Source organism: Citrobacter sp. wls708 (assembly GCF_005281255.1).
Taxonomy (GTDB): domain Bacteria; phylum Pseudomonadota; class Gammaproteobacteria; order Enterobacterales; family Enterobacteriaceae; genus Citrobacter; species Citrobacter werkmanii.
Map to the genome: position 1 here is coordinate 1 of NZ_SZXE01000018.1, position 457,392 is coordinate 457,392.

A 457,392-nucleotide genomic window follows, 5' to 3' on the forward strand; every position below is an offset into this window, starting at 1 on the left:
GCACCGCCGTAGGTTTTAGCCAGTACGGTGGTGATTGCAGCGGTCAGGGTAGTTTTACCGTGGTCAACGTGGCCGATGGTGCCGACGTTAACGTGCGGTTTTGTACGTTCAAATTTTTCTTTAGACACGGCTATATTCCTTACTATAGTGCTCTCCCCTATGGAGAGAGCACGGGACTTAGGTTTTAATCCTGTGGCTTATTTACCACGGGCTTCAATAACGGCCTGAGCAACGTTGTTCGGCGCATCGTCGTACTTCAGGAACTCCATGGAGTAAGAAGCACGGCCTTTGGTCAGAGAACGCAGCTGGGTTGCATATCCGAACATTTCAGACAGCGGAACTTCAGCATGGATAACAACGCCAGTGACGTTGGATTCCTGACCACGAAGCATACCACGACGGCGGCTCAAGTCACCGATAACGTCACCGGTGTTCTCTTCCGGAGTCTCTACTTCAACCTTCATGATAGGCTCAAGCAGAACTGGTTTCGCTTTCTTAAAGCCATCTTTGAAGGCGATAGAAGCGGCCAGTTTAAACGCCAGCTCAGAGGAGTCAACGTCATGGTAAGAACCGAAGTGCAGACGCACGCCCAGATCAACAACCGGGTAACCAGCCAGCGGGCCAGATTTCAGCTGTTCCTGGATGCCTTTATCAACGGCCGGGATGTATTCGCCAGGAATTACACCACCTTTGATGTCGTTGATGAACTCGTAGCCTTTCGGGTTTGAACCCGGCTCCAGCGGGTACATGTCGATAACAACATGACCGTACTGACCGCGACCACCAGACTGCTTAGCGTGTTTACCTTCGATATCGGTAACTTTCGCGCGAATCGCTTCGCGGTAAGCAACCTGAGGTTTACCGACGTTCGCTTCAACGTTGAATTCACGCTTCATACGGTCAACGATGATGTCGAGGTGCAGCTCACCCATACCAGCGATAATAGTCTGGTTAGATTCTTCGTCAGTCCATACGCGGAAAGACGGGTCTTCTTTAGCCAGACGGCCCAGAGCCAGACCCATTTTTTCCTGGTCAGCTTTGGTTTTCGGTTCTACCGCGATGGAGATTACCGGCTCAGGGAATTCCATACGTTCCAGAATGATCGGGTGATCCGGGTCACACAGAGTGTCACCAGTGGTCACGTCTTTCAGACCGATTGCAGCAGCGATATCGCCCGCGCGAACTTCTTTGATCTCTTCACGTTTGTTGGCGTGCATCTGAACGATACGGCCAAAACGCTCACGTGCAGTTTTCACGGAGTTCAGGATGGTGTCACCGGAGTTAACCACACCAGAGTACACACGGAAGAAGGTCAGGTTACCCACGAACGGGTCGGTAGCGATTTTGAATGCCAGAGCAGCAAACGGCTCATCATCGCTAGCGTGACGCTCAGCCGGAGTATCTTTACCGTCGTCCAGAATACCGTTGATCGCAGGTACGTCGACTGGGGATGGCAGGTAATCAATTACCGCATCCAGCATCGCCTGAACACCTTTGTTCTTAAACGCAGAACCACAGGTTACCAGGATGATTTCGTTGTTCAGAACGCGCTGACGCAGAGCTTTTTTGATCTCTTCTTCAGTCAGTTCTTCACCACCCAGGTATTTCTCCATCAGCTCTTCTGAAGCTTCCGCTGCGGACTCGATCAGGTTCTGGTGCCATTCGTCAGCCAGTTCCTGCATGTCAGCCGGGATATCTTCATAAGTGAAGGTTACGCCTGCATCTTCTTCGTTCCAGTTGATGGCTTTCATTTTCACCAGGTCAACAACACCGGTGAACGCTTCTTCAGCGCCAATCGCCAGCTGCAGCGGAACAGGGTTCGCGCCCAGACGGGTTTTGATCTGACCAACAACTTTCAGGAAGTTCGCACCCATACGGTCCATTTTGTTAACGAACGCAATGCGCGGAACTTTATATTTGTTTGCCTGACGCCATACGGTTTCAGACTGAGGCTGAACACCACCAACTGCGCAGTAAACCATTACTGCACCATCAAGCACACGCATGGAACGTTCTACTTCGATAGTGAAGTCAACGTGCCCCGGGGTGTCGATGATGTTTACGCGATGCGGTTCATACTGCTTAGCCATACCAGACCAGAATGCAGTAGTCGCTGCGGAGGTGATAGTAATACCACGCTCCTGCTCCTGTTCCATCCAGTCCATGGTGGCTGCGCCGTCATGAACTTCACCGATTTTATGGTTTACACCGGTGTAGAACAAAATACGTTCGGTAGTAGTGGTTTTACCGGCGTCGATGTGCGCACTGATACCGATGTTACGGTAGCGCGCGATGGGTGTTGTACGAGCCATTTGATTCCTCGTTTATCTTTTAGGCGTTCAATTTAAGTAGCCCAAAGCGGGCTGCTTACTGGAAGCGCCCGCCTGGTGACTAAAACTCCGAAGGGATTACCAACGGTAGTGTGCGAACGCCTTGTTGGCTTCTGCCATACGGTGAACGTCTTCACGTTTCTTAACTGCAGTACCTTTGTTTTCTGCAGCATCAGAAAGTTCGTTCGCCAGGCGCAGAGCCATGGATTTATCACCGCGTTTACGAGCAGCTTCAACGATCCAACGCATTGCCAGGGCATTACGACGGACCGGACGGACTTCAACTGGTACCTGATAAGTAGAACCACCAACGCGGCGAGACTTAACTTCGACAGTCGGGCGCACGTTTTCGAGAGCTACTTCGAAAGCTTCCAGTTCGTTTTTACCAGAACGCTGAGCCAGGGTCTCCAGCGCGCTGTATACGATAGTTTCGGCAGTAGATTTTTTACCATCTACCATCAGGATATTTACAAATTTAGCCAGCAGTTCTGATCCGAACTTCGGATCCGGCAGAATTTTACGCTGACCAATGACGCGACGACGTGGCATGGAAATACTCCGTTGTTAATTCAGGATTGTCCAAAACTCTAAGAGTTTAGTTTGACATTAATATAAAACGTTTGGCCTTACTTAACGGAGAACCATTAAGCCTTAGGACGTTTCACGCCATACTTGGAGCGTGATTGCTTACGGTCTTTAACGCCGGAGCAGTCAAGCGCACCACGAACGGTGTGGTAACGAACACCCGGGAGGTCTTTTACACGACCGCCACGGATCAGGATCACGGAGTGCTCCTGCAGGTTGTGACCTTCACCACCGATGTAGGAAGTCACTTCAAAACCGTTAGTCAGACGAACACGGCAAACTTTACGCAGTGCGGAGTTCGGTTTTTTAGGGGTGGTAGTATATACACGAGTACATACGCCACGTTTCTGCGGGCATGCTTCCAGCGCAGGCACGTTGCTTTTTGCAACTTTGCGTGCACGTGGTTTGCGTACCAGCTGGTTAACTGTTGCCATTAAATAGCTCCTGGTTTTAGCTTTTGCTTCGTAAACACGTAATAAAACGACCTCATACAATATGAGGACGCAGAATTTTAGGTCGGTGTCGAAAAGGTGTCAAGAAATATACAACGATCCCGCAATTACCAGGACATCTGGTTGGGATGCTTCACCGTAAGTCTGACGAAGTCAGTATAGCTAACCCTGACGACACTGTCTGAAATTTGACCATCTAACCCGCGAGCTTTAATGTCTTCTTCCAGTACAGAGACCTTAATGGAGGCATTTTGCAGACTTTCAAGGAAACGGCTTCCTTCTATTGCGGCAGTCACGCCATCCTGGAGCAGTAAAAGCTCATCGTCTTTTTCAATCAGGCGAAGAAGAGAGGAGAAATCAGTAAGCCACGCGGAACGGTGTAGTGTGTGCAGCATGAGAGTCTCAAAACCTTAAAATGACGTCATAATTGCCTAGCTCACGGCGCAAATCTTCAGGTTCCAACGGCGTGGCATCAACCACAAAATTAACACCCTGCTGAAGACCCCGCTCACGTAATGAGGCGGCACAAAGCCAACATTGATCGATATCGTACAACTCCAACAGCTTAAACGTTGCGATATAGTTGCGAGCCAGAACGACATCCGGTTGTTGACCCTGGAGGATCTGGAACACGCCATCGCCGATAAAAAACACGCCGAGACCTTCCGTTAGCGCAGATGTCGCCAGTAAGGCATCTAACCCTTCACGGCCGGATGCGCTGCCGTGCGGCACGGTAGAAAAGACAAAAGCAACCCGTTTCATTAAAACTGCACCACGCGATCGCAGGTCAGGGACGCCTCAGCCAGCGAACCCAGCCCGCTGAGATTAAAACCTGATTGTAGATTAGCACCTGCCAGCCCAAGCCGCTTTGCTTCAGCTTCATCAACAACGCCGCGGCGCAACGCCGCTGCAACGCAGATATTTAGCGTCACGCCATGTTGTTGGTTCAGCTGTTGCCAGGCTCGTACCAGATCATACTCATCGCTGGCGGGCGAAGTCAGGAAGTTGGCGTTATACACCCCTTCACGATAGAAAAATACGCTGCTTAACTCATGCCCTTCCTTGAGTAGCGCGTGGGCAAATTGCAACGCGCTACTCGCCTGCTGTGTACCATAAGCAGGTCCCGTCACCATGATGGTAAAGCGCATTACTTGTCTTGCCCCTGGAAATCGCCGCTTTTGAACTGGCGAATATAGAGGTAGACCGTGTGCTTGGAGATATTCAGCCGATCGGCGACCTGGTTAATCGCATCTTTAATATCGAAGATACCTTTCTCATACAGATTCAGGACAATCTGGCGGTTTTTCGCATTGTTGGATACATTGCGATCGGCATTCACTTCTTCGATCGTGAATTCCAGCGTCTGGGTGACCAGATCTTCGACTGAAGAAGCAAAGTTCACGGCAGAGCCCACTTCCGGGGTTTCCGGTGGGATAAAGGTATTCATTATCTGCGAGAATGGCACATCGAGGTTCATGTTGATGCACAGCAGACCAATCACGCGATGCTCTCGGTTACGAATGGCAATCGTCACCGACTTCATCAAGACACCGCTTTTCGCACGTGTGAAGTAACACTTCGACACGCTGCTATCCGCACCCGTCATATCATGCAGCATACGCAAAGCAAGATCGGTTATCGGTGAGCCAATTTTACGGCCCGTGTGTTCACCGTTCGCAATGCGGATAGCTGAGCATTTCAAATCCTGCAAAGAGTGCAATACGATTTCACAATGGGAACCAATGAGCATCGCCAACCCGTCCACTACCGCTTCATAGGATTTAAGGATATCGAAGTCAGTTTGATCGAAAGGACGTTGATCCAGTAAATCTAGCTCACTGGTTTCGTTGGTTAAAAGCGACCTGGACATGAAAAAAAGCACTCCTTTTCAGGAGCCTGTCGTTATGTTGTCAGGGCAGGCTCATCACTATTATAGGGGCATCTAAAGTAATACAGCGCACAAGGCGCTTTCCAGTATTAATTATATCCTGTCGATAATAAAAAACCGCCGCCCTGTGGGCGGCGGTTACTGTTCGCTTACTTTTTGCTGCTATCTGCAGCTTTATCGGCCGGTGCAGCATCTGGCTGCGCCTCGGCTTTCGGTGCCGGTTTGATGTCTAACAGTTCAACATCAAAGACCAGCGTAGAGTTGGCCGGAATACCCGGAACCCCGGTTTTGCCGTAAGCCAGATCCGGTGGGATAACCAACTGAATTTTACCGCCTTTCTTGATGTTTTTCAGACCTTCGGTCCAGCCAGGGATAACACCATCAAGACGGAAAGAGAGCGGCTCGCCACGGGTGTAGGAGTTGTCAAACTCTTTACCATCAATCAGCGTACCTTTGTAGTTTACAACCACGGTATCGCTGTCTTTCGGCGCAGCGCCGGTACCTTCTTTCTCTACTTTGTAGATCAAGCCGGTGGAAGAGGTTTTAACGCCTTTCTCTTTAGCAAATTTCTCGCGGTAAACTTTACCTTTGGCTTCATTGTCAGCCGCGTCTTTTTCCATTTTCGCCTGAGCGGAGCTCTTCACGCGCGCTTCAAACGCCTGCAGAGTTTGTTCGATTTCCTGGTCAGAGAGCTTGCTCTTGTCAGCAAACGCATCCTGAACGCCAGCGATCAGCTGATCTTTATCCAGTTTGATGCCCAGCTTTTCCTGCTCTTTCAGGGAGTTTTCCATATAACGACCCAGTGACGCGCCCAGCGCGTAAGCGGATTTTTGGTCGTCATTCTTGAATGCTGCTTTGCTGTCAGCAGTAGCGGCTGGTTTCGCAGCATCAGCAGCGAAGGTGATCGGGGCATGCAGAGCAACAGCCATTGTGGTCGCCAGCAGCGTTACTTTAAACAGTGATTTCATCCATATCTCCAGGGCCGGGGCATCTCACCCCAGGGTTATCTAACATAAAAATGTACTATAAAGCGTTGCAGAACAAATCAACATACAGGCACGCCCTATTATCACCACTTTTCAGACTCTTTTTGTTTAAATTAGTTTCGTTGCCGAAGATTGAGTGCTGTGCAAACAGGCAAAGTTAAGTAGAATTCGCCGCAGTCCGCGATCTGCCGGAGAAAAAAGAAAGAGGTGAATCATGCAGGATACAACATTGGAAACTCGCCTGGCCGAGCTGGAAAGCCGCCTGGCATTTCAGGAAATCACCATTGAAGAGCTCAACGTGACGGTAACTGCGCATGAACTGGAAATGGCTAAACTACGCGATCATCTGCGTCTGCTGACTGAGAAGCTGAAAGCCACGCAGCCGTCCCACATCGCGTCGCAGTCCGAAGAGACCCCACCGCCGCATTATTAAGACGTAAAAAAAGCGGGGATATCCCGCTTTTTTGTGCCCGATGGCGCGAACGCTTAGCAGGCCTACTCACATATACCCAAAGGATTTCAAATCACAGCAAGGCGGCAAGCTTGAGGAAGTCCCGGGAGCATAGATAACTATGTGACCGGGATTTGAAAGCGCAGCCAACACCGCTGTGGGTTGAAAGACGAAGGGTATTAGTGGCAACCGCAGCCGCCGTTACCTTTACCGCCACCGCCGCAGCAGCCTTCGCCACCGTGCTCGTGACCATGGTCGTGGCCGTGACCACCGCAGCAACCATCGTGACCGTGGTCATGATCGTGGTCGTGACCGTGCGCGCCGTGAACGTGGCCATGAGCCAGTTCTTCTTCGGTCGCTTCACGAATCGCTACAACTTCTACGTTGAATTTCAGGTTCTGGCCAGCCAGCATGTGGTTACCGTCAACCACAACGTGGTCGTCTTCCACTTCAGTAATTTCTACCGGTACTGGACCCTGGTCAGTTTCAGCCAGGAAACGCATGCCAACCTGCAGTTCGTCAACGCCCATGAAGACGTCTTTAGGAACGCGCTGCACCAGGTTTTCGTCGTACTGACCGTAAGCGTCGTTTGCGCCAACAGCAACGTCGAATTTGTCGCCAACTTCATGACCGTCCAGCGCTGTTTCCAGGCCAGAAATCAGGGAACCGTGACCATGCAGGTAGTCCAGCGGTGCACTCACCGGAGACTCATCAACCAATACACCGTCTTCTGTACGTACCTGATAGGCCAGGCTGACCACCAGGTCCTTTGCTACTTTCATGATATCTCCTGAGCATGGAAAGAATAGTGGCGCAGATTGTAGCGGAATTCTGCACCCGTGTACCCTCTAGCTTAAAAAAAGCTGCGCCATATCGCTAGTCCGGATGAAAAATCCCGATCACTTGCTCTTCTTTGCGAACATGTTCGCGCGCCTCTTTATCGGCTTCCCGCATCTGATGCCCGCACTTAACACACTCAACAATATCGATATTATTTTCGCGCCACATCGCCAGCGTATCCTGCGCCTGGCAGGACGGACATTTTGCGCCTGCAATAAAACGTTTACGAATTGCCATGATTACCTCTACTCAAATTCATCCCAGCCATCCAGCTGACGCCGCTCTTGCTGCATCTCACGTTGGAAAATTTCCTCCAGTTCACGCCGGGCTTCCCTGGCTCGCGAGATTTGTACCGTGTCTGTATGCATGGGAATCAGTTCCCGCAACATGCGCATATCGAGCCGCCGAAAATGCAGTTGAGCGCGCTGAGCCTGGTGCGGATGCATCCCCAACGTGACCAGCGTTTTACGCCCCAACTCCAGCGCACTGGAGAACGTTTCGCGGGAAAACTGCGTCACCCCGGCCTGTAATAACTCATGCGCCTCTACACGTCCGCGCGCTCGCGCAAGAATATGCAAATGCGGAAAGTATTGTTGGCAAAGCTCCACCAGTTTCATGGTGTCTTCGGGTTCATTACAGGTAATGACGATGGATTGCGCCGCCTCTGCCCCCGCGGAACGCAGCAGATCCACCTGCGTTGCATCTCCGTAATAGACCTTATAGCCATATTTACGCATCAGATTCACAGCGCTGATATCTCGCTCCAGGACGGTAATACGCATTTTATTGGCCATCAGTAAGCGACCAATAACCTGACCAAAGCGTCCAAACCCCACGACAATGACCTGCGGTTTATCATCCTCCACCCAGGGTTTTTCATCTTCTTCATCCGGGCCGTTAAACTGGCGGGAGAGCCATTTATCAATCAGCTTCATCACCAGCGGCGTGGTCATCATCGACAACGTGACGGTCACCAGCAGTAGCGCCATTTGATCGCCCTGAAACAATCGTTGCGAGGATGCCGTTGAAAACAGCACGAAAGCGAATTCACCGCCCTGGCTTAACACGCCGGCAAACTGCATTCGTTCAGAGCTTCTCATGCCGTTCAGTCGTGCCAGCACATACAGCACCAGCATCTTCACAAGCACCAGCACGATTACGCTCGCCGCTACCCACAGAATATGGGTATAGAGCACGCCGAGATTGAGCGACATGCCGACGGAGATAAAAAACAGTCCGAGCAACAGGCCCTTAAAGGGATCGATTGCCGTTTCCAACTCATGGCGGTATTCGCTTTCCGCCAGCAGCACGCCCGCGATAAACGTTCCCAGCGCCATCGACAATCCCAGCGCATCCATAAATAGCGCGGAACCCAGTACCAGCAGCAGCGTAGCGGCGGTGAACACTTCCCGCACGCCAGAACCCGCAATGAAGCGGAAAACAGGGCGCAGCAAATAGCGTCCGCCAATCAACATGCCGGCGAAAGCCAACACCTTCATGCCCACTTTGATCCAGTCAAAATGTTCATCAGCAGACCCCGCCAGCAGTGGAACCAGCGCCAGTGCGGGGATTACTGCCAAATCCTGGAACAGCAGCACCGAAAAACCCAGTTGCCCGGATTCGCTGCGGTTCATGCCTTTTTCGCGCATCAACTGTAGCGCCATGGCGGTCGATGACATCGCCAGACCAATGCCGCCGACCACTGCCGCTTGCCAGGAGAATGCGGTAAGCATCAGCAAACCAGCCAGTACCACTGCGCTCAACATCACCTGCGCGGCACCGACGCCAAAAATTGAACGCCGCAATTGCCATAACTTGGCCGGGTTAAGTTCCAGCCCAATGATGAACATCAAAAAGACGACGCCCAGTTCGGAAAAGTGCAGGATTTCATCTACATCGCTAATGAATCCTAATCCCCACGGACCGATAGCGATCCCCGCCAGCAAGTATCCTAATACCGGGCCAATACCCAGCCGCGATGCCAGCGGCACCGCAGCGACCGCCGCGAAGAGGAACAACACTCCCGCGGTCAATAAATCAGAACCTTCCATCAGCGGCCTCCCACAGGAATCGGATTCGCCAGCCAGTCACCGTACGCTTTAGCATGGCTGTCCAGCTCCTGCTTCGTTTGCCGCCTTGCCCAGTAAACGATGATTGGGCTCATCCAGTGCATGCGGCACATACCGGCCGTTAGCTCAAAAGGGCGCAGTACATCGCTCATCGGATAACGGTTCAGCGCGTCATAACGGTACGCGCTTTCCGGTTCACCGGTGGTGATGACGCTTCGCCAGTACTTTCCCGCCAGTTGATTCCCTCCGGGACCGCTGGCAAATCCGCGGCTCAGTACACGGTCAAGCCACTCCTTTAACAGCGCCGGGCAGCTATAGGTGTAGAGAGGATGCTGAAAAACAATCACATCATGCTCGCGCAACAGCGCCTGCTCATGCGGAATGTCGATGAAAAAATCAGGATAGTGCGCGTAAAGATCGTGCACGGTCACATTACTGAGTTGCATGGCCGGTTTAAGCAGAACCCGGTTCGCGACCGAGTCCTGAGATTCCGGATGGGCATACAGCAGCAACACTTTCGCTGGCTGGAACATCATCCCCCTCCCGGTTTTGTCTTTTGTCTATTTTCGACGTTTTGGGCTACCATGGCGCCTCAGTGCGGCAAACAGCCCACACATTACATTATCATAATGATAAATTAACATAGTCTGAACATACGGCGCCTTATGATTGTTTTCTCATCGTTACAAATTCGTCGCGGCGTGCGCGTCTTGCTGGACAATGCCACGGCCACCATTAATCCAGGGCAGAAAGTTGGTCTGGTGGGCAAAAATGGCTGCGGTAAATCTACTCTGCTGGCATTGCTGAAAAATGAACTCAGCGCTGACGCCGGAGGATTTACCTATCCGGGAAACTGGCAGCTCGCCTGGGTGAATCAGGAAACGCCAGCGTTGCCACAGCCCGCGCTGGAGTACGTGATTGACGGCGACCGCGAGTATCGTCAACTGGAAGCGCAGTTGAACGATGCCAACGAACGTAACGATGGACACGCCATTGCCACCGTCCATGGCAAGCTGGATGCCATTGACGCCTGGACCGTACGCTCACGTGCGGCAAGCCTGCTGCATGGCCTCGGCTTCTCCAATGAACAGCTTGAACGTCCGGTCAGCGATTTTTCCGGCGGCTGGCGTATGCGTCTTAACCTGGCGCAGGCGTTGATTTGCCGTTCAGACCTGCTGCTGCTTGATGAACCGACCAACCACCTCGATCTTGACGCGGTGATCTGGCTGGAAAGATGGCTGAAAAGCTATCAGGGCACGCTGATTCTGATTTCCCATGACCGCGACTTCCTCGACCCGGTGGTGGACAAAATTATTCATATCGAACAGCAAACCATGTTCGAGTACACCGGCAACTACAGCGCGTTTGAAATCCAGCGTGCGACCCGCCTCGCGCAGCAACAGGCGATGTACGAAAGTCAGCAGGAGCGTGTGGCGCACCTGCAAAGCTATATCGATCGTTTCCGCGCTAAAGCAACCAAAGCAAAGCAAGCGCAGAGCCGTATCAAAATGCTGGAACGTATGGAGCTCATTGCCCCGGCGCACGTGGACAACCCGTTCCACTTCAGCTTCCGTCAACCGGAAAGCCTGCCAAACCCGCTATTGAAGATGGAAAAGGTCAGCGCCGGCTATGGCGATCGCGTCATTCTCGATTCGATCAAACTGAATCTGGTGCCGGGTTCACGCATTGGCCTGCTCGGTCGTAACGGTGCGGGTAAATCAACCCTGATTAAGCTGCTGGCGGGTGAACTGGCCCCCATCAGCGGTGAAATTGGTCTCGCCAAAGGCATTAAACTGGGTTACTTCGCGCAGCATCAGCTGGAGTTTTTACGTGCCGATGAATCGCCCATCCAGCACCTGGCGCGCATGGCGCCGCAGGAACTTGAGCAGAAACTGCGCGACTACCTCGGTGGATTCGGCTTTCAGGGCGATAAAGTCAGCGAACAGACCGCCCGCTTCTCCGGTGGTGAAAAGGCGCGTCTGGTGCTGGCATTGATCGTCTGGCAGCGCCCGAACCTGCTGCTGCTTGATGAACCGACTAACCACCTGGATTTGGATATGCGTCAGGCGCTGACCGAAGCGCTGATCGATTTCGAAGGCGCGCTGGTCGTGGTCTCGCACGACCGTCATCTGATTCGCTCCACTACCGACGACCTCTATCTGGTGCACGACAAGAAAGTCGAGCCGTTTGACGGCGATCTGGAAGATTATCAACAGTGGCTGAGCGATGTGCAGAAACAGGAAAACCAGAGCGACGAACCGGCGAAGGAGAGCGTGAACAGCGCCCAGGCGCGTAAGGATCAGAAGCGTCGCGAAGCTGAACTCCGCACCCTGACGCAGCCGCTGCGCAAAGAGATCACCCGTCTGGAAAAAGAGATGGAGAAACTACAGGCGCAGTTGGCGCAGGCGGAAGAGAAACTCGGTGATAGCGAACTCTACGATCAAAGTCGCAAAGCCGAACTCACTGCCTGTTTGCAGCAGCAAGCGAATGCAAAATCCGGGCTGGAAGAGTGTGAAATGGCCTGGCTGGATGCGCAGGAACAACTCGAACAGATGCTGGCCGACTAACGATGGGAAGACGATGATGAATCAGCTGACGACCAACGATATTACCTTCCGCAAGCTGAGCATCTTCATGACCTTTATGGAGAAGGGTAACATCGCCCGCACCGCCGAGGCGCTGAACATCAGCGGCGTTAGCGTTCACCGGGCGTTACACACGCTGGAAGAGAACGTTCGTTGCCCGCTGTTCGTTCACAAAGGGCGTAATCTTATCGCCCAGCCTGCAGCGTGGACGTTGCTGGAGTACTGCCAGGAAATCACCCAATTGATGGAACGCGGGCTGGAAGAGGCGCGCAAAACGGCAGGCGTGGGTCAGGGCCGTTTACGCGTTGGCACGCTCTACTCACTGACGCTGGAGACGGTACCGCACCTGATTATGGGCATGAAGCTGCGCCGCCCGGATCTGGAGCTGGATCTCACCATGGGCTCCAACGAAGCGCTGCTGAAGATGCTGGAAGACGGCGTGCTGGACGCCATCCTCATCTCCATTTCCGAAAGCGAAATCGACCGCAACAGCCTCGAAGTGCTGCCCCTGTTCCACGACGATATCTACCTCGCCGCACCGATGTCAGCTACGCTGGACGCCACCATGAAGGCGGACCTGCGCCACTATCGCAATGAGAAATTTGTCTCGCTGGCGGAAGGATTTGCCACCTACGCCGGTTTTCAGGAAGCATTTCATATCGCCGGGTTTGAGCCTGAAATCGTTACCCGCGTAAACGACATCTTCTCCATGCTCAGTCTGGTACAGGCAGGGGTGGGTTTCTGTTTAATGCCGGGGCGAATGAAGAAAATGTATGAGAATACCGTGAAGCTGCAAAAACTGGCTGAACCCTATCAGATGCAGCAGCTTATCGCGATTGTCTTTGCCCGCAACCGCGAGCGCGACCCAAGCCTGTTAGCGCTGGCCGCCGAAGGGCGCATGTACGCCAGGACGCTGAACCAGAACGCCTGAATCGCCGGATGGCGACGCTACGCGTCTTATCCGACCTACACCAGGTGCGAGCCGTAGGCCCGATAAGCGCAGCGCCATCGGGCAATCACATCACGCACGAAGGCGTTTCGCCAGATGCACGGCAACATCGACGCCGCTGCGCTCCAGAGAAATAGACTCCCCTTCCCACGCGGCCTGACGCGTCAGGCAGGTCAGTACGCCACCGGGCGGCATTTCAATCGCCAGCCGCGCTTCACGTTCGTTAGCGGAAATCACCGCCTCCTGCCAACGTACCGTATGTGCCATATTCATCGCCAGGTCGTCAGCAATACGCTCCGGCTGCCACAGCACGCGTCCGGTACTGCCGCTCAGGTAGGCATAGCGCGGACGGGAAAGCGTCACGCGGCTGAACGCTTCAACCAGCTTTTGCGCGGGCTCGGCCAGCAGTTCACAGTGCGACGGCACGCTCACCGCCAGACGAGAAGCCTTACTGGCCCCTTTGGCCATCGCGCGTTTTGCCACTTCCGCCATCGCTTCATCGGTACCCGCAATCACAATCTGCGTTTCGGCATTCAGGTTGGCAATATAGGTTTCGCTGTCTGCCACCAGGCTTTCCACCTGACTTAACGTTAGCCCCATAATCGCCGTCAGGCCGTAACCGTGTGGGTATGCTTGCTCCATTAAGTCACCGCGCAGCGCCACCAGCGTCAGCGCATCGGCAAAATCGAGCGCACCGGCAACCACCGCCGCCGGGTACGCGCCAATGGAGAGTCCACTGAGGATATCAGGCACGACACCACGACGTTCAAGCTCACGCGCCCAGGCAACGCCGGCAATCAGCAGAGACAGTTGAACGGCTCGGGTATGTTTCAACGCTTCAGGGCTATCCAGCGTATCCACCTCTGCGCCCAGCACTTCACGCGCCTGAGCGAGCTCCGCCCCCGGAAGGTTTTGCAGCATACCTTCGTGCTGTGTCCCTTGCCCCGGGAAGGTAAACAGAATTTTCATGACTCCTCCCTGCCCCACGGGTCGAGAACCAGTTGCGGCCCCTGCGAGGTTTTCAGTAATGCTTTTCCATCACGCAGCCATTCATTAAGGGCAAAGCCGCCGCGCGGAGTATCCACTTGGATATCCGCCCGGCACAGCCCGCCCGTCAGCTGCTGCTGCCACTTCTCCAGCGCTTGTCGGGAGAGCGGCTGAGGCGCGCGGATCAGCAGATCCAGATCGCTTGCCGCATGGATCACCGGGATCCCGGTCGCCAGCGCATAGCCGGTACTCCCGGTAATGCCCCACGTCCACGGCCACGACTGCTGGGCCAATAATAAAGCCACCTGAAGCGGCGGCTGAGAGATAAAGGGCGAACGCAGCAGCGTCTGCGGGTCCACCAGCGATTCCGGCGAGCAGACGCGAACGACCGCCTCCGCTTTCACCCAACCGGCGGCGCGCTGGTCGCGCTTCATCCCGCGGACGCCCACGGGAATACGCCCCTGCGCATCAACATCACGCCGCACGACCACCGGCAGACCGCTATGCCAGACGGTATCCACCCAGGATTCCGTGACATCCTCGAGCGCGTCGCGTGCGTTCAGCCAGATAAGATCGTGTGGACGTAATGTTGTGCTCATGATTTAGATTCCTGAAGTCAGCGAGATAAACAGCGGCAGCGACAGGATACACAGTACAGAGCTCAACAGCAGCACGGCTTCTGCATCCGGCGACTGCACGCCAAAGCGGTTACCGAACACCACGCCGAAGAAGCCCGCGGACAGTGCAATCATCAGGATGGCAGTGATAGCCACGGAACCATGCAGGCCGAAAATCAGCACGATACCCCAGGCAATGGCCGGTTGAATCAGCAACTTAGCGATGGTGGAAGTAATCACCACGGTATTGATTTGCAGTTTACGCGCAGAGAGGATCACACCGGTCAGGAACAGCGCCGCCGCAGTAGCAGACAGACCCAGCGGTTTGATCGCCGCCAGCACCAGCTCCGGCATTTTAATACCAATGGCGGAAAGGATAACCCCCAACAGCGGGCCCATTACGATTGGCTTTTTAATCGAACGCCACATCAGTACTGGCAGCACAGAGAGCGTAGAGCCGGTGTTACCGCCTTCAGCACGCGCTTTTTCACGTTCGAGGATCAGCAGGCAGAACGGTGTCATCAGTACGGAACCGCAGGCGATGGAAACGGCAACGGAAAGCGAGGTGGAAGAGGTTTCACCCAGCACGCTACCCAGAATCGGCAGACCCAGCGCGGCATAGTTTGGCAGCGCAACGGTCAGGGTCAGCACGGCGGCATCCTGTGGAGATTTCTTGAAGACTTTGGTCGCCATAAAGTAGATAGCGGCATAGGTAATCCACATCGCCAGCGTCAACACCACAATCAGCGGTGACTGAGCCACGATACCGGCCCACGGCGTTTGTACCGTGGCGCTAAACAGCGCTGCGGGTAACGCAAAGTCCATCACAAAGATGTTGAGCAGGGAGACATTTTTGTTGTCGACCATTTTGGCCTTCCCGGCCCAGAATCCCAGCAACATGATGACGAAAATCGGAGCAAGAGCATGAACAATTACGTAAGTCATATTTCACCTGTAATCTTAAAAGAAGTAGCACTGACGCGATGATTGTTATTTTTCAGATGCAGCGACCCACGCGGGTGCAGTCACTGCACCCCGGCAGGTCTCTTTTTTTACTTACCAGCTTGCTCGCATGCGTTCGCGTACGAGGGCAGAGCTGCGGCGATTGTCGGCACCCAGACGGCTTTTAAGCGTAGGGTCCTGACGCGCGTCGTTGATGGCCTGTTGCAGGGTGTTTTTCACCAGCGCCAGATCTTGTGCGGATGGGGCATCCGGGTTGCTGATATCCAGCAGATTTTCCAGCAGGCCCAGGGTGGCGTAGTTGCTGATGTCATAGGCCATCGGCGGAATAGTTGCCGCCAGTTTTTCCAGCGCCTCAACGGTACGCAGGGTAATGCGCGCCGCGGACTCTTTGCCCATCGCGTGAATCAGTACGCCTTTATCGTTGAAGGCGATCAGACGGTTTGCCTGGTAGCCGTGCGCCAGAAATGCCCCGGACATCGCCTTACCGACGATAAGGCCAATCACCGGGTGGCCTGCCAGACGCGCATTGGCATACGCCGCAGCCGCGCCAGCCAGCGCCTGATGAATGCCAAAGCCTTCTTCACGACGACCATAGGCCTGGCTGGCGACGTCAATCACCGCCACAATCGGGCGCTTGACGGCTTTATCGGCATCGGCGGCGATGGTTTCACTGACGACTTTCGCAAGCCACCAGCCTTCCAGCAGACCGACTTCACCTTTAGTGGCGCGCGGATAGTGGTTATGGGCATCCGGAACGACGGCGATAAAGCGCACGTTTTCACCGTTCAGCTCGCCATCAGCGGCCTGTACGGACGGGCACAGCCCTGCAATACGTTTGGCGCCTGGCGCCAGCGTTTCCAGCCATAATTCGCCACGGCTAATTACGTTACTCATCATTTCACCTCCCGGGCGAAGAGCGCTCTAATCTGTTCTGAATCGGCCTGTTTACGGGTATCAAAATGGCTCAGGCGGTCGAGATACCAGTCGTAATTATCGGTGCGATGTTTTGCCGGAACGCCTTTCGCCAGCGCCTCGTTCATGGCGGCTTTCACCGCGTTCACACCGTCGTTGACCAGTGCTTCTACCAGCCCGCTTTCGTAGCGAACTTCACCACCAGTCATGCTCCAGATGAACGGACGGTCGCGGGAGTCATACTCTTCAATCCCGGCTTCCTGTTCGATTACCTGCGGGCCGTTCAGGCCGAGACGCGCTTCGCGGGTCACAATCAGATAGCTACACAGCGCCGCCGCGATGGACATCCCGCCGAAGCAGCCCACAGTACCGGCCACAATGCCAACCACCGGGGTGTAACGACGCAGATCCACAATCGCCGCATGAATATCGGCAATCGCCGCCAGACCGAGGTTCGCTTCTTGTAAACGAACCCCGCCGGTTTCCAGGCTCAGCACCGCCTGAGTAGGAATGCCGTTACGGTTATCTTCCGCCGCCAGCTCCAGCGCCGCTGCCATTTTGGCACCGGACACTTCGCCCATGCTGCCGCCCTGGAACGCGCCTTCAATCGCTACAACAACGGCCGGTTTACCATTGATGGTGCCTTTTGCCACCACCATGCCGTCATCGGCCTGTGGAACAATGCCCTGTGCGCCGAGCCACGGCGACATCACGCCTTCAAATGGGTCGAGCAGTTCACGGTAGCTGCCTTCATCCAGCAGCGCATGCGCACGCTGGCGTGCTTTTAATTCGATAAAACTGCGGTCATCACGCATAGCTCACCTCTTCAAAAACCTGTTCGATACGGATGCGCGCCACGCCCGGCGTCGCGCCGAAGTCATGGATGGTCAGTTTGCCTGCAGGCAGGCTGCTGACCGTCTGCAGACGGTTGAACAGCGCTTCCCAGCGGCGGGTGCTGTTATTGACAGAAGTGGTGATATCAATGGTTAACGTCTGGCCCTGGTCGGCGGTGAATAACACCTCCATATCCCCGGAGCCCACAACGCCTGCCAGCGCTTTGCCGCTTAAGGTGCGGCTGGCCGGTACGGTTAACGTAATGTGTTCCATAACATCCTCTTAATGCTTTAAATACGGCGATTCGACGTGATTTCGACGCGATCGAGAAATAGCGTGGCGGCGAGCAGGTCAGCCGCGCCGCCCGGCGAGGCGTTTAGCGCCAGCATCTGGCTATCCAGTTCCGCTAATGCCGCCTGACCCGCCGGGTGCGCGCTGCCGCCTGCATTCAACACGGCGCGCGCGCCGTCCTGCATGGCATCAAGCCCTTCCAGCCCGGCACGAGAAAGTACGCAGGTATCGGTCAGCGAGGTCATGATCGCCATCAGCGCATCCAGCCTCGCGTGCGTCTCGCTACTACCGCGCAGGCGGCTTAAACGCAGCTGCGGCAGCGCGCGCTGCATCACGTGCGGAAACGCCTGCTGAGCTTCTTCACGAGCGCCCGGTACACGATAACGATGCGTTGCGCGAAGCCCTTTGCTGAACACCTTCGGCGCTGCGTCATCCGGCAGCTTCGCCAGTTCCGCTGCGGTAGCGGCTATCTGCTGCGCGCCACCGGCACCACCGTGCATCGCAACGGCGCTCACCAACAACCCCAGCGCCCAAATCGCGCCGCGGTGGGTATTCACGCCGTGGGTCGCGGCCATCATCTGCTGCTCGCCCTCACGGCCGAGTCGCCCTATGGTTTGTCTGAGCGCAATATCCGCTGGACGCTGCCAGCTTTGCTGCGCCAGCGCCTGAAACGTAGGGGTCAGGCTATGTGCGGAGCACTCCATTAGCGCAAGCGATAAATCGTGGTGCGCGCCGTTCCCCCGACTGTCCACCAGACCGGGTTTCGGGCTTAATCGTGCTTCGTCAATCAGACACTGCGTGGCGGTTCGCGCCAGCCACTCGGCACCGCCTTCAACCTGAATCTGGGGCAGAAGTTTCATTACCAGCTCCGGAATTTCGCAGGTGGGTTGTAAAGACCGCCAGACCATTCCACCAGGTCAGCGACGCTACCGGCTGCCAGCAGCGAACGGGTGGCATCGGTACGACGAATGCCCATATCTTCCGGATAGACCACCTTGCCGCTCTGACGCAGTTCGGCAACGCGCTTAGCATCAACGCCCAGGCCGATATCGGTGATCCCTGCTACCGCAGCCACCATCGCACGGCGCTCTTCAAGATCTTTGGCGCGGTAGAGGTAGGCGATACCTTCTTCGGTCAGCACGTGGGTTACGTCATCGCCGTAGATCATTACCGGTGCCAGCGGCATGCCGGAGGCTTTCGCCACGTCAACCGCGTCCAGTTTTTCGACGAAGGTTGGCTTCACGCCCGCCTGGAAAGTTTCGACCATCTGCACCACCAGTTTTTTACCGCGCTGCATCGGATCCGGTTCGGTGATCATATTCAGCCAGGCTGGCGTTGCATGACGACGACCGTGCGGGTCGTGACCCATGTTTGGCGCGCCGCCGAAGCCAGAAAGACGGCCGCGGGTCACGGTGGAGGAGTTGGCGTAGCCATCAACCTGCAGGGTGGAGCCGATAAACATATCTACCGCGTACTGGCCAGCCAACTGGCAGAAGGCGCGGTTAGAACGCATCGAGCCGTCGGAACCGGTAAAGAAGATGTCTGGGCGGGCGCGGATATACTCTTCCATCCCCAACTCGCCGCCGAAGCAGTGCACGCTTTCTACCCAGCCGCTCTCAATTGCCGGAATCAGCGTTGGATGCGGGTTCAGGGTCCAGTGCTTACAGATTTTGCCTTTCAGACCGAGCTGTTCACCGTAGGTTGGCAGCAACAGTTCAATCGCCGCGGTGTTGAAGCCGATACCGTGGTTCAGCGACTGTACCTGATGTTCCGCGTAGATGCCTTTAATCGCCATCATCGCCATCAGGATGTGTTCCTGTTTGATCAGGCGCGGGTCGCGGGTAAACAGCGGTTCGATAAAGAACGGTTTGTCGGCGACAACCACGTAGTCAATCCAGGAACCCGGAATATCCACGCGCGGCAGGTCGCATTCGTCGTCCACCAGCTCGTTCACCTGTGCGATGACGATACCGTCGTGGAATGCAGCAGCTTCCACCAGCGCCGGGGTATCTTCGGTACTCGGTCCGGTGTAGAGGTTACCTTTACGGTCAGCTTTATAACCGGCAATCAGCGCCACGTTCGGAGCCAGGTCAACATAAAGACGGGAATAGAGTTCGATGTAGGTGTGGATGGCGCCGATTTCCAGTTGGCCATCTTCCAGTAGTTGCGAAATACGCAAGCTTTGGGTACCGGAGAAGGAGAAGTCCAGCTTGCGGGCGATGCCTTTTTCAAAGATATCCAGATGCTCGCTACGCCCGACGCTTGGCATAATCATATGCAGGTCGTGCACAATCTGCGGATTGACTTCAGCCAGCATGCGGGACAGGAAATCTGCCTGCTTCTGGTTATTCCCTTCTAATACCACGCGGTCACCCGGCGCGATCAGTTTTTCCAGCATCGCGGTCAGGTCTGCGGTCGGCAGCACCTTACCCTGCACCGGAACGGAAGCCAGACGGCGCTGTTTTTCCGTGCGGCGGGTGTTCCAGACTCGTGCTGGCGTTTGCCCAGATAACATTATTAACCTCCTGATTCAGCTAATCATTTTGATTGCTTAACACTGGAAAGAGTGTGCACCCTGGTGAGAAAGTCATCAATTAAGCGTAGGAAAGAATCATTAGCTTGAGAGTAATAATTGAAGTAACCATTTGTGACGATGATCAATTCACGCCGGGAGGGAGGAGGAAGCGGGTAACGCAACCCGCTTGCGGAAAACTAGCTTTGTGCCGCCAGGCGCTGGCGGATCTGTTCGAAGTGCTCACGGTTAAACAACTTCCCGTTGAGAAAACGGGTTTTCAGCTCTCCTTCCTGCTCTTGGACCCAGGTTTGTTCATCATGCAGACGCAATTCTCCTTGCTCATCACGTACTACGCGAAGCAAACCTCGGGCCGAGCGCTTTAAGCCGTTATCGGTTTTTGGCTCTTTAAAAATCGTCCGCCCCTTGCCGTCGACTTCGCCCCACGTTGCCTTCATCGCAAAACCGAAGGTGTCACGCGTGTTGTACTGATAGGTAAAAGAACCCACGCCAAACACCACATTTGAACTGGCAAATCCTTTCGCTTCCAGGCGGCGCAGGATCTCATTCGCCCGCTCAAGGGTGATGGAATCGCCATAAATCAGCCCCACATGTGGGTCGAGCACCTTGTAGCCTTTGGCGTTAACCGTGCCGCCAAATATCTCCCACAGCACCTCCACAGAGCCTTTCTCCTGTGCCGTACGATCGGCTCGTGTATCCTCATCCGCGCCAGTACCGCACAGGATCTCAACCGGATTACCGCTGTCCGGGCGGAAAACCACCCGTCCCTCGCGCGCCAGAATGATGTTCTTCAGCTCACGGGTGTACTCCGTCAGTACCTGCCAGTAATCCCACGTATCAGAGACAATCGACACAAATCCCTGCGGGTAGAGATCGGCAATCAGGCGGCGGAAGGTTTCAATCTCATGTTCACGTTCCCCCATACACATCACGCTGTGCTCGGTCGCCGGAATGCTGGCGCCGATAAAATAGGGCTCGCCGTCGGTATAATAATCCCGGGCGTAGAGAAGCGACGGAATGCTGTCAGTGCCTTTAAAACTCAACAAGTGACCGCTGCCCGCCTGCATGGTGTCCTGCAATCCGGCCATACCACGAAATGAAAAGTCATGGCACTGGAAGTCGAGGTGCGTCAGGTCGCTACAGGTTTTCTGTGCCCAGCGCGCGCAAATTTTACGATAGTGATGAGCGATTGTGGCGTTTGTTGACGCCTTCCACAGTTCTGCCGACAGCACGGTCTCCAGGTAATTCACCAGCCAGAAAAACTCAGGTTGGGTGTTGATGATAGTTAAAACTGGCACCGTCATCGGCACCTTGCTGCCTTCATCCAGCGCTTTGATGTGCAACGGCAGATAGCCCAACTGATGCAGGGCGCGGATATGATCAACCGCTACCGCATCTTTGCCGAGGTAGCTGTCCATGACCTGTTTGTATTCGCTGACCACCTCGTCTTCCGGACGGGCAAAGAATGCCTCGTTAAACAAATCAACCAGAAACCACTGCAGAAAACCTTGCAGGCCAAAAAACACCAGTTTGCCATCCGCCAACGGCGAGGAGAAAAAGCGATCGCTGCGCGGAGTAAAGTTGGAATACACGCGGCTGGTTCCTTGCGGATACTGTACGCGGTGAGAAACTTTGTAGCCGTCGATAGCCAGAATCGGGTTCATTTTCATAATCAGTATCTCCCTCAGGCGCGGTAAATCGCGTCAATGTCGATAAGCTCAAGCTGCGGATGTTCCAGCGTCGGGGCTGCGAAAGAGGTGGTGGTGTAGATAGCATCAATACCGTTCGCAAACAGGTGTTCAACGCCCTTAGAGAAAATACCGTGGGTGATATACAGGCAGACGCTACGGGCACCTGCATCACGGAGTACCTGCGCAGAACCAATGAACGTACCGCCAGCGTCACACAGGTCGTCAACAATCAGCATATCCCGGCCCCTGACGTCTCCGGCGACTAAAGCAAATCCCGTCAGCTTGCCGCTTGCCACATCGCGTTTTTTGCTCAGGACGGCGTACTCCGCTACACCGACCGCTCTGGCAACGGCATCAATTTTCTTCAGCGATCCGGCATCGGGGGCGACCAGCATTAGCGCTTTTTGCCGGAACTGCCGCTGCAAGGTCGCGCTGTGCAGCAGGCAAGTCTCTTGTGAAATCGCCACAAAATTATTGATAGCTGCCGCCGCCGCGTCACTGTGTGGATCGAGCACCTTCACCCTATCGAATTGCAGCGTATTAAGCTGGCTGGCAAAGACTTTCAGCGCAAAGCTATCACCCACCACCATATGGCGATCCTGACGAGCCCACGGTAACCAGGGAAGTTCGAGATGACTGACCAGCACATCCGTTTGATGGCGAACCGCCTCCACCAGTTGCGCCAACAGCATAAAGTCGTTCATATCGCGCATCGCCGTCGCACGAATGCGCATCAGGCGAGCAAAGGGTGGTAATGCTTCAGTAACCTTCAACCAGACGGCGCCATCAGGAAAAACACCGTGTGTCATTCCGTAGCTCTGGTCGTCCAACGTTAGTGTCAGTTTTATGTTCATCACGCTCACCCCTTAATTGTGTCCCTTCGACACAATTAATAATGTCCCTAAGACACATATAAAGCAAGCACAAAGTGCATTATTTTTAGGACATCGCATAATCCACTGATAAATAATAAGAAAAAACGAACCTTGCCCCCCGGTATTGGGCTGGTACACTTGTGGGCGTTGCAAATCATCGTGAGTACCTTATGACCACCGAAACCGACTACCTGAATCAATACGATGCCCGCCGCTTTCCCACACCACTGGTGACGGTCGATAGCGTGCTGTTTACCCTGCATCAACAGGCGCTGTGCGTATTACTGGTTGAACGAGCAAACCAGCCGCAAAAAGGGCGTTGGGGATTACCAGGTGGCTTCATTGATATCGAGCGCGATGACTCCACTCGCGCCACAGCGCTGCGCAAGCTCACTGAAAAAACAGGGGTTTTGCCTTCGTGGCTGGAACAACTGGATACTTTTTCCGGCCCGGATCGCGACCCGCGCGGCTGGAGTCTGACAGTCGCCTGGTTTGCGCTTATCGCCTGGGTAGACTGTGCGCCGCACATCGCCAGCGTCAGCAATGCCCGTTGGGTGCCGGTTGATGAGCTGAAAAATTATTCACTCGCGTTCGACCACGGAGACATCATTACGGCGGCCCTGCATCGCTTGCGGCAAAAAACGATGTACTCACTACTGCCCGTATACTGCTTGCCGGAGACATTTACCCATGGGCAACTGCTCGAAGCCACCGAGGTGATCCTCGGTCAGTCGATCCAGCGTAAAAGTCTGATTCGCCGCTTTGAAGCGTCAGGAATGTTTGAAGATACCGGAGAAAGCGTAGCGACAGGGACGCGTAAAGCTCGCCTGTGGCGACGAAAGCCCGACGTCGATTTTCATTTTTTCTCGCGTAACCTGCTGACTGACTAGCGACAAAATCACATATTGGCTAACCCGCAAGCGCTGCGCGCGGTATAGTTATTCTTTCCGATTATTAATTGCTCTGGTGTTATGGTTGAAATCACGTCCACAGAAATGATCCCACCTACTGATGATTCGCGAGAATTCCGCCCTATGCGCGGTATCAGTAACCGCCATTTGCAGACAATGCTGCCGCGTTTAATTCGCCGCAAGGTGAAGTTCGACGCCCATTGGCAGCGTCTGGAATTACCCGACGGTGACTTTGTCGATCTGGCATGGAGTGAAGATCCGCAACAGGCGAAGCACAAACCGCGCCTGGTGGTTTTTCACGGTCTGGAAGGCAGTCTGAACAGCCCGTACGCACATGGCCTGATTGAGGCAGCGCAAAAGCGCGGCTGGCTGGGCGTGGTGATGCATTTTCGCGGCTGCAGCGGCGAACCAAATCGTCTCAACCGTATTTATCATTCTGGTGAAACAGAAGATGGCACCTGGTTTTTACATTGGCTGGAACGCGAGCTTGGTCGTGTGCCGACCGCGGCGGTCGGCTATTCACTCGGCGGGAACATGCTTGCCTGCCTGCTGGCCAAAGAAGGCAACGATATTCCCATTGATGCAGCGGTTATTGTCTCTGCGCCTTTCGTGCTGGAAGCCTGTAGTTACCATATGGAGAAGGGGTTCTCACGCGTCTACCAGCGCTATCTGCTCAATCTGTTGAAAGCTAACGCCTCGCGTAAGCTACAGGCCTATCCGGGTTCGTTGCCGGTGAGTCTGACCCAGTTGAAATCCCTGCGTCGCATTCGTGATTTTGACGATCTCATCACTGCCAAAATCCACGGTTTTGCCGATGCTATAGACTATTACCGCCAGTGTAGCGCCATGCCATTGCTTAATCAGATCGCCAAACCGACGCTGATTATCCATGCCAAGGACGATCCGTTTATGGATCATCACGTGATCCCTGAACCGGAAAACCTGCCCTCACAGGTGGAGTATCAGTTGACTGAACACGGCGGACACGTCGGATTTATTGGCGGCACAGTGCGCCGCCCTGAGATGTGGCTGGAATCCAGAATTCCCGACTGGCTGACAACGTATCTGGAGGCGTCATCATGATTATCCCCTGGCAAGACATCTCCCCGGACGCGCTGGACAATCTGATTGAAAGCTTTGTCTTGCGCGAAGGTACCGATTATGGTGAACATGAACGTTCGCTCGAACAAAAAGTCGCCGACGTCAAACGCCAACTACAATCAGGTGAAGCCGTCCTGGTGTGGTCCGAACTGCATGAAACGGTCAACATCATGCCGAGGAAGCAGATTCACCAGTAATTCGTAGCCGACGGCCGACTATAATAAAAAATCAACCTATTCATGGAGTTGTTATGTCTGCCAAACATCCGGTGATTGCGGTAACAGGATCCAGCGGCGCGGGGACCACCACCACCAGCCTCGCGTTTCGTAAAATTTTCGCGCAGCTAAATCTGCGCGCCGCCGAGGTGGAAGGTGACAGTTTTCATCGCTATACACGTCCGGAAATGGATATGGCGATTCGCAAAGCGCGCGATGCCGGGCGACATATCAGTTATTTCGGGCCCGAAGCCAATGACTTTGGTCTGCTGGAACAAACCTTCATTGAATACGGCCAGACGGGAAAAGGTCAGTCGCGTAAATATCTGCACACCTACGATGAAGCCGTACCGTGGAACCAGGTCCCGGGAACGTTTACCCCCTGGCAGCCATTGCCTGAACCGACGGATGTCCTGTTCTATGAAGGGCTACACGGCGGCGTCGTCACCCCACAGCAAAATGTGGCCCGGCATGTCGACCTTCTGGTCGGCGTAGTGCCGATCGTTAACCTGGAATGGATCCAGAAACTGACCCGCGATACCAGCGAGCGTGGACACTCGCGTGAAGCGGTGATGGACTCGGTTGTGCGCTCAATGGACGATTACATCAATTACATCACGCCGCAGTTTTCCCGTACGCACATTAACTTTCAGCGCGTACCCACCGTCGATACCTCAAACCCCTTTGCCGCCAAGAGCATTCCGTCGCTGGATGAAAGCTTTGTGGTCATTCATTTTCGTAATCTGGAAGGGATCGACTTTCCGTGGCTTCTGGCCATGCTGCAAGGCTCATTCATTTCCCACATCAATACATTAGTCGTACCTGGCGGCAAAATGGGTCTGGCGATGGAATTGATTATGCTGCCGCTGGTCCAGCGATTGATGGAAGGTAAAAAGATAGAGTGAGGTACGGAATGTGCCCGATGGCGCTACGCTTATCGGGCCTACGAATCGGTATCGTCCTGTAGGCCGGATAAGGCCAAGCCACCATCCGGCTTCACGTATTACGCAGCAACCACTTCATAGGAGTGGGTAATATTCACCGCCTTTTCCAGCATCAATGCCACGGAACAATATTTTTCCGCCGAGAGATCGACGGCGCGGGAGACCGACGCCTCTTTCAGATCGTTGCCGGTGACGATGAAATGCAGATTAATGTGGGTAAACAAACGCGGCGCTTCTTCACGGCGCTCAGAGGTGAGCTTCACTTCGCAGTTGGTCACATCCTGACGACCCTTTTGCAGGATCGACACCACATCGATGGCGCTACAACCGCCTGCAGCCATTAATACCATTTCCATCGGGCTCGGCGCTTTATCACCGGAGTTACCGTCCATCAAAATTTGGTGGCCAGAGGCGGACTCACCGAGGAAGGTTAACCCCTCAACCCACTTTACACGCGCTTGCATATTTCGTAACTCCAATGTTTCAATTTTCCTGACAGATTACGCGTACATAACAATTCTCGCAACGGAAGGCGACCTGCGTCATGCTGAAGCGAGACACCAGGAGACACACGGCGAAAGCTATGCTAAAACAGTCGGGATGCTACAGTAATACATTGACGTACTGCATGTATGCAGAGGACATCACATTACAGGCTGCAGTATATTTTTAGTAGCCCCCTTCCCAGGTAGCGGGAAGCACATTTTTGCAAACCCAGAGGCAGCGTCGTTTTCTGGCTCTGGAGACAGCTTATAACAGAGGATAACCGCGCATGGTGCTTGGCAAACCGCAAACAGACCCGACTCTCGAATGGTTCTTGTCTCATTGCCATATTCATAAGTACCCATCGAAGAGCACGCTGATTCACCAGGGTGAAAAAGCGGAAACGTTGTATTACATCGTTAAAGGCTCAGTGGCAGTGCTGATCAAAGATGAAGAAGGGAAAGAAATGATCCTTTCTTATCTGAATCAGGGCGATTTTATTGGTGAATTAGGCCTCTTCGAAGAAGGCCAGGAACGTAGCGCTTGGGTACGGGCCAAAACCGCATGTGAAGTCGCTGAAATTTCCTACAAAAAATTTCGCCAATTAATCCAGGTCAACCCGGATATTCTGATGCGCCTGTCTTCTCAGATGGCTCGTCGCCTGCAGGTCACGTCTGAAAAAGTAGGCAACCTTGCCTTCCTCGACGTCACCGGCCGTATTGCCCAGACTCTGCTGAATCTGGCAAAACAGCCTGACGCGATGACTCACCCGGACGGTATGCAGATTAAAATCACCCGCCAGGAAATCGGCCAGATCGTTGGCTGCTCCCGTGAGACCGTTGGTCGTATTCTGAAGATGCTGGAAGATCAGAACCTGATCTCCGCTCACGGTAAGACCATTGTCGTTTACGGCACACGTTAATCCCATCGAAATGGCGCGTTACCCGGTAGCGCGCCATTTTTGTTTGTTCCGATGTGGCGAAGACTGATTTATCACCCCGAGATCAACTACGCACTACGGCAGACGCTGGTGCTGTGTTTACCTGTGGCCGTCGGTCTTATCATTGGTCAGCTTCATCTGGGGCTTCTGTTTTCCCTCGTCCCTGCCTGTTGCAACATTGCCGGTCTTGATACCCCGCATAAACGCTTTTTTAAACGTTTAGTTATTGGCGCATCGCTGTTTGCCGGTTGCAGCCTGATCATGCAGTTACTGCTGGCGCAAGATATACCACTGCCGCTCATCCTCACCGGCCTGACGCTAATTCTTGGCGTAACCGCCGAGCTAAGCCCGTTGCATGCGCGACTGCTGCCAGCCTCACTCATCGCGGCAATTTTCACGCTAAGCCTTGCCGGGAACATGCCCGTCTGGGAGCCATTGCTGATCTATGCACTGGGTACGTTGTGGTACGGTCTGTTCAACTGGTTCTGGTTCTGGATGTGGCGTGAGCAGCCACTGCGTGAATCGCTTAGCCTGCTGTACCGCGAATTAGCCGATTACTGTGAGGCCAAGTACAGTCTGCTGACCCAGCATGCCGATCCAGAAAAAGCGCTGCCTCCGCTACTGGTTCGTCAACAAAAAGCGGTGGATTTGATTACCCAGTGCTACCAGCAAATGCACATGCTGTCGGCGCATCACAATAATGAATACAAGCGACTGTTGCGTGCCTTTCAGGAAGCGCTCGATTTGCAGGAACATATTTCAGTTAGCCTGCATCAGCCGGAAGAGGTGCAAAAGTTGGTCGAGCGAAGCCACGCGGAACAGGTGATTCGCTGGAACGCGCGCACCGTCGCCGCCCGCCTGCGCGTCCTGGCCGATGATATCTTGTATCACCGATTACCGACCCGTTTCTCAATGGAAAAGCAGATTGGCTCGCTGGAGAAAATCGCCAACCAGCATCCGGATAATCCGGTAGGACAGTTTTGCTACTGGCACTTCAGCCGTATCGCCCGCGTGCTACGGACCCAGCGCCCGCTGTATGCCCGAGATTTGATGGCGGACAAACAGCGGCGGTTGCCGTTGATCCCGGCGCTGAAAAACTATCTGTCGTTGAAATCCCCGGCGCTGCGTAACGCCGGGCGCATCAGCGTCATGCTGAGTATCGCCAGCCTGATGGGCAGCGCCTTACATCTGCCTAAACCTTACTGGATTTTGATGACGATCCTGTTCGTCACGCAAAATGGCTATGGGGCGACCCGGGTGCGTATTTTGCATCGTTCGGTGGGTACGCTCGTCGGACTGGTGATTGCGGGCGTTACATTGCACTTTCATATTCAGGAAGGTTTCACGCTGGCAGGCATGTTGCTGATCACGTTAGGCAGCTATCTGATCATTCGCAAAAACTACGGCTGGGCCACCGTCGGCTTTACGGTTACGGCGGTATACACCCTGCAACTGCTGACGCTGAACGGGGAACAATTTATCGTGCCGCGGTTTGTCGACACGGTGATTGGCTGCTTAATCGCCTTTGGCGGCACGCTCTGGCTGTGGCCACAGTGGCAGAGTGGTCTGTTGCGTAAGAACGCCCACGATGCGTTAGAAGCCGACCAGGAGGCTATTCGCCTGATCCTCAGCAACGATCCGCAGGCCACGCCGCTGGCGTATCAACGCATGCGGGTCAACCAGGCGCATAACACGCTGTTTAACTCACTGAATCAGGCAATGCAGGAGCCGGGATTCAACTCGCACTATCTGGCGGATATGAAACTGTGGGTCACGCACAGCCAGTTTATTGTCGAACACATCAACGCGATGACCACACTGGCAAGGGAACATACGATGCTGACGCCGGATTTGGCGCAGCGGTATCTGGAGTCCTGCGAAATTGCGCTCCAGCGCTGTCAGCAGCGGCTGGAGTATGACGGACCGGGAAGCTCGGGCGATGTGAATATTCTCGAAGCGCCTGAAATGCTGTCCCACGGTCCATTAAGCACCCTGGAGCAGCATCTGCAGCGAATATTGGGGCATCTGAACACCATGCACACCATTTCGTCGGTAGCATGGCGTCAACGACCCCACCACGGGATCTGGCTTAGCCGTCGGTTGCGGGACATGAAAGGTTAAGATCGGCTGCCGGATGCGCTACGCTTATCCGGCCTACGAATCACACCTTACCCTGTAGGCCGGATAAGGCGCTCGCGCCGCCATCCGCAATCAGGCAATCAACCAATCAGCCCACCACCTTCGCTACCGCCTGCGCGAAACGCTGCATCCCTTCCTCGATATCCGCATCTTCCACCACCAGCGACGGCGCGAAACGCATCACGTCCGGCCCGGCATTCAGCACCATCACCCCATCGTGCGCGGCGGCGTAGAGGAAATCGCGCGCCCGGCCTTTAAACTGCGGCTTCAGCTCGGCGCCAATCAGCAGCCCCATGCCGCGAATATCGCTGAAAATATCGAACTGCTGATTAAGTTTCTGCAAATGATGCACAAACGTCTGACGTTTGCCCTGAATACCTTCCAGCACTTCCGGGGTGTTGATGATATCAAACGCGGCATCTGCAACCGCACAGGCCAGCGGATTACCGCCGTAAGTGGAACCGTGCGAACCCACGTGGAACGCGGAGGCAATTTCCTGAGTGGTCAGCATGGCGCTCACCGGGAAACCGCCGCCGAGCGCCTTGGCGCTGGTGAGGATATCCGGCGTCACGCCGTAGTGCATATAGGCAAATAAATCGCCGGTACGCCCCATCCCACACTGCACCTCATCAAAGACCAGCAGCGCCTGGTGCTGGTCGCAAAGTTCACGCAGACCTTGCAGGAATGCCGGGGTTGCCGCAGTGACGCCGCCTTCTCCCTGAATGGGCTCCACCACCACCGCGCAGGTGTGATCGTCCATCACCGCTTTGACCGCATGCAGATCGTTAAACGGTACATGGATGATATCCGCCGGTTTTGGTCCAAAGCCGTCGGAATATTTCGGTTGCCCACCGACAGATACGGTAAACAGCGAACGACCGTGAAACGCATTATGGAAGGCGATGATTTTGGTTTTGAACGGGCTGTGGCGCACGCAGGCATAATGACGCGCCAGCTTAAAGGCGGTTTCGTTAGCTTCGGTGCCGGAGTTCATAAACAGCACGCGTTCAGCAAAGGTCGCATTGATGATTTTACGACCTAAGCGCAACGCTGGTTCGTTGGTGAAAACGTTACTGGTGTGCCACAGGGTTTCGCCCTGGGTTTTTAACGCCTCAACCAGCACCGGATGGCAATGCCCTAACGCGGTAACTGCAATGCCGCCCGCGAAATCAACATACTCTTTGCCTTGTTGATCCCAGACCCGACTCCCTTTTCCTTTTACCGGGATAAACTCAGCCGGTGCATAAATCGGCAGAATTACTTCATCGAATGTCGCGCGCGTAATCGCAGTTTGTTCAGTTGCCATGTCATTACCACCCTGTTAAGCAGAAATGCTAGTGAAATTATAATCACAAAATATGAATAAAAAATCACTGAATAGCAACCATAAATCACCGTTGGAGGAAATTATCCAGCAGCTGATGCCCCTGTTCGCTGAGAATACTCTCCGGGTGAAACTGCACGCCTTCCAGATCCCACTCGCGGTGGCGAATGCCCATTATCTCTTGTGTTTCACTCCAGGCCGTCACTTCAAAGCAGTCAGGAAGCGTTTCGGGGGCAACCACCAGAGAATGGTAGCGTGTCACGGTTAATGGGTTGGCGAGTCCCTGAAAAACCCCCTGCCCGTTATGCGTAATCGGCGAGGTTTTACCATGCATCACTTTTGCTGCCCGAACCACGGTCGCGCCAAACGCCTGCGCCATCGCCTGGTGACCAAGACATACACCCAGCAGGGGAATTTTGCCCGCAAAATGGCGAATAACATCCAGCGAGATACCGGCATCATCCGGCGTGCATGGGCCGGGGGAAATCACGATTTTTTGCGGATTCAGCGCGTCGATTTGCGACAGCGTCAGCTCGTCGTTACGCCTGACGAGGACATCAGCACCCAGTTCGCAGAAGTATTGGTACAGGTTCCAGGTAAAAGAATCATAGTTATCGATAAGCAGGATCATGGCGGCTCCGGTACATAAGAACCGCGCTATTCTACTCAGTTTCCGGGGCTTCGCTTACCACTTTACGAAATATCGCCCGCAGAGCGGTCAGGTCGCCCATCGCCCCGCTCTGGTTCGCCTGGTTCCACTCCTCAACCTGAATGTCATCCCAGCTCAGCATATACCCGGCATGGATCGCTAGCTGTTCGAAGAAAATACGCTGCGCGAGACCGCTACCAATACGAAACGGATGCAGCACATTGATTTCGCAATAATAGTGCGCAAGGCGGTCGACGAATTTTTCTTCCGGCAATCCCACCAGCCAGGACTCCTCTTCCAGGTCCTGCATCAGCGCATTGCCCTCTTTCTCGATATAGGCGAAATGGCAAAAGCGAGTATCGCCCTGGTAGATATCAACTTCCCGCAGTTGTCCCGCCCAGTCGAAAATATCCTGGTATAACTGGCGATGAATGGCGCACAGGTGTGGCAGGCCACGCTTTAGAGGCCCCAACTCAACCGTCGCGGCGCGCAGTGCTGTTAATTCGTATGCCGCTTGTGCCAGACGCTGGGCCTGATGGATCCCCAGGCGGTTACGCATCACATTCAGACCGGGGTACAGATAAGGGTCGCGTCCATCACCGAATTTATCGCTCATAGTGCCTCCTCAACTCATCCAGACGCGCCAGGGCGTCTTCCGCACTCAGAGTAACCCGTGGAATATCCACGCCTTCCAGTTGTCGACTTCCCTGGAAATTGACATTACGCCGTTGCTCCCAGAGCCTGGACTTTTGTTTATCGGTGAGTTTTTTCACGTGACCTCCCTGAATGTAAGCGGCACTTGCCACAAGTATAAGCAGCAATTTCGGGTTACGCAGAGAAGGGAGAGAACGCGGGCAGGAACTGCCCGCGCAAAATACGATTACGGCAGGACTTTAGCAGAAAGGATAACAATCGGTTTTGACGGGACATTCTGGTAAGGACCAACATCATGGGTCTGTACCTGAGAGATCTTATCTGCAACATCCATACCTTTCACAACTTTACCGAACACAGCATAGCCAAAGTCGCGTTGGCCATGATCGAGAAAAGCGTTGTCTGCAATGTTGATAAAGAACTGGCTGGTCGCGCTGTCTTTATCCGCTGTACGCGCCATCGCAATCGTACCGCGGGTATTACGCAGACCGTTATCGGCTTCATTCTTGATTGGCGGGTTAGGTTTCTTCTGCTGCATCTGCTCGGTGAAGCCGCCGCCCTGTACCATAAAGCCTGGGATCACACGGTGGAACGTGGTGTTGTTATAAAAACCACTGTTCACATAATCGACAAAGTTTTGCACTGAAACCGGGGCTTTCTGGCTGTTCAGCTCCAGCTCGATGTTACCAGCAGAGGTGGTCAGCAGGACATGTGGGTCACCTTTTGCTGCCAGTGCTGCAGGAGAGAGCGCGGAAAGAGCGAGAACAGCTGCAACAGCCGCCAGAGTCGATTTGAGCATGAGAAGTCCTTAACAAGAGCAGAAATGAAGCAAGTGAAGTGATTCTAAAGAGCCTTCAAGGACAAGGCCATCCCTTTACTTAATTTTACGTATCTGAAACAAATGTAACTGCATAACCGGAATATTCATTGTGATCCAGCTCACATACAAAATGTAACGGAGCAAGTTATTGCCATTAAATATTTAAATACGTCACTAAAACGCCTAAAATCTGCCCGCTCACGGCGCAATCAATGCGTCTTACACTTCTATACAGGCCAGTCATGACTAACAGCAATCGCATTAAGCTCACATGGATTAGCTTTCTCTCCTACGCCCTGACAGGCGCGTTGGTAATTGTCACCGGGATGGTGATGGGAAATATCGCAGATTACTTCCATTTGCCCGTTTCCAGTATGAGTAACACCTTCACCTTCCTGAATGCCGGCATCCTGATTTCTATCTTTTTGAATGCCTGGCTGATGGAAATTGTGCCCCTGAAAACCCAGTTGCGCTTTGGCTTTATCCTGATGGTTCTGGCGGTCGCCGGACTGATGCTCAGCCATAGCCTGGCCTTGTTCTCAGCAGCAATGTTTGTACTGGGGCTGGTGAGCGGTATCACCATGTCGATTGGTACGTTCCTGGTCACACAGATGTATGAAGGTCGCCAGCGCGGTTCCCGCCTGCTGTTTACGGACTCCTTCTTCAGCATGGCTGGCATGATCTTCCCGATGGTGGCGGCATTTCTGTTAGCGCGCAGCATCGAATGGTACTGGGTTTATGCCTGCATCGGCCTGGTATATGTTGCCATTTTCCTGCTGACCTTCGGTTGCGAATTCCCGGCGCTGGGCAAACACGCGCAGCAGTCAGACGCACCGGTAGTAAAAGAAAAATGGGGCATTGGCGTACTGTTCCTGTCCATTGCGGCTCTGTGCTACATCCTCGGCCAGCTTGGTTTTATCTCGTGGGTGCCGGAATATGCCAAAAGCCTGGGCATGAGCCTGGGTGATGCGGGTAAACTGGTCAGCGACTTCTGGATGTCTTACATGGTTGGTATGTGGGCGTTTAGCTTTATTCTGCGTTTCTTCGATTTGCAGCGCATCCTGACGGTACTGGCGGGTTTGGCCACCGTCCTGATGTATCTGTTTATCACCGGTACGCCGGAGCATATGCCGTGGTTCATTCTGACGCTGGGCTTCTTCTCCAGCGCGATTTATACCACCATTATTACCCTCGGTTCCCAGCAGACGAAGGTCGCCTCACCTAAACTGGTTAACTTCATTCTGACCTGCGGCACCATCGGTACCATGCTTACTTTCGTCGTCACTGGCCCGATCGTCGCTCATAGCGGTCCAATGGCGGCACTGCAAACAGCTAACGGCTTGTATGCCGTTGTGTTTGTGATGTGCTTTATCCTTGGGTTTGTTACGCGCCATCGCCAGCATAACGCGCCGGCCACGCATTAATCACTCTGCCGGATGGTGTCCTCACCATCCGGCACATCCCTGGCATCCCTTCCTCCATTGGTGATGTAGGCCAATTCATACAAAAACCCCTTAATTTGTGCGCTTTTTATACAAACACGAAAAGCCAGTCAATTCCGTAACTTATAAAAATGTAGGTAAATCAGTTATATACCTCTTAAGGAGTATATGAGGGCGAATTTGATTTGTATCAATAAGCGGGGTAGCTGAATCGTTAAGGTAGGCGGTAATAGAAAAGAAATCGAGGCAAAAATGAGCAAAGTCAGACTCGCTATTATCGGTAATGGTATGGTCGGCCATCGCTTTATTGAGGATCTTCTTGATAAATCCGACGCTGCCAATTTTGATATTACCGTCTTCTGTGAAGAACCCCGCAAAGCGTACGACCGCGTACACCTGTCTTCCTACTTCTCCCACCACACCGCCGAAGAGCTTTCTCTGGTGCGCGAAGGATTCTATGAGAAGCACGGCGTTAAGGTATTAGTCGGCGAGCGCGCAATTACCATCAACCGCCAGGAGAAGGTGATCCACTCCAGCGCGGGTCGTACGGTTTATTACGATAAGCTGATCATGGCGACCGGCTCTTATCCGTGGATCCCGCCGATTAAAGGTTCGGAAACTCAGGACTGCTTCGTTTACCGCACCATTGAAGACCTCAACGCCATTGAGTCTTGCGCGCGCCGTAGCAAACGCGGTGCTGTCGTCGGCGGTGGCCTGCTGGGCCTGGAAGCCGCCGGTGCGCTGAAAAACCTCGGCGTTGAAACCCACGTGATTGAATTCGCTCCGATGCTGATGGCTGAACAGCTGGATCATATGGGTGGCGAGCAGTTACGTCGCAAAATTGAAAGCATGGGCGTGCGTGTGCACACCAGCAAAAACACGAAAGAGATTGTCCAGGAAGGCGTCGAAGCGCGCAAAACCATGCGTTTTGCCGATGGTAGCGAACTGGAAGTCGACTTTATCGTTTTCTCTACCGGTATTCGTCCACGCGACAAACTGGCTACCCAGTGCGGTCTGGACGTCGCTCCGCGCGGTGGGATCGTGATTAACGACACCTGCCAGACTTCTGACCCGGACATCTATGCCATCGGCGAATGCGCCAGTTGGAACAACCGTGTATATGGTCTGGTGGCTCCCGGCTACAAAATGGCGCAGGTCGCCGTTGACCATATCCTCGAAACCGAAAACGCCTTCGAAGGCGCAGATTTAAGCGCCAAGCTGAAGCTACTCGGCGTTGACGTTGGCGGGATTGGCGACGCGCATGGCCGCACACCGGGTGCGCGCAGCTACGTTTACCTCGACGAGAGCAAAGAAGTCTACAAACGCCTCATTGTCAGCAAAGATAACAAAACGCTGCTCGGCGCGGTTCTGGTGGGCGACACCAGCGATTACGGCAATCTGCTGCAACTGGTGCTGAACGCTATCGAACTGCCGGAAAACCCGGACTCGTTGATCCTGCCAGCACACGCGGGCAGCGGTAAACCCTCTATCGGTGTCGATAAACTGCCGGACAGCGCGCAGATTTGTTCCTGCTTCGACGTCACCAAAGGCATGCTGGTTGCTGCTATCAATAAAGGTTGCCACACCGTTGCGGCGCTGAAAGCTGAAACCAAAGCCGGTACCGGCTGCGGCGGGTGTATCCCGCTGGTAACGCAGGTCCTGAACGCTGAACTGGCGAAACAGGGTATTGAAGTTAACAACAACCTGTGTGAACACTTCCCGTACTCGCGTCAGGAACTGTTCCATCTCATTCGCGTAGAAGGCATTAAAACCTTCGAAGAGTTGCTGGCAAAACACGGGAAAGGCTACGGCTGTGAAGTGTGTAAACCTACCGTCGGTTCCCTGCTGGCCTCGTGCTGGAATGAGTACATTCTCAAACCTCAGCACACGCCGCTGCAAGACACCAACGACAACTTCCTGGCGAATATCCAGAAAGACGGCACCTACTCCGTGATCCCGCGCTCCGCTGGCGGTGAAATCACACCGGAAGGTCTGGTGGCCGTGGGACGTATCGCACGTGAATTTAACCTGTATACCAAAATCACCGGTTCTCAGCGTATTGGCCTGTTCGGCGCGCAGAAAGATGACCTGCCGGAAATCTGGCGTCAGTTGATTGAAGCTGGTTTCGAAACCGGTCATGCCTATGCTAAAGCGTTGCGTATGGCGAAAACCTGCGTGGGCAGCACCTGGTGCCGCTACGGCGTGGGCGATAGCGTCGGTTTCGGCGTCGAGCTGGAAAACCGCTACAAAGGCATCCGTACGCCGCACAAGATGAAGTTCGGTGTCTCTGGCTGTACCCGTGAATGCGCGGAAGCCCAGGGCAAAGACGTGGGTATCATCGCCACTGAAAAAGGCTGGAACCTGTACGTTTGCGGTAACGGCGGGATGAAACCTCGTCACGCCGATCTGCTGGCGGCAGATATCGATCGTGAAACGCTGCTGAAGTATCTCGATCGCTTCATGATGTTCTACATCCGCACTGCCGACAAACTGACCCGTACCGCACCGTGGTTAGACAACCTGGAAGGCGGCATTGAGTATCTGAAATCGGTCATCATCGACGACAAGCTGGGCCTGAACGAGCATCTGGAAGAAGAGATGGCCCGTCTGCGTGAAGCGGTGGTATGCGAGTGGACAGAAACCGTTAACACCCCATCCGCGCAGGTTCGCTTCAAGCACTTCATCAACAGCGACAAACGCGATCCGAACGTCCAGGTGGTGCCTGAACGTGAACAACATCGTCCGGCAACGCCTTATGAGCGTATCCCGGTGACTCTGGTGGAGGAGAACGCATGAGCCAGTGGCAAAACATCTGCAAAATCGATGACATTCTGCCTGCAACAGGCGTCTGCGCCCTGTTTGGTACTGAACAGGTCGCAATTTTCCGCCCGTATCACAGTGACCAGGTGTTTGCGATCAGCAACATCGATCCGTTCTTTGAGTCCAGCGTGCTTTCTCGTGGCTTGATCGCTGAGCATCAGGGCGAACTGTGGGTTGCCAGCCCGCTGAAAAAACAGCGCTTTCGTTTAAGCGACGGACTGTGCATGGAAGACGAACAGTTCTCCGTGAAACATTACGAAGCGCGCGTGAAAGACGGCATGGTGCAGTTGCGCGGTTAATAAACTTTTGGGAGGCGCAACGCCTCCCCTTTTTTGTATTTTTTTCATTTTAATTGTTATCACAAAATCATTTGTACTGCATCGCGGCGGCAACCGAGCAAATCCCCAGGAGCATAGTTCACTATGTGACTGGGGTGAGCGAGGGCAGCCAACAAAGAGGCAGTGCAAAGGATGAAGTGAGAAAAGGATAATCAAATGTTTACTGACACTATTAATAAGTGTGCAGCTAATGCTGCGCGCATCGCACGCCTGTCGGCTAATAACCCGCTCGGATTCTGGGTCAGTTCGGCAATGGCAGGGGCCTATGTCGGTCTCGGCATCATTCTTATTTTCACCCTCGGCAATCTGCTCGACCCGTCCGTACGTCCTCTGGTAATGGGTGCAACCTTTGGTATCGCCTTAACGCTGGTCATTATCGCGGGTTCTGAACTGTTTACCGGTCACACCATGTTCCTGACGCTCGGCGTCAAAGCGGGCACCATCAGTCACGGTCAAATGTGGGCAATTTTACCGCAAACCTGGCTGGGTAATCTGGTCGGTTCCGTGTTTGTCGCTCTGCTTTACAGTTGGGGTGGCGGCAGCTTGTTGCCGGTAGATACCAGCATCGTCCATTCGGTTGCACTGGCGAAAACCACCGCGCCTGCGACGGTACTGTTCTTCAAGGGCGCACTGTGTAACTGGTTGGTTTGTCTGGCAATCTGGATGGCAATCCGTACCGAAGGCGCAGCAAAATTCCTCGCTATCTGGTGGTGTCTGCTGGCGTTTATTGCTTCCGGCTACGAACACTCGGTTGCCAACATGACGCTGTTTGCCCTCTCCTGGTTCGGCCACCACAGCGAAGCTTATACCCTGGCCGGAATTGGTCATAACCTGCTGTGGGTGACACTCGGTAATACTTTGTCCGGTGTCGTATTCATGGGATTGGGTTATTGGTATGCTACGCCAAAATCGGAGCGTCCGGCTCCGGCAAAAATCAATCAGCCAGAGGCTGCTGCCAATAATTAAGGGGTAATGTCGTGGATCATTTGCCTATATTTTGTCAACTACGTGACCGTGACTGCTTGATCGTCGGCGGTGGTGATGTCGCAGAACGCAAAGCGCGGTTATTGCTGGAAGCGGGCGCCCGTTTAACGGTTAATGCGCTGGCGTTTATTCCGCAGTTCACCGTATGGGCAAATGAAGGCATGTTGACGCTTGTTGAGGGACCGTTCGATGAATCCCTGCTCGATCCTTGCTGGCTGGTTATCGCCGCCACCGATGACGATGTCGTCAACCAAAGCGTCAGCACCGCCGCAGAATCACGCCGTATTTTCTGCAACGTGGTCGATGCGCCAAAAGCAGCCAGTTTTATCATGCCCTCCATTATCGACCGCTCGCCGCTGATGGTGGCGGTCTCCTCTGGCGGCACTTCGCCGGTGCTGGCCCGTCTGCTACGTGAAAGACTCGAATCCATACTGCCTCAGCATCTTGGCCAGGTCGCACAGTATGCGGGCAAGCTGCGTTCCCGGGTTAAAAACCAGTTTGCCAGTATGGGTGAACGTCGCCGCTTCTGGGAAAAATTGTTCATTAATGACCGCCTGGCGCAGTCGCTGGCAAACAACGATCGGAAAGCTGTCGAGGAAACCACCGAGCAGTTGCTCAGCGAACCACTGGATCACCGTGGTGAAGTGGTGCTGGTTGGCGCCGGTCCTGGCGATGCCGGGCTACTAACGCTGAAAGGGCTGCAGCAGATCCAGCAAGCCGACGTAGTGGTTTATGACCGTCTGGTTTCCGACGATATTATGAACCTCGTGCGCCGCGATGCGGACCGGGTATTCGTCGGTAAACGCGCGGGTTACCACTGCGTACCGCAGGAAGAAATCAACCAGATCCTGCTGCGTGAAGCGCAACAAGGCAAGCGCGTGGTACGACTAAAAGGTGGCGACCCGTTCATCTTTGGCCGCGGTGGTGAAGAGCTGGAAACGCTTTGCCACGCCGGTATTCCATTCTCCGTCGTACCGGGTATTACCGCAGCTTCCGGTTGCTCCGCTTATTCTGGTATTCCACTGACCCATCGCGATTACGCGCAAAGTGTTCGTCTGGTTACCGGACACCTGAAAACCGGCGGCGAGCTGGACTGGGAAAATCTGGCGGCAGAGAAACAGACGCTGGTGTTCTATATGGGACTGAATCAGGCGGCCACAATTCAGGAAAAACTGATCGAATTTGGCATGCAGGCCAATATGCCGGTTGCGCTGGTAGAAAACGGTACCTCCGTGAAGCAACGCGTCGTCAACGGTGTGCTGACGCAACTCGGGGAATTAGCGCAACAGGTTGAAAGCCCAGCGCTGATTATCGTCGGTCGCGTGGTTGGACTACGCGATAAGCTGAACTGGTTCTCGAATCATTAATTGAATGTAAATACATGCCCTGATATTCAGGGCATGTATTTATCATCCTGCAGAAATAAATAATAAACGAAATACGCTACATGCTCACTTCAGCAAACCAATTATTAATTAAAATATAACCGCCTAGTAATCCAATTCATTAATTATATAATTTACATAAAGCTTGTTATGTCCTTATCCGGACTACTTAAATTTTATTTAAGTTGATATCTTAACCGTCGAGAAATGGATTTCATCCATTTTAAAAATAGATATCTTACAAGGATTTTAACATGCTGAAATTTGCAAAAATCACCATTGTCGCTGGGGTTCTGGCTACACTGACCGCATGTACGGGTCATATTGAAAACAAAAAAAATAACTGCAGCTACGATTATTTCCTGCATCCAGCAATTTCAATTTCTAAAATTATTGGTGGCTGTGGTCCGGCTGCAGACCAGTAATAGATGCTATTGCGCAGATACAAAAAAACCGGGGATTCCCCGGTTTTTTGCAACGCAGAAAATATTACGGTCTGGCGACAAAACCAATCGCTTCGTAAACGGCTTTCAGCGTAACAGACGCGCGTGCGCTGGCTTTTTCCGCACCGTCTTTCATTACTTTCTGCAGGAAAGCTTCATCGTTACGGAAACGGTGATAACGTTCCTGAAGCTCGGTCAGCATGCCGGAAACGGCCTCCGCGACTTCACCTTTCAGATGACCATACATTTTGCCTTCGAAGTGCTGTTCCAGCTCAGGAATACTCTGGCCGGTGACGGCAGAAAGGATATCCAGCAGGTTCGAAACGCCCGCTTTTTCTTTCACGTCGTAACGAACAACAGGCGGCTCTTCCGAGTCAGTCATCGCTCGTTTGATTTTTTTGACCACAGATTTTGGATCTTCCAGCAGACCGATCACGTTGTTGCGGTTATCATCCGACTTGGACATTTTTTTCGTCGGCTCCAGCAGCGACATCACGCGCGCGCCGGATTTAGGGATGAACGGTTCCGGTACTTTGAAGATGTCGCCATACAGCGCATTGAAGCGCTGAGCGATATCGCGGCTCAGTTCAAGATGCTGTTTCTGATCTTCGCCAACCGGTACCTGATTGGTCTGATACAGCAGAATGTCTGCCGCCATCAGTACCGGATAATCAAACAGACCGGCGTTGATGTTCTCTGCGTAACGTGCAGATTTATCTTTGAACTGGGTCATACGGCTCAGCTCGCCGAAATAGGTGTAGCAGTTCAGCGCCCAGCCTAACTGTGCGTGTTCCGGTACGTGCGACTGAACGAAAATGGTGCTTTTTTCAGGATCGATCCCGCATGCCAGATACAGCGCCAGCGTATCCAGCGTTGCTTTACGCAGTTGCTGAGCATCCTGACGAACGGTAATGGCATGTTGGTCAACGATGCAGTAGATGCAATGGTAGTCATCCTGCATGTTCACCCACTGACGCAGCGCACCCATATAGTTGCCAATGGTCAATTCACCTGAGGGCTGTGCGCCACTAAAAACGATGGGCTTAGTCATTTTTCGATTCCTGATTTTCGCTATGCGGAAGCCCGAGAGCGGGCAATAGTTCATTAATGCGGTTGTACATGACATCGGGCTCGCTCAATGCGATAGACTCACCGTAGTTGTAGCCATACGTCAGACCAACGGACGGACAACCAGCAGCCTTAGCCGCCTGAATATCATTACGAGAATCCCCTACGAAGAGCATTTGCTCAGGCTTGATGCCAAGCTTGCTTGCCACCAGCAGCAGCGGATCCGGGTGTGGTTTTTTATTCTGCACGTCGTCACCACCGATGACCACGCTGAAGTATTTGGCGATATCTAACGCCTCGAGCAATGGCGCGACAAACGGGGTTGGTTTGTTGGTCACCAGACCCAGCGGCAAACCTTTAGCATGCAACGCGCCCAGCGTGTCGGCAACATCAGGGAACAGGAATGTCCCCTCTTCTGCGACATCGCCGTAGTACCTGTCGAACAGCTTACGCAAAATACGTACCTGTTCCTCAGCAGGAATATCATCATCAATGGGGGGTTTACCCATCGTTTTACGTAATGTCGCGCGCTCCTGACGAGACCACGCCAGCGCGCGCTCCATCAGTACATCTGCACCATTACCAATCCAGGTGATTACACGTTCTTCACCAGCAACCGGCAGTTCCAGCGCATACAGCGCCATATCCACCGCTGCGGCTAATCCCGGCGCGCTGTCGACCAGCGTGCCGTCGAGGTCAAAAGCGGCGCCCCGAATATCCTGAAACTTATCCATGACTTACCTTCGCCAGTTCATTGCGCATTTCATCAATGACTTTTTTGTAGTCTGGTTGGTCGAAAATAGCGGAGCCTGCAACAAACATATCTGCACCCGCCGCCGCGATTTCACCGATGTTGTTCACCTTGACGCCACCATCAACTTCCAGGCGGATGTCATAGCCAGATTCATCAATACGACGACGCACTTCACGCAGCTTATCCAGCGTTTGCGGGATGAAAGACTGTCCGCCAAAGCCTGGGTTAACGGACATCAGCAGGATCACATCCAGCTTATCCATGACGTAGTCCAGGTAGCTCAAAGGCGTTGCCGGGTTAAACACCAGGCCCGCTTTACAGCCATGCTCTTTGATCAGTTGCAAGGTACGATCAACGTGCTCGGAGGCTTCCGGATGGAAAGTAATGATGCTGGCGCCAGCGGCGGCGAAGTCAGGGACAATACGATCGACCGGTTTCACCATCAGGTGAACATCAATCGGGGCGGTGATGCCATATTTACGCAGCGATTTCAGAACCATCGGTCCGATGGTCAGGTTCGGTACGTAGTGATTGTCCATGACGTCGAAGTGTACTACATCGGCACCGGCAGTCAGCGCTCTCGCGGTGTCTTCGCCCAGGCGGGCAAAATCAGCCGACAGAATTGAGGGGGCGATCAAATACTGTTTCATCCGCTTCTCCTTGAGAATTATTTTTTCGCAGGCGTTGCGACTCCTGGTTTATACAGCGCCAGCAGTTCGTTCACCTTTTTACGCGTGCCGCCATTGCTGCTGATGCTGCGCCGCACTTTGACCTGAAAATGTTTCGCTGCCCGGTACCACTCACGAGTATCGGGCGTGTCATGGTTCGAAATTAACACCGGAATCTGCTTACTGACCAGCTTTTCTGCCATCTCGGCCAAATGCGCCTGCTCTTTCGGGCTAAAGCTGTTGGTATGATACGCGGTGAAATTTGCCGTCGCCGAAAGCGGTGCATAAGGCGGGTCACAATAGACTACGGAGTTGATATCCGCACGGTCCATGCACTCTTCATAGGAAAGGCAATGGAACTCCGCATTCTGCGCTTTTTCAGCAAAATGGTATAACTCGGCTTCCGGGAAATAAGGTTTTTTATAACGACCAAACGGTACGTTAAACTCACCGCGCAGGTTATAACGGCACAACCCGTTGTAACCAAAGCGGTTCAGATACAGGAATAGCACTGCGCGGCGGAACGGGTCCTGGCAGGTATTAAATTCTTCCCGGAACTGGTAGTACACCTCAGCCTGATTAGTTTCAGGCATAAACAGCTCGCGCGAAGCCTGCACGTACTCATCGGTACGGGTCTTCACGATGTTATAGAGACTGATGAGGTCGCTGTTGATATCGGCAAGGATATAACGAGAAAAGTCGGTGTTGAGAAACACCGACCCGGCCCCTACGAAGGGTTCAATCAGACACTCACCCTGGGGTAAATGCCGTTTGATATCATCAAGCAGGGGGTATTTTCCCCCTGCCCATTTCAAAAAAGCGCGATTTTTTTTCATGCTGACTAACTAATTACACCTTCTCCGGCTGTGGAGAAAGCTCCGACAGCATCCTGCGCTTTAGTCTTTGTCCCGCAATTGGGCGAAACAGCAAACCATTGCAGAACATATCCTATCTTACTTCAAATCGGCCTGAACCTGGTGCAGCGGTTTTGCCCACGGATTTTTCGCCTGAATATCGGCGGGTAACGTAGACACTGCACGTTTCGCATCTTCTTTAGATGCATACACGCCCGTCACCAGAACATACCACGGTTGACCGTTACGCGTCGTCTGATACACCACGTAGTTCTTCAGGTTTTCTTTCTTCGCCCAACCGTTCAGGTTGTCGTAGTTAGAAGAACTGCTGAGCTGCAGCGTGTAATGGCCGGACGGCGCAAATTTTAACGCGCCAACATTTCCTGTACTTTTCGCTCCGCCAGCCACAGGCGTTGCCGTCGCGGTTGGCGCAGGTGTTGTAGTTTGTGCAGGCGTCGTCGTCGCGGTTGCTTTCGGTTCTGCTGTCGCTTTTGGCGCAGCGGTTACCGCAGGCGCTTTGGTTGTGGTCGTCGGCGCAGTCGCGGTTGGTTTTGCCTGAGCAACAGGTTTCGGCTCTGTCGTCGTCGCTTTCACCGTGGTCTGCGGTTTGCTCTTCGGTTCAATGACGGCCTGTTTACGTTCCTGGTGCGTAGCAGCAGGACGTTCAACCGTTTCCGTTTTGGCAGTCTGGCGCGCAGCAGTACCATTACGAACTGGTGCGACAGTCGCAGGTTCGGTCGGCAGCGTAGAGTTCACCACGACGTTGTTAACCTGCTCCTGACCTTGCGGTTGCGTCAGCGCATTGTTCAGATCGCCCTGCACTTCAACACGCTGCTGACCTTCAGTTGCCGCAGGCGTCTGACCTTGAGTTGGGGTAGAGGAAATCGGCGGCAGGGAAACATCCTGCTGGGTATTGCCCGCCGTCTGCTCAGCGCCCGTTGCAGGCGTATTCGTGTTCGCCTGATCTGTCGCATTGCTGCCAGAAAGATCGATGCTCTTCTCGCCAGACGCCGTCTGTTCACTGGAAGAAGATGAGGGGGCTTTCAGCGCAGAACCAATACCGATGATCAACAGCAGCAGCACCAGCACGCCCACACCCATCATCATATACTGACGAGAGGCAGGTTTACTGACCGCTTTCTTACGCTTGCGCGGACGACGTTCTACACGCTCTTCATCCACCGCATCGTCATCAGATTCATAGTCTTCTTCGATGTCCCGCTCTTCTTCACGCTCTTTACGTGCGCGCGCAGGACGGCGATCGTCAGCATCCAGATCAACATCATCAAAATTGATTTGCGGCTCATTATCGCGTTCAGACGATTGACGAGAACGACCAGTACGACGATCGCTGGGATCGGGTTTCAGCTCGTCTTCTGGTTTGAATTCATCCATTTAACACCCCACTCAAAGGTTAATGCTTACAACTTTGCACGTAACCTGAAGCTAAAAGACCTACGTTTCGCAACGTACGTCGGACCTTTCTTGTTGTTACGCCTGCTGGCAATCAGCAATAGCGTTAAGAACCACCTCGTGCGACACTCCGCCGCGCACTTCACTCTTCCCTATTGCCTGCGGAAGCACTAAACGAATCTCTCCCGCTAACACTTTTTTATCTCGCAGCATATGCGGCAAATAGGCCTCGGTGGACATTTCACGTGGCCCATTAACCGGTAAGCCTGCTCGCTGTAGCAGCGTAATGATGCGCTGCGTATCCGCAGAGCTAAACTGACCCAGACGTTCTGACGTACGAGCAGCCATTACCATACCTGCTGCGACGGCTTCACCATGTAACCAATTGCCATAACCCATTTCAGCTTCGATCGCATGGCCGAACGTGTGTCCCAGATTCAGTAAAGCACGTAAGCCCATTTCGCGCTCGTCTGCTGCGACAACTTCTGCTTTCAGCTCACAACAACGGCGAATACAGTACGCCATTGCCGGACCGTCCAGACGCAATAACGCGTCCAGATTGTCTTCCAGCCAGTTGAAAAACTCACCGTCAAGAATGATGCCGTATTTGATGACTTCCGCCAGCCCCGATGCCAGCTCACGCGCAGGAAGCGTTTTCAGACAATCGAGATCCACCACCACGGAGGCTGGTTGGTAAAACGCGCCAATCATGTTTTTACCGAGGGGATGGTTTACGGCGGTTTTGCCGCCGACGGAGGAGTCGACCTGCGACAACAGAGTTGTCGGAACTTGAATGAAACGAACACCGCGCTGGTAGCTGGCTGCCGCGAAACCGGTCAGGTCGCCAATCACGCCGCCGCCAAGTGCGACCAACGTGGTATCTCGACCGTGCGGTTTTTGCAGTAATGCGGTGAAAACCGTATCCAGAACCGTCAGGCTTTTATACTGTTCGCCATCGGGAAGGATAACGCTATCAACGTTAACACCCGCCTGTTCAAGTACGCCGCGAACCTTATCGAGATACAGGGGAGCCAGGGTTTCGTTGGTCACCAACATAACCTGATCGCCCGATTTCAGCGGTAAGAATGAAGCTGGCTCATTGAACAAACCAGCCGCGATAGTGATAGGGTAACTACGTTCCCCGAGAGTGACTGTGATCCTCTCCATTACGCGACATCCACCTTAGTTACTTGTACCCGCAGACGAGTGTGTATTCGGCCAGAATTAGTTGCTTTCCAACATATGAATAATCTGGTTTGCTACGACTTTTGCGCTCTGATCGTCGGTGCGAATGGTCACGTCGGCAATCTCTTCGTACAGAGGATTGCGTTCGTCAGCCAACGCTTCCAGAACTTCACGAGGCGGTGATTCTACCTGCAGCAGCGGGCGTTTCTTGTCACGTTGAGTACGCGCAAGTTGTTTTTCAATTGTCGTTTCAAGATAGACCACGACGCCACGCGCGGAGAGACGGTTACGTGTTTCACGTGATTTTACAGAGCCACCGCCAGTTGCCAGCACAATACCCTGTTTTTCCGTCAACTCGTTGATGACTTTTTCTTCGCGATCACGGAAGCCGTCTTCACCTTCTACATCGAAGACCCAGCCCACATCAGCTCCGGTTCGTTTCTCAATCTCTTGATCAGAATCGTAAAATTCCATATTGAGTTGTTGAGCTAACTGCCGCCCAATAGTGCTTTTTCCGGCACCCATAGGCCCAACCAGAAAGATATTGCGTTTCTCTGCCATTTTTTCGGTACTACTAAGACTATTCGTTAATGGTAAACCCGCTTCGCAGACACCCAGCGCAGCAGGACATGAACTGAAACCTCATAAGATATTGCGAGAGTCAGACTGAAAATTATCTCAATACTCAAGCGGGTTTGGCAACTGAATAAATCACCAAACCCTACGCATTTCTGGTCGTGGCAGGCATGCAGCCCTGCAAACATCAGACATGGCAACGTATCGCGTAGTCCAATGACGGAAAAATAAGCCTATGACACACCACCAGAAAGGCAAAGCGTATTCATTGCCGCATAAGTAAAGAAAAGTACCGACGCTCAAATCGGTACTCCTTGTATGCTAAATACACCCCCACGTCAAATCCCTGAAACGTGTTCAGTGCAAAAACAACGGTTTTTCATGCATAAGTTATTCCGTTGACACCAGTCTGGGCGTAATAAAGACCACTAACTCACGACGCTCATCTTCTTTTCCATCGTGACGAAAAAGAGAGCCAAGCCAGGGGATGTCGCCTAACAACGGCACGCTGTCAGCCGCAGATTTATTTTTATGTGAAAAAATGCCGCCCAACGCAATCGTCTCTCCGCTTTTTACTTCAACCTGCGTTTCAATTTCCTGCTTATCGATAGCCAGAACTTCACCATCAGCTTGTTGTAGCACCTGCCCGGGGACATTCTGGCTGATATGCAGTTTCAGCCTGATTCGCCCTTTCTGCAAAACAGTGGGCGTAACCTCCATCCCCAGTACCGCTTCTTTAAACTCGACGGATGTCGCCCCGCTTTCTCCGCTGGAGACCTGATACGGGATCTCGCTGCCCTGCTTAATACTGGCAGGTTGCAGGTGAGAAGCCAGTAATCGCGGACTGGCGATGATATCAAGCTGCTGTTTTTGCTCCAGTGCCGACAGCTCCAGTTCCAGTAACCGACCGTTAATACGACCAATATTAAATCCCACACGGGATGTTGCTGCGGGCACCGAAAGATCGCTGGCAAGCGTAGTGACATTCCCCACCGCCCCCGGTTGTTGCGCGTCGGCCAGCGACCATTTAACCCCCAGCTCGCGCAAACTTTTTTCATTAATCGTGACGATATGCGCCGCCAGTTCGACCTGTTCAACGGGTAAATCCATTTGCGCCACCCACTTTTCCAGCGCGTTAAGCACAACGCTATTATCACGCAGCAGTAAGCGGTTGGTTCGTTTATCAACCGTCATGCTGCCTTTAGCGCTCAGCAACTTCTCTCCGGCTTTTGCCAGCTCGGCGGCGTCAGCGTATTGCAAAATGATGCTGCGATGTTCCAGAGGCAGGCTGGCCTGCATTCGTGCCTGCTCATTTTCCTGGCGGGCCGCATTTTCACTCTGCCATTGCATGGAATGCACATGCAGAATGTTGCCCTCCTGGCGTAGCACTAATCCGGCGCTTTTCACGACCGTTTGCAACGCCTGCTTCCAGGGCACATCTGTCAGATGCAGTGACAGCACCCCGCCGACATCCGGTGAAACCACCAGTTTTTTCTTTTCTTGTTCCGCCAGAGCCTGCAAAACCTGCACAACAGGCACATCATCCACCACCAGCGTTACGTTTTGCGGTTTTCCCGCCTGCCCGCTGGACGCCGCGACCAGCAGCATCATGGCTATCCATCTCATCCATCGCTTCATTTACCGCTCCCTGTCGTTGCCACTGCCATTGAGCAGGCTCGCAGCTTTTCTCTGTATTGAGGGTTAAGCTTTCGGCCGTTATCTGCGAAATCGTCCAACCGTTTTTCAGGACGTCATTTCGCTCAACTCGCCGCCATTTGTGCTGCCCATCCTGCACGATGCCGATCGGTCGCTCACCCACGCTCACCATCCCCTGATAACGCCACGTCGACCACTCAGCTATCTGGCAAGGGTCTTCCGGCGGTAAGAAGGGATTACGCATACCGGTCAGGATCAGCACGCTGATGCATGCCAACAGCCATCGTTCAACCGTCATTCAGATGTTCCAGTTGTAGCGTTAACAGCAGTTCAGCGCCTTCTACACTGAGAGAAAACCGGCTGACGCTCATCCCTTGTTCCGCCAGTTGGACAAACACCGGCGGGATAGCCTCCCACGCAGGTCTCAGCGTCATCTCCCCGCCCTGAATGGCGGGTTGCCAGTGGACAAGACGTACATGGGGCGTCTGAAACAGCAACGGAGAGAATGGAATAAACGTCTCTTCAGCCTCTCCTGGCGATGACGCCAGCAGATACAGGTTTCGCCATTGCGTCTGAATGGCAGCACGTTGCTGGTTTAGCGCCTCTTGTTGCATACCCCGCAGCCTGGCGGCGGGGTAAAGACATAGCGCTACCATCATAAGCAGCCCTAAAATCCAGCCGCATGCGCACATAACACGAAAGCGCAGCGACTGCGCGAGCCAGGCATCACAGAGCGTTATCATGCGTGTCACTCCGCGTCAGACGATAGTAGAATTGCCAACGCCCTTGGGCATCCTGCTGCGTTTCGCCAGGGCGATTTAGCGTAAACAACGGCTGCTGGCGTAATTGCGTTTCCAGCGCCTTAAGGGCGGCAAAGTTCAGCGCATTTCCCGTCAGTTCCAGCGTCCCTTGCTGCCAGGTCATTTTGGTTAACCACGCCTGCTCCGGGAGTAATTCCGCCAGCTGTTGCAGAATCTGTTGCCAGCTTTGGGTCTGGTCACGCTGTTTGTTTCGCGCTTGTACCTGTTGCCATTGTTGCAGGCGCTGCTGCAAACGAGGCTTTAGCGCCGTCAGCGCCGCTATGCGCTTATTTTCAGCCTCTACCAGCAGGAGTGCGACCCGGTTTTCCACGCTAAAAACGCTGTTATAGATTAACGTCACGCCAATGCTCAGCAGTAGAGCAGCGCTAAAGAAGACGGCCCAGAAACGCAAACAGGTATACCGCCGAGTCTGACGCCAGGGCAGAAGATTGATGGTCGCTATCATCAATACGATCCTCCCATGGCCAGTCCTAATGCAATGGTAAAGCGGTGGCTGTGTGGTGGAATTGGCGGCTGGCGAACGGACACGACGTTTAAAGGATCGAATCCGCTGGGGTCGCATAGCGCAATAGCTGTCGGGGAAAGAGATAACGTTGCGGCAAGTTCGTCGAGACGGCCAATATCGCCCGTCAATTTTCGCCCCCATGACGAGCGGGTCGCCCATAGCCACTGGGTCTCATCACGCCATACCAGACACTGTTGATGTTCGGGTAAATAAGGAATAAATCGTTGCAAGGCGCTAGCGTCCGGCGTAATCGCTTTAACCTGTACTTTCAGCTCTTGTATTAACGTCAGCAGCGTTGAAATCTCTTTGCTTTGCGCGGCAGTGACGTTAAACGCCGGGCTCAACGTGTCTTCGCTATAATCAAAATGCAGCGCATCCTGCGACATATCCAGTTCACGAGCCATCAAACCGGACAACCATGCGGTTTGCTCTGGCTCTCGCAAGGTCATTGCCGGACGAGGAAACTTTTTTTGTAACGTCCTGTTGGCGGGAAAGGAGAGATAAATATGTTGTCGGCGAGGAAGCTCACGGCTCCACGGCAGTAGCGTTGCGACAAGCTGTTCTGGCTCGCGAATGTGACCATCAACGATAACCTGAGGTGCCAACGGCATACGCCACCAGCGCTGTAGAAACCAACCGGACGCGTCGCAAACGACAGCGACAGCCAGCGCTTCATGTTGCTGAATATGCAGACCAATTTTCCAGATATTAAAAGCCATTGCTGATGATCTCCGTATCACCCGTTGCTTTAACGGGTATATCAATGCGTCTGGCTTGCCTTTATACTACCGCGCGTTTGTTTATAAACTGCCCAAATGCCACTAAATGGGAAATCTCCAGTGAAGTTCGTAAAGTATTTATTAATCCTTGCAGTATGTTGCATCCTGCTGGGAGCAGGCTCGATTTATGGCCTCTATCGCTATATTGAGCCGCAATTACCTGACGTCGCGACGCTCAAAGATGTGCGTTTACAGATCCCGATGCAGGTTTACAGCGCTGACGGCGAGCTGATCGCGCAATATGGCGAGAAACGTCGAATCCCGGTCACGCTGGATCAGATGCCGCCAGTGATGGTCAAAGCTTTTATCGCCACAGAAGACAGCCGCTTTTATGAGCACCACGGGGTCGACCCGGTGGGGATCTTCCGTGCAGCCAGCGTCGCATTGTTCTCCGGTCACGCCTCACAAGGGGCGAGTACCATTACCCAACAGTTGGCGAGAAACTTCTTCCTGAGCCCGGAACGTACGCTGATGCGTAAGATCAAAGAGGTTTTCCTGGCGATCCGCATTGAACAACTGCTGAGTAAAGATGAAATCCTCGAGCTGTATCTGAACAAGATTTACCTGGGATATCGCGCCTATGGCGTGGGGGCGGCCGCGCAGGTCTATTTCGGCAAGACGGTCGATCAGCTCAGCTTAAGTGAGATTGCGGTGATTGCCGGTCTGCCAAAAGCGCCGTCAACCTTCAACCCCCTCTATTCGATGGACCGGGCCACCGCGCGACGTAACGTCGTGCTGTCGCGTATGCTGAGTGAAAATTACATTACGCAGACCCAGTACGATCAGGCGCGCGGCGAGGCCATTGACGCCAACTATCACGCGCCGGAAATCGCCTTCTCTGCGCCGTATCTGTCTGAGATGGTGCGCCAGGAGATGTATAACCGCTATGGCGAGAAAGCCTATGAAGACGGGTATCGCATCACCACCACCATTACGCGCAAAGTGCAGCAGGCGGCCCAGCAGGCAGTACGTAACAACGTGATGGATTACGACATGCGCCACGGCTACCGCGGCCCGTCAAACGTGCTGTGGAAAGTGGGCGAAAGCAGTTGGGACAGCAAGAAAATCACCGATACGCTGAAAGCGCTGCCAACATATGGACCACTGCTGCCGGCGGTTGTCACCAGCGCCAATCAGCAGGAAGCCATTGCCGCGCTGGCGGATGGCACATCAGTTTCATTACGGATGGATGGCATGCGCTGGGCGCGTCCTTACCGCTCGGATACTCAGCAAGGTCCGACGCCGCGTAAAGTGACAGATGTGGTACAGACCGGGCAGCAAATCTGGGTACGCCAGGTTGGCGATGCCTGGTGGCTGGCGCAAGTGCCGGATGTTAACTCCGCACTGGTTTCTATTAATCCGCAAAACGGCGCGGTGTTGGCGCTGGTAGGGGGTTTTGACTTCAACCAGAGCAAGTTTAACCGTGCGACCCAGGCGCTACGCCAGGTAGGTTCCAACATCAAACCATTCCTCTATACCGCCGCAATGGATAAAGGTCTGACGCTGGCGAGCATGCTCAACGATGTGCCGATCTCCCGCTGGGATGCCGGTGCCGGTTCCGACTGGCAGCCGAAGAACTCACCGCCGCAGTATGCTGGTCCTATCCGTTTACGTCAGGGGCTGGGCCAGTCGAAAAACGTGGTGATGGTACGCGCCATGCGTGCTATGGGCGTGGATTACGCAGCAGAGTATCTGCAACGTTTCGGCTTCCCGGCACAGAACATTGTGCACACCGAATCACTGGCGCTGGGTTCCGCCTCATTCACGCCAATGCAGGTGGCGCGCGGTTACGCGGTGATGGCGAACGGCGGCTTCCTCGTCGATCCGTATTTCATCAGTAAGATCGAAAGCGATATGGGCGGCGTTATCTTCGAAGCGAAGCCAAAAATTGCCTGCCCGGATTGTGATATCCCGGTGATTTATGGCGATACCCAGAAATCTAACGTGCTGGAAAACAGCAATGTAGAAGATGTCGCCGTCTCGCAGGAGCAGCAGAATGCCGCCGTGCCTATGCCACAGCTTGAGCAGGCCAACCAGGCGTTGGTCGCGCAGAGTGGAACGCAGGAGTACGCTCCGCACGTGATCAACACGCCGCTGGCGTTCCTGATTAAAAGCGCGCTGAACACCAATATCTTTGGGGAACCAGGCTGGATGGGAACCGGCTGGCGTGCGGGCCGCGACCTGAAACGTCACGATATCGGTGGAAAAACCGGGACTACCAACAGTTCTAAAGATGCGTGGTTCTCCGGTTACGGACCAGGCGTAGTGACATCAGTATGGATCGGCTTTGACGATCATCGCCGCAATCTGGGTCACACGACTGCTTCCGGGGCGATCAAAGATCAAATCTCCGGCTATGAAGGCGGCGCGAAGAGCGCGCAGCCTGCGTGGGATGCTTACATGAAATCAGTGCTGGAAGGTGTGCCCGAGCAGCCGCTGACGCCGCCGCCGGGTATCGTGACGGTCAATATCGATCGCAGTACCGGTCAACTGGCGAGCGGCGGTAACAGCCGCGAAGAGTATTTCATTGAAGGTACTCAGCCAACGCAACAGGCGGTACACGAGGTGGGGACAACCATTATCGATAATGGTGAGACACACGAACTGTTCTGATCAAAAAAGGCGCTTCGGCGCCTTTTTTAGTGTTTGTATATTAGTGGGATAGATATTAAAGCCGTCCCTGCCCTTTCAGCCATTCACGTACGAGGAACAACGCGCTCACATTACGCGCTTCGTGGAAATCAGGGTCTTCCAGCAAATCCATCATATGCGCGAGCGGCCAGCGTACCTGCGGTAATGGCTCAGGTTCATCCCCTTCCAGCGATTCAGGATAAAGATCCTCTGCCACCACAATGTTCATTTTGCTGGAGAAATAAGACGGCGCCATGCTGAGTTTCTTCAAAAACGTCAGATCTTTCGCGCCAAATCCCACCTCTTCTTTCAGTTCCCGATTCGCCGCCTCAAATACGCTTTCACCGGGATCGATTAATCCTTTGGAAAAACCCAGTTCGTAGGACTCGGTCCCGACCGCGTATTCGCGGATAAGGATCAGGTGGTCATCCACAATCGGCACAATCATTACCGCTTCACGCGTGGAGGGCCGCATACGTTCATAAACGCGGCGTACGCCGTTGCTGAACTCAAGGTCCACGCTTTCGACCTTAAACAGCCGGGATTGGGCGACGGTTTCCACTTTCAAAATCGTGGGTTTTTGTAATGATTTGCTCATTGTGAGGGTCTTTGCTGTGAAATCTGGGGTCATTGTGCGATATACCGCACGGTTTCGGCAACGTGAATTGCCGTTTATTTACATTTATGTAACGTACTAAAAGTTAATCCCTATTTCAAATTAAAAGTCAATAGGTTGAAATAACTCCAGGAATTTGCTGATATTCCATTTTTAGTGATTTTGCTATGATTCGCATTTACTGGGCTGCGCTTTAAGATGCTCAAGTTCAACTCCACACTTGCCGATAGCCAACTAAAGAATCACGAATATTGAACAGGGTGCGACTGACCACGCCTGACAGACTAAGTAAGATGGGGAAAGCATGAGCACCATTCTGATTTTTTTAGCTGCTTTGCTGGCCTGCTCATTGCTTGCAGGGTGGCGACTCAGAACGAAATCCAGACGGAAAAATTTACCTTTGAGCAACGTCTTTTCAGACGCCTCTAAGCGTAAGCTTACGCCTGAAGAACGCAGCGCTGTCGAAAACTATCTCGAAAACCTGAGTCAAATTCAGCAAGTACCTGGTCCAACTGGCGCCAGTTCTGCGCCAGTATCGTTAACACTGAATGCCCAAAGTAACAGCGTTATTGTGCTTACGCACGCGATTACACGTTACGGTATTACCACCGACGATCCTAACAAATGGCGCTATTATCTTGATTCCGTTGAGGTGCATTTGCCGCCTTTTTGGGAACAATACATCAATGACGAAAACAGCGTTGAGCTGATTCACACCAATACGTTACCGCTGGTTATTTCGCTAAACGGCCACACCCTGCAGGAATATATGCAGGAAGCGCGTGGCTATGCGTTACAGCATACCGCCTCTACCCAGGCGTCCATTCGCGGTGAAGAAAGCGAACAAATCGAACTGCTGAATATTCGTCAGGAAACCCATGAAGAGTATGCGCTCAGCCGCCCTTCTGGATTACGCGAAGCGTTACTGATCGCCGCATCATTCCTGCTGTTCTTTTTATGTTTAATCATCCCGGATACGTTTGTTCCGTGGGCAGTCGGTGGCGCGGTGCTGTTGCTCGGTGCAGGTCTATGGGGGCTGTTCGCTCCGCCATCTAAAACCGCCCTGCGAGAAATCCATTGTCTGCGCGGGACGCCGCGTCGCTGGGGTTTGTTTGGCGAGAACGACCAGGAGCAAATTAACAATATTTCTCTGGGTATTATTGATCTGATCTATCCCCCTCACTGGCAGCCTTACATTGCGCAGGATCTTGGTCAGCAAACGGATATCGATATTTATCTCGATCGCCACGTTGTACGCCAGGGGCGTTTTTTATCCCTGCACGACGAGGTTAAAAATTTCCCGTTGCAACACTGGCTACGCAATGCCGTTATCGCAGGCGGTTCGCTGTTAGTGCTGCTGATGCTGCTGTTCTGGATCCCGTTGGATATGCCGATAAAATTCACCCTTTCCTGGATGAAAGGCGCACAGACTATCGAAGCCACCAGCGTGAAACAGCTTGAGAACGCGGGCGTCCGCGTGGGGGACACACTACACCTGAGCGGCACAGGCATGTGTAACATTCATACCCAGGGGAGCTGGAATACACAGCCCGCCACGCCGTTCATGCCTTTTGATTGCACGCAAATTATCTGGAATGACGCGCGCGCGCTACCGCTTCCTGAATCCGATCTGGTGAACAAAGCCACCGCGCTCACGCAGGCCGTAAGCCGCCAGTTGCACCCCAAACCAGATGATGATTCCCGCGTCAGCGCGTCGTTACGTTCGGCAATCCAAAAGTCCGGCATGGTGTTACTGGATGATTTTGGTGAAATTGTCCTGAAAACAGCCGATCTGTGCGCAGCCAAAGATGAATGCGTGCGCTTAAAAAATGCGCTGGTTAACCTCGGTAACAGTAAAGACTGGGCCGCCCTGGTGAAACGCGCTAACGCCGGAAAACTGGATGGCGTAAATGTGCTGCTGCGTCCGGTAAGCGCCGAGTCGCTGGATAATCTGGTCAATACCTCTACGGCGCCGTTTATTTCACGCGAGACGGCGCGAGCGGCCCAGGCGCTAAATAGCCCTGCCCCCGGCGGTTTTCTGATTATCAGCGACGAGGGCAGCGATCTGGTCGATCAGCCCTGGCCGTCGACCTCTCTGTATGACTACCCGCCGCAAGAACAGTGGAACGCCTTCCAGCGTCTGGCCCAGATGCTAATGCAAACACCATTTCGCGCGGAGGGGATCGTCACCAATATCTCTACCGACGCCAACGGTACCCAGCACATTGGCCTGCACCGAATCCCGGATCGTTCAGGATTATGGCGCTACCTTGGCACGACGCTGCTGATGCTCTCCATGCTCGGATGCGCTATCTATAACAGCGTTCAGGCATTCAGACGCTACCAGCGCCATCGCTCGCGCATCGCAGAAATTCAAAGCTATTACGAAAGTTGCCTCAACCCAACGCTGATTGACGACCCGGAAAGCCTGATTCGATAACACGCTCGCGCGCCAGGATATGCTACCCTGTCGCGCATCATGTTTTCTTCTGGGGGGTTCATGCATATCAATATTGCCTGGCAGGATGTCGACACCGTGTTGTTAGATATGGACGGCACGCTGCTCGATCTGGCATTCGATAACTATTTCTGGCAAAAACTGGTGCCGGAAACCTATGGCGCAAAGCAGGGTATCTCTCCCCAGGAAGCCCAGGACTATATTCGCCAGCAGTATCATGCCGTGCAGCATACGCTAAACTGGTACTGCCTGGATTACTGGAGTGAGCGCCTGGATCTGGATATTTGCGCCATGACAACGGCACAGGGACCACGCGCTGTTTTGCGTGAAGATACCGTACCGTTTCTTGATGCCTTAAAAGCCAGCGGCAAGCGCCGTATTTTGCTCACCAACGCGCATCCGCATAACCTCGCGGTGAAGCTGGAGCATACCGGTCTGGCCTCGCACCTTGATTTATTACTTTCCACCCACACATTTGGTTATCCCAAAGAGGATCAGCGGTTATGGCACGCTGTGGCTGAAGAAACGGGAATGAGTGCAGAGAAGACGCTGTTTATTGACGATAGCGAACCCATTCTCGACGCCGCTGCTCTGTTCGGCATTCGTTACTGCCTCGGCGTAACCAATCCCGACTCAGGTATTGCGGAAAAACAGTACGCACGCCATCCGTCATTGAATGACTACCGCCGACTGATCCCCTCACTGATGTGAAGGAGACGCCATGAAAGAAAAGCCCTCTGCTGAAGTCAGGTTGGATAAATGGCTATGGGCTGCGCGCTTTTATAAAACGCGTGCGCTGGCCCGTGAAATGGTTGAAGGCGGTAAAGTGCATTACAACGGCCAACGTAGTAAGCCGAGCAAGATTGTCGAGCTGAACGCCACCCTCACCCTGCGCCAGGGAAATGACGAGCGGACGATCATTATCAAGGCCATTACCGAGCAGCGTCGCCCGGCCACGGAAGCCGTTACGCTGTATGAAGAAACCGCGGAAAGCGTAGAAAAACGCGAAAAAATGGCGCTGGCGCGTAAACTGAACGCGTTAACCATGCCGCACCCGGACAGACGACCGGACAAGAAAGAACGCCGCGACCTGTTACGATTTAAACACGGCGACAGCGAGTGACTGTCACCTGCAAGAGAGATGATTATGCCGCAACATGACCAATTACATCGTTATCTGTTTGAAAACTTTGCCGTGCGCGGCGAGCTGGTGACCGTTTCGGAAACCCTGCAACAGATCCTCGAAAACCATACTTACCCGCAGCCGGTTAAAAACGTGCTGGCTGAACTGCTGGTCGCCACCAGCCTGCTTACCGCTACGCTGAAGTTTGCTGGTGATATCACCGTACAGTTGCAGGGCGATGGTCCGCTGAGCCTGGCCGTCATCAACGGCAACAACAATCAGCAGATGCGCGGCGTGGCCCGCATGCAGGGTGATATTCCTGAAGGCGCGGATCTGAAAACGCTGGTAGGCAATGGCTACCTGGTGATTACCATTACGCCGGAAGAAGGCGAGCGTTATCAGGGTGTGGTCGGTCTGGAAGGCGACACGCTGGCCGCCTGTCTGGAAGATTACTTCATGCGTTCTGAACAACTGCCGACACGGCTGTTTATCCGAACTGGCGACGTCGATGGCAAACCCGCCGCTGGTGGGATGCTGCTGCAGGTGATGCCGGCGCAAAACGCGCAGGCAGATGATTTTGATCACCTGACCGCCCTGACCGAAACCATCAAAACCGAAGAGCTGTTGACGCTGCCAGCTAACGAAGTACTGTGGCGTTTGTACCACGAAGAAGAAGTTACCCTCTACGATCCGCAGGACGTTGAGTTCAAATGCACCTGTTCACGCGAACGCTGCGCAGGCGCACTGAAAACGCTGCCGGACGAAGAAGTGGACAGCATTCTGGCGGAAGAAGGCGAGATCGATATGCACTGCGATTACTGCGGCAGCCACTATCTGTTTAACGCAATGGATATTGCCGAGATCCGCAGCAACGCTTCCCCGGCAGACCCACAGGTCCATTAAGTTTATCAGCCCGGTAGTGTCCTCTGCCGGGCTAACTCCCGCTTACTCAGCGTAATAATGCCTCTTTAGCCGTTCGCCAAGAATCACGATAACACACCACATTCTGGGCGCTGAATCCAGTGACTGATTCGCTACCGCCTGCCGCAGGCCAATAGATTCCATGCCCCAGCGAGTAGTTTGTGAACGTTCAACACTAACCATGTCGTCATTCAGCATCAACAGAAAGCCTCATATCGCATCAACTTCACAATTTTGAATATTGACTGACCTTTTTCGGACCATGACGACGGGAAGTGAATCGATATTGTTTATGTATGAGTTACGTATTTTTCTTACATGAATGCGATTACACTCACAAGATTTCCGCCAAAAACACTCTCCATTAACGTTTTAAGAACATTTTCCACAACAAAAAAGGGTTTCCTGCCATAATATCTGCCTCTTTGTGACAGGAGTCGCAGCGCATTCGGTCACCTGTGATTTTGCCCGATGCGTAAATCTATGAGCCTTGTCGCGGTTAGCAATCCCAAAAAAACCTTACTATTCCAGGTAATACATATTGGCTAAGGAGCAGTGAAATGCGTGTGAACAACAGTTTAACCCCGCAAGATCTCAAGGCTTATGGTATCAATGACGTTCAGGATATCGTTTACAATCCAGACTACGACACGCTTTTCCAGGAAGAACTTGATCCTTCCCTTCAAGGTTATGAGCGTGGCGTATTGACGAATCTGGGCGCCGTTGCAGTTGATACCGGTATCTTTACCGGACGTTCGCCAAAGGATAAGTACATTGTCCGTGACGACACGACGCGTGATACGCTGTGGTGGTCCGACAAAGGTAAGGGTAAGAACGACAACAAACCGCTTTCCCCGGAAACCTGGCAACATCTGAAAGGGTTAGTCACCCAGCAACTTTCCGGCAAGCGCCTGTTTATTATTGATGCTTTCTGTGGCGCAAACGCCGATACCCGTCTTTCCGTGCGCTTCATAACCGAAGTTGCCTGGCAGGCGCATTTTGTCAAAAACATGTTCATCCGCCCAAGCGACGAAGAACTGGTTGATTTTAAACCTGATTTTATTGTGATGAACGGCGCTAAATGCACCAACCCGCAATGGAAAGAGCAGGGTCTGAACTCAGAAAACTTTGTGGCATTCAACCTGACTGAACGTATTCAGTTGATTGGTGGTACCTGGTACGGCGGCGAGATGAAAAAAGGTATGTTCTCCGTCATGAACTACATGCTGCCGCTGAAGGGCATCGCCTCCATGCACTGCTCGGCAAACGTCGGGGAAAAAGGTGATGTGGCGGTCTTCTTTGGCTTGTCCGGCACCGGTAAAACCACGCTGTCCACCGACCCTAAACGCCGCCTGATCGGTGATGATGAACACGGTTGGGATGATGATGGCGTGTTTAACTTCGAAGGCGGTTGCTACGCTAAGACCATCAAGCTGTCTAAAGATGCCGAGCCGGAGATCTACAACGCGATCCGTCGTGACGCGCTGCTGGAAAACGTCACCGTGCGCGAAGATGGTTCTATCGACTTCGACGACGGTTCCAAAACCGAAAACACCCGAGTTTCCTACCCGATTTATCACATCGAGAATATCGTTAAGCCGGTGTCAAAAGCGGGTCATGCCACCAAAGTGATCTTCCTGACCGCTGACGCGTTTGGCGTGCTGCCACCGGTGTCTCGCCTGACGGCAGATCAAACGCAGTACCACTTCCTGTCTGGCTTCACTGCCAAACTGGCCGGTACCGAACGTGGCGTTACTGAACCTACCCCAACCTTCTCTGCCTGCTTTGGCGCAGCATTCCTGACGCTGCACCCAACGCAGTACGCTGAGGTGCTGGTGAAACGTATGCAGGCGGCAGGTGCGCAGGCGTATCTGGTTAACACCGGCTGGAACGGTACCGGTAAGCGTATCTCCATCAAAGATACCCGCGCGATTATCGACGCCATTCTGAACGGTTCACTGGACGACGCAGAAACATTCCGTCTGCCGATGTTTGACCTGGCTATCCCAACCGAACTGCCGGGCGTGGATACTCGCATTCTCGATCCGCGTAACACCTACGCGTCACCGGAGCAATGGCAGGAAAAAGCCAACGCACTGGCGAAACTGTTTATCGAGAACTTCGAGAAGTACACCGACACCCCAGCAGGTGAAGCGCTGGTTAGCGCCGGGCCGAAGCTGTAATTGACGTTGCCGGAGGGCGGTTTCGCCTTATCCGGCCTGCAACAACAAAAAGGGAGGCATTTCGCCTCCCTTTCTTATGCGTCTTTCGTGGTGCCCTGCGCACGAGTGAAGGGAACCGGAAGCCAGGCGCGAATCGACAACCCACCCCGCTCGCTGGTGCCAATTTCCAGCATACCGTTATGGTTATCGATAATACGCTGCACAATCGCCAGCCCCAGGCCCGTACCGCTGGTACTACGCGCGCTGTCGCCGCGGACAAACGGCTGGAACAGATGTTTACGCTGTTCCGGCTTGATGCCCGGACCATCATCTTCCACCTGGAACCAGGCGCGATGCGGCTCCATACCGCTACTGACCTTAATCCAACCGTTACCATAGCGGGCGGCATTAACCACCATATTGGCAACCGCACGCTTGATCGACAGCGGATGCATCTTCACCTGAATGTTACCCGGCAGCAGCGCAGTCTCAATTTCCCGCTCATAGCCGCTTTCCGCCGCGACCACTTCGCCTAACACCGAGTTCAGATCCGCCATCTCCATCGGCATCTCCTGACCGGTACGCAGGTAATCGATAAACTGCTCGATAATAGCGTTACACTCTTCGATGTCCTTATTGATGGACTCTGCGAGATAACCGTCTTCCTCGCCCATCATTTCCGTCGCCAGACGGATACGCGTCAGTGGAGTACGTAGATCGTGACTCACCCCCGCCATCAGCAGCGTACGGTCATCGGCCAGTTGCTTCACGCCTGCCGCCATATGGTTAAAGGCACGGGTAACGGAACGCACCTCAGAAGCGCCATACTCACGCAACGGCGGCGGAATAATACCTTTCCCCACCTGCAACGCCGCATGTTCAAGATCCACCAGCGGTCGGTTCTGAATACGAATAAACAGCCATGCGCCGCCGATGGCCAGCAGCATGATCGCCAACGTATAGCGGAACAGCGGCGAAAAATCCCCCTGATGGATTTCAGTCAGCGGCACACGTACCCAGATATTGGGCGACAGCCAGGTTTTCAGCCACACGACCGGCGAGCTTTTGTTGACCTCAACACGGACTTCGGTCGGGCCACCCAACTGCTGCGCCATCTGATGGCTTAAGAATTCATAGTGTTGCGCCCAACGCAGTCCGGCCTCTTCAGCGGCCTCGTTGGAATAGAGGGAAATACCCAACTCACGATAAATTTCCCGGCGGAACGCGGGCGGCACCACCAGTTGCGTACCGTCCTCCAGCTGCAGTTTATCGGTCATCAGCATACGAACTTCGTAAGCCAGGACCTTATTAAACTGCTGGAGGCTCGGCAAAATCGCGAAGTTCAGCACGACCAGGTAAGTCGTCACCAGGCTGGCAAACAGCAAGGTGACGATGAGCAATAATGTGCGGGCAAACGAACTTCGTGGTGAGAAGCGCATTCGCCTCATGCTTTAGAACCGTCCGGAACAAAAACGTAGCCCAGGCCCCATACGGTCTGGATATAACGCGGATGCGCCGGATCTTCTTCCACCATACGGCGCAGACGAGAAATCTGTACGTCGATGGAACGTTCCATCGCCGAGTATTCACGACCACGAGCCAGGTTCATCAGCTTGTCGCGAGACAGCGGCTCACGCGGGTGGCTTACCAGCGCTTTCAGTACCGCAAACTCCCCGCTGGTGAGCGGCATCGGTTCATCTTCGCGGAACATTTCACGCGTACCGAGGTTCAGTTTGAACTTACCAAAGGCAATAACCGCTTCTTCCTGAGAAGGTGCGCCCGGCAGTTCGTTCGCCTGACGACGCAGTACGGCACGAATACGCGCCAGCAGTTCACGCGGGTTAAACGGTTTCGGAATGTAATCGTCAGCGCCGATTTCCAGCCCTACGATACGATCAACTTCTTCACCCTTCGCGGTCACCATAATGATCGGCATCGGGTTGCTTTGGCTGCGCAGGCGACGGCAAATAGACAGGCCGTCTTCACCCGGCAGCATTAAATCCAGCACCATCAGGTGGAAGGACTCACGGGTCAGCAGACGATCCATCTGCTCAGCGTTTGCGACGCTTCGAACCTGGAAGCCCTGCTCGGTCAGATAACGTTCCAGAAGCGCACGTAAGCGCATGTCGTCATCGACCACCAGAATCTTATAGTTCTCTTGCATTGTTATTACTCCCAAAGGTTCGCAACAATTAAGTGTATATTCTTAAGAAAGCTCACGTGAGTCACCAGCGAATTCTGGTATGAATTCCAGGCTAAATTGTTACAAAGCATATTAAACAGCAGCTTAAGTATACAATGTTTCTCGCAATACATTATTTATTCTGTTGATATGCTCACGTAATACTAATTGTGCGCATCATCACAGAGTCGAAGGTAAAACAATAAGATGAAAACGCCCCTGATAACCCGTGAAGGGTATGAAAAACTCAAACAAGAGCTGAATTATCTCTGGCGTGAAGAGCGCCCGGAAGTCACCAAAAAGGTCACCTGGGCCGCAAGTCTGGGTGACCGCAGCGAAAATGCCGACTACCAGTATAATAAAAAGCGCCTGCGCGAGATCGACCGCCGCGTTCGTTATTTGACCAAGTGCATGGAAAATCTGAAAATCGTCGATTACTCCCCGCAACAGGAAGGCAAAGTCTTCTTTGGCGCATGGGTCGAGATTGAAAATGACGATGGCGACATCCGCAAATTCCGCATTGTCGGTTACGATGAGATCTTCGGTCGTAAAGATTACATCTCTATCGATTCGCCAATGGCGCGGGCGCTGCTGAAAAAAGAGGTCGGCGATCTCGCGGTAGTAAACACCCCAGGCGGCGAAGCCAGTTGGTACGTAAACGAGATCGAATACGTTAAGTGAGACCGGAACAATCCGAAGCCCCCGTAGATGACTGGCATTTTTGCCAGTCAATCCGTATAACTATCCCCTGATTTTTTATCCTATAGACGAAGCTATCCATGATGAATGATTCTTTCTGCCGCATTATCGCAGGTGAAATTCAGGCTCGTGCTGAACAGGTAGAAGCTGCCGTTCGCCTGCTTGATGAAGGGAACACCGTGCCGTTTATCGCACGTTATCGTAAGGAAATCACCGGCGGTCTGGACGATACGCAATTGCGTAATCTGGAGACCCGTCTGGGATATCTGCGTGAACTGGAAGACCGCCGTCAGGCGATCCTGAAATCTATCGGCGAGCAAGGCAAACTGACCGACGATCTGGCGAATGTGATCAACGGTACGTTAAGTAAGACCGAACTCGAAGATCTCTATCTGCCGTACAAACCCAAGCGCCGCACCCGTGGGCAAATTGCCATTGAAGCCGGGCTGGAGCCGCTGGCTGACCTGCTGTGGAACGAACCCTCCCACGACCCGGAAACGGAAGCCGCCAAATACCTCAACGCCGAAAACGGCGTGGCGGACACCAAAGCCGCTCTCGACGGCGCGCGCTACATTCTGATGGAGCGTTTCGCAGAAGACGCCGCGCTGCTGGCAAAAGTTCGTGATTACCTGTGGAAAAACGCGCATTTGGTTTCTACCGTGGTCAGCGGTAAAGAAGAGGAAGGGGCGAAGTTCCGTGACTACTTCGACCACCACGAACCGATTTCTACCGTGCCATCCCACCGCGCGCTGGCCATGTTCCGTGGTCGTAACGAAGGCATGTTACAGCTTTCATTGAATGCCGATCCGCAATTCGATGAGCCGCCAAAAGAGAGCCACGGCGAGCAAATTATCCAGGAACATCTGGGACTGCGCCTGAATAACGCACCTGCCGACAGCTGGCGTAAAGGCGTGGTGAGCTGGACGTGGCGCATCAAAGTGCTGATGCACCTTGAAACCGAGCTGATGGGTACCGTGCGCGAACGTGCGGAAGATGAAGCGATTAACGTCTTTGCCCGCAACCTGCATGACCTGCTGATGGCCGCCCCAGCTGGACTGCGCGCCACAATGGGCCTCGATCCGGGTCTGCGTACCGGGGTAAAAGTGGCTGTGGTTGACGGTACCGGCAAACTGGTCGCTACCGATACCATTTACCCGCATACCGGTCAGGCCGCCAAAGCCGCCGTCGCCGTTGCGGCGTTGTGTGAAAAATACAACGTTGAGCTGGTGGCGATTGGTAATGGTACGGCGTCGCGCGAAACCGAGCGTTTCTTCCTCGACGTACAGAAACAGTTCCCGCAAGTCACCGCGCAGAAAGTAATCGTCAGCGAAGCCGGCGCGTCAGTGTACTCCGCTTCTGAGCTGGCGGCGCTGGAGTTCCCGGACCTTGATGTTTCGCTGCGTGGGGCGGTGTCGATCGCCCGTCGTCTGCAGGATCCGCTGGCTGAGCTGGTGAAAATCGATCCGAAATCTATCGGCGTGGGCCAGTATCAGCACGACGTAAGCCAGACGCAGCTGGCGCGTAAGCTGGATGCGGTAGTGGAAGACTGCGTAAACGCCGTCGGCGTGGATCTGAACACCGCCTCCGTACCGCTGCTGACCCGCGTGGCGGGCCTGACGCGCATGATAGCGCAGAACATCGTGGCCTGGCGTGACGAGAACGGCCAGTTCCAGAACCGTCAGCAACTGCTCAAAGTCAGCCGTCTGGGCCCTAAAGCCTTTGAACAGTGCGCGGGCTTCTTGCGTATCAATCACGGCGATAATCCGCTGGATGCCTCCACCGTTCACCCGGAAGCCTATCCGATTGTGGAACGCATTCTGGCCGCCACCGAGCAATCGCTGCGCGATCTGATGGGCAACAGCAGCGAACTGCGCAATCTGAAAGCCGCCGATTTTACTGACGAGCGCTTCGGGGTACCGACCGTCACCGACATCATCAAAGAGCTGGAAAAACCGGGTCGCGACCCGCGTCCTGAATTCAAAACCGCACAGTTTGCTGATGGCGTAGAAACCATGAACGATCTGCAACCGGGGATGATTCTGGAAGGGGCCGTCACCAACGTCACCAACTTCGGCGCGTTTGTCGATATCGGCGTACACCAGGACGGTCTGGTGCATATCTCTTCACTGTCGAATAAGTTCGTCGAAGATCCCCACACCGTGGTGAAAGCGGGCGATATTGTGAAGGTGAAAGTGCTGGAAGTAGACCTGCAGCGTAAGCGTATCGCGCTGACTATGCGTCTGGATGAGCAGCCAGGTGAAACCAACGCGCGTCGCAGTGGTGGAAATAACGATCGTACTCAGGGCAATCGCCCGGCTCCAAAAGCCGCGAAACCTCGTGGGCGTGACGCTCAGCCTGCGGGCAACAGCGCCATGATGGATGCGCTGGCAGCGGCAATGGGTAAAAAGCGCTAGGTTTGGATCATGTGCCGGATAGCGGTGTAAATACCGTATCCGGCATATTTACTATATTAACTTCTCTCTTCCTCATTATATTTATCACTTCATTAACAGATGAAACCTTAATTAAACATTAAGGATTTCAATAATTGCTAGCGCGAATCATTCGTCCCCAACCAGAATAAATATTGAGGAATATCAAAATTGGCTCAAATTATTATCTAATTGTACATTCCGTCACACTTATTCTATTGATGATAGAAACCATTCTCATTATCATTGGTTTGTTGATTATTTACTCTTTCCTTACGTTGGCTAATCATCTGGTCTCATGCCGCCCTGTCGCCCCATGAGGTAATCACCCAGTTAGCGAGATATAAGTAGGTCCCTATGCAATTCACTCCTGACAGTGCGTGGAAAATTACCGGTTTTGCCCGTGAAATCAGCCCGGCTTATCGTCAGAAACTGTTGTCACTTGGCATGCTACCCGGCTCATCCTTCAACGTGGTTCGCGTCGCCCCGCTCGGCGATCCTATCCATATTGAAACGCGTCGCGTAAGTCTGGTATTGCGTAAAAAGGATTTGGCGTTATTAGAAGTGGAAGCGGTGTCCTGTTAATACAGTGAGTCTATAAAAATGAAAAAACTAACCATTGGTTTAATTGGTAATCCTAATTCCGGCAAGACAACTTTATTCAACCAGCTCACCGGCGCGCGTCAGCGTGTAGGCAACTGGGCTGGCGTTACCGTTGAGCGTAAAGAAGGTCATTTCGCCACGACGGACCATCAGGTCACGCTGGTCGACTTACCCGGCACCTATTCACTGACGACAATCTCGTCGCAGACCTCTCTTGATGAGCAAATCGCCTGCCACTACATTTTAAGCGGCGACGCGGATCTGTTGATCAACGTGGTCGATGCCTCAAACCTTGAGCGCAACCTCTACCTGACGTTGCAACTGCTTGAGCTGGGCATTCCCTGTATCGTCGCGCTGAACATGCTGGATATTGCTGAGAAACAGCAAATCCGTATCGATATCGACGCCCTCTCCGCCCGTCTTGGCTGCCCGGTGGTTCCGCTGGTCTCCACCCGCGCCCGCGGCATTGAAGCGTTGAAGCTGGCGATAGATCGCTACAAGGAAAACGACACCGTCGAACTGGTGCATTATGCCCAGCCGTTGTTGCAGGAAGCGGATTCCCTCGCCGATGCGATGGCCAAAGATATGCCGCTAAAACAACGCCGCTGGCTGGGCCTGCAAATGCTGGAAGGCGATATCTACAGTCGTGCCTACGCCGGTGAGGCCGCGCAAAACCTCGATGCCGCCATTGCGCGTCTGAGTGAAACAATGGATGATCCCGCGCTGCATATCGCCGATGCGCGTTACCAATGCATCGCCGCAATCTGCGATACCGTCAGTAATACCCTGACGGCAGAGCCGAGCCGTTTCACCACCGCGGTGGATAAAATCGTCCTTAACCGCTTCCTCGGGTTGCCGATTTTCCTGTTCGTGATGTACCTGATGTTCCTGCTCGCCATTAATATTGGCGGCGCACTGCAGCCGTTATTCGATGTGGGTTCCGTGGCGCTGTTTATTCATGGTATTCAATGGATTGGCTATACGCTGCACTTCCCGGACTGGCTCACTATCTTCCTGGCGCAAGGTCTTGGCGGCGGGATTAACACCGTGCTGCCGTTGGTGCCGCAAATCGGCATGATGTACTTGTTCCTCTCTTTCCTTGAAGACTCCGGTTACATGGCGCGCGCTGCGTTTGTGATGGACCGTCTGATGCAGGCACTGGGACTGCCGGGCAAATCGTTTGTCCCGCTGATAGTCGGCTTTGGCTGCAACGTACCGTCGGTGATGGGCGCCCGTACGCTGGATGCGCCACGTGAACGTCTGATGACCATCATGATGGCGCCGTTTATGTCCTGCGGCGCACGTCTGGCGATTTTCGCCGTCTTTGCCGCGGCTTTCTTTGGTCAGAACGGCGCGCTGGCGGTCTTCTCGTTGTACGTACTGGGTATCATCATGGCGGTGCTGACCGGCCTGATGCTCAAACACACCATCATGCGTGGCGAAGCAACACCGTTCGTCATGGAGCTGCCGGTGTACCATGTGCCGCACATCAAGAGCCTGATTATTCAGACCTGGCAACGTCTGAAAGGCTTCGTGCTGCGTGCCGGTAAAGTGATTATCATCGTCAGTATTTTCCTCAGCGCCTTTAACAGCTTCTCGCTAAGCGGGAAAATCGTCGATAACATCAACGACTCTGCTCTGGCTTCCGTCAGCCGCGTCATCACCCCAGTCTTCAAGCCGATTGGCGTCCACGAAGATAACTGGCAGGCAACCGTCGGTCTGTTCACCGGTGCGATGGCAAAAGAGGTGGTTGTCGGAACGCTGAACACGCTTTACACCGCAGAAAACATTCAGGAAGAAGAATTCAATCCGGCAGATTTCCACCTCGGTGACGAGCTGTTCAGTGCGGTGGATGAAACCTGGCAAAGCCTGAAAGACACCTTCAGCCTGAGCGTTCTGGCCAACCCTATTGAAGCCAGCAAAGGCGACGGCGAGATGGCTACAGGCGCAATGGGCGTGATGGGCGAGAAATTTGGCAGCGCCGCCGCCGCGTACAGTTACCTGATTTTCGTGCTGCTGTATGTCCCGTGCATTTCAGTGATGGGTGCTATCGCACGTGAATCCAGCCGTGGCTGGATGGGCTTCTCCATCCTGTGGGGCCTGAACATCGCCTATTCACTGTCAACGCTGTTTTATCAGACCGTCAGCTACAAAGCGCATCCGACTTACAGTCTGGTCTGCATCTTAGCCGTCATTCTGTTTAACATCGTGTTGCTGGGTCTGCTGCGCCGTGCCCGCAGCCGGGTGGATCTCTCACTGCTGTCAACCAACAGAACGGCTAGCTCCTGCTGTTCCAGTACCACTGGCGATTGCCATTAAGGCTGAAAACGATGGCATCGCTTATTCAGGTTCGTGATTTACTGGCGCTGCGGGGGCGCATGGAGGCAAAGCAAATTAGCCACACGCTGCATACCCCGCAGCCAATGATTGACGCCATGCTGAATCAGTTAGAAAAGATGGGCAAAGCGGTGCGGATTCAGGAAGATGCCGATGGGTGTCTGTCCGGAAGCTGCAAGAGTTGCCCCGAAGGTAAAGCCTGCCTGCGCGAGTGGTGGGCTTTGCGCTAGTTTGCCGCTCCTGCCGGATGGCGCTACGCTTATCCGGCCTACAAATGGCAGCAAACATCCAGGCCAGATTTTGGCTGCGGGCCATAAGAAACTACCGTTGGTGATCCCCATACTTTTTTATCATGGCACCGTCAGCCCATATCCATATTCACTCTGCTGGCTGGACGAATTTGACGACCCGGAGGCAGCCAGACCACTTTATGCCACAGCATTTCCATTGGTCGATATCACCGTTGTGCCCGATGACGAGATCATGCAGCACCGCCGGATGGCGCTGTTAGAGCTCATCCAAAAGCATATTCGTAAACGCGATTTGATGGGGTTAGTTGAAAAACTCGCCATCCTGCTTGTTAAAGGGCATGCTAATGACAACCAGTTGAAAGCCCTGTTTAATTACCTGATGCAGGCCGGTGACACCGCGCGTTTTAGCGAATTTATTCACCAGGTCGCCGAACGTTTACCTCAACATAAGGAAAAGTTGATGACTATTGCCGAAAGATTACGTCAGGAAGGGCACCTTAATGGTCTTCAGGAAGGTCACAGGAAAGGGTTACGAGAGGGTTTGCAACAAGGCAAACGAGAGGAAGCTCTGCGCATTGCAACAACCATGCAGGCTGATGGCACAGACCCGCTGACCATCTGCAGAATCACCGGCCTGACCGCTGAGGATCTGGCTACGTGCAGCCATTAATCACCAGCCCGGCAGTATGATTCCACCGGGCAAAACAGCGAATTTATAGCCGCTGTTTTAACGCCACCAGCACCGAGCAGAACTCCGTCGGATGTGAGATAAACGGCGCATGCGCCGCTTTGGCAAACACCAACGACTCGCTCTGTGGCCACAGGGTATCCAGCATCGGGACGACTTTGCGCGGAACCAAACCATCAAGATAACCGTACATCCGCAGGAAAGGTATATCCACAGAGCATAACGGCTCACGCAGATCGACCGTTTTCAGAATCTCCAGCCCGCCGTTGAGCACATCGACGTCCGGCATGGGTAAAGCCAGCACCGTTTTCTTCAACGCTCGCGCATCCTGACGCGCGGTTTCCGTACCCATCGTTTGTAACGCCAGAAAACGTTCCACCGTCCGCTGGAAATCTTCGCTCAACTGTTGCTGGAAACCGGCCAGTACTTCCGGCTTAATGCCCGGCCATTCGTCGCGCGCGCTAAAACAAGGTGAGGATGCCACGGTAACCAGCGCCTGAACACGCTCAGGATGCGTTAACGCCACCTGACTGGCGACCAGCCCCCCGAGACTCCAGCCGAGCCAGATGGCTTTCTCCGGCGCCTGTTTTAATACCCGCCCGGCCATCTCTTCCAGCGACATTGCGCCGAACCCCTGGCTGCGACCAAATCCCGGCAAGTCGACAAGATGCAGCGTGAAATGCGAGCTCAGTTCCTCACTTATGCAATGCCATACTTCCGCGTTCAGTCCCCATCCGTGCAGCAGCACAAGATGGCAATTTCCCGAACCCTGGGTCTGCCACCAGATGTCATTCATCAGTTATTGTTCTCTTTTAGCCTGAAAGGATGCATCTATGCTAACAGTACCAGGATTGTGCTGGCTATGCCGAATGCCGTTGACGTTGGGGCACTGGGGGATCTGTTCGGTTTGCACGCGGGCAACGCGTCAGCCTCTCTGCCGGTGTCCTCAATGCGGACTACCTGCCGCACATCCTTCGCTTCCCTGCGGTCGTTGCCTGCAAAAACCCCCGCCGTGGCAGCGTCTGATCGCCGTCAGCGACTATATTCCTCCGCTGAGCGGACTTATCCACCAGTTTAAGTTTTCACGCCGCAGCGAAATGGCCAGTGCTCTTTCACGTTTACTGTTGCTGGAGGTATTACAGGCCCGGCGCGTCAGCGCTCTTCCTCTGCCGGACATGATCGTTAGCGTCCCGCTCTGGCAACGCCGACACTGGCGCAGAGGATTTAATCAGAGTGATTTACTGTGTCGCCCTTTGGCGCGCTGGCTTGGATGCGACTGGGACAGGCAGGCCATCACACGGGTTCGGGCCACCGCCACACAACACTATCTCAGCGCCAGATTACGCAAACGTAACCTGAAAAATGCCTTTCGCCTTGAATTGCCGGTGCAGGGACTCCATATGGTTATTGTGGATGATGTCGTCACTACCGGAAGTACCGTCGCGGAAATCGCGCAGCTGCTTTTACGCAACGGCGCGGCGACTGTCCAGGTATGGTGCCTGTGTCGAACCTTGTAGAGCCTCGATGATGGGCGTATTATAACCAAGTAAAATAGTCAACTATTAGGCCATTACTATGATCCATATTTCCGATGCTGCACAAGCGCACTTTGCCAAACTGCTGGCAAATCAGGAAGAAGGGACACAAATTCGCGTATTTGTGATTAATCCCGGCACGCCTAACGCTGAATGCGGCGTTTCTTATTGCCCGCCCGACGCCGTGGAAGCAACCGACACCGCCATTAAATTTGACCTGCTGACCGCATATGTTGATGAACTGAGCGCACCGTATCTGGAAGATGCAGAAATCGATTTCGTTACCGACCAGTTAGGCTCCCAGCTGACGCTGAAAGCGCCAAACGCCAAAATGCGTAAAGTTGCCGATGATGCGCCGCTGATGGAACGCGTAGAGTACATGCTGCAATCGCAGATTAACCCACAGTTGGCAGGCCATGGTGGCCGCGTCTCTCTGATGGAGATCACCGATGAAGGCTACGCCATTCTACAATTTGGCGGCGGCTGTAACGGCTGTTCAATGGTAGATGTAACGCTGAAAGAAGGTATCGAGAAACAGCTGCTGGCTGAATTCCCTGAACTGAAAGGCGTTCGCGATTTAACCGAACACCAGCGCGGTGAGCACTCTTACTACTAACGACCAGACCTGCAAGGCCCGATCAGGCGCATCCGCGTCGCCATCGGGCATTGATGCCGGATGGCAGCGTAAACGCTTTATCCGGCCTGCACCCTTACATTTCTCTGCATGCCCCTTGCAACAACGCCGCTATAATTTGACCCGCCTCTCATAATTTAAATTTTGCCTGCTCAGGTGATTTTCAAGCGCTGCATGTTACCCGTATCATTCATATCAGCACCTAACACACCCATAATAGCCAGCTAAACTAATTAGTTTTGACGGTAATCAGCATTGGTGCTGTGAATACTCGGTTCCCGGTCGGGACAATCGGAATTTGTCATCTAAACACTGACGTTACCCATAACAAAGTAAAGGCCAGGTAAATCATGCCATTAGTCATCGTTGCTATCGGTGTAATCTTGTTACTTCTCCTGATGATCCGTTTCAAAATGAACGGCTTCATCGCTCTCGTCCTGGTGGCGCTTGCTGTCGGATTGATGCAAGGGATGCCGCTGGATAAAGTCATCGGTTCTATTAAAGCCGGCGTCGGCGGAACCCTTGGCAGCCTCGCCCTGATTATGGGTTTTGGCGCCATGTTGGGCAAAATGCTGGCGGACTGCGGCGGCGCACAGCGCATCGCCACCACGCTGATTGCTAAATTCGGCAAAAAACACATTCAGTGGGCGGTAGTATTAACCGGTTTCACCGTCGGTTTTGCCCTGTTCTACGAAGTCGGCTTCGTACTGATGCTGCCGCTGGTGTTCACGATTGCCGCGGCGGCAAACATCCCGCTGCTGTACGTTGGTGTCCCGATGGCTGCTGCGCTGTCCGTCACGCACGGCTTCCTGCCGCCGCACCCGGGCCCAACCGCTATTGCCACCATTTTCCACGCAGATATGGGTAAAACCCTGCTGTTTGGTACGATTCTGGCCATCCCGACCGTGATTCTCGCCGGTCCGGTGTACGCGCGCTTCCTGAAAGGCATCGATAAGCCAATCCCGGAAGGTTTGTACAGCGCAAAAACCTTCACCGAAGAAGAGATGCCAGGCTTTGGCGTCAGCGTCTGGACCTCTTTGGTTCCGGTTATCCTGATGGCAATGCGCGCCATCGCGGAGATGATTCTGCCTAAAGGTCATGCTTTCCTGACAGTTGCAGAATTCCTTGGCGACCCGGTCATGGCTACGCTTATCGCGGTGCTGATTGCGATGTTCACGTTTGGTCTGAACCGTGGACGTTCGATGGATCAGATTAACGACACGCTGGTGTCCTCAATCAAAATCATCGCGATGATGCTGTTGATCATCGGTGGTGGCGGTGCCTTCAAACAGGTTCTGGTTGATAGCGGCGTGGACAAATACATCGCCTCCATGATGCACGGCTCGAACGTTTCTCCGCTGCTGATGGCATGGTCTATCGCTGCGGTACTGCGTATCGCGCTGGGTTCCGCAACTGTTGCAGCTATCACCGCAGGTGGGATAGTGGCGCCGCTGATTGCGACAACCGGCGTAAGCCCTGAGCTGATGGTTATTGCAGTCGGTTCCGGCTCCGTCATTTTCTCCCACGTGAACGATCCTGGCTTCTGGCTGTTCAAGGAGTACTTCAACCTGACTATCGGTGAGACCATCAAGTCATGGTCAATGCTGGAGACCATTATCTCCGTCTGCGGTCTGGTGGGTTGTCTGCTGCTGGGCATGGTGGTCTGATAAAACGGTGCCGGGTGGCGCTTCGCTTACCCGGCCTACCGCAGTCATTGTAGGCCGGATAAGACGCATTCTGCGTCGCCATCCGGCAAACTAACACTATTTCTTCTTCGCAGCGGCTTTTCGGCGCTTATCCAAATCCTTAATCAGCTTGTTCACCCCGTCATCGGCAAACATCTGCTCCAACGTAGCGGTGAGCTTACGCCGCCAGTTTTTGTACTGGTCGCTGGTCCCCGGGATGTTGACCGGATCCGCCATTCCTAACCAGTCCTCCGGTTGCAGGCCCAGCAGCGCACTGTTGCTGTCAGCGATGTAGCGTTGCATGCCACGATTAAGCATCGGCGTCATCGACATCAGCGAGGCCTTGTGACCCGCGCGTTTTGGCAGACAGCCATATTTGTGCAGCGCGTCCAGCAGCCCTTGTTTCGCCAACTCCCGGTCCTGATATAACCCTCGTAGCACAACCTCATCCGGGTACAGACCCAGCGCTCTACCCAGCGTCAGATCGCCGCTATCCCAATAACCTTTAAGCGTAGGAAGGTCATGCGTCGCCGCGACTGCCATTGATTGTTCCGGGTACGCTTTCGGCGCACGGAAGTTTTTCTCATGGTCATTCTCAAAATAAAGCACTTTGTAGGAGTACACGCCGCTATCGCGCAGCTTGCTGACGATCTCCACCGGCACAGTACCCAGATCTTCACCAATCACCATGCAGTGATGACGTTTACTTTCCAGCGCCAGAATTGAAAGAAGATCGTCGACCGGATAATGCACGTAGGCGCCGTGATCGGCCGTTTCACCGTAGGGGATCCACCACAGACGCAGCATCGACATAACATGATCGATACGCAATGCGCCGCAGTTCTGCATATTGGCGCGCAGCAGCTCGATAAACGGTTCGTAAGCGCGGGCTGTGATGATGTGCGGATCCATCGGCGGCAGCCCCCAGTTCTGACCCAGCGGACCCAGAATATCCGGCGGCGCGCCAACCGAGGCTTTCAGGCAGTACAGCTCACGGTCGCACCAGGTTTCTGCTCCCCCTTCTGCCACGCCGACCGCCAGGTCGCGATACAGCCCGACAGGCATCGCAAAACTCTGACTCGTTTCCCAGCAGTCAGCGAACTGGGTATACGCCAGCCACTGAAGCCACAGGTAGAAGTCCACGTCATCACGATGCGCTTCGCAGAACTGTTTGACCTCTGGCGAGTCCACCGACTGGAAAGCCTCTGGCCACACCGGCCAGCCCCAGCGCAATGCGTCTTCTTTCACCTGATGCGCATGCAGGGCGTCAAAGGCCGCCTGCCAGTACAGGCTATCGCCTTCCTGAGCCACAAACTGGCGAAATGCCGCCATCTGCTCATCATCACGCGCAGAGAAGCTTTTCCACGCCATACGTAGAGCCGTCATCTTCAGTGCGGTAACGGTAGAGTAATCCACCCATACGGCATCTCGCGCCTTTTGCAGGGCTTGCTGAGTCGTGGGTTTCTGCCACCAGGCCTGTGCCTCTTTACTGTGGTGGAAATCGTCTACTGCGTTGACATCAATATAAATAATATTCAGCCAGCGACGTGACGACGGGCTGTATGGACTTGCACTTTCCGGGTTCGCCGGATACAGCGCATGAATAGGATTCAGGCCGATAAACGCGCCGCCGCGTTGTGCCACATCCACCAACATGGCGCGGAGATCGCCAAAGTCGCCAATCCCCCAGTTTTTTTCTGAACGTAGGGTGTAAAGCTGAACGCATGCCCCCCACAGCTTCTGCCCGGCCAACAACGCCTGCGGTTCGTAACAGCGCTTCGGCGCCACGATGATACGGCAATGCGTACGCAACTCCCCCTGGGTCAGGGTAAGCGTGTGATATCCCTCCGGCAGTTTCGCCGGCAGGTTGAAAGATTTACCGCCAACGGCATGCCCTTTGTGCTGCACACCCTCTTCGGTGGTTAGCAGCCAGGTAAACTCTCCACTTCCCTCAACCGCCAACGGCATTTTTTTGCCCGCGGTATAAACCATGACGTTCGGCACCGGGGTCACCGCCACCTTCGTGGCGGCGGTGGTGCGATGCATGGCGTCAAGCAAACGCCGCTTGGTTTCGGCGCCAATAGACTGCGGTTTACCGTGGGCATTAATGTAATGTGGGCTGATCCCCGCCGCCAGCGCGGCATTATCCAGACGTTTGCTTTCCATCGCGCTTCCTTAACGTTTCGCCTGCCAGATACGAGCCTGATAATCGCGAATGGAGCGATCCGAACTGAACATGCCGCAACGCGCGGTATTCAGAATCGCCGCCCGGGTCCAGGCGTCCTGGTCACGGTACAACACGTCAACCTGCTTCTGGGCTGCAACGTAGGCCGCGAAGTCTGCCATGACCAGATACGGATCACCGCCCTGCTTACCAATACTGTGCAGCATCTGGTCAAAGGCATGTTTATCGCCGTCGCTGAATTTTCCGCTTTCCAACTCCTTCAGAACAGCATCCAGCACCTTATCTTTCTTACGCCATTTCACCGGGTCATAGCCTTTCGCTTTCAGGGCTTTCACCTCTTCCACGGTATGACCAAAGATAAAGATATTTTCGTCGCCCACCTTCTCGGCGATTTCGACGTTGGCGCCATCCAGCGTACCGACGGTTAACGCGCCGTTCAGCGCCAGTTTCATGTTACCGGTGCCGGAAGCCTCTTTGCCCGCGGTTGAGATCTGCTCAGAGATATCCGCCGCCGGAATCAGCATTTCCGCTGCCGAGACACAATAATCCGGCAGGAAGACGACTTTCAGCTTGTCGCCGATTTTCGGGTCGTTATTGATGGTTTCCGCCACCTTGTTGATAGCGAAGATAATATTTTTCGCCAGGTAGTAACCCGGAGCGGCTTTCGCGCCAAACAGGAAGACGCGCGGCACGCGATCCGCCTGCGGGTTTTCACGAATTTCTTTGTACAGCGCCAGAATATGCAGCAAGTTCAGATGCTGACGCTTGTACTCATGCAGACGTTTGATCTGAATATCAAAGATTGCCTGCGGATTGATTTCAATACCTGTCCGTACCTTCACAAACTCTGCCAGGCGTTTTTTATTCGCCAGCTTAATGTCACGATAAGTCTGACGGAACTTCGCGTCGTCGGCGTATTTTTCCAGGTTAATCAACTGGTCGAGGTCGTTGGCCCACTCTTTTTTCAGCGATTTATCCAGCAGCGCGGCAAGCGCCGGGTTGCACTGTTTGATCCAGCGACGCGGGGTAATCCCGTTGGTGACGTTATGGAATTTGTTAGGCCAGAGCTGGTGATATTCCGGGAACAGATCTTTCACCACCAGATCGGAGTGCAGCGCCGCCACGCCGTTAACCGCAAAACCGCTGACCACGCACATATTGGCCATACGTACCTGTTTATTATGCACCACCGCCAGTTTCGCCCACACTTCAGCATCACCCGGCCAGGTTTTATCGACCAGTTTCTTAAAGCGGTCGTTAATCTCTTTGATGATTTGCATATGGCGCGGCAGTAGCGCTTTCACCAACTTCTCATCCCAACACTCCAACGCCTCCGGCATCAGGGTATGGTTGGTGTACGCAAAGGTTTTGCTGGTAATGGCCCACGCATCGTCCCAGCTCATCTGGTGCTCATCAATCAGCACACGCAGCAGCTCAGGGATCGCGATGGTCGGGTGAGTATCGTTCAGCTGAATCACTTCGAAATCGGCCAGCTCATGCAGTTTACGCCCGGCCAGATGATGGCGGCGCAGAATGTCGGCTACGGAGCAGGCGCACTGGAAGTACTGCTGCATCAGGCGCAGCTTTTTACCCGCGGTGTGGTTGTCGTTCGGGTACAGCACTTTGGTCAGTTTTTCGGCGTCGATGCCCTGCTGCTCTGCGCGCAGGAAATCGCCGTCATTAAATTTGGTCAGGTTAAACGGATGCGCGTGGCTGGCCTGCCACAGACGCAGCGGTTGCGCCACGCCGTTACGGTAGCCGAGAACCGGCAGATCCCAGGCCTGACCGGTGATGACAAATCCCGGCTCCCAGTGTCCCTCTTTGGTGACTTTACCGCCAATGCCTACCTGCACATCTAACGCCTCGTTGTGACGGAACCACGGATAGTTACCGCGATGCCAGTCATCCGGGGCTTCCATCTGCTGACCGTCGGCAAAAGACTGGCGGAACAGGCCGTACTGGTAGTTGAGACCATAGCCCGTCGCCGACTGGCCGACCGTCGCCATCGAATCCAGGAAGCAGGCCGCCAGACGCCCCAATCCACCGTTACCTAACGCCGGATCGATCTCTTCTTCCAGCAGATCGGTCAGGTTGACGTCGTGCGCTTTCAGTTCATCGCTCACCGCCTGATACCAGCCCAGATTGAGTAAATTGTTGCCGGTCAGACGACCAATCAAAAATTCCATCGAGATGTAGTTAACATGGCGCTGATTTTTTGCCGGCTTCACCGCAGGCTGGGCGCTGAGTAACTCAGCCAACGCCCCACTCACTGCCTGCCACCACTGGCGCGACGTCATTTCGTGAGCCGACAGTAAACCGAAACGCTGCCACTGACGCGTCAGGGCTGCCTGAAATTGATCTTTGTTGAAGGTTGGCTGTGACATAGGGATTCCAGGTCCTTAGGTAATAAAACAACGTTATCGCTAGTTTGCCAGGCTCGTTGTTGACCTTCCTCATCCTGGCACGGATTAGGGAGGGAGGAGGAGCGGGGATGAGCATAAAAGTGTGATCGCCGCCACTTAAAGCAGAGAGGCATTGCCGGTCAATACGTAGGTTTCCCCCGCATCCCCCTGAAATGCATCACGGTTCTCGCATTAACCTAAAGAGATTAGCCAGACAATATCAAACAGTAAGATGATATTTAGAAAAAATATGTAAACAGAGAAATAGTTTCTCACCTGAAATACGCATTCTGCTTGAGTTATTTCACATGAAAGTTTTAAGTCGAGCACAAAACTCATCGTCTTTTTATTAAACGTTACAGTAACAACATAAAAAAGTGGAATCTTTCCGCTGGGTGAAAGTCACGCTGGATCCAGTCGCCACGCCTGTTGCGACTCTTTAAAGAAATTATTGCAATAGATGTATAGATTTGTGACATAGTGCAAAATCAGACACACAAAAAGCCCGCTTAGCTTGCATAAAATACCAATCTGGCCGACCTTATATCTATTAATTACGAAGCGCAAAAAAAATCATTCTTCCCCATTTTCACACAGTGAAGTGACTAACTTATGTTGATTCCGTCTAAATTAAGTCGTCCGGTTCGTCTCGACCATACGGTGGTTCGTGAGCGCCTGTTGGCTAAACTTTCCGGCGCGAACAATTTCAGGCTCGCCCTGATCACAAGTCCTGCTGGTTATGGAAAAACAACGCTTGTTTCACAATGGGCGGCGGGGAAGACCGAGTTAGGTTGGTACTCTCTGGATGAAGGCGATAACCAGCAGGAGCGCTTTGCCAGCTATCTGATTGCCGCGATCCAGCAGGCAACCGCTGGGCATTGCACCACCAGCGAAGCGATGGTGCAAAAACGCCAGTATGCCAGCCTGACGTCACTGTTTGCGCAGCTATTTATTGAACTGGCCGAGTGGCATCGTCCACTCTACCTCGTGGTGGATGATTATCACCTGATCTCCAATCCAGCCATTCACGAAGCAATGCGCTTTTTCCTGCGCCACCAGCCTGAAAATCTCACACTGGTCGTTCTGTCGCGTAATCTGCCGCAGTTGGGCATTGCCAACCTGCGGGTGCGCGATCAGTTGCTGGAAATTGGCAGCCAACAACTGGCCTTTAACCATCAGGAAGCGAAACAATTTTTCGATCGGCGTTTATCCTCCCCGATTGAAGCGGCTGAAAGCAGCCGGATGTGCGATGACGTTGCGGGTTGGGCCACAGCGTTACAACTGATTGCCCTTTCCGCCCGCCAGAACAATAACTCTGCGCACCAGTCTGCACGACGCCTCGCGGGGATCAACGCCAGCCATTTATCCGACTACCTGGTAGATGAAGTGCTGGATAGCGTTGACCTCGGCACCCGTCACTTTCTGCTCAAAAGCGCCATCCTGCGTTCGATGAACGATGCGCTGATCGTTCGGGTCACCGGCGAAGAAAACGGGCAAATGCGACTTGAGGAAATTGAGCGTCAGGGGTTATTTCTGCAGCGGATGGATGACGTCGGCGAGTGGTTCAGCTATCACCCGCTGTTTGGCAGCTTTTTACGCCAGCGTTGTCAGTGGGAACTGGCGAGCGAGCTGCCTGAAATACACCGCGCGGCCGCAGAAAGCTGGATGGCGCAGGGTTTCCCTAGCGAAGCTATCCACCACGCTCTGGCGGCAGGCGACGCTCATATGCTGCGCGATATCCTACTTAATCATGCGTGGGGCCTGTTTAACCACAGCGAACTGGCGCTATTGGAAGAGTCGCTGAAAGCCCTGCCGTGGGAAAGCCTACTGGAAAATCCGCGTCTGGTTCTGCTGCAAGCCTGGCTGATGCAAAGCCAGCACCGCTACAGCGAGGTTAATACCCTGCTGGCCCGTGCGGAACAAGAGATGAAAGGCGACATGGAGCCGACGCTGCACGCTGAATTTAACGCGCTGCGTGCGCAGGTAGCGATTAACGACGGTAACCCTGACGAAGCAGAACGTCTGGCAAAACTGGCGCTGGATGAATTACCCATCGCCTGGTTCTATAGCCGTATCGTTGCCACCTCGGTGCATGGTGAAGTCCTGCATTGTAAGGGTGATCTCACGCGTTCACTGGCGTTGATGCAGCAAACCGAGCAAATGGCGCGCCATCATGATGTCTGGCATTACGCGCTGTGGAGTCTGATCCAGCAAAGCGAAATTTTATTTGCCCAGGGTTTTTTGCAGGCCGCCTGGGAGACGCAGGAAAAAGCGTTCCAGTTGATCAAAGAGCAGCACCTGGAACAGCTGCCGATGCATGAGTTCCTGGTACGTATCCGCGCGCAGTTACTGTGGGCATGGGCACGTTTGGACGAAGCTGAAGCGTCTGCCCGCATGGGCATTGAGTTGCTTTCCACATTCCAGCCGCAGCAACAGCTACAGTGCCTGGCGCTGCTTATTCAGTGTTCGCTGGCCCGGGGCGATTTAGACAACGCGCGTAGCCTGCTCAACCGTCTGGAAAACTTATTGGGCAACGGTCGCTATCACAGCGATTGGATCTCAAACGCCGATAAAGTCCGGGTGATTTACTGGCAAATGGTGGGTGACAAAAACTCGGCCGCCAACTGGCTACGCCACACGCCGAAGCCGGAGTTCGCTAATAACCACTTCCTGCAAAGTCAGTGGCGCAACATCGCTCGCGCGCAGATCCTGCTGGGTGAGTTTGAACCGGCGGAAATCGTACTGGAAGAGTTAAATGAAAATGCGCGTAACCTGCGCCTGATGAGCGATCTGAACCGTAACCTGTTGCTGCTTAATCAGTTGTACTGGCAGGCAGGACGCAAAAATGACGCGCAGCGCGTCTTACTCGAAGCGCTGCAACTGGCGAACCGTACCGGATTTATCAGCCACTTTGTTATCGAAGGTGAGGCGATGGCGCAGCAGTTGCGCCAACTGATTCAGCTCAATACGCTGCCAGAACTCGACCAGCACCGCGCCCAGCGCGTTTTGCGGGAGATTAACCAGCACCACCGCCACAAATTCGCCCACTTTGATGAAGGATTCGTTGAGCGACTGCTTACCCATCCGGAAGTGCCGGAGCTTATCCGCACCAGCCCGCTGACCCAGCGCGAATGGCAGGTTCTGGGACTGATTTATTCAGGTTACAGCAACGAGCAGATCGCCGGTGAGCTGGCCGTTGCAGCCACGACCATTAAGACGCACATCCGCAATTTGTACCAAAAACTCGGCGTCGCCCACCGCCAGGATGCGGTGCAGCATGCGCAGAAACTGCTGAAGATGATGGGCTATGGGGTATAGTTAATGCCTGATGCGCTACGCTTATCAGGCCTGAAGTTAACTTAACACAGCTCTAACTGAATATGGTGGTCGGCAATAACCTGCATCACGCCAGCTGGCGGCAGCGTGTCGGTATAAACCGCATCCACCATGCTAATGCTACCCATATTCACCATCGCGTTACGTCCGAACTTCGAGTGATCCACTACCAGCATGACGTGACGTGAATTCTCAATGATCGCGCGTTTGGTGCGCACTTCGTGATAATCAAACTCCAGCAGGGAGCCATCGCTGTCGATACCGCTGATCCCCAGGATGCCGAAGTCCAGACGGAACTGGGAAATAAAGTCGAGGGTCGCTTCGCCCATAATGCCGCCGTCACGGCTACGCAGTTCGCCCCCGGCCAGAATAATGCGGAAATCCTCTTTCGCCATCAGCGTGTTTGCCACATTGAGATTATTGGTCACAATGCGTAAGTTGCTGTGATTAAGCAGCGCATGCGCCACCGCTTCCGGTGTGGTGCCGATATCAATAAACAGCGTTGAACCGTTAGGGATCTGCGTGGCAACTTTGCGCGCAATGCGCTCTTTTTCCGCCGTCTGCGTCGCTTTACGGTCATGCCATGGGGTATTGACCGAGCTGGATGGCAACGCCGCGCCGCCGTGGTGACGCAAAATCATATTTTGATCGGCCAGGTCATTCAGATCCCGGCGAATCGTCTGCGGGCTGACGGAGAAATGCTCCACCAGCTCCTCGGTACTGACGTATCCCTGTTTTTTTACCAGCTCAATGATCGCGTCATGTCGTTGTGTTTGCTTCATTATTGTTCCCTGGAATTTTGCCGGATGCGCTGACGCTTACCCGGCCTACAAATTGGTCCAAACGCACACCGCCTTCCGGCACCACAAAACTTGAGTCAAGTTCGTTTTCGCACATGAATAGTATCGGCAAACGCCATTGCCAGACCCACGGCCAGCCCGGCGATATGTGCGCCGTTCGCCATCGACATGCCGAACAGATCAAACCAGCCGGCAACAATCCAGATCAAGGCAAAGATAATCAAACCACGCTGCAGGAAAATACCGCTTTGCGGATCGCGCTCGCCGCGCAACCACACGTAGCCCATCAGCGCATATACCACGCCAGACAGCCCGCCAAACCACGGGCCGCTAAATTTCTGCTGAACATAACCGCTCAGCAAGGCGCTGATCACAGTAATGACAATCAGCTTTCCGCTGCCCAGGCGCTTTTCAACCGCGCCGCCGAGATACCACCACCACAGCAGGTTGAACAAAATGTGCATGAGCGAGAAATGCATAAACGCGTGGGTGAAATAACGCCAAAACTCAAATTTCAGCGAAGGATCGAACGGCCAGGCCAGCCAGAGCATTACCGCCTGGTCGCCCAGCACATTCATCGCGATAAACACCAACACACACGCCGCCATTACCGCCCAGGTCACCGGGCCGGCACGTTCGCGCAATGTGGCCAGAAACGGATAACGTTGATAGCGCAGACCGCTGTCGGTATGACCTGACTGCCAACTGGCCGCGAGGTAACGCGGATCGCCCGGGTTATCGAGAAATCGCGCCAGTTCAGCACGCACGCGTTCAGCCTGGGACTCATCCGCCAGCCAGACATCCGTTTGCTGATGTTGTTGAATCGTCAGGATAACGCCCTGCGTCGCCATATAATCAACAAATGCCTGCGCCACGCGGGGGTTAGCAAAAGAGGTAATCATCAACATTATTGCTGTCGCTTATTCCACACAAAAGAGGACAGTATATATATCCTGTCCGTTTCAGGCTGCATCTTTGTTGGCTTTCCTCGCTCACTTCGGTCACGTACTGTTCGTACGCTCCCGGAGATTCGCTGCGTCGCCGTCGCGATGCAACTCGAATTAATTTGGGTATAGCCTTACGAACCGTATGCCACTTCTGCAGGAAAATGTCGATGCCAGGCGTCGAAGCCGCCGTCAACGCTGTAAACCGCATCATAGCCCTGCTGAAGAAGATACTGCGCCGCGCCTTTACTGCTGTTGCCGTGGTAACACATCACCATCACGGCAGTATCAAAATCATGGTCACGCATAAACGTCCCCAACGTGTCGTTCGTCAGATGAAAGGCCTGCGGCGCGTGGCCCATTGCATAGCTTTGCGGATCGCGGATGTCCACCAGCACCGCCATTCCGTGCAGGAGTTTCTGATGGGCTTCTTCGACATTAATACACTCAAACTGATCCATGGCGTTCTCTTGTTAAGTTCTACTTATATTCTGGCAGGTAACCAATATTACCCTCCAGTGTACGTTGCCTGCGCAGGTAAACGCCATAATGTTATATGTATCACTGTAAATTGTTTATCCAATGTTACCAATGGCGCAATTCTTTGCTATTATGCTCGATAACGAACATTAATGAGCTATAACGAAAGTGCGAGAGGCCAGCATGGAAACCAAAGATCTGATTGTGATAGGTGGAGGCATCAACGGTGCCGGTATCGCGGCAGATGCCGCTGGACGCGGTTTATCCGTGCTGATGCTGGAGGCACAGGATTTAGCCTGCGCCACCTCCTCCGCCAGCTCCAAACTCATCCACGGTGGCCTGCGCTACCTGGAACACTACGAATTCCGCCTGGTGAGCGAGGCGCTGGCAGAACGTGAAGTGCTGTTGAAAATGGCACCGCATATCGCCTTCCCGATGCGCTTTCGTCTGCCCCATCGCCCGCACCTGCGTCCGGCATGGATGATCCGTATTGGTTTGTTTATGTACGATCATCTGGGCAAACGCACCAGTTTGCCGGGTTCTACTGGTTTGCGTTTTGGCGCGGATTCCGTAATGAAACCTGAGATTGTGCGCGGTTTCGAATATTCTGACTGCTGGGTAGACGATGCGCGTCTGGTTTTGGCAAACGCCCAAATGGTCGTACGCAAAGGCGGTGAAGTATTAACCCGCACCCGTGCCACCTCCGCTCGCCGTGAAAACGGCCTGTGGATCGTTGAAGCCGAAGATATCGATACCGGCAAAAAACACACCTGGCAGGCGCGCGGTCTGGTCAATGCCACCGGTCCGTGGGTGAAAGAGTTCTTTGATGACGGCATGCATCTGCCTTCGCCGTACGGTATTCGTCTGATTAAAGGTAGCCACATCGTGGTGCCGCGCGTACATACCCAGAAGCAAGCGTATATTCTGCAAAATGAAGATAAACGTATTGTGTTTGTTATCCCATGGATGGACGAATTCTCGATCATCGGGACGACTGACGTCGAATACAAAGGCGACCCGAAAGCAGTGAAAATTGATGAAAGCGAAATCAATTACCTGCTGAAGGTCTACAACGCGCACTTTAAGAAACAGCTTGGCCGTGACGATATCGTCTGGACTTACTCGGGCGTGCGTCCGCTATGTGATGACGAGTCCGACTCGCCGCAGGCTATTACCCGTGATTACACGCTGGATATCCACGACGAAAACGGCAAAGCGCCGCTGCTGTCGGTCTTTGGCGGTAAGCTGACAACCTACCGTAAGCTGGCCGAGCACGCGATGGAAAAACTGTCGTCGTACTATCAGGGCATTGGCCCGGCATGGACCAAAGAGTGCATCCTGCCTGGCGGTGATATTGGCGGCGATCGCGAAGATTACGCGGCAAAACTGCGCCGTCGCTATCCGTTCCTGACCGAATCGCTGGCGCGCCATTATTCGCGTACCTATGGCAGCAATACTGAATGGATTATCGGCGACGCCACGTCAATCGCCGAGTTAGGCGAAGACTTCGGCCATGAGTTCTATGAGGCCGAGCTGAAGTATCTGGTTGAGCATGAGTGGGTGCGTCGCGCAGAAGATGCGCTGTGGCGTCGTACGAAAGAAGGCATGTGGCTGAATGCCGAACAGCAGTCCCGCATGACCCAATGGCTGACGGAGTATGTCGAGAAGCACCAGCTGTCGCTGGCCTCCTGATAAAAATGCCGGATGGCGGCTAACGCCTTATCCGGCCTTCAAAAGTGTATAAACGTAGGCCGGGCAAGCGCAGCGCCCCCGGCCTCGGATGTTACAACCGCACCGAATCAATATGCCAGATGTTCTCGGCATACTCTTTGATCGTCCTGTCCGAAGAAAAGTACCCCATATTGGCGATGTTTATCATCGACTTCGTGGTCCACTCTTCCGGATGGCGATACAGCTCATCAACCTTATCCTGGCAATCGACATAGCTGCGATAATCCGCCAGCACCTGATAGTGGTCGCCAAAGTTAATCAGCGAATCGACCAGATCACGATAACGCCCAGGCTCCTCAGGGCTGAACACGCCGCTGCCAATCTGCGTCAGCACCTGATGCAACTCTTCATCTTTCTCGTAATACTCACGCGGCTTGTAGCCCTGAATGCGTAAAGCCTCAACCTCTTCCGCCGTATTACCAAAGATAAAGATATTCTCCGCACCCACATGTTCCAGCATCTCAACGTTGGCGCCATCCAGCGTCCCGATGGTCAGCGCGCCGTTGAGCGCAAATTTCATATTACTGGTCCCGGAGGCTTCGGTCCCGGCCAGCGAAATCTGCTCAGACAAGTCGGCAGCAGGAATAATCACCTGCGCCAGACTGACGCTGTAGTTGGGGATAAACACGACCTTCAATTTATCGCCAATCTGCGGATCGTTGTTGATCACCTTCGCGACATCGTTGATCAAATGAATGATGTGCTTCGCCATGTAATAGGCTGAAGCCGCTTTACCCGCGAAGATATTCACGCGCGGCACCCACTCGGCGTCTGGATCGGCTTTGATGCGGTTGTAGCGGGTGATCACATGCAGCACATTCATTAGCTGACGTTTGTACTCGTGAATACGCTTGATCTGCACATCAAACAGCGATTTCGGGTTCACTACCACGTTCAGCTGCTGGGCGATGAGCGTTGCCAGTCGCTTTTTGTTCTCCAGCTTCGCACGACGCACAGCCTGATTCACTAACGGGAAATCACAGTGCTGCTCAAGCTCGCTGAGCTGGCTGAGATCGGTACGCCAGGTGCGGCCAATGTTCTCATCCAGTACGTCAGAAAGCGATGGGTTCGCCAGCGCCAGCCAGCGACGCGGCGTCACACCGTTGGTCACGTTGCAGAAGCGGGTCGGGAAAATCTTCGCAAAGTCAGCAAACAGCGACTGCACCATCAGGTTGGAGTGCAGTTCAGACACACCGTTAACCTTGTGGCTCACCACCACCGCCAGCCATGCCATACGCACACGACGACCGTTTGATTCATCGATAATCGACGTCCGTCCCAGCAGAGCGGTATCGTTCGGATACTGCTCCTGCAGCGTCTTCAGGAAGTAGTCGTTAATCTCAAAAATGATTTGCAAATGGCGCGGCAGGATTTTGCCCAGCATATCCACCGGCCAGGTTTCCAGCGCTTCACTCATCAAGGTGTGGTTGGTATACGAGAAGACCTGACAGCACACCTCAAACGCGTCGTCCCAACTGAACTTGTGTTCATCGATCAGCAGGCGCATCAGCTCAGGGATCGACAGCACCGGGTGGGTGTCGTTAAGGTGAATGGCGATTTTATCGGCCAGGTTGTCGTAGGTTTTATGCAGTTGATAATGGCGGTTCAGGATGTCCTGCACCGTTGAGGAGACGAGGAAATACTCCTGGCGCAACCGCAGTTCGCGTCCCGAATAGGTAGAGTCATCCGGATACAGTACGCGGGAGACGTTCTCGGAGTGGTTTTTATCTTCCACCGCCGCAAAGTAGTCGCCCTGGTTAAATTTACCGAGGTTGATTTCGCTACTGGCCTGGGCATTCCACAGGCGCAGCGTGTTGGTGGCGTCAGTGTCATAACCGGGGATAATCTGGTCGTAGGCCACTGCGAGGATCTCTTCGGTCTCAATCCAACGCGTTTTCTTGCCTTCCATCTGCACGCGGCCGCCAAAGCGCACTTTGTAGCGCGTGTTGTGGCGTTTGAATTCCCACGGGTTACCGTATTCCAGCCAATAGTCCGGGGACTCTTTTTGTCGACCATCGACAATGTTCTGTTTAAACATGCCATAGTCATAACGGATACCGTAGCCACGTCCGGGCAGACCCAGCGTTGCCAGTGAGTCGAGGAAGCAGGCTGCCAGGCGTCCGAGGCCACCGTTACCGAGACCGGGGTCATTCTCTTCGTCGATCAGATCTTCCAGATCTAATCCCATACCTTCCAGCGCACTTTTAACATCGTCGTAAATCCCCAACGATAACAGCGCATTGGAAAGCGTGCGCCCAATCAGAAACTCCATTGACAGATAATAAACCTGACGGGTTTCCTGGGATAATTGCGCACGGTTAGAACGCAGCCAGCGCTCCACGAGACGATCGCGCACCGCGAATAACGTGGCGTTCAGCCACTCATGTTTGTTGGCAATGACCGGGTCCTTACCAATCGTGAACATCAGTTTGTAGGCAATAGAATGCTTAAGTGCCTCGACGCTGAGTGTGGGCGATGCATAAGTAAATGGAGCGTTCATATAGGTGATTCCTGGATATCTATTTCAAGCGGTAGTAAAGCTCGCGGTAAGACTTCGCCGCGACTTGCCAGCTAAAATCCATGGTCATGGCCTGGCGTTGTACAAACCGCCAAAGCGAAGGCCGGGACCACAATACGAAAGCACGCCGGATCGCGCGTAGCAGCGACCAGGCATTACTGTCCTCAAAGACAAACCCACTGGCGATACCGTCCGCCAGGTTTTCCAGCGAACTGTCAGAGACCGTATCCGCCAGCCCACCGGTACGCCGCACCAGCGGCAGCGTGCCATACTTCAGCCCATACAACTGCGTTAAGCCGCACGGTTCAAAACGGCTGGGTACCAGAATGACGTCGGCCCCACCCATGATGCGGTGCGAGAAGGCTTCGTGATAACCAATTTGCACCCCTACCTGTCCGGGATGTTCCGCCGCAGCGGCCAGGAAGCCTTCCTGTAATACTGGGTCGCCCGCGCCAAGCAGCGCCAGTTGCCCCCCCTGCTCTAACAGACCCGGCAGAGCCTCCAACACCAGATCCAGCCCTTTCTGACTGGTCAGACGGCTCACGACAGCAAACAGCGGCACTTTATCGTTAACCTTAAGTCCCATCGCAATTTGTAGCTGACGTTTGTTCTCCGCCTTCTCATCCAGCGTGTCGCGTGTATAGCGCGAGGCCAGTAGCAGATCGGTTTCCGGGCTCCAGATTTTTTCATCAACGCCGTTCAGCACGCCGGAAAGCCGTCCTTCCCGATGACGCTGTTGCAACAGGCCTTCCATGCCGTAGGCAAACTGCGGCTCGGTAATCTCCCGCGCGTAGGTCGGACTCACCGCCGTGATGTGGTCGGCGTAGTACAACCCGGCCTTCAGGAACGAAATCTGCCCGTTAAACTCCAGCCCGTGCACATTAAAGAACGACCATGGCAATTGGATGTCATCCATATGCTTTGCATAAAACATGCCTTGATACGCCAGGTTGTGGACGGTGAACACCGATTTCGCCGGATGGCCGCGCGCCGCCAGATACGCCGGGGCCAGACCGGCATGCCAGTCGTGCGCATGCACCACATCCGGGCGCCAGAATGGGTCAAGCCCGCAGGCCATTTCACATCCGGCCCAGCCGAGCAACGCAAAACGCAGGACGTTATCGGTATAAGCGAACAGGTTGGTGTCGTGATACGGACTACCCGGACGGTCATAGAGATGCGGCGCGTCCACGAGGTAAATGCCGACGCCGTTGTAATGCCCGAACAGCAGCGTAATTCTGCCTGCAAAGGTATCGCGACGCGTCACCACCTGAGCATCAGGAATGCCGCGACGGATATCCGGAAACGCCGGGAGCAGCACGCGGGCATCTACACCGTCCGCAATTTGCGCGGCCGGTAACGCCCCAAGAACATCCGCCAGTCCCCCGGTTTTTAGCAGGGGGAACATCTCTGAACATACGTGTAAAACCTGCATTATCGCTCCTGTTTGATTTGCAGTTTGCGCAGCATTTCACGCGTGACCAGCACAATGCCTTCTTCTGAGCGGTAGAAGCGACGAGCATCCTCTTCCGCATTTTCACCAATCACCATGCCTTCAGGGATAACGCAGGCGCGGTCAATGATACAACGACGTAACCGGCATGAACGTCCTACCCATACTTCAGGCAACAACACTGCCGAATCAATGTTACAGAATGAATTCACCCGCACTCGCGGGAACAGAACGGACTGCACCACCACCGAACCAGAAATAATACAGCCGCCGGAGACCAGCGAGTTCAGCGTCATTCCGTGGCTACCGGAACGGTCCTGCACAAATTTCGCCGGCGGCAGAGATTCCATATGCGTACGGATTGGCCAGTCCTGGTCGTACATATCCAGTTCAGGCGTTACCGAGGCCAGATCGAGGTTGGCCTTCCAGTAAGCTTCCAGCGTTCCCACATCGCGCCAGTACGGCTCGGATTCCGGGTCAGACTGTACGCAGGACAACGGGAAGGGATGTGCATACGCCATGCCAGCTTCGGTGATTTTTGGGATGATGTCTTTACCGAAATCGTGACTGGAGTTTTCATCGAGGTCATCTTCCGCCAGTAATTCATACAGGTAATCGGCGTTAAAAACGTAGATCCCCATGCTGGCAAGAGATTTGGTCGGGTCGCCCGGCATGGCTGGCGGGTTGGCAGGTTTTTCAACGAACTCGATAATTTTGTCGCTGTCGTCCACGTCCATCACACCAAACGCGCTGGCCTCTTCGATAGGCACCGGCATACAGGCCACGGTGCAACGCGCGCCCTTCTCGACGTGGTCGATCAGCATACGCGAGTAGTCCTGCTTATAAATATGATCGCCTGCGAGGATCACCACATATTCCGCTTTGTAGCGGCGAATGATGTCCAGGTTTTGGGTTACCGCATCCGCCGTGCCGCGATACCAGTTTTCACCCTGCATTCTCTGCTGCGCAGGCAGCAGATCGACAAACTCGTTCATCTCTTCGCTAAAGAACGACCAGCCGCGCTGAATATGCTGTACCAGCGTGTGCGACTGGTATTGCGTGATCACGCCGATACGGCGGATGCCGGAGTTAATGCAGTTGGATAAAGCAAAATCGATAATGCGGAATTTACCGCCAAAGTGCACGGCCGGCTTGGCACGTTTATTGGTCAAATCTTTCAGGCGGGTACCGCGGCCACCGGCCAGGATCAGGGCAACAGATTTTAATGGCAGCTGGCGCGCCAACATAACACGATCGTTCTTCTCTAAACTCACCATGACTAACTCCTTTTTTATCCTCTATGGAACACACACAGTCCGTGCGCAGGTCCCTGCCAGACAGCCGTAAGCACCGGATTGTCCTCTCCGGCAAATGGGGGAATAGCTCGCCATTCCCCTTCAGGTAAAACGATATCTGTCACCTCAAGCGTGGCGTTTATTGCAATCAGGAAACGGTCGGAAAGCAGGATTTGCATCTGCCTCGGGCCGTTTTGCCACTCATCCGCACTTAAGGGTTGTGCGTACTTATTCAGCCAATGAACATTGCCATCGCCCTCTTCCCACCAGCAATCGCCCGTTAATGCGGGGATTTGCTGGCGAAGATGAATCAACGCGGCGGTAAAGGTGGTTAGCCCACCGTTTGCCTGCTGCCAGTCCAGCCAGGTTAAGGCGTTATCCTGACAGTAAGCGTTATTGTTGCCGTGCTGGCTATGGCCATGCTCGTCACCGGCCAGCAGCATCGGCGTCCCTTGAGAGAGCAACAGCGTGCTCAACAGCGCATGAATGCTGTCGCGCCGCCGTTCAATCAGGTCCAGCGAGCCGCCTAACCCTTCTTTACCATGATTATCACTGTAGTTATTGCTAGTGCCGTCGCGATTTTCCTCACCATTCGCTTCATTGTGCTTATTTGTGAAGCACACACAGTCACGTAGGGTAAAACCGTCGTGCGCGGTCACCAGATTGACCGTGGCGCTGGGTTTGCGGCCATTGCGTTTAAACACGTCGCTGGATGCGGCAAAACGCCCGGCGAATTCTCCTAAAGAGAGATTACGCTGGAGCCAGAAACGTCGCGTCGCATCGCGAAAATGGTCATTCCACTCGGCAAACGGCGGTGGAAAGTTCCCCACCTGATACCCGCCTTCACCGATATCCCACGGTTCCGCAATCAGTTTGACGTGTGAGAGCAGCGGACAGTTTTGGATTGCAGTGAACAACGGCGCATCCTGACGAAACGTAGGCGTACGTCCCATAACCGACGCTAAATCAAAACGAAAACCATCCACGTGGCAAGTTTCAACCCAGTAACGCAGGCATTCACACGCATACTCGACCACGCCGGGATGGCTCAGATTGAGGGTGTTCCCACAACCGGTCCAGTTGTAGTAATCGCCATCATCCCTGATCCAATAATAGCTACGGTTATCGATTCCGCGCAGCGAGAAGACGGGTCCTTCAAGATCCAGCTCGGCGCTGTGGTTCAAAACGATGTCGAGAATGACCTCAATCCCCGCTTTGTGCAGCGCTTTCACCGCATCACGGAACTCATCCAACGCGCTCTCCGGCGAGCAGGCGTAAGCCGGATGCAACGCAAACATAGCGACCGGGTTGTAGCCCCAGTAGTTCGACAAGCCCAGCCGCTGCAGACGCGGTTCGCTGGCGAAATGCGCCACCGGTAGCAGCTCAAGCGCAGTAATGCCCAGGCGTTTGAAATAGTCGATCATCACCGGATGACCCAGCGCTTTATAGGTTCCGCGAAGCTCTTCCGGCAGCTCAGGATGCAGATACGTCAGTCCTTTGACATGCGCTTCGTAAATCACGGTATTGCCCCACGGCGTGCGCGGCGGGGCATCGTCTTCCCAGTCATAATGGTCGGACACCACCACGCCCTTCAGCGCGATGGCGGCATTATCATGATGATCAGGTTCATTTAGCCCGCCGTGCAGCAGCGGGTTATCTTTTAACGCGCCATCCACCCGGCGCGCATAAGGATCGAGCAACAGTTTCGCCGGGTTAAACCGGTGGCCTTGCTCTGGTTGCCACGGACCATGTACGCGATAGCCATAGCGCAGGCCCGGACGGGCGTTGGCCAGATAACCGTGCCAAATATCGCCGCTACGCCCCGGCAGGTCATAGCGGAGTTCACAGCCTTGCTCATCGAAAACGCATAATTCAACGCGTTCGGCGTGGGCCGAGAAAAGCGTGAAATTGACGCCATGGCCGTCATACGTTGCACCATGGGGGGTGGCGTTGCCGGTTGCCAGATGCGTCATTCCCCCTCCCGAACCAGCCAGATCGTCGCCAACGGCGGCAACGTCAGGCTCAGTGAGTGCTGGCGGCCATGACTGGCGATTTCATCGCTATGCACCGCGCCGCCGTTACCGGTATTGCTACCGTGGTAATGCATCGAATCGGTATTGAGGATTTCACGCCATTTGCCCGGCTGATTGATACCGAAGCGATAGCCGTGGCGAGGTACTGGCGTAAAATTGCTGATAACGATAATTTCGTTGCCGGCCTTGTCACGACGAACAAAAATCAGCACCGAACGTTCTTTATCGTCAACCACCAGCCATTCAAAACCATAGCGGTCAAAGTCGAGCTCATGCAGCGCCTTGTGATGGCGATAAGTATGGTTCAGGTCACGCACCAGACGTTGCACCCCGTGGTGCCAGTTATCGCCGCCTTCCAGTAAGTGCCAGTCCAGACTGACGTCGTGATTCCATTCACGTCCCTGAGCAAACTCGTTGCCCATAAACAGCAGTTTCTTACCCGGGAAGGCCCACATCCAGCCGTAGTAAGCGCGCAGGTTGGCAAACTTCTGCCATGCGTCTCCCGGCATGCGGTCGAGAATGGATTTTTTACCGTGCACCACTTCATCGTGCGACAGCGGCAGAACAAAGTTTTCGGTGTAGTTGTACAGCATGCCGAAGGTCAGCTTGTCGTGATGATACTGACGATAAACCGGATCCAGTTTCATGTAGTCCAGCGTGTCGTGCATCCAGCCGAGGTTCCACTTATACCAGAACCCTAAACCGCCCATGTCCTGCGGTCTTGATACGCCGGCAAAGTCGGTTGACTCTTCCGCCATGCTTACGGCGCCGGGCACCTGTTCGCCAAGAATACGGTTGGTATTGCGTAAAAATTCAATCGCTTCGAGGTTTTCACGACCACCAAATTCGTTCGGGACCCATTCCCCTTCTTTCCGGCTGTAGTCGCGATAAATCATCGACGCCACGGCATCCACGCGCAGCGCGTCAATACCAAAACGTTCAATCCAGTACAGGGCATTACCCACCAGATAGTTGCTGACTTCACGGCGGCCGTAGTTGTAGATCAGCGTATTCCAGTCCTGGTGATACCCTTCACGCGGGTCACTGTGCTCATACAACCGGGTGCCATCAAACTCTGCCAGACCAAAATCATCTGACGGGAAATGGCCCGGCACCCAGTCCAGAATGACGTTCAGCCCCGCCTGATGCGCGGCATTCACAAAATAGCGGAAATCATCACGCGTCCCGAAACGACGGGTCGGCGCATACATGCCGGTTGGCTGGTAGCCCCAACTGCCGTCGAACGGATGCTCGTTAATCGGCAACAGCTCGAGATGAGTAAAGCCCATCCACTTGGCGTAAGGAATCAGTTGATCCGCCAGTTCGCGGTAGCTCAGCCAGAAGTTGTTATCAGTATGACGACGCCATGAACCCAGGTGCACCTCGTAGATAGAGATCGGCGCATCAAACTGGTTGGCTTTTTTGCGCTCCTCGCTTTGCACCACTTTTTCGGGCAGGCCGCAGATAAGCGACGCGGTTTCCGGGCGCATCTGCGCTTCGAAGGCGTAAGGGTCAGCTTTAATGCGCAGCTTACCGTTAGCATCGATCATCTCGTACTTATACAGCTGACCATGCTGTGCGCCGGGGATAAACAGCTCCCAGATACCGCTCTCTTTACGCAGACGCATCGGGTGGCGACGGCCATCCCAGTAGTTGAACTGCCCGACCACCGAAACACGTTGGGCGTTGGGCGCCCAGACTGAGAAACGCGTACCGGTTACGCCATCCATGGTATCCGCATGCGCGCCCAGCGTTTCGTAAGGACGCAGGTGCGTACCTTCAGATAACAGCCAGGCATCCATATCCTGGATTAGCGGACCAAAACGATAAGGGTCATCAATAAGATTCTGCTGGCCATGCCAGACAACGGCTAACTGATAACGAAAGAAATTTTTACGGCGGGGAAGTACAGCACAGAAAAAACCGCGAGAGTCGAGGCAGTCCAGCTTGCCGACTTTACGTCCGGTTTTGGGTTCGATCACCCACACTTCTGTGGCGTCTGGAAGTAAGGCGCGGACTTCAAGTCCCGCGTCAGTTTGATGCATACCGAGTACGGAAAAAGGATCCGCAAAATGGCCTGCAATTAGCGCATTAATCACGTCTCTATCGATACGAACGGACATGGTTGTCATCCTGTTTTATGGTGTCACGCCTTCCAACTGATTTTCGACATCAGGTAGTGACACTTTTTTTGACCTGAACGGCGCAGCACAATTGTGCATCCTCTCTGCGTCGTCCCACCTTCAGGCAACAACTTAATACCTCCGGTACTAAGTCACCCTTAAAGAATAGCCAATGCTTTATCTTACTCCTGGTAAAAAATGAAACATCTGCGCTTACTCCTGTATTACGCAAAAAAAGGGGTGATTCCTCACCCCTTGATCGTTAACAAATTATTACGCCAACTGGCGCAGCATACGGCGCAATGGCTCCGCAGCACCCCACAGCAACTGATCGCCCACGGTAAAGGCTGACAGGAACTCCGGTCCCATATTCAGCTTACGCAGACGGCCTACTGGCGTGGTCAGCGTACCGGTAACGGCCGCCGGGGTTAACTCACGCATGGTGATCTCCCGATCGTTTGGCACCACTTTGGCCCACGGATTGTGCGCCGCCAGCAGTTCTTCCACGGTCGGAATAGACACATCTTTTTTCAGTTTAATGGTGAACGCCTGACTGTGGCAGCGCAGCGCGCCGACGCGCACGCACAGGCCATCAACCGGGATCACGGCAGACGTGTTGAGAATTTTGTTGGTTTCCGCCTGTCCCTTCCACTCTTCACGGCTCTGGCCGTTATCGAGCTGTTTGTCGATCCACGGAATCAGGCTCCCGGCCAGCGGTACGCCAAAGTTATCAACCGGCAGTTCGCCGCTGCGGGACAGGGTCGTCACCTTACGTTCGATGTCGAGAATAGCGGAGGAAGGGGTCGCCAGTTCATCGGCCACATGGCCATACAGATGGCCCATCTGGGACAGCAGTTCACGCATGTGGCGCGCGCCGCCGCCGGAAGCCGCCTGATAGGTCGCCACGGAAACCCAGTCGACCAGGTCATTGGCAAACAGGCCGCCGAGGGACATCAGCATCAGGCTAACGGTACAGTTACCGCCGACAAAAGTCTTAATACCTTTGTTCAGACCGTCGGTAATCACATCCTGGTTAACCGGATCGAGAATGATGATGGCATCGTCTTTCATGCGCAGCGAGGAGGCCGCGTCAATCCAGTAACCCTGCCAGCCGCTTTCACGAAGCTTTGGATAGATTTCGTTGGTATAATCGCCGCCCTGACAGGTCACGATGATATCGAGCGCCTTCAGCGCGTCCAGATCAAAAGCGTCCTGAAGCGTGCCGGTCGCGGTTCCACCAAACGTCGGTGCCGCCTGCCCGAGCTGGGAAGTAGAAAAGAAAACAGGGCGAATGGCGTCGAAGTCACGCTCCTCAACCATGCGTTGCATGAGAACAGAGCCGACCATACCGCGCCAGCCGATAAAACCAACATTTTTCATAGCGTTTTTTTCCTGCGAAGATGTGTGCTGTGTATGTATGCCAGTGTCCTGGTGGCATATCCTTCACCATACAAAATGCAGCCAAAGTCGCAAGTGAAATTAATCAATGATAGCGAAGCCATCAGTAATGCGACTTATCCCGCTGCGCAAGCAAGCAGAAAGTCCGCGGTAATTATCAGGGAATTTGAGTTATGAATGAAATCATTTCAGCGGCAGTTTTATTGATCCTGATTATGGATCCGCTCGGAAATCTGCCCATTTTCATGTCCGTATTGAAACATACCGAACCAAAACGCCGCCGCGCGATTATGATTCGCGAGCTGTTCATTGCGCTGTTGGTGATGCTGATATTCCTGTTTGCGGGCGAGAAAATTCTGGCATTTCTTAACCTGCGCGCAGAAACCGTCTCGATCTCCGGGGGCATCATTTTGTTCCTGATCGCCATTAAGATGATTTTCCCCAGCGCCACCGGGAACAGCACCGGCCTTCCGGCAGGCGAAGAGCCATTTATCGTACCGCTGGCAATCCCGCTGGTGGCCGGGCCGACAATCCTGGCCTCGTTGATGCTGTTATCACATCAGTACCCAAATCAGATGGGGCATCTGGTGATTGCGCTGCTGATCGCCTGGGGCGGGACATTTGTGATTCTGCTGCAGTCGTCGCTGTTTTTACGCCTGCTGGGCGAGAAAGGGGTGAACGCGCTGGAGCGTCTGATGGGATTGATTCTGGTGATGATGGCGACCCAGATGTTCCTCGATGGCGTACGGATGTGGATGAAGGGGTAATTTTACACGCTGCGCTTTTTGAGCGCAGCGGACTTCTCTCATTGCGCCAGATAATAATCCGACTCAGGTAATTGCGTTACCACTCCCGCTTCCTTTGCTCGTCGCAGCCAAATCGTCAACTGTTCCAATGTAAGTCCCGTGACGTTTATCAAATTCTCCAGACTGATTGGCTCCGCCGCCAGAAAAGGAAGTTCGCTTATGAACAGTTGGTAGTAATCAACAGGAACCTGAGCCTGTTTTACTGCATACTCCACCACATTTTCTTGCAGAGCAAAGAGGTCGTGCTGAGACACCGAATTGATGTTACTGTCTGTTTTAGCCACAGTCAGAAGCTGCTGACAATCAATATCCTCGGCTCGTCCGGCACTCCATATCCCCCCCTTTTCAACTAATAACTCATTAGCTGATTCATCATCCTGAGTAGGTTTTATCCATACCGGCACCCACTGATTTTTTAAAGCTTCAAGAGCGCCAGTGACAGTTCCCCCCTTCAGACCCGCATGAACAACCATTGCGCTTTCCGAAAGGCAGTAAACATATTTATTTCGCGCCATTGCATTGGCGACACTAAAGCCAGCTTCGGGATAAAAAGGTGAGATCAGCACCAAATTGCCTGACATCAATCCGTTACGCCATTTTGGAGATGTTGTCGCTTTAAGCAAGCTATCGGTTAGTACGCCGATTGACCGTCCTCCACTCTCTAGCGCCGCTAGCATCGCGCCTTCATCGGTTCCTCTTGCCCCACCAGATATCACTGTAATGCCCTGATGCGCAAGATTTGACGCGAGCTGGCGAGTAAATACAAGGTCATCCTCCGCAACCTTTCTCGACCCCACAATGGCGATACCGCCAGTCTGCAGCAACGCCTTATTACCGCAGCCAAAAAGCACGGGTGGGGAGTCATTACGCAAAATATTTTTTAACCGGACAGGATAGTCAGCATCCGCTCGGGTCAAAATCCACAAGCCTGCTCTTTGCCATTTATCAACTGCCAGAGCCAGGCTGTTACCGCGCCCAAGTAGGTTTACTATGCGATTCAGAGGAATACGCGGATCGTTCCAGCCAGTCAGCAATTTTTCTGGATTGGGGATCAATAATTCAGCAGGCGCTACCCGTTGATGCTTCAGCCACAAAGCAAATCTTCCCCATTCAGTATTACTCAACGGCTTATGCTCATTTGTTTTTGAACTGGAGAAATAGCTGGTCAGCAAGAGTGTCGCTTGTGCAGTGGCTGTAAGATTCATCCATTTTTTACCGAAGTTGATGCCAGTGCTACAGGATAAACATCCGGACAGCCTGACTGTCTCAATAGTGCTGCCAGCACAGTTAACGTCCAGCCTGAATCCACTACATCGTCTACGAGTAAAGCAGGACCAGCTGGCAATGGCTGACTAATTCTAAAAATACCATCAAGATTTTTACATTGATGATAGCGATTTTGCTGTAATTTCTGCGGATAATTGTCCATGACCTTATCGATAACATCAACAAAGGGCAAAGCAAGTTTTTCCGCTAAACGTTGGGTAAAATTCGGCACGAGATGTGGATGAGCTATCGAAGGCACACAACACACCCACGTCGGAGCGGGGTCAGGTAGCCAACGTTCGAGAATCATTTCTGCACAAGCGTCGACCAACTCGTCATGAAACCAACCAGCGTGCTTGCCCTCGGCAACCATTTCCCCCCAACCAGCATCACCCCAGCGAGATAAAATCCGACCTTCATGTCCCCGCATGTTGAGAGGAAAGTTACCTCTGAAGCCATAGTGTTCAAATGCGCCGGGCGCAACTTGCTTATTCAGAATTAAAGGTAAATCCGCATGCCTGACAAAAACATTCGCGCCATTAACCAGCACAGGATCCAAAGATGTATTCATTAATGGTCGCCGCAGGCAAGAACTACATTTCCCACAGCGTTCGGTTGTAGGTTCATCAAGCGCACGCCGAAGAAATAACATTTTGCATTCATCCGTAGCAATATAGCGCTCAACTTCAGATAACTCGCTGACTCTTTGTTCGGTCAGGTGCGCAATGCGCTGATGATCCATTGAAAAATGAACAGCTGTTCTGCGCCACAGTTTATCTTCATAAACAACAGGGGTAGGATTCTCCGTCACGAGTAATTTCAAGATTTTTTCAATCTGCTTATTACGCAAATTAGTATGAGCTTCAATATCGCGCAGCGTTAATCCATCATTCCCTTCAAGCACCTGTAAAACTTCCACGACTTGCTCTTCAGAAGGAAATGCGCTTTCACGGAAAAAATGATGAATAGCGCGATCCTCGATACCACTGAGCAATATGCCAACAGCATAATTGATTCCACGCCCTGCACGCCCTACCTGCTGGTAATAGCCAATAATGGAGCCAGGCATTTGATAATGAATAACAAATCCTAAATCAGGTTTGTCATATCCCATACCCAGCGCCGTCGTCGCAACTAAAACCTTAATCTCATTAGTCAGCAATGATTGTTCGAGAAATTCTCGCGCAGAATTGGTGTCAGGGATTTCCGGTAGTGAAACGCCACTATAATAAGCATAGGCGGTAATATCATTTTTCCGTAGCCATGCAGCGACGAGTTCCGCATCTCGGGTTGTAAGCGTGTACACAATACCCGAGCCAGTTAGTTGCGGAATTACTGTGACAAGCCATGCGAGGCGTGCGGGTTGATCGGCCAGCGATATCGCATCCAGGGCCAGACTATCTCGCGCTAAAGTCCCCCTTTGAATGATGATATCCCCTAATTGTTGGCGAATATCGTCAACGACCCGATTATTTGCCGTCGCCGTCGTTCCCAATGCTGGCGTATTGGGCGGCAGTTGACGAAGAATATGCAGAATTTGGCGATAGTCCGGGCGGAAATCATGGCCCCAATCCGAGATACAATGGGCTTCGTCTACAACCAGCAAACCGATACGATCGGCTACAGGTCGCAAAACAGCCTCAATAAATTCCGAATTAGCCAGACGTTCAGGTGAGATAAGCAAGCAATCTAATTCATCACTCAGCAACCTTCCGGTAATTGAGTGCCACTCTTCCCGGTTAGCAGAATTAAGCGTTTCGGCTCTGATACCGAGTCGTTTTGCAGCAGCTACCTGATTACGCATTAAAGCCAGTAGTGGCGAAACGATAATTGTGGGTCCCAATCCTCTGTCGCGAAGAATTTTTGTACTGATAAAATATACGGCGCTTTTCCCCCACCCCGTCCGCTGCACAACCAGTAGTTTTCTGCGCTGATTAACCAGAACATCAATCGCTTCCCATTGCCCATCTCTGAAGCAAGCGTCCTCACTTCCAATCATCTGACGTAAAAGTAATTCAGCGCCGAGCCTATCCATAGCAATCTCCCTCAACAAAAGATGCTGGTATTTAGCCCAAAGGACGTACTGGAATTTGTGATAGAAATCAAAAAGTCAGGAAGGATTCAATTAATGAAATTATTGCTGCGAGGAAACTCGCAGCAATATGTAACAGCTTAACTAGCTCAGCAGTTGGAAGGCAATCATACCGACAATCGCGCCGACCGTGCCGAGGATAGTTTCCATCATCGTCCAGGTCTTCAGCGTTTGCGCTTCGGTCGCGCCGGTGAATTTCCCGAACAGCCAGAAACCAGCGTCGTTAACGTGGCTGACGACGATTGAGCCGCCTGCGATACAGATAGACAGCGCCGCCATCTGCGCGCCGGAGTAGTTCAGTTGCTCAATCACCGGCATGACCAGACCGACCGCCGTTAAGCAGGCCACGGTCGCGGACCCCTGAATGATGCGTACTGCCGCCGCCAGCACGAAGCAGGTAATGGCAATGGGCAGCCCCATACCGGTTAACGCTTCACCCAGGGCCGGGCCAACGCCGGAATCAACCAGCACCTGCTTGAACACGCCGCCCGCACCAATCACCAGCAGAATAATCCCCGCCGGTTGCAGCGCGTGACCACAAATCTCCATCACCCGATCTTTTGCCATGCCCTGGCGCACTGCCAGGCCGTAAATCGCCACCAGACAGGCAACCAGAATCGCGGTAAACGGGTGACCGATAAACTCGAACCATTCATAGGTTGAAGAACCGACCGGCACAAAGCGCGCGGCGATGGTTTTCAGGCCAACCAGTACTAACGGCAGCAGGATCAGCGCCAGACTGAAGCCAAAGGAGGGCATTTTGCCTTCGCCCAGATGCGGCTCGGTAATGTCTTCTGGCACATGCAGTTCAACGTAACGGCTGATGAAATTGCCCCACAGCGGCCCGGCAATAATCATGCCCGGAATGGCTGCGCACAGGCCAATCAGGATCATCCAGCCAAAGTCAGCGTGCATTTGGGATGCCAGCAGCATCGGCGCAGGTCCCGGAAGCAGGAACGCCGCAGCGGCCGCCACCCCCGCAAACAGCGGAATAACCAGCTTCACCAGGTTCGTTCCGGTGTGACGCGCCATTGAGAACGCCACGCTTATCAGCAGCACAATCGCCACTTCAAAGAACAGCGGTAGCGCGCAAATCAGGCCGGCCAGGCCAATCGCATAATGCGCGCGGCTGTGACCGAAAGATTTCAGCATCTTGACGGCAATCTGATCGACCGCGCCGGTCTCGTGCAAAATCTTGCCAAACATCGCCCCCAGCGCCACCACAATCGCCAGAAAGCCGAGCGTGCCTCCCATCCCTTTTTCCATGGTCGCCGCGATTTTATCAAGCGGCATACCGGAAAAGAGACCTGCACCAATAGACACCACCATCAAAGCAACAAAGGCATGCATACGCGCCTTCATCACCAAAAACAGCAGTAATAAAACAGACCCTACTGCTGTTAAAACAAGCGTTAATGTAGTCACTACTTACTGCCCTGGTTAATCACTTCAATGGTGCTAGCTACCACACCGTCCAGCGGCTGATCGATATCAACCACCAGAACATCTTTTTCATTCGCATCCGGTTCTTCCAGCGCTTCGAACTGGGTTACCAGCATTTGCGTTTTGAAGAAGTGCCCTTTACGCGCCTTCAGGCGGCTTTCGATTACGTCAAAATCGCCCTTCAGGTAAATGAATGAGAGGTTCGGGTTACCGTCGCGCAGCTGATCGCGATAGACTTTTTTTAGCGCGGAACAGACGATCAGCGACACCTTATTGGTACGCTGCATCGCAAAGGCGGCGTCATTCAGCGCCTGTAACCACGGTTTACGGTCGTCATCGTTGAGTGGCTCACCGGAAGCCATTTTCATGATGTTGCTGCGCGGATGGAGAAAATCGCCATCAAGAAACGCGGCCTGCAGTTGATGCGCCACTTCACTTGCGACAGCAGATTTACCGCTGCCTGATACGCCCATCAGAACGTAAACGTGGTGATCATGATTAGTCGTGCTCAAAGCGTTGCCCCCACTGGTACAAGAATCAGGAAATTGTTACGGGTAACTGTTATCGGTAACATTGTCCAGCCGGATAAATAGAGAAGCAATATCCATTCGTGCCCGAAGTGTATAAGTGTGAGCTACTTCAAAGTTGTTGGCTTAAATAGATCCACCCGGTGACAAGGTGAAACCTAAATCTAACATTTTAGGTGTGACTGCTTCACCTCGGATGCGCGCCAGCAGGCGTTCTGCGCCAATGCTGCCCATTCGTTCACGCGGCGTGAGCACACTCGCCAGACGCGGCTCCATTACCTGACCGATATCATGGCCGTGGAAACCGGCAATCGCCATATCGTCAGGGATTCTCAGCCCTAAACGCTGACATTCAAATGCCGCCCCTACCGCCAGGTCATCGTTGGTACAGAACACACCATCCAGTTGCGGATATTCACGCCGCGCCTGACGGATAAGTTCAATACCGGATGAGTAAGATGAAGACTGCTCCACCATCACGCTGTACGGCACCAGATTGGCATCGCGCATAGCCTGTTCGTAGCCCCTCTGTTTGATGATAGTACGTTCATCAAGACGCGCGCCAAGATAAGCAACATGACGGTGCCCACGGGCGATGATAGCGGCGGTCATCTGACGTGCGGCCTCGAAGTTATCAAAACCGACGGCGATATCCAGACACGGGGACTGACTATCCATCAACTCGACGACCGGGATACCCGCGACTTCGATCATTTTCAGCGTACGGGGTGTATGGCTACGTTCAGTGAGGATCAGACCATCGATATTCCACGACAGCATCGACTCCAGACGCTCTTGCTCCATTTCGGGCTTATAGCCGTAGTGCGCCAGCATGGTTTGATAACCATGCGCGTCGGTGACGGCCTCAATGCCGCGTAACACTTCCGCAAAAACCTGGTTGGTGAGAGACGGTAACAGCACGCCGATAGCGCGACTGGTGGCGTTAGACAGGATATCAGGTGCGCGATTGGGAATATAACCCAGCTCATCAAGTGCAGCGGCAATTTTGCCCCGCAGCGCCACGGAGACCTGCTCCGGGTTACGCAAAAAGCGGCTGACCGTCATTTTAGTCACGCCCACGCGGTCGGCTACATCCTGAAGTACGGGTCTTTTCTTTTTCATCGTCCTGAAGCGTTAAAAAGGGATAGATTTTCCCAGTTTACCACGGACGTGCGGAATTAATGACAAACGATGAAAAGCCGGATGTCGACGCTTTCGCGTCTTATCCGGCCTACAAAGGGCTACAGCACGTTAGACTGGCGGCAGGTCAAACAGTAACACTTCGCTGTCGCTATCGGCATGAATCGAAATTGCCTGCTCATCCCAGATTGCCAGACCATCGCTGGTGGTGGCTTTGGTTCCGTTAATGGTGACATTGCCTTTTACCACCTGGATCCAGACGCGGCGCTCGGCGGCAATCTGATGCACCGACTGCTCATCTTTGAGCAGCGCCCAGCGGTACAACTCCATATCCTGGTACACTTTCAGCGAACCATCGCGGGCATCCGGCGACAGCACCAGTTGTTTGCCCTGCACCGCATCGAAACGGCGCTGTTCATAGCGTGGCGTAATCCCGTTTTCCTGCGGCATGATCCAGATTTGATACAGGTGCAGTTTCTCAGTATTGCTCGGGTTGTACTCCGAGTGTCGGATCCCCGTCCCGGCGCTCATAATCTGGAATTCACCGGCCGGAACCTGCTCTTTGTTGCCCATGCTGTCCTGATGCTCCACCACGCCTTCCAGTACGTAGGTCAGGATTTCCATGTCTTTATGGGGGTGAGTGCCAAAGCCCTGACCTGCGTCGATCACATCATCGTTAATCACGCGCAGTGCCGAGAACCCCATAAAGTTCGGGTCATAGTAGTTAGCAAAAGAAAAGGTATGCCAGGAATCGAGCCAGCCATGATTCGCATGACCACGGTCATTCGCTTTGCGTAAATAGATCATTATGTTCACCCCCAGATGTTTTCGATGGAGTAAGTGTGGACCTAATCCGTCTGGGATCATAGAGGGTGAAAATTGACTCCTCTGTTCAAAAAATATGAACAACCTCAGAGGAGTCGGTAAGAGCTATTTGGCGAGGGTTATCGTCGCGGGAGACGCCTGTTCGAAGGCCCGTTCGAGGATTTCCAGGTTGGTAAGAACTTCAGATTCCTTGACGTAATTAGGCGTACCGACGGTCAGCGTCTGGTACAGCGCATCATAGACGCGACCGTAGTCCCCCACTTCCGGTTTCACCTCTTCTTTCACCGTAATGCCATCATCATTGACATACTCCAGCACACCAACAGAATCGTCAGCGGCGAAACCGGGTTCGCCGGGCATAATATTGGCCTTCAGGCTGGTTTCCTGCTGGTCGATACCGTACTTCACAAACGAGCCTTTGGTGCCGTGAACAATAAACTTCGGATAGTCGATTTTCACCAGATGGCTGGTTTTCACAATGGCTTTCAGGTCACCGTAGAACAACTGCGCTTCAAAGGTATCATCCGGGTTCGCCTTGTTGCGCAGACTGCGAATGTCATAGGCTACATGGTCGGGACGCCCGAACAGCGAGATAATCTGATCCATGGTGTGTACGCCCAAACCATAGAATGCGCCGTCCTGCGGCAGGCCCGGTTTGGTTTCCGCCACGGGTCGGTAGTAGTCAAAATGGCTTTCAACTTCCACTATTTCACCCAGTTTGCCGCTCTCAATCGCTTTTTTAGCCGTGAGAAAACAGGAATCAAAACGACGATTCTGATACGGCGTGACGGTCAGTCCTTTGCTTCGCGCCAGTTCGAACAACACTTTTGCTTCCGCCAGCGTCGGCGTGAACGGTTTCTCAACCAGCACGCTTTTACCCGCCTCCAGCGCGCGTTTGGCATATTCAAAATGGCTATCAGCATGTGTACAGACGATCACCAGTTTTACCTGCGGATCGCCCAGCACCTCATCCAGATCGCTGGTGAAGTGAATGTGGGAATAGATCGGCGCCTGCTCTTCCGGTTTAGCGTGACGACGGAAAATATGCGCGACATGCCAGGTATCTTTACGATTCAGAACGTAAGGGAGATGGTAACGGGTGGTGCTTTTACCGAATCCAATAAATGCGCAGTGTAAGGTCATGAGACGATCCTTTTGAAGGTGATTGTTTACACCATAGCGCAAAGCGTGAGGAGACTGAATATTTGATTCTTTGCCGGGGACAAAATGGCAAGTAAGCCAGGCTGAAACAAAACCCAAAAAAAAAGCCAGCAAAAGCTGGCTAAAATAATACTGGAAGCAATGTGAGCAATGTCGTGCTTTCAGGTTCTCCGTAGGGGTTCCCCTGAACGCAGAGCAATAATAATCATTCTCATTCGCACTTGTCTACTTCTTTTTGCAAAAAAATGCAGTTGACGGAATTTTCTTTCTCAGCGAGTGTAAATGCTCAATTAACCCTGCAGGAGATAAGGAATGAGTGAGATAGTGATACGCCACGCTGAACCGAAAGATTACGACGCCATTCGTCAGATTCACGCCCAGCCGGAGGTGTACCACAACACGCTACAGGTTCCTCATCCTTCCATGGAGATGTGGCAAACGCGACTTGCCGATCAGCCGGGGATCAAACAGTTGGTGGCCTGCATCGATGATATCGTCGTGGGACATCTTTCCATTGCAGTTGCCCAGCGCCCGCGCCGCAGCCACGTCGCTGATTTCGGTATTTGCGTTGACGCTCGTTGGCAAAACCGCGGCGTCGCCAGCGCGCTGATCCGCACCATGATCGACATGTGCGACAACTGGCTGCGCGTTGACCGCATTGAGCTAACGGTATTTGTTGATAATGAGCCCGCCGTGGCAGTCTATAAGAAGTACGGCTTTGAAATCGAAGGCACCGGTAAGAGATACGGCCTGCGCAACGGTGAGTATGTTGATGCGTACTTTATGGCGCGCGTGAAATAAAACTTCCCCGCCCCACTTCAGATCATTCCAGTTATTGTGATCTACTTCTCCTCTATCAGAACAATAACCACCTGAGTCTTATGGTTATTATCACTTTAATCTTTATCACTGTTTTCTCCGTAATTTTAGCAATATTAATATTACATTTTTGTTTTTTTTTGGTTTCTGCCGTCACTTTATGGTGACAATCACAACAATATACTCCTCCCGGGACTAACTTAACCACGGTGAGGTAAAAAATGAAATTTGAACGCCATCATAGAATATTGAAGGAACTCAGTATTTCGGGAGCTGTAAAAGTTTCAAATCTGGCGAAATGTCTCAAGGTAACAAAGGAAACTATTCGTTCAGATCTCAATGAACTTGCCGGACAGGGATATCTTACTCGCTGTCATGGTGGTGCATTTATTACCCTTGATTCTCTTGATAACGTCGCAAAAAATGAAATTGCTTATGTGCTGGAAAAATATGAATCAGCACAGAAAATAAAAAAAGGTCTCTCTGCCATGAAAAATAATGTATGTGTTATTGGCTCGTTCAATGTTGATATTATCAGTTATCTACCGAGATTACCCTCAACGGGAGAATCATTGCTTGCCGATAAATTTATTTTTTCACCCGGCGGTAAGGGATGTAATCAGGCATTAGCCGCGAGCTATGCCGATTCTGATGTGCATTTTATTACTAAAGTAGGTTCAGACCATTTTAGTGATTACGCCATTAATTTTATAAACTCATCAAAAATCCATAAAAGTGTTATCTACCAGACCAAAGAAACACAAACAGGTACAGCAACCATCATGGTGAATGGAGATACCGGAGATAATGTCATCGCTATCTACCCTGGCGCCAACATGACAATTTCCCCTGATGAAATCACCATTCAGAAAGAAGCCATTGTTCATTCAGATATTGTTCTTGTACAACTGGAGACGAATTACGAAGCACTGCAGCAAACAATTCGTCTCGCACAAAAAAATGACATACCAGTCATTATCAATCCAGCGCCATACAATGACATGGTTAACACCATCATTGATAACATTGACTATATTACGCCGAATGAAACGGAAGCGGGCCTGCTGGCCAATATGGCGGTTAATGATATCGAATCAGCCAAATGCGCAGCCAAAATTATTCATCAGAAAGGCGTCAAAAATACCATTATTACGTTAGGTAGCAAAGGTTCTCTCGCTTATGACGGAACACAATTCATCTATTCCCCGGCATTTCCGGCAGTAGTAAAAAACACTGCTGGCGCTGGCGACGCTTTCAATGGTGCTCTCGCCTCTGGCCTTGCTAAAGGAAAATCACTGGCATCCGCATTGTGCTACGCCAGCGCATTTGCCTCGCTTGCGGTTGAAACACCGAATGCGTCTGATATGCCGGAAAACGAATCCGTTCTTCATCGCATTCAGGGTTCACATTACAAACAAACTATCTCTACTCACTAAATCAAGGGGCAGACTATGAACAATACGCAGAAAAAACTAAATGTGCTCTTTATTGGAGAATCCTGGCATATTCACATGATTCATTCAAAAGGTTATGACAGCTTCACTTCCAGTAAATATGAAGAAGGCGCCACATGGTTACTGGAATGCTTGAGGAAAGGCGGCGTTGAAATTGATTACATGCCTGCCCACACGGTACAAATTGCATTTCCAGAGAACATTGATGAGTTAAACCGTTACGATGTTATTGTTATTAGCGACATTGGTAGCAATACCTTCCTGTTGCAAAATGAGACATTTTATCAGCTAAAAATAAAGCCAAATGCCCTGGAATCAATTAAAGAGTACGTCAAAAATGGCGGTGGACTACTCATGATTGGCGGCTATCTGTCATTTATGGGTATTGAGGCAAAAGCCAATTATAAGAACACCGTTCTTGCTGAGGTTCTGCCAGTTATTATGCTTGATGGCGATGACCGGGTAGAAAAGCCAGAGGGTATCTATGCTGAGGCTGCCTCACCTGAACATCCTGTTGTTAACGGATTCTCAGATTATCCGGTATTTCTGGGATATAACCAGGTCGTCGCCAGAGACGATGCCGATGTTGTCTTAACAATAAATAATGACCCATTGTTAGTGTTCGGTGAATACCAACAGGGTAAAACCGCCTGCTTTATGAGTGACTGCTCCCCACACTGGGGAACCCAGCAGTTTATGTCATGGCCATTTTATACCGACCTGTGGGTCAACACGCTTCAATTCATCGCCAGAAAATAAAAAACAATGGAGTAACGAAAGTTACTCCTTTTATAAAATATAAGGATTGATGTATGAACAAGAATAAGTACTCAACCCCCTTACTGATGCTTGCCACCATCTTAGCCGGTATGCTTTCCCCGATGCAGTCTGCCGTTAATGGACAGTTAGGGCACTGGTTACAAGACGGTAATGCTTGCGCAGTAATCTCGTTTGCCAGCGGTCTGGTCGTCATGTTTTTTATTATTATTGCGCGCAAAGAAACACGCCAGCAATTCGCCTCAATACCCACTCTGATTAAAAAGAGAAAAATCCCGCTATGGAATTGGTTTGCAGGATTATGCGGGGCGATGGTCGTATTTTCTGAAGGCGCATCCGCCAGCGCGCTGGGCGTTGCCACCTTTCAAACGGCATTAATTTCCGCCCTGCTCCTTTCCGGCCTGCTGTGCGACCGTTTTGGCGTCGGTGTGGATGAGAAGAAATATTTTACGCCATGGCGCATTACTGGCGCATTGTTCGCAGTTATCGCCACAGTTTTTGTCGTGTCGCCACAGTGGCACTCAACCTCGTTTATCCTGCTCGCTATCCTTCCCTTTTTGGCAGGGTTACTCGCTGGGTGGCAGCCTGCGGGGAATGCTAAAGTCGCCGAGGCAACAGGCTCCATGCTGGTGTCCATTACATGGAACTTCATTGTCGGCTTTTGTGTCCTGGGCGCGGCGCTGGCGATCCGTATCGCATTAGGCCATGTCACCGTCCAGTTACCCGATACATGGTGGATGTATCTCGGTGGTCCTCTGGGTCTGCTGTCCATCGGGCTAATGGCGATTCTGGTGAGAGGCTTAGGGCTATTGATGCTGGGCGTAGCGTCAACAGCGGGCCAACTGCTTGGCTCTGTGCTAATTGATGAATTGATCCCTTCATTAGGCAATACGGTCTACCTGGTCACCATCATCGGTACGCTGTTCGCGTTAGTCGGTGCGATTGTTACCACCATACCTGAATACAGAGCATCCAAAATGGCGCAAAAAATGGAGGTGTCAGGATGAAAGGTTTCCTGCAAACCGTAACTGGCCCGGTGGCGAATACTGATATGGGTCTGACGCTACCGCATGAACATCTGTTTAACGATCTGTCATCGGTCGTTGACGAGCCACATTATGCTTTTTCACAGCAACTGGTGGGAAAGAAAGTCAGTGCTGACCTGCAGTGGGGGCTGAAACACGACCCCTACTGCTGCGCCGATAACATGGACCGAAAAGAGATTGATGATGTTATCTTTGAAATCAATAACTTTATGTCCCTGGGCGGCAGGACGATTGTCGACGCCACGGGATCAGAATCCATTGGGCGGGACGCCTCAGCGCTACGAGAAGTTGCCTTAAAAACGGGTTTGAATATCGTTGCGTCATCGGGGCCTTATCTGGAGAAATTTGAAAGCACCCGGATCCATAAACCTGTCGAGCTGTTAGCCTCACTCATTGATAAAGAACTGAATCAGGGTATTGGCGAGACGGATATTCGTGCTGGCATGATCGGTGAAATCGGCGTATCACCTGCTTTTACCCAAGCGGAGCGTAACAGCCTGCGAGCAGCGTCTCTGGCACAATGTAACAACCCCCACACGGCGATGAATATCCATATGCCGGGGTGGCTGCGACTGGGGGATGAGGTGCTGGATATTGTGCTGGAAGAAATGAACGTCTCTCCGGCAAAAGTCTCGCTGGCGCATTCGGACCCTTCAGGAAAAGATGTCGTCTATCAACGTAAAATGCTCGACCGCGGCGTATGGCTTGAATTTGACATGATTGGTCTGGACATTACCTTCCCAAAAGAAGGTGTCGCGCCGGGCGTTCAGGAGACAGCTGATGCGGTAGCACATCTGATTGAGTTGGGTTATGCCGACCAAATCGTTTTAAGCCATGACGTTTTTCTCAAACAGATGTGGGCGAAAAATGGCGGAAATGGCTGGGGGTTTGTACCGAATGTCTTCCTCGCCTATCTGGCTGCCCGAGGAGTAGACAAAGATACTCTTCGCAAACTCTGTATTGATAATCCAGCTCGATTACTCACGGCATAATCTGCAAATAGCCCGGTGCCTGACACCGGGCCTGGTAGTAAAAATCAGTATCCCGCCGTTAAGTCATCCACGGAACGCGGGTCGGACGCGCCATACAGGGCGCCATCCGGCCCAACCATAATACTTTGCGTGCTGCCCATCGCCTCTTTCAGCGCCACTTTCTGTCCTTTTTGCTCCAGCAACTTGAGCGTGTCCGGGCTGAAGCCCTTCTCGACGCGAAGCTCATCCGGCAACCACTGATGATGGAAGCGCGGCGCGTTGGTCGCTTCGGCGACGTTCATTCCGAAATCAATGCTGTTCACTACCATTTGCAGCACAGTAGTGATGATTCGACTCCCGCCAGGGCTGCCGGTCACCAGCCAGGTTTTCCCGTCTTTTACCACGATAGTCGGCGACATCGACGACAGCGGACGCTTCTTCGGCCCGACCGCGTTGGCATCGCCGCCCACCAGTCCGTATACGTTCGGCACGCCCGGCTTGGCAGAGAAATCGTCCATTTCATTATTGAGCAGAATACCGGTATTACCCGCCACAATCCCGGTGCCGAAGGTTGTATTCAAGGTATAGGTCACCGCCACGGCATTGCCGTCTTTATCCACCACCGAGAAGTGGGTGGTCTGGTTGCTTTCATACGGGGCGAGCTTGCCCGGTTTTATCTGGCTGGAAGGTTTGGCCTTGTTGATATCAATTTGATCGGCCAGCGTTTTCGCATAGGCTTTGTTGGTCAGCGCCTGCCACGGCACTTTCACAAAGTCCGGGTCACCCAGATACTCTGAACGGTCGGCATAGGCGTATTTTTCCGCTTCCGCCATGATTTGCATGGCATCGGCGCTGCCAAAGCCGTACTTCTTCATGTCGAAGTTTTCAAGAATATTGAGAATTTGCACGATGTGAATACCGCCCGAGGATGGCGGCGGCATGGAGAAGACCTGATATCCGCGATAGTCACCGCTGATGGGCGTACGCTCAACGGCTTTATAGCTGGCTAAATCCTCTTTGGTCATCAGACCGCCGTTCTTCAGCATTTCCCCGGCAATCTGGTCGGCAATCGCCCCTTTATAAAACGCATCCGGGCCGTTTTCGGCAATCATTTCCAGGCTTTTCGCCAGATTTTTCTGGACCAGCTTATCGCCCTTCTTCAGCGGCTCGCCGTCTTTCCAGAAAATGGCTTTGCTGTTCTCATGATTAGGGATCACTTCGCTGCCGTAAGTTTTTAAGTCGTCGGCCAGCGCATCGTTAACCACAAAACCCTCTTCCGCCAGCTTCATCGCCGGACGCACTACTTTATTCAGCGGCATCGTGCCGTATTTCTCCAGCGCCAGCGAGAAACCCGCCACGGTACCCGGCGTACCGGATGCCAGATGCGACGTCAGCGACTTTTTCGCATCGGCGTTACCCTGATCGTCGAGGAACATATCACGGGTCGCCGCAGCAGGCGCCATTTCACGAAAATCAATCGCCGTAGTGTTACCGTCTTTGGTGCGCAGCAGCATAAAACCACCGCCGCCCAGGTTCCCCGCCTGAGGATGCGTCACCGCCAGCGCGTAACCAACGGCGACGGCGGCATCAACGGCATTGCCCCCCTGTCTGAGGATATCCACCCCGACCTGGGTGGCTAACGCATCCACCGAGGCTACCATTCCCTGCTGCGCACGCACGGGATGGAACACATCTTCCTCGACACCGTAGGATACCGGCGGTGGCGCTGCCGGCGCGGCAGCAACGCTAAAACAACTTCCTGAGAGCAGAGCAGCAATGGCTACCCGGCGTAAAAACGTCGGTTTTATCATCGTTATTCTCCAGATGTATGGGGTCGGCCCCCACTAAGCCTGGTGCATAACTCTGAAATAATCATCGTAACGGCGAGAAAGGAGTAAACTTAAGCGATCCCCGAGAGGAGAAAAGCGATGAAACGACTCTTACTTTTAGCCATGCTATTGCCGTTTGCAGGCTTTGCACAGCCCATCAACACCATGAATAACCCGAATCAACCGGGTTACCAGATCCCGAGCCAGCAGCGTATGCAAACCCAAATGCAAACGCAGCAAATTCAGCAAAAAGGGATGCTCAACCAGCAGTTGCAAACGCAAACCCGCATGCAGCAACAGCACATGGAAAACCAAATCAACACCAATTCCCAGCGAGTCCTTCAGTCCCAGCCTGGAGAGTTGAATTCGGGTCAACAGCAGATGCTGCCCAACAGCAACGGTGGCATGTTGAACGGAACCCGCAACCCGGACAGTTCGCTGAATAAACAGCAACATATGCTGTCAGAGAAAAAGAACGGCGACATGCTGAAGCCCTCCAGCACGCCGCAGCCTAACGTTCCGTTAAAAACGATTGGGCCTTAATAGGGTTGAAAATCCGGTCCTATCGTATCAATAGCATCGGTACAGATGCAGTCCACTCCCCAGCGCAGCAGCTCTGCCGCGCGCTGGGGTCGGTTGACGGTATAAACCAAAATACGTAGCCCCGCGTCGCGCAACGCATCCACGCGCGTTTCATCCAGCAGCTTATGATTAAGATGAATCGAGACGCAGCCGAGCCGGGTAGTGAGTTCGCGCCAGTCGTCACGCCATTCATCAAGCAGTAAACCGCGCGGCAGTTCTGGAACCGCCTGCTGCGCCGCTTCAAGCGCGTCAATTTCAAAAGACGACAACAGCGGCGGCGTCATTCCCGCCCACAGTTCACGCGCGGCCAGCGCCACGACTTTGCCGGTTAGCGTTCCGGTGCCGGTAGTGGGTTTAATTTCAATATTCGCCATCATGCCGTGCTGACGGCAGCGCGCGGCCACTTGCGAGAGCAGCGGCAGCGGTTCGCCTTTAAACTCGCCGCTAAACCAACCGCCTGCGTCCACGCGTAATAGATCCTGCCAGTTCAGTTCACCCGCCACGCCCCAGCCGTTACTGGTCCGTTCGAGATTGTCGTCGTGCAGCAAAAAGATCTCGCCGTCTTTCGACAACTTAGCGTCAAACTCAATCATGGTATGCCCGTATCGCGCCCCCACGTCGATCGCCGCCAGGGTGTTTTCCGGAGCCAGCTTACCGCCGCCGCGATGGGCGACAATGTGGGGATAAGGCCAGTTACTCATACGCGTTGTCCTGTTTCGCCATCAAAAAGATGCAAATGATTTTCTGGCAGATGCAGCCACAGCGTGCTGCCTGCCGTCGGGCGATGCTGATGCGCCAGTCGCACCACCAGCTTTTGCTCGCCCCAGCGCCCGTGCGCCAGGTTATCCGCGCCCAGCATTTCCAGCGTGTCGACAACCAACGGCACACCGCCATCGGCCTGCGAGCTTAACGCAATATGCTCCGGGCGGATACCCAGCGTCATGTTACGCCCAATACACTCCCGGACGCTCCTGGCGATGGGCAAAGCCATGCCGTCATCCAGTTCAAAATGCGTACCCGAAGCGCTAATACGCCCATCCAGTAGGTTCATCGCCGGGCTGCCGATAAAGCTCGCCACAAAGCGGCTGGCAGGTTTCTCGTACACTTCAACCGGCGTACCGATCTGCTCGGCAATGCCTTTGTTCATCACCATCACCCGCTGGGCAAGGGTCATCGCTTCAACCTGATCGTGCGTCACATACAGCGAGGTGGTTTTCAGTCGGCGATGCAGATGTTGTAACTCCAGACGCATCTGGACGCGCAGCTTGGCATCGAGGTTAGAAAGCGGCTCATCGAACAGGAATACCGCCGGATCGCGAACAATCGCCCGTCCCATCGCCACGCGCTGACGCTGGCCGCCGGAAAGTTCGCGTGGGCGACGTTTGAGCAGTTCACCCAGTTCGAGAATACGTGCCGCCTCTTTCACCCGCTCGGCAATATGCTCCTTACCCATTCCACGGATCTTCAGCCCCCAGGCCATGTTTTCTTCTACGCTCATATGTGGGTAGAGGGCATAGTTCTGGAACACCATCGCAATGCCGCGATCTTTCGGCTCCATCTCGGTGACGCGCTTATTATCGATCCAGATATCGCCGCCGCTGACCCGCTCCAGCCCGGCCACCATCCGCAACAGCGTAGACTTGCCGCAGCCGGATGGCCCGACCATCACAATAAACTCCCCGTCCGCAACGTCCAGCGTCAGCGGTTTAATCACCTGGGTTTTGCCATCCCAGCTTTTGGTTACTGCCTGTAGTTTGAGTCCTGCCATTTTATTTCTCACTGTCCACTAAACCACGCACAAAGGCACGCTGCATGGCTAACACGATGATTACCGGAGGGATGAGCGTCAGCAGCATGGCTGCCATCACCTGATTCCATTGGGTGGTACCTTCGCCGGTGGCGATCATGCCTTTGATGCCCGCTACCGCAGTGCCCAGGTTGACATCGGTAATAATTAACAACGGCCACAAATACTGGTTCCAGCCGTAAATAAAGGTGATCACGAACAGCGCCGCCAGATTGGTTTTTGACAGCGGTAGCACGATATCGCGGAAAAAGCGCATCGGTGACGCGCCGTCAATACGCGCCGCTTCAACCAGCTCATCCGGCAGGGTCATAAAGAACTGACGGAACAGGAAGGTCGCGGTAGCCGACGCCATCAGCGGCAGCGTCAGGCCCGCGTAGCTGTCGAGCATTTTCAGGTTGGCGATCACTTCTACCGTCGGGAAAATACGCACCTCAACCGGCAGCATCAGGGTGATAAAAATCATCCAGAAGAACAGATTGCGCAGCGGAAAGCGAAACCAGACGATGGCGAATGCGGAGAGCATAGAGACGGTGATTTTCCCCACCGTAATACTGAACGCCATGATGAAACTGTTGAGCATCATCAGCCAGAACGGAGCGCTGTTGACGCCCACGCCGTTGACCCAGATGTATTTCATGTTTTCCAGCAACTGCGTGCCGGGAATCAGCGTCATCGGCGTTTCAAATACCGCTTTGTTGTCCAGCGTCGCCGCGACAAACGCGACGTACAACGGGAACAGGATCACCATGATTCCCAGCATCAGCATGGTATGGCTGAATATTGTCAGCCCACGACGGTTCTCAATCATTGGTAACGCACCTTACTTTCCACATAGCGGAACTGCACCACCGTCAAAATAATGACCAGGAACATCAGCACCACCGACTGCGCGGCTGACGCAGAGAGATCCAGGCCGACAAAGCCTTCACGATAGATCTTATAAATCAACGTCGTGGTCGCCTGTACCGGCCCACCTGCCGTGGCGGCGTCGATCACCGGGAAGGTGTCAAAGAAGGCATACACCAGATTAACCACCAGCAAAAAGAAACTGACCGGCGCAATCAGCGGCAGCGCCAGTTTAAAGAAACGGCGAACCGGTCCTGCGCCATCAATCGCGGCGGCTTCGATCAACGACCGGGGAATAGATTGCAGTGCGGCAAAGAAGAACAGGAAGTTGTAACTAATCTGCTTCCAGACCGACGCGAACACCACCAGAAACATGGCCTGACCGCTGTTTTGCGCGTGATTCCAGTCATAGCCAAACTCAGCGAGCAAATGGGTGATCAGCCCGCGACCCGGGTTAAACAGGAAGATCCACAGTACGGCGGCAACGGCGGGCGCAACGGCGTAGGGCAACAGCATCAACGTCTGGTAAAAACGGCTACCGCGCACGACATAATTCACCAGCGCAGCAAAAAACAGCGACACCAGCAGGCCGCTTACCGTAACCAGCGTACTGAACTTTATCGTCGTCCAGAACGAATCAAGGTAGTACGGGTCATGGAACAGCGCGACAAAGTTTTCCAGTCCGACAAACTGGCTGGAAAGGCCAAAAGGATCAACGCTTTGTAGCGAGTACCACAGCGCTTCACCGGCGGGCCAGATAAAGAAAATAACGGTGATAACCAACTGCGGGGCCACCAGTAAATAGGGAAGCCAGCGCGAGCGAAACACCGGACGGGATGAGGACATTGAGGTTTGATTCCTGAACAGCGCCAGATGGCGCTACGCTTATCCGACCTACGCGCATTTGTAGGCCGGGTAAGGCGCAGCCGCCACCCGGCATTTCACATTACGATTTGGTCGATTGCTCAAAGCGGCGCAGTAACTGATTGCCACGCTCAACCGCGGCATCCAACGCCTGCTGTGGGGTTTTCTTTCCGGTCCACACGCTTTCCAGCTCTTCATCCACGATGGTACGGATCTGCGGCATGTTGCCCAGACGCAGCCCTTTAGTGAACGGCAACGGCGGTTTGTTCAGCATCTGACGGGTGGCGATATCGGCCCCGGGGTTCTTATCATAGAAGCCCTGCTCGCGAGTCAGATCGTACGCGGCGGTGGTGATCGGCAGATAGCCGGTTTTCTGGTGCCATTCGGCAGCAATCTCTGGTTTCGCGAGGAAGTTAAGGAATTGCGCCACACCTTCGTAGGTGGCTTTGTCTTTGCCCTGCATCACCCACAGACTGGCTCCACCGATAATCGCGTTCTGCGGTGCGCCCTTCACATCGGCATCGTACGGCATCATGCCGACGCCATAGTTGAATTTGGCGTAGTGGCGGATGTCGGCCAGAGAACCTGAAGAAGCGGTGGTAATGGCGCAATCCCCGTTGTAGAACTTCTCGGTGGATTCATCTTTACGTCCAAAGTAGCTGAAGTCGCCCTTTTTATTCAGCTCTTCCAGTAGTGCAATGTGTTTCACCTGCTCCGGTTTATTGAACTCCAGCACCGCATCAGTACCGTCAAAACCGTTGTTTTTGGTGGCGACCGGCAGGCCGTTCCAGGCGCTGAAGTTTTCAATCTGGATCCAGCCCTGCCAACCGCTGGCATAGCCACACTTCATACCTGCGGCTTTCAGCTTCGCGGTGTATTCCGCCAGATCCTGCCAGGTTTTTGGCGGCTGCTCAGGATCTAAACCGGCTTTTTTGAAGGCATCTTTGTTGTAATACAGCACCGGCGTGGAGCTGTTAAACGGCTGGGAGAGTAAATGTCCGCTTTTCGAGTCAGTGTAATAACCGGAAACCGTCGGCACGAACTGAGATTCATCAAAGTTAATACCGGCCTCTTTGAATACTTCATAGACCGGTTTAATGGCTTTCGAGGCCATCATCGTTGCCGTCCCCACTTCATAAACCTGCAGCAGCGCAGGCGCGTTTCCGGTACGGAAGGCGGCAATACCTGCGCTCAGGCTTTGCTCATAGTTGCCTTTATACTGTGGAACAATTTTGTAGTCGGGATTGGCGGCATTAAAACGTTGCGCCAGTGAATCAACTTCTTTACCCAGTTCGCCTTCCATTGAGTGCCAGAACGGGATGGTGGTGACTGCCAGCGCCTGACCTGCAAATGCCAGGCTAAGTGCCAGTCCTAAAGCTGTATGTCGTAACGATATCATCGGTTATCTCTCTTGTTGTGCCGGATGCGCGATATCACGCGTTTTATGCTCGCGGGGGTAACATGACATGCTCGAATGACAGAAAAATAACTTTTTTATTACAAAAAAAAGATAGTAAGGCGACAAACAGATGGCAAGGCGGTGAAAGCGGAGTGACAGGAAAATGCGGGGTGGAGCACAACAAAGCCGGGGAGGTGCCTTACCCGGCCCATAAAAAGATTTGCCGTACAGATGAGATCACTCAGGCTGTGCGAACGTAAACTCCAGCGCCAGACCCAGGACCTGCATACCGTGGATATTATCTTCCGGCGATATCGCCACCAGACTTTCCAGAAACTTGAGCCGTCGCGACTGGGCGTTAATGATGAGCTTTCCTCGTAACGCAGGAAGCTTCAGCGAAGTGATGGGATAAACCACACGGCCAACGACTTCAACCGGCAGCTTGCGTAAGTCGACCTGCTGCAGCACACCAACAGAAGAGTACAGCAATGCAACAGGCGTAACGGCAAGCAACGGCGCGCTACTGATACTCACGAAATCCAGAAGTAGCTCGGGGCGCAGATAGTGCAGTCCATTAAAAGAGACCGTAACACCGTCTATTGCGGGCATGGGCAGCACGTCAGTTTGACGCGGTAAATCATTCATTCAATTACCATTGACTCAAGATATACATCAAGCCATTGATTATGCAGCAAATAACCTATACTTGCTGGGACAAGGCTCGCAATACCTGCAGATTTAGCTAGCGACGTGACCTGACACGCTGCCCATTGACTCCGGTAACGTTAATCCCGACGCCAGCGTCGCTCAAATTCATTCTGTAAACGCTGCTGTTCCCGCCGCTCACGTTCACGTTGGATATCTGATTTTTCATCTTCCCAGCCAGGGCATACCGAGCTGGTGAATACTTCGCAGGGCGAGCTGGATTGTGCCAACGGGTTGGCCGGTTTCTCTTCCCAGATAGATGGATCGCGCGGGTCGAACGTTTGCGGTTCCAGTGCCTGAACACCAGATGCAAACGCCAATAACAGAGTTCCAATCATCATGCAGGTACCTGAACGTATCATCCTTTCTCCATGTTCATGTTATTATTGATAACCATTCTCAATAATAACATAACGCGATAAAAAGGGGCCATCAGGCCCCTTAGCTCTTAAGAGAAATCTTAACCGCCCAGATAAGCGCTACGCACCGCTTCATTCGCCAGTAGCGCATCGCCGGTGTCTTCCAGTACCACATGACCGTTTTCCAGCACGTAGCCGCGGTCGGCGAGTTTCAGCGCCTGGTTGGCGTTCTGCTCGACGAGGAAGATGGTCATCCCCTGCTCGCGCAACTGCTCGATAGTATTAAAGATCTGCTGGATGATAATCGGCGCCAGACCCAGCGACGGCTCATCAAGCAACAATAGCCGGGGCTGGCTCATCAGCGCACGGCCTATCGCCAGCATCTGCTGTTCACCGCCGGACATGGTACCCGCACGCTGAATGCGACGCTCATGCAGGCGCGGAAACAGGTCATACACCCATTTGATACGTTCCTGAAACTGGTCCTTCTCGGCAAAGAAACCGCCCATCGCCAGGTTCTCTTCCACCGTCATGCGCGAAAACACACGACGCCCTTCCGGGACGATCGCCACCGCTTCACGCATGATTTTAGCCGTTTGCCAGTCGGTAATGTCTTTACCATCAAAGACAATGCGTCCGCTGGTCGCGCGTGGGTCGCCGCATAACGTACCGAGCAGGGTGGTTTTCCCCGCGCCGTTGGCACCGATAAGCGTTACGATTTCACCCTGATTGATATACAGGCTCACCTCGTGCAGCGCCTGAATTTTGCCGTAGTGGGCGCTGACTTTATCGAACGATAACATCGCCTTATCCATATTATGCCTCGCCCCCATTATGCTTCACCTAAATAGGCGCGGATCACGTCCGGGTTATTACGAATCTGTTCCGGCGTCCCGTTCGCCAGCGGCGTGCCCTGGTTTACCACGTAAATACGGTCGGAAATGCCCATCACCAGTTTCATATCGTGCTCAATCAACAGAATGGTGGTGTTGTGATGATTGCGCAGTTCGGCAATCAGCTCATCCAGCTCTTTGGTCTCTTTCGGGTTGAGACCAGCGGCAGGCTCGTCAAGCATCAGGATCTCAGGCTGCGTCACCATGCAGCGGGCGATCTCCAGGCGACGCTGGTCACCGTAGGCGAGATTACTGGCCTGACGGTTGGCATGCTCCAGCAAACCAATACGCGCAAGCCAGGTGGCGGCGCGATCCAGGGCTTCACTTTGCGCGCGACGGAACGACGGCGTTTTTAACAGGCCGGAAAAGACACCGGTTTTCAATTGCTGATGTTGCGCCACCAGCAAGTTTTCAATCACCGTCATTTCGCGAAACAGGCGTACGTGCTGGAAAGTACGCACCACGCCCATACGCGCAATTTGCTGACCCGGCAGCCCTTCCAGATGCTGGTCACGCAGCTTAATCGTCCCACCCGTCGGTTTATAAAAACCGGTCAGGCAGTTAAAGACCGTGGTTTTTCCCGCGCCGTTCGGCCCGATTAACGAGACGATTTCCTGCGGTCTCAGTTCCAGCTCAACGTTGTTCACCGCCAGCAGACCGCCGAAGCGCATCATCAGGCCGTTAACGGATAATAATGGCTGACTCATGCCTGCTCTCCTTTTGCTTCCCCGTTTTTCAGCTTCAACTGCGGACGGGTCATCGGTAACAAGCCCTGCGGACGCCAGATCATCATCAGTACCATCAAACCACCCAGCATTAACATGCTGTATTCATTGAAATCACGCATCAGTTCGCGTGACACCACCAGCAGGATAGCTGCGAGAATGACCGCAAACTGCGAGCCCATTCCACCCAGTACCACAATCGCCAACACAAAGGCCGACTCGGCAAAGGTGAACGATTCCGGGCTGACAAAACCCTGCCGCGCGGCAAACAGCGTGCCGGCAAAACCCGCGAACGCGGCGCTGATGGTAAAGGCGGTCAGCTTGATGCGTGTAGGATTTAAGCCCAGCGAACGGCAGGCGATTTCATCTTCACGCAGCGCTTCCCACGCACGTCCCAGCGGCATGCGCAGCAGACGGTTGATGACAAACAGCGAGAACACCACCAGCAGCAGCGCCACCAGATAGAGGAAAATCACGCGATCGGACGGGTCATACTTCACGTTAAAGAAGTTGCTGAAGGTATCCCAGCCGCCTTCACGCGCGCTGCGGCTGAACTCAAGACCGAAAAAGGTGGGTTTCGGGATCTGGCTAATACCGTTCGGGCCGCCGGTGATTTCGGTGTTGTTGAGCAGCAGGATACGGACGATTTCGCCGAAGCCTAAGGTCACAATCGCCAGATAATCACCGCGCAGACGCAGGACCGGGAAGCCGAGCAGGAACCCCGCAGCGGCAGAAACCAGCCCCGCCAGCGGCAGACAGGTCCAGAAACCGAGGCCGTAATAGTGGTTCAGCAGCGCAAAGGTGTAAGCGCCGATGGCATAGAAGCCGCCGTAGCCCAGCACCAGCAGACCGGAAAGCCCCACCACCACGTTTAAGCCGAGGCCGAGGATGATATAAATCATCGTCAGCGTGGCGATATCGACCGTACCGCGCGAGACCATAAACGGCCATGCCACGGCAATCACCAGCAGCGCCACCAGAAACAGTTTCTGTTTAACAGTGGAGCCGTCAATCGCTGGCAGAATAAACTTCGGCCCGGAGACGCTCTTCAGACCTTTCTGGAACGCCGGACGCAACAGTTGGAAAAGAAACACGACGCCAGTGCCGATAAACACCCACTGCCAGCGGATATCCGCAGCGGTGTCCACCACCAGTTTGGTGCCGTCCAGCTCTAACTGGACGCCCATGAAGACGCCAGCCAGGATGAAGAACATGGCGGCAGAGAGCAGCGCCATTGCAAAATGCATCGGTTTCATACTTTCTCTACCTCCGGACGACCCAGGATACCGGTCGGCATCACCAGCAGTACCAGAATCAGCAACGCGAACGACACCACGTCTTTGTATTCCGTACTCAGATAAGCAGAGGAAAGCGCTTCGGCAACGCCCAAAATCAGGCCGCCAATCATCGCGCCAGGAATGCTGCCAATGCCGCCCAGTACCGCCGCGGTAAAGGCTTTCATCCCGGCCATAAAGCCGATGTAAGGGTTAATTACGCCATAGAACTGACCGAGCAGCACGCCCGCAACCGCCGCCATTGCCGCACCGATCACAAAGGTCAGCGCAATCACGCGGTCGGTGTTAATGCCGAGCAGGCTGGCCATTTTCAGATCTTCCGCACAGGCGCGGCAGGCGCGTCCCATACGCGAATAACGGATAAACAGCGTCAGCGCCAGCATCGCGAGGAAGGTTACAATCCAGATAACCAACTGCATAGTGGTGATAGATGCAGAGAAGTTATCACTACTGCCGACAGTCCACTGGCCGTTAAACAGGCTGGGCAGCGCCACGTCGCGCGAACCTTCCGTCAGGCTGACGTAGTTTTGCAGGAAGATGGACATCCCGATAGCGGAAATTAGCGCGATCAAGCGCTTGGAGCTGCGCACGGGCCGATACGCCACCCGTTCAATACTCCAGCCGTAGGCGCTGGCAATCACAATCGCGCCGACGAAACCCGCCGCGACCAGTAGCCAACTGGAATCAATCCCCATCATCATTAGCGCAGCGATGATCATAAAGGAGACATAGCTGCCGATCATATACACCTCGCCATGGGCGAAGTTGATCATGCCAATAATGCCGTACACCATCGTATAACCGATGGCGATCAGCGCGTAGGTGCTTCCCAGCGTGACGCCGTTAAACATCTGCTGCAAGAAATAGAGGAACTGCTCGGACATAAGGTAACCTTTCTTAACCCGCCCGTTTTGCACGGGCGGTGGGATAACTCGTCTTCAGGTATTACTTCGCAACGGTTGATGAACCATCTGCGTGCCACTGGAAGACACCAAACTCAAATCCCTTCAAATCGCCTTTTTCGTCCCATTTCAGCGGCCCAATCACGGTATCAGCCCCGTGTGCTTTCAGATCTTTAACCAGATCCAGCGGCTCTTTGCTTCCGCTGCGATCCATTGCGCTCGCCAGTGACTGGACGGCTGCATAAGTGATCCACACGTATGGTCCGGTTGGATCTTTCTTGTCAGCTTTAAGCGCATCGACAATTGCTTTATTCGCCGGATCCTGGTCATAACGTTTTGGCATCGTCACCAGCATGCCTTCTGCGGCATCACCGGCGATGTTAGACAGAGAGGCATTACCCACACCCTCTGGCCCCATAAACTGCGTTTTCAGGCCAACGGATCGCGCCTGGCGCAGCATTTGCCCCATTTCCGGGTAGTAGCCGCCGTAATAGACGAAGTCGATATTTTCTTTCTTCAGACGGGCAATCAGCGCAGAGAAATCTTTTTCCCCGGCGGTGATCCCATCAAAGAAGACGATGTTGGCTTTGCCCGCTTTCAGGCTGTCCTGCACCGAACGCGCCAGGCCTTCGCCGTATTGCTGTTTATCATGGATGATGGCGATGCGCTGCGGCTTCACCTTCTCCAGAATGTATTTCGCGGCGGTTGGTCCCTGAGAGGAGTCCAGACCCGCAGTACGCATAATGTGTGCGTAACCGCGCTGGGTCAGTTCCGGGTTAGTGGCGCCCGGGGAAATCATCAGGATCCCTTCGTCTTCATAGATGTCTGACGCTGGCTGAGTCGAAGATGAGCACAGGTGGCCAATAACATACTGAATACCGTCGTTGACGATTTTGTTTGCTACGGCAACGGCCTGTTTTGGATCGCAAGCATCGTCATATTCCACGGCCACCAGCTTGTCGCCTTTGATCCCGCCTTTGGCATTGATATCTTTAATGGCCTGACGTGCGCCATTAAATTCCATATCACCCCACTGCGCGACCGGACCCGACATCGCCCCGACAACAGCCACCTTGATATCTTCTGCCATGACAGCATGCGACATTGCCAGTGCTATCACCCCTGCGATGATTGTTTTCGCATTCCGTTTCATTAACTGAATCCCCATTCGTGACGTAATTAATATTTTGTATTTATGTGGTTAAAAAGCAGACTGTGCTTTTTTTGAACTGCACTATTTTTACCAGTCTCATTAATGGGTTAGCGCAGTTTTTTAAGCAAAATCAGACTAAAATCTCTATATTTCAGTCGATTAAGAAAAGATAATATTCTGCTTTTCACTATAGATAAACAAAAAAAAGCACGTTTGTCAGCATAAAATAACGGTACAAAGAGCGGAATAAAATGCTGCATTCCAGGGTATTATCCTGCCTGTTTTTCAATCTCTAATGTTTCAAACTGTCATTACCGTTGTCGCAAAACTATTAACCTGGTTAATCGCATAAAAAAGAGAAAGCATCCGGGCGAATTATTTCGGTACACTGATCTCATCTTTTGTGATTTGGACATGCTGCTAATGAAGCTGACCATCGTTCGTTTAAACAACTTTAGCGCCCAGGATCTGATTGATCTGGGCAAAATCTGGCCGGAATATTCCGCCTCATCATTAAGCGTAGATGAAACGCACCGGATCTACGCCGCGCGTTTTAACGAGCGTCTGTTAGGCGCAGTACGTGTCACCCTGAGCGGCACACAAGGTGCTCTGGATTCGTTGCGCGTACGTGAAATCACCCGTCGTCGCGGCGTCGGGCAGTATTTGATTGAAGAGGTGATCCGTGAAAACCCAAGTGTGAGTTCATGGTGGATGGCAGATGTAGGCGTTGAAGACCGCAGCGTGATGGCCGCGTTTATGCAGGCGTTAGGCTTTACAGCCCAGGCAGATGGCTGGGAAAAAAGATAAAAAAGCCGGATGGCGCTGACGCTTATCCGGCCTACATGCTGGGAGCAAAAAATAAAAAACCACCTCGCAATTTTCCAGGTATGTAGGCCGGGTAAGGCGAAGCCGCCACCCGGCACTCGATTACTTGGCGTCGGTCGCCGTACCATTAGCATGCCAGTCAAACACGCCGAATTCGAAGCCTTTCAGATCGCCCTTCTCGTCCCAGGACAGCGGCCCCATTACGGTTTCTACTGAGTTTGCTTTCAGGTACTTGGCAATTTCAGCCGGATCGTCAGACTGGTTCAGACCGGCCTGCAAGGATTGCAGCGCGGCGTAAGTGGTCCACACGAATGCGCCACTCGGATCCTGTTTCTTGGCCTTGATAGCATCCACAATCGGTTTGTTCGCTGGCACCTGGTCGTAGTTCTTCGGCTTGGTTACCAGTAAGCCTTCCGCAGACTCACCCGCAATGTTAGACAGCGACACGTTCGCTACCCCTTCCGGACCCATAAACTGGGTTTTCAGACCTGCGGCACGAGACTGACGCAGGATCTGCCCCATTTCCGGGTGATAACCACCGTAGTAAACGAAATCGATATTCTCTTTCTTCAGGCGCGCTACCAGCGTCGAGAAGTCTTTTTCACCGGCGGTAATCCCGTCAAAGAACACCACGTTGGCGTTGCCTTTCTTCAGGCCGTCCTGCACCGCACGCGCCAGACCTTCGCCGTACTGCTGCTTATCGTGAATGATGGCAATGCGTTGCGGCTTCACTTTTTCCAGAATGTATTTGGCGGCAGTTGGCCCCTGATCGGAATCCAGGCCGGTGGTGCGCATCACCAGCTTATAACCACGCGCGGTCAGCTCCGGCGCCGTCGCTGCCGGGGTGATCATCAGAATGCCTTCATCTTCATAGATATCAGACGCGGGCTGGGTAGAAGATGAGCACAGATGGCCGATAACGTATTTAATCCCGTCGTTGACCACTTTGTTCGCGACCGCTACCGCTTGTTTCGGGTCACAGGCATCGTCATATTTCACCACGACCAGTTTGTCACCTTTCACCCCGCCCTTGGCGTTGATATCCGCAATCGCCTGCTCTGCGCCAGTAAACTCCTGATCGCCATACTGCGCTACCGGACCGGACATTGCGCCGACAACGGCCACTTTAATATCCTTAGCAAACGCCATATTGCTCAAAGACAGGGCGATACATCCTGCCAATAACGCTTTACCCTTCATATTCATCCTGACAATCCCCATTATTGTGGTTATTACGTGTGTTGTGATGTTGTTGTTCAGCACTTTATTTCGATTATTGGATAGCCACCCGTGCTTTAGCAGCATACTCTGCTAAAACATACCCGATTTTTATTATTTTGGAATAGCTAAATTTACATCCAGATAACAAATTCGTGTCTGGGGAGGGGAGGAAAGGTCGTAGGTCCGATAAGCAAAGCGCCATCGGGCAAAGGTGTTGTCGGATGGCAGCGTAAACGCCTTATCCGGCCTACAAAAAACAAAACCCCCGAATTCACATTCGAGGGTTCATTGGCAATGCGCGAAGATTACGCTTCGATCGCCGCGCGCAGTTTTTTCATGGCGTTCTTTTCAAGCTGACGAACACGTTCAGCGGAAACGCCGTAGCGATCGGCCAGTTCCTGCAACGTCGACTTGTTGTCTTCGTCCAGCCAACGGGCGCGGATGATATCCTGGCTACGTTCGTCCAGACCTTCCATTGCGTGAGTCAGTTTGTTCGCGGCCTGATCTTCCCAGTTATCTTCTTCAATGCCATCGGCAAAGTTAGAGGATTTATCCTGCAGATACAGAACCGGCGCCATCGGCTGGCTGTCAGACTCGTCGTCTGAAGACATATCAAACGTCATGTCCTGCGCCGCCATACGGGATTCCATTTCGCGCACGTCTTTGCTGGAAACACCCAGCTCACGAGCCACCATTTCAACTTCGTCCTGGTTGAACCAACCCAGACGCTGCTTGGTCTTACGCAGGTTAAAGAACAGCTTACGCTGTGCTTTAGTGGTCGCGACTTTCACGATACGCCAGTTACGCAGAACGTATTCATGGATCTCAGCTTTGATCCAGTGCACGGCGAAAGAAACCAGGCGCACACCCACTTCCGGGTTGAAGCGGCGCACGGCTTTCATCAGGCCGATATTACCTTCCTGAATCAGATCCGCCTGCGGCAGGCCATAGCCCGCGTAGTTACGAGCAATATGAACAACAAAGCGCAGGTGAGACAGGATCAGCGTTTTAGCTGCTTCCAGATCGCCCTGGTAATGCAGCTTTTCAGCCAGCGCCCGCTCCTCGTCAGCCGACAACATCGGCCACGCGTTCGCAGCCCGGATGTAAGACTCCAGGTTACCAACAGGGGCTAAAGCTAAATTTTGCATTTCTTTGGTCATTCAAATCCTCTCAATCTTTTCATCTGGCGCGTTGGCAAAAACTAATTAACAAAAACCAGTAGCAACAACCATGCCAGAGCTTATGAGCAACGAGAATATCATTCAATCTTTTATCAGACAGTGATTTTATCCACAAGTTCCATGTCGTAATGTGTATAGATTACGCACAAAATGTGACATCACAATGAATACGCCGGGAAGAGATAACAGGGACTCTTTCCCTGCAGAGCGAACTACTCAGTGCAGGGAAAGATTATACCAGAGATTTTTTAATCGGGGGTAAAGTGGCGTAAATGTTGAACCGTGGCAAGCCAGGCTGCCACCCAGCCGATCATTGAGCACACCAGCAGTAACAACAGGCACTCGTCGAATGATAAACCATTGATATCAAACTTAGTTCCAAATACCTGCGCCACTTCAGTCACCGCTGACGACAGACGCATCACCAAAATTTCTGACAAAATCAGTGAAAGAAATGCGCCGGAAAAACCGAGCAGCGCGCCGCCGTAAAGGAATGGGCGCAGGATAAATCCGTCCGTTGCGCCAATCAGCTTCTGCACGTTAATGGTATCGCGACGCGCAAAAATACTCAGGCGCACGCTGTTACCAATGACGAGGAAGACCGCCGCCACCATCAGCACGCCAATCATCGCGGATACACGCCCCACGAGTCCCGTCAGAGCAGCCAGACGAGCAAACCAGCTGTCATCCATCCGCACTTCATCAATACCGTTGATTTGTGCAATACGGTCGCGCAGGGTGTTCAGCGACTCCGTCCCCTGGAAGTCCAGTTTCGGGATAACTACCGCTACGGCAGGAAGCGGGTTCTCTTCCAGCATGTCCAGCGCGCCGCCAAAACCGGACCAGTTACGGAATTCGCCCAGCGCATCTTCGCGGGAAAGATAATTTACTTTCTCAACGCCCTGTTCGGCCTGCAACTGACCAACCACCCGCGCCGCCGCGTCATCATCCAGCGTTTTTTGCAGATAGACGGTGATTTGCGGCGAAGGATAATACTGGCTTGCCGCCTGGTTTACGTTTTTATAAACCATGTAGCACACGCTTGGCAGCGTCAGGGAGATGGCGATCACCATTACCGTGAGGAACGTCGCCAACGGCTTACTTTTCAAGTCCTGCAACGCGCCATGGAACGCATAGCGCACCTGCTCGTTAAAAACGTTGGTTTTACGTGAGTTCGGTTTTGGCGCGGCTTTCGCTCGTTTTGGCGCATTGCGACCACCGTCACCCGGCGCGCCGCCTGATTTACGAAAACGATCCAGTCGGCCACCGAACTGTTTGATTTGATTGATAGCGTCACGTCTATTCATGCGCCAGGCCTCCATGCAGGTGTCCATCACTCAGGACCAGCTGGCGGTAGGAGCGACGGGAGATCAGTCCAATGTCATGCGTGGCCATTAATACCGTGACCCCGACGCGGTTAAACTCTTCGAACAGGCGCAGGATCCCTTCCGACAGCGCGTCATCCAGGTTCCCCGTCGGTTCATCCGCCAGCAGTACCGCAGGTTTATTCACCACCGCGCGGGCGATACCCACGCGCTGTTGTTCACCGCCAGAGAGCTGAATCGGGAAGTTTTTCGCTTTGTCCAACAGCCCGACCTTATCCAGTGCCGCTGACACGCGACGACGAATATCGTCCCCGCTGGCGCCCGCGATGATCAGCGGGATTGCCACGTTGTCAAATACGGTTCTGTCCATCAACAGGTGGTGATCCTGAAAAATCATGCCAATCTGACGACGCAGAAACGGCACTTCACGGTTTTTCAAACGGCTGATGTCATGCCCGCTGAAGTAGATTTTCCCGGCGCTGGGCCGTTCAATTCCACAGATCAGCTTCAGCAGGGTACTTTTACCCGCACCAGAGTGGCCGGTCAGAAACGCCATCTCGCCAGGCTGCATATGGAAGGTCACTCCCTGCAGCGCTTGTCTCCCACCGAGATAGGCCTTGCTGACATGTTCAAAGCGAATCATTGTTAATCCTCTCGGGCAAAAAGTGCCTCTATAAAATCGTCCGCTTTAAACGGACGTAAATCCTCGATACGTTCGCCCACACCAATATAGCGGATAGGGATGCCAAACTGATCGGCAACCGAGAAGATGACCCCACCCTTCGCCGTACCGTCCAGCTTGGTCAGGGTGATACCGGTTAAGCCCACCGCTTCATGGAACAGTTTGGCCTGGCTTATCGCATTCTGCCCGGTACTGGCGTCGATAGTCAGCATAACTTCATGCGGTGCCTCTTCGTCGAGCTTCTTCATAACGCGAACGATTTTTTTCAGTTCTTCCATCAGGTGCGATTTGTTCTGCAAACGCCCTGCGGTATCAGCGATCAGCACGTCTACGTTACGTGCCTTCGCGGCCTGGATGGCATCAAAGATAACGGAGGCGGAATCCGCACCGGTATGCTGTGCAATCACCGGAATATTGTTACGCTGACCCCAGACCTGTAACTGCTCTACCGCTGCCGCACGGAAGGTATCGCCCGCCGCCAGCATCACCGTTTTACCCTGCTGCTCAAACTGACGCGCCAGCTTACCAATGGTAGTCGTTTTACCCACGCCGTTTACGCCAACCATTAAGATAACAAATGGCGTTTTACCCTCGACGTTCAGCGGCTCATCAACCTTCGCCAGAATCTCGCCCATCTCATCTTTCAGCAGACCATACAGCGCTTCAGCATCTTTGAGCTGCTTGCGGCTAGCGCCTTCCGTCAGATTCGCAATAATCTTACGGGTCGTTTCTACGCCCACATCAGCAATCAGCAACTGCTCTTCCAGCTCTTCAAACAGATCATCGTCGATCTTTTTACCGCGGAACAGACTGATAAATCCGGAACCGAGGTTTTCTTTTGTTTTCAGCAGACTGCGTTTCAGACGCGCAAAGAAACCTTCTTTAGTTGGTTTTTCCTGCTCCTGGACCGCCTCTTCTTCTACCGGTTTTTCAACGGCAGGTTCTTCAACCGGCACCACCATGACGGCTTCTTCCGCCGCCTCGGCAGCCAGGGCCTGCGCTTCCAGTTCTTCGTCAGTCAGTTGCGGTTCGTTTTCGGCTTCTTCTTCAACCGCCTCGACGATTTCGACAGTTTCCGCTTCAGCCTGCCACTCTTCGGCAGAAACATCTGCGGTTTTCACCTCTTCCGGCAGCGGCAATTCTTCGCGTTCGATAACCGCCGCCGCAGGGGTTTCCACTTCAGGTTCAACAGTGGATTCAGCAACCGCCTCAGCCTCCGGCTGCGGTTGCCCGGCAACAGGCGCTGCTTCCGGCTGCAGTTTTTCGATTTCAGCAACTTGTTCCGTGACTTCAACAACTTCAGCAGCAAAGGCTTGTGTTTGTGCCTCGCTACGGGTTTCCTCGGCGCGCGGCTGTTCGTCAACGACGGTAGTTTCTTCAGCAACCGGTTGTTGTTCTTCGTTTTTTAGTTCTGTCTCGTTTTCCGGTGCCTGCTCTTTTTGACCAAAGCCCAGCCAGGAAAAAAAGCCACGTTTTTTCTCTTTCGCCATTTGCGACTACACTCCCCCGCTGTTGCTTCATGGCACAGCGTCAACGCTATGTACATAGCAGCTAAAAAAATGATGAAATAGTCTATCACTTATACCCAATGAATTTCGAGTTACGTCAAGGCGGCAAGCGCACGAATCCCGATGAGCTTACTTTTAGTAAGTGATTCGGGTGAGTAAGTGCAGCCAACGAAGAGGTAACTTGAAAGGCGAAGGGTTAACTTAACTCACATCACCGCCTGGAATGACATGCTATAGGCGGATTGAGCAATAATAGAAATGAAAAAACCGAATCACTCTGGTAGCGGCCAGATCCGCATTATTGGCGGGCAATGGCGTGGCCGTAAACTCCCGGTTCCGGACAGCCCCGGCCTGCGCCCGACCACTGACCGCGTACGCGAAACCTTATTTAACTGGTTGGCCCCGGTAATGGTCGATGCACATTGCCTGGACTGCTTCGCCGGCAGCGGCGCGTTGGGGCTGGAAGCTCTCTCTCGCTATGCGGCAAATGCGACGCTTCTGGAGATGGATCGCGCGGTATCGCAGCAGTTGCAAAAGAATCTTGCTACGCTGAAGGCAAATCATGCCCGCGTCGTCAACACCAATACGCTGGCGTTTCTGGCCCAACCTGGTACGCCGCATAACGTGGTGTTCGTTGATCCGCCGTTTCGCAAAGGATTACTGGAAGAAACTTTAACGCTTCTGGAAACCCATGGTTGGCTGGCAGATGAAGCGTATATTTACGTTGAGAGCGAAGTCGAAAACGGCCTGCCGCCGGTTCCGGTAAACTGGTCGCTATACCGTGAAAAAGTGGCAGGACAGGTCGCCTACCGCCTGTATCAACGTGAAGCACAAGGAGAGCACGATGCTAATTAATCTGGGACGTCTGTTGATGCTCTGCGTCTGGGCATTTTTATTACTGAATATTTTCCAACCCTTCCCACGCCCGCTTAACATCTTCGTTAACGTCGCGCTGATCTTTATGGTGCTGATGCACGGCATGCAATTGGCGCTGCTAAAAAGCACCATGCCAAAAGATGGCCCGCAGATGACCAGCGGGGAGAAAATCCGCATTTTCCTGTTCGGCGTCTTTGAGCTGCTGGTCTGGCAGAAGAAGATTAAGGACCAGTTGAAGAAGTAACTGGGATGTTTTCGCCCGGCGGCGCGTTGCGAGCCGGGGCGACAAAATTTGTAGGCCGGATAAGGCGTAACCGCCATCCGGCATCAGTCAGATGAAACCTTAGCGTTCAGCCGTAAAATCAATAAAACGCGAACCTTTATAACTCAGCGTGCCCTTGTCTCCGACCGTTAGCGCATGGTACTGCCGGGCATCCAGGCGAAACGTCTGCTCCAGACCGCCGCTTTGCGGCTTAAAGCTGGCTTCATAGCGCATGCTGGTTCCTGCCGGGCTCACTTCCTGTTGACGGGATCGCCGATCGTTAAGTGGTTTTTCCCGCTTATTACTCACTACCACCTGCTTTTGCACCAGCGGTGCTGCATCGTTATCCGCTTTTTCACGCCGCTGCTGGACAAAGCGAAACGACGCGGCGACAACAATTAAGACAATGATAACAATGAAAAAAAGCGGCGGTTTGCTCATAGTATTAACCCATCAGAAAATGCGGAAATAAGCATACATTGCCTGTTATGGTGTTGTCATCTGGCAGTGTCGACCTCTACACTGAACAATAGAGCCGTAAGCACCCCGCTTACGAAAAAATAACGAATTCAAGGAACTAAGATGCTTTGGTCGTTTATCGCTGTCTGCCTTTCCGCATGGTTGTTCGTGGATGCTTCCTATCGTGGGCCCGCCTGGCAACGCTGGGTCTTTAAACCCCTCACTTTACTCCTGCTGGCGCTGCTGGCCTGGCAGGCGCCAATGTTTAACGCCATCAGCTATCTGGTGCTGGCAGGGCTGCTTGCCTCACTGCTGGGCGATGCGCTGACGCTGTTGCCGCGCCAACGTCTGCTCTACGCCGTGGGGGCGTTTTTCCTCTCGCACCTGCTGTATACCATCTACTTCGCCAGCCAAATGACGCTGTCGTTCTTCTGGCCTTTGCCATTGGTATTGGTGGTGCTGGGGGCGTTGCTGATCGCCATCATCTGGACACGGCTGGAAGAGCTGCGTTTAGCCATCTGTACTTTTATCGGCATCACGCTGATGATGGTCTGGATGGCGGGCGAACTGTGGTTCTTCCGTCCCACTGGCCCCGCGCTGTCGGCATTCCTCGGTGCCTCATTATTGTTCATCGGCAATTTTGTCTGGCTGGGTAGCCATTATCGCCGCCGCTTCCGCGCCGATAACGCCATTGCCGCCGCCTGCTACTTCGCCGGACATTTCCTGATTGTTCGTTCGTTGTATCTCTAATATCGCTTGACTCTGGAGTCGACTCCAGAGTGTATCCTTCGGTTAATACGAAATGATTATTAACCGGAGGATGCCATGTCGACGCCCGATGCCCCTGGCAAAAAAGCCCCACAATTTTCTTCTTTCAAGCCAGCGCCAGCCCCAAAAAAGGCGGACGACTGCTGCTGCGAAGGAAGTTGCTCCACCCCAACCACCGTATCCGAAAGCGTAATGGGCACCCGTTATTCCTGGAAAGTGGCAGGAATGGACTGTGCCGCCTGCGCCCGAAAAGTGGAAAATGCGGTCCGCCAGGTGAGCGGCGTCAACCAGGTCCAGGTGCTGTTCGCCACCGAAAAACTGGTCGTCGACGCGGGTTCTGATATCCGTCAGCAAGTTGAAAGCGCGGTACAAAAGGCAGGTTATACCCTACGCGATGAACAAGCGCCGGAAGCCGCCCCCGAATCACGCCTGAAAGAGAACCTGCCGCTGATTTCGCTGATAATCATGATGGCGATTAGCTGGGGGCTGGAGCAGTTCAATCATCCTTTCGGTCAGATAGCGTTTATCGCCACCACGCTGGTGGGCTTGTATCCCATTGCCCGCCAGGCCCTGCGTCTGATGAAAACCGGCAGCTACTTCGCCATTGAAATGTTGATGAGCGTGGCCGCGATTGGCGCACTGTTTATCGGCGCGACGGCGGAAGCCGCCATGGTGCTACTGCTGTTTTTAATTGGCGAGCGCCTGGAAGGGTGGGCCGCCAGCCGCGCCCGCAAAGGTGTTAGCGCATTGATGGCACTCAAGCCAGAAACCGCCACGCGCCTGCGTAATGGCGAACGCGAAGAGGTCGCAATCAATACGCTCCGGCCTGGCGATGTTATTGAAGTTGCCGCCGGTGGACGTTTACCCGCCGACGGTAAGCTGGTCTCCGGTTTTGCCAGCTTTGATGAAAGCGCCCTGACCGGCGAATCGATCCCGGTTGAACGCGCCACCGGCGAGAAAGTCCCGGCGGGGGCTACCAGCGTGGATCGTCTGGTTACGCTGGAAGTGCTTTCCGAGCCGGGCGCCAGCGCTATCGATCGCATTCTGAAGCTGATTGAAGAAGCGGAAGAACGCCGCGCCCCCATTGAGCGCTTTATTGACCGTTTCAGCCGAATTTATACCCCCGCTATTATGGCGGTTGCGCTGCTGGTTACCCTCGTCCCGCCGCTGCTGTTTGCCGCCTCGTGGCAGGAGTGGATTTATAAAGGACTGACGCTGTTGCTGATTGGCTGCCCGTGCGCGCTGGTTATCTCAACCCCCGCAGCGATTACCTCTGGTCTTGCCGCCGCGGCGCGTCGTGGCGCGTTAATCAAAGGCGGCGCCGCGCTGGAACAGTTGGGCAGAGTCACGCAGGTGGCGTTTGATAAAACCGGCACCCTGACCATCGGTAAACCGCGCGTGACGGCGATTCATCCGGCAAGCGGTATAAATGAGGCTGAACTGCTGGCGCTGGCAGCGGCGGTAGAGCAAGGCGCGACGCACCCACTGGCGCAGGCGATTGTTCGGGAAGCGCAAACGCGCGAGCTGACTATTCCTGTCGCGAAAGAACAGCGGGCGCTGGTTGGTTCCGGAATAGAAGCGCTGGTCAACGGCGAGCGCGTGCTGATTTGCGCCGCCGGTAAGCAGCCTGCCGATGCCTTTGCCGGACAGATAAGCGAGCTGGAAAGCGCGGGCCAGACGGTGGTGCTGGTGCTACGTAACGATACCGTTCTCGGTGTACTGGGCCTACAGGATACGTTGCGCGACGACGCCCGCACTGCCATCAGCGAGCTCAATCAGATCGGCGTGAAAGGGGTGATCCTGACCGGTGATAACCCACGCGCGGCAGCAGCCATTGCCGGGGAGCTGGGTCTGGAATTCAAAGCGGGGTTATTGCCGGAGGATAAGGTGCGAGCCGTTACCTCTCTCAACCAACAGTCGCCGCTGGCAATGGTCGGCGACGGCATCAACGACGCCCCGGCGATGAAAGCGGCGACCATCGGCATTGCCATGGGTAGCGGAACCGACGTCGCCCTGGAAACCGCCGATGCCGCCCTGACCCACAACCGTCTGCGTGGCCTGGTGCAAATGATTCAACTGGCGCGCGCCACCCATGCCAATATTCGCCAGAACATTGCGATTGCGCTGGGTTTGAAGGGGATTTTCCTCGTCACCACGTTGCTCGGGATAACCGGACTGTGGCTGGCGGTGCTGGCTGATACGGGGGCGACGGTGCTGGTGACCGCGAACGCGTTGCGGTTGTTGCGTAAAGGATAATGAGTGTGCCGGATGCGGCGTTGCCTTATCCGGCCTACAGGTTACACCGTCTTTGTAGGCCGGATGGCGCTTCGCTTAATGACCTTTGCGCACTAAATAGCGGTACGGCAGCGAGTCGGTCTCTTTGGCTACCAGTTCATGCTCCATAAAGGTACAGAAGCCGGGAATGTCGCGGGTTGTCGCCGGATCGTCGGCGACAATCAGCAGCGTTTCACCCGCCTGCATACCGCGCACGGTTTTACGCACCATCATTACAGGTTCCGGGCAGCGTAGTCCCTGGGCATCAAGCGTATGGTCGGGAGAGGTAAACAGATCGCTCATCGTAGTCTCATTCATGCAAAAACGGCGTTATTTTACGCTCTGTTGTGGCGTAAGCCAATCAGGTTAACGATTGCGTGAAAAACAACCATTGCAATGTGCTCTTAAAGCAGTATCATGCGACGGTTTTTTATTGGGTTCCCTCACCCCATCCAACAAAAAGGTCACAATATGACTCCGTTTACACAATCTCAGCGCGTAAAAGCGTTGTTTTGGCTATCGCTATTTCATCTGCTGGTGATCACCTCCAGCAACTATCTGGTACAGCTACCGATCTCCATTTTTGGTTTCCATACCACATGGGGCGCTTTTAGCTTTCCGTTTATTTTCCTCGCGACCGACCTGACCGTGCGTATTTTTGGCGCGCCGTTGGCACGACGTATCATCTTTGCGGTGATGATCCCCGCGCTGCTGATCTCCTATGTTGTTTCATCACTGTTCTATATGGGATCGTGGCAGGGATTCGGCGCGCTGCTGCACTTTAACCTGTTTGTCGCCCGTATCGCCGCCGCCAGCTTTATGGCTTACGCGCTGGGACAAATTCTGGATGTGCATGTCTTTAACCGCCTGCGTCAGAGCCGTCGCTGGTGGCTGGCGCCGACGGCTTCCACGCTGTTTGGCAACATCAGCGATACGTTGGCCTTTTTCTTTATCGCTTTCTGGCGCAGCCCGGATGCCTTTATGGCCGAGCACTGGATGGAAATCGCGCTGGTAGACTACTGCTTCAAAGTACTGATCAGCATTATTTTCTTCCTGCCGATGTACGGCGTGCTGCTGAATATGTTACTGAAAAGGTTGGCAGATAAATCTGAAATATCTGCATTGCAGACGAGTTAAAGGTTCATTTTCCGAGTTGTGATAAGATGGTCGAATGAGCCGTTATGGCCGTTTATCGAAAGGAAGAAGTCAATGCGCAATCTGGTTAAATATGTCGGTATTGGCCTGCTGGTTATGGGGCTTGCGGCCTGTGATAATAGCGATACAAAAGCGCCAGCAGAAGGTGCTGCCGCAGAGAGTAGCGCCACCGGACAACCGGTCAGCCTGCTGGACGGCAAACTCAGTTTTTCCCTGCCAGCGGATATGACCGATCAGAGCGGCAAGCTGGGTACCCAGGCAAACAATATGCACGTATATTCTGACGCAACCGGCCAGAAAGCGGTGATTGTGATTGTCGGCGACAATACCAACGAAGATCTTGCCGTACTGGCAAAACGTCTGGAAGATCAGCAGCGTAGCCGCGACCCGCAGTTGCAGGTCGTCACCAATAAATCTATTGAGCTGAAAGGCCACACGCTGCAACAGTTAGACAGCATCATCTCGGCCAAAGGCCAGACCGCTTACTCTTCCGTGGTGCTGGGTAAAGTGGACAACCAACTGCTGACGCTGCAAATTACGCTGCCGGCTGACGATCAGCAAAAAGCGCAAACGACCGCAGAAAACATCATTAACACGCTGGTTATCCAGTAACGGTTAAGACGATGACTCGGCCTCCGGTGACGCCACCTGAGGCCGTTTTTTTAGCCGCCAGGTTAGCAGTAGCGCCACCGCCACCAGCCCGGCCGCCGCCAGGTAGATAACCGGTACGCCCGCCCACGTCATGACCAGCCCGGCCAGCGGCCCGGTAACGCCCAGCGATAAATCCATAAACACCGTATAGGTCGCCAGCGCGGCGCCCTGATTTTGCTGCGGGACGGCTTTTACCGCCACCACGCCCAGCGCCGGGAACACCAACGAGAACCCGGCACCTGCCAGCAGAACGCCGATTTTCGCCATCCACGGCATGGAGGCCATGCCCACCAGCAGCAGTCCAACAATCTCGACGCTAAAGCAGATCATCGCGACATTGAGCCCACCTAACCGGTTGATACCATTTGGGAATAACAAGCGAGTACCCACAAATGTACAGCTAAAAAGCGTCAGCGCAAAAGCTGCGCCGTCCCAGCCTTTAGCATCATAAAACAGCGTGATAAAGGTGGCGATCACACCAAATCCGGCGGAGGCCAGCGCCAGCGCCATCCCGTACAACCAAACGCGCCCGAGCACAGCGCGAAACGGTAACGGCTTGCCTTTGCTGGCCTTCACCGCCGGTCGAGGGAGCGCCAAAAGTATCGCCAGCAGCGCCACGCCCATCACGGTCAGCGCCAGTCCCTGTAAGCCACCCCAGGCGTAACACAATACGCCCAGCGGAGCGCCTATCGCCATCGCGCCATAGGTCACGATGCCGTTCCACGAAATCACCCGTCCGATATGCATTGAGCCAACAACCCCTACGCCCCATAGCGTAGAGCCGGTACCGGCAAAGCTTTGCCCGATGCCCAGAATCACCCGCCCGATGCATAACAGCAACAAACTTACCAGCGGCCAACCTTGGGTTGAGCCTGCCAGCAGGTAACCCAGGCCACTTAAAAAGCAGCCGCACAGTCCGAATACCACGATTTTTTTCGGCCCCAGCAGATCGGCATAGCGACCGGCATGAGGGCGGCTCAGCAGCGTGGCGAAATATTGCAGGCTGATGACCAGTCCCGCCCAGAAGGCGCTAAATCCCATCACATCATGGACATAGCCGGGCAATACCGCGAGCGGCAGGCCGATGGTCAGATAGCTGGCGAAGTTAAACATCACCACCGAAACAATGCGCAGATTAAGGCGCAAACCGCTTAACGTCGGTTCAGCGACGGGTTCGGGCATGGAAGGTCACCACATTTTCACAACAGTGTTTCATTTCTACCATGTTGCAGACCATAAATCAGCAGCCAGTTTAGGAATAACAGACGCAAGCCAACCGCTACACTTAATGCAAAAACGCAAACAGGAAGAAAACATGACAACCGCTCAGCCCGATAAAACGGGTATGCATATTCTGCTCAAACTGGCCGCTTTGGTGGTGATCCTCGCGGGCATCCATGCCGCGGCGGATATCATTGTGCAACTGTTGCTGGCGCTCTTTTTTGCCATCGTATTGAACCCGCTGGTCACCTGGTTTATTCGCCGGGGGGTGCGTCGCCCGGTAGCCATTACGTTAGTGGTCGTGGTAATGCTGATTGTTCTTACGGCGCTGGTTGGCGTGCTGGCATCGTCGATCACTGAGTTCATGGCCATGCTGCCAAAATACAATAAGGAACTGACGCGCAAAGTTCTGTATCTGCAAGAAATGGTCCCCTTTCTGAACCTGCATATGTCCCCGGAGCGCATGTTGCAGCGTATGGACTCCGACAAACTGATGACCTTCACCACCACGCTAATGACGAGTCTTTCCGGCGCCATGGCCAGCGTCGTCCTGTTGGTAATGACGGTCGTCTTTATGCTGTTTGAAGTGCGCCATGTTCCTTATAAGCTGCGCTTCGCGTTAAACAATCCGCAGATTCATATTGCGGGGCTGCATCGGGCGCTGAAGGGCGTTTCACACTATCTGGCGCTGAAAACGTTGCTCAGCTTATGGACCGGCGCCATTGTCTGGCTGGGGCTGGCGCTGATGGGGATTCAGTTTGCTCTGATGTGGGGCGTGCTGGCATTCCTGCTAAACTACGTGCCCAACATTGGCTCGGTCATTTCCGCCGTCCCGCCCATGATTCAGGCGCTGCTGTTCAACGGCATTTACGAATGCGTGCTGGTTGGCGCGCTGTTTCTGGTCGTGCATATGGTGATTGGTAATATTCTCGAACCCCGTATGATGGGGCACCGCCTGGGATTATCGACGCTGATCGTCTTTCTCTCCCTGTTGGTATGGGGATGGCTGCTCGGCCCGGTCGGCATGTTACTCTCCGTGCCGTTAACCAGCGTGTGTAAAATCTGGATGGAAACCACCAAAGGCGGCAGCAAACTGGCAATTTTGCTCGGACCTGGCAGGCCCAAAAGTCGATTACCGGGATAAACTTGCAAATGGCACGTGAAGAATGATACACAACCCCATTATTACTAAAGGTTAGTCCTGATATGTATCAGCTCGTTCTTGGGAAAGTTTCTGTTTTAAGCGCTGGCGAACTGCCTGCCGCAATGAAAGAGCAAGCGCCGCAAGGTGCTCGCCGGGCACGCTGGCTGGCAGGCCGTGTGCTGCTTTCCCATGCCCTTTCGCCATTGCCGGACATTGTCTACGGCGAGCAAGGAAAACCCGCTTTTCCCGCTGATACGCCGCTGTGGTTCAATCTCAGCCATAGCGGCGATGACATCATCCTGCTGCTCAGCGACGAAGGGGAAGTCGGCTGCGATATTGAAGTTATTCGCCCCCGCGATAACTGGCAGTCGCTGGCAAATACGGTATTCAGTCTTGGGGAACATGCTGAAGTTGAAGCCGAACGCCCGGAGCAACAGCTGGCGGCGTTCTGGCGCATCTGGACGCGCAAAGAAGCCATAGTAAAACAGCGTGGCGGCAGCGCCTGGCAAATCGTCAGCGTCGATAGCACCGCGCTGACCTCCTCACTCTCCGTCAGCCAGTGCCAGATCGATACCCTGAGCCTGGCGGTGTGCACCCCCACGCCATTTACCCTGACCGCCGACGCCGTGCAGCGTCTGGAAGCCTTAGCGTAAATTTTCCGGGAAGTTTTTCGGCAACTCACTCGCCGCGCAGGCAATCACGTCGTCATTATCTGCCCCGCAGTCGCGCACGAAGGTGATGGTCGCGAACTCATCAATCACCTCGGTTGGATACGCCGGACCCGCATCGCGATACGACATCATCAGCGGAATATGATCATTCTGGAAGCACACCGTTTTTTCCGGATTGTTGATCACCCAGCGCGGGAAAAAGATGGTGCCGTGAAAGAGTTTGTCGCCCAGGTTTACGATCAGGCTGACGTCGGTCCCGGTCGGTTCGGTCCAGGAAATTTTATAAACACTCGCCCCTACCCGCACAATATACGCCCGCTGATCTTTCACCCAACGATTACCCACAATACCGCTGTGAATGCGGTAATCCAGCGTGGTCTCATTTTTTACGTAGATCTCGTAATTCCAGCCATTATCGTAGGTATAGACCAGATGTTTGCCGACAAATCCGCTCAAATCATGTTTATCAAAAGCGCTCATATTCGTTCTCCTCTTACTTGATGCGAGGATCTTAACGCTTCAAAAATTGGATTAATAACGCTATGTTTACATCATATTCATTCAATTTTTAGATGAGTTATGCACAAAACAACCCTTGAGCAATGGGCCCTGTTGGAGAAAGTGGTGGAACTGGGCAGCTTTGCGAAAGCCGCGGAAGAGACCAACCGTAGCCAGTCATCGGTAAGCTACAATCTGGCGCTATTACAGGAGCGACTCGGCGTGACGCTGCTGACGCCGGAAGGCCGCAGGGCGGTGTTGACCCCGGCGGGCGAGCTGTTGCTAGCTCAGGTCAAACCGTTACTGAAGGCCTTTTTATGGGTGGAGACCCGGGCAGCAACGCTGCAAAACGGCACACGAACACGGCTGGATTTGCTGGTCGATAGCATCTTCCCACGCAGACGCCTGTTCGCAATCCTCAAACAGTTTCAGCAGGCGTGGCCGCAAACGCAGGTGCGGCTGACCGAGGTACTGGAAAATGCAGACGACAGGCTGGCAGCGCATGCCGATGCGGACGTAATGGTCCTGACCCGGCGTCAGGATGTGACCGGGCGTGGTGAATGGCTGATGAACATTGACTTCGTGGCCGTTGCCCATCGCGATCACCCGCTCTGCACGCTGGATGCGCCGTTGGATGAAGACGCATTACGCGCGTGGCCACTGATTCGCATTGCCGATCGCGACAACCCGCAGCAACCGGTTCGCGATGCCTGGACCTTCTCTACCATTGATGCCGCGATTGATGCAGTGATGTATCAGGTCGGTTACGGCTGGCTGCCTGAGGAGCGTATTCAGACGCAACTGGCCCAGGGGCTTTTACGTCCGCTGCCGTTAAGCCATGGCGCTCGCCGCGCCACGCCTCTGCATCTGATCGTTAAAGATACTCTCGCGCCGCTGGATGAGCAGGTGAGCACGCTACTGCGTTTATTGCGGGAGCATTAACCTTTTCCCCAGAGGCCGAACGTGTGTTACAAAATATGCTAATTCCCGCATTCTCTGTGCGTCAACGCGCCACATGAAAGGTTAATTGCAGATGCAACGAGTCACCATTACCCTCGATGACGATTTACTGGAAACGCTCGACGGCCTGAGCCAGCGCCGTGGCTACAACAACCGTTCCGAAGCGATCCGCGATATTCTGCGCGGGGCGCTGGCGCAAGAAACCACCCAGGAGCACGGCACCCAGGGCTTCGCGGTACTCTCGTATGTTTATGAGCATGAGAAGCGCGACCTGGCGAGCCGTATTGTTTCCACCCAGCACCACCACCATGATTTATCGGTCGCCACATTACATGTGCATATCAACCATGACGACTGCCTGGAAATCGCCGTGCTGAAAGGCGACATGGGCGATGTACAGCATTTTGCCGATGACGTCATTTCCCAGCGCGGCGTACGCCACGGTCATTTGCAGTGCCTGCCGAAAGAAGAGTGATTGCCTGTTTCGTTGCCGGATGGCGGCTGCGCCTTATCCGGCCTACGTCCGTTACCGTCTGTAGGCCGGGCAAGCGAAGCGCCCCCGGCAATGATGATTACGCCATTGTGCCAATCGTCTTGCGAAAACGCAGCAGCGCTATCAGGAAGAACGCACCGCCAATCGCCAGCAGCGTCAGGAACTGCGGCCAGACGATGCTAAACCCGGCCCCGCGATAAAGTATCGCCTGCGCGAGGCTGACAAAGTGGGTGGTCGGCATGGTCAGCATAATGTCCTGCACCGCCTGCGGCATGCTTTCACGCGGCGTGGAGCCGCCGGAGAGCATCTGTAACGGCAGTAGCACCAGAATCATCAGCAGCCCCAGTTGCGGCATGGAACGCGCCAGCGTACCCATAAAAATGCCGATCGAGGTGGTGGCGAACAGGCTCAGCGCCACGCCCAGCATAAACAGCGGTATCGAGCCTTCAATTGGCACCCCGAGCACGCCTTTTACCATCAGCATCAGCGACAGACCGGAAACCACCAGCACCACCAGTCCCATCGACCAGATTTTCGCCATCATTATCTCAAACGGTGTCACCGGCATCACCAGCAGGTGCTCAATGGTCCCATGTTCGCGCTCGCGGATCAGCGCCGACCCGGTAAGCACAATCGCCAGCATAGTGATGTTGTTGATGATCGCCATTACCGCGCCAAAGCAGGCTGGCTCCAGATTGGGGTTAAAGCGCATGCGCATTTCCAGCGCCACTGGCGGCTCATTATTGTCGCGGTAACGCGCCACAAAACTATTCACTTCACCGCTAATGATATTCTGGATATAGCTGTTGCCGGTGAAGGCCTGGCTCATCCGCGTGGCATCGACGTTGACCTGGATATCCGGCTGTCGCCCGGCCAGCACATCACGCTGAAAATCAGGCGGAATGTTCACGGCGAAGGTGTAGCGACCGGCATCCAGCCCGGCATCCATCTCATCGGCGGTGATCATCTCCGGCGGCAAAAACCACGGGCGATAAAAGCTGTTCACAATCCGGTTCGACAACTGCGACTGGTCCATATCCGCGATGGCAATCGGCGCCAGATGCAGCGACCCCGGCAGGACAGTTGCGGAGGAGTAAACCGAAATCGTGAAGGCGAAAACGATCAGCGTCAGCATCGCTTTGTCACCCAGCAGACTGCGTAACTCTTTGATGCCAAGGTTATAAATATTGCGTAATCGGCGCATCACCCCTCCTGTTTTTTCAGCAGTAATACGCTCAGACCAACCACTACCGGAATGGCGATTGCCAGCGGGATAAATAGCTGCCAAAGATCCGCCAGATCCAGCGCTTTAGAGAACGTCCCGCGCGCAATGGTCAGAAAATGGCTGGTCGGATAAATTTCACCAATCCAGCGTCCCGGCCCTTCCAACGAGGCCACCGGATCGATCATCCCGGAAAACTGCGTCGCCGGGATCAGCGTAATAATCGCCGTACCAAAAATGGCGGCGATCTGGCTTTTCATAAACGTAGAGATTAACAAGCCCAGTCCGGTAGCAATGGTGACGTACAGCAGCGCGGCCAGCGTCAGCGTTAAAAAGCTGCCCTTATGCGGGACGCCGAAGACAAACACCGACAGCGCACATAGCAGCAGGAAGTTCAGCATTCCCAGCACGATGTAAGGCAACTGTTTGCCGAGCAAAAACTCGCTGCGGGTGGTGGGCGTAACGTACAGGTTGATAATCGACCCCAGCTCTTTTTCGCGCACCACACTGAGTGCGCTGAGCATGGAGGGAATCATCATCAACAGCAGCGGGATCACCGCCGGAACAATCGCCGGCAGGCTCTTCACATCCGGGTTGTAACGATAGCGCGTCTCGATGGTCATCAGCCCGTTTTGCCTACTGGCATTGGGCTGACGCGCCATCACATCCTGCAGCCAGGTCTGGTGCATCGCCTGTACATAGCCTCTGACCGTTTCTGCGCGGCTCGGCATCGCCCCATCAACCCAGACGCCAATCTTCACCGGCGTTCCACGCGCGATGTCGCGGCCAAAATTGGGCGGGATTTCAATGGCTACCGCCACCTCGCCCGAACGCATCCGTTTGTCCAGTTCGTCATAACTGGTGAGCGGCGGCTGCTCGATAAAATAGCGCGACCCCGCCAGATTCAACGTCCACGCCTGGCTATTGACGGTCTGGTCACGATCGAGCACCGAAAAACGCAGGTTTTCCACATCCATACTGATGCCGTAGCCCATAATCAGCATCAGGATCACCGTCCCCATCAGCGCCAGCGTGGAGCGCACCGGATCGCGTCGCAGCTCCAGCGCTTCACGCCGGCTGTAGCTGAACAAACGCCGCAGGCTAAAGCCCTGGCGTGGCGGCTGATTATTTTCATGCACCACCGGCGCATCCGCTTGCGAAAGCGTCGTCTCCGGCGCCGGGCCTGCGGCCTCCTGTAACCAGGAGATAAACGCCTCTTCCAGACTGGCGGCACCGCGCTGCTTCACCAGTTCCTGCGGCGTGCCGCTGGCCAGCACTTTTCCGGCGTGCATCAGCGACATGCGATCGCAGCGCTCCGCTTCGTTCATAAAGTGGGTGGAGATAAAAATGGTCACTTTATCCTGCCGCGACAAATCGACCATCAATTGCCAGAACATGTCCCTCGCCACCGGATCGACCCCGGAGGTCGGCTCATCAAGAATGAGCATTTCCGGGCGATGAATCACCGCCACCGCCAGCGACAGGCGTTGACGGATCCCCAACGGCAGCGCGCCGGGCAACGCGTCTTCGACATCGGTCAGGCTAAAGCGCTCGCTCATCTCTTGTACGCGCTCAGGGATTTCTGCCTCAGGGATATGGAACAGCCGCGCGTGTAGTTCGAGGTTTTGCCGCACGGTCAGCTCGCTGTAGAGCGAGAACGCCTGTGACATATAGCCTACCCGGCGGCGGGTATCGATATTCTTCGGATCAACCGCTTGCCCAAACAGCCATGCCTCGCCTTCGCTTGCGGGCAGCAGTCCGGTGAGCATCTTCATGGTGGTAGATTTGCCGCAGCCATTGGAGCCGAGAAAACCGAAGATTTCCCCGCGCGGAATGCGAAAGTTAACGTGGTCAACGGCGACGAACTTGCCGAAGCGCATGGTCAAATCTTTCGCCTCAATGGCAATCTCTTCCCGCTCAGCGTGATACGGCGGGATCACCACCGGTTTGTGCGCCTGACGCTGGGCTTCGGGTAACAGCGCGATAAACGCCTGCTCCAGCGTGTCGCTGGCGGTTTGTTCCCGTAGCTGCTGCGCGCTCCCGGTGGCTAACACTTCCCCGGCGTTCATCGCCACCAGCCAGTCAAAGCGCTCGGCTTCTTCCATGTAGGCGGTCGCAACCAGCACGCTCATGTTGGTCTGGCGCTGGCGAATACTGTCAATCAGATCCCAGAACTGAGCGCGGGACAGGGGGTCGACCCCGGTGGTGGGTTCATCGAGAATTAATAGCTCCGGGTCGTGGATCAACGCGCAGCACAGCCCCAGTTTTTGTTTCATCCCCCCCGAGAGTTTCCCGGCAGGACGATCGCGAAACGGCGCCAGGCCGGTACTGTTCAGTAGCTCGGTAATCCGCGCTTCGCGCTCCGCTTTATCATGACCAAACAGGCGGGCAAAGAAATCGACGTTCTCATATACCGACAGCGTGTGGTACAGGTTTTTCCCCAGCCCCTGCGGCATCCAGGCAATGCGCGGGCAGACATCCCGGCGGTGCTGCGGGTCGCGCATATCGCCGCCCAGCACCATCACGTTGCCGTGTTCAATGACCCGCGCGCCGGAGATGAGCGACAACAAGCTCGATTTCCCCACGCCATCCGGGCCAATCAACCCCACCATGCAACGGGCGGGAATATCCAGCGTGATATTGTTCAGCGCGACCGTTTTCCCGTAATGCTGACTCACGCCGTCAAGGTGCGCCACGGGAGGAACAGGAACCAGCGCCAGATGCGTCATTGCGGCAACCTCACCATCAGGTCGTCAGGCCAGGCGCGATTTTCATCGACACGCACCCACGCCATGCCCGGCAGACCGGTTTTCACGTACTCGAGATGCTGCTGCAACAGCTCTGGCGGGATACGCGCTTTGACGCGGAACATCAGCTTCAGCCGTTCATCGCTGGTTTCCACCGTTTTCGGCGTGAACTGCGCGACGCTGGCCACAAAGCTGATGGTCGCCGGAATGCGCAGATCCGGCGCGGCATCCAGCACCAGTCGCGCTTCGCCGCCAATCTTCAGTAAGCCAGCCTGTTCGGTAGGTAAGAAGAACGTCATGTAGACATCGCTGAGATCGACCATATTCAGCACGCGCCCCCCCGCGGAAAGCACCTCGCCTGGTTCGGCTACGCGATACTGTACGCGACCGTCGCGCGGAGCTTTCAGCTCGCTGTCATCAATATCAGCGGCAATGCGACGTTCGGTAGCCTGTGCGGCCTCTACGCGGGTCTGCGCCTGAATGATGCTGGTACGAGCGGCTTCAATCGCCGCTTTGGCCGCAGAGACCTGCGCCTTTGCCGACTCCAGCGCGGCACGTGCGCTTTCTGCCGCGGCCCGATCGTCATCCAGTTGTTGCTCGGACACCGCCCCTCGCTGGGATAGCGAACGGGAACGCACGTGACGTTTAGAGACCGACTGCAGTTCCGCCTCACGCTGTTTTACCACCGACTGCGCGGCGCGCATTTCACTTTGCCGCTGTTCCAGCAACGCCCGCGCCGCCGCCACCGCGCTTTCGGCTTCTTTGATTTGCGCGATCGCCTCCAGCCGCTGTTCCTGCAGCACGCGGGTATCCATTTTCGCCAGCACCTCGCCCTGACGGACAAACTGCCCTTCCGAAACGAGGATGGTATCAATACGCCCGGCAATCTTAGTGGCAATATCCACTTCGGTGGCTTCAATTCTGCCGTTGCTGGCTGCAAACCCCTCCGGTATTCCCGCAGGGCGCAGCATCCACCAGGCTATCGCGGCCACCACCACAAGAACACCCGCTCCCCACCACATCAGATGACGCTTAAACTTATCCATATTCGACCCGCCGTAATCCCTGTTATCAAACGTTGCGTGTCACAAAGCCCACTGAACAGCTATTCAGCGGGAGATTCCATCCGGGATGAGAAGGAATGAAAAACAATGACCATTGAGCGAGCAGGCGTTAAGGCAACGCGCGCCGCGAAGGAAGTGAATGACGAAAATGCTGTGAAATCGGGTAGTAATGTTGTCATCATCAGCGTTCCTGGCCGGAAATGAAACACGCATACTCATAACTGCTGTCTATTGAATACTAACACCTGGATTCAAGATGTCTATTCGGTTGTAGTGGGGATATCGCCGCCGACCAAGCATGTCCGGTGATCCGCTCACCGGACACGTTCTGGGTTTAATAAGCCTGCTGGTAAAGCCGCAACGCATCATCTTCATTAAGCGTAACGGGATTATTGCCCAGCAAGCGGGTCTGCTGCATGGCATCCTGCGCCAATATCGCCAGACCGTCTGCGGGAACACCAACGTCACGCAGCCTGTTGGGCGCCCCGGTTGCCGCAATAATGCTTACCATCCCGGCAATAAACGACTGGGCATCGATATCCACGTTTCCTGTCACCTGTGCCCCAATGACGGGAGCCAGCTCGGCATAAAGTGGGGCCGTTACCGCCACGTTAAATTGCAGGACCGGAACCAACATTAGCGCATTCGACAAGCCGTGCGGGATATGGTGTCTGGCACCCAAGGGATAAGCCAGTGCATGCACCGCCGCCACCGGAGAGTTAGCGAAAGCCTGTCCCGCCAGCATCGCGCCCAGCAGCACATTTTCTCGCGCTTCACGGTTGTGCCCGTCACGACATGCGGTCACCAGATGGCGACTGATTAAACGTAACGCTTCGCGGGCCAGCGCGTCCGAGAGTGGGTTTTTCTTATGTTTGCCGGTATAGGCCTCAATCGCATGCACCATCGCATCTATCCCGGCGGCGGCAGTATGGACAGGAGGAAGTCCCAGGGTCAGTTGCGCATCCAATAGCACCAAATCGCCATACAGTTGCGGGGAGACAATGCCCATTTTGCTGTCATCGTTGGTCGTCAAAATTGCAATATTAGTGACTTCAGACCCGGTGCCGGCGGTGGTGGGAATGTTAACCAGCGGTAGGCGTTTCCCGGTGACCTTGTCGATGCCGTAAAGCTCCGGCAGGTCTTGTTCAGAGTTGATTAATACAGCCACCAGCTTTGCGACATCGAGCGAGGAGCCGCCGCCCAGACCAATAACCATTTCGCAGTTATCATCGCGGGCAATCTGTAAAGCTTCGCGAACGAGGCGCTCGTGTGGGTCGGGTTGGACCCGATCATAAAGCGTCACCTGAAACCCTGCGTTGTGCAGACTGTGCAGAACCGGTGGCAAAACCCCAGCCTTGACCAGACCGGGATCGGTCACCAGCAATACACGACGTGCGCTAAACCGTTGCTGAAGAATCTCCCCTAACCGTGACGCACCCGCCCACTCGACGATGATTTCCGCTACCGTCGTAAACGCAAAATCCTTCATGACATTTTTCATTGGGGTATTCCTTGCAGTAAAAATGGACAGCTTTTAGCAATGCGGTTCATCAGGAGGAATGTGAAAGCTTTTCACCTCTTTACGCTCCAACATCGGGGCAATAATGCCAGTGCCAATTCGTTGAAAATGTTCCGTTTGCCGATGAAGTTCCAGCCCCTCTGCACAACGATAAGTTTCAAGAATCACAAAGCGATCGCCGTCTTCCGTGGAACGGAAAAACTCATACGATATATTTTCAGGCTCCTGACGCGTTGCCTCTGCCAGTATTCTGAGCGCGTCGTTAACTTTGTGACCCATCGTCGGTTGGGCAAAATAATGTGCAACGACAAACAGCTGCGTGTTTTCCATTTTTGGCTCCCGGTGGTTTAACGTAGCAAATTCACATCCCATAACGCGCTGTCGCTGCTTGATACAGCTATCGCGCCGTGCAACAACGCCGTCCGGGCATGTTCCTCATTGCAGACAAACCCGGAGGCCACAATCGGCGGCAACACATTACGATCGGCCTGCGGCAGCAACGGCAGCATCTGCGCAGGCATCAGTTGCACATAATCGGGTTCGCTTTGCTCCACGGCTTTCAGGCTGCGTAGCCAGGTCGAGCGGTCGGTGACGAAGATTTTCTGCATGGTGATCAACCCGCATTTTTTCGCGCGCTGTACGGTTTGCAGACGCGTGGAAAGCAACCCCATCGCCCCCGTTTCGGCCACATAATCAATGCCGCCTTTATCCTGGGACAGCCCATTACAACTGTCGATATTCACGATGACGTACTTTCCCGCCTTCGACAGCAGTTCGATCACCGGCTGGAGCTTAATCAGATCGATATTGGCAATGATGCAGACTTCAGCTGTGCTGGACAGTGCGGTTTTCAGTTGCTCAATGCCGTAAATCGCCATGATGACGGGCTGGCGTGCCAGGAGCACGCCAAGGTTTTTTATCATGATTGACCTGCCTGATGTGCGTAAAGCTGAGCGCTTAAGCCCAGCTTGCCCGGGTTAAGGATATTTTGCGGATCCAGCGCTTTTTTAATATCAGCCAGAACCGACAGCGATTCACCTAAAGAAGCCTGCATGTAGGGGGAACGGAGCAGCCCGACGCCATGGTGATGGCTAAGGGAAGTATTGTGTTTAATCAGCACCGCATTTGCCGCGTCCCATGCCGCACGATACCAGGCCGCACGCTGCTCGACGGGCACATCGCCACGCAGTGAGAAGTAAAGACATGCGCCGTCGACGTAGGCATGGGACTGATGCGCTGACCCCGCCAGCGTGCCCGGTACGGCGTTGATCGCTGCCACCACATCATCATAAACCGCGCTGAGATCGCGCCAACGCCCCACCATTTCCAGCGTATCCGCCACCAGGCCGGGGCTTTTCTTAAAGCCTTCGGCGCTTTTTCCCGTCAGATACCGGGTATCCAGCCAGCGCTCAAAGATAGATTCACCGTCAAGTTCTTCTCCGCTCTGCTGACAAATACGTTCACTGATCGCCAGCACCGCGTCGACAATGTCGGGTTCTCCCTCATCCGCAATCAACAGGACGTTGGTCTCGGGCAGGCCAAACTGCACGCCGCTTTCCAGGTTATCGTACAAGCGCAGTGCCGCTGGATTAGCGCCATGCTGTAAGATTTCGCGACACGCCTCCAGCCCACTAGCGAAGCTGGAAAAACCCCAGGCGATAGCGCGACCATAATCCGGCAGACGATGTAGCTTCAAACGCACACGTACTATCACGCCCAGCGTGCCTTCCGACCCGATAAACATTTGCTGTAAATCAGGTCCGATAGCGCTGCGTGCATAACCGCCAACGGTGATTAAGCGCCCATCGGCCAGCACCACATCCATGCCAAAAACCATATCTTCAATTTTTCCGTAGCGGGTAGAAAGCTGTCCCGCACCGCGACAGGCGACCCAACCGCCGACGGTACTGATCCCAAACGATGACGGCCAGTGCCCCATGGTCATGCCATACTCTTTTTGGATAGTTTGCTCGAAAATATCGCCAAACATGCCGGCTTCTACCTCAACAATCTGGCTTTGTGGATCAAAATCGAGCAATTTGTTGAGTTCGCAAACGTCGAGCACAATCCCCCCGCGCAGCGGCAATGCGGCTCCGGTAACGTTACTTCGCCCGGCAGAAACTGTAACCGGAATAGCGGATTCACTGGCGAGGCGCATTACGTCCTGAATCTGTTCTACGGTAGAAACGCGTACAATCACGCCTTTTGAGGTGGCAGGCGTGCCCTGGGTTTCCGCAATCATTGAACCGGCCCACCAGTCGCGGGTCCAGGTAATCACATCGGACTCCGACGTCAGCACCTCATCAGCAATCACCCGCAGCCGGTCAAACGTCGCTTCGCTAATCGCAACGGGATCTACCTGCATTCCTCTTGCGCCATTGCTGCTGGTGATATCTGTTGCCCATGCGGGGCGAGTATGTGCGCCAATGGTATAGTTTCCACGGTTATAACCACGTTTAATCGCTTCTTTACTGATCATTCTGATGTCCCCATAAGCATTGATTTTTCATGTTTAATTGCGGCCTGATAGCTGGCTACCTGTTTTGCCACCTGTTCAGGCTGTAACCGGAGTTCTTGTTGCAGTATTTCCCCAACGCGTTCTGCAGCAATGGCTGACGCATCGCGTGCCATCAGGCGCGCGCGAATTCGACGCGACAGCACATCATCAACGGTGCTGGCAAGCTCATGGCGTACGGCATACACCACTTCCGCTTCGGTGTAGGGAAGCCCTTCCACGATAGGTTTAACCAGCGAGGGATCGGCCTGAATAATGTCACTGACAAAATGCGCTTCAGTGCCATAGCGCTCGCCCAGATGCGCAGACAGGCCGCCAGAGGCCAGAATGGCCTGTGGGTCATAGCCAGCCGCGCCCAGCAAATACGCAGTTTTCGTTGAGCAGGCTTTTTTACGGCCCAGTATTTTGCTGGCCGCATCAATGGTTTCTTCCGCCATGTGGCGCGATGTCGTCAGTTTGCCGCCGACAATGGTAATCAGTCCGTCCGCTGCAACCCTGATCTCATGGTTACGCTTCATCTCAACGGTTTTGCCGCCCGCGGTACCGACAAGCGGGCGGCAACCAGCGATACTTCCCACCACATCTTCCGGGCGCAGATCCGTTTTCAGCGCCGAGTTTGCGCCTTCCAGCAGAAAGTCCAGTTCAGTACGATTGCAGTGAACATCGTTCAAATCGCCCTGATAGTCTTCATCCGTGGTGCCCAGATAGGAGACGTTGCCCCAGCGCGTAATGGTCGCGCGCCGACTGCGTCCGGCCACCGGAATGGTCACCGTGCAATCATTGCGAATTTTCATCCACGGGATGGCGACATGAACCCCCTTCGCCGGACGGATATTCAGCGGCGATGATTCCCCTTTTTTCAGCCCACTCCAGTCACGCAACCAGACACCCGTCGCCATAATGACAACCCGCGCTTTGACCCGGATTTCCCTGCCATCGGCATACACGATGCCCCCATTGACCTTGCCATGCTGGTCGCGTGTGGTTTCGATGACTTCGGCATGGTTTGTTACCGTCGCCCCATGAAACGCCGCCGTCCGCACCAGGGCCAGCGTTAACCTGGCGTCATCAACACGGGCATCGAAATACATAAAGCCGCCGGAGAGTTGCTCTTCTTTCAGCGTTGGGCAGTGCGATAACACTTCCGCCGGCGTTAATTTTTGGTGAAGAATACCTTCCCGCCATCCCCCGGCGAGATCGTAGGTCCAGAGCAGACTTTCAAACGCAGAGGACATGCGTTTATCAAACACGCCATTCTTATCGAGTACCGGAAATAAAAAGGGCAGCCGCTGCACCAGATGGCGAGCATTGCGGCGCATACGCTGGCGCTCGAGCAAAGAATGACGTACCAGTCCGAGGTTCCCTTGCTCGATGTAACGCAGGCCGCCGTGCACCATTTTTGATGACTTGGATGACGTCCCCGAGGCAAAATCACTCTTCTCAATTAACGCGACCCGATATCCGCGCAAGCTGGCATCCAGCGCCGCATAGGCCCCCGTCACTCCGCCGCCGACAATCAGAATGTCGTAGGTTTCGCTTTCCAGTCGGTCCAGTTGCTCAGGACGCTGAAGACGCAACGGTTCGGCGCCGTACATATCACTGCGTGTTTTGTTTGGCTTTCGCGAAGGGAAAAACTTCATGAGTCGGCGTGCTCCTGATTAGCGGTAGTGAGGCTGCTGGCGGTTTCCATTTCGAGCGCAATACGCATCTCCCAGCGGTTGATTTTTTGTTCGCGAAGGTCATGACTGATTTTGGGTTCAAACAGACGCGCCGTTTTCAGCGTGGCGCAGGCATCAGACAACGAATCCCACAGCAGCCCATCGGCTCCCGCCAGAAACGCCGCGCCGCGTAAGCTGGCCCTCGCCGTTTCGGCCATCCGCCGTACGGGGATCCCACTAACATCGGCCTGGATTTGCAATAACGTGTCGCTATTGGACAACCCGCCGCCTACCACCAGCTCTTGCGTTGCGATGCCGGTTGCCGCTTCATTGGCGCGCATACAGGCGGCTACCGAATGCGCAATGCCTTCCAGAATGGCGTAGGCCACCTGCGGACGTGTGGTCGAGATTGAAATACCGTTAAGCGAGGCGCGGGCATGCGGCTGCAAATGAGGAACACGCAGCCCCGTTAATGCTGGAATGAAACTCACGCCGCCAGAATCATTAGCCTGTGCAGCCAGCTCGCTGATTTGCTCGGGTGAGTCGAACCAGCGCAGCTTTTCGCACACCCAGTTCAGGGCCGAACCGGTCGTCGGGACGAATGTTTCTACAGAGAAGTGCGAGCGTCCTTTTTGTCGGCGCGCGGTCATGGTGAGCGTACTTTCACAGCTTTTTTTCAATGTCGGCACCGTCGGCCCCATCATTAAATCAACAAAGCTGCCGGTCCCATGCATACACAACGCCTGCCCGCGCTCAGTGCAACCCAGCCCAATAGCCCCCGCAAACTGATCCCCGGCGCAAGCCCGGATCGGGACGCTGATCCCGAGGATATCTTCACGCGTAGAGCCAAAATCATCGGTATCATCGTGCAATTCAGGCAGCAATGACGTCGGGAACTTCAGAGTCTGCAGCCATGGCAAATGGTACTGATGCTCGTTGAGGCAATACGCGCCCGCAGAGGTGGCGTTGGTGGGGGTGGTGACACATTTTTTTTCTTCCGCCAGATGCCAGAGCAACCAACTGTCAACGGTGCCAAAAACCAGGGTTCCAGCCTGGTGCGCCCTCTTCACTGCCGGTGTATTGGCGATATGGTATGACGCCCAGAGGTAAGGTGAACGTATCCCAACCGGTCGTCCAATTACTGGCAGCAGTTTCGCATCCCATTCGGGGGCAAGTCGCGCCAGCTCATCCGTAAAACGCGCATCCTGCCAGACCATCGCAGGCGCCAGCGCCTTGCCAGTGATTGCATCCCAGAGCACCGCCGTTGAACGTTGCGTCGCAATCGCCAGCGCCACAATACGCATCTTGCTGTGCTGCGCATTGGCAATCGCTGTACGACACACCGCAATAGTGGCCTGCAAAATTTCATCAGCATCTTGTTCAACAACGCCATGGCGCTGGCTACTGACCTGAAGCGGCTGGTATTCAAGACAGTGGACCTGGCTATTTCGCCCCACCACTGCCGCACGCGTACCTGATGTACCTTCATCAATAGCCAGAATGACATCTTCATATTCAATCATTTTGTACTCCTGTTTGATTCCGGGGCCATCGACTCGGGATAGGGTGAATGGGGTGATTCAAACTGCGGGGCGCCAGGCTCGTTATCCGGCTGAATCGTGGTGCTAGTGGGATCCCATGGGATCACAAAGCAGACGATGCTGGCGAACAACGGCACGGCGGACATGATCAGGAAGGTCGTTTGCAAGCCGTAGAGATCACGGAAAACGGGGAAGATAAACAGACCGAGCGCCGCACCTATTGCCCCGAGCGCACCGACCACGCCATTTGCGCCTGCCCGCAGTTCACTGCGAAAAGAGAGGGATGAAAGGCTTTTCCCGTTTGCACCGGGTCCACCTGAGTGACAAAGAATAAACAACGCGGGAACCAGCAAAGAGGCCCACAGCGGCATACTGTCGCTGAACAGTCCCAGCGTGAGCAGTACGAGAAAAGCCACGGCAAAACCGATCGCCGAAGAGCGGCGCAAGCCCAGACGACGACCGATTGCAGGAGACAAGAAACCGCCAACAATACCAAATACGTTAAAAAATAGTGAACACAAGGTTGCGTACACAAAGTTTTTACCGAACATCGCGGCACTAATAACCGGCAAATACCAGCCGACGCCAAAATACTGGATTGACTGGCAGATCTGAACCGTAGAAGCCAGAATCGTACGCGGTAAATATACGCCACGGAATATTAGCAGTACATTTCTCGCTCCTTTTTCTGCTTGCCCAATGACAGGTTTTTGCTCCGCTTTTGGCGCCAGAATAAAATTATCACCGTATATTTTATTCATAGCGATCACAGCATCAGAAAGCCGTGATTTTCTCGCCAACCATACCGGACTTTCTACTAAATAACGGAACTGGAAAAAAAGTACGATGAGTCCACATAACGCTGTCACGGCAATAGAATAACGCCAGATAGCATCCCCAACATCCCAGGAATAAAACATCAGCGCTAATGCCAGATTTAAACAAACCGCAACATACCAGACCCCTTGCCAGGTGTTTAAACGGCTTTTTAGTTTCACTGGCGTGAACTCTGCCAGCATCGCCATGGCCACGGCAAAATCCATCCCGTAAGACACGCCAACAAAGAAGCGGCCCACGATTATGGTGCTGAAACTGGAGGATGACATCACTAACAGCGCACCAATCACCGCCATTATTTTGGCGATTATCAGCGGTGGTACACGCCCCCAGCGATCGGCAATCCAGCCGCCAATAGGATTAAATAATATGGCAACCCACGATGAAAATGAGGTAAGTAACGCAACTTCAGTTGCGCTCAGCTTTAAATTGCGGGTCATTGGATTTAATCCAGCACTAAGAGCTGAATTTGAAAAAGCATCAAGGAACAGGCCACCTAATGCCAACCACCAAATAACACCGGCTCTGCCACTGATTTTTCCGCGAGAGTCGATGCAATTGATAACATCATCAACGCCACGGATTTTTATCGGATTTGAGAATGAGCATGCGGACATGGCTTTCCCCTTCATAATATTCGGAAGAAGGTCGCCATTAGCTAAAAAAATGCAATAAGAGACCATCTTAATTTCACAGATAGTCTCTTATCTAAAATCTGTATTTTTCCACTCTAGAAGGTAAGGGAAAGCGTGTCAAAGCGACTTTTTGCCCCATCGTTGATTCTGTGACTTGTAGCACACATGTTAATAAATCATTACAAAAACAGGTCGCCATGAGCCATTTTTCCGTTCTCAGCGGATGGGAGCGCCGCTGTGAGTGTACGTAGTCGATGCGCTGGTGGCTGATTTACGCTGAACGATCGCAGATCTTCCTGTACAACGTTATTGCAATATTCATCAAAAATGGGTGTTGAATACGAAATCCGCTTTTACTCTAAACTCCACACCAAACATAAAATCATTAAGATTCATATAGATAACCGCAAAAACATTTGATATTAATCATTTAAAAAACTTATTTTTCGTTATGTTGATCACATTAACATCAAAAGAATAGTGATCTTAAAATAGGTTTTAAATATTGTGGTCAGGCCGCTAGACCACAATAAGAGGATATATCATGAAAAGAAAAACAATGGGATGGCTTATCGTTTTTCTTCTTTTTATAGTTTACATGCTTAACTATATGGATCGTTCAGCATTGTCGATCACCGCTCCACTCATCGAAAAGGAATTAGGATTCAATGCTGCTGAAATGGGTATGATATTCAGCGCATTCTTTGTTGGTTATGCTCTATTTAACTTTATCGGTGGCTGGGCCAGTGACAGATTTGGCCCCAAGACAGTATTTCTGGTCGCCGCGTTACTCTGGTCATTATTTTGTGGGATGACCAGTCTGGTTACTGGCTTATGGACTATGCTGGCTGTTCGCGTGTTATTCGGCATGGCTGAAGGACCGGTCAGCGCGGCCGGAAATAAAATCATCAATAACTGGATTTCACGCAAGGAATCTGCAACTGCGATTGGTATTTTTAGCGCAGGTTCACCGTTAGGTGGCGCGATTTCTGGTCCGGTAGTTGGCATGCTGGCGCTTTCATTAGGCTGGCGTCCGGCATTCGGTATCATTTTCCTGTTCGGTTTAGTCTGGGTATTACTATGGTATTTCACTGCCAGTGATAAACCTTCAAAAAGTAAACACCTCGCCCCGGAAGAACGTGTCGATTTTGAAAACCATGATGACATCATTTTAGCGGATGACGGTAAAGCGATGCCTTCTCTCGGTTACTACATGAAGCAGCCTATGGTGTGGGCAACGACACTGGCCTTCTTCAGTTATAACTACATACTCTTTTTCTTCCTGACCTGGTTTCCAAGCTATCTTAACCACTCTCTACACCTTGATATTAAAGAAATTAGTATTGCAACCGTCATCCCGTGGGTAATTGGCGCGATCGGTATGGTATTGGGCGGAGTATGTTCTGATTTTATCTATCGCATTACAGGAAATGCCCTACTTTCTCGCCGTCTTATTCTCGGTGTTTGCCTGGCTGGCGCGGCGATCTGTGTGGCGATTTCAGGAACGGTTACGACTATCGGCAGTGCCGTTGGACTGATGTCAGTCTCGTTATTCCTGCTGTATTTGACTGGACCTATATATTGGGCAGTTATTCAGGATGTCGTGCACAAAGATAAAGTGGGCAGCGTCGGTGGTGCCATGCATGGACTGGCAAATATATCCGGAATTATTGGCCCTCTGGTCACCGGGTTTATTGTCCAGTTTAGCGGTAAATATGATTACGCATTCTATCTGGCTGGGGCTATTGCGATTGTTTCCAGCTGTCTGGTATTCGTATTTGTCAAAAATAAAGGATTAAAAACAAATGAAAGTCAAAGCTGTTTACATCAATAAACCTGGTGAAATTGAAACCCGTTGGGTTGATTATCCGGAAAAGAAAGATAATGAAGTACTAATAAAAGTTGATGCTGCTGGGATATGTGGCTCTGATATTGGTGCATTTCGTGGTACTAACCCATTAGTAACCTATCCACGTATTATTGGACATGAAGTCACAGGCATTGTTATTAAACAAGGCAAGGGCATGCCAGCAAATATTAAAGAAGGTGATCGCGTTATTGTTGATCCTTATATTTATTGTGGTCATTGCTACCCTTGCTCAGTAGGCAGAACAAATTGTTGTGAAAATCTAAAAGTAATTGGTGTACATATTGATGGCGCAATGCAGGAGGTGGTTGCTCACCCCGCACATTTAATTCACAAAATCCCTGATGATGTCGCCTCAGAGATGGCTCCGTTAGCTGAACCACTGACTATCGCACTGCATGCGCTACATCGCGCCAAACTGACGGCCGGAGAGCATATCGCCATTATTGGTGCCGGTGCGATTGGCCTGATGGCGGCACTGAGCGCATTGCGCTACGGTGCGACACCCATTCTGATCGATATCGTGGACGAACGACTTCAGTACGCAAAATCACTGGGCGTGCCTTACGTCATCAATCCGTCGAACATCCGGGTTATTGAGGCGATCAAAGAGATCACGCAGGGGACGATGGCGCAGGTTGTAGTCGAAGCATCTGGCGCCAACAGTGCAATTCGCGAAACTCTGGATCTTGCGTCATTTGCAGGTCGTATTGCTTTCACCGGCTGGCCAAAACAGGAGACATCGTTACCCACTAACCTGATCACGTTTAAGGAACTGGATCTGCGCGGATCGCGTACCAGTGCAGGTGAATTCGAAGAGGCGTTACAAATGCTGGCCACGCTGAACATTAATCCCGCGGATGTCGTCAGCAAGGTAGTGAATATTGATGATGTGCCTGACGCCGTGAAGGAACTCGATCAATACCCGGAACGCTATCTGAAAATCAATGCGACCTTTCATTAATTTTTCCAGGAGATAAAGCGATGGAACAAACCTGGCGTTGGTATGGCCCAAACGATCCCGTATCGTTGTCCGATGTTCGTCAAGCTGGTGCAACGGGTGTGGTAACTGCGCTGCACCATATTCCAAACGGTGAAGTCTGGTCCGTAGAAGAAATTCTCAAACGCAAAGAGATCGTAGAAAAAGCCGGTCTGGTCTGGTCGGTCGTGGAAAGCGTGCCGATCCATGAAGACATCAAGACCCACACGGGCCAGTACGATCTGTGGATCAAGAATTACCAGCAGACGCTGCGCAATCTCGCCCAATGCGGCATCTTTACTGTGTGCTACAACTTCATGCCGGTTCTGGACTGGACCCGTACCGACCTGGAGTATGTGCTACCCGACGGTTCAAAGGCTCTGCGCTTTGACCAGATTGAGTTTGCCGCATTTGAATTGCATATCCTCAAGCGCCCTGGTGCGGAAGCGGACTACAACGCGGAGGAAATTGCCCAGGCTCACCAGCGTTTTGCGGATATGAGCGAAGAGGACAAAGCCCGGCTGACGCGCAATATCATTGCCGGCCTGCCAGGTGCCGAGGAAGGATATACCCTGGACCAATTCCGTAGCCACCTTGCAACCTATAAAGATATCGACAAAGCGGCCCTACGGGAAAATTTCGCCTGGTTCCTGAAAGCCATTATCCCAGTCGCTGAAGAGGTAGGAGTACGAATGGCGGTTCATCCTGACGATCCACCGCGCCCGATTCTTGGCCTGCCGCGCATCGTTTCTACTATAGAAGATATGCAGTGGATGGTGGATACCGTAAACAGGGCGGCCAACGGCTTTACGATGTGTACCGGATCTTACGGCGTCCGCGCAGACAACGATCTGGTTGAGATGATCAAACAGTTCGGTCCGCGAATTTACTTTACGCACCTGCGTTCCACACAACGCGAAGAGAATCCCAAAACCTTCCATGAGGCAGCGCATCTCTCCGGTGATGTCGATATGTACAGCGTAGTGAAAGCGATAGTCGAAGAAGAACAGCGGCGTAAAGCTGAAGGCAACGCCTCACTTATCCCCATGCGACCCGACCATGGTCATCAAATGCTTGATGACCTGAAAAAGAAAACTAACCCAGGGTATTCCGCTATTGGTCGCCTTAAGGGCCTGGCTGAAGTACGCGGCGTTGAACTGGCTATCCAGCGCGCCTTCTTCAGTCAGTAACCACATTGCCGCATGGTATCCCCGCCATGCGGTTTTCACTTTCAGTCAGCACCAGTCTTTGATAGCGCATTATCAAAGAAGATCATCAATGACAGGAGTTTGTCATGGACAATAATCTCGCCACTGCACAGATTTCCACCCCACGCCCACGCAGGGATCGTTCACGCCTCGTTTCGCGCATCGTGCATCTTGGTTGCGGCGCTTTTCACCGCGCCCATCAGGCACTCTATACACATCATTTGCTGGAAAGCAGTGACAGCGACTGGGGCATATGTGAGGTCAACCTGATGCCCGGAAACGATGCCACACTGATTCAAAACCTGAAGGCGCAGGATCTGCTGTACACCGTTGCCGAACGCGGCGCACAAACGACAGAGCTTAAAATCATTGGCTCGATGAAAGAAGCGCTACATCCTGAATTTGACGGTTGTGAAGCCATTATCCACGCAATGGCACGTCCAGAAACTGCCATCGTTTCGCTGACCATCACCGAAAAAGGATATTGCACAGATGCCGCCAGCGGCGAGCTGGATCTGAATCATCCGTTTATCCAGCACGACATTGCCCACCCACAGTCCCCCAAATCAGCAATTGGTTATATCGTCGAAGCCCTCGCGCTACGCCGCCAGCAGGGATTGAACGCTTTTACTGTGCTGTCCTGCGATAACGTGCGGGAAAATGGCCACGTCGCAAAAACCGCTGTCCTGGGTTTGGCCGCCGAGCGCGATCCGCACCTGGCTGAGTGGATTGCCGAACAGGCAACGTTCCCATGCACGATGGTAGACCGCATCGTTCCAGCAGCAACAGAAGAGACGTTAGCGCAAATCGCCGAGCAGCTTGGCGTTTACGATCCCTGTGCCATTGCCTGCGAGCCATTCCGCCAGTGGGTTATCGAAGATAACTTTGTTAATGGACGTCCGGACTGGGATCGCGCGGGCGCACAGTTTGTGGAAGATGTGGTGCCGTTTGAAATGATGAAACTGCGTATGCTCAACGGCAGTCACTCATTCCTCGCCTACCTCGGTTATCTGGGCGGCTATGAGACGATTGCCGATACGATGACAAACCCGGCGTATCGCAATGCTGCGCTGGCGTTAATGCTTGACGAACAGGCCCCAACGCTGTCGATGCCTGAAGGTACAGACCTGGCAGGTTATGCGGAATTGCTTATCGCGCGCTTTACTAATCCAGCACTGAAGCACCGAACCTGGCAAATTGCGATGGATGGCAGCCAGAAATTACCGCAGCGTTTGCTGGATCCCATTCGGCTGCATCTGGCACGAGGGGAAGATTACCGTCATCTGGCTCTGGGTGTCGCAGCCTGGATGCGCTACGTCAGCGGTGTGGATGAAAAAAACAATCCGATTGATGTGGTGGACCCTCTGGCGGCACGGTATCAGGCGATAAATCAGCAATATCTGTCACCTGAAGAGCGTGTGCGGGCGCTGCTGACAATCGACACCATTTTTGGGACGGATTTGAGCGACAACACAGACTTTATCAAACGCGTAACCGCTGCCTGTCAGCAATTGCACAGCGTAGGAGCACGTGCAGCGGTAGCCGCTCTAAATCATTAAATATTTTACTTCAAAGACCCACGATCTGTCTGACATAAGCCAGATGTTCCAGTGATTTTTGGTAAGCACCGTCAGCATCAGCCTGGCGGATCGCATCCACAATCGCTTTATGCTGAGTATTCATGCTGGTTAATACATCCCGATTGCCGGAACGCTTGTCCAGTCCGGCATACGGGATGTTAACGCGTTGTTCCCACAGCATTCGCGACATATCAAGCAGTACGCGGTTCTGGCTGGCTTCAGATACCGTTAAATGGAACTGCTTATCGAGGGAGTAAAAGCCATGGACATTGTTTTCACTAATGGCTTTTTCCATGCTGAGGTGCAGCGCTTCAAGCTGACTAATAAGTTCATCTTTGCCTGCTTCTGCAGCAAGACGCGCGCAATGACTGTCAACCAACTCTCGCGAATAGAGTATTTCTTCAACCGTATAATCACTGGCGGAATGCTTTTTATCAGTAACAATAACGCCATTACCGGACTGGATGGTGATCCATCCTGAGATCTCCAGCACAATCAGCGCTTCTCTGAGCGATGCGCGACTCACGCCAAGTTGCTTCGCCAGTTCACGTTCAGGGGGCAAGAAGCTTCCTGGCGGAAAAATACTATCGTTGATGAGCTTAATGATGAGATTGGCTATCTTTTGATAGAGCCGCTCCTGTTTTACCTCAGGAATAACCATGTGCCTCCCGTTCTCTTATCTGTGAGATTTTTAACTGATTATCTTATCATTCCCGGAGTTAAGAAACGCATGCCTGAGTCAGTTCCTTGTAACAGCGGTAAACAAATTCACTCACCAGAGACCAAATCCTGCGCGCACGCCCAGGCGCTCGACCATGCCCACTGGAAGTTGTATCCACCCAGCCAGCCGGTGACGTCCATCACTTCACCAATAAAATAGAGTCCTGGCACTTTACGGGCTTCCATCGTGCGCGATGACAGCTCGTTGGTATCCACGCCGCCCAGCGTGACTTCAGCGGTACGATACCCTTCCGTACCGTTCGGCTGCACCCGCCACTCGGTCAGGGTCTCCACCAGCGTTTGCTGATCGCGCACGTTAAGCTGTTTCAGCGAGACATCCGGGATTTGCCCTAACTGCTGTAAACATTCCACCAGGCGTTTTGGCAACTGCATAGCAAGCGTATTCTTTAAGCTCTGATTAGGGTGGGCGCTGCGCTGTTCATCCAGGAAGTTCGCAAGGTCAACATCCGGCAACAAATTAATGCTGACAAATTCACCTGGCTGCCAAAAACTGGAAATCTGCAGCACGGCCGGACCAGAAAGCCCGCGGTGCGTAAAGAGCAGGTTTTCACGAAATACGGTGCCGTCCTCGGCGGTGATAACGGAGGAAACGGATACGCCAGAGAGCACCTGAAGCTGCTCCAGCAGCGGCTTGTGTAAGGTGAAAGGCACCAGACCTGCGCGCGTCGGCAACACGTTCAGACCGAATTGTTCGGCAATTTTATAGCCAAACGGCGTCGCGCCCAGACCCGGCATCGAAAGACCACCAGAGGCGATAACCAGCTTTTTCGTGCCGACAGTCATGCCGTTCAGCGCCAGGATGAAATCTTCCCCCTCACGCTCAACGCTGAGGACTTCGCTACGTAACCGCATAGTTACGTTACCTTTTTCACACTCGTCCACCAGCATATCGACAATTTGCTGGGCGGAATCGTCGCAGAACAGCTGACCCAACGTTTTTTCGTGCCAGGCGATGCCGTGCTTGCCCACCAGATCGATAAAATCCCACTGCGTATAACGCGCCAGCGCCGATTTGCAAAAATGCGGGTTTTGACTCAAATACGCGGCAGGTTCGACATAAAGGTTGGTAAAATTGCAGCGTCCCCCGCCAGACATGAGGATCTTGCGTCCCGGCTTTTTACCATTATCAATCAGCAGTACCCGGCTACCTGCTTGTCCTGCCTGCGCGGCACAAAACATACCCGCTGCGCCAGCGCCTATAATAACGGTATCAAACCTTTCCACGTTGCGATCCTCTCTAAAAAGCGGGGGTGAATTGTAAAGATTCCTCAGTGGTCGCACCAGCACCAAACTACCGATAAAGGGTATTTATCTGAAATATATAGGATAATTCTTTAGTGGTGTAAAACAAAGCAGGAGACAAATCAAAAAAACTCTATATTTCACTTTGCCCGCGCCGCCAAAGTCACTGATAATGCGCCGCGTTCATGTCCTCAAAATGGCGTAACGTCCTATGCTACATTTGTTTGCTGGCCTGGATTTACATACCGGGCTTTTACTATTGCTTGCTCTGGCTTTCGTGCTGTTCTATGAAGCAATTAACGGCTTCCATGACACAGCCAATGCTGTCGCAACCGTGATCTATACCCGTGCAATGCGTTCGCAATTGGCGGTGGTCATGGCTGCGTTGTTCAACTTCTTTGGTGTTTTGCTGGGTGGTCTCAGCGTAGCGTATGCCATCGTGCATATGCTGCCAACGGATCTGCTGCTAAATATGGGATCGTCACATGGCCTCGCCATGGTGTTCTCCATGCTGCTGGCGGCAATTATCTGGAACCTGGGTACCTGGTACTTTGGTTTACCTGCATCCAGCTCCCACACGCTGATTGGCGCGATTATCGGTATTGGTTTAACCAATGCGTTGATGAACGGCACCTCGGTGGTGGACGCACTTAACATCCCGAAAGTGATGGGTATTTTTGCCTCGCTAATCATCTCGCCGATTGTCGGTCTGGTGGTTGCTGGCGGCCTTATATTCATTCTGCGTCGCTACTGGAGTGGTACGAAAAAACGTGCCCGTATCCACCTGACCCCAGCAGAACGTGAAAAGAAAGATGGCAAGAAAAAGCCGCCGTTCTGGACGCGTATCGCACTGATCCTCTCCGCTATCGGCGTGGCGTTTTCTCACGGCGCGAACGATGGCCAGAAAGGCATTGGTCTGGTGATGCTGGTGCTGATTGGCGTAGCGCCTGCAGGCTTCGTGGTGAATATGAATGCTTCCGGTTACGAAATTACCCGTACCCGCGATGCTATCAATAACGTCGAAGTCTTCTTCCAACAACGCCCGGACCTGCTCAAGCAGGCGACTGGCGTAGACCAGTTGATTCCGTCCCCGACGGAAACGGTCACAACGGCATCGACAGAGTTCCATTGCCACCCAGCGAATACCATCAACGCGCTTGAGCGTGCGAAAGGTATGCTGGCGAATCTGGAAACCTACGACAAGTTAAGCGTTGAACAGCGTGGCCAGCTGCGCCGTATTATGCTGTGTATCTCTGATACCACGGATAAAGTGGTGAAATTGCCTGGCGTAAGCGCTGACGATCAACGTCTGCTGAAAAAACTGAAAGCTGACATGCTGAGCACCATTGAGTACGCGCCTATCTGGATCATTATGGCCGTCGCACTGGCGCTGGGTATTGGTACGATGATTGGCTGGCGTCGCGTAGCCACCACCATTGGTGAGAAAATCGGTAAGAAAGGCATGACCTATGCCCAGGGGATGTCGGCGCAGATGACCGCCGCAGTCTCTATCGGTCTTGCCAGCTACACCGGTATGCCCGTTTCCACCACCCACGTTCTCTCCTCTTCCGTTGCGGGAACGATGGTTGTTGATGGCGGCGGTTTACAGCGTAAGACGGTAACCAGCATTCTGATGGCCTGGGTCTTCACCCTGCCGGCGGCGATTATTCTTTCCGGGGTGCTGTACTGGCTCTCCCTGAAGCTTATCTAAGCGGATGCACGGTAAAAAAGCGGGTCAGGAAACTGACCCGCTTTTTTTGTATCTGTCGTTGGTAATCAGTGCCAGATAATCAGCGCAACCATGCTGATTAGCACCAGTCCGCATAACGCGCTGGTAAGAATGAACTGACCGCGAACCCGCTCACAGCGGCGAATAAATTCATCATCATGGTGATCGCGGTAACGCTGAGCGTAGATATACCACACCAGACGCATCTGCTTGTTGGGTTGCCCATGCGAGGTAAAAAATCCCCCACCATCGACATACTGGTAAAGTAATGGATCGCAACCACGAAGTACCACTAACAGTGCGCGTAACGAAGAAAAATAGCGCGCCATATTAACAATGCAAACGACACACAAAGCCCAGAACAACGCAATGGTGCTTATCATATCTCCTCCCCGGCGACCCGCCCACGGAACTCCTTTCCGGGACTACCGCTCCCCGATACCCTACCAATCATTCAGTGAAGAGTGCTACCGAAACCGCTCGTGTTAGTATCACGCATCCGAGCGCCTCTCTAAATAGTGTAGGAGATTAGTTAATTTTTTTGCCAGAAGGTTAATCGCTATCAATGCAATTAACTAAAAAATTTGTTTAACTGCTTGGCAAGCAAGGCGGATTGACGGATTATCCAGGTCGCTATAATGTAAGGATAGTCCTTATATGGTACGTTTTTACGACTGGGCTAGCCCCGCGCATAAGGTTCGCAGGACGCGAATGACGCGGCGGCAGATAAACGCCAGCAGGCTAGTCATCGACAACTTATGGAAGGAGTAACACTATGGCTTATAAACACATTCTTATCGCGGTTGATCTTTCTCCGGAAAGCAAAGTTCTGGTTGAAAAAGCGGTCTCTATGGCGCGGCCTTACAATGCTAAAGTCTCCCTTATCCACGTTGACGTAAACTATTCCGACCTGTACACCGGGCTAATCGACGTGAATCTGGGCGACATGCAGAAACGTATTTCTGAAGAAACCCACCACGCGTTAACCGAGCTGTCCACCAATGCAGGCTACCCTATCACCGAAACCCTGAGCGGTAGCGGCGACCTGGGCCAGGTTCTGGTTGATGCCATCAAAAAATACGACATGGATCTGGTCGTTTGTGGTCACCACCAGGATTTCTGGAGCAAACTGATGTCCTCCGCACGTCAACTGATCAACACCGTCCACGTCGACATGCTGATTGTTCCGTTGCGTGACGACGAAGAAGCATAAAATGCTTGCCGCCGGGAGATAACCCGTCCCGCAGCAAACAGTAAAGCCTGTAAACGCCCGCCCGCGCGGGCGTTTTTGTTTTTATCATCCGGACACAATTAGTACATCAACCCAACAAATAAATCATAATTAGTGTGATCAACTAATTGGATCGAAAACTATCTGTATAATACTCTACCCGCACGGCTAATCGCCGCAGTCTATAACAAAATAAGACTTTTTCGGCGCGTTTAAGTATACGCGTTCATACTTTTCGGGATGGCTTTGAAAGGCGATGGAATATGAATAAAACTGCACCTACGGGCTTGCTGCAGCAACCTCGTCCGTTCTTCATGATCTTCTTTGTGGAATTATGGGAACGATTTGGCTATTACGGCGTTCAGGGCATCCTGGCGGTATTTTTTGTTAAGCAACTCGGTTTTTCTCAGGAACAGGCATTCGTCACCTTTGGTGCTTTTGCCGCACTGGTCTACGGCCTGATCTCGATCGGCGGCTACGTCGGCGACCACCTGTTAGGGACCAAGCGCACGCTGGTACTCGGTGCGATTGTGCTGGCGATCGGCTACTTCATGACCGGGATGTCGCTGCTCAAGCCCGATCTGATCTTTATTGCTTTGGGTACCATTGCCGTGGGTAACGGGTTATTTAAAGCCAACCCGGCAAGCCTGCTGTCAAAATGCTATCCACCGAAAGACGCCCGACTGGATGGCGCTTTCACCCTGTTTTATATGTCGATTAACATCGGTTCGCTGCTGTCGCTGTCGCTGGCGCCGGTGATTGCCGATAAGTTTGGCTACGCGGTGACCTACAACCTGTGCGGGGCCGGGCTTATCGTCGCGCTGCTGGTCTACTTTGCCTGCCGTGGAATGGTGAAGAATATCGGTTCTGAGCCAGATCATAAGCCGCTGAATTTCCGTAATCTATTCTGCGTGCTGGCCGGTACGGTAGTGACGATATTTATCTGCGCCTGGCTGATGCATAACGTGAAGATTGCCAACCTGGTGCTGATTGTCCTGTCGATTGCCGTGACGATCATCTTCTTCCGCCAGGCCTTCAAACTGGATAAAACCGGGCGCAACAAAATGTTCGTGGCTTTTATCCTGATGCTGGAAGCGGTAGTGTTCTATGTGCTGTACGCACAGATGCCAACGTCACTTAACTTCTTTGCTATCAATAACGTACACCATGAAATTCTTGGTTTCGCCATCAACCCGGTAAGCTTCCAGGCGCTGAACCCGTTCTGGGTGGTAGTGGCAAGCCCGGTACTGGCCGCAATTTATACCCGTCTGGGAAACAAAGGCAAAGATCTGACCATGCCGATGAAGTTTACGCTCGGTATGTTCCTGTGCTCGCTGGGTTTCCTGACCGCCGCTGCTGCCGGAATGTGGTTTGCCGATGCGCAGGGACTGACGTCGCCGTGGTTTATCGTGCTGGTGTATCTGTTCCAGAGTCTGGGTGAACTGCTGATTAGCGCCCTGGGACTGGCGATGGTCGCCGCGCTGGTACCGCAGCACCTGATGGGCTTCATTCTTGGGATGTGGTTCCTGACCCAGGCCGCCGCTTTCCTGATGGGAGGTTATGTCGCGACGTTCACCGCAGTACCGGAAAACATCACCGACCCACTGCAAACGCTGCCTATCTATACCAATGTCTTCAGTAAGATAGGCCTGGTGACGCTGGCGGTAACGGTAGTGATGGCGATTATGGTGCCATGGCTGAACCGAATGATTAATACGCCAGATAGCAGCAAGTAAGCTTATTTTTTAACATTAACCGCGAGTCATATCGCGGTTTTTTTGCCTTTCAAGTCCTACCCTGTAAGAGTATAGTTTGTACAACCAGGTCATCATGGACGGACATGACCATGAACTATATTGAATTTATTGAGACTTCAATCTTCTCACGCCAACGGAAGGCACTGCTCACCGAGGATGAGTACCGGGCATTTCAGGAAATGCTCATTATAAATCCATTGGAGGGAGATTTAATTCAGGGTACAGGCGGTTGCAGGAAGGTCCGCTTCGCACCTGAAAGTACCAACAAAGGCAAAAGTGGTGGGATTCGCAGTATTTACTATTTTCAAAATGGCGAAGGGCGTATCTGGCTTTTCATGGCTTATCCTAAAAGCAGGAAAGACAGCCTGAGCGGCGAGGAAAAAAACGCACTCAAGGCCATCATTCACCAATTGAAAGAGAGCTCGTTATGAATGATTTCTTTAAAGAACTGATGGAATCGGCAAGCGAGGCCGTTGAAATTAGCCAGGGCCGTAAAGCTGCCGCCCAGGTCACCCGGTATGAACTTCCGGACGTCAAAGCCATTCGTAAACAAGCTAAAATGAAGCAGGATGAATTTGCACAGGCGATAGGTGTTTCATCCTCTTTGATCCAGGCATGGGAACAAAAAAGACGTATTCCTACAGGAACCTATCTTAAGGTTCTCCGCGTTATAGAACGCAACCCAGAAATGGTCAATCTTTTCAAAATAGCCTGAGATACCGCCCGATTGCCTCGCGCTATCGGGCATTTTCACTCACTACCCTTTGCGCGCGTCTATCCACTCCTGCACTTCCACCACAAAGGTGTCCGGTGCTTTGCGGTACATTTTGCGCGCCAGGTCCAGAATCGTATGCTGGCCGAGCGCTTCTTCCATTCGCTGCTGCGCCATATCCATCACCGAACGCACACCGCAAATGCCTTCACAGGCCCACTGCGGTGGATGCTCCTCAAATACCGCCAGCCGCTGACGGATCTCGCGGCACTCAAAGATGCGTTTATCGCCGTCAATGGCGTTGGCCACGTCCAGCACGGTGATCTCCTCCGCCGGTTTCGCCAGTTGGAAACCGCCGCCCTTCCCTTCGCTGCTCCGTACCAGCCCGGCCTTCGACAGACGGGTAAAGATTTTGGCCAGATAGTCATACGGTACGCGCTGCAGCTCGGCGATTTCGCGCACGCTCATATCACGTGCGTCGCCTTTGCTGTCCACCATACACATCAGGCTATGGATGCCGTACTCAACCCCGGAACTGTAAAATGCCATGCTCTTATCTCAGCCAAAACGAATCTGAGTATATTGTAGCTTTTTCGCATCACGCATTCCAGATACCGGATAACACCTGCAAATAGATTAAAATTAAAAACTATATTTATCATAAAGATAATAACAAATTGCCGGACTCAATCCGCGACAGGACTGAAATCTCATTGCAATCTATAACTACGACCAATAAAATCCGAGTAAATAAATCGGAGTCACCAGTGAGATAAGCATCATGCAAAAACAAATTCTGATCGTGGGCGCTGGCTTTGCCGGGATGTGGGCAGCGCTGAGCGCCGCGCGTTTAGCGGATAAAAATCAGCAACATATTGATATCACTGTGATTGCACCGCAGCCCGAGCTGCGCGTGCGTCCACGCTTTTATGAAAATGCCGTTCAAACGTTGGTCGCTCCGCTACAGCCGCTGTTCGAGGTCACTGGCATACACTTTTTACAAGGGCATGTAGAACAGATTCTGCCAGGATCCCGCGAAATTAGCTGGCAAGATACCAACGGAGAAAACCATCTGCATCGCTATGACCGCCTGGTACTGGCCAGCGGTAGCCACGTTAACCGCGACGCCGTTTCCGGTGCCGCCGAACACGCCTTTGATCTCGACCAACTGGAGAGCGCCGCGGTGCTTGAGCAGCACATTAAAGATCTGGCCTTACAGCCGGAGAGTGAGGCCCGCAATACCGTGGTAGTTTGCGGCGGCGGCTTTACCGGAATTGAGATGGCGCTGGAATTACCCGGCCGTCTGCGCGAAATTTTAGGGGCTGATGCTAAGACCAGAGTAGTCGTAGTTGAACGCAGTGCACAACCGGGCGGACGCTGGAGTCAGGCGCTGCGCGATGTGATTATCGACGCTTCCGCCGAGCTGGGCGTGGAGTGGCTGGTCAACGCGGAAGTAGAGAGCGTCGACGCGGCTGGCGTAACGCTGAAAGATGGGCAGGTTATCGCTTCACAAACGGTGATCTGGACCGTCGGCGTCCAGGCGAGCGACCTGACCGCACAGATTAACGCCCCACGCGATCGTCAGGGACGCCTGCATGTGAACAAGAACCTCCAGGTACTGGGTCATGAGGATATCTACGCCACCGGCGACGTCGCCTATGCGGCTACCGATGACAAAGGCAATCATGCGCTGATGACCTGCCAGCACGCCATTCTGCTGGGGAAATTTGCCGGTAATAACGCGGCGGCGAGTCTGCTGAACGTCGCGCCGCTGCCGTATCGTCAGGAGATGTATGTCACCTGTCTGGATCTCGGCGCGTGGGGGGCGGTATACACCGAAGGATGGGATCAGCAGGTGAAACTGACGCGTGAAGAGGCGAAAAAGCTGAAGTTATCGATTGTCAGCGAGCTGATTTACCCGCCGAAGGCGGAGCGCGAAGCGGCGTTTGAGATTGCGGACCCGCTGGCGCCGTTTGTTTAAGCCGTAATGCCGGGTGCGGCAACCGCCTTATCCGGCCTACAAATAATTGAGAATCGTAGGCCCGATAAGCGTAGCGCCATCGGGCAATCCGTTACTCCGTCAGAGGGGTTCCGGCATAAATATCAAACCGATGCCCTTTGGTCACCACCGCGTTAGGCGTGGCCACGTCAGCCAGCGGCGGCGCGTAGTCCGGGCGTTTCACTACCACACGTTTAGTCGCTAGCTGACGCGCCGGTTCCAGCAAGCCGTCAGCGTCGAGATCCGGCCCCACCAGCGACTGAAACACGCGCATCTCTTTCTTTACCAGCGCGCTTTTTTGCTTATGCGGGAACATCGGATCGAGGTACACGACCTGCGGGCGTGGGGTAATATCGGTTAACGCTGTCAGACTCGAGGCATGAATCAGCTGTAAACGTTCCTGAAGCCAGCCGCCAATTTCCGCATCGGCATAGCCGCGCGCCAGGCCGTCATCGAGTAACGCGGCGACCACCGGATTGCGTTCCAGCATCCGCACACGGCAGCCGACGGAGGCCAGCACAAACGCATCGCGCCCCAGCCCGGCAGTGGCATCGACCACGTCCGGCAAATAATCGCCTTTAATGCCGACGGCTTTCGCCACCGCTTCGCCGCGACCGCCACCAAACTTGCGCCGGTGCGCCATTGCCCCGCCGACAAAATCGACGAAGATGCCGCCGAGTTTCGGTTCGTCTCGCTTACGCAATTCCAGATGTTCCGGCGTCATCACCAGTGCCATCAGGTTGTCTTCATCATGCTCCAGCCCCCAGCGGGCGGCCAGAACAGATAAGGCGCCGTCTCCGGCGCCCGTTTCATCCAGTAAACAAATTTTCACGCGAACAATTAGCCCTTGATGCCGTAATGCGCCAGCATGGCGTCGAGCTGAGGTTCGCGGCCGCGGAAGCGTTTGAACAGCGTCATCGGCTCTTCCGAACCACCGCGAGTCAGGATGCTATCGAGGAACGACTGACCGGTTTCACGGTTGAAGATGCCCTCTTCTTCAAAGCGGGAAAATGCGTCCGCCGCCAGCACGTCGGCCCACAGGTAACTGTAGTAACCCGCTGCGTAGCCGCCAGCAAAAATGTGGCTGAAGGCATGCGGGAAGCGGCCCCAGGTTGGGCCCGGCACCACGGCGACCTGTTTCTTAATTTCGGCCAGCGTCTCAAGGACTTTCGCCCCCTGCTCTGGGTTAAACTCCGCGTGCAGGCGGAAGTCGAACAGGCCGAACTCCAGCTGACGCAGAATAAACAGCGCCGCCTGATAGTTTTTCGCCGCCAGCATTTTATCCAGCAGTTCCTTCGGCAGCGGTTCGCCGGTTTCATAATGGCCGGAGATAAACGCCAGCGCTTCCGGCTCCCAGCACCAGTTTTCCATAAACTGGCTTGGCAGTTCGACCGCATCCCACGGCACGCCGTTAATACCGGAAACACCGGCAGTTTCGATGCGGGTCAGCATGTGATGCAGGCCATGACCAAATTCGTGGAACAGGGTGATCACTTCGTCATGGGTAAACAGCGCCGGTTTGCCGTTCACCGGGCGGTTGAAGTTACAGGTCAGATAGGCAACCGGTTTTTGCAGCGTGCCGTCTGATTTACGCATCTGGCCGACGCAGTCGTCCATCCACGCCCCGCCGCGTTTGTGTTCGCGGGCGTACAGGTCGAGGTAGAAGCTGCCGCGCAGTTCGTTGCTTTCGTCATACAGTTCGAAGAAGCGCACTTCCGGGTTCCACACGTCAACATCAGTACGCTCTTTCGCGGTGATGCCGTAAATACGTTTTACCACTTCAAACAGGCCGTTAACGGCTTTGTTTTCCGGGAAGTACGGACGCAGTTGTTCATCGCTGATGCTGTACAGATGCTGTTTTTGTTTCTCGCTGTAGTACGCGATATCCCACGGCTGCAGCTCTTCAACGCCAAATTCGGCTTTGGCGAAGGCGCGCAGTTGGGCCAGCTCTTTTTCCCCCTGCGGACGGGCGCGTTTCGCCAGATCGGTCAGGAAGTCGAGCACCTGCTGCGGGTTTTCCGCCATTTTGGTGGCCAGAGATTTAAAGGCGTAGCTTTCGAAGCCCAACAGTTGCGCCAGCTCGTGACGCAGCGCGAGGATCTCTTCCATCACCGGGGTGTTGTCCCACTTGCCCGCGTTCGGCCCCTGATCGGAGGCGCGGGTGGAGTAGGCGCGATACAGCTCTTCACGCAGCGCCTGGTTGTCGCAGTAGGTCATTACCGGCAGGTAGCTTGGGATATCCAGGGTCAGCAGGTAGCCTTCCTGCTCTTTGGCTTCGGCCTGCGCTTTCGCCGCCGCCAGCGCGCTTTCCGGCATGCCGGAGAGTTCAGCTTCGTCGGTCACCAGCTTGCTCCAGCCCATGGTGGCGTCGAGCACGTTGTTGCTGTACTGGTTACCCAGCTCGGACAAACGGGTGGCGATTTCGCCGTAGCGCTGCTGTTTCTCTTTCGGCAGGCCGATACCGGACAGTTCAAAATCACGCAGCGCGTTATCGACCGCTTTTTTCTGTGCAGTGTTCAGGGTGGCGTAATGGTCGCCATCACGCAGGTCGCGGTACGCTTTGTACAGACCTTCATGTTGCCCAACCCAGGTGCTGTACTCGGAGAGCAGCGGCAGTGTTTGCTCGTAGGCTTCACGCAGTTCCGGGCTGTTTTTCACCGAGTTCAAGTGGCTGACCGGAGAGAAAATACGCCCCAGCACATCGTCCACTTCCGCAAGCCTCTGGCAGAGATTTTCCCAGGTGTACGGCGCGCCCTGCGCAACGACTCGCTCAACGTTTTCGCGACAATCGTTCAGCGCCTTAGTAACGGCAGGCACAACATGTTCGGGCTGAATTTTAGAAAATGGCGGCAGTTCGAAGGGAGTCAGCAATGGATTGGTCATTAGCGCGGTCCTGTTGAAAAGAGTGAATGAAGCGCGTATCCGGCGCTGTGCATATTAATTTGTACAATGGGGTTAAGTGTAGAGGATTTCAATGCTAACCGTGACGGAAAGACGCCCGGTGGCGCTGCGCTTACCGGGCCTACGGGTAATCTGTGCCGATCTGCTGTAAACTGTGGCAAATCGTCATTTCAGCGGAATTTCATTACCCATGCTCAGTTATCGCCACAGTTATCACGCAGGCAACCACGCCGACGTCCTTAAACACACCGTTCAGAGCCTGATCATTGAATCACTCAAAGAGAAAGAAAAACCGTTTCTCTATCTGGACACCCACGCTGGCGCTGGCCGTTATCAGCTGAGCAGTGAGCATGCCGAACGTACCGGTGAATACCTGGAAGGTATCGCCCGTATCTGGCAGCAGGACGATTTGCCTGCCGAACTTGAACCCTATATTTCCGTGGTGCAGCATTTCAACCGTAGCGGCCAGTTGCGCTACTACCCGGGCTCTCCGTTAATTGCTCGTCAGTTGCTGCGCGAACAGGACAGCCTGCAATTAACCGAGCTGCACCCAAGCGACTTTCCTTTGCTGCGCGGCGAATTTCAGAAAGATGAACGCGCACGTGTGGCCAAGGCTGACGGTTATCAGCAGCTAAAAGCAAAATTACCGCCGGCTTCCCGTCGTGGGCTGATCCTTATCGATCCACCATACGAAATTAAAACCGACTATCAGGCGGTGGTCACCGGCATTAACGAAGGCTACAAGCGTTTTGCAACCGGCACCTATGCGCTGTGGTATCCGGTGGTCCTGCGCCAGCAAATCAAGCGCATGATCCACGATCTGGAAGACACCGGTATCCGCAAAATTCTGCAAATTGAGCTGGCGGTGCGCCCGGACAGCGATCAGCGCGGCATGACGGCGTCCGGCATGATTGTGATTAACCCGCCGTGGAAGCTGGAACAGCAGATGAACAGCGTCCTGCCGTGGCTGCATAGCAAGCTGGTTCCGGCAGGAACCGGGCACACTTCCGTAAGCTGGATCGTGCCGGAGTAATCGCAGCCATCGGTGGAACCTTTTAATATCAGGTATACAATCGCGAATATTTTGGCGGATGGCGTAACGCCTCTCCGCCCTACCATGAACATGAAGGAGCGGTCATGACCAAGCACTATGATTACATCGCTATTGGCGGCGGCAGCGGTGGTATTGCCTCCATTAACCGTGCGGCAATGTACGGCCAGAAATGCGCGCTGATTGAAGCCAAAGAGCTAGGCGGCACCTGCGTTAACGTTGGCTGCGTACCGAAGAAAGTGATGTGGCATGCCGCACAAATCCGTGAAGCGATTCATATGTACGGCCCGGATTACGGTTTCGACACCACCATCAATAAGTTCGACTGGGATAAACTGATCGCCAGCCGTACCGCCTATATCGATCGCATTCATACCTCGTACGACAACGTGCTGGGTAAAAATAACGTCGATGTCATTAAAGGTTTTGCCCGCTTCGTGGACGCTAAAACCATTGAAGTGAACGGTGAAACCATTACTGCCGATCATATTTTGATCGCCACCGGCGGTCGTCCGAGCCATCCGAACATTCCGGGTGTGGAATACGGTATCGACTCCGATGGCTTCTTTGAGCTGCCAGCGCTGCCAAAACGTGTAGCCGTTGTTGGCGCAGGCTACATCGCCGTTGAACTGGCGGGCGTGATTAACGGCCTGGGCGCAGAAACTCACCTGTTCGTGCGTAAACACGCGCCGCTGCGCAGCTTCGATCCGATGATCGTCGAGACGCTGGTCGAGGTGATGAACACCGAAGGTCCGACCCTGCATACGCACGCGATTCCGAAAGCGGTGGTGAAAAACGCGGACGGCAGCCTGACTCTGCAACTGGAAGATGGCCGTAGCGAAACGGTAGATTGCCTGATTTGGGCAATTGGTCGTGAACCGGCCACCGACAACTTCAACCTGGCAGCAACTGGCGTGAAAACCAACGAAAAAGGCTACATCGTCGTTGATAAATACCAGAATACCAGCGTGCCGGGGATTTATGCCGTTGGCGACAACACCGGCGCCGTTGAGCTGACGCCGGTTGCCGTTGCCGCGGGTCGTCGCCTGTCCGAGCGCCTGTTTAACAACAAGCCGGACGAGCATCTGGACTACAGCAACATCCCGACCGTGGTCTTCAGCCACCCGCCGATTGGCACCGTCGGCCTGACCGAGCAGCAGGCGCGCGAACAGCACGGCGATGATCAGGTGAAAGTGTATAAATCCTCGTTTACCGCGATGTACACTGCCGTGACTTCACACCGCCAGCCGTGCCGCATGAAGCTGGTTTGCGTGGGTCCGGAAGAGAAGATTGTTGGTATTCACGGCATCGGTTTTGGCATGGACGAAATGCTGCAAGGCTTCGCGGTGGCGCTGAAAATGGGCGCGACGAAGAAAGACTTCGATAACACCGTTGCGATTCACCCAACGGCGGCAGAAGAGTTTGTGACCATGCGCTAATCGCACAGGTGTAGACGCTATTCACTACACGCTCAAGTCACCCCCCTCCGGCAACCGGAGGGGGTGTTATGTCACCTCCGCCCGCGCTATTCGGCCAACGCACGCATCTCTTTAATCAGATCAGATTTCCCTTCAAAACCGATGCCCGGCAGTTCTGGCATGACGATATGACCCTCTTCCACCTTAACTGAATCCGGGAAACCGCCGTACGGCTGAAACAGATCCGGGTAACTTTCATTCCCACCAAGGCCAAGACCCGCCGCAATGTTCAGCGACATCTGGTGACCGCCATGCGGTATGCAGCGTGATGGAGACCAGCCAAACTGCGCCAGTACGTCCAGGGTACGCAGATATTCGACCAGACCGTAGGAAAGCGCACAGTCAAATTGCAGGTAGTCGCGATCCGGGCGCATGCCGCCGTAGCGCAGCAGGTTGCGCGCATCCTGATGAGAAAAGAGGTTTTCACCTGTCGCCATCGCGCCTGGGTAAAATTCTGACAGCGCGGCCTGGAGAGAATAATCCAGCGGGTCGCCGGCTTCTTCGTACCAAAACAATGGATAATCCCGTAGCATTTTGGCATAGGCAATACTGGTTTCCAGATCAAAGCGGCCATTGGCATCGACGGCAAGACGCGCTTCGTCGCCAATTTCAGCCAATACCGCTTCGATACGGCGACGGTCCTCTTCCAACGATGCGCCGCCGATTTTCATTTTAACTACGTTGTAGCCGCGGTTCAGATAGCCTCGCATTTCCTGACGCAGCGCACTCAGGTCTTTACCCGGATAATAGTAACCCCCCGCCGCGTAGACAAAGACGCGTGGATTCGCCTCAACGCCCTTCATCTCAGCCAGCAGACGGAACAACGGCTTGTTGGCAATTTTGGCAACCGCATCCCAGATAGCCATATCCAGCGTACCAACAGCCACCGAGCGCTCACCATGGCCCCCCGGCTTTTCATTACTCATCATGACGTCCCAGATTTTATGCGGATCCAGGTTATCGCCTTCGGCATTCAGCAGACTTTCCGGGTCAGCGTCCAGAATGCGGTTACGGAAGCGTTCGCGGATCAATCCCCCCTGGCCGTAACGACCATTAGAGTTAAATCCGTATCCCACCACGCGACGACCCTCTATCTCAACGTCAGTCACAACGGCCACCAGACTGGTCGTCATCTTGCTGAAATCGATATAGGCGTTACGAATAGGGGAAGCGATGGGTTTGGTAATTTCTACAACATCGAGGATACGCATGTTTTCTCCGGCGGGTTCTTAGTCAGTTATGCTCGCACTTACACGCCTGTAAAAAGTGATAACTCATGCCGGTTTATTATTGGCATAATGCATCCAGGCAGCATTTAAGGACGCCATCGTCCTGTATTTCTCCATCTTAAGCAGTGCTCATTTACTGATCTAATGCCAAAGAGGCTGGCTGTAATGCAAAATCGGCATCACCTGGAACTCACCTGGCTTGAAGACTGCGTTGCGCTGGCGCAGTCACTCAATTTCTCCCGCGCAGCCGCTTCCCGATATGTGACGCAGCCCGCATTCAGTCGGCGCATTGTCTCGCTGGAAGAGTGGCTGGGAACGCCGATTTTTGAGCGTAACCGCCGTGGCGTTAGCCTGACCCGTGCGGGGGAAGTTTTCGTCGCTCAAGTGCCCGAACTGATCCGGGCGCTATATACCCTGAGAAATGAAACCATTGAAGCGGCGGGAAATACACGACCGGATGTTATTTTCTCCGCAACGCACTCCCTGTCGTTCTCATTTTTTCCGGCGCTGATGCGTAATAACGAAAAAATCGCCCTTTTCGGCTCATTTCGCCTGCTGTCAGACACGCTCAGCGCCTGTGAAAGGATGATTGAAAATGGGGATGCGCAGTTTCTGCTGTGTTATTACCACCCTCACATGCACATCAATCTTGATCAGACGAAATATCTCAGCGTTCGCCTTGGACAAGAAACGTTATTACCCTACTCCAAATGTGATCCCGGCTCTCATCAGCCGCTCTGGCAGGCTACGGGGGGCAAAAAATTTCCGTTCCTCTCCTTCTCTGCAGAATCCGGTCTGGGGAGGATCCTCTCGAACACGTCACCGGTGAATCATGCCCGACGCGGTATGGACATCGCCTTCACCGCCGATCTGGCCGCCACGCTGCTGGCGATGGTTAAAGCCGGGGACGGCATTGCCTGGCTGCCGGAAAGTCTGGCGGCTCCGGATATTCAGGCCGGGACGATTGCCGCGGCGGCCCCACAAAAGAGCGGATTATGGATACCCATTGATATCCGACTGTTTCGGCCTGCGGGCAGAATGTCCAGAGCGGTAGAAGAATTGTGGGAAATATTCGTGGGCGAGCAGAGGTAACAAAATATCCGGATGGGAGGAAACGCGCCCATTTTGCATACAAACGAGCGCGTTAAACAACCGATCTTAGTAGGTATTAAAATAATGCTGAATGAGCTCAGGATTTTTCGTTTTTGTCAGGGCTGTCATCAGCAAAACCCGGGCTTTCGCAGGATTTAATGAATCAGACACCAATCCCGGCTGCCCTTTATCCTGTGGAACAATGCCGTTACCCGTTCGGGATGCACGCACCACAATGATTCCCGCTTTCTCTGCTTTTTTAATTCCAGCTTCACTTCTGACAGAAACCGACCCGGCACCGGTTCCGGCATAGACAATCCCATCTACATGATGCGCAATTGCAGCATCATACATATATTCAGGATCGTCCTGGTAACCATAAATAATCGCTACCTGCGGCAGCTTTTTAAGATTTCTTACATCAAAAACGGAACGCAGGGTATGCGTCTTTTCAATGCGAGTTTCAAACTCTGGTTTGCCATTGACGATAACCCCTAAATACCCCTGCTCAGGGGCTTTGAAGGTATCCAGCGTGGTCGCGTTTGTCTTGGTCACAAACCTTGCAGAACCTATGCGATCATTTAAAACCACCATAACCCCCCGACCCCTTGCATTCGGATCGGCGGCCACCGTGACCGCTTCCAGCAGATTCATTGCACCGTCTGCGCTAATGGCCGTCGCGGGTCTCATCGCCGCAGTGAACACCACGGGTTTATCGCTCTTAACCGTCAGATTGAGAAAGTAGGCCGTTTCATCAAGCGTGTCGGTTCCGTGGGTAATAACGATACCGTCAACGTCATCACGCGCGAGCAGCGCATTCACCTGCTTAGATAGCTTTAAAATAATGTCACTGGTCATGTTTTCGCTGCCGATATTAGATATTTGCTGACCATCAACACTGGCAATCTTATTAATTTCAGGCACCGCTTTAATTAATGTCTGAACACCTATTTCACCAGATTTATATTCCGATGTTTGGGTGTTATTTTCAGCGGTACCAGCGATGGTTCCTCCCGTCGCCAGAATTATTATGTGAGGTTGCGTTATCGCACTAAAAACGTTTGAGCTGATAAATAACATCGCCGCCGCGATGAATATTTTAATATTCATTTTCATCCTCTGAATTTAATTAATTAGGGATACAGGAAATGCTTCAAAAAAAATCAAGCCAGGATTATTTTTCCGATAATAAGGCCAACGACGACAGCAACAATAACATTCACTAAACCAGGCCGCATAAAACTATGGTTAAATACATATTTGCCTATGCGCGTAGTTCCCGTGTCATCAAAAGCAAGCGCAGCCAGACATTGACCCGCCACCGGAATGAAGAAATATCCATTCACCGCAGGCCATGCACCAATGAGCGCATATGCAGGTAAGCCTAATGCCAGCCCCAACGGTAGAAGAATGAGCGTTGTTGCCGCCTGGCTACTGACCATCGCAGAGACAAAAAACATCATGATGGCAATTAACCAGGTATGTTGCTGTAATAGCGTCTGAACCTCTGCCTTAATCAGATCAATATGCCCATTGACGAAGGTTTCGCTCATCCAGGCAAGGCCAAAGGCGCAGACAATCGCCAGTGCCCCCGCGCGAAACACAGTCCCGCTGATAATTTGGTCCACCGGAGGTCGGCATATCAAGACTATCAGACAGGCAAAAGAGAGCATTGTTATCTGGATCGCTGCCGACATCGATAACGGTTGCAGCCCTTTTGCCGTTTCCACTACCGGTCGTAATTGAGGAATAATCCCTAAGAGCACAATCACCACGGCACTCATCAAAAACAGTACGACAGAGAGCTTAGCGCGAAAGGTAACTTCAGTTTTATCGTGTTGTTTCTGAGCAGGCTTTATTAAACCCTCCGCAAGCCTGCGTTGATACTCTGGGTCATCTTTTAGCTCTTTGCCTTTATTAAAGGTCGCTAAGGCCCCCATCGCGACACCCACTAACGTAGCGGGAACACAGATCATCATAATTGTAGAAATGGATATCCCTAATGGGGCCATTAAACCAATCATTGCCGCCATCGCCGCCGATATTGGACTGGCTGTGATAGCCTGCTGCGATGCAATAACAGAAATGGATAATGGCCGCTCAGGACGGATCCCCGAATCACGAGCGACTTCAGAAATAACCGGTAATAAACTATAAACCACATGCCCCGTTCCGGACATAAAAGTGAAGATATAGCAAATAAAAGGCGCCAGCAGCGTAATATAACGAGGATGACGGCGCAGAATTTTCTCTGCCAGTTTAACCAGTAAATCCAGACCACCGGCGGCTTGTAATGACGAGGCAGCTAAAACAACCGAAAGAATAATAAGAATAACGTCAATCGGTGGCGTTGATGGGGTCAGGCCAAAAACAAATACCATGACGCCAACACCGAGTCCACCGACCATGCCTAAAAACACACCGCCAATCCTGGCGCCAACCATTAAGGCTAAAAGAATAAAACACAATTCCGTCCAAAACATACTTCCTCCTGGCTTATCTGGAGTGAATGTTGGGTTACATGAGTGGAACAGCGTTAACAGGGTTAATACGGTTTACCAAAACCGAATGCACCGTAATCAGACAAAACATTCGCTGCAGATTTACCACCAGCCTGCATGGCGCACAGCACCCTTTCTCGATCGGGCTCAGCTGTACCTGATTGGATAATGGAGAGCATAAATCCGGTTAAAAACGCATCACCTGCCCCCAGGGTATCTACTGGCTCAATATATTTCGGCGTCCAGTCAAGAAAACCACCAGCGGAAAAATAATAAACACGTTCATGCCCGCAGGTTGCAATAATATGTCGACAACCGTATTGGTAAAGCTTATTTATTTTTTCTTTGGTTTCATCTGGTGAGATGCCACTACAGGAAATGAAGCCATAATCTACCCATGGGCATACTCTTGCGAAATAATCATCGGTGCCACGTCCAGAAAAATCGAATGATATCATGATATTTTTCTGTTTTATTTTTTCCAGCTCACTTTCCAGATAACCATTAATACTGGTGTGAACTAAGTCAAAACTGGCAATGTATCGCAGATCATCCACCGTCAGCATGAAGGGATGCTCGCGTAAAACACCATTTTTATTACTGGTGACAAACTCACGATCGCCATTATTGAGGCGAATACAGGCGTAACCGTTCTCCCCCTCATAATGTCGACTATGGGTAATATCTATCTGTAACTTATGCAATACATCTTGTATATGTTTTGCCGCGTCATCATTCCCAAACGCCCCCATGAAGGCGCTTGAAGCACCGGCTTGCTTTGCGTAGACAGAAAAATTTAAGGCATTGCCACCTGGATACATCATTCCAGAATGAAGGTATTTATCGACGACATTGTCACCTATACCTATTACGCGAATACTCATAATAATACCCTGCTCTATAAAATCTTAAAAAGCGTCCCTGCTTTTACTTAATCCTTTAGTAATCAGTATGCTACTTTCCACATATAACGACGTGTAGTGAGCGGATGCTGGCGAGCTTCAGCAAGCGCTCGGTTGTAGACAGGGTAAACATTATTGAAGAGAGAATGGTTAAAGTAATCAATAACCGTAGTTTTGATAGTCGACAACCCTAACTCTTTCGCGTCTATCACTTCAATTCGCTGACCATATTTTTTCAGAAAATCTAATGCACGCTCATCGACCGGGCGGGTACTACCTTCAGAAAGCTGTACGAAAAATGGTGTATTAGCATCCGTAATTTCGAACGGTCCGTGGAAGAATTCACCGCTGTGAATACAGGCTGAATGAATCCACTGCATTTCCATAAATATGCAGATACTTTGTAAATATGACGCGCCATAGCCCGCCCCACTGGCAACAGTATAAATAACTTTATCGTCTTTATATTCTTGAGCAAATGCTTGTGCCCGTTCAGCCACATGCTCGCAAGCACGATATACAATACGGTTAATTTTACTGACGCCATCCAGGAAATCGTCATAGTGAACATAGCCTTCTGTTTGCTGAAGAAGCTCTACCGCGGTAAGCAAACATTGTATCGTCTTCTCTTCAGCGACATCTTTTCCCTCGCCGAAGGTATAGGTCTCAACATAATCACAATGCGCAACCAAAGGTGAATCCATAACCCAGGTAAGCCCAATAACGGTCGCGCCATGCAGGCGTGCAATTTCTGCCGCCTTCGTGGTTTCAGGGGTATTGCCTTTATGCGAAGCAACAACAACGACGGCATTTTCACCCAGCGCAACAGGCGGGTTACTGATAAATTCCCCACTGTTGTAAAGGCCCACGCTCAGCGTTTTTGACTCTTTTTCTAAGAATGCTTTTGCCGGGTAGAACGCGGCATAAGACCCACCACAGGCAACATAGTAAACATGTTTAGTCCCCCCTTTTTCCGCCTGACTGGCCACAATATCGTTCACAATTTCTTTAATGCTCATTATGGTTCCCTCTGGTTCAATCAATCATACAGGCGGATATCGCCTACAAAATGACTCTTAATGTATTGGTTTTTTTATAATACATTTAAAGACATTTGATCAACGTAAGAACCATAAAAAATCGGGATCCGCGACACGGATCCCGATTTTAGCCAGTATCAAAGATGTAAGAGGAGGACCTATACGGTGAATCGAATCTTGTCGCCAACGATCAACTGACGAGACACACAAGATAATTCTCCTTTGTTATCAATCATTTCACTCTTAATTAAAATCAGAGGATAATTTTCACTCACCCCAAGATAGTGAGCAACCTCAAAGCTTGCATACACTAGCTCAATCATTTTGCGCGAATGGGTAAACCACAGCCCATATTTTTCACGTAAGCAAGCGTATAACGAATGATTATTGAGGTCCTCTTGCAGCAGAAAGGCAAAACGAGGAGGTAACTGGATGGTTTCCAGCGAAACGGGAATATCGTCAGCATAACGAATACGTTCAATGACTACCGCTTTCTCTTTTTCAGCCATTCCCAGCGAGGCGCTAGTCTCGTTATCCACCGATTCAAAAACCGATTTGATAGTTCGGGAGCCAGGCCGCCGCCCCTGGGACTGACACAACTCGCTAAAGCTCATAATCCCGGTCATGCTGCGCTGAAATTTTTCATTGCTGACAAACGTTCCCTTGCCAGAAACACGCGTCAGAAGATTTTCACGCGTTAGAGCATCCAGAGCTTTACGCACCGTTACACGACTAACCTGCCACTGGCTACTGAGTTCATTTTCTGTGGGGATCTGCTGACCGGGCTTGTATTCACCGCGCAAAATCGCCTCTTTCAAGGATGCCTCAAGCTGTTTATAGAGAGGTTTTGCGCTATTGCTGTCAGGTTGCTCCATCATTTGTATCCTTTTGTATTATTAGAATACCATGACATGTATTATAACTATTTACCTGACATTTGCTGGCATAAAAAAAGAAAATCGGCCACAAAATCAATCTGGTGGCCGATTTATCATATTGAAATTACTGATGGTTCTGCATATACGGCGTATAAACCCCGTTCAAACTTTCGAGGAACGCCACGATATCGTCGATATCTTCCTGCGGCAGTTCCTTACCCACCTGATAACGCAGCATCAGTTTGACCGCACCATCGAGCGTAGGCACATCACCGCGATGGAAATAAGGCGCAGTCAGCGCAACGTTACGTAATCCAGGGACTTTCTGACGTAGCTTGTCACGTAGCTCATTGGTAACGTTCATCCGGCCAATATCTGCGGCAGTGACTTCGCCGAAATTAAAGTCCTTTTTCAAACCTAATGGTTCAAATGAGCGTCCGCCTAAAATAATACCGCCATGACAGGTCGCGCACTTATTTTCCTTAAACAACTGATAGCCATGTTTTTGCTGAGCCGTTAACGCTTCCTCATCACCACGTAACCACTTATCAAACGGTGAATTTGGCGTGATCAGCGTTTTCTCAAATTCAGCAATCGCATCGGTAATATTATCTCCGCTGAATCCCTGTGGATAAACCGCAATAAATTCTTGCTTCAAGAGCGGATCTTTATCCAGCTTCTGGATAATTTCATCCCAGGATTTAGATGCCATTTCAATCGGGTTCAACGGCGGACCACCTGCCTGCGCCTGTAATGTCGGCGCACGGCCATCCCAGAACTGTTCCACGTTAAAGACTGAGTTAAACACCGTTGGCGCGTTGATCGGCCCGACCGCTCCGCCTACGCCAATTGACGTTTTCCGGCCATCCACACCACCCGCATTCAGGGCATGACAGTGCGCGCAAGAGATCGTGCTGTCGCCGGAAATACGCGGATCGTGATAAAGCGTAAAGCCAAGCGCCACCTTCCGGGCATCAGTCGGGATGCTTTCTGGTATTGGCTGTACGGGTTCATTACGATGCTGCGCGGCGGTATCTTTACTGGCGTAATACTGCTCACGCTGTTTGGCGACCCAGCCCAGAATGTCTTTGCGCTCCGCATCGCTCACCTTACCGGCCCAGTGCAGCGCGGTATAACGCGTCGGCGGCATGGTTTCGTACTGCATCACCCATTCAATTTTATTCAGGTCGCTTTGCGAAACGGGTTTATCCGCGACCAGCGCCGCACGAACGGCCTCAAGATTAAAGGATTTATATCCCAGTTGAATGTCGTAATTCATCAACTGCTTAGCGACAGGAAAAGAAGAATAGAAAGGTAATTCAGCCGAAGGGGTGTGACAATAATCACATCCTTTTTCGCGCAAGAATCCTAAAACTTTATTATTTGCTTCCAGCGAAGAGGCCTGAACATCAGCCTGTTTGCTCCGTTGATTATCGTGATACCACACATAACCGGATAATCCAAAATAACAAATCACGATGCCAGCTATGGCAATCGCGGTAAGACGGGTAATGATTTTCATTATTTTTACCCTCACCGTTGTGAGTTATTGTGACCCAGAAAAATTAGAATAATTAATGCACAGTCTTTGTCAGACTTGACCATCATAGGAAATGAGGGGATTACTATTTTGATAAGTATCAAGCAATTACATGGAGGAGAACTATCAATAGAATAGCCTGTGCCTATTATAGCGTTAAGCCATTAGCAGGTTTCGTTCACACCTCGTTGCAATCGAATGTTCTGAAAATGGAATATCTTCAGGTCGCGCACGATTCTGAATTATTCATTATTATCATTGGGATAGTTTAATTTTTTAAATAATGCTCAACACTAAAACGTGATCAACCGCACGCTTTACTCAGCCAATACCGAAGCGAATGTCTACGCTTAACTGACGACCGGGCAACAGCCTTACTATTTCAACGTCCATCGGAGGTCTTTCTCATTATGCTCAACCAGAAACTACCCCACGCCCCTTCTGAAGAACTGACGATCGACATCGATCTGCTTTATGAAATGGATCCGTGCGAGTTAAAGCTGGATGAAATGATTGAGGCAGAGCCTGAGCCGGAGATGATTGAAGGGCTGCCCGCCTCAGATGCGTTAACCCCGGCCGATCGTTACCTTGAGCTGTTCGAACATGTCCAGTCGTCGAAACTGTTTGCCGATAGCAAAACCTTCCCCGACTGTGCACCCAAAATGGACCCGCTGGACATTTTGATCCGTTATCGCAAGGTCAAACGCCATCGGGACTTTGACCTGAAGCGCTTTGTTGAGAACCATTTCTGGCTCCCGGAAACGCCCTCCAGCGAATACGTTTCTGATCCGGCAAATTCGCTGAAAGAGCATATCGATCAATTGTGGCCAGTGCTGACGCGCGAACCGCAGGACCACATTCCCTGGTCCTCGTTGCTGCCGTTACCGCAGTCATATATTGTGCCTGGCGGACGTTTTAGCGAAACCTACTACTGGGATTCCTATTTCACCATGCTGGGTCTGGCAGAGAGCGGGCGCGAAGATCTGCTGAAATGTATGGCGGATAACTTTGCCTGGATGATCGAAAATTATGGTCACATCCCAAACGGTAATCGAACGTACTACCTGAGCCGCTCGCAGCCGCCGGTCTTTGCGCTGATGGTGGAACTGTTTGAAGAGGATGGCGTACGTGGCGCGCGCCGTTATCTTGATCATCTAAAAATGGAGTACGCGTTCTGGATGGATGGCGCCGATTCGCTGGTGCTCAACCAGGCCTACCGCCACGTAATCAGAATGTCGGACGGATCCTTGCTCAACCGCTATTGGGACGATCGTGATACGCCGCGCGATGAATCGTGGCTTGAAGACGTCGAGACCGCCAAGCATTCAGGTCGACCGCCCAATGAGGTGTATCGCGATTTGCGTGCAGGCGCGGCATCGGGATGGGATTACTCCTCACGCTGGCTACGCGATGCAGGCCGCCTTGCCAGCATACGCACGACACAATTCATCCCAATTGATCTGAACGCGTTCCTCTACAAGCTGGAGAGCGCCATCGCCAATATTTCGGCGCTGAAAGGTGACAAAGAAGCTGAAGCGCTGTTTCGCCAGAAAGCCAATGACCGCCGCGATGCGGTGAATCGCTACTTATGGGATGATGAAAACGGCTGCTATCGCGATTATGACTGGCGACGTGAACAAATGGCCCTCTTCTCTGCCGCCAGTATCGTACCGCTGTATGTCGGCATGGCAACGCATGAACAAGCCGACCGGCTGGCCAATGCGGTACGCAGCCGCCTGCTAACGCCAGGGGGTATTTTAGCCACAGAACATGAAACCGGTGAGCAGTGGGATAAACCCAACGGCTGGGCGCCGCTGCAATGGATGGCTATTCAAGGTTTCAAATTGTATGGCGACGACCATCTCGGGGATGAAATTGCCCGTAACTGGTTGAAAACGGTGAATCTCTTTTACCAGGAACACCACAAGCTTATCGAAAAATACCATATTGCCGACGGCATGCCGCGAGAAGGCGGCGGCGGGGAATATCCGCTGCAGGACGGCTTTGGCTGGACAAACGGCGTGGTGCGCCGACTCATCGGGCTGTATGGCGAACCTTAGCCGCTGACGGCCTGACTCCTCAGGCCGTTAGTTAATCGCATCGTAGAGTTCAGTATGAATTTTTTGCCACTTCTTGTTCTCCGGGCTGGGTTCTGCGCGAGCGCGGAGCTGAGCCTGCTCAAGATCATAGTGTTGACGTGCGATAACCGCCGGAACCGAACAAAAACTTTGCAGGTAGCTTTTGTGCAAGGAAGTGAGTGACGCCCCATTCGACATGGCATGACTGAGCGTACTCATAAACTGTCTGCAAGGTTTGCTCTCGTTCATCTGCGCAGGATAACGTAGCAGCAGTCTCAACACCTCGGTATTGCCCGCAGCGAATGCTTGTTCCGTCCACGCCAGCTTCCAGTCCATCCCGCCCTGCAGAAACAGTGACGTCACGCGGGTATCGTTGCGATCGATAGCCGCGCGCATGTTAAAGGCATCCCAGGTGATACCCATTCGGGTCACAGATTCCCGTGCGGAAGGTGCATCACGGCGCGGTTCCTCCTGCACGATTTCAACGGATTGTCCGGATGACGCCTGTGGCGCTGGCGAAGTGAATAACCAGAACGCACCCAGCGAAATCACCAGCACCATCACGCCGACCGCGACCCACAACATGCCTGAAATCAGCTGTTCACGCTCCTCCGCGGTGCGCTTTGCTCGCTTCTCCGGCGGATCAATACTGTCGGCGATTTCCTGTTTGTCGCCCCCCGCCTGCTCATCCTTTTGCTTTGCCATTTCCCAGAACTGGCGGACGGTCGTCTCATCAGACTCCAGATATGACGCGGGATTAACACGCGTACGCCTTTCTGCAAATGCCCGTTGTACAGGGTGAGTAATCTGTCGGTACTGACAATCCAACAGCATCAGTTGTACTGAGGTCAGCGGCTGCTGCGCGATGACGCCGTTGCGGGCCAGCCGGCAATCATCCAGAAACATACGCAACGTAAGACGTGGTTCGACAAACAACGTCAGCACCGAGGTGTCGTTAAAAATCTGGGTAAAGTGGCGTACAAACAATTTCTTATCCACGACCATAAGCGCCAGCTCGCTAAACATCATGCCGTCCAGCGCATCCCGACTGTCACCCAGTTTTAACCAACGGCGCAGGCGTTCCCCACCGAAGTGCTGTTTCAGGAAGCTGTTGAGTGGATGTTGATCCGGCCATACCCGGGCGATAAGCGATTTGAGCGTTAATTCTATGGCACGAAGCTGACGCTGCGCGTGGATCTGTGCTTCCGGCTCTGCACGTTCAATCTCAGTTTCATACTTCAGTATGGGCTGTTGCTGACGCAATTGTTCCAGAGACGCCACGAAGCGTAGCGCAGAAATCAGCTGGTTTTCACTGACGTCCTGGCCATTTTCATACTGCGGCACGCTCTGCTGCAGATGACGCAGCCGCAGAGTGAACTGGCTCAATTGCGCATCATTCATCTGCAAACGTCTGGCGACAGCTCCCCAGCCGCCCAGATTCAATCTGGCCTGGTCAAGCTGCTCAAGGAACCATCGCGGCTCTTTACCCTCTGCGACATGCACGCCTAACAGCAGCAATATTTCTACCGATGCCTGACGGATGATCGCCAGACAACGTTCAAAGGGTGTACATGTCGCTTGTAATGCGCTATTGGTCATCATCTTCCCTAACAGGACCCAAAACGTGCGGCCTCACAATGGTATGTCGTTATTTTCTATAAAAGCAGATGTGTATCGACGTAGACTAAAACACATTCATATAGCAAATAAATCTGTTTTACAGTGACTTCCGCACAATCATGGAAAATTATTCCGGAGATATGTCCGTGCCCGTATTGAAAACATCGCGCCTGATCTGTCGTCCATTGAATATTGAAGATTGGGCGTTCTTTTTAACGTTACAGCAGAACGCTGATGTGATGCGCTTTGTCGCTGATACGCGCACAGAACAAGAGATACAGGCAGCCTTTCATTCACGCTTACCAGAGTGGTCCCCCGGCAGCCCGCACTGGCTTTGCCTGGTGCTGTGCGATAAGGCATCGGGAACGCCGCTGGGGGTGACTGGATATATTCATGATAACAATGAATGTGCCGAGGTCGGTTTTTTGCTTACTCCCGAGGCACAGGGTAAAGGTTATGGCACTGAATCCCTGCATGCCGTTTGCGATTACGCATTTACCCACGGCGGACTCCGCCGGCTGACGGCCTGCGTCACCGCAGGAAACGAAGCCTCAAGACGTCTGCTGGAAAAGATTGGGTTCATTCACGAAGGTACGCTGCGGGAAAGCTATTGGCTACAACAAACCTGGCGCGATGACTGGCTTTTCGGCCTGTTAAAACGTGAATATCAGCCGCCAATGCCATAAGGCGTTTTGCTGTAAAAACTGGCTACATGGCAACTGGCGTAACGGAGTGGATTTCTTAAAATATATCTCTTTACTCAGAGAGTATTATGCCGCTCCGTTCAACGCACTTCACACCCGCCTGTGTCGCATTTATTAAGCAATGGCAAGGCCTGTCGCTGGAAAAGTATCAGGATAAACATGGAATTTGGGTGATAGGTTACGGGCATGAAATTGCCGCAGACGAAACCTTTGATACCCCAATTACGCTAATGCAGGCAGAAGCACTTCTGCTCGCCGATCTGCATCTCTGTGAGGCGTTACTATATGAAAAAAAACCGCAAATAAAAGATCGGTTTCAACAAGAGACGTTAATTGCGTGGATATTCAGCGTGGGAATAACCCGATTTAACATGACAGAAATTTGGCCTTAAGCTATTTCACAGTCAGAAATTTTCTGACTGTGAAATTTACGTCAATTAAATAGCGTCGTTTAACATCATTGCCGCCTGCGTACGATTTTTTACCTCCAGACGCTGGTAAAGCGACTCAAGATGGGCTTTTACCGTTCCGGTACTGATATTTAACAGTCGGCCAATTTGTTTATTCGACTCGCCCGCGGCCAGCATAGTCAGAATTTCTCGCTGACGCGCACTGAGCGATCTTATATTTTGGCGGCTACTCTCAGTCACTGTAATACAGTCTCTGGGGATAAACATCATGCCCATCGCGACACTATTGAGCGCCAGTGTGAAGGTTTCCGCGTCAGAGTCACGTGGAACAATGGCCAGCACGTTTAAATGCGTGACCTCCTGTAGCCATCTTTTCCGGCAATCCGTTGCTGTTACCAGCACTTTTACCGCCGAATAGCGTTGCGCGATCTGTTGCAGCAAGCTGCGGCAGAACTCAGCATCAAGATCGCCATCCAGCATTACCATTGCATCAGGGTTGTCTTCCAGCTTCTGCCACAGGTCATCTGTCTGACTGACACCCTGAACATCCACTCCTGGAATACGTTGCTGTAAACTTACATTCATTCCATGAATAAATATTGACTGCCTGTCAAACATTATTAACTGCATTATTTATCTCCGTCTGAATAAGATATTAGCCTTAGCGCGCGGAAGGGTATTACCCATAGGGTAAAATAAGAAGTCACCATTTGGCGGGGGCCATTGTACCGATAGTCGTAGAAGAAAGAAGCAGAAATTATGATTAGTTACAGCTCAATCAACAGAATCACACAAAGAAACAAAAACAGAGAAACATATTAAGTAAATTCTTATATTTTGACGCTCATGTATATTAATTAATATTAATTATATGCAGTCTATATTTTTGTCGAAAAATAAGGAATGCCAACCATCATTCAAATATGTTACAAAATAAAAAATCGCATTAAATGCTTATTCAGCCAATATCTGGCTGAATAAGACACGACGGGTTACAGGAACATTCCGCCGGAGACCTCAATACGCTGCGCCGTCATCCACGCCAGCTCATCGCTGAGCAACGCGGCAATCGCGTCACCGATATCATCCGGCAAACCAACGCGCCCCAACGCTGTTTGCGAAGCAATGTATGCATTCAGTTGCGCGTTATCCCGCACATTTCCACCGCTAAAATCGGTTTCTATCGCGCCGGGAGCAATAATATTGGCCGTAATTCCGCGCTCCCCCAGCTCTTTGGCCTGATAACGGGTTAACACTTCCATCGCCCCTTTCATAGCCGCGTATGCGCTGTAACCCGGCAGCGCAAAGCGCGCGAGTCCGGTTGAAACATTGAGGATCCTGCCGCCTCTGTTCATCAGCGGTAAAAGGTTCTGCGTCAGGAAAAAAGGACCTTTAAAATGGATATTCAAAAGTTGATCAAATTGCGCTTCGGTGAACGCCGGATACGGCGCGTTAATACCAATCCCGGCATTGTTCAATAAACAATCAAAGGTGTCGCTTTGCCACTGGGTCTGTAAGGTTTCCCGCACCTGTTTTATAAACTGAGGGAATGTTGAAATATCCCCGACATTCAACGGTAATGCCGCTGCTTTACCGCCAGATTGGCGAATTTCATCCACAACCTGCAGCGCTTCTTTTTCATTGCTGTTCCACGTCAGGATGATACCGATTCCTTTGCTTGCCAGCTTAAGCGCCGCGTTTTTACCGAGTCCACGACCACCGCCGGTCACCAATGCGATACGTTGCGTCATAAGAAACCTCATTTCATGTGTAGTGAAGATTGAGACAGAGCTTATTAGGTGGTAGAAAAACAATAAATATCGCTGATTGCGCATTACTGTTTCATACAGAACAACAATAGGGCATGAGAATGGATAAAATTCACGCAATGCAGTTGTTCATCCGCGTCGCAGAACTGGAGAGTTTTTCACGTGCGGCGGACACCCTTGGACTACCTAAAGGTAGCGTATCGCGACAAATCCAGGCCCTGGAAAATCATCTGGGCACGCAGCTGTTGCACCGCACCACCCGACGCGTCCAGCTCACACAAGACGGCATGATCTATTATGAACGCGCGAAAGATCTGCTAAGCAATCTGGATGAACTTGATGGACTATTCCATCACGATTCGGCCAGTATCAGCGGCAAGCTGCGCGTGGATATGCCGGTGGGCGTCGCGAGAAATTTGGTGATGCCTCGCCTGGCAGCCTTCTTGCATCAATATCCGGGACTTGAACTCGAACTCAGCAGCAGCGATCGGCTGGTGGACTTGATCCGCGAAGGTTTTGACTGCGTCGTACGCGTAGGTACGCTGAAAGATTCAGGGCTGATTGCCCGTCCGCTGGGTAAACTCACGCAGATTAACTGCGCCAGCCCAGAATATCTGGCCCGCTTTGGCTACCCGGAAAGCCTGGAAGATTTAGCCTCGCATGCGGTGGTGCATTACTCGGTGAACCTGGGAACGCGTGCACAAGGTTTCGAGGTGGCGACAGGCAACGGTACTCAATGGGTTAAAACCGGCGGCATGCTGACGGTGAACAGCACGGAAACCTATCATGCAGCGTGCCTTGCCGGCCTGGGCATTATTCAGGTGCCACGCGTCGGCGTACGCGACGCCCTGCGCGCCGGTACGCTGGTCGAGGTGTTAGGGCAGTATCGTGCCGAGCCGATGCCGGTTTCTCTGTTGTATCCGCATCGCCGCAACCTCTCCCGCCGGGTTCATCTGTTTATGGAATGGCTGACCGGCGTAATGAAAGATTATGTGGACTGACAAGCTATACTGTCCTGAGAATGAACAGAACAAGGAATACTGGCCTGATGACGCAGGAAAAAGAGATAAAACGCCCCATTCAGGAACTTGAGCACGCACCGATCCCAAAAATTGAGACCCAGGAGCGTGAAAAAACAGAAACCAACGGTACGACCAACCAGGCATTGCAAACAGCCCTGACCCTCGCCGATAAAATTCAACGCCAGCCCGTCATCGCCCATATGATTCGAGCCGCAGAGCGTTTTAATGACCGCATGGGAAACCAGTTTGGCGCCGCTATCACCTACTTCTCGTTCCTGTCGATGATCCCTATCCTGATGGTGTCATTTGCCGCCGCCGGTTTTATTCTCGCCTCCCACCCTACGCTGTTGCAGGATGTCTTCAGCAAAATACTGCTTAACGTCAGCGACCCGACGCTCGCCTCCACGTTAAAAAACACCATTAACACTGCCGTTCAGCAGCGAACCACCGTGGGTCTGGTCGGGCTTGGGATCGCCCTTTATTCCGGGATTAACTGGATGGGTAATCTGCGCGAAGCGATTCGTGCCCAGTCGCGAGATGTCTGGGAGCGTACGCCGCAGGATCAGGAAAAAATTTGGGTTAAATACCTGCGCGATTTTGTTTCATTGATTGGTTTGTTGATTGCGCTGATTGTCACTCTGTCCATTACTTCTATCGCCGGTTCCGCCCAGCAGATGATTATCTCTGCGCTATATCTCGACGGCATCGAATGGCTGAAGCCCGCCTGGCGCCTGATCGGCCTGACCATCTCTATTTTCGCCAACTATTTGCTTTTCTTCTGGATTTTCTGGCGACTGCCGCGTCACCGACCACGTAAGAAAGCACTCATTCGCGGCACATTTATCGCGGCGCTGGGGTTTGAAGTTATCAAAATGATCATGACCTACACGCTGCCGTCACTGGTGCAATCGCCGTCAGGCGCAGCGTTTGGTTCCGTGCTTGGACTGATGGCGTTCTTCTACTTCTTCGCTCGTCTGACGCTGTTTTGCGCCGCCTGGATAGCCACGGCGGAATACAAAGATGACCCGCGGATGCCGGGGAAAACGCAATAGCCACCGCCGGAATAGTTGTCAATTGCCGGATGGCGACGCACGCGTCTTATCCGGCCTACGGGTGAGTTTGTAGGCCGGATAAGCGCAGCGCCATCCGGCAATTATAATGCCGCCTGTTCTTACTGATTTAGTGAATAAATCCAACCCGTAACTTTTATTTAACCAAAAACCAGTTTTATCATCCAAGTTTTAAATTATGTGAAGCATTTCATGGAAGTGAAATCTTCAGCCTGAATATTATCCCCTTTTTGCTCTTTTTTTGACCAATTGCAGGGTTTGTTACAGATTGAAATATCGCTTTTGCTGTGCGTAATATGGCCTTTCGTTCGGCCAAAAATAAGAAAATATTATGCAAGCAACAGCCACAACACTCGACAACGAACAGGAACACACCCCGGTCAACTCGCGCAATAAAGTTGTCGTCGCCTCACTCATTGGTACCGCCATTGAGTTCTTCGACTTCTATATCTACGCGACCGCCGCGGTGATCGTGTTTCCCCATATTTTCTTCCCGCAGGGAGATCCGACCGCGGCTACGCTGCAGTCCCTCGCCACCTTCGCTATCGCTTTTGTGGCCCGGCCAATCGGCTCCGCGGTGTTCGGCCATTTCGGCGATCGCGTAGGCCGTAAAGTCACGCTGGTTGCTTCACTGCTTACCATGGGGATTTCAACGGTTGTCATTGGCCTGCTGCCGGGCTATGAAACTATCGGCATTTTCGCCCCGTTGCTGCTGGCGCTGGCGCGTTTTGGCCAGGGTTTAGGTCTGGGCGGTGAGTGGGGTGGCGCGGCGTTGCTGGCAACGGAAAACGCGCCGCCGCGTAAACGCGCGCTGTACGGATCATTCCCGCAACTGGGCGCGCCTATCGGCTTTTTCTTCGCCAACGGCACTTTTCTGCTGCTCTCCTGGCTGCTGACCGATGAACAGTTTATGAGCTGGGGCTGGCGCGTACCGTTCATCTTCTCTGCGGTACTGGTGATCATCGGCCTGTACGTTCGCGTTTCATTGCATGAGTCCCCGGTCTTCGCCAAAGTCGCTGCAGCGAAAAAACAGGTGAAAATCCCGCTGGGTACCTTACTGACAAAGCATATTCGCGTAACGATCCTCGGCACGTTCATCATGCTGGCGACCTATACACTGTTCTATATCATGACCGTCTATTCGATGACGTTCAGTACAGCCGCCGCGCCTGTAGGGCTTGGCCTGCCGCGTAATGAAGTGTTGTGGATGCTAATGATGGCGGTAATTGGCTTTGGCGTTATGGTGCCAGTGGCGGGTCTGCTGGCCGACGCGTTTGGTCGCCGCAAGAGCATGCTCATCATCACCACGCTTATCATTCTGTTTGCGCTGTTTGCCTTTAAACCGCTGCTCGGATCTGGCAATCCGGCGCTGGTGTTCGCTTTCCTGCTGCTGGGTTTAAGCCTGATGGGACTGACATTTGGTCCGATGGGCGCGTTGCTGCCGGAGCTGTTCCCAACCGAGGTTCGCTACACGGGCGCATCATTCTCATATAACGTTTCGTCGATTCTTGGCGCTTCCGTTGCCCCGTATATTGCCGCATGGCTGCAGGCTAACTACGGTCTGGCAGCGGTAGGAACGTATCTGGCATCGATGGCGGCGTTGACATTGATCGCGCTGCTGTTAACCCATGAGACCCGTCATCAGTCATTATGATTCTTTTGCCGGATGCGGCGTAACCACCGCATCCGGCCTGACATCACTTCTTCATTTGCGACAGTATCGCCCGGCACTGGTTGGCTTCCCCTTCGGAAGGAGAAATCAGCGCCAACAGTGCCGCCGCTGGAGTGACTAACGTGGCTAATGCGGCGGCAACCGCACCACGCGCAATCAATGGCCCGGCTTTTACACCTGCCTGCGGGTTCTTGAAGGTCCCGCGAACATACAGCGGCGAACGCAGCGTAATAATACGAATACCTTTGCTCTCTGGATCGATGGTTAAATCCAGTTGCTCAGAGGCAAAACTCGCGGTCCCGGTCACATTGATCACCGCATTTTCCGTATCAAAAGCAAAGATTTGAGGACGCGCCACGCCGTTAACGATATCCAGATTCGCCGCCGCGCAGTTCACCCGGACCTCATCGTCACCAAATATCTGACCAACGAGATAGTTACCCAGATTTAATCCCACAATTTCCATCAGATTCCGGCTGATTAAGCCATCGTTCATCAGCAGCTTCAGGTTGCCATTGCTGTTCCCCAACAGCGCGGCCACCGAGTTTCCGCTGCCGCTAAATTTAGCGTCACCGTTCATTTCACCGAGCGTTTTCTGCATCAGTTCTACATCCGGCATGAGCTCTTTTAGCTTCAGGCGGCGAGCCTGAATATCCGCCTGCCCCCGCATCGGCTTTTTATCCCCTTCCAGATGGATTCTGGAAACAATGCTGCCTCCCGCCAGGCCAAATTTCAGCGGCTGCAGGCGCAGGTCGGCATTTTTCAGGATGATATGGGTGGAGAGATCGCTAATCGGTAGGCTGCTGCCGTGTTCAATGCGCCGACCTTTGAAACGTACGTCAGCATCCATCACATTCCATTTGTCAGTTTCGAAACGGTCATACGGTAAGACTTTATCGGCAGGCTGGACGCTCTTCTCACCTTTGCGCTGTTCAGACTGTTTGGCCTTTTCCGCGCCTTTCCCCGAATCCACACCAATCAGCGGTCCCAAATCAGCCAGTCTCAGCTGGCGTGATTCGACGTCCCCTTCCAGTTTCGGACGCGGTTTACCGGTCGTATAAGTTAGCGTTCCATGAATATCGCTGTCGCCAATACGGCCATTAAAATCGCGGTAATCAAAAACAGAGGATTTTTCCGGATCGATTTTCGCCACCAGACGCCCGTCGGTTTCAAACGGCGGCGTATCCGGGAGCAGCACCCCCGTCAAATCGTACAAATCCCCTAGCGAATCACCTGAGAATTTAAGGCGCAGATCCACGCCGCCCATATTCATCGGGTCATTTACCGTACCGGTAAATGCTACGCGCGTATTGCCCGACCGGAAATCAGCCTGCACCGGGAAAGGGGTTCCTTCGCCCCTCAGCGCCAGCATCCCGCCTATTTTTCCGCTACCGCTTAGCGGTTCGTCGTTATAGCGTCCTTTGGCCTGCAAACCAAATACGTAGTCCTCAACGCGGGTTTGACTCTCTTTATTTTTTGCGCCCGTCACTTCGCTAAAAGGCAATGGCTTACCCAGCGGATCGACCAGGATCTCAAGCTCCGAGCGGGTCACCTTATCGTTTATAGCGATGCGTCCTTGATCGAAGAGAATATTATCCAGCCGGAAAGACCACGCAGAGGGCGACGCATTAGGATCGCGGTTTTCATCTTCTGCGAGGGTAAAGGTCCAGTTATTGTTTTTTTCCGACAGGCGAATAAGGCGCGCATCAGGCTTTACCAGCTTGACCCACGGTAGCCAGACGGTTTTTGTCAGCAATGCCAGCGGCGCGAGCGTGGCTTCCACACGGGGAAGATGCACCATGGTGACGTCGGGAATGTCCGGCGGGTTGCCAAGGATAATATCCTCGGCATGAACGTGCGGCCACGGAACCCAGCTACGCCAGCCGGTTTCCTGCTTCTGGCGCTCCCAAACCACGCCCAGATCGCCCCGTATAGCGAAGGGCCGGTTGAGTTCTGTAGAGACTTTCTGGTTGATGGTCGGTTTGAGCCGGTTCCAGTCAAATGTCGCAATCACAATGATGAATACGACGATCAACAACAAGAAAACCCCTAATACTGATACGGTTATTTTGCCTGCTTTTGTCATAGTTAGCGTCCTCACTTCCTTCCTTGCCTGTCCTAAAGATAGTCCAGCAGGGCAAAATGAGGGACGCTACATCCGAATCAAAGCGACAGGATCACCTCTTCGAGGGTGTGCAGAGGTACTGGACGAGAAAGAAAATAGCCTTGCGCCGCGAAAGCCGGTGAGTTTTGCACATCACGCCACTCTTCAAGTGTTTCAACACCTTCAACAATCACCCCGCGGCAATAGCGGTTCATCAGCTGTAACAACAACGTGAAGAGATTGCGGCCTTCCGGCGTCTGGCGCAGCATGACAAACAGATCCCGCGCCACTTTAATATAGTCGTAACTCACTTCGCTCAGGGCCGAGAAGTTCGCCATTCCGGTACCAAAATCATCCAGCCAGAGGGGACCAAACTCGCACATTGAGGCGAACGACGACCCCTTCGGCAGGCGGATATGCTCCACCAGCTCAAAACGCAGCCACGGCAGGCATTCGATGATTTTTAGGATTTCAGGATCCTGGCGCATCGCAATCAGCGTTGGGCCATCGACATTCACTGAAGCCAGCAGGTTATTGGCTCTGAAAAAGTCCTTTTTCAGCTCAAGCTGCAGGAGCTGCTCTTTCACGACCTCTATACGGTGTCGGACGGCCACTTCAGCAAAATAGCGATCTGGCGCAATACGTTGGGCAGGATTATCAGGATGGGTCACGACGGTCAGCAGTTCAACGGCCATCAGCCGTCCGTCGGTCTGGTAAATCGGCTGATAGGTGTAAGCACGCTCGCACTGCAGCCAATAGCGTCTCGCCTGCAAGCTTTCGATACTCGCATCGGGCGTAATGAGCTGCTGGGTAACCTGCTTTATCATCAAAGATGTCCTGTAAATAAGAGTGTGACTGACCGGACTCGTCAAAGGTTATCGGCGCTCAGGCGCAGAACTTTACGTTCCGCCGCAGGCAAAATAAAAACCAGGCGGCAAAAAACAACGCAGAACACGTGCTGGCTCAAAAAAATAATGGAACGTTGTTTTAATATAGTTGACCACTTAACACCCACAGCGCACACTAACGCTAATTTTTTTCAGAGCAGGTTACGACTATGTCCAGAAAGATTGCCGTGATTGGCGAATGCATGATTGAGCTGTCACAGAAAGGCGCCGACGTTCAGCGCGGATTCGGTGGCGACACGTTGAATACATCCGTTTATATCGCCCGCCAGGTCGATGCGGCGGCGCTTTCGGTACACTATGTGACTGCACTGGGTACTGACAGTTTCAGCCAACAAATGCTGGACTCCTGGCAGGGTGAAAATGTTGACACCTCATTAACCCAGCGTATGGAAAACCGCCTGCCGGGCCTCTATTACATTGAGACCGACAGCACCGGCGAGCGCACCTTCTACTACTGGCGTAATGAAGCCGCAGCAAAATTCTGGCTGGAGAGCGAACAGTCCGCCGCGATTTGCGAAGAGCTGGCGACATTTGACTATCTGTATCTGAGCGGAATCAGCCTGGCGATTCTAAGCCCGGCCAGCCGTGACAAACTGCTGACGTTACTGCGTGAATGCCGCGCTAACGGTGGAAAAGTCATTTTTGACAATAACTACCGCCCACGCCTGTGGAGCAGCAAAGAAGAAACGCAGCAGGTTTATCAGCAGATGCTGGAATGCACCAATATCGCGTTCCTGACGCTGGATGATGAAGACGCGTTGTGGGGTGAAAAACCTGTAGCCGAGGTGATTGCCCGTACTCACGCGGCTGGCGTTCAGGAAGTCGTGGTGAAGCGCGGCGCAGACTCTTGTCTGGTTTCTATCGAGGGTGAAACGCTGATCGACGTCCCGGCCGTTAAATTACCGAAAGAGAAAGTGATTGATACCACCGCAGCGGGAGACTCCTTCAGCGCCGGGTATCTGGCGGTACGTCTGACCGGTGGCAATGCCGCCGATGCCGCAAAACGTGGTCACCTGACGGCAAGCACGGTGATTCAGCATCGCGGGGCGATTATCCCACGCGACGCTATGCCGCAATAACGTGTTGTTCTTGTAGGCCGGGCAAGCGAAGCGCCCCCGGCCTACCCACCCAAGGCCGGATGGCAGCGTAATCGCCTTATCCGGCCTGGAGGTTACTGTACCGGCGGGATATCCGTCACTTCAGGATGTGATTCATCCGTTTCTACCGGCGTTGCCGCCGCGGTAACGGGCGCCATAATGCTATCCCACGTCGCCTGCAGTTCCTTCATATTGAATTCAGGCTCCCCCTTCGGCTGCAGCAGAATTAACGCCATATCTTGCGACAATTGCTGGCGCAGATCCTGATTCAGCATCTCAACGTTCAGACTGTTGAGGAAGCTCTGGCGTAAACGCTGATACTGTTCAGGCGCGATATCCACCACCTGATTTTGCAGCGAGCGCAAACGCTGGCTGATCAAAATGTCGGTATCGGTACGGCCATAGGTGGCAAACAGTTTCTGCAGTTCCAGATTTTTTTGCGCCACCAGCGCATTGAACTCTTCTTCCGGCAGGCCCTTATCACGCACTTTCGCCAGCTCACGCGCAACCGTACCGAGATTCGCATACAGCTTACCGTTCGGCGATTCCACGTTGATAGCGCACTGGGCACGCAGGAACAGCACCCGACAATCAAATCCAAGGCCGATATCTTTGGCATTGTTTTTGGTCAGTTCCTGCTGAATATGCCAGAACAGCGCTTCACGGGCTAAATCAGCGCGCCAGTAGCGCAACAGCGCGGCGGATTCACGGATTGGCTGCCACGGCGTGTCCCACATGATGGAAAGGCGATCCTGGCGTACCGCATCGGTCATAATGCTCACGGCTTCTGCACGCAGCGGTGAAAGCGTCGGCACCGGCGCTGGGGTTTCCCGTTTTCCTTTTAACTCGCCAAAGGTTTTATTGATTTGTTCAGCCACGCTGCGCGCATCTACGTTACCCACGATAATCAGCGTCATCGCGTCCGGGGTATACCATTTCTGGTAGAAGGAGTGGATTTTCGCGGCATCGACAGGCGTTTTCAGCGGATCAGCTGGATCATGCCCCAGCAGGGTTGATCCCTTCAGACGGTAACGCCACCACCCCTCTTTGGTATCTGACGGCCAGGTTGCGACCATATCTTCGCTACTCAGCGCATGATTAACCGTTTCAGGAGTGATGCTCAGATTGCCGGAAATATTCGCCAGGTAAGTAAGTGACTCTTTCAGCAAGTCGTTACGGCTGTTAGGCAGACTGAGGTTATATAGCGTGGAATCATAAGAAACGATAACGGGCGGCATGGGACGTTTGGGATCGAACCCCTGCTGCCACAGTGAACGGGCTTGCGTGGCATCGAGGCCACCGCTTTGCGTCAGCGCGATACGCGGGATCGCATGGCTGAAACCACTCTGTTGCGTACTTTCGGTGAGTGAACCGGTATTGACCAGCAGGCGAACCTCAATACGGTCGCTGGGGCGCTGGGGAGTGGCTAGCACTTGCCACTGTAGACCATTTGCCAGCGTGCCCTGTTGCCACGCCGGGTCAGGCTGGAGCGCATCTGCCTGCACATAGCCGGCAGTGGCCATCATCAGCAAGCCGCCCGCTAAAAGTCGAATTTTTGTGCCCTGCATGTGAACCCCTGATCAACTATCCTGGTAATAAAAAGACAGCCCGCGAAAGGACTCTCTGAATATGACGTTAAAAACACTTCGTGTTAGACCGCAAGAACATGAAAATGTCACGGAGGAAGTGAAAAAATCCCGACGCCGCCGAATCGACGGTTTCAGGCACAGGGGGTAATTATGCGCAAACACCCGCAGTCCTGGAAGGGACTACGGGCATAAGTGACGAGATTAAGAGGATAAATCGTGCGTTTTGCCATCCGGCGCACGATTATTCAGCGTGTCATCCAGCTTTTTGGTATCCAATTCTTTCACCCATTTAGCCACAACGACAGTTGCCACACCGTTACCAATCAGGTTGGTCAGCGCACGGGCTTCAGACATAAAGCGGTCAATACCGAGAATCAGCGCCAGGCCAGCGACCGGTAAATGCCCCACCGCAGAGATAGTCGCGGCCAGAACAATGAAGCCACTCCCGGTTACACCCGCAGCACCTTTTGAGGAGAGCAGGAGCACGACCAGCAGGGTTATCTGATGGAAAATATCCATATGACTGTTGGTGGCCTGAGCGATAAACACCGCCGCCATCGTCAGATAGATGGATGTCCCATCAAGGTTAAACGAGTACCCCGTGGGTATAACCAACCCGACAACCGACTTCCGACAGCCCAGTTTCTCCATTTTATCGAGCATACGCGGCAGTGCGGATTCAGATGAAGACGTACCCAGTACGATCAGCAGTTCTTCACGGATATAGCGGATGAATTTGAAGATGCTGAAGCCAGTCGCGCGAGCAATGGAACCCAGTACCAGAACGACAAACAGAATGCAGGTGATGTAGAAGCAGATTATCAGCTGACCCAGTTGCACCAGCGTTCCGACGCCATATTTACCGATGGTAAAAGCCATGGCACCGAAAGCACCGATCGGCGCCAGGCGCATGATCATATTGATGATGCCGAAAATAACCTGCGAGAAGCTTTCAATTACGTTGAAAATCATCTGGCCTTTGCTGCCCAGACGATGCAAAGCAAAACCAAACATTACCGCAAACAGTAATACCTGCAGGATATTACCGCTGGCAAACGCGCCAATGACGCTCGCAGGGATAATGTCCATCAGGAAACCTACGATCCCCTGGTCTTTTGCCTGTTCGGCGTAAATCGCTACCGCTTTGGCATCCAGCGTTGCCGGATCGACGTTCATCCCGGCACCGGGTTGCACCACGTTGACGATGATGAGGCCGATGATCAGCGCAATCGTACTGACAATTTCAAAATAGAGCAGTGCAACCGCACCGGTGCGGCCTACTGCTTTCATACTTTCCATGCCTGCAATGCCGGTCACGACAGTACAGAAGATGACAGGTGCGATGACCATCTTGATGAGCTTAACGAAAGCATCACCAAGCGGCTTCATTTGGGCGCCTAATTCAGGGTAGTAATGGCCAAGGAGAATACCAATGGCAATTGCTGTCAGGACCTGAAAGTAAAGGCTTTTGAATATAGAGGTCTTCATAGGGTGTCCTTAAAGTAAAAACCACAGGTCTTGTAAGGTTTTGTTTAACCTGCGGCCTTAAAGTAACACCCACTCAACATGACAGAAATGCACCTGGATCATAATTGATACAAAAATGTTAAAAATTTTGAGCTGGCTCGCACAAGCGAGACCTTTTTTAACTTTTGTAATCAGCGCCTTCCGGTGCCAGATAGCGTTCTTCAAAGATATTTGCCGGAACTGGTCGGGCAAACAGGAAGCCTTGCGCCACTTCCACCCCTGCTTGTGATAACCATTCGCGTTGCGCTTCCGTTTCAACGCCTTCGGCGATCATCTGCAAGTTGAGACTGTGTGCCAATTGAATGATGGCGGAGATCATGCTGCAATCTTCGGGCACGCCATCGACAAACATCTTATCAATTTTGAGTACATCCACCGGTAGCGACTTCATATGCTGTAGCTGTCGCAGACCCGCATACCCCATGCCAAAATCGTCCAGCGCGATGCGCACGCCCGCGTTGCGCAGCGGTCGCAAAATGGCCACCGCGGCATTGGGATCGTCAATATGTCGGCTTTCAGTCACTTCGAGGATCAATGTGCCAGGCTTAATGCGATAGCGCGTTAACAACTCCAGCAGATCAGACACCATATTGGGGTGCATCAACTGGAGAGCGGATAAATTCACCGAGAGCGGCAGCATCAGACCGCGTTCTTGCCAGGCTGACAACTGGCGGCATGTTTCTTCCAGCACCCAATAACCGACGGTCACCATCAGACCACAAGACTCAATTCTGTCGATTAACCCTTCTGGCAGCTCCCAGCTACCGTCCGACTGTTGCATCCGCAATAATGCTTCTGCGCTCAATACCTTGCCGCTGGACATTTCTACCTGGGGCTGCATCCAGAGCGCAAACTGCTGGTTATCCATGGCGGTTAAAATATCGTTCTCCTGGGTTAAACGCTGCTGCGCCTCTTCCATTTGCAACGGATCAAAGAACTGAATTTGGTTTTTACCTTTATGACGCGACGTTAACACGGCGGAAAGGGCGCGGCGGTAGAGCTGCTCTGCGGTTAAATCACCATAAAACATCGCCACCCCGATGTTGCAGTTCGGACGTAGTTGAATGCCCTGAATCGGTAACCGCTCATTAACGATAGTGAGTACTTGCTGACCTAGAGTAATAGCATGCCAGGGTTCTTTTACACCATGCGCGATGATGGCGAAGTCATAGCCGCTCACCTGGGTAAGCACCATTCTGGGGGCCAATACGGATTTCAGTTTTTCGACTAACGTCAGCAGCAAGATTTCTCGCTGAGTTTCGGTTAACACGCCCGCGGTATCACGCAGGGTTTCACAGGTGACAATCATCAGTGCCGTCGTTTGCTGACGCGTCACCACCTGCTCCAGCAATCCCATTAAAAACGACTTGTTGGGCAATTCGGAAACCGGGAAGCGCATCGAATGGTCGCTTTGCTCTTCGCTATGGCGTTTGATGAGCTGCTGATTAAGGTTGTAGCTACGCACCAGCATACCAATCTCATCATCCTGATGCAGACGTGGTAATGCCAGTTGATAGCCAATCAGGTCCTGCTGTTGAATGTCGTTCAGCTCGCGAGCGATTTTGCGCAATGGGTGCACAATCAAACGGTTAATACACCATGAGATGGCTACCGTGAGTATTAACGATAAAAGTAAGTAAATGGTCACTAACGTTGAGAGCGTGCTCATCACAAACTTGTACATGCGGTACGAATCCGCCTGCAGCACCAGATACGCCAGCGGCTGTGGGTTCGCTGAGCGCTCAAGTGAATAGACCGGCAGCGAAATTTGCACCGGAAGCTCAAACAGGCGGGTCACCGTAACGGGAACCGGGCGTTCGGGAATAAAGCTCATCCGCAGCGCCTGAAACTGATTAGGCAGCACCACATCAGCGCGACTGACCACGCCCGCTGGCCGAATGCTGCGTAAAATGGCTTCCGCTTCGGGAATATCCCCTTTCAGGATAGTGTCGGAAAGAGGTTCACGGACGGAGCGAGCGATACTTTCCAGTTGTGTAGCCGTGTTATAGCGGTTCTGCTGTACCAGATGGAACAACAAAACGGTGCAAAAAATGAAAACAAACACCATGACAACGGCCGCGACCATTGCCATCTGCTTAATTGTTAACGAGCGACTGACACGCAAACTGACTCTCCACGGATAGACGAAACTGCCGTCAGAGTATACCCGATCGTAGCGGTATTAAGAGAGACGGTATCTGAAAACTTCCCAGCGTGCATTATCGCGACAGGATAGGCACCTGACGACGAGATTTATCTGCATTTAAGCCGAAAAAGGCCGCAAGGTCACCCCTGCGGCCTGGTTCGGGCGCATATTGCCATCACGGCAGGCAGACGCCCACTAAGCGCATTACTTCCTGTTACGTAGCCAGCTCACAATCAGACTGGCAATAATACCAGCGATGACTGGAGCCGCTAAATCGTGCCAGAAGGCCACGCCTAACTGTACGAGCGTCATATAGCCGCCTGTGTTGCAATGGCAACTGTTCGCGGCTATCCTTAACTTGTCTGGAGTCAAGTTAGCCCCCGTTTTGTTGCCAGGTTTATACCGAACAACGTGCGGGGGTTTTCTCTTTCCAGCAACCGATGCCGCCGGGGATCAAGCCCCCGCAACATTGCGCCTCACCGGGAATTCCCGGCTTGCCGCTGATTCTACGGTAGCCCATTCGCCATATCACTGCGCAATATTCCGCTCTGCGTAGCGCCTCGCACTTCACCCTTTTCTCGCCAGTACGCTGGAAAGATTCTTGCCAGTTGGCAACATTCCTGCCGACTATTAATTCAGGTAAATACATAACTCATTGATATCTATTAATTCATTTTCTGGCACAGCGATTGCTATTTGAGTGTGAGCTGTTCTGTTCCGAATTAAAGGAGATATCATGTCTGACTGTCGTACTTACGGATTCAACACCCAGATCGTTCACGCAGGGCAACAACCCGATCCTTCAACTGGCGCGCTCAGTACGCCTATTTTCCAGACTTCAACGTTTGTATTTGACAGCGCCGAACAAGGTGCCGCCCGCTTTGCGCTTGAGGAGTCCGGGTACATTTATACTCGTTTGGGTAACCCCACCACCGATGCGCTGGAGAAAAAGCTGGCGGTGCTGGAAAGAGGTGAAGCCGGACTGGCAACCGCGTCCGGTATTTCTGCCATCACTACAACCCTGCTGACATTGTGCCAGCAGGGTGACCATATCGTTTCCGCCAGCGCAATTTACGGCTGCACCCACGCGTTTCTGTCGCACAGCATGCCGAAGTTCGGGATTAACGTCAGCTTTGTCGATGCGGCGAATCCTGAAGAAATTCGCGCCGCCATGCGCCCGGAAACCAAAGTGGTGTATATCGAAACGCCCGCCAACCCGACGCTCTCATTGGTTGATATTGAAACGGTGGCCGGTATTGCCCATCAGCAAGGCGCAGTGTTGGTGGTGGATAACACCTTTATGTCGCCGTACTGTCAGCAGCCTTTGCAACTGGGCGCAGACATCGTGGTGCACAGCGTCACCAAATATATCAACGGTCACGGGGATGTGATTGGCGGCATTATCGTCGGCAAGCAGGAGTTTATTGACCAGGCGCGGTTTGTGGGGCTGAAAGATATCACCGGCGGCTGCATGAGTCCGTTCAACGCCTGGTTAACGCTGCGCGGCGTTAAAACACTGGGCATTCGAATGGAGCGTCACTGCGAAAATGCGATGAAAATCGCCCGCTTCCTGGAAGGGCATCCATCCATCACCCACGTTTATTATCCCGGCCTCTCTTCACATCCGCAGTATGAGCTTGGCCAACGGCAGATGAGTCTGCCAGGAGGAATTATCAGCTTCGAAATCGCCGGCGGCCTCGAGGCTGGCAGACGGATGATCAATTCTGTAGAATTGTGCCTCCTCGCGGTCAGTCTCGGTGATACCGAAACCCTCATTCAGCACCCAGCGTCTATGACACATTCGCCCGTTGCGCCAGAGGAACGGCTTAAAGCAGGTATTACCGACGGGCTTATCCGTCTTTCTGTGGGTCTTGAAGATCCAGAAGATATTATTAACGACCTTGAACACGCCATCAGAAAGGCAACATTCTGACCACTACAGTCTGAACCGACGCCGATCGGTTCAGACTGTTGAGAATCAAGGCACAACAGTCTGGCTATACGCGCAATCCTTTTCCGGGGAGAGCGTGTATTTTGGGCAGGGGGTTCTATGCAGGACAACACATTACAATTAAGCAACAATACAGCAACCGCCGTACCAATCTCAAAAAAGATACCGTTTACGAAATACGATTTTGGCTGGGTATTACTCTGTATCGGCATGGCAATTGGCGCCGGAACAGTACTGATGCCGGTACAAATTGGCTTAACAGGTATTTGGGTATTTATTGTCGCCTTTATTATTGCTTATCCCGCAACTTATATTGTGCAGGACATTTATTTAAAAACATTATCAGAGAGTGAAACCTGTAATGACTATACCGATATTATAAGTCATTATCTGGGGAAAAACTGGGGCGTATTTCTTGGCGTCATCTATTTCCTGATGATTATTCACGGCATATTTATTTATTCCCTATCAGTAGTATTTGACAGTGCCTCTTATATCAAAACTTTTGGCTTGACCGAGTCCGACCTTTCGCAGTCAATAATCTACAAAGTAGCCATTTTTGCCGTGCTGGTCGCCATTGCATCCGGGGGAGAAAAGCTGCTGTTCAAAATCTCCGGTCCGATGGTAGTAGTAAAAGTGGGTATCATCATCGTGTTTGGTTTTGCGATGATCCCGCACTGGAACTTTAGCAATATCAGCGCGTTTCCTGAAGCCTCGGTTTTCTTTCGCAACGTGCTGTTGACCATCCCGTTCTGCTTCTTCTCAGCGGTGTTTATTCAGGTATTAAACCCAATGAACATAGCTTATCGCAAACGGGTGGCTGACCGGGTACTGGCGACGCGCATGGCGATTCGCACGCATCGCATCAGTTACATTACGCTGATTGCGGTTATTCTGTTTTTCTCCTTCTCTTTTACCTTTTCTATTAGCCATGAAGAGGCCGTTTCGGCCTTTGAGCAAAATATTTCCGCCCTGGCGCTGGCAGCGCAGGTTATTCCAGGACAAATTATTCATATCACCTCAACGGTACTGAATATCTTCGCCGTATTAACGGCGTTTTTTGGTATTTACCTGGGATTCCATGAGGCCATTAAGGGTATTATTCTTAACATCCTGAGTCGCGTCATTGACGTTGAGAAAATTAATCCGCTGGTGCTCACGCTGGGTATTTGCACATTTATTGTGATTACTCTGGTTATTTGGGTGTCGTTCCGCGTATCGGTGCTGGTATTCTTCCAATTGGGGAGCCCACTGTACGGGATTGTGTCGTGTATTATTCCGTTTTTCCTGATCTATAAAGTGACGCAGTTAGAGAAATTGCGCGGTGTTAAAACCTGGCTGATTCTGCTGTACGGAATTCTGCTGTGCCTGTCGCCATTATTGAAGCTGATTGAATAACCCGTCTAACGCGCCGTCAGCCACTGGCGGCGCTTAACTCACACTCTCCAACTGATAGCTGCGAATTTTATTCAACACCGTGGTATGCGACACCCCCAACGCTTTAGCGATATGCCGCGACGACACATTATCTTCTACCATTTGTTCGATGAGCTGGCGCTCAGCACTAAGCACTTGTTCTTTAAAAGGGCGTTCCGTTGAGGCTTGTTCAACCGCAGGTAAATTCACCATTCCCAGTTCGTCCAGGGTGATGACATCCGATTCCGCCATCAGCATCAGACGAATAATGGTATTTTCCAGTTCACGAACGTTTCCCGGCCAGGCGTGATGATGCAAGGCCGCAAAACAGGCTTTATCCAGGATTATCCGGCGCTGGAACTCCTTCGCATACTTCTGCACAAAGTGGCGAATAAGCAGACTAATATCCTGCGGGCGCTCCCGTAAGGGAGGAATGGTGAGTGAAAGTACGTTGATGCGATAATAGAGATCGGCGCGCAACAGACGTTGTTCCACCATCTCTTCCAGATTAGCGTTGGTTGCCACAATAATACGTACATTAACCGGTATAATTTGTGCGCCGCCAACGCGACGAATCCCACCATCCTGAAGCACGCGCAGTAATTTAGCCTGTAAGCTCAGCGACATTTCACCAAACTCATCAAGAAAAAGGGTGCCTTTATCGGCCATTTCAAACAGCCCTTTTTTGCCTTTACAATCTGCGCCGCTAAAGGCTCCTTTCTCATAGCCAAAGAATTCACTCTCCATCAGCGACTCAGGCAATGCAGAGCAGTTGACCGGAATAAACGGATAAAACCGCCGCTTCCCGGAATTATGGATAGCCCGAGCCAGTAGCTCCTTGCCGGTTCCGGTGTCACCGCGGATCAGAACGGTATATTTGCTGTCGGCAATTCTGATCGCCTTTTCGATAAGCAAGCGCATGCTCTGGCTAGTGCAAATAATGTCAGAGAAATAGCGCGGGCGTTCCGGCTCGGACGTTGACAGTTCGCTTATCTCTTCACACAGGTAAGCGACATTAATAATATCGGCTCGCTGGCTCAAACACGTTTGCACGTAGGAAATATCCTGCAGCTGGCGGCACCAGGATTTAATCAGGATCCGTCCCGGTGTGACTTTCATTGAGATGATATTGATATCACAGCAGGAAAATTCCTTCAGGACATCCTCAACCATCGATAGTCGATCAATTGTTTTAATATCCCAGCGTATCGTGACCACATTTGCTCCTGATCGTTAGCAACTGCGAAATCGCTATTTCTGTGACAAAAGGGTATCTGACTACATTTTAGACGCTATGGAATAATGTTCTGCCAGAGGACTCACATTGTGGACGTAAAAACAAAATATAAAAAAACCGGAGCACAAGGCTCCGGTTATTAGGTCATAACCCACGTTTATCGCTGTGGGTTTTCATCCTGGTCCACGGCGAAACAGGCCACCAGTTGACCGCCATAATCTTTCAACTGCGGCTGAAGCTGGGTACACGGACCAAAACGACGGCGGCAGCGGGCGTTGAACGCACAACCCGGCGGCGGATTCAGCGGGCTTGGCAGCTCGCCGGTCAGCTTGATACGTTCGCGGCGGTCGTCCGGGTTCAGACGTGGCGTGGCTGAAAGTAGCGCCTGGGTATACGGATGACGCGGATTATTGAAGATCTGATCCTTGGTCCCTTTTTCCACACAGCGGCCTAAATACATCACCATCACTTCATCGGCAATGTGCTCCACCACCGACAGGTCGTGCGAGATAAAAACGTAGGACAGTCCAAGATCCTGTTGTAAATCCATCATCAGATTCAGGACCTGCGCACGCACCGAAACATCGAGCGCCGAGACCGGTTCGTCGGCAATCACCACGTCCGGGTCCAGCATCAGACCACGAGCAATGGCGATACGCTGACGCTGGCCGCCGGAGAACATATGCGGGTAACGATCGTAGTGCTCAGTTTTTAGCCCCACTTTCGCCATCATCGCCAGCGCTTTTTCACGCCGCTGCTCTTTGCTGAGCGTGGAGTTGATCAGCAACGGCTCTTCCAGAATCTGCCCCACTTTCTTACGCGGATTCAGAGAACCGTACGGGTTCTGGAACACAATCTGGATTTTCTGCCGACGCAGCTTCTGCGCTTGCGGATCGTGCTTGAGCAGATCCTGCCCCTGGTAATACAGCTCACCGCCAGTTGGAACTTCAATCATCGTCAACAGACGGCCAAGCGTGGATTTTCCACAGCCAGACTCGCCTACTACCGCCAGCGTTTTACCGCGTTCAAGAGTAAAGGAGACGCCGTCCAGCGCCTTCACCAGGCGCTCAGGGGAAAATAATCCCTTCTTTACCGGGTAGTGTTTTTTCAGATCGATAGCCTGCAACAGTGGCTGTTGCAAGGTGGCCTCATGCGTACTCATAGTGTGGGCCTCCCGGCATCATCAAGTGGGTAGTGGCATTTCGACTGACGACCGCCTTCCAGCAGATTCAGTTCAGGTTCTTCAACGCGGCATTTGTCGGTTGCATACGGGCAGCGCGGGTTCAGCAAACAGCCGTTCGGACGGTCATATTTACCAGGAACCACACCTGGCAACGAAGCCAGACGCGCTTTATCCTGCGCAAACTCCGGTAGCGCACGTAGCAATGCCTGGGTATACGGATGACGCGGCGCGCGGAAAATATCCTGCGCAGCGCCAGTTTCCACGACCTGCCCGGCGTACATCACGATGATTTTGTGTGCCGCTTCCGCCACCAGCGCCAGGTCGTGGGTAATCAAAACCAGCGCCATATTCTCTTTTTGCTGCAACTCCAGCAGCAGCTCAATGATCTGCGCCTGAATGGTCACGTCCAGCGCCGTCGTCGGTTCGTCGGCAATTAGCAGCTTCGGACGACAGGCAATCGCCATCGCGATCATCACGCGCTGGCTCATCCCACCAGACAACTGGTGCGGATACACGTCCAGACGCGAGGCCGGATCGGGGATCCCCACCAACGTCAGCAGGTCAATCGCCCGCTGAACGCGCGTTTTTTTATTGCCGCCCTGATGCACTTTGATGGCTTCCATAATCTGATAGCCGACGGTGTAGCACGGGTTAAGGCTGGTCATCGGATCCTGGAAAATCATTGCCACTTCTGCGCCGACTAACTGACGACGCTCTTTCTCAGAGATGCGCTTCAGGTCACGACTGTTAAACTCCAGATTTTCGGCCATCACGCGGCCAGGGTAGTCAATCAACCCCATAATCGCCAGCGAACTGACAGACTTACCAGAGCCGGATTCACCCACAATGCCAACCACTTCCCCCTGGTTCACACTGTAGCTAATGCGGTCTACGGCGCGGAACTCGGAGCCTACGTCGCCGAAGTGCACCGATAATTTATCTACATTTAATAACGCCATCTCGAACCTCTTACTGCTTCAGTTTGGGATCGAGCGCGTCACGCAGACCGTCACCCATCAGGTTAAATGCCAGCACCGTCAGCAGGATCGCCAGCCCCGGGAAGGTCACGACCCACCAGGCGCTTTGGGCAAACTGCAGAACGTCAGAGAGCATGGTGCCCCATTCCGGCGTAGGCGGCTGTGCGCCCATCCCCAGAAAGCCGAGGGCAGCCATATCGAGAATGGCGTTAGAGAAGCCGAGCGACGCCTGAACAATCAGCGGCGCCAGACAGTTAGGCAAAATGTTTACAAACATCTGGCGCATCGCACCGGCTCCCGCCACGCGCGAGGCGGTAACGTAGTCGCGGTTGACTTCCACCAGCACGGCGGCGCGCGTCAGACGCACATAGTGCGGTAACGCCACGAACGTCAGCGCCAACGCGGCGTTGCCAATCGAAGGACCAAATACCGCCACCAGCACCAGCGCCAGTAACAGGCTCGGCAGCGCCAGCATGATATCGACCACGCGCATGATGACGTTATCGATAATCCCGCCAAAATAACCGGCGACCAGCCCGAGAATTACGCCCATCAGCAGGGAGAGCACCACGACCAGACAGCCGACCAACAGCGACAGACGCGCGCCGTACATCAGACGCGAGAGCACATCGCGGCCCACATCGTCAGTACCAAACAGGTGCGCCATCGTGCCGCCTTCCTGCCACGCAGGCGGCGCCAGCAGCGCATCACGGAACTGCTCAGCCGGATTATACGGGGCGAGAACATTCGCAAAGACCGCAATCAGAATCATGATGACAACATAAACCAGCCCGACAACCGCGCCTTTATTACGCTTGAAATAGTGCCAGAACTCCTGCATCGGGGTCATTGGCACCGGTGCGGCAATAACCTTATTTTCAGTAACCTGTGACATGATGGCCCCTTACTTCTTATGACGAATACGCGGGTTCACCACGCCGTACAGCAGGTCTACCAGCAGGTTGACGAGAATAATCATCGTCGCGACCAGCAGTACCCCGCCCTGCACCACCGGATAATCGCGGCGCTGTAGCGCATCGATTAGCCAGCGTCCCAGCCCAGGCCATGAGAAGATAGTCTCAGTCAGGATCGCCCCGGCAAGCAATGTCCCAACCTGCAGGCCGATAACGGTCACGACGGGCAGCATGGCGTTACGCAAAGCGTGAATAATGATGACGCGCATCCGGGTCAGACCTTTGGCACGGGCGGTACGAATGTAATCTTCACCCAGTACTTCCAGCATTGATGAACGAGTCATACGCACAATTACCGCCAGAGGAATGGTACCCAGCACCATCGCGGGCAGGATCATATGCGCCAGCGCATCAATAAAGTTACCCTCTTCGCCCCAGATGGCGGTATCTATCAGCATAAAACCGGTCAGCGGGTTGGTATCATCAAGGAATACCATGTCGCTCACCCGGCCGGAAACCGGGGTCAGATTTAACTGCACGGAAACCAGCATGATCAGCATCATGCCCCACCAGAAAATCGGCATAGAGTAACCGGTCAGCGCCAGGCCAACGGCGGTGTGATCGAAAATGGAGCCGCGCTTCACGGCAGCAAGTACCCCCACCGGAATACCTACTGCGACGGCGAAAATCATCGCGCAGACGCCGAGTTCCAGCGTGGCTTTAAAACGAGGCACGAACTCATCCCACACAGGTAAACGGCTTTTCAGCGAGATACCTAAGTCACCATGCATAACCCCCCAGATATAATGGAGGTACTGCTGCCACATCGGTTTATCCAAACCAAGTTCGGCCAGCAGTTGAGCATGACGCTCAGGGGAGATCCCACGCTCACCCGCCATGATCATTACCGGATCGCCGGGGATCATATGGACGAAGGCAAAAGTGAGAAGAGTGATACCGATAAACGTGGGGATGACGAGTCCCAAACGTCGGAGAATGAACTGCAACATAACCCGGATTCTCTCTAATGACGCACGGCCTGGAACCGTGAGTCTGTATTGCTCACAAATTTTATCCCACGCAAACTGCATCGCGGGTAAAGCATTACGCCGGATGGCGCTGCGCTTATCCGGCCTACACAACACCGGGGCGCAGCGCTTCCTTGATTGCTTTTAATTATTCGACAGAGACGTTTTCGAAGTGATGTTTGCCTAATGGATCAACCACATAGCCTTTAACTTCTTTACGCACTGGCTCGTACACGGTGGAGTGAGCAACAATCAGAGCCGGAGCCTGATCGTGCATAACAACCTGAGCTTGTTTGTACAGTTCGATACGCTTGTTGTGATCGTCGGTGGCACGCGCCGGCTGGATCAAGTCTTCAAACGGCTTGTAGCACCAGCGAGAGTAGTTGGAACCGTCTTTCGCTGCCGCACAGCTGAACAGGGTGGCGAAGAAGTTATCCGGATCCCCGTTGTCACCGGTCCAGCCCATCATGACGGCCTGATGCTCACCCGCTTTGGCGCGTTTCAGATACTCGCCCCACTCGTAGGTCACAATCTTGGCCTGAACGCCAATTTTCGCCCAGTCAGCCTGAACCATCTCCGCCATACGGCGTGCGTTCGGGTTGTACGGACGCTGTACCGGCATTGCCCACAGCTCAACGGTAAAGCCTTTGTCCTGACCGGCTTCTTTTAGCAGCGCTTTCGCTTTCTCAGGATCGTAACTGTAGTCTTTAATGTCATCGTTATAGCCCCACATAGTCGGTGGGATCAGGTTCTTCGCGGCCACGCCAGCGCCCTGATAAACGGCTTTGATGATCGCTTCTTTGTTTACCGCGTAAGTCAGCGCCTGACGAACTTTGACGTCATCAAACGGTTTCTTCTCGGTGTTGTAGGAGAGGTAGCCCACGTTCAGACCAGCCTGCTCCATCAGGTTGATGTTTTTATCCTGCTTCATGCGCGCGATGTCTGCCGGGTTTGGATACGGCATCACCTGGCACTCATTCTTCTGCAGTTTGGCGTAACGTACGGAAGCATCAGGCGTAATAGAGAAGACCAGACGGTCGATCTGCGGCTTAGTACCCCAGTAGCCTGGGAAAGCTTTATACAGAATACGGGAGTCTTTCTGGTATTGCTGCAGCTGGAACGGACCGGTACCAATTGGGTTGAGGTCTACTTTCTCCGGGGAACCGGCTTTCAGCATGTTGTCTGCGTATTCTTTAGAAAGAATAGAAGCGAAGTCCATCGCCAGATCGGCCAGGAATGGAGCTTCCGGACGCGTCAGTACGAACTGAACGGTTTTATCGTCCACTTTTTTCACTTCGGAGATCAGATCTGGCAGACCCATCCCTTCGAAGTATTCATAACTGCCGCCAGAGACTTTGTGGTACGGGTTCTGGGCATTTTTCTGACGATCGAACGAGAACACCACGTCATCGGCGTTAAAATCGCGCGTCGGTTTGAAATCTTTATTGTCCTGCCACTTCACGCCCTGGCGCAGGTGGAAGGTGTAGGTTTTACCGTCTTCGCTGATTTCCCACTTCTCAGCAAGGCCCGGGATCACTTCGGTGGTACCGATTTTGAATTCAACCAGGCGGTTATAGATCGGTACGGAGCTGGCATCATAGGTGGTGCCAGAGGTGAAAAGCTGCGGGTTAAAGCCTTCAGGAGATCCTTCTGAACAATAAACCAGAGTTTTAGCCTGTACGCTTGCTGCGACGGTCATGGCCACCAGGCTCAGACCAAGCTTCAGCATCCCTGACTTCTTCAAGGAAATACTCATTCTTCTGCTCCAAATGTGATGTTTGTTGTTTTACCCTTTGCAGTGGGTTTGCACCGCCTGGCCTTTTTTGTTTTTTACCCGGCCGGGTCGGCGTTAAGAGGATGGGGATTCCGTTCACATAAGCGACTGAGTTGCAGTGCGGATTCTCCATGAAATGCCCCTCATGCCCTACAATCTGTCAACAGAATGTGAAAACGTCAATACAGGTAACCGTGATTTACACCAACGGTGAGAATTGACAAACAAAGATTAAAAAAAGTGCAGACGGCTATTTTCAGCAGGGAAATTTGTGCTACGCGCTCTGTGCCAGAATAAATATCTTAATATTTCGCAACATTTGGTGATTAACATTTATGCAAATTCTTAAAACTTTCTAAATTAATGCTGCATATCTGAGCGATTAATACCATGAACGTTAAAACGCACAGCGGAAAATGCCAGGTTCAGCCATAAGTAGCGCAAAAAAAGTTTCATGCAAATATAAAAAAAGGCAATGGAATATGTCACAGAATCGTTAACAGTCAGTGGGAAGTGGCGCACAATTTTTGTAGACAAAATGAAGGTCAAAGATGGGGTTGGAAACGCCATACACGCCGGGGTGAAACTGAGCCTGTAGGCCGGATAGAGGATTACTCGCCACTGCGTGGCTCGCCCTGCGGGCCGTTGCTGACGCAACGTTCTCTCGCTACGCTCGAGTCGAACCTCTTGCCCCCGGAGGTTCTCATCCTCACGGGCCATAATGCAAAAAACCCTGCTCGTTGAGCAGGGTTTTGAATTTGGTCGGTGATAGAGGATTCGAACCTCCGACCCCTTCGTCCCGAACGAAGTGCGCTACCAGGCTGCGCCAATCACCGAATGCGGGGCGCATCTTACTGCTCAGCAGCGCGCCCGTCAATCCCTTAGCATCAAAATGGCATTTGATCGGCGAGAAAGTCAGCAGCCGCCGTTACTGGGCTGCAACCTTCTTCGCGTCCGGGATACGGCACCAGTTGTTATTCTCGTTAATACCGCCATTTGGCGAGGTATAACCAAGGCAACCTAAAATAGTGTCGTACAGCTCCACGTGACGACGCGGCACCTTCATATCAGCTTCTTGCTTCAGATGGGCGAACGCCTTCGCATGATCGGGGTCTTCCAGATACTTGTCAGACATCCACACCAGCATAGGAACGCGGAACTGCTCAGGCGGCGCCATTTTACGCGGCGTCCCGTGCAGGTGCTCACGCTCGTTAATCGACTCACCGTGATCGGCAGCGTAGAACACTATCGCTTTCTTATCGCGCAGTTGATCAAATACTTGAGTGATAAAGTGATCAACATAAGTTACCGAGTTATCGAATGAGTTGATCATCTCCGCTTTTGAGCAGCCGCTATCAACATTGACGCATTCCGGCTTCCACTGTGCATATTCACGGGTGTAGCGCTGCGTATAGTTAAAATGCGATCCTTTGGTATGCAGAATAATCAGGTGCTTACTACCGTCATCGTTCTGCTGCAGAGACTGCTGCATCTCGGGAATCAACAGCATGTCATCAACGTTTTTGCCACGATTACGCGGCTCAGCGCCGATCTGCTCACGGTAGGAGATATTCTCCGCCATGGTATTACTGTAAAACCACATCTCGCTTTGCATGGCGTAGAGATCTGTCTTGAACCCTAGCTGAGTAAGCACGGCAAAAACGTTTTGTTCTTTCAGCGTACGCTGCGGATTTTCTTCCGCCCCACCCTCACGGACAAACATGCAGCGCAGAGAAAGTTTGGTTGCCGTATCGCAGGAATATCCGCGGAATGCGGCCAGATTTTTCTCCTGGGCGAGCCTTGGCGTGGTATTTCGCTCATAGCCAAAAATTCCCATATGATCCCAGCGGGTCGTTTCCCCGATAATAAAGACCACATAGGTGTCGTCGAGGTTCTTCGGCGCAACATAGGTAAACTTTTTGGCCGGGTTCATCAGCGATTTGTTATCTGAAGACTCATCCACCTGCGCCCAGGCGTACAGGCCCAATGCTGAGAGCCAGTTTGACGGCAAATAAGAGTTCGCCACAACCCCGCCATAGCTGGGTAGATCGATGCCGGTTTCCCGTTCAACGCTTCTCTGTTGCATGCTCAACAGGCGAATCGGCACCCACACCATCAGGCCTGCCAGTAACACCACCGCCACGCTACGCCATCTCATGCCCGGGGTACGAATCTGTCTCATTAGCGTATAGCGGCAGCGGTTACTCCAAATAAGAACCAACGGCACAATACTGACTGAAACCAGCCACACGATAAAATGCCAGCCGACGACTTCTTTAGATAAATCAATATCCGTGGTCATGACGGAGGCAATAATACCGTAGCCAATTACCACGTTCAGGAAGGTCATATAATAACTGGCGCCGGCAGAACACAGCACCACAAAGGTTGCCAGCACACGCCAGACCCGGCGGCCGAATAAAGAGAGAAGACGTAATAAAAAGAAGGTCACCAGCACAGTGCCAGCTAATTCAACAACCGCAGAGAGTCCTTTCCAGACGGTGAATTCGTGCGCATATCCGCTAAAGCGACGGAAAAATACAGCACAGTTCATAAACAAACCGATATAGATTGCCAGCAAGAAACTGAGTTTCTGCTGCGTCATCGACTTAATGTATCTCATGCAAACAAACCCTGGGGATCGGGATAAAAACTCCCTGTGCAGCGGCCAAACAGACCTAACAGGGGAAAAATGCGACAACAGCAGAGGTGAAATCTACGGGCGCGGGTAAGTAGACCACAGGAGGGAAGAAAAGTGCTTATAGAGAATGCAAATGACGCATATATTTTTGTAAATATATGCGCCAGGTATTAATCAGGCTACTAATAGATTTAGGCGTGCGCCTCGGTATATACGCTACGTTGCGGCTGGCGAATAGTAGTGGAAAGTGCCAGCGAGATGATTAACAGCGCAAAGATAACGCAGAAGGTCACATAGAATCCGCCAAACAGCGAGGCGATAATGGAACCACAAATACTGCCGATACCGAAGCCCAGGTAAATAACCCCGTAGTTTTTAGCCAGGTTATTGAGACCAAAGAACTCACTCACCAGTGACGGGAACACGGTGATGGTGCCGCCAAAGTTAAATGCCACGCAGGCAATCGCCGCAAAGAACGTAACGTCATTGAGCGGGGCGAACAGCAGTGCCGCCATACCGACCAGCGAAACAACCTGACCAATGGTGATAACACGAATACGAGAGATTTTGTCGGACAGAATACCCAGTACCAGACGGCCTGACAGGTTAGCGATGGAGATGACAGTCACTGCATTTGCCGCCGTGGCTACATCCATATGCGCCAGGCTCTGTGCAATATCTTTCGCCACGCCAATTACATACAGCCCGCTCATACATGCAGTCAGGAACATCACGGCCAGCATCCAGTACTGTGGTTTACGCATGGACTGCGCCAGAGTGTAGTCGTTCTCGACCACGCCATTTTTCGCCTTCACTTCCTGATTCGGCGCATCTTTCATCAGCATGGAGCCAAAGACGATCATCACCAGCACAATTGCGCCCCAGATCATAAAGGTTTTTTCCAGACCCACGGTGCTGAGCAGTTGGCTGTCGATGAATTTAAAACCGAGGCTACCCAGGCCATAAGAGCCGATGGCAAAGGCGGAAATCAGCCCCTTACGCTCAGGGAACCATTTTACGCAGTTGGAAAGGGTTAACAGGTATCCTGCGCCATCCGCCAGGCCGACCAGTACACCAGCGCTCAACCACAGCATAATCAGGCTGTCAGAGTGGGCGGTTAAGAAGAAGCCGACGCCCAGTAAGATACCGGAGGCCATGGTGACGCGTTTCACGCCAAAACGTTCTTGCAGTTTTCCGGCGACGGAAGAAGAAATCGCCAACCCCAGGCTCAGCAAACCAAAGGAAAATGCAACCTGACTCACCGGCGCGTCCAGTTTAGAAGAGAGCGCGCCATTAAACAGGCTCCAGGTATAAACAGAACCTAAGGCAAATTGGGTAATGATGGTGCCGATCAGTGTCAGCCAACGGGTACGCTGATAATCAGAAGTTTTCATGGCAGTCTTCCTGCATAAGCAAAATGGGAAATTCTCTGCCAACAACCATACCGAAGCGCCATTTATACCAGGAAAAAACGGCATGAAATGCCGCCAGGACGGAATGAAATGCCTGGATTGCGGAATGAATGACGAGACAAAAAGTCGGGATACTGAATTTTATCGCAAGAGTTAGTACACACTATCGCTGGAAGGCGTGTGATTATTGATCCTAATATGTAACTAAGATGTATAACCAATGATTTCTTTCGTTAAAATTTAGCGCTAACCCCCATGGTGTACATATAGTCGCTATTGTTGGTACTGTTTTCTGCCTGAGAAAGTGCGGCGTAAGCCGCCATATGCGGGTTCAACAGCATATCCGCACCGACGGTAACATCCAGCCAGTTACCGTCCTGTCCTGCTGTCGTCATGCGGCTGAGGCCCGACTGCGCCTTCCAGATATTCTCGCCAAACTGTTGGTTATAGCTGATTTGCGCCCATGGACGCACATCACCGAACTGCGAATTGACTCGCCAGCCTAACGTGCTGACGCTGGCATGCCACAACGGATCGGTCGGTGTTATCGAGGTCGCGCTATCACCAAACTCGTTGTAGGTAGACGTGGTCGAGCCGTCATAATGTAAGGCGGCGACCGGTCCGGTCGTTACCTGTCTGGAAAGCGGAAAGTTCCAGCCCATACTCATGCCGCTGGTCGTATCCATCAGCGTCTGATCGGCCAGATTCACCACCGGACCCGCCACGTTCTGCGTAGAACGAATACGTTCCTCCAGAATGTCGTTATAACGTGGTTGGTGATCGCTGTCCCATGTATAACGTTCAGCCGTATGCCCTGACATCGCATCAACGATATATTCTTGTTGCCAGCCATATGCTGTATTGATGGACAGCGCACAAACTACGACGCTCGCCAGAGTTAACCTTTGGCGACCACTACTGTTTCTTATAATCATCAACGCGACTCCAGAAAAGAGCCGAATTCGGCGATATTATTGTCATTGTGTGTAGGAAATCGGGCCCATCAGGCCCTGTATTAAATATTGTCTTTTTAGCTGGCGCGTCAAGGCGGGCCGAATGAAATTTTTACGCCAGTAAAAACAGCGAGGAAGAATATGCAGCGTTGCGGATGGGTCAGCCAGGACCCACTTTACATTGCCTATCACGACAAGGAATGGGGCGTCCCCGAAACCGATGGCAAGAAGCTGTTCGAAATGATCTGCCTGGAAGGCCAGCAGGCGGGATTATCATGGATTACCGTACTGAAGAAACGGGAAAATTATCGCCACGCCTTCCACCATTTTGATCCGGAAAAAGTGGCAGCGATGACCGAAGAGGATGTGGAAAGGCTGGTACAGGATGCCGGCATTATTCGCCATCGCGGAAAAATTCAGGCCATTATCGGTAACGCTCGCGCCTTTCTGACCATGGCGCAAAACGGTGAACCGTTTAGCGAGTTTGTCTGGTCATTTGTTGATAACCAACCGCAAGTGACCTGCGCCGCCAACCTGAGCGATATCCCCACCTCAACGCCTGCGTCAGATGCTCTGTCTAAGGCATTAAAAAAACGCGGGTTTAAGTTTGTCGGCACCACCATCTGTTACTCCTTTATGCAGGCCTGTGGTCTGGTCAACGACCATATCACCAGTTGCATCTGTTACCCAGGGGCACAACATGATTCGTGAATCTAAAGCTGACGATCTGCCGTCAATTCTGGCGCTGTGGATGGAAAGCACGATCCATGCCCATCCGTTTATCGACGAACGCTACTGGCGCGAAAGTGAACCCGTCGTGCGTGATATATACCTGCCCGCCGCGCAAACCTGGGTGTGGGAAGAAGAAGGTGTACTCAAAGGCTTTGTCAGCGTGATTGACGAACGCTTTCTTGGCGCGTTGTTTGTCGCGCCAGCGGCCATCAGAAGCGGAATTGGCACAGCGCTGGTGCGGCATGTCCAGCAGCGCTTTTCCCTGCTCAGCCTGGAGGTCTACCAGAAGAATCAGTCAGCGGTAAACTTCTACCATGCGCTGGGTTTTCGCATTGAAGACGGCGCATGGCAGGAAGAGACTCACCACCCCACGTGGATTATGGGCTGGCAGGCGGATCAAACGCCGTAAGCGTCAGGGCGGGTCCATTGTATTTTTCGAGCCACGCCAGCGCAGTGTTGCCCGCGCAGCCATTCCCCAGCTTCGAGCTGGGGAGATCTTTGGTCAGCACATTGACGGCGCCATTTTTACAAATACCACCGGCAGTAAGATCCAAATCAGGCCAGGCGCCTTCATGAATGCAGATGACGCCAGGTTTGATCCCTGTCGTCACGACTGCACCCGCCAGAATTTGCCCACGCGGGTTCCACACCCTCACCGTGTCGCCATGCTTAATACCACGAGCGTTCGCGTCCTGCGGATGGATCGTAACGGGCTCACGATCCGCCACCGCATACTGCTCACGCAACGCACTGTAATTCAACTGGCTATGCAAACGGTGCGCCGGATGGGCGGAAAGTAGCTGTAACTGACCCGGCTCGGCGTTACCAAACCACTCATCAGGCGCCAGCCACATCGGGTGTCCCGCACAATCCGCATAGCCGTAACCCGCAATCTTCGCGGAGTAGATTTCAATTTTTCCGCTGTCCGTTTTCAGCGGATGCGCCTGTGGATCGCGGCGAAAATCCGCAAACCGAATAAATTGCGCGCTGGCGGGGTTTTCCGGCATTTCTATCAGGGCGTTGCGCTGCCAAAACTCGGTGAAGGGCGGCAGTGTAACCTGCTGGCTGGCCCCGCGCTGCCCGGCAATATTATAAAAGGTCTCCAGCCACGCCAGCTCGCTTTTACCTTCGGTGAAGCGTTCATACCCGCCCTTTTCCCAGCGCTCGCTCAGTTCGGCAAAAACATCAAAATCATTGCGCGCCTCATACTGCGGCGGCACAACCTGCTTCATCGGCACCAGGTGCTGGTTGCTGTAATCACCCGTCATGGTGAGGTCGTTGCGCTCAAACGAGGTGGTCGCCGGTAATACGATATCGGCATGCTTTGCTGCGGCGGTCCAGAAACACTCCGAGATAACCACCAGCTCCGGTTTTTGCCAGGCGCGAATCAGACGGTTGGTGTCCTGGTGATGAGTAAAGTTGGCCCCGCCGGCCCACCACAACATGCGGATGTCCGGGAAATGCCGGTCCATTCCATTGTGCTGGTAAAAACCCCCGGGGTTCTCCAGCGCTTCGACAATTCGCGCCACCGGGATTTTATCCACCGCGTCGGTGCCGCCTTTAACGCTGCCCTGCATTGAAGCCAATACAGCGGCACGACGCGTTGGGTTACCGCCGTTGGCAAAATGGTACGACAGCCCAAAGCCACCGCCAGGCGTGCCGATTTGCCCGAGCATGGCGGCCAGGGTGACAATCATCCAGTGTTTTTGCTCGCCATACTGTTGGCGCTGCATCCCCCACCCCGCCATCAGCATGGTGGTGTTTTGGTGAAATATCGCCGCCAGTTCGCGTATTTTTTCCGCTGTTATCCCACAAATTTCAGCAGCCCACTCTGCCGTTTTTGCGACATTATCAGTTTTACCCAGCAGATAGTCGGCAAAGCGGTCATAACCGGTGGTACAGCGGGCGAGAAAGTCTTCGTCGTGCCAGCCGTTTTCCACCAGCGTATGCGCTATGCCCAGCATCAGCGCCACGTCGGTTCCCATATGCGGGGCGATCCATTCCATCTTATCGCCAAAGAAATCCACGCTTTCCGATCGCATCGGATCGATACAGATCAAACGTTTGCCGCTATCACGCAATGCCTCGAAGTAAGCGAGACCCTGTTCGTCGGAAGCATTCCAGGCAATCTTCAGGGTATTCAGCGGATTGGCGCTCCATAACACCACCACATCGCTGTGTTCCAGCACGACAGGCCAGCTGGTCTGTTGCTGGTAAACTTCGTTACCGCCCACCACGTACGGCATGATGGCCTGCGCGGCGCCCGTGGAGTAATCCCCCAGATGCCCGGTATAACCCCCCGCCAACGCCATGTAGCGCTGTAACAGGGTCGCGGCTTTATGTAACACACCGTTGGAGCGCCAGCCGTAGGAACCAGCGAAAATCGAGGCCGGGCCATAGCTGTCACGGATGCGTTTATGCTGCGTATGGATAAGCGTCAGTGCGTCATCCCAACTGACGCGAACAAACTCATCCTGCCCGCGCACGCCTTGTGGGTTTTCCGGCGAGACGAGGAAGCCTTTACGTACCATCGGAAAACGTACCCGCGTTTTACTGTGTACCTGGTCACGCACCACAGTTTGCAAAGAGTTGGGTTGAGTGGTGGGCAATGCGCCACGGGAGGAGAAAACGGTCTCGCCATCGGTTTCGACGAGAATAGGTCCCCAGTGGGCGGCGGTTAACACTGAGTAGTGTGCGGGTGAATTAGCCAAGATGGCGCTCCTGAATACGATGTGGCGGCTTATTTATTCTGCCGTTCAATGTTACTTACAAATTTCAGAGTCTTCCCTGGAATTTTCTTCATGTTCACACGTCATAATCAACCGCCACCGTCGCTGTGGCAAAGAAGAATAAGTCATTAAGGAATTGAGATGAAGAAACGTGTTTTTGTTATTGCTGCCATCGTGAGCGGCGCCCTGGCGGTTTCTGGCTGCACAACAAACCCTTACACCGGCGAACGCGAAGCGGGTAAATCCGGCATTGGCGCAGGCATTGGCTCTCTGGTCGGCGCGGGTATTGGCGCACTCTCTTCTTCGAAGAAAGATCGTGGCAAGGGCGCACTGATTGGCGCAGCGGCTGGCGCGGCCGTTGGCGGTGGTATCGGCTATTACATGGATGTGCAGGAAGCAAAACTGCGCGAAAAAATGCAGGGAACCGGCGTCAGCGTGACGCGTAGTGGCGATAACATCATTCTGAACATGCCAAACAACGTCACCTTCGACAGCAGTAGCGCTAACCTGAAACCTGCCGGGGCTAACACCCTGACCGGCGTGGCCATGGTCCTGAAAGAGTACAATAAAACCGCGGTTAACGTGCTGGGCTTCACCGACAGCACCGGCAGCCAGGATCTGAATATGCGTCTGTCGCAGCAGCGCGCGGACTCCGTCGCCAGCGCCTTGATCACTCAAGGGGTCGCGGCTAACCGTATCCGCACTCAGGGTATGGGTCCGGCAAACCCAATCGCCAGCAACAGCACGGCGGAAGGTAAGGCGCAGAACCGCCGCGTAGAGATCACCTTAAGCCCGATCCAGTAACGTTTTGAGCCGGAGACAGGGTGCGCCCGATCCGGCATGAAGCACTTGCCATCGTTGATTTTCGCGTTAAGGTGTTGTCACCAAATTCAGGGAAATCAGCGATGAGCAAATCAACACGGGCAACCATCAGCGATGTGGCAAAGGCCGCAAAAACCGGCAAGACCAGCATTTCACGCTACCTCAACGGTGAAAAGCACCTGCTTTCCGACGCGCTGCTGGCCCGCATTGAACAAGCCATTGCCGATCTCGACTACCGACCCAGCCTGATGGCACGCGGCCTGAAACACGGTCGCACCCGCCTGATTGGCCTGATCATCGCCGATATTACCAATCCCTACTCTGTCAACGTATTAAGCGGAATTGAAGCCGCCTGTCGCGATAAAGGCTTTACCCCGCTGGTATGTAACACCAACAACGAAGTGGATCAGGAGTTGCACTATCTTGACCTGTTGCGCAGTTACCAGGTCGAAGGGATTGTGGTCAACGCCGTTGGGATGCGTGAAGAGGGGCTGAACCGCCTGCAACAGTCTGCGCTACCGATGGTACTGATTGATCGTAAAATACCCGATTTCGCCTGTGATATGGTCGGACTGGATAACACCCAGGCCGCAACGATTGCCACGGAACACCTGCTTGAACAAGGCTTTGAAGCCATTCTGTTTCTCAGCGAACCACTCGGCATGGTGAATACCCGCCGCGAACGTTTGAGCGCCTTTCGCGCCACGCTCGCACGCTACCCCGGCGTTATCGCGCAAAATGCCGAAGTTCCGCTAACGGACAATGCGCAACTGGATGACACGCTGCGCCAGTTCCACCAGCAGCATCGAGGCATGCGCAAAGCCGTTATCTCCGCCAACGGCGCCCTCACGCTACAGGTTGCCCGCGCCCTGAAACGCATTGGCCTCAACTGGGGCAGCGATATCGGCCTGCTCGGGTTTGACGAGCTGGAATGGGCCGAGCTGGCGGGTGTCGGCATTACCACGCTGAAACAACCCACCTGGCAGATTGGCTACACCGCCGTGGAACAGGTTGTACGCCGGATCGATGGCGGTTCTGATGCCATTCAGGAGCAGGTTTTCTCTGGTGAATTGATCGTGCGCGGATCTACCGCCCGTTAAATTTCCTTCGTGATGGTGATCATAAATTCAGCATCATGGGCTTTTCTTTGGAACCGGTTCCATCTAGCGTTATAGCAAGAACGCTGGTTATGGAGTTTCCATGAAAAGAAAAATTATGGTGGTCACCGCCGCCTACGGCTACGAGCGGGTCCGCGCTGCGGGTGGACAAACCGCCATGCTGCCCATTATTGCCGAAGCTGGTGCTGACGGCGTCGAAATTCGCCGCGAGATGTTAACTGACACCGAACTCACCACACTGTCAACGATGGCCTCAGCGATCGAAATCTTCGGCCTGCTGGCCTGTTATTCAGCGCCTGAGCCGCTGTTCCTTGAGGACGGTAACCTCAATCTCCGCCTTCCGGCGTTACTCGCGGAAGCGCAGGCCCTGCAAGCGCTGTGGTTAAAAGTCTCCCTTGGTCATTTTTCCCATACCGGCCAGTTCGACGTTTTACGTACATGGCTGGCTGACAGCGGGATGGAGCTGGTTGTCGAAAACGATCAGACCGCCTGCGGACGCCTGCAGCCGATGCAGTGCTTTAACGAAGCCTGCCAGACGCAAAACCTGCCGATATCGCTGACCTTTGATATGGGCAACTGGCTGTGGGTTGGCGACTCCCCGGAAGAGGCGGCGAAAAACCTGGCGCCAACCGTGGGATACATCCATGTCAAAGCCGCGGTTACACATCGCGACTGCTACCGCGCAGTGCCGCCTGATGCCGCCGAACCGCGCTGGCTGGCGCTGTTAAAAACGCTGCCTGACGATGTTCCGCGCGGCATCGAGTTTCCCCTGGAAGGGCAGGATTTGACGGCGGTTACCCGCCATTACGTCGAGCTGTTACGCGAGGAGTAACGCATGAAGAATTCACTGGATGTGGTCACCATTGGTGAAGCGATGGCGATGTTTGTCGCCACGCAAACCGGCGACCTGGCGGATGTAGAGCAATTTATCAAGCGCGTGGCAGGCGCTGAACTCAACGTGGCGACCGGTCTTGCTCGTTTGGGTCTGAATGTCGGCTGGGTAAGCCGCGTAGGTAACGACAGTTTTGGCCGTTTTATTATTAAGTCGCTGGAAAAAGAAGGGATTGATGCGCAGGGAGTCACCCAGGATGAGCGCTTCGCTACCGGCTTTCAGCTTAAATCTAAGGTCGAAAATGGAACCGATCCCATTGTGGAGTACTTCCGCAAAGGGTCCGCAGCCAGCCATCTCAGTATTGAGGATTACCACGAGAACTATTTTGCCAGCGCACGTCACTTGCACCTGAGCGGCGTGGCAGCCGCGCTTTCCGCCAGCTCCTATGAACTTCTGGCGCATACCGCCCGCACGCTGAAAGCCCAAGGGAAAACCATCTCCTTTGACCCGAATTTGCGTCCGGTGCTGTGGAAAAGCGAAGCCGAGATGGTGGAAAAACTGAACCGGCTGGCATTCCAGGCTGACTGGGTTTTGCCAGGTCTAAAAGAGGGAATGATTCTCACTGGACAACAAACACCTGAAGCCATCGCCGACTTTTATCTGCGCCATGGGGTGAAGGCAGTCATTATCAAAACCGGGGCAGATGGCGCCTGGTACAAAACCGCCAGCGGCGAGCACGGCTGCGTCGCACCGGTAAAAGTCGACAACGTGGTTGATACGGTCGGCGCAGGAGATGGCTTTGCCGTGGGCGTGATCAGCGCTCTGCTGGAAGGCCGCTCGCTGCATCAGGCGGTGACCCGCGGCAATAAAATTGGCGCACTGGCCATTCAGGTTCAGGGCGACAGCGAAGGATTACCCACACGTGAACAATTAGGGGAATAAACCCCCGGCCAACTCTGTACCCTACATACAGAGGCGGTGTATCAGCATAATCAGAGGGCAGTCTATGAATAGCTCAACCAATGCAGCAAAACGCTGGTGGTACATCATGCCAATCGTGTTTATCACGTATAGCCTGGCGTACCTTGACCGCGCGAACTTCAGCTTCGCCTCCGCCGCAGGCATTAACGAGGATCTCGGCATTACCAAAGGGATCTCTTCCCTGCTGGGCGCTCTGTTTTTCCTTGGCTATTTCTTCTTCCAGATCCCGGGCGCAATTTACGCCGAGCGTCGCAGCGTACGAAAACTGATTTTTGTCTGCCTGATCCTGTGGGGAGCTTGCGCCTCGTTAACCGGGATGGTCAGCAATATTCCGATGCTGGCCGCTATCCGCTTTATTCTTGGCGTCGTTGAAGCTGCCGTGATGCCCGCAATGCTGATTTACATCAGCAACTGGTTTACGAAATCCGAGCGTTCACGCGCTAACACCTTCTTAATCCTCGGTAACCCGGTGACTGTCTTATGGATGTCCGTCGTTTCCGGTTATCTCATTCAGGCGCTGGGCTGGCGGGAAATGTTCATCATCGAGGGCTTTCCGGCCATCATCTGGGCGTTCTGCTGGTGGGTACTGGTAAAAGACAAACCGTCTCAGGTCGGCTGGCTGTCGGAATCCGAAAAAGCTGCGCTTCAGGCCCAACTGGAACAAGAGCAACAAGGGATCAAAGCCGTGCGTAACTACGGTGAGGCCTTCCGCTCACGTAACGTTATCCTGCTGTGTATGCAGTATTTCGCCTGGAGTATTGGCGTCTACGGTTTTGTGCTGTGGCTGCCGTCCATCATTCGCAACGGTGGTGCAAATCTGGGGATGGTGGAAGTTGGCTGGCTGTCATCCGTACCGTATCTGGCGGCGACGGCAGCGATGATTCTCGTCTCCTGGGCCTCTGATAAACTGCAAAACCGTAAGCTGTTTGTCTGGCCGCTGTTACTGATTGCCGCTTTCGCCTTTATCGGCTCCTGGGCCGTTGGCGCAGATCACTTCTGGGTGTCCTACACGCTGCTGGTTATTGCGGGCGCGGCAATGTACGCCCCATATGGTCCCTTCTTCGCCATCATTCCTGAAATGCTGCCGCGCAACGTGGCCGGTGGCGCCATGGCGCTGATTAACAGCATGGGCGCATTAGGCTCATTCTTTGGTTCCTGGTTTGTCGGCTACCTCAATGGCGCAACCGGCAGCCCATCCGCCTCGTACATTTTTATGGGGGTAGCGCTTTTTGCCTCAGTATGGCTAACTCTCATTGTTAAGCCTGCTAATAATCAACAGCTACCTGTTGGCGCACGCCACGCTTAAATTTTAACTTACGGAGATCCGCATGAAGCCGTCCATTATTCTCTATAAAGCGTTACCTGACGATTTACTGCATCGCCTGGAAGAGCATTTTACTGTGACTTCTGTACCGAACCTGCGCCCGGAAACGGTCGCACAGCACGCCGAAGCCTTTGCCAACGCCGAAGGCCTGCTGGGCTCCAGTGAAGCCGTCAATACCGCGCTGTTGGAGAAAATGCCCAGGCTGCGAGCGACATCCACAATTTCCGTAGGCTATGACAACTTCGATGTCGATGCCCTTAATGCACGTAAGGTGCTGTTGATGCATACGCCAACCGTACTAACGGAAACCGTCGCCGACACGGTGATGGCGCTGATGTTAAGCACCGCTCGCCGTGTGGTGGAAGTTGCTGAACGGGTTAAGTCTGGCGAATGGACCAAAAGTATCGGGCCGGACTGGTTTGGTACCGATGTCCACCACAAAACGCTGGGAATTGTCGGCATGGGTCGTATTGGGCTCGCGCTGGCGCAGCGTGCGCATTTCGGCTTTAGCATGCCAATTCTCTATAACGCCCGCCGTCATCATCACGAAGCGGAAGAACGCTTCAACGCGCGTTACTGCGATCTCGACACACTGTTGCAGGAGTCTGATTTTGTCTGCCTGATCCTGCCATTAACCAACGAAACACATCATCTGTTCAGTACCGAGCAGTTTGCCAAAATGAAGTCTTCCGCCATTTTCATTAATGCCGGACGTGGTCCGGTGGTCGATGAAAAAGCGTTGATTAGCGCTCTGCAAAACGGCGACATTCATGCCGCAGGTCTGGATGTGTTTGAGCAGGAGCCAGTAGCGACAGACTCTCCACTGCTGTCACTGCCCAACGTGGTGGCCGTGCCGCACATCGGTTCCGCCACGCACGAAACGCGCTATAACATGGCGGCCTGCGCGGTGGATAACTTAATCGATGCGCTGCAAGGAAGAGCGGAGAAGAACTGCGTCAACCCGCAGGTCGCGCAATAAACAAAAGGCCGGGTAGTGTTTACGCTTACCCGGCCTCGCATGTATTACAGTACTCTTTTACTGAGTGGCATTCACCGCAGCAGTCCAGGCTTGAGTAAACGCCTGATGCTGAGCAGCCAACGGGCCAATCAGCGTGTTGTACTGACTTGCCTGTTGTGAGGTTGGGAACTGGATACCGTTGGCGACAAAGCTCACCTGCGTATCCTGTTGCGCCACAAAATCACCGACCTGCACCAGTTGCTGCGTGAAGATTTGCGCGGCAGGGATCAGTGGCTGTAACGCCTCTGAAGGCGCAGTGACGACTTTATTGTAGACCTGATCAAAGACCGGCTTGAGATCCTCGCCCTGTTTCAGCGCGCCATGCGCAGCATCTGCCTGCAGTTTCGCATTCTGCAACTGTTGCCCTAACACACCCAGTGCGCCATTTGCCTGACGCAGCGGTTCACGCTGAGTCACATAATCCTGAGGAACACGAATCGCATTTACGCTATCAACGACCGGGCGCAGACCGGAGTCCATCGCCTGATTAATCTGTTGAGAATAGCCATACAGAATCGCGTAATCGGACACAAACGGGCCAAACTGTTTTTTCTGATCGGCGGTCAGCGTTGGCAAACGCTCCCCGCTACGCATTGCAGTATTCTGCAGAAAATCGATAAACGCTTTGCGCTGATCGCCTTCTTTATCAAAACACCCACTCAGGCCAACTACCATTAAGAGCGCCAAAACAGGCGCAAACCAGCGAGAGCAGGACTTACCTGTCGCCATTTTAATACTCCTTTCACCCAAAAATGCGCACAACGACACCCGCGTGCCAGACGTTGACAAGGATAGTCCAGGTCAGGCTCGCAAGATACCCTTTCCGCGTAATCTTGTGAGGGAAAATAACCGCTCCCGCCCCCCTTTTTTTTGCTAAACAATGCACCATTCAGTACCCAGGGTCATATTTTCGTCATCTTTACAATCGGGAGCAATCGTTCGGAGATCGCGACCTTAATCAGTTTGTTAGCCTGTAAAGGCTTGTCGCTCATACTCTGCTGAAACGAATCCATCACGCAAACCTTAGATCCGACTTCATTTTTTCCGACTACTCTTAAGGAGCTTCGATGAAATTCACGATCCCGCTGTGTGATTTATAGGAGTTCTCAATGGAATACAAAGATCCAATGTTTGAACTGCTGAGCAGTCTGGAGCAGATTGTTTTTAAAGATGTATCGCAGACAGTTACTCTGACGCAAAAAACCAACCCTTTCACCGAATTTGAACAGCTACGACGAGGGACAGGTTTAAAAACAGATGATTTTGCCCGAGTGATGGGCGTGACGGTCGCGATGGTGCATGAATGGGAGTCTAAACGCGTTAAGCCTTCCACTACCGAATTGAAGTTGATGCGCCTGATCCAGGCCGATCCGAGATTAAGTAAGCAGTTGATGGATTGAACTATTTTTTAATTTTGCTGAAGAACGGTCCGGTAAAAGGGCCGTTCCCTTACGGAGGGTATCCACAAATAAGAAAATAGTAGTTGCATCCACAGGCGTAAAATGAGTTAATGCTCTCAACGGTTTGACGTACAGACCATTACAGCAGTTTAGTAAGGCAAGTCCCTTCAAGAGTTATCATTGATACCCCTCGTAGTGAGCATTTCCTTTACTGTTAAAAAATCTGTAGAGCACGCCATATCGCCGAAAGGCACACTTATTTTTTAAAAGGTAATACACTATGTCCGGTAAAATGACTGGTATCGTAAAATGGTTCAACGCTGATAAAGGTTTCGGCTTCATCACTCCTGACGATGGTTCTAAAGATGTGTTCGTACACTTCTCTGCTATCCAGAACGATGGCTACAAATCTCTGGACGAAGGTCAGAAAGTTTCCTTCACCATCGAAAGCGGCGCTAAAGGCCCGGCAGCTGGCAACGTAACCAGCCTGTAAGCTTAAAAAGCTCAAAATTCTGAATCCCTGCCAAACGGCGGGGATTTTTTTTATCTGTATTCCGCAATACATCCCACCGAAACGCGTCTTTGCATTACTTTACCCGCCGTACCTTTGACCTTTCCCTAAGGGCAAGCTTTATAGTGAGCGAGTCTGTATTCCATAATGTTCACAAGGAATTGAAACTATGTCGAAATCCTCACTGCTGCTGGTTTTAGGTTTGCTCACAACGGGCACTGCATTCGCGGCGACCCCGGAAGCCACTTTTCTGGCGGAACATGGACTCAGCGGTAAATCCGTTGAGCAAATCGTAGAGACTATTGACCAGTCGCCGCAGAGTCGCCCGTTGCCTTACTCAGCGTCTGTCACCAGCACCGCGCTGAAACTCTCTTCTGGCGATCAGGTTTATACCCTGCCGCTCGGTGACAAATTCTACCTGTCATTTGCCCCCTATGAATGGCAAACACACCCTTGCTTCAACCATAGTCTGTCTGGCTGCCAGGGCGAAATGCCGGAGAAGACATTCAATGTCAAAGTGACGGACAGTAAGGGAGAGGTCGTAGTACAAAAAGCGATGAAGAGCGGTCGAAACGGCTTCGTCGGGGTATGGCTACCGCGCAATATGGAAGGCACCATCGCAGTAAGCTACAACGGTAAATCAGCCGAGTATCCTATTAAGACTATGGAAGACAGCCAGACCTGCCTGACTAAGTTGCAGTTGCGCTAACACATAAAAAAATGCCGGATAAGGCGGAGACGCCATCCGGCATTTTCTAAGTCAGCTCAGGACCGTTACTGTAGCAGCGAAATATCCGCCACGCGCAGGAACAGCTCGCGCAGTTTTTCGAGCATAGACAGACGGTTAATACGCAGTTCTTTATCTTCTACGTTAACCATGACTTTCTCGAAGAAGGCATCGACCGGTTCACGCAGTGCCGATAGCTCAACCAGCGCTTCCTGGTAATGCCCGGCTGCAAAGATTGGCTCCAGCTTGTCGCGCAGCACCACAACCTGCATCGCCAGCGCAATTTCTTCCGGCTCTTTCAGCGTTGCCGCATTCACGCGGTCGTTCAGCGTTTCTTCAGACTTCGCCAGGATGTTCGATACACGCTTGTTCGCCGCAGCCAGCGCGGACGCGGCTTCCAGCGTACGGAAGTGCGATACCGCCTTCATACGTGCGTCGAAATCAGCTGGACGAGTCGGACGACGCGCCAGCACGGCCTGAATAGTATCAACAGTGTAACCTTCGTCCTGATACCAGGCGCGGAAGCGACCGAGCATAAAGTCGATAACGTCATCCACGACTTTCGCGTTGGTCAGCTTGTCACCATACAGACGAACCGCTTCTTCGGTCAGCGTTTGCAGATCGAGATTCAGGTTCTTCTCAACGATAATACGCAGCACGCCCAGCGCGGCACGACGCAGCGCAAACGGGTCCTTATCGCCTTTCGGATGCTGGCCGATACCAAAGATACCCGCCAGGGTATCCATCTTGTCGGCAATCGCCACGGCACAGGCTACCGGGTTAGACGGCAGGTCATCGCCGGCAAAGCGCGGCTGATACTGCTCGTTTAGCGCCACGGCCACATCTTCCGCTTCGCCATCATGACGCGCATAGTGCATGCCCATCACGCCCTGGGTGTCGGTGAACTCAAAGACCATGTTGGTCATCAGGTCACACTTGGACAGCAGGCCCGCACGCGTTGCGTGGTTAACGTCAGCGCCAATCTGGCCAGCAATCCAGCCCGCCAGCGCCTGGATACGATCGGTCTTGTCGCGCAGCGTACCCAGTTGCTGTTGGAACAGCACGGTTTGCAGACGCGGCAGATGATCTTCCAGACGTTTTTTACGGTCGGTATTGAAGAAGAACTCGGCATCCGCCAGACGCGGGCGAACCACTTTCTCGTTACCGGAAATAATCTGGCTCGGATCTTTCGATTCGATGTTGGCAACGAAGATAAAGTTCGGCAGCAGTTTGCCGTCGTTGGCGTAAACCGGGAAGTACTTCTGGTCGCCTTTCATGGTGTGAACCAGCGCTTCTGACGGAACCGCGAGGAATTTATCTTCGAACTTCGCGGTCAGCACTACTGGCCATTCCACCAGCGAGGTGACTTCTTCCAGCAGGCTTTCGCTCAGATCGGCGTTACCGCCAATCTTGCGCGCCGCTTCTTCAGCATCGGCTTTGATTTTCGCTTTACGCTCAGCGTAATCCGCAATCACTTTACCGCGCTCACGCAGGATTTCTGGGTATTGATCGGCAGAATCGATGGTGAATTCCGCTTCGCCCATAAAGCGATGGCCGCGAATCACGCGATCGGACTGAATGCCCAGAATCGTTGCCGGAACCACTTTGTCACCCAGCAGCAGAGTCACGGTGTGAACCGGACGCACGAAATGGACGTCAGACGCGCCCCAGCGCATCAGTTTCGGGATCGGCAGCTTAGCCAGCGAGGTGGCGATCATGTTCGGCAGCAGCGTTTCAGCGCTTTCGCCTTTCACATGCGCGCGGTACAACAACCACTCGCCTTTATCGGTGGTCAGACGCTCGGCCTGGTCAACGGTGATACCGCAGCCACGCGCCCAACCTTCTGCCGCTTTGCTCGGTTTGCCTTCGGCGTCAAACGCCTGAGCAATTGCCGGGCCGCGTTTTTCAACTTCACGGTCAGGTTGCGCTTCAGCCAGGTTCGCGACTTTCAGCGCCAGACGACGCGGTGCGGCGAACCACTCAACGTTGCCGTGCGCGATGCCAGCGTTATCCAGCTCCGCGGTAAAGTTCGCAGCAAAGGACTCAGCCAGGCTGCGCAGTGCTTTTGGTGGCAGCTCTTCAGTGCCGATTTCCACCAGAAAAGTTTTCTCAGACATGGCCGCCTCTTATTTCTCTTTGTTGCACATCGGGAAGCCAAGGGCTTCACGGGAAGCGTAGTAAGCTTCTGCCACAGCTTTAGTCAGGGTGCGAATGCGCAGGATATAGCGCTGACGCTCGGTGACGGAGATGGCTTTACGCGCATCCAGCAGGTTGAAGCTATGGGCGGCTTTCAGAATACGTTCATACGCAGGCAGCGGCAGTGGATTTTCCAGCGCCAGCAGCTGCTGCGCTTCTTTCTCGTACTGCTCGAAGCAGGTGAACAGGAAGTCCACGTCGGCGTATTCGAAGTTATAGGTGGATTGCTCCACTTCGTTCTGATGGAACACGTCGCCGTAAGTGGTTTTACCCAGCGGGCCGTCGCTCCAGACCAGGTCGTAAACGCTGTCTACGCCCTGAATGTACATGGCCAGACGTTCCAGACCGTAGGTAATTTCCCCGGTCACAGGTTTACATTCCAGACCACCAACCTGCTGGAAGTAGGTGAACTGCGTGACTTCCATACCGTTCAGCCACACTTCCCAACCCAGCCCCCAGGCACCCAGCGTCGGGTTCTCCCAGTTATCTTCCACGAAACGGATGTCGTGAATGGTCGGGTCCATACCCAGCTCTTTCAGAGAACCCAGGTACAGCTCCTGAATATTGTCCGGAGACGGCTTAATCACTACCTGGAACTGATAGTAGTGCTGTAAGCGGTTCGGGTTTTCGCCATAGCGGCCGTCGGTCGGACGACGAGAAGGCTGCACATACGCAGTCGCCATCGGTTCCGGCCCCAGCGCACGCAGGCAGGTCATTGGGTGAGATGTCCCCGCGCCGACTTCCATGTCCAATGGTTGAACGATGGTGCAGCCCTGGCGAGCCCAGTAATCCTGTAAGGTCAGGATCAAGCCCTGGAAGGTCCTGGTATCAAACTTTTGCATATTATTTCGTGCTGGATACGTGTGGATTTAAAGGAAGCGGTCAGTATACCCGCTGGCTGCAAGATATACAGTACGAAACGGGAAAAAGGGGGAACTTAGCGCATGGAAAGGTGCAAAAACTGCCCGTCTGCATCAAAAGAGCAGACAAAACTCTCTTTACGGAAGGTCGAACCGCGCATTTCATAGCTGCCCTGGAATTGTTCCAGGCCGGCGATATCAATTTTCTGCGCGCCGGTGTTATAAAGCTCTGCCGCTTCACTTTTGCACAATGCCGCCATATCGAGCGAACGTGCGGCATTCACCTTTTTCGCCTTCTGCGCAGGTGCAGGCGGCTGTGTGTCGGCGCACGCCGCCAACAAAAAGATAGCGAGCGCGGGAAAGAAATACTTCATCATCATTTTATTACCGCCTGGTTTGCTGGTCAGTCTTATTATTAGTGTCTGGAAACGGATCTTATTTTGAGAATCTCATCAGACCATCTCAAGCTTTAGCGTAAAAACTCAGATTATTCCAGTGAGTTACGCTCGCAAAAAATCGGTCAGACTTTTTTTAATGGAGACAGAGGAACTGATGCAGCCCAAAATTTTCTGGATTGATAACCTGCGCGGAATAGCTTGTTTAATGGTCGTGATGATCCACACCACAACCTGGTACATCACCAATGCGCACAGCGTCAGCCCGTTTAATTGGGATCTGGCCAATGTGCTCAATTCCGCCTCTCGCGTCAGCGTACCGTTGTTCTTTATGATTTCGGGTTATCTGTTTTTTGGCGAACGCAGCGCCAAACCGCGTCATTTCACGCGCATCGCGCTGTGCATTCTTTTTTACAGCAGCGTGTCGCTGGCCTATATCCTGTTGTTTACCTCGATCAACGCTGAGCTGTCGCTGAAAAACCTGCTGCAAAAGCCGGTGTTCTATCACCTGTGGTTTTTCTTCGCCATCGCCGTCATCTACCTGGTTTCCCCGCTGATACAGGTGAAAAATATCAGCGGCAAGATGCTGCTGGCGCTCATGGTAGTGACTGGGGTGATTGCCAATCCCAACACCGTCTCACAAAAAATTGGCGGTTTTGAGTGGCTTCCCATCAACCTGTACATCAGTGGCGACACTTTCTATTACATCCTGTACGGCATGCTGGGAAGGGCGATTGGCATGATGGATACACAGAAACGTTCGCTCACCTGGCTCTGTGCAGCGTTGTTCATCGTCGCCGTGTTTGTTATCTCTCGAGGCACGTTGCATGAACTGCGCTGGCGAGGCAATTTTGCCGATACCTGGTACCTCTACTGCGGCCCGGCAGTATTTATTTGCGCCGTCTCGCTCCTGACGCTGGTCAAAAACACGCTCAGCACGCGCACTCTGCCGGTATTGGGCCTTATTTCCCGTCACTCGTTGGGTATTTATGGCTTTCATGCGCTGATCATTCACGCGCTACGCACCAACGGTTTAGAACTCAAGAACTGGCCACCGCTGGATATGCTATGGATTTTTAGCGCCACGCTGGCGGGTAGCCTGCTGTTATCCATACTGTTGCAGCGCATTGATACACGCAGGCTGGTGAGTTAAGACTCACCGTTTTGTTCATTCTGCCCTGGACGCAGCAGTAAAACTTGTCCGACCAAACACACGAAGAATGCTGCCGGGTATAGCCCCTTTTCGATGGGCGCTAACGGAATATTCCATATCCCTACCAGCAGTAGTCCCAGCGTTATCAACGCCACCATCTTGCATATGGAGGTGAAGCATTCGTCATTCTGATTAAGATTTACAGCACGCTGATAAGCATACGTCACGAACATTCCCGTCATCAGCGCACCCAAAAAATAGCCTTTGCCACTCAATAACGGGCAGGCATGCCATAAGCCAACAACGTAAATCAGTATGCCAGAGAAGAATAATATCCATGGCAACAGCCTGGTGGTCTTCATTGGGATCTCCTTATCCATCATGGGTACAATATGAATAACCCGCTAAAGACAACACAGAAAAATGCCACCACACTGGATTTTCAGAATAAATCCATGTGTATCAATTATTTATTAGATTGAAATATATATTAAATCAATCCCCTCTGTTATCCAGAGGGGAAGGTCGTCAGGACATCAGCGGCTGTAATTGCTGATAAATACGACGGAAGGTTTCCCGACGCTGTTGGTAGAGCGCATGGCGCTCAGCATCAGGATAATGCGCCTGTTCCAGCGTAAGCTGAGGCAGCATGTCTGATAACGGCTTTTGCGGGTTCATGGCAATTTGCGCCAGGCGCGCCGCACCGAGTGCAGGACCAACATCGCCGCCGGTACGATAATCCAGTTGCAACCCGCTGATATCAGACAGCATCTGACGCCAGTATTCGCTGCGAGCCCCGCCGCCAATGAGCGTAATGCTGGCTGGCTGTACACCGCACGCATGCACGACATCCATGCCGTCGGCCAGCGCAAAACCCACACCTTCCAGTACCGCCTGCGCCAGTTCTGCCGGGCCATGCTGATGCGTCAGACCGAAAAATACGCCCTTCGCCTGCGGGTTATTATGCGGCGTACGTTCACCGGACAGATAAGGTAAAAACCAGACTGGCTCGGCGTCTGCATTCGCTTGTTGCGCTGCGGCGATCAATGCCGGTACGCTCGCCAGTCCGGTTAATTTCGCCGCCCAATCCAGGCAGGATGCCGCACTCAGCATCACGGACATCAGGTGCCATCGCTCCGGCAAAGCATGACAAAAGCTATGGACCGCGCTTTCCGGCTTACTGAGGAAGCCGTCGCTTACCGCAAAATAGACGCCGGATGTACCCAACGAAAGCATCGCCTGACCGGCATTCATCATGCCTACGCCGACCGCTCCCGCCGCGTTATCACCGCCCCCGGCAACGACCGCAACCTCATTCATTCCCCAGTCCAGGGCGACTTCTGGCAGCAATGTTCCGGTAATCGCACAACCTTCGTATAGCGCAGGCATATGCGCACGAGACAGCTTACAGGCCGCCAGCATGACATCACTCCAGTCACGTTTGGCGACATCCAGCCACATCGTACCTGCCGCATCAGACATATCGCTGGCAAAATCGCCGGTCATACGCAGACGCAGGTAATCTTTCGGTAGCAGCACTTTATCTACCCGGCTGAAAATCTCCGGCTCGTGACGTTGCACCCACAGCAACTTTGGCGCGGTAAAGCCAGGCATCATCAGGTTGCCGGTGATAGCACGAGACTGCGGAACCAGGTTCTCCAGCATTACGCACTCTTCAGCGCAGCGACCATCGTTCCACAGGATTGCGGGACGTAATACTTTCTGTTGCTTGTCCAGTAACGTCGCGCCGTGCATCTGGCCGGCAATCCCTAACGCTTTCACCTCACTGAGCGAATGCTGCTGGCCCAGCGCTTTTACGGCGCGATCCGTTGCCAGCCACCATTGTTCAGGGTCCTGCTCTGACCATAACGGATGCGGACGCGAGACCGTGAGTTTCTCCGTTTGCGAAGCGATCACATCGCCCTGCTCATTCAGCAGAATGGCCTTTACGCCTGAGGTGCCAAGATCTATCCCGATATACATAGCGTATCGTTCCTTAAAGAAAGGCCCGGCAGCGCGTGGCTTTCCGGGCTTACGGACGTTCTCAGAAACCTGTTATTTGTCGAACAAATAATGGTTTACCAGATTTTCCAGCAGTTCCTGATGGCCGCTCTGATGCACTGGCGCCAGATTATGTTGTTCAGCGTACTGCGCAATTTCCGTCAGCGTCATCTGCCCTTTCAGAATTTGCTGGCCCAACTCACCATTCCAACCAGCGTAACGCTTGGCCACACGCTGATCCAGACCACCGTCCTCAATCATACGGGCCGCAATTTTCAGCGACAGCGCCATGGTATCCATTGCGCCAATATGACCATAGAACAGATCGTATTTATCGGTGCTCTGACGACGAACTTTGGCGTCAAAGTTCAGACCGCCGGTGGTGAAGCCGCCCGCTTTGAGGATTTCGTACATCACCAACGCATTCTCTTCTACGCTATTTGGGAACTGGTCAGTATCCCATCCCAACTGTGCGTCACCGCGGTTGGCATCGACAGAACCAAACAGACCCAGCGCGATAGCAGTGGCGATTTCATGATGGAATGAGTGACCCGCCAGCGTGGCGTGGTTGGCTTCGATATTCAGTTTGATCTCTTTTTCCAGGCCGAACTGCTTGAGGAACCCGTAAACGGTCGCCGCATCGTAGTCGTACTGGTGTTTGGTCGGTTCCTGCGGCTTCGGTTCGATAAGCAAAGTGCCCTGGAAACCCGTTTTGTGTTTGTGCTCTACCACCAGTTGCATAAAGCGGCCAATCTGCTCACGTTCCTGACGCAGATCGGTATTCAGCAGCGTTTCATAGCCTTCACGGCCGCCCCACAGAACGTAGTTTTCACCGCCTAACTTGTGCGTGGCATCCATCGCCGTGACTACCTGTGTGGCAGCCCAGCTGAACACTTCCGGGTCCGGATTCGTGGCCGCGCCCGCGCCGTAGCGTGGATTGGTGAAGCAGTTTGCCGTTCCCCACAGCAGCTTGACCCCACTTTGTTCCTGTTTTGCCGCCAGCACATCAACCATCTGCGCAAAGTTGTTTTTGTACTCTTTCAGCGACGCGCCTTCCGGCGAGACATCCACGTCATGGAAGCAGTAGTAAGGGACGTTCAGCTTGTGAAAGAACTCAAATGCGACATCCGCTTTGCGTTTCGCCAGCTCCAGTGCTTCTCCGGGCTGCTGCCACGGACGATCGAAAGCGCCCATGCCGAACATGTCCGCACCGTTCCAGCAGAATGTATGCCAATAGCAGGCGGCAAAACGCAGATGATCTTCCATGCGTTTGCCCAACACGATTTCGTCAGGGTTGTAATGGCGAAATGCGAGCGGGTTAGTAGTTTTAGTCCCTTCAAAACGAACACGATCGAGTTGGTCGAAATAAGCCTGCATAATAAGCTCCATAATCAGGTAATACGGCAAGTAAACTGCGATATAGCTATACTGGAATTTCCTGATTTATTGCTCAATTACGTTATTTCACACCGCCATTAAGAGAATACCCAAACGTGCGCTGGCTCCCAAAAAAGCGCAGTGAAAAGAGAATTAAAAAAGCGATCGCGATCGAAGGTTAATCATTAAACAAAAAACCGTAATGCGCAGATAAAAAATGGCAATTGTCATCCCGCGTTCAGTATGTGAATTTTGCGTAGCATTAAGAAAATAAAAATTTGTCACGCTTCATCAAGCAGTCGTCCCTGCGGTTTTGCTAGTATCGACAGGCCACGTTAACCTTCCAGGACAGATTCTTATGTTTGATAAACGTCACCGCATCACTCTATTATTTAATGCCAATAAAGCCTACGACCGCCAGGTGGTAGAAGGGGTGGGTGAATATTTACAGGCATCACAATCAGAGTGGGATATATTCATTGAGGAAGATTTCCGCGCCCGCATTGATAATATTAAAGACTGGTTAGGCGATGGTGTTATTGCCGATTATGACGATGATGACATTGCACAATTACTTGCCGATGTGGATGTTCCTATCATCGGCGTCGGGGGTTCCTACCATGCGGAACAGGATTATCCGCCGGTGCATTACATTGCCACCGATAACCACGCGCTGGTAGAAAGCGCTTTCCTGCATCTGAAAGAAAAAGGGATCAACCGGTTCGCGTTCTACGGACTGCCCGCTTCAAGCGGCAAACGCTGGGCGGCTGAACGTGAATATGCGTTTTGCCAACTGGTCGCTAAAGAAAAGTACCGTGGAGTTGTCTATCAGGGACTGGAAACCGCGCCGGAAAACTGGCAGCACGCGCAAAATCGTCTGGCGGACTGGCTGCAAACTCTGCCGCCGCAAACCGGCATTATCGCCGTCACCGACGCGCGAGCGCGGCACATTCTGCAAGCTTGCGAACACCTGCATATTCCGGTCCCGGAAAAACTGTGCGTGATTGGAATCGACAACGAAGAACTGACCCGTTACCTGTCGCGGGTGGCGCTGTCATCCGTTGCTCAGGGGGCCAGGCAGATGGGGTATCAGGCCGCTAAGCTTCTGCACCGGTTACTGGCGAATGAAGAACTACCGCTGCAACGCATACTGGTCCCGCCAGTGCGCGTCATTGAACGCCGTTCAACTGACTACCGTTCATTGACCGATCCGGCGGTGATTCAGGCGATGCACTTTATCCGCAACCATGCCTGCAAAGGCATTAAAGTCGAACAGGTGCTGGATTCAGTGGGGATTTCGCGGTCGAATCTGGAGAAACGTTTTAAAGAAGAGGTCGGAGAAACTATCCATGCGGTGATTCATGCCGAGAAGCTGGAAAAAGCGCGCAGCCTGTTGATTTCCACCACGCTGTCGATCAACGAAATTTCACAAATGAGCGGCTATCCATCACTGCAGTACTTCTATTCCGTCTTCAAGAAAGAGTACGACACGACGCCAAAAGAGTATCGCGATGTGAATAGTGAAGTGTTGCTATAGAGGGAATTGCCGGATGGCGGCTTCGTCTGATCCGGCCTACGAGATGACTTGTAGACCGGATTAGCACACGTTACATATGCGCGGCAATTAAGCGCTGGTTATCCTGATACATTGCGAACAGATAGTTGTTGTAGCTCTGTCCCTTAGTGGAATAACCCTTCAGCTTATGGATCATCGCAGTAGCGGTGACTTCCTGATCGGCTTTACGCAGTTGCGCACGTGACTTCCGGAAAGAAGAGTAAGCTGGGTGCGTATTCAGGTTAATGACATAGGCATTGACTGACTCTTTCACTGATTCAAACTGTGAGTAGCCTTTCACCTTACCAGGGGCATTATTACAACGCCCTTTGCCACATTTCATGCCAAACAGGTTGTTGTTGCTCCGCGCCAGCTTCGACGTCCCCCAGCCGCTTTCAGCCGCAGCCATGGTTGCCACCATACTGGTCGGGATAATGTCTACACGCTCAAGCAGCGTGTTCCACGGAATTTTACGCGTGTTGCCAGACCAGCTCACCTTATAGCGCTTAGCGATGTCTTTCATCCGCGTACGCTCTGTAGGTGACCAGCGATTCTGGTACTGTTTTGAAATCAGCCAGTTACGATCCGCCGTAATGGCAGCATTTTGACTGGTAATATAAGGCATAACCGTCCGGAGAAACGCTTTTTTCCTTGGTGTTCCGGAAGGGTATTTTCGCAAATCAGGAAGTGAACTACTCTTTGCACTATTGCGAGAATACTCTTGTTTACTGCTAACCTGTTTATTACTTGCCTTGATTACCTGGGGCTTGTGACTCGTTGTCGCCGTGTGTGTCTTTGCCAGCGCCTCACCCGAAAATGCAACGGTGAGTAACATAAGAATCATTGCCCCATATCGTCGAATGGGAGTCAATATCATTAGGTCTCCTGGTCGGATTTATACATTCCAACACCTTATATTTTTCAAAAAAATGAGAGATGAATCTCAAATCATATCAAAAATAACGGTCAAGAGCACCCAAAGGAATAGTCCAATTCTGAAACTATGTCACGCGTTAACGATTCGGGCTGCCATTAATTTGATGAAAATGTGGGGGTTATCGCAAAATTAGTTCATTTTTTGCGCGCATTAGCTCACCCTCACTTCTCCTCCTGGCGGAATCACCTCAAAGGAGGAGTTTCCGGCCTGATTTCACTGGCAAACTGGCTAAAATCGCAGCATCAAGGACAGCATTATGAAACTTGCCGCCGTTGCGCTGGCGCTAATGCCCGGCATTGCCATCGCCTCAACATGGACTTCTCAGGGACTTCCCGCCTTCGAAGCGGAAGGTACGGGTAAATTCGTCAGCCATGCAGCGTTGACGAAGGGTACTCGTCCTTTAATTCTGAATTTTGACCAACAGTGCTGGCAGCCAGCAGACGCGATAAAACTCAACCAGATGCTGTCGCTTAAACCTTGTGAAGGCGCGCCGCCGCAGTGGCGTTTATTCAAGGACGGCGATTACACGCTGGAAGTCGATACCCGCTCCGGTACGCCAACGCTGATGCTCTCAGTCAAAAGCGCCGCAGACCCCGTCAGTAGCCAAATTCGCCAGTGTCCGAAATGGGATGGTTCGCCATTAACGCTGGACGTCAGTCAGACCTTCCCGGAAGGCGCCGTGGTGCGCGACTACTACAGCAACCAAACGGCGACGGTAAAAAACGGGTCGATTACCCTGCAGCCCGCCGCAACCAGTAACGGGTTGTTGCTGCTGGAACGAGCGGAAACCGACGCCCCCGCCGCTTTCGACTGGCATAACGCGACGGTGTATTTCGTCCTGACGGACCGCTTTGTGAATGGCGATCCGGGCAACGACCACAGCTACGGTCGGCGCAACGACGGTATGCAGGAAATTGGCACCTTCCACGGCGGCGATTTACGCGGTCTTGCCAGCAAACTCGACTATCTGCAACAACTGGGCGTCAATGCGTTATGGATCAGCGCGCCGTTTGAGCAAATCCACGGCTGGGTCGGCGGTGGCACCAAAGGCGATTTCCCCCACTACGCCTACCATGGCTACTACACTCAGGACTGGACCACGCTCGACGCCAATATGGGCAACGAAAACGATCTGCGCGCGCTGGTTGACGGCGCTCACCAGCGCGGCATCCGTGTCCTGTTTGATGTCGTGATGAACCATACTGGCTACGCCACGCTGGCGGATATGCAGGAATATCAGTTTGGGGCGCTGTACTTATCAGGCGATGAGCTGAAAAACACGCTCGGCGAACGCTGGACGGACTGGAAGCCAGCTGCCGGGCAGAGCTGGCATAGCTTTAATGATTACATCAACTTCAGCGATAAAGCCGGTTGGGAAAAATGGTGGGGCAAAAACTGGATCCGCACCGATATTGGCGATTACGACAACCCTGGTTTTGACGACCTGACCATGTCGCTGGCTTTCCTGCCCGATCTGAAAACCGAATCCACCACGCCTTCCGGCCTGCCTAATTTTTATCAGCACAAACCGGATACTCACGCCAAAGCGATCGCCGGCTACACGCCCCGCGATTATCTGACCCACTGGCTCAGTCAGTGGGTGCGCGATTACGGAATTGACGGCTTTCGGGTCGATACCGCCAAACACGTCGAGCTTCCCGCCTGGCAGCAGCTTAAAACACAGGCCAGCGCGGCGCTGGTCGAATGGAAGAAAGCCCACCCGGACAAAGCCCTGGATGATAAACCCTTCTGGATGACCGGTGAAGCCTGGGGTCACGGCGTCATGCAAAGCGACTATTATCGTCACGGTTTCGACGCGATGATCAATTTCGACTATCAGGAGCAGGCGGCGAAAGCCGTTGATTGTCTGGCAAATATGGATCTCACCTGGCAACAGATGGCGGAAAAACTGCAGGATTTCAACGTTCTGAGCTATCTCTCCTCCCATGATACCCGGCTGTTTCGCGAGGGTGGAGACAAAGCCGCCGAGCTATTGCTGCTGGCGCCTGGGGCAGTACAACTGTTTTACGGTGACGAGTCAGCCCGGCCTTTCGGCCCCACGGGGTCCGATCCCTTGCAGGGTACGCGCTCAGAGATGAACTGGCAGGACGTAACCGGGAAATCTGCCGCCAGCGTGGCACATTGGCAACGTATCAGCCAGTTCAGGGCCAGACATCCCGCCATTGGCGCCGGTAAACAAACCACACTGACATTGAAGCAGGGGTACGGATTCGTCCGTGAGCATGGCAACGATAAAGTTATGGTGGTGTGGGCCGGTCAGCCCTGATCCTGACGGGCTTCTCGTACTCGCTGATACGAGAAGCCAAATTCACGATAAAACACCAGCCCGACAAAAATTTGCAGCACAAAACATCAATCCAGACTGATACCCCTGATTTGCACCCCGCCATAGGTAGCGCTATGGTTAGCCACTTTACTACTCAGTTCGACAGACCACCTGCTATGACATTCTCACTTTTTGGCGACAAATTTACCCGCCATTCAGGCATCACACGCCTGATGGAGGACCTCAACGATGGTTTACGCACACCAGGCGCCATCATGCTCGGCGGCGGTAATCCGGCGCAAATTCCAGAGATGAAAAATTACTTTCAGTCTCTGCTGGCAGATATGCTGGAAAACGGCAAAGCCGCTGATGCGCTTTGCAATTATGACGGTCCACAAGGTAAAACCGAGCTACTGGCCGAGCTGGCGAAACTGCTACGTGAGAAGCAGGGTTGGGATATCGAGCCACAAAATATTGCACTGACAAATGGCAGTCAGAGCGCATTTTTCTACTTATTCAATCTCTTCGCCGGACGCCGCGCCGACGGAACAACCCAAAAAGTGTTGTTCCCATTAGCGCCGGAATATATTGGCTATGCCGATGCCGGGCTGGAAGAAGAACTCTTTGTCTCTGCACGCCCAAACATCGAGCTGTTACCAGAAGGCCAGTTTAAGTATCACGTTGATTTTGAACATCTGCACATCGGTGAAGAAACGGGGATGATCTGCGTGTCGCGCCCGACTAACCCGACAGGCAACGTGATCACCGACGAAGAACTGATGAAGCTGGATCGGCTGGCCAACCAGCACGGTATCCCGTTGGTGATCGATAACGCGTATGGCGTACCGTTCCCAGGCATCATTTTTAGCGAAGCCCGGCCGCTGTGGAACCCAAACATTGTGCTGTGCATGAGCCTTTCTAAGCTGGGTCTGCCAGGCTCCCGCTGCGGCATCATTATCGCCAATGAAAAGATCATCACCGCCATCACCAATATGAATGGCATTATCAGCCTTGCGCCCGGCGGAATGGGACCGGCGATGATGTGCGAAATGATTAAACGTAATGATCTTCTGCGCCTTTCTGAGACGGTGATCAAACCGTTTTATTACCAGCGCGTTCAGCAGACTATTGCGATCATTCGTCGCTATTTATCTGAAGATCGCTGCCTCATCCACAAACCAGAAGGGGCGATTTTCCTGTGGTTATGGTTTAAAGATTTGCCGATCACCACCGAGCTGCTGTATCAGCGCCTGAAAGCGCGCGGCGTACTGATGGTTCCCGGTGATTACTTCTTCCCGGGGCTGGATAAACCCTGGCCGCATACCCATCAGTGCATGCGTATGAATTACGTTCCGGAGCCGGAGAAAATCGAGGCTGGCGTGAAGATTCTGGCAGAAGAGATCGAGCGCGCCTGGCTGGAAGGCTAACGCAAATCCCGACCCGAGCGCGGGTCGGGTCGCTTCACAGCGGCAGCGAACGCAGACGCTGTCGCTGCATACTGACAGCATCAATACACTGCAAGGCACTGGTCGGGCAGGCTTCTACACATGCGGGTCCCGTCTCGCGATGCCAGCACAAATCACATTTTATCGCCTGCGCCCGTGACGTTCGTGCGACAACGTTCATCGCCCCAAACGGACACGCGATCATGCAGCTTTTACAGCCAATACACTGCGCCTGTTCAACGAAGATATGTCCATGTTCACGACGAATTGCGTGGGTTGGGCACATGTTAGCGCAGGGAGCATCTTCGCACTGATGACAGGCAACTGCCGTCGTAAAGGCGTCGTCTTTAATCACCCGAATCCGCGGGATAAATGCCCCGGAGGAGACCGATGCGCAATCCTGATTTTCCTGATGTGCGACAACGCAGGCAACTTCGCAGGTACGACACCCAATACATTTTGCCGCATCCGCCATTATAAACTCGTTCATTGCCCCCTCCGTCAGAGTGAAAACCACAGATTGCCAGAGAGAGACTCCCTGCTGCCTTGATCGGACAGGGGAAACGGTTAAATTTTGTCAGGTGACTGAACGATGTCAGGCATGCGCCTAATCGCGAACGGTAAAGCCCAGCTCATTGGAAATTGCCTGAGCGGTTTCGCGTAGCGGCTTGAGTAAATTCTTTTCCCCTACCTGCTTCAGACGCGAGGTAGAAAGTGAAATCGACACCGAATATGGCACCCGACCGTGAATATCAAACACCGGCACGGCAATACAGGAAACCCCCAGCTCGTTCTCTTCCCGATCCATCGCCATACTGCTTTCGCGGATTTGCGCCAGTTCATCGTACATCGCCGGTAAACCAGTGATGGTGTTGCGGGTCAGCGGCTGAATCAGATCCTGATGGCTCTCCCAGTAGGACGCCACGTAATCCGCATGTCCAAACGCCATATAGATTTTGCCCATCGCGGAGCAGTACAGCGGCATATGCTGGCCGATATAGGCGCGGGTACGCAGCATGCCCGTCGTCGGCTCGAGCTTATAGATCAAAATAGCGTGGTCATCTTCACGGCTGGAGAAGTTGATGGTTTCGCCGGTGGCAATATTCAGCGCTTCAAGGTGCGGCGCAGCGACATGGATGATATTCAGTGACGACAGCGCCTTCTGCCCAACGGCGATAAATTTAGTGGTCAGCCGATAGCTGCCCGCAGCGGGTGCGGGTGTGACATAGCCGCAGGATTGCAATCCTTGCAAGAGTCGATGCACGGTACTTTTGTTCAGCCCCGCCAGTTCAGACAGGTGGGCCAGCGGGCACCCATTCGGATAGTTGCTCAGGATCTCAATCAACATCAAACCACGGAACAGGCTCTGACTTCCGGCTGGCCTCTCTTTGTCTTGCGTCATTTCACTCTCTTTTGTGCCCATTTTTTCCGCTCCCCTTTTCGTCGCGCTCTGATGGTAGCGCAAAGTGTGTTTCAGTTCACGATCTGAACCGAAAAAACACAACTGTTTGATTTTGCAGATTTTAAAAAACAGGCCACCCCGTTGATCTGTTAAATTTTGATCGCTATATTTGAAATCAGATTTCGCATAATGAAATTTAGAGATAAAAAAGCGATCAAATTTAAACAAGGAAACAGGAATGAAAGTCACCTTTGAACAGTTAAAAGATGCGTTCAATCGGGTACTGCTGACACGCGGTATCGCCGCTGAAACCGCAGATGCCTGTGCAGAAATGTTCGCCCGCACCACCGAATCCGGCGTCTATTCGCATGGCGTCAACCGTTTTCCCCGCTTCATTCAGCAACTGGATAACGGCGACATCATTCCTGAAGCCAAACCACAGCGCATCACCAGCCTGGGGGCGATTGAGCAATGGGATGCCCGGCGTTCGATCGGCAATCTGACGGCGAAAAAGATGATGGACCGAGCCATTGAACTGGCCTCCGATCACGGTATTGGTCTGGTGGCGCTACGTAACGCCAACCACTGGATGCGCGGCGGCAGCTATGGCTGGCAGGCCGCGGAGAAAGGTTACATTGGTATCTGCTGGACCAACTCAATTGCCGTCATGCCGCCGTGGGGTTCAAAGGAGTGCCGCATTGGCACTAACCCGCTGATTGTCGCGATCCCCTCCACGCCAATCACCATGGTTGATATGTCGATGTCGATGTTCTCCTACGGCATGCTGGAAGTGAATCGCCTGGCCGGTCGCGAACTGCCGGTAGACGGTGGCTTTGACGATGAAGGTAATCTCACCAAAGAGCCTGGCGTTATCGAAAAAAATCGTCGCATTCTGCCAATGGGTTACTGGAAAGGTTCAGGTCTGTCGATTGTGCTGGATATGATCGCCACCCTGCTTTCTGACGGCTCTTCTGTTGCGGAGGTCACTCAGGATAACAGCGACGAATATGGCGTTTCGCAGATTTTCATCGCCATTGAAGTGGATAAGCTGATCGATGGCGCCACGCGCGATGCGAAACTCCAGCGGATTATGGATTTCATCACCACCGCCGAACGCGCTGATGAAAACACGCCTGTTCGTCTGCCTGGCCACGAGTTTACAAAGCTACTGGAAGAAAATCGCCGTAACGGCATCACCGTTGATGACAGCGTCTGGGCAAAAATTCAGACGCTGTAAGGAGCAACCCCATGATCTTTGGACATATCTCACAGCCTAATCCGTGTCGTTTGCCCGAGGCGATTGAAAGAGCGCTCGACTTCCTGCGCACCACGGATTTCCGCAAACTTGAGCCGGGCGCGGTGGAGATCGAGGGTAAAAATATCTTCGCGCAGATTATCGATTTAACCACGCGTGACGCTGCCGAAAATCGCCCAGAAGTACATCGTCGCTATCTTGATATTCAGTTTTTAGCCTGGGGTGAAGAAAAAATCGGTATCGCCATTGATACCGGAAATAATCAAATCAGCGAATCGTTATTAGCACAGCGCGATATTATTTTTTATCACGCCAGTGAACATGAATCTTTTATTGAAATGATTCCGGGAAGTTACGCCATATTTTTCCCGCAGGATGTTCATCGCCCTGCATGTCATAAAACTGTCGCCACGCCGATCCGCAAAATAGTCGTGAAGGTTGCTATTTCAGTTTTATAAAAGGAGCACAAAAATGAAAGCTAACACTACCGGTTATATTATCGGTGCGTACCCTTGTGCACCCTCATTTCACCAAAAGAGTGAAGAGGAAGAGAAGGAATTCTGGCGTCAACTCTCCGATACCCCGGATATTCGCGGGCTGGAACAGCCCTGCCTTGAGCATCTGCATCCGTTAGGTGACGAGTGGTTATTGCGCCATACGCCAGGCGAGTGGCAAATCGTGGTCACAGCGATTATGGAGACCATGCGCCGTCGCGGCATCAATAGCGGTTTTGGGCTGGCCTCCAGCGACGAAGAGCAGCGTCAGGCCTGTGTGGCGTATTACCGCCATCTGCACCAGAAAATCAACCGTATTAATGCGGCCAGCGCCGGGAAAATAATCGCCCTTGAACTGCATGCCGCTCCGCTGGCAAGCAACCCCAATGTCGCTCAGGCCACCGACGCGTTTGCCCTTTCGCTCCAGGAAATTACCCGTTGGGATTGGTCCTGCGATCTGGTGCTGGAACATTGCGATGCTATGACTGGCCCCGCACCACGCAAAGGATTTTTGCCGTTAGAAAACGTACTGGACGCGATCGCCGGTTACGACATCAGCGTGTGTATTAACTGGGCGCGATCGGCGATTGAAGGGCAGGACCTCGCCCTACCGCTGGCCCACACGCAGCAGGTCCAACGGGCCGGGAAACTGGGCGCGCTGATGTTCTCCGGCACGACGATTACAGGAGAATACGGCGAGTGGCAGGACCTACACGCGCCGTTTGCTCCTTTCTGCCCGCAGAGCCTGATGACCGCCGATCATGCCCGCGAATTATTCACCTGTGCAGGAACCGAACTATTGCAATTTGCCGGTATTAAATTGCTGGAAATAAATGCCAATGCAGATGTGAACCATCGCGTAGCGATATTACGCGACGGGATCGCTGCATTAAACAAAGCAAAATTATAAAAATAACATACTACTCTACGAGAATATTAATATGAACATAACCTCTCGCCCTACACTCAAAGATATACCCCGTCAGCGCTGGCTGCGGATTATTCCCCCGATTCTGATCGCTTGTATTATCTCTTATATGGACCGCGTTAATATCGCATTTGCGATGCCCGGCGGTATGGATGAGGAATTAGGTATTTCCGCCACCATGGCCGGTCTGGCCGGGGGAATTTTCTTCATCGGTTATCTGTTTTTACAGGTTCCCGGCGGAAAAATTGCCGTACACGGCAGCGGCAAGAAATTTATCGGCTGGTCGCTGGTTGCCTGGGCGGTTATTTCCGTTCTGACGGGATTGATCACTAATCAGTATCAACTGCTGGTTTTGCGTTTCTTACTCGGCGTGGCCGAAGGCGGCATGCTGCCGGTGGTGCTGACGATGATCAGTAACTGGTTCCCCGACGCCGAACGCGGTCGCGCCAATGCGATTGTGATTATGTTTGTGCCTATTGCCGGGATCATTACCGCCCCGCTCTCGGGCTGGATAATCACCGTACTCGACTGGCGCTGGCTGTTCATCATTGAAGGTTTACTCTCCGTCGTCGTTCTGGTGCTGTGGGCCTATACCGTTTACGACCGTCCGCAGGAAGCGCGCTGGATCTCTGAGGCGGAGAAAAATTACCTGGTAGAAACCCTGGCCGCCGAGCAAAAAGCGATTGCTGGAACAGAGGTCAAAAATGCCTCTCTGGGCGCGGTGTTGTCCGACAAAACCATGTGGCAGCTTATCGCCCTGAACTTCTTCTATCAGACCGGGATTTATGGTTACACCCTGTGGCTGCCGACCATCCTCAAAGAGTTGACCCACAGCAGCATGGGGCAAGTTGGCATGCTCGCTATTCTGCCGTACGTCGGCGCGATTGCCGGGATGTTCCTGTTCTCTTCTCTCTCTGACCGGACTGGTAAACGCAAGCTGTTCGTCTGCCTGCCGCTGATTGGCTTTGCCCTGTGCATGTTCCTCTCTGTAGCGCTGAAAAATAACGTCTGGCTGGCTTATGCCGCGCTGGTTGGCTGCGGATTCTTCCTGCAATCAGCCGCGGGGGTGTTCTGGACTATTCCGGCGCGTTTGTTCAGCGCGGAAATGGCCGGTGGCGCACGTGGGGTCATCAATGCGTTGGGGAACCTTGGCGGTTTCTGCGGCCCTTACGCGGTCGGCGTACTTATCACCCTGTACAGCAAAGATGCTGGCGTTTACTGCCTGGCCGTCTCACTGGCTCTGGCCGCGCTGATGGCGCTGCTGCTGCCGGCGAAATGCGATGCGGGCGCAGCTCCGCTAAAGACACTGAATCCACATAAACGCACAGCCTGAAACAATGCCCGGGGGCGCTGCGCTCACCGGGCCTACAAAACCAATAAATACCCAAGGCCGGATACGCACAGCGCCATCCGGCAAAAATGAGATAACAAAGATGAGTGATAGAGAGACCTTTTGGCTGGGGATCGATTGTGGCGGTACGTATCTGAAAGCCGGTTTGTATGATGCCAAAGGTCATGAGCATGGAATTAACCGTCAATCGTTGCAGACCGTATCGCCATTACCGGGTTACGCCGAACGCGATATGCGCCAACTGTGGCAACAGTGTATCGCCACCATTGCCGGGCTGTTGAAACGCACCGGCGTATCCGGTGAACAAATCAAAGGCGTCGGTATCTCCGCTCAGGGCAAGGGACTGTTCCTTCTTGATAAACAGGATGAGCCGCTGGGCAATGCCATTCTCTCTTCCGACCGACGGGCGATGGACATCGTTCAGCGCTGGCAGCAGGATGGGATCCCCGCACAGCTTTACCCGATCACTCGCCAGACATTGTGGACCGGACATCCCGCATCCCTCCTGCGCTGGGTGAAAGAAAATGAACCGCAACGCTACGCACAAATCGGCTGCGTCATGATGGGCCATGACTACCTGCGCTGGTGTTTAACCGGCGTGAAAGGCTGCGAAGAGAGCAACATCTCCGAGTCAAATCTCTACAACATGACGACAGGTCAGTACGACCCGCGTCTGACCCAGTGGCTGGGCATCAGTGAAGTCGACAATGCGCTACCGCCCATTGTCGGTTCAGCAGAAATATGCGGGGAAATCACCGCTCAAACGGCTGCCATAACCGGTCTGGCGGCGGGTACACCCGTCGTCGGCGGTCTGTTTGATGTGGTTTCCACCGCACTCTGCGCCGGGATCGAAGATGAACACACCCTCAACGCGGTGATGGGGACCTGGGCTGTCACCAGCGGGATCGCTCACGGCCTGCGCGACCACGAAGCGCATCCTTACGTCTATGGCCGCTATGTCAATGACGGGCAGTACATCGTTCACGAAGCCAGCCCGACCTCTTCCGGCAATCTGGAGTGGTTTACCGCCCAATGGGGCGAACTCTCTTTTGATGAGGTCAACCAGGCCGTTGCCAGCTTGCCGAAAGCCAGTAGCAATCTTTTGTTCCTGCCTTTTTTGTATGGCAGTAACGCCGGGCTGGAGATGACCAGCGGTTTTTATGGCATGCAGGCTTTACACACTCGCGCCCACTTATTGCAAGCCATCTACGAAGGCGTGGTTTTCAGCCATATGACCCATCTCAACCGCATGCGCGAACGTTTTACGCAGGCCCATACCCTGCGCGTTACCGGTGGTCCGGCGCACTCCAACGTCTGGATGCAAATGCTGGCGGACGTCAGCGGTTTACGGATCGAACTACCGCAGGTTGAAGAGACCGGCTGCTTTGGCGCAGCGCTCGCCGCCCGCGTCGGCACCGGTGTTTATCACAATTTCAGCGATGCCCAGCGCAGCTTACAGCATCCGGTACGCACCCTGTTGCCGGACGCCGCGGCGCATGCGAACTATCAGCGCAAATACCGCCAATACCAGAATTTAATTACCGCACTGCAGGGCTATCACGCCCGTATTAAGGAGCACGAATAATGAGTCGACCATTACTGCAACTGGCGCTTGACCACACGAATCTGCAAGCGGCCCAACGCGATGTCGCTCTGTTACAGGAAAGTGTCGATATCGTTGAGGCCGGCACGATTCTCTGTTTAACCGAAGGTCTGGGCGCGGTGAAAGCGCTGCGCGCTCAGTGCCCAAATAAAATTATCGTCGCCGACTGGAAGGTGGCCGACGCAGGTGAAACCCTCGCCCAGCAAGCGTTTGGCGCAGGCGCCAACTGGATGACCATCATCTGCGCCGCGCCCCTCGCTACTGTAGAAAAAGGTCATAGCGTCGCACAGTCCTGCGGCGGTGAAATTCAGATGGAACTGTTCGGCAACTGGACCCTGGATGATGCCCGCGACTGGTATCGCGTTGGCGTTCGCCAGGCGATTTACCATCGTGGACGCGATGCGCAGGCCAGCGGTCAACAGTGGGGGGAAGCGGATCTGGCGCGGATGAAGGCGCTTTCCGATATCGGTCTGGAGCTGTCGATTACCGGTGGTATTACGCCTGCCGACCTGCCGCTGTTTCGCGACATCAACGTCAAAGCCTTTATCGCCGGACGCGCGCTGGCGGGAGCACAAAACCCGGCGCAGGTGGCCGCCGAATTCCATGCGCAAATCGACGCCATCTGGGGAGCACAGTATGCGTAACCATCCGTTAGGTATCTATGAAAAAGCGCTGGCGAAAGACCTCACCTGGCCGGAACGGCTGGTGCTGGCGAAAAGCTGCGGTTTTGATTTCGTTGAAATGTCGGTAGATGAAACCGATGAACGTCTGTCTCGCCTTGACTGGACTCCTGCCCAGCGTGCATCGCTGGTGAGCGCGATGCTGGAAACCGGCGTGGCCATTCCCTCCATGTGCCTGTCAGCCCACCGCCGCTTTCCCTTTGGCAGTCGCGATGAAGCCGTCCGCGCCCGGGCACGCGACATCATGACCAAAGCCATCCGCCTGGCCCGGGATTTAGGTATTCGTACCATTCAACTTGCCGGTTACGACGTCTATTACGAAGAACATGACGAAGGTACACAGCAGCGCTTTGCCGAGGGGCTGGCATGGGCAGTTGAGCAAGCCGCCGCCGCGCAGGTGATGCTGGCGGTAGAAATCATGGATACCGCATTTATGAACTCGATCAGCAAGTGGAAAAAGTGGGATGAAATGCTCTCATCGCCGTGGTTCACCGTCTACCCGGACGTGGGCAACCTCAGCGCCTGGGGTAACGACGTCAAAGCTGAATTGACGTTGGGCATCGACCGTATCGCCGCTATCCATCTGAAGGACACGCTGCCGGTAACCGAAACCCATCCGGGCCAGTTTCGCGATGTACCCTTTGGCGAAGGATGCGTGGACTTTGTGGGCATCTTCAAAACGCTGCATGAGCTGAACTATCGCGGATCGTTTCTGATTGAAATGTGGACGGAAAAAGCAAAAGAACCGGTGCTGGAAATTATCCAGGCCCGACGCTGGATAGAAGACCGTATGCAGGAAGGAGGTTTCCCATGTTAGAACAACTGAAAGCCGAGGTGCTGGCGGCGAATCTGGCGCTGCCGGCACATGGTTTAGTCACCTTTACCTGGGGTAACGTCAGCGCAGTGGATGAAACACGCAAACTGATGGTTATCAAGCCATCCGGCGTGGAATATGACGTGATGACCGCCGACGATATGGTGGTGGTGGATATCGCCAGCGGCAACGTGGTTGAAGGCAGTAAAAAACCCTCGTCTGACACGCCAACCCATCTGGCGCTGTATCGCCGATACCCTGAGATCGGCGGCATTGTGCACACGCACTCACGCCACGCGACAATCTGGTCGCAAGCAGGTCTTGATCTCCCGGCATGGGGTACCACGCATGCCGATTACTTTTACGGCACTATCCCATGCACCCGACTGATGACCGTGGAAGAGATCAACGGTGAATATGAATACCAGACCGGCGAAGTCATCATTAAAACGTTTGAGCAACGGGACCTGAACCCGATGCAGGTTCCGGCGGTACTGGTGCATTCACACGGCCCGTTCGCCTGGGGTAAAAACGCCGCGGATGCTGTGCATAACGCCGTGGTACTAGAGGAGTGCGCTTATATGGGGCTGTTCTCACGCCAGTTGGCCCCACAGTTACCGGATATGCAGCCTGAGTTGCTGGATAAACACTATCTGCGTAAACACGGCGCGAATGCCTATTACGGACAGTAGCATGTCAGGCGCTATTGATATGTTCTTTGCAATAGCGCCGTTTCCAGGCCGCGGGCGTCAGGCTGGTATGCTTGCGGAAGATTTTGCGAAAATAGCCCACGTCGTTAAATCCACATCTCCTCGCCACTTCAGTGAGCGACAGCGAATCGCTGATTAACAGTTTTTCTGCCGCCCTCACCCGTTGCCGATGCAACGCTTCGGTGAGGGTCAGCCGAAAAGCGCCACGGAAAACACGTCCCAGATAGTCTGCATTGCAATGCAGTTCTTTCGCCAGCGTTGAAGCGCCAATCGGCAGGTGGAACTGAGTGTGAATCATTTGCTGCGCTTTCCACGCCAGCGCATTCCCGGGGCGATCAACAGGTTGCTCGCTGGCGGCCGCGGATATTTGCTGCAAAATCAACAGCAGGATCAGTTCCAGCGCCATGCTGCGATGAATATTTTCCTGCTCGTGTAAGAACTGGCGGAACAGTGAAATAATATATTGCGGCTCGCTCACCCGGGTATGCTGGGGAATCGCAAGTAACGGTTGTGTTGATGAAGCATCGTTTCCTGTCGTTAACTCAAAGTGCAGCCAGTAAAATTTTAAATCGGGCGGAAATTGTCCTACGCCAATATGTAAGCGATGCGGCCACAGCAGCAGACTTTCCCCGGCACTAACAGAAAAAATGTTACTGCCTTCGCGAATCGTTAATGTCCCTTTTTCAACAAAGATTATTTCCCAGGATTGCAATTGCCGCGCAGGATGGCTACCGATGCCGCGTGAAATAAATAACCCACCGTTTTGCACTTTAATCGGCAGAGACATGGACAATTCGAGCATATATATTCAAATTCCCGCTTTTTTATTAATTAAACCGGTCTTTACCTTTGATTATTCACGATAAAATTGCTTTTCGCCGGATCGAAATCACATTTTCCCAATGAAGTCGGAATTGTCATCTTTTTATACTTTTCTCTTCCCTTGTTGACCCAAACATAACGTGCAAAATTAATCATGTATTTTGCAAACTACATCCAAATAACCCGCGGCGTAGCGGGATACTTTCCGAATATCACTTCCGGGAGTTATTTATGACTTCGGCTCCGATTACGACATCTGATTTGGCACAGCGTGCGCAAGACGACAAATTATCCCTGCGTGAAAAAATAGGTTATGGGTTAGGCGATGCAGGCGGGACGGTCATTACCTGCCTGATCATGAATTTCCTGACGTTCTTCTACACGGATGTCTTCGGGCTAACGCCCGCGCTGGTCGGCACATTGTTTATTGCCCTGCGCGTGTTTGATGCGATTTCCGACCCCATCATGGGCGTTCTCGCCGACCGTACGCAAAGCCGCTGGGGACGCTTCCGCCCCTGGCAACTATGGGTCGCGGTTCCTATTGGCATTATTGGCGTGCTCACATTTACCGTCCCAGACGCCAGCATGGGCGTAAAAATCGCCTGGGCATTCTGCACCTATCTGTTGCTCTCCGTCGGCTATACCGCCATCAACGTACCGTACTGTGCGCTGATTAACACCATGACCACCCGCCACAACGAGGTGATCGCCTGCCAGTCCTGGCGCTTTGTGCTGTGCGGCGTGGCGGGTTTTCTTGTCTCCGTCGGCCTGCCGTGGATGGTGGATGTGCTGGGCCAGGGCAATGCCGCGCAGGGTTACCAGTTCGGTGTCGGCGTGCTCTGCGCCGTTGCAGTGGTCATGTTCCTGTGCTGCTTCTTCTGGGTGCGTGAGCGTGTTCCGCTGGCGATGATGGGGAAATTTACCCTGCGCGAACATATTGGCGGCCTGCGCAAAAATGACCAGTTGCTGCTGATGCTGGTGATGTCGTTCCTGCTGATCAACGTCTTTAATATTCGCGGCGGCGGGTACATGTACTTCATTACCTATGTGCTGGAAGGCAGCACCGCTTACACATCGCTGTTTTTCACCATGGTCACCTTCGCCTCTATCATCGGTTCAGTGCTCGTCAGCCCGCTGACCCGTCGGTTCGATACCGTCAAACTCTATTACTACACCAACCTGGTGTTGGCGGCGCTGGCGGTGCTGATGTGGTTCTTGCCAACCGGCCCGGCTTATCAGACATTGTGGCTGGCGGTTATCCTCGGGAACGGCATTATCCTGGGCTTCACGCTACCGCTGCACTTCTCGCTGATGGCCTTCGCCGATGATTACGGCGAGTGGAAAACCGGCGTGCGCTCTTCCGGCATGAATTTCGCCTTCAACCTGTTCTTCATCAAACTGGCCTGGGCCTCCAGCGCGGGGATCATCAGCCTGTTGTTTATCTTTGTCGCCTATCAGCCCGGCGCCGGTAATCAAACCGCCAGCTCGCTGCAAGGGATTACTGCCATGGAGACGCTGCTGCCCGCACTATTCCACCTGCTGCTGGCGCTGTCTGTTCGCATCTGCAAACTCAATAACCCGATGATGTCGCGCATTGCCACCGATCTGCGTCAGCGTCATATACAGCCTTAAGGAGCACGAAATGAACGTACTGGAAGTCGACCTGCATAAGCTCACGGTCAGCGATCCGTTCCTCGGACAATATCAGCAACTTGTGCGTGACGTGGTGATCCCCTACCAGTGGGATGCGCTCAATGACCGCATTCCAGAAGCGGAGCCAAGCCATGCGATCGAGAATTTCCGCATCGCCGCAGGCCTTCAGGAAGGCGAGTTTTACGGGATGGTTTTTCAGGACAGCGACGTGGCGAAATGGCTGGAAGCCGTCGCCTGGTCGCTGTGCCAGAAACCCGATGCTGAGCTTGAGAAAACTGCCGATGAGGTTATTGAACTGGTCGCCGCCGCCCAGTGTGATGATGGCTACCTCAATACGTATTTTACGGTCAAAGCGCCGGATGAACGCTGGACTAACCTCGCTGAGTGTCATGAGTTGTACTGTGCGGGTCATTTGATTGAAGCGGGCGTCGCTTTCTACCAGGCGACGGGGAAACGTCGTCTGTTAGAGGTGGTGTGCCGCCTGGCAGATCATATCGACAGCGTTTTTGGGCTGGGAGAAGATCAACTGCGCGGCTACCCCGGACACCCGGAAATCGAGCTGGCATTAATGCGTTTGTACGAAGTCACTCAGCAACCACGCTATATGGCGCTGGTAAATTACTTTGTTGAGCAACGCGGTGCGCAACCTCATTTTTATGACGAAGAGTACAAAAAACGCGGCCAAACGTCTTACTGGCACACCTACGGTCCGGCGTGGATGGTGAAGGATAAGCCCTATAGCCAGGCACACCAGCCTGTTTCAGAGCAGCAAACGGCTATCGGTCACGCCGTCCGTTTTGTTTATCTGATGACCGGCGTGGCGCATCTGGCACGCTTAAGTCAGGACGAAAGCAAGCGTCAGGATTGTTTGCGTCTGTGGAACAATATGGCCCAGCGTCAGTTGTATATCACCGGCGGGATCGGCTCGCAAAGCAGCGGCGAGGCGTTTAGCAGCGATTACGATCTGCCCAACGATTCCGTATACGCCGAAAGCTGCGCCTCAATCGGGCTGATGATGTTCGCCCGCCGGATGCTGGAAATGGAAGCCGACAGCCAGTATGCCGACGTGATGGAGCGCGCCCTGTATAACACGGTGCTTGGCGGCATGGCGCTGGACGGGAAGCACTTCTTCTACGTTAACCCGCTGGAGGTGCATCCTAAGTCGTTAAAATTCAATCATATTTACGACCATGTGAAGCCCGTTCGCCAGCGCTGGTTTGGCTGCGCCTGCTGCCCGCCCAATATCGCCCGCGTACTCACTTCTATTGGCCATTACATCTATACGCCACGTCAGGACGCACTGTATATCAACATGTATGTGGGCAATCGCATGGAAGTTCCTGTGGCAGACGGTGTGCTTAAACTGCGCATTAACGGAAATTACCCGTGGCATGAGCAGGTAACAATCGCCATTGAATCACCGCTGCCGGTCGATCATACCCTGGCGTTACGCCTGCCGGACTGGTGTACCACACCGCAGATTTTGCTGAATGGTCAACCGGTTGCACAAGATATACGTAAAGGCTATTTGCACATCAGCCGAACCTGGCTGGAGGGGGATACGCTAAGCCTGACCCTGCCGATGCCCGTGCGTCGCGTATACGGAAACCCACTGGTGCGCCATGTTGCCGGTAAGGTCGCCATTCAGCGTGGGCCGCTGGTGTATTGCCTGGAGCAGGCCGACAACGGCGAAGAGTTGCATAACTTGTGGCTGCCAAAAGAGAGTGAGTTCAGGGTCTTTGAGGGTAAGGGACTGTTCAGCCATAAGATGTTAATTCAGGCGGAAGGCGTGAAGCAAAGTGCCCGCAATGCGGCACAACAAGCGTTGTGGCACTACGATGTTTCACCAGCTTCGCGTCAGGCGCATACGCTGACGTTCATTCCGTGGTTTAGCTGGGCAAACCGTGGTGAAGGCGAAATGCGAATCTGGATAAACGAGCAGTAATGATGACGATGGATGGCGGCAGTTAGCCCCATCCGTCAAGGCATCATGAAAAGATTGCCCTCCTCCCTGAGGACAAACGGGTGAGAATCAGAAACGCCAAGTCAGACCGGACATCAGGGTAAAGCTGTCATCGCGATCAACCATCGGGCTATTTTTAATGTCATCCGGCAGCACACTATAGTTGGCGCTGGCCAGCAGCGTCAGGTTGCTGGTCAACGCGTATTTAGCGGACAGGCCAACATACGGTGTCCAGCTGTCCCCTGGGGAGTAGCTTGATAACCCACTACGGCGGGATTCATTGCCAGAGATGCCGTAGTAATATTCGTTGAAGTTTTCGTCATAGTAGAGCACGCCAATCGCCGGCGTCAGCGTCAGCTTGCCCATTGGCATTTGGCGGAACATAGACATTTCCGCCACCCAGCCATTGCTGTTATCCAGCACATCCGCTGCGGCAGAGACCTTCACGCTGCCCCATTTTTCATGGTGATACCATGCGGCACCCGCCATCGCGGTTGCATCACGCTTGTCCAGCTGCTTCATCGCATGATCGTCGTTATCACCGGGATCAAACTCAAGCGGCATGTAAGAAGCAGTAATGCTAAATTCATTACTTTCACTTTTTGAAAGAATATAGCCTAACGTTGTTTGCCTAAAATAAAATGATTCACTTTCATAACTGATAAGCGGTACTGCATGAACATTATCATTATATCCACGATAAGGAGATTCATTATATACAGCGCCACCGCCAATAGAAAACTCTGCGGCAGTTGCACTCGCCATAAAAGAAAAGGCGAACAGCGCCACAATATTGCGTTTAATTAACATGCCAACATTCCATTTTAAAATAAGCCACAAAGCGGGTGCATAATAATGCTTACAATTTCATCGATGCAACTTCCATATTTATATAGTAATATATACAAACATATATATATTGGGTTTGGCGATGAACAAATTACAACTCAAACACCGGGAACTGAAGATTATTTCGGTAATTGCTGCCAGCGAAAACATCAGTCATGCCGCTACGGTTCTCGGCATCGCACAGGCTAATGTCAGCAAGTACCTTGCTGATTTTGAATCAAAAGTTGGGCTAAAGGTCTTTGATCGCACCACCCGCCAGTTGACCCTGACGCCCTTTGGTGTAGCGCTGCTGCCTTACATCAATGACATGCTGGACAGAAACGATCAGCTAAATAGTTTCATCGCTGATTATAAGCATGAAAAACGTGGCAAGGTAACGGTATATGCACCAACCGGAATTATTGCTTACTTATCGCAACATGTTATTGCAAAAATTCAGGATATCGGTGGTATTACTCTCTCGCTGAAAACCTGCAATCTTGAACGGAAAGCATTTTATGAAGGTGTAGATTTCCCGGATGATTGTGACGTTTTAATTACCTATGCGCATCCCAAAGATGAATCACTGGTCGCCAGCTTTATTACCAAATATGCAGTGATGGCGTTTGCCAGCCCTGAATATATCAAACAGCATCCCATTAACAGCCCTGATGAGCTGGAAAATCATTCCTGTATTTTAATCGACTCCATGATGATTGATGATGCCAATATCTGGCGCTTCAGCTCTGCGGGCGGCAAGGAAATGCATGATTATCGGGTGACCGGAAACTACGTCTGTGACAATACGCAATCCGCGCTGGCGCTGGCGCGTAATCATCTGGGCATTGTTTTTGCGCCTTATGCGAGTATACAAAAAGACGTTCAGTCCGGATTGTTGGTTCCCTGTTTCTCCGAACAGCACGAATGGTGGCTGGATTTAGTGGCGATTTTCCGCAAGCGTGAATACCAGCCCTGGCGTGTACAGTTTATTCTCGACGCAATGTTAGCGGAGATACGTCAGCAGCTTACTCAGACGCTACAGCTGTCTGAGTAAGCTAAATAGCCTGCACCTAGTGGTCGAGATACAGGTAATGCACCCAGCTGGTCATCCGCAACAAGACTTTGCGCATGATTGACACATGTTCGAAGTGGTCAGAGTAAACGGCGACCTGGGCGTAAATCCCATCAGGTAACGCGCTCACGTCCGCATTGTCGTTCAGCTCAATCGTGGCGATCACCCCTTCTGAACCGGGCGTAGAGTTTAAGGATTGCAACGCCCCGTTCGACTGGTATGTACCACCCGGTACAGCCGGGCTGATAGCCGCCAGTTTGCCGCTAAATACCTTCCCCGGCAGGGCGTTAAACACCACTTCCGCTTCATCGCCTGGCTCCAGTCGCAGCAGTGAGTTTTGACGGAACTGGGCGATAATTTGCCGTTTCTGTTCCGGGATAAACACCATCACCGGACGCATAGGCAGCGCGGCGGCATAGGTTCCGGGGCGCATCAACACCTGCGTAACGTAACCATCGCTGGGCGCACGAACCACGGTCTGGTCAAGGTTAAACTCCGCTTCGGCGAGTTGTGCCTTCAGGCTGGCAATTTGCGAATTTTCACCCAGTACCAGGCTGTCTAACTGGCTCTGGATTTGCTGTTGCTCCGCAATAGACGATTTCACCGATGCTTCCTGCGCCAGATAGTTTTGGCGCGCCGCATCGATATCGCGTTCAGAAAAAGGGTTGACCTTCGCCTGACTCCCCTGCGCATAGCGCTGGTAATCTTTTGCCAGCTTGTCACGCGTGGCCTTTGCCCGCTGCGTGTTGGCTTTCATTTCGTCTAGCTGCGCAACCAGCGCCTGCTCTTTATGCTGAGCGGTGACAATATCGGCTTTCAGGCGATCAACCCGCGCCTGATAACGTCCAGGATTAAGTTTAAACAGAACTTCGCCTTTTTTGATCAGCGTATTCTTCTTATCCGTCACTTCCGTTACAACACCCGTGACCTGCGGCACGACGGGAATAGAAATTACCGCTTTTTGCGCCTTAAAGGTATACGGATGGTTATAATTCATCAGTAATATAAGCCCGCAAACAATGAAAATACCACCCAATGCTGCAGTGGGTACCGTCCATTTATTTACAGGAATTTTAAAAATTTTAAATATCGACCATGCGCATGCCACATAGGTCAGAACAATCAGTAAATCCATCGATATTACTCCGCCGGAGAGGTCTTAACCTCACCCAGTTTCTTTTCCAGGTCGGCAACCCGCGCCTGAAGCTGGATCAGGGAAGAATCCGCGCTCTGCATACCCCACCCGCGCTCCGGGCGATAAAGCGTTGCCCAGATCCATAAAAAGGGCCAAATAACATGTAAGGTAAACAAGCTAACCCAGCCCGCAACATGTATTGCATCGGCATGAGGATGGTTACGTTTCTTTGCAATAAGATAGGGAATATCATGCAGAATAATAATCCCGTAAAAAATGACCAGGAATACAAAAATAAGCACTCCTAATGCAAAATAATCAAGGAACATATTTGCCTCAGGGATTTAAATTAAAGAACTTGGCTGCTATTTATTTAAAAAATAGAGTTGATAATAGTAGTGGAATGACCAGATTGGGTGCAATGGGGTTATTTATATAACGATATATGAGTTTCTATATATACCCGTCGTCTTTCGAGCTGCTTCTTTGTTGGCTGCGTTCACTCACCCCAGTCACTTACCGGAGTAAGCTCCTGGGGATTCCCTCTCTTGCCGCCTCGAAGCAACACGAAATCCATAGGGTACCCTTGTCATACTTTGAACTGCAGGACATAACTTGATGCCCGGTACGCTAAATGCGACCGGGCGGTAAGTGACGGGATATTAAAACAGCCCCAGCGGTTTATCCGAGTAGCTCACCAACAGGCATTTGGTTTGCTGATAGTGCTCAAGCATCATTTTGTGTGTCTCGCGCCCAATGCCCGACTGCTTATAGCCGCCGAACGCCGCATGTGCCGGATAAGCATGGTAGCAGTTGGTCCAGACACGCCCCGCCTGAATCCCGCGGCCCATCTTGTACGCGAGATTTCCGTTACGGCTCCAGACGCCAGCGCCAAGTCCATATTGGGTGTCATTGGCAATTTCCAGCGCTTCGTCCATGGTTTTAAAGGTCGTAACAGCCAGCACCGGGCCGAAGATCTCCTCCTGGAAAACCCGCATGTTGTTCTTACCAAACAGAATGGTCGGTTCGAGGTAATAACCCTCTTTTAACTCACCATCCAACTGCTTACGCCGTCCACCGGTCAGGACATCCGCCCCTTCTTTCTTACCAATATCGATGTAATTCAGAATGGTTTCCAGTTGACCATGCGACACCTGCGCGCCCATTTGCGTCACACTGTCTAACGGGTTGCCGCTACGGATACTCTCCACCCGGCGAATGGCTCTTTCCATAAAGCGTTCGTAAATGGATTCCTGTACCAGCGCGCGGCTCGGACAGGTACACACTTCGCCCTGGTTGAAGGCAAACAGCGCAAAGCCTTCCAGCGCCTTATCAAAGAACGCATCTTCTTCATCCATCACGTCCGCGAAGAAGATATTGGGCGATTTCCCACCCAGCTCCAGGGTGACGGGAATAATGTTCTGCGTAGCATACTGCATGATCTGCTGGCCGACTTCCGTTGAGCCGGTAAACGCCACCTTCGCAATACGTTTAGACGTCGCCAGATATTCACCGATTTCCCCACCCGCGCCGTTTACCACGTTCACGACACCAGGCGGGAGCAGATCGCCAATGACCTCCATCAGCAGCAGCACGGACAGCGGCGTCAGGCGCGCGGGTTTAAGCACCACGCAGTTACCCGCCGCCAGCGCGGGCGCCATCTTCCAACTGGCCATTAGCAGCGGGAAATTCCACGGGATAATTTGCCCGACCACGCCAAGAGGCTCATGGAAATGATAAGCCACGGTCTCACTATCAACCTCGCTGATTCCCCCTTCCTGCGCACGAATACAGGAGGCGAAATAGCGGAAATGGTCAATCGCCAGCGGCACGTCTGCCGCGCTGGTTTCACGGATGGGTTTACCGTTATCCCAGGTTTCTGCCGTCGCCAGCAGTTCCAGGTTTTGCTCCATACGATCGGCGATTTTAAACAGAATCGCCGCTCTGTCCTGCACGGATGTCTGCGCCCATTTATCTTTTATTTTGTGCGCGGCATCCAGTGCCAGATCGATATCCTTCTTACCGGAAGAGGCCACTTCGCACAGCAATTGCCCGGTGACCGGCGTCAGGTTTTGGTAATACTCGCCGTCCACCGGCGCGACCCAGTCACCGCCGATAAAGTTATCGTATCGGGCCTTTAACTTCAGAGGGTAACCATACTCGCCGGGATAAATACGCGTTGAAGGGGGGTTATTGGTCATGACCGTCTCCTTGCTGTAGGTGTACTACAAGGGTAGACGGGGCTGGCGAATAATTCGCCAGCCTTTTACTGCTTTACGACAGGTATCACGAATTACATCGCAGCGCGATAAATCGCCATGATTTCGTCATGAGTCGCCTGAATCGGGTTAGTGAAACCACAGGCGTCTTTCAGGGCATTGGTCGCCAGAACGGCAAAATCTTCTTCCTTCACGTTCAGCTCACGCAGACCGGCCGGAATATTCACTTTCTGCGCCAGTTCACGGATCGCCGCGATACAGGCTTCCGCCCCTTGCTCTTCACTCAGTCCAGCCACGTTAACGCCCATCGCAGCCGCGCAATCACGCAGACGAGCGGCAGCCACTTTGCTATTGAAAACCTGTACATGCGGCAGCAGCACGGCGTTACATACACCGTGTGGCAGATCGTAGAAGCCACCCAACTGGTGCGCCATGGCGTGCACGTAACCCAGAGAGGCGTTGTTAAATGCCATACCTGCGAGGAACTGTGCGTAAGCCATGGCTTCACGTGCCTGAGCATTGCTGCCATCTTCAACGGCAACCGGCAGATTTTCCGCAATCATGGTGACCGCTTTCAGCGCACACGCATCGGTAATCGGGGTTGCAGCAATAGAAACGTAGGCTTCGATAGCGTGGGTCAGCGCATCCATACCGGTAGCCGCCGTCAGAGACTTCGGCATACCGACCATCAGCGAGGAGTCATTGACCGACAGCAGCGGAGTGACGTGCTTGTCGACAATCGCCATTTTGATATGGCGTTCTTCATCGGTAATGATGCAGAAACGGGTCATTTCAGATGCCGTACCCGCCGTGGTGTTGATGGCAATCATCGGCAACTGCGGTTTTGCAGAGCGGTCAACGCCTTCGTAATCGCCGATATAGCCACCGTTAGCGGCCACCAGCGCAATGCCTTTCGCACAATCGTGTGGCGAACCGCCGCCGAGAGAAATAACGCTATCACAGTCGTTTTCTTTCAACATTTTCAGGCCAGCAGCTACGTTACTGGTCGTCGGGTTAGGATGCGTACCATCGTAAATTACGCTGAAAATATCATGTTCCTGTAATGCTTTTTGAATCTCGCCAGCCATACCTAATTTGGTCAACATGGCATCCGTGACAATCAGCGTGCGGCGAAAACCATATTCAGCCATGGTATTCATCGCGTCTTTTAATGAATCAGCGCCGATTATATTCACAGAAGGAATAAAAAATGTTGAAGCAGCCATTGTACGATCCTTAATTACTCTAAAGAGTCAGGAAGCATACGTGTGCATTTTCCAGCAAAATATGATCGCGGTTGTTATTTTAATCACATTCAAAATAAAAAAGCACATTAGGTTCATAATCTAATGTGCTGATTGCAATCAATATATATTTTGTATTAATTCATTTAATCTCTGAATTAATTGTTTCATTATTTTTCAGGAAACAGTAATGCATCGCGTAATAAATGATCATTCCCGCGACGACGCGTAAAACCAATGCGGTCAAAATATTCCAGAATCTGGATAGCCAATTTACGCCCCACGTTAAGCCTGTCGCGAAAATCGGCGGCGCAGGTCGATCCTTTCTCCTGGTCCAGCTCGCGGATCATATTGGCGAAAGACACAATGCGATCGTTACGATAATAACGATCTTTCACGATCGCAGTAATAATGCCTTGCTGCGCCGCTTGTCGTAATACCACGCGCATCATTTGCTCATCCGTCCCGGTCTGTTTTGCCAGGTCGCGCACCCACCACGGCTCATCGCCAAAAAGCGGTTCTGCTTTTTGCCAGATAGCCTGCTGTTCATCGCTGAAACCCGCCTTGTGATCCGGCAAATGCAGCCAACCGTGATGGCTATGGATAGCGCCGCTCTCACGCATCTTTTCAATCAGCAGCAATACCAGCGCTTCATCTTCCATCGGCAACGCCATACGACGCAGGCGTTCGCGCCCTGGCCCGGGCTCATCACGGTGCTGTTCGTGATAGGTCGCCAGCGTATCGAGGACTTTTCGCTGCCAACGCGCGGCAACGGGAGCATTCAACAGGCTATACCCCGCCTGAATAAAACCATGTTGCTCAATCAACGGACGCATACCGTTGCCATTGAGCTGACGCGCCCAGGCGAAGTCAGGAATATTCACCGCCCCGCGCGACAGATGCAGCGCCAGGGCGTCGCCGTCGGTGTGCGCATTTTCGAGCGCCGACAACCACTGCAGATATTCCGGTTTACGCTTTCCGCGGCGCGGTGGGTTGAGCGTGACGACGCGTGCGCCAGCCAGCGTCGTGCGGGCAGAAATATCGCGCAGCACCAGGCGGTCGTTATCGGCGAGCCACAGCGGTGTATCAAACACCAGTTCCGCCAGCGTTCCTTCAAGCAATGAGATGCGCCCGGTGACATGGCTGGCCGCGTGGTGAATATGCAGCGGTTGCCACTGCATCAGCGGCGCGGCATGCTCTAAAGAGACAATCACGCGGGTAAAAGCCTCTGGCGGGACATCTGAAAGCAGCCAGTCGCCGCGATTTAGCGCTTCTTTTTGCGCATCACCGGCAATATTCAGCGCAATACGCTGCCCGGCATGAGCATGCTCAGTAGCCTGATTTTGCGCATGCAAGCTACGTACGCGCATTGGCTTGTTGACGCCCGTCAGCCACAGCGTATCACCGACATTCACTTCACCGCTGAGCGCCGTCCCGGTCACCACCAGCCCTGCGCCTTTAACCGTAAAAGCACGGTCAATCGCCAGACGGAAGCTGTGATCGCGGGCATGCTCGCGCGAGGTTAATTGCAATAAATGGTCGCGTAGTTCTTCGATCCCACGGCCTTCACTGGCGGCAGTCACAAACAGAGCCGCATCGGCAAAACCATAGTTTTCCAGCGTGGTGTGTACCTCTTCACGCACCGTATTGATGCGGTCCTCATCCACACGATCGGCTTTCGTGAGCGCCACGGTGATTTGCGGATTGCCCGTCAGTTGCAGAATTTGCAAATGTTCACGCGTTTGCGCCATCACGCCATCATCACAGGCGACAACCAGCAGCGCGTGGTCGATACCGCCTACACCCGCCAGCATGTTGGACAAAAACTTTTCATGTCCGGGAACATCAATAAACCCCAGCACCTGCCCATCCGGCTGCGGCCAGTAGGCATAGCCGAGATCGATGGTCATGCCACGCTTTTTTTCCTCCGGCAGACGGTCGGCATTCACCCCCGTAATTGCCTGTAATAACGTTGTTTTTCCGTGGTCAACGTGTCCGGCGGTTGCAATAATCATTTCAGCATCATCTCCATAAACCGGGTCTCGTCTTCAAGGCAGCGCAGATCCAGCCACATGCGGCCATCATAAATTCGCCCAATGATCGGCACGGGCAACGCACGCCAGCGGGCGGCCAGCGCGTCGAGGCGACTACCGCGCCCGTCATGTGGGGTAAAGGTCAATGCCGCGCTGGGTAACCTGTCGACAGGTAACGAACCGCTACCAATCTGCGACAGGCAAGGCATCACATTCAAAGCAAACTCGTCGCAGTAACGATCGGCAAGCTGCGCCTGTAATTGCTGGGCCTGCGTGTGGATCGCCTCTTGCGAGCGGGTGAGCTGGCGTAACGTCGGCAATTTCGCCGCCAGCGCTTCCGGATGCAGATAGAGCCGCAGCGTTGCTTCCAGCGCCGCCAGCGTCATTTTATCTGCCCGTAACGCACGTTTCAGCGGATGGCTCTGCAAGCGGGCGATCATCTCTTTTTTACCGACGATAATTCCGGCCTGTGGCCCACCCAGCAGTTTATCGCCAGAGAAGCTCACCAGACTCACGCCTGCGGCGATCAGTTGCTGCGGCATTGGCTCCTGCGGCAAACCATACTGACTGAGATCGACCAGCGAACCGCTGCCGAGATCCGCCACCACAGCTACATCCAGCTCCCGGCCAATGGCGGCCAACTCTGCCTCATCCACCGACTTCGTAAAGCCTTCAATGCTGTAATTACTGGTATGCACCTTCATCAGCAGGCCGGTATTTTCATTCACCGCCTGACGGTAATCCTTCGCGTGGGTCCGGTTGGTGGTCCCCACTTCGCGTAGCGTACATCCGGCCTGACACATCACATCAGGAATACGAAACGCGCCGCCAATTTCCACCAGCTCACCGCGCGAAACGACCACCTCTTTGCCGTTAGCCGTGGCGGCCAGCATCAGCAGAACCGCTGCCGCATTGTTATTCACGATACAAGCGTCTTCGGCCCCCGTCAGGCGACAGAGTAAATCCGCCAACGCCCGATCCCGATGTCCGCGCCCGGCATCATCCAGGCTGTATTCCAGCGTCACCGGCGTGCGCATCGCCTGCACCACCGCATCGATGGCTTCCTCGGCCTGCGACGCACGACCCAGGTTAGTATGCAGCACCGTTCCGGTCAGATTAATCACTGGGCGCAACGCGCTTTGCGATTCACGTTCCAGCCGGGCTCTGGCTTCTTGCGCCCAGTCCTCACACCATGCCGGGAGCGCGTGGGCGTCGCGAATGGCTTCTCTGGCTTCGTCGAGCATGTGACGCAGCAGGTCAACTACCCGGGTATGACCGTGGGATTCACGTAAGGCGGAGAAAGCGCTATCGCGCAATAGACGATCGATAGCAGGAAGCTGGCTGTAGAGTGAACGCATGTCGGTTGTCATGAAAGGGCCTGGCTGTTGGTGGCCCTCTCCACCGCGGAGAGGGCTATCGATATAGGAAGGATTGTATCGTGACTTTGCTCAGGCGGACATAACGTGTATCAAGCCTTTGGCGGTTCCGTACGGGCAAAACTTTCGCGTTGAAAGAGCGTTTCCACCAGTTTGACCAGACGCGGGCGGTCCACACACCAGCCGGGCGCGACCCGACGGAAATTGAGATAGCCGACAGCGCAGGCAATCGCAATGGTGGCCAGGTTAACCGTATCCGTTTTCAGCGTACCGTCCGCCAGATAGCTTTCCAGCACATCCAGACTGCGGGTGATCTTCTCCCGCTGGCGTAACAACTCAGTTTCTGACTGCTGTGCGGCGGGGCGAGCCTGTTCGCGTACCGAGACTAAACCGGCATCCATAATGCCGTCTGCCAGCGCTTCCAACTGACGCACCTTCAGCGCCGCCAGCGGTTCACGCGGCAACATAGCTGGCGCAATATCCAGCAGTTCTATGTATTCCGCGATGATTGGAGAATCAAACCAATACTCGCCTTCATCAGTCACCAGCGCGGGCACTTTTCCTAACGGGTTATAGCGCGCCACGCCGCTATCCGCGTTGTAGGGGAGTTCATTTACAAATTCGAAGGTGATGCCCTTTTCCAGTAACAGAATAGAAATTTTACGCACAAAAGGGCTGGTATAGCTGCCAATGAGTTTCATGCCGGGTCCTTTTTGCCAACAAAAAGCTATGCCCAACGATTGGGGGGCACAGCTTAGTATGGCTCAGGTCAGCGCAAATGGCAGGTGATGACGGTCTCAATGATCCAAATAAAGGTAATGCATCCAGCTGGTCATGCGCAGCAGCACTTTACGCATCACCGACACATGGGCGAAATGGTCGGAATAGACCGCCACCTGGGCATAGATACCGTCCGGCAGCGCATCTACCTCGGCATTCGGATCCAGTTCAATGGTTGCCATTACGCCATCGGTACCCGGTACTACTGTTAAGGACTGTAATGCCCCCTGCGCCTGATAAGAACCTCCAGGCACAACGGGAAGGATACTGGTCAGCTTGCCGCTAAACACCTGGCCTGGCAGCGCGTTGAATACCACTTCGGCTTCATCGCCCGGTTCAAGACGCAGCAGTGAATTCTGGCGGAATTGCGCCACGATTTGCCGTTTTTGTTCAGGAATAAATACCATCACGGGTCGCAGAGGCAACGCGGCGGCGTAAGTCCCCGGGCGAATAAGCACCTGCGTCACGTAACCGTTGCTGGGCGCACGCACAACGGTCTGTTCAAGATTATATTTGGCTTCGGCAAGCTGGGCGCGCAGGGAGGCGACCTGGGATTGCTCACCGTTGACCATACTGTCTAACTGGCTCTGAATCTGGGTCTGTTCCGCTACTGAGCCTTTTACCAGCGCATCCTGAGCCAGATAGTTCTGGCGGGCATTGTCGATATCACTTTCGGAAAACGGGTTAACCTTCGCCTGGCTACCCTTCAAATAGCGCTGATAATCTTTATACAGGCGGTCACGTTCAGCAGACACGCGAGTGGTATTAGCGACCGCTTCCGACAGTTGCGCTTTCAAATTGTCGATGTTGTGGGTCGCGGTGACCAGGTCGGCCTGCAGCCGGTCAACTCGCGCCTGATAACGCACAGGATCGAGTTTAAATAACACTTCGCCTTTTTTAATCAGCTGATTATTTTTATCTGTTACCTCACTAACAATTCCTGTGACCTGTGGAGTGACGGGAATTGAAATAACCGCTTTTTGCGCCGTAAAGGTATACGGATGGTTATAGTTCATTAATAAGATGAGTCCCGCCACAATAAACACCCCACCTAATGCTGCGGTGGCAAGCGTCCACTGGTTTACCGGAATACGGAATATTTTAAAGATGGCCCAGGCGAATGCCACATAAGTCAGGACAATTAACAAATCCATGATTAAATCTCCGGAAAGGTGGAGTTATCGATTTTTTTATCCCCATCCAGTTTTTTTTCCAACTGGGCTATGCGCGCGGCCAGCACGGCGATTTCAGGGTCAGGTTCCTTTCCGGTCGGCGTGATGTGCGACTGCATCCCCCACCCCTTTTCGGGCTGGTAGAGCGTGGCCCAAATCCACAGGAACGGCCAAATAACATGCAACGTAAAAAGACTTACCCACCCTGCCGTATGGATAGCGTCGGCATGCGGATGGTTGCGCTTTTTAGCGATGTTATAGGGAATGTCATGGATGGCGATGATTCCGTAAAACAGAACCAGAAAAACGAAGATCAGCACGCCTAACGCGAAATAATTTAGAAACATACCTGCCTCGAATTCACGCTAATTAGAGTTTTTTTATGCCGGCAGCCGTACGCATCCTGGCTGATGCTTTGAACATAACCGCAGTTTGCAGTTTTCGCCATACCACAAAAAAAATATTTTTTCTGGTTTTAAGTTGCTTTATCTGGCAAGAAAAATATGAGCTCCAGAACCCGTAGCAGATCACATTTGGTTAAACCGAGACAAAAATACTTTGTGAATCACATCACAAAAATTCAACAAACAGCAAATACAAAAACGTGAATAAGATCACATTTAACCGCCATTTTTAGCGATTACTTGCACTGTGATGTTTTTTTGTACCGTTATTTTGTGATGAAAATCACATTGACTGACACCACACACCCTATATTTACGTGACAAACATCACATTAAAGGCCGTCGACTGGACAGTTGAACGATTCAGTGCCAGATTTCGCAGTATCTACAGGGTCCGGCTACCTCCTGCCGCTACATTAACAAACCTCGGGCTTTCAGCCTGCGCGATAGCAAACATAAGAAGGGGTGTTTTTATGTCATCCGATATTAAGATCAAGGTGCAAAGCTTTGGTCGATTCCTCAGCAATATGGTGATGCCAAATATCGGCGCGTTTATCGCGTGGGGTATTATCACCGCATTATTCATTCCGACAGGGTGGTTGCCGAACGAAACGCTGGCGAAGCTGGTCGGTCCGATGATCACCTATCTGCTGCCGCTGCTGATCGGTTATACCGGTGGTAAGCTGGTGGGCGGCGAGCGTGGCGGCGTGGTTGGTGCTATCACCACCATGGGCGTTATCGTCGGCGCGGATATGCCGATGTTCCTTGGCTCCATGATCGCAGGCCCGCTGGGCGGCTACTGCATCAAAAAATTCGATAACTGGGTAGACGGTAAGATCAAATCCGGTTTTGAGATGCTGGTGAATAACTTCTCCGCAGGCATCATCGGTATGATCCTCGCCATCCTGGCTTTCCTCGGCATTGGTCCATTGGTTGAAGGTCTGTCCAAAATTCTGGCGGCAGGCGTTAACTTCATGGTTGTCCATGACATGCTGCCGCTGGCGTCTATCTTCGTTGAACCGGCAAAAATCCTGTTCCTCAACAACGCCATCAACCACGGTATTTTCTCACCGCTGGGTATTCAGCAGTCCCATGAGATGGGCAAATCCATCTTCTTCCTGATTGAAGCTAACCCAGGTCCGGGTATGGGCGTCCTGCTGGCGTACATGTTCTTTGGTCGCGGCAGCGCTAAGCAGTCTGCGGGCGGCGCGGCTATCATCCACTTTCTGGGCGGTATCCACGAAATTTACTTCCCGTACGTGCTGATGAACCCACGTCTGATTCTGGCCGTTATCCTTGGCGGTATGACTGGCGTATTCACCCTGACCATCCTGAATGGCGGTCTGGTTTCTCCGGCTTCTCCTGGCTCGATTCTGGCCGTGCTGGCGATGACGCCAAAAGGCGCTTACTTCGCAAACATCGCTGCTATCTGTGCCGCCATGGCGGTCTCCTTTGTGGTCTCAGCTATCCTGCTGAAAACCAGCAAAGTGAAAGAAGAAGACGATATTGATGCGGCGACCCGTCGTATGCAGGACATGAAAGCGGAATCTAAAGGCGCATCTCCGCTGGCGGCTGGCGACGTGACCAACGACCTGAGCCATGTACGTAAAATCATCGTGGCTTGCGATGCCGGTATGGGTTCCAGCGCCATGGGCGCAGGCGTACTGCGTAAGAAAGTGCAGGATGCCGGTCTGTCTCAGATTTCCGTCACCAACAGCGCGATTAACAATCTGCCGCCGGATGTGGATCTGGTCATTACCCACCGCGACCTGACTGAACGTGCGATGCGTCAGGTGCCTCAGGCACAGCACATCTCGCTGACTAACTTCCTCGACAGCGGTCTGTATACCAGCCTGACCGAACGTCTGGTCGCTGCACAGCGCCACAACGTGAACGAAGAGAAAGTCCGCGATCACCTGAAAGACAGCTTTGATGAGGGTGATACCCATCTGTTCAAACTGGGTGCGGAAAATATCTTCCTTGGCCGGAAAGCCTCTAACAAAGAAGAAGCGATTCGCTTTGCCGGTGAACAACTGGTGAAAGGCGGCTATGTTGAGCCGGAATACGTCGATGCCATGCTGGACCGCGAAAAGCTGACGCCGACTTACCTCGGTGAATCCATCGCAGTACCGCACGGTACGGTAGAAGCCAAAGACCGCGTGCTGAAAACCGGCGTGGTGTTCTGCCAGTACCCGGAAGGCGTACGCTTTGGTGAAGAAGAAGACGATATTGCCCGTCTGGTCATTGGTATCGCCGCACGTAACAATGAGCACATCCAGGTCATCACCAGCCTGACCAACGCGCTGGATGATGAATCCGTGATCGAACGTCTGGCCCATACCACCAGCGTGGATGAAGTTCTGGAACTGCTGGCAGGTAAAAAAGCTTAACAGTTAAGTATCTCCAAAATAGTTCGAGCTGCAGGAAGGCGGCAACGCAGTGAATCCCCAGTCACGTACATAAGTACGTGACTGGGGTGAGCGAGGAGAGCCAACGCATCTGCAGTTCGAAATATGAAGGCGATATCCTCTCCCTTGTGGAGAGGGTTAGGTTGAGGGGAAAGCTATGCGGTCCCTCACCCCAGCCCTCTTGGGTAAAAACATTAATGAAGGTTAATACTATGAAAGCATTACATTTTGGCGCAGGTAATATCGGTCGTGGCTTTATCGGCAAACTGCTGGCGGACGCGGGGATACAGCTGACGTTTGCAGATGTAAACCAGGTCGTGCTCGATGCCCTGAATGCCCGTCATAGCTATCAGGTTCATGTTGTGGGTGAAAACGAGCAGGTTGATACCGTTTCCGGCGTCAACGCCGTCAGCAGCATCGGCGATGATGTCGTCGATCTGATTGCCCACGTTGATTTAATCACTACTGCCGTAGGTCCGGTTGTGCTTGAGCGTATCGCTCCGGCCATCGCTAAAGGGCTGGTAAAACGCAAAGCGCAGGGCATCTCTACCCCGCTGAATATCATCGCCTGTGAAAACATGGTGCGCGGAACCACGCAGCTGAAAGGCCACGTCATGAACGCGCTGGCAGATGAAGACAAAGCCTGGGTTGAAGAACATGTTGGCTTTGTCGATTCCGCCGTGGATCGCATCGTGCCACCATCTGCTTCTGCGACCAACGATCCGCTGGAAGTTACCGTCGAAACATTCAGCGAGTGGATTGTCGACCAAACGCAGTTCAAAGGCGAGCTGCCAAACATCCCGGGAATGGAATTAACTGATAACCTGATGGCATTTGTCGAACGTAAACTCTTCACGCTGAACACCGGGCATGCTATAACCGCGTACCTCGGCAAATTGACCGGTCATCAGACCATCCGTGACGCGATTCTCGACGAGAAAATCCGCGCAGTGGTAAAAGGTGCAATGGAAGAGAGCGGCGCGGTACTGATCAAACGCTACGGTTTTGATGCCGATAAACACGCGGCTTATATCCAGAAGATCCTCGGTCGTTTTGAAAACCCGTATCTGAAAGATGATGTTGAGCGCGTTGGACGTCAGCCGCTGCGTAAACTGAGTGCAGGCGACCGTCTGATTAAACCGCTGCTGGGCACGCTGGAGTATGGTCTACCGCACGTTAATCTGGTTACCGGTATTGCTGCTGCAATGCATTACCGCAGTGAAGAAGATCCGCAGGCACAGGAACTGGCCGCGCTGATTGACGAAAAAGGTCCACAGGCCGCGCTGGCGCAGGTATCCGGTCTGGATGCCAACAGTGATGTGGTGGTGGAGGCGGTTAACGCATATAACGCGACCAAATGATAGAGAATGTGGCGCAGGTCAGCCTGCGCCCGAATGACAGATTGTCAGATATGCAGGCAATAATGGAACAAACGCAGGCCTTTGAAAATCGTGTGCTTGAGCGTCTGAATGCTGGCAAAACCGTACGCAGCTTCCTCATCACCGCCGTAGAACTGCTCACCGAGGCGGTGAATATCCTTGTGCTTCAGGTATTTCGCAAAGATGACTATGCGGTGAAATATGCCGTAGAACCGTTGCTCGACGGCGACGGTCCATTAGGCGATCTTTCGGTTCGTTTGAAGCTAATCTACGGTCTGGGCGTACTCAGCCGCCCGGAGTATGAAGATGCGGAGCTTCTGATGGCGCTGCGGGAAGAGCTGAATCACGACGGCAATGAGTATGCGTTTACCGACGACGAGATTCTTGGGCCGTTTGGCGAGCTTCACTGCGTGACGGCACTCCCGCCGCCGCCACAGTTTGATACCTCAGACTCAGGTTTGCACGCCATGCAAATCCAGCGCTACCAGCAAATGGTACGCTCCACGATGGTACTTTCCCTGACCGAGCTGATTTCTAAAATCAGCTTAAAAAAAGCCTTTCAAAAATAAGGCCATGCAGGCTTATTTCTCTTCCTGCTGCGGTCGATAAAGCTGTCGATAGTACGCCAGACGTTGCAGATACAGCTGCGCATTCTCCTGCGGTATTTCAGAAGGGACAACGTTGCGCGGCGGTGTTTTATTCAGATACTCGCGAAAAGCCTGGCTTGAGGCCATGAAATCAACAGTCTTATCAATAAGGACCGAAACATTCTCACCTATTTTCGCCATAATCTTCCCTCCTCCATGTATTAACCACGCTTAGCCTGCGCGGTTGATCATTTAAGTTTAGGATCGGTTGGGCGATTATATTGAGGAAAACGTGCTTCGCTATCAACCCGCCAACAGAAAGCGCCATCGCCGATCTTATTGCTTAAAATTCCTTATCAATCAAAAACGTAATATTATCATTAGCTGATTAATACTTGCGGCATTTGATTATTTATCTTCGATTTGTTGTGAAGAATCCCGCTCTGCGCGCATACTATAGGATATACATTCTATTTTTTATCAGAAGCTATCCTATGAAAGAAGTCGAAAAAAACGAAATTAAACGCCTGAGCGATCGCCTGGACGCTATCCGCCACCAGCAGGCTGACCTGTCGCTGGTTGAAGCCGCAGACAAATATGCCGAGCTGGAAAAAGAGAAAGAAACCCTGGAAGCCGAGATCGCGCGCCTGCGTGAAGTACACGGCCAGAAGCTGAGCAAAGAAGCGCACAAGCTAACGAAACTTCCCTTTCGCCGCGCCATTACCAAAAAAGAACAGGCCGACATGGGCAAGCTGAAGAAAAGCGTGCGTGGTCTGATTGTCGTCCACCCGATGACCGAACTTGGCCGTGAAATGGGCCTGAAAGAGATGACAGGCTTCGCAAAAACCGAGTTCTGATCTCTTGCCGGGCAACATCCGTTTGCCCGGTCTTTCCCGCACCACCAATTGGCCCTACCAATTATAACCAGATCCTACCATCACCTCACATTTCATTAAAATTCGCGTACAATGCCGTTGCCAATAAATAACATCTGATTAACCATTCATTGTCATTACCCCTACACAACAATATTGGCAGGGCCACTTTTACACATAATGTGACGAAGAGATGAGCAAAGACTCATTTCATTATGTCTGAGGCCCCCAGGAGACCTGCAATGAATCTCTGGCAACAGAACTACGATCCAGCCGGTAACATCTGGCTTTCCAGTCTGATCGCATCGCTCCCAATCCTGTTCTTTTTCTTCGCCCTGATTAAGCTTAAGCTGAAAGGCTATGTTGCGGCGTCATGGACGGTGGTGATTGCTCTGGCTGTCGCCCTACTGTTCTACAAAATGCCGGTCGATCACGCTCTGGCCTCGGTGGTGTACGGCTTCTTTTATGGTCTGTGGCCGATTGCCTGGATAATCATCGCAGCGGTATTCGTCTATAAAATCTCGGTAAAAACCGGGCAGTTCGACATCATCCGTTCATCAATACTCTCCATTACCCCAGACCAGCGTCTGCAAATGCTGATCGTTGGTTTCTCCTTTGGGGCATTCCTTGAAGGTGCAGCTGGCTTTGGCGCGCCGGTCGCCATTACCGCCGCGCTGCTGGTGGGGCTTGGCTTTAACCCGCTGTATGCGGCGGGGTTGTGCCTGATCGTGAATACCGCGCCGGTCGCCTTTGGCGCAATGGGCATTCCGATTCTGGTTGCCGGCCAGGTTACCGGACTGGACAGCTTTGAGATTGGCCAGATGGTCGGTCGTCAGTTGCCGTTCCTGACGATTATCGTGCTGTTCTGGATTATGGCGATTATGGATGGCTGGCGCGGCGTGAAAGAAACCTGGCCTGCGGTAATGGTCGCTGGCGGCTCGTTTGCTATCGCCCAATACCTCAGCTCGAACTTTATTGGGCCGGAACTGCCGGACATTATCTCTTCGCTGGTCTCACTGGTATGTCTGACGCTGTTCCTGAAACGCTGGCAGCCGGTACGTATCTTCCGCTTCGGCGACATGGGCGCTTCGCAGGTCGATATGGACCTGTCGCGCACCCGCTACACTGCGGGGCAAATCATCCGCGCCTGGTCCCCATTCCTGTTCCTGACAGCCACCGTCACGCTGTGGAGCATACCACCGTTTAAAGCGCTGTTTGCGCCGGGTGGCGCAATGTACCACTGGGTAGTGAATGTTCCGGTTCCGTTCCTCGACAAGCTGGTAGCCCGCATGCCGCCAGTCGTACACGAAGCCACAGCCTACGCGGCAGTGTACAAATTTGACTGGTTCTCCGCGACCGGTACCGCGATTCTGTTTGCCGCCCTGCTGTCTATCGTCTGGCTGAAGATGAAGCCGTCCGCTGCGCTGCAGACCTTTGGCAACACGCTGAAAGATCTGGCGCTACCGATCTATTCCATCGGGATGGTGCTGGCATTCGCATTTATCTCTAACTACTCGGGGCTTTCATCAACCCTGGCGTTGGCCCTGGCGCACACCGGCAGCGCGTTTACTTTCTTCTCGCCGTTCCTCGGCTGGCTGGGGGTATTCCTGACCGGGTCCGATACCTCATCTAACGCCCTGTTTGCCGCCCTGCAGGCCACCGCGGCTCAGCAAATCGGCGTTTCGGATGTGCTGATGGTGGCGGCAAATACCACCGGCGGCGTGACCGGCAAGATGATCTCTCCACAGTCTATCGCTATCGCCTGTGCGGCAGTGGGATTAGTGGGGAAAGAGTCTGATCTGTTCCGCTTTACCGTGAAACATAGCCTGATTTTCACCTGCATGGTGGGAGTGATTACCACCCTGCAGGCCTATGTCTTAACCTGGATGATTCCATGATTGTGATGCCCAGACGCCTGTCCGACGAAGTCGCTTCTCGTGTGCGGGCGCTGATTGAAGAACAACAACTGGAGGCGGGCATGAAATTGCCCGCTGAGCGCCAGTTGGCCGTACAGCTCGGCGTATCGCGCAACTCGCTGCGCGAGGCGTTAGCAAAGCTGGTGAGTGAAGGCGTGTTAATCAGCCGTCGCGGCGGCGGGACGTTTGTTCGCTGGCAGCATGAAGCCTGGTCTGAACAAAACATCGTTCAGCCGCTGAAATCCTTGATGGCGGACGATCCTGATTACAGCTTCGATATTCTGGAAGCCCGCCACGCCATTGAAGCCAGTACCGCCTGGCACGCAGCCATGCGGGCCACCAGCGCCGACAAAGAGAAGATCAGACTCTGTTTCGAGGCCACGCAGAGCGAAGATCCGGATCTCGCTTCGCAAGCGGACGTGCGCTTTCATCTCGCCATTGCGGAAGCCTCGCATAACGTGGTGCTGTTACAGACCATGCGCGGTTTCTTCGACGTATTGCAGTCTTCGGTTAAACAGAGCCGCCAACGTATGTACCTTGTGCCGCCCGTATTTTCACAGCTTACAGAACAACATCAGGCCGTGCTGGACACCATTGTCGCCGGTGATGCCGATGGCGCACGTAAGGCCATGATGGCGCACCTCAGCTTTGTCCACACCACGATTAAACAATTTGATGAAGATCAGGCCCGCCAGGCGCGTATCACCCGCCTGCCCGGTGACCCTGGTGAGAATAGCAGAGAGAACAACACATGATTATTTCAGCCGCCAGCGACTATCGTGCCGCCGCCCAACGTATTTTGCCCCCGTTCTTGTTCCACTACATTGACGGCGGCGCATATGCCGAGCGCACTCTGCGCCGTAACGTCGAAGACCTGTCGGAAGTGGCGCTGCGCCAGCGTGTGCTGAAGAATATGTCCGATCTGAGCCTCGAGACAAAGCTGTTCAACGAAACGCTCTCCATGCCCGTGGCCCTCGCGCCTGTCGGCCTGTGCGGAATGTATGCGCGTCGGGGAGAAGTGCAGGCCGCCGCTGCCGCTGACGCCAAAGGCATTCCGTTTACGCTTTCCACGGTTTCCGTATGTCCAATTGAAGAAGTCGCTCCGACCATCAAGCGTCCGATGTGGTTCCAGTTATATGTTCTGCGCGATCGTGGTTTTATGCGCAACGCGCTGGAACGCGCCAAAGCGGCGGGCTGCTCCACGTTGGTCTTTACCGTCGATATGCCTACGCCGGGCGCACGCTACCGTGACGCCCATTCCGGTATGAGCGGTCCCAATGCCGCGCTGCGTCGTTACTGGCAAGCGGTTACCCATCCGCAGTGGGCATGGGACGTGGGCCTGAATGGTCGCCCACATGACTTAGGCAATATCTCAACCTATCTTGGCAAACCTACCGGCCTTGAGGATTACATTGGCTGGCTGGCGAATAACTTCGATCCGTCAATTTCGTGGAAAGACCTTGAGTGGATCCGCGAATTCTGGGATGGCCCGATGGTGATCAAAGGGATCCTCGATCCGGAAGATGCCCGCGATGCCGTCCGTTTTGGCGCGGATGGCATTGTTGTTTCTAACCATGGTGGCCGCCAGTTAGATGGTGTGCTGTCTTCTGCTCGCGCGCTGCCCGCCATTGCCGATGCGGTGAAAGGCGATATCACTATTCTGGCAGACAGCGGGATCCGTAACGGTCTGGACGTTGTGCGCATGATTGCGCTGGGCGCGGATAGCGTGCTGCTGGGGCGTGCTTATCTGTACGCACTCGCAACCCACGGCCAGGCCGGTGTGGCAAACCTGTTGAACCTGATCGAGAAAGAGATGAAGGTGGCGATGACCTTAACTGGTGCGAAATCAATTAGCGAAATCAGCCGCGATTCACTGGTACAGGAGCTGGGTAAGAACCTGCCTGCTGCATTAGCACCTCTGGCTCAGGGTAGCGCTGCGTAACACTATCTCCCGTAAAATCGCGTTTTCTGCATGGTCGGCCTGTTCTCAGCCCGACCATTTTTTATGCAAAAATAACGACCAGTTAACATTTACAACCAATATATTTGACAACTTTTTATCCACCTGCCAAATGTATATACAAGCTAATACAAGGGCATTTTATACAGATACCCAAATAATTCGAGCTGCAGGAAGGCGGCAACGCAGCGAATCTCAGGAGCGTACATAAGTACGTGACTGGGGTGAGCGAGGAAAGCCAACGCACATGCAGCTTGAAGTATGACGGGTAGATAACAACCATCATAACGGGCGAGGGTGACATGGCTTATTCCGGTAAAGTGAATATCCAGCAGGCGATAGACGACAGTCCTTTTTCACGCTTTCATTGGGTGATTATTGTCCTGGGCTTTCTGGTGTTAGCCATTGACGGCTTCGATACGGCGGCGATGGGTTATATTGCGCCCACGCTCTCTGCTGACTGGGGCATCCAGAAGCAGGATCTCGGGCCTGTTTTAAGCGCCGCATTATTGGGTCTCTCATTTGGCGCATTATTGGCCGGACCGATTTCCGATCGGATGGGCCGTAAGCGCGTACTGGTCTTTTCCTGCCTGTTCTTTGGCCTCGCCAGTCTCGGCACCGCCTATGCACAGACGCTGAATATGTTAACGTTCTGGCGCTTCCTCACCGGGCTTGGACTCGGCGCAGCAATGCCCAATGCCATTACCCTGGTGTCAGAATTTGCGCCCAAACGCTGCCGTTCGATGGCAATAAACACCATGTATTGCGGCTTTCCATTAGGGGCTGCGGGCGGTGGCGTCATCTCGTCCTGGCTGATCCCCAACTACGGCTGGCACAGCGTGCTGCTCGCTGGCGCAATCGCCCCACTGACTCTCACCGTGCTGTTGGTGCTGTTCCTGCCGGAGTCGGTTAAGTATTTGGTGCACCGTGGCAAAAGCGTTGCGCAGGTGAAACGTATTGCCCAACGATTTATGTCAGGCAGTCTGGAAAAGGTCACCCAGTTTTATCTGGATGAAGACAAGGTTACGGTCAAAAAAGGCAGCGTAGCGCAGTTGTTCAGTATGCCCTGGCTGCCTGGCACGCTGATGCTGTGGCTGACCTATTTTATGGGACTGGTTATCTATTACGTACTGCTGAGCTGGATGCCCACTCTGATGTTGGGCATGGGCTATCCACTGGCGGAATCGGCCTGGTTAACTTCGCTGTTTACCTTCGGCGGTACGGCCGGGATCCTGCTGGCCGGTTGGTTAATGGATCGCTGGGAAGCACATAAAGTGGTATCACTCGGCTTTATTCTGACGATGCTGTTTGCCCTCGCCCTCGGGTTTGAGCATAACCATATCATCCTGTTCGGCGCACTGATTTTCCTGATGGGGATTACCATGAACGGTGCGCAGTCCGGGCTGCAGACGCTGGCCGCAACGTTCTATCCTACCCACTGCCGCGCGACGGGTATTGCGTGGATGCAGGGCGTGGGTCGATTCGGCGGCGTGGCCGGAACGATGATGAGCGCCCAGTTGCTTTCCCTGCAATGGCAGGCTGATAGTATCTTAATGTTCCTTAGCCTTCCCGCGCTGCTGGCTGCTGCGGCCACGATTTACAAGCTGCAACGCTATAAACCGCGCGCGCTGACCGTCGCATAGTACCCGCTGTTTCTGCTATTCTGCCCCCGTTATTAAGGGGGCAGTATGCTTAACATCGTTTTATTCGAACCAGAAATCCCGCCAAATACCGGCAATATTATCCGTCTTTGCGCCAATACTGGCTTTCGTCTGCATATTATTGAGCCAATGGGCTTTACCTGGGACGACAAGCGCCTGCGTCGTGCAGGCCTGGATTACCATGAATTTACCGCCGTGCTGCGCCACCCTGATTACGCCGCCTTCGTCGCCGCAGAAAACCCGCAGCGTCTGTTTGCCCTGACCACCAAAGGTACGCCAGCGCACAGCGCAGTAAGTTATCAGGATGGGGATTATCTTATGTTTGGCCCGGAAACACGCGGTCTGCCAGCCAGTATCCTCGACGCTCTGCCGGCCGAACAAAAAATTCGTATTCCGATGATGCCGGACAGTCGTAGCATGAACCTGTCAAATGCGGTGTCAGTGGTGGTGTATGAAGCCTGGCGCCAACTGGGATATTCTGGCGCGGTATTACGGTCGTAAAAAAATTCAATGCCGGATGGCGGCTGACGCCTTATCCGGCCTACAAATACCACGTATGCCCGGTAAACGCAGCGCCACCGGGCATGGCTCGAAATCAGATGCCATCGCCGTATTCGAACGTATGATGTATCCCGTTGAAATGCTGATCCATATCCATGGACGGCTTATCGCTGTCAGGCTTGCCAACGATGCGTGCCGGGACGCCTGCGGCGGTAGTATGTGGCGGTACGGGTTGTAAAACGACGGAACCCGCGCCAATCTTCGCGCCGCGCCCGACTTCAATGTTGCCGAGAATTTTCGCGCCCGCGCCAATCATCACCCCTTCACGAATTTTTGGATGACGATCGCCGCCCGCTTTACCGGTCCCGCCAAGCGTAACGGATTGCAAAATAGAGACGTCATTTTCAATCACGGCGGTTTCACCCACCACAATACCGGTGGCGTGATCGAGCATAATCCCACGGCCAATTTTTGCCGCCGGATGAATATCAACCTGGAAAGAAACAGATACCTGATTTTGCAGGAAGATTGCCAGCGCCTGACGCCCCTGATGCCATAGCCAGTGGCCGATGCGGTAGGCCTGAAGCGCATGAAAGCCCTTCAGATACAGAAGTGGGGTGGAATATTTGTCGACGGCCGGGTCGCGCGTGCGTACCGCCTGGATATCACAAGCCGCCGAAGCAATCATTTCGGGATCGGCCGCGTAGGCCTCTTCCACAACTTCGCGAATCGCAATGGCAGGCATGATTGGAGACGCGAGCTTATTCGCCAGCATATAGCTCAGCGCGCTACCGAGGTTTTCATGCTTGAGCAGCGTTGCGTGGTAAAAACTGGCCAGCATAGGCTCACATTCCGCCAGTGCCCGGGCTTCCGCTTTAATGTTTTTCCAGACGATATCCAGTTCTTCACACGGCATTGCGTACTCCAGAAGGTAGCAAAACGACCGACCCGTTCTTCGCGGGTCGGGTCGTTATTATTCAACAGTTCCTTACAGCTAGTGGCGGCTCAGCTCGTCCTTGCGTGCACGGCCTAATAACGTTAATGCTGCCTCGCGCGCGTTTTTTCCGCAATACAATACTTGATAAATTTCCTCGGTTATTGGCATCTCAACACCAAAACGGTGCGCCAATTCACGAACTTCTTTCGTATTGCGGTAGCCTTCCACCACCTGACCAATCTTGTCCTGCGCACCCTGCACGTCCATCCCCTGGCCGAGCATCATGCCAAATCGACGGTTGCGCGACTGGTTGTCGGTACAGGTCAGCACCAGATCGCCTAAACCCGCCATCCCCATAAAGGTGGCAGGATCGGCACCCAGCGCCGCGCCAAGACGCGACATTTCGGTCAGACCACGGGTGATCAATGCGGTTCGCGCATTGGCGCCAAAACCGATGCCGTCGGACATTCCCGCGCCAATCGCAATGACGTTTTTCACCGCGCCGCCAAGCTGCACGCCAATGAAATCCGGGTTGCTGTAAACGCGAAAGCTTTTGCCGCAGTGCAGCAACTGCTGGAGATCGTCAGCAAAAGTATCATCCGTCGAGGCCAGAGAAATCGCCGTCGGCATACCCGCCGCCAGCTCTTTGGCGAACGTCGGGCCGGAGATGACCGCCAGCGGAATAGAATCCCCCAGCGCTTCACGGGCCACATCCTGCAGCAGGCGTCCCGTTTCCGCTTCCAGACCTTTTGTCGCCCAGACCAGACGCGCATCAGGACGCATCAGCGGTTTGATGTTACGCAGCACTTCGCCAAAGACGTGGCTCGGCACCACCACCAGAATATTACGGCTGGCGGCCAGCGCAGTGGCTAAGTCACTTTCCAGGCGCAGCGTGTCGGGAAAAGGCACATCAGGGAGGAACGCGACGTTGCAGCGATCGTGCTCAAGGGTCGCGATATGTTTTGGATCATGGCCCCACAGGACAACCTGATGGCCATTTCTTGCCAGGGTAATGGCAAGAGCGGTGCCGTACGAGCCGGCACCAATCACAGTCATTGAAGCATTACTTTGGTTCATCAGGCATCCTGATGTTCTTCAGTACCTTCGCCAGCCTGCTGCTGTAAATAGTTCATGAACAGCGCATCAAAGTTGACCGGCGCAAGGTTCAGTTGCGGGAACGTACCGCGTGAAACCAGGCTAGTGATGCATTCGCGGGCATACGGGAACAGAATGTTCGGGCAGTATGCGCCGAGGCAATGCGCCATCTGAGTCCCTTCGATACCGCTGATGGAGAAAATACCGCCCTGCTGAACTTCACACAGGAACGCCGTTTCTTCGCCAAGAGCAGCCGTTACGGTGACACGCAGCACGACTTCATACACGTCATCTGCCAGTTGGGTAGATGCGGTATCAAGATCAAGTTTAACCTCTGGCTGCCAATCTTTCTGGAAAACATGCGGTGCATTTGGCGCTTCGAAAGATACATCCTTGGTATAGATACGTTGGATCTGGAAAGCCATTTCAGTGTTATTTTGTTCTGACATGTTTAGAAAACCCTTAGTGTTGTCCTTTAAATACTTTCAGTACGCCTTATCGCAGCAGGGGATCCAGTCCACCACGCGCATCCAACGCATACAAGTCGTCACAACCGCCAATGTGCTGTGCATCAATAAAAATCTGCGGAACCGTCGTACGGCCACTGCGTTTGATCATCTCTTCACGCTTTACGGCATCGCCGTCAATCGGAAGTTCCTGGAAACTCACACCCTTGCTGTTCAACAGCGCTTTTGCGCGATGGCAAAACGGGCAGGTTGCTTTGGTGTAGATCTCAATATTGGCCATGACTTATCTCCAGTGTTCTTTTTACCCTGCGGCATGAAAGAAGACGGGTAAATTACTTGCCGCGAACCAGTGGCAGATTCTCACCACTCCAGCCCGCTACGCCGTCTTTCAGTACGGATACCTGCTCAAAACCGGCTTTAATCAGCGCAGTTGCTGAATCCTGGCACTGCATGCCTGAACCATCAACCACAATCACAGGTTTGTTTTTGTGTTTTTCAAGCTCGCCAAAATTGTTGGCTTTGATTTCGCTCGGCAGCAGGTTAGTGGAGCCTGCGATATGGCCTTTGCGGAAGTCGTCGCGCTGGCGTAAATCCACAACAACGGCGTCTTCTTTATTGATGAGACGTGTAGCTTCGCCGCGAGTAATCACCTTCACTTTTGAGGTCAGGCTCTTAAACGTGGTAAATAATACAGCCGCCAGTAACGCAACCCAGGCGATACTCAAGACAGGGTGGCGACTAACAAATTGCATAATTTCTTGCATGGGGGGTAACAACTCCCGACTAGTGATTAAAAAAACCAGGAAAGGAGTATACCTGCGCGTTGGCGCAAATACAGCCAGAGCGTGCATTGGATTGCATTTTTGCGGGGCGCTACGGAAAAAAAAAATGTAAATCGGTGTTCCCCCTGGCACGCGATCCCCCATTATTTGATCTTCGGGGGCTACTTTATCGATTCAGCTGTAGTAAAATTACGCAATTATTTTTTATCTATGAGTGTGAGGTTGTCGCAATGTCGGTTTCTAAAAAACCTATGGTACTGGTGATTCTGGATGGCTACGGCTATCGCGAAGACAGCCAGGATAACGCCATTTTTACTGCTAAAACCCCGGTAATGGATGCGCTGTGGGCAAAACGTCCGCATACCCTGATTGATGCGTCTGGTCTGGAAGTCGGCCTGCCCGATCGCCAGATGGGCAACTCCGAAGTGGGTCACGTCAACCTGGGCGCGGGCCGTATCGTGTATCAGGACCTTACCCGTCTGGATGTCGAAATCAAAGAGCGTACGTTCTTCGCTAACCCAGTGCTGACCCACGCGGTCGACCAGGCAAAAAATGCCGGAAAAGCGGTACACATCATGGGTCTGCTTTCTGCTGGCGGCGTTCACAGCCACGAAGATCACATCATGGCGATGGTAGAACTGGCCGCTGAACGCGGTGCGGAAAAAATCTATCTGCACGCTTTCCTTGATGGTCGTGATACCCCGCCGCGCAGCGCTGAACATTCACTGCAGAAATTCGAAGAGAAATTTGCCGCGCTGGGCAAAGGTCGCGTAGCCTCCATCATCGGTCGTTACTACGCTATGGACCGCGACAACCGTTGGGATCGCGTAGAACAGGCTTACGATCTGATGACGCTGGCGAAGGGCGAGTTCCAGTTCGCTACGGCGGTTGAAGGCCTGCAGGCTGCTTATGCCCGCGACGAGAACGACGAATTCGTTAAAGCGACCGTGATCCGTGCCGAAGGTCAGGCAGAAGCTGTTATGGAAGACGGCGATACGCTGATTTTCATGAACTTCCGTGCTGACCGTGCGCGTGAAATCACTCGCGCATTCGTTAACGCTGACTTCGATGGCTTCGCCCGTAAGAAAGTCGTTAACCTCAACTTTGTGATGCTGACGGAATACGCGGCCGACATCAAAACTGCGGTGGCTTACCCACCAGCATCTTTGGCCAACACCTTCGGCGAGTGGATGGCGAAGAACGAAAAAACGCAGCTGCGTATTTCCGAAACCGAAAAATATGCGCACGTAACCTTCTTCTTCAACGGCGGCGTAGAAGAACCGTTCACAGGCGAAGACCGTATCCTGATCAACTCGCCGAAAGTCGCGACCTACGATCTGCAGCCGGAAATGAGCTCTGCTGAACTGACCGAGAAGCTGGTTGCAGCGATTGAGAGCGGTAAATACGACACCATCATTTGTAACTACCCGAACGGCGACATGGTTGGCCACACCGGCGTGATGGAAGCAGCGGTTAAAGCGGTTGAAGCGCTGGACCATTGCGTTGAGCAGGTAGCGAAAGCCGTTGAATCCGTTGGCGGACAGCTGCTGATCACCGCAGACCACGGTAACGCAGAGCAAATGCGCGATCCGTCTACTGGTCAGGCGCATACCGCGCATACCAACCTGCCGGTTCCGCTGATTTATGTCGGTGGTAAAAACGTTAAAGCGGTCGAAGGCGGTAAACTTTCAGATATCGCCCCAACGATGCTGACGCTGATGGGTATGGAAATCCCGCAAGAGATGACTGGTAAGCCGCTGTTCATCGTGGAATAATCCCTCCCCATGAGGGGAAAGGCGATTAATACCATCACTCGGGTCGTGAAACTGCCAAAGTTTTCAGTCAGGCCCTTGTTCTACGCCAGCGCGCTTAGCGCTGGCGTATTGCTGTGCGCCTTTTCCGCCCACGCGGACGAACGCGATCAGCTCAAATCTATTCAGGCCGATATCGCGGCAAAAGAACGCGCGGTACGCCAACAGCAACAACAACGTTCCACTCTCCTCGCTCAGCTTAAAGCTCAGGAGCAGGCCATTGCCGTCGCCGCAAGGCAACTGCGCGAAACGCAAAACTCACTGGCACAGCTGAACGCACAAATCGCTGAGATGAACGCCGCGCTCGCGAAGCTGGAAAAACAGCGGGCAGCGCAAGAGCGCAGCCTGGCAGCCCAGTTAGACGCCGCGTTTCGCCAGGGTGAACACACCGGTCTTCAGCTCATCCTTAGCGGCGAAGAAAGCCAGCGCGGACAGCGTCTGCAGGCCTATTTCGGCTACCTGAACCAGGCGCGGCAAGAAACTATCGCGCAGTTGAAACAAACCCGCGAAGAGGTCGACTCACAAAAAGCCGAGCTGGAAGATAAGCAGAGCGAACAGCAGACCCTGCTGTACGAACAACGCGCTCAGCAGGCTAAGCTGGAGCAGGCGCGTAACGAACGTCAGAAAACACTGTCGGGTCTGGAGTCATCGATTCAACAGGGCCAGCAACAACTGGGCGAAATGCGCGCTAACGAATCCCGTCTACGCAACAGCATTGCTCGCGCTGAAGCCGCGGCCAAAGCGCGCGCGGAACGTGAAGCGCGCGAGGCGCAGGCCGTACGTGATAAGCAGAAGGATGCGTCACGAAAAGGCTCGACCTACAAGCCGACCGAAAGTGAAAAATCACTGATGTCCCGTACCGGCGGCCTGGGATCGCCGCGCGGCCAGGCATTCTGGCCTGTTCGCGGCCCAACGCTGCATCGTTATGGCGAACAACTGCAAGGTGAGCTACGTTGGAAGGGTATGGTTATTGGCGCATCCGAAGGCACCGAAGTTAAAGCCATTGCCGATGGTCGCGTCATTCTGGCGGACTGGTTGCAGGGCTATGGTCTGGTCGTCGTGGTTGAGCACGGTAAAGGCGATATGAGCCTGTACGGTTATAACCAGAGCGCGTTGGTCAGCGTCGGTACGCAGGTTCGCGCCGGGCAGCCTATTGCGCTTGTGGGTAGCAGCGGCGGTCAGGGCAGGCCGGCACTCTATTTCGAAATTCGTCGCCAGGGTCAGGCGGTCAATCCACAGCCGTGGTTGGGAAGATAAGTTTTGCCTCAATTTCGTCGTCTATTACTCTCTCTTGCCAGCGTGCTGGCCTTCGTAACACCTGTTTTTGCTGGCAAACTCGCCATCGTTATTGATGATTTCGGCTATCGTCCACAAACTGAAAATCAGGTACTGGCGATGCCTTCCACCATCTCCGTTGCCGTTTTACCCAATGCTCCACATGCGCGTGAAATGGCGATTAAAGCGCATAACAGTGGACATGAGGTGTTGATCCATCTGCCGATGGCGCCACTGAGCAAACAACCGTTAGAGAAAGATACTTTGCGCCCGGAAATGAGCAGCGAAGAGATTGAACGCATTATTCGCGACGCGGTAAGCAAAGTGCCGAATGCCGTGGGGCTGAACAACCATATGGGCAGTGCGATGACTTCCAGCTTGTTTGGCATGCAGAAGGTGATGCAGGCGCTGGAACGTTACGATCTCTACTTTCTGGACAGCATGACCATCGGCAACAGCCAGGCCATGCGCGCAGCGTCAGGAACCGGTGTGAAGGTCATCAAACGCAAAGTCTTCCTGGATGACACGCAAAATGAAGCTGACATTCGTCGTCAGTTTACTCGCGCCGTCGATCTTGCGCGTCGCAACGGCTCAGCGATCGCCATTGGACACCCTCATCCTTCCACGGTGCGAGTATTACAGCAGATGCTTTATAATCTGCCAGCCGATATTACGCTGGTTCGTCCGAGCAGCCTGCTCAATGAACCGCAGGTCGATACCTCCAGACCTAACCTCACGCAACCGAATAACGGCGCACCGCGTAATCCTTTCCGCGGTGTAAAATTGTGCAAACCGAAACAGCCGTTAGAACCCATTTACGCCAGTCGATACTTCACCGTACTCGGTGAAAGCATCGCCCAAAGCACGCTGGTGCAGTATATGCGCCTGCAGTGGCAGGGCTGGCAATAATCAGTCGTTAAGATCCAACGTTAAATGGGCCAGGCGGCGCGGCGTCAGTGATTTATCGCGCCACTGGCTAAAGCGGATGGCCCACAGCAGCACCTGATAACCCAGCTTAACGCTGCAGATATTACTTAGCATCCGTTTGAACATACCCGACACAAATACTTCAGCAATCATACGCTGGCGGATTTTTTCGTCCGGCTCTTTACGTATGCAATGACAAACGCGTAGCGCTTCGTAAATCACTTGCTGTTTGAATTCCGGGTAAATGGGAATGCGCCCGGCGTACTCATGATTCATTTTGTCGAGCAGGCGGGTAATCTTGATGTAGTGACGCTGATAGGCGAGGTTTTTCAGCCCGGTGCGCGGCAGTCGGCTCACGGATGCGCCGTGCAGGAAGTATTTGTACAATGGGACTTCCGTGTAGCGTGCGCGTTTCGCATTAAACATAAACTCCGTGGTCCAGATGATATCCTGGTGATGCAGGCCAGACAGGAAGGTCAGCCCTGCGTCGCGGATGGTCTGATGACGGTAAACGCCCATCCAGACAACGTGCCGCCACCGACGACTGGCTAACGCTTTGCGTAACCAATCTGGCCCGGTCATCACGCCGGTAGAACGAATTCGATCGGTAGGAATAGATGTCCAGGTTTTACCCGTCTCGGCAATACACCAATCAGCGTTGCATTGCGCAACATCCAGATTGTCCTTCAACGCCATCGTCATCAGCGTTTCATACATTTCCGGATAAGCAATATCATCACCGTCAACATAAGCGATGTACTCGCCCCTGGCGACTTCCATGCCGGTATTACGCGCCGCTGAGACTCCCCCGTTCTGCTGATGCAGTAGATGAACGTGCGGATAACGATCCGCATACGCCTGTGCGAGCTGCGCAGAGTTATCCGTAGAGCCATCATTAACAATGATGATCTCCAGATTTTTCCACGTTTGCGCAATCAGCGAATCCATACACGCAATGAATGGTTCACCCGTATTGTAGAGCGGCATAATGACGCTCAATAGGCCGGGGGTATAGGTCATATCAAATCCTGCCAAACAGTATAATTAACGGCAATTTCTAACATATTTAGCGGTAATTCTTCAGAGAAAATTTCTCAAACCTTTAGCGGAAAATGCGCCTGACGAATGAGCGCAGCAAACAAAAAAAATCCCCGGAGAGTTAACGATAGTCAACATCCGGGGACGGCGTGCAGAATCCACTACGTGGATACGGTTAATCCCAGCTCAGGATCACTTTCCCTGACTGCCCTGAACGCATCGCGTCAAAGCCTTGCTGGAATTCATCGATGGAGAATCGATGGGTGATAATTGGCGACAAATCCAGACCAGACTGAATCAGAGCGGCCATTTTGTACCAGGTTTCAAACATCTCACGACCGTAGATGCCTTTAATAAACAGCCCCTTAAAGATAACTTTAGTCCAGTCGATGGACATATCAGATGGCGGAATACCCAGCATAGCAATACGGCCACCGTGGTTCATGGTATCCAGCATAGCGCGAAACGCTGGCGGCGCACCGGACATCTCCAGGCCTACATCAAACCCTTCGGTCATGCCCAGCTCAGCCATCACGTCGGTCAGATTCTCTTTCGATACGTTGACCGCGCGGGTGATACCCATTTTGCGTGCCAGCTCAAGGCGATACTCATTCACGTCGGTGATCACCACGTGGCGTGCGCCAACGTGCTTCGCAACCGCCGCCGCCATAATACCGATTGGACCCGCGCCGGATACCAGCACATCTTCTCCCACCAGATCGAACGACAGCGCCGTGTGCACCGCATTACCGAACGGATCGAAGATGGACGCCAGATCATCGGAGATATTGTCCGGGATTTTAAACGCGTTAAATGCCGGGATCACCAGGTATTGTGCAAAACAACCAGGACGGTTTACACCGACACCGGTCGTATTGCGACACAGGTGTGTACGTCCACCGCGGCAGTTACGGCAATGCCCACAGGTGATATGACCTTCGCCAGAAACGCGATCGCCGATTTTAAAGCCTTTAACTTCCTGACCAATGCCAACAACTTCGCCGACATATTCATGCCCCACGACCATCGGAACCGGGATAGTTTTTTGCGACCAGTCATCCCAGTTATAAATGTGAACGTCAGTCCCGCAGATGGCTGTTTTACGGATTTTAATCAGCAAATCGTTATGGCCGACTTCCGGTTCAGGAACGTCGGTCATCCAAATGCCCTCTTCCGCTTTCAGTTTGGATAACGCTTTCATTTCACATCCTCAGGCAATAACGCCCAGTTGTTTACCAATGCGTGTGAACGCCTCAACAGCACGCGTAATCTGCTCAGGGGTATGCGCTGCAGACATCTGAGTACGGATACGCGCCTGGCCTTTTGGAACCACTGGATAGAAGAATCCAGTAACGTAAATCCCCTCTTTTTGCAGTTCACGGGCAAACTCCTGCGCCACCACCGCATCACCCAGCATAACCGGGATAATCGCGTGGTCCGCACCGGCTAAGGTAAAGCCTGCGGCAGACATTTGCTCGCGGAACTGGCGCGCGTTCGCCCACAGGCGATCGCGTAGTTCGCTACCTTGCTCGACCATTTCCAGCACTTTAATGGAAGCAGCCACAATCGCCGGAGCCAGTGAGTTGGAGAACAGATAAGGGCGGGAACGCTGACGCAGCCACTCAACGACCTCTTTACGGGCCGCGGTGTAACCACCGGATGCGCCGCCGAGCGCTTTACCCAGCGTACCGGTAATGATGTCCACACGGCCCATCACGTCACAGTATTCATGAGAGCCACGACCATTTTCGCCGACAAAGCCGACCGCATGGGAGTCATCAACCATGACCAGCGCACCGTACTTGTCCGCCAGATCGCAGACGCCTTTCAGGTTCGCAATCACGCCATCCATAGAGAACACGCCATCGGTGGCAATCAGGATATGACGAGCCCCCGCTTCGCGCGCCTCTTTCAGACGCGCTTCCAGCTCGACCATGTCGTTGTTGGCGTAACGGAAACGCTTCGCTTTACACAGACGAACGCCATCAATGATTGAAGCATGGTTCAGGGCATCGGAGATGATCGCGTCTTCTGCACCCAACAGCGTTTCAAACAGACCGCCGTTGGCGTCAAAGCAGGAAGAGTAAAGGATGGCATCTTCCATACCAAGGAAAGCCGCCAGTTTTTGCTCCAGTTGCTTATGGCTGTCCTGGGTACCACAAATAAAGCGTACCGAAGCCATACCAAACCCGTGAGAATCCATACCCGCTTTTGCCGCGGCAATCAGTTCCGGGTGGTTAGCCAGTCCCAGATAGTTGTTCGCACAAAAGTTAATAACGTGGCTTCCATCTGCCACGGTGATATCCGCCTGCTGGGCAGATGTAATAATGCGCTCTTCTTTAAACAATCCTTCCGCACGTGCGGTTTCGAGATCGTTGGTTAACTGTTTGTAAAAATCCCCACGCATTTCAATTCTCCAGACTGGGCAAATTTCAGCACATATTACCCAAAGCTATACATTGATACGAGATGACGCATCATCACTTCTTCAAAATGAAGCATAAATCACGCGTACCCGCACAGCTTATCGGTGAATGGCTGAAGCCTGGACCATGTAGTGATATGATAGAAGTATTCGTGTCTGAGATTGTCTCTGACTCCATAATTCGAAGGTTACATTTATGATCATCGTTACCGGCGGCGCGGGCTTTATCGGCAGCAACATCGTTAAGTCCCTGAATGATAAAGGCATCACCGATATTCTGGTGGTGGACAACCTGAAAGACGGCACTAAATTTGTTAACCTAGTGGACCTGAATATTGCTGACTACATGGATAAGGAAGACTTCCTGATCCAGATTATGGCTGGCGAAGATTTCGGCGATATCGAAGCGATTTTCCACGAAGGCGCATGCTCTTCCACCACCGAGTGGGATGGCAAGTATATGATGGATAACAATTATCAATACTCCAAAGAGCTGCTGCACTACTGCCTGGAGCGCGAAATTCCGTTCCTGTACGCCTCTTCCGCCGCGACTTACGGCGGTCGTACGTCTGATTTCATCGAATCCCGTGAATATGAGAAACCGCTGAACGTCTATGGCTACTCAAAATTCCTGTTCGACGAATACGTGCGTCAGATCCTGCCAGAAGCCAACTCTCAGATTGTTGGCTTCCGCTATTTCAACGTCTACGGACCGCGCGAAGGCCACAAAGGCAGCATGGCAAGCGTCGCTTTCCACCTCAATACCCAGCTTAACAATGGCGAAACACCAAAACTGTTCGAAGGCAGTGAAAACTTCAAACGTGATTTCGTTTATGTTGGCGATGTGGCGGCGGTAAATCTGTGGTTCCTCGAAAACGGGGTATCCGGCATCTTTAACCTCGGCACCGGTCGCGCGGAATCTTTCCAGGCCGTTGCCGATGCAACGCTGGCGTACCATAAAAAAGGCAGCATTGAGTACATTCCATTCCCGGAAAAACTGAAAGGCCGCTACCAGGCATTTACTCAGGCAGATCTGACTAACCTGCGCGCAGCGGGCTATGACAAGCCGTTTAAGACCGTTGCCGAAGGCGTAACGGAATATATGGCCTGGCTGAACCGCGACGCGTAAGAAGTTAGCATGAAAATACTGGTGATCGGCCCGTCATGGGTGGGCGACATGATGATGTCGCAAAGTCTCTATCGCACGCTCAAGGCGCGCTATCCCCAGGCGATAATCGACGTGATGGCACCGGCGTGGTGCCGTCCGCTGCTGTCGCGTATGCCTGAAGTCAACGAAGCCATCGCCATGCCGCTGGGACACGGCGCGCTAGAGATCGGCGAGCGCCGTAAGCTCGGTCATAGTCTGCGTGAAAGACGCTATGATCGCGCCTGGGTGCTGCCGAATTCTTTTAAATCCGCTCTGGTGCCGTTTTTTGCTGGCATCCCCCATCGTACCGGCTGGCGTGGCGAGATGCGCTACGGCCTGCTAAACGATGCGCGCGTGCTGGATAAAGAAGCATGGCCGTTGATGGTCGAGCGCTATGTGGCTCTGGCCTATGATAAAGGTGTGATGCTGACGGCCAAAGATTTGCCGCAGCCTCTGCTATGGCCACAGTTGCAGGTCAGCGAAGGTGAAAAATCCCTGACCTGTAGTCAGTTCTCTCTTTCTGCCGAACGCCCCATCATCGGTTTTTGCCCTGGTGCGGAATTTGGTCCGGCGAAACGCTGGCCGCATTACCACTATGCGGAACTGGCGAAACAATTAATCGATGAAGGCCACCAGATTGTGTTGTTTGGCTCTGCAAAAGACAACGAAGCCGGAAATGAGATCCTCGCTACGCTGAGCCTTGAACAGCAGTCCTGGTGCCGCAATCTGGCGGGTGAGACACAGCTGGAGCAGGCAGTCATTCTTCTCGCTGCCTGCAAAGCGGTTGTCACCAATGATTCTGGATTAATGCACGTTGCCGCCGCGTTGAATCGACCTCTGGTAGCATTATATGGCCCAAGTAGTCCGGACTTTACCCCGCCGTTGTCGCACAAAGCGCGAGTCGTCCGCCTGATTACGGGCTACCACAAAGTGCGTAAAGGCGATGCAGCAGAAGGCTATCATCAGAGCCTGATCGACATTACTCCTCAGCGCGTACTGGAAGAACTTAATGACCTGTTGTTACAAGAGGAAGCCTGACGGATGCGGGTTCTGATCGTTAAAACATCGTCTATGGGCGATGTGCTGCATACGTTGCCCGCATTAACCGATGCGCAGCAGGCCATACCGGATATTCACTTTGACTGGGTGGTGGAAGAAGGGTTCGCTCAGATCCCCTCCTGGCATTCGGCCGTTGACCGCGTGATTCCGGTAGCGATCCGCCGCTGGCGTAAAGCGTGGTTTTCAGCGCCGATTAAAGCTGAGCGTAAAACGTTCCGCGATGCGGTCCGTTTACTGCAGTATGACGCGATAATTGATGCGCAGGGGTTGGTAAAAAGCGCAGCGCTGGTTACTCGTCTGGCTCACGGGATCAAGCATGGTATGGACTGGAGCACGGTCCGTGAACCGCTGGCGAGCCTGTTTTATAATCGCAAGCATCATATTGCCAAACAACAGCATGCCGTAGAACGCACGCGTGAATTGTTTGCGAAAAGTCTGGGATATAACAAACCGCAATCGCAGGGTGATTACGCTATCGCTCAGCATTTTTTGACAGAAGTAAATGCTGATGCAGGGCAATATGCGGTGTTTCTGCATGCCACGACCCGTGATGATAAGCACTGGCCGGAAGCCAACTGGCGGGAGCTGATTGGCCTGTTAAACAATGCAGGCATACGCATTAAACTGCCCTGGGGAGCCGCGCATGAAGAAGCGCGTGCCAGGCGACTGGCGGAAGGGTTCCCTTACGTTGATGTCCTGCCACGAATGAGTCTGGAAGAGGTCGCCCGTGTCCTCGCAGGGGCCAAATTTGTAGTATCGGTTGATACAGGCCTAAGCCATTTAACCGCCGCATTGGATCGCCCAAATATTACGCTGTATGGCCCAACGGATCCGGGACTGATTGGGGGATATGGGAAAAACCAATATACACAACAGAGTCATTCCGGAAAATTGCAGGATCTGCATGCTAGTTTAGTCAACGCATCGCTGGTTGATAATAATTTGCTTTAACTTTAAGAGATGAACCATGCTTCAGCAACACATGTTTTCTCGCTTTATATATAGTATAAAAAATAATCCATTCGATTTTGTATACTGCTTATTTTATGCCGGGATACTTGCTACTCTCGGGATGGTGCTGGTCAATCCAGATGAAGCGCTGAAGATATTTATTTTCTCCACGGCTCTGTCTCTGCCTCTTATAGGTAAAAACTTAAAGTATCTATGCAGTGAGAAAAAGAATCTGGTTTTGCCTTTTATGTTGCTGCTCTTCGGTTTGCTGCAGATTTTTTGGGTAGAAATATTTAAACAACCAGGCTCAGCCTTTACCGGAGCCTACCGCTCATATCAGAACGGTGGCAAAGTGATGCTGTTTGCCGCGCTGGTTCTTACTGCTTTGGCAACACATACCTCATGCGCAATCAAACCTCGTTTCACCAATATCTGGTGCATTATTACCGCCATCGGTCTGTATCTTTTTGCAGGCTATCAGCTTGCTGTGGCACCAGAACCGATGAACTACCGTGTTGCTCTCGGTTTTGAACATCCAACCGGAGCGGCTTACGGCCTGACATTTATCGCTTTGTTAGCATCACAGGCCATCCTTAATCTGCGACTAAAACACACTGTTTTACTCTATCTTTTGCATTTTTTGCTCTCTCTTGCTGTCATGGTTATGACACAGACCCGAGCGGCCATTCTGGTCTATCCAATCCTGAGTATTGGGCTATTTTTCATGCACTACCGACATAATCACAGAATGTTATTAAGAGCATTGCTAGCCTTTATAATACTCGGCGGTTTGGCAACTATTCCGCTAAAATCGGTTATTGAGGTGCGCTACCAGAATCTGATGACCGACTTGCATTCTTACAGCCAGAGTAACAGTAATACATCAATTGGCGCGCGATTTGCGATGCAACAGGTCGGTATCAAAGCAGGAAACGCACACCTCTGGGGACAATCACTTGAACAACGAGATGCAGAAATCAAAGCGTTCGCATTACAAAATGTCGCAATGCAAGGGGCTCTCGCCTATGTTGACATCCATCTGCATAACGAAATTATCGATACCTATTCGCTGAAGGGTATCCCCGGAGTTGTTGTGCTACTCTTGCTCTATACCGCTATGTTTTTAAGAGCTTACTGGCAACGTAGTCCTCTGTTGTTTGTCATCTCAGGCGCTATCGCTATCTATGGCCTGAGTGATTTATTACTATATGCCAAAGGTGAAGCCTTGAGCAGCGTACTGGCGTTATGCGTAGCAGTAATGCTGAGCTCGAAATCCAACGAGAGAAAAATGCCATGATTAATGCTTCAGGTTATTTATTGAGCATTATAATACCTGCATACAACAATGCCGAATTTATCACGGCGACGTTGGCATCTATCCATCAGAGCGTTACTGACGAGGTGGAGATAATAATTGTTAATGATGGCTCAACAGATTTAACAGAAGAATGTATCAAGGCATTTTATCGTGAGCATAGCTGCAACAACGTTAAATATATAAACCAAAAAAATCAAGGTGTTGCAATCACCCGTAACGTTGGGCTTGCGCATGCAACGGGAAAGTATATTGGTTTTGTCGACAGCGATGACCTTGTCTGTAAGGATTATTTCACTATTCTCCTCCCTAAATTAAGGGAGGGAAAATATGATATCGTGGAATTCAACTTAACCAGGGATATCAACAATCTGTATCAGAATAAACCTGCTGCAAAGCAGGCTTTAGCCGAACACGAAATTATGTTGGCTGATGATAACTATGCTCCCCTGTTGCCAACATTTCGTGCCGGGCAATGGCATCTTATGACAAAAATCTTTCACCGCGACATTATTGGCAACGATCGATTCGAAGAACATCGTCGTTATGAAGATGTCATTTTTTGCCCGTTCCAATATTTCAAATGTCGTTCTATTTTAAAAATAGAGAACCAGCTTTATTACTATCGATTAAATGACAAAGGCATTACCGAAAATATTATTGATAGCGATGCGGACAGCATCTTCTTTGCTATGCGAAAAATGTATAAGTATGTGAATAAAAATAAAGAAAAACGTACTGTCGCCACATTAATGATCATCAATTGTTTTCTGGAAGGCCGCAAACTTTTACGTAAAAAGAAAGGCTACTATCGTTATAATGAAAGTATGTTAAATGACATTCAGAATGCACTTGCATGCTGCGATACCAAAATCGTTAAAAACAAAATAATCCTTAAGATGAAATATCCGCATATCGACCGCTCAATTTCTGAAATAAGGTACAAGATACTATCTGCATGCAAAAATTTATTGTTTCGGAAGGGATTTTAACATGTTTGATAAAGTCGACCGTGTTCTTATTTGCAAGCTCAAATTTTATGGTGATGTTCTATTAACAACTCCTGTCATTGCCAGCATTCGGGCTCGTTATCCTCATGCTCAAATCGATCTGCTTCTTTATAAAGATACAAAATCAATTTTGGCAGCAAATGAAAGTATTAATGAGTTTTATCTAATTGAGAAAAAGAAAGGCCTTTTAGATACAGTAAAAAATTATCTTTCGGTGCGCCAACAACTGAAAAAAAATCACTACGACCTGATCGTTAATTTAACCGAGCAGTGGCCGATTGGCGCTCTTATTGCCTCATTACGTCGCCCCTCAATTGCATTTGAGCGTGATAAGAAACAATGGAACAAGCTTTTTTCACGGGTTACACCGCTGACCGGTACGCACATAGTTGAACAAAATCTCTCCATTCTAAAAGGTGTTGGGTTTAGCGAGACCGATCTGAAAAAAGAGATGTCACTGCACTACCGCCAGGATGATTACCACTATTTGGTTTCCCAACTTCCGGCATTACCTTCACAAAAATATGTCGTTATTCAACCGACAGCCAGACAAGAATTCAAATGTTGGGATGATGATAAATTTGCCCATGTGATTGACTATCTGCATCAGCGTGGTCTGCATGTTTACCTAACCTGTGGGCCAGCAGTGAGTGAACAACAGCAAGTCCAGCGTATTGCTGAACAGTGTCAATCATCACCTGACCTGACACTGGCAGGCAAAACAACCTTCCTGCAATTGGCCGCGTTGATCGACCATGCGGTTCTTTACATCGGGGTCGATTCTGCACCTATGCATATGGCGGCAGCATTAGGGACACCACAGGTCTGCCTGTTTGGGGCAACCAATTATCAGCAATGGAGACCATGGTCAGATAATGCTGTATTGATTTGGGCTGGCGATTACCATCCCATGCCTCCCAGAGATGAACTCGACAGGTCAAAAAAATATTTAACATGGATACCGGAGCAAGCCGTGATTGACGCTATCGATAGGGTACTTCATGATAGTGGCAATAATAAAGGCAATGAGAAAGTATAGATGGACAACAAAAATAACGTTATTAATATTGCTTACTGTACAGATGCTAATTATCTGGAGTATGTAGCAGTGTCCATTATGTCCGTCATAATGAACAACCCAGGACAAGACCTGTCATTTTTCGTTTTTGTCTATGACGTCTCAGACAACGAAATCAATAAACTGCGCGTAACCAGCGATAAAATTCAGGTTATCAATATTGATAAAGAAGAGATTGAAAAATATAACAATGACTTTGCAATCAAACACCTGAACCGTTCAATCTATATGAGGCTGGCCGTACCTCGTCTGCTTAAAGATAAAGTAGAGCATTTTATCTATTTAGATGCTGATACTCTGTGCTTCGACAAAATCCATGAAATTAATAGTATTGATATTAGTGAAGTAATTTGTGCTGCCAGTCATGATTCGTTAAATAACACTGATAATAAAAATGCTAAACGCTTGAAACTTAGCACTTCCTCTTATTTTAACTCCGGATTTCTGTACATAAACATAAAAAAATGGCTTGAAAATGATATTGAAACAAAAGCCAATCAGATTTTATTTGATCGAGGAGAAAGTCTTCCCTACCCAGACCAAGATGCCTTGAATATTGCAATGGGTGGCAACGTCAAATTTATTGATAATCGATGGAATTTTTTGTTTAACTGGTTTAACGACCAACAAAAAGAGTGTTTCTTCTATCAAAAAGATATCCTGCCACGCATTATCCATTTCACCGGAGGAAGAAAGCCTTGGTACAAAGAACACTCCGGGCTTTCACAACAACTTTACCTCTTCTACCATCATTTCACACCATGGCGGTATACAGAAATGCGTTCCTACGCTCCGCGCATGAGACCTACTGATTATCGGGTCTACTCCCGTCAGGAAGTCAAAAGGGGAAATTATTGTGCTTCTATCAAATGGTATATAAAATATCTCAAGACAAAACTGCGCTAAATAAAAAACTCCCTTTCGGGAGTTTTTTTACTTACTTTGTAACTTTGCTCGTAAATAGCCGATATAGCTAATTACTGAAGCGAAATACTTTCCTTGTAGCCTTTCATGCCGTGATTTCTTTTTGTATTGTTTTGGTGTTCTGGCTGCTAACAAAGGAACATCTGCCCATGGAGAAGCTTTCCACGCTTCAACAAAGTACTGTGCCGAAGGATAGTTTGCCCAAGAGTTCCACGGCTTAGTCACGCCGACATAATGGATTAGAATAGTATCGGGTGTTATATATTCTTTATATTTTGCAAGATCTTTGCTTTTTAGCTCTTGTTTTATGCCGTAAATAGCATTAAACCTTCTTTCCAGAAAGATCACTTTCTTTAAGAAGAGAATATTCAAAACATCCTGATCCGGGAATGCAAGCTTATTTTTTTTATCCAATAAAATATCAAAGGCTGCGTTGATAAAATCTTCTTCTTTCCACTTTTTAAGATTTGCAAAAATGACACCAGAATTGAAATAATCTCTATTTTCTTCAATATCTCTGGCAGGGCTATCATCAACATCTGTAATTACAGCAGCCACATACTCACCAAGTTCAATTTGGGTTAGCTCTTCAAGTGAACCTTTGCAAATCACATCCGCATCAATGTATAAAAGCGAATTTATTTTCTCAGCAAGATATTCAAAGGCAATGAATCTAAAGTACATTGCATGCGACCAGGCATTACCACTAGGTAATATTTTTAACCCATTAGCATCCATAATGTAAATTGAGATGTTAGTTGCAAATTGCTCTGCTAATTTTGCAATACGTTGCTGGTAATCAGCATCAATATAATCAGTAAAAAGATGAAAGTGGATATTCAGATCTTTATTATGCAATAGCACTGATGTCATCGAGATTGCAGCACCAAACATAAAGTTTTTGTCCACACCCCAGGCGATATTGAGCTGTGTTTGTTGTTCAGATGGCGCTTGATTAAAATCAAGGATCTTTGTTATAGACTGATGACAATCAAAGTTCATTCGCTACACCTATTTAATTTATTATCAATAAGTTACTGTTTTTAATTTCAATGAGCCTTAGAGCTATGTAACTTATTTTTTATATACATAACATGACTTAGCACAGAACGGATATATTTTCGCTGCACTCTTTCATGTCGTGACTTACGTTTATACAACTTGGCTGTGTTTGCGTTTAACAGAGACTTTTCTGCCCATGCGGATTTCTGATATGCCTCAATAAAAAATTTAGCCACCGGGTATTTGGCCCATGAATGCCATGGTTTAGTGACACCGGCATAGTGAATTAATACCGTATCGTCGGTAATGAAATCCTGATAAGTTTTATCGTTTTTATTTTTGAGTTCCCGATCAACTTCATAAATGCAGTTAAAGTCTCTCCTCAGGAAAATAACATTTCCGACAAATAAAATATTGAGTACGTCCTGATCGAAATAAAGTAATTCTTTTTGGCGTTTTTCTAATATAGAAAATGCTTTGGTTAACAACTGCTGCTCACGCCATACTTTGAGATTCGCAAATACAACACCAGAATTAAAATACCCATTACTCAGTTCAGGGATACCGAGTCTGGTACCGGATTTAATCCGCACTTCATCAATATCATTAATGACAGCAGCATATTCCCCACAAAAATGAACCTCGGTAAACTCTCGTAGAGAACCTTTACAAATGACGTCGGCATCCAGATACAGTACCGAGCTTAATTCGGCGCTTAAATATTCAAATGCAAAGTAACGATAGTACATTGCATAAGTCCATGATTTCGTAATCGGTAGTTCACGAAATGCCGCATTATCGAAAACAAGGACAGTCACGGTCGTACTGTACATTTGTGTCAGTCGTTTTATGCTTTCCAGATAGTCGTCATCGATATAGTCAGTGGCGATATAAAAATGGATATCAATATCAGGATTATTCACTAATACTGAGGTCATAGAAATGCCAGAACCAAACAAAAAATTACGATCGACACCATACGCAACGCTTAGTTTTTTACTCTTGTCATGCATAGAGCTGTCGATGATATGTTTTTGAATGATCAACTTCTGGAAATCGTTGTTCATAATAAAATAGCCTCAAACTCCATGTGTAATTTATAGCGCTTTTCTTATTGTTCTTTGTCTTATTTTTTGCGCTTTTGTGACAGCCTGTTCAAACAACCTGACTTCCTGACGAAAGATTTCACGTAATGGCATCGAAAAATAGACACGTAAAAAACGGTAGATATCTCTGGACGTTAGACCAATTTCCAGTGAGGAGAAATAGAGCCCGATCAAATCCTTATCCCGCCAGCGGCGTGGTACCTGCTGACGTATTTGAGCACGATGTAGATCAATCACAGAGAGTTTGATATCCGCAACATCTGCTGGCATCGGCTGTTGGAGCAGGAAATGGCAAATATAACAATCCCGATGATTTACCCCACCTCGATGCATTTTACCCACCATTTCCGCCACGCGGGTAATAATGGTCCGTTTTAATACAAAATCGGGCCGTTCAACTCCCCAGTTGGCGCAAAAATCTTCAAGACTGATGGCAGGAGAAAGATCCTCGGTGATAATAAATGAGGTTCGCTCTAACGGATTCAGCCCTTTCTGTCCAAAAGCAACCCCCGTCATTGTATCCACATTCAGTGCTTGCAAACGGTGAATCGCCAGCCACTCCCGGTCCGCGCCAAGCACAGGCATGCGCAGAGAAATAAGGTTTTTCACCACTTCTTTAAGCGTGGTCCCATGATGATATTTAAGAAAGTAACCTTTTCCCATCATCTCAAAACGCAGGGTACGCCGAGTTTCCAGAGCGCGAAAAACCTCGCCATCCAGCTTAGTGACTTCCGTGAACGGGTCTTTTCCTTGCCATTGCGTGGCAAATGGTTCTTTCAATTCAATCATTTTCGAGACCTAAAATGATATCTGCAGCTTTATCTGCCAGACTGTAGAGATCTTCTGTATCAGCAAAATGTCGCGCATTTCCAGCCCAACGACTTCTCTGCTCATTATTTTGCAGCGCATCGAAAAGCGCTGTATTCAAATTTTCCTGCGCAAAAGGTTCAGGAATCACCACGCCGCATCGGGCGGCAGTGATATAACCTGCGTAGCCGCATACCTCAGTAGTTAATACTGGCAGCCCGGCTACTACGGCTTCTAGCAAGACAATACCAGCGGCTTCCTGAACTGCCGGGTGAAGCAATAAATCAGCAGCGGACATCAATTCAGCGACATCATCTCGCCCCGAGAAGAATTGCACATGCTTTTCAATACCCAATTGGCGGGCCAGAGCACGATAACGATCGGCCCTATCCTGACCAACAACCATCAACTGAGTACGGTGACGTATAGTCTCAGGTAAAGAAGCCAACGCGTGTAAGCTTCTTGGCACACCTTTACGCTTGAAATCTGATCCGACCTGCAGAAGCAGGAACTGATCGAGAGCAATACCATTCTTTTCTCTGACAATCTGCCTGCTGTTTTCAGGTTGCAGGCTGTATTTTCTGTCTGGGTAGATACCTGGCGGCAGAATACGAAAACGCTGGCTCTCGGTATGATAATGCTGTTTGAAATCACCGATTTGCTTATCGGTTAACATCAAAAGCGTGGTACCGGAACCTTGTTGAAACGTCGCTTTTTCAAATGCAGAGTAGTGCCGATACCGACGCGTCAACTTATAGAAGAAGCCCTTCTCGCGGGCGACCTTTTCCGCATAGCAAACGTCGGCGGCGTAATACACATCCAACCCAGGCATTTTATTAAAACCAACGATACGATCGACGGGATGCTGACTTAAATAATTCTGAACCCACTGATAATATTGCTCGTTTTTCCCATGATTAGTTCTGGCTGTGACGGGTACGAGTATAATTTCGAGTCCTTCCGGACGTTCGCCCTGCCATGACTGGGTAAACACCTGGACATGATGACCTCGCGCAGCAACCGTGAGCGCTACTCGCAGAAAATCACGCTGTAGCCCACCATAGGGGAAATACTTGTACAAACAAAAAGCAATATTCATGCATTAATATCCGCATCGCGTCGCCAGGCATAGCAGGTCTGATACATCCAAAGTTTACCGCCCATGTTTTCGAAACGTTTCTGCCGGCTAGCTACCTGAAATTGCGCAGTAGTATATCATTTATTACCACGCATTCCGAAACGAATATTTTTTGAACAAAATAAAGAAATAAATCATTAAAAACAAAAAGATATAAAATTAACGCATTCACCTTAAAACACACGCCGCACAAGACGTTAAGCCGCGTCAGTACGTTCATAGGCATTTTTAAAAATGCCGCCGATTAAAACAGTGCCGCGACGATTCCATCGTTTTGCTGCGACCTGGATAAAAATGATGGTAAAGCCATAGTTAAATACATAGAATCCCCAGCACATTCATAAGTTAGCTACCATTATGCTCGAATTGCTTTACACCGCCCTTTTCTACCTTATTCAGCCTTTGATCTGGATACGGCTTTGGGTGCGCGGACGTAAGGCTCCGGCCTACCGTAAACGCTGGGGTGAACGCTACGGTTTTTACCGCCGTCCGCTAAAACCAGGCGGCATCATGCTTCACTCAGTTTCTGTGGGCGAAACGCTGGCAGCTATTCCATTAGTCCGTGCTCTGCGACATCGTTATCCCGACTTACCGATCACGGTAACCACCATGACGCCAACCGGCTCTGAGCGCGTACAATCCGCGTTTGGTACTGACGTTCAGCACATTTATTTGCCATACGATTTACCGGATGCTTTGAACCGTTTCCTGAATAAAGTTGACCCCAAGCTGGTGTTAATCATGGAAACCGAGCTGTGGCCAAATCTGATCGCGGCACTCCATAAACGCGGTATTCCTCTGGTCATCGCCAACGCACGGCTTTCTGCGCGTTCAGCCGCTGGCTACGCAAAATTAGGCAAATTTGTTGGTAAGCTACTGCGTCGAATTACGTTGATTGCCGCACAGAACGAAGAAGATGGCGCTCGTTTTATTACGCTTGGCGCCAGGAGCAATCAGGTCACCGTCACCGGCAGCCTGAAGTTTGATATTTCCGTCACGCCACAGTTGGCCGCCAAAGCGATTACGTTGCGTCGTCAATGGGCGCCTCATCGCCCGGTGTGGATTGCAACCAGCACGCACGATGGTGAAGAAAGCATTATCATTGCAGCCCACCAGGCGTTATTAAATCAGTTTCCTAATCTTTTGCTGATCCTGGTTCCCAGACATCCTGAGCGATTCCCGGATGCCATTAACCTCGTACGCCAGGCTGGGCTAAGCTATACCACACGCTCTTCTGGCGAAGTTCCATCCTCAGATACTCAGGTCGTTATCGGCGACACCATGGGCGAGCTGATGTTGCTTTACGGCATTGCTGACCTTGCTTTTGTCGGTGGTTCACTGGTTGAACGTGGCGGACACAACCCACTGGAAGCCGCGGCACACGCCATTCCGGTACTGATGGGGCCACATACCTTTAATTTTAAAGATATTTGTGCTCGTCTCGAACAGGCAAGCGGATTGATCACCGTCACCGACGCAACCACGCTGGTGAAAGAGGTCTCTTCTTTACTGACCGATGCCGATTATCGTAATTTTTATGGCCGTCATGCAGTTGAAGTCCTGTATCAAAATCAGGGCGCGCTACAGCGCCTGCTGCAGCTGCTGGAACCTTATCTGCCACCCAAAACGCATTGAGGCAAATCATGCAAAAACGGGCGATTTATCCAGGAACCTTTGATCCCATAACTAACGGCCATCTTGATATCGTGACGCGTGCGACCAGCATGTTCGATCACGTGATCCTGGCGATTGCCGCAAGTCCCAGTAAAAAACCGATGTTTACCCTTGAAGAACGCGTCGAACTGGCGCAACAGGCAACGGCGCATCTCGGCAATGTGGAAGTTCTGGGATTCAGCGACTTAATGGCAAACTTTGCCCGTGATAATCAGGCTAACATTCTGATCCGTGGCCTGCGCGCGGTAGCAGATTTTGAGTATGAAATGCAGTTGGCCCACATGAACCGCCACCTGATGCCGCAACTGGAAAGCGTCTTTCTGATGCCGTCTAAAGAGTGGTCATTTATCTCATCGTCACTGGTGAAAGAAGTCGCCCGCCACCAGGGAGATGTGACGCACTTTCTGCCGGAAAACGTCCATCAGGCGTTAATGAGTAAACTAAAGTAATACGTCTGCCCGGATAAGACATAAAGCTTATCCGGCCAGCAACGAATGTTATTTCTGACAGCGACGGCAGTAGAACGTCGTACGCTGGGCGTGTTTTGTCGCAATGATCGGCGCGCCGCATACGCGACAGGGTTCGCCTTCTCTCCCATAGACCTGCAGTTCCTGGGCAAAATAGCCCGGCTTACCGTCGCTTTGCAGGAAGTCCTTCAGCGTCGTTCCACCCTGTTCGATCGAACGCAGCAAAACCGCCTTAATGACGCGCACCAGTAGTTCGCACTCATCCTGCGACAAAGATGACGCCAGACGGTCAGGATGGATACCCGCTGCAAACAGCGACTCGCTGGCATAGATATTACCTACCCCCACCACCAGCTTGTTATCCATCAGCCAGGGTTTAATCGCGGTTTTCTTCTTCGCGCATTTCTGCTGCAGATAACTGGCGTTGAAATCGTCGCTCAGTGGCTCTGGTCCAAGATGAGCGAGAACATTATGCCCATCGAGCTCTGTCGTCCACAGCCAGGCGCCAAAACGGCGAGGATCGGTATAGCGCAGAACTTTGCCGTTACTCATCACTAAGTCGACGTGGTCATGCTTTTCTGCCGGAAGCTCTTCAGGAAGGATACGCAAACTACCCGACATCCCCAGATGAATGATAATCCAACCATCCGACAGTTCCAGCAACAGGTATTTCGCGCGCCGCTGTACGCTGAGAACGGGTTTATCACTCAACCGGTAGATTTCCTCGGATACCGGCCAACGCAAACGACCGTTACGCACAGTCGCGTGCATAATCGTTGCCCCAACCAGATGCGGCTCAATACCACGGCGGCTGGTTTCGACTTCAGGTAATTCAGGCATAGTATCTCCGGCGATGTATCAGGTCACATTAATATGGGGACGGCCAGAAAACAAAAAACCCCGCCGAAGCGAGGTTTTTTATTACATCAAAGCGAGAATTACTTGATTTTCGCTTCTTTGTAGAGAACGTGCTGACGGACAACTGGATCGAATTTTTTCAGTTCCAGTTTTTCCGGCTTAGTACGTTTGTTCTTCGTAGTGGTATAGAAGTGACCAGTACCAGCAGAAGAAACCAGCTTGATTTTCTCACGAATACCTTTAGCCATGATTTATTTCCTCTTAGTACTTAGTACTTTTCGCCACGGGCACGCAGTTCAGACAGAACTGTTTCGATGCCTTTCTTATCAATAACACGCATACCTTTAGCAGATACACGCAGGGTGACAAAACGCTTTTCGCTCTCAACCCAGAAACGGTGAGAGTGCAGGTTAGGCAGGAAACGGCGTTTAGTCGCGTTCAGTGCGTGGGAACGGTTGTTACCGGTCACCGGACGCTTGCCAGTAACTTGGCAGACTCGGGACATGTCTATTCTCCAAAAATCAAATTAGCTCGAGCTTCGTATGGGGTATCGGCGCCTCGTCAGGCTTTACAGCCCGGTCATCGCGTAGTTCTAAGTGAACTCTCGATTGCCAGGCCCAAATGCCAAACCCGAGATTCTCAAAGGTGGCGTAGTATACGCTGACCCGGCGTTATGCTCAAGTCCCGAACAGACAAAGATCCCGATGGATCGCGTAAAGTGCGTTAAATCCAACCGCGTTCCGCAAAAGAAACGTACTCTCCGCGCCCAATGACCAGATGATCAAGCACCCGGATATCCATGAACTGACAGCATTTCACAACACGCTCGGTGATGAGTTTATCTGCTTTACTCGGCTCTGCACAACCCGAAGGGTGATTATGGGCAAGGATCACCGCTGACGCATTCATTTTTATCGCTTCACGCACAATTTCTCGTGGATGCACCTCAACATGGCTAAGCGTGCCGGAAAAAAGTTTGCTGTGTTTAATCACACGATGTTGAGAATCCATAAAGATCACCAGAAAGATCTCGCGTTCCTCTTGCGCGAGCTGGCTTTGCAGAAATTCTCGCGCCATTTCCGGGCTAAGTAACGCGCGCTCTTCCATCACTCGCACGTTATGGTAGCGCCTTGCCAGTTCGGCAATCCCTTTAAGCTGTGCATACTTCGCCAGGCCAATGCCGTGAACGTGGCTAAACGCCATATAGTCTGCTGATAACAGGCCATACAGCGAACCAAAATGCTGGATCAACTCTTTTGCCAACGTCAGCACATCTTTACCCAGAATCCCGGTGCGTAAAAAAAGCGCCAGTAGCTCAACATCGCTAAGTGAACCAGCCCCCTGCGCCAACAGCTTTTCCCGGGGCATCATACGTCCTGTATTTTCCATGCTTTCCCCTCCTTTCGCGTCCGCATAGTGGCATAACGCTTGTCGCGAATCGACGCTCTGTTATCACTTCTTCGTAGCGGCTCGCAAACTGAAGCGCGGGCAAAAGCACGACTCATTGCGGATTGTGATAAAATATCCGCCTTCTGGTGAAACCCAACAGGAAAGATCATGATGAGCCTGGCCGGTAAAAAAATCGTACTTGGCGTCAGTGGCGGCATTGCTGCGTACAAAACCCCTGAACTGGTGCGTCGTTTACGGGAACGCGGCGCTGACGTCCGCGTGGCGATGACCGAAGCGGCAAAAGCGTTTATTACTCCCCTGAGCTTACAAGCGGTTTCGGGTTATCCCGTTTCCGACAGCCTGCTTGACCCCGCCGCCGAAGCCGCGATGGGCCACATTGAGCTGGGGAAATGGGCCGACCTGGTTATTTTGGCGCCTGCTACGGCAGACCTGATTGCCCGCGTCGCCGCGGGGATGGCTAACGATCTGGTTTCAACGATTTGTCTGGCAACGCCTGCTCCTGTTGCTGTGCTGCCAGCCATGAACCAGCAGATGTACCGCGCTGCCGCGACCCAGCACAATCTGAGCATTCTTGCCTCGCGAGGTATGCTCATTTGGGGTCCTGACAGTGGTAGCCAGGCATGTGGCGATGTCGGTCCTGGACGCATGCTGGATCCGTTGACGATTGTCGATATGGCCGCAGAACATTTCTCGCCTGTCAACGATCTGCAACATCTCAATATCATGATTACGGCGGGCCCGACGCGTGAACCGCTGGATCCCGTGCGTTACATTTCCAATCACAGCTCCGGAAAAATGGGATTTGCTATCGCAGCCGCAGCCGCAAAACGCGGGGCAAACGTCACGCTAGTGTCGGGACCTGTTTCGTTACCCACACCGCCATTTGTACAGCGCATTGATGTGATGACCGCACTGGAGATGCAAGCCGCCGTGCAATCTGTGGTGCAGCAACAGCATATTTTTATCGGCTGCGCCGCAGTCGCTGATTATCGCGCCGAGACCGTCGCCCCCGAAAAAATCAAAAAACAGGCGACGCAGGGTGATGAATTAACAGTAAAAATGGTCAAAAACCCGGATATTATCGCCGGTGTTGCCGCACTGGATGCTAATCGTCCTTTTGTCGTTGGGTTTGCCGCCGAAACAAATAATGTGGAAGAATATGCCCGGCAAAAACGCATCCGCAAAAACCTTGATGTGATCTGTGCTAACGACGTTTCGCTATCAAATCAAGGGTTTAACAGCGACAGCAACGCATTACACCTTTTTTGGCAAGATGGAGATAAAATCTTACCGCTTGAGCGTAAAGAACTCCTGGGCCAATTATTACTCGACGAGATCGTGACCCGTTATGATGAAAAAAATCGACGTTAAGATTCTGGACCCGCGCGTAGGGCAACAATTTCCGCTCCCGACGTACGCCACTTCTGGCTCTGCCGGACTTGACCTGCGTGCTTGTCTTGATGACGCCGTAGAGCTGGCGCCAGGTGCAACTACGCTGGTGCCAACCGGGTTAGCCATCCACATTGCCGATCCCTCTCTGGCGGCGGTGATGTTGCCACGTTCCGGGCTGGGCCATAAGCACGGCATCGTACTGGGCAACCTGGTCGGTCTGATTGATTCCGACTATCAAGGACAATTGATGGTATCTATCTGGAACCGTGGTCAGGACAGCTTCACGATTGAACCGGGCGAACGTATCGCGCAGATGGTATTTGTACCGGTCGTGCAGGCTGAATTTAATCTGGTGGAAGAGTTTGAAGCCACCGATCGTGGCGAAGGTGGCTTCGGCCATTCCGGGCGCAAGTAACCCGCAGAAAAGTATCCCACAGCGTAATAACGCAATAACACACCGCAAACAGCCGTTTGCGGTCGCTGTGTGGATGCCTGCCTGGCAAGAGCTTATTTTCAGGGGTATTTTGTAACATGGTAGAAAAGCAAACTGCGAAAAGGAATCGTCGCGAAGAAATACTTCAGTCTCTGGCACTGATGCTTGAGTCCAGCGATGGAAGCCAACGCATCACGACAGCGAAACTGGCAGCCTCTGTAGGCGTTTCCGAAGCGGCGTTGTATCGCCATTTTCCCAGCAAGACCCGCATGTTCGATAGCCTGATTGAGTTTATCGAAGATAGTCTGATTACCCGTATCAATCTGATCTTAAAAGATGAAAAGGACACCAGCGCACGTCTGCGTCTGATCGTTCTGCTGATTTTAGGCTTCGGTGAACGTAACCCCGGTCTGACGCGCATTCTGACCGGGCATGCGCTCATGTTTGAACAGGATCGTCTGCAAGGCCGCATTAACCAGCTTTTCGAACGTATTGAGGCCCAGTTACGCCAGGTTCTGCGCGAAAAAAGAATGCGTGAAGGCGAAGGTTACACGGTGGATGAAACGCTGCTGGCCAGCCAGTTACTGGCTTTCTGCGAAGGAATGTTGTCCCGGTTTGTACGTAGCGAATTTAAGTATCGACCAACGGATGATTTTGACACCCGCTGGCCGCTGGTTGCCGCTCAATTGCAGTAACACGATTGCCGGATGGCGACTTTGTCTTATCCGGCCTGTGCAACCCGTAGGCCCGGTAAGCTTAACGCCACCGGGCAATTCAGCGACGATTAAACCCCAAACTCTTCTCGGTATGCCCGCACTGCTGCCAAATGTTCTGCCATCTCAGGCTTCTCTTCCAGATACGCAATCAGGTCTTTCAGGGTAATGATCGAAATTACCTTGCAACCATAATCACGTTCCACTTCCTGAATCGCTGAAATCTCGCCACGACCGCGTTCCTGACGATCAAGAGAAATCAGTACCCCAGCAAGCGTAGCGCCATTAGCCTGAATAATCTCCATCGACTCACGAATTGCTGTTCCCGCGGTGATAACATCATCCACCAGCATGACACGCCCCTCAAGTGCGCTACCTACCAGATTACCGCCTTCACCATGGGTCTTCGCCTCTTTACGGTTAAAGCAGTACGGTAAATCTTTATCGTGGTGTTCCGCCAGCGCAACGGCGGTGGTGGTCGCAATCGGAATACCTTTGTAGGCTGGGCCAAACAGCAAATCGAACTCGATGCCGGAATCCACCAGCGCTTCGGCATAAAAACGGCCTAGCAGTGCCAGATCGCGCCCGGTATTAAATAGCCCGGCGTTGAAGAAATAGGGGCTTTTGCGCCCGGATTTCAGCGTAAATTCGCCAAACTTTAGTACCTGCTTGCTAAGCGCAAACTCAATAAACTGGCGCTGATACGGTTTCATGGATTCGCTCCTCATCTCACTTTATTACAGACAAAAAAAAGGCGACTCTTCAGTCGCCTTTAAAATCAATTTTCTAACGCCGCCTTCTGCGTCGCTACAATGGATTCGATTCCCCCTCGGGCCAATGCCAGTAGGGTGAGAAGTTCTTCATGGCTGAACGGCTCACCTTCCGCCGTGCCCTGCACTTCAATAATGCGACCATCTTCAGTCATCACCACGTTCATGTCAGTTTCTGCGGCGGAGTCCTCAACGTACTCGAGGTCACAGAGCGCTTCACCGTTGACAATGCCCACGGAAACCGCGGCAACCATCCCTTTCATCGGGTTAGTTTTCAGCTTACCGCTCGCCACCAGTTTGTTCAGCGCATCCGCCAACGCAACGCATGCGCCAGTAATCGATGCAGTACGCGTACCGCCATCCGCCTGAATAACATCACAGTCCAGCGTAATAGTGAATTCACCGAGCGTCTTCAGGTCAACAGCAGCGCGAAGTGCGCGGGCGATCAAACGCTGGATTTCCATGGTACGACCGCCCTGCTTACCTTTCGCCGCTTCACGGGCGTTACGGGTGTGCGTGGCGCGTGGCAGCATGCCATATTCTGCGGTGATCCAGCCCTGGCCCTGACCTTTCAGAAAACGTGGGACGCCTTCATCAATAGAAGCGGTACACAGCACTTTGGTATCACCAAATTCGACCAGCACGGAGCCTTCAGCGTGTTTTGTATAATTACGGGTCAGGGTGACGGGACGCACCTGATTGGCACTACGACCTGCTGGACGCATGATAAAATCTCCGGCTTGAAACGAATGTGGCTGCGCATTATACGGACTTCCGACGGTTATTCCTATCCTGACAAGACGTGGATGGCTATAATCCTCCCATCTCATCTTTAAAAACAGGAACGTCTATGATCCGCAGCATGACCGCCTACGCCCGGCGTGAAATCAAGGGTGAATGGGGTAGCGCAACCTGGGAGATGCGCTCGGTAAACCAGCGTTATCTGGAAACTTATTTTCGCCTGCCGGAACAGTTCCGTAGTCTCGAACCCGTGGTTCGCGAACGCATCCGCACGCGTCTGACGCGCGGTAAGATCGAATGTACGCTGCGTTTTGAGCCGGATGCCAGCGCTCAGGGCGAGCTGATTCTGAATGAAAAGCTCGCTAAACAGCTCGTGAGTGCTGCTAACTGGGTCAAAATGCAGAGTGATGAAGGTGAAATTAACCCGGTTGATATCCTGCGTTGGCCAGGCGTAATGGCAGCCCAGGAGCAAGATCTGGACGCCATTGCCGCCGAAATCCTCGCTGCACTTGACGGTACGCTGGATGACTTTATCGTTGCGCGTGAAACCGAAGGTCAGGCGCTGAAGGCGCTGATCGAGCAGCGTCTGGAAGGCGTCAGCGCTGAAGTGACGAAGGTACGTGCGCATATGCCGGAAATTCTGCAATGGCAGCGTGAGCGTCTGGTGGCCAAACTAGAAGACGCTCAGGTGCAACTGGAAAATAACCGCCTTGAGCAAGAGCTGGTGCTGATGGCACAACGTATCGACGTGGCTGAAGAACTGGATCGCCTGGAAGCTCACGTCAAAGAAACCTACAACATTCTGAAGAAAAAAGAGGCGGTTGGCCGTCGTCTGGACTTCATGATGCAGGAATTCAACCGTGAGTCGAACACTCTGGCATCCAAGTCTATCAATGCCGAAGTGACTAACTCCGCAATTGAACTGAAAGTTTTGATCGAGCAAATGCGCGAGCAAATTCAGAATATCGAGTAACCTTTACTCTACGTAGCCCGCCAGTAAACGGCGGGACTACGTGTTTTTCCCGACGTTTCGCTTCCGCCCCTTCACTTCGAATTACATTTTCTCATCGTTTATTATTACACTCCACACTTTAGACAGCATGCCATAACGCATTTCTGACAAATTCACATTAGCTGTAGTTATTAAAATCGTTTCACCTTAGAAAATCTCAATCGTGACAATGCGCACAAATCGATAACCTTAGCCCCCAGCACAACAGGGGGAATACATGCTGTTACACGTTTTATATTTAATTGGTATTACTGCCGAAGCCATGACCGGCGCGCTTGCGGCAGGACGTCGCCGTATGGATACATTTGGCGTCATTATTATTGCCACTGCGACCGCCATTGGCGGTGGTTCAGTACGCGACATTCTTCTCGGCCACTATCCGCTTGGCTGGGTAAAGCATCCTGAATACGTCATCATTGTGGCGGCCGCTGCGGTACTCACCACCATTATTGCTCCTGTCATGCCCTACCTGCGTAAAATATTCCTTGTACTGGATGCGCTGGGCCTGGTGGTCTTTTCTATTATTGGCGCACAGGTGGCGCTGGATATGGGTCACGGGCCGATTATCGCCGTGGTCGCTGCGGTCACTACCGGCGTCTTCGGTGGCGTGTTACGCGACATGTTCTGCAAACGCATTCCGTTGGTTTTCCAGAAAGAGCTATATGCTGGCGTTTCTTTTGCCGCTGCCGTGCTTTACATCGTGCTGCAACATTACGTCTCCAGCCACGATGTGGTGGTTATCTCTACCCTACTCTTCGGTTTTACCGCCCGCTTACTGGCGCTACGCCTGAAGTTGGGCCTGCCAGTATTTTATTATCGCCATGAAGGCCATTAAGGCATAAAGCCCGTAATACGCTGAGCAGCCAGCCAGTTGCTCAGCGCTATGACCTCCCTGGCCTCCAGCCACTGAATAATCTGTCGTGCCCGGCGCTCCCCCATTAAAGGGAGTTGTCGCCAGCTTTGTTCATCACGGTCCTGCAATTGTTGCCACGAAGCATCCCGACAGGCATTCAGCGTTGCCTGTGTTAACGGTATTCCCATGGCTATAACCCAACGTGTAAACGGAAGATGGCGCGACAGGTTGAACTGATGCCACATCTTCTCCCCTTTGCTTACGCCTAATGTGGACCGGAGCTGCTCCTGAGTTAATCCGAGCCAGGAAAAGATATGTTCAAAGTGATACGTCTGATGAAGGTTACGCCATCCCGCTTCACCAATACCTTCTAATTCCAGCACTTCTTTCGCGCCCAGCCAAACCAGTCTGGCAATAAATTGCTCATAACACGCCGGCGTGGCATAAAAGCAGGTCATTGAATTGAAATGTCCCACAGGCGGCGTTGGCTTAGTGCGTTGAGTGCTACGCCAGACCACTTCGTCGATACGCGGGATCCCCTGTCCGGCCAGGCTTATCAGGATCCGATCTCCAGGCGCGATATCCCATTCATTCCAGCGGCGTACAGAGCCAATATTGACGCGTTGCACGCGTTTATCATCCAGCATGACGGGTGCCAGCAGCGCGACTACGGCAATTTTCCCACTTTTACCGACTGAAAACTGAATATCTGTGACCTCGGATACCTGAGCCACGGGCGGATATTTCCATGCCGCCAGCCAGTCTCCCTGCCCAGGTAACCAGTATCGCGCCTGCGGTTCTTTCCCCGATCGCACCACGACGCCATCCGTCACAAAAGGGAGTGCCGAAGTCCACCAACGGGTACGGGCATGCTCGACATCGTCCGCATTTTTCACGGGCTGGGTATAGCGTTGCGTGAAACTGAACCCAGCGGCAGTGAGTTGTTCCAGCCTTTCCGACATGACCGCCGGACCATCAGGCCAGGCCCAGATGAAAATAGCCAACGAACGTAACAATTCCGGGTTGCTCTGGCGCATCATCATTCCAGCGACCTTTGAGCGGGCGTTCATTCCCCCACTCTGTTGCTGGATATGCCCTTCCTGCTGTAAAAATATCTCGCCCTGCAACGTACTGTTTGCCAGCAGACCTTTGGTCGTGTGTGGTACGGAAGGTATCCGCAGCACCTTTTGCGTCCAGTCGTCACCTTTCAGGCCATTACCTCGGCTAATCGCTCTTACCAGATTGCCATTGCGATAGACCAGCGTGACCGCCACGCCGTCGACCTTTGGTTGTACCCAGAGATCGCTGCGCACACGCATCCATTGCTGTAACGCTTGCTTATCTGCCAGCTTGCGGACCCCCGTGTGAGGTACTGGATGCGAGACTGTGCCACTTATTGGGGGCGCAGACAGATCAGGTGGAGCTTCATCGCCAAAACAGCGCTGCCATTGGATGAGTTGCGCATTGAGCTGGTCATAAACGCCGTCATCAACGGCGCTGACCCCTTGTTTCCAGTAACTGTCATTCCACTGTGTTATCTGCTGCTGTAATCGTGAAATTTCCTCGCTTGCCCGGGCTGGGGACCAGGCAGGGCATACCGCCCAAACCGGTAAATTCCAGACCAGTAAAACTATGCCAAGGCATTTCCATAGCCTCATGCTGCCTCCGCTAACCAATGTGTTTCCCGGCAGGTATAGCGCGGAGTGCAAGCGAAACAGAGCGACAAAAATTCATCGTGCGAGCAGCCTTCCTGACATTTTCACGTGTTGCTGCAAATTGCCGATAAAACAGGAAACGGGTACGCAAAACGCAATAAACATGCGCAAAAAGTGTGACAAAGGCTACGTCACATAGCGGCTACGTGTATAATAAGCCCGTATGTAGGCTCTCTTTCGACAATCACATACATTAAGATACTCATGGCTCAAGGCACGCTTTATATTGTTTCTGCCCCCAGTGGCGCGGGTAAATCCAGCCTGATTCAGGCTTTATTAAAGACCCAACCGTTGTATGACACCCAGGTTTCTGTTTCGCACACCACGCGCGCACCGCGCCCGGGGGAAGTGCATGGTGAACACTATTTCTTTGTGAACCATGACGAATTCAGAGCCATGATTGGCAGAGACGCGTTTCTGGAACACGCTGAGGTTTTCGGTAATTACTACGGCACTTCGCGTGAGGCCATTGAGCAAGTATTAGCATCCGGCGTAGACGTCTTTTTAGATATCGACTGGCAAGGTGCGCAGCAAATTCGTGAAAAAATGCCGCATGCGCGCAGTATTTTTATTTTGCCGCCCTCTAAGATTGAGCTGGACCGCCGTCTTCGTGGTCGAGGTCAGGATAGCGAAGACGTGATCGCAAAACGTATGGCGCAAGCTGTTGCAGAAATGAGCCATTACGCCGAATATGATTATCTTATTGTGAACGATGATTTCGATACCGCCCTGGGCGATTTGAAAACCATCATTCGCGCCGAACGTCTGCGCATGAGCCGCCAAAAGCAGCGTCATGACGCTTTAATCAGCAAACTGTTGGCAGACTGAACCCACATTCAGTATCATGCCCAGTCATTTCTTCACCTGTGGAGCATTTTAAGTATGGCACGCGTAACTGTTCAGGACGCTGTAGAGAAAATTGGTAACCGTTTTGACCTGGTACTGGTCGCCGCGCGTCGCGCTCGTCAGATGCAGGTAGGCGGAAAGGATCCGCTCGTACCGGAAGAAAACGATAAAACTACCGTTATCGCGCTGCGCGAAATCGAAGAAGGTCTGATCAACAACCAGATCCTCGACGTACGTGAGCGCCAGGAACAGCAAGAGCAGGAAGCCGCTGAATTACAAGCCGTTACCGCTATTGCTGAAGGTCGTCGTTAATCACAAAGCGGGTCGCCCTTGTATCTGTTTGAAAGCCTGAATCAGCTGATTCAAAACTACCTGCCGGAAGACCAGATTAAGCGTCTTCGGCAGGCGTATCTCGTTGCACGTGACGCTCACGAGGGCCAGACACGTTCAAGCGGTGAACCTTATATCACGCACCCGGTAGCGGTAGCCTGCATTCTGGCCGAGATGAAACTCGACTACGAAACGCTGATGGCTGCGCTGCTGCATGACGTGATTGAAGATACCCCAGCCACCTACCAGGACATGGAACAGCTTTTTGGTAAAAGCGTTGCAGAGCTGGTAGAAGGGGTATCTAAGCTTGATAAGCTTAAGTTTCGCGATAAGAAAGAGGCGCAAGCTGAAAACTTTCGCAAGATGATTATGGCGATGGTGCAGGATATCCGCGTCATTCTCATCAAACTTGCCGACCGTACCCACAATATGCGCACGCTGGGCTCATTACGTCCCGATAAGCGCCGCCGCATCGCCCGTGAAACCCTCGAAATCTACAGTCCGCTGGCACATCGTTTAGGTATTCATCACATTAAAACCGAGCTGGAAGAACTGGGTTTTGAAGCGCTGTACCCGAACCGCTATCGCGTGATTAAAGAAGTGGTAAAAGCCGCCCGCGGCAACCGCAAAGAGATGATTCAAAAAATCCTCTCGGAGATCGAGGGGCGTTTGCAGGAAGCAGGCATTCCGTGTCGCGTAAGCGGTCGTGAGAAACACCTGTACTCGATCTACTGCAAAATGGTACTCAAAGAGCAGCGTTTTCACTCGATCATGGACATTTACGCTTTCCGCGTCATCGTTCATGACTCCGATACCTGCTATCGCGTACTCGGCCAGATGCACAGCCTGTACAAACCGCGCCCTGGTCGCGTGAAAGACTATATCGCCATTCCCAAAGCGAACGGATATCAGTCTTTGCATACCTCAATGATCGGCCCGCACGGCGTGCCTGTTGAAGTACAAATTCGTACCGAAGACATGGACCAGATGGCGGAGATGGGGGTCGCGGCACACTGGGCGTACAAAGAGCATGGCGAAACCAGCACCACGGCACAAATCCGCGCACAACGCTGGATGCAAAGCCTGCTGGAACTGCAGCAAAGCGCCGGTAGCTCGTTTGAATTTATTGAAAGCGTTAAATCTGATCTCTTCCCGGATGAGATTTATGTTTTCACACCGGAAGGGCGTATTGTCGAGCTGCCTGCCGGTGCGACGCCTGTCGACTTCGCCTACGCGGTACATACCGATATCGGTCATGCCTGCGTTGGCGCACGTGTCGACAGACAGCCTTATCCGCTTTCCCAACCGCTGTTTAGCGGTCAGACCGTTGAAATCATTACCGCGCCGGGCGCCCGGCCGAATGCGGCATGGCTCAACTTCGTCGTCAGCTCGAAAGCACGAGCAAAAATTCGCCAACTGCTGAAAAACCTTAAGCGCGATGATTCCGTCAGTCTGGGGCGTCGACTGCTTAACCATGCCCTGGGTGGTAGCCGTAAACTGGCTGAAATCCCGCAGGAAAGTATCCAGCGTGAGCTTGAGCGTATGAAGCTCGCTACGCTTGACGATCTGTTAGCGGAAATCGGTCTGGGCAACGCCATGAGCGTGGTGGTAGCGAAAAACCTTCAGCAGGGCGAAGCATCGGCGAACGTTCCTGCGCAATCTGGTCATGGTCATCTGCCGATCAAAGGCGCAGACGGCGTACTGATCACCTTTGCCAAATGCTGTCGTCCAATTCCTGGCGATCCGATCATTGCCCACGTCAGTCCGGGTAAAGGTCTGGTGATTCACCATGAGTCCTGCCGTAACATTCGTGGCTACCAGAAAGAGCCAGAGAAATTTATGGCGGTGGAATGGGATAAAGAGACAGAGCAGGAATTCATCACCGAAATTAAGGTGGACATGTTTAACCACCAGGGTGCTCTGGCGAACCTGACGGCGGCAATCAACACGACGACCTCCAATATTCAAAGTCTGAATACTGAAGAGAAAGACGGTCGTGTTTATAGCGCCTTTATTCGCCTGACCGCTCGCGATCGCGTGCATCTGGCGAATATTATGCGCAAAATCCGCGTCATGCCGGACGTGATTAAAGTCACCCGCAACCGAAACTAGAGATATGAACTCAAAACGCTATGAGCGCATTTGCGAAATGCTTGCCAGGCGTCAGCCCGATCTGACCGTCTGCATGGAGCAGGTCCATAAACCTCATAACGTTTCTGCGATCATTCGTACCGCAGACGCAGTCGGCGTACACGAAGTCCACGCCGTCTGGCCGGGTAGTCGTATGCGTACCATGGCCTCTTCTGCCGCGGGCAGTAACAGTTGGGTGCAGGTTAAAACCCACCCGACCATTAGCGATGCGGTTACGCAGTTAAAAAGCCAGGGCATGCAGGTTCTGGCGACCCACCTCTCTGATAAAGCCGTCGATTTCCGCGAGATTGATTACACGCGACCGACCTGCATCCTGATGGGCCAGGAAAAAACCGGCATTACTCAGGAAGCACTCGCTCTGGCGGACCAGGACATCATCATTCCGATGATTGGCATGGTGCAGTCACTGAACGTTTCAGTTGCCTCTGCGCTGATTCTGTACGAAGCACAGCGTCAGCGACAAAATGCTGGCATGTACCGACGAGAAAACAGCATGTTGCCGGAAGATGAACAGCAGCGCTTGCTGTTTGAAGGCGGTTATCCGGTGCTGGCGAATGTCGCTAAGCGCAAAGGACTTCCCTACCCTCACGTAAACACGCAGGGCGAAATTGAAGCCGATGCAACGTGGTGGGCCACTATGCAGTCTGCGAAATAATCGCGATGAAAGGCCGTTTACTGGATGCCATCCCGCTCAACTCTCTGACGGGCGTTGGCGCAGCACAAAGCAGTAAACTGGCGAAAATTGGCTTGCACACCGTGCAGGACCTCCTGCTCCACCTCCCTCTGCGCTACGAAGACCGTACTCATCTGTACCCCATTGGCGAACTGCTGCCGGGCGTCTATGCCACCGTTGAAGGCGAAGTGCTGAACTGCAATATCACTTTTGGTGGCCGCCGGATGATGACCTGCCAGATAAGCGATGGCTCCGGCATTCTCACTATGCGCTTCTTCAACTTCAGCGCAGCAATGAAAAACAGCCTCGCCACCGGGCGTCGGGTACTGGCCTATGGCGAGGCGAAACGTGGCAAGTACGGCGCAGAAATGATCCATCCGGAATACCGCGTACAGGGCGATCTCAGCACGCCGGAACTGCAGGAAACGCTCACGCCGGTGTATCCGACCACGGAAGGCGTTAAGCAGGCAACGCTACGCAAGTTGACCGATCAGGCGCTGGATCTGCTCGATACCTGCGCCATTGCCGAGTTGCTCCCTCCGGAGTTACTACAAGGCATGATGAGCCTGCCGGAAGCGTTGCGCACATTACACCGTCCGCCACCGACGTTACAGCTTAGCGACCTGGAAACCGGACAACACCCGGCTCAGCGACGCCTGATTCTGGAAGAACTCCTGGCGCACAATCTCAGCATGCTGGCGCTTCGCGCCGGGGCGCAACGTTTTCACGCCCAACCGCTGAGTCCTGACAATCTGCTGAAAGATCAACTGCTGGCGGCGCTCCCCTTTAAACCAACCGGCGCACAGGCCCGGGTCACTGCCGAAATTGAACGCGATATGGCGCTGGATGTCCCAATGATGCGCCTGGTGCAGGGCGATGTCGGTTCCGGTAAAACGCTGGTTGCAGCACTTGCCGCCCTGCGTGCGATTGCGCATGGTAAGCAGGTGGCGCTGATGGCCCCCACTGAATTACTGGCTGAACAGCACGCAAATAATTTCCGCAACTGGTTCGAACCTTTGGGCGTTGAAGTGGGTTGGCTGGCGGGTAAGCAAAAAGGTAAAGCACGCCAGGCACAGCAGGAAGCCATCACCAGCGGTCAGGTGCAGATGATTGTCGGCACACACGCAATTTTCCAGGAACAAGTTCAGTTCAACGGGCTGGCGCTGGTGATTATCGACGAACAGCACCGTTTTGGCGTGCATCAGCGTCTGGCGCTGTGGGAGAAAGGCCAGCAGCAGGGTTTCCACCCACACCAGCTCATTATGACCGCCACCCCGATCCCGCGTACGCTGGCCATGACCGCCTATGCCGATCTCGACACCTCGGTGATTGACGAACTCCCGCCGGGGCGCACGCCGGTCACCACGGTGGCGATTCCCGACACCCGTCGTAGCGACATCATTGACCGTGTGCGCAACGCCTGCACCCACGAAGGGCGTCAGGCGTACTGGGTTTGTACACTAATCGAAGAGTCTGATTTATTAGAAGCGCAGGCGGCAGAAGCCACGTGGGAAGAGCTGAAGCTTGCCTTACCAGAGCTGAATATTGGTCTGGTGCATGGGCGCATGAAGCCCGCCGAGAAGCAGTCGGTGATGGCCGCCTTTAAGCAGGGTGAATTACATCTGCTGGTCGCCACCACGGTGATTGAAGTGGGTGTGGACGTGCCGAACGCCAGCCTGATGATCATTGAAAACCCGGAGCGATTAGGCCTGGCGCAGTTACACCAGTTGCGTGGCCGCGTAGGCCGCGGCGCCGTGGCTTCCCACTGCGTCCTGCTCTACAAATCTCCGCTGTCAAAAACGGCGCAGAAACGCCTGCAGGTTCTGCGGGACAGCAATGACGGGTTCGTGATTGCACAAAAAGATTTAGAGATCCGCGGACCCGGCGAGCTGTTAGGTACGCGCCAAACCGGAACGGCAGAATTCAAAGTAGCGGATTTATTGCGCGATCAGGCCATGATTCCGGATGTTCAGCGTATAGCCCGCCATATTCACGAACGTTATCCGCAACAGGCTGCCGCGCTGATAGAGCGCTGGATGCCGGAAACCGAACGTTACTCCAACGCATAATCGATTTATCGCGGCGGATGTTACTCCGCCGCACAGCCGTTATTGCGCAAAAATCGGCAGCAGCAGATACAGCTTAATCACTAACGCGTTGACGATATCGATAAAGAACGCCCCCACCATCGGCACCACCAGGAACGCCATATGGGATGGCCCGAAACGTTCGGTAATTGCCTGCATGTTAGCAATCGCCGTTGGCGTTGCGCCAAGCCCAAAACCGCAGTGGCCGGCTGCCAGTACAGCGGCATCGTAGTTTTTGCCCATCATGCGCCAGGTAACAAATACCGCGTACAACGCCATAAAAATCGTCTGCACAACCAGTATCGCCAGCATCGGCAGCGCCAGAGATGCCAGCTCCCACAGTTTCAGGCTCATCAGCGCCATCGCCAGGAACAGCGACAGGCTCACGTTGCCCAGCACTGAAACCGCCCGTTCGAACACCCGATAAAAGCCCATGAGCGCCAGGCCATTACTGAGGATCACACCAACAAACAGCACGCAGACGAAGGTCGGCAGTTCGAGCACCGTTCCGACCAGCATTTGCGCAACGATTTTACCTACCGTCAGACAGATAGCGATCAGCGCGATGGTTTCAATCAGCACCAGCGAGGTGATTATGCGTCCAACGTCCGGCTTTTCAAACGCGGTCGGTACAGCCTGATCGTCCGGCATACCGTCAGGCGTGGTGGAGTGTTTAACCAGATAGCGCGCCACCGGGCCGCCAATCAGCCCCCCCAACACCAGACCAAAGGTTGCGCAAGCCATTGCAACTTCAGTCGCATTGGTAAAACCGTAGCGCTCAATAAACAACTTGCTCCACGCAGCCCCGGTTCCATGTCCGCCAGAGAGCGTGATCGAACCGGCAATCAGGCCCATCAACGGATCCAGGCCCAGCAGGCTCGCCATACCGATACCGATGGCGTTCTGCATCAGCAGCAGTCCCACAACGACAATCAGAAAAATACCCACCACGCGGCCACCGGCGCGCAGGCTGGCGATATTAGCGTTCAGGCCGATGGTAGCGAAGAACGCCAGCATCAGCGGATCGCGCAGGGTCATATCGAAGTTTACTTCCCAGCCCATGCTTTTTTTCAGCACCAGCAACGCAATCGCCACCAGCAATCCACCGGCTACAGGTTCGGGAATGGTGTATTTTTTCAGGAAGGAGACAGACTGGACGAGCTTACGTCCCAGCAGCAATACAAGGGTTGCCGCAACCAGAGTAGATAACGTATCGAGATAAAACATTTACAGCTCCATTAGTGCGTTTAGCACAATCACGCACGATGCATTCCAGACCGATTTTTTAGCTCTTATTGAGTTTTCGGGGTGGATTTTAAGCAGAAAATGATGAAAAGTTATATAAAAAAGTTTGTTTATCCGTTTTAAATATTAAGAATAACTGCTGGCAAACGTTTGCTTTTCCGCCCTGGTCAGATAAAATCACCGCTTTTCCACCATGGGATTGCCTCTGATGTCCGTTAACGCCGTAGAGTCAAAAAATGCGCAACCGGTTGCGCAGACTCACAACAGTGAACTGATTTACCGTCTTGAAGATCGCCCCCCGTTAGCCCAGACCCTGTTTGCCGCCTGTCAGCACCTGCTGGCCATGTTCGTCGCGGTGATCACCCCGGCGCTGTTAATTTGCCAGGCGCTCGGTTTGCCAGCTCAGGATACTCAACACATTATCAGTATGTCGCTGTTCGCTTCCGGCGTAGCTTCTATCATTCAGATCAAAGCCTGGGGGCCGGTTGGTTCCGGGCTGTTATCTATTCAGGGCACCAGCTTTAATTTTGTTGCGCCGCTGATTATGGGTGGCACGGCGCTAAAAACCGGTGGCGCAGATGTCCCAACCATGATGGCGGCCCTGTTTGGTACGCTGATGTTAGCGAGCTGCACTGAAATGGTTATCTCGCGTGTACTGCATCTGGCGCGGCGTATTATTACCCCGTTGGTCTCAGGCGTGGTGGTGATGATTATCGGCCTGTCGCTGATTCAGGTGGGTCTGACGTCGATTGGCGGTGGTTATGCCGCAATGAGCGATAACACCTTTGGCGCACCGAAGAATTTACTGCTGGCTGGCGTTGTGCTGGCGCTGATCATCCTGCTTAACCGCCAACGCAACCCGTACCTGCGCGTTGCGTCCCTGGTGATTGCGATGGCGGCAGGCTACCTGCTGGCATGGTTTATGGACATGCTACCGCAAAATACCGCACCGGTAAGCCAGGACCTGATCATGGTGCCAACGCCGCTGTATTATGGCCTCGGTATCGACTGGAGCTTACTGCTGCCGCTGATGCTGGTCTTTATGATTACGTCGCTGGAAACCATCGGTGATATTACGGCGACCTCCGATGTTTCCGAACAGCCGGTTTCTGGTCCGCTGTATATGAAACGCCTGAAAGGCGGCGTGCTGGCGAACGGTCTGAACTCGTTTGTTTCCGCCGTGTTCAATACCTTCCCGAACTCTTGTTTTGGTCAGAACAACGGGGTCATTCAGTTAACGGGCGTAGCCAGTCGTTACGTCGGTTTTGTGGTGGCGCTGATGCTGATAGCATTGGGCCTGTTCCCGGCAGTTAGCGGTTTTGTACAGCATATTCCTGAACCGGTATTGGGCGGCGCAACCCTGGTAATGTTCGGTACTATCGCCGCATCTGGCGTGCGTATTGTCTCTCGCGAGCCGCTGAACCGCCGCGCTATTTTGATTATTGCGCTGTCGCTGGCCGTTGGCCTGGGTGTCTCCCAGCAGCCGCTGATTCTGCAATTTGCCCCGGATTGGGTGAAAAATCTGCTCTCCTCAGGCATTGCCGCAGGCGGTATCACCGCTATCGTTCTGAATCTGGTGTTCCCACCAGAGAAGCAATAAGCAAAATGCGGCGTTGGCTCTGAATCAACGCCGCTGTAACGCTCTTTCACCATTCCTGCCTTGAGCATTGCCTCTAAATCGTGCATAACTTGACTATGTGCACTTCGCGGGATGGAAGACCATGAAATTTATTGGAAAGCTGCTTCTTTACGTGCTGATCGCCTGTGCAGTGGCGATTCTCGGCCTTTATTTTCTACTGCAAACCCGTTGGGGCGCAGAGCACGTCAGCGCCTGGGTCTCAGAGAACAGCAGCTATCATCTGGCATTTGATGCTATCGATCACCGGTTTTCTTCCCCTTCCCATATTCTGCTGGAAAACGTCACCTTTGGTCGCGATGGCCAGCCCGCAACGCTGGTCGCTAAAACGGTCGATATTGGGCTGAGCAGTCGCCAAATCACCGACCCGCGGCACGTAGACACTATCCTCTTGCAAAACGGCACGCTGAATCTTTCCCAGCAAACCGCACCGCTACCGTTCCAGGCCGATCGCCTGCAGTTACAGGATATGGCGCTCAACAGCCCCGGTAGCGAGTGGAACCTGAGCGCCCAGCGCGTGAACGGCGGCGTGATTCCCTGGAGCCCTGAGGCAGGAAAAATTCTCGGCAGCAAAGCACAAATTCAGCTCAGCGCCAGCTCATTGACGCTGAACGATGTCCCAACCACCAACGTATTGATTGAAGGCAGCATTGACCATGGTCGGGTGACGCTAAGTAATATTGGCGCAGACGTCGCGCGTGGCGCATTAACCGGCGTAGCGCAGCGCAATACCGACGGTAGCTGGGTGGTAGAGAATCTGCGCCTGAACGATATCCGGCTGCAAAGTGACAAATCGCTGGCCGACTTTTTTGCGCCGCTAACCACTATTCCATCCTTGCAAATTGGTCGTCTGGAAGTGACGGATGCCCGTCTGCAAGGTCCTGACTGGGCGGTCACGGACCTTGATCTGAGCTTGCGCAACATGACGTTTAGCAAAGATGACTGGCAAACACAGGAAGGAAAACTGTCGATGAACGCCAGCGAGTTTATCTACGGTTCACTGCATTTCTTCGATCCGATTCTGAACGCCGAGTTCTCGCCGCAGGGCATTGCGCTGCGCCAGTTCACGACCCGCTGGGAAGGGGGAATGCTCAGAACATCCGGAAACTGGATGCGTAACAACAAAGCGCTGGTTCTCGACGATGCCGCGATTGCCGGCCTGGAATATACGCTACCGGAAAACTGGAAACAGCTATGGATGAAGCCTCTGCCAGCCTGGCTAAACAGCCTGACGCTGAAGAAATTCAGCGCCAGCCGTAATCTGGTGATCGACATCGACCCGGCCTTCCCGTGGCAACTCACCGCACTGGACGGTTACGGTGCTAACCTCGGGCTGGTACAGAACAACCAGTGGGGGATCTGGAGCGGTAACGCCACGCTCAACGCCGCTGCTGCCACCTTTAATCGCACCGACGTGCGCCGTCCTTCGCTGGCGCTAACGGCGAACGGCAGTACCATCAATATCAGTGAACTAAGCGCCTATACAAAAAAAGGGCTGCTGGAGGCCACCGCCAGCATTTCGCAACTGCCTCAGCGTCAGGCACAGGTCAGCCTGAACGGGCGCGGCGTGCCAATGACCATCCTGCAACAGTGGGGCTGGCCAGCACTGCCGCTTTCCGGCGACGGTAACATTCAACTCACCGCCAGCGGCAACATTCAGGCCGATAAGCCGCTCAAGCCCACAGTCAACGGTCAGTTACATGCGGTGAATGCAGAGAAACAGCAGGTCACGCAGACCATGCAGGCGGGTGTGGTATCAGGTAGTAACGTTGCCTCACCCGTTACGCAGTGATTATTGCCCGGTGGCGCTTCGCTTACCGGGCCTACCGCTCATAAACGCTTATATTCACTGCATAACAACCACTTCACCGGCTCGTCTTCTTCTATCGTCGGGAAACGACCGCCCGGTTTAAGGAAGTGATTGTCATGCTGGTCGTCATTGACCATCGAGATTTCCCAGCCCAGAACAAAGGCTTTCTCAGCCCAGAAACGATGATACAGTCGCGGCGGCAGACACACACCCTGCCCTGGTTTTAGCACCAACGTATCACCAGATTTAACGGTACGCCGCTGACCATCGACGCTAACATCAACAATGCGCTGAGGATCATACCCGTCATCGGGCGTGGACCATGCCAACTGCATACACAAATCGCCGCCGCCGCGGTTAACGATATCTTCCATCTTATGGCGATGAAAATGCCACGGTGTTTGTTGATCCTGCTGAATTTGCAGCATCTTTTCGGCATACGGTTTGGGGTAATCGGCTGACCCCATCAGACCATTGCGCAATGTCAGTAACGTCAGCCCCGTTTGCGCAAAATTCCCGCGCCCAAAGTCGGTAACGTCCCAGCCCAGCTGGAGATCGCGCACTTCACGCCACAAAGAGTGGTCCTGTTGTCGCCAGGCGTCGACCGTTAAATACGCAAAATCAGGCAGACAGACCCGAAAGGTCTCGGCGATGGCATGCGCTTTATCGATGACATAATTAATATGTGAACGCTTCATTGCACTTTTCCTTGTTGCGAAAGAGGCGGGTCACCCCGCCTGCATGCCGTTAGTAAAGTGACGCTTTGCCGGTTGAGCCAAACAGTTTCATTTTGTGGCGAATCACGTCCCGCGCGGCGCTGATGGCTTCCGGGTAGATGACGTTCGGGTCCCACCAGGTCTCTTTTGCCAGGATTTCGCGGACTTTCTGGAAGTAGGCGTATTTCATATCGCTGGAAATGTTGATTTTGCCCACGCCGAGCGTAACGGATTCAGCGATTTCCACATCCGGGTTCGCGGAACCACCGTGCAGCACCAGCGGAATGTCCACCCGCCCGGCGATATCGCGCAGGATGTTCATTTGCAGCTCTGGCTGCATCCCTTTCGGGTAGATCCCGTGCGCGGTACCAATCGCCACTGCCAGCGTATCGGCCCCGGTACGGGCGATAAAATCCTGCGCCTGGGCGGGATCGGTGTAAGTAACCTTCGACACACCGCCTTCCACGGACGTTCCGGTCTGACCAATCGTACCCAGCTCGCCTTCAACCGAAACGCCTACCGCATGCGCCAGCTTGACCACTTCACGGGTCAACTCCACGTTCTCTTCATACGGCAGCAGCGAGCCATCAATCATCACCGAGGTAAATCCACACTGAATTGCCCGCAGGACATGCTCTACCGAAGCACCGTGATCCAGATGCAAAGTAAAGGGGACCGGGCTACGCAGGGTGATATCTCGCACATAGCTAAAGAACGCATCGCCGAGGAAATCATGTTCGCTGGGGTGAATGGAGATAATCGCTGGGGTGTTGGTCGCTTCCGCTTCTTCCACCACCGCACGCACAAAGCAGCTATCTGCTACGTTGAATGCGCCGATGGCAAAACCGTGCTGACGGGTCGGTTGCAGTAATTCTTTCATCGAAACTAACATGTTAATTCTCCAGTTTCAGGGTGTAGAAAGCCCTGCCAGTGCGTCATCGCAGAGGCATAAAAGGCGTTACAGAAAATGAATCAGGCCTGGTCGATAGCGCCGCTGGCCTGTAGATACGGAATAATGGCTTCCTCGCAGGCCTGCTCCATCAGGGCCAGGGCATCAACAAGTTCGCAGGATGTGTCGCGACACAAGGTGTGCAATAGCGCGGCCTTTCCCGCTTCGAAGACCGCCGCGCCAACATTAATCTTGGCGACGCCAAACGTCGGGCAACGCTGTAGCTGGTCAAACGGCGTCCCGCTACCGCCATGCAGCGCCAGCGGCACCGTTGATAAACGGGCAATTTCCTCCAGCCGTTGAAAATCAATGGCTGGCGTTACGCCCGGCGCGTACATACCGTGCGCCGTACCGACCGACACCGCCAGTAAATCAATCCCGGTCTGTTGGATAAATGGCTCCACGTCAGCGGCCTGAGTCATCAAATCAGCGTTAGCGGCATGGTCATAGCGCGGGGCGTCGGCCAGGTGGCCCAGCTCGCCTTCCACGCACAGAGAAACGCTGGCTGCGAGCTCGACCACCGCCCGGGTCTGGCGAATGTTTTCTTCCAGCGCAAAGGCGGAGGCGTCGATCATTAACCCGCTGAATCCGGCGCGAAAAGCCTGGCGAATGCGTACAGGATCCTTTCCATGATCTAACGCCAGCGCGATCGGTACCGAAGCTTCCTCTGCCAGCGCTTTGACCACCGCCGCCGCTATCGGTGCCGGAAAATGGTCCAGATGCCCCTGATACAGATTCAGAATAATGGGCGCACGGTGTTTCTCTGCCACCCGCACCGCCGCACGGGCGCTTTCCAGGTTCATACAGTTGATAGCCAGCAGCGCATACTGCCCGCGCCAGGCTTTCGTCACCATGCTTTTCATATCGGCAAACATACGGCCTCCGGTTATTCCAGGGTGAAGGTGATCTCTTCGTCTTTCAGCTTTTGATCGCTGAGCTCATCAAACTCTTCGTCACGCTCGGTCACCGGTTTCTTCCACAGCGATAGCATGACGCCGCAAATCACCGTCCCGATCCCCAGCGCCAGGCAAAACAGCAGCGGATGCGTAAAGAGTGGAACCACAAACATGCCGCCGTGCGGTACCGGGCTTTCGACGCCCCATACCATAATCAGGCCACCCGCTATCGCCGAGGCCACCACGCAGGAGCCCACCACGCGCAGCAGATCACGCGCCGCAATCGGAATAACCCCTTCGGTTATCATGCAGATCCCCATCGGGAATGCCGCTTTCAGCGCCTCACGTTCCGCACGGGTGTACTTGTGGCGCGTGAGCAGGAAGGAGAGCGTAATGCCGAACGGAGGGATTATCGAACCGACAAACTTCACCGCTTCGGGGCCATACACGCCGCTGACCAGCATGCCGTCAGCGAACAGCGACATGGTTTTATTCACCGGACCGCCGAAGTCGAATGTCGCCATTGCGCCGAGAATGGCGCCCATCAGGAAGCGTGACCCGCCTTGCATGGACTCCAGCAGATGAATTAGCGCGTCCTGCAGCCAGGCTATCGGCTTGCCAATCAGCGTCATCATCAGCAACCCGCCGATGACGGTGCTCAATACGGGCAGCACCATGATGGGCATCAGACCCTGCATCGACTGCGGTAAACGGATATAGCGTTTGAGCAGCAGGACGGTATAGCCAACCAGAAAGCCGCCCAGCATCCCGCCAATAAAACCGGTATGAATTTCGCCGCAGACAAAGCCGACAATCAGACCCGGCGCAAATCCGGGGCGATCGGCAATGGAGTACGCAATCGCCGCGCTAATCAGCGGCACGATTAACCCCATCCCCCAGCCGCCAATCTGATTGAGCATCCAGGGGATAGTTCCTGTTTTTTCACCCACGTTAGTACCGCCAAGTATTTGTCCGAGGGCAATACAGATCCCGGCGGCTACAATTAACGGGATCATCCACGAGATCCCCGTTAATAAATGTTTTTTTATTTCCTGAGATAGCGGAATTTTATTTTCACTCATGTGAAACCCCTCCAGAATGAGGATCGCTACTGGTTATTATTAGCTAATGATTTTTCGACCTTTTCAAGGAACTGAATGGGCGATTTTATGACGATTTCGGTTTTTACTCGCACAATACGTTTATTTGAGAAGCGTTCCTCCCCTTTTATTTTGACATCGACGGCAAGAATCACGACATCCGCAGCAGAAATATCATCTGCCAGCAGTTCGTTTTCCGTACCGATGGTGCCCTGGGTTTCAACTTTTATATTATGCCCAAGCGCTTTAGCACCTTTAATTAATTTTTCACGGGCAATATAGGTGTGCGCAATACCCGCCGTACAGGCGGCAACACAAACAATATTCATAACATGCTCCACATTTTATTTAGCAGACGTTGGATTCAGCATATTGGCTAAACAACTCAATAATTTTCTGTGGACTACTTTCAACTAAGAGTTGTTCAATAATGTCGTCATCCGCTAGCGCGCCGGCAACCTGCGAGAGCAGACGAATATGGGTAGTGTTTTGATCTTCAAGACGTACGGCAAACAGAATGATGCAGCGCACATTGCTGCCGTCCAGGGTTTCCCAGGGAATATCCTGACGGGTACGACCAATCGCCAGGGTGGTATTAACCACCGCCGAGGATTTCCCGTGGGGGATCGCAATATGATTTTCGAAGCCGGTCGAGCCTTCGGATTCACGCTGCCAGACATCCTGAATAAACGTTTCCCGGCAGCTAATTGCCCCATCCTTTTGCAGAATATCAGTAAGTTCCTCAATAGCCTCCGTTTTGTTCGTAGCCTTCATATCCAAAATAACGCGATTTGTATTGAGAATTTTCGTGATGTCCATCAATCATACCTCATGGAGTTCAGACATTAATTTTCAACGACCAGCGATGTCGCCCGATGTAATTTTTCCGTAATAACCGTTTCCGTTACCCGCTTAATATCCGCATCATTGAAAAAGGCGGTGACATAGACGACCGGCATGGCAATGGCGGGTAAATTAATGGTCGATACCACCAGCTCAATATCGTCCGTCAGTACGGAGGGCAAACTGCCAGCTGACACCACGCCGACAATTGTCCAGTCCGGAAAGGCGCGCAGAATGCGGCTCTTGAGTAAATGCGAAGTGCCAATCCCGGTTGAGCAGACTAACAACACCCGCTTACGCGCTATCTGGCGCTCCATTGCGGCCTGAAAATGGACGGTTAAGTATCCCACCTCATCTTCCGAAACGGCCCGCTCGCCCCAACCGCAAAATACCCGATTCACCGCACATTGGGTCAGACGCCAGACGTCCTGCAACTCGCCTTTGATATCCTCCAGTAGCGGATTACGAATGCGGATCTGATAGTTCAGGCGGTTAATCAGCGGCTTAATATGGATCAGCAACCCGTCATACAGCGCAGTATCCTGGCTGAGATCGCTGTCGACCATCTCGGCGAAGATGGCAATCAGTCGATGGGTAATCAAGCGCGCTTCGTCGCTGGAGTGCATATGACCAATCACGCTCACATCATTATGTTCCTCAATCACCACGCCGGACGAGATAATGTATTGATAGATAAACCAGACCTCGTCTTCCGGCAGCGGGTGAGCGATACGTTTTTCGATATGCTGAATCATACGACTGGCAATAGAAAAAATATTCTCGTCGCATGAGGTGATGTTTTCATCTTTTCTCGGCAGCGCATTTCCGCGTGTGATGCGGTACATCATGATCAAAATATGGGTGAAGATATTGACGTAATAAGGCTCCCCCAATGACCAACACAGGTCGTTCTCCATTTCCTGCAGCAGCGTCTGGACAAATAAAACGTCTTCCTCGCCGAAGTAATGCACCAACGCTTTATAGCTGCCGGGATCAAGGCGCGAATACACCATGCTGCCGGGTTCATTATGGTTAATCACACCGTTAATCAGCGATGCCATCGCCTGGCGCACGCTGCTCTCACTACCTTCAATGTGCGTGCCGCTTTGACTGCGGATAAGCGATAACCCCAATGGCGTTATCCAGGATTCAATCACTTTCAGATCGTTAACAATCGATGCGCTACTAATAAAATAACGCTCAGATAATTTACTGATCGACGTTTCATGCGGCGTTTCGCTTAATAATTGCGATGCTATCTTAACGCGCCGCGAATTACTCATCATACCGTCAGTATCATCACCCTCGTTCCCTAATAACTGGTCCAGATACAAAAGGTCTGTAATATTATCGGCACTTAATATTACGCCTGCGCCAGTACGTTTATCGATGGCTATTTTCCATTCCGCTAACCATGGTTCCAGTAACCGCAGATCGCGCTGCACGGTTTTCTCTGAAACCGATAAATATTCGGCAATTTTCAGCAGCGTGACATATTCCTTCCGGGACAGGAGGAATTTTAATAATCTGTTTTGTCGCGAGGTAATCATTTGCATTATTTACCCTTATCACACACCAGATTAAATATCTAAAGAAGCGTTTATGCTCCACGTGTAATCCGTGATGATAAATATAAGAGGACTACGATGCGCCAACAATACTAAATCGTGTCCTGTATTCCGGACAGAAATAAGACAAAACGGGGAAATAGTGAGATATTTACGGCGCAGATCACATTTTTTACGGGAATTAGAGTGATAGCGCTCGCAAATATGGGTAGGTAAAATTTTAAGTCAGAATATTTTTGATTTTCAGATCTGGAACGCTGCTCGCAGCGTGGGCCGGATAAAACACATCCGGCACCACGTAGACTGAATTTACAGGGTAATCGTCAGAGTATCACTTTCAGGCGTTACCACTACGCCCTGCTCACTGCCGGCATATGAACCGCCCTTCACGCCGCTAATTTGCGGGATATTACGCAGGCACAACGTCCAGTTACGCGCTTCACCGCGACCTTGTACGGTGATGGTTTTACCCGTACGTATCGCCTTCAGCGTGAAGATAACCGACCCGTCAGCAGCCGGGACCTCACAGACCGCTTCCCTATCCTCTTGCAAATGGAACAACTGGAATGCGGTCCCTTCATGCCAGGCATAGTCCGGCTTCTGGTTATTACTGCCCAGCGCCAGCAGGGTGTTGTCGCGCACGTACACTGGCAGACTGAGGAAGTCATGCTGCTGTTTGTACCAGCGGCAGCCCTGGACTTCGTCGTTGTGCCACAGATGCGTCCAGCGGCCTTCCGGCAGATAAAACTGCACGTTACCGGCTTCGGAGAAGACTGGCGCCACCATTACCGAATCACCCAGCATATACTGGCGATCGAGATAGTCGCATGCAGGATCGTCCGGGAACTCCAGCATCATGGCGCGCAGCATCGGCGTGCCGTGTTCGTTCGCCAGCGCGGCCTGACGATACAAATACGGCATCAGGCGGCACTTCATTTCGGTGAAATAACGCACCACATCGCAGGACTCTTCATCGTACGCCCATGGCACGCGGTAGGATTTGCTGCCGTGCAGGCGGCTATGGCTGGAGAGCAGCCCGAATGCACACCAGCGCTTGTAGACGTCCGCCGGGGCGGTGTTTTCGAAGCCGCCAATGTCGTGGCTCCAGAAGCCAAAACCGGAGAGACCAATGGATAAGCCGCCGCGCAAGCTTTCGGCCATGGATTCATAGTTGGCGTAGCAGTCCCCGCCCCAGTGCACCGGAAACTGCTGCGCGCCCACGGAGGCGGAACGGGCGAACAGCACCGCCTCTTCTTCTCCGACGGTCTCTTTCAGCACGTTCCACACCAGTTCGTTGTAGATGTAGGCATAATGGTTGTGCATTTTCTGCGGGTCTGAGCCATCAAACCACTGCACATCCGTTGGAATGCGTTCGCCGAAATCAGTTTTGAAGCAGTCCACGCCCATCTCCACCAGACCTTTCAGCTTGTTGGCATACCATTCGCAGGCTTGCGGGTTGGTGAAGTCATAAATTGCCAGCCCCGGCTGCCATTTATCCCACTGCCACAGGGAACCGTCCGGGCGTTTGAGCAGATAACCTTTCTCTTTCAGCTCCTTGAAAACAGATGATTTCTGACCGATGTACGGATTGATCCATACGCAGACTTTCAGCCCTTTCGCTTTCAGGCGCTCAATCATGCCTTTCGGGTCCGGGAAGGTCACCGGGTCCCACTCGAAGTCACACCACTGGAAAGCCTTCATCCAGAAGCAGTCGAAGTGGAAAACGTGCAGCGGTAGATTGCGCTCGGACATGCCGTCGATAAAGCTGTTCACCGTCGCTTCGTCATAGTTGGTGGTAAACGAGGTGGTCAGCCACAGGCCGAACGACCAGGCGGGCGGTAGTGCTGGACGACCGGTAAAGCGGGTATAGCGATCCAGCACCGCTTTCGGCGTCGGGCCGTCGATGACGAAATATTCCAGATACTCGCTTTCGACGCTGAACTGCACTTTCGATACTTTCTCAGAGCCAATTTCAAACGATACGCACTGCGGATGGTTCACCAGCACGCCGTAGCCACGGTTGGTGATATAGAACGGGATGTTCTTGTAAGACTGCTCGGTACTGGTGCCGCCATCGCGGTTCCAGGTCTCTACCGTCTGCCCATTACGCACCAGCGCGGTAAAGCGCTCGCCCAACCCGTACACCGTTTCACCGACGCCCAGATCCAGGCGCTCGAACATGTAATTGCGTCCGCTGTTGGCGTCCTGTACATAGCCGTTGTTTTTCAACTGGCTGCCGGTAATGCGTTCACCGTTACGCAGGAAATCCAGCGACCAGAACTCGCCTTTGGTGACGCGAACGCTCAAATTACCGCTCTTCAGCTCAGCGAACTCAGCGGTGTTCTGCATCTCAACGTTTACATCCTGCTGCACGTTCAGCGGGTAATGCGGACCGGTATCCAACGCGCCCTGGAAGTGTTCCATCCGGACACCCACCACGCCTTCCTGCGGCGAAAAAAGGCGCAGCGTGAACAACGGGGTATCGAGTTGCCAGGTCCGTTCACGTACGTCACGCGGCGCAACGTAGACCAGCATCTCATTACCTTGCTGTTCAACCTCGAACACCTGGACAGGGTTAATCACATTCAGGCCGGGCTGAATCAGCCAGTTTCCGTCGCTAATTTTCATAATCGGTTCCTTAGTTCTGTAATTCTTTCGTCGTAAAATCTTGCTGATTACGGTGCGCACCCTGCGCCAGCTGACGCATAATTTCAGTCAGATACGGTGTTTTCAGGGTGTAGAAGCGTTTGGCAATCACGGCACTCAGCAGGTAGCAAATAGCCGGAATAAGGGTGAACAATGCAATGATGATGGTGATGGTGGCGCTGTTTTGCGTTTTCGCCGCGGCATCGTAGCCACCGCCTGCCAGCATCCAGCCGATCAGCGCCCCGCCAAGCGCCAGACCCAGCTTGAGCACGAACAACGTTCCCGCAAAACTGATGCCCGTCAGACGTTTGCCGTTACACCACTCGCCGTAATCAACGGTGTCGGACATCATTACCCACTGGATTGGCGTTACGAGCTGATGCAGGACGCCAATCACGAAGATAAAGACGAACATGGTGATGTTGGCGTGCATCGGCACGAAGAACATCGCCACGCTGATGACGGCCAGCAGGGCATTCGTCCACCAGAAGACGCTGACTTTGCATTTCCAGTCAGTCAGCGGTTTTGCCAGCGCAGAGCCAATCAGATTGCCGACGCAATAGGTGGTAAGGAAAGCGACAAATACTTCCGGTGTGCCCAAAATCCAGGTGACGTAATACATCATCGCACCGCCGCGAATGCAGACCGCCATAATGTTGAGGATGGTGAGCAAGCCGACAATGCGCCACTGGTCGTTCTGCCAGATATCACGCAGGTCTTCACGCATTGAATTGTTGGTTGGCGGCGCTTCAACACGTTCTTTGGTGGTGAAAAAGCAGAATGCGAGCATCAGGAACGCCACAACCGAGAGCACTGCGATTCCCCCCTGGAAGCCCAGAGCCTTGTTTTCGCCGCCAATCAGCTTTACCAGCGGCATCATCAGGACGGTGGAGAGCATGCCGCCCGCCGTTGCCAGCACAAAGCGCCACGATTGCAGGGAGATGCGCTGCGTCGGGTCATTGGTGATCACGCCGCCCAGCGCGCAATAAGGGATATTGACCACGGTATAAAGCAGGGTTAGCAGCGTGTAGGTGATGACGGCATAAATCATTTTGCCGTGCAGGCTGAAGTCCGGCGTGCTGTAGGCAAGCACACAAACCAGACCAAACGGCAGCGCGCCAAACAGCACCCACGGACGAAATTTCCCCCAGCGTGAACGGGTACGGTCAGCAAGCAGCCCCATGCAGGGGTCTGAGATGGCATCCAACGCACGGGCCAGTAAGAACATGGTGCCGACAAAGCCGGCTGGGATACCAAAGATATCGGTATAAAAGAACATCATATATAACATGACATTATCGAAGATGATGTGGCTGGCGGCATCGCCCATGCCGTAGCCAATCTTCTCCTTAACAGACAGAATCTCACTTTTCATTACGCATCCTTGTTTGCACTTTCACACGCACTGGTACCGGTTACAGTTCTTGTAAACCATCCCTGTGAGCGCGGGTATTGCGATATCTCGTTATCAAATTACGATTCTTGTTTTCTGTGATCAGGGTAGCGTCTAAAAATGTGTCCAAGTGTAAGTAATGGATTTTGCGAGGATTTATTTGAAACGGGTCATGGTATGGAGAAACGGAAGTTAAAAAAGTGAGTGAGGGGGTGTGGAAACCCCAGGAAGTAGCTATAATGCGCCCCGCCTCCATGTAGCAATCGAGGCGCGGAAGATCGTCATCTCCGGTGAGGTGGCTGGACTTCAAATCCAGTTGGGGACGCCAGCGTTCCCGGGCAGGTTCGACTCCTGTGATCTTCCGCCAAAATTCTCATATCATCCTCAAAGATTTTATTTCGTTTCAATTGTCATAACCTTCAGAATTAAGGAAAAGACATGAGTTGGGCACTAGCTATCGCTACTATTTTTGCTACGCTTTTAAGTCCTTTGCTCGCAGTCAGAGTACAAAAACTTATCGAAAAACATTCAGAAAAGAGAAACATAAAAGTTAATATATTTACCGAACTAATGGCAACAAGATCGACCGCAGCTCGCCTTTCTAATGAGCACGTTAGAGCACTGAATATGATCGACTTAGCATTCTATGGTGATATAAAAGGAAGTATAAGCAAAAGGACAAAATCCGAAAAAAAAGTCCTTGATGCCTGGAAAGAATATTTCACTCATTTATGCACACACTGTCCAGAAAGTGAGAGTGGTAACACGATGTGGAATCAGACTAGCGATAGATTATTTGTGAATTTACTTTCTGCTATGGCTGAAGATATAGGCTACGATTTTGATCGAGTTCATTTGCAGAATGCTATTTATATACCAGTTGCTCACGGACAAATGAATTTAGAAAATCAAAAAATTCGCAAAGGCCTAGCTTCAATTTTCTCTGGTGAAACAGCATTAAAAATGGATGTAGTTTCTTTTCCCGAATCTTCTGACACTCAAAATTCTCAATAGAACTAACCTACATTTCTGGCTCAATACCTAATTTACGTAATTCCTTTCTCCCCAAGGTTTTGAGCCAATTCCCCAAACTCATCCCCTCAGCTTTTGCAGCAGCCTCGAACTGCGCCTTTAACTCAGGCGTGATACGAATCTGAAAAGTTGGTGCTTTTCCAGATTTAGACTGATTTGGATCACGTTTAGCCGTTGACATGTACGTACCTACAAGCGCAAGATATCACCAATCAGGTACGTACCTTTTTCTCTGCCGACCTGACTTATAAACGCCCTCGCCCGGTATTCGCAGTACCCGACGAGAGCTAACCTCACCAACTATCAAGGAGTTGATTATGGCTGATTCGCATTCTACCCCAGACACCGACCAATCCGGAACCGAGCGTTCGCTAATTGTGGGATATCGCCCGAATGTTTTCGACAAATCCACGCCAAAAATTATTCTTTCCGGCAAGTGGCTACGCGACGCGGGGTTTGATACTGGCCAACAGATTACCGTAAAAGTGATGAATGGCTGTATCGTCCTGATGGTCTATGGCGAGCAGGAACAACGGTTGCAGGATGAACTGAAAGAGGCCAGTCAGAAGCTGAACAGAATCGAGAGCACACTGGCGACTCTCCAGTGAAATACGGCTGAACCTGCAAGCGGTACTTACAGGTTCACTTGGTGCCGGATGGCGCTTGCGCTTATCCGGCCTACGGGCTGCATGCAACAAGTGACAACATTGCGGCTTTTTATTGCAGTTGTTCGGTTTTACCGAACAACTGCAATAACCATCATATTTCATACGTAATAAAGCCGCCGATCGGTTAATCAGCGGCTTTTCCATTACTCACTTACATCAGAAATTATATTTTACGCCGAGCATACCGCGGGTATCGCTGTAGCCTTTGTCGCCAACCTGTTGGGCCACGTTGCTCCATACGTTGAGGCGCGGAGTGATTTGACCTTCAACACCCACTTTCAGCTCGCCGATGTTCTTCGTGCCGCGCATGTCGTTTCTCACATCGTCCATCTTCACGCTGGCAGTCTGCGTGTTATGGATCCAGTTGGCTTCGACAAACGGCTGGAACTCGCGAGATTTACCGTCATCGATGGCGTTATGGCCGTTGATAAAGGCTTTCACGCCCAGACGAGTCATCAGGTTGCCATCGGTGTCATCCTTCACGCGGGTCCCGTTCGCTTCGCGATGGCTGTCGGCCTGCACGTCCATCCACACCACCTGCGCTTTCGGTTGCAGCCAGTAGCTATTGCGCTCGCTTTCGCCCAGTTTAAAGCTGTAACCGGCTTCGACCGAGGCGGTGATACCGCTGGATTTATATTTCTCTGTCGCCTGCTCCTGACCCATCACTTTGTTATCAAACCAGTTGTACAGCGCCCAGGTATCTACGTAGGTGCCGGTCTTGTCTGCGTCATTGGCATACCAGGTGCCGTACAGCCCCACGCTGTAACCGGTGACCTGACCACGAGAGTGGTAGCCGGTCAGGCTGGACTGCGTGCGGTTCTGGCTGTTGGCATAACCTGCCATCGCGCCAATATGCCAGCGGTCGAGGCCATCGCTACTCCATTGCGCCAGATCGCCGCCTAACTGTAAGACGTAGCTGTTGCTTTGGGTTTTCAACTGCCCGCTACCGTCTTTGAAGCGGGTATGCGCGCCAACGTTACGCATCCACAGGCTGGTCACTTTTTTCTCGCCCGTCAGCATGTCGACGTACTGCGTTTCACCCAGACGATCGTGCAGTCGGGTCATGAACAGTGTGTTAGCGGCATAGTTGTTCGCCAGATAACTGCCGGCTTCCGGACGATACTGTTGCTCCGTGACCGGCGGAACATGAGGCTCTTCCGGCTCAGGAATAACCGGGTCCACAGGATCGATCGGGTCCGGGTCGACCGGATCAGGGATAATCGGATCAACCGGGTCCGGGTCTACGGGATCAGGGTCAACAGGGTCCACCGGATCGGGCGGAGCAGGAATGAAGCTGGTCAGATACCAGTTGCTGCCCTTCTGCACTACGTTATAGTCGTACGCCCCGGCGACAATACGGCTCGCTTTCTCAAATGTGCCGTCAGAGTTGCCAGCAACCTCGATTATCTCAATGCCTTCAACGGTCTGCGCCCCAGTACCGCCAATGTTGTTCACCGCCACAAAGGCATTACCCGTCGTGTTGCCGAGCACTGTCAACTTATTGGTTTCGGAGGCATCGTCATTCAGAACGGTATTGAAAACCAGTTTGCCGCCATTCCCGGTAAAATCTTCATTGATAGTTAGCGTCTGCCACGGTTCGCCGTCAGCATGGCCAAAGTTAACCACTGCCCCACTGTTCAGCGTCAGGTCGGTCAGCGTTGAGCTGTTGGTCATATTCCAGGTCGCATCGCTCATTTGCAGCGAGATGACCCCCGTCCCGGCGGTCGCGCTGGTGATATAAGACGCCCCGCTCCATAGCGAGTTGTCGGTCATGTTGAGCTTAATCGTACTGTTTTGCTGGGGCAGGCTGCTGGTCGCGTTTGTCCCTCCGGCAGCATGAAGATCGCCGTCGATAAGGAAGCGTCCACCGGCGGATCCGTCTACGGTGCCGCCCGTTTCGGTGCTGATGGCATAGCTTTCAGTACTGTGGTCGCCCACCATAGTAATCGCGGCGCCGCCGGCCAGGTTTATCGCCCCGCGTGAAATCGCAAACAGGCCGCGTGGCGCTTTGCTGTATGAAGCCGCTTTTCCAGAACTGTTCACGCTAATGGTCGCGTTATCGCCCAGGTTCACGGTCGCGTTGGTGGAATAGACCGCATGCGCGCTCGCGCCGTTAACCGTAATAGTGGCGTTATTACCCAGTTCCGTTTTAGAAGATGTGGCAGCATAAATGCCCGTTGAGGAGGCGCCAGACGTCTCGATGGTAGCGTCATTGCCAAGCAGGATTGAGGAACCGCTCTGCCCGGAGCGAAGACCTTCAGAGCCGTCGCCGGTCGTCACAATATGCGCACGATCGCCAACGACAATCGTATTTTTGGCAAGCGTCGCATCTCGCATGGCATTGGCGGTGACACCACGCCCCTGGTTACCCGTCGTTTTGATGTACAGATCATCACCGACGTAGATATTAGCCGAGCCTATCCAGCCCTGGCCTATTGCGTTATAACCGGCGTTAATACCGTCACCATCCTGACCGTCTACATAAATACTGGTGCGATCCCCGGTGATGATAAAGACCGGGTTATCCGGCGTATTGGCCCCATGCGTGCGGATACCGTCAACATCTTTACCATTATTGGCGGCATTCTTTGACTGGGTGCGGATCGTCAGGTCGTCACCAAAAATAACGCCCGGACTACCCGTCGCGCTGTTCTGAATAACAGTAACAGAGTGCTCAAAAGCTTCAGCACCGGGTCCATTTAACGTTAATCCATTACCATAAACAGGAATGGTGCCCGCACTCCACTGATAAACATAATTTGGCATGGCGCTGGTTTTAGCGAAATTGGCATTGGCCTGCGCAGGGATTATTGCCTGCAATTCCGGGGGCAGACTGCTAACCAGACCGCTGGAAGGAAGACTATCAACATCAACCCAGGCTGCATGGGCTGAAAATACCATAGACGTTAATGCGGCTGAAACCGCGATGGCAATACGAGAGTAAGATTTGGGATTTGGCATATTAGCCTCCTGCTATCAGGCGTAGAGCGTCCACCACATCGCAAGGATGTGAAATAATAAAAATCAGAAATGCGTTATAAAATATTCGATAGTATTTGATGAATACTATGGCCCAACTTATCTTCAAGCCGGAGCTTATAGACGTATATTTTCTTAATATCAATATTATCTATTTGGGTAATTTGCTGAATACTTTTTCCTGAGACAAATCGCTTCAGTAATATCATTTCTGTATAGTTGAGTGTGCGCCCACGTTTACTGTTAGCGAGATGACCCGTAAATAATCGTCTCATCTTCTGATGCTGTACGTCATCATCATCATCAGAATATATAATGCCTTGTATTTTATTGCTTTTCGACAGCCAGTAATTGGCTAACGGCGCCAGGTTCCGGTCCGCAATCAAAACAATATGCATACCGCTATACGCCAGACGGTCAACCCATTTCGGGTCAGCGAACAGGCGCAGGTTGGGGAAGGAGAAATCCACAAAAATAAACCCGCGGGATAAATGGTTTTGATTATTAAGCAAAAGTTTTTCAATAACGCCTCGTTGTAGAAAACCGTTTCCCTCAGGCCAGATCGCAAAAGCGGCACGGTGACAGTAGCTGGCGCGTACCGCAGTATCCGGAAATAATTGACAGGATAATTCACAGCTTATGCAACGAATACTCTGTGATGGGGATCTGTTCATAAAAAATGACTCCTGTTATTTTTCCATAAATATTTCATCGGTAAATAAATGTGTCAATCCGACACGTATGACATTCCTTGTCAGTTAATAACAGCAACCCTAAAAAAATGTAATAAACTCTTGATGCGCTAATATGTACGTACGGTAAGCAATGCCATACCGCTAAGTTTTTTTGTGTTTTATCTCAGAATAACAATCTGGGCATTAGGAATTTTATGCATAAATTAAAACCCTAGGATAAATCTTAAAAAAGCACTATTTGCTAAAAAATAACCGCTGTAAAGGTTACTCGTTAATTACACAATTCAGATAACTCAATCACCCTTGTTGCTCTGTGGATAAATATAATGATAACCCAGATAAAACTGTAATGAATTCTCATTATTTAACATTAGCTAATTCCCACCTAAGAAATTAAGTTAATAACATATTGTATTTGAAGGATTTTTACCCCCTAAGTGAAATTCTTATCTTAGATCATGTACAAAGATAGAGGCGTCTTATCGATTTGGATGTAAAATTTAAGGGGTGTGCAAGGACACGCTGTGATACGTTTTGGTTACTGAGGGCTGGGCAATTGTATCTTATCAATCAGTTGGTCGAATTTAATCCTGATAGCAAAAGTCTGGTCAATCGTCAGACCGGGCGCACAATACAACTCCAGCTCCCAGCTTCGCTCTGTTTTCTCTATTTAATTACTCACGCAAGTGACATTGTTTCCCAGAACACGTTGATGATAGTGGGTTGGGGAGAGAGAAATAATGTCACCAGCACCAACACGTTCTACCAGGCAATTCTGACGTTACGTAATGCGCTGGCGGAAGTGGGACTACCGCGTGATACGGTGAAAACTATTTCCCGGCGAGGGCTGAGATTGAATGAAAACACTCAGGTAGAAGTGATAACGGACCCTCAGAGTGACGTTTCCCAGTCACCGGTTATTGAGGAGCGCGCGCCTGCAAAGGTAATTCTTACCGCACCACAACAAACGACGCAGATCTCCTGGTGGAACATTTTATTTAGCGTTAGTGTTGTTATTGCCACTCTGGTTATCTGGCTGGTGTGGTATCAGACTCGCCCGGTTATGCCATTTAGTAAGTTTGTCTCTGTTTCCATGCAGATCCCTTCGCGGCAAAACTGCAAAATTTATTACTCTCCGAATGAGTACGACCAGCATGGCTATTTCAGTCTGATGCAACTTCATCCTTTTCTCTGTGAAAACAACAAACACGTGTTTCTATCCGGCTACCTCAAAGCAGAAAGGATGGTGGCATTTGTATGCGATAAAGATGCGCGGATTGATGCCCACGCATTTTGTACTACCCATTATTACTGGATGCGCGGGCAATGAAAAAAACACGCCACATAATCTTGCTCACTATTGGCCTGGCTACCTTGCTCGGTTCAGGCAGTTGGCTATGGTATTCGCGCTATGCCGAAAAGCCGCTGAATTGCGTTGGGAACGTTGAATGGAATATTGGCAGCAACCGCTTTGCCGGTACGGTTTCATTTCGGATGTACAACCAGGAAGGTTTATCAACAATTACCGGTAAACTGTATGGGCGTAATACCTCAGACATCAGCAGGAACATCTATTTCAGCTACACCCAACAGCGTGATGCGCGGGTGTTACAGGCCATGCAAGTCGTCAAAACCTTCGCCGACACGGCCGATGAAGCGGATATCAACAATACGTTGCCCGGGTTTTATCGGCAGACCGGACGCAGCCTGAGCCTGGTCATGGAGGAGTATAAGGGCGCATGGATTTTCGCCAGTTCCAATGTTCCCTCGCTGTATTGCCGCAAAAGGTAACGTCATATCCGGAAACAAAAAGCACGGTGCTGCCACAGGATTCACTTTTGTCATCATTAACTTACGCGACACAGGTCACTGAATCCACTAATAAGCCATTCTATTCTTCACCGCGAATCAGGAAACATCCTGAATATCAGGATATTCGTTGCGTAATAATTAAGCGAAATGGACGTTTTATTTTGTCCAGAAGACTTCAACCTACGCATGAATATTTGGAGAAGACGTGGGCAGGGGCGTTTATCTCTCTCGCGAGACATGTCTGAGCATTCAGACGTTATCGCATTTCAGGAAACGGTATGTTTCCGGTGTATTTTTGGCGTACATATGAGGGATACGTAATGTTTACTTTTAAAAAGTGCCTGATTGCACTTTCAATAAATTTGGCGGTTGTTTCATCAGGTTTTGCTTGTACGACCCTGCTGGTCGGCAATGAAGCATCCGCGGACGGCTCCATGTTGGTCGCCCGTAGCGCAGACAGCGATGCCCTGAAAGCACAGCATTTTGTCATTCATCCGGCAAAACAGAATCAGACCGGGGTATACAGCACCAAAGCACATAATGGCGCGAATGATTTTACCTGGCCACTGCCGAAAAACTCTCTGCGTTATACCACCGTCCCAAACTGGAAAACTCAACTGCACGGCGCGACCGGATTTAACGAACTGGGCGTCGGTGTGAGTGGAACAGAATCTATTTTTGCTTCACCAAAAGCGCTGGCCGCCGACCCGTACGTTGAGGATAAAGGGATCACTGAAGACGATATCCCGGATATTCTGCTGTCGCAGAGCAAAACCGCACGTGACGCCGTTGCGCTGCTGGGACATATTGTTGAAACCGTCGGTGCGGGCGAAGGCTTTGGCGTTGCCGTCGTCGACGATAACGAGATCTGGTACCTGGAAACCGGCAGCGGCCACCAGTGGATGGCGCAGCGCCTGCCTAATAACCAATATTTCGCCACCGGTAATCAGGGCCGCCTACAGGATTACGATCCTAAAAACCCGGATATGATGGCGTCAAAAAATCTGATTCAGTTCGCAACGGAAAAAGGTCTGTACGAACCGGCGAAAGATGGCAAATTCAACTTCTCTAAAGCCTATACCCGTGATGACGAGCGTGACCGTACGTATAACGATCCTCGCGTATGGGCCATCCAGAAAACGTTCAATCCTTCCGCAAATCAGGATATGGCCAAAGGACGTGAATTCCCGGTCTTCATGAAGCCAGAGAAGAAAATGACGCTGGACGATGTAAAAGCCGTGCTGCGTAGCCACTATGAAGGCACCAGTCATGACCCGTACACCAACGGCCTGAACGGTAAAGAGCCGTGGCGTCCGGTCAGCGTCTTCCGCACCTATGAAGCGCACGTTATGCAGGTACGTCCGTGGTTGCCAAAAGAGATCGGTGAAACAACCTACATTGGTCTGGGTATGGCCGATCTCACCGCCTTTGTTCCGTACTACAGCGGCCTGAAAGCATATCCGGCCAACTATACAATGGGTACAGATAAGGCTGACGATCAATCCATCTACTGGAAATATCGTAAATTGCAGACGCTGACGATGACCGATTATCCGAAGCTCGCGCCAATCGTCAAAAAGGCCTACAAAGCGTGGGAAGATAAAGTGGCGAAGGAGCAAAAAGAGGTCGAAGCAGAATATCTGAAGATGGCGAAAACCAATAAACCTGCCGCAGATAAAATGCTGAATGACTTCAACCTGCGCATAATGGCTGATGCAGAGAAGTTAACGGAAGATCTCACTAATCAGTTGTTTACCATCCGCACCAAAGACATTCAGTCTGATATTTTCTTTGCTAACGCAGCGAAAAAAGACTAAGTCACACCGCAGTAATGTACTGGCGCAAAGCGTATCTTAGCTCTGCGCCAGCATTTCACATCGCGCCTTCACGGCGTCATGCAGCAAGCGTACCGCCGTTGAAAGCTGCTTACGATGCGGGCAAATCATATTCAGCGGGACTTTCTCTCCCTGATAATCCGTCATCAGCAGCTGCAATCGCCCTTCGCGTACATCCTCGCTAACATCCAGCCACGACTTGTAGGCAATCCCCTCACCCGCAATCGCCAGCCGTCGGATCACTTCGGCATCATCGCTCATAATCGTGCCGTTGACCTGCACACTGCTGACCTCGCCGTCGTGCGTAAAAGTCCAGCGGTCGTGCAGGCGTCCACGTAAGACAAAGGTCATGGCGTTCAGTTGCGCTAAATCTTCCGGGGTTTTCGGCGCACCGTTTTGTAAAATCCAATCCGGTGACGCCACCAGCACGCGTCGGTTACCCGGCGCAACGGGCAGCGCAATATATGACGCATCTTCGGTATTGCCATAACGAAATGCGACGTCGACAGGATCTTTAAAGACATCCGTCACCTGATCGGAGAAAAAGATCCGCAAACGCAGCGCAGGATAGCGGCGTCGAAAAGATTGAAAGACCGGCAGCAGCAAATTCCGCCCAAGATCGGAAGGAACAGCGATTTGCAGCGTGCCAGAAACTTCATCTTCCGGGGTCTGAATTTTTTGCAGCCCGGCATGCATCACGTCCAGCATCTGGCGGGCATAGGGCAACCAAATCTCGCCTTCCGGCGTCAGGCGCAGGCTGCGCGTGGAGCGAGCGAACAGGCGGATAGTCAACGTAGACTCCAGGCGCTTGATAGCAGAACTGACCTGAGCAGGCTGGACGCCGGCTTCGCGTGCCGCATCGCTAAAACTATTCAGCGCCGCGGCGCGGACAAACAACGTGAGATCTTCAAGCCGGAACATTTTCACTCCCCGAGTATAAGTCCTGTCGCCGTAGGGCTATTTTTCCCGTTCTGCTGCCGGTTTACCATCGAATTATTCAACTGATTCCTGTGACCGGAGAGAATATGAAAGCCATCGCCATTACCCGCGCCGCGACCGACGGCAATAACATTGAATTTTTACAAGAGATTGAGCTGCCCATGCCGGTCGCCAGCGGACATGACCTGCTGGTTGAAGTAAAGGCCATTTCCGTCAACCCCGTTGATACCAAGGTCCGCGAAGGTTTTAACGCTGATGTGCCGCGCGTACTGGGCTGGGACGCCGTTGGTGTGGTGAAGTCCGTGGGCGAAGCCGTTACTTTGTTCTCGCCTGGCGATGAAGTCTGGTACGCCGGGGCCCTGGGACGTGCGGGCAGTAACAGCGAATTTCAGTTAGTTGATGAACGAATCACCGCGCTGAAGCCGCGATCGCTGGATAACGCCTCTGCGGCAGCGCTACCGCTGACCGCAATCACCGCCTGGGAAATGCTGTTCGACCGCCTGGGCATTGAGGAAAACGGCAACGAAGGCGATGTGTTACTGATTGTCGGCGCGGCTGGCGGCGTGGGTTCTATTCTGACGCAACTGGCCAGTAAGCTGACCAAAATGACCGTCATTGGTACCGCATCACGTGCGGAAAGCCAGAAATGGGTACGTGAAGCGGGCGCTCATCATGTGATTGACCACAGCAAGCCGTTGACGGAAGAGCTGGCACGGATAGGTATTAAAGAGGTGACGCACGTTGCCAGCCTGAATAATACCGAACAGCACTACTCGCAAATTATTGCTGCCCTGGCTCCACAGGGGAAACTGGCGCTGATTGACGATCCGCAAACCCTTGATGCGCGTCCGCTGAAAGCCAAAAGCATTTCGCTGCACTGGGAGTTTATGTTTACCCGTTCGATGTTTACCACCCACGACATCATTGCCCAGCATCAGCTATTGACCCGCGTGGCCCAGTTGATCGACGACCACACCATCCATACCACGCTGGGTGAACATTTTGGCGCGATCACGGCGGCGAATCTGCAAAAAGCGCATGCGCAAATTGAAACGGGTCGCTCGGTCGGCAAGATTGTGCTGGAGGCGTTTTAACATGTCTGATGCAGAAGTGATTTCAATTATTGCCGTACTGAAAGCCAAACCAGGGAAAATCGATGCACTGAAACAGGCGCTACAAGCTCTCTTACTGCCCACGCGCCGGGAGGAGGGCAATATTGAGTATGCGTTGTTCCAGTTACGCGACACGCCAGATGTATTTTATGTGCGCGAATCCTGGCGCGGTCAGGCTGGTCTGGACGAACATATCGCCCTACCGCATTTCCAGTCGTTTGTATTGCAAATGAACGATCTACTGGCCGAGCCGCTACGACTGGATTATCTGACGCCGATTGAGCCGTAATATTAATACCGTGCTCCTCTGCTGTTCGGGGGAGCACAATAAATATCAACTTGAGAATTTACTTAACTCAATAATAACTTAGAAAATAAAATAGACATGATCATTATCCTCTGGAAAACCGTGGCATTAGTCACAAAATTGACATTGAAGATATATCGTTAATATTCATTTTATTTCACAATAATAATAACCATATAAAAATAAATCAGTCAGAAACACCCGCCGAATCTTCATCCCCTTACTTCCAGTACACACCATAAAATAATATGAATGCAGAAATATAATTTCATAATAACAAGTATTGTTATTTTAATGGGGCAGGAGGAAATTAATTCACTAAGGCAATTCTGATAAAGATAGCTTTAGCCTCCCCCTGAAATTAACCATGAAGATGTCAATAATGGTTAATGAACTGTAGAGCAAAAATGGATATCGCCCAGGCGATTTAGACTTTACTGCAGGTTAGATAGCCTGCAAAAAGCAACAACAAGGAATGGATCATGTCTACACCCGCTAATTTTAATGGCCAACGCCCAGTGATTGATGTCAATGACGCAGTTATGTTGCTTATCGATCATCAAAGCGGCCTGTTCCAGACCGTTGGCGATATGCCAATGACTGAACTGCGTGCAAGAGCTACGGCTCTGGCAAAAATCGCCACCTTATGCAAAATGCCGGTGATTACCACCGCCTCTGTGCCGCAGGGGCCAAACGGTCCGCTTATTCCGGAAATTCATGAGAACGCGCCTCACGCACATTATGTCGCACGCAAAGGTGAAATTAACGCCTGGGATAACAAAGAGTTTGTTGCGGCAGTAAAAGCGACAGGCCGTAAGACGCTGATTATTGCTGGTACCATCACCAGTGTATGCATGGCATTCCCGGCCATCAGCGCGGTAGCAGAAGGTTATAAAGTCTTTGCCGTCATCGATGCTTCCGGTACCTACAGCAAAATGGCGCAGGAGATCACCATGGCCCGCGTCGTACAGGCTGGTGTCGTGCCGATGGATACTGCCGCGGTTGCGTCTGAACTGCAGAAAACCTGGAATCGGGAAGACGCAGCGGAATGGGCTGAAGTCTATACCAAAATCTTCCCGGCTTATCAGTTACTAATTGAAAGCTATACCAAAGCCCAGGATGTTGTGAAAAATAACGAGCTGCTGGACTCTCAGCGCGCTTAACTTTTCCGATCTTGCACAAACGCCTGTTTCGTATAAGCAGGCGTTTTGTAATGCGCAGCATCAGTCCCTGTCAGCTATTACGTCCAGCCATAACACCGCCATCGACATCCCAGACAGCGCCAGTCACCCAACCCGCCTTGTCTGACAGCAGGAACGCGACGGTTTCGGCAACGTCAAGCGGCTTACCGACCCGACCGATCGGGTGGAAACTGTCAAAGCTGTTCATCACACCTTGTACATCTTCTTTCGGGATAAACCCTTCATAGATGGGGGTATGCACGACCGCTGGCGAAACGGCGTTCACGCGAATCCCATGCGCACCCAGCTCAATAGCCAGATTTTTGGTTAAAGCATGCAGACCCGCTTTGGCCATCGAATAGGCCGATGAAGGTGTCGCGCCCACCGCTTGTTGCGCCCACATTGAACCAATATTCACGATGGCGCCGTTTATATTGTCTGCCAACATATTGCGTACCACATCGCGGGTGATGAAAAACGTCGCCCGATTGAGGCTCATATATAGCTCATAATCTTCAACTTCATGTTCAGTAAAAGGTTTCGGGAAAAACACGCCAGCCGCATTCACTAACAGGTTGATGTCTTTATGATCAGCATTCACCGTTGCCATCACCTGCCTAACCCCCGCTTCCGACATCAGATCTGCCACAATGACGGAGACGTCACCCAGCTCCGCCAACGCCTGACGGGCCCGTTCCGCTTTCTCGGCGCGGTGACCTACCAGCACCACGCTACCGCCGCCCTGGAGGATCAGTTTCGCCGTTTCGAACCCCATCCCACTGGTCCCACCCACCACTAATAATTTCTTTCCGGCAAAGAATGCGCTCATCGTTAACCTCGTTTAAAGAATTCGTTGACGCGCTAAAGATGCCACTCGGCTCAGGAGTTGACGACTGAGAAGAAATAGCATCTCAAGAAAGAAAATCTATCTCGCTAGCGTATACTGGAAACAGTTAATAAGAATGGAAAAAAACAGATGCGTTCACTCAATCGGCTAAAATGGTTACACGCTTTTGAAGCCACCGCCCGCCATGGCAGCTTCACCGGCGCGGCGCAGGAACTGGGCGTGACGCCTGCAGCCGTTGGTCAACTGGTGCGTGCGCTGGAAGATTGGGTAGGCCATCCACTGTTACATCGCACCCGCACGGGCAAAGAACGTCTCACGCTGGTCAGCGAAGCACAGGACGCATTGCGCGACATCACTCTGGGACTGGATAACCTGGAATCCGGACTCAACAAACTGCGCGGCCGTCGGGCGCGCTCGGTGGTGATCATTACCGCGTCGCAGGTCCTGGTCATGAACTGGTTGATGAGTCGTCTCAATCGTTTCTCACAAACGCATGAAAACATCGAATTACGTTTGAATGTGACGGAAAAGCTGATGGATGTCGCCCACGGCGAAGCCGATCTGGGCGTACGCTGCGGCAAAGGTGACTGGCCCGGCGTCAATAAAACCTGGTTAATGGATGAAGAAGCCGTTCTGGTCTGCAGCCCACGAATGGTACCGGTAGATAAAATCGCCTGCGGGGAATGGCTGGCCGCGCAAAAGCTGATCCACGACGACACCCCCCACCCCGGCGCTCATTTTCCTGCGTGGGATGATGTCTTGCACGCTACCCATGCCCCGGCCGTCCGCGACAGTGGACTGCACATTAACTCCACCTCTGCGGTGATCCTGGCGGCAATCAGCGGTCAGGGGGTGGCTATCGTTCGTCGGGCACTGGTTCAGCAGTTACTTACCGACGGACAGCTGGTGCAACTTCACCCCGACACCCGTTGGCCGCTGACGTGGTCATACTACATCGTCACGCCGCAGCATGCGGTAATGCGTCCGGAAGTGAAAATCTTTAATGACTGGCTGATTGCGGATGTGCTGGCAGAAATCGCAGCTATCTCTGCTATGATGCCTGCACACAAATAAAACAAAACAACATGCCGAGGGAAAGATGGGTTCCACCAGAAGAGGGATGATGAACGTCCTGATTGCCGCCGTATTATGGGGAAGTTCGGGCGTTTGTGCACAGTACATCATGGAGCAAAGTCAGATGTCATCTCAGTTCCTGACCATGACGCGTCTGATTTTCGCCGGACTTATTCTGCTGATGCTCTCCTTCGTTCACGGCGACAAAGTATTCTCCATTATCAAAAACCGCAAAGACGCGGTTAGCCTGCTGATTTTCTCGGTGGTAGGCGCGCTTACCGTACAGTTGACCTTTCTGTTAACTATTGAAAAATCTAACGCCGCCACCGCGACGGTACTGCAATTTTTGTCACCAACCATCATCGTGGCGTGGTTTTCCGTAGTACGTAAAGCGCGACCAGGCATTTTGGTGCTAACCGCGATCCTGACCTCGCTCATTGGCACGTTCCTGTTGGTCACCCACGGTAACCCGACATCGCTGTCTATCTCACCTGCCGCGCTGTTCTGGGGAATTGCCTCCGCATTTGCCGCCGCGTTTTATACCACCTACCCTTCAACGCTTATCGCGCGCTACGGTACGCTGCCGGTTGTTGGCTGGAGTATGTTAATTGGCGGGATGATCCTGCTGCCGTTTTATGCAGGGCAGGGAACAAACTTTGTCGTTAATGGCAGTTTGATTCTGGCATTTTTCTATCTGGTGGTTATCGGTACGTCACTAACGTTTAGCCTGTACCTGAAAGGTGCGCAGATGATTGGCGGCCCGAAAGCGAGCATTTTGAGCTGCGCGGAACCGCTAAGCAGCGCGTTGTTGTCTCTGCTGCTGTTAGGCATTACGTTCACCCTGCCTGACTGGCTGGGCACGATGCTGATCCTCTCGTCGGTAGTGCTGATCTCAATGGACTCACGTCGCCGCGCCAGAGCGGTTTAACCCCAACCGGCGCGGCAACGGGTTAATTACCAGCCCGGAACCGCGCCGCCGTTGAAGATGGATTCCGCCGCTTTTGCCACTTCCGGTGATTGATAAGATTGCAGAAATTCTTTCACGTTTTCGGCATCTTTGTTGTCTTCTCGCGCCACCAGGATATTCACATACGGCGAGTTCTTATCTTCGATAAATACGCTGTCATGCACCGGGGAAAGTCCGGTTTGTTGGATATAAGTGGTACTGATAATCGCCACATCCACTTTCCGATCGTCCAGTACGCGTGGTAGCTGCGCGCCTTCCAGCTCCATGATATTCAGATGCCGTGGATTATCAGTAATATCCAGTGCCGTAGGCAGCAGGCCTGTCCCCGCTTTCAGGGTGATTAGCTTTTCTTTTTGCAGCAACAACAGCGCCCGCCCAAGGTTGGTCGGATCGTTAGGTATTGCAATCGTTGCGCCGTCTTTCAGTTCTGCTACCGTTTTGATTTTCTTCGAATAACCGGCCATTGGAAAAACAAAGGTATTTCCCACCGCCACCAGCTTATAGTTATGCGCTTTATTATCCTGTTCAAGGAACGGACGATGCTGGAAGACGTTGGCATCCAGTTCACCATGATTAGTGGCATCGTTGGGTAATAATGAACCGCTGAAGCCCACCAGCTCGACGTCCAGGCCGTATTTCTCTTTGGCTACTTTCTTCGCGACCTCCGCCACGTCCTGCTCTGCGCCGTTAATCACGCCCACTTTAATATGTTTTGCGTCGTTGCTCTGCTGATCGCACCCTGCCAGCAATAATCCCGCCAGTAATACCACCGTCCCGGCTGCAAAATGAGGTATCTTCAGTTTCACGTTTTTATCCTTTTAAAATAACCGCCTGATGAGTAATGAAATGACTATAGCGGGAAGGCCACTGCGGTTTAAAAAACGAAAAAGCATCAGCAAGAAGAAAAAAGCATAATGGAAAAAAGGATAATTAGTCAGAATGTGCCGTGAGCTCATCAATGGAAAGCCCGGTAATCATCAGCACCAGTTCACGATCGATGCCCTTCTCAAGCATGGCATGGGCGATCCGCAACGCTTCATCCTTTTTGCCTTCGAGTTTGCCTTCCAGCAATCCTGTTCTTCGCCCCGACTCACGTAAGCATTCTGCAATCGTCATTAATTTCTCCTTATGCCTGGGAACACGCCTGGCAACCTCGCGAATAAACGCTTCAAAACGCGGTGCGCTGCCGGACTGTACCAGGTAATTAAATAGCGTTTCTACCTGACTGTCATTAGCGTGTCCCTTAATCAGCAGAGCAACCAGTTTATCGACCAGCACCATCAAATCGCGCTCACGTATATGCTTTTGGACAAGTTCCAGTAGCGCCATGCGCCGATGCTGCATAATCTCGTCATCAGACACCACTGTGATGTCTACCAGCGGGAAAGCCGCGCCATAAAGCTGCCGCGCAGTTTCTGAATCGTCAAACTCATCCAGCCAGCACAGTGAAAAAGGGTACGGGCTAGCAACGCCATGATAAAAAAGTATCGGCACCACTAGCGGCAGCGTTTTGTTTCCGGCATCAAGATGGCTCTGCATCGCGGCAATGGCATAACGCATCATCCGGAACGCCATATGCGCATCCGGCGAACTCTGGTGTTCAATCAACGCATAGATATAGCCTTTTCCAGTCCTTGTTTTTAGTGACCACAGTACATCGGAATAGCTGACACGCAGGTCTTCCTCAATAAAACTCCCGGATTCCAGCTTCAGTGTGTTCAGATCGCAAAGTTCACGCAATGACGCTGGGAGATAGGTATCAAGAAAATCCCTCGCCGTTTCTGGATGGTTTAAGAACTTTTTAAAAACTGCATCATGCGGGGTAGAAGTTGTAGGATTTTTCATGGCGATCCGTCACCAAAAGAACAAGATGACGGAACCTTACTCGCCAGCAGCGCAACCCACATTAGGGAAACTCTTCATCTGCGAGGCGCTTTGGCGAATAAATACATACTTTTGCAATGTATTCATTTTCCGGGAATGGTGTTCGCAAAAATGCCCGGTGAAACCTAACGCTTACCAGGCATCTTTTATGCACCATCCGGCGATAACAACGTCACACCATCTCTTTCACTATCTCCATTAACCTGGCGACATCTTCAGGCCGGGTATTACCCGTTTGTGGATCGATAATCGAGCTGTAAACATGCGGCATCACGCGGGGCACTCCCGCCTCCAGACAGGTTTTCAGGATAATGCCGAAGTTATCGAGATCGATCCCGCCCGTCGGTTCAATCAGCGTCATGCCGTTGCGCGCAGCGGTCGTCGCCAGCGCATACAACTCAGGCAGCGACCGCTCTCCCCCCATGGGGAAAAACTTCGCCGCGTGCGCCCCTGAATCCAACATCATCCGTACCGCTGCATCGCAGGAAACGCGGGCTGGCGTGCCCTGGCTACTGCAAACGCCCGTCGAGATCAGCACTTCCCCCGGTGTGCCCGTCGGGCTGACCAGCGCATTGATATGGGTTTGTTCGCCGCCCGTGGCCGCCAGCGCCCCTGCCGCAAACCCGCAGCCGGTAAAGGTCTGATTGACGTGAGCCGGGTGAACCGCTGAGGCTATCATCGCCGCTTTGTAATACTGTGCCGGGTCGCCAGCCCCCAATCCGACGGAGATCGACGGCACCTCCGTCATCCAGCGTTTAACTTCCCGAACGCCCTCATCAACTGACGTAAACTGCGCGGAAAGCACGCCGATCACCGCATGGCCTTCAGCGGCATCATAGATTTCCCGGGCATTGGCGATATCCTTCGCCAGCACGTTAATGGCCACTTTATTCCGATAAAAATTAATGTGCTGCATGGTCTGCAATCTCCTTTAATCGCGCTACGATCAACGCCATTTCCCCTTCTGCGAGCGTACGCGGGTCAAGACTAAAAACGCCCTGATGAAGGTTGTAACGACGAGCGTAAATCGCGATATCCCCCCCGCGAAGTTGCGCTTCGACAGCATAAGCATCCTGCCCCAGCGTCTGCGCGTTCACCCGGATCCGAATCCGCCAGATGGCGCGTCCGGCTTCGTCCTGTTCGATATCGGCGTCCAGTCCGGGAATCGCTGATATCGCCTGTGCCACGGGCTGGAGTTCCTCAGCAGTCAGCACGACCTGCCCCTGATGATAGTTTTCCAGGGCATACACCAGCCCGACCATATTCTCTTTGCCGATTTTCATCGCCCGGGCAATCCCGTGGTGCTGCGCTTTACACGCGGCAATCCACTGTTTCTTACCGGTGATAAACCCGGAGGTCGGCGCGTTAAAGGCTTTTGCCCCGCTGTAGACCACCATATCCGCCCCGCTCGCCACCCAAGCGTGTAAATCCTCCTCGGCGGCGGCATCAACAATCAGCGGCAGATTGTGAACCTGCGCGACCTGCACAAAATCCGCAATGCTCAACATGCCCTTCTGCACGCAATGGTGCGATTTCACGTACAACAGCGCGGCGGTGTTATCGGTAATCGCGCTCTCCAACTGCCAGCGGGCCGCAAGATTACTTGAGCCGACTTCCACCACGCGACCACCGCCTAGGCGAATGGCGCTGGTGATTGGCGCCCCGTAGTCAACGTTATGCCCGCGCAGCATGACCACTTCATTCGCCATACCAGTGCTTTCAGGCATTAGCGAGACTCGCGCCGGGTCGCCGCGGGTAATGGCTGCGGCGACAGAGATAGCAATACCCGCCGACGCACAAGAGGTGATATAGCTGTCCTCCGCGCCGGTATAGCGGGAAACCAGCTCGCCGGTGCGGTCCACCAGCCGATCGATTTCAACAAAGGATGAGGCCGCCCGCGCGGTGGCCTGCATCACCTCCGGCGCTACGCTGGAAACGCCCAGAATCGTCATCTTGCCGCAGGCGTTAATGACCTGTTTTAGCCCCAGTTGTTGATAAATATTCTGTGTCATGGCTTACAGCACTCCCAACAGCGAACAAACCACGCTGAGCGCCACAATTGACAGCAGGATCGTGGTGTAACGTGGCCCTTTCTTCACCAGATAAAAGTAGATGGCGAACACCGCCGCCAGCGGCAACAGGCCGGGGGCAATAGAGTCGAGAATTTGCTGAACCACCACTTCAGAGCCTTTCAGGGCGCTGAGTTTTAGCGGGGTGGTGATCTTGACGTAACTCGCAGAAAGCGCGCCCATCATGATCAGACCCAGCACGTTCGCACCGTAGATAAGCTCCTTAATTCGCCCTCCCTGCAGCAGACCGATAATCGAGTCACGCCCCAGCGTATAACCTTTGTGGACCATGCCGTAGCTGATTGCCAGCGTAATAGCAGGATAGAGAATTAACGGTACAATTCCGCCCATCGCGCTGCCATTGGCGGCGAACGGGATGAAAATAGCAATTAACAGCGGCATAACGGCTGCCCAGATAATGGAGTCGCCCATCCCGGCCAGTGGCCCCATTAAGCCGGTTTTAATCCCGGTGATCGAAGCGTCGCTAATCGGCTCGCCGCGTGTTTTCTGCTCCTCCATCGCAATGGAAATCCCCTGAATCACCGCCCCGAACGTTTGCTCCGAGTTGAAGAAGTTCAGATGGCGTTTCAGCGCTTCCACCTGCTCCTCTTTTTGCGGGTATAGTTTTTTGATGATCGGTGTCATCGAGGCGCAGAAAATCAGGCTTTGCAAACGCTCATAGGAGCTGGAAACTTCCGCACCCAGCCAGTAGATAAACCAGGCTTTGGTGATATCTGCTTTGGTCAGCGTGCCGCTTTCACGTGCACGCTCCACCAGTTCATGCTGCATTACGTCGCTGCTCATCATGCTGCTCCTTCATTTTTCGCCAGACCTTTAATCAGGAAGGCCACGCAGGTACCAAAGATTGCCATCGCCATGATGTCCACCTTCAGGTACAGCACTGCAAAGAATCCGCCGATAAACCACGGCAGCAGGCTCTTTTTACCGATCACCATAATGGTGATGGCAAAGCCCAGCGCCGGCAGAATGCCGCCCATAATTTCAAAGGAGTGTGTGAGCCAGTGCGGCATCAGCTTCAGGAAGCTTTCCACCACGTCCTGACCAAAATAGTTAGCGGCAAAGACCACCGGGAAACGCAGCACCAGCCCGAGTAACGCCGGGTAGAGGAACGCACAGCGCATAATCCCCGCCATGTTGGCCGTTTCCGCGTGCTTGTCGGCCATATGTACCCACGCGGCGTTTAACGTACGACGCAACTGGTCGAGGAACACACCGATAACGCCAAACGGGATCGCCAGTGCGATGGCCAGGTTCGGGTCCATTCCGGCCTTCACGGCGATAGGAATTGAAATACAGGCAGCCAGCGCCGGATCCGACGGGACGTTGCCGCCCGGCGTAGAGGTCACGCCGAGGTAAACCAGTTGCATACCTGCGCCGATGATCATCGCCGTTTCCATGTTGCCTAATAGCAGGCCAACGAATACGGCAATCACCACCGGCTGCAGCAGCATGGCGGAAAAGGTGTAGCCAAGGCGTAATCGGGCAAACCAGTAATACAACCCCATCAGGCTTGCAAAGACTAAAGTATCCATAGTTAAGTACCCTGTTATCAACGAATTAGAATTTTTTCAGGATATCGTCCAGCGACTGCGGCTTATCTTCCGGGATAGTCTGGAAGAACACCTGAATCCCACGATCTTTCAGGTCGCTCAGAATGCCGACGTCTTTTTCATCCAGCGTGATGTTCTGGAATACCGCTTTGCGGTTTGGCCCACCGCCCAGCCCACCGACCTGAATGGTGGAGACATCAAAACCCAACTGGACCGCCTCCAGGACCGCCGCCAGAGAGGGGAACAGCACCAGGACCTTGCCGTCACCAAGCTGATTTTCTTTCCATGCGGCGGCAAAACTCTGGTTACCAAAGCAATCCACTTTGATATTTGGCGGCGCTGCCATCAGGTAGATATTTTTCATAAATGGGTCGGCGTCCAGCTCATCGCTAACCACCGCAATCCGGTTTGCCTGAGATTGTCCAACCCACTTAGTCACAACCTGGCCATGAATCAGACGGCTATCGATACGACATAAAACGATGTTTGCCATGATGATTTTCCTTATTGTGATTGTTGTAATTGACGGACGTGAGCGACAACGTCCAGGCAACTGCTGCGTCCGGCTTCCACCAGTTCGCTGACGCAGGTAGTCAGTGAACCCTGTTCACGTTTGTCCAGTGCTTCCAGCAGCAGCGATGCGTTCAACCCGGAAATAACCGCCACCGGATAATCCGCACTCAGCCGCGCCGCCACATTCGACGTCGTGCCGCCCACAAAATCGGTCAGAATCAGTGAGCCTTCCGGCATGGTTTTCACCACGTCTTCGACACGCTGATAAAACTCGCCCAACGTATCGACGGGCATCAGCGCAATTTCTGTCACGCCTTTAATTTCGCCCATCACCATGCGCAGGCTGTTACAAAGCTGTTGTCCCCAGCCGCCATGGGTCAGCAGCAGGATCTGGGGCAAGGATTCAGTGGTAGTCAAAATGGCCTCCTGGCTCGATTACATAGACATAGGTCAACAGAGCAAAGGCTGTGCCAGAATTTGTGTCACGCGGGGGAGTTGTGGATGCTGGCGGGGCGCAAAGCCCCACCAGACAAGAGATTAGCTATACAGCAGTTCGTAGATATAAAAATATTCCGCGTCCGATAAGCGAATGGCATAGGCCTCTTCGATCGGCAGGAAAGCAGATTTAATGACACTAAACGCGCGGATATCAAGATCCGGCTTGTTCTCTAACGCCATCTGTAACGGTTTGCGGTTAATCACGATACGCTCAACCATACAGCAGCAGTGGATCAGGAAGCGCAGTGTCACCTGACGGCTCGGTTTTAGCGAAAGCGCGGTGGTCAGATGATTCAGCACACCTTCCATCTCTTTCAGAATGCGCTGCGGGTTAAGCACCGAAATATGGTTGATGATGCTTTCCATGGTCAATGCGCTGATGAAACGCATTGCGCTGCGCTCCATCTCCAGACGACGCTCACTGCTGGAGAGATCCGGCGTCAGCAGGCTGAGCACCAGTTCGGGTCCCTGCTCGGAGAACAACTCCTCGAGCGAGATAAACGGAATGTCCGGCAGTCCCGGCTGGAAAGTGCCAACGATCCCCGCCAGACGCTCGCTGGCGTTAATCGCCTGCTGAACGCGCTCCAGGCTGCGGACTTCGTTGTAGTCGAGGATCACCATCCGCGTGTCCTGCGACATCAGCTCGCCGAAGCTCTCCTCCAGCACCTTTTTGATTTTTTCCGCCGTACCCATACCGGTAATACAGGAGATGACCAGCACTTTCCCGCTGTTTTCCTGCTGCGGCGTACAGAGCTGACAGGGAATATTTTTGCTCTGCATTAATGCCGCCAGCGGTGGTAACTCACTGGTTTCATAGCTTAAATCCAGTCCTACCTCCAACAAGCTGGTGAGCGTAATATTTGGCATCAACAGAACGTCTATCTGGAATAGTTTGCTGATGGTGCTGCCAAAATGGACCAATGAGCCAATATCCACCATCAGGATCAGTCGGCGATATTGCCGGGCCTGGATCATCTGCGTCAGGGCTTCCAGCGTATCATGCACCGACTGCTCGAAAGGCATATCGATAGCGCTGAACAGCTCGCGCTCCAGCACGCGATTCACATACTGCGCCTGGCTGGTGGCGGTCGTCGCGCCGTGAGCAATCAAAATCACCCCGCAGTCCGGGCTGGCATCAATTCGTTGGCGGTAATGCCGACACTCTTTGAGGAACAGACACAGCCAGACCACCTCCGTCGCCGGACACTGAATATGCAGCAGTTCGTTGATTTTTCGGCATAACAGCGTGGCGTTTTCGTATTCATCTTTACAGCGATCGAGGATCAGGCTGGAAGAATAAAGCTGGGGAATAAGCCCGCGCTGCACGTAGCCAATCAGCGCCAGAAAGTGTTTGCGCAGCGGGTTAACCAGATTCTCCGGCAGCGTGAAACCAAGCACTTGCTCAACGCAGCCGATCAGTAGTGTCACGCGTTCTTCAATCTGATCGCCATAGCGCGGGGGATGCGCCACGCTGTCGCGGCTGTAGAGACCGTATTCAAAAATCGAGCTGAGTTTGTTTTTAAGTATCGCCAGGGTTTCAGCTGGCGGAACATTGCTGTTACGCAGGTTGATATATTCCCGGGTCAGGAAGCTGTAAAAGAGATCGCTCTCTTCAATTTCGGCTCCGGTCGCCAGCGAATTTTTCAGTGCGGGCAGCGTACGGGCGTCGATGCTTAGGTGCTCTTTGCCTTCAAACAGCGCTCCCACCAGCAGGCGTTGTTCCGGCGTGGCGTTAAACGGCATTTCTGCCAGACGTTTATCCAGCTGTAGCGTATCGCTGTGTTCCGTCATCCCCGAGGCCCAGGCCTGGGCGCAGAGAAACTGAATGTCGCTCTTGAGCTGACCAATATTGCCTTCCAGCGGCTTGTTCAGCAGCCAGAGCAGCAGGGTACGGTCGATGCTTATCGTGCGCTCGATTTTGCGGCTCTCACGCTGTAAAAAGCCGACGATCAGCTCAACCTGCTCTTCCACCGAGCGCTGGCGAATGCCGGGTAAGTCGATACACACCTGAATACGTCGCTGGAAGGTGCGCAGCAGCGCCGAGCTGACCGGTTCAGTGGTCGCACAAATCAGACGGACCGAAATTGAGCGCGCCACGGCGCTGGAACCCAGCGGTCGGTATTCGCCTTTGTCGAGAATTGAGAACAGTTTTTCCTGACCTTCATACGGCAGACGATGCACTTCATCGAGCAGCAGATAGCCGCCGTCAGCCTGCTCGACCAGCCCCGGTTTATTCTCGTTTGCGCCGGTAAAGGCCCCCTGTCGATGGCCAAATAAATGTGAAGAGAGCAGCTCCGGGTTATGGGCGTATTCCGCGCAGTTAAAATAGACCAGCGGTGGCGGTGTTCCCGTCGCGCGTTCGCAGGCAAAACGGTGCATCAGTTCGGCGAAAAAGGTTTTGCCCACGCCGGAAGGACCGGTCAGCAGAACGTGCAGCCCGTGGGGATAAAGCACCGCCGCGCGGCCTTTTTCCACCGCATCGCGCAGGCTGCGATCGTAACCAATCAGGCCGAAAAAGGGATCGTCTGTCGCCTGGGCTTCCTGAACAGGCAACAGATCGGCAACGGTTTGCACTTCGCGCTCGGACTCATCCAGTTTGCGTCCCAGCAGCGTTTCAATCGTCTGACGATGCAGAAAGAATACCGGACGTCCGCGACTTTTAATCGCCAGACCGTCATTCCAGAGTTGATTGAGATCTTTACTGACCGAGTTACGCGCCAGCCCAAGATTAAAGCCGATGGCCTCCGCGGTGAACGCCGTTTCCTGCGCCAGTTGGGCAAGATTCAGTCCTCGCGTCAGCCGTTCCAGCTCTCCCAGTATTATCTCAATCCGTCTCATCTCTTTACCGCTTAAGAAATAAATGATTGTTCAGAACATACACTATTCTGCTGCGCAAGAAAGTGAGGCGGCATCCAGACCTTCCGGTCATCAAAACGTTTTCGACAAATAATGGCGCGCGGCACCGGTTTCCGGGAAGTTATCGAGGGTCATTTGCAGCTGATAGCCGTTTTTCTGATAAAACGGCAGCGCCTGGAAACTCATCGTATCCACCAGCGCATGCAGACACCCCCTCTCACGCGCGGTTTGTTCCGCCGCCTGCATCAATTTTGTGCCGTAACCGCCTTTACGCAGCGAATCATGCATCCATAAAAACTCAATGCATAGCCATTCGCCTTTAATTTTGCCGATCAACCCGCCCAGAATTTCATTGTGCTCATCGCGCCAGTACACCGCCAGGTCGCCAAAATTGGTGGTTCTGAGAAACTGGCGATTGTACGCACGCAATCCGGCCAGCAGCGCGTTTTGATCGTCTTCGGTAACCGTATCGGTAATCTGTATTTGCATCCTATCCTCCTGAAAAACTACAACGTCTGGCTGATTTAGTTTTAGGCATTAACACAGGCTGATGAGTGAGTCGTATGCCGTCTACACTTACTCTTGAGATGATGCGCATAGACAACAAGGATTATTATCATGAAACGAGTCATTTTTCCGATTATTGCCGTCCTTTTCACGCTACCCGCACTGGTACAAGCCGACTCGGCGTATGGCGGACTGCAGGCAGTACACGAAAAAAACACCGTTATGAAGGACTTACGTAAGATTTGCACCCCGCAAGGGTCGCCGTCGGATGAGGTGTGGGAAAAAACGATTATGGCTGATACGCGTAATCAGCAGCACATCCGCGAAGCCATTCTGGCAATACAAAGAAATAACCAGAACAACTACTGGGAAGCGCTTGGCAAAGTGGAATGCCCGGATTTATAGGCATTTATGTTGTAAAATGAGTACTGTAACCGGTTTCTGTATCGTAAAAACACGTATTGTTGCCTGAATGAATCAATAGCAATGGAGCAACAATATGCGATACCGTTTTCCTGAAAACTTCTGGTGGGGCAGTGCCTGCTCGGCGCTACAAACCGAAGGCGATAGCCTGAACGGCGGTAAAAGCCCGACCACGTGGGATGTGTGGTTCGACCGCCAGCCAGGTCGTTTCCATCAGGGGGTTGGCCCGGCGAACACCTCAGGCTTTTATCACCACTGGAAACAGGACATCGCACTGCTCAAACAGCTGAAACACAATAGCTTCCGTACATCTCTGAGCTGGTCACGCTTGATCCCGGACGGCACCGATGAGGTTAATCCTGAGGCCGTCGATTTTTATAATAACGTCATCGACGAGCTGCTGGCGCAAGGCATAACGCCATTTATCACCCTGTTCCACTTCGACATGCCGATGGTGATGCAGGAAAAAGGCGGCTGGGAAAACCGTGAAGTGGTTGAGGCGTTTGGCCGCTACGCACAGACGTGTTTCAAATTGTTCGGCAACCGCGTTAAGCACTGGTTCACCTTCAACGAGCCGATTGTTCCTGTAGAAGGCGGTTATTTGTATGACTTCCATTATCCTAACGTGGTGGATTTCAAACGTGCCGCCACTGTGGCGTACCATACCGTGCTGGCGCATGCGACGGCGGTGCGGGCGTATCGTGATGCAAACCATGACGGTGAAATTGGCGTAGTGCTGAATTTAACGCCTTCGTATCCGCGCTCGCAGCATCCGGCAGATGTCAAAGCCGCGCACCATGCGGATCTGCTGTTTAATCGCAGCTTCCTCGACCCGGTGCTGAAAGGGGAATATCCGGCGGATCTGGTGGCATTGCTGAAAGAGTACGATCAGCTTCCGGCCTGCCAGCCAGGCGATGCGCAGTTGATCGCCGACGGCAAAATCGACCTGCTGGGGATTAACTATTACCAGCCGCGTCGTGTGAAATGTCGCGATACGGCAGTCAATCCGAATGCGCCGTTTATGCCGGAGTGGCTGTTTGATTACTATGAAATGCCGGGACGTAAAATGAACCCTTACCGCGGCTGGGAAATTTATGAGCCGGGTATTTACGATATTATTACCAATCTTCGCGATAATTACGGTAACCCACGCTGCTTTATTTCAGAAAACGGTATGGGTGTAGAAAACGAACAGCGCTTTATTCAGGAAGGACAAGTTAACGATAGCTACCGTATTGAATTTGTTACTGAGCATCTGAAATGGCTACATAAAGGCATTAGCGAAGGCTGTCATTGTCTTGGCTACCATATGTGGACCTTTATTGATAACTGGTCATGGCTCAACGGCTATAAAAACCGCTACGGTTTTGTCCAATTGGATTTAGAAACACAAAAACGTACAGTGAAAAAGAGCGGCGAATGGTTTGCCCATACCGCCGAAAATAATGGTTTTGATTGATTAAGTTGCCGGATAACCGTGTTGACTGAAAACGATGCGCCATCCGGCAACAGTTTTCACTGAATCCTGACCTTCATCGTTACCAGAAGCGCTGTCAGCAGCATCAGGCTGCCCGAGAGCATCAGGGGCGACAGCAGTCCGAGGTTATCGAGCGCATAGCCTCCCACCGCAGCCCCGCAGGTATTGGCAAGCTGGATCACGGCGACCTGGACCGATCCAGCTTTTTCTGCCTGATCGGCAAGCGAGCGGGTGATCCACGTCGACCAACCAACCGGTACCAGCGCAAACGCCAGCCCCCAGATTATCGCAATGCCCGCGGCCACCACTTTATCGCTACCCCACAGAATCAGGACCAGCGCGCTGAGCGCCAGCACCAATGGCGCACCGGCCAGGGCCAGTTTGACCGAGCGCTTCAGAATCACCGAAGAGAACGACGTCCCGACAAAGCTGGCGATACCAAAACTCAACAGCACCAGCGTCAGGCCATCAACATCAAAGCCCGCCAGATTCATATAGACAGGGCGAATATAGGTAAAGAAGGCGAACTGCCCGGCGAAGGACATGAAGATGGCAATCATCCCGGCCATTACTCCGGGGCGCTGCAGCAGGCTGAACATATTTTGCTTGTGATGCGCAGGTTCGCCCGGCAGCGAAGGCAGCGCTCTCACCACCCAGATGGTGCACAGCACGCCCATTACCGCCGCCGCGTTAAACACGTTGCGCCAGCCGATGATGCCGCCCAAAAAGCTCCCCAACGGCGCGGCAATCACCAGCGCGATGGATACCGCGCCAAATATCACCGACAGCGCTTTCGGTACCGTACGCGCGGGAACCAGACGCATGGTCAGCGACGCTGACATCGCCCAGAACCCGCCGAGCGCCAGCCCCAGACAGGCACGACCGATCAGCAGGAGCGTAAAAGAGTTAGCAAATGAAACCAGCAGGCAGGAAAGCGTCAGCAGAACCGAAAACAGGATCACCACATAGCGACGATCGGTCGCCTGGATAATTTGCGTCACAAACAGGCTGGCGAACATGGCGACAAACGCCGTCACGGTCACTGATTGTCCGGCAACGCCTTCCGAAATGCCCAGATCCTGCGCCATTGGCGTCAGCAGGCTAACGGGCAGAAACTCAACGGTTATCAGGCAGGCAACACAGAACGCCACGGCGAATACCGCCGACCAGTTTGGCCGGGTATTTACCTCAGCGCGGGATTTTTGTTCAACAGCGTCACTCATTTTGTTACCTGCGTGGGGTTATTGTAGAAAAGTTACGCATTGTAACATTAAAAGTGTGACGTATTTAACGTTTTGACAACTCTCACCGCCGGATGGCGGCGTCGCCTTATCCGGCCTACGGCTGAGCTCTTTTGTCGGCCTGATAAGCGTAGCGCCATCAGGCATCACTATCAGTGCAGCCAGTGCACGCCATCTTCAGGTTGGAAAAAGGCGTTATAGCGCATCTGGAACGCGTTAAGCTCCTGCATATCCGGCTCCATTTCACGTAGAAACCCGAGCGCCAGGCGCACCTGCGCGTCGGTAATCGGGGCGGCCAGGCGAGATTTTTGTAGCAGGCGGTGCCACTGCAGCAGGTTCTGCTCGCTGCCGTCGACAATGACAATTTGCCAGATTAACAATACCTGGGCGGCATTTTGCAGATGCGATTCATCAGGGCGGTGCAGGTACTGTAAAAACGCCTCCCCCTGTACTTTTCCCATCTGGTCAATCATCGATTCTACTGGTACTACATCAATACTCAGTCGCTCACTCAGACGGCGAATGGCCCGTCGTGATCCGGACGTCAGCACCCGGAAACCCACTACAAAAACAACCACCAATGTGGCCAGCATTATCCAAATCATTAATGACGATACCGCCCGCTTAAACTAATTTTTCCGAGAGTGACTGACAGGCTTCGCGCACCCATTGCGAATATTGTGGAATACAATTCTTTGGCATTTGTAGTTCAACGCCGCTGATACTTATTGCCGCAATCACGTCTTTATTACGGTTAAAAACCGGTGCGGCAATGCAATAGATGCCAGGGGAGTCTTCGGCGTTATCAAAGACCCAGCCTTGCTCGCGGATTCTGGCAAATTCCTTCATTAATGCTTTTTTGCTGGTAATGGTGGTTTCGGTATACCGTGGCAACACTTCATCAGGCAACAGCTCATCAATTTTATCTTGCGGCAGCCAGGCACAAAGCGCTTTGCCCACACCGGAGCTGTGCATCGGTAATTTTTTACCGACCCAGGTCCGAATGCCAATCGGCTGGGTATTCTCCAGCTTCATAAGATAAATTGGCGCGACTTCATCCAATATACCTAAGTGACAGGTCAGGTCCGTTTGCTGACGCAGTTTTTCCAAAACAGGAAGTGCCGCATTACGAATATCAAATTGTTCCAACGAACGATTTCCCCATTCGTACAGCTTCAAGCCCAAAAAGAAACGTCCCTTTTCCAGGCGCAAAAGATGATGCGCAACCAGTGCATTTAGCAGGGAAGACGTGCTGCTTTTTGGTAATGCCAGATCCTGCTGAATCTGACTGAAGGTCGCTCCTGGGGAGTTAAAAAGATAATTACAGATTTTTACTGTCTTATCCAATGCGGGAACAGAGGTCGTAATGTCTTGGTTCATGCGCTATTAATCTTTTTTATTCATAGACTCTGCACAGTATACCGCAATCACTTTTCTCAGGAATGCGGCTTTTTTGCACATACGCAAACTGGGCTCTATTACCTAAATTTTATACCCACAAACCCGATCCATCTCACAGTTGTTCATTTGTTCTGCAAAAAACGTTGACGAACGATTTGGATATTTGCTGTACTAACTTCAATATACAGAACATGAGTTCCATATACAGAACTAAAGGAGTGGCAATGTTGAACATTTTTAAGGGCATCTTCCCGCCAGTACCGACTATCGTTGACGAAAGCGGGGAATTGGATCGCGCTGGAATGGCAGTAATGATTGACCATGTGATTAGCAATGGTGCCGACGGAATGCTCATTCTGGGCAGTGGCGGCGAATTTTCCCATTTCTCGTCCGAACAAAGAAAGCAAATTGCAGAGTTTAGCCTGCAGCATGTTGCCGGTAGAGTTCCTGTTCTTATTGGTATCGCCTGCGCCAGCACAGCGGAAACTATCCAACTTGGAAGGCATGCTGAAAACGCGGGCGCAAAAGGAGTACTGGTAGTCAATCCTTATTATGCAAAACTCAGCGATGAGGCCCGCTTTACGCATTACAAACGAATTGCTGAAGCGCTAAGCATTCCCGTCTTCTTATATAATTTTCCAGAACTAACTGGCCAGGATATTGGTATAAATGTCATCACTCGCCTTGCCCGCGAAGTACCAAATATCGTTGGCATTAAAGATACAATTGATAACATTAGCCACACCAGGGAAGTTATTAATCAGGTTCACTGTTTCCGCCCAGATTTTATCATTTTTAGCGGCTATGACGAATATTTACTTGATACATTATTACTCGGTGGACATGGCGGCATTCCGGCAACATTTAACTTTGCGCCTCATATTACACGCGGAATTTATCAGGCGATTCAGCAGAACGATCTCGCTACCGCCAAAGTACTTCAACAACAACTTGCCGGATTATCACCTTTATATGCCTTAGAACAACCTTTCTTTGCCGTTATCAAGACCGCCATTAAATTAAGTGGCGTGGATATATCAACTGCAGTTGTCCCGCCAGCATTACCGTTAAATGAAGAAAAAAGAGAACAGGTTAAAAATATATTATCCCGTATTACGGTATAAACCAGCATGAGAGCAAAGATAATGAACATCAACCCTGTATTAAAATTGAATCCCAAAGATGATGTGGTTATCGCAAGGCAGGCTGTCCCCGCAGGCACCCGGCTTGAAGAAGAGCACATTACTGTACTCAGTGATATTCCCGCAGGGCATAAAATCGCCCTGCATGCACTGAAGGTTGGCGATGCGGTCAGACGTTATGGGCAAATTATTGGCTTCGCAACTCAGCCCATTAAGCCTGGCGAACACATCCACATGCATAATTTGGGAATGGGTGACTTTGAACGCGACTATGCCTGGGGTGAAGATTGCCATTCACCTTCTCCAGCCCCTCAACAGGATACCTTTATGGGTATCCGCCGCGCCGATGGCCGTGCAGCTACACGTAATTACATCGGTATTTTAAGCTCCGTAAACTGTAGTGCCACGGTCGTAAGAGCTATTGAGGATCACTTCCGTCTGCAGGGTCTTGCAGATTACCCGAATGTTGATGGCGTGGTGTCATTACCACAAAGTTTTGGCTGTGCTATTGGCTCTAAAAGTGAATCAATGGACGTCATGAGACGTACGATGGCCGGTTATGCCACCCATGCTAACTTTGCCGGCGTAATCATCGTTGGACTGGGATGCGAATCCAGTCAAATTCAAGACATGATGAATGCCCATGGACTAGCCGATGGCCCAATGATGCACAGTTATACCATTCAGGATGTGGGCGGTACACGTCACGCCATTGAGAAAGGAATTTCCCTGGTTAACCAAATGTTGCCCGTTGCTAACCAGGTAACACGTCAACCTATCCCTGCATCAGAAATCATACTCGCGCTCGAATGTGGGGGTTCCGACAGCTATTCCGGGATCTCAGCCAATCCAGCTCTGGGCTATGCGGTAGATAAACTGGTGCAACAAGGCGGAACAGCGATTTTATCTGAAACCTCCGAAATTTATGGTGCCGAACATCTTCTTACCCGCCGTGCCGTTTCTCGCGAGATAGGTGAAAAACTCATTGCCCGCATTCACTGGTGGGAAGAGTATTGTCGCCGCACTGGAAGCGAAATGAACAACAACCCTTCGGCGGGTAACAAAGTCGGCGGGCTGACGACAATTCTGGAAAAATCACTTGGTGGTATTGCTAAAGCGGGTACAACCAATCTGACAGAAGTGTATGAGTATGCTGAACAGGTAACCGCGAAGGGTTTTGTCTTTATGGATACCCCTGGATATGACCCTATTGCCGTCACGGGGCAAATCGCCGGAGGAGCAAATCTTCTGTGTTTCACCACAGGCCGAGGTTCTGCCTTTGGTTCCAAGCCGACCCCAAGCTTGAAGCTGGCTACCAATAATGCGCTTTGGCAACGCCAACAGGAGGATATGGATATTAATTGCGGAACCATTGTCGAGGGGGAAGAATCCATTGCAGAAGTCGGTGAACGTATCTACCAGATGATCCTTGAGATGGCATCAGGTAAAAAAACGAAGAGTGAGGAATTTGGCTATGGCAGTCAAGAATTCGTCCCCTGGACTGTTGGCTCCATAATGTAACACTCCACAAGATAATAATACCTCGTACCGCCATACTCATTATGAGTATGGCAAGGAGCCCTTATGTCTATTGTTAACGTAAATACTGAAGAAGAAAAATTAAAGGCAACAACAGTAAGGTGGCGCATATTTATTATTATGCTCTTATTAGGTGCTATTAACTATATTGACCGCACCTCTCTTTCTATTGCCATGCCTTATATTACAGATGAATTTGGCATTACCGATACTCGCGTTGTTGGTGTGATTCATAGTGCCTTTTTCTGGGCTTATGCATTAATGCAAATCCCCAGTGGGGTCATTGCTGATAAATTCAAAGCCAGACATATCATTGCGCTGGCCACTATCTTATGGGGAGCATTTCAAGCCGTTGCGGCTCTGTGTCACTCTATTTTCACCCTTTCACTTTCTCGTCTGGGGTTAGGCGTCACTGAATCTCCAATCATGCCCGCCGGCGCGAAGTTAATGGGCACATGGTTAACGCCAACCGAACGCGGACGTGGTTCGATGCTACTTGATGGCGGCGCGCCATTGGGTACGGCGCTGGGTGCGGTGATCATCGCCGGACTTATTGCCTTTTTCGACTCATGGCGTATGGCATTCGTGGTGGCTGGTGTGGGAACAATGATTGTCGGTTTACTGGCCTGGTGGTACATCCGCACTTATCCATCAGAACACCCCAGCATCAATAAAGCTGAACTAGACCATATTGTTGCGGCAAACGGTGCTGAAACCAGTAGCAAGAAATACCGTCTGGCCGATATCAAACCTTACCTGAAACAACGTAATGTGATTGCACTTATCTGTGGCTGGGTCTGCTATAGCTTCGTGTTCTATGGCCTGATGACATGGCTACCGCTCTATTTCCAGGCCACCTACGGTTTTGATATCAAATCGATGGGCGGAGCAATGGCGCTGATCTTCCTGCTGTGTTTTGTCGGCCAACTGACTGGCGGCTACATTATGGATAAATGGCGCAGCAAAGGAGCAAAAACAAGCCGCGTTATGCATACGATGTTGGCGATTTCGGCTACCACCGCTGGTGTTGGTATTTTCCTTTGCGCACAAAGCTCGACGCCAGCCGTCGCAATTACCTTGCTCACTATTGCCCTTTTTCCCCTGCGATGGGCCAGCGTTTACTGGTCAATACCCGGACTACTGGGCGCACAATCAGTTGCAGGCACCATTTGCGGAACCATGAACTTCACCAGTAATTTGTTTGCAGCCATCCTGCCTATTTTTATCGGTTTCCTGGTGCAATCCACGGGGAACTATTACGCAGCGATGATGTTCTTTGCGCTGGCTGCTGTGGGTTATCTCATCTGCTCGCTGCTGATCAACTTTGATAAAAAAATGGTCATTACCGACGAGTAATCCGCCTGAATCTGGCCCGTTTACGGGCCATCTTTCAACATCAGGAACGATGTATGTTCAATTCAGAGAATTTCATTGCCGTAGACTGGGGCTCAAGCAACCTGCGCATTTGGGTCTATCAACAGAATCAATGTGTCTGGCAACACGTCAGTCAGAATGGGGTACTCAAACATCAACCAGGTGTATTCAAAGACACCTGGTTAACACTGCTCAGTTTGTGTCCGCGGCCATTAAACACAGATACAACCGTCATAATGAGCGGAATGGTGGGCAGTAATATCGGGTGGGTAGATAGCCACTATTTACGCTGTCCAACCCCGTTAAGTGCATTATCACAGCATCTAACAAAGGTTGAAGATGCGGGCCCTTTTCCCACTTTCATCGTTCCTGGCCTGCAAATTGCCGGGCCGGAAAACTACAACGTTATGCGTGGAGAGGAAACTCAGCTATTTGGCGCCTTAGCTGATGGGAACTGGTACGTATTCCCGGGAACACACAGCAAATGGGTGCAGGTACAAGAGAGTAACGTCTGCGATTTTCAAACCGTCATGACCGGCGAGTTTTTCCACTTACTTTCACACTACTCCATCGTTGGGAAAAACGCCGAGGAACAAAACAAGAACGAACAGGCTTTTTTAGCAGGAGCCGAACGCGGCTGGCAGGAAACATGTTTATCCCGCAGCCTATTTGATCTGAGAGCCAGAATACTCACCCATGCGTTGTTACCCGATACGCTTTACGAATCTCTGTCCGGGTTATTGATTGGCCATGAAATAGCACAAATGCTACAGCACTATGCCATTAACACTGAAGAAGAAGTCATTCTGGTGGGCAATGACGATTTGCTCAGCCGCTATCAAAGCCTGTTTCATCATTTCGGTTATCGCTGTCGGCTGTGTAACGGTGAAAAAGCATTTATTAATGGCATCAGGAGACTTTTAAATGAATAGTCGTAACCCTTTGGTCGCAATTTTACGTGGGGTGAAGCCCGATGAAGTGCTGGCCCATATTGATGCACTTATCACAGCCGGATTCAGCACAATAGAAATACCGCTGAATTCGCCAGACTGGCAACGTAGTATTGCTCTTGCCGTGGAACATTATGGTCATACAGTAAAAATCGGTGCCGGAACGGTCACTAATGTCAGTGATGTCAGCACACTCTCTTCGCTGGGATGTGCATTTATCCTTACGCCCAACACCGATCCGGAAGTAATTGATACTGCGCGAGCGGCCAAAATGACCACCTGCATCGGCTGCCAAACAGTCAGCGAAGCATTTGTTGCATTCCGGCATGGCGCGGACGGATTGAAAATTTTCCCTGCGGGGGAACTGGGACCGAATTACATCCGGGCATTAAAAGCCGTTTTGCCTCCTCAAGTCCCTTTATATGCCGTTGGCGGAATTAGGCCAGACAATTTGTCCCATTACCTGAAGGCAGGTTGTTTCGGTGCCGGCTTAGGCAGCGATCTGTATCGTGCCGGACAATCTATCCACCAAACAGCCGCAAATGCGAAGGCATTTATCGAGGCTTATAATACTTTCTGTCAGTCTCAGGCATAAAAAAGCCCGCCATTAAGGCGGGCAAAAGTTACCAATGCACACTTAACTCAAGCAACTTTCAATTGTTGAATCTTTTTCTCACGGCGAATTTTACGTTCTTCAAACACGGCCACGATGGCCATCAGGCAGATACAGCCGATGGCGGCGGTATCCAGCGCGGCAAAGGTGCCCGCCCAGCCGGTGAGACCGAAAATCGGCGTGCCGTCGGCAATCATCCCGAGCCCCAGCTTGGCGAAGCTGTCGCCAATCAGGTAGGCGAAGGTGCCTTTAATCCCGTCGGCCGCGCCGATCGCTTTTTTCGGCACAAATCCGACGGCGGCAACACCGATTAACAACTGCGGGCCAAACACCAGGAAGCCGAGCGCAAACAGCGAAGCCAGATAGACGTACTGGTTGCTGGCGTGCTGGTAAACACCCAGCGTCGCGATGATGAGTGCCAGCGCCACGCAGGCCACCAGCGCACGACGACCGTTAGCGAGATCGGAGAGCCAGCCCCACAGCAGCGTGCCGACCAGCGCGCCCACTTCGAACAGGGTAAAGCCCTGAATTGCCACCTCTTTGGAGAGTTTTAGCTCCTGGAAGGCGTAGACGGTGGACCACTGGTCAATACCGATACGCACCACGTACAGGAAGATGTTGGAGAAGCACAGCAGCCAGATCACTTTGTTTTTCAGCACGTACTCAACAAAGATCTGCCATTTGGTCATCTCGTTTTCTTCGGTCTCTTTGTCCTCTTCGCTGATCTCCTCGCCGAACAGCTCTTCGGCTTTACCGAGGCCATAAGATTCCGGGGAGTCGCTGCCGTAGCGCAGGCCGATGAAACCGACAATCAGGGCAATAATCGACGGGAAGATAAACATACCGATGACGTGGCCATCGAACAGGTAATTCGCGCCGAACAGCGCTACGCCCGCCGCACCCGCACCGCCGAGGTTGTGGGAAATATTCCACATGCCGAGGTAGGAACCGCGCTTACGGCGTGGCGTCCACTTGGTGATGGTGGAATAGCTGCACGAGCCGCCGGTGCTCTGGAAGAAACCGCTCAGCGCGTAGAAAGCAATCATCAGGAACAGGCTGGTTGACCCCGCGCCCATGCTGGCGCTGAAGCCGAGCATACAGATGGCGGAGAGGATCAGCATAAACGGCAGGAACTGCTTGGTATTTTTGCCGTCCGCGTAGTAGGAAACCACGGTTTTACCCACGCCATAGGTGATGGAGAAGCCGAGGCCAATCATCCCCAACTGCGTCATGCTGAGCCCGTAGGTGGAGATCATGTCGTTTTGCGCGATGTTGAAGTTTTTGCGGATCAAGTACATGGTCAGGTAGCCGATAAAGACCACCAGATAGGACTGCATGAACGGTTTGAACCACATTTTGCGCCGCACATCGAGCGGCAGATCCAGGGTCGGCTTGCGCACCTGGTTGAGAAAGGCCAGCATTTGACACTCCCGAGCTGATTTTTTTACCTGCGAATGGCAGGCATTGTAAAAATCAGACGGGAGACACGCCTGAGACAGCGTCCAGGTGAAACCGGGAATATTTCTTAGTTTTGCCTAACTCGGGGCAAAAAGGTGAGGTGCATCACGCTTCGTTGAGATCGCGCGGTGCCTGGGCGTTTAAGAACGGCAGCAACAGCAGTGCTGAGATGCCGGCCGCGATGGCGATCACCACAAAGAATCCGCTCCAGTGCCAGACTTCCATCACCTTCGCCAGCGGCCAGCCAGAGAGCGATGCCCCCAGATAAGCAAACAGGCCGACAAAGCCGGTCGCCGCGCCCGCCGCCTCTTTGTGCGAGCACTCCGCCGCCGCCATGCCAATCAGCATCTGCGGGCCAAAGACGAAGAAGCCGGTGGTGAAGAAGCACGCCGCCTGCATCACGTAACTGGCAAACGGCATCAGCCACAGCGAGCCCACGGAGAGCAAAATTCCGGCGGCGAAAATCAAGTTCATCGGCCCACGATTGCCGTTGAATAGCTTGTCCGAGCCCCAACCTGCAACCAGCGCGCCGATAAACCCGCCCAGTTCAAACATGGTGACGGCGGTGTTGGCGGTGACCAAATCGACGCCGAGCGTCTCCGACATATACAGATTGCCCCAGTCGTTGATCGCCGCGCGTACCACGTACACCAGCACATAGCACAGCGACAACAGCCAAATATATGGATTGAGCAACACATATTTGGTGAGGATCTCTTTACGAGTTAACCCCGCACCCTCCTGCTGCTGGGCAATTTCCAGCTCATCGTGCCGCCAGTCGCCAATCGGCGGCAGACCAATCGCCTGCGGCCTGTCGCGCAGCCGCCAGCAAAGAAAAACGCCCACCACGATCGCCAGCGTACCGGCAATCATCATCCCGGCGCGCCAGCCGTAATGCAGCGCTGCCGCCGCCATGACGATCGGAATCAGCGCGCCGCCGACGTTGTGCGCGGTGTTCCAGATTGCCCACCAGCCGCCGCGCTCGTTGCGTGAATACCACGCGGTGAGCAGGCGGGCGCACACCGGCGCGCCCCAGCCCTGGAAGAAGGCGTTCAGCGCCCACAGTACGGCAAAGGCCCAGACCGAGGTTGAGAAGCCGAACAGGATGTTAACCACGCCGGTGGCGATAAGCCCAATGCCCATAAAATAGCGGGCGTTGGAGCGATCGCTAACAATGCCGGAGACAAATTTCGACAGCCCGTAGGTGATGTAAAACAGCGTCGCCAGCAGGCCAATATCGCTGCGGGTCAGCACGCCGCTGGTGATAATTTCCGGCACCGCGGCGTTGAAGCTTTTGCGCGTGAAATAAAACAGCGCGTAGCCGAGCCAGATAGTCAGCAGGATATGCCGCCGCCAGTAACGGTAGCGGGCGCCCACTTCCTGCTTGTCGGTGATAAGCGGCGCGCTGGCCGGAGCTTTTAAAAACTGAAACATGGCCGTTCCTTAGGCGTAGCGCTGGGGCAGCGACACGCTGACGCGCGTACCGTGCATACAGGAAATCGTGAGTGAACCGCCGAGCGCCGTCACCCGCTCGCGCATCCCGGTGAGGCCGAAACCCTGCGGGTTCGACCCAGGCGGCAGGCCGCTGCCGTCGTCTTCCATCACCAGCATCAACCGCTCACCCTGCTGCCAGCCCTGGAGCGTCACCGCGCTGGCATTGGCGTGCTTCACAATGTTGTTCAGCCCTTCCTGACAGACGCGAAACAGCGTCACGCGCTGGCTTTCGCTCAGCAATGACTCATCAATTCGCCAGTCAAGGTGGCTGACAATACCGCGACTTTCCAGCTCCATTTCGCGCATCAATGAACGGATGGCCTGTTCCAGCGTGAGATCGTCCAACTGTCGCGGTCGCAGGCGACCCAGCAGGCGGCGCACCGAATCGTACACGCCCAGAGACAACTGCTCGATATGCGCCCCGCTTTGCTTAACGCCCGCGTTCTCGGGTGCCAGGCGCTGTACAATACCCGCCTGCGTGCGAATGGCGGTGATGGTCTGGCCGATATCGTCGTGCAGCTCGCGCGCCACGTCGCGGCGCACGCTCTCTTCGGTCTCCAGCAGACGTTCCGCCAGCCGATGATTACGCGCCAGCTCGTTTTGCAGCGACTGGTTAAGCTCACGCAGCCGCTGAATACCCGCGCCAAGCAGCAGGCCGGTCAGGCTTTGCACCAACAGCGAGAGCAGTAAATCGACCGGGTGATCGTGCCAGGTCTGGCTGGCAATCAGCGCGATGGCGTTCATCAACGTCGCAATCAGCGCGCCTTGCCAGCCGTAATGCCAGGCGAGCGCAATAATCGGTAAAGCGAGACAAAACGGCGTAAAGCGCGAAAGCTCAGCGGGCAAACCGAGCTGTAGCCACAGGCTGACGGTGAACAGCAGCAGATACCAGACCAGATGTCGCCCGCGCCAGTTCACCGGCTGCGACACCAGCGCCGGGCCGAGCGGCAGCCAGGTGGTGCTGGTGAGGTAGTGCCAGAACACCAGGCAGATCGGCGCCAGCGTTAATCCGCCGGTCAGGGTCAGTAACAGCGCATTCCACGCTTCCTCCCCCTGCCCCAACCACGGCAGCGATTGCAGCAGCGCCGCCGCCGTCAGCGCTGCGCCCTGCAACAGCAACGTGCGCCAGTCGCGTTGATGGCGGTATCGCGAAATCAGCATCACCGGGAGTAGCGTGAGGGCGCTTCCGATCATCAAAAGTGGCAAATGGGCCAGCGCAACCTCCTGCGCCAGCCAGTACATCAACAGCCATTCCGCACCCAGCAGCACCGGCCAGTAGCCGCGCGGGCATTGCAGCATTAATCCCAGACGCAGGCCAAACGGAAACAGCAGCACCGCCAGCTCCGGGCGTTCGACCAGATGCAGGCTGATGCTCCACAGGCAAAACCACGCGGCGGAAAAGATAAAGAAACAGGCGACAACGGTAATCAACCGGGAGAAAAGTGCGTTCATTGCCAGCCGTCAAACATCCGGCGCGCCAGTTCAACATCGTTGCTGACGTTCAGCTTTTCCATCAGGTTGGCGCGATGAACGTGCACCGTTTTCGGCGACAGCCCCAGCTCGGCGGCAATCTCTTTCACCGCCATCCCCTGCGCCAGCTTCTCCGCCACCTGACGCTCACGTTTGGTCAACGGATCCTGACGCCCGGCCGCCAGCTTGACGGCGATGTCCGGCGTCAAATAGCAACCGCCGGTCGCCACGGTATGCACCGCCGCAATCAGTTCATCCGGGCTACAGCGTTTTGAAAGAAAGCCACGCGCGCCTGCGTTGAGCGCCTGCTCGACCAGTGCCGGGCTGTCGTGGACGGAGAGCATGATGATCGCCATCCCTTTTGGCAGTTGGCTGAGTAGCTCCAGGCCCGAGATATCGGGCATCGAGATATCGCAAATACACACCTGCACGCCGCGCCCCGGTAAACCGGCCAGCGCCTCGCGCCCGGAGCCAAATTCCGCCACAACCTGCAAATCAGCTTCCAGCCCCAGCAGTTGGGCAAAGCCGGAGCGGACGATAGTGTGGTCGTCGATAAGGGCGATGGTGATCATGGGTTTGTCCTGGGGCCGGGAAACGCCTGATGGCGCTGCGCTTATCAGGCCTACGGGCAGGTAGGCCGGATAAGGCATTTATGCCGCCATCCGGCAAAAACGCTTACCTTAACGATAAGCGCTTTGGTGTTCAAGCCTTGAGCGATCAGGCTATGCCTGTCGTGACGGTAAATGTCCGGGTGTGCTGCGGTTCTATTTCAATCAAGGTGCCATTGCGTTGTGCCGCCAGGAACCCTTCGGGTCGACAGGTTGCAGGCAAGGCGAATGCCGCAACCTGTTGATCGCCGTTATACAGGATCCATCGCGTCACATAATTCAGCTCCGCGCTGGAGAAGCGTGTAACGAACGTGGTGCCATCTGGTGCTATCATGCTAAATTCCGGCTTATCTGTGTACCTGTCCAGTTGGTCAGCAAAGAAGACAATTTCCGGATCGTAAAAATTGGGTTCATTGAGCCGCGCCAGAGAAGCCTCGCCCTGCACAATCCGCTGATTAAACGCCAGCCATTGCTCAGTCGGCTTAACATGCGCGGGTATCGACTCACGCAGCTTCATGGCCTCATCCGGAATATTCTGGCTGAAGGAGGCTTCCGGTACGTAGGCATAGTTCATATGGCACATGTACTGCAACGGCATTGCCACTGAGGCGAGGTTGGTAACCGCCATCTGAATATCAAACAGCGCGCTCGCTTTGTGCATTACCACCGCAGGATGCGCCTGATAATGATGACCGAACCCCATCACATACTCATAGCGTCCACCCACGCGCAAATTCTCACCCTCCAGCTCCAGCCAGGCTTCATCCATCGCGGCACAAGCCATTTCACCGTGCAAAGGATGTGAATCTTCTGACGATGGGCAACCATTAGCCAACAGACCTGAGTGGAAGGCAAAACAGCCGTAGGTCGCCACCACTTCCGCCGCCGGTTTCGGCTGACTGAACATGTTACGCATGGTCAGGTCATGGCCATCAAACTGAGCATCCCAGATCATTTGCCCCATCCAGGGCAGAATAACCAGATGTCCACGACTGTTTTCTACCTTCAGCCCTTCCACTCCGCTGGCGTAACGAAATGCGGTAACCGTGAAGTCACTATTCTTCAGTAAGATTCGCGGATGCTCTGCAAAGAGTTCTCGCCACAGCGTTATACGTGTTGTCATGATCGCTCTCCTCAGGAAACTGTCGCTTCTGCCAGGTTGTTGCGCACTTTGCTTTCACGCCAGAAGTAGATACCGACGTACACGAAGCAGAGCATGGAAACCAGGAACGAAAGTTGCAATGAATGGAACATATCAGCCACATAGCCCTGAATCGCCGGAACCACCGCCGCGCCGACAATCGCCATAACAATGACGGCACCTGCCATTTCGGTATGTTCGTTATCCACGGTATCAAGCGTACCAGCATAGATTGTCGCCCAGCAGGGTCCAAACAGGACACTTACCAGCACTGCGACATACACAGCGCTGAAACTTGGCGCCAGTGCAACATAGATGAGGAACAGGGCACCAATGATGGAATAGAGAATCAGCACTTTTTCCGGATTGAAGCGTGTCATCAAAATGTTGGCGATAAACTTACCGATAAAGAAGCAGGCGAAGCTATAGACCATGAAGGTTGAGGCGTCGCGCTCGTTGATATCACCTAATTCCAGGGCCAGACGGATGGTGAATGACCACACCGCGACCTGCATCCCCACATAAAGAAATTGCGCCACAATTCCACGACGGAAACGGGCATTGCTGGCCAGATAACGCAGTGTATCCATCGCTGACGGGCGTTTACGACTCGTGGTTTGCGCGACTTTACAGGTCGGGAAGCGGGTCAGCAGGAATAACACCATCACCACAACCAGCACCATAATCATGTACTTGTATGGCTCAAGAGTATTTTCCAGCATCATCACTTTAAAGTTATGGATCTGCTCGGCGTTCATCCCGGCCATCTGTTTTTCCAGGCTTTCGCCTTCAGAGAAGACCAGATATTTACCCAGCAGAATACCAGCCGCTGCGCCAATAGGATAAAAGGTCTGGCTGATGTTCAGGCGTAAGGTCGCATAGGCTTTTGGGCCTATCATTGAGCTGTAGGTGTTGGCTGCCGTTTCCAGGAAACTCAGGCCAATCGCAATCGCGAAAATCGCCGCAAGGAACATGGTGTAGGTGGCCATGTGCGATGCCGGGAAAAAGAGTGTACACCCAACGATATAAAGGGTCAGCCCCATTAAGATGGCGATTTTATAACTGGTTTTTTTTATCACCAGAGATGCCGGGATCGCAATTAAAAAATAGCCGCCATAAAAGGCACTCTGAACTAATGCCGAGGCAAAGTTACTGAGTGAAAATACACTTTTGAATTGCGTAATCAGAATATCATTTAATGCGGCTGCGCATCCCCATAACGGGAATAAACAGGATAACAAAATAAACTGGAACAGAGGGGTCTTATTCAAATAGCCATCAGGCATCTGAATGATGTTTTTATCGTTCATAGTGCTACCTTTTACAGTGCAGGAGTATTATTCGTTTAAGGTAAGAAACTCATTAAATTGTTCGATGCTTGGATAAGATGATTGAGTGCCTTTCCCGGTAACGCTGAAAGCAGCGAAGAGAGCGGCTTTTTTCATGGCGGTTTCCACATCACCGCTTTGTACGTAATAGTGAGCAAAACAACCGATGAAAGCGTCGCCTGCGCCACTGGTATCGACAGCGTTCACTCTAAACGCCGGAACATGGACTTCCTGGTCACGCGTCATCCACAGCGCACCTTTCTCACCCATGGTGACGATAATATTGTTCAGACCTTTATCAACCAGAGAACGTGCCGCTGCACGAATATGGTCATAGGTATCTACTGACATACCGGTTAATATTTCCAGTTCGGTTTCATTCGGCACGAAAAAATCACATTTACAGGCATAAGACATATCTAATTCCCGTAATGCAGGGGCGGGATTTAGTAACACTTCAATACCGTGCTTTTTGCCGAATTCAATCGCGTGATAAACAGTTTCCAGCTGCACTTCCAGTTGCAGGATAATAAGCTGACATTTTTTTAGATCTTCCGCCGCACGATCGATATCTTCCGGGGAGAGAAATTTGTTCGCTCCTTTAATAATCAGAATGCTGTTGCTGGAGTTGGCATTAACAAAGATCGGTGCGACACCGCTGCTGGTGCAGGGTACCTTTTCGACATAGGTGGTATTAATTCCCCAGGATTCGAGATTACGAATAGTGTTATCCGCAAAAATGTCATCACCGACTTTTGTCAGCATCAGCACTTTGGAATTGAGCTTAGCGGCCGCAACGGCCTGATTTGCGCCTTTGCCCCCGCAGCCAATTTTGAACGCTGGCGCTTCCAGCGTTTCCCCTTCTTTGGGCATCTGGTTGATGTAGGTGATGAGATCCACCATGTTGGAGCCAATAACCGCGATATCCATTTTACTACCTCTCAGAAACAATCACACAACAATGATATTAAAATAACATTACCATGTTACTTTTGTATCATTTGTGACTAGGATCGCGATTGGAAGATCATTTTATTGTTTATTTATTACGCTAAATGTTGCTATCCGATCACACTAAAAATGATGAAGTTGCTTACAATTGACTGAAAGTTAACTGTATATAATCAATAAAACGTGAAAAAACACGCTTTTATTTCCGAATAGTCAGACGTATAGTAATGCGGCAATGTCATGTTCTCAGAAACACAAAAATGTTACTGAAGGAACATGGAAATATGATTCGTGGAGAAGCACATGGAAACCAAGCAGAAAGAACGTATTCGACGTCTGATGGAATTGTTGAAGAAGACCGACCGAATCCATCTGAAAGAGGCGGCACGAATGCTGGAAGTTTCCGTGATGACTATTCGTCGGGATCTCAGTCAGGATGACGAGCCGTTACCCCTCACGCTGCTCGGTGGTTACATTGTGATGGTGAACAAACCTGCTACCATCGTTAACGCGCCACTCCCCGCGCAAAAGCAGTATCACCGCGACGATTTACCGGTTGCCATTCTGGCAGCGGGACTGGTGAGTGAAAATGATCTGGTCTTTTTTGATAATGGTGCGGAAATGCCGTTGGTGGTCAGCATGATCCCGGACGATATTTCCTTTACCGGGATTTGCTACTCGCATCGGGTGTTTGTAGCGCTAAATGAAAAACCCAACGCCACAGCGATTCTTTGCGGGGGAACCTACCGGGCGAAAAGTGACGCCTTTTACGACACCAGCAATCCCTCCCCGCTGGATGCACTCAACCCACGGAAAGTCTTTATCTCCGCCAGCGGAATCCATGAGCATTTCGGCGTTAGCTGGTTCAATCCGGACGATCTGGCCACAAAACGCAAAGCGATGGAACGCGGATTACGTAAAATTCTGCTGACGCGCCACGCCCTGTTCGATGAGGTCGCCCCCGCCAGCATTGGTCCACTCTCCACCTTTGACGTACTGATAAGCGACCGTCCGTTACCGGCAGATTACGCAACCCACTGCCGGAACGGCTCTGTCAAAGTGATTACCCCGGATTCAGACGGCGACTAACTCACTCGAAGAAGACGGAGATTTTATTAAACATCGACGGGTCTGACTGGTTTCGGGCGACTTTCACCACATCTTCCAGTTTGTCGATCTGGCTTATCATCTGTTCCAGACGCTGATCGTCGTTGACCAGTAGCCAGATACGGCTCTTATCGCTGTCCTGGATCGGTAGGCAAAGAATACCTTCCACGTTGAACGCGCGGCGGGCAAACAGCCCGCAGACGTGGGTCATTACGCCCGGATGGTTGCGTACGGTGAGTTCCAGGATTACGTTGTCATGAGTCTGCTGTTGCATGGCTTATTCCCCCACCATTTCAGTGTTTGCCGCGCCCGGCGGCACCATCGGGTACACTTTTTCTTCCGCGTCGATACGCACGTGGATCAGCGCAGGTCCAGGACGATTAATCATTTCCTGCAACGCTGCCTGTGGATCCGCTTCGTTATTTAAATCACAAGTTTCCAGACCAAATCCGGCTGCGATCTGCATAAAGTTAATCATCCCCGGATAGGTCGCGGCAAAAACACCCTGCTTATAGAACAGGCTCTGCTGCTGATGTACCAGACCCAGCGCTTCGTTATTCATCAGAATGATTTTAATATCCAGCTGATTTTCGCTGGCCGTCGCCATTTCCTGAATATTCATCATCAGGCTACCGTCGCCAGAGAAGCACAGGACTTTTTTATCCGGGTTCGCCAGCGCCGCGCCAATGGCCGCCGGCAGACCAAATCCCATGGTGCCCAGACCACCAGAGGTCAGCCACTGGCGTGGACGGTTCAGCGGATAAGCCTGCGCCGCCCACATCTGATGCTGGCCGACGTCGGTGGTGATAATGGCGCTGTCATCCACGCAAGCCGCCACAGCGTTGATCAGCCCATAGTGACTGAGCGGGTCGCTTTCCTGCGGAATAGCGCAAGGAAACTCACGTTGTAAATCGGCCACCATCTGATGCCATGCCTCTCGCGGCTGGGCTGCAACCAGTGGGATCAGTTGCGCCAGAACCTCATCGACATCCGCCTGAATCGCGACATGCGGCTGTTTGATTTTACCCAGCTCCGCACGATCGATATCCACGTGGATGATTTTGGCGTTCGGGCAGAACTGTTCGGTTTTACCAATCGCCCGGTCATCAAAACGTGCGCCCAGAACAATCAGTAAGTCCGCTTCTTGCAGAATAAAGTTGGTGCTGCGCGCGCCGTGCATACCCAGCATGCCTAACGACAGCGGATGCGCCTTTGGCAGCATGCCCAGCGCCATCAAGGTCATGGTGGTAGGCAGCATGGCTTTTTCGGCCAGTTCACGCACGCGTGCGGGCGCGTTAATCACGCCGCCGCCGAGGTACAGCACCGGACGCTGTGCGGCATTAATCATGGCCGCGGCATCGCGAATGCTGTCCTGACTGAACGCCGGCGCCGCCATTTTCTGCGCGGGTTCCGGCATCTCTTCAATGTCAAATACGGCGGTTTGAATATCCTTAGGAATGTCTATCCACACCGGGCCTGGACGTCCGGACTGCGCAATGCGGAACGCATCGCTCATGACCTGCGGTAATTCATTGATATGGCGGACCAGATAGTTGTGTTTGGTGATGGGGATAGAAATACCGTAGGTGTCGACTTCCTGGAAGGCGTCGGTACCGATCATCGAGGCCGGAACCTGCCCGGTGATACACACCAGCGGGATGGAATCCAGACGAGCATCGGCAATCGCGGTAACCAGGTTGGTGGCGCCCGGCCCGCTACAAGCCATACACACGGCGGGTTTACCATCGGTTCGCGCCATGCCTTGCGCGATAAACCCCGCACCCTGCTCGTGGCGCGCCAGGATATGACGGATTTTCGTGCTTTGGCTTAACGCGTCATAGACGGGAAGGATCGATCCGCCAGGGATACCGGTGACTACCTGGATTCCCTGACGTTCCAGGAAATGAACGATGAATTCTGCGCCCGTAAAACGCGTACGCTTGGATGTTATGCCCGAACTTGCCATGCTCCAGTCCTTTTATTCTGGGCCGTTGCTCCGGGCAGGTCTCTTAAACGAAAAACCCCGCCCGGTTTGCGCCGGCGGGGTTTTGGAATCGTGTGTTGATCCGGACCCTACGGCGCATTGCCGACGACCACCACCACACGCACGACGACCGCTGCGCGAGATGGCGCAGTTTTTAGTAGGGTCGCAGTCAGCATGGAAGGGTTCATTAGGGACCTGTCTGTTTGTTGATTAACTGGATTTATACAAACACAGGTTTTTCAGCGTGACAATGGAAAAATTTTCATCTGCACAAAAATGCGTCAAAGATCACATTTCGCTATGTGATGATGAAAAACAAAAAACCCCGCCGGAGCGAGGTTCTTTTCAGCGTTGTGCGGTTGGTAGCCGCCGAGCACACTGTGTTATGTCAACGAGAAAAGTATACGCGTTCTGCGAAGAACACGCAATTTCGGCACGAATTTTGATGATGTTGAGTATGGCCTAATGTTGACGTCTCGTCCATAAAATACTGTTAATTTATACAGTATTTATCTATAATATTTCGGTACGCAATGTGTTATGCGGGGGCCGCATCGTAAACCGGCGCATCAAAGTCCTGGCTGAAACGGGTGGTGCCGTCAGCGCCTTAACCCCCGTGTGAGCACACTGTGTTATGTCAACAAAGGTGCTGGCAACAGGCAGCGGCGAGGTACGCCAGCACCGTGCTCCTTGTACCAAAAGGAGAGCGTATGAGCCTCGTGGATATCGCTATTCTTATCCTCAAACTCATTGTTGCAGCACTGCAACTACTTGATGCCGTTCTGAAATACGTTAAGTAATTCAGATTCAAGTCGCACCTAAGGGGAGCGGGTAACACTCCGCTCCCCTTTCACCTTTTCCCAGGTGCTTGTCACGCGTCAATATGTTACGTTTTTATGACATTCTCAGGGAAGAATTCCGCCATGACGCTTTCTGTTTTCTGCATTTTGCTGTTCGCCGCGTTGCTGCATGCCAGCTGGAATGCCATTGTTAAGGCTGGAAACGATAAACTGTACTCGGCGATCGGCGTCAGCGGCTCGGCTGCGATTATGGCATTGATCTGCTTACCCTTTGCGCCTCAGCCTTCTGCCGCCAGCCTGCCGTTTTTGGCTGTCTCAACGGCCTTACAAGTGGTGTACACGGTTCTTGTCGCCAAAACCTATCAGGTTTCGGATATGAGTCAGACCTACCCTTTAATGCGCGGCACCGCACCGTTGCTGGTTGCGATTATCAGCGTCCTGTTTCTTGGCGATAGTCTCTCTATGCTTGCCTGGGTGGGGATTGCCACCATCTGCCTGGCTATTCTCGGCATGGCATTTAACGGACGAAGCAGCTCGCAACGCGGGATCGTTCTGGCGCTCATTAACGCCTGTTTTATTGCCGGTTACACGCTGGTCGACGGCACCGGGGTACGCTTATCAGAAACCGCGTTGGGTTATACGCTGTGGACCTTCTTTCTGAACGGTTCTTGCCTGCTCACATGGGCGATGATCGCCAGACGCCGGGAAGCGTCACGCTATCTGGTACAGCAGTGGAAGAAAGGTATTCTTGGCGGGATTGGCACGATGGGTTCCTACGGACTGGCGCTGTGGGCCATGACCCAGGCGCCGTTGGCGGTGGTCGCTGCGCTGCGTGAAACTTCCATCCTGTTTGGCGCGCTGCTCGCCTGGCTGCTGCTGAAAGAGAAGGTCGCAGGGATACGTCTTGTCGCAGCCGCAGGTATTGCCATAGGCGCGGTTTTGCTACGCTTGTCATGATCTGTTGGTCGACCTGATGCAATCCGGCAACATTTGTTGCCGTTTTTTGTTTACATTTCCTGCCGTTCATCGCTTAAACATTCCAGCCTACTATCTGGCCTTCTTTTTCTGTTGTGGTAGATTCCACGCGCATTTACGGGAAAGTGCAGCACCTTATTCTTATTTTTTCACTTTTTTAAAAGTTATCAGCGAAATGAAAAGGCATAGAAGCGTCAATTTGTTGTTGATGTTGGTATTACTGGTGGCGGTTGGACAGATGGCGCAAACCATTTATATCCCCGCTATTGCTGATATGGCGCGTGAACTGAACGTTCGCGAAGGGGCGGTGCAGAGCGTGATGGCCGCCTATCTGCTGACCTACGGCCTGTCACAACTGTTTTACGGCCCACTTTCCGATCGCGTTGGCCGCCGTCCGGTGATCCTCGCCGGGATGTCTATTTTTATGCTGGCCACGCTGGTCGCCATCACCACCCACAGCCTGACGGTACTGATTATCGCCAGTGCAATCCAGGGGATGGGAACGGGCGTCGGCGGTGTGATGGCGCGAACCTTGCCGCGAGACCTGTATGAAGGTACACAGCTTCGTCACGCCAACAGTTTGCTGAATATGGGGATCCTGGTCAGTCCGCTGCTGGCGCCGCTGATTGGCGGTATGCTGGATACCGTGTGGAACTGGCGCGCTTGTTATATTTTTCTGCTGATTCTGTGCGCGGGCGTCACGTTTAGCATGGCGCGCTGGATGCCGGAAACGCGCCCGGCAGGCGCGCCGCGTCCACGGCTTATCGCCAGCTACAAGACGCTGTTTGGCAACAGCTCTTTCACCTGTTACGTGCTCATGCTGATCGGCGGCCTGGCGGGCGTTGCGGTCTTCGAAGCCTGCTCCGGGGTATTATTGGGCGCAAGGCTGGGTTTAAGCAGCATGGTGGTCAGTATCCTGTTTATTCTGCCTATTCCGGCGGCGTTTTTCGGCGCCTGGTTCGCCGGTCGCCCGAACAAGCGTTTCTCAACGCTGATGTGGCAGTCGGTCATCTGCTGTCTGGTTGCCGGTTTGATGATGTGGATCCCAGGCCTGTTCGACGTGATGAACGTCTGGACGCTGCTGGTTCCCGCCGCGCTGTTTTTCTTCGGCGCCGGGATGTTGTTTCCACTGGCAACCAGCGGCGCAATGGAACCTTTCCCGTTCCTGGCGGGCACTGCCGGCGCGCTGGTCGGGGGATTACAGAACATTGGTTCCGGTGTGCTGGCGTGGTTCTCTGCGATGCTGCCACAGACCGGACAAGCCAGTCTGGGCCTGTTGATGACCCTTATGGGGCTGCTGATTTTTGTATGCTGGCTTCCACTGGCGTCACGCGTGTCGCATCAGGGGCAGGCGGTTTAAGCGCATGATGGCCCGGTTTATCGCCGGGCTTGTCACATTCAGGCGCAATCATCGTCGTCAGTAACGGCTCCAGCGCCGGACGCCAGGCTCCCTCCTCGCCATCATAGAACTGCGTATCCGCATTGACAGCATAGGGAATCTTCGCTTTCTTCAGCTCGCACGCCATAAAACGGGCGAAGGCCATTTGCGCAGCAGAAGGTCCATTTTTAATGGTTTCTCCCGGCGACCAGCCGCCTACCCAACTCACATGACCGGTTTTCTGCTGCCAGCGAATGGCGGTATTGATACGGGCGCGAATAGCCGTCTTTTCCGCTGCAGTCCCTGACGTCCATGGGTATTTGCCGTTATTTTTCAGCGGCCCCCACGGGAAGATATGCCATTCGGCCAGCACGGTATTCTGGCTTTGCGGCGGCAACTTCAGGTTCGGCAGTTCTTCCGGCGCGGCACGCAGTCGCGGCGCAATGAAGATCATCCGTTGCGGGTCAATAGCGTGGATGGTACGAATCGTTTTGTCATACACCCGGTTGAGCGATGCCTGATTATGGTTGAGCTTATCCGCAGGTTCATAAATCAGGTCAAAACCCAGAAGCGGCGAACGTTGACCAAAGTAATGCGCCACCGCCACCCACCAGTTCACCACCTCTTTTTCATTACCGGCGCTGGGGTCTTGTTTATATTCATCCGCCTGGTAAGCAATAATCGGGATTACGCCATACTGCTCGCAGGCTTCGACCAGCTTGCGCAGATGAATCAGTCTGGCTTCTGTCGGTTCTCCCGCCACGCGAATGCGCACATGGGAAATGCCTTTCGCCCTGAAATCCCGCACCACCAGCGGATCGAACTCGCGGATGCCACGCTCGGTTCGCGCCCAATCTACGTCCATCCCGACCCCAAGCTGCTGTGCATACGACGCCGCCGTCAGCGCAGGTTGCGCAGCGCACACGGTGGCGCTGGCGAAGAGTAACAGGGAAACAATCGACTTTAACACGGTCGTCCTTACGCAAATCATCAGGAGTGATATCACGTATTTAGCATGCTTTTTCACTTTCCGTGTAGAGAGAAAGCGTAAAAAATATGCATGCCCCGCTTATTTAACCTGCTCCTGTAGCCAGCCAATAAACGCCTCGATTTTCGGCCACTGCCTGCCGGGCAGCGTGGTGATGTAGTAATGCTGATGGCATTTCAGCGCCATATCGCCAAAAGGCGCGACCAGCTCTCCGCTATCGAGGCGTTTTTGCACCAGCCTCTTACGGCCCATCGCTACGCCGATGTGATTCATTGCCGCAATCACCGCTAAATCAGAACGATCGAAACCAATGCCCGACGATGTCGGCAAATTTACCGCAAAATGCTGCGCCCAGCTGTGCCATTCATCGGTCCCGGAATCGTTGCTCCACGCCTGTCTGTCATGCAGCAACGTACAGTGCGGCAAATTCACCAGCGAGCCAGTGAGACCATAACGAGAGGCATAGTCCGGGCTGCAGACCGGCAAAATCTCTTCATCCATCAGGAAATGATGCGTGAGCTGCGCGGAGGGCGCGTCATCAAAATAGATCGCCAGGTCGATGCCGGCACGCTGCAGATTGACGTTGTCGTTCCCAGTCAGCATGGTCAGCGAAATCGACGGGTAGCGACGGGTGAAGTCGCCGAGCGCCGGAACCAGCCAACACTGGGCGATAGAGGGCCGTGAGTACACGGTGAGCGTCCCCGACAGTTCCTGATTTTTGATATCAAGAATTTCCTGGTTAAGCGTGTCCAGCGACGATTTCAGCGCCCAGAACACCCGTTTACCCTCGTGAGTCAGTTCCACTTTGCGGTGAGAACGGACAAACAGCTGAATACCCAGCTCATCTTCCAGCTGATTAATGCGGTGGCTGACGGCGCTGGGGCTTAATGACAGCTCATCTGCCGCCAGCGCAAACGACTGATGGCGGGCCGCCACTTCAAAGGTATACAGCTTTGACAGCTGCCAGCCGTTAAGTAGTCGGTTTCTGACTTCGCGTAGGGGATCCATATTCATCTCTGTCATCCTGAATCATGCGTCGGAGTGTAAAAAAAACCGCTGTAAAAATCAGCACAAAGATGATTCATAGTGAACCATATCGCACTAATGGCGTGTAATTAGACGTAAATCACTCACTTGATGCAATCTGGCTCATGTGAAAGAGGATTTATATCGTTTGTCAGACCCTGCCTTATTTTTGTCCAATAACCTCAGGTTAATCACAGGGCAAGGTGAGTTATGCACTCTCAAATCTGGGTTGTGAGCACGCTGCTGATAAGCATCGTGTTAATCGTTTTGACCATCGTGAAGTTCAAATTCCACCCGTTTCTGGCGCTGCTGTTAGCCAGCTTCTTCGTGGGTACGATGATGGGTATGGGGCCGCTGGATATGGTCAATGCCATTGAGAGCGGCATTGGCGGTACGCTGGGCTTCCTCGCCGCGGTTATCGGCCTCGGGACCATTCTGGGCAAAATGATGGAAGTTTCCGGCGCGGCAGAACGCATTGGCCTGACGTTACAGCGCTGCCGCTGGCTTTCCGCTGATGTCATTATGGTGCTGGTCGGGCTGATTTGCGGGATCACGCTGTTTGTTGAAGTCGGCGTGGTACTGTTGATTCCGCTGGCTTTTTCGATTGCCAAAAAGACCAATACTTCACTGCTGAAGCTGGCGATCCCACTGTGTACGGCGCTGATGGCGGTGCACTGTGTGGTGCCGCCGCATCCTGCCGCTCTGTTCGTCGCGAATAAGCTGGGTGCGGACATTGGCAGCGTAATTGTTTACGGTTTACTGGTGGGCTTAATGGCCTCGCTTGTCGGCGGGCCGCTGTATCTGAAATTTCTCGGTAACCGCCTGCCGTTTAAACCGGTGCCGGCTGAGTTTTCCGACCTGAAAGTTCGCGACGAAAGTACACTGCCGTCGCTGGGCGCAACGCTGTTTACCGTCCTGTTGCCGATTGGCCTGATGCTGGTCAAAACCGTTGCTGAGTTGAACATGGCGAAAGGCAGCACGCTGTATACGCTGCTGGAGTTTATTGGTAACCCGATCACCGCGATGTTTATTGCCGTCTTCGTAGCCTACTACATTCTCGGCCTGCGTCAGCACATCGGCATGGGCGCGCTGCTGACCCACACTGAAAACGGGTTTGGTTCGATTGCCAACATTCTGCTGATTATCGGCGCAGGCGGCGCATTCAACGCTATCCTCAAGAGTAGCGGGCTGGCGGATACCCTCGCGCTAATCCTTTCAAACATGCATATGCACCCAATTCTGCTGGCGTGGCTGGTGGCGTTAATTCTGCATGCTGCGGTGGGCTCTGCCACGGTGGCGATGATGGGCGCGACGGCAATCGTGGCACCAATGCTGCCGCTCTATCCCAACGTTAGCCCGGAGATCATCGCTATTGCAATTGGTTCCGGCGCCATTGGCTGCACGATCGTCACAGATTCCCTCTTCTGGCTGGTGAAGCAGTACTGCGGCGCCACCCTGAATGAGACGTTCAAATACTATACGACCGCGACATTTATCGCGTCCGTGATTGCACTGGTGTGCACATTCCTGCTTTCCTTTATTATTTAAGCGCGAAGAGACTGACTATGGAAAACATTCAAACACTTATCGCCCAGTATCCTTTAGTGGAAGATCTGGTGGCTCTCAAAGAGACGGCCTGGTTTAACCCTGGCACCACCTCTCTTGCTGAAGGTTTACCCTATGTTGGCCTGACCGAACACGATGTTCAGGATGCCCATGCCCGGCTGAAGCGCTTCGCACCGTACCTGGCACAGGCCTTCCCGGAAACCGCAGCCACCGGCGGCATTATTGAGTCTGAGCTGGCTGCAATCCCATTGATGCAAAAACGACTGGAAAAAGCATTCGGACAGCACATCTGCGGCGAACTGTTGCTGAAGAAAGACAGCCACCTGCCGATTTCCGGCTCAATTAAAGCGCGTGGCGGCATTTATGAGGTCCTGACCCACGCGGAAAAACTGGCGCTGGAAGCCGGTCTGCTGACGACAGAAGATGATTACAGCATTCTGCTTTCACCTGAATTTAAACAGTTTTTCAGCCAGTACAGCATCGCGGTAGGCTCCACCGGCAACCTGGGGATGTCGATTGGCATCATGAGCGCCCGTATCGGCTTTAAGGTGACGGTACATATGTCTGCCGACGCGCGCGCATGGAAAAAAGCCAAACTACGCAGTCACGGCGTGACGGTCGTCGAGTATGAAGAAGATTACGGCGTGGCGGTTGAACAGGGCCGCAAAGCGGCAGAGTCCGATCCGAACTGCTTCTTTATTGATGATGAAAACTCCCGCACGCTGTTTTTAGGTTACGCGGTGGCTGGTCAGCGTCTGAAGGCGCAGTTCGCGCAGCAGGGTCGCGTGGTGGATTCTGACCATCCGCTGTTTGTCTACCTGCCGTGCGGCGTCGGCGGCGGTCCTGGCGGGGTGGCGTTTGGTCTGAAGCTGGCGTTTGGCGATAACGTACACTGCTTCTTCGCCGAGCCGACCCATTCACCCTGCATGCTGCTGGGGATTTATACCGGGCTGCACGATACCATTTCCGTGCAGGACATTGGCATCGACAACCTGACGGCGGCGGATGGGCTGGCGGTGGGCCGCGCTTCGGGGTTTGTCGGCCGGGCGATGGAACGTCTGCTCGACGGTCTGTACACCCTGGACGATCAGACGATGTACGACATGCTGGGCTGGCTGGCGCAGGAAGAAGGGATTCGCCTTGAGCCTTCAGCGCTGGCGGGGATGGCCGGTCCGCAGCACGTTTGCGCCTCTGCTGACTATCAGCAGATGCACGGCTTCAGCGCCGACCAGCTCAATAACGCCACTCATCTGGTGTGGGCGACCGGCGGCGGCATGGTGCCGGAAGCCGAAATGGCGCAGTATCTGGCCAAAGGGCGATAACGCCGCTGTGCTTAACGCAGCATCGCCATCAGTTCCATCGGTGAGCGATGCTGCTTAAGCAGGTCACGCATCACGCGCATATGCGGAGCGGTATGGTTGAAGAAAGCCTGATATCCTGTACACAGCACGCCCTTTCCATTCTCCTCGCGATACGCAGGACAATCTCCATGGTAGTACTGAAACAAAGAGCATGCCTGACAGCGTGTATTCTGCAGTGTCATCGTCTGGCATTCAAACAGTGCAGTCCGACCACACCACTGGCGTAGCGTATTATCGAAAAGCTGAATAGATATTTGATTAATATCTTCACGTACCCAGATATCAAATATCGCAATTAAAAATCGCCCCCACCCGTCCGGCGTCACTGAATCTTCAGTCAGGTAACCTGAAGCATCGCGCTTAATCAAAGGAGTAAACTGTACGAGGCGAACTTTTCCTTGTTGCAAACCACGATACAATTCAACCGGTTGTAAACTTTTCTGGTGGTTAATCACCATTTCTAAAACGTCATCACTAACATCCATGTTCTCACATCCTGTCATGCAAAATTCTCGATAAATACGATAAGTTGGCGAACATGCGTTACAGCAAACAGTATTGCGAGGGATAACACCGCGAGGGAGATCATAAATTTGTCACGCACCGCGCGAGATTCAGAAAAATCACTATCACTCACATCCATGAGATTACGGCTGCGGGTATAACGCCAGAGAATAATCGCCACCAACGTCAGTATGACGATAGATATCCAGAACAGTGCCCCAGCCTGATGCCAGTTGTGCTTAATCGCCAGCGCCATTAACGCGCCATAACCCAACAACGTACGAAACCATGCCAACGATGTGCGCTCCGGTTGTAGTCCCGGATCGGCGATACGTCGCGATTTACGGCTATCCGGCATACAGCACCAGCACCATAACAATCACCGCTACAATCGTCAGCATTGCGCTGATAATGAGCAAACTGTGGGTGTAAGGCAAATCCTCTTTCAAGCGCATTGCCTTTTCATTACGTAACCAGCGCAAATAACCATAAATAGCCAGACCGCCAGCAAACAGACACAGCAACAGGGCCAATACTTCGCGAATAACTGGCGTGGCGAAATCCGGAGCCAGTTGATCCAGACCAACGCCTGCGGCCAGAAAACCTAACGAGGTGCGTATCCATGCCAGAAATGTGCGTTCATTTGCCAGCGAGAAGCGGTAATCCGGCGCTTCCCCTAGGCGGGAAATCTTCATGACGACTCCTTCAATATTGTTGTCTGGTCGTTATACCGGAACAGTTCAGCAGTATGAACCTGATTCGCAAACGGAAGAGAACGTAATGTGATGAGACAATGGAAAAAAAAGATGTGGCGAATGGCGACTTGCACCGTATCCGACCTACAGAAGATGCAGGCCGGATACGCTGTTACTAACCTATTCCCCAGAAAATCACCGCCAGCAGCTGTGGGGTGATAATCCTCAGGAACATCACCAGCGGATAAACGGTAGCATAGGAGAGCGCCGCCGCCCCGCTGGTGGCATGCAGGTTGTTAGCAAACGCCAGCGCGGGGGGATCGGTCATCGAACCCGCCAGCATACCGCACAGCGTCAGATAGTTCATTTTGGCGAAGATACGCGCCAGCAGTCCCACGGTAATCAGCGGAATGGCGGTAATAAAAATACCGTACCCGACCCAACTCAGCCCATCGCCCTGGGTCAGCGTATTAACAAAATCACCGCCGGACTTCAGGCCAACCACCGCAAGGAACAGCACAATACCTAACTCTCGCAGCGCCAGGTTAGCGCTGGGAGGCATAAACCAGTACAGCTTACCAATACTGCCAATACGCCCCAGAATTAAGGCCATGATCAGCGGTCCACCGGCCAAACCCAATTTTAACGCCACCGGGAAACCCGGGATGAACAGCGGGATGGACCCCAGTAGAACACCCAGTCCTATACCGATAAATACCGGCAGCATCTGCACCTGTTGCAGTTTTTGCTGCGCGTTGCCGACAACATTGGCAACGGCATCAATGGATGCGGGACGCCCCACCAGATTGAGGATATCCCCGAATTGCAGGCTGGCATCGCTGCTGGCCACCAGCTCAACGCCCGCACGGTTCAGACGGGAGATAACCACGTCGTAACGTTCTTTAAAATGCAGGTCGCGGATACGTTTACCCAGCACCTGTTCGTTGGTCACCACCACGCGTTCAACGCGTAAATCAGTACCTCGCGTCGACAGCGATGTGTCCACCTCCTGCCCAATCACCACCTGCGCGTTATGCAGGTCACCGGGCTGGCCGACCAGGTGTAGCAGGTCGCCCATCTGGATAATCGTCCCTGGCGACGGCACCATCAATGTCTCTTCACGTTTCAGACGCGAGCAGATGATTTTATCGCTGTTCAGAATTGGGACATCCTGAATCGCCATATTGTTGAGGTTCGGGTTTTCCACGCGGATGTTCATGGTCTGAATCAGCGCGTGTCCGTTGGTCAACGTGGATTCATGCTGCTGAGCTTCAGCATCGACGTTAACGCGGAAAATAAGGCGCATCAGCCACATCGTGAGCAAAATACCGCAGATACCAAAAGGATAAGCCATGGCATAGCTCATCCCCATCTGGTCTACAATATCTGCTGGTGTCCCCAGATCGCGCAGAATTTGCTGCCCCGCCCCCAGCGCCGGCGTATTGGTGACCGCGCCGGAGAATATCCCCAGCACCACCGGAAGGGGAATGGCAAAAATCTTATGCAGGATCGCGGTGACCAGCCCCCCCATGATGACAATCAGTACGGCAAACAGATTCAGCCGCAGCCCGGAAACGCGCAATGACGCAAAAAAGCCCGGCCCCACCTGAATACCGATGGTGTAGACGAAAAGAATCAGGCCAAATTCCTGAATGAAATGCAGCATGTCGCCGCTCAGGGTCATCCCTGCCTGATCGACAAAATGTCCGACGATAATACCGCCGAACAGCACCCCTCCGATGCCAAAACCAACGCCACGTATTTTTATGTTGCCGATCCATAATCCGACAACCGCCACCAACGCCAGAACGCTGACCGTCAATGCTATATCACTCATTATCCTGTTCCCTGTGAATAACATCATTAAGTAAATGGATTCTCGCAGAGTACAGTCGCAATGTATGGGTGGTAAAGCACAAAAAAGCCCCGTCATTTCTGGCGGGGCAAAGGCATGGAGCTATTTAGCTATTTAATGCGGGACGTTCGCTGATAGCGATACGTTGTGGGGCAATGGTTTCAGGTTCATTACGGGTCAAATCGATATGCAGCAAGCCGTTAGTAAAGCTTGCGCCGGAGACCTCCATATTTTCAGCCAGCGTAAAGCTCAGACTGAACGACTGAGTAACCAGCCCCTGGTGCAACCATTTTGTCTCTTTTTCCGGCTGCTGCGGTGTACCTTTCACCGTCAGGCGTGTGCCTTCCAGTTGAATATCCAGATCTTCCTGGCGGAAACCGGCTAACGCAAGGGTAATGCGATAGTGGTTATCATCGCTCTTTTCGATGTTATAGGGTGGGAAGCTCTGGCTTTCACCGGCGTTTTGTAACGCATTGGCCAGTTTGTCAAAACCGATCCATTGACGCAGCAGTGGGGATAAATCGTAGTTACGCATAATAATCTCCTTCTAAGAAGCGAGTAGGTACCTTTCGGCTCCCTGACGGCAAGCCGATTGCTTAGCAGGGCCGCCTGAAGCGGCCCACAGAATTAGTTGATTTCGATGCGGCGCGGTTTGTTCGCTTCGGGAATAACGCGCTCAAGATCGATATACAGCAGACCATTCACCAGGTTTGCGCCGCGAACATGAATGTTCTCCGCTAACTGGAACTTACGTTCGAAGTTGCGCTCGGCAATACCCTGATACAGGTAAGTACGTTCTTTTTGCTCATCCGCATGAGCGCCTTTTACCACCAGCAGATTGTCCTGCGCGGTAATTTCCAGCTCGCTTTCAGCAAAACCGGCAACGGCAATCGCAATGCGGTAATGGTTTTCGTCTACCAGCTCAACGTTGTACGGAGGGTAGCCGCCATTACTCTGGCTCTGGTTGTTTTCCAGCAGGTTAAACAGACGGTCAAAACCAATAGCAGAACGGTACAGCGGGGATAAATCAAAGTTACGCATAATCAATAGCTCCTGAAATCAGCGAGAATGTGAGACCTTCCATCATGGACAGGTCAGGTAGCCAGGACACCCATCAGGCATGCCCTTCTGTTGTCTACATCCTAAAAATGGGTCTTAACACAAACTTTTCAAGTGTATTCATCTGACTTTTTTTGCAGTTTGTTGTCTATTGCATACACTGGGGAGAGCAGTTGTTATCGATAAATCGCGATAGCCGCCACAGTGCGACGAAATGGTGATGTTATTTTCGCAACGGATCGCTTTAACTCACAATGCAAACACGATGAAAACAGATGAATAAACGATGATAAAAAAAATGTTGGTAACACTGACAATGTGCAGCGGGATGGCGTTTTTGAGCGGTTGTTCCAGCATAATGTCGCATACCGGAGGCAAAGAAGGGACGTATCCTGGCACACGCGCCAGCGCCACCATGATCAGCGAAAGTGATACGAATTGGGGAACGAAGTCGCTGGCGATTCTGGATATGCCTTTTACTGCGGTGCTGGATACCGTATTGCTTCCGTGGGATCTCTTTCGTAAAGATAACTCGGTGAGATCGCGCGTAGAAAAGAGCGAGGAGAGAACGCAGGCCACGAATGCCGTTATCCCCCCGGCGAAAATGACTGCACCTTAATTAACGCCCTGTTTCAGTCATCCACAGTTGGCGGAACCCTTCGACCTCTTCCATCCACGCAACCAGTCGCCCATCAGGAGAGAAGACAACCGCATCGGCCGACGGAGGGTTGCCGTGACGCGCCGTTAAAAAATCAATCTCTCCCGTCTGAGCATCACAACAGGCTATTCTGTTTTCCAGCACAAACCCCAGCCATTTCCCTGATGGATGCCAGTTGAATGCCGACTGAATACCCGTGGCGCAACGGGTAAGCTGACGCGGCTCACCACCCTGCGGTGGAATTAACCACAGCTGCACAACGCCATGGTTGTCGCGCATTAAAAACGCAATTTCAGACGTCTGCGGATTACTGCGCACCCAGTGGCGCGGCTGATTCACCAGCCCCGGAAAGGCGCGCTCATGAGTAAACGTCAGGCGACGTTGGCGAATACCGGATGGCGGCGCAGGCATTGTCGCCTCTGTGCCCTCCAGCGGAGCATCACCCGGCTGTTTCCAGCCGCTTTCATTCTGAGGCAAATCAACAATAAACAGCTCCGGCACTTTCTCACCGGTCACTGACAACGTATCGCCGATAAACGCCAGTGTGCTTTCGCCCACCCAACCTTCTTCATAGGCGCGGTTTATCTCATCGCTCCCCGGTTTTGGCGCCGGCGTCGTTTGACTCACCAGCACGCACCAGCGGCTCCCGCTATATTCACGTGGATGCTGCGCGGATACGTTCACCGGACCATACGGCGCAGCCACGCCGACGTTACGTAAATCCAGCGCCGGGGAGCGTTCATGCAGCACATGGTCGTTATAAGTAAAACTGACAAACTCACCGTTCGGGCTAAAGACATGCACATGACTGCCGCCGCGTAACGCGCCAGGCGTGTACGGCGCGGTGATATCCATCGCATCCAGATTCGTCACCTCTGCCTGCGAAACAATCACCCCACGGCGATGATGAAAGTCGTAATCCCATGTTTCATCTGGATTTTCTGGCCCATGAATAAAAACATACTTTTCCGACTTTGGATGAACGGTCACCACGCCAACATGTGCCCCCTGAGTGGCCCGGTAAATCACCTCCAGTTCGCCAGTATGAACATTAACGCGTTCAATCGTTTCCCCCGTAAAAGAGGCACCGGAAGGACGCACGTCGAAGACCAGCCACTGACTGTCCGGGGTCCAGGTGTTGATATTGGTAAGCTGATGATTACGCGGCGTAAAGGTGATTTGCTTCATGGGATGCCCTGATACAAGACGATTTAAGCAATCATACTTCACAAGCACTTCACTTGCAGGATTTAGCGTAGCGATTATCGGATTGGGTCCGGCATGTGCAGAAAACCTCCGCCAGTGAAGTTCTGGTGGAGGTTTTTTAATAAAGGAATGAATGCTCATCCACTTTCGACAGATTATCCCTGGCACCTGCAAGCGTAGCCAGCGCAGGGAAATTAGCATCGCTATACCAGGATTGTGGTAAAGGTAGCCGCGCCATGTTACTTCCGGGCCGGAGTTGAAGTTGCGCCAGCGAATCAAGGGAATAATTTCGCCAGTGATGCGGTAATGACAGGCGTAGCGGCGCGGCTTTTTCGCCCGGCACTGGCGTTGGCAAACGCGAATCACTTACATCGTAGTTTCTGTGCAGCACCAGATATTTCTCCGGCACCCGACGCTGGCTGTTCCACCACTTGCCATCCAGCATATCAAACTGAAAACGGGTTATTGTTTCTGACTTAGCTCCCAACTGCGTTAACGCCTGACGCAGTGCATTATTCATTGCCGCATCGTACATCCCTGATGTTGCCAGTTGCCCATCAAGGATCAGCGACACCGCAATTCTTGCCCCCAACAGGTTGGAGTAGAGATCTTCCGGTGAAAATGCGGAAACTTCCTCAGAAAACCCAGGAACTGACTCAAAACCGTACCATTGTGCAATTTCATGCCAGGCCGCGAGCTGAAAGGCCAGATGTGCTGCCAGCCAGGCAGCTAATGCGTAACGATCGCCCGCCGTTTCAGGTGGTGTGAAGGCGTTGAAAACGATATGCCGCTCCGCCAGTTCATCTTCGAGTCGCAACGTAAAAGGCTGACCTAACTGTGGAAGTAGATGGCTAAAAATCCAGACCGTCATATCTGCGGTATCTCGTACATGCGCGATATCGATGAAACCGCCGCGAGAGGTGTACACAATGCCATTGTGTTCATGCCCGATGCCGGCCAGGTTCACTAGCCCTAACAGCAGGCTATCGTTATAGCGATGCTCGCCAATACCATTAGCTGCCACGACGTTATTAAGTTCATAAAACGGTACCGGCATATCCAGCACCTGCGCGTGCAGGTCGTAACCAAAAGCGCAGCACGGACGTAACCCTTGGGGCGCAGGGAGCGGCGAAACAACTGGCCAGGCGGTGCTTTCGGCCTTGTCATCTTCATTTACCAACTGCAAAGGTACAGGTATCGCAGCATGGACCCCGACCGTTGCCAATAACAAGATAGTCATCAGCAGCACTTTATTGATCAAAACGCCTCTCCTACCTGAAAATAAAAACCGCTGCTCCCTTTGCCAATGCCATAATCCAGACGCACATTCACCCGCGGCTTAAATTCAAAGCGATACCCCACCCCCGCCGAGGGTAGCCAGCGTCCGTCATCCAGCGCGCTAAATGATGGCCCCATCGTCCCTGCGCCCAACCAGCCAACCACGCCATGCCGCCAGTCAAGTTTGCGGCGATACTCTACCTGCCCGCTGACGGCGTTTTTATCGCGATAGCGTCCTTCGTAATAGCCGCGCATCCGCTGATTGCTACCGAGCAGCGGCATCATGCTCCACGGCACATCCCCCTGAGTAAAGGCACCGTCCATCTCCCAGGCAAGCACATTCTTCTCGTCCAAAGAGTGATAACGGCTGTAGTGCAACTGGTATTCATCAAACCGGGTATCGCTCCCCGCATCGGGCGTATAGCGGGTATAGCGTACGTCGGCATATTGTCCCTGGCGCGGGTTAGGAACAAAGTCGCGGTCATCCCAGCTAAGTTCGACACTGCTGCCGGAACTTAGCACCGACGCGCCCTGCCCGGTATTTTCAATTTTTGGCGGATCGTTACCATCCATTTGCGCAGCATGTTGCGCGTTCAGCGACCAGCCGACGCCCAGATAGATATTAGGCGCTACCCGACGATATAACGTGGGGTGCAGATCCAGATCCTGAGCCGTATATTGCTGTTTCTGGCTGTCTTTATCTCCGGCACTAAATCCCTGCCCCCAGTACCAGGTTGGTGTATCGGTTAATGCGCCATTGAGAAAGAAACGCCAGCGATCGTCCGCAAAAAAGGCATAATTTTGCATAGTGACGCCGAAAGCGCCCGTTGAGCTAAAGTAGCCGCTGAGGGTCAGCGTCGAGTTCTGACTCACCGTGTCGTTTGGGTCTGGGCGATACATTCCCACCACCGCGGTACCTATCCCCAGCCCCAGTTCCGGAGTGTAAAATGGCCCCGGCATTACGCCCCAATCGATACCTTTACTGGCGTTAAAGTTATCGCTGGCGCCCAGTGTATTCAGCCAGCCGTCAACTTCGTCGCGGGTCGGTAATTCTGCCTGCGCAATGCAGGCGAACAGACTCACCAACAACAAGAAAGCGAGGCGGATCAAAAGCGGTACTCTCCAGCCATGAAAAAGCTGTTACGGTCGGCAAAGCCAATTTCGGTCGTCACGTTAAAGTTTCGGGTCAATTCATACTGCGCCCCGACCAGTACGTTCCAGGGGGATTGCAGATGCTGTTTAACGTCGAAACGGCCATTGCCGTCCTTATTCGCGATATCCACCATTTTCTGCAGCGTCTCAGACGGCATATTGAGATCGCTAAGGCTACCCCTGAATTCTTGCTGCACGTCCTGATACATACTGCCAATCCACAGATTCAGCTTGCCGGACGGCAAGTACAGTGCTTCCACACCCGGGGTGGTAAAGCGATAACCGACTCGCGGAGAAACCGTGAAGGCATCAATACTACCGTCAAGAATGTCAAACTGCGTCTGAGTATAATTGGCATCAAAAGCCGTAAACCAGTTACCCACACCGCCCACCAGTGTCGTCCCCACACCGTAGGTCGTGCCTTTAAAGTCGAGCTGAAACGCCAGGTTTTGCAAATTGTCTGGCGTGTGAACTTTGCGTGGCCCTTTAATGCCTACACCAATCTGCGAAACGGAGTGACCGTCGGTATAGCCCACCAGGCCATAGACGTTCATAAACGGCAGCAGCCAGGCATCCAGTTTCAGGGTTTCTGTTTTGCTTCTCTCGCGCGTATTGCCAACGTTAATTTTGAATGCGTTATCCAGCGAATGACCACCCAAAGAAAGGCCATTAAAGTTAATACTGTCTACATTAATATTCTGCCTGATATTCATGTAGTTAATATTCACACCAAACGGCTCAGGCAGGTCGTAACCACGTTTACGCGCCTCGTCACCTAAAAAGGGCAAAACGGAGTGGCTTGCAGCAGGTTTAGTCGCCGGTTTTACCGGCAAAGAAGCGGCCTGACCATCATCCTGATAATCATACAAAGGTGTTAACGTTGAGCCAGAATCCGTCGCAGCACAGGCTTGAAAAATCAAACAGGAAGACGTCATCAACACCAGGCGAATGCTTGTGTTAGTCATAAGAAAACATAGTTGCAGGCAGGAACCGCCTGAATATAAAAGAAGGTGGGAGAGTATAGAAGTTGCGTACTAAATGGGGGGATTAATGTGCGGTTTCACATCTGATAATACAAACGTGATTTTTATAACATTCTTAATGTTTTATGCCTGGCCGAAGCCAGGCATAACGCACATCAGGAGAGGACGTACTTCTCAATGGCCCAGGCAACACCGTCTTCCAGATTAGATTTCGTCACAAAGTTGGCGATCTCTTTCACCGTTGGAATGGCGTTATCCATCGCAACGCCCACGCCGGCGTATTCAATCATCGCGATGTCGTTTTCCTGATCGCCAATCGCCATAACCTCTTCGGCTTTAATTCCCAACGCATCGGCCAGCGATTTTACGCCAGTCCCTTTGTTGACGCGTTTATCAAGGATTTCGAGGAAGTACGGCGCACTTTTCAGCACGGTGTACTTTTCTTTCACTTCCGCCGGAATGCGCGAGATGGCCTTGTCGAGGATCTCCGGCTCATCAATCATCATCACTTTCAGGAACTGGGTCGCCGGATCCATTTTTTCAGCCTCACAGAACACCAGCGGAATCGTCGCGACAAACGATTCATGCACCGTGTAATAACTGATATCACGGTTAGCGGTATACAGCGTGTTGCGATCGAGCGCGTGGAAATGCGAGCCAACTTCCCGGGAGAGTTGCTCCAAATAGCGATAATCATCATAGCTCAGCGCGGTTTGCGCCACAGTACTGCCATCGCCTGCTTTCTGCACCAGCGCACCGTTGTAGGTAATGCAGTAGTCACCGGGTTGTTCCATGTGCAGTTCTTTCAGATAGCTGTGAACGCCGGCATACGGGCGTCCCGTGGTCAGCACTACGTTCACGCCACGCGCGCGTGCCGCGGCAATTGCCGTTTTGACTGCAGGTGAAATGGTGTGATCGGGCAGCAGAAGTGTGCCATCCATGTCGATAGCAATAAGTTTGATAGCCATGAGTTCCCCGGATTAAATGAGTCCGCCCTCATGCTAACGCGATTCCGCTCAAAAAACAGCTACGAAAAGGAGGATAGAAAGGGGAATCAAGATTCCCCTTTTGTAGGTCGGTTGTCGTTTGTAGGCCTGATAAGCAACGCGCCATCAGGCACAATACAACATCTTGCCGGATGGCAGCGTAAACCGCCTTATCCGGCCTACAGATTGGCTTAGATATCGATGTTCGCCGCTTTCAGGGCGTTTTCTTCGATAAATGCGCGGCGTGGTTCGACGGCATCGCCCATCAGGGTGGTGAACAGCTGGTCAGCGGCAATCGCATCCTTCACAGTAACGCGCAACATGCGACGGCTTTCCGGATCCATGGTCGTTTCCCACAGCTGTTCCGGGTTCATCTCGCCCAGACCTTTATAACGCTGGATAGCGAGACCGCGACGAGACTCTTTCTGCAGCCATTCCAGCGCCTGCTCAAAGCTGGCCACCGGCTGGCGACGCTCGCCACGTTCGATAAACGCATCATCTTCGATCAGCCCGCGCAACTTCTCACCGAGCGTGCAAATACGATGGTACTCGCCACCGGTCACAAACTCGTGATCCAGCACATAGTCGGTATCCACACCGTGAGTACGTACGCGTACAATCGGCTCAAACAGATTCTGCTCTGCGTTATGGTGAACATCAAACTTCCACAGGCTACCGTGCTGTTCTTTTTCGTTCAGCTCGGTAATCAGCGCGTTAACCCAACGGGTAACGTTCTGTTCGTTCGCCAAATCAGCTTCCGGCAGCGTCGGTTGATAAACCAGCTCTTTCAGCAGCGCTTTCGGGAAACGACGTTCCATACGGCCAATCATTTTCTGCGTCGCGTTGTATTCAGAAACCAGTTTCTCTAACGACTCACCTGAAAGGGCAGGCGCACTGGCGTTGGTGTGCAGCGTTGCGCCATCCAGAGCGATAGAAATTTGGTACTGATCCATCGCTTCATCGTCTTTGATGTACTGTTCCTGCTTGCCTTTCTTCACTTTGTACAGCGGCGGCTGCGCAATGTAAACGTGGCCGCGTTCAACGATTTCCGGCATCTGACGATAGAAGAAGGTCAACAGCAGCGTACGGATATGCGAACCGTCGACGTCCGCATCGGTCATGATGATGATGCTGTGATAACGCAGTTTGTCCGGGTTGTACTCGTCGCGACCAATGCCGCAGCCGAGCGCGGTAATCAGTGTTGCCACTTCCTGAGAGGAGAGCATTTTGTCGAAACGCGCTTTCTCGACGTTGAGGATTTTACCCTTCAGCGGCAGAATCGCCTGGTTTTTACGGTTACGCCCCTGCTTCGCAGAACCGCCCGCGGAGTCCCCTTCCACAAGGTACAGTTCGGACAGCGCCGGGTCACGTTCCTGACAGTCCGCCAGCTTGCCCGGCAGACCGGCTAAGTCCAGCGCGCCTTTACGACGGGTCATTTCACGCGCGCGACGTGCTGCTTCACGGGCACGGGCCGCATCGATAATCTTGCCGACGACGATTTTCGCGTCAGACGGGTTTTCCAGCAGGTATTCGCTCAGCAGTTCGTTCATCTGCTGTTCAACCGCCGATTTCACCTCAGAGGAGACCAGTTTGTCTTTGGTCTGCGAGGAGAATTTCGGGTCCGGCACTTTCACGGAAACCACGGCAATCAGGCCTTCACGGGCATCGTCGCCGGTGGCGCTGACTTTGGCTTTTTTGCTGTAGCCTTCTTTGTCCATGTAGGCGTTCAGGGTACGGGTCATCGCCGCACGGAAGCCTGCAAGGTGAGTCCCGCCGTCACGCTGCGGAATGTTGTTGGTGAAGCAGTAGATATTTTCCTGGAAGCCGTCGTTCCACTGCAGCGCAACTTCAACGCCGATACCGTCTTTTTCGGTGGAGAAGTAGAAGATATTCGGGTGGATCGGCGTTTTGTTTTTGTTGAGATATTCAACAAACGCCTTGATGCCGCCTTCGTAGTGGAAATGATCTTCTTTGCCGTCGCGCTTATCGCGCAGACGAATAGAGACGCCAGAGTTCAGGAATGACAGCTCGCGCAGACGCTTCGCCAGAATGTCGTATTCGAACTCGGTCACGTTAGTGAAGGTTTCATGGCTTGGCCAGAAACGAACCTGAGTACCCGTTACTTCCGTTTCGCCTGTTACCGCCAGCGGCGCCTGCGGCACACCATGCACGTAAGTTTGCTGATGCACTTTGCCTTCACGACGAATCACCAGCTCCAGTTTCTGCGACAGGGCGTTAACGACGGAGACACCTACGCCGTGCAAACCACCGGAAACTTTATAGGAGTTATCATCGAATTTACCGCCTGCGTGCAGAACAGTCATGATAACTTCCGCCGCCGAAACGCCCTCTTCCGGGTGAATACCGGTTGGGATACCACGGCCATCATCGGTAACAGACACGGAGTTGTCCGCGTGAATCGTTACCACGATATCTTTACAGTGACCCGCGAGCGCTTCGTCGATAGCGTTATCTACCACCTCGAATACCATGTGGTGCAGACCGGTGCCGTCATCCGTGTCGCCGATATACATACCCGGGCGCTTACGCACCGCATCCAGCCCTTTCAGGACTTTGATACTGGAGGAGTCATAAGAATTCGACATCAACGTTTCTCGCTCATTTTATCTTGGGTTAATCCGTTATTTTACCCTTTTCCACGGTAAACATCTTCGAATTTTCATCGGACATGTCTATAACGTGTTCAGCGCTGATTGCGCTGACAAAGACCTGAGATTGCGTGGCTTTTAAGCGGCTGGCCAGCAGCCCGCGACGCGCATCATCCAGTTCAGAGGCAAAATCATCTATCAGGTACAGGCAGCGCCGTCCGCTTTCACGGGTCAGGAACTCCCCTTGCGCCAGACGTAAGGCGCACATTAGCAGTTTTAGCTGCCCACGCGACAACGTGTCTTCTACCGGCGCACCGTCGGCACGAATGCGGAAATCCGCCTTATGCGGGCCGTGTGCGGTGTAGGTCAACATGCGATCGCGTTCAAAACTGCGTTCCAGCACCTCGGCATAATCTGTCTCCTTCTCCCAACCACGCTGGAAAGAGAACGAGAGAGAAAACTCGGGAAGAAACTGCTGGCAGGTATCCGCCATATCCTGCGCGATACCCGCGCTGTACTCCGCGCGCCAGGTGCTGATTTGTTCCGCCAGCGGAATAAGTTCTCTATCCCACGGGCGCAGTTGCTCATAACGACTCACCTGGCGCAGTGCCGCATTGCGCTGCTTGAGCAGTCGCTTCAGGTTGCTCCAGGCGGTGAAAAATCCGGCTTCATTGTGAAAGCATCCCCAGTCAAGAAATGCTCTTCTGTATTTGGGGCCGCCGTTGAGTAAAGTAAACCCCTCTGGCGTGATCAGCTGCATCGGCATCAGGTGCGCCAGTTCAGCGACCTTGTGCCCGTCAGTGCCGTCAATGCGCACTTTGCTGTCGCCCAGTTTGTCTTTCGTCAGACCAATCGATGTCTCGCGCTCTTCTCCCTGCAATCGTCCGTGTAAAACAAACGACTCCTGCTCGTGGCGAATCACGCGGCCAATCTGCAAACTGCGAAACGCCCGGCCATGGCCGAGCGTATAGATGGCTTCCAGCACACTGGTTTTGCCGCTGCCGTTCGCGCCAACCAGGAAGTTAAAGCCGGGGGATAAAGCGAGATCCGCATTTTCAATATTGCGGAAATCTTTGATTAGCAGTCGGGATAGCGACATATCAACTCATAACCAGGGCGTTATCGTCGCAGTTAGTCTGGTTACGGCCAGCGCACAGCAACCGGAGCGTACTGAAGTACGTGAGGATTGCTCGCTGCGCTCGCCCTTCGGGCCGTCCATAGGACGTCCAAAATACTTCGTATTTTGTGCGAGCACTGCCCGGAGCCAGAATAACAAGTAAGATAGCCCGATATTCTTTACAAGCGCATAGGCATGACGACATAGGCTGCGGATTGGCTGGCCGCATCTTCAATCTGTACGCTCGATACGGAATCGGTCAGCAAAATACGCACGTTCTCGCACTTCAGCGCGTTCAGAACGTCAAGCACGTAGCTCACGTTAAAACCGATTTCCAGTTCTGTACCAGGATAGGAGACATCCAGAATTTCTTCTGCTTCTTCCTGCTCCGGGTTGTTGGCGGTGATTTTGAGCTGATTTTCGCTGACATACAGACGCACGCCGCGGAATTTCTCGTTAGAAAGAATTGCCGCACGGGCAAACGCCTGTTTAAGGATATCGCAACCGGCTTCCAGATGTTTGTCCGGATTCTTCGGCAATACGCGGCGATAATCCGGGAAACGGCCATCAACCAGCTTGGAGGTGAAGATGAAATCGCCCACGTGCGCACGAATGTTGTTGCTGCCAATCTGCACGCGCAGCGGGTTGTCACCGCCGTCGAGCATACGCATCAGTTCAATCACGCCTTTACGCGGTACGATCACCGAATGGCTGGGCAACGGCTGACCGACAGGCATTGAACAAACCGCCAGACGGTGACCGTCGGTCGCCACGGTACGCAGCTCTTCCCCTTCGGTTTCAAACAGCATGCCGTTTAAGTAGTAACGCACGTCCTGATGCGCCATCGAAAACTGCGTGGCTTCAATCAGGCGCTTCATCGTGGCCTGCGGCAGGGTGAATTCGACTTCGCTCTGCCAGTCATCCAGATTAGGGAAGTCGGCGGCAGGCAGCGTGGACAGCGAGAAACGGCTGCGACCAGAGCGTACCAGCATGCGGTCGCCTTCCAGTTGAACGGCAATTTCCGCGCCTTCCGGCAATCCGCGGCAAATGTCGAAGAATTTACGCGCCGGAACGGTAGTAGCACCAGGTTCATGAGGCTGGATCAACGCCACGCGCGCCACCATCTCCATTTCGAGATCGGTACCAGTCAGAGAAAGCGCACCGTCAGCGACCTGCAGCAGCAGGTTTCCGAGGATCGGCAGTGTAGGACGTCCACCCAGCGGGCCGCTGACCTGCTGAAGCGGTTTTAATAAATGTTCACGTTCAACGGTAAATTTCATAGCGTCACGAAGATAATGTTCTGATTAAATTGGAGAAATCTTCTTTAATATCATGGCTTTCTTCACGCAACTGCTCAATCTTGCGGCAGGCATGAAGCACGGTAGTATGGTCACGCCCACCAAACGCGTCGCCAATTTCCGGCAGACTGTGGTTAGTGAGCTCTTTTGCCAGCGCCATCGCCATCTGGCGCGGACGAGCTACCGAGCGAGATCGACGCTTTGACAGCAGATCCGCAATTTTGATTTTGTAATACTCCGCCACCGTCTTCTGAATATTGTCGATGGTGACCAACTTTTCCTGCAAAGCCAGCAGATCGCGCAGCGCTTCGCGCACGAAATCGATGGTAATCGCCCGGCCGGTAAAATTGGCGTTGGCGATCACGCGGTTCAGTGCGCCTTCCAGTTCACGCACGTTAGAGCGTAGACGCTTGGCAATAAAGAACGCCACTTCACCCGGCAGACGAATGTCGTTTTCGTCAGCTTTTTTCATCAGGATCGCCACGCGGGTTTCCAACTCAGGCGGTTCGATCGCAACAGTCAGCCCCCAGCCAAAGCGGGATTTCAGTCGATCTTCAACGCCATTGATCTCCTTCGGATAACGATCCGACGTCAGGATGATCTGCTGATTACCTTCCAGCAGGGCGTTGAAGGTGTGGAAGAATTCTTCCTGCGAGCGCTCTTTGTTGGCAAAGAACTGGATGTCATCGATCAGCAGCGCGTCGACGGAGCGGTAGTAGCGTTTAAACTCTTCGATCGCATTGTTTTGCAGAGCTTTAACCATGTCCTGCACAAAACGCTCGGAGTGCATATACACCACTTTCGCGTTCGGTTTACGCGCCATAATGCCGTTACCGACAGCATGCAACAGGTGGGTTTTACCCAGACCCGTACCACCATAAAGGAATAACGGATTGTAGGCGCCGCCAGGGTTGTCCGCCACCTGACGTGCCGCCGCGCGCGCCAGTTGGTTAGATTTACCTTCAACGAAATTATCAAACGTATGTTTGACGTTGACGTTAGAGCGATAGGTAGGTTCTGCCGGAGCCGGGACGTTGTCCCAGCCTGGACGCGCCGCCGGAGCAGCACGTTGCGGTTGTACTTGTTGCGCCACATGGGCAGGCGCGACAACGTTGTTCACCGGCGTCTTCAGCGTTTGCGTGACGGGTTTAGTTCCGACCTCAAAACGCAGCTGTGGGGCATCCGCTCCGCAGAAGTTATTTAGTAATCCATTAATATTATTAAGGTATTTGTCCCTTACCCAATCGAGCACAAAACGGTTTGGCGCATACAAAGCCAGCGTGTTATCGCTCAGTTCCGCCTGCAACGGGCGTATCCACATACTGAATTCTGTGGCTGGTAACTCATCCTGCAATCGGGCAAGACACTGCTGCCAAAGCGAAAGTGACACGGCGGACTCCACTCGAACAAAAGTCGATAAATGACAAAGGCTGAAACATTCATGATTGTTGACGCACATCGACAAGACCCTATGCAAAGGGTGACGTGCGAATTGCTATCTGCAATTTTACCCGATCAGGATCCATTGAAACGATCGGGACCGCGGATCATAGCGTAAACTGAGAAAGAGATCTTCTGTTTCTCACAGATTCTTCCCGATTTATCCACAGGATGATCCAGAATCGGCTAAGTGTAAACGATCCTGGAGAAGTGCTGCAGGTTTTAGCGCGCATATTGAAAAAATTAATGAGTAAAGATGCTTTACTGCTTAAACGATCTAATAAAGATCCCGGGCGATCCTTGCGCTTTATCCACCAGCCCGTATAATTCTTACCCCCAGCGAGTAACGGTCGCCTTACGGCGTCAACGCTGCCTGTTTTTCACACAAAACCTTGTGGAAAAAAGCGGGAAATAAGGAAAGAGAATTGACTCCGGAGTGTACAATTATTACAATCCGGCCTCTTTAATCACCCACACTGTGGCGTAAGTCGTTCGAAACTCGTTCGGGTATACGCAAAAGTCAGTGAATTTATTCAAGTTTAGGTAGAAATCGCCATGAAACGCACTTTTCAACCGTCTGTACTGAAGCGCAACCGTTCTCACGGCTTCCGTGCTCGTATGGCTAATAAAAATGGTCGTCAGGTTCTGGCACGTCGTCGTGCTAAAGGCCGTTCTCGTCTGACCGTTTCTAAGTAATAAAAGCTAGCCCCTGAGTGGTTAAGCTCGCATTTCCCAGGGAGTTACGTTTGTTAACTCCCACTCATTTCACATTCGTCTTCCAGCAGCCACAACGGGCTGGCACGCCGCAAATCACCATCCTCGGCCGCCTGAATTCGCTGGGGCATCCCCGTATCGGTCTTACCGTCGCCAAGAAAAATGTTAAACGTGCGCATGAACGCAATCGGATTAAACGTCTGACGCGTGAAAGCTTCCGTTTACGTCAGCACGAACTTCCCGCAATGGATTTCGTGGTAGTGGCGAAAAAAGGGGTTGCTGACCTCGATAACCGTGCTCTCTCGGAAGCGTTGGAAAAATTATGGCGTCGCCATTGTCGCCTGGCTCGCGGGTCCTGATAGCCCTCATTCGGGTCTATCAACGCCTGATCAGTCCGCTGCTTGGGCCGCATTGCCGTTTCACTCCAACCTGTTCGAGCTACGGAATTGAGGCATTGCGCAGGTTTGGAGTGATAAAAGGCAGTTGGTTGACGGTGAAACGCGTATTAAAATGCCACCCTTTACACCCTGGTGGTGACGATCCCGTCCCGCCCGGACCATTTGATACCAGAGAACACTAACGATGGATTCGCAACGCAATCTTTTAGTCATCGCTTTGCTGTTCGTGTCTTTCATGATCTGGCAAGCCTGGGAGCAGGATAAAAACCCGCAACCTCAGGCCCAACAGACCACGCAGACAACGACCACCGCAGCGGGTAGCGCCGCAGACCAGGGCGTACCGGCCAGTGGCCAGGGGAAACTGATTACGGTTAAAACTGACGTGCTTGATCTGACCATCAACACCCGTGGTGGTGATGTGGAACAGGCTTCGCTGCCAGCTTACCCGAAAGAACTTGGTTCTACCGAACCGTTCCAGTTACTGGAAACCACGCCACAGTTCATCTACCAGGCACAGAGTGGCCTGACCGGTCGTGACGGCCCGGATAACCCGGCTAACGGCCCACGTCCGCTGTACAACGTCGAAAAAGACGCATTTGTACTGGCAGACGGTCAGAACGAACTGCAGATCCCGATGACCTATACTGACGCAGCGGGTAACACATTCACTAAAACGTTTGTCCTCAAGCGTGGTGAATATGCTGTCAACGTTAACTACAGCGTGCAGAACGCCGGCGAGAAACCGCTGGAAATCTCCACCTTTGGTCAGCTGAAGCAATCCATCAATCTGCCATCTCATCGCGACACCGGTAGCAGCAACTTTGCGCTGCACACCTTCCGTGGCGCGGCGTACTCCACGCCGGATGAGAAGTATGAGAAATACAAATTCGACACCATTGCTGAAAACGAAAACCTGAACGTCAACGCTAAAGACGGTTGGGTCGCAATGCTGCAACAGTATTTCGCAACGGCATGGGTTCCGCGTAACGACGGCACCAACAACTTCTACACCGCTAACCTGGGTAACGGCATTGCCGCTATCGGCTATAAATCTCAGCCGGTACTGGTACAGCCAGGCCAGACTGGCGCGATGACCAGCACCCTGTGGGTCGGCCCGGAAATTCAGGACAAAATGGCGGCCGTTGCACCGCACCTGGATCTGACCGTGGATTACGGCTGGTTGTGGTTCATCTCTCAGCCGCTGTTTAAACTGCTGAAGTGGATCCATAGCTTCCTGGGTAACTGGGGCTTCTCCATCATCGTTATCACCTTTATCGTTCGTGGCATCATGTACCCGCTGACCAAAGCGCAGTACACCTCCATGGCGAAGATGCGTATGCTGCAGCCGAAGATTCAGGCTATGCGTGAGCGTCTGGGCGATGACAAACAGCGTCAGAGCCAGGAAATGATGGCCCTGTACAAAGCTGAGAAGGTTAACCCGCTGGGCGGCTGCTTCCCGCTGATCATCCAGATGCCAATCTTCCTGGCGTTGTACTACATGCTGATGGGCTCCATTGAACTGCGTCATGCGCCGTTCGCGCTGTGGATCCATGACCTGTCTGCACAGGACCCGTACTACATCCTGCCGATCCTGATGGGCGTGACGATGTTCTTCATTCAGAAGATGTCTCCGACCACCGTGACCGACCCGATGCAGCAGAAGATCATGACCTTTATGCCGGTCATCTTCACCGTGTTCTTCCTATGGTTCCCGTCAGGTCTGGTGCTGTACTATATCGTCAGCAACCTGGTAACCATTATTCAGCAGCAGCTGATTTACCGTGGTCTGGAGAAGCGTGGGCTGCATAGCCGCGAGAAGAAAAACTCCTGATTCGGTGTAGGCCGGATTAGGCGAAACCGCCATCCGGCAAACGGAACATAACGTAAAGGGCGGTCATTAGACCGCCTTTTTTATTGCATCACAAAGAGACATATCATGAGCCATAACGACACCATCGTCGCTCAGGCCACCCCTCCGGGACGTGGTGGCGTGGGTATCCTGCGTATCTCCGGCCTGAAAGCGCGCGAGGTCGCAGAAACCGTGCTGGGCAAACTGCCAAAACCGCGTTATGCCGATTATCTGCCGTTTAAAGACGCAGATGGCAGCGCGCTGGATCAAGGCATTGCCCTGTGGTTTCCCGGCCCAAACTCCTTTACCGGTGAAGACGTTTTAGAGCTGCAGGGTCACGGCGGTCCGGTGATTCTTGATCTGCTGCTCAAACGTATTCTGACCATTCCCGGGCTGCGCATTGCCAGACCCGGTGAATTCTCCGAGCGCGCATTTCTCAATGATAAGCTCGATTTAGCCCAGGCCGAGGCGATTGCCGACCTGATCGATGCCAGCTCGGAGCAAGCGGCTCGCTCGGCGCTGAACTCGTTGCAGGGCGCCTTTTCCGCACGGGTAAATCATCTTGTGGAAGCGCTCACTCACCTGCGCATCTACGTGGAAGCGGCGATTGATTTCCCGGATGAAGAAATCGACTTCCTGTCTGACGGCAAGATTGAAGCGCAGCTCAATAGCGTTATCAGCGACCTTGATGCCGTACGTGCCGAAGCGCGTCAGGGCAGCCTGCTGCGCGAAGGGATGAAGGTCGTGATTGCTGGTCGCCCGAACGCCGGGAAATCAAGCCTGCTAAACGCGCTGGCAGGCCGCGAAGCCGCCATTGTCACCGACATCGCCGGCACCACCCGCGACGTACTGCGTGAGCATATCCATATCGACGGCATGCCGCTGCACATTATCGACACCGCCGGTCTGCGCGATGCCAGCGATGAAGTGGAACGAATTGGGATCGAACGCGCATGGCAGGAAATCGAACAGGCCGATCGCGTACTGTTTATGGTTGATGGCACCACCACCGACGCCGTGGACCCGGCTGACATCTGGCCCGACTTTATTGCCCGTCTGCCTGCCAAACTACCTATTACCGTGGTGCGTAACAAAGCGGATATTACCGGTGAAACGCTGGGTCTTAGCAAAGTAAATGGCCACTCACTGGTGCGTCTCTCCGCACGTACCGGGGAAGGCGTTGACGTGCTGCGCAACCATCTCAAGCAGAGCATGGGCTTTGAAACCAATATGGAAGGCGGCTTCCTGGCGCGTCGTCGTCACCTACAGGCGCTGGCAGAAGCGGCGGAGCATCTCGAGCAGGGCAAAGCCCAACTGCTCGGAGCATGGGCCGGGGAATTGCTGGCAGAGGAGCTACGTCTGGCTCAGCAAAACCTCAGTGAGATTACCGGTGAATTTACCTCCGACGATCTGCTGGGACGGATTTTCTCCAGCTTCTGTATCGGTAAGTAACGTGTGTTACCCGGTGGCGCGATGCCTACCGGGTCTACAGGCCCCGTAGTCTGGATAAGGTGTTTACGCTCCCGTCCTGCAACAATAATTTCCCATGAGGAAAATACTGTTGTCCAAATGGCAACTCGTGCAGTTGACTCTCTGCCCGTATCCTTAGCGCCACATTCCTTATGAGGTCGCTATGACACGCTTTCTAATCTGTAGTTTTGCCCTGGTTCTACTTTATCCCGCCGGTATTGATATGTATCTGGTGGGACTGCCTCGCATTGCGGCCGATCTACAGGCCAGCGAGGCGCAACTGCATATCGCGTTTTCGGTTTATCTGGCGGGAATGGCGACGGCGATGCTTTTCGCCGGAAAGGTCGCCGACCAGTCAGGACGTAAACCGGTCGCCATAGTCGGCGCTCTCATCTTTATTTTCGCCTCTGCGCTGTGTTCATTTGCCGAGAGCGGTACACCGTTCCTGGTCGGCCGCTTTATTCAGGGCGTAGGCGCAGGCTGCTGCTATGTGGTGGCCTTCGCTATTCTGCGCGATACGCTCGACGATCGCCGCCGGGCAAAAGTGCTGTCGCTGTTGAACGGAATCACCTGTATCGTACCGGTGCTGGCTCCAGTCATGGGGCATCTGATTATGCTCAAGTATCCGTGGCAAAGCCTGTTCTACACGATGATGGGTATGGGTGTAGTCGTATGCCTGCTGTCGGTATTTATCCTGCGAGAATCGCGCCCAGCGGCCCTCACGACGTCTACACCAAAGAACCACACCAACGAATCTTTGGTGAACCGTTTTTTCTTAAGCCGCCTGGCCATAACCACCCTCAGCGTGTCGGTGATCCTGACCTTCGTGAATACCTCTCCGGTGCTGCTGATGGAAGTGATGGGCTTCGACCGTGGTGAATACGCCACGACGATGGCTATGACCGCAGGCATCAGTATGGCGGTCTCTTTCTCGACGCCGTTCGCCCTCAGTGTATTCAAGCCTCGCGTTCTGATGCTGACTTCACAAGCGTTGTTTCTGGCAGCGGGCGTAGTGTTAACCCTTGCCGCCTCACACGCAGTAACGCTGTTTGGGCTGACTTTAATCTGCGCCGGGTTCTCGGTTGGTTTTGGTGTCGCCATGAGTCAGGCGCTGGGACCGTTCTCGCTGCGTGCAGGGGTTGCCAGCTCGGCGTTAGGTATTGCGCAGGTTTGCGGTTCATCACTATGGATTTGGCTGGCAGCGGTCCTCGGCCTTGATGCGCTGAATATGCTGATCGGGATTCTGATTGGCTGTAGCATAGTGAGTATCATGCTGATTATCACTGTTGCCCCCAACCGGTCCGCGCCAACTCATGAAGAAATCCCTCAGCAGTCTCGATCTTAATTTGTTGCTCTGCCTGCAACTATTGATGCAGGAACGCAGCGTTACCAAAACCGCCAAACGGATGAACGTCACGCCGTCGGCGGTCAGTAAGTCGCTGTCGAAACTGCGGACCTGGTTTGACGACCCGTTGTTTGTAAACACCCCGCTGGGACTTACGCCGACGCCGTTAATGGTCAGCATGGAGCAGAATCTGGCAGAGTGGATGCAGATGAGCAATCAATTGCTGGATAAGCCGCACCATGAGGCTCCGCGCGGGTTGAAGTTTGATCTGGTGGCCGAAACGCCGTTGGTCATGATCATGTTTAACGCCCTCTCCCGGCAGATCTATCAGCGTTATCCCCAGGCGACGATCAAAATACGCAACTGGGACTATGATTCGCTGGATGCGATTATTCGCGGCGAGGTGGATATCGGCTTCACCGGCCGCGAAAGCCATCCGCGTTCGCGAGAACTGCTGAGCCTACTGCCGTTGTCGATCGACCATGAAGTGTTGTTTTCCGATCTCCCTTGCGTCTGGCTACGTGAAGATCATCCGGCATTGCAGGAAGAGTGGAGTCTGGATACATTTCTGCGCTATCCCCACATCAGTATTAGCTGGGAGCAAAGCGATACCTGGGCGCTGGACGATGTGCTTCAGGAGATGGGGCGCACACGCAATATCGCGTTATGCCTGCCAGGTTTTGAGCAGTCGCTGTTTATGGCCGCCCAGCCGGATCATGCGCTGATAGCCACAGCGCCGGTCTATTGTCAGCGTTATAACCAACTCCACCAGCTTCCGCTAGTGGCGCGTCCTATGCCATTTGATGCTGCGCAGTTAGAGAAAATGCGCGTACCGTTCACCCTCCTTTGGCATAAACGTAACAGCCATAATCCGAAGATCGTCTGGCTGAAAGAAACGATCAAGGCGCTGTATCGCGATATGTCCTGACGATCCGCCGCCACAGTGTTGCTTAAATGACCATTCTGGCAACAGAAATGTAAATGTCGCGTAATGTATCCCGTTTCCGTTTATTTTTTAACCCGTAAAACCTGCCTGAACGCCGTGTAAATGTTACTCTGGTTATAATCACGGACCATTAATCACGGAGCGAAAAATGGCGACACATTTTGCCAGAGGGATTCTTACGGAGGGACACCTGGTTTCAGTTCGTCTCCCTACTCCATATCACATTGAAGCAAGTAATCTACCCGCTCACCGTCGAACACGCTTCCTGGCCTCCCGAAGTCTTCTCGCAGAACTGATGTTCATGCTTTACGGCACCAGCACGTTGCCTGAGATTGTTACTGAGGCGAAAGGTAAGCCCGTTTTTCGCGATAAAAACCTGCCGGGATTTTCGATTTCTTATGCCGGAAATATTGTTGGCGTTGCACTGACAACAGAAGGTGTTTGCGGCCTGGATATGGAGCTTCAGCGAGCGACACGCGGTTTTCACAATCCGAATTCAACACAAACCTGGCGCTTCTCCAGTAACGAAAATCTGTGGATCAATAACCAAAACGACCCTAACGAAGCGCGTGCGCAACTCATTACGTTGCGCCAGAGCGTTCTCAAACTCACCGGCGATGTGTGTAATGACGATCCGCGCGAACTCCAGCTTTTACCCGGCGCAGGGCGTCTGAAATGTGCCCATGTTGCGCAGGTGGAAGCCATTTGCGATGCGGAAGATGTGTTGGTGTGGTCGGTTGCGGTTACGCCAACCATTGAAAAACTCAAGGTTTGGGAGTTTGATGGTAAACAGGACTGGAAAAGTTTGCCTGATATCCAGACTCGCGCCAATGAGCCAACGGGTCGTCTGATCCGGTTCTCTCAATTATGCGCAGCGAAAAGCCATACGCTTAACTGATTTAACCTTCATGATGAAACAGGAGTCACCATGTCTGAAACATTGAATGTTGTTACGTTACTGGGAAGTCTGCGCAAAGGTTCGTTTAACGGCATGGTTGCCCGCACACTGCCTAAAATTGCGCCCGCAGGAATGGAAGTGAGCGCGTTACCGTCGATTGGTGATATCCCGCTGTACGATGCCGACCTCCAGCAGGAAGAAGGTTTCCCGGCCAGCGTAGAAGCGCTGGCAGAGCAAATCAGGAAAGCTGATGGTGTTGTTATCGTGACACCGGAATATAACTATTCTGTTCCTGGCGGACTGAAAAACGCCATCGACTGGCTGTCCCGCCTGCCCGATCAGCCATTATCTGGCAAGCCGGTACTGATTCAGACCAGCTCAATGGGCGCTATTGGCGGCGCGCGCTGTCAGTACCATCTGCGTCAGATCCTGGTGTTCCTCGACGCCATGGTGATGAACAAGCCGGAATTTATGGGCGGCGTCATTCAGAACAAGGTGGACCCGCAGACGGGTGAAGTCATCGACCAAAGCACGCTGGACCATCTTACCGGTCAACTGACCGCATTTGGCGACTACATTCAGCGCGTGAAAGCGTAAACGAAAAAGCCCGGCGATTTGCCGGGCTTGTCTTTCTAAAACCAAATAAACAGCGATCAGTGCGCGTCGATAAACACAATCTTCAGTACAAACAGCAGCGCGACAACGATGACGCACGGGCTGAGATCGCGCAAACGTCCGGTCCCGATTTTCATCACGCAGTAGGAAATAAAGCCCAGCGCGATACCTTCGGTAATCGAGAAGCTAAACGGCATCATCACGGCGGTAATAAACGCCGGAACCGCTTCTGTCAGGTCATCCCACTTCACGCGCGACAGGCTTGATGTCATCAGCACACCGACGTAAATCAGCGCACCGGCCGCGGCATAGCCCGGCACCATTCCCGCCAGCGGCGACAGGAAGATAACCAGCAGGAACAGCAGGCCAACGACCACGGCTGTCAGACCGGTACGTCCGCCGACAGAAACCCCGGAAGAAGATTCAATATACGCGGTAACGGAAGAAGTACCGATAAACGCGCCGGTAACAGATGACACGCTATCTACATACAACGCCTGCTTCATACGCGGGAACTTGCCCTTCGCATCCGCCAGACCGGCTTTATCCGTAACGCCAATCAGCGTACCGGAGGAGTCGAACAGGTTGACCAGCATGAATGAGAAAATCACCCCCGCCAGGCCAATATTAAACGAACCGGCCAGATCGACATGGCCAATAACGGACATCACGCTCGGTGGCGCAGAGACGATACCGTTGTAATGCACATCGCCCAGCATCCAGCCCAGTAACGTGGTCACAATGATGGAGATCAGCACCGCCGCATGAATGTTGCGTGACGCCAGAATCGCGATGATAAAGAAGCCCAGAATACCGAGCAGCACGCTGTGAGACGTCAGGTTGCCGATGGACACCAGCGTGTCTTTGTTCGCCACGATAACACCGGCGTTTTTCAGCCCCATCATGCCGATGAACAGACCAATACCGCTGGTGATCCCCACGCGCAGGCTAACCGGGATATTTGCAATCATCCAATAACGTACGCGGAAAATTGTCAGCAGCAGCAAACCTACCGCGCCCCAGAAGATAGCGCCCATACCAATCTGCCAGGAGAGGCCCATCGCGCCGACGACCACGAAAGCAAAGAATGCGTTCAGGCCCATAGCAGGCGCAAGTGCGACCGGCAGGTTGGCAAACAGGCCCATCAGGATGCTACCAAAAGCAGCAATAAGACAGGTGGTAACAAAGACAGCGCTGGTATCCATGCCAGCTACGCCAAGAATTTGCGGGTTAACAAAAACGATATACACCATCGTCAGGAAGGTCGTTAAACCGGCGATCACTTCGGTCCGTGCCGTCGTGCCATGTTCGCGCAGTTTGAACACGCGTTCCAGCATCCCCTGGCCAGAAGCCTGGGTTGTGTGTTGTTGACTCATTATCAATTTCCGAACAAGGAGGGAAAATTCGTCGCTATCCTATACCAAAATGCGACAATAGGGTTGGGTTATGAGCAACTTTTTTCATTGATTTTGCTTATACGGCAACGATTGCGTGGCCCAATAATGCATTACGAAAACGTTAAACTTGTTAAAATGGAAATGACATGTCCCAGATAGAAGCCGTATTTTTTGACTGTGACGGTACCCTTGTCGACAGTGAAGTGATTTGTTCTCGCGCGTATGTCAGCATGTTCCAGGCGTTCGGCATTACGCTCGATCTTGAAGAAATTTTTAAACGCTTCAAAGGGGTAAAGCTGTACGAGATCATCGACATTATCAACGAAGAGCACGGTGTCGAACTGGCAAGAGCTGATTTAGAACCGATTTACCGCGCTGAGGTCGCACGTCTGTTCGATACGGAACTGGAGGTGATCGCTGGCGCTAATGCGCTACTGGACAGTATGACAGTGCCCATGTGCGTAGTCTCTAACGGTCCGGTCAGTAAAATGCAGCATTCGCTGGGTAAGCTGGGCATGTTGCACCATTTTCCTGATTTATTGTTCAGCGGTTACGATATCCAACGCTGGAAGCCCGATCCGGACCTGATGTTTCATGCGGCAACAGCGATGGACGTCAACGTTGAGAACTGCATTCTGGTCGATGATTCCAGTGCTGGCGCGCAGGCGGGGATTGCGGCGGGAATGGAAGTATTCTATTTCTGCGCCGATCCGCACAACAAACCGATCGATCATCCAAAAGTGACGACTTTTACCGATTTGGCCCAGTTGCCGGAATTGTGGAAAGCGCGCGGATGGAATATTACGCGTTAACTGAAATGCCGGATGGCGCTGACGCTCATCCGGCCTATTTTCTACGTTTTTATTACTCTTTCGGATCTTTCCCCGCCAGCAGCTTATCCAGCTCATCACCACCTACATGACGGAAATCTTGTCCCTTCACGAAGTAGAAAATGTATTCGCAGATATTCTGGCAACGGTCACCGATACGCTCGATGGAACGGGCGCAAAACAGCGCGGTAAGCACGCTTGGGATAGTACGCGGGTCTTCCATCATATAGGTCATCAGCTGACGCACGATGCCTTCATATTCCTGGTCAACTTTCTTATCTTCACGATAAATACGTACCGCTTCGTCCAGATCCATACGCGCAAACGCATCCAGCACGTCATGCAGCATCTGCACAGTGTGGCGGCCCAGTGATTCCAGGCTGACCAGCAGCGGCTGATGCTGATGCGAGAATTTCTCCAGCGCGGTGCGACAAATTTTGTCCGCCACGTCGCCAATACGCTCCAGCTCAGCGATGGTTTTGATAATCGCCATCACCAGGCGCAGGTCGCTGGCGGTCGGCTGACGTTTGGCAATAATACGCACGCAGGCTTCGTCGATCGCCACTTCCATCATGTTGACGTTCTTATCGCCTTCAATGACGCGCTTCGCCAGCTCGCTGTCCTGGTTATGCATGGCGGTAATCGCATCAGAAAGCTGCTGCTCCACCATACCGCCCATGGTCATCACCTGGGTACGGATGCTTTCCAGCTCTGCGTTGAACTGGCCGGAAATATGTTTATTTAGGTTAAGGTTATCCACAACAAGCTCCTGAATCAGCCGTAACGACCGGTGATGTAGTCTTCAGTTTGTTTCTTCGCGGGCTTGGTGAACAGATCGTCCGTGTTGCTGAACTCAATCAACTCGCCCAGGTACATAAATGCCGTGTGATCGGAACAACGTGCCGCCTGCTGCATGTTGTGGGTCACGATAACAACGGTGTAATCCTCTTTCAGCTCGGTGATCAGCTCTTCGATACGCCCGGTAGAGATCGGGTCGAGCGCTGAACATGGCTCATCCAGCAGAAGCACTTCCGGGCGAATGGCGATGCCACGCGCAATGCACAGACGCTGCTGCTGACCACCAGAGAGAGAGTACCCACTCTGGTGTAATTTATCTTTGGTTTCGTTCCACAATGCGGCCTTAGTCAATGCCCACTGCACACGCTCGTCCATATCCGCACGAGAGAGTTTCTCAAACAGACGCACGCCAAACGCGATGTTGTCGTAGATGGACATCGGGAACGGCGTCGGCTTCTGGAATACCATCCCCACTTTGGCACGCAGCAGCGCGATATCCTGGGTATTGGTGAGAATATTGTCGCCATCCAGCAGGATTTCACCTTCCGCACGCTGTTCCGGGTACAGCTCAAACATTTTGTTGAACGTTCGAAGCAGCGTCGATTTACCACAGCCTGACGGCCCGATAAACGCCGTAACCTGGTTTTTAGCAATATCCAGGTTGATGTTCTTCAGGGCATGGAATTTGCCATAGTAGAAGTTCAAATCACGAACCTGAATCTTACCCGGGGCAGTATCAACCATACTCATTTCAATCTATTCCTCATCCGGCGCCACATCAGCCACGCCGTAAAATTAACCGTGTTTCTTCTTCGCGAAAATGACGCGCGCCAGAATGTTCAGCAGCAGTACGCACAGGGTAATAATCAGTACCCCAGCCCAGGCCAGTTGCTGCCACTCAGCAAACGGGCTCATCGCAAACTTAAAGATAGTGACCGGCAGGTTGGCGATAGGCTGCATCATGTCGGTGCTCCAGAACTGATTGGAGAGCGATGTAAACAGCAGCGGAGCCGTTTCACCGGCAATACGCGCAATAGCCAGCAGGACACCTGTAATAATGCCCGAGACAGACGCCTTCAGAGTGATTGCAGAAATCATCTTCCACTTCGGCGTACCCAGCGCATAGGCAGCTTCACGCAGGCTGTCCGGCACCAGTTTGAGCATGTTCTCTGTAGTACGAATAACAATGGGCACCTGCAGTAGCGCCAGCGCGATAACGCCCGCCCAGCCGGAGAAGTGCTCCATTTTTGCTACCACAATGGTGTAAACGAACAGACCCACCACGATTGATGGTGCAGAAAGCAGGATGTCATTGATAAAGCGGATGACCTCAGCCAGCCAGGACTTACGTCCGTACTCAGCCAGGTAGATGCCCGCCATAATACCCAGCGGGGTACCAAACACGGTCGCCCACAGAATCAACAGTCCGCTACCGGCCAGAGCGTTCGCCAGACCACCACCAGCTGTATTCGGCGGCGGCGTCATTTCGGTGAATAGCGCCAGCGACATACCGTCGATGCCACGGGTAATCGTGGACATCAGGATCCAGATAAGCCAGAACAGACCGAACGCCATGGTCGCCATAGAGAGCGTCAGGGCTATACGGTTCTTCAGGCGGCGACGCGCCTGCATTTTACGGCGGGATTCCGCAAGCGCAGTGGTGTTTTGCATTTCAAGCGTAGCCATTAGCGTGCCCCCTCGTTCTTCGCAAGGCGCATGATCATGAACTTAGACGCAGCCAGTACGATGAAGGTGATCACAAACAGAATCAGGCCCAACTCCATCAACGCGGCAACGTGCAGACCTGATTCCGCTTCGGCAAATTCATTCGCCAACGCAGAGGTAATACTGTTGCCCGGCATATACAGCGATGCACTGTCGAGCTGATAGGTGTTACCGATGATAAAGGTCACCGCCATGGTCTCGCCAAGTGCGCGACCCAGACCCAACATCACGCCGCCGATCACGCCATTTTTGGTGAACGGGAGGACGATGCGCCAGATAACTTCCCAGGTGGTACAACCGATGCCGTAGGCTGACTCTTTCATCAGCACCGGCGTTTGTTCGAACACATCGCGCATAACCGCCGCAATGTAAGGAATAATCATAATGGCGAGGATCACGCCCGCAGCCAGAATCCCAATACCAAACGCCGGACCAGCAAACAACGCGCCAACAAACGGAATGTTGGAAAGGATGTTACCGACCGGTTCCTGGAAATAAGTCGCAAACAACGGAGCAAAGATAAACAGGCCCCACATGCCGTACACGATACTTGGAATTGCCGCCAGCAGCTCAATAGCGATACCCAGCGGGCGACGCAGCCAGCCGGGCGCAAGTTCAGTCAGGAACAAAGCAATGCCGAAACTCACCGGAACGGCAATCAGCAGTGCGATAAGCGAAGTAACCAGCGTACCGTAAATCGGGACTAATGCACCGTAGATATCATTTGGCGCATCCCATTCTTTAGTCCACAGGAAGGAGAAACCAAATTTCTGAATGCTTGGCCAGGAGGAGATAACCAGAGAGACAATGATGCCACCCAACATCAATAGCACAATCAGCGCAGCCAGTTTTACCAGCGCGCTGAATATCATGTCACCCTTTTTACCCGGTGGGTTAAAAGCAGGCTTTGTTGCAGCCATAAATCACTCTTTAAGTTAAACGCGTTTACTAAGTTGCCCATGCCGGATGGCGCTACGCTTATCCGGCCTACACTCAGGGCCTACGGTAGAAACCGTAGGGCGGATAAGCGTAGCGCCATCCGCCAATTCGTCAAAGATATTCTATTAGTACAGCGCTTTACCGCTGCTGTCTTTCACGTTGGTTTTCCATGCAGCACGAACCTGCTCAACCACGCTGTCCGGCAGGCTGGCATAATCCAGGTCATTAGCCTGTTTGCCGCCATTTTTGTACGCCCAGTCGAAGAACTTCAGCACTTCAGCGCCCTGCTCAGGTTTCTTCTGCTCTTTATGCACCAGGATGAAGGTGGTGGAAGTGATTGGCCACGCATCGTCACCTTTCTGGTTGGTTAGATCCTGCGCGAAGGTTTTGCTCCAGTCAGCGCCTTTCGCGGCGTTAGCAAAGTTCTCTTCGGTCGGGCTTACCGGTTTGCCATCAGCAGAGACCAGCCTGGTGTACGCCAGATTGTTCTGCTTAGCGTAAGCGTACTCAACGTAGCCGATTGAACCAGGCAGACGTTGGACGAATGCGGCGATACCGTCGTTACCTTTACCGCCCAGACCGGTCGGCCAGTTAACGGTAGAACCGGAACCAATTTTAGATTTCCACTCTTCGTTCACTTTTGCCAGGTAGCTGGTGAAGACGAAGGAAGTACCGGAACCGTCAGCACGACGCACAACGGCGATGTTCTGCGAAGGCAGTTTCAGACCTGGGTTCAGTTTGGTGATGGCTTCATCATCCCACTTCTTAATTTTGCCGAGGTAGATGTCGCCCAGCGTTTTACCGTCAAGCACCAGCTCGCCGGATTTCAGGCCAGGGATATTCACCGCCAGCACCACACCGCCGATCACGGTCGGGAACTGGAACAAGCCTTCTTGATTGAGTTTTTCGTCAGACAGCGGCGCATCTGAGGCACCGAAATCAACGGTATTCGCAGTGATTTGTTTTACACCACCGGAGGAGCCGATACCCTGGTAGTTTACTTTGCTACCAGTCTCTTTCTGATAGGTATCTGCCCATTTGGCATACACTGGCGCAGGAAAAGTTGCACCTGCACCTGTCAGGCTCGCTGCAGCAAAGGCAGAGAACGCGCTCATGGATAAGGTCGCGGCGACAACAGTTGCGACAGTGGTACGCATAACTTTCATAATGTCTCCTGCACGGTTTTCGTAAATTGTTGTTTGAGTTGCTACTGTGAGCAAAATAGGACAAACAGGTGACAGTTAAATGTACGAAATATGACAGTTTTATGACAATGAAAAATAATGCGCCAGGAACAATTAAAAACAGTATAAAAACATAAGGTTAATCGATTATGTGACAATCATATTTCGGCAAAATTTTCTTTTTATGACACTGAAAACAGTAGCTGAAGATGACGGTTTGTCACATAAAACAAGCGGGATAATTGATTAAAAACAGAACAAGCTTAAAAAAATGCCCCGCTTTAAGCAGGGCATTTTCAGTTCAGCGAGGTTCGGCTTATTCCACGGTAACCGACTTCGCCAGGTTACGTGGCTGGTCCACGTCGGTGCCTTTAATCAGCGCCACGTGATACGCCAGCAGTTGCAGCGGAACGGTGTAGAAGATCGGTGCAATCACCTCTTCCACATGCGGCATCTCGATGATGTGCATGTTTTCGCTACTGGTAAAGCCAGCATCCTGATCGGCAAAGACGTACAGCTGACCGCCGCGGGCCCGAACTTCTTCAATGTTGGATTTCAGTTTTTCCAGCAGTTCGTTGTTCGGTGCGACCACGATAACCGGCATATCGGCATCGATCAGCGCCAGCGGACCGTGCTTCAGTTCGCCTGCGGCATAAGCTTCAGCGTGAATATAAGAGATCTCTTTCAGCTTCAGCGCGCCTTCCAGCGCAATCGGATACTGATCGCCACGGCCCAGGAATAGCGCATGGTGCTTATCAGAGAAACCTTCCGCCAGAGCGGCAATGCGTTTGTCCTGGGAGAGCATCTGCTCAATACGGCTCGGCAGCGCCTGCAGACCATGAACGATCTCTTGCTCAATAGACGCATCCAGACCTTTCAGACGAGACAGCTTAGCCACCAGCATCAGCAGAACGGTCAACTGAGTGGTAAAGGCTTTCGTCGAGGCCACACCGATTTCGGTACCGGCATTGGTCATCATCGCCAGGTCGGATTCACGCACCAGAGAGGACCCCGGTACGTTACAGATAGCCAGCGAGCCCAGATAACCCAGCTCTTTAGACAAACGCAGACCCGCCAGGGTATCCGCCGTTTCACCAGACTGGGAAAGGGTGATCATCAGGCTGTTACGACGCACGGCAGATTTGCGATAGCGGAATTCAGAGGCGATTTCGACATCACAAGGAATACCGGCCAGCGACTCAAACCAGTAGCGGGACACCATACCGGAGTTGTATGACGTGCCACAGGCGATAATCTGGATATGCTCAACCTGAGACAGCAGCTCATTAGCACGCGAACCCAGCTCGCTTAAATCCACTTCACCGTGGCTAATGCGCCCGGTCAGCGTATTTTTAATCGCATTCGGTTGTTCGTAGATCTCTTTCTGCATGTAGTGGCGATAAATACCTTTTTCGCCCGCGTCATATTGCAGATTCGATTCGATATCCTGACGTTTCACTTCCGCGCCAGACTTGTCGAAAATAGAGACCGAACGACGGGTCACTTCCGCGATGTCACCCTCTTCCAGGAAGATAAAGCGACGGGTTACCGGCAGCAGCGCCAGCTGATCGGAAGCAATAAAGTTTTCACCCATACCCAGACCAATCACCAGCGGGCTACCAGAACGAGCCGCCAGCAGCGTTTCCGGGCTACGGGTATCCATGATCACCGTCCCGTAGGCACCGCGCAGTTGCGGAATAGTACGCAGTACGGCTTCACGCAGCGTCCCACCCTGTTCCAGCTCCCAGTGCACCAGGTGAGCAATCACTTCGGTATCGGTTTCAGAAACAAAGGTGTAACCACGCGTTTTCAGCAGTTCACGCAGCGGTTCATGGTTTTCAATGATGCCGTTATGCACCACGACAATGTGTTCAGAAACATGGGGATGCGCGTTCGCTTCTGAAGGTTCTCCGTGGGTCGCCCAACGGGTATGAGCGATACCGGTACCGCCATGCAGCGGATGTTCTTCCGCTGCAGCAGTTAGCATCTGCACTTTACCCAGACGACGCAGGCGAGTCATATTGCCTTCAGCATCGACAACGGCCAGACCAGCAGAGTCATAACCACGATATTCCAGACGACGTAAACCTTCGAGAAGGATTTCAGCTACATCACGCTGCGCGATAGCGCCAACAATTCCACACATATTTTTTGATTCCGAATTTAGGCATTTGCCTGTCGTTGTCGCTGACCTGTTTCCCCTTCGTCTTTCACTCCGTAGCTACGTTGGCTACGCTTGCTCACTACGGTCACTTACTTTAGTAAGCTCTCGTAGATTCCCAAGCTTGCCGCCTTGCTACAGCGCGAAATACTTTGGGTAATACCCGTATTCCGGGCGCCCCGAGCCTTGTAGAGAGTGGGGTTATTTTTATGGTACTGCTTGTTGAGCGGAGGATTATGTTATCCCCTCGTCTCTGGTCTGCCTGATGGCGCTCACGCTTATCAGGCCTACAGAACGTCACCGCACGCAGGCCACCATCCGGCAAAAACTGAATTACTTTTTCTTCACCGGGCGCTGCCAGCCTTGTTTATGGACCTGAGGCACACGGCTTAATACCAGTTCGTTATCGGCAACATCGCGAGTTACGGTCGTCCCCGCCGCGATGGTGGCGCCTTTACCCACGGTGACAGGTGCCACCAGCTGAGTATCGGAACCGACAAACACATCATCGCCAATAATGGTTTTAAATTTATTCGCGCCATCGTAGTTGCAGGTGATCGTACCGGCGCCGATGTTTACGTTATCGCCAATTTCCGCATCGCCCAGATAGGTCAGGTGACCCGCTTTAGAGCCTTTACCCAGACGCGCTTTTTTCATTTCGACGAAGTTACCCACGTGTGCGCCTTCCTGCAGCTCTGCACCCGGGCGCAGACGCGCGAAAGGACCGATGGTGCATGCTGCTTCCAGATGCGCATCTTCCACCACGCTGTACGGACTTAGCTCACAACCATCACCAATCACGCTGTTTTTGATGATGCAGCCAGCACCAATCTTGACGCGATCCCCAACGGTTACGTTACCTTCAATGATAACGTTAGTATCAATTTCGACATCGCGCCCGTGAATAAGCGTACCGCGAAGATCAAAACGTGCCGGATCGCGCAGCATCACGCCCGCCAGCAGCAGTTTTTCTGCCTGCTCGGACTGATAAACACGCTCCAGACGAGAGAGCTGAAGACGGTTGTTCACCCCTTCCGTTTCACTGATTCGTGCCGGATGTACCGCAGCAATTTCGCGCCCTTCCTGATATGCCATCGCAATGATATCGGTGATGTAGTATTCACCCTGCACGTTGTTGTTGGTCAGTTTGGACAGCCAGTGCTTCAGGTCTGCGCCGTTGGCAATCAGGATGCCGGTGTTGATTTCCTGGATTTGACGCTGCTCGTCAGTGGCATCCTTATGTTCAACAATGCCTGTGACTTTACCGTTATCACGCGTAATTCGCCCATAACCCGATGGGTCGTCCAGTTTAACCGTTAACAAGCCGATTCCACCCTGCGGTTTAGCATCACGCAGGCGACGTAGTGTTTCGGTGGAGATCAGCGGCACATCGCCATAGAGCATTAAGATGTCTTCGTCATCACTAAAGAATGGTGCCGCCTGTTGCATTGCATGACCGGTACCCAACTGCTCGGCCTGCAGTACCCAGTTCAGGTTGCCATCTTTCAGCGTCTGCTTAAGCAAATCACCACCGTGTCCGTAGACCAGATGTACGTGAGTCGCGCCTAATTCATTAGCGGCATCAATGACATGCTGCACCATCGGTTTTCCTGCGAGGGTATGCAGCACTTTAGGGAGATCGGAATACATACGCGTGCCTTTGCCTGCGGCAAGGATCACGACGCTCATAGCGTTATTCAACATACACGTCCTGACTGTAATTTGAGAACGAATTTATACCGTTTCACATTGAAAATACTACATTTTTTTCATCGTGAAAGGGACCGAAGATAAAACGTTCAATCGGGGAAATTCCCCATCTGATAACTGTCTATTTTCGTCTATATCTACGTGTTTTGTCTCCCCAAAACCAGCAGTCTGCTCTTATTAAAGCCTTAGGTGGATGTTTTTGCTATTTTTTTGCCGCATAAATAAAGAATGACATTAGCGAAGGTATGATTTTAGGCATGCAATTCAGTGGGAAGCAGAAAAGGCAAACACGACAATACGATGTGGAAGAAAAGAGCAGGAGGGGGGGAATTTAACAAATGGCGCTAGCTGATAAACTGCATTACGCATCGCGCCACAGAGCAGGCAGGGAAGACTAAAAACTCATATTGCTGAACAGGGCGATGATTTTGTTGATCAATTTCATGTTGGTATCTCTTTTTTATCTGAGTTTATTATGTGATATACATCACAAAAAAAGAGTCTACGCCTCAATTTTTAATCAATCAATATTTTTTGATCTAAATCACGAAATAATAAAAATGCTTTTTATTTCCATTTTCCTGAAACAAAGCGAAAAAAAAGCCAGCCTGGAAACCAGACTGGCCTTGTGTTTTTCAAGCCGGTGTTACATCGCTTTTTTGGTCAACTCGATAACGCGTAGTTTCGCGATCGCTTTGGCCAGTTCCGCAGATGCCTGAGCGTAATCCACGTCACCATGAGAGCTCTTGATATGCTCTTCAGCCTTACGCTTCGCTTCCAGGGCTCTCGCTTCATCGAGATCCTGTCCGCGAATCGCGGTGTCAGCCAGTACGGTCACGCTGCCAGGCTGCACTTCGAGAATGCCGCCGGACAGGTAGATAAACTCTTCATGACCGAACTGTTTAACGATGCGGATCATACCAGGCTTAATGGCGGTGAGCAGCGGAGCGTGACCCGGGAAAATACCCAGTTCACCTTCACTACCCGTTACCTGGATTTTTTCGACCAGACCAGAGAACATTTGTTGCTCTGCGCTGACGACGTCCAGGTGGTAAGTCATTGCCATATCACCCTCCGATTAAGGCGTTAAAGTTTTTTGGCTTTTTCCACAGCTTCTTCGATGGAACCAACCATGTAGAACGCCTGCTCTGGCAGGTGGTCGTATTCGCCTTCCATGATGCCTTTAAAGCCACGGATGGTGTCTTTCAGGGAAACGTATTTACCTGGAGAACCGGTGAATACTTCCGCAACGAAGAACGGCTGGGACAGGAAGCGCTGGATCTTACGCGCACGTGCTACCACCAGTTTATCTTCTTCAGACAGTTCATCCATACCCAGGATGGCGATGATGTCTTTCAGTTCCTGATAACGCTGCAGCAGGGACTGTACGCCACGCGCGGTGTCGTAGTGTTCCTGACCAACAACCAGCGGATCCAGCTGACGGCTGGTGGAATCCAGCGGGTCAACGGCCGGGTAGATACCCAGGGATGCGATCTGACGGCTCAGTACCACGGTTGCATCCAGGTGAGCAAAGGTGGTTGCTGGGGATGGGTCAGTCAAGTCATCCGCAGGTACGTATACCGCCTGAACGGAGGTGATAGAACCGGTTTTGGTAGAGGTGATACGTTCCTGCAGAACACCCATCTCTTCCGCCAGGGTCGGCTGGTAGCCTACCGCTGATGGCATACGACCCAGCAGTGCAGATACTTCAGTACCGGCCAGGGTGTAACGGTAGATGTTATCAACGAACAGCAGAACGTCACGACCTTCGTCACGGAACTTCTCAGCCATGGTCAGACCGGTCAGAGCAACGCGCAGACGGTTTCCCGGCGGCTCGTTCATCTGGCCATATACCAGGGATACTTTGTCCAGAACGTTGGAGTCGGTCATTTCGTGGTAGAAGTCGTTACCCTCACGAGTACGTTCACCAACGCCCGCAAACACTGAGTAACCGGAGTGTTCGATCGCGATGTTACGGATCAGCTCCATCATGTTTACGGTTTTACCTACACCCGCACCACCGAACAGACCAACTTTACCGCCCTTCGCGAATGGACACATCAGGTCGATAACTTTGATGCCGGTTTCCAGCAGTTCCTGAGAACTGGACAGTTCTTCATAGGTAGGCGCTGCGCGGTGGATAGCCCAACGCTCTTCTTCACCGATATCGCCTTTCATGTCGATCGGGTGACCCAGGACGTTCATGATACGACCCAGGGTTGCTTTACCTACCGGGACTTCGATCGGGTGCTCAAGGTCTTTAACTTCCAGACCACGACGCAGACCGTCGGAAGAACCCATGGCGATGGTACGTACGATACCGCCGCCGAGCTGCTGCTGAACTTCCAGCACCAGGCTCTCTTTACCATTCATAACCTCAAGAGCATCGTACACGCGCGGTACGGCATCCTGAGGGAATTCGACGTCAACCACGGCGCCGATTACCTGGACAATTTTTCCAGTAGCCATCTTGAATCCTCTACGAATTAACCTGGTTATACCGCGGATGCACCACCGACGATCTCGGTGAGTTCCTGAGTAATGCTGGCCTGACGAGCTTTGTTGTATACCAACTGCAGCTCTTTAATCAGGCTGCCGCCATTGTCGGTCGCGGCTTTCATCGCCACCATACGTGCGGCCTGCTCGCTGGCCAGGTTTTCTACCACGCCCTGATAAACCTGAGACTCGACATAACGACGCAGCAGGGTATCCAGCAGCGCTTTCGGGTCTGGCTCATACAGGTAATCCCAGGATTTACGCTTCAATTCATCATCATCTGATGCCGGCAAAGGCAACAGTTGGGTGATGGTTGGCGTCTGAGACATGGTGTTAATAAATTTGTTGCTGACAACGTACAGTTTGTCCAGACGACCTTCGTCGTAGGCCTGCAGCATCACTTTAACCGGACCGATCAGTTCGGACAGGGAAGGGTTATCCCCCATGCCGGTTACCTGAGCAATCACATTACCGCCAACGGAGTTAAAGAAAGACACGCCCTTAGAGCCGATCATTGCGATATCGCACTGAACGCCTTTATCGGACCATGTTTTCATATCCGCCAGCAGCTTTTTGAACAGGTTAATGTTCAAGCCACCGCACAGACCACGGTCGGTCGACACCACCAGGTAGCCCACGCGTTTAACGTCGCGTTCTTCCAGGTAAGGGTGCTTATATTCCAGATTACCATTCGCAAGGTGACCAATCACTTTGCGCATGGTCTCTGCATAAGGACGGCTGGCCGCCATGCGATCCTGCGATTTACGCATTTTGGAAGCGGCGACCATCTCCATCGCTTTAGTGATCTTCTGCGTGTTCTGGACGCTTGCGATCTTACTACGTATCTCTTTTGCGCCGGCCATGAGCTTCTCCTCAATGCCTTGCGGTCCGTCCTAAGACAGACCGCCAGACGTTACCAGGACTGGGTTGCCTTGAAGGAATCGAGGATAGCTTTCAGCTTGCCTTCGATTTCATCGTTATAGCCACCGGACTGGTTGATCTCTTGCATCAGCGGAGCGTGGTCACGGTCGACGTAAGCCAGCAGAGCGGCTTCGAAGCTACCGATTTTCGCCAGTTCCACATCTTCGAGGTAACCGCGTTCAGCCGCAAACAGCACCACACCCTGCTGTGCAACAGACATTGGCGCATACTGTTTCTGCTTCAGCAGTTCAGTTACTTTCTGACCGTGGCTCAGCTGCTTACGCGTAGCTTCATCCAGGTCGGAAGCGAACTGAGAAAACGCGGCCAGTTCACGATACTGCGCCAGCGCGGTACGAATACCACCGGACAGTTTCTTGATGATCTTGGTCTGCGCTGCGCCACCTACACGAGATACGGAGATACCCGGGTTAACTGCCGGACGAATACCGGAGTTGAACAGGTTGGTTTCCAGGAAGATCTGACCATCGGTAATAGAAATTACGTTGGTCGGAACGAACGCAGAAACGTCACCCGCCTGGGTTTCGATAATCGGCAGAGCGGTCAGGGAGCCGGTTTTACCTTTAACTTCACCATTGGTGAACTTCTCAACATATTCCGCGTTAACGCGGGATGCGCGTTCCAGCAGACGGGAGTGGAGGTAAAATACGTCGCCCGGGAATGCTTCACGTCCTGGCGGACGACGGAGCAGCAGGGAAACCTGACGGTAAGCAACAGCCTGTTTAGACAGGTCATCGTAAACGATCAGTGCATCTTCACCGCGGTCACGGAAGTATTCGCCCATTGCGCAACCGGCATATGGCGCCAGGTATTGCAGTGCAGCAGATTCAGACGCGGTCGCCACCACAACGATGGTGTTGGACAGTGCGCCGTGTTCTTCCAGTTTACGAACCACGTTAGAAATGGTGGACGCTTTCTGGCCGATAGCCACGTACACACATTTGATGCCGGAATCACGCTGGTTGATGATGGCATCGATAGCCATCGCGGTTTTACCGGTCTGACGGTCACCGATGATCAGCTCACGCTGGCCACGTCCGATTGGGATCATGGCATCAACAGATTTATAACCGGTCTGCACTGGCTGGTCGACGGACTGACGTTCGATTACGCCCGGTGCGATAACTTCGATTGGCGAGAAGCCATCGTTATCAACCGGACCTTTACCGTCAATCGGGGAACCCAGAGTGTTCACCACACGACCCAGCAGGCCACGGCCAACCGGAACTTCCAGAATACGACCCGTACACTTAACCTTCATGCCTTCGGCGAGGTCAGCGTATGGCCCCATCACAACAGCACCTACGGAGTCGCGCTCCAGGTTCAGTGCGATAGCGTAACGGTTACCCGGCAGGGAAATCATCTCACCCTGCATACAATCGGCCAGGCCGTGAATGCGGATAACACCGTCACTTACAGAAACAATAGTACCTTCGTTGTGAGCTTCGCTCACAACATTGAACTGAGCAATGCGCTGCTTGATCAGTTCGCTGATTTCGGTGGAATTCAGTTGCATGCTCCAGTCCCCTTAAGACTGCAAGACGTCTGCAAGGCGCTCAAGACGGCCGCGTACGCTGCCATCAATGACCATATCACCCGCTCGGATGATTACGCCTGCCATTACAGACTTATCGATTTTGCAATTCAGCTTAACTTTGCGTGACAGACGTTTTTCCATCGCTGCACTAATCTTCGTAAGCTGTTCATCACTCAGTGCATTGGCAGAAGTGACTTCTACCTCAGAGATAGCCTCACTGGCTGCACGCAGATGAATAAACTGCTCAAGAACATCCGGGAGCGCATTCAGACGGTTATTTTCAGCCATTACCCTAATCAGGTTTTGGCCGCTTTCGTCCAGCTGCTCACCGCACACGGCGATAAACGACTCAGCGAGCGTTTCTGGCGCCAATGCGCCAGAGAGAAGCTCTGCCATTTGTTCGTTTTTCGTCACCTCAGCGGCGAAAGTCAGCATATCCTGCCAACGGTCTACGCTTTGGTGCTCAACGGCAAAGTCAAAAGCTGCTTTGGCGTAGGGGCGAGCTACCGTAATAAATTCAGACATCAGCCCCTCCCTCCTTACAGTTCAGCGACAAGTTTGTCCACGATGTCGCTATTAGCAGCTTCATCCACGGAACGTTCGATGATCTTCTCGGCGCCAGCAACAGCCAGGATAGCAACTTGCTTACGCAGCTCTTCGCGAGCACGTTTACGCTCGGCTTCAATTTCCGCCTGCGCCTGTGCCACGATTTTAGTACGTTCCTGCTCTGCTTCAGTTTTAGCTTCGTCCAGGATCTGAGCACGACGTTTGTTCGCCTGCTCGATGATTACCTGAGCTTCCGCCTTCGCTTTTTTCAGCTGGTCGGTCGCGCTGGCCTTTGCAAGGTCAAGATCCTTATGTGCTCGTTCTGCAGAAGCAAGGCCGTCAGCAATTTCTTTTTGACGTTTTTCGATGGCAGCCATTAACGGCGGCCATACGTACTTCATGCAGAACAGAACGAACAGGACAAACGCGATGGCCTGGCCGAGGATTGTTGCGTTAAGATTCACAGCACAATGCCTCTATCTAGTTAACGTTCTGATATTGCTCTTAATTCAAGCAACGCTTACTACGCGACAGCAAACATCACGTACAGACCCAGACCTACAGCGATCATTGGGATTGCATCCACCAGACCCATAACGATAAAGAACTGAGTACGCAGCAGAGGAATCAGATCCGGTTGACGCGCTGCGCCTTCCAGGAATTTACCCCCGAGGATGCCGATACCGATCGCAGCACCGATTGCCGCCAGACCCATCATCACAGCGGCAGCAATGTACAGCAGATCCATATTCAGGTTTTCCATGACAGTCTCCAGTTTGTTTCAGTTAAAACGTAGTAGTGTTGGTAAATTAATGCTCTTCAGATGCCATCGACAGATAGACAATCGTCAGAACCATAAATATGAAGGCTTGCAGCGTGATAATCAGTATGTGGAAAATGGCCCACGGCACATTCAGAATCCACTGTGACCACCACGGCAACAGACCAGCAATCAGAATGAAAATCAGCTCACCAGCGTACATGTTACCGAACAGTCGCAGACCAAGAGAGATTGGTTTGGACAGCAGGCTTACCCCTTCAAGGATTAAGTTGATAGGGATGAACGCCCAGTGATTGAACGGCTGCAGCGTCAACTCTTTCGCGAAGCCACCGATGCCTTTCATTTTGATGCTGTAGAACAGAATGAGGATAAATACGCCCAGCGCCATCGACAGGGTGATGTTCACGTCAGCGGACGGAACCACACGCAGAGCCGGCAGGCCAAAGATATGCTCACCGATGTACGGCAGCAGGTCGATAGGCAGCAAATCCATAAAGTTCATCAGGAATACCCAGACGAAAATCGTCAGGGCCAGCGGAGCAATCAGCTTGCTTTTGCCATGGTACATGTCTTTCACGCTGCCATGCACAAAGCCGATTACCAGCTCAATCGCGGTCTGAAATTTACCTGGTACGCCGCTGGTCGCCTTTTTGGCAACGCTACGGAACATTAACAGGAACAACAGACCCAGAACCACCGAGAAGAAAATGGAGTCAATATTGAGCGTCCAGAAGGTGGCTGGGGGGTTGTGCGGATCCACCAGCGAGAATGTACGTAGGTCCAACTGAAGGTTATTCAGATGGTGTCCTATGTAATCCTGCGGCGTCATATTTTCTGAAGCCATGATGCCTTTACCCTTTGTTGTTAATTACAGCCGGCGCCAGTATCTGAACCACCAGCACCAAAACCCACGTAACGATCAGCGGCACGAATACCGCTTTCAAAACAGCCAACGCCACAACCAGCAACACCAGCATCGCTAACACCTTGAAGGCTTCGCCGAAAGCGAACGTCCAGGCAACCCGACCTTTCGCTGGTGTATGCACCTGGTGACGCCAGGCGAATATCATAAACAACACATTGGGCAGTAACACTGCCAATCCCCCGCACAGTGCGGAGATGCCCCAGAAGGGGTCTTTGAGGCTAAACAGCAATCCACTTGCTATTACCGCCAGAAGCTGTGTGAGCAAAAGCTTACGAGCAACGTTTCGACTCAAGAGCGACATAGACATCACGTGTTTACTCCTGCTCCCTTCGAGGTATGCCGCGTGTCGTATAAAACGTTCTTTATGGCTTAGAGTCAAGCATCAAAAAGCGGACAAATTATACGGTGCGCCTTCGTGATTTCAAACAATAAGTAGCTAAAAAGTGAATAAATGTTTAAATATTTTTCGTTGTCCCACATTTATTACTTTTTGGCAAACTGTGAACGATCATGCAAAACTGCAAATGCCGCGAAAACACTGGCGTTAAAGCGTGCACCAGATCACATATTGAACATATTCCCCTTCGCATAATTTATTTACGTGGCAAATGGTGCCATTTCATCTTTTTGATATTTAAGCGTAAAAAGCGCCACTATTTCAAAAACAACGCCTAACAACAAAAGAACCATCGATTGACATTTATAATAAAAAATTAACACAAGCGTTGGTTCTTAGGTTCTATTTTTAGCAGACTGATATTTTCACAGTTGACTTGTTTCGCTTTTAACAAAAAACGGTACGTTATAGTTATGATGCAAAACCGTAAGGTAGAGGTGAAATGCAACAGCATTTCACCTCACTACTCTCTATAACTTTTAACACCGGGGTAGCCGTTTTTTCTCTATTTTTTTTGATAAAAATTAAATTTTGTTTGGTTTAATAACCACCAAATGACGTTCACCATCCAGTTGTGGAACGCGTAATTTTTCGACTGACTCGACGCTGAATTCTGCAGGCAACGAGGCGATTTCCTCTTCAGGCAATTGACCTTTGAGCGCATAAAAGCGTCCGTTCTGGCCCGGCAAGTGATGACACCAGCTCACCATATCATTGAGGGACGCGAATGCACGGCTGATCACCCCATCAAATGGCGGCTCTGAAGGAAATTCTTCAACCCGACTTTGCACAGGCGTAATGTTAGTAAGACCAAGCTCATGCTGCACCTGACGTAAGAAACGGATGCGTTTTCCCAGGCTATCCAACAGTGTGAAATGCGCTTCAGGCCGCACGATAGAAAGTGGAATTCCCGGCAGACCCGGTCCCGTGCCAACATCAATAAAGCGCCCGCCCTTCAGATAAGGCGCGACAACAATGCTGTCCAGAATATGGCGCACCAACATTTCGTTGGGATCCCGCACCGATGTCAGGTTATATGCTTTATTCCATTTGTGCAGCATATCGACATACGCAATCAGCTGATTTTTCTGGTGATCGGTAAGAGAAATACCGGCATCAGCCAGCAGACGAGAGAGTTTGTTGAGCACGGTCGTTACCTGTTAATAATCAAATGCCCGATGCGCTATCGCTTATCGGGCCTACAAGTTTGTAGGGCGGACAAGCGAAGCGCTCCCGCCAAATTAGTGTTATCAAGCGCTGCGGCGCAGCATACCTTGTTTTTTCAGCCATACCAGCAGAATGGAGATGGCGGCAGGCGTTACACCAGAAATGCGCGATGCCTGGCCGATCGATACCGGTTTGTGATCGTTCAGTTTGGCGATGACTTCATTCGACAATCCCGAGACCTGGCGATAATCCAGCGTTGCAGGCAACAGGGTATTCTCATTACGCTGTTGTCTTTCGATTTCTTCCTGCTGACGAGCGATATATCCTTCGTATTTCACCTGAATCTCAACCTGTTCCGCGGCCTGAGCATCATCTAGCGCCGGCGCGAATGCAGATAAAGAGGTCAACTGAGCATAGGTCATATCCGGGCGACGCAGGAGATCTTCACCGCTGGCCTCACGAGATAAAGGTGTTGCCAGGTGAGCGTTCACTTCGGCTGCAGATTCCGCTAACGGGTTTACCCAGGTTGATTTGAGACGCTGACGTTCTTGTTCAATGCGCTCCAGCTTTTCGTTGAAGCGAGCCCAACGCTCATCGTCCACCAGACCCAGTTCACGCCCAATTTCGGTCAGACGCAGGTCGGCGTTATCTTCACGCAGCATCAAGCGGTATTCAGCACGTGAGGTAAACATGCGGTACGGTTCTTTGGTTCCCAGCGTGCACAGATCGTCGACCAGCACGCCAAGGTAAGCCTGATCGCGACGCGGTGCCCAGCCGTCTTTCTCAGCAGACAAGCGTGCGGCGTTGAGACCTGCCAGCATCCCTTGGGCGGCGGCTTCTTCGTAACCGGTTGTACCGTTAATCTGGCCTGCAAAGAACAGGCCCTGGATGAATTTGCTTTCCAGAGTGGGTTTCAGGTCGCGCGGATCGAAGAAATCGTACTCAATCGCATAGCCAGGGCGAACGATACGGGCGTTTTCCATCCCCTGCATGGATCGAACAATTTGCATCTGTACATCGAACGGCAGGCTGGTGGAGATGCCGTTCGGGTAAATTTCGTTAGAGGTCAGTCCTTCCGGTTCGAGGAAGATCTGATGCTGGTTGCGATCGGCAAAGCGCATCACTTTGTCTTCGATCGACGGGCAGTAGCGCGGGCCGATACCTTCGATTACGCCGGCATACATTGGGCTACGATCGAGGTTATTGCGGATCACGTCATGGGTTTTCTCATTGGTATGCGTGATGTAACACGGCATCTGGCGCGGATGCTGGGAAGCGTCGCCCAGGAATGAGAAGACCGGCATCGGGTTGTCGCTGTTTTGTTGACCCAGTACGCTGAAATCGATAGTACGTGCATCAATACGCGGTGGCGTACCGGTTTTCAGGCGGCTGACGCGCAGCGGTAGTTCACGCAGACGGCGTGACAGCGGAATAGACGGCGGATCGCCAGCACGGCCGCCGCTGTAGTTGTCCAGACCAATATGGATTTTGCCGTCGAGGAAAGTCCCCACGGTTAATACGACCGCTTTGGCACGGAACTTCAGTCCCATTTGGGTTACGGCACCCACGACACGATCGTTTTCAACAATCAGATCTTCAACCGCCTGCTGGAAGATCATCAGGTTGGGTTGATTCTCCAGCGCGGTGCGTACTGCCTGACGATAGAGCACACGATCGGCCTGAGCTCGGGTAGCGCGAACGGCTGGCCCTTTGCTTGCGTTTAGTATCCTAAACTGGATACCTGCGTGGTCGATCGCTTTTGCCATCAATCCACCAAGCGCATCCACTTCTTTTACCAGGTGTCCCTTCCCAATACCGCCAATCGCCGGGTTGCAGCTCATCTGTCCCAGTGTGTCGATATTGTGTGTCAAAAGCAGGGTCTGTTGTCCCATTCGCGCCGCGGCCATTGCGGCCTCGGTGCCTGCATGACCCCCGCCAATGATGATGACGTCAAAAGGATCCTGATAAAACATGGTAATTGCCTCGCATAACGCGGTGTGAAAATGGATTGAAGCCCGGGCCGTGGATTCTACTCAACTTTAGTCGATCGAGAAAGACCTGGGATCCTGGGTATTAAAAAGAAGATCTTTTTATTTAGGGATCTGTTTTATTGTGATCTCTTATTAGGATCGCCACTCTCTGTGGATAAGGACGATCCTTTGAATAAGATCAACAGGTTGCTGAGGATCATTAGCTGTGAATGATCGGTGATCCTGGTCCGTATAAGCTGGGATCAGAATGAAGGGTTATACACAACTCAAAAACTGAACAGCCGTTATTCTTTGGATAACTACCGGTTGATCCAAGCTTTTAACCAGAGTTATCCACATAAAAAAGTATGATCTTTACAAATCTCTGAGCAATGGATGCCAGGATCCCAGCCAAATTTCAGCCGGATCTTCCGGAATTTCATGTTCCAGCACGTTGATCTTAAGCGTTTCGCCGATCTGTTTTGCCCCACAGGCTTTCAGTTCTGCTTCCAGCTTGTCGATTGCGCCGCAAAAGGTGTCATATTCACGACTGCCGATGCCGATTGCGCCGAAGTTTACTTGCGACAGGTCCGGTTTTTGTTCGCATAACGCATCATATAAAGGCTGCAGGTTGTCAGGAATGTCTCCAGCACCGTGTGTGGAGCTGATAATCAGCCAGATCCCTTCAGCCGGAACCTCATCCAGCATTGGCCCATGCAGTATTTCGCTGGAAAAACCGGCGTCGTCCAGCTTTTCAGCCAGATGTTCTGCTACATATTCCGCACTGCCAAGCGTGCTGCCGCTGATAAGAGTGATGTCTGCCATGCTCGCCCACCTTTATAAAGAAGGCGCATTGTACGCTGTGAGCGAGCTGGGATCTACCTGTGGAAAAATGTGGGATTAAAAAAAATGATCATGGCTTGATGGTACGCATGATCGGGTTCTGCAGGACGATCAGGGTTTCAGTGGACTGAATTTCATCAATTGTTTGGATCTTGTTGATAAGTACCTGTTGCAGCGCGTCGATCGACTTGCACATCACCTTAATAAAGATGCTGTAGTGGCCGGTGGTGTAATAGGCTTCGGTCACTTCGTCAAGGCTTTCCAGTCTGGCCAGCGCTGACGGATAGTCCTTCGCGCTTTTCAGAATGATGCCGATAAAGCAGCCGACGTCATAACCCAACTGTTTGGGACTGACATCAATACGCGCACCGGTGATGATCCCGGCCTGCTTCATCTTTTCTACGCGAACGTGAATTGTCCCCGGACTAACGCCAAACTGTTTGGCCAATTCTGCGTAGGCGGTGCGAGCATTTTCCATCAGGGCATCAAGAATGCCGCGGTCCAGATTGTCGATCTGATAATTTTCCATAGGTTTTTCTTATGTAGATTAATGATTCTTTTTATTTTAGACGTTAATTTTAACGAATCAAAATCGAAGTCGGCTTTTTGTTTGTTGATTATTGAATATTACCTCCATTCTGTTGCTTAATCATAGGCAACAGGACACAGGAGTACACATAATGAAAACCGCTTACATTGCCAAACAACGTCAAATTAGCTTCGTAAAATCTCATTTTTCTCGTCAGCTGGAAGAGCGTTTAGGTCTGATCGAAGTTCAGGCTCCGATCCTCAGCCGCGTAGGAGATGGTACGCAGGATAACTTGTCGGGCTGTGAAAAAGCGGTGCAGGTGAAGGTTAAAGCATTGCCGGACGCTCAATTCGAAGTGGTTCATTCACTGGCGAAGTGGAAGCGTCAAACGTTAGGACAACACGACTTTAGCGCAGGCGAAGGGTTGTACACGCACATGAAGGCCCTGCGTCCCGATGAAGATCGCCTCTCCCCACTGCACTCAGTGTATGTTGACCAGTGGGACTGGGAGCGCGTGATGGGCGACGGCGAGCGTCAATTCTCCACTCTGAAAAGCACGGTAGAGGCTATCTGGGCGGGAATTAAGGCCACCGAGGCTGCGGTTAGTAAAGAGTTTGGTCTGGCACCGTTCCTGCCAGAGCAGATCCACTTTGTTCATAGCCAGGAGCTGTTATCTCGTTATCCGGATCTTGACGCGAAAGGTCGTGAACGTGCGATCGCGAAAGAACTGGGCGCAGTATTCCTGGTAGGGATCGGCGGCAAGCTCAGTGACGGTCACCGTCACGATGTACGCGCGCCGGATTATGATGACTGGAGTTCAGCGTCTGAGCTGGGTCACGCCGGTCTGAACGGTGATATTCTGGTGTGGAACCCGGTTCTGGAAGATGCGTTTGAGCTGTCTTCGATGGGGATCCGTGTGGATGCCGACACCCTTAAACACCAGCTTTCATTGACCGGTGATGAAGATCGTCTGAGTCTGGAATGGCACCAGGCGCTGTTGCGTGGTGAAATGCCGCAGACAATCGGTGGCGGCATTGGACAGTCGCGTTTGACCATGCTGCTGCTGCAATTACCGCACATTGGTCAGGTGCAGTGTGGCGTGTGGCCGGCACAGGTACGTGAAAGCGTTTCTTCCCTGCTGTAATAATTAACGCCGCCAGCGTCTGAGCAGGCGGCTTCGCATCCCGGTATCAAAGCGCCAGATATGATCGAAAATGCGCATGATGCCGGGTTTGCCGTGTGCTGACATTGCCACCGCATGAAAACGATGCTGGTGCACCCGCTGTAATTCACCCACTTTATTGACGACCTCATCGGGCAATCGCTGAGCGATAAAATCAGAGATCACCACCGCATCGGCATCAAACCATTCCCGGCCCTGCATGCGCTCAATAATGGCGCGAAAGCAGCTGGCAATATCGGTACCGCCGCGAAAACGCTGGCTTAAAAAACGGATCGCTTGTTCAATGCCTTCCGGACCAGACAGCTCATAGCGCACCACTTCTGTTGAAAACAGCATAATGAAACAGCGCCGGTTATCGGCCAGGGCGACGCGCATTAGCGCCAGGCAAAAGGCTTTTGCACATTGCTCATTAAAACCGCCCATTGATCCCGACGTATCAACGCAAACAATAAACGGTCCGCGCGGCTGCTCGTCAAAATCCTGATGCACCACCGGACGTTCCGTTACTTTCTCGCGCCATGCCTCGCCGTGCAGACGATAGGTCAACAACTGCTTTTCCACCAGCCGTCGGTAGAACTCGTATTCCAGTTCAGTAATGCCCAGTGTGGCCAGTTCCGGCGGCAACAGGCGCAGGATGTCGTCGCTTTGCTGGATGCCATCCACCTGTTCCGGGACGGTGGCGGGTTCCCGCACAAGGGTACGGAAGGTCTCCATGGGTGCATCTTTACGCGGCACAGATTTGGCCTCTCTGGAACGGCCTAACTGTTCAGCCAGACGCTGGAGTTCGGGTTGTTGCGCCAGAAATTCGCCGTATTTCACCATCAGTTGATAATCGCCGCGCTTGATTTGACCTGCGCTCATATCCCATAACCGGCCTGCGGCGTTGTCGTTTTCTGCCAGAACGGGTTCCAGTTGCCCGCTGAGGGTCATCCGTTCCTGAACTTCACTAAGTAAATGTTCACGCTCATCTTCCAGCAGTTGCTGATTCAGCGTTGTAGTTTGTACCACCAGACTCAGGCGCCAGCGCTGGAGAAAAAGCGTATGCAGGGCGGGCGTAAAGGTACTGTTGTCATCAACCAGTTGCTGCGCTTGCCCGGCCCACGGCGAATGGAGGCGGTGTAATAGCGCCAATATTTGCGGGAGCTGGACCATAAACTGCGCATGAGAGAGGAGCTGGCTTTGTTGGTAACAAATGACCTCTTCCGTCAACTCCGGCGGTACATGGGTATCTTTGAGGCGGCTGCGCAGTGACTCGCGCCAGCGGGGAATATCGTCAGTAATCGCTTTTTTAAGGCGAGGAAACTTTTTAAAAAACACCACCATCTTTGGAGAAGCCAGCAGGGCGACGATCATCTCTTCGATCATCGCCTCTTCACTGACTGCCAGCATGATATTGAGCGTATCAAGGGTTAGCATTGTTGCGCCTGGCGGATTTGTGCCCCGACATCCTGCAGGCTGGCCTCAATGCGGCCTAACCAGTCGCTATGAATAAACAGACATTTTTGCTGTTCGCTGAATGCACTGTGCTGCTGGTGCCACTCGTTATCAAGTGCTTCAAGCTGCTGTTTTATCTCATCAGGCATACTCTCTTGCGATGCACCGGGCAGCGCCAGACGAGAGCCTTGCAAACTGACGTCGCGCACAACCAGGTGCTGTGCGCTATCGACTTCCATGTTCAGCGTTTGGGCGAAGCCGATCCCGTTTAATTTTCCGCGGATCTCACCGCCTTTGGTTAGCCACTGTTCCAGCGCTCCCCGTTCGAAAGCAATATGGATAACTTCCATATCATGTAGTTTTAAGGGTTTTTGCAGCAGTAATGTCACGACTGAAGAAGTGGCTTCCGGCGGTAAATCATAATGAGGACGACGGCTGAACATGCCGCCCTGACGGATCACCGTGAATGCCGTTTTGTCGCTTTGCTGTTGCTGGAGCTGGATGCGGCGCTGCACAATGCTGGCCAGACGCGTCAGCATGGCTTGCTGCTGCCAGGCGTGTCCGGTCATCAAAATTTCAAGCTGCTGTTGCATCAGATTCAGGCTTTGCGCGTCGTACCACAGGCAATCTTTCAACAGGATCAGGTCGATAGGCACGACCGCATCACGTCCGCTGAAGAAGGCGCTGGCCTGGAGTAAGCGGATAGCTTTTTTCCAGCGGCGATCGGATACATAGGGGGCATTCGGTAATGCGTCTAGCTGTTGGCGCAGCGTGAAAATAAGCTCAAAGACGCGATCGGGAAGCTTGATGGCGCCAATGTCCTTTTGCCACTGGTAATACTCTTCATCCGTCACCTGTAACGACGCCGGGACCGGGTTGTCACTTTCATCCTGCTGGCTTAACAGCATGGAGCGGAAGTTGGCCTTGTCCTGAACTTTATCCAGCCACAGGCGGATCAGCATACGGTCGTACAGGGCTTCCAGGCTGCTGTCTGCTTCAGGCAGTTCGTTGGAGGCTGCCACCAGCAGACGCATCGGGATTTTCTCTTCATGCGCGCCGTTACGAAAATGCCGTTCGTTAATAGCGGTCAACAGGGTGTTGAGAATGGCCGGGCCTGCTTTCCAGATTTCATCGAGAAAGACAATTTCAGCTTCGGGTAAATAGCCCGCCGTTAAGCGTTCATAGCGACCTTCGTCTTTCAGCGCCTGGATAGATAGCGGCCCAAACACCTCTTCCGGCGTAGAGAAGCGCGTCATCAGGTATTCGAAAGCGCGGGCGTTTTGAAAAGCAAACTTCAGTCGACGGGCAATTAAGCTTTTTGCGATCCCTGGAGGACCTAATAAGAATACGCTCTCGCCGCTTAGAGCAGCCAGCAGGCAAAGGCGAATGGCGTGGCTACGTTCATAAAGTCCCTTTTCCAGCGCATTGCTCAGACGGGAAATTCTTTCCGCTAATAAATGTGGGTGAGCCATAATGAAGTGGCGTCCTTTCGCCAAATGTACTGCGTAAACTGCGAGTATAGATGCTTCACACCAGTGCAGTAATAGACTGAAGGTGCGTTTATTTTTCTTTGAGCCAGATTAATCTGGTCTCATTTAGGGGTACGATTTTGTGAGTAATCGTGCATACTGTGCGCCTTTTTGTGGGCCAAGGGACGACGCACACATTTCTAATATATACACCATATCAATCATACTGCACCAAGGCGGCAATGGAGTTTTCTTCTGGGATGGGGGGAATAACGAATGCAACCCACACGGAGTGGCTTGAATGATGATGTGTATAAACGAAAGACGAGTCTATGAGCACTGATAATAAACAATCATTGTCTGCGATTACCCTTGCGGCCATTGGGGTTGTCTACGGTGATATTGGTACCAGCCCACTTTATACGCTTCGTGAATGTTTGTCTGGCCAGTTTGGTTTTGGCGTTGAACGTGATGCTGTGTTTGGTTTTCTCTCGCTGATTTTCTGGCTGCTGATCTTTGTTGTCTCCATTAAATATCTGACGTTTGTCATGCGTGCGGATAACGCCGGGGAAGGTGGGATCCTGACGTTGATGTCATTGGCCGGGCGCAATACCTCGGCGCGAACAACCTCGATGCTGGTCATCATGGGGTTGATTGGCGGTAGCTTCTTCTATGGTGAAGTGGTGATTACGCCAGCCATTTCAGTGATGTCGGCGATTGAAGGTCTGGAGATTGTTGCACCGCAGCTGGATACCTGGATTGTTCCGCTCTCGATTATCGTGCTGACCCTGCTGTTTATGATTCAAAAACACGGTACCGGCATGGTTGGTAAACTGTTTGCGCCGATTATGCTGCTGTGGTTCCTGACGCTCGCGGTATTAGGCGTGCGCAGTATTATTGGCAACCCGGAGGTACTGCAGGCGCTAAATCCGTACTGGGCGGTGCATTTCTTCCTCGAATTCAAAACGTTGTCCTTTATTGCGCTGGGCGCGGTGGTGCTGTCGATTACCGGTGTTGAAGCGCTGTATGCGGATATGGGGCACTTCGGTAAGTTGCCGATTAGACTGGCATGGTTCTCGGTGGTATTGCCTTCGCTGGTGCTGAACTATTTTGGTCAGGGGGCGCTGCTGTTAAAGCATCCTGAAGCGATCAAAAACCCGTTTTTCCTGCTGGCGCCGGACTGGGCATTGATACCACTCCTGATCCTTGCCGCACTGGCAACGGTTATCGCTTCGCAGGCGGTTATTTCCGGTGTCTTCTCGCTGACGCGTCAGGCCGTGCGTCTGGGGTATTTATCGCCGATGCGGATCATTCATACTTCGGAAATGGAATCGGGTCAGATCTACATTCCTTTCGTTAACTGGATGCTCTATTTTGCGGTGGTTATCGTGATTGTGAGCTTTGAACACTCCAGTAATCTGGCCGCGGCGTACGGGATTGCGGTAACGGGGACAATGGTACTGACATCTATTCTGTCTACCACCGTGGCGCGCAAAAACTGGCACTGGAATAAATACTTCGTCTTCCTGATCCTGGTGGCGTTCTTGTGCGTCGATGTTCCGTTGTTCTCCGCGAACCTCGATAAACTGATTTCCGGCGGTTGGCTGCCTCTGACGCTGGGTCTGGTGATGTTCACCATCATGACTACGTGGAAAAGCGAGCGTTTCCGTCTGCTGCGTCGCATGCATGAGCACGGCAACTCTCTGGAGGCGATGATTGCCTCTCTGGAGAAATCCCCACCGGTACGCGTGCCGGGAACGGCGGTATATATGTCGCGTGCGCTGAACGTCATCCCGTTTGCGCTTCTGCATAACCTCAAGCATAACAAGGTGCTGCATGAACGCGTGATTCTGCTGACGCTGCGTACGGAAGATGCGCCATACGTGCACAACGTGCGTAGGGTGCAGATTGAGCAGTTATCGCCCACCTTCTGGCGCGTAGTGGCCAGCTACGGCTGGCGTGAAACGCCGAACGTTGAGGAAGTGTTCCATCGCTGCGGTCTGGAAGGCTTAAGCTGTCGGATGATGGAAACCTCCTTCTTTATGTCGCACGAGTCGCTGATTGTCGGCAAACGGCCATGGTATTTGCGTCTGCGCGGCAAGCTATATCTGCTCCTACAGCGCAATGCGCTGCGCGCGCCGGACCAGTTTGAAATCCCACCAAACCGGGTTATTGAGCTCGGTACTCAGGTAGAGATTTAAGGCAATCGACGCCCTCTTTCATCGCGAAAGGGGGCGTTTTGTTTTGTCCCTCCCAGTTTTCATTTCATCAAATGATAATCCTTGCGAAACGTTTCGATGGCGATCACATTTTCGTAACGTCGCGGTGGTTTTCTGTCCATTCTTCGCACTACACTTATCTTCAGCGAAACGTTTCGCTAGTGGGGAAAGAAAATGAAGAAAGGCACGGTACTCAACTCTGAAATTTCAACGGTGATCTCCCGTCTGGGACATACCGATACGCTGGTGGTGTGTGATGCAGGTTTACCCATCCCGAACAGCACAACGCGTATTGATATGGCATTAACCCAGGGCGTACCTTCTTTTATGCAGGTACTGGATGTGGTTACACGTGAAATGCAGGTCGAGGCGGCCATTCTCGCGACGGAAATTAAACAACATAATCCGCAACTCCACGAAACGTTGCTCAGCCACATTGAGCAACTGCAACAACACCAGGGAAACACCATAGAAATTCGTTACACCACGCATGAACAATTCAAAAAACAAACCGCAGACAGTCAGGCGGTAATTCGCAGCGGAGAGTGTTCTCCGTATGCGAATATCATTCTCTGTGCTGGCGTCACGTTCTGAGGCCATCATGAACGCATTACTGCAACTCAAAGGGATCGATAAAGCGTTCCCGGGCGTAAAAGCGCTATCCGGCGCTGCGCTGAATGTCTATCCAGGCCGCGTAATGGCGCTGGTGGGCGAAAACGGCGCGGGCAAATCCACCATGATGAAAGTGCTGACCGGGATCTACGCCCGTGATGCTGGCTCTTTATTGTGGCTGGGGAAAGAGACCACCTTTAATGGCCCGAAATCCTCTCAGGAAGCCGGAATCGGTATCATCCACCAGGAATTGAACCTGATCCCGCAACTCACTATCGCTGAGAACATTTTTCTTGGCCGTGAGTTTGTGAATCGCTTTGGCAAAATTGACTGGAAGAAGATGTACGCCGAAGCCGATCTGCTGCTCGCCAAACTCAATCTGCGCTTTAAAAGCGACAGGCTGGTCGGTGAGTTGTCGATTGGCGATCAGCAAATGGTCGAAATTGCTAAAGTGCTGAGCTTTGAATCGAAGGTCATCATTATGGATGAGCCGACGGATGCGCTCACCGATACCGAAACCGAATCCCTGTTCCGCGTTATCCGCGAGCTGAAATCGCAGGGGCGCGGCATTGTCTATATCTCCCACCGTATGAAAGAGATCTTCGAAATCTGTGATGACGTGACCGTCTTCCGTGACGGGCAGTTTATTGCCGAGCGTGAAGTCGCAACGCTGACCGAAGACTCACTGATTGAAATGATGGTGGGACGTAAGCTGGAAGATCAGTACCCGCGTCTGGAAAAAGCGCCGGGCGATATTCGCCTGAAGGTCGATAATCTGTGCGGCCCAGGGGTAAACGATGTTTCGTTCACGCTGCGTAAAGGCGAGATCCTTGGCGTATCGGGACTGATGGGCGCCGGACGTACCGAGCTGATGAAAGTGTTGTATGGCGCATTGCCGCGCACCAGCGGCTACGTCACGCTTGATGGGCATGAAGTTGTCACCCGTTCGCCACAGGATGGCCTTGCAAACGGCATCGTCTATATTTCTGAAGACCGTAAACGTGATGGCTTAGTGCTGGGCATGTCGGTGAAAGAGAACATGTCACTGACCGCGCTGCGCTATTTCAGTCGCGCCGGTGGAAGCCTGAAGCATAAAGATGAGCAGCAGGCGGTAGGTGATTTTATTCGTCTGTTCAATGTTAAAACGCCATCGATGGAACAGGCTATCGGCCTGCTCTCGGGCGGTAACCAGCAGAAAGTGGCCATTGCGCGCGGTCTGATGACCCGACCAAAAGTCCTGATCCTCGATGAACCAACCCGCGGCGTCGACGTTGGGGCTAAGAAAGAAATTTATCAGCTTATCAACCAGTTTAAGGCCGATGGGCTGAGCATCATTCTGGTCTCCTCTGAGATGCCAGAAGTATTTGGCATGAGCGATCGTATTATCGTTATGCATGAAGGGCATCTCGGCGGTGAATTCACTCGCGAGCAGGCCACTCAGGAAGTATTAATGGCTGCCGCTGTGGGCAAGCTTAATCGCGTGAATCAGGAGTAAAAAAGATGACTACCCAGGCTGTTTCTGGTCGCCGTTATTTCACTAAAGCATGGCTTCTGGAGCAAAAGTCGCTCATCGCTCTGTTAGTGCTGATCGCGATTGTTTCTACCATGAGCCCCAACTTTTTTACCGTTAATAATCTGTTCAACATTCTCCAGCAAACGTCGGTAAACGCCATCATGGCCGTCGGCATGACGTTGGTCATCCTGACGTCGGGTATCGATCTGTCCGTCGGTTCCTTGCTGGCGCTTACCGGTGCGGTGGCAGCGTCCATTGTCGGTATTGAAGTCAATGCGCTGGTGGCCGTTGCCGCTGCTTTGGCGCTCGGTGCTGCCATTGGCGCAGTAACCGGGGTCATTGTCGCGAAAGGCCGCGTGCAGGCGTTTATCGCCACGTTGGTGATGATGCTGCTGCTGCGCGGTGTGACCATGGTGTACACCAACGGCAGTCCGGTAAATACCGGGTTTACTGACAATGCCGATCTGTTTGGTTGGTTTGGTATTGGTCGTCCGTTAGGCGTGCCTACGCCTGTGTGGATCATGGGGATTGTCTTCCTGGCGGCGTGGTACATGCTGCACCATACGCGTCTGGGGCGTTACATCTATGCGCTGGGCGGTAACGAAGCGGCGACGCGTCTGTCCGGTATCAGCGTGAGTAAAATCAAAATTATCGTTTACTCCCTGTGCGGTCTGCTGGCATCGCTGGCGGGCATCATTGAAGTGGCTCGTCTCTCCTCTGCGCAGCCGACGGCAGGTACTGGCTATGAGCTGGATGCTATCGCTGCGGTGGTGTTAGGCGGTACCAGCCTGGCGGGCGGTAAAGGACGTATTGTTGGGACGCTGATCGGCGCATTAATTCTCGGTTTCCTCAATAATGGTTTGAATTTGTTAGGTGTATCCTCCTATTACCAGATGATCGTCAAAGCGGTGGTGATTTTGCTGGCGGTACTGGTAGACAACAAAAAGCAGTAACAACGATTACAGGACATCTTAAATATGAACATGAAAAAACTGGCTACCCTGGTTTCTGCTGTTGCGCTGAGCGCCACCGTGAGCGCGAATGCGATGGCGAAAGATACCATTGCGCTGGTGGTCTCCACCCTCAATAACCCGTTCTTTGTGTCTCTGAAGGATGGCGCGCAAAAAGAGGCGGATAAGCTGGGCTATAACCTGGTGATTCTGGATTCACAGAACAACCCGGCGAAAGAGCTGGCTAACGTTCAGGACTTAACGGTTCGTGGAACTAAAATACTGCTGATTAACCCGACTGACTCTGATGCCGTTGGTAACGCTGTGAAGATGGCTAACCAGGCGAAGATCCCGGTTATTACCCTGGATCGTCAGGCGACAAAAGGTGATGTGGTCAGCCACATTGCGTCTGATAACGTGCTGGGCGGTAAAATTGCGGGTGATTACATCGCGAAGAAAGCAGGTGAAGGCGCGAAAGTTATCGAACTACAGGGGATTGCCGGTACTTCAGCGGCACGTGAGCGTGGCGAAGGTTTCCAGCAAGCCGTTGCGGCACACAAATTTAACGTACTGGCCAGCCAGCCGGCAGACTTCGACCGCACTAAGGGTCTGAACGTCATGCAGAACCTGCTGACTGCACATCCTGACGTGCAGGCCGTATTTGCCCAGAACGATGAAATGGCGCTGGGTGCGCTGCGCGCACTGCAAACCGCGGGTAAATCTGATGTGATGGTGGTTGGATTTGACGGCACGCCAGATGGCGAAAAAGCAGTAAATGATGGCAAACTGGCTGCGACCATTGCTCAGTTGCCGGATCAGATCGGCGCGAAAGGCGTGGAAACTGCGGATAAGGTTCTGAAAGGCGAGAAGGTTCAGGCTAAATATCCGGTTGATCTGAAGCTGGTCATCAAGCAGTAACACCGATTCAGGTCGCTCGCGGCCTGATGGAGACATAAATACGCCATCCCAGGGCCTGGTTCTAAGGATGAAAGCGTAAAAAGAAAAGCAGGGCACGCGCCACCCTAACCCGGTGGCGCACTTTACTGGACACTCCGAACATGAAAACCGCAGGCAACCTCGTTGTTCTTGGCAGCATCAATGCCGATCACATCCTCAACCTTAAATCTTTCCCAACGCCTGGTGAAACCGTAACCGGTAGCCATTATCAGGTCGCATTTGGCGGAAAAGGCGCTAATCAGGCTGTTGCTGCGGGTCGTAGTGGCGCGAACATCGCGTTTATTGCCTGTACGGGTGACGACGATATTGGCGAAAGTGTGCGTAAACAGTTGGCCAAAGATAATATCGATATTGCGCCGATCAGCGTCATTTCGGGGGAATCGACCGGTGTGGCACTGATTTTTGTGAATGGTGATGGCGAGAACGTTATTGGCATTCACGCCGGAGCGAACGCAGCTCTTTCTCCTGCACTGGTGGAAGCGCAGCGCGACCGCATTGCGCATGCCTCCGCCTTACTGATGCAGTTAGAGTCGCCGATCGAAAGCGTGTTGGCTGCGGCAAAAATTGCGCAGCAAAATAAGACCACGGTCGCCCTTAACCCGGCTCCGGCGCGTGAACTTTCTGACGAACTGCTGGCGCTGGTGGATATTATTACCCCGAATGAAACCGAGGCTGAGAAGCTGACGGGGATCCGTGTTGAAAACGATGAAGATGCGGCCAAAGCGGCGCAGGCATTACACGCGAAAGGGATCCATACTGTATTGATTACTTTAGGTAGTCGCGGAGTGTGGGCCAGCGTGAATGGTGAAGGCCACCGAGTGCCTGGTTTTAAAGTGGACGCCGTTGATACCATCGCTGCCGGGGATACTTTTAACGGCGCGTTAATTACAGCGTTACTGGAAGAGACACCGCTGCCTGAAGCGATCCGTTTTGCCCATGCAGCTGCGGCGATTGCGGTTACCCGTAAAGGTGCGCAGCCTTCCGTTCCATGGCGCGAAGAAATAGAAGCGTTTTTAAGTCAACAGAGGTAACGCTTGGCTACAATGAAGGACGTCGCCCGCCTGGCGGGTGTTTCTACGTCGACGGTTTCTCACGTCATTAATAAAGATCGCTTTGTCAGTGAGTCTGTCACTGACAAAGTTGAAGCGGCAATTAAAGAGCTTAACTATGCGCCCTCCGCACTGGCGCGCAGTCTCAAGCTAAACCAGACCCGCACCATTGGCATGTTAATCACTGCCAGTACCAATCCTTTTTATTCCGAGCTGGTTCGTGGCGTTGAACGTAGCTGTTTTGAACGCGGTTACAGCCTGGTGTTATGCAATACCGAAGGCGATGAACAGCGAATGAACCGCAATCTGGAAACGCTGATGCAAAAACGGGTGGATGGCTTGCTGCTGCTCTGCACCGAAACGCACCAGCCTTCCAGAGAGATAATGCAACGCTATCCTTCTATTCCTACCGTAATGATGGACTGGTCGCCCTTTGATGGCGAAAGCGATTTGATTCAGGATAACTCTCTGTTAGGCGGGGACTTAGCCACTCAGCATCTTATCGATAAAGGTTTTACGCGCATTGCCTGTATTACCGGGCCGCTGGATAAAACACCGGCGCGTTTACGTCTGGAAGGATATCGGGCGGCCATGAAGCGAGCGGGCTTGCCGGTCCCGGAAGGTTACGAGATCACCGGTGACTTTGAGTTCGGCGGTGGTTTTGAAGCTATGCAAACGTTGTTGTCACATAAACAGCGACCGCAGGCCGTTTTCACCGGGAACGACGCAATGGCCGTCGGAGCGTATCAGGCATTGTATCAGTCAGGATTGCGCATTCCGCAGGATATGGCGGTGGTGGGTTATGATGATATCGAACTGGCACGCTATATGACGCCGCCGCTGACGACCATCCATCAACCCAAAGATGAATTGGGCGAGCTGGCCATCGATGTGTTAATCCACCGGATGGCGCAGCCCGCATTGCAGCAACAACGCCTGCAACTTACTCCTGTTTTGATGGCGCGGGGGTCGGTTTAGGCTTGTGCCGATCTTTGATCAGGTTACGTCCGTCTTTGGCTTTTAGCAGCATAAACATCAGCGCAGAGACAATAGTGATCGCGCCCATGGTTATAAAGGTGTAATGGAACTGTTCAACCGTATTAGTACCTTCCATACCTTCATAGATACGCAGGACGGCGGCGCTGATAGCGACCCCTAAACTGATCGACAGTTGCTGCGTAACGGCCAGCACGCTGTTACCGCTGCTGGCGTTCTCATCGGTCAGGTCCGCCAGAGTGATGGTATTCATTGAGGTAAACTGGGTGGACATCGCCATACCTAAAATAAACAACGGCAGGATCAGCATCCAGACCGGCATAGCAGGGGATTGCAAAGCGAATTGCGCAATCATCAGGCCGATAAACACCGTAACACCCACCAGTGTCGTTCTGTAGCCGAGTCGGCGTAGCACCTGCGTCACCATTGATTTTGCCAGTATTGATCCCAGCGCCGTTGGCGCCATCATGCAACCCGCAATTAGCGCCGGATATCCAAAGCCTACCTGTAGCATCAGCGGCATTAAGAACGGCACACATCCTGTACCCAGACGCGTGGCAAGGTTTCCAGCGATCCCAACGGAAAAGGTTCTGGTCTTAAATATGGGAAGCGATATCAGCGGCGTTGGGTGACGACGCGCGTGACGAATGTAGGCAAGTAGCAACAGAATACTGGTCACAATAATGCTGAGTGCGACCCAGGTAGCGACAAGCTTCTCACCAAACAGCTCAACACCACTGGAAAACAACACCAGGCTCAGGCCAAAGAGGAAGAAACCTGTCATATCAAAGCCGCGGCGCGGCGTGGTGAAGTTCGGCATATATTTGCGTGCATAGAAGATGCCCGCCACGCCTATGGGAATATTAATCAGGAAAATCCAGTGCCAACTGGCCCACGTGACCAGAACCCCGCCCAATACCGGACCTAAAATTGGGCCCACAAGTCCAGGCATGGTCACGAAGTTAAGCACAGGGAGTAGTTCGCTGCGCGGGTAAGCGCGCAATAAAGCCAGACGGGCAACAGGCATCATCATCGCGCCGCCGATGCCCTGAATGACGCGGAAAACCACCAATTCACTTAAGGAACTGGATAGCGCACAAGCCAGTGAGCCCAGCGTAAACAGGCTTACGGCAATCATAAAGACGCGTCGGGTACCGAACCTGTCTGCCAGCCATCCACTCACCGGGATCAGCATGGCGACCGTCAGGGTATAACTGATAATAGCCGACTGCATGGCGAGTGGAGAGCGGTTAAGGCTGTGCGCTATTGCGGGTAAAGCGGTATTGAGGATAGTGGCGTCTAATGCCTGCATAAAAAAGGCCATGGCTGCTATCCATGGCAGCCCGGCCATACTGCGAGATTTCTTTTCTGACATATTATTTATCCGGTAGCACGTTCGGTGCTATCAGCAATGCCTGACAGGCGGTGAAGGCGCGATCGCCATCGCTATCCTCTATTGCATCGACAATAGCCTGGTGCAAATCCAGCTTCACCACATCGTTATAGGTAATAGAGGTAAAGTAGGTCTGGTAGACGGAATGGAATAGTGATGCAAAGGAGATAAGGAACGGATTCGCACTCATTTCATAGATGTGCTCATGCCAGGCGATATCAACTTCTATCCAACGCTCGCGCCGGAAATTTCTTTTCAGCTCGACCATCTCTTCCATCAGTGTATTGAGATGCGCTTTTTGTTCTGCCGTACCGATAGTCGCCGCCAGTAAACAGGCCTGAGGCTCCAGACTGATGCGCATCACCAGAAAATGTTTTATGACCTGAGGGAAATTATCTTCCGTCATCCACCAGGTAAGCAGCTCCTGGTCGAGGAAGTTCCAGTTTGCCTGAGGCATGACGCGAGTGCCAATACGCGGGCGCGGTAATACCATACCTTTTGCCGTTAACGTTTTTACCGCTTCTCTTACTGCGGTACGACTCACGCCAAACTGATCGCCCAGCTCTATTTCACCGGGCAGGATAGCACCCGGCGCATATTCACCTTTTAAGATTCGCTGAGCTAACTTTTCGGCCAGAACGTAGGACAGATTCTTCTGTGCGGCTAGCTGTTGGGCATTTAAAGGCATGAATGTTATTCCTTACTCTTTCTCTTATTCATTAGTATGCCACCAGGTAGTGTGATTGCGGCTGCAAAAACGGCAAATTGCTTATTTTATGGCATGTTAATGGTTGTTTTGGTGAAAAAATGTGCATTCAGAAAGTTATTTTAAATTTCCCCTTGTCAGCCTGAAATAACTC

The 457,392-nt window shown here is 52.7% G+C and carries 422 protein-coding genes, 2 tRNA genes, 1 other RNA gene, 3 pseudogenes and 1 other annotated feature; of the genes and pseudogenes, 176 read left to right on the forward strand and 252 right to left on the reverse strand.

Features of this window, described 5'->3' with window-relative positions; genetic code table 11:
* From FDW97_RS13300 to fkpA, 9 genes are all read right to left on the reverse strand, one after another.
* On the reverse strand, window positions 1–128 hold a 128-nt coding region (locus FDW97_RS13300), incomplete at its 3' end, for a GTP-binding protein (RefSeq protein WP_000031651.1).
* A 69-nt stretch (window positions 129–197) separates the two neighbouring features.
* Entirely contained in the window at window positions 198–2,312 is a 2,115-nt protein-coding gene (gene fusA, locus FDW97_RS13305) for an elongation factor G (protein ID WP_038634754.1), read from the reverse strand.
* 96 nt (window positions 2,313–2,408) lie between these two features.
* Window positions 2,409–2,879, reverse strand: coding sequence for a 30S ribosomal protein S7 (gene rpsG, locus FDW97_RS13310; RefSeq protein WP_003023657.1), 471 nt, complete (start codon window positions 2,877–2,879; stop codon window positions 2,409–2,411).
* 95 nt (window positions 2,880–2,974) lie between these two features.
* Window positions 2,975–3,349: a 30S ribosomal protein S12 gene (gene rpsL / locus FDW97_RS13315; RefSeq protein WP_003023654.1), complete on the reverse strand. Its 375-nt coding sequence runs from the start codon at window positions 3,347–3,349 to the stop codon at window positions 2,975–2,977.
* A gap of 125 nt (window positions 3,350–3,474) precedes the next feature.
* Window positions 3,475–3,762 (reverse strand): sulfurtransferase complex subunit TusB, encoded by a 288-nt coding sequence (gene tusB / locus FDW97_RS13320; protein WP_038634759.1) that lies wholly within the window; start codon window positions 3,760–3,762, stop codon window positions 3,475–3,477.
* A gap of 7 nt (window positions 3,763–3,769) precedes the next feature.
* Entirely contained in the window at window positions 3,770–4,129 is a 360-nt protein-coding gene (gene tusC / locus FDW97_RS13325) for a sulfurtransferase complex subunit TusC (protein WP_038634761.1), read from the reverse strand.
* The gene (tusD, locus tag FDW97_RS13330) at window positions 4,129–4,515 is read right to left on the reverse strand and encodes a sulfurtransferase complex subunit TusD (RefSeq protein WP_137351159.1); all 387 of its coding nucleotides are present in this window, start codon (window positions 4,513–4,515) and stop codon (window positions 4,129–4,131) included. The genes tusC and tusD overlap by 1 nt, the downstream gene beginning before the upstream one ends.
* Complete coding sequence (locus FDW97_RS13335) at window positions 4,515–5,237, reverse strand: transcriptional regulator (protein ID WP_003023643.1); 723 nt, start codon at window positions 5,235–5,237, stop codon at window positions 4,515–4,517. The genes tusD and FDW97_RS13335 overlap by 1 nt, the downstream gene beginning before the upstream one ends.
* Window positions 5,238–5,404: 167 nt before the next feature.
* Entirely contained in the window at window positions 5,405–6,223 is an 819-nt protein-coding gene (gene fkpA / locus FDW97_RS13340) for an FKBP-type peptidyl-prolyl cis-trans isomerase (RefSeq protein WP_038634767.1), read from the reverse strand.
* Between the two features lie 232 nt (window positions 6,224–6,455).
* On the opposite strand from fkpA, the gene FDW97_RS13345 reads away from it, so the two are divergent.
* Entirely contained in the window at window positions 6,456–6,674 is a 219-nt protein-coding gene (locus FDW97_RS13345; RefSeq protein WP_038634770.1) for a protein SlyX, read from the forward strand.
* 197 nt (window positions 6,675–6,871) lie between these two features.
* Here FDW97_RS13345 and slyD read toward each other — a convergent pair whose 3' ends face one another.
* The 4 genes from slyD to kefG form a co-directional block, all read right to left on the reverse strand.
* Window positions 6,872–7,474, reverse strand: coding sequence for a peptidylprolyl isomerase (slyD, locus tag FDW97_RS13350; RefSeq protein WP_006687368.1), 603 nt, complete (start codon window positions 7,472–7,474; stop codon window positions 6,872–6,874).
* Between the two features lie 94 nt (window positions 7,475–7,568).
* The gene (locus FDW97_RS13355; RefSeq protein WP_016154768.1) at window positions 7,569–7,769 is read right to left on the reverse strand and encodes a YheV family putative zinc ribbon protein; all 201 of its coding nucleotides are present in this window, start codon (window positions 7,767–7,769) and stop codon (window positions 7,569–7,571) included.
* Window positions 7,770–7,777: 8 nt separating this feature from the next.
* Window positions 7,778–9,583: a glutathione-regulated potassium-efflux system protein KefB gene (kefB, locus tag FDW97_RS13360; RefSeq protein WP_137351160.1), complete on the reverse strand. Its 1,806-nt coding sequence runs from the start codon at window positions 9,581–9,583 to the stop codon at window positions 7,778–7,780.
* A complete protein-coding gene (gene kefG, locus FDW97_RS13365; protein WP_003023629.1) occupies window positions 9,583–10,134 on the reverse strand; it encodes a glutathione-regulated potassium-efflux system ancillary protein KefG in 552 nt (183 codons plus the stop codon). Before kefG ends, kefB begins: the two co-directional genes overlap by 1 nt.
* Before the next feature lie 132 nt (window positions 10,135–10,266).
* On the opposite strand from kefG, the gene FDW97_RS13370 reads away from it, so the two are divergent.
* Both FDW97_RS13370 and FDW97_RS13375 read left to right on the forward strand, forming a co-directional pair.
* The gene (locus tag FDW97_RS13370) at window positions 10,267–12,168 is read left to right on the forward strand and encodes an ABC transporter ATP-binding protein (RefSeq protein WP_085048984.1); all 1,902 of its coding nucleotides are present in this window, start codon (window positions 10,267–10,269) and stop codon (window positions 12,166–12,168) included.
* Window positions 12,169–12,184: 16 nt separating this feature from the next.
* Complete coding sequence (locus tag FDW97_RS13375) at window positions 12,185–13,117, forward strand: LysR family transcriptional regulator (protein WP_137351265.1); 933 nt, start codon at window positions 12,185–12,187, stop codon at window positions 13,115–13,117.
* Window positions 13,118–13,207: 90 nt separating this feature from the next.
* Here the strand turns inward: FDW97_RS13375 and mdcH are convergent, their stop codons facing one another.
* The 10 genes from mdcH to prs all read right to left on the reverse strand — a co-directional run bounded on the left by mdcH (window position 13,208) and on the right by prs (window position 22,817).
* Window positions 13,208–14,104 (reverse strand): malonate decarboxylase subunit epsilon, encoded by an 897-nt coding sequence (mdcH, locus tag FDW97_RS13380; protein ID WP_137351161.1) that lies wholly within the window; start codon window positions 14,102–14,104, stop codon window positions 13,208–13,210.
* Window positions 14,101–14,721: a malonate decarboxylase holo-ACP synthase gene (locus FDW97_RS13385; protein WP_069323821.1), complete on the reverse strand. Its 621-nt coding sequence runs from the start codon at window positions 14,719–14,721 to the stop codon at window positions 14,101–14,103. Before FDW97_RS13385 ends, mdcH begins: the two co-directional genes overlap by 4 nt.
* Window positions 14,722–14,724: 3 nt before the next feature.
* Window positions 14,725–15,684, reverse strand: coding sequence for an AEC family transporter (locus FDW97_RS13390; protein ID WP_137351162.1), 960 nt, complete (start codon window positions 15,682–15,684; stop codon window positions 14,725–14,727).
* Window positions 15,685–15,795: 111 nt separating this feature from the next.
* On the reverse strand, window positions 15,796–16,596 hold the full coding sequence (gene mdcE, locus FDW97_RS13395; RefSeq protein WP_069323819.1) for a biotin-independent malonate decarboxylase subunit gamma: 801 nt from the start codon (window positions 16,594–16,596) through the stop codon (window positions 15,796–15,798).
* The gene (locus FDW97_RS13400) at window positions 16,596–17,429 is read right to left on the reverse strand and encodes a biotin-independent malonate decarboxylase subunit beta (RefSeq protein ID WP_038634789.1); all 834 of its coding nucleotides are present in this window, start codon (window positions 17,427–17,429) and stop codon (window positions 16,596–16,598) included. The genes mdcE and FDW97_RS13400 overlap by 1 nt, the downstream gene beginning before the upstream one ends.
* Complete coding sequence (mdcC, locus tag FDW97_RS13405) at window positions 17,422–17,721, reverse strand: malonate decarboxylase acyl carrier protein (RefSeq protein WP_069323817.1); 300 nt, start codon at window positions 17,719–17,721, stop codon at window positions 17,422–17,424. The genes FDW97_RS13400 and mdcC overlap by 8 nt, the downstream gene beginning before the upstream one ends.
* A gap of 17 nt (window positions 17,722–17,738) precedes the next feature.
* Window positions 17,739–18,599: a triphosphoribosyl-dephospho-CoA synthase gene (locus tag FDW97_RS13410; RefSeq protein WP_137351163.1), complete on the reverse strand. Its 861-nt coding sequence runs from the start codon at window positions 18,597–18,599 to the stop codon at window positions 17,739–17,741.
* Window positions 18,599–20,254, reverse strand: a complete 1,656-nt coding sequence (gene mdcA / locus FDW97_RS13415) for a malonate decarboxylase subunit alpha (RefSeq protein WP_038634792.1) — start codon at window positions 20,252–20,254, stop codon at window positions 18,599–18,601. Before mdcA ends, FDW97_RS13410 begins: the two co-directional genes overlap by 1 nt.
* A gap of 197 nt (window positions 20,255–20,451) precedes the next feature.
* A complete protein-coding gene (locus FDW97_RS13420; protein ID WP_137351164.1) occupies window positions 20,452–21,942 on the reverse strand; it encodes a nicotinate phosphoribosyltransferase in 1,491 nt (496 codons plus the stop codon).
* 14 nt (window positions 21,943–21,956) lie between these two features.
* Complete coding sequence (gene prs / locus FDW97_RS13425; RefSeq protein WP_121529635.1) at window positions 21,957–22,817, reverse strand: ribose-phosphate diphosphokinase; 861 nt, start codon at window positions 22,815–22,817, stop codon at window positions 21,957–21,959.
* Between the two features lie 191 nt (window positions 22,818–23,008).
* Here prs and FDW97_RS13430 point away from each other — a divergent pair, with 191 nt between their 5' ends.
* The 4 genes and pseudogenes from FDW97_RS13430 to FDW97_RS13445 all read left to right on the forward strand — a co-directional run bounded on the left by FDW97_RS13430 (window position 23,009) and on the right by FDW97_RS13445 (window position 25,970).
* Window positions 23,009–23,728: an NUDIX domain-containing protein gene (locus tag FDW97_RS13430; RefSeq protein ID WP_137351165.1), complete on the forward strand. Its 720-nt coding sequence runs from the start codon at window positions 23,009–23,011 to the stop codon at window positions 23,726–23,728.
* Between the two features lie 44 nt (window positions 23,729–23,772).
* Window positions 23,773–24,832, forward strand: a pseudogene (locus tag FDW97_RS13435) (hydrolase).
* Window positions 24,829–25,047 carry a YheU family protein gene (locus tag FDW97_RS13440; RefSeq protein ID WP_087856300.1) on the forward strand — a complete coding sequence of 73 codons (219 nt, stop codon included), beginning with the start codon at window positions 24,829–24,831 and terminating at the stop codon, window positions 25,045–25,047. Before FDW97_RS13435 ends, FDW97_RS13440 begins: the two are co-directional and overlap by 4 nt.
* 53 nt (window positions 25,048–25,100) lie before the next feature.
* Window positions 25,101–25,970 carry a phosphoribulokinase gene (locus tag FDW97_RS13445; RefSeq protein ID WP_003827751.1) on the forward strand — a complete coding sequence of 290 codons (870 nt, stop codon included), beginning with the start codon at window positions 25,101–25,103 and terminating at the stop codon, window positions 25,968–25,970.
* 98 nt (window positions 25,971–26,068) lie between these two features.
* Here FDW97_RS13445 and FDW97_RS13450 read toward each other — a convergent pair whose 3' ends face one another.
* Window positions 26,069–26,473, reverse strand: coding sequence for an OsmC family protein (locus FDW97_RS13450; RefSeq protein WP_006687378.1), 405 nt, complete (start codon window positions 26,471–26,473; stop codon window positions 26,069–26,071).
* Between the two features lie 308 nt (window positions 26,474–26,781).
* Here FDW97_RS13450 and crp point away from each other — a divergent pair, with 308 nt between their 5' ends.
* Window positions 26,782–27,414, forward strand: coding sequence for a cAMP-activated global transcriptional regulator CRP (gene crp / locus FDW97_RS13455; protein ID WP_000242758.1), 633 nt, complete (start codon window positions 26,782–26,784; stop codon window positions 27,412–27,414).
* A 51-nt stretch (window positions 27,415–27,465) separates the two neighbouring features.
* Window positions 27,466–29,553 carry a YccS/YhfK family putative transporter gene (locus tag FDW97_RS13460; RefSeq protein ID WP_087856299.1) on the forward strand — a complete coding sequence of 696 codons (2,088 nt, stop codon included), beginning with the start codon at window positions 27,466–27,468 and terminating at the stop codon, window positions 29,551–29,553.
* 106 nt (window positions 29,554–29,659) lie between these two features.
* On the opposite strand, the gene FDW97_RS13465 is transcribed toward FDW97_RS13460, so the two are convergent.
* The 5 genes from FDW97_RS13465 to ppiA all read right to left on the reverse strand — a co-directional run bounded on the left by FDW97_RS13465 (window position 29,660) and on the right by ppiA (window position 32,997).
* The gene (locus tag FDW97_RS13465) at window positions 29,660–30,877 is read right to left on the reverse strand and encodes an aspartate aminotransferase family protein (protein WP_137351166.1); all 1,218 of its coding nucleotides are present in this window, start codon (window positions 30,875–30,877) and stop codon (window positions 29,660–29,662) included.
* An 85-nt stretch (window positions 30,878–30,962) separates the two neighbouring features.
* Window positions 30,963–31,526 (reverse strand): aminodeoxychorismate synthase component 2, encoded by a 564-nt coding sequence (pabA, locus tag FDW97_RS13470; RefSeq protein WP_038634811.1) that lies wholly within the window; start codon window positions 31,524–31,526, stop codon window positions 30,963–30,965.
* 31 nt (window positions 31,527–31,557) lie between these two features.
* A complete protein-coding gene (locus FDW97_RS13475) occupies window positions 31,558–32,160 on the reverse strand; it encodes a putative adenosine monophosphate-protein transferase Fic (RefSeq protein WP_069323811.1) in 603 nt (200 codons plus the stop codon).
* On the reverse strand, window positions 32,150–32,317 hold the full coding sequence (locus tag FDW97_RS13480; protein ID WP_137351167.1) for a YhfG family protein: 168 nt from the start codon (window positions 32,315–32,317) through the stop codon (window positions 32,150–32,152). Before FDW97_RS13480 ends, FDW97_RS13475 begins: the two co-directional genes overlap by 11 nt.
* Window positions 32,318–32,424: 107 nt before the next feature.
* Window positions 32,425–32,997, reverse strand: a complete 573-nt coding sequence (gene ppiA, locus FDW97_RS13485; protein ID WP_003023595.1) for a peptidylprolyl isomerase A — start codon at window positions 32,995–32,997, stop codon at window positions 32,425–32,427.
* 263 nt (window positions 32,998–33,260) lie between these two features.
* On the opposite strand from ppiA, the gene tsgA reads away from it, so the two are divergent.
* From tsgA to FDW97_RS13515, 6 genes are all read left to right on the forward strand, one after another.
* The gene (gene tsgA / locus FDW97_RS13490; RefSeq protein WP_038634817.1) at window positions 33,261–34,442 is read left to right on the forward strand and encodes an MFS transporter TsgA; all 1,182 of its coding nucleotides are present in this window, start codon (window positions 33,261–33,263) and stop codon (window positions 34,440–34,442) included.
* A 270-nt stretch (window positions 34,443–34,712) separates the two neighbouring features.
* On the forward strand, window positions 34,713–37,256 hold the full coding sequence (nirB, locus tag FDW97_RS13495; protein WP_061381016.1) for an NADPH-nitrite reductase large subunit: 2,544 nt from the start codon (window positions 34,713–34,715) through the stop codon (window positions 37,254–37,256).
* Window positions 37,253–37,579, forward strand: coding sequence for a nitrite reductase small subunit NirD (gene nirD / locus FDW97_RS13500; protein ID WP_137351168.1), 327 nt, complete (start codon window positions 37,253–37,255; stop codon window positions 37,577–37,579). Before nirB ends, nirD begins: the two co-directional genes overlap by 4 nt.
* Window positions 37,580–37,774: 195 nt before the next feature.
* On the forward strand, window positions 37,775–38,584 hold the full coding sequence (nirC, locus tag FDW97_RS13505) for a nitrite transporter NirC (RefSeq protein WP_069323809.1): 810 nt from the start codon (window positions 37,775–37,777) through the stop codon (window positions 38,582–38,584).
* An 11-nt stretch (window positions 38,585–38,595) separates the two neighbouring features.
* Window positions 38,596–39,969 (forward strand): siroheme synthase CysG, encoded by a 1,374-nt coding sequence (cysG, locus tag FDW97_RS13510; RefSeq protein ID WP_085048998.1) that lies wholly within the window; start codon window positions 38,596–38,598, stop codon window positions 39,967–39,969.
* Window positions 39,970–40,241: 272 nt separating this feature from the next.
* The gene (locus FDW97_RS13515; protein ID WP_006687392.1) at window positions 40,242–40,412 is read left to right on the forward strand and encodes a YhfL family protein; all 171 of its coding nucleotides are present in this window, start codon (window positions 40,242–40,244) and stop codon (window positions 40,410–40,412) included.
* A gap of 64 nt (window positions 40,413–40,476) precedes the next feature.
* On the opposite strand, the gene trpS is transcribed toward FDW97_RS13515, so the two are convergent.
* The 12 genes from trpS to FDW97_RS13575 form a co-directional block, all read right to left on the reverse strand.
* Window positions 40,477–41,481, reverse strand: a complete 1,005-nt coding sequence (trpS, locus tag FDW97_RS13520) for a tryptophan--tRNA ligase (RefSeq protein WP_038634836.1) — start codon at window positions 41,479–41,481, stop codon at window positions 40,477–40,479.
* The gene (gene gph / locus FDW97_RS13525) at window positions 41,474–42,232 is read right to left on the reverse strand and encodes a phosphoglycolate phosphatase (RefSeq protein ID WP_038634839.1); all 759 of its coding nucleotides are present in this window, start codon (window positions 42,230–42,232) and stop codon (window positions 41,474–41,476) included. Before gph ends, trpS begins: the two co-directional genes overlap by 8 nt.
* Complete coding sequence (gene rpe, locus FDW97_RS13530) at window positions 42,225–42,902, reverse strand: ribulose-phosphate 3-epimerase (protein ID WP_003023561.1); 678 nt, start codon at window positions 42,900–42,902, stop codon at window positions 42,225–42,227. The genes gph and rpe overlap by 8 nt, the downstream gene beginning before the upstream one ends.
* A gap of 17 nt (window positions 42,903–42,919) precedes the next feature.
* Window positions 42,920–43,756, reverse strand: coding sequence for an adenine-specific DNA-methyltransferase (gene dam, locus FDW97_RS13535; RefSeq protein ID WP_069323807.1), 837 nt, complete (start codon window positions 43,754–43,756; stop codon window positions 42,920–42,922).
* Window positions 43,757–43,873: 117 nt separating this feature from the next.
* Window positions 43,874–45,169, reverse strand: coding sequence for a cell division protein DamX (gene damX, locus FDW97_RS13540; RefSeq protein WP_137351169.1), 1,296 nt, complete (start codon window positions 45,167–45,169; stop codon window positions 43,874–43,876).
* 96 nt (window positions 45,170–45,265) lie between these two features.
* Window positions 45,266–46,354, reverse strand: a complete 1,089-nt coding sequence (gene aroB / locus FDW97_RS13545; RefSeq protein ID WP_110496649.1) for a 3-dehydroquinate synthase — start codon at window positions 46,352–46,354, stop codon at window positions 45,266–45,268.
* A gap of 57 nt (window positions 46,355–46,411) precedes the next feature.
* Window positions 46,412–46,933, reverse strand: coding sequence for a shikimate kinase AroK (gene aroK, locus FDW97_RS13550; RefSeq protein ID WP_003023552.1), 522 nt, complete (start codon window positions 46,931–46,933; stop codon window positions 46,412–46,414).
* A gap of 405 nt (window positions 46,934–47,338) precedes the next feature.
* Window positions 47,339–48,574, reverse strand: a complete 1,236-nt coding sequence (gene hofQ / locus FDW97_RS13555; RefSeq protein ID WP_170973686.1) for a DNA uptake porin HofQ — start codon at window positions 48,572–48,574, stop codon at window positions 47,339–47,341.
* Complete coding sequence (locus FDW97_RS13560) at window positions 48,489–48,902, reverse strand: HofP DNA utilization family protein (RefSeq protein ID WP_038634853.1); 414 nt, start codon at window positions 48,900–48,902, stop codon at window positions 48,489–48,491. The genes hofQ and FDW97_RS13560 overlap by 86 nt, the downstream gene beginning before the upstream one ends.
* On the reverse strand, window positions 48,892–49,347 hold the full coding sequence (locus FDW97_RS13565) for a hypothetical protein (protein WP_137351171.1): 456 nt from the start codon (window positions 49,345–49,347) through the stop codon (window positions 48,892–48,894). Before FDW97_RS13565 ends, FDW97_RS13560 begins: the two co-directional genes overlap by 11 nt.
* Complete coding sequence (locus FDW97_RS13570; RefSeq protein WP_137351172.1) at window positions 49,331–49,870, reverse strand: PilN domain-containing protein; 540 nt, start codon at window positions 49,868–49,870, stop codon at window positions 49,331–49,333. Before FDW97_RS13570 ends, FDW97_RS13565 begins: the two co-directional genes overlap by 17 nt.
* Window positions 49,870–50,649 carry a DNA utilization protein HofM gene (locus FDW97_RS13575; protein ID WP_137351173.1) on the reverse strand — a complete coding sequence of 260 codons (780 nt, stop codon included), beginning with the start codon at window positions 50,647–50,649 and terminating at the stop codon, window positions 49,870–49,872. Before FDW97_RS13575 ends, FDW97_RS13570 begins: the two co-directional genes overlap by 1 nt.
* 120 nt (window positions 50,650–50,769) lie before the next feature.
* On the opposite strand from FDW97_RS13575, the gene mrcA reads away from it, so the two are divergent.
* Window positions 50,770–53,322, forward strand: coding sequence for a peptidoglycan glycosyltransferase/peptidoglycan DD-transpeptidase MrcA (gene mrcA, locus FDW97_RS13580; RefSeq protein WP_170973681.1), 2,553 nt, complete (start codon window positions 50,770–50,772; stop codon window positions 53,320–53,322).
* 55 nt (window positions 53,323–53,377) lie between these two features.
* On the opposite strand, the gene nudE is transcribed toward mrcA, so the two are convergent.
* Window positions 53,378–53,938 (reverse strand): ADP compounds hydrolase NudE, encoded by a 561-nt coding sequence (gene nudE, locus FDW97_RS13585; RefSeq protein ID WP_038634868.1) that lies wholly within the window; start codon window positions 53,936–53,938, stop codon window positions 53,378–53,380.
* Window positions 53,939–54,260: 322 nt separating this feature from the next.
* Here nudE and igaA point away from each other — a divergent pair, with 322 nt between their 5' ends.
* From igaA to pckA, 5 genes are all read left to right on the forward strand, one after another.
* Window positions 54,261–56,396 carry an intracellular growth attenuator protein IgaA gene (gene igaA, locus FDW97_RS13590; protein ID WP_087856288.1) on the forward strand — a complete coding sequence of 712 codons (2,136 nt, stop codon included), beginning with the start codon at window positions 54,261–54,263 and terminating at the stop codon, window positions 56,394–56,396.
* A 60-nt stretch (window positions 56,397–56,456) separates the two neighbouring features.
* A complete protein-coding gene (yrfG, locus tag FDW97_RS13595; protein WP_038634874.1) occupies window positions 56,457–57,125 on the forward strand; it encodes a GMP/IMP nucleotidase in 669 nt (222 codons plus the stop codon).
* A gap of 10 nt (window positions 57,126–57,135) precedes the next feature.
* Complete coding sequence (gene hslR / locus FDW97_RS13600; protein ID WP_137351175.1) at window positions 57,136–57,537, forward strand: ribosome-associated heat shock protein Hsp15; 402 nt, start codon at window positions 57,136–57,138, stop codon at window positions 57,535–57,537.
* Between the two features lie 24 nt (window positions 57,538–57,561).
* Complete coding sequence (gene hslO / locus FDW97_RS13605) at window positions 57,562–58,440, forward strand: Hsp33 family molecular chaperone HslO (protein WP_016157640.1); 879 nt, start codon at window positions 57,562–57,564, stop codon at window positions 58,438–58,440.
* Between the two features lie 578 nt (window positions 58,441–59,018).
* Window positions 59,019–60,641 carry a phosphoenolpyruvate carboxykinase (ATP) gene (gene pckA / locus FDW97_RS13610; RefSeq protein WP_137351176.1) on the forward strand — a complete coding sequence of 541 codons (1,623 nt, stop codon included), beginning with the start codon at window positions 59,019–59,021 and terminating at the stop codon, window positions 60,639–60,641.
* A 74-nt stretch (window positions 60,642–60,715) separates the two neighbouring features.
* Here pckA and envZ read toward each other — a convergent pair whose 3' ends face one another.
* Window positions 60,716–62,068: a two-component system sensor histidine kinase EnvZ gene (envZ, locus tag FDW97_RS13615; protein WP_042311918.1), complete on the reverse strand. Its 1,353-nt coding sequence runs from the start codon at window positions 62,066–62,068 to the stop codon at window positions 60,716–60,718.
* A complete protein-coding gene (gene ompR, locus FDW97_RS13620; protein ID WP_001157751.1) occupies window positions 62,065–62,784 on the reverse strand; it encodes a two-component system response regulator OmpR in 720 nt (239 codons plus the stop codon). The genes envZ and ompR overlap by 4 nt, the downstream gene beginning before the upstream one ends.
* 225 nt (window positions 62,785–63,009) lie before the next feature.
* Between ompR and greB the strand changes: the two genes are divergently transcribed.
* From greB to FDW97_RS13650, 6 genes and pseudogenes are all read left to right on the forward strand, one after another.
* Window positions 63,010–63,483, forward strand: coding sequence for a transcription elongation factor GreB (greB, locus tag FDW97_RS13625; protein WP_003023524.1), 474 nt, complete (start codon window positions 63,010–63,012; stop codon window positions 63,481–63,483).
* Window positions 63,484–63,581: 98 nt separating this feature from the next.
* Entirely contained in the window at window positions 63,582–65,915 is a 2,334-nt protein-coding gene (locus FDW97_RS13630; RefSeq protein ID WP_137351177.1) for a Tex family protein, read from the forward strand.
* A 375-nt stretch (window positions 65,916–66,290) separates the two neighbouring features.
* Entirely contained in the window at window positions 66,291–66,518 is a 228-nt protein-coding gene (gene feoA, locus FDW97_RS13635) for a ferrous iron transporter A (RefSeq protein WP_003023519.1), read from the forward strand.
* 18 nt (window positions 66,519–66,536) lie between these two features.
* Window positions 66,537–68,855, forward strand: a complete 2,319-nt coding sequence (gene feoB, locus FDW97_RS13640; RefSeq protein WP_038634892.1) for a Fe(2+) transporter permease subunit FeoB — start codon at window positions 66,537–66,539, stop codon at window positions 68,853–68,855.
* A gap of 11 nt (window positions 68,856–68,866) precedes the next feature.
* Entirely contained in the window at window positions 68,867–69,103 is a 237-nt protein-coding gene (feoC, locus tag FDW97_RS13645; protein ID WP_038634895.1) for a [Fe-S]-dependent transcriptional repressor FeoC, read from the forward strand.
* 70 nt (window positions 69,104–69,173) lie between these two features.
* Window positions 69,174–69,794 (forward strand): annotated as a pseudogene (locus tag FDW97_RS13650) (Rpn family recombination-promoting nuclease/putative transposase); the annotation flags it as partial.
* 43 nt (window positions 69,795–69,837) lie between these two features.
* On the opposite strand, the gene bioH reads toward FDW97_RS13650, so the two are convergent.
* Window positions 69,838–70,608 (reverse strand): pimeloyl-ACP methyl ester esterase BioH, encoded by a 771-nt coding sequence (gene bioH / locus FDW97_RS13655; RefSeq protein ID WP_038634898.1) that lies wholly within the window; start codon window positions 70,606–70,608, stop codon window positions 69,838–69,840.
* 37 nt (window positions 70,609–70,645) lie between these two features.
* Here bioH and gntX point away from each other — a divergent pair, with 37 nt between their 5' ends.
* From gntX to gntT, 3 genes are all read left to right on the forward strand, one after another.
* Window positions 70,646–71,329, forward strand: coding sequence for a DNA utilization protein GntX (gene gntX / locus FDW97_RS13660; protein ID WP_038634901.1), 684 nt, complete (start codon window positions 70,646–70,648; stop codon window positions 71,327–71,329).
* A gap of 58 nt (window positions 71,330–71,387) precedes the next feature.
* Complete coding sequence (gene nfuA, locus FDW97_RS13665) at window positions 71,388–71,963, forward strand: Fe-S biogenesis protein NfuA (RefSeq protein ID WP_003023509.1); 576 nt, start codon at window positions 71,388–71,390, stop codon at window positions 71,961–71,963.
* 368 nt (window positions 71,964–72,331) lie between these two features.
* On the forward strand, window positions 72,332–73,648 hold the full coding sequence (gene gntT, locus FDW97_RS13670; protein ID WP_137351178.1) for a gluconate transporter: 1,317 nt from the start codon (window positions 72,332–72,334) through the stop codon (window positions 73,646–73,648).
* A 96-nt stretch (window positions 73,649–73,744) separates the two neighbouring features.
* On the opposite strand, the gene malQ is transcribed toward gntT, so the two are convergent.
* Window positions 73,745–75,832 (reverse strand): 4-alpha-glucanotransferase, encoded by a 2,088-nt coding sequence (gene malQ / locus FDW97_RS13675; protein ID WP_137351179.1) that lies wholly within the window; start codon window positions 75,830–75,832, stop codon window positions 73,745–73,747.
* Window positions 75,833–75,841: 9 nt separating this feature from the next.
* Complete coding sequence (malP, locus tag FDW97_RS13680) at window positions 75,842–78,235, reverse strand: maltodextrin phosphorylase (RefSeq protein ID WP_137351180.1); 2,394 nt, start codon at window positions 78,233–78,235, stop codon at window positions 75,842–75,844.
* 630 nt (window positions 78,236–78,865) lie between these two features.
* On the opposite strand from malP, the gene malT reads away from it, so the two are divergent.
* Window positions 78,866–81,571 carry an HTH-type transcriptional regulator MalT gene (malT, locus tag FDW97_RS13685; RefSeq protein ID WP_087856282.1) on the forward strand — a complete coding sequence of 902 codons (2,706 nt, stop codon included), beginning with the start codon at window positions 78,866–78,868 and terminating at the stop codon, window positions 81,569–81,571.
* 41 nt (window positions 81,572–81,612) lie between these two features.
* Here the strand turns inward: malT and FDW97_RS13690 are convergent, their stop codons facing one another.
* The 3 genes from FDW97_RS13690 to glpE all read right to left on the reverse strand — a co-directional run bounded on the left by FDW97_RS13690 (window position 81,613) and on the right by glpE (window position 83,794).
* Window positions 81,613–82,371 (reverse strand): DeoR/GlpR family transcriptional regulator, encoded by a 759-nt coding sequence (locus FDW97_RS13690; protein WP_003023499.1) that lies wholly within the window; start codon window positions 82,369–82,371, stop codon window positions 81,613–81,615.
* Between the two features lie 95 nt (window positions 82,372–82,466).
* On the reverse strand, window positions 82,467–83,297 hold the full coding sequence (glpG, locus tag FDW97_RS13695) for a rhomboid family intramembrane serine protease GlpG (protein ID WP_038634914.1): 831 nt from the start codon (window positions 83,295–83,297) through the stop codon (window positions 82,467–82,469).
* A 170-nt stretch (window positions 83,298–83,467) separates the two neighbouring features.
* A complete protein-coding gene (gene glpE, locus FDW97_RS13700) occupies window positions 83,468–83,794 on the reverse strand; it encodes a thiosulfate sulfurtransferase GlpE (RefSeq protein WP_006687428.1) in 327 nt (108 codons plus the stop codon).
* Window positions 83,795–83,996: 202 nt separating this feature from the next.
* Here glpE and glpD point away from each other — a divergent pair, with 202 nt between their 5' ends.
* Complete coding sequence (gene glpD / locus FDW97_RS13705; protein ID WP_038634920.1) at window positions 83,997–85,505, forward strand: glycerol-3-phosphate dehydrogenase; 1,509 nt, start codon at window positions 83,997–83,999, stop codon at window positions 85,503–85,505.
* A 91-nt stretch (window positions 85,506–85,596) separates the two neighbouring features.
* On the opposite strand, the gene glgP is transcribed toward glpD, so the two are convergent.
* The 6 genes from glgP to asd form a co-directional block, all read right to left on the reverse strand.
* Complete coding sequence (gene glgP, locus FDW97_RS13710) at window positions 85,597–88,044, reverse strand: glycogen phosphorylase (protein WP_038634923.1); 2,448 nt, start codon at window positions 88,042–88,044, stop codon at window positions 85,597–85,599.
* A 19-nt stretch (window positions 88,045–88,063) separates the two neighbouring features.
* A complete protein-coding gene (glgA, locus tag FDW97_RS13715) occupies window positions 88,064–89,497 on the reverse strand; it encodes a glycogen synthase GlgA (protein ID WP_038634926.1) in 1,434 nt (477 codons plus the stop codon).
* Complete coding sequence (gene glgC, locus FDW97_RS13720; protein ID WP_006687433.1) at window positions 89,497–90,792, reverse strand: glucose-1-phosphate adenylyltransferase; 1,296 nt, start codon at window positions 90,790–90,792, stop codon at window positions 89,497–89,499. Before glgC ends, glgA begins: the two co-directional genes overlap by 1 nt.
* 14 nt (window positions 90,793–90,806) lie before the next feature.
* Window positions 90,807–92,783 (reverse strand): glycogen debranching protein GlgX, encoded by a 1,977-nt coding sequence (gene glgX / locus FDW97_RS13725; protein WP_137351181.1) that lies wholly within the window; start codon window positions 92,781–92,783, stop codon window positions 90,807–90,809.
* Complete coding sequence (glgB, locus tag FDW97_RS13730) at window positions 92,780–94,966, reverse strand: 1,4-alpha-glucan branching enzyme (protein ID WP_137351182.1); 2,187 nt, start codon at window positions 94,964–94,966, stop codon at window positions 92,780–92,782. Before glgB ends, glgX begins: the two co-directional genes overlap by 4 nt.
* A 273-nt stretch (window positions 94,967–95,239) precedes the next feature.
* On the reverse strand, window positions 95,240–96,346 hold the full coding sequence (asd, locus tag FDW97_RS13735) for an aspartate-semialdehyde dehydrogenase (protein ID WP_069323790.1): 1,107 nt from the start codon (window positions 96,344–96,346) through the stop codon (window positions 95,240–95,242).
* A gap of 191 nt (window positions 96,347–96,537) precedes the next feature.
* Here asd and yhgN point away from each other — a divergent pair, with 191 nt between their 5' ends.
* A complete protein-coding gene (gene yhgN, locus FDW97_RS13740; protein ID WP_003023480.1) occupies window positions 96,538–97,131 on the forward strand; it encodes an NAAT family transporter YhgN in 594 nt (197 codons plus the stop codon).
* 38 nt (window positions 97,132–97,169) lie between these two features.
* On the opposite strand, the gene FDW97_RS13745 is transcribed toward yhgN, so the two are convergent.
* The 7 genes from FDW97_RS13745 to FDW97_RS13775 form a co-directional block, all read right to left on the reverse strand.
* Window positions 97,170–98,375, reverse strand: a complete 1,206-nt coding sequence (locus tag FDW97_RS13745) for a DNA-processing protein DprA (RefSeq protein WP_137351183.1) — start codon at window positions 98,373–98,375, stop codon at window positions 97,170–97,172.
* Window positions 98,372–100,471, reverse strand: coding sequence for a RecQ family ATP-dependent DNA helicase (locus FDW97_RS13750; protein WP_137351184.1), 2,100 nt, complete (start codon window positions 100,469–100,471; stop codon window positions 98,372–98,374). Before FDW97_RS13750 ends, FDW97_RS13745 begins: the two co-directional genes overlap by 4 nt.
* Window positions 100,472–100,612: 141 nt before the next feature.
* A complete protein-coding gene (gene gntU / locus FDW97_RS13755; RefSeq protein WP_032940610.1) occupies window positions 100,613–101,953 on the reverse strand; it encodes a gluconate transporter in 1,341 nt (446 codons plus the stop codon).
* Complete coding sequence (gene gntK, locus FDW97_RS13760) at window positions 101,953–102,483, reverse strand: gluconokinase (RefSeq protein WP_038634945.1); 531 nt, start codon at window positions 102,481–102,483, stop codon at window positions 101,953–101,955. The genes gntU and gntK overlap by 1 nt, the downstream gene beginning before the upstream one ends.
* A 141-nt stretch (window positions 102,484–102,624) precedes the next feature.
* Window positions 102,625–103,620: a gluconate operon transcriptional repressor GntR gene (gene gntR / locus FDW97_RS13765; protein ID WP_038634949.1), complete on the reverse strand. Its 996-nt coding sequence runs from the start codon at window positions 103,618–103,620 to the stop codon at window positions 102,625–102,627.
* A 129-nt stretch (window positions 103,621–103,749) separates the two neighbouring features.
* Window positions 103,750–104,445 (reverse strand): quercetin 2,3-dioxygenase, encoded by a 696-nt coding sequence (gene yhhW / locus FDW97_RS13770; RefSeq protein WP_085049023.1) that lies wholly within the window; start codon window positions 104,443–104,445, stop codon window positions 103,750–103,752.
* Between the two features lie 123 nt (window positions 104,446–104,568).
* A complete protein-coding gene (locus FDW97_RS13775) occupies window positions 104,569–105,606 on the reverse strand; it encodes an oxidoreductase (RefSeq protein ID WP_137351185.1) in 1,038 nt (345 codons plus the stop codon).
* Window positions 105,607–105,936: 330 nt separating this feature from the next.
* On the opposite strand from FDW97_RS13775, the gene yhhY reads away from it, so the two are divergent.
* From yhhY to FDW97_RS13800, 5 genes are all read left to right on the forward strand, one after another.
* Window positions 105,937–106,425, forward strand: coding sequence for an N-acetyltransferase (yhhY, locus tag FDW97_RS13780; RefSeq protein WP_069323786.1), 489 nt, complete (start codon window positions 105,937–105,939; stop codon window positions 106,423–106,425).
* Between the two features lie 239 nt (window positions 106,426–106,664).
* Window positions 106,665–107,879: a PfkB family carbohydrate kinase gene (locus FDW97_RS13785; RefSeq protein ID WP_069323785.1), complete on the forward strand. Its 1,215-nt coding sequence runs from the start codon at window positions 106,665–106,667 to the stop codon at window positions 107,877–107,879.
* Window positions 107,880–107,894: 15 nt separating this feature from the next.
* On the forward strand, window positions 107,895–108,656 hold the full coding sequence (locus FDW97_RS13790) for a glutamine amidotransferase (protein ID WP_085049026.1): 762 nt from the start codon (window positions 107,895–107,897) through the stop codon (window positions 108,654–108,656).
* A 53-nt stretch (window positions 108,657–108,709) separates the two neighbouring features.
* Window positions 108,710–109,681: a DMT family transporter gene (locus tag FDW97_RS13795; RefSeq protein ID WP_069323783.1), complete on the forward strand. Its 972-nt coding sequence runs from the start codon at window positions 108,710–108,712 to the stop codon at window positions 109,679–109,681.
* Entirely contained in the window at window positions 109,678–110,712 is a 1,035-nt protein-coding gene (locus tag FDW97_RS13800) for a phosphotriesterase (RefSeq protein WP_069323782.1), read from the forward strand. Before FDW97_RS13795 ends, FDW97_RS13800 begins: the two co-directional genes overlap by 4 nt.
* Before the next feature lie 44 nt (window positions 110,713–110,756).
* Here FDW97_RS13800 and ggt read toward each other — a convergent pair whose 3' ends face one another.
* A complete protein-coding gene (gene ggt, locus FDW97_RS13805; protein ID WP_170973683.1) occupies window positions 110,757–112,502 on the reverse strand; it encodes a gamma-glutamyltransferase in 1,746 nt (581 codons plus the stop codon).
* 117 nt (window positions 112,503–112,619) lie between these two features.
* Between ggt and FDW97_RS13810 the strand changes: the two genes are divergently transcribed.
* Entirely contained in the window at window positions 112,620–113,063 is a 444-nt protein-coding gene (locus FDW97_RS13810; RefSeq protein ID WP_038634965.1) for a DUF2756 family protein, read from the forward strand.
* Here FDW97_RS13810 and ugpQ read toward each other — a convergent pair.
* The 12 genes from ugpQ to livK form a co-directional block, all read right to left on the reverse strand.
* Window positions 113,060–113,803, reverse strand: coding sequence for a glycerophosphodiester phosphodiesterase (gene ugpQ, locus FDW97_RS13815; protein WP_069323780.1), 744 nt, complete (start codon window positions 113,801–113,803; stop codon window positions 113,060–113,062). The genes FDW97_RS13810 and ugpQ overlap by 4 nt on opposite strands.
* Window positions 113,800–114,870 (reverse strand): sn-glycerol-3-phosphate import ATP-binding protein UgpC, encoded by a 1,071-nt coding sequence (locus tag FDW97_RS13820; RefSeq protein WP_069323779.1) that lies wholly within the window; start codon window positions 114,868–114,870, stop codon window positions 113,800–113,802. The genes ugpQ and FDW97_RS13820 overlap by 4 nt, the downstream gene beginning before the upstream one ends.
* Window position 114,871: 1 nt before the next feature.
* Window positions 114,872–115,717, reverse strand: a complete 846-nt coding sequence (gene ugpE, locus FDW97_RS13825; RefSeq protein WP_006687455.1) for a sn-glycerol-3-phosphate ABC transporter permease UgpE — start codon at window positions 115,715–115,717, stop codon at window positions 114,872–114,874.
* Window positions 115,714–116,601: a sn-glycerol-3-phosphate ABC transporter permease UgpA gene (gene ugpA, locus FDW97_RS13830; protein ID WP_085049029.1), complete on the reverse strand. Its 888-nt coding sequence runs from the start codon at window positions 116,599–116,601 to the stop codon at window positions 115,714–115,716. The genes ugpE and ugpA overlap by 4 nt, the downstream gene beginning before the upstream one ends.
* Before the next feature lie 100 nt (window positions 116,602–116,701).
* Window positions 116,702–118,018 (reverse strand): sn-glycerol-3-phosphate ABC transporter substrate-binding protein UgpB, encoded by a 1,317-nt coding sequence (gene ugpB, locus FDW97_RS13835; RefSeq protein WP_016154831.1) that lies wholly within the window; start codon window positions 118,016–118,018, stop codon window positions 116,702–116,704.
* Between the two features lie 237 nt (window positions 118,019–118,255).
* Window positions 118,256–118,663, reverse strand: a complete 408-nt coding sequence (locus FDW97_RS13840; protein WP_038634978.1) for a hypothetical protein — start codon at window positions 118,661–118,663, stop codon at window positions 118,256–118,258.
* A gap of 140 nt (window positions 118,664–118,803) precedes the next feature.
* On the reverse strand, window positions 118,804–119,085 hold the full coding sequence (locus FDW97_RS13845) for a hypothetical protein (RefSeq protein ID WP_069323776.1): 282 nt from the start codon (window positions 119,083–119,085) through the stop codon (window positions 118,804–118,806).
* Between the two features lie 98 nt (window positions 119,086–119,183).
* Window positions 119,184–119,897: a high-affinity branched-chain amino acid ABC transporter ATP-binding protein LivF gene (gene livF / locus FDW97_RS13850; protein WP_087856271.1), complete on the reverse strand. Its 714-nt coding sequence runs from the start codon at window positions 119,895–119,897 to the stop codon at window positions 119,184–119,186.
* 17 nt (window positions 119,898–119,914) lie between these two features.
* Window positions 119,915–120,682, reverse strand: coding sequence for a high-affinity branched-chain amino acid ABC transporter ATP-binding protein LivG (gene livG / locus FDW97_RS13855; protein ID WP_003827578.1), 768 nt, complete (start codon window positions 120,680–120,682; stop codon window positions 119,915–119,917).
* On the reverse strand, window positions 120,679–121,956 hold the full coding sequence (livM, locus tag FDW97_RS13860) for a branched chain amino acid ABC transporter permease LivM (RefSeq protein ID WP_038634986.1): 1,278 nt from the start codon (window positions 121,954–121,956) through the stop codon (window positions 120,679–120,681). Before livM ends, livG begins: the two co-directional genes overlap by 4 nt.
* A complete protein-coding gene (gene livH, locus FDW97_RS13865) occupies window positions 121,953–122,879 on the reverse strand; it encodes a high-affinity branched-chain amino acid ABC transporter permease LivH (RefSeq protein ID WP_003827575.1) in 927 nt (308 codons plus the stop codon). Before livH ends, livM begins: the two co-directional genes overlap by 4 nt.
* Window positions 122,880–122,940: 61 nt before the next feature.
* Window positions 122,941–124,050 carry a high-affinity branched-chain amino acid ABC transporter substrate-binding protein LivK gene (gene livK / locus FDW97_RS13870; RefSeq protein WP_038634989.1) on the reverse strand — a complete coding sequence of 370 codons (1,110 nt, stop codon included), beginning with the start codon at window positions 124,048–124,050 and terminating at the stop codon, window positions 122,941–122,943.
* Between the two features lie 423 nt (window positions 124,051–124,473).
* On the opposite strand from livK, the gene panM reads away from it, so the two are divergent.
* Entirely contained in the window at window positions 124,474–124,857 is a 384-nt protein-coding gene (gene panM, locus FDW97_RS13875; protein ID WP_038634992.1) for an aspartate 1-decarboxylase autocleavage activator PanM, read from the forward strand.
* Window positions 124,842–124,936 (forward strand): annotated as a pseudogene (locus FDW97_RS23800) (hypothetical protein); the annotation flags it as partial. The gene panM and the pseudogene FDW97_RS23800, both read left to right, overlap by 16 nt.
* 41 nt (window positions 124,937–124,977) lie before the next feature.
* On the opposite strand, the gene livJ reads toward FDW97_RS23800, so the two are convergent.
* From livJ to ftsY, 5 genes are all read right to left on the reverse strand, one after another.
* Window positions 124,978–126,081 carry a branched chain amino acid ABC transporter substrate-binding protein LivJ gene (livJ, locus tag FDW97_RS13880; RefSeq protein ID WP_139815584.1) on the reverse strand — a complete coding sequence of 368 codons (1,104 nt, stop codon included), beginning with the start codon at window positions 126,079–126,081 and terminating at the stop codon, window positions 124,978–124,980.
* A gap of 320 nt (window positions 126,082–126,401) precedes the next feature.
* On the reverse strand, window positions 126,402–127,256 hold the full coding sequence (gene rpoH / locus FDW97_RS13885) for an RNA polymerase sigma factor RpoH (RefSeq protein WP_038634997.1): 855 nt from the start codon (window positions 127,254–127,256) through the stop codon (window positions 126,402–126,404).
* A gap of 269 nt (window positions 127,257–127,525) precedes the next feature.
* Window positions 127,526–128,584, reverse strand: coding sequence for a permease-like cell division protein FtsX (gene ftsX, locus FDW97_RS13890; RefSeq protein WP_038635001.1), 1,059 nt, complete (start codon window positions 128,582–128,584; stop codon window positions 127,526–127,528).
* Complete coding sequence (gene ftsE / locus FDW97_RS13895) at window positions 128,577–129,245, reverse strand: cell division ATP-binding protein FtsE (RefSeq protein ID WP_006687468.1); 669 nt, start codon at window positions 129,243–129,245, stop codon at window positions 128,577–128,579. The genes ftsX and ftsE overlap by 8 nt, the downstream gene beginning before the upstream one ends.
* A gap of 2 nt (window positions 129,246–129,247) precedes the next feature.
* Window positions 129,248–130,774, reverse strand: coding sequence for a signal recognition particle-docking protein FtsY (gene ftsY / locus FDW97_RS13900; RefSeq protein ID WP_085049033.1), 1,527 nt, complete (start codon window positions 130,772–130,774; stop codon window positions 129,248–129,250).
* A gap of 276 nt (window positions 130,775–131,050) precedes the next feature.
* Between ftsY and rsmD the strand changes: the two genes are divergently transcribed.
* Window positions 131,051–131,647 (forward strand): 16S rRNA (guanine(966)-N(2))-methyltransferase, encoded by a 597-nt coding sequence (rsmD, locus tag FDW97_RS13905; RefSeq protein ID WP_038635007.1) that lies wholly within the window; start codon window positions 131,051–131,053, stop codon window positions 131,645–131,647.
* On the forward strand, window positions 131,637–131,912 hold the full coding sequence (locus FDW97_RS13910; RefSeq protein WP_042311836.1) for a DUF1145 family protein: 276 nt from the start codon (window positions 131,637–131,639) through the stop codon (window positions 131,910–131,912). The genes rsmD and FDW97_RS13910 overlap by 11 nt, the downstream gene beginning before the upstream one ends.
* Window positions 131,913–132,011: 99 nt before the next feature.
* On the opposite strand, the gene FDW97_RS13915 is transcribed toward FDW97_RS13910, so the two are convergent.
* A complete protein-coding gene (locus tag FDW97_RS13915) occupies window positions 132,012–132,371 on the reverse strand; it encodes a DUF2500 domain-containing protein (protein WP_038635012.1) in 360 nt (119 codons plus the stop codon).
* Window positions 132,372–132,512: 141 nt separating this feature from the next.
* Here FDW97_RS13915 and FDW97_RS13920 point away from each other — a divergent pair, with 141 nt between their 5' ends.
* Both FDW97_RS13920 and zntA read left to right on the forward strand, forming a co-directional pair.
* Window positions 132,513–133,139, forward strand: coding sequence for a lysoplasmalogenase (locus FDW97_RS13920; RefSeq protein WP_038635015.1), 627 nt, complete (start codon window positions 132,513–132,515; stop codon window positions 133,137–133,139).
* A gap of 75 nt (window positions 133,140–133,214) precedes the next feature.
* Window positions 133,215–135,413: a Zn(II)/Cd(II)/Pb(II) translocating P-type ATPase ZntA gene (zntA, locus tag FDW97_RS13925; protein ID WP_137351186.1), complete on the forward strand. Its 2,199-nt coding sequence runs from the start codon at window positions 133,215–133,217 to the stop codon at window positions 135,411–135,413.
* 75 nt (window positions 135,414–135,488) lie between these two features.
* On the opposite strand, the gene tusA is transcribed toward zntA, so the two are convergent.
* Window positions 135,489–135,734, reverse strand: coding sequence for a sulfurtransferase TusA (gene tusA, locus FDW97_RS13930; RefSeq protein ID WP_038635021.1), 246 nt, complete (start codon window positions 135,732–135,734; stop codon window positions 135,489–135,491).
* A 168-nt stretch (window positions 135,735–135,902) separates the two neighbouring features.
* Between tusA and FDW97_RS13935 the strand changes: the two genes are divergently transcribed.
* Complete coding sequence (locus FDW97_RS13935; protein WP_038635023.1) at window positions 135,903–136,568, forward strand: 7-cyano-7-deazaguanine/7-aminomethyl-7-deazaguanine transporter; 666 nt, start codon at window positions 135,903–135,905, stop codon at window positions 136,566–136,568.
* A gap of 72 nt (window positions 136,569–136,640) precedes the next feature.
* Window positions 136,641–137,198: a DcrB family lipoprotein gene (locus FDW97_RS13940; protein ID WP_016154847.1), complete on the forward strand. Its 558-nt coding sequence runs from the start codon at window positions 136,641–136,643 to the stop codon at window positions 137,196–137,198.
* Between the two features lie 3 nt (window positions 137,199–137,201).
* On the opposite strand, the gene FDW97_RS13945 is transcribed toward FDW97_RS13940, so the two are convergent.
* Window positions 137,202–138,419: an MFS transporter gene (locus FDW97_RS13945; protein ID WP_087856265.1), complete on the reverse strand. Its 1,218-nt coding sequence runs from the start codon at window positions 138,417–138,419 to the stop codon at window positions 137,202–137,204.
* A 133-nt stretch (window positions 138,420–138,552) separates the two neighbouring features.
* Here FDW97_RS13945 and FDW97_RS13950 point away from each other — a divergent pair, with 133 nt between their 5' ends.
* Both FDW97_RS13950 and acpT read left to right on the forward strand, forming a co-directional pair.
* The gene (locus tag FDW97_RS13950; RefSeq protein WP_032940622.1) at window positions 138,553–139,602 is read left to right on the forward strand and encodes an AI-2E family transporter; all 1,050 of its coding nucleotides are present in this window, start codon (window positions 138,553–138,555) and stop codon (window positions 139,600–139,602) included.
* Between the two features lie 62 nt (window positions 139,603–139,664).
* Entirely contained in the window at window positions 139,665–140,255 is a 591-nt protein-coding gene (gene acpT, locus FDW97_RS13955; protein ID WP_137351187.1) for a 4'-phosphopantetheinyl transferase AcpT, read from the forward strand.
* Here the strand turns inward: acpT and FDW97_RS13960 are convergent.
* Window positions 140,247–140,753, reverse strand: coding sequence for a phenolic acid decarboxylase (locus FDW97_RS13960; RefSeq protein ID WP_038635035.1), 507 nt, complete (start codon window positions 140,751–140,753; stop codon window positions 140,247–140,249). The two genes, acpT and FDW97_RS13960, sit on opposite strands and share 9 nt — an antisense overlap.
* Before the next feature lie 99 nt (window positions 140,754–140,852).
* Between FDW97_RS13960 and FDW97_RS13965 the strand changes: the two genes are divergently transcribed.
* The gene (locus tag FDW97_RS13965) at window positions 140,853–141,713 is read left to right on the forward strand and encodes a LysR family transcriptional regulator (RefSeq protein WP_137351188.1); all 861 of its coding nucleotides are present in this window, start codon (window positions 140,853–140,855) and stop codon (window positions 141,711–141,713) included.
* A gap of 91 nt (window positions 141,714–141,804) precedes the next feature.
* On the forward strand, window positions 141,805–142,206 hold the full coding sequence (nikR, locus tag FDW97_RS13970; protein WP_006687486.1) for a nickel-responsive transcriptional regulator NikR: 402 nt from the start codon (window positions 141,805–141,807) through the stop codon (window positions 142,204–142,206).
* A gap of 97 nt (window positions 142,207–142,303) precedes the next feature.
* Here nikR and FDW97_RS13975 read toward each other — a convergent pair whose 3' ends face one another.
* The 10 genes from FDW97_RS13975 to FDW97_RS14020 all read right to left on the reverse strand — a co-directional run bounded on the left by FDW97_RS13975 (window position 142,304) and on the right by FDW97_RS14020 (window position 155,959).
* Window positions 142,304–143,428, reverse strand: coding sequence for an ABC transporter permease (locus FDW97_RS13975; protein ID WP_137351189.1), 1,125 nt, complete (start codon window positions 143,426–143,428; stop codon window positions 142,304–142,306).
* Window positions 143,428–146,175 (reverse strand): ribosome-associated ATPase/putative transporter RbbA, encoded by a 2,748-nt coding sequence (gene rbbA, locus FDW97_RS13980; RefSeq protein WP_137351190.1) that lies wholly within the window; start codon window positions 146,173–146,175, stop codon window positions 143,428–143,430. The genes FDW97_RS13975 and rbbA overlap by 1 nt, the downstream gene beginning before the upstream one ends.
* Window positions 146,172–147,239, reverse strand: a complete 1,068-nt coding sequence (locus FDW97_RS13985) for an HlyD family secretion protein (RefSeq protein ID WP_038635046.1) — start codon at window positions 147,237–147,239, stop codon at window positions 146,172–146,174. Before FDW97_RS13985 ends, rbbA begins: the two co-directional genes overlap by 4 nt.
* Before the next feature lie 352 nt (window positions 147,240–147,591).
* On the reverse strand, window positions 147,592–148,758 hold the full coding sequence (locus FDW97_RS13990) for an iron-containing alcohol dehydrogenase (protein WP_137351191.1): 1,167 nt from the start codon (window positions 148,756–148,758) through the stop codon (window positions 147,592–147,594).
* Between the two features lie 33 nt (window positions 148,759–148,791).
* Window positions 148,792–149,106 carry a putative quinol monooxygenase gene (locus FDW97_RS13995; RefSeq protein WP_137351192.1) on the reverse strand — a complete coding sequence of 105 codons (315 nt, stop codon included), beginning with the start codon at window positions 149,104–149,106 and terminating at the stop codon, window positions 148,792–148,794.
* A 17-nt stretch (window positions 149,107–149,123) separates the two neighbouring features.
* The gene (locus FDW97_RS14000; protein WP_038635052.1) at window positions 149,124–149,699 is read right to left on the reverse strand and encodes a glycerol-3-phosphate responsive antiterminator; all 576 of its coding nucleotides are present in this window, start codon (window positions 149,697–149,699) and stop codon (window positions 149,124–149,126) included.
* On the reverse strand, window positions 149,696–151,255 hold the full coding sequence (locus tag FDW97_RS14005; RefSeq protein WP_137351193.1) for an FAD-binding oxidoreductase: 1,560 nt from the start codon (window positions 151,253–151,255) through the stop codon (window positions 149,696–149,698). Before FDW97_RS14005 ends, FDW97_RS14000 begins: the two co-directional genes overlap by 4 nt.
* Window positions 151,252–152,931 (reverse strand): glycerol-3-phosphate dehydrogenase/oxidase, encoded by a 1,680-nt coding sequence (locus FDW97_RS14010; protein ID WP_087856258.1) that lies wholly within the window; start codon window positions 152,929–152,931, stop codon window positions 151,252–151,254. Before FDW97_RS14010 ends, FDW97_RS14005 begins: the two co-directional genes overlap by 4 nt.
* Window positions 152,928–154,472 carry an FGGY family carbohydrate kinase gene (locus FDW97_RS14015; protein WP_038635060.1) on the reverse strand — a complete coding sequence of 515 codons (1,545 nt, stop codon included), beginning with the start codon at window positions 154,470–154,472 and terminating at the stop codon, window positions 152,928–152,930. Before FDW97_RS14015 ends, FDW97_RS14010 begins: the two co-directional genes overlap by 4 nt.
* Window positions 154,469–155,959, reverse strand: a complete 1,491-nt coding sequence (locus FDW97_RS14020; protein WP_371414782.1) for an MFS transporter — start codon at window positions 155,957–155,959, stop codon at window positions 154,469–154,471. The genes FDW97_RS14015 and FDW97_RS14020 overlap by 4 nt, the downstream gene beginning before the upstream one ends.
* A gap of 547 nt (window positions 155,960–156,506) precedes the next feature.
* On the opposite strand from FDW97_RS14020, the gene FDW97_RS14025 reads away from it, so the two are divergent.
* The 4 genes from FDW97_RS14025 (at window position 156,507) to FDW97_RS14040 (ending at window position 161,575) form a co-directional block, all read left to right on the forward strand.
* Entirely contained in the window at window positions 156,507–157,796 is a 1,290-nt protein-coding gene (locus FDW97_RS14025; RefSeq protein ID WP_137351195.1) for an MFS transporter, read from the forward strand.
* Window positions 157,768–158,793, forward strand: a complete 1,026-nt coding sequence (locus FDW97_RS14030) for a zinc-binding dehydrogenase (RefSeq protein WP_085049043.1) — start codon at window positions 157,768–157,770, stop codon at window positions 158,791–158,793. Before FDW97_RS14025 ends, FDW97_RS14030 begins: the two co-directional genes overlap by 29 nt.
* A 20-nt stretch (window positions 158,794–158,813) precedes the next feature.
* The gene (uxuA, locus tag FDW97_RS14035) at window positions 158,814–159,998 is read left to right on the forward strand and encodes a mannonate dehydratase (protein WP_137351196.1); all 1,185 of its coding nucleotides are present in this window, start codon (window positions 158,814–158,816) and stop codon (window positions 159,996–159,998) included.
* 104 nt (window positions 159,999–160,102) lie between these two features.
* Entirely contained in the window at window positions 160,103–161,575 is a 1,473-nt protein-coding gene (locus tag FDW97_RS14040; RefSeq protein ID WP_085049045.1) for a fructuronate reductase, read from the forward strand.
* A gap of 10 nt (window positions 161,576–161,585) precedes the next feature.
* Here the strand turns inward: FDW97_RS14040 and FDW97_RS14045 are convergent, their stop codons facing one another.
* A complete protein-coding gene (locus tag FDW97_RS14045; RefSeq protein WP_069323761.1) occupies window positions 161,586–162,257 on the reverse strand; it encodes a FadR/GntR family transcriptional regulator in 672 nt (223 codons plus the stop codon).
* 107 nt (window positions 162,258–162,364) lie between these two features.
* Window positions 162,365–163,561 (reverse strand): NAD(P)/FAD-dependent oxidoreductase, encoded by a 1,197-nt coding sequence (locus FDW97_RS14050; protein WP_069323760.1) that lies wholly within the window; start codon window positions 163,559–163,561, stop codon window positions 162,365–162,367.
* 229 nt (window positions 163,562–163,790) lie between these two features.
* Here FDW97_RS14050 and pitA point away from each other — a divergent pair, with 229 nt between their 5' ends.
* Window positions 163,791–165,290, forward strand: coding sequence for an inorganic phosphate transporter PitA (gene pitA, locus FDW97_RS14055; RefSeq protein ID WP_038635082.1), 1,500 nt, complete (start codon window positions 163,791–163,793; stop codon window positions 165,288–165,290).
* 65 nt (window positions 165,291–165,355) lie between these two features.
* Here the strand turns inward: pitA and uspB are convergent, their stop codons facing one another.
* The gene (gene uspB / locus FDW97_RS14060) at window positions 165,356–165,691 is read right to left on the reverse strand and encodes a universal stress protein UspB (protein ID WP_003023371.1); all 336 of its coding nucleotides are present in this window, start codon (window positions 165,689–165,691) and stop codon (window positions 165,356–165,358) included.
* 392 nt (window positions 165,692–166,083) lie between these two features.
* On the opposite strand from uspB, the gene uspA reads away from it, so the two are divergent.
* The 4 genes from uspA to nadS all read left to right on the forward strand — a co-directional run bounded on the left by uspA (window position 166,084) and on the right by nadS (window position 169,011).
* Window positions 166,084–166,521 carry a universal stress protein UspA gene (gene uspA, locus FDW97_RS14065; RefSeq protein WP_003023368.1) on the forward strand — a complete coding sequence of 146 codons (438 nt, stop codon included), beginning with the start codon at window positions 166,084–166,086 and terminating at the stop codon, window positions 166,519–166,521.
* Between the two features lie 281 nt (window positions 166,522–166,802).
* The gene (gene dtpB, locus FDW97_RS14070; protein ID WP_087857169.1) at window positions 166,803–168,275 is read left to right on the forward strand and encodes a dipeptide/tripeptide permease DtpB; all 1,473 of its coding nucleotides are present in this window, start codon (window positions 166,803–166,805) and stop codon (window positions 168,273–168,275) included.
* Between the two features lie 110 nt (window positions 168,276–168,385).
* Window positions 168,386–168,727 carry a type II toxin-antitoxin system RelE/ParE family toxin gene (locus FDW97_RS14075; RefSeq protein ID WP_239509318.1) on the forward strand — a complete coding sequence of 114 codons (342 nt, stop codon included), beginning with the start codon at window positions 168,386–168,388 and terminating at the stop codon, window positions 168,725–168,727.
* A complete protein-coding gene (gene nadS / locus FDW97_RS14080; RefSeq protein ID WP_087050783.1) occupies window positions 168,724–169,011 on the forward strand; it encodes a NadS family protein in 288 nt (95 codons plus the stop codon). The genes FDW97_RS14075 and nadS overlap by 4 nt, the downstream gene beginning before the upstream one ends.
* A gap of 42 nt (window positions 169,012–169,053) precedes the next feature.
* On the opposite strand, the gene FDW97_RS14085 is transcribed toward nadS, so the two are convergent.
* Window positions 169,054–169,557 carry an Rrf2 family transcriptional regulator gene (locus FDW97_RS14085; RefSeq protein WP_087857171.1) on the reverse strand — a complete coding sequence of 168 codons (504 nt, stop codon included), beginning with the start codon at window positions 169,555–169,557 and terminating at the stop codon, window positions 169,054–169,056.
* A gap of 232 nt (window positions 169,558–169,789) precedes the next feature.
* On the opposite strand from FDW97_RS14085, the gene FDW97_RS14090 reads away from it, so the two are divergent.
* On the forward strand, window positions 169,790–170,989 hold the full coding sequence (locus FDW97_RS14090) for an NAD(P)/FAD-dependent oxidoreductase (protein WP_137351197.1): 1,200 nt from the start codon (window positions 169,790–169,792) through the stop codon (window positions 170,987–170,989).
* Window positions 170,990–171,080: 91 nt separating this feature from the next.
* Here FDW97_RS14090 and rsmJ read toward each other — a convergent pair whose 3' ends face one another.
* Both rsmJ and prlC read right to left on the reverse strand, forming a co-directional pair.
* The gene (gene rsmJ, locus FDW97_RS14095) at window positions 171,081–171,839 is read right to left on the reverse strand and encodes a 16S rRNA (guanine(1516)-N(2))-methyltransferase RsmJ (protein ID WP_038635086.1); all 759 of its coding nucleotides are present in this window, start codon (window positions 171,837–171,839) and stop codon (window positions 171,081–171,083) included.
* An 8-nt stretch (window positions 171,840–171,847) separates the two neighbouring features.
* On the reverse strand, window positions 171,848–173,890 hold the full coding sequence (gene prlC / locus FDW97_RS14100; RefSeq protein ID WP_137351198.1) for an oligopeptidase A: 2,043 nt from the start codon (window positions 173,888–173,890) through the stop codon (window positions 171,848–171,850).
* Window positions 173,891–174,098: 208 nt separating this feature from the next.
* Between prlC and FDW97_RS14105 the strand changes: the two genes are divergently transcribed.
* A complete protein-coding gene (locus FDW97_RS14105) occupies window positions 174,099–174,941 on the forward strand; it encodes a 23S rRNA (adenine(2030)-N(6))-methyltransferase RlmJ (RefSeq protein WP_137351199.1) in 843 nt (280 codons plus the stop codon).
* 104 nt (window positions 174,942–175,045) lie between these two features.
* Window positions 175,046–176,398, forward strand: coding sequence for a glutathione-disulfide reductase (gene gorA, locus FDW97_RS14110; RefSeq protein WP_137351200.1), 1,353 nt, complete (start codon window positions 175,046–175,048; stop codon window positions 176,396–176,398).
* An 86-nt stretch (window positions 176,399–176,484) separates the two neighbouring features.
* Here the strand turns inward: gorA and FDW97_RS14115 are convergent, their stop codons facing one another.
* Window positions 176,485–177,648, reverse strand: coding sequence for a mandelate racemase/muconate lactonizing enzyme family protein (locus tag FDW97_RS14115; protein WP_137351201.1), 1,164 nt, complete (start codon window positions 177,646–177,648; stop codon window positions 176,485–176,487).
* A 183-nt stretch (window positions 177,649–177,831) separates the two neighbouring features.
* Here FDW97_RS14115 and FDW97_RS14120 point away from each other — a divergent pair, with 183 nt between their 5' ends.
* Entirely contained in the window at window positions 177,832–178,758 is a 927-nt protein-coding gene (locus FDW97_RS14120) for a LysR family transcriptional regulator (RefSeq protein WP_137351202.1), read from the forward strand.
* A 66-nt stretch (window positions 178,759–178,824) separates the two neighbouring features.
* Here FDW97_RS14120 and fraE read toward each other — a convergent pair whose 3' ends face one another.
* From fraE to FDW97_RS14150, 6 genes are all read right to left on the reverse strand, one after another.
* Entirely contained in the window at window positions 178,825–179,868 is a 1,044-nt protein-coding gene (fraE, locus tag FDW97_RS14125; RefSeq protein WP_137351203.1) for a fructose-asparagine asparaginase, read from the reverse strand.
* A gap of 53 nt (window positions 179,869–179,921) precedes the next feature.
* On the reverse strand, window positions 179,922–181,241 hold the full coding sequence (locus FDW97_RS14130; protein WP_038635104.1) for an anaerobic C4-dicarboxylate transporter family protein: 1,320 nt from the start codon (window positions 181,239–181,241) through the stop codon (window positions 179,922–179,924).
* A 62-nt stretch (window positions 181,242–181,303) separates the two neighbouring features.
* Window positions 181,304–182,143 (reverse strand): fructoselysine 6-kinase, encoded by an 840-nt coding sequence (locus tag FDW97_RS14135; protein WP_038635106.1) that lies wholly within the window; start codon window positions 182,141–182,143, stop codon window positions 181,304–181,306.
* 62 nt (window positions 182,144–182,205) lie between these two features.
* Complete coding sequence (gene fraB, locus FDW97_RS14140) at window positions 182,206–183,183, reverse strand: 6-phosphofructose-aspartate deglycase (protein WP_087857266.1); 978 nt, start codon at window positions 183,181–183,183, stop codon at window positions 182,206–182,208.
* Window positions 183,184–183,359: 176 nt separating this feature from the next.
* On the reverse strand, window positions 183,360–184,079 hold the full coding sequence (locus tag FDW97_RS14145) for a GntR family transcriptional regulator (RefSeq protein ID WP_087857176.1): 720 nt from the start codon (window positions 184,077–184,079) through the stop codon (window positions 183,360–183,362).
* Between the two features lie 124 nt (window positions 184,080–184,203).
* Window positions 184,204–185,601 carry a cytochrome-c peroxidase gene (locus tag FDW97_RS14150; protein WP_137351204.1) on the reverse strand — a complete coding sequence of 466 codons (1,398 nt, stop codon included), beginning with the start codon at window positions 185,599–185,601 and terminating at the stop codon, window positions 184,204–184,206.
* 428 nt (window positions 185,602–186,029) lie between these two features.
* On the opposite strand from FDW97_RS14150, the gene FDW97_RS14155 reads away from it, so the two are divergent.
* Entirely contained in the window at window positions 186,030–187,679 is a 1,650-nt protein-coding gene (locus tag FDW97_RS14155) for an alpha,alpha-trehalase (protein ID WP_032940627.1), read from the forward strand.
* 27 nt (window positions 187,680–187,706) lie between these two features.
* Here FDW97_RS14155 and FDW97_RS14160 read toward each other — a convergent pair whose 3' ends face one another.
* On the reverse strand, window positions 187,707–189,296 hold the full coding sequence (locus FDW97_RS14160) for an STY4199 family HEPN domain-containing protein (RefSeq protein ID WP_137351267.1): 1,590 nt from the start codon (window positions 189,294–189,296) through the stop codon (window positions 187,707–187,709).
* A 167-nt stretch (window positions 189,297–189,463) separates the two neighbouring features.
* Between FDW97_RS14160 and FDW97_RS14165 the strand changes: the two genes are divergently transcribed.
* Entirely contained in the window at window positions 189,464–190,003 is a 540-nt protein-coding gene (locus tag FDW97_RS14165) for a GNAT family N-acetyltransferase (RefSeq protein WP_137346681.1), read from the forward strand.
* An 86-nt stretch (window positions 190,004–190,089) separates the two neighbouring features.
* Window positions 190,090–190,413: a glycoside hydrolase family protein gene (locus FDW97_RS14170; RefSeq protein ID WP_069323754.1), complete on the forward strand. Its 324-nt coding sequence runs from the start codon at window positions 190,090–190,092 to the stop codon at window positions 190,411–190,413.
* A 45-nt stretch (window positions 190,414–190,458) separates the two neighbouring features.
* On the opposite strand, the gene FDW97_RS14175 is transcribed toward FDW97_RS14170, so the two are convergent.
* Together FDW97_RS14175 and FDW97_RS14180 are read right to left on the reverse strand one after the other, a co-directional pair.
* Window positions 190,459–191,061 (reverse strand): response regulator transcription factor, encoded by a 603-nt coding sequence (locus tag FDW97_RS14175; RefSeq protein WP_137351205.1) that lies wholly within the window; start codon window positions 191,059–191,061, stop codon window positions 190,459–190,461.
* Between the two features lie 362 nt (window positions 191,062–191,423).
* Window positions 191,424–192,182 carry an SDR family NAD(P)-dependent oxidoreductase gene (locus tag FDW97_RS14180; RefSeq protein WP_121529673.1) on the reverse strand — a complete coding sequence of 253 codons (759 nt, stop codon included), beginning with the start codon at window positions 192,180–192,182 and terminating at the stop codon, window positions 191,424–191,426.
* 119 nt (window positions 192,183–192,301) lie between these two features.
* Here FDW97_RS14180 and FDW97_RS14185 point away from each other — a divergent pair, with 119 nt between their 5' ends.
* From FDW97_RS14185 to FDW97_RS14195, 3 genes are all read left to right on the forward strand, one after another.
* A complete protein-coding gene (locus FDW97_RS14185) occupies window positions 192,302–193,201 on the forward strand; it encodes a LysR family transcriptional regulator (RefSeq protein ID WP_038635118.1) in 900 nt (299 codons plus the stop codon).
* Between the two features lie 47 nt (window positions 193,202–193,248).
* Window positions 193,249–194,274 (forward strand): inner membrane protein YhjD, encoded by a 1,026-nt coding sequence (gene yhjD / locus FDW97_RS14190; RefSeq protein ID WP_085049066.1) that lies wholly within the window; start codon window positions 193,249–193,251, stop codon window positions 194,272–194,274.
* Between the two features lie 349 nt (window positions 194,275–194,623).
* Entirely contained in the window at window positions 194,624–195,946 is a 1,323-nt protein-coding gene (locus FDW97_RS14195; protein ID WP_069323751.1) for an MFS transporter, read from the forward strand.
* A 43-nt stretch (window positions 195,947–195,989) separates the two neighbouring features.
* On the opposite strand, the gene FDW97_RS14200 is transcribed toward FDW97_RS14195, so the two are convergent.
* Both FDW97_RS14200 and pdeH read right to left on the reverse strand, forming a co-directional pair.
* Window positions 195,990–198,050 carry an AsmA family protein gene (locus FDW97_RS14200; RefSeq protein WP_137351206.1) on the reverse strand — a complete coding sequence of 687 codons (2,061 nt, stop codon included), beginning with the start codon at window positions 198,048–198,050 and terminating at the stop codon, window positions 195,990–195,992.
* A gap of 77 nt (window positions 198,051–198,127) precedes the next feature.
* On the reverse strand, window positions 198,128–198,895 hold the full coding sequence (gene pdeH, locus FDW97_RS14205; protein WP_038635128.1) for a cyclic-guanylate-specific phosphodiesterase: 768 nt from the start codon (window positions 198,893–198,895) through the stop codon (window positions 198,128–198,130).
* Between the two features lie 230 nt (window positions 198,896–199,125).
* Here pdeH and FDW97_RS14210 point away from each other — a divergent pair, with 230 nt between their 5' ends.
* Window positions 199,126–200,055: a sugar kinase gene (locus FDW97_RS14210; RefSeq protein WP_038635130.1), complete on the forward strand. Its 930-nt coding sequence runs from the start codon at window positions 199,126–199,128 to the stop codon at window positions 200,053–200,055.
* A gap of 92 nt (window positions 200,056–200,147) precedes the next feature.
* Here FDW97_RS14210 and FDW97_RS14215 read toward each other — a convergent pair whose 3' ends face one another.
* The 5 genes from FDW97_RS14215 to FDW97_RS23720 all read right to left on the reverse strand — a co-directional run bounded on the left by FDW97_RS14215 (window position 200,148) and on the right by FDW97_RS23720 (window position 205,984).
* Window positions 200,148–201,641 carry a pitrilysin family protein gene (locus FDW97_RS14215; protein WP_137351207.1) on the reverse strand — a complete coding sequence of 498 codons (1,494 nt, stop codon included), beginning with the start codon at window positions 201,639–201,641 and terminating at the stop codon, window positions 200,148–200,150.
* Between the two features lie 222 nt (window positions 201,642–201,863).
* Window positions 201,864–203,150: a C4-dicarboxylate transporter DctC gene (dctA, locus tag FDW97_RS14220; RefSeq protein ID WP_006687518.1), complete on the reverse strand. Its 1,287-nt coding sequence runs from the start codon at window positions 203,148–203,150 to the stop codon at window positions 201,864–201,866.
* Window positions 203,151–203,307: 157 nt separating this feature from the next.
* Window positions 203,308–205,314 (reverse strand): biofilm formation regulator HmsP, encoded by a 2,007-nt coding sequence (gene hmsP / locus FDW97_RS14225; protein WP_085049069.1) that lies wholly within the window; start codon window positions 205,312–205,314, stop codon window positions 203,308–203,310.
* A 225-nt stretch (window positions 205,315–205,539) separates the two neighbouring features.
* The gene (locus tag FDW97_RS14230) at window positions 205,540–205,647 is read right to left on the reverse strand and encodes a type I toxin-antitoxin system toxin Ldr family protein (protein WP_085049070.1); all 108 of its coding nucleotides are present in this window, start codon (window positions 205,645–205,647) and stop codon (window positions 205,540–205,542) included.
* Between the two features lie 85 nt (window positions 205,648–205,732).
* Window positions 205,733–205,984 carry a hypothetical protein gene (locus tag FDW97_RS23720; RefSeq protein ID WP_137346676.1) on the reverse strand — a complete coding sequence of 84 codons (252 nt, stop codon included), beginning with the start codon at window positions 205,982–205,984 and terminating at the stop codon, window positions 205,733–205,735.
* Between the two features lie 87 nt (window positions 205,985–206,071).
* On the opposite strand from FDW97_RS23720, the gene megL reads away from it, so the two are divergent.
* Both megL and FDW97_RS14245 read left to right on the forward strand, forming a co-directional pair.
* A complete protein-coding gene (gene megL, locus FDW97_RS14240) occupies window positions 206,072–207,268 on the forward strand; it encodes a methionine gamma-lyase (protein WP_061380953.1) in 1,197 nt (398 codons plus the stop codon).
* A gap of 117 nt (window positions 207,269–207,385) precedes the next feature.
* Window positions 207,386–208,684 carry an aromatic amino acid transport family protein gene (locus FDW97_RS14245; protein ID WP_087857185.1) on the forward strand — a complete coding sequence of 433 codons (1,299 nt, stop codon included), beginning with the start codon at window positions 207,386–207,388 and terminating at the stop codon, window positions 208,682–208,684.
* 33 nt (window positions 208,685–208,717) lie between these two features.
* On the opposite strand, the gene FDW97_RS14250 is transcribed toward FDW97_RS14245, so the two are convergent.
* The 11 genes from FDW97_RS14250 to FDW97_RS14300 form a co-directional block, all read right to left on the reverse strand.
* Window positions 208,718–209,920 carry a sigma-54-dependent Fis family transcriptional regulator gene (locus tag FDW97_RS14250; protein WP_137351208.1) on the reverse strand — a complete coding sequence of 401 codons (1,203 nt, stop codon included), beginning with the start codon at window positions 209,918–209,920 and terminating at the stop codon, window positions 208,718–208,720.
* Between the two features lie 176 nt (window positions 209,921–210,096).
* On the reverse strand, window positions 210,097–211,101 hold the full coding sequence (gene dppF / locus FDW97_RS14255; protein ID WP_038635143.1) for a dipeptide ABC transporter ATP-binding subunit DppF: 1,005 nt from the start codon (window positions 211,099–211,101) through the stop codon (window positions 210,097–210,099).
* A complete protein-coding gene (dppD, locus tag FDW97_RS14260) occupies window positions 211,098–212,081 on the reverse strand; it encodes a dipeptide ABC transporter ATP-binding protein (protein ID WP_137351209.1) in 984 nt (327 codons plus the stop codon). The genes dppF and dppD overlap by 4 nt, the downstream gene beginning before the upstream one ends.
* A 10-nt stretch (window positions 212,082–212,091) precedes the next feature.
* On the reverse strand, window positions 212,092–212,994 hold the full coding sequence (dppC, locus tag FDW97_RS14265; protein ID WP_038635146.1) for a dipeptide ABC transporter permease DppC: 903 nt from the start codon (window positions 212,992–212,994) through the stop codon (window positions 212,092–212,094).
* A 9-nt stretch (window positions 212,995–213,003) separates the two neighbouring features.
* Window positions 213,004–214,023 carry a dipeptide ABC transporter permease DppB gene (gene dppB, locus FDW97_RS14270; protein WP_137351210.1) on the reverse strand — a complete coding sequence of 340 codons (1,020 nt, stop codon included), beginning with the start codon at window positions 214,021–214,023 and terminating at the stop codon, window positions 213,004–213,006.
* A 166-nt stretch (window positions 214,024–214,189) separates the two neighbouring features.
* The gene (dppA, locus tag FDW97_RS14280; RefSeq protein WP_038635147.1) at window positions 214,190–215,797 is read right to left on the reverse strand and encodes a dipeptide ABC transporter periplasmic-binding protein DppA; all 1,608 of its coding nucleotides are present in this window, start codon (window positions 215,795–215,797) and stop codon (window positions 214,190–214,192) included.
* Window positions 215,712–215,948: a hypothetical protein gene (locus FDW97_RS23435; protein ID WP_162267364.1), complete on the reverse strand. Its 237-nt coding sequence runs from the start codon at window positions 215,946–215,948 to the stop codon at window positions 215,712–215,714. The genes dppA and FDW97_RS23435 overlap by 86 nt, the downstream gene beginning before the upstream one ends.
* A gap of 460 nt (window positions 215,949–216,408) precedes the next feature.
* A non-coding RNA gene (locus tag FDW97_RS14285) (RtT sRNA) lies at window positions 216,409–216,542 on the reverse strand.
* A gap of 32 nt (window positions 216,543–216,574) precedes the next feature.
* Window positions 216,575–216,651: transfer RNA gene (locus tag FDW97_RS14290), tRNA-Pro, on the reverse strand.
* A 92-nt stretch (window positions 216,652–216,743) separates the two neighbouring features.
* Window positions 216,744–218,438 carry a kdo(2)-lipid A phosphoethanolamine 7''-transferase gene (gene eptB, locus FDW97_RS14295; protein ID WP_121529680.1) on the reverse strand — a complete coding sequence of 565 codons (1,695 nt, stop codon included), beginning with the start codon at window positions 218,436–218,438 and terminating at the stop codon, window positions 216,744–216,746.
* A 209-nt stretch (window positions 218,439–218,647) separates the two neighbouring features.
* Complete coding sequence (locus tag FDW97_RS14300; RefSeq protein ID WP_038635150.1) at window positions 218,648–219,850, reverse strand: MFS transporter; 1,203 nt, start codon at window positions 219,848–219,850, stop codon at window positions 218,648–218,650.
* On the opposite strand from FDW97_RS14300, the gene FDW97_RS23440 reads away from it, so the two are divergent.
* Window positions 219,849–220,025 carry a hypothetical protein gene (locus FDW97_RS23440; RefSeq protein WP_159121630.1) on the forward strand — a complete coding sequence of 59 codons (177 nt, stop codon included), beginning with the start codon at window positions 219,849–219,851 and terminating at the stop codon, window positions 220,023–220,025. The two genes, FDW97_RS14300 and FDW97_RS23440, sit on opposite strands and share 2 nt — an antisense overlap.
* A 76-nt stretch (window positions 220,026–220,101) precedes the next feature.
* Here the strand turns inward: FDW97_RS23440 and FDW97_RS14305 are convergent, their stop codons facing one another.
* A complete protein-coding gene (locus FDW97_RS14305; protein ID WP_038635151.1) occupies window positions 220,102–220,803 on the reverse strand; it encodes an autotransporter outer membrane beta-barrel domain-containing protein in 702 nt (233 codons plus the stop codon).
* Window positions 220,804–220,962: 159 nt separating this feature from the next.
* On the opposite strand from FDW97_RS14305, the gene tag reads away from it, so the two are divergent.
* Together tag and FDW97_RS14315 are read left to right on the forward strand one after the other, a co-directional pair.
* A complete protein-coding gene (gene tag / locus FDW97_RS14310; RefSeq protein ID WP_038635153.1) occupies window positions 220,963–221,532 on the forward strand; it encodes a DNA-3-methyladenine glycosylase I in 570 nt (189 codons plus the stop codon).
* Window positions 221,522–221,962: an N-acetyltransferase gene (locus FDW97_RS14315; RefSeq protein ID WP_137351211.1), complete on the forward strand. Its 441-nt coding sequence runs from the start codon at window positions 221,522–221,524 to the stop codon at window positions 221,960–221,962. The genes tag and FDW97_RS14315 overlap by 11 nt, the downstream gene beginning before the upstream one ends.
* Here the strand turns inward: FDW97_RS14315 and FDW97_RS14320 are convergent.
* Window positions 221,931–224,264 (reverse strand): molybdopterin guanine dinucleotide-containing S/N-oxide reductase, encoded by a 2,334-nt coding sequence (locus tag FDW97_RS14320; protein ID WP_137351212.1) that lies wholly within the window; start codon window positions 224,262–224,264, stop codon window positions 221,931–221,933. The genes FDW97_RS14315 and FDW97_RS14320 overlap by 32 nt on opposite strands.
* A gap of 159 nt (window positions 224,265–224,423) precedes the next feature.
* Here FDW97_RS14320 and FDW97_RS14325 point away from each other — a divergent pair, with 159 nt between their 5' ends.
* The 6 genes from FDW97_RS14325 (at window position 224,424) to ghrB (ending at window position 230,338) form a co-directional block, all read left to right on the forward strand.
* Entirely contained in the window at window positions 224,424–225,086 is a 663-nt protein-coding gene (locus FDW97_RS14325; protein WP_003827397.1) for an OmpA family lipoprotein, read from the forward strand.
* 101 nt (window positions 225,087–225,187) lie between these two features.
* A complete protein-coding gene (locus FDW97_RS14330) occupies window positions 225,188–226,204 on the forward strand; it encodes a LacI family DNA-binding transcriptional regulator (RefSeq protein ID WP_038635169.1) in 1,017 nt (338 codons plus the stop codon).
* Window positions 226,205–226,304: 100 nt separating this feature from the next.
* On the forward strand, window positions 226,305–227,054 hold the full coding sequence (locus FDW97_RS14335) for a sugar phosphate isomerase/epimerase (RefSeq protein ID WP_137351213.1): 750 nt from the start codon (window positions 226,305–226,307) through the stop codon (window positions 227,052–227,054).
* Between the two features lie 3 nt (window positions 227,055–227,057).
* The gene (locus FDW97_RS14340) at window positions 227,058–227,996 is read left to right on the forward strand and encodes a sugar kinase (RefSeq protein WP_087857194.1); all 939 of its coding nucleotides are present in this window, start codon (window positions 227,058–227,060) and stop codon (window positions 227,994–227,996) included.
* A gap of 64 nt (window positions 227,997–228,060) precedes the next feature.
* Window positions 228,061–229,341: an MFS transporter gene (locus FDW97_RS14345; RefSeq protein WP_038635177.1), complete on the forward strand. Its 1,281-nt coding sequence runs from the start codon at window positions 228,061–228,063 to the stop codon at window positions 229,339–229,341.
* 22 nt (window positions 229,342–229,363) lie between these two features.
* Window positions 229,364–230,338, forward strand: a complete 975-nt coding sequence (gene ghrB, locus FDW97_RS14350; RefSeq protein ID WP_137351214.1) for a glyoxylate/hydroxypyruvate reductase GhrB — start codon at window positions 229,364–229,366, stop codon at window positions 230,336–230,338.
* A 57-nt stretch (window positions 230,339–230,395) separates the two neighbouring features.
* On the opposite strand, the gene FDW97_RS14355 is transcribed toward ghrB, so the two are convergent.
* Window positions 230,396–231,106 carry a DUF3053 domain-containing protein gene (locus FDW97_RS14355; RefSeq protein ID WP_038635187.1) on the reverse strand — a complete coding sequence of 237 codons (711 nt, stop codon included), beginning with the start codon at window positions 231,104–231,106 and terminating at the stop codon, window positions 230,396–230,398.
* Window positions 231,107–231,486: 380 nt separating this feature from the next.
* On the opposite strand from FDW97_RS14355, the gene FDW97_RS14360 reads away from it, so the two are divergent.
* The 3 genes from FDW97_RS14360 (at window position 231,487) to cueP (ending at window position 232,997) form a co-directional block, all read left to right on the forward strand.
* Window positions 231,487–231,777 carry an HTH-type transcriptional regulator gene (locus FDW97_RS14360; RefSeq protein ID WP_003024273.1) on the forward strand — a complete coding sequence of 97 codons (291 nt, stop codon included), beginning with the start codon at window positions 231,487–231,489 and terminating at the stop codon, window positions 231,775–231,777.
* Window positions 231,778–232,057: 280 nt separating this feature from the next.
* On the forward strand, window positions 232,058–232,270 hold the full coding sequence (gene cspA, locus FDW97_RS14365) for an RNA chaperone/antiterminator CspA (RefSeq protein WP_000014594.1): 213 nt from the start codon (window positions 232,058–232,060) through the stop codon (window positions 232,268–232,270).
* 187 nt (window positions 232,271–232,457) lie between these two features.
* On the forward strand, window positions 232,458–232,997 hold the full coding sequence (cueP, locus tag FDW97_RS14370; RefSeq protein WP_001620860.1) for a copper-binding periplasmic metallochaperone CueP: 540 nt from the start codon (window positions 232,458–232,460) through the stop codon (window positions 232,995–232,997).
* Between the two features lie 65 nt (window positions 232,998–233,062).
* Here the strand turns inward: cueP and glyS are convergent, their stop codons facing one another.
* The 3 genes from glyS to FDW97_RS14385 all read right to left on the reverse strand — a co-directional run bounded on the left by glyS (window position 233,063) and on the right by FDW97_RS14385 (window position 236,451).
* On the reverse strand, window positions 233,063–235,132 hold the full coding sequence (gene glyS / locus FDW97_RS14375; protein ID WP_137351215.1) for a glycine--tRNA ligase subunit beta: 2,070 nt from the start codon (window positions 235,130–235,132) through the stop codon (window positions 233,063–233,065).
* A gap of 9 nt (window positions 235,133–235,141) precedes the next feature.
* Window positions 235,142–236,053, reverse strand: coding sequence for a glycine--tRNA ligase subunit alpha (gene glyQ, locus FDW97_RS14380; RefSeq protein ID WP_001168552.1), 912 nt, complete (start codon window positions 236,051–236,053; stop codon window positions 235,142–235,144).
* A 95-nt stretch (window positions 236,054–236,148) separates the two neighbouring features.
* Window positions 236,149–236,451: a YsaB family lipoprotein gene (locus tag FDW97_RS14385; RefSeq protein ID WP_137351216.1), complete on the reverse strand. Its 303-nt coding sequence runs from the start codon at window positions 236,449–236,451 to the stop codon at window positions 236,149–236,151.
* A gap of 172 nt (window positions 236,452–236,623) precedes the next feature.
* On the opposite strand from FDW97_RS14385, the gene FDW97_RS14390 reads away from it, so the two are divergent.
* Entirely contained in the window at window positions 236,624–237,619 is a 996-nt protein-coding gene (locus FDW97_RS14390) for an acyltransferase (RefSeq protein WP_069323830.1), read from the forward strand.
* Here the strand turns inward: FDW97_RS14390 and yiaB are convergent.
* The 3 genes from yiaB to xylA form a co-directional block, all read right to left on the reverse strand.
* On the reverse strand, window positions 237,616–237,981 hold the full coding sequence (gene yiaB / locus FDW97_RS14395; protein WP_069323738.1) for an inner membrane protein YiaB: 366 nt from the start codon (window positions 237,979–237,981) through the stop codon (window positions 237,616–237,618). The genes FDW97_RS14390 and yiaB overlap by 4 nt on opposite strands.
* Window positions 237,982–238,147: 166 nt before the next feature.
* Complete coding sequence (xylB, locus tag FDW97_RS14400) at window positions 238,148–239,602, reverse strand: xylulokinase (RefSeq protein ID WP_137351217.1); 1,455 nt, start codon at window positions 239,600–239,602, stop codon at window positions 238,148–238,150.
* Between the two features lie 72 nt (window positions 239,603–239,674).
* Window positions 239,675–240,997, reverse strand: coding sequence for a xylose isomerase (xylA, locus tag FDW97_RS14405; RefSeq protein ID WP_038635208.1), 1,323 nt, complete (start codon window positions 240,995–240,997; stop codon window positions 239,675–239,677).
* A gap of 358 nt (window positions 240,998–241,355) precedes the next feature.
* Here xylA and xylR point away from each other — a divergent pair, with 358 nt between their 5' ends.
* Complete coding sequence (xylR, locus tag FDW97_RS14410; RefSeq protein WP_137351218.1) at window positions 241,356–242,534, forward strand: D-xylose utilization transcriptional activator XylR; 1,179 nt, start codon at window positions 241,356–241,358, stop codon at window positions 242,532–242,534.
* A 70-nt stretch (window positions 242,535–242,604) separates the two neighbouring features.
* Here xylR and FDW97_RS14415 read toward each other — a convergent pair whose 3' ends face one another.
* Entirely contained in the window at window positions 242,605–243,429 is an 825-nt protein-coding gene (locus FDW97_RS14415; protein ID WP_038635213.1) for a protein bax, read from the reverse strand.
* 316 nt (window positions 243,430–243,745) lie between these two features.
* Here FDW97_RS14415 and malS point away from each other — a divergent pair, with 316 nt between their 5' ends.
* On the forward strand, window positions 243,746–245,776 hold the full coding sequence (gene malS / locus FDW97_RS14420) for an alpha-amylase (RefSeq protein WP_137351219.1): 2,031 nt from the start codon (window positions 243,746–243,748) through the stop codon (window positions 245,774–245,776).
* Between the two features lie 176 nt (window positions 245,777–245,952).
* Window positions 245,953–247,203: a valine--pyruvate transaminase gene (gene avtA / locus FDW97_RS14425; RefSeq protein WP_038635218.1), complete on the forward strand. Its 1,251-nt coding sequence runs from the start codon at window positions 245,953–245,955 to the stop codon at window positions 247,201–247,203.
* Between the two features lie 34 nt (window positions 247,204–247,237).
* Here avtA and FDW97_RS14430 read toward each other — a convergent pair whose 3' ends face one another.
* Window positions 247,238–247,711 (reverse strand): 4Fe-4S dicluster domain-containing protein, encoded by a 474-nt coding sequence (locus FDW97_RS14430; protein WP_137351220.1) that lies wholly within the window; start codon window positions 247,709–247,711, stop codon window positions 247,238–247,240.
* Window positions 247,712–247,828: 117 nt separating this feature from the next.
* Window positions 247,829–248,644, reverse strand: coding sequence for an IclR family transcriptional regulator YiaJ (gene yiaJ / locus FDW97_RS14435; RefSeq protein ID WP_038642923.1), 816 nt, complete (start codon window positions 248,642–248,644; stop codon window positions 247,829–247,831).
* Window positions 248,645–248,861: 217 nt separating this feature from the next.
* On the opposite strand from yiaJ, the gene yiaK reads away from it, so the two are divergent.
* The 8 genes from yiaK to araD all read left to right on the forward strand — a co-directional run bounded on the left by yiaK (window position 248,862) and on the right by araD (window position 256,440).
* A complete protein-coding gene (gene yiaK, locus FDW97_RS14440; protein WP_137351221.1) occupies window positions 248,862–249,860 on the forward strand; it encodes a 3-dehydro-L-gulonate 2-dehydrogenase in 999 nt (332 codons plus the stop codon).
* A gap of 11 nt (window positions 249,861–249,871) precedes the next feature.
* Window positions 249,872–250,336 (forward strand): YhcH/YjgK/YiaL family protein, encoded by a 465-nt coding sequence (locus FDW97_RS14445; protein ID WP_137351222.1) that lies wholly within the window; start codon window positions 249,872–249,874, stop codon window positions 250,334–250,336.
* 13 nt (window positions 250,337–250,349) lie between these two features.
* Complete coding sequence (locus tag FDW97_RS14450) at window positions 250,350–251,282, forward strand: DUF4862 family protein (RefSeq protein ID WP_137351223.1); 933 nt, start codon at window positions 250,350–250,352, stop codon at window positions 251,280–251,282.
* A gap of 31 nt (window positions 251,283–251,313) precedes the next feature.
* Window positions 251,314–252,633 carry an MFS transporter gene (locus FDW97_RS14455; RefSeq protein ID WP_137351224.1) on the forward strand — a complete coding sequence of 440 codons (1,320 nt, stop codon included), beginning with the start codon at window positions 251,314–251,316 and terminating at the stop codon, window positions 252,631–252,633.
* A gap of 100 nt (window positions 252,634–252,733) precedes the next feature.
* A complete protein-coding gene (locus tag FDW97_RS14460; protein ID WP_137351225.1) occupies window positions 252,734–254,236 on the forward strand; it encodes an FGGY-family carbohydrate kinase in 1,503 nt (500 codons plus the stop codon).
* The gene (gene ulaD / locus FDW97_RS14465; protein ID WP_038635237.1) at window positions 254,236–254,898 is read left to right on the forward strand and encodes a 3-keto-L-gulonate-6-phosphate decarboxylase UlaD; all 663 of its coding nucleotides are present in this window, start codon (window positions 254,236–254,238) and stop codon (window positions 254,896–254,898) included. The genes FDW97_RS14460 and ulaD overlap by 1 nt, the downstream gene beginning before the upstream one ends.
* Complete coding sequence (locus tag FDW97_RS14470) at window positions 254,891–255,751, forward strand: L-ribulose-5-phosphate 3-epimerase (protein ID WP_038635239.1); 861 nt, start codon at window positions 254,891–254,893, stop codon at window positions 255,749–255,751. Before ulaD ends, FDW97_RS14470 begins: the two co-directional genes overlap by 8 nt.
* Window positions 255,745–256,440 (forward strand): L-ribulose-5-phosphate 4-epimerase, encoded by a 696-nt coding sequence (gene araD, locus FDW97_RS14475; RefSeq protein ID WP_038635242.1) that lies wholly within the window; start codon window positions 255,745–255,747, stop codon window positions 256,438–256,440. Before FDW97_RS14470 ends, araD begins: the two co-directional genes overlap by 7 nt.
* A gap of 4 nt (window positions 256,441–256,444) precedes the next feature.
* Here araD and FDW97_RS14480 read toward each other — a convergent pair whose 3' ends face one another.
* A complete protein-coding gene (locus FDW97_RS14480; RefSeq protein WP_038635243.1) occupies window positions 256,445–257,260 on the reverse strand; it encodes a helix-turn-helix domain-containing protein in 816 nt (271 codons plus the stop codon).
* Between the two features lie 251 nt (window positions 257,261–257,511).
* Between FDW97_RS14480 and FDW97_RS14485 the strand changes: the two genes are divergently transcribed.
* Window positions 257,512–258,912 carry an MFS transporter gene (locus FDW97_RS14485; RefSeq protein ID WP_085049089.1) on the forward strand — a complete coding sequence of 467 codons (1,401 nt, stop codon included), beginning with the start codon at window positions 257,512–257,514 and terminating at the stop codon, window positions 258,910–258,912.
* Between the two features lie 10 nt (window positions 258,913–258,922).
* Window positions 258,923–260,878, forward strand: coding sequence for a glycoside hydrolase family 127 protein (locus tag FDW97_RS14490; RefSeq protein WP_137351226.1), 1,956 nt, complete (start codon window positions 258,923–258,925; stop codon window positions 260,876–260,878).
* Window positions 260,879–260,965: 87 nt separating this feature from the next.
* Here the strand turns inward: FDW97_RS14490 and FDW97_RS14495 are convergent, their stop codons facing one another.
* On the reverse strand, window positions 260,966–261,706 hold the full coding sequence (locus FDW97_RS14495) for a MipA/OmpV family protein (protein WP_038635252.1): 741 nt from the start codon (window positions 261,704–261,706) through the stop codon (window positions 260,966–260,968).
* 121 nt (window positions 261,707–261,827) lie between these two features.
* Between FDW97_RS14495 and FDW97_RS14500 the strand changes: the two genes are divergently transcribed.
* The gene (locus FDW97_RS14500; protein WP_038635255.1) at window positions 261,828–262,778 is read left to right on the forward strand and encodes a LysR family transcriptional regulator; all 951 of its coding nucleotides are present in this window, start codon (window positions 261,828–261,830) and stop codon (window positions 262,776–262,778) included.
* 16 nt (window positions 262,779–262,794) lie between these two features.
* Here FDW97_RS14500 and FDW97_RS14505 read toward each other — a convergent pair whose 3' ends face one another.
* The 9 genes from FDW97_RS14505 to FDW97_RS14545 all read right to left on the reverse strand — a co-directional run bounded on the left by FDW97_RS14505 (window position 262,795) and on the right by FDW97_RS14545 (window position 273,102).
* Window positions 262,795–263,931, reverse strand: coding sequence for an HlyD family secretion protein (locus FDW97_RS14505; protein ID WP_042311628.1), 1,137 nt, complete (start codon window positions 263,929–263,931; stop codon window positions 262,795–262,797).
* 5 nt (window positions 263,932–263,936) lie between these two features.
* The gene (locus FDW97_RS14510; protein ID WP_042311625.1) at window positions 263,937–264,260 is read right to left on the reverse strand and encodes a DUF3302 domain-containing protein; all 324 of its coding nucleotides are present in this window, start codon (window positions 264,258–264,260) and stop codon (window positions 263,937–263,939) included.
* A gap of 333 nt (window positions 264,261–264,593) precedes the next feature.
* On the reverse strand, window positions 264,594–266,132 hold the full coding sequence (gene aldB, locus FDW97_RS14515; RefSeq protein ID WP_038635264.1) for an aldehyde dehydrogenase AldB: 1,539 nt from the start codon (window positions 266,130–266,132) through the stop codon (window positions 264,594–264,596).
* A gap of 92 nt (window positions 266,133–266,224) precedes the next feature.
* Entirely contained in the window at window positions 266,225–267,376 is a 1,152-nt protein-coding gene (yiaY, locus tag FDW97_RS14520) for an L-threonine dehydrogenase (RefSeq protein WP_038635267.1), read from the reverse strand.
* Window positions 267,377–267,564: 188 nt separating this feature from the next.
* A complete protein-coding gene (selB, locus tag FDW97_RS14525) occupies window positions 267,565–269,409 on the reverse strand; it encodes a selenocysteine-specific translation elongation factor (RefSeq protein WP_137351227.1) in 1,845 nt (614 codons plus the stop codon).
* Entirely contained in the window at window positions 269,406–270,797 is a 1,392-nt protein-coding gene (gene selA / locus FDW97_RS14530) for an L-seryl-tRNA(Sec) selenium transferase (RefSeq protein ID WP_137351228.1), read from the reverse strand. The genes selB and selA overlap by 4 nt, the downstream gene beginning before the upstream one ends.
* A gap of 98 nt (window positions 270,798–270,895) precedes the next feature.
* Window positions 270,896–271,504, reverse strand: a complete 609-nt coding sequence (locus FDW97_RS14535; RefSeq protein ID WP_137351229.1) for a glutathione S-transferase — start codon at window positions 271,502–271,504, stop codon at window positions 270,896–270,898.
* A 96-nt stretch (window positions 271,505–271,600) separates the two neighbouring features.
* Complete coding sequence (locus tag FDW97_RS14540) at window positions 271,601–272,737, reverse strand: HlyD family secretion protein (protein ID WP_038635278.1); 1,137 nt, start codon at window positions 272,735–272,737, stop codon at window positions 271,601–271,603.
* Between the two features lie 2 nt (window positions 272,738–272,739).
* Window positions 272,740–273,102: a DUF3302 domain-containing protein gene (locus tag FDW97_RS14545; RefSeq protein WP_069323722.1), complete on the reverse strand. Its 363-nt coding sequence runs from the start codon at window positions 273,100–273,102 to the stop codon at window positions 272,740–272,742.
* Window positions 273,103–273,632: 530 nt separating this feature from the next.
* Here FDW97_RS14545 and mtlA point away from each other — a divergent pair.
* The 3 genes from mtlA (at window position 273,633) to mtlR (ending at window position 277,515) form a co-directional block, all read left to right on the forward strand.
* Window positions 273,633–275,549 carry a PTS mannitol transporter subunit IICBA gene (gene mtlA / locus FDW97_RS14555; RefSeq protein ID WP_038635284.1) on the forward strand — a complete coding sequence of 639 codons (1,917 nt, stop codon included), beginning with the start codon at window positions 273,633–273,635 and terminating at the stop codon, window positions 275,547–275,549.
* 230 nt (window positions 275,550–275,779) lie between these two features.
* The gene (gene mtlD, locus FDW97_RS14560) at window positions 275,780–276,928 is read left to right on the forward strand and encodes a mannitol-1-phosphate 5-dehydrogenase (protein WP_137351230.1); all 1,149 of its coding nucleotides are present in this window, start codon (window positions 275,780–275,782) and stop codon (window positions 276,926–276,928) included.
* Window positions 276,925–277,515 (forward strand): mannitol operon repressor MtlR, encoded by a 591-nt coding sequence (mtlR, locus tag FDW97_RS14565; RefSeq protein ID WP_005120486.1) that lies wholly within the window; start codon window positions 276,925–276,927, stop codon window positions 277,513–277,515. The genes mtlD and mtlR overlap by 4 nt, the downstream gene beginning before the upstream one ends.
* A 12-nt stretch (window positions 277,516–277,527) precedes the next feature.
* Here the strand turns inward: mtlR and FDW97_RS14570 are convergent, their stop codons facing one another.
* Window positions 277,528–277,734, reverse strand: a complete 207-nt coding sequence (locus FDW97_RS14570; RefSeq protein ID WP_003827334.1) for a hypothetical protein — start codon at window positions 277,732–277,734, stop codon at window positions 277,528–277,530.
* 293 nt (window positions 277,735–278,027) lie between these two features.
* Here FDW97_RS14570 and FDW97_RS14575 point away from each other — a divergent pair, with 293 nt between their 5' ends.
* From FDW97_RS14575 to trmL, 6 genes are all read left to right on the forward strand, one after another.
* Complete coding sequence (locus tag FDW97_RS14575) at window positions 278,028–278,390, forward strand: YibL family ribosome-associated protein (RefSeq protein ID WP_038635293.1); 363 nt, start codon at window positions 278,028–278,030, stop codon at window positions 278,388–278,390.
* A 260-nt stretch (window positions 278,391–278,650) separates the two neighbouring features.
* Window positions 278,651–280,306, forward strand: coding sequence for an L-lactate permease (gene lldP, locus FDW97_RS14580; RefSeq protein ID WP_038635296.1), 1,656 nt, complete (start codon window positions 278,651–278,653; stop codon window positions 280,304–280,306).
* The gene (gene lldR / locus FDW97_RS14585; protein WP_137351231.1) at window positions 280,303–281,079 is read left to right on the forward strand and encodes a transcriptional regulator LldR; all 777 of its coding nucleotides are present in this window, start codon (window positions 280,303–280,305) and stop codon (window positions 281,077–281,079) included. Before lldP ends, lldR begins: the two co-directional genes overlap by 4 nt.
* On the forward strand, window positions 281,076–282,266 hold the full coding sequence (lldD, locus tag FDW97_RS14590; RefSeq protein WP_038635300.1) for an FMN-dependent L-lactate dehydrogenase LldD: 1,191 nt from the start codon (window positions 281,076–281,078) through the stop codon (window positions 282,264–282,266). Before lldR ends, lldD begins: the two co-directional genes overlap by 4 nt.
* Window positions 282,267–282,586: 320 nt before the next feature.
* Window positions 282,587–283,927, forward strand: a complete 1,341-nt coding sequence (locus FDW97_RS14600) for an aromatic acid/H+ symport family MFS transporter (RefSeq protein ID WP_137351232.1) — start codon at window positions 282,587–282,589, stop codon at window positions 283,925–283,927.
* A gap of 45 nt (window positions 283,928–283,972) precedes the next feature.
* A complete protein-coding gene (trmL, locus tag FDW97_RS14605; protein ID WP_085049096.1) occupies window positions 283,973–284,446 on the forward strand; it encodes a tRNA (uridine(34)/cytosine(34)/5-carboxymethylaminomethyluridine(34)-2'-O)-methyltransferase TrmL in 474 nt (157 codons plus the stop codon).
* A gap of 94 nt (window positions 284,447–284,540) precedes the next feature.
* Here trmL and cysE read toward each other — a convergent pair whose 3' ends face one another.
* From cysE to FDW97_RS14630, 5 genes are all read right to left on the reverse strand, one after another.
* Window positions 284,541–285,362, reverse strand: a complete 822-nt coding sequence (gene cysE / locus FDW97_RS14610; RefSeq protein WP_016154965.1) for a serine O-acetyltransferase — start codon at window positions 285,360–285,362, stop codon at window positions 284,541–284,543.
* Between the two features lie 78 nt (window positions 285,363–285,440).
* Window positions 285,441–286,460, reverse strand: coding sequence for an NAD(P)H-dependent glycerol-3-phosphate dehydrogenase (gene gpsA / locus FDW97_RS14615; protein ID WP_008786462.1), 1,020 nt, complete (start codon window positions 286,458–286,460; stop codon window positions 285,441–285,443).
* Window positions 286,460–286,927: a protein-export chaperone SecB gene (secB, locus tag FDW97_RS14620; protein ID WP_038635313.1), complete on the reverse strand. Its 468-nt coding sequence runs from the start codon at window positions 286,925–286,927 to the stop codon at window positions 286,460–286,462. Before secB ends, gpsA begins: the two co-directional genes overlap by 1 nt.
* Before the next feature lie 46 nt (window positions 286,928–286,973).
* Window positions 286,974–287,225, reverse strand: a complete 252-nt coding sequence (gene grxC / locus FDW97_RS14625) for a glutaredoxin 3 (protein WP_003024152.1) — start codon at window positions 287,223–287,225, stop codon at window positions 286,974–286,976.
* Window positions 287,226–287,277: 52 nt separating this feature from the next.
* Window positions 287,278–287,709, reverse strand: coding sequence for a rhodanese-like domain-containing protein (locus FDW97_RS14630; protein WP_137351233.1), 432 nt, complete (start codon window positions 287,707–287,709; stop codon window positions 287,278–287,280).
* 248 nt (window positions 287,710–287,957) lie between these two features.
* Here FDW97_RS14630 and gpmM point away from each other — a divergent pair, with 248 nt between their 5' ends.
* Genes gpmM through FDW97_RS14645 form a run of 3 tightly spaced genes read left to right on the forward strand, consistent with a single transcriptional unit; the run spans window position 287,958 to window position 291,722 of the window.
* The gene (gene gpmM / locus FDW97_RS14635; RefSeq protein ID WP_137351234.1) at window positions 287,958–289,502 is read left to right on the forward strand and encodes a 2,3-bisphosphoglycerate-independent phosphoglycerate mutase; all 1,545 of its coding nucleotides are present in this window, start codon (window positions 287,958–287,960) and stop codon (window positions 289,500–289,502) included.
* A gap of 33 nt (window positions 289,503–289,535) precedes the next feature.
* The gene (gene envC, locus FDW97_RS14640; RefSeq protein WP_249359797.1) at window positions 289,536–290,795 is read left to right on the forward strand and encodes a murein hydrolase activator EnvC; all 1,260 of its coding nucleotides are present in this window, start codon (window positions 289,536–289,538) and stop codon (window positions 290,793–290,795) included.
* Between the two features lie 3 nt (window positions 290,796–290,798).
* Window positions 290,799–291,722 carry a divergent polysaccharide deacetylase family protein gene (locus FDW97_RS14645; protein WP_069323716.1) on the forward strand — a complete coding sequence of 308 codons (924 nt, stop codon included), beginning with the start codon at window positions 290,799–290,801 and terminating at the stop codon, window positions 291,720–291,722.
* Here the strand turns inward: FDW97_RS14645 and FDW97_RS14650 are convergent, their stop codons facing one another.
* The 3 genes from FDW97_RS14650 to kbl all read right to left on the reverse strand — a co-directional run bounded on the left by FDW97_RS14650 (window position 291,723) and on the right by kbl (window position 295,185).
* Complete coding sequence (locus FDW97_RS14650) at window positions 291,723–292,760, reverse strand: glycosyltransferase (protein ID WP_137351236.1); 1,038 nt, start codon at window positions 292,758–292,760, stop codon at window positions 291,723–291,725.
* Between the two features lie 193 nt (window positions 292,761–292,953).
* Entirely contained in the window at window positions 292,954–293,979 is a 1,026-nt protein-coding gene (gene tdh / locus FDW97_RS14655) for an L-threonine 3-dehydrogenase (protein WP_069323715.1), read from the reverse strand.
* A 9-nt stretch (window positions 293,980–293,988) separates the two neighbouring features.
* Window positions 293,989–295,185 (reverse strand): glycine C-acetyltransferase, encoded by a 1,197-nt coding sequence (kbl, locus tag FDW97_RS14660; protein WP_085049101.1) that lies wholly within the window; start codon window positions 295,183–295,185, stop codon window positions 293,989–293,991.
* 214 nt (window positions 295,186–295,399) lie between these two features.
* On the opposite strand from kbl, the gene rfaD reads away from it, so the two are divergent.
* The 7 genes from rfaD to FDW97_RS14695 are packed head-to-tail and all read left to right on the forward strand — an operon-like array spanning window position 295,400 to window position 302,669.
* Complete coding sequence (rfaD, locus tag FDW97_RS14665) at window positions 295,400–296,332, forward strand: ADP-glyceromanno-heptose 6-epimerase (RefSeq protein ID WP_003827312.1); 933 nt, start codon at window positions 295,400–295,402, stop codon at window positions 296,330–296,332.
* Between the two features lie 9 nt (window positions 296,333–296,341).
* Window positions 296,342–297,388, forward strand: coding sequence for an ADP-heptose--LPS heptosyltransferase RfaF (rfaF, locus tag FDW97_RS14670; protein WP_137351237.1), 1,047 nt, complete (start codon window positions 296,342–296,344; stop codon window positions 297,386–297,388).
* A gap of 3 nt (window positions 297,389–297,391) precedes the next feature.
* Window positions 297,392–298,360 (forward strand): lipopolysaccharide heptosyltransferase RfaC, encoded by a 969-nt coding sequence (gene rfaC, locus FDW97_RS14675; RefSeq protein ID WP_137351238.1) that lies wholly within the window; start codon window positions 297,392–297,394, stop codon window positions 298,358–298,360.
* Between the two features lie 16 nt (window positions 298,361–298,376).
* Window positions 298,377–299,657 carry an O-antigen ligase gene (locus FDW97_RS14680; RefSeq protein WP_137351239.1) on the forward strand — a complete coding sequence of 427 codons (1,281 nt, stop codon included), beginning with the start codon at window positions 298,377–298,379 and terminating at the stop codon, window positions 299,655–299,657.
* Window positions 299,654–300,667, forward strand: coding sequence for a glycosyltransferase family 2 protein (locus FDW97_RS14685; protein WP_137351240.1), 1,014 nt, complete (start codon window positions 299,654–299,656; stop codon window positions 300,665–300,667). The genes FDW97_RS14680 and FDW97_RS14685 overlap by 4 nt, the downstream gene beginning before the upstream one ends.
* Before the next feature lies 1 nt (window position 300,668).
* Window positions 300,669–301,724, forward strand: a complete 1,056-nt coding sequence (gene rfaQ / locus FDW97_RS14690; RefSeq protein WP_085049104.1) for a lipopolysaccharide core heptosyltransferase RfaQ — start codon at window positions 300,669–300,671, stop codon at window positions 301,722–301,724.
* On the forward strand, window positions 301,725–302,669 hold the full coding sequence (locus FDW97_RS14695; protein ID WP_085049105.1) for a glycosyltransferase family 8 protein: 945 nt from the start codon (window positions 301,725–301,727) through the stop codon (window positions 302,667–302,669).
* A gap of 27 nt (window positions 302,670–302,696) precedes the next feature.
* Here FDW97_RS14695 and FDW97_RS14700 read toward each other — a convergent pair whose 3' ends face one another.
* Genes FDW97_RS14700 through FDW97_RS14715 form a run of 4 tightly spaced genes read right to left on the reverse strand, consistent with a single transcriptional unit; the run spans window position 302,697 to window position 306,701 of the window.
* Window positions 302,697–303,689: a glycosyltransferase gene (locus FDW97_RS14700; protein ID WP_085049106.1), complete on the reverse strand. Its 993-nt coding sequence runs from the start codon at window positions 303,687–303,689 to the stop codon at window positions 302,697–302,699.
* 47 nt (window positions 303,690–303,736) lie between these two features.
* Window positions 303,737–304,756, reverse strand: a complete 1,020-nt coding sequence (locus tag FDW97_RS14705; RefSeq protein ID WP_085049107.1) for a glycosyltransferase — start codon at window positions 304,754–304,756, stop codon at window positions 303,737–303,739.
* 30 nt (window positions 304,757–304,786) lie between these two features.
* Window positions 304,787–305,584 carry a lipopolysaccharide core heptose(I) kinase RfaP gene (rfaP, locus tag FDW97_RS14710; RefSeq protein ID WP_038635354.1) on the reverse strand — a complete coding sequence of 266 codons (798 nt, stop codon included), beginning with the start codon at window positions 305,582–305,584 and terminating at the stop codon, window positions 304,787–304,789.
* Window positions 305,577–306,701: a glycosyltransferase family 4 protein gene (locus FDW97_RS14715; protein ID WP_137351241.1), complete on the reverse strand. Its 1,125-nt coding sequence runs from the start codon at window positions 306,699–306,701 to the stop codon at window positions 305,577–305,579. The genes rfaP and FDW97_RS14715 overlap by 8 nt, the downstream gene beginning before the upstream one ends.
* Before the next feature lie 396 nt (window positions 306,702–307,097).
* On the opposite strand from FDW97_RS14715, the gene waaA reads away from it, so the two are divergent.
* The gene (waaA, locus tag FDW97_RS14720) at window positions 307,098–308,375 is read left to right on the forward strand and encodes a lipid IV(A) 3-deoxy-D-manno-octulosonic acid transferase (RefSeq protein ID WP_069323706.1); all 1,278 of its coding nucleotides are present in this window, start codon (window positions 307,098–307,100) and stop codon (window positions 308,373–308,375) included.
* An 8-nt stretch (window positions 308,376–308,383) separates the two neighbouring features.
* Window positions 308,384–308,863, forward strand: a complete 480-nt coding sequence (gene coaD, locus FDW97_RS14725) for a pantetheine-phosphate adenylyltransferase (protein WP_003024099.1) — start codon at window positions 308,384–308,386, stop codon at window positions 308,861–308,863.
* A gap of 48 nt (window positions 308,864–308,911) precedes the next feature.
* Here the strand turns inward: coaD and mutM are convergent, their stop codons facing one another.
* The 4 genes from mutM to radC all read right to left on the reverse strand — a co-directional run bounded on the left by mutM (window position 308,912) and on the right by radC (window position 311,128).
* Complete coding sequence (mutM, locus tag FDW97_RS14730; RefSeq protein ID WP_038635364.1) at window positions 308,912–309,721, reverse strand: bifunctional DNA-formamidopyrimidine glycosylase/DNA-(apurinic or apyrimidinic site) lyase; 810 nt, start codon at window positions 309,719–309,721, stop codon at window positions 308,912–308,914.
* Between the two features lie 98 nt (window positions 309,722–309,819).
* Window positions 309,820–309,987 carry a 50S ribosomal protein L33 gene (gene rpmG, locus FDW97_RS14735; RefSeq protein WP_003024094.1) on the reverse strand — a complete coding sequence of 56 codons (168 nt, stop codon included), beginning with the start codon at window positions 309,985–309,987 and terminating at the stop codon, window positions 309,820–309,822.
* Window positions 309,988–310,007: 20 nt separating this feature from the next.
* On the reverse strand, window positions 310,008–310,244 hold the full coding sequence (rpmB, locus tag FDW97_RS14740; RefSeq protein ID WP_003024071.1) for a 50S ribosomal protein L28: 237 nt from the start codon (window positions 310,242–310,244) through the stop codon (window positions 310,008–310,010).
* A 218-nt stretch (window positions 310,245–310,462) separates the two neighbouring features.
* Window positions 310,463–311,128 (reverse strand): DNA repair protein RadC, encoded by a 666-nt coding sequence (gene radC / locus FDW97_RS14745; protein WP_038635368.1) that lies wholly within the window; start codon window positions 311,126–311,128, stop codon window positions 310,463–310,465.
* A gap of 171 nt (window positions 311,129–311,299) precedes the next feature.
* Here radC and coaBC point away from each other — a divergent pair, with 171 nt between their 5' ends.
* The 3 genes from coaBC to slmA all read left to right on the forward strand — a co-directional run bounded on the left by coaBC (window position 311,300) and on the right by slmA (window position 313,669).
* Window positions 311,300–312,520, forward strand: a complete 1,221-nt coding sequence (coaBC, locus tag FDW97_RS14750; protein WP_137351268.1) for a bifunctional phosphopantothenoylcysteine decarboxylase/phosphopantothenate--cysteine ligase CoaBC — start codon at window positions 311,300–311,302, stop codon at window positions 312,518–312,520.
* The gene (dut, locus tag FDW97_RS14755; RefSeq protein ID WP_006687626.1) at window positions 312,498–312,956 is read left to right on the forward strand and encodes a dUTP diphosphatase; all 459 of its coding nucleotides are present in this window, start codon (window positions 312,498–312,500) and stop codon (window positions 312,954–312,956) included. Before coaBC ends, dut begins: the two co-directional genes overlap by 23 nt.
* A gap of 116 nt (window positions 312,957–313,072) precedes the next feature.
* Window positions 313,073–313,669, forward strand: coding sequence for a nucleoid occlusion factor SlmA (gene slmA, locus FDW97_RS14760; protein ID WP_003024060.1), 597 nt, complete (start codon window positions 313,073–313,075; stop codon window positions 313,667–313,669).
* 89 nt (window positions 313,670–313,758) lie between these two features.
* On the opposite strand, the gene pyrE is transcribed toward slmA, so the two are convergent.
* Window positions 313,759–314,400, reverse strand: a complete 642-nt coding sequence (gene pyrE, locus FDW97_RS14765) for an orotate phosphoribosyltransferase (RefSeq protein WP_061066836.1) — start codon at window positions 314,398–314,400, stop codon at window positions 313,759–313,761.
* Window positions 314,401–314,465: 65 nt separating this feature from the next.
* Window positions 314,466–315,182 (reverse strand): ribonuclease PH, encoded by a 717-nt coding sequence (gene rph, locus FDW97_RS14770; RefSeq protein WP_003024054.1) that lies wholly within the window; start codon window positions 315,180–315,182, stop codon window positions 314,466–314,468.
* Between the two features lie 125 nt (window positions 315,183–315,307).
* On the opposite strand from rph, the gene FDW97_RS14775 reads away from it, so the two are divergent.
* Together FDW97_RS14775 and FDW97_RS14780 are read left to right on the forward strand one after the other, a co-directional pair.
* Window positions 315,308–316,171: a YicC/YloC family endoribonuclease gene (locus FDW97_RS14775; RefSeq protein ID WP_006687630.1), complete on the forward strand. Its 864-nt coding sequence runs from the start codon at window positions 315,308–315,310 to the stop codon at window positions 316,169–316,171.
* Between the two features lie 256 nt (window positions 316,172–316,427).
* Window positions 316,428–317,045 carry a trimeric intracellular cation channel family protein gene (locus FDW97_RS14780; protein ID WP_038635410.1) on the forward strand — a complete coding sequence of 206 codons (618 nt, stop codon included), beginning with the start codon at window positions 316,428–316,430 and terminating at the stop codon, window positions 317,043–317,045.
* On the opposite strand, the gene ligB is transcribed toward FDW97_RS14780, so the two are convergent.
* Window positions 317,042–318,721, reverse strand: coding sequence for an NAD-dependent DNA ligase LigB (gene ligB / locus FDW97_RS14785; RefSeq protein WP_137351242.1), 1,680 nt, complete (start codon window positions 318,719–318,721; stop codon window positions 317,042–317,044). The two genes, FDW97_RS14780 and ligB, sit on opposite strands and share 4 nt — an antisense overlap.
* A 261-nt stretch (window positions 318,722–318,982) precedes the next feature.
* On the opposite strand from ligB, the gene gmk reads away from it, so the two are divergent.
* From gmk to recG, 5 genes are read left to right on the forward strand one after another with little or no spacing between them, the layout of a single operon-like run.
* On the forward strand, window positions 318,983–319,606 hold the full coding sequence (gene gmk / locus FDW97_RS14790; RefSeq protein WP_038635416.1) for a guanylate kinase: 624 nt from the start codon (window positions 318,983–318,985) through the stop codon (window positions 319,604–319,606).
* 54 nt (window positions 319,607–319,660) lie between these two features.
* Complete coding sequence (rpoZ, locus tag FDW97_RS14795) at window positions 319,661–319,936, forward strand: DNA-directed RNA polymerase subunit omega (protein ID WP_000135058.1); 276 nt, start codon at window positions 319,661–319,663, stop codon at window positions 319,934–319,936.
* 18 nt (window positions 319,937–319,954) lie between these two features.
* Window positions 319,955–322,066: a bifunctional GTP diphosphokinase/guanosine-3',5'-bis pyrophosphate 3'-pyrophosphohydrolase gene (gene spoT, locus FDW97_RS14800; RefSeq protein WP_038635422.1), complete on the forward strand. Its 2,112-nt coding sequence runs from the start codon at window positions 319,955–319,957 to the stop codon at window positions 322,064–322,066.
* Between the two features lie 4 nt (window positions 322,067–322,070).
* Window positions 322,071–322,760, forward strand: a complete 690-nt coding sequence (gene trmH / locus FDW97_RS14805; protein ID WP_042311553.1) for a tRNA (guanosine(18)-2'-O)-methyltransferase TrmH — start codon at window positions 322,071–322,073, stop codon at window positions 322,758–322,760.
* A 5-nt stretch (window positions 322,761–322,765) separates the two neighbouring features.
* Complete coding sequence (recG, locus tag FDW97_RS14810; RefSeq protein ID WP_137351243.1) at window positions 322,766–324,847, forward strand: ATP-dependent DNA helicase RecG; 2,082 nt, start codon at window positions 322,766–322,768, stop codon at window positions 324,845–324,847.
* A gap of 39 nt (window positions 324,848–324,886) precedes the next feature.
* On the opposite strand, the gene gltS is transcribed toward recG, so the two are convergent.
* Window positions 324,887–326,092, reverse strand: a complete 1,206-nt coding sequence (gene gltS, locus FDW97_RS14815; RefSeq protein ID WP_006687638.1) for a sodium/glutamate symporter — start codon at window positions 326,090–326,092, stop codon at window positions 324,887–324,889.
* Window positions 326,093–326,318: 226 nt separating this feature from the next.
* Between gltS and xanP the strand changes: the two genes are divergently transcribed.
* A complete protein-coding gene (gene xanP / locus FDW97_RS14820; RefSeq protein ID WP_137351244.1) occupies window positions 326,319–327,710 on the forward strand; it encodes a xanthine/proton symporter XanP in 1,392 nt (463 codons plus the stop codon).
* Window positions 327,711–327,831: 121 nt separating this feature from the next.
* Window positions 327,832–329,538 carry an AsmA family protein gene (locus tag FDW97_RS14825; protein WP_137351245.1) on the forward strand — a complete coding sequence of 569 codons (1,707 nt, stop codon included), beginning with the start codon at window positions 327,832–327,834 and terminating at the stop codon, window positions 329,536–329,538.
* A gap of 38 nt (window positions 329,539–329,576) precedes the next feature.
* Here FDW97_RS14825 and FDW97_RS14830 read toward each other — a convergent pair whose 3' ends face one another.
* From FDW97_RS14830 to FDW97_RS14870, 9 genes are all read right to left on the reverse strand, one after another.
* A complete protein-coding gene (locus FDW97_RS14830) occupies window positions 329,577–330,254 on the reverse strand; it encodes a D-lyxose/D-mannose family sugar isomerase (RefSeq protein WP_137351246.1) in 678 nt (225 codons plus the stop codon).
* 49 nt (window positions 330,255–330,303) lie between these two features.
* Window positions 330,304–331,164 (reverse strand): ketose-bisphosphate aldolase, encoded by an 861-nt coding sequence (locus FDW97_RS14835; RefSeq protein ID WP_137351247.1) that lies wholly within the window; start codon window positions 331,162–331,164, stop codon window positions 330,304–330,306.
* Between the two features lie 80 nt (window positions 331,165–331,244).
* On the reverse strand, window positions 331,245–332,096 hold the full coding sequence (locus tag FDW97_RS14840; protein ID WP_085049116.1) for a class II fructose-bisphosphate aldolase: 852 nt from the start codon (window positions 332,094–332,096) through the stop codon (window positions 331,245–331,247).
* A gap of 11 nt (window positions 332,097–332,107) precedes the next feature.
* A complete protein-coding gene (locus tag FDW97_RS14845; protein WP_042311543.1) occupies window positions 332,108–333,199 on the reverse strand; it encodes a PTS fructose transporter subunit IIC in 1,092 nt (363 codons plus the stop codon).
* A 26-nt stretch (window positions 333,200–333,225) separates the two neighbouring features.
* Window positions 333,226–333,546: a PTS fructose transporter subunit IIB gene (locus FDW97_RS14850; RefSeq protein WP_069323693.1), complete on the reverse strand. Its 321-nt coding sequence runs from the start codon at window positions 333,544–333,546 to the stop codon at window positions 333,226–333,228.
* 19 nt (window positions 333,547–333,565) lie between these two features.
* Entirely contained in the window at window positions 333,566–334,036 is a 471-nt protein-coding gene (locus FDW97_RS14855) for a PTS sugar transporter subunit IIA (RefSeq protein WP_003024008.1), read from the reverse strand.
* A 26-nt stretch (window positions 334,037–334,062) separates the two neighbouring features.
* The gene (locus tag FDW97_RS14860) at window positions 334,063–335,616 is read right to left on the reverse strand and encodes a transcription antiterminator (protein ID WP_069323692.1); all 1,554 of its coding nucleotides are present in this window, start codon (window positions 335,614–335,616) and stop codon (window positions 334,063–334,065) included.
* Between the two features lie 321 nt (window positions 335,617–335,937).
* A complete protein-coding gene (yicI, locus tag FDW97_RS14865; protein WP_137351248.1) occupies window positions 335,938–338,256 on the reverse strand; it encodes an alpha-xylosidase in 2,319 nt (772 codons plus the stop codon).
* Between the two features lie 10 nt (window positions 338,257–338,266).
* The gene (locus FDW97_RS14870; RefSeq protein ID WP_038635456.1) at window positions 338,267–339,649 is read right to left on the reverse strand and encodes a glycoside-pentoside-hexuronide family transporter; all 1,383 of its coding nucleotides are present in this window, start codon (window positions 339,647–339,649) and stop codon (window positions 338,267–338,269) included.
* Between the two features lie 290 nt (window positions 339,650–339,939).
* Here FDW97_RS14870 and FDW97_RS14875 point away from each other — a divergent pair.
* Window positions 339,940–340,034, forward strand: a tRNA-Sec gene (locus tag FDW97_RS14875).
* Window positions 340,035–340,105: 71 nt separating this feature from the next.
* Window positions 340,106–340,681: a DUF6680 family protein gene (locus FDW97_RS14880; protein WP_121529726.1), complete on the forward strand. Its 576-nt coding sequence runs from the start codon at window positions 340,106–340,108 to the stop codon at window positions 340,679–340,681.
* A gap of 7 nt (window positions 340,682–340,688) precedes the next feature.
* Here FDW97_RS14880 and FDW97_RS14885 read toward each other — a convergent pair whose 3' ends face one another.
* Window positions 340,689–340,880, reverse strand: coding sequence for a toxin-antitoxin system HicB family antitoxin (locus tag FDW97_RS14885; protein ID WP_121529727.1), 192 nt, complete (start codon window positions 340,878–340,880; stop codon window positions 340,689–340,691).
* Between the two features lie 136 nt (window positions 340,881–341,016).
* Here FDW97_RS14885 and FDW97_RS14890 point away from each other — a divergent pair, with 136 nt between their 5' ends.
* A complete protein-coding gene (locus FDW97_RS14890) occupies window positions 341,017–341,307 on the forward strand; it encodes a SymE family type I addiction module toxin (RefSeq protein ID WP_128611279.1) in 291 nt (96 codons plus the stop codon).
* A gap of 216 nt (window positions 341,308–341,523) precedes the next feature.
* On the opposite strand, the gene misL is transcribed toward FDW97_RS14890, so the two are convergent.
* Together misL and FDW97_RS14900 are read right to left on the reverse strand one after the other, a co-directional pair.
* On the reverse strand, window positions 341,524–344,328 hold the full coding sequence (misL, locus tag FDW97_RS14895; RefSeq protein WP_137351249.1) for an intestinal colonization autotransporter adhesin MisL: 2,805 nt from the start codon (window positions 344,326–344,328) through the stop codon (window positions 341,524–341,526).
* A gap of 74 nt (window positions 344,329–344,402) precedes the next feature.
* Window positions 344,403–345,020: a helix-turn-helix transcriptional regulator gene (locus tag FDW97_RS14900; RefSeq protein WP_038635555.1), complete on the reverse strand. Its 618-nt coding sequence runs from the start codon at window positions 345,018–345,020 to the stop codon at window positions 344,403–344,405.
* Between the two features lie 577 nt (window positions 345,021–345,597).
* Between FDW97_RS14900 and FDW97_RS14905 the strand changes: the two genes are divergently transcribed.
* From FDW97_RS14905 to FDW97_RS14915, 3 genes are all read left to right on the forward strand, one after another.
* Complete coding sequence (locus FDW97_RS14905; RefSeq protein ID WP_085049165.1) at window positions 345,598–346,371, forward strand: transcriptional regulator; 774 nt, start codon at window positions 345,598–345,600, stop codon at window positions 346,369–346,371.
* Window positions 346,368–346,832 (forward strand): hypothetical protein, encoded by a 465-nt coding sequence (locus FDW97_RS14910; RefSeq protein WP_038635561.1) that lies wholly within the window; start codon window positions 346,368–346,370, stop codon window positions 346,830–346,832. Before FDW97_RS14905 ends, FDW97_RS14910 begins: the two co-directional genes overlap by 4 nt.
* A gap of 341 nt (window positions 346,833–347,173) precedes the next feature.
* Window positions 347,174–348,670 (forward strand): C69 family dipeptidase, encoded by a 1,497-nt coding sequence (locus FDW97_RS14915; RefSeq protein ID WP_038642944.1) that lies wholly within the window; start codon window positions 347,174–347,176, stop codon window positions 348,668–348,670.
* A gap of 36 nt (window positions 348,671–348,706) precedes the next feature.
* On the opposite strand, the gene FDW97_RS14920 is transcribed toward FDW97_RS14915, so the two are convergent.
* Window positions 348,707–349,609: a LysR family transcriptional regulator gene (locus FDW97_RS14920; protein ID WP_137351250.1), complete on the reverse strand. Its 903-nt coding sequence runs from the start codon at window positions 349,607–349,609 to the stop codon at window positions 348,707–348,709.
* 104 nt (window positions 349,610–349,713) lie between these two features.
* Between FDW97_RS14920 and FDW97_RS14925 the strand changes: the two genes are divergently transcribed.
* The 3 genes from FDW97_RS14925 (at window position 349,714) to FDW97_RS14935 (ending at window position 352,209) form a co-directional block, all read left to right on the forward strand.
* The gene (locus FDW97_RS14925) at window positions 349,714–350,721 is read left to right on the forward strand and encodes a zinc-binding alcohol dehydrogenase family protein (RefSeq protein WP_137351251.1); all 1,008 of its coding nucleotides are present in this window, start codon (window positions 349,714–349,716) and stop codon (window positions 350,719–350,721) included.
* A gap of 1 nt (window position 350,722) precedes the next feature.
* Complete coding sequence (locus FDW97_RS14930; RefSeq protein ID WP_042311525.1) at window positions 350,723–351,028, forward strand: putative quinol monooxygenase; 306 nt, start codon at window positions 350,723–350,725, stop codon at window positions 351,026–351,028.
* Window positions 351,029–351,528: 500 nt separating this feature from the next.
* Window positions 351,529–352,209: a hydrolase gene (locus FDW97_RS14935; protein ID WP_038635572.1), complete on the forward strand. Its 681-nt coding sequence runs from the start codon at window positions 351,529–351,531 to the stop codon at window positions 352,207–352,209.
* 70 nt (window positions 352,210–352,279) lie between these two features.
* On the opposite strand, the gene FDW97_RS14940 is transcribed toward FDW97_RS14935, so the two are convergent.
* Complete coding sequence (locus tag FDW97_RS14940; protein ID WP_137351252.1) at window positions 352,280–353,056, reverse strand: SDR family NAD(P)-dependent oxidoreductase; 777 nt, start codon at window positions 353,054–353,056, stop codon at window positions 352,280–352,282.
* Between the two features lie 147 nt (window positions 353,057–353,203).
* Between FDW97_RS14940 and FDW97_RS14945 the strand changes: the two genes are divergently transcribed.
* Window positions 353,204–354,148: a LysR substrate-binding domain-containing protein gene (locus tag FDW97_RS14945; protein ID WP_121530043.1), complete on the forward strand. Its 945-nt coding sequence runs from the start codon at window positions 353,204–353,206 to the stop codon at window positions 354,146–354,148.
* Window positions 354,149–354,173: 25 nt separating this feature from the next.
* Entirely contained in the window at window positions 354,174–355,076 is a 903-nt protein-coding gene (locus tag FDW97_RS14950; RefSeq protein WP_069323680.1) for a carboxylate/amino acid/amine transporter, read from the forward strand.
* Between the two features lie 26 nt (window positions 355,077–355,102).
* Here the strand turns inward: FDW97_RS14950 and nlpA are convergent, their stop codons facing one another.
* The 10 genes from nlpA to FDW97_RS15000 all read right to left on the reverse strand — a co-directional run bounded on the left by nlpA (window position 355,103) and on the right by FDW97_RS15000 (window position 364,995).
* Complete coding sequence (gene nlpA, locus FDW97_RS14955) at window positions 355,103–355,921, reverse strand: lipoprotein NlpA (RefSeq protein WP_069323679.1); 819 nt, start codon at window positions 355,919–355,921, stop codon at window positions 355,103–355,105.
* A gap of 124 nt (window positions 355,922–356,045) precedes the next feature.
* Window positions 356,046–356,960, reverse strand: a complete 915-nt coding sequence (locus FDW97_RS14960) for an Rpn family recombination-promoting nuclease/putative transposase (protein ID WP_137346633.1) — start codon at window positions 356,958–356,960, stop codon at window positions 356,046–356,048.
* A 211-nt stretch (window positions 356,961–357,171) separates the two neighbouring features.
* Window positions 357,172–357,915, reverse strand: a complete 744-nt coding sequence (locus FDW97_RS14965; RefSeq protein ID WP_121529734.1) for a 2-dehydro-3-deoxy-phosphogluconate aldolase — start codon at window positions 357,913–357,915, stop codon at window positions 357,172–357,174.
* Complete coding sequence (gene dgaE, locus FDW97_RS14970) at window positions 357,902–359,011, reverse strand: D-glucosaminate-6-phosphate ammonia lyase (protein ID WP_137351253.1); 1,110 nt, start codon at window positions 359,009–359,011, stop codon at window positions 357,902–357,904. The genes FDW97_RS14965 and dgaE overlap by 14 nt, the downstream gene beginning before the upstream one ends.
* Window positions 359,012–359,014: 3 nt before the next feature.
* On the reverse strand, window positions 359,015–359,875 hold the full coding sequence (locus tag FDW97_RS14975) for a PTS system mannose/fructose/sorbose family transporter subunit IID (RefSeq protein ID WP_005121522.1): 861 nt from the start codon (window positions 359,873–359,875) through the stop codon (window positions 359,015–359,017).
* The gene (locus FDW97_RS14980) at window positions 359,872–360,621 is read right to left on the reverse strand and encodes a PTS sugar transporter subunit IIC (RefSeq protein WP_003023960.1); all 750 of its coding nucleotides are present in this window, start codon (window positions 360,619–360,621) and stop codon (window positions 359,872–359,874) included. Before FDW97_RS14980 ends, FDW97_RS14975 begins: the two co-directional genes overlap by 4 nt.
* 25 nt (window positions 360,622–360,646) lie before the next feature.
* Entirely contained in the window at window positions 360,647–361,132 is a 486-nt protein-coding gene (locus tag FDW97_RS14985; RefSeq protein ID WP_137351254.1) for a PTS system mannose/fructose/N-acetylgalactosamine-transporter subunit IIB, read from the reverse strand.
* A gap of 11 nt (window positions 361,133–361,143) precedes the next feature.
* A complete protein-coding gene (locus FDW97_RS14990; RefSeq protein ID WP_137351255.1) occupies window positions 361,144–361,569 on the reverse strand; it encodes a PTS sugar transporter subunit IIA in 426 nt (141 codons plus the stop codon).
* Between the two features lie 120 nt (window positions 361,570–361,689).
* Window positions 361,690–364,488, reverse strand: coding sequence for a transcriptional regulator DagR (dagR, locus tag FDW97_RS14995; protein WP_137351256.1), 2,799 nt, complete (start codon window positions 364,486–364,488; stop codon window positions 361,690–361,692).
* A gap of 90 nt (window positions 364,489–364,578) precedes the next feature.
* Window positions 364,579–364,995, reverse strand: coding sequence for a GNAT family N-acetyltransferase (locus FDW97_RS15000; protein ID WP_038635605.1), 417 nt, complete (start codon window positions 364,993–364,995; stop codon window positions 364,579–364,581).
* A gap of 129 nt (window positions 364,996–365,124) precedes the next feature.
* On the opposite strand from FDW97_RS15000, the gene FDW97_RS15005 reads away from it, so the two are divergent.
* Together FDW97_RS15005 and FDW97_RS15010 are read left to right on the forward strand one after the other, a co-directional pair.
* A complete protein-coding gene (locus FDW97_RS15005) occupies window positions 365,125–365,418 on the forward strand; it encodes a YicS family protein (RefSeq protein ID WP_038635608.1) in 294 nt (97 codons plus the stop codon).
* Between the two features lie 94 nt (window positions 365,419–365,512).
* Window positions 365,513–366,895: a glycoside hydrolase family 1 protein gene (locus FDW97_RS15010; protein WP_137351257.1), complete on the forward strand. Its 1,383-nt coding sequence runs from the start codon at window positions 365,513–365,515 to the stop codon at window positions 366,893–366,895.
* A gap of 56 nt (window positions 366,896–366,951) precedes the next feature.
* On the opposite strand, the gene nepI is transcribed toward FDW97_RS15010, so the two are convergent.
* From nepI to FDW97_RS15025, 3 genes are all read right to left on the reverse strand, one after another.
* Window positions 366,952–368,136 carry a purine ribonucleoside efflux pump NepI gene (gene nepI / locus FDW97_RS15015; protein ID WP_087857244.1) on the reverse strand — a complete coding sequence of 395 codons (1,185 nt, stop codon included), beginning with the start codon at window positions 368,134–368,136 and terminating at the stop codon, window positions 366,952–366,954.
* Between the two features lie 170 nt (window positions 368,137–368,306).
* Window positions 368,307–368,759 carry a DUF1198 family protein gene (locus FDW97_RS15020; protein ID WP_038635635.1) on the reverse strand — a complete coding sequence of 151 codons (453 nt, stop codon included), beginning with the start codon at window positions 368,757–368,759 and terminating at the stop codon, window positions 368,307–368,309.
* A gap of 19 nt (window positions 368,760–368,778) precedes the next feature.
* Window positions 368,779–369,534 carry an IclR family transcriptional regulator gene (locus FDW97_RS15025; protein ID WP_038635638.1) on the reverse strand — a complete coding sequence of 252 codons (756 nt, stop codon included), beginning with the start codon at window positions 369,532–369,534 and terminating at the stop codon, window positions 368,779–368,781.
* 245 nt (window positions 369,535–369,779) lie between these two features.
* Between FDW97_RS15025 and FDW97_RS15030 the strand changes: the two genes are divergently transcribed.
* From FDW97_RS15030 to FDW97_RS15050, 5 genes are all read left to right on the forward strand, one after another.
* Entirely contained in the window at window positions 369,780–370,679 is a 900-nt protein-coding gene (locus FDW97_RS15030) for a dihydrodipicolinate synthase family protein (protein ID WP_087857247.1), read from the forward strand.
* Between the two features lie 21 nt (window positions 370,680–370,700).
* Window positions 370,701–372,218, forward strand: a complete 1,518-nt coding sequence (locus tag FDW97_RS15035; protein ID WP_170973685.1) for a UxaA family hydrolase — start codon at window positions 370,701–370,703, stop codon at window positions 372,216–372,218.
* Between the two features lie 63 nt (window positions 372,219–372,281).
* Window positions 372,282–373,592 (forward strand): MFS transporter, encoded by a 1,311-nt coding sequence (locus FDW97_RS15040; RefSeq protein WP_051594496.1) that lies wholly within the window; start codon window positions 372,282–372,284, stop codon window positions 373,590–373,592.
* A gap of 53 nt (window positions 373,593–373,645) precedes the next feature.
* A complete protein-coding gene (locus FDW97_RS15045; RefSeq protein ID WP_137346629.1) occupies window positions 373,646–374,542 on the forward strand; it encodes a 2-dehydro-3-deoxygalactonokinase in 897 nt (298 codons plus the stop codon).
* Window positions 374,535–375,155 (forward strand): 2-dehydro-3-deoxy-6-phosphogalactonate aldolase, encoded by a 621-nt coding sequence (locus tag FDW97_RS15050; protein ID WP_038635651.1) that lies wholly within the window; start codon window positions 374,535–374,537, stop codon window positions 375,153–375,155. The genes FDW97_RS15045 and FDW97_RS15050 overlap by 8 nt, the downstream gene beginning before the upstream one ends.
* A 47-nt stretch (window positions 375,156–375,202) precedes the next feature.
* Here the strand turns inward: FDW97_RS15050 and uhpT are convergent, their stop codons facing one another.
* From uhpT to rbsK (FDW97_RS15085), 7 genes are all read right to left on the reverse strand, one after another.
* The gene (gene uhpT, locus FDW97_RS15055; RefSeq protein ID WP_038635654.1) at window positions 375,203–376,594 is read right to left on the reverse strand and encodes a hexose-6-phosphate:phosphate antiporter; all 1,392 of its coding nucleotides are present in this window, start codon (window positions 376,592–376,594) and stop codon (window positions 375,203–375,205) included.
* Between the two features lie 142 nt (window positions 376,595–376,736).
* The gene (locus tag FDW97_RS15060) at window positions 376,737–378,065 is read right to left on the reverse strand and encodes an MFS transporter (protein ID WP_085049138.1); all 1,329 of its coding nucleotides are present in this window, start codon (window positions 378,063–378,065) and stop codon (window positions 376,737–376,739) included.
* Window positions 378,066–378,074: 9 nt separating this feature from the next.
* A complete protein-coding gene (uhpB, locus tag FDW97_RS15065; RefSeq protein ID WP_085049139.1) occupies window positions 378,075–379,577 on the reverse strand; it encodes a signal transduction histidine-protein kinase/phosphatase UhpB in 1,503 nt (500 codons plus the stop codon).
* On the reverse strand, window positions 379,574–380,167 hold the full coding sequence (gene uhpA / locus FDW97_RS15070) for a transcriptional regulator UhpA (RefSeq protein ID WP_038635664.1): 594 nt from the start codon (window positions 380,165–380,167) through the stop codon (window positions 379,574–379,576). The genes uhpB and uhpA overlap by 4 nt, the downstream gene beginning before the upstream one ends.
* Window positions 380,168–380,312: 145 nt before the next feature.
* A complete protein-coding gene (locus FDW97_RS15075) occupies window positions 380,313–381,326 on the reverse strand; it encodes an aldose 1-epimerase family protein (protein ID WP_085049140.1) in 1,014 nt (337 codons plus the stop codon).
* Between the two features lie 11 nt (window positions 381,327–381,337).
* Window positions 381,338–382,654: an L-fucose:H+ symporter permease gene (gene fucP, locus FDW97_RS15080; protein ID WP_038635670.1), complete on the reverse strand. Its 1,317-nt coding sequence runs from the start codon at window positions 382,652–382,654 to the stop codon at window positions 381,338–381,340.
* A gap of 27 nt (window positions 382,655–382,681) precedes the next feature.
* A complete protein-coding gene (rbsK, locus tag FDW97_RS15085) occupies window positions 382,682–383,602 on the reverse strand; it encodes a ribokinase (protein WP_085049142.1) in 921 nt (306 codons plus the stop codon).
* 324 nt (window positions 383,603–383,926) lie between these two features.
* Between rbsK (FDW97_RS15085) and FDW97_RS15090 the strand changes: the two genes are divergently transcribed.
* Window positions 383,927–384,712: a DeoR family transcriptional regulator gene (locus FDW97_RS15090; RefSeq protein ID WP_085049143.1), complete on the forward strand. Its 786-nt coding sequence runs from the start codon at window positions 383,927–383,929 to the stop codon at window positions 384,710–384,712.
* Between the two features lies 1 nt (window position 384,713).
* On the opposite strand, the gene ilvN is transcribed toward FDW97_RS15090, so the two are convergent.
* The 3 genes from ilvN to ivbL all read right to left on the reverse strand — a co-directional run bounded on the left by ilvN (window position 384,714) and on the right by ivbL (window position 386,902).
* Window positions 384,714–385,004, reverse strand: coding sequence for an acetolactate synthase small subunit (gene ilvN / locus FDW97_RS15095; protein ID WP_038635677.1), 291 nt, complete (start codon window positions 385,002–385,004; stop codon window positions 384,714–384,716).
* Window positions 385,005–385,007: 3 nt separating this feature from the next.
* Window positions 385,008–386,696, reverse strand: coding sequence for an acetolactate synthase large subunit (ilvB, locus tag FDW97_RS15100; RefSeq protein ID WP_085049144.1), 1,689 nt, complete (start codon window positions 386,694–386,696; stop codon window positions 385,008–385,010).
* A 107-nt stretch (window positions 386,697–386,803) separates the two neighbouring features.
* Window positions 386,804–386,902: an ilvB operon leader peptide IvbL gene (gene ivbL / locus FDW97_RS15105; RefSeq protein ID WP_003827118.1), complete on the reverse strand. Its 99-nt coding sequence runs from the start codon at window positions 386,900–386,902 to the stop codon at window positions 386,804–386,806.
* A 522-nt stretch (window positions 386,903–387,424) separates the two neighbouring features.
* Here ivbL and tisB point away from each other — a divergent pair.
* The 3 genes from tisB (at window position 387,425) to emrD (ending at window position 389,849) form a co-directional block, all read left to right on the forward strand.
* Window positions 387,425–387,514, forward strand: a complete 90-nt coding sequence (tisB, locus tag FDW97_RS15115) for a type I toxin-antitoxin system toxin TisB (RefSeq protein ID WP_003023909.1) — start codon at window positions 387,425–387,427, stop codon at window positions 387,512–387,514.
* Window positions 387,515–387,637: 123 nt separating this feature from the next.
* Complete coding sequence (locus tag FDW97_RS15120) at window positions 387,638–388,471, forward strand: DMT family transporter (RefSeq protein WP_085049145.1); 834 nt, start codon at window positions 387,638–387,640, stop codon at window positions 388,469–388,471.
* Between the two features lie 193 nt (window positions 388,472–388,664).
* Window positions 388,665–389,849 carry a multidrug efflux MFS transporter EmrD gene (emrD, locus tag FDW97_RS15125; RefSeq protein ID WP_038635685.1) on the forward strand — a complete coding sequence of 395 codons (1,185 nt, stop codon included), beginning with the start codon at window positions 388,665–388,667 and terminating at the stop codon, window positions 389,847–389,849.
* Here the strand turns inward: emrD and FDW97_RS15130 are convergent.
* Together FDW97_RS15130 and dsdC are read right to left on the reverse strand one after the other, a co-directional pair.
* Complete coding sequence (locus FDW97_RS15130; protein ID WP_085049146.1) at window positions 389,776–390,858, reverse strand: cellulase family glycosylhydrolase; 1,083 nt, start codon at window positions 390,856–390,858, stop codon at window positions 389,776–389,778. The genes emrD and FDW97_RS15130 overlap by 74 nt on opposite strands.
* 78 nt (window positions 390,859–390,936) lie before the next feature.
* Window positions 390,937–391,863, reverse strand: a complete 927-nt coding sequence (gene dsdC / locus FDW97_RS15135; protein WP_069323826.1) for a DNA-binding transcriptional regulator DsdC — start codon at window positions 391,861–391,863, stop codon at window positions 390,937–390,939.
* A 228-nt stretch (window positions 391,864–392,091) separates the two neighbouring features.
* On the opposite strand from dsdC, the gene dsdX reads away from it, so the two are divergent.
* Window positions 392,092–393,429: a D-serine transporter DsdX gene (gene dsdX / locus FDW97_RS15140; protein WP_085049147.1), complete on the forward strand. Its 1,338-nt coding sequence runs from the start codon at window positions 392,092–392,094 to the stop codon at window positions 393,427–393,429.
* Window positions 393,430–393,446: 17 nt separating this feature from the next.
* Window positions 393,447–394,769 (forward strand): D-serine ammonia-lyase, encoded by a 1,323-nt coding sequence (gene dsdA, locus FDW97_RS15145; protein ID WP_137351258.1) that lies wholly within the window; start codon window positions 393,447–393,449, stop codon window positions 394,767–394,769.
* 11 nt (window positions 394,770–394,780) lie between these two features.
* On the opposite strand, the gene FDW97_RS15150 is transcribed toward dsdA, so the two are convergent.
* From FDW97_RS15150 to ibpA, 6 genes are all read right to left on the reverse strand, one after another.
* Window positions 394,781–395,293 carry a radical SAM protein gene (locus FDW97_RS15150; RefSeq protein ID WP_038635697.1) on the reverse strand — a complete coding sequence of 171 codons (513 nt, stop codon included), beginning with the start codon at window positions 395,291–395,293 and terminating at the stop codon, window positions 394,781–394,783.
* Window positions 395,294–395,307: 14 nt separating this feature from the next.
* Window positions 395,308–395,670, reverse strand: a complete 363-nt coding sequence (locus FDW97_RS15155) for a DUF202 domain-containing protein (RefSeq protein ID WP_085049149.1) — start codon at window positions 395,668–395,670, stop codon at window positions 395,308–395,310.
* Window positions 395,660–396,007 carry a YidH family protein gene (locus FDW97_RS15160; protein ID WP_038635701.1) on the reverse strand — a complete coding sequence of 116 codons (348 nt, stop codon included), beginning with the start codon at window positions 396,005–396,007 and terminating at the stop codon, window positions 395,660–395,662. The genes FDW97_RS15155 and FDW97_RS15160 overlap by 11 nt, the downstream gene beginning before the upstream one ends.
* Before the next feature lie 175 nt (window positions 396,008–396,182).
* On the reverse strand, window positions 396,183–397,844 hold the full coding sequence (locus tag FDW97_RS15165; protein ID WP_038635704.1) for a putative transporter: 1,662 nt from the start codon (window positions 397,842–397,844) through the stop codon (window positions 396,183–396,185).
* 124 nt (window positions 397,845–397,968) lie between these two features.
* Entirely contained in the window at window positions 397,969–398,397 is a 429-nt protein-coding gene (gene ibpB / locus FDW97_RS15170) for a small heat shock chaperone IbpB (RefSeq protein WP_005121488.1), read from the reverse strand.
* A 92-nt stretch (window positions 398,398–398,489) separates the two neighbouring features.
* Window positions 398,490–398,903 (reverse strand): small heat shock chaperone IbpA, encoded by a 414-nt coding sequence (ibpA, locus tag FDW97_RS15175; protein ID WP_006687722.1) that lies wholly within the window; start codon window positions 398,901–398,903, stop codon window positions 398,490–398,492.
* Window positions 398,897–398,969, reverse strand: a sequence feature (ROSE (Repression Of Heat Shock gene Expression) occurs in the 5'-region of heat shock genes and acts as an RNA thermometer to modulate expression.). Its footprint overlaps the gene before it by 7 nt.
* A 238-nt stretch (window positions 398,970–399,207) precedes the next feature.
* Here ibpA and FDW97_RS15180 point away from each other — a divergent pair.
* Complete coding sequence (locus FDW97_RS15180; protein ID WP_085049150.1) at window positions 399,208–399,540, forward strand: YceK/YidQ family lipoprotein; 333 nt, start codon at window positions 399,208–399,210, stop codon at window positions 399,538–399,540.
* Here FDW97_RS15180 and FDW97_RS15185 read toward each other — a convergent pair whose 3' ends face one another.
* From FDW97_RS15185 to dnaA, 9 genes are all read right to left on the reverse strand, one after another.
* Window positions 399,541–400,767: a DUF3748 domain-containing protein gene (locus tag FDW97_RS15185; RefSeq protein WP_085049151.1), complete on the reverse strand. Its 1,227-nt coding sequence runs from the start codon at window positions 400,765–400,767 to the stop codon at window positions 399,541–399,543. It abuts the gene before it with no gap.
* 136 nt (window positions 400,768–400,903) lie between these two features.
* Window positions 400,904–402,025 (reverse strand): DUF4056 domain-containing protein, encoded by a 1,122-nt coding sequence (locus tag FDW97_RS15190; RefSeq protein WP_170973688.1) that lies wholly within the window; start codon window positions 402,023–402,025, stop codon window positions 400,904–400,906.
* A gap of 17 nt (window positions 402,026–402,042) precedes the next feature.
* Window positions 402,043–403,128: a BamA/TamA family outer membrane protein gene (locus tag FDW97_RS15195; RefSeq protein WP_223229564.1), complete on the reverse strand. Its 1,086-nt coding sequence runs from the start codon at window positions 403,126–403,128 to the stop codon at window positions 402,043–402,045.
* 41 nt (window positions 403,129–403,169) lie between these two features.
* Window positions 403,170–404,180 (reverse strand): hypothetical protein, encoded by a 1,011-nt coding sequence (locus FDW97_RS15200; RefSeq protein WP_051594498.1) that lies wholly within the window; start codon window positions 404,178–404,180, stop codon window positions 403,170–403,172.
* 173 nt (window positions 404,181–404,353) lie between these two features.
* Window positions 404,354–405,166 carry a sugar-phosphatase gene (yidA, locus tag FDW97_RS15205; protein WP_038635719.1) on the reverse strand — a complete coding sequence of 271 codons (813 nt, stop codon included), beginning with the start codon at window positions 405,164–405,166 and terminating at the stop codon, window positions 404,354–404,356.
* 209 nt (window positions 405,167–405,375) lie between these two features.
* A complete protein-coding gene (gene gyrB / locus FDW97_RS15210) occupies window positions 405,376–407,790 on the reverse strand; it encodes a DNA topoisomerase (ATP-hydrolyzing) subunit B (protein ID WP_006687741.1) in 2,415 nt (804 codons plus the stop codon).
* A gap of 28 nt (window positions 407,791–407,818) precedes the next feature.
* Window positions 407,819–408,892, reverse strand: coding sequence for a DNA replication/repair protein RecF (gene recF / locus FDW97_RS15215; RefSeq protein ID WP_069323651.1), 1,074 nt, complete (start codon window positions 408,890–408,892; stop codon window positions 407,819–407,821).
* A gap of 197 nt (window positions 408,893–409,089) precedes the next feature.
* Entirely contained in the window at window positions 409,090–410,190 is a 1,101-nt protein-coding gene (dnaN, locus tag FDW97_RS15220; protein ID WP_005121477.1) for a DNA polymerase III subunit beta, read from the reverse strand.
* A 4-nt stretch (window positions 410,191–410,194) separates the two neighbouring features.
* On the reverse strand, window positions 410,195–411,598 hold the full coding sequence (gene dnaA, locus FDW97_RS15225; RefSeq protein ID WP_003827078.1) for a chromosomal replication initiator protein DnaA: 1,404 nt from the start codon (window positions 411,596–411,598) through the stop codon (window positions 410,195–410,197).
* A gap of 605 nt (window positions 411,599–412,203) precedes the next feature.
* Between dnaA and rpmH the strand changes: the two genes are divergently transcribed.
* From rpmH to FDW97_RS15270, 9 genes are all read left to right on the forward strand, one after another.
* Entirely contained in the window at window positions 412,204–412,344 is a 141-nt protein-coding gene (rpmH, locus tag FDW97_RS15230; RefSeq protein WP_003023858.1) for a 50S ribosomal protein L34, read from the forward strand.
* Window positions 412,345–412,361: 17 nt separating this feature from the next.
* Window positions 412,362–412,721, forward strand: a complete 360-nt coding sequence (gene rnpA / locus FDW97_RS15235) for a ribonuclease P protein component (RefSeq protein ID WP_003844432.1) — start codon at window positions 412,362–412,364, stop codon at window positions 412,719–412,721.
* Window positions 412,685–412,942, forward strand: a complete 258-nt coding sequence (yidD, locus tag FDW97_RS15240) for a membrane protein insertion efficiency factor YidD (protein WP_003023846.1) — start codon at window positions 412,685–412,687, stop codon at window positions 412,940–412,942. The genes rnpA and yidD overlap by 37 nt, the downstream gene beginning before the upstream one ends.
* A gap of 2 nt (window positions 412,943–412,944) precedes the next feature.
* Complete coding sequence (yidC, locus tag FDW97_RS15245; protein ID WP_006687746.1) at window positions 412,945–414,591, forward strand: membrane protein insertase YidC; 1,647 nt, start codon at window positions 412,945–412,947, stop codon at window positions 414,589–414,591.
* 105 nt (window positions 414,592–414,696) lie between these two features.
* On the forward strand, window positions 414,697–416,061 hold the full coding sequence (mnmE, locus tag FDW97_RS15250; protein ID WP_137346619.1) for a tRNA uridine-5-carboxymethylaminomethyl(34) synthesis GTPase MnmE: 1,365 nt from the start codon (window positions 414,697–414,699) through the stop codon (window positions 416,059–416,061).
* A gap of 181 nt (window positions 416,062–416,242) precedes the next feature.
* A complete protein-coding gene (locus FDW97_RS15255) occupies window positions 416,243–417,424 on the forward strand; it encodes an MFS transporter (protein WP_137351260.1) in 1,182 nt (393 codons plus the stop codon).
* Complete coding sequence (gene yidZ, locus FDW97_RS15260) at window positions 417,393–418,352, forward strand: HTH-type transcriptional regulator YidZ (RefSeq protein ID WP_042311429.1); 960 nt, start codon at window positions 417,393–417,395, stop codon at window positions 418,350–418,352. The genes FDW97_RS15255 and yidZ overlap by 32 nt, the downstream gene beginning before the upstream one ends.
* Window positions 418,353–418,518: 166 nt before the next feature.
* The gene (locus tag FDW97_RS15265) at window positions 418,519–419,268 is read left to right on the forward strand and encodes a 4'-phosphopantetheinyl transferase superfamily protein (RefSeq protein WP_042311427.1); all 750 of its coding nucleotides are present in this window, start codon (window positions 418,519–418,521) and stop codon (window positions 419,266–419,268) included.
* A 30-nt stretch (window positions 419,269–419,298) separates the two neighbouring features.
* Entirely contained in the window at window positions 419,299–419,865 is a 567-nt protein-coding gene (locus FDW97_RS15270; RefSeq protein ID WP_003023832.1) for an NADPH-dependent FMN reductase, read from the forward strand.
* Between the two features lie 56 nt (window positions 419,866–419,921).
* Here the strand turns inward: FDW97_RS15270 and adeP are convergent, their stop codons facing one another.
* Window positions 419,922–421,259, reverse strand: coding sequence for an adenine permease AdeP (adeP, locus tag FDW97_RS15275; protein WP_006687753.1), 1,338 nt, complete (start codon window positions 421,257–421,259; stop codon window positions 419,922–419,924).
* 167 nt (window positions 421,260–421,426) lie between these two features.
* On the opposite strand from adeP, the gene yieH reads away from it, so the two are divergent.
* On the forward strand, window positions 421,427–422,092 hold the full coding sequence (gene yieH / locus FDW97_RS15280) for a 6-phosphogluconate phosphatase (RefSeq protein ID WP_137351261.1): 666 nt from the start codon (window positions 421,427–421,429) through the stop codon (window positions 422,090–422,092).
* 52 nt (window positions 422,093–422,144) lie between these two features.
* On the opposite strand, the gene phoU is transcribed toward yieH, so the two are convergent.
* From phoU to asnC, 20 genes are all read right to left on the reverse strand, one after another.
* On the reverse strand, window positions 422,145–422,870 hold the full coding sequence (phoU, locus tag FDW97_RS15285) for a phosphate signaling complex protein PhoU (protein WP_038635754.1): 726 nt from the start codon (window positions 422,868–422,870) through the stop codon (window positions 422,145–422,147).
* A 14-nt stretch (window positions 422,871–422,884) separates the two neighbouring features.
* Window positions 422,885–423,658, reverse strand: coding sequence for a phosphate ABC transporter ATP-binding protein PstB (pstB, locus tag FDW97_RS15290; protein WP_003023821.1), 774 nt, complete (start codon window positions 423,656–423,658; stop codon window positions 422,885–422,887).
* 45 nt (window positions 423,659–423,703) lie between these two features.
* The gene (gene pstA, locus FDW97_RS15295; RefSeq protein WP_003827037.1) at window positions 423,704–424,594 is read right to left on the reverse strand and encodes a phosphate ABC transporter permease PstA; all 891 of its coding nucleotides are present in this window, start codon (window positions 424,592–424,594) and stop codon (window positions 423,704–423,706) included.
* Window positions 424,594–425,553, reverse strand: coding sequence for a phosphate ABC transporter permease PstC (gene pstC, locus FDW97_RS15300; protein ID WP_038635761.1), 960 nt, complete (start codon window positions 425,551–425,553; stop codon window positions 424,594–424,596). The genes pstA and pstC overlap by 1 nt, the downstream gene beginning before the upstream one ends.
* 144 nt (window positions 425,554–425,697) lie before the next feature.
* Window positions 425,698–426,738: a phosphate ABC transporter substrate-binding protein PstS gene (gene pstS / locus FDW97_RS15305; RefSeq protein WP_038635764.1), complete on the reverse strand. Its 1,041-nt coding sequence runs from the start codon at window positions 426,736–426,738 to the stop codon at window positions 425,698–425,700.
* Between the two features lie 334 nt (window positions 426,739–427,072).
* Entirely contained in the window at window positions 427,073–428,902 is a 1,830-nt protein-coding gene (gene glmS / locus FDW97_RS15310; RefSeq protein ID WP_038635767.1) for a glutamine--fructose-6-phosphate transaminase (isomerizing), read from the reverse strand.
* Between the two features lie 348 nt (window positions 428,903–429,250).
* Window positions 429,251–430,621 carry a bifunctional UDP-N-acetylglucosamine diphosphorylase/glucosamine-1-phosphate N-acetyltransferase GlmU gene (gene glmU, locus FDW97_RS15315; protein WP_137351262.1) on the reverse strand — a complete coding sequence of 457 codons (1,371 nt, stop codon included), beginning with the start codon at window positions 430,619–430,621 and terminating at the stop codon, window positions 429,251–429,253.
* A 652-nt stretch (window positions 430,622–431,273) separates the two neighbouring features.
* Window positions 431,274–431,693, reverse strand: a complete 420-nt coding sequence (locus tag FDW97_RS15320; RefSeq protein ID WP_003023809.1) for a F0F1 ATP synthase subunit epsilon — start codon at window positions 431,691–431,693, stop codon at window positions 431,274–431,276.
* Window positions 431,694–431,713: 20 nt separating this feature from the next.
* A complete protein-coding gene (gene atpD, locus FDW97_RS15325; RefSeq protein ID WP_006687764.1) occupies window positions 431,714–433,096 on the reverse strand; it encodes a F0F1 ATP synthase subunit beta in 1,383 nt (460 codons plus the stop codon).
* 26 nt (window positions 433,097–433,122) lie between these two features.
* Window positions 433,123–433,986, reverse strand: a complete 864-nt coding sequence (gene atpG / locus FDW97_RS15330; RefSeq protein ID WP_006687765.1) for a F0F1 ATP synthase subunit gamma — start codon at window positions 433,984–433,986, stop codon at window positions 433,123–433,125.
* A 50-nt stretch (window positions 433,987–434,036) separates the two neighbouring features.
* A complete protein-coding gene (gene atpA, locus FDW97_RS15335; RefSeq protein WP_003023802.1) occupies window positions 434,037–435,578 on the reverse strand; it encodes a F0F1 ATP synthase subunit alpha in 1,542 nt (513 codons plus the stop codon).
* Between the two features lie 12 nt (window positions 435,579–435,590).
* Complete coding sequence (gene atpH / locus FDW97_RS15340; RefSeq protein ID WP_006687767.1) at window positions 435,591–436,124, reverse strand: F0F1 ATP synthase subunit delta; 534 nt, start codon at window positions 436,122–436,124, stop codon at window positions 435,591–435,593.
* A gap of 14 nt (window positions 436,125–436,138) precedes the next feature.
* Window positions 436,139–436,609 carry a F0F1 ATP synthase subunit B gene (gene atpF, locus FDW97_RS15345; protein ID WP_003023796.1) on the reverse strand — a complete coding sequence of 157 codons (471 nt, stop codon included), beginning with the start codon at window positions 436,607–436,609 and terminating at the stop codon, window positions 436,139–436,141.
* Window positions 436,610–436,668: 59 nt separating this feature from the next.
* Complete coding sequence (atpE, locus tag FDW97_RS15350) at window positions 436,669–436,908, reverse strand: F0F1 ATP synthase subunit C (RefSeq protein WP_003023794.1); 240 nt, start codon at window positions 436,906–436,908, stop codon at window positions 436,669–436,671.
* A gap of 46 nt (window positions 436,909–436,954) precedes the next feature.
* Window positions 436,955–437,770, reverse strand: a complete 816-nt coding sequence (gene atpB / locus FDW97_RS15355) for a F0F1 ATP synthase subunit A (protein WP_006687768.1) — start codon at window positions 437,768–437,770, stop codon at window positions 436,955–436,957.
* Between the two features lie 7 nt (window positions 437,771–437,777).
* Window positions 437,778–438,158, reverse strand: coding sequence for a F0F1 ATP synthase subunit I (atpI, locus tag FDW97_RS15360; protein ID WP_042311402.1), 381 nt, complete (start codon window positions 438,156–438,158; stop codon window positions 437,778–437,780).
* Window positions 438,159–438,772: 614 nt separating this feature from the next.
* Window positions 438,773–439,396 (reverse strand): 16S rRNA (guanine(527)-N(7))-methyltransferase RsmG, encoded by a 624-nt coding sequence (gene rsmG / locus FDW97_RS15365; protein ID WP_069323646.1) that lies wholly within the window; start codon window positions 439,394–439,396, stop codon window positions 438,773–438,775.
* 102 nt (window positions 439,397–439,498) lie between these two features.
* Window positions 439,499–441,388 (reverse strand): tRNA uridine-5-carboxymethylaminomethyl(34) synthesis enzyme MnmG, encoded by a 1,890-nt coding sequence (gene mnmG, locus FDW97_RS15370; protein WP_038635780.1) that lies wholly within the window; start codon window positions 441,386–441,388, stop codon window positions 439,499–439,501.
* Window positions 441,389–441,760: 372 nt separating this feature from the next.
* Window positions 441,761–442,210: an FMN-binding protein MioC gene (gene mioC, locus FDW97_RS15375; protein ID WP_137351263.1), complete on the reverse strand. Its 450-nt coding sequence runs from the start codon at window positions 442,208–442,210 to the stop codon at window positions 441,761–441,763.
* Window positions 442,211–442,298: 88 nt separating this feature from the next.
* The gene (gene asnC / locus FDW97_RS15380) at window positions 442,299–442,757 is read right to left on the reverse strand and encodes a transcriptional regulator AsnC (protein WP_003023780.1); all 459 of its coding nucleotides are present in this window, start codon (window positions 442,755–442,757) and stop codon (window positions 442,299–442,301) included.
* A gap of 151 nt (window positions 442,758–442,908) precedes the next feature.
* Here asnC and asnA point away from each other — a divergent pair, with 151 nt between their 5' ends.
* Window positions 442,909–443,901 (forward strand): aspartate--ammonia ligase, encoded by a 993-nt coding sequence (gene asnA / locus FDW97_RS15385; RefSeq protein WP_069323645.1) that lies wholly within the window; start codon window positions 442,909–442,911, stop codon window positions 443,899–443,901.
* Between the two features lie 3 nt (window positions 443,902–443,904).
* Here the strand turns inward: asnA and viaA are convergent, their stop codons facing one another.
* Together viaA and ravA are read right to left on the reverse strand one after the other, a co-directional pair.
* A complete protein-coding gene (gene viaA, locus FDW97_RS15390) occupies window positions 443,905–445,356 on the reverse strand; it encodes an ATPase RavA stimulator ViaA (protein ID WP_085049157.1) in 1,452 nt (483 codons plus the stop codon).
* Entirely contained in the window at window positions 445,350–446,846 is a 1,497-nt protein-coding gene (gene ravA / locus FDW97_RS15395; RefSeq protein ID WP_038635792.1) for an ATPase RavA, read from the reverse strand. The genes viaA and ravA overlap by 7 nt, the downstream gene beginning before the upstream one ends.
* 329 nt (window positions 446,847–447,175) lie before the next feature.
* On the opposite strand from ravA, the gene kup reads away from it, so the two are divergent.
* The 7 genes from kup to rbsR all read left to right on the forward strand — a co-directional run bounded on the left by kup (window position 447,176) and on the right by rbsR (window position 455,121).
* Window positions 447,176–449,044, forward strand: coding sequence for a low affinity potassium transporter Kup (gene kup, locus FDW97_RS15400; protein WP_042311390.1), 1,869 nt, complete (start codon window positions 447,176–447,178; stop codon window positions 449,042–449,044).
* 192 nt (window positions 449,045–449,236) lie between these two features.
* Complete coding sequence (gene rbsD / locus FDW97_RS15405) at window positions 449,237–449,656, forward strand: D-ribose pyranase (protein WP_038635798.1); 420 nt, start codon at window positions 449,237–449,239, stop codon at window positions 449,654–449,656.
* A 7-nt stretch (window positions 449,657–449,663) separates the two neighbouring features.
* Window positions 449,664–451,169: a ribose ABC transporter ATP-binding protein RbsA gene (gene rbsA / locus FDW97_RS15410; RefSeq protein ID WP_137351264.1), complete on the forward strand. Its 1,506-nt coding sequence runs from the start codon at window positions 449,664–449,666 to the stop codon at window positions 451,167–451,169.
* 5 nt (window positions 451,170–451,174) lie between these two features.
* On the forward strand, window positions 451,175–452,140 hold the full coding sequence (gene rbsC / locus FDW97_RS15415) for a ribose ABC transporter permease (protein ID WP_003023762.1): 966 nt from the start codon (window positions 451,175–451,177) through the stop codon (window positions 452,138–452,140).
* A gap of 24 nt (window positions 452,141–452,164) precedes the next feature.
* Complete coding sequence (gene rbsB / locus FDW97_RS15420) at window positions 452,165–453,055, forward strand: ribose ABC transporter substrate-binding protein RbsB (RefSeq protein WP_006687780.1); 891 nt, start codon at window positions 452,165–452,167, stop codon at window positions 453,053–453,055.
* Between the two features lie 140 nt (window positions 453,056–453,195).
* Complete coding sequence (gene rbsK / locus FDW97_RS15425; RefSeq protein WP_038635803.1) at window positions 453,196–454,125, forward strand: ribokinase; 930 nt, start codon at window positions 453,196–453,198, stop codon at window positions 454,123–454,125.
* A gap of 3 nt (window positions 454,126–454,128) precedes the next feature.
* Window positions 454,129–455,121, forward strand: a complete 993-nt coding sequence (gene rbsR, locus FDW97_RS15430) for a ribose operon transcriptional repressor RbsR (RefSeq protein ID WP_087857265.1) — start codon at window positions 454,129–454,131, stop codon at window positions 455,119–455,121.
* Here the strand turns inward: rbsR and mdtD are convergent.
* Both mdtD and FDW97_RS15440 read right to left on the reverse strand, forming a co-directional pair.
* Window positions 455,087–456,514, reverse strand: coding sequence for a multidrug transporter subunit MdtD (gene mdtD / locus FDW97_RS15435; protein ID WP_038635809.1), 1,428 nt, complete (start codon window positions 456,512–456,514; stop codon window positions 455,087–455,089). The genes rbsR and mdtD overlap by 35 nt on opposite strands.
* Window position 456,515: 1 nt before the next feature.
* On the reverse strand, window positions 456,516–457,220 hold the full coding sequence (locus tag FDW97_RS15440) for a FadR/GntR family transcriptional regulator (RefSeq protein WP_038635812.1): 705 nt from the start codon (window positions 457,218–457,220) through the stop codon (window positions 456,516–456,518).
* Window positions 457,221–457,392 lie beyond the last annotated feature (172 nt).

Coding starts and splice junctions, on each gene's coding strand:
- glgA (WP_038634926.1), bottom strand. CDS start 89,497: ATGCAGGTTTTACACGTATGTTCAGAGATGTTCCCCCTGCTAAAAACC.
- feoA (WP_003023519.1), top strand. CDS start 66,291: ATGCAATTCACTCCTGACAGTGCGTGGAAAATTACCGGTTTTGCCCGT.
- atpB (WP_006687768.1), bottom strand. CDS start 437,770: ATGGCTTCAGAAAATATGACGCCGCAGGATTACATAGGACACCATCTG.
- atpI (WP_042311402.1), bottom strand. CDS start 438,158: ATGTCTATGTCGCTCTTGAGTCGAAACGTTGCTCGTAAGCTTTTGCTC.
- asd (WP_069323790.1), bottom strand. CDS start 96,346: ATGAAAAATGTTGGTTTTATCGGCTGGCGCGGTATGGTCGGCTCTGTT.
- dppB (WP_137351210.1), bottom strand. CDS start 214,023: ATGTTGCAGTTCATTCTCCGACGTTTGGGACTCGTCATCCCCACGTTT.
- FDW97_RS14825 (WP_137351245.1), top strand. CDS start 327,832: ATGAAATTTATTGGAAAGCTGCTTCTTTACGTGCTGATCGCCTGTGCA.
- pstS (WP_038635764.1), bottom strand. CDS start 426,738: ATGAAAGTTATGCGTACCACTGTCGCAACTGTTGTCGCCGCGACCTTA.
- FDW97_RS14010 (WP_087856258.1), bottom strand. CDS start 152,931: ATGAAGTTTTTCCCTTCGCGAAAGCCAAACAAAACACGCAGTGATATG.
- nudE (WP_038634868.1), bottom strand. CDS start 53,938: ATGAGCAAATCATTACAAAAACCCACGATTTTGAAAGTGGAAACCGTC.
- tsgA (WP_038634817.1), top strand. CDS start 33,261: ATGACTAACAGCAATCGCATTAAGCTCACATGGATTAGCTTTCTCTCC.
- nadS (WP_087050783.1), top strand. CDS start 168,724: ATGAATGATTTCTTTAAAGAACTGATGGAATCGGCAAGCGAGGCCGTT.
- FDW97_RS13575 (WP_137351173.1), bottom strand. CDS start 50,649: ATGGCTTTTAATATCTGGAAAATTGGTCTGCATATTCAGCAACATGAA.
- dppF (WP_038635143.1), bottom strand. CDS start 211,101: ATGAGTACGCATGAGGCCACCTTGCAACAGCCACTGTTGCAGGCTATC.
- kefB (WP_137351160.1), bottom strand. CDS start 9,583: ATGGAAGGTTCTGATTTATTGACCGCGGGAGTGTTGTTCCTCTTCGCG.
- recG (WP_137351243.1), top strand. CDS start 322,766: ATGAAAGGCCGTTTACTGGATGCCATCCCGCTCAACTCTCTGACGGGC.
- pabA (WP_038634811.1), bottom strand. CDS start 31,526: ATGATCCTGCTTATCGATAACTATGATTCTTTTACCTGGAACCTGTAC.
- FDW97_RS13775 (WP_137351185.1), bottom strand. CDS start 105,606: ATGACCTTACACTGCGCATTTATTGGATTCGGTAAAAGCACCACCCGT.
- FDW97_RS14120 (WP_137351202.1), top strand. CDS start 177,832: ATGCAAAATCGGCATCACCTGGAACTCACCTGGCTTGAAGACTGCGTT.
- FDW97_RS14705 (WP_085049107.1), bottom strand. CDS start 304,756: ATGAACAACGATTTCCAGAAGTTGATCATTCAAAAACATATCATCGAC.
- FDW97_RS15130 (WP_085049146.1), bottom strand. CDS start 390,858: ATGATTTGCGTAAGGACGACCGTGTTAAAGTCGATTGTTTCCCTGTTA.
- gpsA (WP_008786462.1), bottom strand. CDS start 286,460: ATGAACCAAAGTAATGCTTCAATGACTGTGATTGGTGCCGGCTCGTAC.
- yieH (WP_137351261.1), top strand. CDS start 421,427: ATGTCCCAGATAGAAGCCGTATTTTTTGACTGTGACGGTACCCTTGTC.
- ompR (WP_001157751.1), bottom strand. CDS start 62,784: ATGCAAGAGAACTATAAGATTCTGGTGGTCGATGACGACATGCGCTTA.
- FDW97_RS13410 (WP_137351163.1), bottom strand. CDS start 18,599: ATGAAACTTCTGCCCCAGATTCAGGTTGAAGGCGGTGCCGAGTGGCTG.
- FDW97_RS13745 (WP_137351183.1), bottom strand. CDS start 98,375: ATGAATCTTACAGCCACTGCACAAGCGACACTCTTGCTGACCAGCTAT.
- FDW97_RS13910 (WP_042311836.1), top strand. CDS start 131,637: ATGCTAATTAATCTGGGACGTCTGTTGATGCTCTGCGTCTGGGCATTT.
- FDW97_RS14085 (WP_087857171.1), bottom strand. CDS start 169,557: ATGGCATTTTACAGTTCCGGGGTTGAGTACGGCATCCATAGCCTGATG.
- mutM (WP_038635364.1), bottom strand. CDS start 309,721: ATGCCTGAATTACCTGAAGTCGAAACCAGCCGCCGTGGTATTGAGCCG.
- nirB (WP_061381016.1), top strand. CDS start 34,713: ATGAGCAAAGTCAGACTCGCTATTATCGGTAATGGTATGGTCGGCCAT.
- FDW97_RS15020 (WP_038635635.1), bottom strand. CDS start 368,759: ATGATTTGGATAATGCTGGCCACATTGGTGGTTGTTTTTGTAGTGGGT.
- kup (WP_042311390.1), top strand. CDS start 447,176: ATGAGCACTGATAATAAACAATCATTGTCTGCGATTACCCTTGCGGCC.
- FDW97_RS15045 (WP_137346629.1), top strand. CDS start 373,646: ATGTTCAATTCAGAGAATTTCATTGCCGTAGACTGGGGCTCAAGCAAC.
- rfaC (WP_137351238.1), top strand. CDS start 297,392: ATGCGGGTTCTGATCGTTAAAACATCGTCTATGGGCGATGTGCTGCAT.
- yidD (WP_003023846.1), top strand. CDS start 412,685: ATGGCGTCGCCATTGTCGCCTGGCTCGCGGGTCCTGATAGCCCTCATT.
- FDW97_RS14855 (WP_003024008.1), bottom strand. CDS start 334,036: ATGGACATCACGAAAATTCTCAATACAAATCGCGTTATTTTGGATATG.
- rbsK (WP_038635803.1), top strand. CDS start 453,196: ATGAAAACCGCAGGCAACCTCGTTGTTCTTGGCAGCATCAATGCCGAT.
- yiaY (WP_038635267.1), bottom strand. CDS start 267,376: ATGGCTGCTTCAACATTTTTTATTCCTTCTGTGAATATAATCGGCGCT.
- FDW97_RS13935 (WP_038635023.1), top strand. CDS start 135,903: ATGACTCCGTTTACACAATCTCAGCGCGTAAAAGCGTTGTTTTGGCTA.
- FDW97_RS15160 (WP_038635701.1), bottom strand. CDS start 396,007: ATGAAGATTTCCCGCCTAGGGGAAGCGCCGGATTACCGCTTCTCGCTG.
- FDW97_RS13950 (WP_032940622.1), top strand. CDS start 138,553: ATGACAACCGCTCAGCCCGATAAAACGGGTATGCATATTCTGCTCAAA.
- FDW97_RS15050 (WP_038635651.1), top strand. CDS start 374,535: ATGAATAGTCGTAACCCTTTGGTCGCAATTTTACGTGGGGTGAAGCCC.
- FDW97_RS13985 (WP_038635046.1), bottom strand. CDS start 147,239: ATGGATAAGTTTAAGCGTCATCTGATGTGGTGGGGAGCGGGTGTTCTT.
- gyrB (WP_006687741.1), bottom strand. CDS start 407,790: ATGTCGAATTCTTATGACTCCTCCAGTATCAAAGTCCTGAAAGGGCTG.
- FDW97_RS13920 (WP_038635015.1), top strand. CDS start 132,513: ATGCTTTGGTCGTTTATCGCTGTCTGCCTTTCCGCATGGTTGTTCGTG.
- FDW97_RS14685 (WP_137351240.1), top strand. CDS start 299,654: ATGATTAATGCTTCAGGTTATTTATTGAGCATTATAATACCTGCATAC.
- FDW97_RS14885 (WP_121529727.1), bottom strand. CDS start 340,880: ATGTCAACGGCTAAACGTGATCCAAATCAGTCTAAATCTGGAAAAGCA.
- zntA (WP_137351186.1), top strand. CDS start 133,215: ATGTCGACGCCCGATGCCCCTGGCAAAAAAGCCCCACAATTTTCTTCT.
- dnaN (WP_005121477.1), bottom strand. CDS start 410,190: ATGAAATTTACCGTTGAACGTGAACATTTATTAAAACCGCTTCAGCAG.
- FDW97_RS14160 (WP_137351267.1), bottom strand. CDS start 189,296: ATGACCAATAGCGCATTACAAGCGACATGTACACCCTTTGAACGTTGT.
- FDW97_RS14985 (WP_137351254.1), bottom strand. CDS start 361,132: ATGGCAAACATCGTTTTATGTCGTATCGATAGCCGTCTGATTCATGGC.
- FDW97_RS14200 (WP_137351206.1), bottom strand. CDS start 198,050: ATGACAAAAGCAGGCAAAATAACCGTATCAGTATTAGGGGTTTTCTTG.
- fucP (WP_038635670.1), bottom strand. CDS start 382,654: ATGAACGATAAAAACATCATTCAGATGCCTGATGGCTATTTGAATAAG.
- lldP (WP_038635296.1), top strand. CDS start 278,651: ATGAATCTCTGGCAACAGAACTACGATCCAGCCGGTAACATCTGGCTT.
- ugpB (WP_016154831.1), bottom strand. CDS start 118,018: ATGATATCGTTACGACATACAGCTTTAGGACTGGCACTTAGCCTGGCA.
- FDW97_RS14535 (WP_137351229.1), bottom strand. CDS start 271,504: ATGAAACTCATTGGCAGCTATACCAGCCCTTTTGTGCGTAAAATTTCT.
- aldB (WP_038635264.1), bottom strand. CDS start 266,132: ATGACCAATAACCCCCCTTCAACGCGTATTTATCCCGGCGAGTATGGT.
- FDW97_RS14480 (WP_038635243.1), bottom strand. CDS start 257,260: ATGCTCGAATTGTCCATGTCTCTGCCGATTAAAGTGCAAAACGGTGGG.
- ugpE (WP_006687455.1), bottom strand. CDS start 115,717: ATGATTGAGAACCGTCGTGGGCTGACAATATTCAGCCATACCATGCTG.
- FDW97_RS14900 (WP_038635555.1), bottom strand. CDS start 345,020: ATGAACAGATCCCCATCACAGAGTATTCGTTGCATAAGCTGTGAATTA.
- yhhY (WP_069323786.1), top strand. CDS start 105,937: ATGAGTGAGATAGTGATACGCCACGCTGAACCGAAAGATTACGACGCC.
- FDW97_RS13345 (WP_038634770.1), top strand. CDS start 6,456: ATGCAGGATACAACATTGGAAACTCGCCTGGCCGAGCTGGAAAGCCGC.
- yiaB (WP_069323738.1), bottom strand. CDS start 237,981: ATGAAGACCACCAGGCTGTTGCCATGGATATTATTCTTCTCTGGCATA.
- FDW97_RS14090 (WP_137351197.1), top strand. CDS start 169,790: ATGCAAAAACAAATTCTGATCGTGGGCGCTGGCTTTGCCGGGATGTGG.
- yicI (WP_137351248.1), bottom strand. CDS start 338,256: ATGAAAATTAGCGACGGAAACTGGCTGATTCAGCCCGGCCTGAATGTG.
- ilvN (WP_038635677.1), bottom strand. CDS start 385,004: ATGCAACAGCAGACTCATGACAACGTAATCCTGGAACTCACCGTACGC.
- FDW97_RS13790 (WP_085049026.1), top strand. CDS start 107,895: ATGAACAATACGCAGAAAAAACTAAATGTGCTCTTTATTGGAGAATCC.
- pstA (WP_003827037.1), bottom strand. CDS start 424,594: ATGGCTACGCTTGAAATGCAAAACACCACTGCGCTTGCGGAATCCCGC.
- rph (WP_003024054.1), bottom strand. CDS start 315,182: ATGCGTCCAGCAGGTCGTAGTGCCAATCAGGTGCGTCCCGTCACCCTG.
- gmk (WP_038635416.1), top strand. CDS start 318,983: ATGGCTCAAGGCACGCTTTATATTGTTTCTGCCCCCAGTGGCGCGGGT.
- FDW97_RS23435 (WP_162267364.1), bottom strand. CDS start 215,948: ATGGAGAATCCGCACTGCAACTCAGTCGCTTATGTGAACGGAATCCCC.
- rfaF (WP_137351237.1), top strand. CDS start 296,342: ATGAAAATACTGGTGATCGGCCCGTCATGGGTGGGCGACATGATGATG.
- FDW97_RS15155 (WP_085049149.1), bottom strand. CDS start 395,670: ATGCCGGATAGCCGTAAATCGCGACGTATCGCCGATCCGGGACTACAA.
- mdcA (WP_038634792.1), bottom strand. CDS start 20,254: ATGTTATCTGGGCAAACGCCAGCACGAGTCTGGAACACCCGCCGCACG.
- FDW97_RS15030 (WP_087857247.1), top strand. CDS start 369,780: ATGTTGAACATTTTTAAGGGCATCTTCCCGCCAGTACCGACTATCGTT.
- atpA (WP_003023802.1), bottom strand. CDS start 435,578: ATGCAACTGAATTCCACCGAAATCAGCGAACTGATCAAGCAGCGCATT.
- FDW97_RS14490 (WP_137351226.1), top strand. CDS start 258,923: ATGAACGTACTGGAAGTCGACCTGCATAAGCTCACGGTCAGCGATCCG.
- FDW97_RS14155 (WP_032940627.1), top strand. CDS start 186,030: ATGCTCAACCAGAAACTACCCCACGCCCCTTCTGAAGAACTGACGATC.
- emrD (WP_038635685.1), top strand. CDS start 388,665: ATGAAAAGGCATAGAAGCGTCAATTTGTTGTTGATGTTGGTATTACTG.
- coaBC (WP_137351268.1), top strand. CDS start 311,300: ATGAGCCTGGCCGGTAAAAAAATCGTACTTGGCGTCAGTGGCGGCATT.
- FDW97_RS13840 (WP_038634978.1), bottom strand. CDS start 118,663: ATGAATGATTTACCGCGTCAAACTGACGTGCTGCCCATGCCCGCAATA.
- FDW97_RS14175 (WP_137351205.1), bottom strand. CDS start 191,061: ATGCAGTTAATAATGTTTGACAGGCAGTCAATATTTATTCATGGAATG.
- trpS (WP_038634836.1), bottom strand. CDS start 41,481: ATGACTAAGCCCATCGTTTTTAGTGGCGCACAGCCCTCAGGTGAATTG.
- mdcC (WP_069323817.1), bottom strand. CDS start 17,721: ATGGAACACATTACGTTAACCGTACCGGCCAGCCGCACCTTAAGCGGC.
- livH (WP_003827575.1), bottom strand. CDS start 122,879: ATGTCCGAGCAGTTCCTCTATTTCTTGCAGCAGATGTTTAACGGCGTC.
- glyQ (WP_001168552.1), bottom strand. CDS start 236,053: ATGCAAAAGTTTGATACCAGGACCTTCCAGGGCTTGATCCTGACCTTA.
- slmA (WP_003024060.1), top strand. CDS start 313,073: ATGGTAGAAAAGCAAACTGCGAAAAGGAATCGTCGCGAAGAAATACTT.
- greB (WP_003023524.1), top strand. CDS start 63,010: ATGAAAACGCCCCTGATAACCCGTGAAGGGTATGAAAAACTCAAACAA.
- FDW97_RS14470 (WP_038635239.1), top strand. CDS start 254,891: ATGCGTAACCATCCGTTAGGTATCTATGAAAAAGCGCTGGCGAAAGAC.
- FDW97_RS14860 (WP_069323692.1), bottom strand. CDS start 335,616: ATGCAAATGATTACCTCGCGACAAAACAGATTATTAAAATTCCTCCTG.
- radC (WP_038635368.1), bottom strand. CDS start 311,128: ATGGAAAATACAGGACGTATGATGCCCCGGGAAAAGCTGTTGGCGCAG.
- FDW97_RS15010 (WP_137351257.1), top strand. CDS start 365,513: ATGCGATACCGTTTTCCTGAAAACTTCTGGTGGGGCAGTGCCTGCTCG.
- coaD (WP_003024099.1), top strand. CDS start 308,384: ATGCAAAAACGGGCGATTTATCCAGGAACCTTTGATCCCATAACTAAC.
- glpE (WP_006687428.1), bottom strand. CDS start 83,794: ATGGATCAGTTTGAGTGTATTAATGTCGAAGAAGCCCATCAGAAACTC.
- pckA (WP_137351176.1), top strand. CDS start 59,019: ATGCGTGTGAACAACAGTTTAACCCCGCAAGATCTCAAGGCTTATGGT.
- FDW97_RS14715 (WP_137351241.1), bottom strand. CDS start 306,701: ATGAATATTGCTTTTTGTTTGTACAAGTATTTCCCCTATGGTGGGCTA.
- panM (WP_038634992.1), top strand. CDS start 124,474: ATGAAGCTGACCATCGTTCGTTTAAACAACTTTAGCGCCCAGGATCTG.
- FDW97_RS13845 (WP_069323776.1), bottom strand. CDS start 119,085: ATGATACGTTCAGGTACCTGCATGATGATTGGAACTCTGTTATTGGCG.
- dut (WP_006687626.1), top strand. CDS start 312,498: ATGATGAAAAAAATCGACGTTAAGATTCTGGACCCGCGCGTAGGGCAA.
- malP (WP_137351180.1), bottom strand. CDS start 78,235: ATGTCACAGCCAACCTTCAACAAAGATCAATTTCAGGCAGCCCTGACG.
- FDW97_RS15060 (WP_085049138.1), bottom strand. CDS start 378,065: ATGTTTCAGTTTTTAAAAGCTCCGGCCAGCGCGCCGCTTATCACCGAC.
- FDW97_RS14445 (WP_137351222.1), top strand. CDS start 249,872: ATGATCTTTGGACATATCTCACAGCCTAATCCGTGTCGTTTGCCCGAG.
- FDW97_RS13995 (WP_137351192.1), bottom strand. CDS start 149,106: ATGGAAAACACGCAGCTGTTTGTCGTTGCACATTATTTTGCCCAACCG.
- FDW97_RS14835 (WP_137351247.1), bottom strand. CDS start 331,164: ATGTTAGTTTCGATGAAAGAATTACTGCAACCGACCCGTCAGCACGGT.
- rpoZ (WP_000135058.1), top strand. CDS start 319,661: ATGGCACGCGTAACTGTTCAGGACGCTGTAGAGAAAATTGGTAACCGT.
- FDW97_RS14930 (WP_042311525.1), top strand. CDS start 350,723: ATGTCTGATGCAGAAGTGATTTCAATTATTGCCGTACTGAAAGCCAAA.
- ibpA (WP_006687722.1), bottom strand. CDS start 398,903: ATGCGTAACTTTGATTTATCCCCGCTGTACCGTTCTGCTATTGGTTTT.
- recF (WP_069323651.1), bottom strand. CDS start 408,892: ATGTCGCTATCCCGACTGCTAATCAAAGATTTCCGCAATATTGAAAAT.
- igaA (WP_087856288.1), top strand. CDS start 54,261: ATGAGCACCATTCTGATTTTTTTAGCTGCTTTGCTGGCCTGCTCATTG.
- FDW97_RS14345 (WP_038635177.1), top strand. CDS start 228,061: ATGAATAGCTCAACCAATGCAGCAAAACGCTGGTGGTACATCATGCCA.
- prs (WP_121529635.1), bottom strand. CDS start 22,817: ATGAACATAAAACTGACACTAACGTTGGACGACCAGAGCTACGGAATG.
- glpD (WP_038634920.1), top strand. CDS start 83,997: ATGGAAACCAAAGATCTGATTGTGATAGGTGGAGGCATCAACGGTGCC.
- FDW97_RS15190 (WP_170973688.1), bottom strand. CDS start 402,025: ATGACTATCTTGTTATTGGCAACGGTCGGGGTCCATGCTGCGATACCT.
- prlC (WP_137351198.1), bottom strand. CDS start 173,890: ATGACCAATCCATTGCTGACTCCCTTCGAACTGCCGCCATTTTCTAAA.
- FDW97_RS14075 (WP_239509318.1), top strand. CDS start 168,386: ATGAACTATATTGAATTTATTGAGACTTCAATCTTCTCACGCCAACGG.
- dsdX (WP_085049147.1), top strand. CDS start 392,092: ATGCACTCTCAAATCTGGGTTGTGAGCACGCTGCTGATAAGCATCGTG.
- FDW97_RS13440 (WP_087856300.1), top strand. CDS start 24,829: ATGATTATCCCCTGGCAAGACATCTCCCCGGACGCGCTGGACAATCTG.
- pdeH (WP_038635128.1), bottom strand. CDS start 198,895: ATGATAAAGCAGGTTACCCAGCAGCTCATTACGCCCGATGCGAGTATC.
- FDW97_RS15180 (WP_085049150.1), top strand. CDS start 399,208: ATGATAAAAAAAATGTTGGTAACACTGACAATGTGCAGCGGGATGGCG.
- yiaK (WP_137351221.1), top strand. CDS start 248,862: ATGAAAGTCACCTTTGAACAGTTAAAAGATGCGTTCAATCGGGTACTG.
- FDW97_RS13795 (WP_069323783.1), top strand. CDS start 108,710: ATGAACAAGAATAAGTACTCAACCCCCTTACTGATGCTTGCCACCATC.
- gorA (WP_137351200.1), top strand. CDS start 175,046: ATGACCAAGCACTATGATTACATCGCTATTGGCGGCGGCAGCGGTGGT.
- FDW97_RS14210 (WP_038635130.1), top strand. CDS start 199,126: ATGTCCAGAAAGATTGCCGTGATTGGCGAATGCATGATTGAGCTGTCA.
- FDW97_RS15200 (WP_051594498.1), bottom strand. CDS start 404,180: ATGACTAACACAAGCATTCGCCTGGTGTTGATGACGTCTTCCTGTTTG.
- FDW97_RS14910 (WP_038635561.1), top strand. CDS start 346,368: ATGAAAAAAACACGCCACATAATCTTGCTCACTATTGGCCTGGCTACC.
- araD (WP_038635242.1), top strand. CDS start 255,745: ATGTTAGAACAACTGAAAGCCGAGGTGCTGGCGGCGAATCTGGCGCTG.
- tusD (WP_137351159.1), bottom strand. CDS start 4,515: ATGCGCTTTACCATCATGGTGACGGGACCTGCTTATGGTACACAGCAG.
- FDW97_RS14145 (WP_087857176.1), bottom strand. CDS start 184,079: ATGATGGAGCAACCTGACAGCAATAGCGCAAAACCTCTCTATAAACAG.
- FDW97_RS14980 (WP_003023960.1), bottom strand. CDS start 360,621: ATGGATACTTTAGTCTTTGCAAGCCTGATGGGGTTGTATTACTGGTTT.
- FDW97_RS14015 (WP_038635060.1), bottom strand. CDS start 154,472: ATGATTGAATATGAAGATGTCATTCTGGCTATTGATGAAGGTACATCA.
- glmS (WP_038635767.1), bottom strand. CDS start 428,902: ATGTGTGGAATTGTTGGCGCTATCGCGCAGCGTGATGTAGCTGAAATC.
- dtpB (WP_087857169.1), top strand. CDS start 166,803: ATGAATAAAACTGCACCTACGGGCTTGCTGCAGCAACCTCGTCCGTTC.
- trmH (WP_042311553.1), top strand. CDS start 322,071: ATGAACTCAAAACGCTATGAGCGCATTTGCGAAATGCTTGCCAGGCGT.
- fraE (WP_137351203.1), bottom strand. CDS start 179,868: ATGAATATTAAAATATTCATCGCGGCGGCGATGTTATTTATCAGCTCA.
- FDW97_RS13460 (WP_087856299.1), top strand. CDS start 27,466: ATGTGGCGAAGACTGATTTATCACCCCGAGATCAACTACGCACTACGG.
- FDW97_RS14880 (WP_121529726.1), top strand. CDS start 340,106: ATGAGTTGGGCACTAGCTATCGCTACTATTTTTGCTACGCTTTTAAGT.
- glgP (WP_038634923.1), bottom strand. CDS start 88,044: ATGAACGCTCCATTTACTTATGCATCGCCCACACTCAGCGTCGAGGCA.
- malT (WP_087856282.1), top strand. CDS start 78,866: ATGTTGATTCCGTCTAAATTAAGTCGTCCGGTTCGTCTCGACCATACG.
- FDW97_RS13960 (WP_038635035.1), bottom strand. CDS start 140,753: ATGAGCGCTTTTGATAAACATGATTTGAGCGGATTTGTCGGCAAACAT.
- uxuA (WP_137351196.1), top strand. CDS start 158,814: ATGGAACAAACCTGGCGTTGGTATGGCCCAAACGATCCCGTATCGTTG.
- FDW97_RS15270 (WP_003023832.1), top strand. CDS start 419,299: ATGTCTGAAACATTGAATGTTGTTACGTTACTGGGAAGTCTGCGCAAA.
- gntR (WP_038634949.1), bottom strand. CDS start 103,620: ATGAAAAAGAAAAGACCCGTACTTCAGGATGTAGCCGACCGCGTGGGC.
- FDW97_RS15440 (WP_038635812.1), bottom strand. CDS start 457,220: ATGCCTTTAAATGCCCAACAGCTAGCCGCACAGAAGAATCTGTCCTAC.
- ravA (WP_038635792.1), bottom strand. CDS start 446,846: ATGGCTCACCCACATTTATTAGCGGAAAGAATTTCCCGTCTGAGCAAT.
- glgB (WP_137351182.1), bottom strand. CDS start 94,966: ATGTCCGTTCGTATCGATAGAGACGTGATTAATGCGCTAATTGCAGGC.
- rpmH (WP_003023858.1), top strand. CDS start 412,204: ATGAAACGCACTTTTCAACCGTCTGTACTGAAGCGCAACCGTTCTCAC.
- tusA (WP_038635021.1), bottom strand. CDS start 135,734: ATGAGCGATCTGTTTACCTCTCCCGACCATACGCTTGATGCCCAGGGA.
- FDW97_RS14575 (WP_038635293.1), top strand. CDS start 278,028: ATGAAAGAAGTCGAAAAAAACGAAATTAAACGCCTGAGCGATCGCCTG.
- FDW97_RS14180 (WP_121529673.1), bottom strand. CDS start 192,182: ATGACGCAACGTATCGCATTGGTGACCGGCGGTGGTCGTGGACTCGGT.
- dsdC (WP_069323826.1), bottom strand. CDS start 391,863: ATGGATCCCCTACGCGAAGTCAGAAACCGACTACTTAACGGCTGGCAG.
- FDW97_RS14485 (WP_085049089.1), top strand. CDS start 257,512: ATGACTTCGGCTCCGATTACGACATCTGATTTGGCACAGCGTGCGCAA.
- FDW97_RS13690 (WP_003023499.1), bottom strand. CDS start 82,371: ATGAAGCAAACACAACGACATGACGCGATCATTGAGCTGGTAAAAAAA.
- FDW97_RS14130 (WP_038635104.1), bottom strand. CDS start 181,241: ATGTTTTGGACGGAATTGTGTTTTATTCTTTTAGCCTTAATGGTTGGC.
- glpG (WP_038634914.1), bottom strand. CDS start 83,297: ATGTTGATGATTACCTCTTTTGCTAACCCCCGCGTGGCGCAGGCATTT.
- FDW97_RS14775 (WP_006687630.1), top strand. CDS start 315,308: ATGATCCGCAGCATGACCGCCTACGCCCGGCGTGAAATCAAGGGTGAA.
- FDW97_RS14500 (WP_038635255.1), top strand. CDS start 261,828: ATGAACAAATTACAACTCAAACACCGGGAACTGAAGATTATTTCGGTA.
- rbsB (WP_006687780.1), top strand. CDS start 452,165: ATGAACATGAAAAAACTGGCTACCCTGGTTTCTGCTGTTGCGCTGAGC.
- xylA (WP_038635208.1), bottom strand. CDS start 240,997: ATGCAGGCTTATTTCGACCAACTCGATCGTGTTCGTTTTGAAGGGACT.
- tusC (WP_038634761.1), bottom strand. CDS start 4,129: ATGAAACGGGTTGCTTTTGTCTTTTCTACCGTGCCGCACGGCAGCGCA.
- livJ (WP_139815584.1), bottom strand. CDS start 126,081: ATGAATATGAAGGGTAAAGCGTTATTGGCAGGATGTATCGCCCTGTCT.
- FDW97_RS14040 (WP_085049045.1), top strand. CDS start 160,103: ATGGACAATAATCTCGCCACTGCACAGATTTCCACCCCACGCCCACGC.
- mdcE (WP_069323819.1), bottom strand. CDS start 16,596: ATGAGTAACGTAATTAGCCGTGGCGAATTATGGCTGGAAACGCTGGCG.
- FDW97_RS14600 (WP_137351232.1), top strand. CDS start 282,587: ATGGCTTATTCCGGTAAAGTGAATATCCAGCAGGCGATAGACGACAGT.
- FDW97_RS14455 (WP_137351224.1), top strand. CDS start 251,314: ATGAACATAACCTCTCGCCCTACACTCAAAGATATACCCCGTCAGCGC.
- megL (WP_061380953.1), top strand. CDS start 206,072: ATGTCTGACTGTCGTACTTACGGATTCAACACCCAGATCGTTCACGCA.
- avtA (WP_038635218.1), top strand. CDS start 245,953: ATGACATTCTCACTTTTTGGCGACAAATTTACCCGCCATTCAGGCATC.
- mtlA (WP_038635284.1), top strand. CDS start 273,633: ATGTCATCCGATATTAAGATCAAGGTGCAAAGCTTTGGTCGATTCCTC.
- FDW97_RS15040 (WP_051594496.1), top strand. CDS start 372,282: ATGTCTATTGTTAACGTAAATACTGAAGAAGAAAAATTAAAGGCAACA.
- rfaQ (WP_085049104.1), top strand. CDS start 300,669: ATGTTTGATAAAGTCGACCGTGTTCTTATTTGCAAGCTCAAATTTTAT.
- FDW97_RS23720 (WP_137346676.1), bottom strand. CDS start 205,984: ATGTATTTACCTGAATTAATAGTCGGCAGGAATGTTGCCAACTGGCAA.
- yhhW (WP_085049023.1), bottom strand. CDS start 104,445: ATGATCTATTTACGCAAAGCGAATGACCGTGGTCATGCGAATCATGGC.
- FDW97_RS14355 (WP_038635187.1), bottom strand. CDS start 231,106: ATGGCGACAGGTAAGTCCTGCTCTCGCTGGTTTGCGCCTGTTTTGGCG.
- hofQ (WP_170973686.1), bottom strand. CDS start 48,574: ATGAGATGGATAGCCATGATGCTGCTGGTCGCGGCGTCCAGCGGGCAG.
- FDW97_RS14965 (WP_121529734.1), bottom strand. CDS start 357,915: ATGCAGCACATTAATTTTTATCGGAATAAAGTGGCCATTAACGTGCTG.
- ftsX (WP_038635001.1), bottom strand. CDS start 128,584: ATGAATAGACGTGACGCTATCAATCAAATCAAACAGTTCGGTGGCCGA.
- FDW97_RS13820 (WP_069323779.1), bottom strand. CDS start 114,870: ATGGCAGGACTCAAACTACAGGCAGTAACCAAAAGCTGGGATGGCAAA.
- rpsG (WP_003023657.1), bottom strand. CDS start 2,879: ATGCCACGTCGTCGCGTCATTGGTCAGCGTAAAATTCTGCCGGATCCG.
- FDW97_RS15075 (WP_085049140.1), bottom strand. CDS start 381,326: ATGACAACACGTATAACGCTGTGGCGAGAACTCTTTGCAGAGCATCCG.
- FDW97_RS14540 (WP_038635278.1), bottom strand. CDS start 272,737: ATGGATTTGTTAATTGTCCTGACTTATGTGGCATTCGCCTGGGCCATC.
- FDW97_RS13990 (WP_137351191.1), bottom strand. CDS start 148,758: ATGAAAAATGTCATGAAGGATTTTGCGTTTACGACGGTAGCGGAAATC.
- tag (WP_038635153.1), top strand. CDS start 220,963: ATGCAGCGTTGCGGATGGGTCAGCCAGGACCCACTTTACATTGCCTAT.
- nirC (WP_069323809.1), top strand. CDS start 37,775: ATGTTTACTGACACTATTAATAAGTGTGCAGCTAATGCTGCGCGCATC.
- FDW97_RS14890 (WP_128611279.1), top strand. CDS start 341,017: ATGGCTGATTCGCATTCTACCCCAGACACCGACCAATCCGGAACCGAG.
- gpmM (WP_137351234.1), top strand. CDS start 287,958: ATGTCGGTTTCTAAAAAACCTATGGTACTGGTGATTCTGGATGGCTAC.
- FDW97_RS13750 (WP_137351184.1), bottom strand. CDS start 100,471: ATGGATAGGCTCGGCGCTGAATTACTTTTACGTCAGATGATTGGAAGT.
- FDW97_RS14415 (WP_038635213.1), bottom strand. CDS start 243,429: ATGATATTGACTCCCATTCGACGATATGGGGCAATGATTCTTATGTTA.
- FDW97_RS14000 (WP_038635052.1), bottom strand. CDS start 149,699: ATGATAAAAAACCTTGGCGTGCTCCTGGCACGCCAGCCCGTCATCATG.
- FDW97_RS13420 (WP_137351164.1), bottom strand. CDS start 21,942: ATGAAAATGAACCCGATTCTGGCTATCGACGGCTACAAAGTTTCTCAC.
- FDW97_RS14030 (WP_085049043.1), top strand. CDS start 157,768: ATGAAAGTCAAAGCTGTTTACATCAATAAACCTGGTGAAATTGAAACC.
- fusA (WP_038634754.1), bottom strand. CDS start 2,312: ATGGCTCGTACAACACCCATCGCGCGCTACCGTAACATCGGTATCAGT.
- glgC (WP_006687433.1), bottom strand. CDS start 90,792: ATGGTGAGTTTAGAGAAGAACGATCGTGTTATGTTGGCGCGCCAGCTG.
- FDW97_RS14945 (WP_121530043.1), top strand. CDS start 353,204: ATGCGTTCACTCAATCGGCTAAAATGGTTACACGCTTTTGAAGCCACC.
- FDW97_RS14360 (WP_003024273.1), top strand. CDS start 231,487: ATGGAATACAAAGATCCAATGTTTGAACTGCTGAGCAGTCTGGAGCAG.
- atpE (WP_003023794.1), bottom strand. CDS start 436,908: ATGGAAAACCTGAATATGGATCTGCTGTACATTGCTGCCGCTGTGATG.
- FDW97_RS14185 (WP_038635118.1), top strand. CDS start 192,302: ATGGATAAAATTCACGCAATGCAGTTGTTCATCCGCGTCGCAGAACTG.
- rpmB (WP_003024071.1), bottom strand. CDS start 310,244: ATGTCCCGAGTCTGCCAAGTTACTGGCAAGCGTCCGGTGACCGGTAAC.
- FDW97_RS13355 (WP_016154768.1), bottom strand. CDS start 7,769: ATGGCAATTCGTAAACGTTTTATTGCAGGCGCAAAATGTCCGTCCTGC.
- FDW97_RS14390 (WP_069323830.1), top strand. CDS start 236,624: ATGCAGCCCAAAATTTTCTGGATTGATAACCTGCGCGGAATAGCTTGT.
- FDW97_RS14335 (WP_137351213.1), top strand. CDS start 226,305: ATGAAAAGAAAAATTATGGTGGTCACCGCCGCCTACGGCTACGAGCGG.
- rfaD (WP_003827312.1), top strand. CDS start 295,400: ATGATCATCGTTACCGGCGGCGCGGGCTTTATCGGCAGCAACATCGTT.
- FDW97_RS15255 (WP_137351260.1), top strand. CDS start 416,243: ATGACACGCTTTCTAATCTGTAGTTTTGCCCTGGTTCTACTTTATCCC.
- asnC (WP_003023780.1), bottom strand. CDS start 442,757: ATGGAAAATTATCAGATCGACAATCTGGACCGCGGCATTCTTGATGCC.
- hslR (WP_137351175.1), top strand. CDS start 57,136: ATGAAAGAAAAGCCCTCTGCTGAAGTCAGGTTGGATAAATGGCTATGG.
- FDW97_RS14005 (WP_137351193.1), bottom strand. CDS start 151,255: ATGATCAGTAAAGAAGCGATTAAACGTGGTTATAACCGTGGAAACTAT.
- FDW97_RS13785 (WP_069323785.1), top strand. CDS start 106,665: ATGAAATTTGAACGCCATCATAGAATATTGAAGGAACTCAGTATTTCG.
- FDW97_RS13385 (WP_069323821.1), bottom strand. CDS start 14,721: ATGAGCACAACATTACGTCCACACGATCTTATCTGGCTGAACGCACGC.
- FDW97_RS14135 (WP_038635106.1), bottom strand. CDS start 182,143: ATGAGTATTCGCGTAATAGGTATAGGTGACAATGTCGTCGATAAATAC.
- rpmG (WP_003024094.1), bottom strand. CDS start 309,987: ATGGCTAAAGGTATTCGTGAGAAAATCAAGCTGGTTTCTTCTGCTGGT.
- rpe (WP_003023561.1), bottom strand. CDS start 42,902: ATGAAACAGTATTTGATCGCCCCCTCAATTCTGTCGGCTGATTTTGCC.
- FDW97_RS14695 (WP_085049105.1), top strand. CDS start 301,725: ATGGACAACAAAAATAACGTTATTAATATTGCTTACTGTACAGATGCT.
- pitA (WP_038635082.1), top strand. CDS start 163,791: ATGCTACATTTGTTTGCTGGCCTGGATTTACATACCGGGCTTTTACTA.
- ilvB (WP_085049144.1), bottom strand. CDS start 386,696: ATGGCAAGTTCGGGCATAACATCCAAGCGTACGCGTTTTACGGGCGCA.
- FDW97_RS14170 (WP_069323754.1), top strand. CDS start 190,090: ATGCCGCTCCGTTCAACGCACTTCACACCCGCCTGTGTCGCATTTATT.
- gph (WP_038634839.1), bottom strand. CDS start 42,232: ATGGATAAGTTTCAGGATATTCGGGGCGCCGCTTTTGACCTCGACGGC.
- yidA (WP_038635719.1), bottom strand. CDS start 405,166: ATGGCTATCAAACTTATTGCTATCGACATGGATGGCACACTTCTGCTG.
- rsmD (WP_038635007.1), top strand. CDS start 131,051: ATGAAAAAACCGAATCACTCTGGTAGCGGCCAGATCCGCATTATTGGC.
- lldD (WP_038635300.1), top strand. CDS start 281,076: ATGATTATTTCAGCCGCCAGCGACTATCGTGCCGCCGCCCAACGTATT.
- uspA (WP_003023368.1), top strand. CDS start 166,084: ATGGCTTATAAACACATTCTTATCGCGGTTGATCTTTCTCCGGAAAGC.
- bioH (WP_038634898.1), bottom strand. CDS start 70,608: ATGAATGACATCTGGTGGCAGACCCAGGGTTCGGGAAATTGCCATCTT.
- selB (WP_137351227.1), bottom strand. CDS start 269,409: ATGATTATTGCAACCGCCGGACACGTTGACCACGGAAAAACAACGTTA.
- lldR (WP_137351231.1), top strand. CDS start 280,303: ATGATTGTGATGCCCAGACGCCTGTCCGACGAAGTCGCTTCTCGTGTG.
- FDW97_RS15150 (WP_038635697.1), bottom strand. CDS start 395,293: ATGGATGTTAGTGATGACGTTTTAGAAATGGTGATTAACCACCAGAAA.
- FDW97_RS14935 (WP_038635572.1), top strand. CDS start 351,529: ATGTCTACACCCGCTAATTTTAATGGCCAACGCCCAGTGATTGATGTC.
- FDW97_RS14385 (WP_137351216.1), bottom strand. CDS start 236,451: ATGATGATGAAGTATTTCTTTCCCGCGCTCGCTATCTTTTTGTTGGCG.
- dam (WP_069323807.1), bottom strand. CDS start 43,756: ATGAAAAAAAATCGCGCTTTTTTGAAATGGGCAGGGGGAAAATACCCC.
- mnmG (WP_038635780.1), bottom strand. CDS start 441,388: ATGTTTTATCAGGATCCTTTTGACGTCATCATCATTGGCGGGGGTCAT.
- trmL (WP_085049096.1), top strand. CDS start 283,973: ATGCTTAACATCGTTTTATTCGAACCAGAAATCCCGCCAAATACCGGC.
- glyS (WP_137351215.1), bottom strand. CDS start 235,132: ATGTCTGAGAAAACTTTTCTGGTGGAAATCGGCACTGAAGAGCTGCCA.
- FDW97_RS14045 (WP_069323761.1), bottom strand. CDS start 162,257: ATGGTTATTCCTGAGGTAAAACAGGAGCGGCTCTATCAAAAGATAGCC.
- rpoH (WP_038634997.1), bottom strand. CDS start 127,256: ATGACCAAAGAAATGCAAAATTTAGCTTTAGCCCCTGTTGGTAACCTG.
- FDW97_RS14845 (WP_042311543.1), bottom strand. CDS start 333,199: ATGAGTGAAAATAAAATTCCGCTATCTCAGGAAATAAAAAAACATTTA.
- tdh (WP_069323715.1), bottom strand. CDS start 293,979: ATGAAAGCGTTATCCAAACTGAAAGCGGAAGAGGGCATTTGGATGACC.
- ftsE (WP_006687468.1), bottom strand. CDS start 129,245: ATGATTCGCTTTGAACATGTCAGCAAGGCCTATCTCGGTGGGAGACAA.
- mtlR (WP_005120486.1), top strand. CDS start 276,925: ATGATAGAGAATGTGGCGCAGGTCAGCCTGCGCCCGAATGACAGATTG.
- tusB (WP_038634759.1), bottom strand. CDS start 3,762: ATGCTGCACACACTACACCGTTCCGCGTGGCTTACTGATTTCTCCTCT.
- FDW97_RS14105 (WP_137351199.1), top strand. CDS start 174,099: ATGCTCAGTTATCGCCACAGTTATCACGCAGGCAACCACGCCGACGTC.
- FDW97_RS14850 (WP_069323693.1), bottom strand. CDS start 333,546: ATGAATATTGTTTGTGTTGCCGCCTGTACGGCGGGTATTGCGCACACC.
- xylB (WP_137351217.1), bottom strand. CDS start 239,602: ATGTATATCGGGATAGATCTTGGCACCTCAGGCGTAAAGGCCATTCTG.
- FDW97_RS14975 (WP_005121522.1), bottom strand. CDS start 359,875: ATGATGAGCAGCGACGTAATGCAGCATGAACTGGTGGAGCGTGCACGT.
- kefG (WP_003023629.1), bottom strand. CDS start 10,134: ATGTTCCAGCCAGCGAAAGTGTTGCTGCTGTATGCCCATCCGGAATCT.
- xanP (WP_137351244.1), top strand. CDS start 326,319: ATGTCCGTTAACGCCGTAGAGTCAAAAAATGCGCAACCGGTTGCGCAG.
- uhpT (WP_038635654.1), bottom strand. CDS start 376,594: ATGCTGGCCTTTCTCAACCAGGTGCGCAAGCCGACCCTGGATCTGCCG.
- mioC (WP_137351263.1), bottom strand. CDS start 442,210: ATGGCAGACATCACTCTTATCAGCGGCAGCACGCTTGGCAGTGCGGAA.
- glgX (WP_137351181.1), bottom strand. CDS start 92,783: ATGACGCATCTGGCAACCGGCAACGCCACCCCCCATGGTGCAACGTAT.
- FDW97_RS14915 (WP_038642944.1), top strand. CDS start 347,174: ATGTTTACTTTTAAAAAGTGCCTGATTGCACTTTCAATAAATTTGGCG.
- FDW97_RS14950 (WP_069323680.1), top strand. CDS start 354,174: ATGGGTTCCACCAGAAGAGGGATGATGAACGTCCTGATTGCCGCCGTA.
- FDW97_RS14305 (WP_038635151.1), bottom strand. CDS start 220,803: ATGATTATAAGAAACAGTAGTGGTCGCCAAAGGTTAACTCTGGCGAGC.
- pstC (WP_038635761.1), bottom strand. CDS start 425,553: ATGGCTGCAACAAAGCCTGCTTTTAACCCACCGGGTAAAAAGGGTGAC.
- FDW97_RS13940 (WP_016154847.1), top strand. CDS start 136,641: ATGCGCAATCTGGTTAAATATGTCGGTATTGGCCTGCTGGTTATGGGG.
- FDW97_RS14115 (WP_137351201.1), bottom strand. CDS start 177,648: ATGCGTATCCTCGATGTTGTAGAAATTACCAAACCCATCGCTTCCCCT.
- FDW97_RS13800 (WP_069323782.1), top strand. CDS start 109,678: ATGAAAGGTTTCCTGCAAACCGTAACTGGCCCGGTGGCGAATACTGAT.
- yrfG (WP_038634874.1), top strand. CDS start 56,457: ATGCATATCAATATTGCCTGGCAGGATGTCGACACCGTGTTGTTAGAT.
- livG (WP_003827578.1), bottom strand. CDS start 120,682: ATGAGTCAGCCATTATTATCCGTTAACGGCCTGATGATGCGCTTCGGC.
- waaA (WP_069323706.1), top strand. CDS start 307,098: ATGCTCGAATTGCTTTACACCGCCCTTTTCTACCTTATTCAGCCTTTG.
- FDW97_RS14830 (WP_137351246.1), bottom strand. CDS start 330,254: ATGAAGCGTTCACATATTAATTATGTCATCGATAAAGCGCATGCCATC.
- FDW97_RS15005 (WP_038635608.1), top strand. CDS start 365,125: ATGAAACGAGTCATTTTTCCGATTATTGCCGTCCTTTTCACGCTACCC.
- FDW97_RS13390 (WP_137351162.1), bottom strand. CDS start 15,684: ATGACTTACGTAATTGTTCATGCTCTTGCTCCGATTTTCGTCATCATG.
- cysE (WP_016154965.1), bottom strand. CDS start 285,362: ATGCCGTGTGAAGAACTGGATATCGTCTGGAAAAACATTAAAGCGGAA.
- grxC (WP_003024152.1), bottom strand. CDS start 287,225: ATGGCCAATATTGAGATCTACACCAAAGCAACCTGCCCGTTTTGCCAT.
- cueP (WP_001620860.1), top strand. CDS start 232,458: ATGTCGAAATCCTCACTGCTGCTGGTTTTAGGTTTGCTCACAACGGGC.
- nepI (WP_087857244.1), bottom strand. CDS start 368,136: ATGAGTGACGCTGTTGAACAAAAATCCCGCGCTGAGGTAAATACCCGG.
- slyD (WP_006687368.1), bottom strand. CDS start 7,474: ATGAAAGTAGCAAAGGACCTGGTGGTCAGCCTGGCCTATCAGGTACGT.
- FDW97_RS13965 (WP_137351188.1), top strand. CDS start 140,853: ATGCACAAAACAACCCTTGAGCAATGGGCCCTGTTGGAGAAAGTGGTG.
- yiaJ (WP_038642923.1), bottom strand. CDS start 248,644: ATGGGCACAAAAGAGAGTGAAATGACGCAAGACAAAGAGAGGCCAGCC.
- crp (WP_000242758.1), top strand. CDS start 26,782: ATGGTGCTTGGCAAACCGCAAACAGACCCGACTCTCGAATGGTTCTTG.
- FDW97_RS14230 (WP_085049070.1), bottom strand. CDS start 205,647: ATGACGCTCGTACAGTTAGGCGTGGCCTTCTGGCACGATTTAGCGGCT.
- nirD (WP_137351168.1), top strand. CDS start 37,253: ATGAGCCAGTGGCAAAACATCTGCAAAATCGATGACATTCTGCCTGCA.
- yidC (WP_006687746.1), top strand. CDS start 412,945: ATGGATTCGCAACGCAATCTTTTAGTCATCGCTTTGCTGTTCGTGTCT.
- FDW97_RS13430 (WP_137351165.1), top strand. CDS start 23,009: ATGACCACCGAAACCGACTACCTGAATCAATACGATGCCCGCCGCTTT.
- FDW97_RS13445 (WP_003827751.1), top strand. CDS start 25,101: ATGTCTGCCAAACATCCGGTGATTGCGGTAACAGGATCCAGCGGCGCG.
- mdtD (WP_038635809.1), bottom strand. CDS start 456,514: ATGTCAGAAAAGAAATCTCGCAGTATGGCCGGGCTGCCATGGATAGCA.
- nikR (WP_006687486.1), top strand. CDS start 141,805: ATGCAACGAGTCACCATTACCCTCGATGACGATTTACTGGAAACGCTC.
- dppD (WP_137351209.1), bottom strand. CDS start 212,081: ATGGCGTTATTAAATGTAGATAAATTATCGGTGCACTTCGGCGACGTA.
- FDW97_RS13400 (WP_038634789.1), bottom strand. CDS start 17,429: ATGCGTGATGACCGCAGTTTTATCGAATTAAAAGCACGCCAGCGTGCG.
- eptB (WP_121529680.1), bottom strand. CDS start 218,438: ATGAGATACATTAAGTCGATGACGCAGCAGAAACTCAGTTTCTTGCTG.
- cspA (WP_000014594.1), top strand. CDS start 232,058: ATGTCCGGTAAAATGACTGGTATCGTAAAATGGTTCAACGCTGATAAA.
- FDW97_RS14630 (WP_137351233.1), bottom strand. CDS start 287,709: ATGCAAGAAATTATGCAATTTGTTAGTCGCCACCCTGTCTTGAGTATC.
- FDW97_RS14940 (WP_137351252.1), bottom strand. CDS start 353,056: ATGAGCGCATTCTTTGCCGGAAAGAAATTATTAGTGGTGGGTGGGACC.
- damX (WP_137351169.1), bottom strand. CDS start 45,169: ATGGATGAATTCAAACCAGAAGACGAGCTGAAACCCGATCCCAGCGAT.
- acpT (WP_137351187.1), top strand. CDS start 139,665: ATGTATCAGCTCGTTCTTGGGAAAGTTTCTGTTTTAAGCGCTGGCGAA.
- mnmE (WP_137346619.1), top strand. CDS start 414,697: ATGAGCCATAACGACACCATCGTCGCTCAGGCCACCCCTCCGGGACGT.
- FDW97_RS23440 (WP_159121630.1), top strand. CDS start 219,849: ATGGCAGTCTTCCTGCATAAGCAAAATGGGAAATTCTCTGCCAACAAC.
- FDW97_RS14960 (WP_137346633.1), bottom strand. CDS start 356,960: ATGAAAAATCCTACAACTTCTACCCCGCATGATGCAGTTTTTAAAAAG.
- FDW97_RS15320 (WP_003023809.1), bottom strand. CDS start 431,693: ATGGCAATGACTTACCACCTGGACGTCGTCAGCGCAGAGCAACAAATG.
- atpD (WP_006687764.1), bottom strand. CDS start 433,096: ATGGCTACTGGAAAAATTGTCCAGGTAATCGGCGCCGTGGTTGACGTC.
- FDW97_RS13915 (WP_038635012.1), bottom strand. CDS start 132,371: ATGAGCAAACCGCCGCTTTTTTTCATTGTTATCATTGTCTTAATTGTT.
- FDW97_RS15120 (WP_085049145.1), top strand. CDS start 387,638: ATGACGCTTTCTGTTTTCTGCATTTTGCTGTTCGCCGCGTTGCTGCAT.
- FDW97_RS15090 (WP_085049143.1), top strand. CDS start 383,927: ATGGAAACCAAGCAGAAAGAACGTATTCGACGTCTGATGGAATTGTTG.
- FDW97_RS14870 (WP_038635456.1), bottom strand. CDS start 339,649: ATGAAAAGTGAGATTCTGTCTGTTAAGGAGAAGATTGGCTACGGCATG.
- dagR (WP_137351256.1), bottom strand. CDS start 364,488: ATGAGACGGATTGAGATAATACTGGGAGAGCTGGAACGGCTGACGCGA.
- secB (WP_038635313.1), bottom strand. CDS start 286,927: ATGTCAGAACAAAATAACACTGAAATGGCTTTCCAGATCCAACGTATC.
- ugpA (WP_085049029.1), bottom strand. CDS start 116,601: ATGTCCTCATCCCGTCCGGTGTTTCGCTCGCGCTGGCTTCCCTATTTA.
- rbbA (WP_137351190.1), bottom strand. CDS start 146,175: ATGACGCATCTGGCGCTGGTTCCTGTTCCTCCCGTGGCGCACCTTGAC.
- FDW97_RS14150 (WP_137351204.1), bottom strand. CDS start 185,601: ATGAAAATCATTACCCGTCTTACCGCGATTGCCATAGCTGGCATCGTG.
- pyrE (WP_061066836.1), bottom strand. CDS start 314,400: ATGAAACCGTATCAGCGCCAGTTTATTGAGTTTGCGCTTAGCAAGCAG.
- FDW97_RS15000 (WP_038635605.1), bottom strand. CDS start 364,995: ATGCAAATACAGATTACCGATACGGTTACCGAAGACGATCAAAACGCG.
- yidZ (WP_042311429.1), top strand. CDS start 417,393: ATGAAGAAATCCCTCAGCAGTCTCGATCTTAATTTGTTGCTCTGCCTG.
- FDW97_RS13450 (WP_006687378.1), bottom strand. CDS start 26,473: ATGCAAGCGCGTGTAAAGTGGGTTGAGGGGTTAACCTTCCTCGGTGAG.
- FDW97_RS14925 (WP_137351251.1), top strand. CDS start 349,714: ATGAAAGCCATCGCCATTACCCGCGCCGCGACCGACGGCAATAACATT.
- FDW97_RS14680 (WP_137351239.1), top strand. CDS start 298,377: ATGCTTCAGCAACACATGTTTTCTCGCTTTATATATAGTATAAAAAAT.
- ppiA (WP_003023595.1), bottom strand. CDS start 32,997: ATGCTCAAATCGACTCTGGCGGCTGTTGCAGCTGTTCTCGCTCTTTCC.
- FDW97_RS15035 (WP_170973685.1), top strand. CDS start 370,701: ATGAACATCAACCCTGTATTAAAATTGAATCCCAAAGATGATGTGGTT.
- yhgN (WP_003023480.1), top strand. CDS start 96,538: ATGAATGAAATCATTTCAGCGGCAGTTTTATTGATCCTGATTATGGAT.
- xylR (WP_137351218.1), top strand. CDS start 241,356: ATGTTTGATAAACGTCACCGCATCACTCTATTATTTAATGCCAATAAA.
- selA (WP_137351228.1), bottom strand. CDS start 270,797: ATGACAACCGACATGCGTTCACTCTACAGCCAGCTTCCTGCTATCGAT.
- FDW97_RS14325 (WP_003827397.1), top strand. CDS start 224,424: ATGAAGAAACGTGTTTTTGTTATTGCTGCCATCGTGAGCGGCGCCCTG.
- livK (WP_038634989.1), bottom strand. CDS start 124,050: ATGAAACGGAATGCGAAAACAATCATCGCAGGGGTGATAGCACTGGCA.
- FDW97_RS14700 (WP_085049106.1), bottom strand. CDS start 303,689: ATGAACTTTGATTGTCATCAGTCTATAACAAAGATCCTTGATTTTAAT.
- rpsL (WP_003023654.1), bottom strand. CDS start 3,349: ATGGCAACAGTTAACCAGCTGGTACGCAAACCACGTGCACGCAAAGTT.
- misL (WP_137351249.1), bottom strand. CDS start 344,328: ATGCCAAATCCCAAATCTTACTCTCGTATTGCCATCGCGGTTTCAGCC.
- dppC (WP_038635146.1), bottom strand. CDS start 212,994: ATGTCACAGGTTACTGAAAATAAGGTTATTGCCGCACCGGTGCCAATG.
- ligB (WP_137351242.1), bottom strand. CDS start 318,721: ATGAGGCTATGGAAATGCCTTGGCATAGTTTTACTGGTCTGGAATTTA.
- adeP (WP_006687753.1), bottom strand. CDS start 421,259: ATGAGTCAACAACACACAACCCAGGCTTCTGGCCAGGGGATGCTGGAA.
- FDW97_RS15265 (WP_042311427.1), top strand. CDS start 418,519: ATGGCGACACATTTTGCCAGAGGGATTCTTACGGAGGGACACCTGGTT.
- FDW97_RS14650 (WP_137351236.1), bottom strand. CDS start 292,760: ATGACCTATACCCCCGGCCTATTGAGCGTCATTATGCCGCTCTACAAT.
- tisB (WP_003023909.1), top strand. CDS start 387,425: ATGAGCCTCGTGGATATCGCTATTCTTATCCTCAAACTCATTGTTGCA.
- FDW97_RS14920 (WP_137351250.1), bottom strand. CDS start 349,609: ATGTTCCGGCTTGAAGATCTCACGTTGTTTGTCCGCGCCGCGGCGCTG.
- envZ (WP_042311918.1), bottom strand. CDS start 62,068: ATGAGGCGAATGCGCTTCTCACCACGAAGTTCGTTTGCCCGCACATTA.
- mtlD (WP_137351230.1), top strand. CDS start 275,780: ATGAAAGCATTACATTTTGGCGCAGGTAATATCGGTCGTGGCTTTATC.
- dppA (WP_038635147.1), bottom strand. CDS start 215,797: ATGAGTATTTCCTTGAAGAAGTCAGGGATGCTGAAGCTTGGTCTGAGC.
- FDW97_RS13375 (WP_137351265.1), top strand. CDS start 12,185: ATGAATCAGCTGACGACCAACGATATTACCTTCCGCAAGCTGAGCATC.
- nfuA (WP_003023509.1), top strand. CDS start 71,388: ATGATCCATATTTCCGATGCTGCACAAGCGCACTTTGCCAAACTGCTG.
- dgaE (WP_137351253.1), bottom strand. CDS start 359,011: ATGACACAGAATATTTATCAACAACTGGGGCTAAAACAGGTCATTAAC.
- FDW97_RS14025 (WP_137351195.1), top strand. CDS start 156,507: ATGAAAAGAAAAACAATGGGATGGCTTATCGTTTTTCTTCTTTTTATA.
- FDW97_RS13370 (WP_085048984.1), top strand. CDS start 10,267: ATGATTGTTTTCTCATCGTTACAAATTCGTCGCGGCGTGCGCGTCTTG.
- ugpQ (WP_069323780.1), bottom strand. CDS start 113,803: ATGAGTAACTGGCCTTATCCCCACATTGTCGCCCATCGCGGCGGCGGT.
- ggt (WP_170973683.1), bottom strand. CDS start 112,502: ATGATAAAACCGACGTTTTTACGCCGGGTAGCCATTGCTGCTCTGCTC.
- FDW97_RS14780 (WP_038635410.1), top strand. CDS start 316,428: ATGCTGTTACACGTTTTATATTTAATTGGTATTACTGCCGAAGCCATG.
- FDW97_RS14570 (WP_003827334.1), bottom strand. CDS start 277,734: ATGGCGAAAATAGGTGAGAATGTTTCGGTCCTTATTGATAAGACTGTT.
- yhjD (WP_085049066.1), top strand. CDS start 193,249: ATGACGCAGGAAAAAGAGATAAAACGCCCCATTCAGGAACTTGAGCAC.
- FDW97_RS13565 (WP_137351171.1), bottom strand. CDS start 49,347: ATGATAACGCTCTGTGATGCCTGGCTCGCGCAGTCGCTGCGCTTTCGT.
- aroB (WP_110496649.1), bottom strand. CDS start 46,354: ATGGAGAGGATCACAGTCACTCTCGGGGAACGTAGTTACCCTATCACT.
- rfaP (WP_038635354.1), bottom strand. CDS start 305,584: ATGATTGAATTGAAAGAACCATTTGCCACGCAATGGCAAGGAAAAGAC.
- FDW97_RS14195 (WP_069323751.1), top strand. CDS start 194,624: ATGCAAGCAACAGCCACAACACTCGACAACGAACAGGAACACACCCCG.
- fkpA (WP_038634767.1), bottom strand. CDS start 6,223: ATGAAATCACTGTTTAAAGTAACGCTGCTGGCGACCACAATGGCTGTT.
- asnA (WP_069323645.1), top strand. CDS start 442,909: ATGAAAACCGCTTACATTGCCAAACAACGTCAAATTAGCTTCGTAAAA.
- FDW97_RS14215 (WP_137351207.1), bottom strand. CDS start 201,641: ATGCAGGGCACAAAAATTCGACTTTTAGCGGGCGGCTTGCTGATGATG.
- FDW97_RS14330 (WP_038635169.1), top strand. CDS start 225,188: ATGAGCAAATCAACACGGGCAACCATCAGCGATGTGGCAAAGGCCGCA.
- FDW97_RS13475 (WP_069323811.1), bottom strand. CDS start 32,160: ATGAGCGATAAATTCGGTGATGGACGCGACCCTTATCTGTACCCCGGT.
- ivbL (WP_003827118.1), bottom strand. CDS start 386,902: ATGAACCCTTCCATGCTGACTGCGACCCTACTAAAAACTGCGCCATCT.
- ulaD (WP_038635237.1), top strand. CDS start 254,236: ATGAGTCGACCATTACTGCAACTGGCGCTTGACCACACGAATCTGCAA.
- gntT (WP_137351178.1), top strand. CDS start 72,332: ATGCCATTAGTCATCGTTGCTATCGGTGTAATCTTGTTACTTCTCCTG.
- FDW97_RS14840 (WP_085049116.1), bottom strand. CDS start 332,096: ATGTTTGCCGATATGAAAAGCATGGTGACGAAAGCCTGGCGCGGGCAG.
- atpH (WP_006687767.1), bottom strand. CDS start 436,124: ATGTCTGAATTTATTACGGTAGCTCGCCCCTACGCCAAAGCAGCTTTT.
- viaA (WP_085049157.1), bottom strand. CDS start 445,356: ATGCTAACCCTTGATACGCTCAATATCATGCTGGCAGTCAGTGAAGAG.
- uhpB (WP_085049139.1), bottom strand. CDS start 379,577: ATGAACGCACTTTTCTCCCGGTTGATTACCGTTGTCGCCTGTTTCTTT.
- aroK (WP_003023552.1), bottom strand. CDS start 46,933: ATGGCAGAGAAACGCAATATCTTTCTGGTTGGGCCTATGGGTGCCGGA.
- FDW97_RS14245 (WP_087857185.1), top strand. CDS start 207,386: ATGCAGGACAACACATTACAATTAAGCAACAATACAGCAACCGCCGTA.
- FDW97_RS14430 (WP_137351220.1), bottom strand. CDS start 247,711: ATGAACGAGTTTATAATGGCGGATGCGGCAAAATGTATTGGGTGTCGT.
- rbsK (WP_085049142.1), bottom strand. CDS start 383,602: ATGGATATCGCGGTTATTGGCTCCAACATGGTGGATCTCATCACCTAC.
- feoC (WP_038634895.1), top strand. CDS start 68,867: ATGGCATCGCTTATTCAGGTTCGTGATTTACTGGCGCTGCGGGGGCGC.
- atpG (WP_006687765.1), bottom strand. CDS start 433,986: ATGGCCGGCGCAAAAGAGATACGTAGTAAGATCGCAAGCGTCCAGAAC.
- FDW97_RS13515 (WP_006687392.1), top strand. CDS start 40,242: ATGCTGAAATTTGCAAAAATCACCATTGTCGCTGGGGTTCTGGCTACA.
- kbl (WP_085049101.1), bottom strand. CDS start 295,185: ATGCGTGGGGATTTTTACAAACAGTTAACCAACGATCTCGAAACCGCA.
- FDW97_RS15165 (WP_038635704.1), bottom strand. CDS start 397,844: ATGAGTGATATAGCATTGACGGTCAGCGTTCTGGCGTTGGTGGCGGTT.
- FDW97_RS13560 (WP_038634853.1), bottom strand. CDS start 48,902: ATGACGGTTGAACGATGGCTGTTGGCATGCATCAGCGTGCTGATCCTG.
- FDW97_RS14545 (WP_069323722.1), bottom strand. CDS start 273,102: ATGTTTCTAAATTATTTCGCGTTAGGCGTGCTGATCTTCGTTTTTCTG.
- uspB (WP_003023371.1), bottom strand. CDS start 165,691: ATGATAAGCACCATTGCGTTGTTCTGGGCTTTGTGTGTCGTTTGCATT.
- rbsC (WP_003023762.1), top strand. CDS start 451,175: ATGACTACCCAGGCTGTTTCTGGTCGCCGTTATTTCACTAAAGCATGG.
- gltS (WP_006687638.1), bottom strand. CDS start 326,092: ATGTTTTATCTCGATACGTTATCTACTCTGGTTGCGGCAACCCTTGTA.
- livF (WP_087856271.1), bottom strand. CDS start 119,897: ATGGATAAGGCGATGTTATCGTTCGATAAAGTCAGCGCCCACTACGGC.
- malS (WP_137351219.1), top strand. CDS start 243,746: ATGAAACTTGCCGCCGTTGCGCTGGCGCTAATGCCCGGCATTGCCATC.
- pstB (WP_003023821.1), bottom strand. CDS start 423,658: ATGAGTATGGTTGATACTGCCCCGGGTAAGATTCAGGTTCGTGATTTG.
- FDW97_RS13945 (WP_087856265.1), bottom strand. CDS start 138,419: ATGCCCGAACCCGTCGCTGAACCGACGTTAAGCGGTTTGCGCCTTAAT.
- FDW97_RS13570 (WP_137351172.1), bottom strand. CDS start 49,870: ATGATAGCGACCATCAATCTTCTGCCCTGGCGTCAGACTCGGCGGTAT.
- livM (WP_038634986.1), bottom strand. CDS start 121,956: ATGAAACCGATGCATTTTGCAATGGCGCTGCTCTCTGCCGCCATGTTC.
- FDW97_RS15185 (WP_085049151.1), bottom strand. CDS start 400,767: ATGAAGCAAATCACCTTTACGCCGCGTAATCATCAGCTTACCAATATC.
- FDW97_RS13810 (WP_038634965.1), top strand. CDS start 112,620: ATGAAACGACTCTTACTTTTAGCCATGCTATTGCCGTTTGCAGGCTTT.
- feoB (WP_038634892.1), top strand. CDS start 66,537: ATGAAAAAACTAACCATTGGTTTAATTGGTAATCCTAATTCCGGCAAG.
- hslO (WP_016157640.1), top strand. CDS start 57,562: ATGCCGCAACATGACCAATTACATCGTTATCTGTTTGAAAACTTTGCC.
- FDW97_RS15025 (WP_038635638.1), bottom strand. CDS start 369,534: ATGAACCAAGACATTACGACCTCTGTTCCCGCATTGGATAAGACAGTA.
- ibpB (WP_005121488.1), bottom strand. CDS start 398,397: ATGCGTAACTACGATTTATCCCCACTGCTGCGTCAATGGATCGGTTTT.
- ghrB (WP_137351214.1), top strand. CDS start 229,364: ATGAAGCCGTCCATTATTCTCTATAAAGCGTTACCTGACGATTTACTG.
- rbsD (WP_038635798.1), top strand. CDS start 449,237: ATGAAGAAAGGCACGGTACTCAACTCTGAAATTTCAACGGTGATCTCC.
- dctA (WP_006687518.1), bottom strand. CDS start 203,150: ATGAAGACCTCTATATTCAAAAGCCTTTACTTTCAGGTCCTGACAGCA.
- FDW97_RS14300 (WP_038635150.1), bottom strand. CDS start 219,850: ATGAAAACTTCTGATTATCAGCGTACCCGTTGGCTGACACTGATCGGC.
- FDW97_RS14450 (WP_137351223.1), top strand. CDS start 250,350: ATGAAAGCTAACACTACCGGTTATATTATCGGTGCGTACCCTTGTGCA.
- dsdA (WP_137351258.1), top strand. CDS start 393,447: ATGGAAAACATTCAAACACTTATCGCCCAGTATCCTTTAGTGGAAGAT.
- gntX (WP_038634901.1), top strand. CDS start 70,646: ATGCTAACAGTACCAGGATTGTGCTGGCTATGCCGAATGCCGTTGACG.
- glmU (WP_137351262.1), bottom strand. CDS start 430,621: ATGTTGAATAACGCTATGAGCGTCGTGATCCTTGCCGCAGGCAAAGGC.
- mdcH (WP_137351161.1), bottom strand. CDS start 14,104: ATGAAAATTCTGTTTACCTTCCCGGGGCAAGGGACACAGCACGAAGGT.
- FDW97_RS13335 (WP_003023643.1), bottom strand. CDS start 5,237: ATGTCCAGGTCGCTTTTAACCAACGAAACCAGTGAGCTAGATTTACTG.
- FDW97_RS14495 (WP_038635252.1), bottom strand. CDS start 261,706: ATGTTAATTAAACGCAATATTGTGGCGCTGTTCGCCTTTTCTTTTATG.
- FDW97_RS14460 (WP_137351225.1), top strand. CDS start 252,734: ATGAGTGATAGAGAGACCTTTTGGCTGGGGATCGATTGTGGCGGTACG.
- FDW97_RS13975 (WP_137351189.1), bottom strand. CDS start 143,428: ATGCGCCGATTACGCAATATTTATAACCTTGGCATCAAAGAGTTACGC.
- FDW97_RS14510 (WP_042311625.1), bottom strand. CDS start 264,260: ATGTTCCTTGATTATTTTGCATTAGGAGTGCTTATTTTTGTATTCCTG.
- FDW97_RS14020 (WP_371414782.1), bottom strand. CDS start 155,959: ATGAAGGGGAAAGCCATGTCCGCATGCTCATTCTCAAATCCGATAAAA.
- malQ (WP_137351179.1), bottom strand. CDS start 75,832: ATGGAAAGCAAACGTCTGGATAATGCCGCGCTGGCGGCGGGGATCAGC.
- FDW97_RS14340 (WP_087857194.1), top strand. CDS start 227,058: ATGAAGAATTCACTGGATGTGGTCACCATTGGTGAAGCGATGGCGATG.
- FDW97_RS13465 (WP_137351166.1), bottom strand. CDS start 30,877: ATGGCAACTGAACAAACTGCGATTACGCGCGCGACATTCGATGAAGTA.
- FDW97_RS14315 (WP_137351211.1), top strand. CDS start 221,522: ATGATTCGTGAATCTAAAGCTGACGATCTGCCGTCAATTCTGGCGCTG.
- rbsA (WP_137351264.1), top strand. CDS start 449,664: ATGAACGCATTACTGCAACTCAAAGGGATCGATAAAGCGTTCCCGGGC.
- ftsY (WP_085049033.1), bottom strand. CDS start 130,774: ATGGCGAAAGAGAAAAAACGTGGCTTTTTTTCCTGGCTGGGCTTTGGT.
- FDW97_RS14505 (WP_042311628.1), bottom strand. CDS start 263,931: ATGGATTTACTGATTGTTCTGACCTATGTGGCATGCGCATGGTCGATA.
- FDW97_RS13630 (WP_137351177.1), top strand. CDS start 63,582: ATGATGAATGATTCTTTCTGCCGCATTATCGCAGGTGAAATTCAGGCT.
- uhpA (WP_038635664.1), bottom strand. CDS start 380,167: ATGATCACCATCGCCCTTATCGACGACCACACTATCGTCCGCTCCGGC.